The sequence below is a fragment of the Streptomyces sp. NBC_00016 genome (assembly GCF_045040885.1).
In the GTDB taxonomy this organism is placed as follows: domain Bacteria; phylum Actinomycetota; class Actinomycetes; order Streptomycetales; family Streptomycetaceae; genus Streptomyces; species Streptomyces coriariae.
Window position 1 is genome coordinate 2,288,983 of the sequence record NZ_CP108304.1, and the last position, 461,373, is coordinate 2,750,355.

The window sequence follows — 461,373 nt, forward strand, 5'->3', positions numbered from 1 at the left end:
GCCGCAGGACCGCCTCCCCACGCGGGCCCCACGTGCCGCGGTGGTAGACCGCGCTGGTACCGAACAGCAGGCAGGCGGACAGCGCGTACACCGAGCAGGCCGCCACCGCCCCCGCCGAGCGCGAGACGGCGATCAGGACGATCCCGCCGACCAGCGCCAGGGGAAACACACCGGCGTGCAGCCACCCGCGCATCCTGGGCTTCAGCGCAGCCGCCGCGCGCTCCACCGTGCCTTCCAGACCGACGGCGGCAGTCAGCCGGCCGGCTGTACCGGCAGGCGCGTCAACCGCCGCGGCGAGCGGGACGTCGGGCGGGGCTTCGGGGCCGGGCTGGGATTCCCGTCCGTGGACCGGCGGTTGAGCATCTTCGGCGATCATGCGCTCGTATTCTCACATCGGCTGATCAGTGCGGCCTGGCGCGTCGCTGGGCTGGAGTCTGGGGGGGGGACGTGCTGCTGGCTGCTGCGGGTCAGGTGCCGGCCATGTGCCCGGAGGCGGCGCGGCGGTACTCGGCGTTGATGCGCTGGGCTTCTTCGAGTTGGTCTTCGAGGATGATGATGCGGCAGGCGGCCTCGATGGGAGTCCCGTGGTCGACGAGTTCCCGGGCGCGGGCGGCGATCCGCAACTGGTAGCGGGAGTAGCGGCGATGTCCGCCCTCGGAGCGGAGCGGGGTGATGAGGCGGGCTTCGCCGATGGCGCGCAGGAAGCCCTGCGTGGTGCCGAGCATCTCGGCGGCCCGGCCCATGGTGTAGGCGGGGTAGTCATCGTCGTCGAGACGGTCGTAGGAGTCGTCTGCTGTCACTTGCACCTCTCTGTGGAACGCGTAGAGGGGCCCTGGCACCGTACGGCGCCAGGGCCCGAAGGAACTGCTACACCATCGCCGGCCCTTCTACTGCGCCGGCCTTCTGTTTCCGCAGACCCGACCGAGATGCAGTCGGGCGTGCCGGGATCGCGGTTGCTTGACCGGAGACCACCTCACTATCGATGTCCTGCGGTACCCGGGCTCAAGACTTACGCCCGGGCGATCCTGATGGCGTTCGGCTCCTCCGTTCTTCCCTGGTTCTTCCTGATTGATCAACTGCTTGCCAAACGGGGCACTGCGTACTGCTGATACTGCCGAACCTCCCCGGTGCGCGCGCCCGCAGCCGACGCCTTCACCGAGGTACCGCTCACCGACTTCACTGCGGGTACTGCCACTGCGGTACTGCTCACGGCGGCCCCTGATCACTGCGGGCCCCCCGGTCCGGCCGTCAGCCCCGTCGCCGTCCTGCGACAACCCTGGCTTCGGAACTCCACCACCGGACCGTCCTGCGCACTGCAACTGCGGTACTGCTGGCCGGCAGTTCGTGTCTGCCGGTCTTGCTGTCTCTCTGGGCTACGAGAGAAACCATAACCACGTCACCGACCAATGTCTACTCTCGTCGGCATAGATTTTCGTGCGCCGGGTGGTGAGGTACGGTCCCGAGCCGCTCTTCGACTGCAGGGACCGACGGCTGCACGCCGGCCACCTCCCCCGACCTGCCACCTCCCCCGGCCGGCCACCGTCGTCGACGGCCGCGCTCAGGCAACAGCCGGTGCCGGATCGCCGACGGCCATCGACTCCAACCGCTTGATCTTCCGCCGCACCACATACAGCGGAATCACCCCGAACACCCCGAACGACATGTCGATCACGCTCCACCAGAAGGGAATGCCCCGGAGCGGTCCGCAGATCAGCGCGAGCGGGATGATCCCGGCGCAGGCGATCATCGAGAACTCGACGACCCAGATATTGCGGACCGGGTCGCGGTAGGGGCCGTAGAAGGCGACGGCGATGACGAGATGGGCGAAGGCCAGCCAGTCCGTCCCGTAGAGGAGGAAGGGGTAGTCGGCGTCGGCGGTGTCGAGCCCGCGCCGGACGCGCTCGATCCACTCCATGAGGCCGGGCAGGTGCTCGGGGACGGACAGGTGGCCCAACAGTTCCTCGGCCCAGCGCAGTTCGTGCACCAGCGGGAAGGCGGTGGCCCCGCTGAGCGCCAGACAGACGACGAAGAAGCCCAACCATGCGCGGATGCCCTTCACCAGGGCGGCTCGGTCGCTCATGGGGGTAGCGTACGCCCGCAATTGAACACGTTCAAAACCGCCCCCTCCTTCACATCCGGGCCTACTCGTACGGCCGTTGACCCGATCACAGGGAGGTGCCGGGCGCGGCCGGGGATCGCATGCCGGGCGCGGCCGGGGATCGCATGCCGGACGCGGCCGGGGATCGCATGCCGGACGCGGCCGGGGATCGCATGCCGGACGCGGCCGGGGATCGCATGCCGGACGCGGCCGGGGATCGCATGCCGGACGCGGCCGGGGATCGCATGCCGGGCGCGGCCGGGGATCGCATGCCGGTCGCGGCCGGGGATCGCGCGCCGGACGGAACCGAGCGCGCTCCGACGGATGGGTTCGACGGCCATGGCCCGGGGCCGGTGACGCCACCCCCGGGCCACGCAAAGCGCACCCCACAGGGCGGCGCACGGGAGACCCCGGAGCTGTGAGCGGGGGCGCCGGGTCCGGATCCGGGGCGGACCCTTTACCCGAGCCTGATGGCATGACCGCGTCAAATCTGTCAGGCTTCCGGCAGCCGTCGCGCACCGCCCTCCGGTACACCCACGCCGCCAGGGACAGCCACCGAGCAGGCCGGAATCCCGGCCGCCGCAAAGGAGCCACGTGTGAGACCCACCCCCCGCAAGGCCGTCGCCGCGAGCGCGCTCACCCTCGCCGCCCTGGCCGCCGTCTCGCTCCCCGCCACTCCCGCGACAGCCACACCGGAGCGGGCCGCCTCGGTCGCGGCCTCGCCCGGCACCGCCTCCACCAGCGTCGCCGAGACCGGGAGCGCGACTGTCGCGCCCGCGAAGGCGGCTGCCGCGGCCGACGCCTGCACCCCGGCCCAGGTGATCACCAACGGTGGCTTCGAGAGCGGCACCTCGCCCTGGACCCAGTCCTCGACCAGTGTGATCACCAGCCGCACCGGGCAGAGTGCCCACGGCGGCACCGCCTTCGCCTGGCTGGACGGCGTGGGCAGCACCCACACCGACACGCTTTCGCAGAGCGTCACGATCCCGTCCGGGTGCGCCGCCGCCACCCTCACGTTCTGGCTGCACATCGACACGGCCGAGACGACCTCGTCCACCGCGTACGACAAGCTGACGGCCAAGATCGGCACGACGACACTGGCCACGTACTCGAACCTGGACAAGAACACCGGCTACGTCCAGAAGTCGTTCGACGTGTCGGCGTTCGTGGGCCAGACCGTGAGCCTCGCCTTCACCGGCACCGAGGACTCCAGCCTCCAGTCGAGCTTCGTCCTCGACGACCTCGCGCTCAACACCTCCGGCGACACCGCTCCGCCCGCCGACGCCACCCGCACCCCGGCGGCACCGTCGTACACCGTCAGCCTGACCAGCAACACGGCCGGCACGGTCTGGACCGGTCACGAGAGCGCGACCTTCACCAACGCCTCCGCGACCGCGCTCAGCGAGGTGTATCTGCGGCTCTGGGACAACTACCACGGCACCTGCACCTCGATGCCGATCGCGGTCAGCAACGTCACCGGCGGCACCGCGGGCGCCCTGTCGGTGGGCTGCACGGCCCTGCAGATCACCCTCGCCAGTCCCCTCATCCAGGGGCAGAGCGCCACGATCGGCTTCGACCTGGGCATCACCGTGCCCAGCGGCGCCGACCGGTTCGGCTACGACGGGGCGTTCAGCTTCATCGGCAACGCGCTGCCCCTGCTGGCGGTGAAGGACGGCGCGGGCTGGCACCTGGACCCGTACACGAACAACGGCGAGTCGTTCTACTCGCTGGCCGCGGACTTCAAGGTGACCCTCGACCACCCGACCACCCTCCTGGTGCCCGCCACCGGCGCCTCGGTCGACGTCGCCGGCACCAGCGGCCGCACCGTCACCACGGCCACCGCCAGCAAGGTCCGTGACTTCGCCTGGGCGGCCGGTCCGTTCAGCAAGATCTCCGGCACCTCGACCGCCGGGACCCCTATCAACGTCTACTCCGTCACCGGCATCAGCTCGGCCAACGCCCAGTCGATGCTCACCACCGCCAAGACCGCCGTGGACGCGCACGCCGCCCGCTTCGGCGCCTATCCGTACGGCGAGTTGGACGCCGTCATCGACAACAACTTCTGGTTCGGCGGCATGGAGTACCCCGGCTTCGTCCTCGACCTGGTCAGCACCACGGCACTGACCCATGAGATCGGCCACCAGTGGTGGTACGGGATCGTCGGCGACGACGAGTACAACACCCCCTGGCTCGACGAGTCGTTCACCGACTACGCCACCGACCTGGCGCTGGGCAAGACGGGCACCAGCTGCTGGAGCAGCGTCTCGTGGGCCTCGTCGGCCGAGAAGATCACCAACTCGATGGCCTACTGGGACACCCACTCCTCCCGGTACTCCACCGTCGTCTACGGCTACGGCAAGTGCGCCCTGCACGACCTGCGGCGGCTCATCGGCGACACCGCGATGACCAAGCTGCTGAAGGACTACGCCACTTCGCACTGGTACGGCGTCTCGACGACGGCCGAGTTCAAGGCAGCCGCCCAGGCCGCCACGACGACGGACCTGACGTCGTTCTGGACCACCCACCGCATCGACGGCTGACCCGTCCCGGGCCACCGGCCCCTTTCACCGGCCACCGGTTCCGCGGGGGCGCCGTCCTGCGCCCCCGCGGTCCCGTTGCCGATCGCCGGTCCCCGGTCCCCGGTCCCCGGTCCCCAGACCTCGGGCCCCGGTCCCCAGACCTCGGGCCTCGGGCCTCGGTCGCCGACCTTCCGGCTTCCGGCTTCGGCTTCCGGCCTTCCGGTCAGCGGGCCAGCGGGCCAGCGGGCCCGCTGATCAGCCGATCAGCTCGGCGAACACCTGGTACGCCTGCTCGTCGAACAGCACGAACCGCACCTCCTCGACCGCCGTCCTTGCCGTGCGCACCGCCTCGACCGCGATGCGGGCGGCATCCGCCATCGGCCAGCCGTACGCCCCGGTGGAGATGGCCGGGAACGCGACGGTACGCGCGCCCAGCTCGTCCGCCACCTCCAGGGATGCGCGGTAGCAGGAGGCCAGCAGGTCGGGGTCGCCGCCGGAGACCTGGTACACGGGGCCCACCGTGTGGATCACCCAGCGGGCGTCCAGTTCCCCCGCGGTCGTGGCCACCGCCCGGCCGGTGGGCAGGCCCTTGCCGTACTGCGAGGCGCGCAGCCGTCGGCAGTCGGCGAGGATCGCGGGGCCGCCCCGGCGGTGAATGGCTCCGTCGACGCCACCGCCGCCGAGCAGCGAGGAGTTGGCCGCGTTGACGACGGCGTCCACGGACTGCCGGGTGATGTCGCCCTGGACGAGCGTGATCGTGGTCATGCCTGCGTTTATACCGACACGCAGCGGACGGCCGGTCACCTTTGCTGCCGCAGCCTGCGCCATACGGCCTTCGCCGCGTTGTGACCCGACATGCCGTGCACGCCCGGGCCGGGCGGGGTGGCCGAGGAGCAGATGAAGACGGCCGGGTGCGGAGTGGCGTACGGGAACGGCGTCAGCTTGGGCCGCAGCAGGATCTGGAGCCCGGAGACCGCTCCGGAGGCGATGTCCCCGCCCACGTAGTTGGCGTTGCGGGCGGCGAGTTCGGCGGGGCCCGCAGTCACCCGGGCGAGGACGCGATCGCGGAACCCGGGTGCGAAGCGCTCCAGTTGGCGTTCCATGGCGTCGGTGAGGTCGCCGGTCCAGCCGCTGGGCACATGGCCGTACGCCCAGAAGACATGCCGGCCGGCCGGGGCCCGGCCGGGGTCGACAACGCTGGGCTGCACCGTGATCATGAAGGGCCGGTCGGGTGCCCGGTCCTCGCGGGAGACCGCTCTGAGGGCGGCGCCGATCTCCGCGCTGTCCGCGCCGATCTGCACGGTGCCGGCGGCGCGGGCCTCCTTCGCGGTCCACGGGACCGGACCGTCGAGCGCGTAGTCGATCTTGAAGACGCCGGGTCCGTACCGGTAGCCCTCGTAGTAGTTGCCGAAGCCGGCGATGCGGCCGAGCGCGGTGGGCGAGGTGTCGAAGACGTAGGCACGGGCCGGCGGCAGGTCGTCGAGGCGCTTGACCTCGTAGTCGGTGTGGATGCTGCCGCCGAGGTCCTTGAGGTAGGCGGCGAGGGCGTCCGAGATCGACTGGGAGCCGCCGCGGGCCACCGGCCAGCCGCGGGCGTGCGCGGCGAGGGCGAAGACCAGCCCGATGGCCCCGGTGGCGAAGCCGCTCAGCGGGGCCATGACATGCCCGACGAGTCCGGCGAACAGGGTCTTGGCCCGCTCGTCACGGAAGCGGCGGGTGAGCCAGCTGGACGGCGGCAGGCCGACCAGGCCGAAACGGGCCAGAGTGACCGGGTCGCGCGGGAGCGCGGTCAGCGGCAGTGACATGAAGTCGCGGGCCAGGGTGTCCCACTTGGGCAGGAAGGGCTCGACCAGCCGGCGGTACGTGCCCGCGTCGCGCGGCCCGAAGGAGGCGGCCGTCTCGGCGACCGACCTCGACAGCACCGCGGCACTGCCGTCGGGGAAGGGGTGGGCCATGGGCAGCTCGGCGTGCAGCCACTCCAGGCCGTAGCGCTCCAGGGGCAGTGCGCGGAACGCGGGTGAGTTGATGCCGAGGGGGTGCGCGGCGGAGCACGGGTCGTGGTGGAAGCCCGGCAGGGTGAGCTCCTCGGTGCGGGCTCCTCCGCCCACGGTGTCCCGCGCCTCGAAGAGCGCCACGGAGAAGCCGCGCCTGGCCAGCTCCACCGCCGCGGTCAGCCCGTTGGGCCCCGCTCCCACCACGACCGCATCGAGCATCGACGGCACTTCGACCCCTTCGTCAGCCGGTGACCTCCGTAGACCGGTGGCCCCCACGATCAGGATATGCCGGGGGTACGACAACACCTGCGGCGCGGGGCCCTCGAAACATCCCCGCTTGCCTCGATCGCACCGCCCCCGGGGGGTGTCCGCCGGAGGGTCCTGTGCGTCGGCCGCCGGACCCGGCCCAGGGTCCCTCGGCGCGGCAGTGACTCGCTCGCGCCCTGCCGGAGCGGCGGCGGTCCTGTCGCGTTCCCGGAACGGGAGCCTCCCCGGCCCGCCTCACCTCGACCGGGGCCCGGCGCCCGACAGCAGTCCCGCCACGCGACGGGCCGTCGCCGCGTCCCGGGCGGCCGTGAAGGGCAGGGAGTTGCCGCCCGTGACCCGGAACGGGCCGCCGTCCAGGGTGAGATGGGCACCGCCCGCCTCCTCCACCAGCAGCAGGCCGGCCGCGTGGTCCCAGGCCGCCTCCCAGGAGAATGCCGTGGCGTCCAACTCGCCCCGGGCTATGGCGAGATACTCGAGCCCGGCCGATCCGCAAGCGCGCGGTGCGACCCCGTCCGTCCAGAGCCCCAGCAGGGCACTCTTCTGCTCGTCGGTCGTGTAGTCGGGGTGGGAGGTGGCCACCACCAGGTCGCGGCCCGGCTCGGGCGGGCCGGCGAACAGTCGCTCGCCGTCCAGGAAGGCGCCGCCGCCGCGGACGGCCGTGGCCAGCTGGTCGCGGGCCGGGGCGTAGGTCCAGGAGGCGAGCAGGACGCCGTGCCGGACGAGCGCGACGAGGGTGCAGAAGCCGTCGTCGCCGTGCACGAACTGCCGTGTTCCGTCGACGGGGTCGACGATCCAGACCGGCGCGTCGCCCTGTATCGCCTCGTACGTGGCCGGGTTGGCGTGCACGGCCTCCTCGCCGACGACGACCGAGCCGGGCAGCAGGGCGCCGAGGGCCCGTGTGAGGTAGAGCTCCGCATTGCGGTCGGCGTCCGTCACCAGATCGTGCGGTCCGCTCTTCTGGTCGACCTCGTGCGCGCCGAGCTGCCGGAAGCGGGGCATGATCTCGGCCGCGGCGGCCTTGCGGACCGCTTCCTCCACGTCGGCGGAGTGGCGGGCGAGAAACTCGTCGATGGTTTCCGTGTCTTCGATCATGCCTCCATGAGAGCACGCCCCACTGACAATCCCCACCTGCCCGGTGCATCCCGGGTGGAATCGGGATGAAGAACAGGAACGCTTCCCTCCGCTCCCCCGCATGAGCGACGCCCCGCACGCGCGCGTGAGCGACCCGCCCCGCACACGTGCCGACGACCCGAGCCGCGCCCGGCGTCAGCGACCCACCGCGTATCCCTGCATCCCGCGCGGGTTCGCGGCCGCGAGCAGGATCCCGGTCTCCGGGTCGCGGGCGACCGCGCACAGCCGGCCCTCGGACCACGGGTCGCCCAGGGTCACGTCATGGCCGCGTCGCCGCAGCTCCTCCACCACCCCGGCCGGCATCCGGGACTCCACGGTGACGCTGCCCGGCCGCATGCCGCGCGGGTAGAAGGAGCCGGGGAAGGCGTCGTTGTGCCAGTTCGGGGCGTCGATCGCGCCCTGGAGGTCGAGACCGCCGCGCACCCGCGCGCGCAGCGCGACGGCCAGCAGGAAGTGCAGCTGCCACTGGTCCTGCTGGTCGCCGCCGGGTGTGCCGAACGCCAGCACCGGCACCCCGTCGCGCAGCGCGATCGAGGGGGTGAGGGTGGTGCGGGGGCGGCGGCCGGGCGTCAGCGAGTTCGGCAGACCCTCCTCCAGCCAGGTCATCTGGAGCCGGGTGCCGAGCGGGAAGCCCAGCTCGGGCACGACCGGGTTGGACTGCAGCCAGCCGCCGCTGGGCGTGGCGGCGACCATGTTGCCCCAGCGGTCGACGACGTCGAGGTGGCAGGTGTCGCCCCGGGTGGCACCCTCGGCGCCCACCTCCGGTTCGCCCGGCACGGGGGACGTGGTGCCCTTGGCGACCGTCGGCTCGCCGGCGCCCATGGGGCTGAAGGCGGGGTCGTCGGTGGCGACCACGTACGCGTGCGTGCTCAGCCGCGGGGTACGGCCGCCGGGGCTGCCGGGTCGCAGCTCGTACGACGCCTTGTCGCCGATCAGCCGCCGCCGCTCCGCGTTGTAGCCGGCGGCGAGCAGCTCGCCCAGCGGGACCTCGGCCGCGTCGCCGTACCAGGCCTCGCGGTCGGCCATGGCCAGCTTGCAGCCCTCGATCAGGAGATGGACGTAGTCGGCGGAGCCGTACGCGGGCAGCTCCGGCGGGAGCAGGGCGAGCTGCTGGAGGAAGGCCGGGCCCTGGCTCCAGGGGCCTGCCTTGCACACCGTCCAGCCGTTCCAGTCGTACGTCGCCGGCGCCTCGTAGGAGGCGGACCAGGCGGCGAGATCGGCGGCCGTGAGCGTGCCGGTGTGGCGCTCCCCGCTGGTGTCCAGGGTGGGCCGGGCCGCCTGCCGGACGAGGGCCTCGGCGACGAACCCGGTCCGCCACACCTCTCGCGCGGCCTCGATCCGCGCCTCCCGGTCGCCCGCCCCGGCGGTCTCGGCGAGCAGTCGCCTCCAGGTGCCGGCGAGGGCGGGGTTGCGCAGCAGCGCGCCCGGGCGCGGCGGCTTCCCGCCCGGCAGGTACACCTCCGCCGACGAGGTCCACTCCGTCTCGAACAGCTCCCGTACGGTCTCCACGGTCGCGCCGACGTTCTCCACGGGCGCGTGCCCGTGTTCGGCGTAGCCGATGGCGTACTTCAGCACCTCGTCGAGGGACTTGGTGCCGTGGTCGCGCAGGAGGAGCATCCAGGCGTCGAACGCGCCGGGCACGGCCGCGGCCAGCGGTCCGGTGCCGGGTACGAGGTCCAGGCCGAGTGCCCGGTAGTGGGCGACGGTCGCGCCCGCCGGCGCCACTCCCTGCCCGCACAGCACGCGCACCTCGCCGCCGGCCGGGGCGAGCAGGATGGGCACCTCGCCCGCGGGCCCGTTGAGATGCGGTTCGACGACATGCAGCACGAAGGCCCCGGCCACGGCGGCGTCGTAGGCGTTGCCACCGCCCTCGAGGACGGCCATCGCCGACTGCGAGGCCAGCCAGTGCGTGGACGACACCATGCCGAAGGTGCCCTGGAGGGTGGGGCGGGTGGTGAACACGGGGGCTCCTCACTGCGCTGCGGCCGTTCCCGGGATCGTACGTACCCACCCGCCGGGCCCCCGCACCCGTCCCGCGCCCCACGAAGAAGCCCCATGAAGAGGCCGCGTGAGGAAGCCGTACAAGAGGAAGCCGTACAAGGGGGGTCGTACAAGGAAGCCGTACAAGACGGCCGTACGAGACGGCCACAAGAAGGTGTCGCATGAGGGTGTCGCCCGAAGGCGTCTCGTGAAGGCGTCTCGTGAAGATGTCTCATGAAGGGCCGTGATGTCCCGGTTGGGCCGGGCCCCTTCGTCACCGCGCAGCCACGGAGCGAGTTCACACTTCCGCCCCACAGGGAGTCGTGTGACACTGGCGTCCACTGTCCGCACTGCGGACTCCGTCCGCACCGTCCCCCACGAAAGTGCGCCGTGCGCTCACTCCCACTGCCGCTCGCCCTCACCGCGCGCCTGACCCCTGTGGTCGTGCTCGCCTGCGCGGGCTGGGCGATGTCGTCCGGCCCGCTCACCGAAAAGCAGGACACCGCGGCCAAGGACACGCAGAAGACCCAGTCCGAGAAGGCGTCCGGCCCCTCCTCCACGGCCGTGTCCAAGACGTACGCCGCCGCGCCCGCCCCGTGCACCGGCATCGCCGCGAAGACGGTCACCGCACTCGTGCCGGGCGCCAAGACGGCGGGCAAGGAGATCCCCTCCACGGACACCGATCTGCGCCGGACCTGCTCCTGGAACGCGCTCAAGGGCTACGACTACCGCTGGCTCGACGTCTCCTTCGAGATCACGGAGTCGGACGACGCGGCACAGACGTCGTACAAGGAGCGGACCGGCGAGAAGAGCGGCGGCGGCGCGGTCCCGGGGCTCGGCGACGAGGCCTATTCGGTGGTGAACCTCACGACCGAGGACAAGCAGCAGACCCGTGAGGGCGTCGTCATCGCCCGGGTGTCCAACGCGCTGGTGATCGTCAACTACAACGGCAGCGACTTCGAGACGAAGAAGGCGCCCAGCACCGACGAGATCAACAAGGGTGCGATCAAGGCCGCGAAGGAAGTGGTGGCCGCCCTGTCGAACGGCCAGAAGAGCTGAGCGCTCCCGCCGCGCACCGCACGGACCGGGACACGCCACGGCCGGAGGAGCACACTCGCTCCTCCGGCCGTTCTCGCGCCACACGTCAGACGGCGTCCGCGTGCTCCTCCTGCCGTGCGGGCAGCAGCAGCATCAGGGCCAGGTACAGCACCATCGAGGTGCCGAGCCCGACCGCCCAGCCGTAGTCGGCGAGGGATTCCAGCGCCGGGATCGGCCGTCCGTCGACCAGCGGCTTGAAGCTGGCGCCGCCGACGGCGAGCACTCCGCCGGTCACGAAGGCCACCACGGCCCGCCAGTTCCAACCGCCGTCGTACCAGTAACGGCCGCCCGTGCGGTACAGATCGGCCAGGTCGAGCTTGCCGCGGCGCAGGATCCAGTAGTCGGCGATGAGGATGCCGGCGACCGTGCCCAGCAGACCGCCGACCAGTCCGAGCCAGGTGAAGATGTAGCCCTGCGGGTCGGAGTACAGCTTCCACGGGAAGATCAGCACCCCGAGGACACAGGTGGCGAGGGCGCCGGTACGGAAACTGATCTTCCGGGGCGCGATGTTGGAGAAGTCGAAGGCCGGCGAGACCAGGTTGGCCGCGACGTTCACGGACAGGGTCGCCACCAGCACCGTCACCAGCGCGAACAGCAGACCGAAGACGTTGTCGGTCTTGGCGGCGAGCTGTACCGGATCCCAGATCGTCTCGCCGTACACCGCCTGCGAACCGGAGGTGACCATCACCGACAGCAGCGCGAACAGCGTCATGGTGGTGGGCAGGCCGAGCGCCTGTCCCCAGGTCTGCGCTTTCTGCGACTTTCCGTACCGTGTGAAGTCCGGGATGTTCAGCGACAGCGTCGACCAGAAACCGATCATGCCCATCAGGGACGGCCAGAACAGCTTCCAGAAGTCGGCGCCCCAGCCGAGCTTGGACGGCTGGTCGAGCAACGGGCCGAAACCGCCTGCCTTGTTGCTCATCCAGATCAGCATCACCAGCGCGCCGACCAGGACGAAGGGCGCCGCCCAGTTCTCGAAGCGCCGGATCGTCTCCATGCCCCGGTAGATGATCGCGACCTGGATCGCCCAGAAGATCGCGAACGACAGCCACATCGTCCAGGCGTAGCCGCCGATCTCACCGGCGTCGCTCCAGCCGTTTCCGATCAGTTTCCCGGCGAGGAAGTAGATCGCCTCGCCGCCGATCCAGGTCTGGATGCCGAACCAGCCGCAGGCCACCAACGCCCGTACGACGGCAGGCAGGTTGGCGCCGCGGATACCGAAGGAGGCGCGGGCGAAGACCGGGAACGGGATCCCGTACTTCGGCCCCGCGTGCCCGGTGAGCAGCATCGGGACCAGCACGATGACGTTGGCCAGGGCGATGGTGAGCACCGCCTGCTTCCAGTCCATGCCGACGGCGATCAGACCGGAGGCGAGCGTCCACGACGCCGTGTTGTGGGCCATGCCGACCCACAGCGCGGAGAAGTTGTACGTGGTCCAGGTGCGCTTCTCCACGGGGACCGGAAGCAGGTCCTCGTTGGCGTAGGGGCCGCTGGGCTGCGGCGAACCAGGGGCGATCTCCACCCGGCCGTCGGCGAGGGTGACTTGAGAAGTCGGCGGTATGGCCGTGGGAGCGGTGTCGGTCATGGGCAGGCCAATCAAACGAGGGGCGGATCCGGAAAGGCCGTGCGGGCTCCGGCCCCCTCCTCCGGGACGTCGGAGGAGGGGAGAACTGGAGTGGGGGGATGGGGAGTTGAGCGGTTACTACGGTTTGTGGTTCTGCGACGCCGTACGGCGCTCCGTGCGTCTTGCGACGGTCGGTGCACCGTACGGCGGTCGGTGCGCGGTCAGCCGTTGACGGCCGGGATCACCCTCGCCCCGTAGGCGTCGATGGTGGCCTCCTGGGCGTCGTGCATGTCGTAGACCGCGAACTGGTCCACGCCCAGCGCGCGCAGCGCCTCGAGCTTCTCGATGTGCTTCTCGACCGGTCCGACGATGCAGAACCGGTCGACGATCTCGTCGGGCACGAACGCGGTGTCGGGGTTGTCGGCCCGCCCGTGGTGCGAGTAGTCGTACCCCTCACGGGACTTGATGTAGTCGGTCAGTTCGTCCGGTACGGCGGCGGAGTGCTCGCCGTACTTGGACACGAGGTCGGCGACGTGGTTGCCGACCATCCCGCCGAACCAGCGGCACTGCTCACGCGCGTGGGCGAGCGCCTCGGGCGAGTCGTCCTCGGTGACGTACGCCGGGGCGGCGACGCAGATCTTCACCTCGGCGGGGTCACGGCCGGCGGCGACGGCGGCGTCCTTGACGGCCTTCACCATGTACTCGGTGAGGTAGAGGTCGGCGAGCTGGAGGATGAAGCCGTCGGCCTCCTCGCCGGTCATCTTCAGTGCCTTGGGACCGTACGCGGCCATCCATACGGGGAGCTGGGCATCCTCCTTGATCCACGGGAACTTGACGACCGTGCCGCCGAGGTCCGCCTCCTGGCCCGAGCCGAGCGCCCTGATGACCTTCATGGCCGCACTGATCCGGGCGAGGGTGTTCGGGGCACGGCCCGCGACGCGCATCGCGGAGTCGCCGCGGCCGATGCCGCACACGGTGCGGTTGCCGAACATGTCGTTGAGGGTGGCGAAGGTGGAGGCGGTGACCTCCCAGGTGCGGGTGCCCGGGTTGGTCACCATCGGGCCCACCGTCAGCCTGCTGGTGTTCGCCAGGATCTGGCTGTAGATCACAAACGGTTCCTGCCAGAGCACGGCGGAGTCGAAGGTCCAGCCGTACGTGAAGCCGTTGCCCTCGGCGCGCTTCATCAGCTCGACGACCTTCGAGGCCGGCGGGTCGGTCTGCAGGACGAGTCCGAAGTCCATGTGCGCTGCTCCTAGTTGAGGTACTGACAGGTGGAGCGCGGGGTGTAGGCGCCGTGACCGGCGTGTCCGGTGTACTCCCGCTCGGTGATGACGAGTTCGCCCCGCGACAGGACCGTCTCGACGCGGCCGGTGAGCCGCTTGCCCTCGTAGGCCGAGTAGTCGACGTTCATGTGGTGCGTGTCAGCGGAGATGATCTGCTCGGCGTGCGGGTCGTAGATCACGACGTCGGCGTCGGCGCCCGGGGCGATGGTGCCCTTCTTCGGGTACATGCCGAACATGCGGGCCGGGGTGGCGCAGGCGATCTCGATCCAGCGGCGGCGGCTGATGTGCCCGTCGACGACGGCCTGGTGCAGCAGGTCCATCCGGTTCTCGACCCCCGGCAGACCGTTGGGGATCTTCGAGAAGTCGCCCCGGCCGAGCTCCTTCTGGCCCACGAAGCAGAAGGGGCAGTGGTCGGTGGAGACGACCTGCAGGTCGTTGGTCCGCAGGCCCTGCCACAGCTTGGCCTGGTGCTCCTTGGGCCGCAGCGGGGTCGAGCACACGTACTTCGAGCCCTCGAAATCGGGTTCCGCGAGGTTGTCCGTCGACAGGAACAGGTACTGCGGACAGGTCTCGCCGAAGACGTTGAGCCCCTCGTCGCGCGCCCGGGCCAGTTCCGCAACCGCTTCCATCGCCGATACATGCACCACGTACAGCGGAGCACCCGCGACCTGCGCGAGTTTGATGGCGCGGTGGGTGGCCTCGGCCTCGAGGAGGGCCTTGCGGACCTCGCCGTGGTACCTCGGATCGGTCTCGCCGCGGGCCAGCGCCTGCTCGACCAGGACGTCGATGGCGATACCGTTTTCCGCGTGCATCATGATCAGTCCGCCGTTCTCGGCGGAGCGCTGCATGGCGCGCAGGATCTGACCGTCGTCGCTGTAGAAGACGCCGGGGTAGGCCATGAACTGCTTGAAGGAGGTGACGCCCTCCTCCACCAGCAGGTCCATCTCCTTCAGCGTGTCCTGGTTGACGTCGGAGACGATCATGTGGAAGCCGTAGTCGATGGCGCAGTTGCCCTCGGCCTTCGCGTGCCAGGCGTCCAGCCCGTCGCGCAGGCTGCGTCCGACGCTCTGCACGGCGAAGTCGACGATGGTCGTCGTGCCGCCCCAGGCGGCCGCCCGGGTGCCGGTCTCGAAGGTGTCGGAGGCGAAGGTGCCGCCGAACGGCAGCTCCATGTGGGTGTGGACGTCGACTCCGCCCGGGATCACGTACTTCCCGGTGGCGTCGATGACCCTCTCGGCGGTCCAGGCCTCGGCGGCCGTGGTACCGGAGGCGGCGAGGGCGGCGATACGGCCGTCCTCGATCAGGACGTCGGCGTGGATCTCGTCGGACGCGGTGACGACGAGGCCGCCGCGGATGACGGTACGGGTGCTCATACGTGGACGCTCCGCTGGATTGTGGTCGTGACGTGCGGGTCGTTCGAGGCCGGTCGCGCCCCGCGGCGGAGCCGCACACGGACGCTGCCCCGCGCCCCGGACGGGGACGCGGGGGCCTCGGGTCTTACGGTGCGGTCAGCGGGCCGTAGGCCTCCGGGCGACGGTCCCGGTAGAACTGCCAGCGGTCGCGGACCTCGCGCAGCTTGGCCATGTCGAGGTCGCGGACGACGAGTTCGCTCTCCTTGTCGCTCGCCACCTCGCCGACGAACTGGGCCTCCGGGTCCACGAAGTACGAGGTCCCGTAGAAGTCGTTGTCGCCGAGTTCCTCGACACCGACCCGGTTGATCGCGCCGACGAAGTACTCGTTGGCGACGGCCGCCGCCGGCTGCTCCAGCTGCCACAGGTACGCGGACAGACCACGCGAGGTCGCCGACGGGTTGAAGACGATCTCGGCGCCCTCCAGCCCCAGCGCGCGCCAGCCCTCCGGGAAGTGGCGGTCGTAGCAGATGTAGACGCCGACCTTGCCGACGGCCGTCTCGAAGACGGGCCAGCCCACGTTCCCGGGGCGGAAGTAGAACTTCTCCCAGAAACCCTTTACCTGCGGGATGTGGTGTTTGCGGTACTTGCCGAGGTACGAGCCGTCCGCGTCGATCACGGCGGCGGTGTTGTAGAGGACGCCCGGCTGCTCCTCCTCGTACATCGGCAGCACCAGGACGATGCCGTGCTCCTTGGCGAGCGCCTGGAAACGCTTGACGATCGGGCCGTCGGGGATCTGCTCGGCGTACTCGTAGAACTGCGGGTCCTGGACCTGGCAGAAGTACGGTCCGTAGAACAGCTCCTGGAAACACAGGACCTGAGCACCCTGCGCGGCCGCGTCGCGGACCGCCTGCTCGTGGACCTGGATCATCGATTCCTTGTCGCCGGTCCAGGCCGTCTGGAAGACGGCGGCACGGATCACTCTGCTCATCGGGACCTCCGGTCGCTCGGTGTACGAGGAGCCTAGGAAGCCGGCGAGCCTGCTTTGAGTTGCACGGTGTCACGCCTGCGGGCGTCCGGCGTGCCACCGTGTCACGTCTTTCCGGGCCCATGTTTCACCACCGTTTTCCCTGGTCGTTCCATGTTTCCTGGCTGTTGCCGGCCGTCCGCGGTCAGCCCTGTTGCGCGTCGTGCGCGAGAAGCGCGATGTGCACCGAGGCGGCCTGTTCGAAGTCGTCGAGGTCCACGCCCAGCCGTCCCTCTATCGCCTCCAGCCTGCGGTACAGCGCGGGACGCGAGACGTGGTGGAGCTGGGCGGTGCGGGACTTGTTGCGGCCGGTGGCCAGGTACGTCCGCAGGACGGCGAGCAGGTCGTCCCCGGCCGCGCACAGCAGCCCGTCCAGCTCCCGCTCGGCGAAGGACTGCACATGCGGGTCGTCCCGCAGCAGCCGGACCAGGCCGCGCAGATGGACGTCCTTGAGGCGGACGACGGCCGGGAGGTCGAGGGCGGCCGAGGAGTCGGCCACGGCGTCCGCGACATGCTGGGCCTCGCGCAGCCCGGCGGACACGTCGTCCCAGACGATGCGCGGGGCGGCCGCCGCGACGACCGTACGGCTCTCCCCCGACTCGGTCCGCAGCCGGGCGGCGAAGTGCGCGGTGAGCGCCTGGGCGTCCTGGTCGCGGGCGAGGCTGAGCAGCACGGCGGTGGCCCCGTCGGCGAGCTCGGCGACCAACCCGGGCATGCCCAACAGGCGCAGCATGCGCTCCAGTTGGGCGGCGTCGCCGTCACGGACGACCAGGGGGACGAAGGTGCGCCGGTTGACGGGGAGCCCGGCCGCCCGGGCCCGGGGCAGCAGTTGCCGGGCCGGCACGACACCGGAGACCAGGTCGGTGAGCAGGCTCTGCGCGGACTGTTCCTCCCAGGTGTGGGCGGAGGTGCCGCCGAGCATGCGGTGCAGGACGAGGGCCTCGGCGGCCCGGTCGGCGAGGAGCCGTCCGCCGGCGGTGTCGCCGCGGTGGCCGCAGAGCATGATCTGTCCCCAGCGTTCGCCGCGTCCGCCCAGCTCGGCGCGGATCCAGCCGTCGCCCTCGCTGCCGCCGGCCTGGCGGGCGATGCGCTCCCAGTCCCGCAGCACGTCGTCGACCGCCGACCGCTCCCCCGCCGTCGCCAGCACCCGGTGGGCGAGGTTGGTGACGACCACGGGACAGGCGGCGTGCTGGGCGACCTCGTCGAGCAGCAGCTGAAGCGGGGCGCCCGCGGTGATCAGAGCGGTCAGGGCGGTCCGTACGGCCTCCGACAGGCTGACGGCGGCGAACTTCCGCTGGACCAGCCGGGACTGGACCACCTCCGTCAACTCGGCGAAGGGGAAGGGCCGGTGGAGCACGACCATCGGGAGCCCGCACCGCTCGGCGGCGCGCCGCATCACGTCCGGCGGGGCGGGGAACGCCCGTCCCAGTCCCAGCACCACGGCGGCGGCCTCCGCGCGGTGCAGCGACTGGATGTACTCGGTCTGCGCGTTCTCGTCGCCGGCGAGCAGCACTCCGGTGGTGAGGACCATCTCCCCGCCGCTGAGCATCACGCCGACGTCCGCGGCCTCGGCGACGTGCACCCAGCGCACCGGCCGGTCGAGCTGGCCCGCGCCGGCCACCACCTCGGGTTCCCCGGCCAGCACCCTTTCCAGGGCCAGGACCTGACGGACCGACAGGGCGGGTTCCAGGGGCTCTACGGGCCCCCAGGGCTCCAGGGTGATGGTCATGGCGTTGTGTTCCCTTGCTCAGGCCTGCGCTACTGCGTGCTCCTCAGGGCGCCTTCGAGGATCGCGGCGCCCTCCTCGGCCTCCGCGACGGTGAGGGACAGCGGCGGGGCGACCCGCAGGGCGCTGGTGTCGTGGCCGCCGCCCTTGCCGATCAGCAGCCCGTCGGCGCGGGCCGCCTCCAGCACGGCGGCCGCCCGGTCCGGGTCCGCCAGGTCGGTGCCGGGTTTCGTCAGCTCGACGCCGATCATCAGCCCGCGCCCGCGTACCTCCCGTACCCCGGGGTCCTGGGCGGCGACGGCCCGCAGCCGCTCGATCAGCAGGCCGCCGACCCGCCGGGCGTTGCCCTGGAGGTCGTGTTCCAGCAGGTAGGAGAGGTTGGCGAGGCCGGCCGCCATGGTGACCTGGGTGCCGCCGAAGGTGGAGATGCTGTTGGCGTCCAGGCAGTTCATGATCTCGGAGCGGGCGATGACGCCGCCGATGGACATGCCGTTGCCGATGCCCTTGGCGAAGGTGACGATGTCCGGCGGTCCGCTGCGGCCGTGCGCCTGCCAGCCCCAGAAGTGCTCGCCGGTGCGGCCCCAGCCGGTCTGCACCTCGTCGGCGATCCACAGGATCCCGTATGCGTTCAGCACTTCACGGAATGCGGCATACAGTCCGTCCGGCGGCGAGGTGAACCCGCCGACCCCCTGGATGGGCTCGGCGATCAGGGCAGCGGGCGGGCGGGTGTGACCGAGCAGGTCCTTCAGGTCCTCGACGCAGGCCTCGATGAACTCGGCGTCGCCGAGACCGGCGAACGGGCCGCGTCCGCGTACCCCGCCGTGCACGTAGAGCGTCTGGAGCGGGGACAGCGAGGTCGGCGACCAGCCGCGGTTGCCGGTGATGCCGACCGCGCTGAAGGAGCGGCCGTGGTAACTGTTGCGCATCGCGAGAACGGTGTTGCTGCGCCGGTGGGTGGTGGCGAGCAGCAGCGCCGTGTCGTTGGCCTCGGTGCCCGAGGTGGTGAAGAAGACGCGGGCGTCGGGGATGCCGCTGACGTGGGCGATGCGCTCGGCGAGGTCGACCATGGGCCGGTTGAGGTAGAGCGTCGAGGAGTGGTTGATCCGCCCGGCCTGCTCGCTCACCGCCTTGGTGACCTCGGGCAGCGCGTGCGCGGTCATGGTGGTGAGGATGCCGCCGAAGAAGTCGAGGTACTTGTTGCCCTCGGCGTCCCAGACGTGCCGGCCCTCGCCGTGGGTGATCTCCAGCGGGTCCTCGTAGTAGAGGGCGAGCCAGTCCGGCAGGACCTTCCGGTGGCGGGCGTGGAGGTCGCTCACGGCTGCACCAGCCCGTCGTAGGCGTCGGGACGGCGGTCGCGGTAGAAGGCCCACTGCTGCCGGACCTCCTCGACCAGGTCGAAGTCGAGGTCGCGGACCACGAGTTCCTCGTCCTTGTCGCTCGCGACCTCGCCGACGAACTTCCCGCGCGGGTCGACGAAGTACGACGTCCCGTAGAAGTCGTTGTCCCCGTACTCCTCGACGCCGACCCGGTTGATCGCGGCGACGAAGTACTCGTTGGCGACGGCGGCCGCCGGCTGCTCCAGCTGCCAGAGGTGGGCGGAGAGGCCGCGGTGGGTCGCGGACGGGTTGTAGACCAGCTGGGCGCCGTTGAGACCGAGTTGCCGCCAGCCCTCCGGGAAGTGCCGGTCGTAACAGATGTAGACGCCCACCTTGCCGACGGCCGTGTCGAAGACGGGCCAGCCGATGTTGCCGGGCTTGAAGTAGTACTTCTCCCAGAAACCCTTTACCTGCGGGATGTGGTGTTTCCGGTACTTGCCGAGATAGGAGCCGTCGGCGTCGATCACGGCGGCGGTGTTGTAGTAGAAACCGGACTGCTCGACCTCGAAGACCGGCACGACGACGACCATGCCGGTCTCGCGCGCGAGATCCTGCATACGACGCACGGTCGGCCCGTCGGGGACCGGTTCCGCCCAGCGGTAGTGCTCCGGCTCCTGGACCTGACAGAAGTAGGGAGCGTTGAAGACCTCCTGGAACCCGATGATCTTCGCGCCCCGGCGGGCCGCCTCGCGGGCGTGCTCCTCGTGTTTCGCCACCATGGACTCGGTGTCGCCGGTCCAGGTGGCCTGGACCAGTGCGGCACGTACGACGTTGGCCATGAGCTGCTCCTTCGACGGGACGTCAGAGCCTCTACGCCCGTAGACGAAGGTCGTAGAGGGACGAACGTAAGCCTCCGGGACGGGCTTGCCAAGACCATCGTCGTTAACCCGCCGAGTCGATCGCGTTTCACACTCCGGTGGGTGAGTCGCCGGGCGTACGGCGTAAGGGCGTGGCCCGGGTCAGGCGGTGAAGCCGGCGACCCTGAGGGCGTGCACCAGGTCCCAGTGGCGTTCCTCGGAGACCGTCCGGGCGGCCTCCAGCACAAGGGGGACGAGGGTCTCCGGGGCCGGGGCGACGCTGCGCGCGGCCTCCTCGGGGGTACGGACCCGGACGTAGGCGTCGAGCAGCGCGCCGACCTCGCGTCGCCGGCCCTCCTCGACCAGTCCCAGGACGGCCTGCCCGATCTCGGTGGCCGGCCGGGCGACGCCCTGGCGCAGGATCTGCTCGCCGTCCGCCGTGCGCCCCACCGCGACCAGCGCGTCGGCCGCGGCGACGAGCCGGTCGGCGGGGAGGGAGGCGGCCTCCCACAGCAGGGTGGTCCAGTCGGCGGTGAGCCCGGCGCGCTGGAGTTCGGCCGCGAGCAGCGGGATGCGGGCGGCCGGCCAGTAGGCGAGTTCCACGAGCAGGGCGTGCGCCTCGCCGCTGCGGCCTTCGCCGCGCAGGCGTACCAGCCGTTCGACCGTCTCGACGGTCTCCCGCCGGGCCGCCGTGTCCAGCGGCTCGCGCCGCGGCTCGGACCGCTCGGCCTTCTCGGTGGCGGCCCCGGCGAAGCGGGCGCCGCGCGGGGTGCGGCGCCCGGTCGGGGCGGGCGCGGGCGCCACCGGTTCGGCGGCGGGCGGTACGGCGAGGGAGGCGGCGTCCTCCTCCTCGGCCATACCGGCGAAACGGGCGCTGCCGCGGCGGCGCTTGCGCTGTTTGGGGACGACGGCCGGGGCGGGGGCGGGCGGGTCCTCGTCGGGAGCCGGCCGGGAGGCGGGGGCTTCGGCCGCCTGCGCCGCGGCCTCGGCCTCGTACGTGTCGACCGGCGCTCCGGCCGCGGACCCGGCGACGCCGTACCCGGCAGGAGTGTCGTATCCGGCACGGGCGTCGTATCCGGCGGGAGTGTCGTATCCGGCGGGAGTGTCGTACCGGGCTGCCGTCTCGTGGGCGGGGTCCGCGGCGGCGGTGTGCGGGGCGGGACCGGAGGCCGCGCCCGCCGACGGGAGCCGGTCCGACTCCGCCATCCGGTAGCGGAGTTCGGCGCACCGTGCGGTGGCCCGTTCATGGTCGTCGTGGGCCCAGGCGAGGTCGAGACGGATGGCCTCGGCCTGCTCGTGGGTGGCCGCGGACGGGAGCCTGCGGCCCAGCTCGGCCAGCCGTTCGGCGGCGTAACGCTGTTCGCGGAGCATCACGTCGAGCCGGTCCCCGAGGGCGTCGCGGCCACCGGGCCGGGCGTCGTGGGCGGCGAGGGCGGCGGCGTGCAGGGGCCGGACCCGTTCCGCCTGCTGCGCGGCGACCGCGGTCCCGTACTCGGCGGCGAGGTCCTGGAGCACCGCCTCCACCACGTCCCAGGGCGGCACCTCGCGCCCGTCGAGGCAGGCCTGCATGCCGTCGGGATCGCGTTGCCAGAACACGGCGCACCAGCCGGCGCCCTGATCGAGGCGCGACAGCAGTCCGTTCAGGTAGCTCGCGAACTCCCGTACTTGGCCCGGGAGTTGATCCACAGCCATCGCTCGACTCCCGCCCCGACCGGAACACTCCGGTTCGTAGAAAACACCAACCGTGTTACAGCGCGGCTACAGCCAGTTTTCGAAAACGACGCGACGACCTGTGCGCGATCCCGAACGGGCGCGGACAGCGACCCCAGGGTGTCACGCGGGGGCGGGCACGCACAGCCCCGCCAGGTCGTCCATCGAAAGACCGAGCACGCGGGCGAGCGCGGCGACGGTGAAGAACGCCGGCGTCGGGGCGCGGCCGGTCTCGATCTTGCGAAGGGTCTCGGCGGAGAGGCCGGCGCTCGCCGCGATGTCGGCCATGCTCCGGCCACCGCGGGCCTCGCGCAGCAACAGGCCGAGCCGTTCGCCGCGTTCGCGCTCTTCCGGGGTGAGGGGGGTGCGTACCATGCACCCATTCTAATACCGGTATAGTAATTGGCATGGTGGAGCTCAAGACAGACACATCGATCGAGGCCATGTACGAGGCGGGACAGGTCGTCGCACGAGCGCTGACGGCCGTGCGCGAGGCCGCCGACGTGGGCGTATCCCTGCTGGAACTGGACGAACTGGCACACGACGTGCTGCGGGAGGCGGGGGCGACGTCCCCCTTCCTCGGCTACCGCCCGTCCTTCGCCACGACACCCTTCCCGGCGGTGCTCTGCGCGTCCGTGAACGACGCGATCGTGCACGGGATCCCCACCGGCTACCGGCTGCGCGACGGCGACCTCCTCTCGGCGGACTTCGGCGCCGCGCTGAACGGCTGGGCCGGAGACTCCGCGATCAGCTTCACCGTGGGCACACCGCGCCCGGCGGACGTCCGGCTGATCGAGACCGCCGAGCGGGCCCTCGCGGCCGGTATCGAGGCGGCGGTCGTCGGCAACCGCATCGGCGACATCGCGCACGCGATCGGCACGGTGTGCCGGACGGCGGGCTACGGCATCCCGGAGGGCTTCGGAGGCCACGGCATCGGCCGCCACATGCACGAGGACCCCGCGGTCCCCAACGAGGGCCGCCCGGGCCGGGGTTACCCCCTGCGCCACGGCATGGTCATCGCGATCGAACCGATGCTGATCGCGAGCGGCAAGGACGGGTACCACGAGGCGCCGGACGGCTGGACCCTGTGCACGAACGACGGTTCCCGGGCGGCCCACGCGGAACACACGGTGGCGATCACGGAAAGCGGACCGAGGGTCCTCACCGAGCGCCGGTAGGACCATTCCACGACGGGCGCGGACCGTATCGACCTGCGGCCCGCGCCCGTGGGCGCCACTGCCCACGGACAGCCCACGGCCCCCTGCCCCGGCAGGCGCAGGCCGTACCCGATCCGCCCTGGCGCAGGTCGTACAGGGCGTTGCCGCTCCGCCCCGTGGACGGAACCACCCACGCAAGGACCGCGGCCGGTTCCGCCGACAGGGGCGGGGCCGTAACAATCGGCGTCCCCGCCTCATGGGCGACCGCCCACGCGCCACCCGCGCCCGCCGCCACCGGCACGCGCGGTGCCGTACCGGTCTGCCGCTGCGCCCCGCGGGCGCGACCGCCCACGGACGACGGGGCCGGCCGCCGTGTGGTGGGCGGTCCCAGGACATGCCGCGCCCTGCGGATCGTGCCATCGTGGTGTAGCCCGGGACGGACAGGGCACCCGTCCGCACCGGCAGCGCAAGTCGATCGAACGGAACGCCATGACCAGCGGCTTCTCCAGCCCGGAGGGGTACGGCGACCCCTTCGGCGAGTTCCTGGCCCGCTTCTTCGGCGGGCCCCGCCCCGGCCCCCGCCAGATCAACATCGGCCAGCTCCTCAGCCGGCCCGCGAGGGAGCTCGTGCGCGGCGCGGCCCAGTACGCGGCCGAGCACGGCAGCCGCGACCTGGACACCGAGCATCTCCTGCGCGCGGCCCTCGGCGCGGAGCCGACCCGCACGCTGCTCAGCCGGGCCGGCGCCGACCCCGAGTCCCTCGCGTCGGAGATCGACGAGCGCTCGGGCCCGGTCCAGCACCCGCCGGGCGAGGTGCCACCGCCCACGTCGCTGTCGCTGACCCCGGCCGCCAAACGCGCCCTGCTGGACGCGCACGACCTGGCCCGCTCGCGCGGGGCCGGTTACATCGGCCCGGAGCACGTGCTGAGCGCCCTCGCCTCGAACCCGGACTCCGCGGCCGGGCACATCCTCAACGCGGCCCGCTTCGCCGCCGCGGGCCTGCCGAGCGAGCCCCCGGACACCGCGCAGACGCCCCGCCCCGGCGACCGGCAGCGGCCCACCGGCACACCCACCCTGGACAAGTACGGCACCGATCTCACCGAGCTGGCCCGTCAGGGCCGGATCGACCCGGTGATCGGCCGCGACGACGAGATCGAGCAGACCATCGAGGTGCTCTCCCGGCGCGGCAAGAACAACCCGGTACTGGTCGGCGACGCCGGCGTCGGCAAGACCGCCATCGTGGAGGGACTGGCGCAGCGGATCACGGACGGGGACGTGCCGGACGTCCTCGTCGCGCGGCGCGTGGTCGCCCTGGACCTGACGGCCGTGGTCGCGGGCACCCGCTACCGCGGCGACTTCGAGGAGCGGCTGACCACCATCGTCGACGAGATCCGCGCCCACTCCGACGAGCTGATCGTCTTCATCGACGAGCTGCACACCGTCGTCGGCGCGGGCGGCGGTGGCGAGGGCGGCGGGTCGATGGACGCCGGCAACATCCTCAAGCCGGCCCTGGCCCGCGGCGAGCTGCACATCGTGGGCGCGACGACGCTGGAGGAGTACCGGCGGATCGAGAAGGACGCGGCGCTCGCCCGCCGTTTCCAGCCGATCCTCGTCCCGGAGCCGTCCGTCGCGGACGCGCTGGAGATCCTGCGCGGGCTGCGCGACCGCTACGAGGCCCACCATCAGGTCCGTTACACCGACGAGGCGCTCGTCGCGGCCGTGGAGCTGTCCGACCGCTACCTCACCGACCGCCGCCTGCCCGACAAGGCGATCGACCTGATCGACCAGGCCGGCGCCCGGGTGCGGCTCGGTGCCCGCACCAAGGGCACGGACGTACGGGCGATGGAGCGCGAGGCCGAGGAACTGGCCCGCGACAAGGACCAGGCGGTCGCGGACGAACAGTACGAGCAGGCCACCCGCCTGCGCGACCGCATCGTCGAGCTGAAGCAGCGCATCGCGGACGCGACCGGTGAGGTCACCTCCGACGAGGGCCGGCACCTGGAGGTCACCGCGGAGGCGATCGCCGAGGTGGTGTCCCGGCAGACCGGCATCCCGGTCGCGAGCCTCACCCAGGAGGAGAAGGACCGCCTGCTCGCCCTGGAGGAGCACCTGCACGAGCGGGTCGTGGGCCAGGAGGAGGCCGTACGGGTCGTCGCGGACGCGGTGCTGCGCTCGCGCGCCGGGCTCGCCAGCCCGGACCGGCCGATCGGCAGCTTCCTGTTCCTCGGCCCGACCGGCGTCGGCAAGACCGAACTGGCCCGCGCGCTCGCCGAGTCGCTGTTCGGCAGCGAGGAGCGCATGGTGCGGCTCGACATGAGCGAGTACCAGGAGCGGCACACCGTGAGCCGTCTGGTCGGCGCTCCGCCCGGCTACGTCGGCCACGAGGAGGCCGGGCAGCTGACGGAGACCGTCCGCCGCCACCCCTACTCCCTGCTCCTGCTCGACGAGGTGGAGAAGGCGCACCCGGATGTCTTCAACGTCCTGCTCCAGGTCCTCGACGACGGCCGGCTCACCGACTCCCAGGGGCGCACGGTCGACTTCACCAACACGGTCATCGTGATGACCAGCAACCTGGGTTCGGAGGCGATCACCCGGCGCGGTGCCGGCATCGGCTTCGGATCGGGTGGCGCGGACGCCGACGAGGAGGCGCGGCGCGAACAGATCCTGCGGCCGCTGCGCGAGCACTTCCGGCCGGAGTTCCTCAACCGGATCGACGAGATCGTCGTGTTCCGGCAACTCACGGGTGAGCAACTGCGGCGGATCACCGACCTGTTGCTGCAGCGGACGCGGCAGCTGGTGCAGGCCCGGGGCATCACGGCCGAGTTCACCGACGCGGCCGTCGACTGGCTCGCCGAGCGCGGCTACCAGCCCGAGTACGGCGCCCGTCCGCTGCGCCGCACGATCCAGCGCGAGGTCGACAACCAGCTGTCCCGGCTGCTCCTCGACGGGCGGGTCGAGGAGGGCGACCGGGTGACGGTGGAGGTCGAGGACGGGCGGCTCGCGTTCCGTACACGTACCGGCGAGCCACCCGCCCCTGAGCTGTGAACGCCTCGAAGCGACCGGACGGGCCCGAGTACTTCGACAGGATTTCTCAGGCCACACCCTCAGGCCAGCACGTCAGGCCAGCACGTCAGGCCCGCACGTCAGGCCCGCACGTCAGGCCATCGCCTCCGGCGGAGCCGCGAAGGTGAAGGCATCGAAGCCGGGCGCCGGGCTGTCCCCGTCCGGGGACGCCGAGGCGTCCGCACCCGTGTCCGGGCCCGTCCCGCCCGCGAGGTCGAACGCCACGGCCCCGAAGTCCTGCCCGGCGCAGTAGGGCGTGTCGGCCTGCGCCACCGCGGAGGCCTGCTGATCCGTGGACGTGGCCTGGTCCTGCTGTTGCGGCTGTCCCGGTGCTGCTGAGGGTGGGTCGGCCCGGAACTCGTACTGGTCGGCAGGCAAAGGACCGTCCGGCTGTTGGGGCGTCTGCGTCGACGGCAAAGAGGTGGACGTGGGCTCGCCGATGACCGGGATGCCGTCCACCCGGTCGCCGGTCTCTTCCCGTATCCCCGCGTCCGCGGCGCCGCCGGCGTCGGTCGCGGGCGGCGATGCGGCCGTGGCCGCGTCGGGCACCCCGACGTCCTGACCACCGCCGGACACTTCCTCACCTTCACCGCCGCCCTCGTCGGCTCGTGCGACATGGCCGTGACCGTGGCTCCCGTGGCCGGCCGGAGCAGGCGCTGGAGTCGGCGACCCGGGTGAGGGCGGGGGTGCCGTGCTGTCGTGGGGATCGTGGCCCCCTCCGTGGTGGTGTCCCGGGTGCGGCTGCGAGGAGTCCGAGGCTCCCTTGTCCCACGGATACGGATCCTTGCCGCTCCAGTCGGGCGTGTGGGGCTGGGGCTCGCCCTTCACGGGCGGCAACTTGTCGTGGTGATCGGGTGCTGCGCCCGGCACCTCCGGCAGGCTCTGATGCCCCTGCGTGCCGGAGTGCCCGTGGTCATGTCCCTGCGCGTGCCCGGCACCGGGGTTCCCACCAGGCGAGTCCCCCTGGTGTCCCTGCCCGTGGCCATGGCCGTGCCCGTGCTCGCCGTGCCCGTGCTCGCCGTGCCCGTGCTGGCCGTCCGCAGGTTGCCCGTGCCCGACGTGCTGCCCCGGACCGGCCCCGGCGTCCGGGCCCGTCCCGGCGTCGGCTCCGGCCGTACCGTCGCCACCGCCACCGCCACCGCCACCGCCTCCGCCCCTGTGCCCGTCGCCGCTCTCCGACGGAGTCCGCCCCTGCCCCGGCGGTACCGCGCCGGGCAAACGGGTGCCCCCGGGGATGTGGCCCGGGCTCGGTCCGAACCGGCGTCCTTCCCCGGTCGCCCCCGTGCCGCCGCCACCCCGAGTCGGCGGCCGGCCGGTCCTGCGGAAGATGCGCCAGCGTTCACCCATCGCGCCCACCCCCAACGGCGTACGACACCTTCACCCGCCCGCGATTGTCCCGGGCCCCGGCAGCCCTGTCACCAGGCGCAATCGCGTTCCCCTCGTGCGCTCTCCGTGTGCCTCCGCACGCCCATGGCGGAGCCCTTCGGACGGCGCGACGATGCCGCGTGCGTGAGCCGCACGGCCGCGCGGCAACCTGGGCTGGGCGACGGGGGTCGGCATGGCGAGCGGAACGGGACCGTCACCCTGGGCCGGGCGGGGGCCGGGTGCGCGCAGCACGCTGTTCTGGCCGGGACTCCTGGTGTGCGGATTCGGCGCCGCACTCCTCGCGACGGGCATCGACGGTCGCGTCACCGACGACCGCTCGCCCCTGTGGTCGAACGCCCGAGATCCTTCGGTGCCCTGGCTCGACGCGGCCCTGCGCGGGGAGGGACCGCCCTGGCCGCAGCCCGGCGCGCCCCTGGCCTGGCTCGACCTTGTGCTGCTGGGCGTCTTCAGCGTCAACGCCGGTCTCGTGCTCTGCCACCGGGTGGTGCGGCCGGGGCCGGGTGATCTGTGGGGCCGGCTGCTGCACACCGTGTCCCAGGCCGTGCTGGCCGTCGGGATGATCGAGTTCGTGCACTTCGGCGACTGGATGAGCCGGCCCCACCCGGCCGGGTCGCCGCCCGTCGACAACACCCAGGCCTACACCGCACTCGGGGTGTGTCTCGTGGCCGGACTGATCGGACTGGCCGGCTACGGCCTGTGCGGAATCACTCCGCTGATCACGGCCGAGGCGGGCGTCGCCGAGAGCAACCGCGCATGAACGGGGACGGCGCCCGCACCGCTGACGTAAGAGGGGGGACCTCGTTGAGCACGAACGAACCGTCGTCCGGCGGCACGCCGGACGAGGAGGCGGGGCTGTACGCGGAGGCCGGCGACCTGCATCGCCGGGGCCGGCCCGACGAGGCGCTCCCCCTGCTGCAGCGCCTCCTCCAGCGGTCACCGGACGACGTCGCCGCACGCTTCGCGCTCGCCGTCTGCCTGACCGACCTGGGGCGGGCACCCGAGGCCCAGGCGAGCCTCCGGCGCGTCCTGGACAGCGAGCCGCGCCATCATCTGGCCGCGTACCGTCTCGGCCGGATCCTGCAGGCCGAGGGTGCGACGGGGGAAGCCGCCGAGGCCTACCGACTGGTCCTGACGGTCACCGACCACCAGGACGCCCGGGCCCGGCTGCGCGAGTGCGAGGCCTCCGCGGCCCGCCCGCAGCCCCTGCTGCCCCCGGCCGGGCCCGCCGGCGGTGCGCCGCCCCTGGTCGGGCCTGCCCTCACGCCGGGCCCGCCCACCCTGCGGGCCCGGGTCGACTCCCACCGGGTGGCCGACCGCGGGCACGTCGTCCGCTCGGTCCGCCTCAAGGCCCGCCATCTCCTGCCTTCGCTGTTGAAGCACCTGCTGATCGCCGTGGCAATCGCTGCTCTGCTGTTCGTCGCCGGAGAGAGCCTGCGGATCCCCATGGGCGTCCGCATGCTCGGACTGCTCGCCCTCCTGGCCGTCGTGGCCCAGATCCTCACCTTCCCCCTGGTCGCGTACGTCAAGACGCGGACCAACGGTGCGGACTTCTACGAGTACGGCGTCGATGTGAAGGCCGGCTTCGTCCGGCGGCGGGTCCAGTTCGTCTGGTACTACCAGATCGTCGAATCACCCAGCTATGTGCGTACGTTCGGCACATATCTCACCAACACCGCATCCCTGGGCCTGCGGTACAACGAGGCGGGTGCCTCGTCCACGGAGTATGTCGAACTCCCGGGTGTCGGTACGCCCGACGACGTGCGGGAGATCGGCAGATACGTGGAGTCGCGCATCTTCCCCGAACGGCATGTCATCCGCGGACCGTGGACCTGACGCCCCGGCAGCACCGGTCAGGACGCGGACCCTGCGCGGCGCGGGAAGTTGTACGAGATGGTCGGCGGCGTCCATCAGCGCGAACAGGTCGCAGCCACGCTCCCAGCCCGTCGAGCCGACGACCGCGACGAACGCCTCCGGCGGGCAGTTGCCCGCGCACGTGGTCAGGTATGCGGCGGCGGAAGTCGTGGGCCGATGGCGGGGCGGCCTCCGCGAGACCGCCCCTCACCGCTTCATGACCCGCCGCATTCCGGCAGCCCAGCCAAACCCGAAGGTCAGGCGGCGAAATCCTGCTGACGTACTAGGGCGCCGGACGCACCACCTGGGCCGAGCCGCCGCCGCGTCGTACCTTCTCGGCGGCGGCCAGCCACTTGCCGTTCGGCAGCCGCTGCACGGCGGTGGCCGCGCCGATCTCCGGGTTGAGCTTGAAGGAGTGCCCGATGGCCTCCAGTTGGGCGCGCAGCCCGTCGGGGCTGGTGTCGTCGTAGAGCGCGGGCTCCAACTCCGTCTGGGCGGCGTTGCGTTGGCTGGCGCGTGGGGCGGCGATCGCGTCGACGAGCGGCAGTCCGCGGTCGACGAACTCGGTCAGGGTCTGCAGCACGGTGGTGATGATGGTCGCGCCGCCGGGCGAACCAAGCGCCACCACCGGCTTGTTGTGGCGGTCGAGCACGATCGTCGGCGAGATCGACGAGCGCGGCCGCTTGCCCGGTCCTGGGAGGTTCGGGTCGTGGACGGCCGGGCTGGCGGGGGCGAAGGAGAAGTCCGTGAGCTCGTTGTTCAGGAGGAAGCCGCGGCCGGGCACCGTGATGCCGCTGCCGCCGGTCTGCTCGATGGTGAGCGTGTAGGAGACCACGTTGCCCCACTTGTCGGCGACGGTGAGGTGCGTGGTGTTCTCGCCCTCGTACGTCGTCGGCGCCGCCGTACCGCCCGTGCCGCAGGCGGCCGGGTGACGCGGGTCGCCGGGCGTCACCGGGCTGGTGAGGACCGCGTCGTCCTTGATGAGGCAGGCGCGTGAGTCGGCGTACCTCTGCGACAGCAGCTGCTTCGTGGGGACGTCCTCGAAGGCGGGGTCGCCGACCCAGCGCCCGCGGTCGGCGAAGGAGATCCGGCTGGCTTCGAGGTAGTGGTGCAGGTACTGGACCTCGCTCGCCTTCGAGAGGTCGGTGTTCTCCAGGATGTTGAGGGCCTCGCCGACCGTCGTGCCGCCCGAGGACGAGGGGGCGATGGAGTAGACGCCCAGACCGCGGTACGAGGTCTTCGTGGGCGCCTGGAGCTTGGCCCGGTAGGCCGCGAGGTCCTTGGCGGACAGGTCGCCCGGCCGGGCGTTCCAGCCCGAACCGGGGTCCACGGGCGGCTTGTTGACGGTGGAGACGATGTCCTCGCCGAGGTCGCCGCGGTAGATCGCGCCGACGCCCTTGCGGGCCAGCTCCTCGTAGGTGCGGGCGAGGTCGGGGTTCTTGAACGTCGATCCCACGACCGGGAGTCGGCCGCCGGGCAGGAACAGCTTCGCCGTGTCGGGGAAGTAGCGGAAGCGGGTCTCGTTGGCGGCGGTCTGGGTGCGGAAGGTGTCGTCGACGGTGAAGCCCTCGCGGGCGATGCGCTGGGCGGGCTTCAGGACCGTGCCGAGCCTCTCGCTGCCCCACTCCCTCAGCGCGGTCGCCCAGGTGGCGGGGGTTCCCGGCGTGCCGACGCCCAGGCCGCTGCTGACGGCGTCCGCGAAGGCGAGCGGCTTGCCGTTCTCCAGGAAGAGACCGGAGTCCGCGGTCAGCGGGGCGGTCTCACGGCCGTCGATGGTGTGCACCGCACGGGAATCGGCGTCGTAGTAGACGAAGTAGCCGCCTCCGCCGATACCGGAGGAGTAGGGCTCGGTGACGCCGAGGGCGGCGGCGGTGGCGACGGCCGCGTCGACGGCGTTGCCCCCCTTGCGCAGTACCTCGATGCCGGCCGCGGAGGCGTCCGCGTCGACGCTGGCGACCGCACCGCCGTAGCCGACGGCGACCGGGACCTTCGCAACAGTGGTTCTCTCAGCGGCGGGTGGCGCCGCGGCCCCCACCGTGACCACGGCGGCCGAGACCGCCAGGACCGACAGTTTCCGCGCGACAGGGCGACGCATCCGTACCTCCAGTCCAGGACCGTCCGCGCAGCGTAACCACATTCACCGGGCCCTGACAGCCTCCTTCCGGGCACTGTCATACGAACGCCACACCTCGAACACGGGTACGCCCCGGTCGTGCTCGCCCGCTACCATGCGCGCCCATGAACGACGACGTGCGCAACATCGTCCTGGGCGTGGTCGCGGCCGGCATCAGTGCCGCGCTCGGCTGGTTGACCCGCACCTACCTGTGGAAGCGCAGACTCCGGCGCAAGCAGGCCTTCTTCGGGCTGCCCGAGAACTCGGAGTGCCTGCTGGTCGTCAACCGCGACGCGGGCAGCCCCGACCTCGCGGTGCACCGCCACGACGTGTTCGCGCTCCTGGAACTCGCCGCGCTCATCAAGGACTGCGGCGCGGGCGCCGAGGTGGTCACCCAGGACGCGGCCCGGCAGGGTTTCGGAGAGCGGACGGAGTTCTGTGTCGGCGGCCCGGGATCGAACCGGCGGATGGCGGCCCATATCCAGGCCATGCTGCCCGGGGTGCGCATCAACACCGACCGCGAACCGGGCCCGGACCGGCTGGCGTTCCAGATAGGCAGCGAGCACCACCGCATGGAACCGGGCGTCACCGAGTACGTCCTGCTGGCCCGGCTCACCGCCGGCCGGCGGCGCGAGGCGCGGCCGGTGTTCCTGTTCTGCGGCCAGCGCGCGATCAACAACCAGGCCGCCACCCGCTACCTGGTCCGCAACCACGAACGGCTGGCCCGCAAACACGGGTACGACTCCTTCGTACTGCTCCTGAAGGTCATCAACTCCCAGGTGTACGGCCCCGATGTGGTCGAACTGGTGGCGGACGTGACCCGGGCGGCGCAGGCACCCCTGCCGGACACGACAATTGTTACTGCGACGTAACTTACCGACGGTTACCTCCGACGGGACCCAGCGGTTACCGTCGGGTCACTTTGCGATGGCGCAGGCAAGAGGAGTGACCCGTGGGACGACCGCACCGCATGGCCCTTCGTACGACCGCCATGGGCGCCGTCTCCGCGACCCTGGTCGCCGGCGGGGCACTGGGCCTGGCGCCCGCCGCGCAGGCCGGCACCGGCGGAGTCCGGTACGTCGACATCGCCGGGGACGGCGGTACGGTCCTCAAGGCCAACGTGGTCACCCCCGCCGGCGCCGACGGCAGCCGCCGCCACCCGCTGATCGTGCTGCCGACGAGCTGGGGCTTCCCGCAGGTCGAGTACCTCGCCCAGGCACAGCGGCTCGCCGACTCCGGGTATGTCGTGCTCAGTTACAACGTGCGCGGCTTCTGGCAGTCCGGCGGCGAGATCGACGTGGCCGGGCCGCACGATGTCGCCGACGCCGCCAAGGTCGTCGACTGGGCCCTCGCGAACACCCCGAGCGACCCGGGACACGTCGGCATGGCGGGCGTCTCGTACGGCGCCGGGATCAGCCTGCTGGCCGCCGCCCACGACCCGCGCGTCAAGGCCGTCGCCTCGCTCAGCGGCTGGGGCGACCTGATCGACTCGATCTACTCCGGCCGCACCCAGCACGTCCAGGCCGCCGCCGTGCTCGACACCGTGGGCACGGTCGCCGGTCGCCGCAGCGCCGAGTCCCAGGAGGTGTTCTCGGCCTTCTACTCCTCCGACCTGTCGAAGGAGAAGGACATCGTCGCCTGGGGGCAGAAACGTTCCCCCGCTACCTACCTGGACCAGCTCAACAAGAACGGCACGGCGATCATGATGGCCGGCGCCTGGGGCGACACGATCTTCCCGCCCAACCAGTCCGCCGCCTTCTACGAGCGGCTGACCGGCCCGAAGCGGCTGGAGTTCCGCCCCGGCGACCACGCGACCGCCGAGCTCACCGGTCTGTTCGGGCTGCCCAACGACGTGTGGACCGACACCGAGCGCTGGTTCGACCACTACCTCAAGGGCGAGGACAACGGCATCGACCGCGAGCAGCCCGTCCGGCTCAAGTCCCGTTCCACAAGCGGTTACGAGGGATATCCGGACTGGAAGTCGGTGAACGCGACCCGGAAGAAGATCGCCCTCGCCGGCTCCACCACGATCCACACCAACGTGGACTCGGGCGCCGACGGCGGGATCGTCTTCCTGTCCAGCATCCTCGACCAGGTGGCGAAGCTGCCCCCGGTGGCCGCGATCCCCCTGCTCCCCCGGCGCTGGGCCGCAGTGTGGCAGTCCGGGAAGTACGCCACCGCCCAGCAGGTGCGCGGCACCGCGCAGGTGCACACCACCGTCACCCCGACCCAGGAGAGCGGCACCCTCGTCGCCTACCTCTACGACGTGGGGCCGCTCGGCCTCGGCAGACTGGTCGCCAACGCGCCGTACACCTTCCACGGGCACACGCCGGGCAAGTCGTTCGGTCTCGACCTGGACCTGTTCTCCACGGCCTACGACGTCCCGGCGGGGCACCGGCTCGCCCTGGTGGTCGACACGGTCGACCCGCTCTACATCGAGCACAACCCGTCCGGCGCGCGGCTGACCTTCTCCTCGCCGGCGAACGACCCGTCGTACGTGTCGGTTCCGCTGCGCGGGCAGTGATCTCCGGCCGCCGCCGGGGCGGGTGGGCTCTGCGGCTGGCGCCGTCGCTCAGTGCTTGAGGATCTTGGACAGGAAGTCCTTGGCGCGGTCGCTGCGCGGGGCGGTGAAGAACTCCTCGGGGGTGCGGTCCTCGACGATACGGCCGTCGGCCATGAAGATCACACGGTTGGCGGCCGAGCGGGCGAAGCCCATCTCGTGGGTGACCACGACCATGGTCATGCCCTCCTGGGCGAGCTGCTGCATGACCTCCAGGACCTCGTTGATCATCTCGGGGTCGAGGGCGGAGGTGGGCTCGTCGAACAGGAGCGCCTTGGGGTCCATGGCGAGGGCGCGGGCGATGGCCACGCGCTGCTGCTGGCCTCCGGAGAGCTGGGCGGGGAACTTGTCGGCCTGGTCGGCGAGGCCCACCCGGTCGAGCAGTTCGCGCGAGCGCCGGTCGGCCTCGTCCTTCTTGCGCTTGCGTACCTTCACCTGGCCCAGCGAGATGTTCTGCAGGACCGTCTTGTGGGCGAACAGGTTGAAGGACTGGAAGACCATGCCGACCTCGGAACGCAGTCCCGCCAGCGCCTTGCCCTCCTCGGGCAGCGGCTGTCCGTCGAGCGTGATCGAACCGGAGTGGATGGGCTCCAGCCGGTTGATCGCACGGCACAGTGTCGATTTCCCCGACCCCGAAGGGCCGATCACCACGACCACCTCCCCCCTGCCGACGGTGAGGTTGACGTCCTGGAGGACATGCAGCTCCCCGAAGTACTTGTTGACGTCACGCAGCTCGATCAACGGATCGACGGCCATGCGCAGCCCTACTCACTTTCAGCTGTGTCGTGGTTGCCGCAAACTATCCACAGAAGACTGGAGTTGAGGCACGACACGCACTTTTCTGTCATTAGCCGTATTTACGCGCTCGTACTTCAGTTCTCGGCCACCTCGGCGTACAGCTGGGACAGTTCGGGGGTCCCGGTCGCGGCCCACTCGCGCCCTGCGGTGACCACGTCGACCTCCCGGCCGGACGCCAGCCGGACGACGGGTTCCCCGCCGGGCCAGATCACCCAGACGGAACCGGGCACCGTACGCACGACGACCGTCCCCAGGTAGAGCCCGGCGTCGTGACCGAACCAGGGCAGGGTCTCCTCGTCCTCGCGCCAGCGCGGCGGAAGCTGGTCCAGTGCCTCCAACGAGGCGGCCGTGTCGTCCAGTCCGATCCCCTGCCGGGCCACCTGGGAACGCAACAGCTCGCATTCGGAGAGGAGTTCGGCGATCCCCTCGGGGTCCTCGGCGAGCACCGCCGCACGGTACTTCTTGCTCCTGTTGCCCAGGAAAGGGATGTTCATAAGCCCAGCGTGACATTCGCACCGGCGTGCGCACCACAGGCGCGCTGGCACATGCCGAGGGCCGAGACCGCGGTCCGGGCGGGCATCGCGCGTAGACGGACGGGCACCGGCTCCCGCTACACCTCGAGGTCGACGACGACCGGAGCGTGGTCCGAGGCGCCCTTGCCCTTGCGCTCCTCGCGGTCGACGTAGGAGTCCTTGACGGCCTTGGCGAACGGCTCGTTGCCGTACACCAGGTCGATGCGCATGCCGCGGTTCTTGGGGAACGCCAGCTGGCGGTAGTCCCAGTACGTGAACGGGTGGTCGTACTTCAACGGGCGCGGGACGACGTCCGACAGGCCGGCCTCGCGCAGCGACGCCAGGGCGGCCCGCTCGGCCGGGGTGACGTGGGTGAGGCCCTCGAAGGCGGCCACGTCGTACACGTCGTCGTCGGTCGGCGCCACGTTGTAGTCGCCCATCACCGCGAAGGGACGGCTGCCCGCCGCGTCGCCCGCGACGGCGGCCTTGAGGGCCTCGAACCACTGGAGCTTGTAGGCGTAGTGCGGGTGGTCCACCTCGCGTCCGTTCGGCACGTACACCGACCAGACGCGGACCGGGCCGCAGGTCGCCGCGATGGCGCGGGGCTCCGGCGCCCCGTCGTAGCCAGGGTCCCCGGGCAGGCCCTTGACCACGTCCGCCAGGCCGACGCGGGAGATCACCGCCACGCCGTTCCACCGGCCCGTGGCATGCACCGCCGCCTCGTAGCCCAGTTCGCGCAGCTGGTCGAGCGGGAACTGCGCCTCGGCGACCTTGGCCTCCTGGAGGCACAGCACGTCGGTGCCGCTGCTCTCCAGCCAGGCCAGCAGCCTCGGCAGGCGGGCGGTGATCGAGTTCACGTTCCAGGTCGCGATACGCATGCCTCACAACCTACCCGGCGGGTCCGACAACGCCCTCGCTCAGACCTCCGCGGAGGCCCCGGGCGCCAGCCGGCGGTGGTCGGCGCCGCCCAGGTTGCCCAGGTGCGTGTCGTAGATCGGACGGGCGAGGTCGGTGAGCAGGGCGTCGTGGATGTCGTAGACGCGCTGCGGCCGGACCTCGCGGACGTACTCGATGACCTCGGAGATCTTGTTCCAGGGGGCCTGGACCGGGGCCAGCAGGGTTTCCACCGGGTGTCCGGGGACGGTGAGAGCGTCTCCGGGGTGGAAGACGCGGCCCTCGTCGACCAGGAAGCCGACGTTGGTGACGCGCGGGAGGTCGGGATGGATGACGGCGTGCAGCTCGCCGTGGACCTGGACGCCGAAACCCGCGGCGGTGAACGTGTCGCCGTGGCCGACCGTGTGCACCCGGCCGGGGAACGCCGCGGAGAGCTTCTCCGCGACGGACCTCAGGGTCCAGATCGCGACGGCCGGGTCGGCCTCCAGGGCCGCCCGCAGCCGCTTCTCGTCGAAGTGGTCGGGGTGCTCGTGGGTGACCAGGATCGCGTCCGCCCCGACCGCGGCGTCCGCCTCGCTGAATCCGCCCGGGTCGAGGACGAGCGTGCGCCCGTCCTTCTCCAGGCGCACACACGCGTGCGACTTCTTGGTGAGTTTCAGAGCCGTCATGAGATCCATCCTGCCCCCGCGTCCGGTGCGCGGCTCACTCGGTGGGGGTGGTCTCCTCCCGGATGACCTGCTGCGCCACCTTGAACGCGCTGTTCGCCGCGGGTACGCCGCAGTAGACGGCTGCCTGGAGCAGCACCTCCTTGATCTCGTCCGGGGTGAGGCCGTTGCGCAGCGCGGCACGGATGTGGAAGGCGAGCTCCTCCAGGTGGCCGCCCGCGACCAGCGCGGTGAGCGTGACGCAGGAGCGGGAGCGCCGGTCGAGGCCGGGCCGGTCCCAGATCTCGCCCCAGGCATAGCGGGTGATGAACTCCTGGAAGTCCCCGGAGAAGTCGTCGGCCTGCGACAGCGCCCGGTCGACATGGGCGTCCCCGAGGACCTCCCGGCGCACCTTCAGACCGGCGTCGTACGGATCGGGGCGGCCCATGGCCTGCACCGGTTCGAGGACCGGGGCGGGCGCGATCTCCGCGATGGCCACCGGCTGCGGAGGCTGCTGGGGCACGGTCAGGACCGCCCTGACGGGGATGCCCGGCACGGCCGTCTGCCCGGTGCCGGAGTCGTAGGCGGGCTGCCAGGCCGTGGAGAAGTGGCGGACCAGCAGGTCGGTCACGGCCGCGGGCTGCTCCACCGGCACCAGGTGCGAGGCGCCCGGTACGACGGCCAGCCGGGCGTCCGGGATGCCGGCCACCAGCGTGCGCGCCTCGGCGGGGCCGGTGACCTGGTCGTCCGAGCCGACGAGGACCAGGGTCGGCACACCCACGAGACCGATCTCGGCCCGCACGTCGAAGGCGGCGAGCGCCTCGCAGGCCGCTATGTAGCAGCCGGGGTCGGTGGTGCGCACCATCTGCACGGCCCACTCGGTGATCGCGGGCTGCGCGGCCGCGAAGCCGCTGGTGAACCAGCGGTCGGGCGAGCTGCGGGCGATGGGGTCGAGACCGTTGGTGCGGACTATCACGCCCCGCTGCCGGAACTCGTCCGCCGTGCCGAACCGCGGCGAGGCCGCGATCAGCGCGAGGGAGGCGACCCGCTCCGGGTGCCGCAGCGCCAGCTCCACGCCGACCGCGCCGCCGAACGCGCAGCCCGCGTAGCCGAAGCGCTGCACGCCGAGCCCGTCGAGGGTGGCGAGCAGCCGCCCGGCCAGGTCGGAGACCGAACCGACCGGGTAGGCCGGGGCGCCGCCGTGGCCGGGCAGGTCGTAGCGGAAGATCCGCCACTGCTGGGCCAGCTCGGGAACCTGACGGTCCCACATGTGCCATGTCGTGCCCAGTGAGGGGCCCAGGATCAGGACAGGGGCGTCCTCCGGCCCGTCGAAGCGGTATTGCAGGGTGTTGGTCGTACTCTCGCTCACCCGGTTCACGCTCCCACATCTCACAATTTCTCACGCGCTTGGGTCGGAACCCCGTGCAAGCCGTCCCAGGTTGTGGCAGCCCCGCGAAGATCCTCTGCACCGGGCTTCACCTGCCCGCGCCGGGCGGTCCGTGAGACCCGATGCGCGTGCATCGTACAGACGGACTCCGTGAAACCCGTGCCGAGCGCCGGGCCGACGCTTTTCCGGCGTACGCGCGTTCCCCTCACACCGCCCGGACGGGGTGCCGGACCACGGCGTCGAACAGATAGCCCTGGGTGTTCGGGACGGTTGTGTCGGGCTGGGTGCGGCCGGTGCTGTCGGTGGCCCGGGCCAGCAGGGTGTACGCGCCCGGCGCCGACGGGCGCCAGTCGGTGGACCAGCGGACCCAGCCCGCGCGGCGCGGGACGTCGTGCAGCCGGGCGCGCCGCCAGCGGGCCCCTCCGTCGGTGCTGACGTCGACGCGTACGACCGCGCCGGCGCCGGACCAGGAACGTCCGGTCAGACGGTGCACGGCACCCGCCCCGAGGCTCGCGTCCCAGGGCAGCTCCCAGGCGCTCTTGACGGTCTGCCGGGTCAGCGGGGCGCTGCCTCCGTCGGGGTGGGCGCTGCCGAACAGCCGGTAGAAGTCGGTGTTCCAGGGCGAGTAGAGGGGCTGCGCGGACACCTCGATGTCACCGACCCACTTGATCGACGCGATGCCGATCCAGTTCGGCACCAGGACGCGTACGGGGAAGCCGTGGTCGTACGGCAGCGGCTCGCCGTTCATCTCGTAGGCGAGGAGGACGTCGTCGAGCGCCTTGGACACCGGCAGGGGCCGACGGACCCGGCCGAGGTCGGTGCCGTCGGCGGTGACGTAGTCGGGGTCGAGGCCGCGGGGCAGGACGTCGACGGCGTGACGGGAGATCCCCGCCCGTCGCAGGACGTCGGCGAGGCGGACCCCGCGCCAGCGCGCGGTGCCGATCGCGCCCAGTGTCCAGGCCGTGCCGCTGACGGTCTGGCCCTGCTGGGAGGTGAAGAAGCTGCGGCCGTTGCCCGCGCACTCCACGAACGCCGTGCGGGTGACCGCGGGGAACTTCCTCAGGTCGTCGAGGGTGAACTCGACGGGGGTGGCGTGGGTGAGTCCGTCGCCGTGGACGGTGAGGGTCCAGTCCGCGGCGTCGAGCACGGGCGTGGAGGTGTGGTTGCGGACGAAGAAGTGATCGACGGGGGTGTGGTAGCCGGTTCCGGCGAGGGAGGCGAACTTCGCCTCGGCGTTGGTGCCCCGGACCGTGAACCGGTCGTCGGGGAGCGCCTTGACGATACCGGGCGACGTCGCCGCGGCGGCCGGCGCGGAGAACGCCGGGGCCGCGGCGGTGGCGAGTCCGGCGGCGGCGACGAGGCGGAGCAGATCGCGCCGGGAGACGCCGTCGGCGCGTGCCTCGCCGGCCAGCCACTGGTGCAGTCTGCGGCGGTCGTAGGCGGATTCGGGCGTGGGAGACGTGGGCATGGGCCGGCCTTTCCGGGGGCGGGGTGCCTGGACCGGGACGCGATCAGGGCGTCAGAAGGCGCGGCGCGTCCACGGCGGGAGGGTGCACAGGGGTGAGGTGAGGATCAACAACAGCCGCGCGAGAGCAGCGCGCGGTACCGCGGGGCGGGGCGGTGGTCGTCGAGAGTCACGGGCGCCATCGTACGAGGCGGGCGGAGAAGTGGGGAGCGGTTCGGGCGAGTTGGGCGGCCGCGGGGCGCGGACACCGGCGGCCCGTGACCGGCTCCGCCAGGCGCTCTGCGGGGCGATCGGGTCGGGCGCCTCAGAGCTCGTCCGAGCCGCCCAGGCCGGTCAGCGCGCCCACCGGGTCCGGGTCGGGGGTGCCGCGGGGCCACCAGTCGTCGTGGCCCGGCTCCGACTCGTACGCGTACCACAACCCGTCGCGGCCGAAGCGGAGTTGGACATGGCCGCGGGGGTGGGTGAGGTGGTTGCGGCGCGGGCGGAAGGCCGGGAGGTCGGCGGCGAGGAGAAGCGGCCGGGCCCGGTCGAAACGGCCGGCCGGCGGGTCCCAGGTCTCCTCCAGGACGGTGAGCCCGTCCGGCCCGCCCTGCCGCCAGGCGGCCACCGCGCGGGCCAGTTCGACGGGGGTGCGGCCGACGGCGGCGGCGAGCGCGGCGTAGAGGGCGCGGGTGGTGACGGTGAGCCCGGAACCGGGTCGGGACGCGGCGAGCCGTACGGCGTCCCGCCACAGGGTCAGCTCGCCGATCTCGTCCTGGCCGGTGACCAGCAGGGCGTGGGCGCGGGCGGCCGCGTCGGTCGCGAGGTGGTCCAGCGCGAAGGAGTCGGGGCCGTTCGGCGCGGACGGGTAGGCCGGGGGCTGCTCGGGGTGCGGGGGCACGGGCAGCGGGGCGGGCAGCGGCGGGAGGCGGCGCTCGGCGAGGGCTTCGGCGGCCCGTACGCCCGGCAGGGGTTCCGGTTCCTGCTCCTGGGCGGCGCGGGCCGCGCGGGTGGCGTTGCGGCGGGACAGCGCGTCGAGCACCTCGCGTTCGCCCCGGCCGCGCAGCAGGAGCAGCACGAACGGGTCGGCGTCGAGCAGCCGCGCGGTCTGGTAGCAGAGGGCGGCGGCGTGCTTGCAGGGGTGACCGCGGTCGGGGCAGCTGCACTGCGGCTCGAGGTCGCCGGGGCCGGGAAGCAGCGGCACCCCGCACTCGGCGAGGGACTCGGGCATCTCCTTGTCGAGCAGCGCGGCGATGTGCCCTGGGCGCTCGACGGCGGCCTCCAGGAAGCGCTCCCAGTCCTCGGCGCCGAGGGTGCGCAGCCGTACCTGTACGCGGTAGGGGCGGGGGCGGCTGCCCTGCACGTACGCCAGCACGAGCCCGGGGGTGACGGTGATCGCGTCCACGTTCCCCTGCTCGGCGTAACCGCGCCCGCGGGCCAGGCGCTTGGCGTCGAGGGCGCCCTCCTCCAGCGCGGCGACCCAGGCGTTGCCCCACCAGGTCCCCGCGAAGTTCCCGCCGGTGCGCGGCGGGAAGGCCGGGAAGGTACGGCGGTGCTCGCCGTCCCGTGCGGGGGCGGCCATGGAGCGGGGGGTGCGGGGCGGTTCGGGAGGCAGGGAAGGCGCGCCACCGAGGGAAAGCGCGGAGGCCGCAGCTTCGGGTGAACTTCCGTCGGCGGCCGCCGCGCTGCCGACGGCGCCCCGGAGCTCGGGCTTGGTCTCGGGCTCGGGCTCGGCCCTGGGCTCGGTCCTGGTCTCGGGCTCGGTCCTGGGCTTGGGCTCGGGCTTGGACTCGGCCCTGGTCTCGGTCCTGGGCTCGGGCTCGGTCCTGGGCTCGGGCTCGGGCTCGGCTTCGGCCGAGTCCTCCGACGGCATCCGGAAGGCGCCCGCGAGCAACTCCCGTACGGCACGCGCTCGTTCGTCGGCCACCTGGTCAGGTGCGCCGGGGTGCCGCCGGGCTTCGGTGGGGCGAGCGTCCGGGCGGGGGCGGAGGCCGGCGTCGCCGCGCGGGGTCCTGCGGCCTGTCCGGGTCCGGGCCTCGGCCGGGTTCCGGCGGGCAGCCTCCGCGCGGGCGGCGCGCAGGGCCTCCCGCGCGATGTCCCCGGGGCGCGAGCCGGCGCCGCCCTGCGAGGCACGCGGTTCGGCGGCCACCGGCGAGGCATCGGCCGACGAGACCTCTGCCGGCGAGGCCTCTGCCGACGGGGTGGGGGGCGCTACGGGGTCGGCGTCGGCGTCGGCGGCCGGGGCGGCTTCCCCGGGGGGCGGGTCCGCCACGGCCATGGTGTCGGTGTCGGTGTCGGCCGCAGTCTCGGTGTCGGCCGCGGTCTCGGTGGCGGCCGCGGATTCCGCCACCGGCGCGGGCTCCACCAAGGGCGCGGACTCCGCCGCGCGCCGCAGCGCCGCGCGGGCCGCGTCGCCGGCGGACGCGGATTCCACCACGGACGCCGGTTCCGCCACGGCCACAGATTCCACCGCAGACGCAGGTGGCACCGCGAACCCGGGCTCCACCGCGCGCCCCAGGACCGCCCGAGCCGCATCGCCGCCGGACGCAGGTTCCACCGCAGGCGCAGGTCCCACTGCGGACGCGGGCTCCACCGCGGACGCAGGTTCCATCGCGGACGCGGGCTCCACCGCGGGCGCGGATTCCACCCCGACAGCCGGTTCCGCCGCCGGCGCGGGCTCCGCCGCGCGCCGCAGCGCCGCGCGGGCCGCGTCGCCGGGCCTGGGGGCCGCGTCGCCGGGTCGGGCCGTGGAGGCGTGCGACGGTGCTCGTGTCGGACCGTGCGGCGGTGCTTGCGACGCGCGGCGTGGTGCTTGCGTCGGTTCCTGTTCCTGCGAGCGCTCCCGGGCCGCGCGCAGCGCTCGGCGAGCCTCGGCGGCCGGGCCGGCGCCCTTCTCCCGTTGCTCCTCGGCCGGGACGGCAGCGGCGGTGTCGGCGGCAGCGGTCTCGGCCTTCTCCGTCTCTCCCATCACGCCTCCCTCCGCAGTCTGACCAGGTCGGTCAGTTCGCGGTCCGTGAGTTCGGTGAGGGCCGACTCGCCGGAGCCGAGGATCGCGTCGGCCAGGGCGCGCTTCGCCTGGAGCATCTCGGCGATGCGGTCCTCGACCGTGCCCTCGGTGATGAGGCGGTGCACCTGGACCGGCTGGGTCTGGCCGATGCGGTAGGCGCGGTCGGTGGCCTGTTCCTCCACCGCCGGGTTCCACCAGCGGTCGAAGTGGACGACATGGCCCGCGCGGGTGAGGTTGAGGCCGGTGCCGGCGGCCTTCAGGGAGAGGACGAGAACCGGGGTCGCACCGGCCTGGAAGCGGTCCACCATGCGCTCCCGCTCGGGGACCGGGGTGCCGCCGTGCAGCAGGTCGACCGGGACCGCGCGGGCGGTGAGGTGGGCGGTGATCAGACGGGCCATGCCGACGTACTGCGTGAAGACGATGGCCGAGCCGTCCTCGGCGAGCAGGGTGTCCAGCAGCTCGTCCAGCAGGGCGAGTTTGCCGGAGCGGGCGGCCAGGGCGTCGCCGACGGAGGCCGTCTCCTCCTTGAGGTAGAGGGCCGGGTGGTCGCAGATCTGCTTGAGCGCGCCGAGCAGCTTCAGCACCAGGCCACGCCGGGCGATGCCGTCCGCCGTCTCGATGGCCAGCAGCGACTCCCGCACCACCGCCTCGTACAGCGCGGCCTGTTCGCGGGTGAGCGGGACCGGGTGGTCGGTCTCGGTCTTGGGCGGCAGCTCGGGCACGATCCCGGGGTCGGACTTCTTGCGGCGCAGGAGGAACGGGCGGACCAGCCGGGCGAGGCGCTCCACCGCCTGGTCGTCCTCGCCGTTCTCGACCGCGCGCGCGTGCCGGGCGCGGAAGGACTTCAGGGGGCCGAGGAGTCCGGGTGTCGTCCAGTCGAGCAGGGCCCAGAGCTCGGAGAGGTTGTTCTCGACGGGGGTGCCGGTCAGGGCCACGCGCGCGGAGGTCGGGATCGTGCGCAGGGCCTTCGCCGTCGCCGAGTAGGGGTTCTTCACGTGCTGGGCCTCGTCGGCGACGACCATGCCCCAGGGCTGCCCGGCGAGGGTGGGCGCCGCCGAGCGCATCGTGCCGTACGTGGTGAGGACGAAGCCGCCGCCGAGGTCCGCGAGGCTGCGGTCGGGGCCGTGGAAGCGGCGGACCGGGACGCCGGGCGCGAAGCGGTTGATCTCGCGCTGCCAGTTGCCCAGCAGGGAGGCCGGGCAGACCACCAGGGTCGGTTCGGTGCGGGCCCGCTTCAGGTGCAGGGCGATGACGGTGATCGTCTTGCCGAGGCCCATGTCGTCGGCGAGGCAGCCGCCGAGGCCGAGGGAGGTCATGAGGTCCAGCCAGGCCAGTCCGCGCAGCTGGTAGTCGCGCAGGGTGGCGTGCAGACCGGCGGGCGGATCGGCGGGGTGCACGCCGGTGGTGAGGCGGTCGCGCAGGGCGGCCAGGGCGCCGACGGGGACCGCCTCGACGCTCTCGCCGTCGACCTCCGCGGTACCGCTGAGGGCGACGGACAGGGCGTCGACCGGGTCGAGCAGGCCCAGTTCCCGCTTGCGGGCCTTGCGCACGAGCGCCGGGTCGACCAGGACCCACTGGTCACGGAGCCGGACCACCGGGCGGTGGGCCTCCGCCAGGGTGTCCATCTCGGCCTCGCTGAGCGGGTCGCCGCCGAGCGCCAGCTGCCAGCGGAACTGGAGCAGTTCCTCGCTCTCGAAGAAGCCGGTGCCGTCGGTCGCCGAGCCGGGCGCGGTCCTGACCACCGCGGCCGCGCTGAGGTCCTGCGCCAGGTCCCTCGGCCAGTGCACGGCGACCCCGGCCGTCGCGAGCCGGGTGGCCGCCACTCCGAGCAGATCGCTCAGCTCGTCCTCGGACAGGGCCAGGGCGTCCGGCGCGTCCTGTTCGGCGAGCCGGGCGAGCGGCGGCCAGACGCGGGCCGCGCGCCGTACGGCGAGGGCGGCGTCCACGCGCGCGCGTGCCCCGAAGGCGGCGTCGGCCTCGCCCGCCCACAGGGACGCGGCGTCGGTCATCAGGGTGGGGTCGGCGAGGCTGTGCACCTGGACGATCGCGGCGCCCGCCCGGCGCGCCGGCTCACCGTCGTCGAGCCGGTCGAACATGTCGTAGGCGGACAGGTCGAGGCGGAGCGAGATCCGCACGCCCGCGTCCATGCCGGCGGCGACCTCCGCGGCCCAGTCGTGCGCGCCGGGCAGCCGCTGGGGCCGGCGGTCGGCGAAGGGCTTCCCGCACGCGTGCGGCGCGGCCGGGGTGCGGGGCAGGGTGTCCGCCACGGCGTCCAGGAAGGACCGCATCAGAGCCTCGGGCCGGGGCAGCAGGAGCGGCCCGGAGCCGGGGAGCGGCACCGCGTGGCCCTCGTGCGGGAGCGCGGCGGCGACCGCGCGCAGATGGGCGATGTCCTCCGGGTCCAGCGGGCCCGCCCGCCAGGCGTCGTGTCCCGTGGGCGTCAGGCCGGGCAGCAGACGGCCGCGGGCGGTGAGCCGCAGCGCGTGCAGCGCGGCCGCGCCCCAGCAGGCGGTCGCCGGGTGGGCGGCGGGGTCGCGGCGGGCCCGCACGAGCAGCGGGAGCGCCTTGTCGAGCGGCAGGGACAGGGCGGGGGCCTGCGCGCGGCGGATGGCTGAGCCGTGGCGCCGGACGACGGTGAGCTCCGTGTGCTCCGCGTCCGCCGTGGTGGGCAGCGGGCCGTCCGCCGGGTCCCAGAAGGCGACGCGGCCCTCGCGCGGGAGGGGAGCCGGCAGGAAGACGGCGGCGAGGCGCACGCAGACGGAGCCGGGCTCCGCCGCGGCCGTGCCGTCGGCCATGACGCTCATGCCGTGTGTCCACCTCCCGCCCGCATGTCGGATCAGTCGTCTTCGACTCTACGGGCGGGGTCTGACAATCGGTCCCGGCGGCCGGCCGGGTCACGGCGTCGCGGCCCGGTCACGGCCGTCCGGCCGGGGCGGGTCCGGTCAGGGGACCGTGCGGGAGACCACGTAGACGAAGGGGTAGACCGCGTTGCCGGTGTTCACCACCACGTCCAGCGTCGGCATGGGCTTCTTCTGTTCGTGGACGATGCCGAAGTCGTCCCCGGGGCGCGAGCCGGGGCCCGTGAACTTCCAGCCCGTGACCTCCTGGTCGCGGGCGCTGATGGTGATCTCGCCCTTCTTCAGGTCGGCCCTGCTGACGCCGATGCCGGCGAGGAACTCGTCGAGTCCCGCCTGGGTGGTCTGGAACTGCGCGTACAGACGGCTGGTCTTCCAGTTGTTCGTCTCGTAGTACGCGACCTGGTTCGACGGGTGCGGGATCGGCACCTGGTACAGACGGCGCTGGACCTTCGACGGCCAGCCCTCGGTCAGGCCGGTCGCCGAGTACTTCGCCTCTTTGTCCTTGCCGCTGTCGCGGCTCTGGTTGGCGGAGATCACCAGGTAGCCGGCCGGGACACCGATGAGGAGCACGATGATCAGCAGGGTGAGCGCCCTGCGGCGGATCACGTGCCGGCGGTCCTCCGGCGGGCGGTGCGGCTCGTCGGGGGGCGCGGCCTGGCGGGGCAGCGATGCTGTCATGCGGTGTCCTGGGTCGTGCGGGGCGGTACGGCGGTCATGCGGTGTCCCGGGTCGTGCGGGGCGGTACGGCGCTCACGCCGTGTCCTGGGTACGGCGGGCCGCCTCGGTGAACCGTTCGAAGCGCTCGTAGCGCTCCACGCGGCGGCGCTTGGCGCGCCGGAAGCGGCGGGCGACCAGACGGGCCAGGTCGGCCGCGCCGACCATACCGGCCTCGGGGCCCAGCTGGGCGCGGACGATACGGGCCTCGGGCCGGTAGCCGCGGCCGGTGAGCTGGCGCTTGAACGCGTCCCGGGCGGGGCTGATCAGCAGGTCGTCGGCGGCCGAGACGCCACCGCCGATGACGAAGCAGGACGGGTCGAGGGCGGCGGCCAGGTTGGCGATGCCGACGCCGAGCCACTGGCCGATGTCCTGGAGCAGCTCGATGCACATGGCGTCGCCCTCGCGGGCCAGCTCGGTGATCATCGGGCCGGTGATGTCGCCGATGTTGCCCTTGACGTGCTCGATGATCCCGTACGCCACCGGGGAGTCGGCGGCGGCCAGTTCGCGGGCCTCCCTGACCAGCGCGTTGCCCGAGCTGTACTGCTCCCAGCAGCCGCGGTTGCCGCACGGGCAGCGGTGGCCGCCGGGCACGACCTGCATATGGCCGAACTCGCCGGCGACGCCGTACTTGCCGCGCTTGACCTGGCCGTCCTCCAGGATCGCGCCGCCGATGCCGGTACCGAGCGTGATCATGACGAGGTGGTCCTCGCCACGGCCCGCGCCGAAGCGCCACTCCGCCCAGGCCGCGGTGTTGGCGTCGTTGTCCACCAGGACGGGAACCGCGAGCCGGCCGGAGAGGCGGTCGCGCAGCGGCTCGTTGCGCCACGACAGGTGGGGCGCGAACAGGACGCGGTTGCGGTCCGCGTCGACCCACCCCGCCGCGCCGACGCCGACCGCGTGCACGTCGTGGCGGTCGGACAGGTCCAGGACCAGCTCGACGATCGTGTCCTCGACGACCTTCGGGCTCTTGGACTTGTCCGGAGTCTCCGCGCGGATCTTCTCCAGGATGTTGCCGTCGGCGTCGACCACCCCCGCCATCACCTTGGTGCCGCCGATGTCGATGCCGACCGTCGGCACACGGGGCGCGGTGAGGTGCGATCGGCGCTCCCTCGTGCCCACGGTGCGGAGTGCGGGCGCGCGGCGGGAGCCGATGGGGGCGGTGAAGTTGCCGTAGGTGCTCATCGCCGCCGATTCTGCCTCACCCTCCCGCCGGGTGCCGAGCCGGGCGGCGGCGGGGGGCGGGCCGCCTCTGCCGTGCCCGGGTGCGTCGTGGCCGGTCGCACCGGGTACGGCCGGGCGTCGGCGCGGCCCCGGGTTCCCCGGGAGCCTCTCGTGCGGACCATGCCGTGGACGCGGGGTCCGGCAGGCGCCCGCGTCGCCCTGCAGAGGCACGCGCCGGACCCCGCTCACCGGCGCCGAACGGTCCCGCCGCCGCCCTGCGATCCGATCCGCACGACAGGACTAGGCCCGGCGCAGCTCGTGGCGGAGGTCGTCCAGGTCGTCGCCACCCGCCATCTGGCGCGTCAGCTCCTCCAGGGTGATCCCGTCACGTGGGTGAGCGCCCACCATGGCGCCCCGCCGCAGCAGGACGAACCTGTCCCCCACCAGGTAGGCGTGATGCGGGTTGTGGGTGATCAGCACAACGCCCAGACCCGCGTCCCGGGCCGCCGCCACGTACTTGAGGACCACGCCGGACTGCTTGACGCCCAGCGCCGCCGTCGGCTCGTCCAGGACGAGGACCTTCGCGCCGAAGTACACGGCCCTCGCGATCGCCACGCACTGGCGTTCGCCGCCCGAGAGGGTGCCGATCGGCTGGTCGACGTCGCGCAGGTCGATGCCCATCCGCAGCAGTTCCTCGCGGGTGGTCCTGCGCATGAGGTCGACGTCCAGGCGCCTGAAGGGGCCGGCGCCCTTGCGCGGCTCGGAGCCCAGGAAGAAGTTGCGCCACACCGGCATCAGCGGGACCACGGCCAGGTCCTGGTAGACCGTCGCGATCCCGCGGTCGAGTGCCTCGCGCGGGGAGGACAGGACGGTCTCCTCGCCGTCGAGACGCAGCACCCCTGCGTCGTGCCGGTGGAGTCCCGCGACGATCTTGATCAGGGTCGACTTGCCCGCGCCGTTGTCGCCTAGGACGCAGGTGATCTCGCCGGCGCGGACCTCCAGGGAGACCCCTTCGAGGGCGCGGACGTTGCCGTACCGCTTGCCGACGCCGGACAGCTCGACGAGTGCCGTGCGCACCGCGGTCTCCTTCGCTTCGTGCGTCGCCGTCACTTCGAGGCCTCCGCGCGCTTGCGGACCCAGGCGTTGAGCAGGGTCGCGAGGAGCAGCATCGCTCCGAGGAAGAACGTGAACCAGTCCGGGTTCCACTCGGCGAAGACGATGCCCTTGCTCGTCATGCCGAAGAGGAGCGCGCCGACCGCCGAGCCGACGGCGCTGCCGTATCCGCCGGTGATCAGACAGCCGCCGATGACGGCCGCGATGATGTAGATCAGCTCGTTGCCGACGCCTTCGCCGGACTGGACGACGTCGTACGAGAAGAGCAGGTGCTGACCCGAGATCCAGGCGCCCAGGGCGACGCCCATGTAGAGGCCGACGGTGGTGCGGGTCACCGGGACGCCGACCGCGCGGGCGGCTTCCCTGTTGCCGCCCACCGCGAAGATCCAGTTGCCGGCGCGGGTGCGCAGGAGGATCCAGGAGGCGACCGCGACCAGGGCGATCCACCACAGGACGGTGACCTTGAAGTCGACGCCGCCGATCGTGAGGGTGGAGGCGAAGACGTCCCGGGCGGACCGGAAGCCCTCCATGTCCGCGATGGTCTTCGTCGACACCGTGCCGTCGATCAGCTTGGTGAAGCCGAGGTTGATGCCGGTCAGCATCAGGAAGGTGCCCAGCGTGATGATGAAGCTGGGCAGTTTCGTACGGGTGAGCAGGAAGCCGTTGAAGGCGCCGACGGCGAGGGTGACCAGCAGGGACACTGCGACGCCCACCCAGACGTTCGCCGTCGCCTGGTAGCTGAAGATCGACGAGATCAGCGCCGAGGACGTGACCATGACCCCGGCCGACAGGTCGAACTCGCCGCCGATCATCAGCAGCGCGACCGGGACGGCCATGATGCCGATCGTCGAGGACGCGTACAGGACCGTGCTGAGGCTGCCCACACGCAGGAAGCTGTCGGCGGCCAGCGCGAAGAAGACGAAGACCGCGATCGCGCCCACGACGGAGCCCAGTTCCGGGCGGCCCAGGAGCCGGCGCAGGGGAGAAGGCTGAAGAAACCTTTCGTCAGCCGTCTTGTGCGGGTGCGGACTCGCCGGATTCTCCGGCACCGCCTCCTCGGTCGCCTTGTCCGTCACCGCGCTCATCGGGTGCCTCGCTCGGTGTACTCCGCCAGCGCCGCCGCCTGGTCCTTGGTGATGATCTGCGGGCCGGTGAGGACCGGCTTGCCGCCGCCGAGGACGTCGCTGTTGTACTTGTACAGCCACAGCAGGTCGACGGCCTGGTACCCCTGGAGGTACGGCTGCTGGTCGACGGCGAAGCCGAGCGTGCCGTCGCGCAGCCCCGCGGCCACCTTGGCGTTGAGGTCGAAGGTGTCGATCTCCGCCTTGCTGCCGGCGCCCCGCCCGGCCTGCACGGCGGTGTCGGCGTACGGGGCGCCGAGGGTGACGACCGCGTCGACCGAGGTGTCGGCCTGGAGCCTGGCCTCGATCGCGGACTGCACGTCGGGCATGTTGGTGCCGTTGACGTAGAGGTTCTCGACCTTCCCGGCGAAGGTCTTCGCCACGCCAGCGCAGCGCTGCTCATGGCCGACGTTGCCCTGCTCGTGCAGGACACAGATCGCGTTCCTGCGGCCCCGGCGGTTCAGCTCCTCGCCGACGGCCTCGCCGGCGATCGTCTCGTCCTGGCCGATGTGGGCGAGCGCGCCGAACGCCTTGGACTCGGCCGACCCCGAGTTCACCGTGATCACCGGGATGCCGGCCTTCTCGGCGCGGGCCACGGCCGCCTTCATCGCGTCCGGCTTGGCGAGCGTGACGATGATCGCGTCGACCTTCTTGGCCACCGCCGCGTCGACGAGCTGGGCCTGCTGCTGGGCCTCGTCGTCGTGGGAGTACACGAAGTTGATGTTGTCCTTGTCGGCCGCCTGCTCCGCGCCGCTCTGGACGATGTCCCAGAAGGTGTCCCCGTCACCCGAGTGGGTGATCATGGCGAAAGTCCAGCGGGGCGTGTCCACCGCGGCCCCACCGTGGGCGGCCGCCGCCTTGCGGGCGTCCTCCGCGCGTTTGCCGCCGGTCGCGCTGCACCCTGCCAGGGACACGGTGAGTGCCCCCGCCAAAGCGATCCCTGCCCAGGTCCGAAACCGTGCCACGAGGCGGTGCCCTTCTTGCTGTGTTCTGTCGAACGCCCGCATCCGGTGACCTCTCACCGGACACAAACGCCCCATTATCGAACACAGGGATCACACACTCGGGGGCCGGGGACCGCCCATCACTCACCTTGTCCGGACATCCGGTCACATTGTCTGGACAATGCGACCAAGGCGGGCCGATCTCACAGCCGGATCTCAGGGGCGGACGAGCAGCTGGAACTCGAAGGAGTAGCGGGTCGGCCGGTAGATGTGGTCGCCGAACTCCACCGCCCGGCCGGTGTCGTCGAAGGTCGTGCGCTGCATCGTCAGCAGGGGGGCGCCTTCCTCCTCGGCGAGCCGCTCGGCCTCGGCGGTGGTGGCGGCGCGGGCACCGATGGACTGGCGTGCGCTGTGCAGGGTGATCCCGGCGGCCCGCATCAGCCGGTACAGACCGGTGGCCTGGAGCTGCCCGGTGTCCAGGTCGAGCAGGCCGGAGGGCAGATGGTTGCACAGGTACGCCATCGGCTCCCCGTGCGCCAGGCGCAGCCGCTCCACCCGGTGCACATCGCTGCCCTCGGCCACCGCGAGCGCGGCCGCGACCTCGGCGGACGCCGGGACCATGGTGTTGACCAGCACCGTCGTCGCCGGACGCTGCCCGGCGGCCTCCAGATCGTCGTAGAGGCTGCTGAGCTCCAGCGGGCGCTTGACCTGGCTGTGCACGACCTGCGTCCCGACGCCTCTGCGACGGACCAGCAGGCCCTTGTCGACGAGCGACTGGATCGCCTGGCGGACGGTCGGCCGGGAGAGGCCGAGCCGGGCGGCGAGCTCGATCTCGTTGCCCAGCAGGCTGCCGGGGGTCAGCGATCCGTGCTCGATCGCGGCCTCCAGCTGCTGGGCGAGCTGGAAGTACAAAGGCACCGGAGAACTTCGGTCCACACGTAGTTCTAGCTGCACGGTCGGGTCCACTTCTGGTTTCGGCACGGCCCGAGCGTAGCTCCGCGACCGGTTGACGGGAAGTTGTGTAGTTCGGTTGTCCGGACATACGCATTGACAGCGCCCGGCCTGCAACGCACCTTTGTCTCATGCGCATCGGGGTCATCGGGACGGGCCGCATAGGCACCATTCATGCGAACACACTCAGCCGTCACCGCGAGGTCGGATCCCTGATCCTGACGGACGCGGACCACGCGCGGGCCCAGGAGCTCGCGCATCGGCTGGGCGAGACGGCCGCCCCAGGGGTGGACGAGATCTTCCGCTGGGGTGTGGACGCCGTGGTGATCACGACGGCCACATCGGCCCACGCCGAACTGATCGGTCGGGCAGCACGCTCCGGGCTTCCGGTCTTCTGCGAGAAGCCGATCGCCCTGGATCTGGCGGGCACGTTAGCGGCGATCGCCGAGGTCGAGAGCGCCGGAACGATCCTTCACATGGGCTTCCAGCGCCGCTTCGACGCGGGATACACCGGGGCCAGGGAGGCGGTGCTCTCGGGGCGGCTCGGGCGGCTGCACACCGTACGGGCGCTGACGTCCGACCAGTCGGCGCCGCCGGCCGCCTGGCTGCCGGTGTCCGGCGGGATCTACCGGGACGCGCTCCTGCACGACTTCGACTGCCTGCGCTGGGTGACCGGCCGCGAGGTGACGGAGGTGTACGCCGCCGGCTCCGACGCCGGGCCCGCGATGTTCCGCGAGGCGGGGGACGTGGACACGGCGGCCGCGGTCCTCACTCTCGACGACGGCACCCTCGCCACGGCGACGGCGACGCGGTTGAACGGGGCGGGCTACGACGTCCGCATGGAACTGGCCGGAGAGCTCGACCAGATCGTCGTGGGTCTGGACGACCGCACCCCGATCGCGTCCACCGAACCCACCGGCCCACCGGCCGCGGACAAACCGTGGACCGGGTTCCTGGAGCGGTTCGAGCCCGCCTACACGGCGGAGCTGAACGCCTTCGTGGACGTGGTGCGGGGCGAGCGGGCCAACCCCTGCGACGGCCGTGAGGCACTCGAGGCCCTCCGGATAGCCGAGGCCTGCGAGGTGTCCCGGCGAGACCGCCGCGCGGTGTGGCTCTCGGAGATCCCGGCGACCTCCGGGACGGGCTGAGCGGGGCCGGCCTCGGGGACGGCCTCGGGGACGCCGGGGCCCGGCCGGCAGATGGGGTGGCTCGGCCGCCGCGCTACCAGCGCACCGGGAGGCTGCGCATCCCGCGCATCAGGGGGCCGGGCAGCCAGTCGCCGGGCGGGCCGTCGAGGGCCAGGGCGGGGGTGCGGTCGAGCAGGGACCGGATCGCCGTGCGGGCCTCCAGGCGGGCCAGCGGGGCGCCCAGGCAGTAGTGGATGCCGTGTCCGAAGGCCAGGTGACCCCGGCTGTCCCGGCGGATGTCGAAGCCGTCGGGGGCCGGATAGCGCCCCGGGTCGCGGTCGGCCGCTGTCAGGCCGACCATCACCGCCTCGCCCCGCGCGACGGAGATGCCGGCGATCTCCAGCGGTTCGGCGGCGAACCGGTACGTGGCGTTCTCCACCGGCCCCTCGTAGCGCAGGGCCTCCTCGACGGTGCCGTCGAGGAGGGTCATGTCGGCGCGCAGGGCGGCCAGCTGGCCGGGGTGGGTGAGCAGGGCGTGGACGGCGTTGGTGATCAGGTTGACGGTGGTCTCGTGTCCGGCGATGAGCAGGACGAACGCCATGCCGCGCAGCTCGCCGGGCGAGAGCCGGTCGCCGTCCTGCGCGGTGGTGCGGATCAGGTCGTCGAGCAGGTCGCCGCTCGGCCCGGCGCACCGCTTGTCCTCGATCAGCTCGGTGAGATACGTGCCGAGCCGTACGAACGCGTCGTACTCGGTCTGCGCGCTGGTGGGCGCGACGGCCTCGCCCGACAGCTCACGGAAGGCCGCGCGGTCCGCCTCGGGGACCCCGAGGAGGTCGCAGATGACCGTCAGGGGCAGGGGGTAGGCGAGCGACTCGACGAGGTCGGCGCGGCCGTGCGGCAGCATCGCGTCGAGCAGGCCGTCGGTGATCTGCTGGATCCTCGGCCGCAGTTGCTCCACGCGGCGCACGGTGAAGGCGCGGGAGACCAGCGCGCGCAGGCGCGTGTGCCGCGGCGGGTCCGCGGTCAGCAGGTGCTTGCCGATCAGCTGCTCGTCGAGGAACGTGACGCCGATCCGTTCGGAGTCCTTGGCCAGCCGGGGGTCGGCGAGCGCCGCGCGCGCCTCCTCGTGCCCCACGACGAGCCAGGTCACATGGTGCGCGTCGGGCACGGGCAGCCGCACCCGGTGCACCGGGCCGCGCTCGCGCAGTCGCGCGTACACCGGATGCGGGTTCCTCCGGAAGCCGTCGCCGAACTCCCCCAGGTCGATCACCTCGGTCATGCCCCTCCCCCTCCGTCATGACGGCAATCCGTCATCACGGCAACGAGCGGGACGCCCGCCCGGTGCCCGCCGCGCCGGCTTCCTCGCGGCCCGTCACCCGGGCCCGTCCGCCCCCTCTTCCAGGAGCCCCGCGTCATAGGCCAGCAGGGCGATCTGCACCCGGTTGTTGAGGCCGAGCTTGGCCAGGACCCGGGAGACGTGGGCCTTGACGGTGGCGACGCTCATGAACAGCTCCGCGGCGACGTCCGCGTTGGACAGTCCCCGGCCGACCGCGACGGCCACCTCGCGTTCGCGCTCGCCGAGGGCCGCGAGACGCACGCGCGCGTGCGTACGCCGGGTGTCGGCCGTGGTACCGGCCGCGTGGTCCATCAACTGCCGGGTGACCGTGGGCGACAGGACGGGGTCACCGGCCGCCACCCGGCGCACGGCGTCGAGGATCTCGGCGGGCGGGGTGTCCTTGAGGACGAACCCGGCCGCGCCCGCGCGCAGCGCACGCAGCACCTGTTCGTCGGCGTGGAAGGTGGTGAGCACCACGACCTGCGGGGCGTCCTCGCGTCCGCGCAGCCGTTCCGTGGCGGTGAGTCCGTCCACGGACGGCATCCGGATGTCCATCAGGACCACGTCGGGGCGGGTGCGCTCCACGAGCCCCTCGACCTCGCTCCCGTCGGCGGCCTCACCGACGATCTCGATGTCGTCGGCGCCTCCCATCATGAAAGCCAGACCGGCCCGCACGAGGGGATCGTCGTCGACGAGGAGGAGTCTGATCGCAGTCATGGACCTCACGTAATCACGGTTGCGGGCGGGCGGGTTCACGGTTCGCGACGAACGGGCCGGCCGGGGCGGTCACACCCGGCCCCCGTCAGGGCGTCGCCCGCCACGGCAGCCACGCCCGCACCTCGAATCCCCCGTCCCCCCACGTCCCGTGCGCCAGTCGCCCCCCGGCCAGGGTGGCCCGTTCGGTCAGGCCGATCAGGCCCTGGCCGGAGCCGGGAACGGGCGGTACCTCGCCCACGGGGGCCGGGTTGCGCACGCTCACGTCGAGGCCCTCGCCGGGGCCGCCGGTCACGGTGACCGCGACCTCCGCGCCCGGGGCGTGCTTGCGGGCGTTGGTCAGACACTCCTGGGCGATGCGGTACGCGGTGCGGCCGACGGAGGCGGGAACGGCTCCGGCGTCGGTGACGCGTTGGTCGAGGGTGACCTTCATGCCGGCCTCGCGGGACTCGGCGACCAGTGTGTCCAGGGCGGCCAGCGTCGGCTGGGGACGGCCGGCGTCGTCCGGTTCGGCGGCCCGCAGAACGCCGATGATCTCCCGCAGGTCCTGGAGGGCCTCGTGGGCGCTCTCGCGGATGACGCCGGCCGCCCGCGCGATCTCCTCGCGGGGCGCGTCCGGGCGGAACTCCAGCCCGCCCGCGTGCACGCTGAGCAGGGTCAGCCGGTGCGCGAGCACGTCGTGCATCTCCCGGGCGATGGCCTCACGGGCCAGCCGCTGCGCCTGCTCGGCGCGCAGCCGGGCCTCCGTCTCGGCGCGCCGGGCGCGGTCGCGCAGGCTCAGCATGAGCTGCCGCCGGGAGCGGACGAACATGCCCCAGCCGATGGCCGTGACGGTGAACAGCACGCTCCACGCCACCGAGGGCCCGTACGCCAGGGTGGGGTCCGGGCGGGCCCAGGCCAGCAGCGGGATCAGGGCCACCTGGGCGCCGCCCACCCAGGCCACGTACCGGAACGGCCGGTGCACGGCGAGGGTGAAGAGGGCGACCGTGCAGGCGCCGGCCGAGGTGGTCGCCAGGAAGCCGAGGGGGACCATCGCGATCGCCAGGCCGAGGGGCCACCGGCGGCGCAGCCAGACCGCCGCGCAGGCGAGGGCGCCCAGGAGCTGGTCGGCCGCGGCGACGACCTCGGGGAGGTCCCGTTCGCCGGGGAAGGAGTCGGCGACCGTCAGGCCCACGGCCACGGCCACGAGGAAACAGAGGAAGTCGACGATCCAGTCGCGCGCGGTGCGCCGCTGCGGCCGGCCCGGGTGCCCGGCGTCCGGGGCGAGTTCCGCGACCACGGCCGACGGCAGCAGCCATCGACGTCCCGTGAACCCGGGTGCCGCCGGTGCCGTGCTGTCGTCCGCCCTCATGGTCGACAAATCTACGCAGCGCGGGACCGCGACACCTCCCCGTGGAGGCGCATCCCCTACCGAAGGCGGGGAAGGACCGACCCAGGTCGCGGTGCCGCCTACTTTCGGCGCGGCCGGACCGCCGGTCCGCAGCCTTCCGTCGCACAGGTCCCGCCCGCCGGCCGATGGCCCGCGCGGGCTCCGCGGGGCGAGAGTCACGAGCATGAAGGAACTGCTGGGACTACTCGGATTTCTCGCCCTGGTGCAGGGCGTCCTGGGCCTGCTGCACGAGTTCACCCGCTGGCATGTGGGCCTCGTGCAGCGCCTCGGCTTCCTCGACGGCTACGAGGTGTACGCGAGCGTCGCGCTGATCGTGCTGGCGTTCGCCCTGTTCGCCGCCGCGGAGAGCCGGAAACCGGGCTGAGCGCAGGGGGCCGGACTCCGGTTAACGCCGTGAAAACTTCTCGGGCCCGAAGGCAAATTCCCGCGCCTTGTCATTGACATGACACTGTCTACGCGCGTCATCATGAGGCCATGAGATTCCCCCCACGGATCACTCGTACCGTCACGTCGGCGGCTGTCCTGTCCGCCCTCCTCGTCGGCGGCGCCGTCTCCGCCACCACGGCCCACGCCGCCGTCGGCAGCGTCTGCTACACGAAGCTGCCCTCCCAGGCGTACGACACGCTCGACCTGATCGACGCGGGCGGGCCGTTCCCGTACTCGCAGGACGGAGCGGTCTTCCAGAACCGGGAAGGCGTCCTGCCCAGCCAGACGTCCGGCTACTACCACGAGTACACGGTGAAGACCCCGGGCTCCTCGACGCGCGGCGCGCGCCGCATCGTGACCGGGAAGAAGTCCGCCGAGGACTACTACACCGCGGACCACTACGTCACCTTCAACCTGATCAACTACGGCTGCTGACCGACACCGTTCGTCCGTCCGATCCACAGACCCTCGCCCCGCGGACCCCCCACGTCTCCAGGCCGCGGGGCGAGGCACGTCCGGACGGAGCCGCCCGGCGCGGTGAGCAGGCCCCGGTGTGCCGGAACTGTTCCTCGGACCGCGCCGGCACCACCCCACCGGCGCCGGCGACTCGTCGGTTCAGCCCGCGTTCGTCGAGAACAGTCCGCCGGTCGGACCCTGTTTGTCGCCCCCCTGGGCCTTCCTCAGAGCGTTGGCGAGACTCTCGATGGTGAGGGACTGGAGGATGACGCGGCCGCTGCCCTCCAGGGTGGCCAGGGACAGGCCCTCGCCGCCGAACACCGCGTTCATGACCCCCTGACGGTTGAGCCCGCCGACCCGCTGGACGCCGTACCGGATGCCCTCCTCGAAGGCGACCACGCAGCCGGTGTCGACCTCGACACGGCCCCCGAAGTCGGCGGGGTCGAGGTCGATGAAGTTGCCGGCCCCCGCGATGATCACCGTGCCGCGTCCGGTGAACTTCTCCAGGACGAAGCCCTCGCCGCCCTTCATCCCGGTGCGGCCGCCCTGGAAGGCGATACCGAACTCGACGGTGGACTCGGCGGCCACGAACGCGTCCTTCTCGGCGAACCACGCGCGCGTGCCGTCCAGCTCCAGGGCGCGCATCTCACCGGGGAGCACGCCCGCGAAGCCGACCGTGCCCTCGCCGCCCTGGGCGGTGAAGTACTGGAACGCCAGCGACTCGCCCGCGAGGGCGCGCTGACCGACCTGCATGGCCGTGCCCATGGCCTGGCGCAGCATGCCGCCCATGCCACCGCCGGACGAGCCGCCCTGGGGTTGCCCGCCGCTGCCGCCGGAGGGGCCGCCGGACGGGCCGCCGAGGCGGGTCTCCATGGTCACGTTGACCGTCTTGAACAGGAACTTTCCGGCTTCGCAGTACACGGTCTGGCCGGGGGACAGGTTGACGACCGCCATCTGCATGGCGTTGCCGACGATCTCTTGCTGAAGGGTCACACGGGGAGAACGCGGCAGGCGGAGGAAAGAGTTCCGCTCTTGCGCGGACGCACGGTCCGCGCGTCCGGCACCGTCCTGTCGCCCCGGGCGATCTCGACGTCCGTTCGCCGCCAGCGCGCGGGGGCGCAGGCCGCTGGGATGGACCCATGACAACGACCGACAAGACCCTGAACGGCAAGGTGGCCCTCGTGACCGGCGGCAGCCGCGGCATCGGAGCGGCCACCGCGCTGCGGCTCGCCCGGGAGGGCGCGGACGTGGCGGTGACCTATGTGAACGGCAAGGAGGCGGCCGAGGACGTCGTGGCGGCCGTGGAGGCGCTGGGACGGCGGGCGGTGGCGCTGCGCGCGGACTCCGCGGACCCCGGGGAGGCGGCCGGGGCGGTGGACCGTACGGCCCGGGCGCTGGGCGGCCTCGACGTGCTGGTGAACAACGCGGGCGTCGGCGTCCTCGGACCGCTGGAGGGGCTCGGCCTCTCCGACGTCGACCGGGTGCTCGCGGTGAACGTGCGCGGGGTGTTCCTGGCCTCGCAGGCGGCCGCCGGGCGGATGGCGGACGGCGGCCGGATCATCACGATCGGCACCTGTATGACCCAGCGGGTGCCCGGCCCCGGCGGGACCCTCTACGCGATGAGCAAGTCGGCCCTGATCGGTCTGACCAAGGCCCTCGCCCGGGAGCTGGGCCCGCGCGGGATCACCGCGAACCTCGTCCACCCCGGCCCGATCGACACGGACATGAATCCGGCGGACGGCCCGTACGCGGCCGGTCAGGCGACGATGACCGCGCTGGGCCGCTTCGGCACGGCACAGGAGGTGGCCGCGACGGTCGCGCACCTGGCGGGGGCCGCGTACGTCACGGGCGCCGAGTTCGCCGTGGACGGCGGGCACGCGGCCTAGGGATCCGGGCCGGAAGCATCCGGATCGGGATCCTCACCGGGGTCGGGATCCGTACCGGGATCAGGATCGGGATCGGGATCGGGATCGGGATCGGGCGAGGCTCGCGCGGGAGGGCGGGGCCGGCATCGCGCCGCCACCGCCGTGCACACCCTTCTCCCGCCGGGGGTGTCCACGGTGGTGGCGGTCGGTTCAGCCGCCGAGCTCCTGGTGGCGGGCCGTCAGCGCGGCCGTTCCCGCTTCCGTGAGGGAGCCGAACAGGCGCAGGCGGGAGATGCCGCCGTCGGGATAGATGTCCACGCGCGCGTGCGTGCCGACCGCCGAGGACGGCAGGACGAAGCGGTGGTTGGTGTCGGGCTGCAGACGGGTGCGCGGGAGGATCTCCGTCCACTCCCCGCTCTCGCCGTCCTTGACCGACACCGAGGCCCAGCCCGCGCTGTTGCCCTTCAGGTAGGCCGTGTCGATCTCCAGCGCGCGGATCCGCGCCTGGGCCGCCAGGCGGTAGCGGATCCAGTCGTGGCCCCGGTCGCGGCGGCGGCGGGTCTCCCAGCCGTCGTCCATCTTGCGGGAGCGGCCCGGCTGGATGGTGTTGCCGGCCGGCGAGTAGAAGAGGTTGGAGGCGTCCTCGGCGCGGCCGCCGTTCTCCAGGGCGACGACGTCGAAGGTGCCGAGCACCGACAGCCACTCGGGATCGGGCACGGCCTCCCCGTGCACGCGCAGGCGGGCGATGCCGCCGTCGGGGTGCTGGTTGACCCGCAGGTGGGTGAAGCGCTGCTCGACCGACACGGAGAAACCGTTCGCCGCGTGGCCGCCGACGGGCGTGCGCGGGACCAGCGTCGTCCACTTCACATGGTCGCCGAGGAGTTCCTCGGCGGACGGCGAGCCCGGCACCGAGGCGCCCTCGACCGACACCGCCTGCGGGTAGTTGCCGCGGAAGTGCGCCGTGTCGACGACGATGCCCCGGATCACCCCGGGCGCGCCGAGGCGGACGAGCGCCCAGTCGTGGTCCTCGGCGGTCGGCCACGGGTGGTCGGCGGAGGCGCCGCGGCGGCGGCGCGTCTCCCAGCCGTCCATGACCTTGCCCTTGTGCCCGAAGTGCTCCGGGTCGAACTCGGCGGGTCCGGGCACCAGCAGGTTCTCGCGCTGGGCGAAGAACTCGTCGTTGGCGGCGACGACCGCGGCTCCGAGCTGCCGGTCGGCGAGGTCGACGAACCGGGTGAAGGGGAAGTCGGCGGTGCGGTAGTCCGCGTACGGGTCGCCGCCGCCGTAGGGGTTCGCGTCGCCGGTGAAGCTCTCTATCGCCGTCACGGTGATCAGGTCTGCCTTTCGGGAGTCGGCCGGTGCGGGTGCGGGTGACAGGGGAACGGGCAGGTCGGGCACTCCTTCGGCTCAGGGGGTGCGGGTGAGGAGCCGGCCCTTCGGCTCGGTGAACTCGCCGTCCGAGAAGATGCGTTCGCCGCGCAGCCAGGTGGATCTCACGACGCCGTACAGCGTCTTCCCGGCGTACGCCGTGACACGGTTGCGGTGCTGGAGCGCCGCCGGGTCGACGGTGAAGGTCTCGTCGGGGGCGAGGACGGCGAAGTCGGCGTCGCGGCCCGCTTCGATCGCGCCCTTGTGGGAGAGGCCCACCAGGGCGGCCGTGCGTGCGGACATCCAGCGGACGACGTCCTCGAGGCCGTGGCCCCGTCGGCGGGCCTGCGTCCACACGGCCGACAGGCTCAGCTGGAGGCCCGAGATGCCGCCCCACGCCGTCGCGAAGTCGCCGGTCTTGAGGTCGGCCGTGGACGGGGAGTGGTCGGTGACCACACAGTCGATCGTGCCGTCGGCCAGGGCCTGCCAGAGCAGATCCTGGTTGGCGGACTCACGGATGGGCGGGCAGCACTTGAACTCGCTGGCGCCGTCGGGGACTTCCTCGGCGGTCAGGGTCAGGTAGTGCGGACAGGTCTCGGCCGTGACGCGGACGCCCTCCGCCTTGGCGGCGGCGATCAGCGGCAGCGCGTCGCTGGAGGAGAGGTGCAGCACGTGCACGCGCGCGTGGAGGCGCTTCGCCTGCGCGACGAGGTTCGCGATGGCGGTGTCCTCGGCGCCGCGGGGACGGCTGGCCAGGAAGTCGGCGTACCGGGGGCCGCCCCGCTGCGGGGCGGCGTCGAGGTGGTGCGGGTCCTCGGCGTGCACGATCAGCAGACCGTCGAATCCGGCGATCTCGGCGAGGGAGCGGGCGAGCCGGTCCTGGTCGAGGTGCGGGAACTCGTCCACGCCCGACGGGGAGAGGAACGCCTTGAAGCCGAAGACACCGGACTCGTGCAGCGGGCGCAGGTCCTTGACGTTGTCGGGCAGGGCGCCGCCCCAGAAGCCGACGTCGATGTGCGCCTTGTCGGCGGCGACCTCCCGCTTGACCCGGAGGTGGTCGACCGTGGTGGTCGGCGGGAGGGAGTTGAGGGGCATGTCGACGAGGGTGGTGATGCCGCCGGCCGCCGCCGCTCGGGTGGCGGTCCAGAAGCCCTCCCAGTGGGTACGGCCGGGGTCGTTGACGTGCACATGAGTGTCGACCAGACCGGGCAGCAGGACGTCGTCGCCGAGGTCCTCCAGCCGGGCTCCCTCCGGGACGGGGGCGTCGTACGGCAGTACCGCCGTGATCCTGCCTGCGGCGACCGCGACCGCGGCGGGCCGTGACCCCTCGGGAGTGATGACGCGCGTCGAGCGCAGCACCAGTTCAGCCTCGGACACCCGGGCCCCTCTCTTCCGTTCTCATCCGGTTACGCCGGAGAAACTTCCACGTAACGGAATTCAACGTTCTGTTGAAGGAGTCTTCCCTTCCTGCCCTCACGCCGTCAAGGGCCCACTCCCCCAGAGTGCACCGACCTCCGGCACTCTGGACGTTTCCACATAATGGAATTACTATTCCGGCCAGCAGAATCTAACTACGCGCAAGCGAGGAGTCAACCGACCGCCGGGTAGGCTTCAGCCCTTCCGCCAGTTTCGAAAGGAACGCGCCGTGCCGACGTCCAGCGCCAGCACCACCGACTCCGCCAAGTCCGCCAGCGGCGGGGTCCAGTCCCTCGAGCGCGCCTTCGATCTCCTCGAGCGGATGGCGGACGCGGGCGGCGAGGTCGGCCTGAGCGAGCTGTCCGCGAGCAGCGGGCTGCCCCTGCCCACCATCCACCGCCTGATGCGCACCCTGGTGGCCTGCGGTTACGTCCGTCAGCAGCCCAACCGCCGCTACGCGCTGGGCCCTCGGCTGATCCGGCTCGGCGAGTCCGCCGCCCGGCTGCTGGGCACCTGGGCCCGCCCCTACCTGGCCCGCCTGGTCGAGGAGACCGGCGAGACGGCCAACATGGCGCTGCTCGACGGCGACGAGATCGTGTACGTGGCGCAGGTGCCGTCCAAGCACTCGATGCGGATGTTCACCGAGGTCGGCCGCCGTGTCCTGCCGCACTCCACGGGGGTCGGCAAGGCGCTGCTCGCGGGCTTCCCGGACGACGAGGTGCGCGCCCTGCTCGCCCGCACCGGCATGCCCGCCGCCACGGAAAAGACGATCATCACCCCGGACGGTTTCCTCGCGGCCCTCGCGGACGTGCGGCAGGCCGGTTACGCGGTCGACGACAACGAGCAGGAGATCGGCGTGCGCTGCCTGGCGGTGCCGGTGCCGGACTCCCCCACCCCCGCGGCCATCTCCATCTCCGGCCCGGCGGGCCGCGTCACGGAGTCGGCCACGGAGAAGATCGTGCCGGTCCTGCGCCAGGTCGCGGTGGAACTGTCACAGGCACTGACGAGCCCCGGCCCCGCGGTCCAGGGCGGGCTGTAGCCGCACCGCGTCCGGCCGCGCCCGCCTGGATTCAGCGGCGCGGTGTCTCCCCGAACAGCTCCACGGCGTGGCGTACCTCCGTCAGGCTCCGGGCCAGTGCGCTCACCGAGCCGATCGCGCCCGCGATCAGCAGCAAGGAGCGGCGTAACCGGGGGAGTTCGGGGACGCCGTGGGTCACCATCGCGGCGAGCGCGGCGAGTTCGTCCTCGGCGATCGCCCGGTCCGGGAACTCGACCGGGTACGTGGCGAGTTCGCGGCGCAGCCGGGACACCGCGGTCCGCAGTTCCGCCACCCTCGGATCCTCGTAGCTGCCGGTCACTGCCCTCTGCCTCAAGCTCCGCAACACAGCTCTCCCCCCACGCGCGCTCCGCTGAGCGCGCGTGCGCGCTCACCCGCCCCGCAGCCCCGCGGTACCGGCACCGGGCACCGGAGGACGCGCGGGTCAGTAAACGCCACCCGACGCGGCGTGCGCCACTGCGCGGACCGAAATTCAGCCCCACGGAACCGCACGGCCGACGCCGCGTCAGGTATGCAGGACGCATGACGCACAAGGAAGACCGGGCCGCGGACCAGGTGACCGGCCTGCTCCTCGCGGCGGGCGGCGGCCGCCGGCTCGGCGGACGCCCCAAGGCCCTGCTCGAACACCGGGGACGGCCACTCGTCGAACACGCGGTGGAGGTACTGCGCGCGGCGGGCTGCGCACGGGTGCACGTGGTGCTCGGGGCCGCCGCCGACACGGTACAGAAGCGGGCGCGGCTGGCGGGGTGCGTGATCGTGCCGAACCCGGCGTGGGAGCAGGGCATGGGCACATCGCTGCGGGCCGGGCTCGGCTCGCTCGCCGGGACGGGGGCGCGGGCCGCGCTGGTCTCCCTCGTCGACCAGCCCGGCATCGGGCCACAGGCCGTGGCCCGGGTGCTGACCGCGTACGAGGACGAGTCCTCGCTCGTCTGCGCCGCCTACGACGGCGTACGCGGCCATCCCGTCCTGTTCGGAGCCGGCCACTGGGCGGACATCGCGGCGACTGCCACCGGCGACCGGGGGGCACGCGCCTATCTGAAGGAGCACGAGGAGGCGATCACGCTCGTCGAGTGCGGGGACGTGGCCCGCCCGTTCGACATCGACACCCCGCAGGATCTCGCGCACCTTGAGTGAGGAGCCTGGCACTGAGCGCCACCTTGCCTCGACGCGGAGAATCTCGACATCAACAAATCATTGAAGTTCCACGATGAGGAAACTAGTATCCACTGTTCAGAAGGACCCGGCCCGTCCGGGGCCCCGCCCGCCGTACTCGGTTCGACTGGCACCCGGTGCCACCGCTGAAGGAAGTGACCGCTCATGTCCGCACCAGCGCCGTCCCCGCTGGCCATCGTCGACGCCGAGCCCCTGCCCCGGCAGGAGGAGGTCCTCACCGAGGCGGCACTCGCCTTCGTGGCCGAGCTGCACCGGCGGTTCACCCCGCGCCGCGACGAGCTCCTCGCCCGGCGTGCGCAGCGCCGCGCCGAGATCGCCCGCACCTCCACACTGGACTTCCTCCCGGAGACCGCGGCGATCCGCGCGGACGACTCCTGGCGGGTCGCCCCCTCCCCCGCGGCCCTGGACGACCGCCGGGTCGAGATCACCGGCCCGACCGACCGCAAGATGACCATCAACGCCCTCAACTCGGGCGCCCGGGTCTGGCTCGCGGACTTCGAGGACGCCTCGGCGCCGACCTGGGAGAACGTCGTCCTCGGTCAGCTCAACCTGGCCGACGCCTACACCCGGAACATCGACTTCACCGACCCGAGGTCGGGCAAGTCGTACGCCCTGAAGGACGCGGGCGAGCTCGCCACGGTCGTGATGCGTCCGCGCGGCTGGCATCTGAACGAGCGTCACCTCGTCGACGCCGACGGCCGTCAGGTCCCCGGCGCCCTGGTCGACTTCGGCCTCTACTTCTTCCACAACGCCCAGCGCCTGCTCGACCTCGGCAAGGGCCCGTACTTCTACCTGCCGAAGACGGAGTCGCACCTGGAGGCCCGCCTCTGGAACGAGGTGTTCGTCTTCGCGCAGGACCACGTCGGCATCCCGCAGGGCACCGTCCGCGCCACCGTGCTCATCGAGACGATCACGGCCGCGTACGAGATGGACGAGATCCTGTACGAACTCCGCGACCACGCCTCCGGGTTGAACGCCGGCCGCTGGGACTACCTGTTCTCCATCGTCAAGAACTTCCGTGACGGCGGGGCCAGGTTCGTCCTCCCGGACCGCAACGCGGTCACGATGACCGCCCCGTTCATGCGGGCGTACACCGAACTCCTCGTCCGCACCTGCCACAAGCGCGGGGCGCACGCGATCGGCGGCATGGCGGCCTTCATCCCGTCCCGCCGCGACGAGGAGGTCAACAAGGTCGCCTTCGAGAAGGTCAAGGCGGACAAGGACCGCGAGGCGAACGACGGTTTCGACGGGTCGTGGGTGGCCCACCCGGACCTGGTGCCGATCGCCATGGCCTCCTTCGACGCCGTGCTCGGCGACCGGCCGAACCAGAAGGACCGGCTGCGCGAGGACGTCGACGTCAAGGCGGCCGACCTGATCGCCGTCGACTCGCTGGAGGCACGGCCGACCTACCCGGGCCTGGTCAACGCCGTGCAGGTCGGCATCCGTTACATCGAGGCCTGGCTGCGCGGCCTGGGCGCGGTCGCCATCTTCAACCTGATGGAGGACGCGGCCACCGCCGAGATCTCCCGCTCGCAGATCTGGCAGTGGATCAACGCGGGGGTGGAGTTCGAGCACGACGGGACCACGGTGAAGGCCACGCCCGAGCTGGCCCGCGAGGTCGCCGCCGGGGAACTGGCCGCGATCCGCGCGGAGATCGGCGAGGAGGCCTTCACGGCCGGCCACTGGCAGCAGGCGCACGACCTGCTGCTGACCGTCGCCCTCGACGACGACTACGCGGACTTCCTCACCCTGCCGGCGTACGAGCAGCTGAGGGGCTGAGCACCGGCACCGGCCGGAAGGCTCACCTCTCCGAGTGGCCCAGGGACTTTCCCGGGGCCACTCGGTCACGTACGAGCTTCTTCACCGCGGTCGGTTCCGGGAAGCCCTGTTCGCGGCGGTCCCAGATCACCTCGTCGTCCACCCGGACGACGAAGACCCCGCCCTTGCCGGGCTTCAGGGCCAGCTCCGTCAGCTCCGCCTCGAAGGTCGTGAGCAGCTCCTGCGCCAGCCAGGCCGCGCGCGGCAGCCAGCGGCACTGGGTGCAGTACTCGATCTCGACCCGCCCGCTCGCGTCGCTCAGTTCGCTCATCCGAGGTGCACCGACCAATCCTGTTCCGCGGCCGGCTTGCCGTGCAGGTCGGGGACCCGCTTGAGCCAGTCGGGCCGTCCTTGCCGTGTCCTCGCCGCGCGCCGTGCCTCGTCGGCGGCGAGCTCCTCCGGGGCGGGGAAGTCGGTGGGCAGCCAGGCCGCCGAAGCCCGCACGCGCGCGTGGAGATAGCGCACATACGCCTCCCGGACCGCGTCCGGGGTCGTGAACCCCGCCTCGCCGGTCAGCCAGGCGTCCGGTACCTCCGCCACGATCCGGCGCAGCAGCTCCTCGGTCACCCTGGGCGCCAGCTCGGCGTCGGCCGCCCGGGTGTCCGGGGCGCAGCGGCCGAGGGCGTGGTGGCGGAAGTCGTAGCGCTTCTCGGGGTCGGCGCCGTCCCAGCGGTGGTGGAAGACGAGGGCGGCGCCGTGGTCGATGAGCCACAGCCGCGGCGGGGCGATGCCGAACGTCGGCCAGACCATCAGGTTGGAGCTGTGGACCGTCCGGTCGACGTTGACGGTCAGGGCGTCCAGCCAGACGATCCTCCCGGCCTCCAGCGGCTCCACCGGGAAGGCCTCGGCCACCTCCGGCGTGAAGTCCTCCGCACCCGGCAGGAAGTCCATCCCGAGGTTGAGCCCCGCGCTCGCGGCGTGCAGCTCCCGCACCTCCTGGTGCGGTTCCCGCTCCGCGATCGCCGGGTCGAACCGGACCAGGGCCAGTTCGGGAAAGCGCAGCCCGAGGGCGCGGGCCAGCTCGCCCACGATCACCTCGGCGACGAGCGCCTTGCGGCCCTGCGCGGAGCCCGTGAACTTCACGACGTAGGTGCCCAGGTCGTCGGCCTCGACGACGGCGGGCACGGAGCCGCCCGCCCGCAGCGGAGCGAGGTAGCGGGTCGCTGTGACCTCGGTCAACATGACTGCCTCCCTCTGGCCTGAAGGAGCATAGTAACCAGGCCCGACAGCCGACGAGAGGGCCCGAGCGGCCGTGCGGAAAGGCCCGCGGGCGGCCTCCGCGGCTGTGGTAGCTTGCCAAGGCCAGTCGAACCCATGTGCGCACGCGAGTGTGTACGGGTCAGGGAATCCGGTGCGAATCCGGAGCTGACGCGCAGCGGTGAGGGCGACGGGCGGGGCAACGGCCACTGGACGGCGTACGCGGTCCGGGAAGGCGCCTCGTCCGGGTGACCCCGAGTCCGAAGACCTGCTGGCCACCCCCGCCGCCGGGAGACGGCCGGGGGAGCACCGTACGACCGGGCTTCGCGCTTGAGCCCTCGACGCCGAAGGAAACCCTGTGCCGTTCGCACGTCCCGTCCGTTCCGCCCGGCCTGCCGTTCTGTTCCTGGCCGGTGTCCTGCTGCTGGCCGGCTGCGGCTCCTCGGGCCCGGCGGACCCCACCGGTTCGGCGGGCTCCACCGGTTCGGCGGGCTCCACCGGTTCGGCGGGGGAGAGCGGGGCCGCCGGCCGTCCGGTCCGTCTCGACAACTGCGGGCAGCAGGTCGTTGTCGACACCCCTCCGCGGCGGGCCGTCTCCCTCAACCAGGGCACGACCGAGATCATGCTCTCCCTCGGGCTGGCCGACCGCATGGTGGGCACCGCCACCTGGACCGACCCGGTGGCCGAGGGCCTGGAGAAGGCGAACGCGAAGGTGAAGCGCCTCGCCGACAACGCCCCCTCCTTCGAGACGGTCCTGGACACCGAACCCGACTTCGTCGCCGCCTCCTTCGCCTCCACCCTCGGCAAGGGCGGGGTCGCCCCGCGCGAGCAGTTCGACAAGCTCGGCGTGCCCACGTACCTCTCCCCCTCCGACTGTGTCGGCAAGGACAACAGCGGTGACGGCGACGGCGTCCGCACCGAGCCGCTGACCATGGACGCGGTCTACGGCGAAGTCCGCGACCTGGCCGAGGTCTTCGGTGTCCGGGAGCGCGGCGAGCGGCTCGTGGCCGGACTGAAGAGCCGGGTGACCAGGGCCACCGCCGGCCTCGACGCCCGGGGCGTGACCCTCATGTACTGGTTCGCCGACTCCCGGTCCCCGTATCTCGCGGGCTGCTGCGGCGCACCGGGCATCGTCACCGACGCGCTCGGCGCGAAGAACGCCTTCGACGACACCGAGGAGGAGTGGCCCCAGGTCAACTGGGAGACGGTCGCCGACCGCGACCCGGACCTCCTCGTCATCGGCGACCTGACCCGTAAGCAGCAGACGGCCGAGACCGCCACCCAGAAGATCGAGTTCCTGGAGTCGAACCCGGTCACCAAGAACATGACCGCGGTGAAGAAGAAGCGGTACGTGCTGCTGTCCGGACAGGCCATGAACCCGACCGTCAGGACCGTCGAGGGCATCGAGAAGGTGGCGGCGGCGCTGCGCGGCCAGGGCCTCGCGGGATGACCGCCGCGCCGTCGGCGTCCGAGGAGGCGGCGTCCGAGGCGCCGTCCAAGGCGGCGGCCAGGACGGCGGCCGTGGGCGGACTGCGCCGGGCGCTGCTGTGGGCGTCCGGTCTCGCGCTGCTGTGCGCCTCGGTCGCCGTGGCCATCACCATCGGCCCCGCGGACATCGCCGTCGGTGACGTGTGGTCCGCGGTGGCGGCCCATCTCGGCTGGGGGCAGGCGCAGTTGACTCCGCTGCGGGACGGCATCGTGTGGAACCTGCGGCTGCCGCGCACCCTGCTCGCCGCGGTGTGCGGCGCCGGCCTCGCGGTGTGCGGCGCCGTGATGCAGTCCCTGCTGCGCAATCCGCTCGCCGACCCCTTCGTCCTCGGGGTCTCCTCCGGCGCCTCCACCGGCGCGGTGCTGGTCGTCGTCCTCGGCGCGGGCGGCGGCCTCCTGTCGGTCTCCGGTGGCGCGTTCCTCGGCGCGCTGGTCTCCTTCGCGCTGGTACTGCTGCTCAGCCACACCCTCGGCGGCACCACGGACCGGGTGGTCCTCGCCGGAGTCGCCGCCATGCAGCTGTTCTCCGCGCTCACCTCCTTCGTCGTGATGACGGCCGCCGACGCGGAGACCACCCGCGGCATCCTGTTCTGGCTGCTCGGCTCGCTCAGCGGCGCCGACTGGACGGACGTGACCGTCGGCGCGGCCGCGCTGGTCGTGGCGCTGGCGGTCTGCCTCGGCCACGCCAGGACCCTGGACGCGTTCGCCTTCGGGCAGGACGCGGCCCTCTCCCTCGGCATCTCCGTGGCCCGCACCCGTCTGGTGCTGCTGTGCACGACCGCGCTGCTCACCGCCGCCCTGGTGAGTTCGGCCGGGGCGATCGGCTTCGTCGGCCTGGTGCTCCCGCACGCCGCGCGCGTCCTCACCGGCCCCGGCCACACCCGGCTGCTGCCCGCCACCGCCCTGACCGGCGCGGTGTTCCTGGTCTGGGTCGACACCCTCGCCCGCACCGTGCTCGAACCGCAGGAGGTGCCGGTGGGCGTGGTGACCTCCCTCATCGGCGTCCCGGCGTTCGTCGCCGTCCTGTACCGCGCGAAGGGCACCCGATGACCGGCTCGGAGACGACCGACCCGAAGACGACGGGCTCGGAGACGACCGGTTCGGAGACGACCGGTTCGGAGACGACCGGTTCGGATACGACCGGTTCCGAGGGGTTGCGTGCCGACCGGGTCGGCCGTGCCGCCGGCGGCACCCTGATCCTCGACGGGGTCAGCCTGACGCCCCGCCCCGGCGCCGTCACCGGCCTGCTCGGCCCGAACGGCTCGGGCAAGTCCACCCTGCTGCGGCTGCTCGCCGGTGTGCTCGCCCCGGACTCCGGCGTCGTCACCCTCGACGACCGCCCGCTGCCCCGGGTGAGCCGCCGCGCCGTCGCCCGGCGCATCGCCGTCGTCGAGCAACAGGCCGACACCCGGCTCGCGTTGAGCGTCCACGACGTCGTACGTCTCGGCCGCATCCCGCACCGCCGCGCCTGGGCGGCCGCCACCGCCGCCGACGAGGAAGCCGTCCGCTCCGCGCTGTCGCGCACCGGGCTCGCCGACAAGGCCCACCGGCCCTGGCACTCCCTCTCGGGTGGCGAACGCCAGCGTGTCCAGATCGCCCGCGCCCTCGCCCAGGAACCCCGCGAACTCCTCCTGGACGAGCCCACCAACCACCTCGACATCCAGCACCAGCTCGCCCTGCTGACCCTGATCACCGAACTGCGGGTCACCAGCGTCGTCGCGCTGCACGACCTCAACCTGGCCGCGATGTACTGCGACCGGCTCGTCGTCCTCGGGGAGGGGCGCGTGGTGGCCTGCGGCAGCCCGCACGACGTCCTCACCGAGGCCCTCATCGCCGATGTCTACGGTGTCCGGGCCGCCGTCACCGCCGACGGCCCCGACGGCCGCCCGCACATACGCTTCCTGGGCGCCGTACCGACTCCCTGACGCGGCATCAGCGTCGGCTGCTCCCCTTGCCGTTCGGCCCTCCGCGTCCGGCGTTCCCGAGCCATTCCAGGGCCTGCTCCGGCCCTGCCGCGACCCGGACGCCCGCGGGGAGCGGCGGCCGGCGCACCACGACCACGGGCAGCCCCGCCGCACGGGCGGCGGTCAGTTTCGGGGCGGTCGCCGCTCCCCCGCTGTCCTTGGTCACGACGACGTCGATCCGGTGACGGCGCAGCAGTTCGCGCTCCCCGTCGAGCGTGAAGGGCCCCCGGTCGAGCAGCAGCTCCATGCGGGACGGGACCGGCGCCTCGGGTGCGTCGACGGACCGTACGAGGAACCACAGGTCGTCCAGGGCGGCGAAGGCGGCCAGCCCCATGCGCCCGGTGGTGAGGAACACCCGCCGGCCGAGCGAGGGCAGCAGCTCGGCGGCCTCCGCCAGGGAACCGGTCTCGTGCCAGACGTCGCCGGCCACCGGGACCCAGCCCGGGCGGCGCAGCGCGAGCAGCGGAACACGGGCGTCGGCCGCGGCCTTCGCCGCGTTGAGGCTGATGGTCCCCGCGAAGGGGTGGGTGGCGTCGACGAGCGCGTCGACCCCCTGCTCGTCCAGCCACGCGGCGAGCCCCTCGGCCCCGCCGAAGCCGCCCACGCGTACCTCGCCGGGCGGCAGCCGGGGGGCGGCCACCCGTCCGGCCAGGGAGGTCGTCACGCGGATCCCCGGCACGGCGTCGGCGGCCAGGAGTTCGGCGAGGCGACGGGCCTCGGTGGTCCCGCCCAGGATCAGTACGTGCACGCAGTCGGGTCCCTTCCGAGGAGCAGGGCCCGAGCGGCGCGGCAGGCGATGGTCACGGCGCCCACTGAAGCACACCGGTCCCGGCCCGGCCGGGCCGGCGCCGTGCCCCGGGAGCGCGCCACGCGGTGCGTCGGGCCGCCAGGGCATTGACTCGCCCGCCTTCACTTAGAGTAGCCTTGCCTAAGTTGACCGGTTTCCGGAGGGTGGCTGGTGAGATCAGGGGAACAGTCGGGGCGGGATGTCCTGACGCGCTCGGTCAGGGGGCAGGCGCGGCGCGTCGGTCTCGGCGCGGCGCTCGGGTGTGTGCACCAACTGGGGGAAGCCCTGGTCCCGGTGCTCATCGGTGTCGTCATCGACCAGGCCGTGGCCGGGCAGGACGCCGGGCGGCTCGCCCTCTGGCTGGTCGTCCTGGCCGTGATGTACGTGGCGCTGTCGTGGAGTTTCCGGCTGGGCGCGCGGGCCGGTGAGCGCGGCGCCGAAGAGGCCGCGCACACCCTTCGCCTGGCGATCGTGCGCCGGGTGCTCGACGCCCGCGGCGGCGCCGAGGAGGGACGGCTGCCCGGCGAGCTGGCCAACGTCGCCACCGAGGACGCCAAGCGCGTCGGCGCGGTGAACATGGCGCTGATGAGCGGGATATGGGCGGTCGCCGGCATCACCGCCAGCGCCGTGTGGCTGCTGCTGACGTCCGTGCCGCTCGGGCTGATCGTGCTGCTGGGCACGCCGGTGCTGCTGTGGCTGGGGCATCTGCTGAGCAAGCCGCTGGAGCGTCGCAGCGAGGCCGAACAGGACCGGGCCGCCCACGCCTCGGGAGTGGCCGCCGACCTGGTGGCCGGGCTTCGGGTGCTGAAGGGGCTGGGCGCCCAGCAGGCGGCCGTCGAGCGGTACCGCCGTACCAGCCGCGCCTCGCTCGCGGCCACCCTGCGCGCGGCCCGTGCCGAGTCCTGGCAGACCGGGCTCGTCCTCGCTCTGACCGGTGGGTTCATCGCGCTGATAGCGCTGGTCGGCGGGCGGCTGGCGCTCGACGGCTCGCTCACGCTCGGGCAGTTGGTGTCCGCGGTGGGTCTCGCGCTGTTCCTGCTGGGGCCGTTGGAGACGTTCGCCTGGGTCAACGCCGAACTGGCGCAGGGCCGGGCCTCGGCCGCCCGGGTCGCGGAGGTCCTCGCCGCGCGTCCCGCCGTGGTGGGCGGCCAGGACCCGGTGCCGGACCCGGTGCGCGGGGAACTGCGACTGCGCGGGGTGCGGCTCGGTGGGCCGGACGGCGTCGACCTCGACCTGACGGCCGGGCGGCTGACCGGGATCGCCGTGACGGATCCGGCCTCCGCCGAGGCCCTGTTGCGCTGCCTGGGCCGGGAGACCGACCCGGAGTCGGGTTCGGTCGAACTCGACGGTGTGCCGTTGACCCGACTCGATCCGGCGGGGCTGCGGGCGGCGGTGCTGGTGGCCGCCCATGACGCCGTGCTGTTCGACGGCTCGCTGGCCGCGAACGTGACTCCGGAAGCGGAGGCAGGGGCGCGGAGCGGCCCGGCGGAGATCGGTGAGGCGGACGGGGCGGCGAACGGTGAGGCCGACGGGGCAGCGGGCGGGGCGGCGGATCTCCGGACGGAGCGCGCCATGGCCGCCGCCCACGCCGACGAGGTGGCCCGTTCCCTGCCGCACGGCGCCGCGACCGGTGTCGGCGAGGGCGGCCGGTCCCTGTCGGGCGGTCAGCGCCAGCGCGTCCTGCTGGCCCGTGCCCTGCGCGCCGGGCCGCCCGTCCTGGTCGTGCACGATCCGACGACGGCCGTGGACGCGGTGACCGAGGCGCGCATCGCCGAGGGGCTGCGCGAGATCCGGCGCGGCCGCACCACGGTCGTGGTGACCAACAGCCCGGCGCTGCTCGCCGTCGCCGACCGGGTGGTCCTCCTCGACGGCGGCCGGGTCGGCGCCGAAGGCACACACGCCGAACTCGTACAGGCCGACGCGACCTACCGGACGGCGGTGCTGGCGTGACGACGGAACGGACAAGAGCCGCGCAGACGGAAGCCGCGCAGACAGCGGCAGGGCAGAGAGAGGCAGGGCGGACAGAGGCCGGGCAGGCGGAAGCCGATCGGGCCCTGCTGCCGACGGCGAGTCCCGCCCGTACCCGGGCCGCGGTGCGCGAGTTGCTGCGGCCGCATCGGGGGCTGGCCTGGGCCGGGTTCGGGCTGATGGTGCTCGCCACCTCCGTCGGGCTGCTCACCCAGCCCCTGCTCGGTCACATCGTCGACGTGGTCACCGAGCGCCGCTCCCCCGACGCGCTCACCCTGCCCGTCCTCGCGCTGGCCGGGGTCGCCGTGGTGCAGGGCGTCACAACCGCGCTGGGCATGTCGCTGGTGTCCCGGCTCGGCGAGACCGTGCTCGCCCGGCTGCGCGAGCTGTTCGTGGAGCGTGCGCTCTCCCTGCCGCTGGGGCGGCTGGAGAAAGCGGGCTCCGGCGACCTCAACGCCCGGGTCACCCGGGACGTGTCCCGGGTCGCCGACGCGGTGCGCGGCGCCCTGCCGGAGCTGGCCCGCTCCGCGCTGTCGATCGTGCTGACCCTGGGCGCCCTCGCCCTGCTGGACTGGCGGTTCCTGCTGGCCGCGCTCGTCGCCCTGCCCGTACAGGCGCACACCGCGCGGTGGTACGTGCGCAACGCCGTGCCCCTGTACGCCAAGGAGCGCATCGCCACCGGGGCCCAGCAGCAGCAGCTGCTGGACACGATCGGCGGGGCGCGGACCGTACGGGCGTACCGGCTCCAGGCCGGCCACACCCGGCGGGTCACCGACCGTTCGCGGGCGTCGGTGGAACTGACGATGCGCGGGGTGCAGCTGGTGCTGCGCTTCTACAGCCGTCTGCACATCGCCGAGTACGCGGGCCTCAGCGCCGTCCTGGTCACCGGGTTCCTGCTGGTGCGCTCCGGCTCCGCCTCGGTCGGCACCGCGACGGCCGCCGCGCTGTACTTCCACAGCCTCTTCGGACCGGTGAACACCGCGCTCGTATTGCTCGACGACGCCCAGTCGGCGACGGCGGGGCTGGCCCGGCTGGTCGGGGTGGTGGACGAGCCGGCGCCCACGTTCGCCGAGCGCGCGGACGACCGTGCGACCGCCGCCGGTGCCCCGTCCGTGACGCTGACCGCGGTCTCCCACGCGTATGTGCCCGGCCGTCCGGTGCTGCACGGCGTCGATCTGGAGATCCGGCCCAAGGAACGGGTCGCGCTGGTCGGTACGACCGGGGCGGGCAAGACGACGCTCGCGAAGCTGGTGGCGGGGCTGCACCGGCCGGAGAGCGGACGGATCGACGTCGGCGGCGTCGAACCGGACGAGTCCGGCCGTCTGGTGGGGCTCGTCACGCAGGAGGTGCACGTCTTCGCCGGACCGCTCGCCGACGATCTGCGGCTGGCCCGCCCCCGGGCGGACGACGAGGAGCTGCGGGAGGCGCTGGCCACGGTGGGCGCCCTCGGCTGGGCCGAGGCGCTGCCGGAGGGCCTGGAGACCGTCGTCGGCGACGGCGGACACCGGCTCACCGCCGACCGGGCCCAGCAACTCGCGCTGGCCCGCCTGCTGTTGGCCGACCCGCCGGTCGTGGTCCTCGACGAGGCGACCGCCGAGGCGGGCAGCTCGGGCGCCCGCCAGCTCGACGAGGCCGCCGAGCAGGCCCTGCGGGGCCGTACGGCGCTGGTAGTTGCGCACCGGCTCAGCCAGGCCGCCACCGCCGACCGGGTGGTCGTCCTCAGTGACGGCCGGGTCGTGGAGAGCGGCACGCACGACGAACTGCTCACCGCCGACGGCGCGTACGCCACCCTGTGGCACGCCTGGTCCGGCAGTCGCTCCCCCGCCCCGGACGGCCCCTGACGAGAAACCCGCCCGCCGTCCCCCCGCCCCGGAACCGGCCACCCCCCGCCGAACGCACCGCGACGAACAGAAGGATCATCCGATGCCCCGCGCCACCAGAGCCTCACGGCTGTCCGGCCTGCTCGCCTCCGTAGTTCTGCTCGCCGTCGCGGCGGTCGGCTGCGGCGACTCCGACTCCGGTTCCTCGTCCTCCGGCGCGAAGGGGTCGGACTCCTCGTCCGCCGCCGGCGCCTTCCCCGTGACCCTCGACCACAAGTACGGCAGTACGACGATCAAGTCCGAGCCGAAGCGGATCGTCACCGTCGGTCTCACCGACCAGGACGCCGTCCTCGCGCTGGGCAAGGTGCCGGTCGGCACGACCGAGTGGCTCGGCGGCTACAAGGGCGCCGTCGGCCCGTGGGCCGAGGACAAGCTGGGCGGCGCGGCGGCGCCGACCGTCCTCACCGACACCGGCACCGGCCCCCAGGTGGAGAAGATCGCCGCGCTGAAGCCCGATCTCATCCTCGCCGTGTACTCGGGCCTGACCAAGGCCCAGTACGAGAGCCTGTCGAAGTTCGCGCCGGTGGTCGCCCAGCCGAAGGCGTACAACGACTACGGCGTGCCGTGGCAGCAGCAGACCGAGGAGATCGGCAAGGCGCTCGGCAAGGAGAGCGAGGCCAAGACGCTCGTGTCGGGCGTCGAGGAGAAGTTCGCGGCGGCCAAGAAGGCCAACCCCGCCTTCGCCGGGGCCACGGCCGTCATGGCGACCCCGTACGAGGGCACGTTCGTCTACGGCAGCCAGGACACCCGCTCGCGGATCCTGTCCGGCCTCGGCTTCTCGCTGCCGAAGGACCTCGACAAGGTGATCGGGGACACGTTCGGCGCCAACATCAGCAAGGAGCGCTTCGACCTGCTCGACCAGGACGTCGCCGTGTGGATCGTGCCGGACCTCACCACGGCGGTCACCAAGCTGCACAGCGACAAGATCTACTCCGACCTGAACGTGGTGAAGCAGGGCCGTGAGGTCTTCATCCAGGAGACCGGCGACTACGGCAACGCGGTGTCGCTGTCGACCGTGCTGAGCCTCCCCTACGTCATCGACCGCCTGGTGCCGCAGCTCGCCGCGGCGGTGGACGGCAAGACCGACACCAAGGTGGAGCAGCCGGCGTCCTGACCGGTTTCACGGCATGACGAAGGGGGCGGGCCCGCGGGCCCGCCCCCTTCGTCATGTCCCGCCGGGCTCAGGCCCCCTCGGCCTCTACGAGGCTCTTGGGCCGCAGGTCGGTCCAGTTGGCCTCGATGTGGTCCAGGCACTCCTGGCGGGCGGCCGGGCCGTGCGCGACGGTCCAGCCGGCCGGGACGTCCACGAAGTCGGGCCACAGGCTGTACTGGCCCTCGTCGTTGACGAGGACGCAGTACACGCCGTCGGGGTTCTCGAACGGGTTGCTCATGTCGGGTTCCCTGTCTCTCTGGGTCTCTCTGGGTCTCTCTGATCTGGTCCGTTGTCGGGTCAAGTGCGTTTCGGTCAGGGCTGGTTCAAGGCGGTGGCCCGGCGTACGACCGCCTCCAGCGCGCGGAACCAGGTCTCGGCCAGGTCCCGTACCGCCTCCTCGGTGAGGAGTCCGGCCGCGTACGCCCAGTGGGCGCTCAGTTCCGGCCCCTCGGGACGGTCCTCGGTGAGGGCGTTGAGGGTGAGGGCGTGGGACATCGGCATGCCGGGATCCGCGTCGAGGTCGGCGGCGTCGTCCTCGGGGGCGTAGGACCAGTCGACGGCCTCCGGGTACTCGAAGCGGCCCATGTAGTTGAACTCGATCTGCGGCTCGCCGAGGCGGGCGAGCCCGGGGCCGGTCCGGGGGTTGAGCCGGCGCAGCAGGCCGTGTCCGATCCCGGAGGTGGGCAGCGCCGCGAGGTGGGCGCGGATCCGGGCCAGTGCCTCGTCCAGCGCGGGGCCGCCCGTGAAGGCGTCCACCGGGTCGGCCTCGCCCGGGTCGAGTCGTACGGGCACGACGCTGGTGAACCAGCCGACCGTACGGGACAGGTCGGCGCCGCCCGCGAGTTCCTCCTCGCGGCCGTGGCCCTCCAGGTCGACCAGGACGGGTCCGCCCGGTCCCCGCGCACCCGGGGTCCGGCCCCGCCAGTCGGCGACCGCGAGGGCGAACGCGGTGAGCAGGACGTCGTTGACGGTGGCGCCGAAGGCGGCCGGGACCCGGCTCAGCAGGGGGCCGGTCAGGTCGGCGGGCAGGGTCAGGGAGAGGTAGCGGGTGGTGGCGACCGTGTCCCGGGCGGGGTCCAGCGGGCGGGCCAGGGGAAGGTCGGCGCCCTCGGCGAGGGCGGAGGTCCACCAGGGCAGCTCGTCCTCGGCCGCCGGATCGCCCGCGCGGGTCCCGAGCAGCCGTGACCAGCGGGCGAACGACAGTTCCACGGGCGCCAGTCCGGCGGGGCGGCCGGTGCGGACGGCGGCCCAGGCGGTGGCGAGGTCGGGCAGCAGGACACGCCAGGAGACGCCGTCGATCACCAGGTGGTGGACGAGGATCAGCAGTCGTCCGGGGTGCCCGGGCCCGGCGTCGAACCAGACCGCCCGCACCATCGCCCCGCCCTCCGGGTCCAGCCCGGCCCGTGCCGTCGCGGCGTGGGCGGAGATGGCGGCGCGCAGTGCGGCCTCGTCCGCGCCGCGCACGTCGGCCCGGGTGAGCCAGGTGCTGACGTCGGTCTCCTGCGCCGGGGGAACCCGCAGGGCCCACTCCGGGTCGCGGACGAGCCGGGCACGGAGCATGTCGTGCCGGGCGGCGAGCGCCGTGAGCACGGCCAGCAGTCCGGGCCCGGTCAGGTCGACCGGGGTGCGGACCAGGGCCGCCTGGTGGTAGGCGGCGATGGGGCCGCCGCGTTCGAGCAGGGCGCGCATGATCGGGGTGAGCGGGACGGTGCCGGCGCCGTCGTCGTGGGCGGCGTGCCGTTCGTCGGCGCCGAGCGGCACGGCCACGGCGGCGAGCGCGGCGACGGTGCGGTGCTGGAAGACCTGACGCGGGGTGACCCGCAGGCCGCCGGCCCGGGCCCGGGCGACGAGTTGCATGGCGACGATGCTGTCGCCGCCGAAGGTGAAGAAGTCGTCGTCCGTGCCGACCGCCTCGGCGGGCAGCCCGAGGGCGTCCGCGAACAGGTCGCGCAGGGTGCGCTCGGCGTCGCTCGCAGGGGCCCGGCCGCCGCCCGCGGCGGTGAAGTCCGGGGCGGGCAGGGCGGCCCGGTCGAGCTTGCCGTTGGAGAGCAGCGGCAGCCGGTCCAGGACGACCACGGCGGCCGGGACCATGTAGTCGGGCAGCGCGGCGGCGGCGTGGGCGCGCAGGGCGGCCGGGGCCTCGCTGCCGTCAGGGACGACGGCGTACGCGATGAGCTGCCGTACGCCCGGCCGGTGTTCGCGGGCCACGACGACCGTCTGCGCGACTGCCGGGTGGGTGTCCAACGCTGCCTCGATCTCGGCGAGTTCGACCCGGTAGCCGCGGATCTTGACCTGGTCGTCGGTGCGGCCGGCGAACTCCAGCAGGCCGTCCTCGGTCCAGCGGGCCAGGTCACCGGTGCGGTACATGCGCTCCCCGGGGGGACCGAACGGGTCGGCCACGAAGCGCTCGGCGGTCAGGTCCGGCCGGCCGAGGTAGCCGCGGGCCAGGCCCGGTCCCGACAGGTACAGCTCGCCGGTGACGCCGGGCGGGACCGGGCGCAGCGCGGTGTCCAGCACATAGGCGCGCGAGTGGTGGACGGGACGTCCGACGACCGGGCTCGCGCTGTCGCGGACCCGGCCGACCAGGGCGTCGACGGTCGCCTCGGTGGGGCCGTACAGGTTGACCGCCTCGGTGTCCGGCAGCGCGGCCAGCCGGGCCCACAGCGCCGGGGGTACGGCCTCGCCGCCGAAGCCGACCACGGAGAGCGGGCAGTCGCCCTCGGGGGTGATCAGCCCGCTGTCCGCCATCTGGGCCAGCAGCGACGGGGTGACCTCGATGAAGTCGATGCCCCGGTCCCGGACGAAGGCGGTGAGGAGTTCGGGGTCGCGGCGGGTCTCGTCGTCCGCGATGTGCAGCGCGTGTCCGTCCAGCAGCCACAGCTGCGGCTGCCAGGAGGCGTCGAAGGAGAAGGACCAGGCGTGCCCGACGCGCAGGTGCCGGCGTCCGGTGCGGCGCCGGGCCACTTCGTGCAGGTCGTGGCGGTGGCTGTGGAAGAGGTTGGCGATACCGCGCTGGGTGACGACGACACCCTTGGGACGGCCCGTCGAGCCGGAGGTGTAGATGACGTAGGCGGGGTGGTCGGGAGCGGGAGGGGTGGGATCCTCCTCCGGCAGGCTGTCGGCCGGGGCGCCGGCCGGGGCGTCGAGGAGCAGGACCGGGATCTCGGTGGCGGGCAGCGCGCGGGCGGTCTCCTCGGTGGCCAGGAGCAGGACCGGGCGGGCGTCGTCGAGCATGCCGGTGAGCCGCGCCCCGGGCAGGTCGGGGTCGAGGGGCAGATAGGCGGCGCCCGCCTTCATCACGGCGAGGATCGCGGCGATGTGGTCGGCGGTGCGGGGCAGGGCGAGGGCCACGATCCGCTCGGGGCCGGCACCGTGTCCGGCGAGGATTCGCGCCAACCGGTCGGTGCGGGCGTCGAGTTCGGCGAACGTCCAGGTCACCGCGCCATCGGTGACGGCGACCTCGTCCGGTGCGGCGGCGGCCTGGGCGGCGAACAGCGCGGGCACGGTGCCCGGCCGCTCGTCCGCCGGTACGGGCAGCGCGGTGTTCCAGGTCCGAAGGACGGTGTGCCGGTCGTCGGGATCCAGCAGGTCGAGCCGTCCGACCGGGCGGTCGGGGTCGGCCGCCATGCCGGTGAGCAGGGCGGTCAGGGCGGAGGCGATCCGCCGCACGGTGGCCGGTGTGAACAGCTCGGGGCGGAACTCGGCGGTCAGCCGCAGCCGTTCCGCGGGCTCGACGGCCCACGCGAACGGATAGTGGGTGGAGTCCTCGTGGTCGCGGACCGTGACACGCGGTCCGGCGCCTCCCCCGGCCGCCTCCGTCACCGGATACGACTCGAACACCACCAGGGTGTCGAAGAGTTCGCCGAGTCCGGCGGCCCGCTGGATGTCGGCGAGGCCGAGGTGCTGATGGGCGATGAGCCGGGACTGCTCGTCCTGGAGCCGGGCCAGCAGGCCGGCCGTGCTCTCCTGCGGACGGACCCGCACCCGGACGGGCACGGTGTTGATGAACAGGCCGATCATCGACTCGGCCCCGGCCAGCTCCGGCGAGCGGCCGGCGACGGTCGCGCCGAACACCACGTCCTCCCGCCCGGTGAGCCGGCCGAGGAGGACACCCCAGGCGGCCTGGACGAGGGTGTTGAGGGTGACACCCCGGCGCCGGGCGAACGCCTCCAGCTCCGCCGTGCGGACGGCGTCCAGGGCGACGGTGTGGGTGTGCGGCACTGCGGCGGCACGGTCGGCGTCGACGGGCGCGAGCCGGGTGGGTTCGGCGAGAGAGCCGAGGGCCCCGGCCCACGCGGCGGCCGAGGCGGCCGGGTCCTGGGCGGCCAGCAGCCGCAGATGCTCGCGGTACGGGGCCGGCGCGGCGGGGGTGCGGCCCTCGTAGCGCGCCCACAGCTCGGCGGTGAGCAGGGGCAGCGACCAGCCGTCCAGCAGGAGGTGCTGGTGCGAGAGCACGAGCCGGTGCCGGTCCGGGCCGAGCCGGGCCAGCAGCAGCCTGAGCAGCGGCGGGCGTTCGGGGTCGAAGCGGCGCCGCTCCTGGCCGAGCAGCCGGGTCCACGCGTCCGGGTCGTCGGTCCGGTCGGTGTCCGGGCCGGCATCCGGGCCGGTGAGGTCGAGCTGCCGCCAGGGCAGTACGGCGGTGCGCGGTACGACGGCGACGGGCCGCCCGGAGGACAGGTGCCGGAAGCCGCTGCGCAGGTTCTCGTGCGCGTCGAGCACCGCCTGTCCGGCGGCGCGCAGCCGGTCGGCGTCCAGTGGTCCTTCCAGGTCGTAGGAGACCTGGACGGTGTACACGTCGGGGCCCTCCTCGCCGGAGTCGAGGGCGGCGTGGAAGAGCAGGCCGGCCTGGAGCGGGGAGACGGGCAGGACCTCGGTTCCGGCGGGCAGGGCGGCGAGTTCGGCGCGCTCGTCGTCGGTGAGGTCGAGCAGGGGGGCGGTGTCGACGAGGTCCCCGTCGGCGGGGGCGGGGCCGGTGGTGGCGGCCACGGTGGCCAGGCCCGCGACGGACTTGTGCCGGAACACGTCACGCGGGCTGAACGCGAGCCCGGCGGCGCGGGCCCGGGCGACCAGTTGCATGGCGACGATGCTGTCGCCGCCGAGGGAGAAGAAGTCGTCCTCGACACCGACCCGTTCGAGGCCGAGGACGTCCGCGACGAGCGCGCCGAGGGTCTCCTCCAGCGCCGTGCGCGGCCGGGTGCCGGTCACCTCGGCGGCGAAGTCGGGAGCGGGCAGCGCCCGGCGGTCCAGCTTGCCGTTGGGGGTGAGCGGGAGGGCGTCGAGGGTGACGACGGCGGCCGGGACCATGTGGTCGGGCAGCACGGCGGCGGCGTGCGCCCGCAGCGCCGTCGCGTTCACCGGCGCGCCGTCCCCGGCCGGGACGACGTACGCGATCAGGTGGGCGTCGCGCAGGACGACGGTGGCGTGGTCGACGGACGGGTGCGCCGCGAGGACGGTCTCGATCTCGCCGAGCTCGATCCGGAAGCCGCGCAGCTTGATCTGGTCGTCGGCGCGGCCGAGGTACTCCAGCGTGCCGTCCCGGGTCCAGCGGGCCAGGTCCCCGGTGCGGTACATACGCGCGCCGGGGCCGTCGGCGTGGGGGTCGGCGACGAACCGCTCGGCGGTCAGGCCGGGGCGGCCCAGGTAGCCGCGGGCCAACTGGACGCCCGCCAGGTACAGTTCGCCGGCCACGCCGGGCGGGACCGGGCGGAGTGCGGCGTCCAGGACGTAGGTGCGGGTGTTCCACACCGGGCGGCCGATCGGTACGGCGGCCGGGTCGGCGGGCACCTCGTGGGCGGTGACGTCGACGGACGCCTCCGTCGGGCCGTACAGGTTGTGCAGGCGGCTGCCCGGCAGGGTCCGGTGGAAGCGGGCGGCCAGCGGAGCGGGCAGTGCCTCGCCGCTGCACATCACCCGGCGCAGTGCGGTGCACCCGGCCGCGGTCGGTTCGTCGAGGAAGGCACGCAGCATCGACGGCACGAAGTGGGCCGTGGTGATGTGCCGGCGCCGTATCAGGTCGGCGAGGTAGGCCGGGTCCTGGTGGCCCTGCGGGCGGGCCACGACCAGGGTGGCGCCGGTGACGAGCGGCCAGAAGAACTCCCACACCGACACGTCGAACCCGGCCGGGGTCTTCTGGAGGACCCGGTCGCCGGAGTCGAGACGGTAGGTGTCCTGCATCCACAGGAGCCGGTTGGCGATGCCCTCGTGGGGCACGGTGACGCCCTTGGGGCGGCCGGTGGAGCCGGAGGTGTAGATGACGTAGGCGGGGTGGCGGGGGTCGTGGGCGGTGGGCAGGGGTGCGTGCGCCGGGCGGTCGGGGACGCCGTCGGCGTCCACCGTGAGGGTGGGCACGCCGGCGTCCGGGAGGCCGACCCCGTCGGCGGTGACCAGGCAGACCGGGCGGGCGTCGGTGAGCATGTACGCGAGCCGCTCGGCCGGGTAGCCGGTGTCGAGGGGCAGGTAGGCGGCGCCCGCGCGGTGGACCGCGAGCAGCGCCACCACGAGGGCGAGGGAGCGCGGCAGGGCGACGGCCACGGTGGCCTCGGCCCGCGCCCCGTGCGCGGCGAGGGTGTGGGCGAGACGCTCGACCCGCAGGTCGAGTTCGGCGTAGGTGAGGGCGGTGTCCTCGAAGACGACCGCGGTGGCCTCGGGGGTGCGGGCCGCCTGCGCGCGGAACAGCTCCGGCAGGGTGAGGCCCGGGACGGGCCGCGCGGTGTCGTTCCACTCGGTGAGGACGAGGGCGCGTTCGTCGTCGCGCAACACGTCGAGGCTGCCGACGCAGCGGCCGGGGTCGGCGGCGACCTGCGCCAGCAGTGCGTCCAGCCGCTCGGCGAGGAGTTCGGCGGTCGACTCGTCGAAGAGGTCGGCGCTGTACTCGATCCAGCACCGCAGCCCGTCCTCGCCCTGCTCGACGAAGTCGAAGCTGAGGTCGAACTTGGCGCCCTGCTGGCCGAGCGGTTCGCGGTGCGCGGTCAGACCGGGCAGGGCGGGTGTGGCGCCGGCGTTCTCGAGGTGCACGACCATCACCTGGAACAGCGGGTGCCGGGCCAGTGAGCGGGCCGGGTTGACGGCCTCCACCAGGCGTTCGAAGGGCAGGTCCTGGTGCTCGTAGGCGGCGAGGTCGGTCTCCCGGACGCGGGCGAGCAACTCGGCGAAGGTGGGGTCGCCGGACAGGTCGGTGCGCAGGACCAGGGTGTTCACGAAGAAGCCGACCAGGTCTTCGAGGTGTTCGTCGGAGCGCCCCGAGACCGGTGCGCCCAGCGGGATGTCCGTTCCGGCGCCGAGCCGGTGCAGCAGCGCGGCGACGGCCGCCTGGGCGACCATGAACATGCTGACGCCATGACGGCGGGCCAGCGTGCGCAGGTCCCGGGTCCGTCCGGCGTCGACGGTCAGCCCGACGGCGCCACCGCGGTGGCTGCTCTCCGGCGGCCGGGGCCGGTCGGCGGGCAGCGCGAGTTCCTCCGGCAGGCCCGCGAGCGCGCCCTGCCAGTACGTGAGCTGGCGGGACTGGCGGCTGTCCGGCGCGTCGGCGTCGCCGAGTGCCTCGCGGTGCCAGAGGGCGTAGTCGGCGTACTGCACGGGCAGCGGCGCCCACGCGGGCCGGTGTCCCGCACGACGGGCCTCGTAGGCGAGGGCCAGGTCGCGCCAGAGGGGGCCGTCGGACCACTGGTCGCCGGCGATGTGGTGCAGCACCAGCAGCAGGACGTGTTCGTCCGGGTTCAGGGCGAACACGTGGGCGCGCAGCGGAAGGTCGCGGTCGAGCGCGAAGCCCCGCGCGGCGGCCTCGGCGAGCCGGCCGGGCAGTTCGCTCTCGGTGACCCGGCCGTGCTGGACGGGGACCGTGACACGGGACGGGTCGAGCACGACCTGGCGGGCCCGGCCGTCGTCCTCGGGGAAGACCGTGCGCAGGCTCTCGTGGCGTTCCGCGATGTCGTTCAGCGCGGCGGCCAGCGCGTCCGGGTCGAGGGCGCCGGTCAGCCGCCAGGCCGCCGGGATGTGGTACGTGGCGCCCGGCCCCTCGATGCGGTGCAGCAGCCAGAGCCGCTGCTGGGCGAAGGACAGCGGGAGTTCCTCGGGCCGGTCCGCGGGGACCAGGGCGGGCAGGCCGCCGGCCCGGTCGTCGAGCCGCACGGCGAGCAGCGCGGGGGTGGGTGCCTCGAAGACGGTACGGACGGTGAGGTCCGCTCCGAGGACCGTACGGACGCGGCTGACCAGTCGCATGGCCAGCAGGGAGTGTCCGCCGAGGGTGAAGAAGTCGTCGTCGGCGCCGACCCGGTCGAGGCCGAGGACATCGGCGAAGAGTCCGCCGAGGATCTCCTCGCGCGGGCCGCGCGGCGGGGCGCCCTGCGCGCCCGCGGACGTGAAGTCGGGTGCGGGCAGGGCCCGTCGGTCGAGCTTGCCGTTGGGGGTGAGGGGCAGCGCGCCGAGCGGGACGAAGGCCGCGGGCACCATGTGCGCGGGGAGCGAGGCGGCCGTGTGGGCGCGCAACGCCGTCGCGTCCACCGGTCCGGCGTCCCGGTCCGGCACCACATAGGCCACCAGCCGCTGGTCACGGACCGCGACGACGGCGTGGGCGACGGCCGGGTGCCGGGTCAGGGCTCCCTCGATCTCGCCGGGTTCGACGCGGAAGCCGCGCACCTTCACCTGGTCGTCGGTACGGCCCAGGTACTCGACCGTCCCGTCGGCCGTCCACCGGGCCAGGTCGCCCGTGCGGTACATGCGGGTTCCCGGCGCCCCGTACGGGTCGGCGACGAACCGCTCGGCGGTCAACGCGGCCCGGTCGAGGTAGCCGCGGGCCAGCTGGACACCCGCGAGGTACAGCTCGCCGGGGACGCCGGGGGGCACCGGGCGCAGCCCGGCGTCGAGGACGTACACCCGGGTGTTCCACACCGGGCGGCCGATCGGCACGCTCGGCGCGTCCGGCCCGATCTCGACGGCCGTCACGTCGACCGACGCCTCGGTCGGCCCGTAGAGGTTGTGCAGCTCGGCGGTCAGGACCTCGTGGAAGCGGTGGGCCAGGCCGACGGGCAGGGCCTCGCCGCTGCACATCACCCGGCGCAGGCCGACGCACCGCGCGGCGGTGGGCTCCTCCAGGAACAGCTGGAGCATGGAGGGCACGAAGTGGACGGTGGTGACGTCCTGTTCGCGGATCAGCCGGGCCAGGTAGGCCGGGTCGCGATGGCCCTCGGGCCGGGCGAGCACCAGGGCGGCGCCGGTGATCAGGGGCCAGAAGAACTCCCACACCGACACGTCGAAGCTGGAGGGCGTCTTCTGCAGGACCCGGTCGGCGGACGTCAGGCCGTAGGTGTGCTGCATCCACAGCAGCCGGTTGACGATGCCCTCGTGCGGGACGACGACTCCCTTGGGGCGGCCGGTGGAGCCGGAGGTGTAGATCACGTACGCGGGGTGCGCCGGATCGTGGGCCGCGGGCAGGTCCTCCTCGGGGCCGGTCGGCAGGCCGTCGCGGATCACGCACACCGGACGGGCGTCCTCGACCATCAGCGCGAGGCGTTCCTCCGGGTAGTCCGGGTCGAGGGGGAGATAGGCGGCTCCGGCGCGGTGGACGGCGAGCAGGACGACGACCAGTTCGGGCGAGCGCGGGAGCGCGACGGCCACGGTCCGCTCGGGGCCCGCGCCCAGCCCGGCCAGCACCCGTGCGGTCCGCTCCACCCGGGCGTCCAGCTCCGCGTACGTCAGCCGCTCGCCCTCGAAGACGAGCGCCGTGGCCTGCGGGGTGCGCGCCGCCTGGGCGGAGAAGAGGCCGGGCAGCGTGGCGGAGGGGACGGGGTGCGCGGTGGCGTTCCACTCCTGAAGCACCTGCACCCGTTCGGCCTCCGCCAGGAGCGGGAGGTCGCGCACCGGGCGGTCCGGTTCGGCCGCGGCGTGTTCCAGCAGCCGCGCCGTACGGCCGGCGAGCCGCTCGGCCGTCCCGTGGTCGAAGAGGTCGGCCGCGTACTCCAGGAGCAGCACGACACGGTCGCGGCCGGTCTCGTCGACGAAGGTGAAGTGGAGGTCGAATTTGGCCAATCCGGTGTCCATGTCGAACCATTCGGTCCGCAGGCCGAGCACGTCCGGGTCGCCGTCGGGGCGGTGGTGGTAGCCCAGCATGACCTGGAAGAGGGGGTTGCGGCCGGCCACCCGGGGCGGGTTGAGGGTCTCCACGACCCGGTCGAAGGGCAGGTCCTGGTACTCGAAGGCCTTCAGGGACGACTCCCGCACCCGGCCCAGCAGCCGCCGGAACGTGAGGTCCTCGCCGGACAGGTCGGTGCGCAGGACCAGGGTGTTCACGAAGAAGCCGACCAGGTCGCCGAGCGCCTCGTCGGTGCGGCCCGCGATGGGCGCGCCGAGCGGGATGTCGTCCCCCGCGCCGAGCCGGTGCAGCAGCGCCGCGGTGGCGGCCTGGAACAGCATGAACATGCTGGTCCCGGTGGCCGCGGAGAGGTCACGCAGGGCGTGGCCGGTGGCGGTGGGCAGCTCCAGGCGGACCTTGCCGCCGCGCCCGGTCGGCTCGGCCGGACGCGGCCGGTCGGCGGGCAGGGCGAGCTCGTCGGGCAGGCCGCGCAGGGCGTCCGCCCAGTGGGCGAGCTGGTTCTCGCCGGTCCGGGCGAGCAGGTCGTCCTGCCAGAGGGTGTAGTCGGCGTACTGCACCGGCAGGGGCGCCCAGGCGGGCGGCCGTCCCTCGCGGCGGGCGGCGTAGGCGGCGTCGAGGTCGGCGAGGAAGGGGCGGTCGGACCACTCGTCGGTGGTGATGTGGTGCAGGACGACGGCCACCACGTGGTCGTCCGGGCCCAGCCGGAACACCTCGCAGCGCAGCGGGAGTTCGGCGGTCAGGTCGAAGGGGCGGCGTTGGGCCGCCTCGATCAGCACGGGCAGCGCGTCCTCGGCGCAGTCGGTCACCGTGCAGTCGGGGAACGCCTCGGCGGCCGGGACGATCCGCTGGTACGGCTCGCCCTCGTGCACGGGGAACACCGTCCGCAGCGCCTCGTGGCGCCCGGCGACGTCCCGCAGGGCGGTGCCCAGGGCCTCGGTGTCGAGGGCGCCGCGCAGCCGGAAGACCAGCGGGAAGTTGTAGGCGACGCCGCTTCCGGTGATCTGCTCGACCAGCAGGAGCCGGCGCTGAGCGGCCGACAGCGCGATGCGGGCGGGCCGGTCGGTGACGGGGGCGACGGCCGGCAGCCGGGCCGGGCTCGCCTGGTCGGCGCGGCCCGCGAGCAGCGCCGGGGTGGGCGCCTCGAAGAGGTCACGGATGGCGAGTTCGGCGCCCAGTTCGGTACGGGCGCGGCTGACCAGCCGGGTGGCGAGCAGCGAGTGTCCGCCCAGGTCGAAGAAGTTGTCCTCGGCGCCGACCTCGGGCAGCCCCAGCACCTCGGCGAACAGCCGGCACAGCACCTCCTCCCGCGGGGTGCGCGGGCCGCGTCCGCCACCGAGGGCGACGGCGGGCTCGGCGTCGGGCAGGGCGCGCAGGTCGAGCTTGCCGTTGGCGTTCATGGGCAGACCGTCGACGGTGACGAAGGCGGCCGGGACCATGTAGTCGGGCAGTTCGCGGCCCAGGTCCTCGCGCAGCCGCCGCACCAGGGCGCTCGCCTCGCGGGCGGCGGTGGGGTCGTTGGCGTGGGGGCGGGTGCCGCCGCCGGCGCGGAACAGGCCGCCGGTGAGGCGCGGTTCGGCGGCGGCGGTCGCCAGGAACACCGCGTCGAACGTTGCGGTCCGCGCCGACCAGGTGGTCAGCACCCGGTATCCGGCGGCCGCGCCGAGTTCGCACAGGTGCTCCGGGTCGACGCCCCCTTCGCGGGTACGGCCGTCGGGCACGCCGGTCAGACGCAGGCCCGCGGGCCGTTCGCCCCGCGGGTGCCGGCCGGTGCCCCCGGTCGCGGACCAGTTGCCGCCCAGCAGTGCGCCGATGCTCTCGGCGCCGGACCAGTCCCCGCGCACGAGTTCGCCGACGGTGTCGGCCGTGGCCCAGTCGACCACCGGCACGCCGTCCAGCCGTACGTCCGGCTCGCCGGCGTACAGGACGACGTCGTAGCGGTGCCTGCTCAGCTCGTTGTGGTGGTGGCCGCGCTTGGTGCGCAGGTCGACCCCGTAGCCGAGGGTGGTGAAGTACTCGGGGTCGACGAGGAGTTCCTTCTCCAGCCGCAGGCCGCGCTCCACCGCCGCCTCCAGGTCGGCCTCGGCGGTGCCGCGGGCGCGCTGGATCTCGGTGTGGAAGGTGCGGGCCAGCCGCAGGTTGCGGACGTCTCCGACGAACAGGGCGCCGCCGGGGGCGAGCAGGTCCATCGCGCCGCGCAGTACGGCGGTGAGGTGGTCGATGCTCGGGAAGTACTGGATGACGGAGTTGATGACGATCGTGTCGAAGTAGCCGGTGGGCAGACCGCTCAGGTCCTCGGCCGGCCGGCAGCGCAGTTCGACCTTGGCGGCGAGGGCCGGGTCGCGCCGTACCTCCGCACCGATCTTGCGGATGACGGGGGCGGCGAAGTCGGTCGCCCAGTAGGCCTCCACGTCCGGGGCGAGCCGGGACAGCAGCAGGCCCGAGCCCACGCCGATCTCCAGGACGCGGCGGGGGCGCAGCGCGCCGATGCGGGCGAGGGTGGCCTCGCGCCACTCGTGCATCTCCTCGAAGGGGATGGGCTGCCCGTCGTAGGAGCTGTCCCAGCCGTCGTACCGCTCGGTGAAGACGGCGGTGCCGATCTCCTCGTACTCGTCGGAGTAGATCTCCTGCCACTCCCCGACCTGCGCGGCCTCGGCCGCGGAGCGCTCCTCGGAGTCGGCGCCGGAGGGCACCACATAGCCGACGAGGCGTTCGTCGCGGACCACCACGGCGGCCTGGGCGACCAGCGGGTGACGGCTGAGGACGGTCTCGATCTCGCCGGGTTCGATGCGGTAGCCGCGGATCTTGACCTGGTCGTCGGTGCGGCCGAGGAAGTCGAGGTTGCCGTCGGGGCCCCGGCGCACCAGGTCGCCGGTGCGGTACATGCGCTCGCCGGGCTCCCCGAACGGGTCGGCGACGAAGCGCTCCGCGGTCAGCGCGGGCCGGCCGAGGTAGCCGCGGGCCAGGCCGATGCCGGCGATGTACAGCTCACCGGGCACGCCGTCGGGCACCGGGCGCAGCCAGGCGTCGAGGATGTGGGCGCGGGTGCCCCGGATGGGGCGGCCGACGGTGGGCGTCGCGCTGTCGAGGGTGCCGCCGCCGAGGGTGTTGATGGTGTACTCGGTCGGCCCGTACAGGTTGTAGCCGTAGGTCCCCTCGGTGTCGCGCAGGGCGGTCCACACCGTTTCCGGGACGGCCTCGCCGCCCAGCAGCACCAGCGGCGGCACATGGCCCGTCAGCAGGCCCTGCTCGATCAGCAGCCGGGCGTAGGTCGGGGTGACGTTGACGACGTCGACGCGGTGCCGCTCGCAGTAGGCGACCAGCGCCTCGGCGTCACGGCGCAACTCCTCGTCGCAGACGTGCACTTCGTGGCCCTCGACCAGCCAGAGCAGTTCCTCCCACGACATGTCGAAGGCGAAGGACACGGTGTGCGCGATGCGCAGCCGCCGCCCGCCGGCCGAGGCGATGGCCGGGGCGAAGATCTCCTTCTGGTGGTTGAGCTGCATGTTCGTCAGGCCCCGGTAGGGGGTGACGACACCCTTGGGACGGCCGGTGGAGCCGGAGGTGTAGATGACGTAGGCGGGGTGTTCGAGGCTGAAGCGGAGACGGACCGGGGTGTCGGACAGCCGGGCCAGCTCGTTCCCGGTGTCCGGGTCGTCGAGCAGGACACGGGCCATGTCGCCGTCCAGCGTGGCGGAGACGGCCCGGGTGGTGAGCAGCAGGAGCGGGCGGGCGTCGGCCAGCATCAGGGACAGCCGGTCGGCCGGATGGTCCAGTTCCAGCGGCAGGTAGGCGGCGCCGGTGCGCAGGACCGCGAAGAGCGCGACCACCATGTCCAGGGAGCGCGGCAGGCCGAGGGCGACGACCCGCTCGGGGCCGGCGCCCCGCTCGATCAGCAGCCGGGCCATGCGGTTCACGGCCGCGTCGAGCTCGGCGTACGTCAGGGTGCGCTCGCCGAAGACGAGGGCCCGCTCGTCCGGGGTGCGTCCGGCCTGCGCGGCCAGCAGGTCGGCGATGGTGTCCTCGGGGTCGGGCACCCGGCTCGCCGCCGACTCCCGTCGCAGCGCCTCGTGTTCGGCGGGCAGCAGCGGGTCGAGGGAGCCGACGGGCACCGTGAGGTCGGCGGCCAGGCGGTCGAGGAGCAGCGCGAACCGGTCGAGGAGCGTGCGCGCCCGGTCGGCCGGGACGAGGTCGGGGCGGTGGGTGAGGGTGACGGCGATCCGGCGGCCCGGGGTGATGACGAGGTTGGCCGGGTAGTGGGTGGCGTCGACGTTGGCGACGGCCGTGGCGCCGTGCCGGGTGCGCAGGTCCGCCAGCCGTTCCTCGGTGTCGTTGTTGCGCAGCACGAACAGGGTGTCGAAGAGCTTGCGGTGTCCGGTCTCGGCCTGGAGCACGCCGAGGCTGAGGTGCTCGTACGGCATGAGGTCGAGGCGTTCGCCCTGGATGCGGCGGAGCAGTGCGAGGACCGGCTCGGCGGGGTCGAGGACGATCCGGGTGGGCACCGTGTTGAGGAAGAGCCCGATGATGTCGCCGACGTCCGGGACCTCACTGGGCCGGCCGGCCACGGTGGTGCCGAACACCACGTCGGGGCGTCCGGTGGCGGAGGCGAGGGTAAGCCCCCAGGCCGCGTTGAGGAGCGTGTTCAGGGTCAGACCGTGGGCGCGGCCCGTCTCCCGCAGCCGGTCGCCGAGCTCGGCGGACAGGCGTAGGTCGAGCTGGTCGGGGATGACCGGTTCGAGGCCGTCGGCCGCGGCCGGGGCCAGCAGTGTGGGCTCGTCGAGACCGGCCAGCGCGGCGCGCCAGGCGGCCGTGGCGGCCGAGTCGTCCTGCTCCTCGAGCCAGGTCAGGTAGTCCCGGTAACTGCCGCATGCGGGAAGGGCGTTCGCGTCGCCGCCCGTCTCGTAGAGCGCGAACAGCTCGTCGAGGAACAGCCAGGCCGACCAGCCGTCCCAGAGGATCAGGTGACGGCCGATGACGAGCCGGTCGCCGCGCTGCGCGCCCAGGCGCAGCAGGAGCAGCCGGAACAGCGGGGGCGCCGAGAGGTCGAACCGCCGGTCGCGCTCCGCGTCCGTCAACTCCCGCAGCCGCACGTCCTGTTCGGCGGCGGGGAGGTGGGAGAGGTCGACCTCCTCGAGCGGGACCTCCGGGTCGTCTGCGATGAACTGCACCGGCCGGTCGAGGCCCTCGCTGGTGAAGCCGGCGCGCAGGCCGGGGTTGCGGGCGAGGAGGGTGCGGACGGCGGCGCGCAGCCGTCCGGTGTCGAGCCGGGTCGCGAAGTCGAACGTCTCGTGGACGGTGTAGACGTCCAGGGCGCCCTCGTCGTACGCCGAGTGGAAGAACAGGCCCTCCTGGAGGGGGGCCAGCGGCCATACGTCGGCGACGGCGGCCGGGGCGGCCAGGGCACGGACACGGGCGTGTTCGGCGTCGGTGAGGGTGAAGGGGGCGGCGGTGGCGCGGCCGGCGCTCGGGGCCGCCGTCACCGCTTCGGCCGCCGTCGCCAGGGCCGCGGGGGTGCGGTGGGTGAACACGTCGCGGGGGCTCAGGTCCAGGCCGGCCGCCCGGGCCCGGCCGGCGACACCGATGGAGCTGATGCTGTCGCCGCCGAGCCGGAAGAAGTCGTCGTCGGGTCCGGCGTCCTCGATGCCGAGGACGGCCGCGAAGATCTCGGTGAGCTGCCGTTCCAGCGGTCCTGCAGGTTCGCGGCGGGTGGCGCGCTCGGCCTCGGGGGCGGGCAGCGCGGCCTGGTCGAGCTTGCCGCTGGGGGTGAGCGGGAGGTCGCCGAGGACGACGTACGCCTCCGGGACCAGGGGCGCGGGCAGCGCGTCCGCGAGGGCGGCGCGCAGCTCGGCGGGGTCGACGGCGGTTCCGGCCGCCGGGACCGCGTAGGCGACGAGGCGCTGGTCACGGACGACGACCGCGCCCCGGGCGACGGCCGGGTGGCGGGTCAGCGCAGCCTCGATCTCGCCGAGTTCGACCCGGTTGCCGCGCAGCTTGACCTGCCGGTCGGTGCGGCCGAGGTAGTCGAGGGTGCCGTCGGGCCGGCGGCGCACCAGGTCACCGGTGCGGTACATGCGGGCGCCGGGTTCGCCGGCGTACGGGTCGGCGACGAACCGGTCGGCGGTGAGGGCGGGGCGACGGTGGTAGCCGCGGGCCAGCTGGACGCCGGTCAGGTACAGCTCGCCGGGCACCCCGGCGGGGACCGGGCGCAGGCAGGGGTCGAGGACGCGCAGGCCGGTGTTCCACACGGGCCTGCCGATGGGCACGGTGATGTCGGACGCGCCGTCGTAGGCGTGGTACGCCACGTCGACGGCGGCCTCGGTGGGGCCGTACAGGTTGTGCAGCGGTACCCCGGTCAGGTCGTGCCAGCGGCGGGCCGCGGCTCCGGACAGGGCCTCGCCGCTGCTGAACACCCGGCGCAGACCGCCCGCCCACCCGGGGTCGGCGGTGACCTCGTCGGAGGCGAGGAACGCCTCCAGCATGGACGGCACGAAGTGCATCGTCGTCACGCCCTCGGCCCGGATCAGGCGGGCCAGATAGGCGGGGTCGCGGTGTCCGTCCGGCGCGGCGAGGACGACGGCGGCGCCCTCGCACAGCGCCCAGAAGAACTCCCAGACGCTCACGTCGAAGCTGGACGGCGTCTTCTGGAGCACCCGGTCGCCGGGGGCGAGGCCGTACTCGCCCTGCATCCAGGCCAGCCGGTTGACGATGGCGCGGTGGGTGACGACGACGCCCTTGGGACGGCCGGTGGAGCCGGAGGTGTAGATGAGGTAGGCGGGGTCGTCGGGGCGGGCCGGGTCCCCGGGGGCGGCCGGTGGGAGGTAGTCCGGCGCCCCCGCCCGGTCGGCCACGCCGGTCACGCCGGCCACGTCGTCGCCGTCGTCGATCACGTCGATCACGTCGAGGCCCTCGACCGACGGCAGCCGTCCCGCGTCCCGTGCCGTGGTGACGACCGTGGTCGCCCCCGAGTCGGTCAGCATGTACGCGAGCCGCTCGGCCGGGTAGTCCAGGTCCAGGGGCAGATAGCCGGCCCCCGACTTCAGGACGGCGAGCAGCGCCACCATCAGCTCGGCCGAGCGCGGTACGGCGACCGCGACGAACCGCTCGCGGCCCGCGCCCCGGGCCCGCAGGCGGACGGCCAACTCCTCCGCCCGCGCGTCCAGTTCGGCGTAGGTGAGGGGGGTCGCGCCGTCCAGGACGACGGCGGTGGCGTCCGGGGTGCGCGCGGCCTGCGCGGCGAACGCGGCGGCCAGCGTGGTGGCCGGGACCGGCCGGGACTCCCCCGCCGGGTGGGCGCCGGCCAGCTCGCGCGGGGTGAGCAGTCCGAGGTCGGCGACCCGGGCGCCGGGGTCGTCGGCCAGGGCTCCGAGGACCAGGGTGAGCCGGTCGGCGAGGGACTGCGCGGCGTCGGCGTCCAGGCGCCGCGCGTGGTGCTTCAGCCGCAGGTCGAGACGGCGGCCGGGCTTGACGACGAGGGCCAGGGGGTAGTGCACGGCGTCGTGGAAGGCGTGCCCGGCGACGGTGATCGTGCCGGTGGGGTCGGTGATGCCCGGGGCGCCGTCGCCGCCGGGATAGTTCTCGAACACCACGAGCGTGTCGAAGAGTTCGCCGCCCCCGGCGTGCCCGGCGGCCCGCTGGATGTCCGCGAGGCCGAGGTGCTGGTGGTCGAGCAGTGCGCTCTGCTCCTCCTGGAGCCGCTCCAGCAGCCCGCCGAGGGTGTCGCCCTGCGTCCAGCGCAGCCGGGTGGGCAGCGTGTTGATGAACAGACCGATCATCGACTCGATGCCGTCGACGGCGGCGTCACGGCCGGCCACGGTGGTGCCGAACAACACGTCCTGACGGCCCGTCATGCGACCGACGAGCAGTCCCCACGCGCCCTGTACGAGCGTGCCGAGGGTCACCCCGCGCTCCCGGGCGCGGGCGGCGAGCCGGGCGGTGAGCCGCTCGGACAGCTCCACGCGGATCTGCGCGGGCTCGACGGGTCCGGCGGGCGCCGGGACCTCGACCAGCCGGGTGGGCTCCTCGACGCCGGCGAGCGCCGTGCGCCAGGCGGCCCGGGCGGCCTCGCGGTCGGCGCCGGCGATCCTGCGGAGGTAGCCGCGGTACGGGGCGACCTCGGGCAGGGGGGCCGGGTCTTCGCCGTACAGGGCGAGCAGTTCGCGGTGCAGGATCGGCAGGGACCAGCCGTCCGCGACGATGTGATGGAACGTCAGGACCAGTCGGCTGCGCTCGTCCCCGAAGCGGATCAGGGCGCAGCGGACCAGGGGCGGCCGGGCGAGGTCGAAGCGGTGGGCGCGTTCGTCGGCGGCGACGGCCTCGGCGAGTGCTCGCCGGACCGCGAGATCGTCCTGCGCGGCCAGGTCGACCTCGCGCCAGGGCAGTTCGAGACCGGTGGCGACGATCTGGACGGGGCGGCCGTCGGGCGTCTGCCGGAAGCAGGCGCGCAGCGGGGCGTGCCGGTCGAGGAGCCGCTGTGCCGCCCGGCGCAGCAGGGCGCCGTCGACCGGTCCGGACAGTTCGACGACCTGTTGCACGACATACGTGTCGTGTTCGGCGCCGTCCATCAGGGCGTGGAAGAAGAAGCCCTCCTGGAGCGGGCCGAGGGGCAGTGTCTCCTCGACGGTGACGTCCAACTCCCCCTGCAGGGAGGCGAGTTCGTTGTCGCTCAGCTGCCAGGAGGTGTCGTCCGCGGGACCGGCCGCGGCGGTGCGGGCGGCGCCGGCCAGCTCCGCGACCGTGCGGTGGCGGAAGACGTCGCGCGGGGTCAGCTCCAGGCCGGCCCGGCGGGCCAGGACGAGCAGTTGGACGGCGACGATGCTGTCGCCGCCGAGCGCGAAGAAGTCGTCGTCGACGCCCACCGAGGGCACCCTCAGGGCCCGCGCGTACAGATCGCACAGCAGCCGCTCGCGGTCCGTGCCGGGGGCCCGTCCGGCGCCGGCCCGGGTCAGGTCCGGCACCGGCAGGGCGGCGGCGTCGAGCTTGCCGCTGGGGGTGACGGGCAGCCGGTCCAGCGGGACGAAGGCGGCCGGGACCATGTAGTCGGGCAGGTACGCGGCGGCATGCCGGCGCAGGGCCGCCATCAGCGCGGTGACGTTGCGGAAGGGTGCCGGACGGTTGGTGAGCGGGTGACCGCCGCCGGGGCGGTACGGAGCGACGAGGTCGTCCCCGGCGGGCGCGAACACGGCGTCCAGGCTGCCGTCCTCGGCGTCCCCGTTCCAGGTGAGTGTCGCCTCGTAGCCGTGCCGGGCGGCGCTCTCGTGGAGGGACTCGGGGTCCACTCCGTGCGTCGCGCCGGCCGGTCTGCTGCTGTCCCGGAGGGCGTCGAGCGCGGCCAGGTCGTCGGCGAGCCGGGCGTTGGGGATGCCGGTGACCCGCAGCCGGTCCGGGTGCCCGGCGAGCAGGGTGTCGAGGGCGTGGACCGAACCGAGCGCGGGCCAGGGCGACTCGGGCACCTCCGCGCCCCCGTCGGCCCGCGGCCGCAGGACCACGTCGTAGCGGTACCGGGTGAGTTCGTTGTGGTGCGTGCCGCGCTTGACCCGGATGTCGGCGGTGAGACCGTCGAGGGTGGTGAAGTAGTCGGGGTCGACGAGGAGTTCGCCCTCCCAGGCGAGCGCCCGGTCCACGGCGGCGCGCAGGGCCTCCTTGTCCGCCTCCGCCTCGTCCCCCTGCCCCCGCACCCGCCCGCCCTCGACGGCCGCGCTCAGGGTGCGCAGCAGCCGCAGGTTGCGTACGTCGCCGACGAAGAGGGCGCCGCCGGGCGCGAGCAGCGCGGCGGCGGCGCGCAGCACGCCGGTGAGGTAATCGCCGCCGGGGAAGTACTGGACGACGGAGTTGACGACGATCGTGTCGAAGTGCCCCTCGGGCAGCCCGGTGAGGTCGTGCGCGGGCCGGGCGAGCAGGGTGACCCGGTCGGCGAGGCCGGGGACGGCGGACACCTGGGTGTCCAGGGCCCGTACGGCCTCCTCGGACAGGTCGGTGCCCCAGTACGCCTCGCAGTCCGGGGCGAGCCGGGACAGCAGCAGGCCGGAGCCGACGCCGATCTCCAGGACGCGCCGGGGCCGCAGGGCGCGGATCCGGTCGAGGGTCGCCTCCCGCCACTCGCGCATGTCGGCGAGGGGGATGGGCAGCCCGTCGTACATGCTGTTCCAGCCGGCGAAGTTCTCCTCGAAGCCCTCCGAACCCGCCGCGGAGTACAGCAGTTCGTGCAGGTCCTTCCAGTCGGCGACACCGGCCTGCGCGTCCGCCTCCGGGCCGGCGTCCAGCGAGGGCACGACGTAGGCGGCGAGGCGCCGTTCGCCGGGGCGGTCCTCGCGGACGACGACCGCGGCCTGGTCGACGGCCGGGTGGGAGCGCAGGACGGACTCGATCTCGCCGGGCTCGATGCGGAAGCCGCGGATCTTGACCTGGCTGTCCACGCGGCCGTGGAACTCCAGTCGTCCGTCCGCCTTCCAGCGCACCAGGTCGCCGGTGCGGTAGAGCCGGTCGCCGGGGGCGGCGGCGAGGGCGTCGGGGGCGGCGACGAAGCGTTCGGCGGTCAGGCCGGGGCGGCCCAGGTAGCCGCGGGCGAGGCCGGCGCCGCCGAGATAGAGCTCTCCCGTGACACCGGCGGGGACCGGCCGCAGCCGGTCGTCGAGGACGTAGGCGCGGGTGCCGGGGTCGGGCACGCCGATCGGCACGATGGTGCCGGGCGGGGTGTCCGGATCGCACAGGCCCAGCGTGGAGTTGGTGGTGGCCTCGGTCGGGCCGTAGGCGTTGAACATCATCCGGCCGCGCGCGTACCGGCCGACCAGCTCGGGGGACACCCGCTCCGTACCGGCCAGCAGCGTTGCCCGCGGCGGTAGTTGCACGTCGTCCGGCATGGCGGCGAGCAGGGCGGGCGGCAGGATCATGAAGGTGATGCCGTGCTCGTCGGCGTAGTCGGCGAGCGGCGCGCCGGGAACCCTGCGGTCGGCGGGCACGACGACCAGCCGTCCGCCGGACAGCAGTCCGAGGCACAGGTCCCAGAACGCCACGTCGAAGCTGGGCGAGGCGAACTGGAGGACCCGGCTGTGCGGGCCGATCCCGAAGCGTTCCCGCTGCGTGGCGACCAGCCCCGCCACCCCGGCGTGCGAGAGCACCGTGCCCTTGGGGCGGCCGGTGGAGCCGGAGGTGTAGATCACGTAGGCCGCGTGCGCGGCCGTCAACCCGTCGGCGGCCGAAGGGCCTTGTGCGGGGCGGCCGGCCAGCTCGGCGATCGTGTCCGGGGCGTCGAGGACCAGCGCATCGATGTCCGGGGGGAGGTCGGGCACGATCTCGGCGGTGGTGACGAGGCAGACCGGCCGGGCGTCGGCGAGCATGTAGGCGATGCGGTCGGCCGGGTAGTCGGTGTCGACCGGCAGATAGGCCGCGCCCGCCTTCAGGACGGCGACCTCCGCGACGATCATGTCGGCCGAGCGCGGTACGGCGAGGGCGACCACGGTCTCGGGACCGGCGCCCCGGGCCACCAGGGCGTGCGCCAGCCGGGCCGCGCGCGCGTCGAGTTCGGCGTAGGTGAGGCGGACGTCCTCGTGGACGAGGGCCACCTCGTCGGGGCGGGCGGCGACCTGGTCGGCGAACATCCGCGGCCAGGTGAGCGCGGGTACGTCGTGCGCGGTGTCGTTCCAGTCGTGCAGGATCCGGTGCCGTTCCCCGTCCTCGAGGAGTTCCAGGTCGGCGATCGGGGTGGCCGGGCGGGCGAGGGCGTCGGCGAGGAGCGTGCGGTAGTGGCCCAGGATCCGGTCGACGGTGGCGGGTTCGAAGAGGTCGGCCCGGTAGTCCGCCGACACCTCCCCGTCGGCCACGGTCAGCGCCAGGTCCAGCGGGCCGCCCTTGTCCCAGGGCGCGTCGCCGAAGCCCGTGGCGCACAACAGCCCGCCGCCGCGGAAGGGTTCGGGGGCGAGGAGGTCCAGCAGTTCGGCGGTGGGCAGGCGGTGGTCCGCGGCTTCGGCGCGCGCCGCCCCGACCCGTTCGCACAGTTCCGCGAACGGGGTGTCGCCGTCGACCGCGACGCGCAGCGGCAGCCCTTCGTGCGCCACCGCCGTACCGGTCGCGGCGGTACCGCCGTAGCGGTGCAGCAGGGCCACGAGGGCGGCGAGTCCGGTCACCCGGTCGGCGGTCGCCGCAAAGGCGGCGGCGCGCCGGGCGCGCGGCGCCGCCCCCTCCTGGCGGGGCGGGTGCGGAAAGTCCAGTGGCAGTGCGGGCTGCGGTACCGGTGCGGCGAACCGCCGCCGCCAGTAGTCCGTCGCCGTCGCCTGCGCAGAAGAACGCGTGTTGCCCGACACAGCTGCCCGTGCCTCCCAGGTGCGGTGTGGAACGGCTCAGCGGAGCCGCGACCGCTCGAATAGTAAGGTAAGCATTGCCTTACCTGATAGACCCCTTCTGGAACCACGGACCCAAGTCACAGTGGCTGAGGTTATGCTCACCTAACCTGCTGACAGGATTGTCCGGTGGTCCGCCAACAGGGGTCTGCGCGAGGGACGATGACCCGACGGCACCCCGGCGAGACCCCCGGACCGCGACATGGAGACCGGCAAGTGGCTTCAGGCAGAAGGCTTCGCACCGCGGTGCTGGTGACACTCGTCGTCGCCCTCCTCATCGTCCTGTCCCTGCTGTCCGTGGCACTGGGCGCGCTGAACGTCCCGCTCGACCAGGTGGTCCGCGCGGTCCTCGGCCATCCGCCCAGCCGCCTCGTCGACAACGTCGTCTGGTCGGTGCGGGTCCCCCGCACCCTGCTGGGCCTGACGACGGGCGCCGCGCTCGGCCTGTCCGGCGCCCTGATGCAGGCCCTCACCCGCAACCCGCTCGCCGACCCCGGCATCCTCGGCGTCAGCGCCGGGGCGTCCTTCGCGATCGTGCTGGCGGTCGCCGTGTTCGGGGTCGGATCGCTCTACGGCTATGTGTGGTTCGCGTTCGGCGGAGCACTCGCCGCGAGCGTCCTGGTCTTCTCCCTGGGGCGGCTGGGCCGTTCCGGTGCCACGCCCGTGAAACTGGCGCTCGCCGGGGTCGCCGTCACCTCGCTGCTGTCGTCGCTCACCAGCGCCGTGGTGCTGACCGACCAGGACGCCCTGGACCGCTACCGCTTCTGGTCGGCCGGCTCACTGGCCGACCAGGACTCCGGCGAACTGCTGCGCATCCTGCCCTTCCTCGCCGTCGGCGCCGTCCTCGCCCTGTCCTGCGCGCCCGCCCTCAACAGCATGGCCCTCGGCGACGACGTGGCCGCCTCGCTGGGCCGGCGGCTCGGCCTGGTCCGCCTCCAGGGGGTCACCGCGGTGATGCTGCTGACCGGCGCGTCGGTCGCCGTCATCGGTCCCGTGGTCTTCCTCGGCCTGGTCGTGCCGCACATCGCGCGGGTCCTCGCCCAGTACGCCGGGATCGGCCCCGACCACCGCTGGCTGCTGCCGCTGTCCGCCGCCCTCGCGCCCGTACTGCTGCTGTCCGCCGACATCCTCGGCCGGACGCTGGCCCGGCCCACCGAGATCCAGGCCGGCGTCCTCGTCGCCTTCCTCGGCGGCCCGTTCTTCATCGCCCTGGTCCGCCGCCGTAAGCTCGCGGAGGTGTGAGCGTGCCCGCACAGCCCCCGGACACAGCACAGTCCCCGACCCCAGCACAGTCGCCCACCACAGCGCGGTCCCCGGCCGCACCGGCCGTCGAGGCCTCCCCCGCCGTCCCCCCGCACCCCGCGCTGCACGGCCGGCCGTTCCGGCTGGCCTTTCCCCCGGTCTCCGGCATGCTGCGCCCGCGCCTGGCAGTGACCGGAGTGCTCGTCGCCGCGGGCGCGTTCCTGCTGTTCTGCTGGGGTCTCACCCTCGGCGACTACCCCGTGCCCCTCACCGACGTCGTCAGGGCGCTCGGCGGCGCGGGCGACCCCGGCACGGTCGTCGTCGTACAGGATCTGCGGCTGCCGCGCGCGCTGACCGGGCTACTGGTCGGCATCGCGTTCGGCGTCTCGGGGGCCGTGTTCCAGACGATGACCCGCAACCCGCTGGCCAGCCCCGACATGATCGGGCTGACCGAGGGCGCCGGAACGGCCGTGGTGGCGGCCGTGGTTCTCGGCTGGACCGGCGGCCTCGGGCTGTCGACACTGGGGCTGCTGGGTGCCCTGGCGACCGCGCTGCTCGTCTACGCGCTGGCGTGGAAGGGCGGGACCACCGGATACCGCATCATCCTCGTCGGCATCGGCGTGTCCTGGATCTGCACCAGCGCCACCGACTTCCTCGTGGCGCGCGGCAGCCGGTTCCAGGCGCAGGAGGCCATCGGCTGGCTGGTCGGCAACCTCAACGGCCGGACCTGGGACCAGGTGGACGCGCTGGCCCTCGCCATGGCCGTGCTGCTGCCGGTCACCCTGGCCATGGGCCGCTGGATGCGTACCCTCCAGCTCGGCGACGACGTGGCCGCGGGGCTCGGCACGCCGGTCCAGCCGGTCCGGCTGGCCCTGCTGCTGGCCGGGGTGGGGCTGGTCGCCTTCGGCACGGCGGCGGCCGGTCCGGTGGCCTTCGTGGCCCTGGCCTGTCCGCAGATCGCCCAGCGGCTGGCGGGCACCGCGTCGCCGCCCCCGATCGTCTCCGGTCTCACCGGCGCGTTGGTCGTCCTCGGCTCGGATCTCCTCGCCCGCGAGGCGATCCCCGGGACGGAACTGCCGGTCGGGATCGTCACCGGCGCCCTGGGCGCGCCGGTCCTGCTGTGGCTGCTCATCCGCGCCAACCGCGCGGGCTCTGGAGGCTGATCCCATGTCGACCACCGACCCGCGCACCCCGCGGCCGACCGAGCCGAAGACCGGCGGCATCCTTCGCCCGTCCGGCGCCGGCATCCCTCTTCCGTCCGGCGCCGGCGCGAACGGCACGGACCCGGGTACCGCTCATCCGCCGTCCGCCGGGCCGCAGTTGCGGGCCAGGAGCCTGCATCTCGCCTACGACGGACGGTCGGTGGTGGAGGATCTGGACCTCAGCGTGCCGACCGGCCGCGTCACCGCCATCGTCGGGGCCAACGCCTGCGGCAAGTCGACCCTGTTGCGCGCGCTGGCCCGGCTGCTGACACCGCGCCGGGGCGTCGTGGAACTGGACGGCGTGGCCCTGCGGTCCGTACCGACCCGCGAACTCGCGCGCACCCTGGGCATCCTGCCGCAGACGCCGGTGGCGCCGGAGGGGCTGACCGTCTTCGACCTGGTGGGCAGGGGCCGTTCACCGCACCAGACCTGGTGGCGGCAGTGGTCCGCGGCAGACGAGGAGGCCGTGCACGGGGCGCTGGCGGCGACCGGGCTGACCGACCTCGCCGACCGTCCGGTCGACGAGCTCTCCGGTGGTCAGCGGCAGCGCGCGTGGATCGCGATGGCGGTCGCCCAGGGCACTCCCGTCCTGCTCCTGGACGAGCCGACGACCTATCTCGACCTCGCCCACCAGATCGACGTGCTGGACCTGATCACGGACCTCAACCGGCGTGAGGGACGCACGGTGGTGATGGTGCTGCACGACCTCAACCAGGCGTGCCGGTACGCCGATCACGTCATCGCCATGAAGGCGGGCCGGATCGTCGCCGAGGGCCCGCCCGCCGAGGTGGTCACCGAGGCCACCGTCGAGGACGTCTTCGACCTGCGCTGCCGGATCACCCCCGACCCGGTCAGCGGGACTCCGCTGGTCATCCCGCTGGGCCGGCACCACCACGACGGCGAGGTCCCGGCCGAGGACGCGAGGCCGGCGGCGATCGTCGACTGACCCGGCGACGGGCCCCCGCCCCGCATGGCCGGGGACCCGTCAGGTTCAGCCGTTCACCTCCCCCGCTCCCGCTCCCGCCCGGGGCCCGGTCCAGGTCCTCAGGGCGGGGACGTCAAGGCCGGGACGTCAAGGCCGGGACGTCAGATACCCGCCCATGGTGCGGAACCAGTCGGTGGCCGCGTACTCGGTGCCGTCGTCGGTGCGCACCCGCCGCACGAGGAGACCCCGGCAGCGGCCCGACCAGGACTCGGCGCCCGCCACCACGACGACGCCGTCCCCCTCCCGGATGAAGATCCGGCCCGGCGTGCCACCGTAGCGCCCCTGCGACACGGCCGCCGAGACGATCCTCAGCCGCTGACCCCGGTGGAAGGCGTACGCGTTCGGGTACGGGTCGGACTGGGCCCGCACGAGCCGTTCCAGCCGTTCCGCGGGCCAACTCCAGTCGATCCGGCTGTCCTGCGCCGACCGCTTGTGGAAGAAGCTGGCCCGGGTACGGTCCTGCGGCACCCACTGGCCGGCGTCCCGGCCGGAGGCGATCAGGTCGAGCGACTCCCGCACGATGGGCGCGATGAGGTCGACGGTCCGGTGGAACAGGTCGGTCGCCGTGTCGGTGGGCCCCACCGGCACCGAACGCTGCACCAGTACGTCCCCGGCGTCGAGTTCGGTGTTCATCCGGTGCGCGGTCACGCCGACGCGCGCCTCGCCGTTGAGCAGCGCCCAGATGATCGGCGAGAAGCCCGCGTACGACGGCAGCAGCGAGTCGTGGATGTTGAGGGTGCCGTGCGGCGGCAGGTCGAACAGCTCGGGGGGCAGCCAGGTCCGCCAGTTGTTGGCGACGATGATGTCCGGCCGGGCGTCCGCCACCGCGGCCAGGAGTTCGGCGTCGTCGGGACGGTTGCGCAGCAGGACGGGTACGTCGTTCTTCTCCGCGAGTTCGGCGACGTTGTCGTCCCATATCTTCTCGTAGGCGTGCTCGCTCTTCGGATGGGTGACGACGAGGACGACCTCGTGGTCGGAGTCCAGCAGCGCCTGAAGCGTGCGGTGACCCCAGGTCTGGTAGCCGAGCATGACGACCCGCATGACGTCCTTCCCTTCAACGACTCATTGCAAGGTAAGCCTTACCTTATCTAGCATGGGCCTGCCTGAGGAGGCGATGCCAAGGTGAAGTCACCGCTCATGGGTACCGACGTCATCCACGACGTCATCGGAATCGGATTCGGTCCATCAAATCTCGCTCTGTCCATAGCGGTCGAGGAGCACAACACAGGCCTTCCGGCAGACCGCCGCCTCAACGCCCTGTTCCTGGAGCGCCAGCCGCGCTTCGGCTGGCACCGCGGCATGCTCATCGACGACGCCACCATGCAGGTGTCCTTCCTCAAGGACCTTGTCACCCTGCGCAATCCGACCAGCGACTACAGCTTCCTCTGCTTCCTGCGCGAGCGGGGCAGACTGATCGACTTCCTGAACCAGAAAACCCTCTTCCCGCTGCGGATGGAGTTCCACGAGTACTTCGAGTGGGCCGCCGCCCGGGTCTCCCACCTGGTCTCGTACGGCAGCGAGGTGGTCTGCGTCGACCCGGTGCGCGACGAGGACGGCGAGGTGGCCTTCTTCGACGTCACCTGCCGCGACACCGCGGGTTCCGGCGAGACCGTGACCCGCAGGACCCGCAACGTCAGCGTGGCCATGGGGCTGGAGCCGCATGTGCCGCCGGGTCTGGAACTCACCGAACGCGTATGGCACAACAGCGAGTTGATCCCCCGCGCCGTACGACTGGGCGAGGCGGGTGAGCCGGTACGGCGGGCCGTCGTGCTCGGCGCCGGCCAGAGCGCCGCCGAGGCGGTGGACTACCTGCACCGCACCTTCCCCGAGGCCGAGGTGTGCTCGGTCTTCGCCAAGTACGGCTACACCCCGGCCGACGACAGCCCGTTCGCGAACCGCATCTTCGACCCGGAGGCGGTCGACGTCTACTTCTCGGCGCCCTCCGAGGTCAAGCAGTCGCTGATCGACTATCACCGCTCCACCAACTACTCCGTGGTCGACATGGAGTTGATCGAGGCCCTGTACGCCACCTCGTACCGGGAGAAGGTGGCGGGCCGGGAGCGGCTGCGCTTCCTCAACGTCTCGCGGGTGCGCGCCGTCGACCCCGGTGCGGACGGCGGCCTCGAGGTCGCCGTGGAGTTCCTGCCCACCGGCGAGCGGCAGGTGCTCGCCGCCGACGTGCTGGTGCTGGCCACGGGTTACCGGCCGCGCGATCTGGCGTCGCTGCTCGGCGAGGCGGCCAAACTCTGCCTCCGGGACGACGGGGACGAGGTCCGCGTGGGCCGGGACCACCGGGTCGAGACCGTGCCGGAGGTGACGGCCGGCCTCTATCTCCAGGGCGGAACCGAGCACACCCACGGGCTGACCAGCACCCTGCTGTCCACGGTCGCCGTCCGGGCGGAGGAGATCCACCGCTCCGTACTGGCCGGCAGGCAGGCGGCCTGACCCCCACCCGAACTCCCCGGGCCCGCAGGGTACGGTCCCTTCCGGGCCCGGGGTCCGCCCGGGCTGCCGTGCGCCGCCCGAGGGGGCGTTTCACTCCGGCCCGGTCTCGCTAGGATCTCCTGATCATGGACGTGCTCACGGGGAACGAGATGATCGCCGTCCCGCCGGGACAGGTGACGCTGTCGGACCGGCGGACGCAGCGCAGTTGGTCGGTCGAGCTCGCGCCCTACGAGCTCGCGGCAGGCCCGGTCACCCAGGCGTTGTACGCACAGATCACAGGCAGGCGGCCGAGTACCGCCCACGGGGACCGGCTGCCCGTCGAGTGCGTCTCCTGGTGGGACGCGGCCGGATTCTGCAACTCCCTGTCCCGGCGCGACGGGTGCACGCCCGCGTACCACTTCCGCGCCGACGACGAAGGGATCGAGTGGGACGCGGCCGCCGACGGGTACCGGCTGCCGACCGAAGCCGAATGGGAGCACGCCTGCCGTGCCGGTACGACCGGACCGCGCTACGGGGAACTCGACGAGATCGCCTGGTACCGCGGCAACTCGCACGAGCGCATCCACGCCGTGGGCGGCAGACACCCCAACCCATGGGGATTCCACGACATGCTCGGCAACGTCTGGGACTGGTGCTGGGACGTCTACGACGCCGAGGTCTACGGCACCTACCGGGTGCTCCGCGGCGGCGGTTGGTTCGATGAGCACTGGAGTTGCCGGGCCTCCGCGCGGCGCCGCAGCCACCCGACCTTCCAGGTCGACGACGTAGGTTTCCGCATCGCGCGTTCCCTCGTGTGACGACCGGTTCCGCGTCCGCCGTCACCCGCGCGCAGATCGACGAACGCGGTCCTGGACGGCCTGGACACACGACAGGCTGATTCGACGGCGCACGAGATCAACATCGATGATCTTCACGGTGAGCGTGTCACCGACCTCGATCACGTCGTCGGGCGATTCGTCCAGCCGGCTGGTGTGCACCAGCCCCTCGAAGCCGTCCTCCCGGTCTTCGACACGCACGAAGACGCCGACCGGCACGATCTTGGTGACCGGTCCGGTGACCACCTGCCCGACCCGCTGCGCCACCTCCGGCCACGGGTCCTCCTGCGCTGCTCGCAGCGACAGCGGCACCCGTTCCCTGACCATGTCGACATCGAGGACTTCGGCTGTGACCTCCTGACCGACACTGACGACGTCGGACGGATGGTCGAGCGGACGCCAGGACAGTTCCGGAATATTGATCATCGCGGTGAAGCCGCCGATGTCCACGAAGGTGACGCCGAAGCTTGCGATGGCCGTCACCGTGCCGGTGACGATCTGGCCGCGCCGCAGGGTCTTCAGGAAGGCCCAGTTCCGGTCGCTGGGCGTCGGCTCGGTCTGCCAGCGTGCACGCAGAACGCCGTCGCTGTCGGGCAGTACAGCGGTGAACAGCGGGCACCGCTCATCGGTGGTCAGGGATACGACGCCGGCGGCAGACGCACGCGGGATCCGGGAGGTCACCGCCTCGAACCCGGTCTCGTCCACGACCGTGCCGGTGATCCGCCCGTCCTCGTCCTCCCAGATGATCTCGACCAGTCCCTCCTCGGGCAGAGCGGCCATGGCGGTGTCGACGTCGGTGAGCAGGTCCGGCCAGACCGCCAACTGGGCGCGAGGGGCCAGCCGGGAGCGCACTGCCTCGATGTTGTCGCGGGTGAGGCGGTGCCATCGGGAGGCGTTGGCGGCGTAGGTCTCCTCCAGGAACGTGGCGCGGTGGGAGCTGACCGTCCAGCGCAGGCGGGCCCAGAAGTCGGCATCGGCCGGGCGCTGCTCGTGCTGTGGGTCGTCGGTGGCGAAGTCGTACGGCGATGCGTCCAGTCGTTCGGGGAACAGCCCGAGCGAGCGGGTGCGGGCCAGCGCCGCCTCGCATGGGCGGCTGCTGCCGACGTAGAGGTACTGGTCCCAGCCGACGTGTACGGCGAACGCTCCCTCCGCCTCCAGGCGACACCAGGCGCCGTTGTCGCGGAGCATGGCCCGGACGAGTTCCAGGCCGGCCGTGATCGACACCAGGGCACCGTCGTGGAACCCGGCGTGGCCGGCCGGAAAGAGGCCTGCCAGGCCGTGGCCGTCGACCGGTGGCTCCAGGCCGAAGTGGACGACGCCGCCGATCTGCGGCTCACGGATGGCCAGCCGGTCGACGCCGGTGGCTTCGGCGAAGGCGGCAACCGCCTGCAGGTAGGCGTCTTCGACCGGTCCGTGGTCGCTGACGGCCGGCTCGGTGCCGACGTAGCTGCCGTGCTCGTCACGATCGGCGGGGTCGTACTTGGTGACCCGGTAGACGTAGGGCAGCACGTCACTGCCCTCGCGTTCGCTCACGCCCGGAGCGTACGGCAGGGCCCCGCTCGGCGTACAGATCATCAGACATCCGCGATGAGACGTCGTCAGCGCCGGTCGAACCGCCGGGCCGACCGAGACCACGATGCGTGTCGGCCCTTCACCGGTCGGCCGACCACGTCGGGCACGGGCGGCGCGGGGCCGCGCCGCGGCTGCCCGCCTCAGTACGGTCCATGGGTCCAGCGGCCGTCCGTCATCGTGGCGTGCACGGGCATCGAGCGCAGGGCGTCCGGGCCGGCCCCCGACGGGTCCACGTCGACCACGACCAGGTCGGCCGGGTCGCCGACCCGGATGAGCCGGCGTCCGCGGGCCGCCGCGACCAGCGCGTCCTGGACGGACAGGCGCTGCTCCGGGTGCCAGGCGGGGCGTTCGTCGTCGGTCCGGCCGACGGCCGACGCGATGGCGAGCCACGGGTCGAGAGCCGAGACGGGGGCGTCGGAACCGAACTCCAGCCGGGCCCCGGCGGCGAGCAGATCGGCGTAGGCGAAGGCGCGTCCGGTGCGTCCGGCCCAGTGCCGGTCCGCCACGTCACGGTCGTCCGTCGCGTGCCGGGGCTGCACCCCCGCCGTGACGCCCAGGCGGGCGAACCTCGGGAGGTCCTCGGGGCTCAGCAGCTGCGCGTGTTCGATCCGGCCTCGGCAGCGCACCGCCTCGAAGGCGTCCAGGGCCAGCGTGTTGGCGTGGTCGCCGATGGCGTGCACCGCGGGTTCGACGCCGTGCGCGGCGGCCCGCCGCATGAGCCGCACCAGCTCGTGCGGTGACGTCTCCTCGATGCCGTGGGAACCGTCCGTGCCCTCCAGCCCCGGATAGGGATCACGGCACAGTGCGGTACGGGTGTTGAGCGAGCCGTCGGTGAAGAGCTTCAGCGGGCCCACCCGTACCAGGCCGCCGGGCGCGCCGACCTCGTCCCCCGTGCGCAGTCCCCGCTCGACGGCCGCGTCCAGGCGGCTGGGGTAGATCGCGGCCGCCACCCGCACGGCCGGCCGGCCCGCGGCCGAGCGCCGCTCCCAGTCCGCGACCGTGTCGCCGAACTGGAAGTCGATGACACCGGTGACCCCGCGTGCGGCGGCCGCCTCGCAGGCGTCCGCGATCCAGCCGTCGACCACCGCGGCAGGCGCCTTGGGGAGCGCGGACAGGACCTCGTGGCACTCGGTCTCCCTGACCAGGCCGGTGGGGTGATCGCCCCGGCCGACGAGGGCGAGACAGGCCGAGTTCAGCCACGCGGCGTGCAGATCGGCGCTGACCAGGGCGACCGGCCGGTCGGGCAGGACGGCGTCGAGGAGGCGCTTGTGCGGGGCGTCGGGCCACAGCCCGTCCCGGAACCCGTATCCGAAGAGCACCGTGCCGTCGGGCGCCGCGCCGCCGCGCTCCCGGACCAGGTCGGTCACCGCCCGCGCGGAGGCGGTCCCGGCCAGGTCCAGGCGGTGCCGGGCGCTCGCCCACTCCGCCATGTGGACGTGGGCGTCCCACAGACCGGGCAGCAGCACCCGTCCGTCCAGGTCGACGACCCGCCCGTCGTCGGCCTGCCCCGCCCGTCCCCCGGTCTCGGTCGCCGCGACGACATGGGTGACCCTGCCGTCCGCGATCCGCAGCCGGGCGAGCGGACCGCCGGCGCCGAGCCGCACCCGGTCGAGCGTCAGCGCGGCGCTCGCGTGGTCCGCCATGGGAGCCTCCCTCTGCGACGGGCGTCTCTCGACGTCCCCCGGAACCCGCCAGGCACCATCCCGACAGTAAAGTTAGGCTTACCTTACCCAATGATCGCGCCCCCGTCCCCCGATCGGCCTCACCGGAGGAGAGGATTGGGCAGCGGCAGATAGCGGGCGTCGGCGCCGTCCGCACCCGTCCAGCGCAGCAGCAGGTTCGTCTTGCCGGGCAGGGTGGGCGCGGTCAGCAGGGCGGCGGCCTCGGGAAGGTCGTGGCGGCCCAGTTCACGGCGTACGGCGGGCCAGGGGTCGAAGCCGGGGTGACGTTCGGCGAGCGCCGCCGCGACCTCCCACAGGTGGTTCACCACCAGGCAGTACACCAGCCGCTCCCAGCCGGCCGCCCGCTCCACGTCCGGCAGCAGTTTCACGCCCTCGGCGTCCCGGAACAGGGCCTGCACGGGGGTGCCGTCGGCGTCCACGGCGATGAGCGTGTTCTGAAGATGCGCCTCGAGGACGACACCGTGGTCGGCGAAGGCCGTCAGCGCCGGGGGGACGACGACGGCGAGATAGGCCTCCCACCAGGTGGCCGGGTCCGACGCGGCGGCGGGCGGGCTGCCGTCGAAGCCCTCCACGAGTCCCGCGGCGAGCAGCGGGGTCGCGCCGGGCGGCAGAGCGTCTTCCAGCCCGTCGCGGACCAGGACCGCGAGCGCCTCGAAGGCGAAGTCGGCGGTGCGGTGACCGCGGTCGCTCAGCCAGACCGCCGGGGCCGGGCCGCGCGCCGCGCGCCCGCCGCCCGCCGCGAAGGCCCGCACCACCGCCTCGTCGGTCCGGCGCAGTTTCAGCAGGTCGTGCCGCCACAGCCGGCGGATGTCGTTGGTGATGCGGACGTCGAGGCTGAACTTCAGACAGAGGTCCCGCTCCGGTGCGTAGACCGTCCGCACGGCGGCCGTCGGCCACGCCTCGAAGTCGGTCGCGCCGAGCCGGACCAGGCGGCCGTCGGCGAAGGCCGGCGCGAGCTCCCGGCCGGCCAGCTCGAGCTGCCAGGGGTGGGCGGGCAGCAGCCGGTAGCCGGGCGGGGCCGTGCCGAGGGCGTCCAGCGCGGAGGTGTCGCCCTCCTCGACGACCGCGTCCTCGCGCAGCCCCAGCAGGACCAGCGGAAAGCGCGCGTGGGCCTCCGGGGCGTACGGCAGCCAGCCGGCCGGCGGGCCGCCGCCGCGCGCCTTGGGGGCGGGATGGTGGGGATGGCCGGTGAGGAGCGACTGCTCGGAGCGCAGGTAGGGGCCGGGCGGCGGGGTTGCCCGCGCGCGTGCGGTGAGCATCGCGGCGACCACGTCCCTGCTGTCGGTCATCTCGGCGGGCAGTTCCCGGTTGGCCAGCCCGGTGTGCCCGCGCAGCACCTCGGCGACCAGCCCGACGAGCGCGGTATGACCGAGGCGGTGCCAGGCGCCCGCCGTGTACACCTCGGGCTCGGCGGGCCGCCGGGTGCCGCGCACCCGCAGCAGCCGGACGCCGTCGGGCGACCCGTCGCCGGGCAGCCGGTACACGGACCGGCCGTCGCCGCCCGGTGGGCCGGGCAGCGGTTCGGCGACCTCCCGCAGCAGACAGTTGAGCAGCGGTGCCGCCGCGTAGGCGTCGGCGCGCTCGGCGACGCCGTCGGCGGACGCCGCGGCCTCGGCGGGCGGGGGGATGAGGTCCACGCGATCCACTGGTTCCCTGTTCCCTACGGTTCTTCCGGGCGGAGACGATCATTATCGCGTCGTCACAGCCCCTCCGTGACGTCGTACCCGCACCCTCAGGAGCCCACCCGTGCACCGTCCCCCCACCGCCGAGGCCGAGCTGGCCACGGAACTGGCCGCCGTACGCCCCTCTCTCGGCCCGCGGTACACGGCCGCGCTGCCCGGCGCGAGGGCGGCCGTGCTGACCCGGCTGTGGCGGGCGCTCGTCCACGAACCGCTGCCGTGGATCGCGCACCGCGGGGGGTCCGGCGGGGAGAGCCTGCTGCGGCTGCGCGACGGCCGCCGTCTGCACGGCCCGCGCGCGGATCCGTACGCGACCACCGCCTATGTGACGGACGTACGGCTGGACGGCGTGGCGTACGACGATCCCGCGCGGCTGATGACGGAGCTGGCCGTGCCGCACGGCTCGGGCTTCGCCGCCGAACTCGGCCACAGCGTCGCGTCGTTGGCGCTGTCGAGGGCCGGGCAGGAACCCGGCCTCGCCTCCTTGCAGGACCCTGGCGAGTGGCCGGTGCACGACTGGGAGTGGGAGCAGCGGGTGGTGGACGGGCATCCGTACCATCCCAACTGCCGTGCGCGGCCCGGCTTCTCGGTGGCCGATCAGTTGGCGTACGGACCCGAGCACCGGCCCTCGGTACGGCTGGGGCTGCTGCCGGTACCGGCCGACGAGTGCCTGGTGTCGGGCGAGTGGCCACGGGAGCTGCGCGACGGAACGCGGCTGGTGATCCCGGTGCATCCGTGGCAGGCGGCGCACGTGCTCAAGCGGTCCTGCGAACAGGAGGCCCCCGCGCATCCGCTGATGTCGTTGCGCACCCTCGCCCTCTTTGACGGCCCGCACGTCAAGACCGCGCTGAGCACCCGCCTGACCTCCTCCGTACGGGACATCTCCGTCGGCTCCATCGCCGCCTCCGCGGCCCTCTCGGCGTTCGCGGAGACCCTGACGCCGCACACGGACGGCTTGCTGCACATGACCCGCACCCTCGGCGCGGCCACCGCGAACTCCCCCGATCTGGCCGCCGTGTTCCGGGAGTCGCCGAGCGTGTTCGGGGCGCCCGGCGAACACGTCGTCCCGGTCGCCGCCCTCGCCGGCAGCGAACTCCCCTCCTCTCCGGCCTGGTTGGCGGAGTTCGCCCGTCTCGCGCTCACCGTCGGGCTGCGGCTGCTGGAGCTGGGCGTGGCATTGGAGGCGCACGGCCAGAACCTGCTGGTCGTGCTGTCGGCGTCGGGCGCCCCGCTGCGGCTGGTCTACCGCGATCTGGCCGACATCCGGGTCAGTCCCGCCCGGCTGGCCCGGCACGGCATCCCGCTGCCGGACGAACTGCCCGAGCGGATCCGCACGGACGACGTGACCGCGCTGCGGCGCAAGCTGTTCGGCTCCCTGATCGCGGGCGCGCTGGCCGGGACGGCGGGCAGCCGCCCGACCCTGCGGGCGGCCCTGGAGACGGCCGTCCGGGATCTCCCGCGTTCGCCGGACCTCGTGGCGTTGTGCGAGGAACCGCTTCCGGCAAAGGCGCTGACGCTCATGCGGCTGTCGGCGGGCGCGCCCGGGGACCAGTGGGCCCTGCTGCCCAACCCGCTGACCGGGGACGCACGTTGAGCGGGTGACGAGCGCCGGCCGGCGACGAAGTCCGGCCCGGATGTCGAAACCGGTTCCCCCGCCGTTTTGTGGCCGGACGCCTCTGATCAATAGGATCCGCCGATGATCAGAACACAACGGCTGGCGGCGGGCGTCTGCGCCCTGCTCGCCGCGCTCACGGCCGGGATCGCGTTCCCGGCCGGGGCGGTCGCCGACGAGACCACCGCCACCGCGCCCAAGGTCGACCTGGTCCTCGACGTCAGCGGTTCGATGCGGACGAAGGACATGGACGGCGGGACGCGGATGGCCGCGGCCAAGCAGGCGTTCAACGAGGTGCTGGACGCGACCCCGGAGAACGTTCTCCTGGGCATCCGCACCCTGGGCGCCAACTACCCCGGCGACGACCAGAAAACGGGCTGCAAGGACACCGCGCAGCTCTACCCGGTCGGCCCGCTGGACCGGACCGAGGCCAAGACCGCGGTGGCGACCCTGTCGCCGACCGGCTGGACGCCGATAGGCCCGGCCCTGCTGAAGGCCGCCGACGACCTCGACGGCGGCACCGGCTCCAAGCGCATCGTGCTGATCAGCGACGGCGAGGACACCTGCGCTCCGCTCGACCCGTGCGAGGTGGCCCGTGAGATCGCGGCGAAGGGCATCGGCCTGACGATCGACACGCTCGGCCTGGTGCCCAACGTCAAGATGCGTCAGCAGCTCAGCTGCATCGCCGAGGCGACCGGCGGCACCTACACCTCGGTGGAGCACACCGACGAACTCACCGACCGGGTCAACCAGTTGGTCGACCGGGCCGCCGACCCCGTGGTGACGCCGGTCGCCACCGAGGGCGCGGCCTCCTGCTCCGCGGCCCCGGCCCTGAAGTCCGGGCTGTACACCGACCGCGAGGAGTTCGGCCAGGAGCGCTGGTACAAGGTCGACGTCGAGCCGGGCCAGGAGCTGCGCGCCTCGGTGAGCGTGTCGGCGGACCGGACCATGAACCCCGACTACGGGGTGCTGCTGCGGGCGGTCACGGTGCACGGCCGGGAGATCGTGCGCGGCGAGGCGGCCGGCAACGGCCGTACCGACGTCATCTCGACCGGTCTGCGCTACCCGAAGGCGGAGAGCGACGAGGACGAGGCGCCCGCCGAGACGGTGTGTGTGCAGGTCACCAACTCCTACTCGGCGGCCTCGGGGGTGAAGACCACGCCGGGCATGCCGCTGGAGCTGACCGTGGACGTGGTCGACGGCCCCTCGCAGGCGAGCGACGTGGCCTCCTTCGGCCTCGGGCGCGGCTGGTGGCTGCTGGGTGTCCTGGTGCTGTTCGGCTTCCTCGCGGGTGTGCTGTGGGGCTGGGTGTCCCGCTGGCGGGTCGCGGTCTGGAGGACCAACTGATGCGTATCACACGTGTGTTGAGCAGCACCCTGCTGGCGCTGGGACCGGTGCTCGGGCTGGCGCTCGGTCCGGCGGCCGCACCGGCCGCGGCCGACTCCACCCCGTCGGCGAGCCCGTCCGACGACAGCTCCGCGCCGACCGAGGCGGGCACGTCCTTCCGTACGGCGACGGAGATCGACCAGGGCCAGACGGCGACGGCGAGCGGGTCGGCGGGCGACTACCTCTACTGGTCGTTCCCGGCGGACTCCGGGCAACGCCCCACGGTCAAGGCGACGGTGAAGCTGCCTCAGGCCCACACCACGCAGACCTGGCAGGTCGACGTGTACGACGGTCTGCGGCGCCGTCAGGCGTGCCAGTACGGCGCCCAGACGCGCACCGCCGGCCAGGGCACGGCCTCGGTGGAGCTGACCTGTGTGCTGCGCACGGTCCGCGCCTGGTCGGAGCCGTGGGCCGACGACCCGCTGCCGGGCACGTACTACGTCCGGCTGACGGCCCTCGACCTCAAGGCGGCCGACCTCGGTCTGCCGGTCGGCACGGAACTGCGGGTGGACTCCAAGGACATCGGGGGCGCCGCGGCCGTCGACGGCTCGCTGGCGAAGCCGCTGGTCCCGGGCATCGCCGTCACGTCCCAGGCAGAGGAGGACGATGCCGACGACTCGTCGGCCACGGCCGTGCTGTCGAGTATCGAGCCGGACGACGGCTGGGCCTCCGGCTGGTGGTCCGACCGCTGGGTGTGGACCGCGATCGGCGCGGTGTTGGCCGCCCTCGCCGGGATCGGCGGATACACGCTGACCCGGGGGTCGGGACGCCCACGGCACGTACCACCGGGCGCCTGACGCTCGTTTGACGTCCCGTCAGAAGGCCTGCCGCGGTACAGCGGCGGGCCTTCCGTCATGCGCCGCACCCCCGTCCGTGACGCCCTCCCCCGCGCCCTGCCTCAGGCCTCAGGCCTCTCGCAGCGCTTTGGCCAGGGTGCCGTCGCCGCCGACCTCGATCCGCCCGGCCCGCACGGCGTCGAGCACGCCCAACTCGCCCTGGGCGACGGACGTGCAGGTGTCTGTGTCGAGGACGAGTCGCGCGTCGGGCTCCCCGGGCGCGGGCCCGTCGCCGTACACCGGCCCGTCCTCCGCGCCGACGTCCAGGTGGAAGACCCCTTCGTCGAGCCGGACTTCGACGAGCCCCGCGCTCCCGGACACCTCGCCGTCGAGCCTGCGCAGCAGCGGCAGCGCGAACCAGTGCGCCCGGAGGGCGTCGGTGGGCCGCCGCTCACCGAGTTCGCCTTCACCCCACTCGCCCAGGGCCTGCAGGACGGGCAGCAACCCCCGGCCGCGTCCGGTGAGTTCGTACACATAGGCCGCGCCCGGCGGGGGCAGCCGGCGCCGGGTGGTCAGCCCGTCCCGCTCCATGTCCTTCAGCCGTGAGGCGAGCACGTCCGTGCTCACCCCCGGCAGATCGGCGTGCAGGTCCGTGTAACGGCGCGGGCCGGCGAGCAGCTCCCGGACGATCAGCAAGGTCCAGCGGTCGCCGACGGTGTCGAGCGCACGGGCGGCGGAGCAGTACTGGTCGTAGCTTCGGCGAGGTGACATGGCACGCAGTCTAGACATGTCGTTGGACTTTCCAAGCTGGAACTTGGTAAAACCAAGCAACACACAAACCGGAGGGGCGAGCGCGCATGGAGTTCCGGCAGTCGAACAAGCTGAGCGAGGTCTGTTACGAGATCCGCGGCCCGGTGATCGAGCAGGCCGACGCGCTGGAGGCGGCGGGCCACAGCGTGCTGCGCCTGAACACCGGCAACCCCGCGGCCTTCGGCTTCGAGGCGCCGGAGGAGATCCTCCAGGACATGATCCGGATGCTCCCCCGGGCGCACGGCTACACGGACTCACGGGGCGTCCTCTCCGCCCGCCGCGCCGTGGCCCAGCGCTACCAGGAGCGGGGCCTGGAGGTCGGCGTCGACGACGTCTTCCTCGGCAACGGCGTGTCGGAGCTGGTCTCGATGGCCGTACAGGCCCTGGTCGAGGACGGTGACGAGATCCTGATCCCGGCCCCGGACTTCCCCCTCTGGACGGCGGTCACCACCCTCGCGGGCGGCAAGGCGGTCCACTACCTCTGCGACGAGCAGGCCGAGTGGTACCCGGACCTGGACGACATGGCGTCCAAGATCACCGACCGCACCAAGGCCGTCGTCATCATCAACCCCAACAACCCCACCGGCGCGGTCTACCCGAAGGAGATCATCGAGGGCATCCTCGACCTGGCCCGCCGGCACGGTCTGATGGTCTTCGCCGACGAGATCTACGACCAGATCCTCTACGACGACGCCGTCCACCACTCGGCCGCCGCGCTCGCGCCCGACCTGGTGGTCCTGACCTTCTGCGGCCTGTCCAAGACGTACCGGGTGGCGGGTTTCCGCTCGGGCTGGCTCGTGGTGACCGGCCCCAGGCAGCACGCCAAGGACTACCTGGAGGGGCTCACCATGCTGGCCTCCATGCGCCTGTGCGCCAACGCGCCCGCCCAGTACGCCATCCAGGCGGCGCTGGGCGGCCGCCAGTCCATCCACGAGCTGACGGTGCCGGGCGGCAGGCTCTACGACCAGCGCGAGACGGCCTGGGAGAAGCTCAACGAGATTCCTGGCGTGTCGTGCGTGAAGCCCAAGGGCGCGCTGTACGCGTTCCCGCGCATCGACCCCAAGGTGCACCCGATCCACGACGACGAGAAGTTCGTCCTGGACCTCCTTCTGAGGGAGAAGATCCAGGTCGTGCAGGGCACCGGCTTCAACTGGCCGACCCCCGACCACTTCCGCATCCTGACCCTGCCGCACGCGGACGACCTGGAGGCGGCGATCGGCCGGATCGGACGGTTCCTGAGCGGGTACCGGCAGTAGGCAACACACTGCTCTTGCCCGACGAGTTCAGGCCGGTGAAACAGGGTCAGCAGAGCCAAGGGGATTTCAAGGCCTGCGAAAGCCTTTTCACTCCGGGTCGGCCGTCACCCTACCGGCCGTGCTCCGGCGGTGGCGGCCGATCGGGCTGCGCAGTCGGGACAGGTGGTGGACGAGGGAGGCGCCGGGGGCAGCGGGGGTTCGGCCACACCCGCTTCGTCGTTCGCGGGCGGGCCGCCGAGGACGGAGTCCCTGGCCCAGGGCAGGACTTCGCGGAGCGGCGGATAGACGAGAGCGACACTGGCCAGGCCTGCGAACACCATCATCCCCGAGGCGACACTGTCGGAGAAGAGGGCCGCACCGGCGAAGAGGCTCACGGCCGTCGCGAGCCCGCCCGCCACGGTGAGAACGCGGTTCTTGAGCGGTTCGGCCACCGTCGCCGCCGGATCCGCCTCCGGCGCGTTCTCCAGTAGGCGGGGGTCGACGAACAGCGGGCCGTCGAGCTGCGCGCGCGGGCGGCAGCTGTGACTCAGGGCGTTGGAGGCCAACCGGGACAGTTCACGCGCGGCGGTGTCGCGGTCCGCTCCCTCACCGAACAGGTAGCGGTGATCGCTGTCGACGAGCGTCGCGATCAGGCGTTCCGTGACCAGCCGTACCCGCTCGCGGGCGACGGGCGACATCCTGTGGGTCTCGTGCCGGGCCTGGGCGCGCAGGGCCTGGATCAGTCGGCCGAACGTCCTGCCGTGCTCGTCGAGGGCCGACTGGTTCGTGCGATGTCGGGCCGGTATGAGCAGCGTCTCCAGGAATCGGATCGCCTCCACCGTCGCCGCTCCGGCGGCGTCGGAGACCGCGGCGGCTCGCCCGTCGGCGACGACGAGCGCGAGGGTCAGCACCATGCATCCGGCGACGACAGCGTTCATCCACAACGACGGGAAGGTGTTGGGGGCACTCATCAATTCGAAGGAGACCACCAGAATCGACCAGGGCACGACCGGGACCAGCACGGCAACACACCGGCCGGTGGCGATCCGGTGCCACCGGTCGACGAGCTGCTCCTTGTCCGGCCGGTCGCCCACGGGTACGCCGTTGTTCTCCAGCGCCGTGAGCAACGCGTCGACCCGCCTTTCGCACACGCCGCGCCGCACGAGGCGCAGAACGGGAATCAGGTACACCCCGGCGCCCAGCACACGACGGTGCCCCTGCCACTGCGTCGCGATCCAAAAGGCCTCGAAAGACGTCCCGTAGCCCCAGTAGAAGACGGCTTCCCAGAACTGAGTGTTCGTCATGACCGGCAGGGTGACAGAGGGGGACGGCAACGGCACTCAGTCGAGCGCGACCTCGCACCACAACCGTCTTGGTGCAGGGGTCGCCCATGTCGCTCCCAGTGGCCGGCCAGGACCTCGACGAGGAGAAGACTCCGGCCCGACTCCGCGTCGGGAGCCGGTGGTTCGAACGTTCCCGGAGTGGGGGGGACGACAGGCCGGGCGGGCGTCGGTCACCTCGATACGCAGCATGGTGTTCTCCGAGTGGAGCGTGAGGCGACGACGGGCCCGCCTGCGTCGAGGTCGCTTCGGCCCCCGGGGCCGTCCACGTACGGGACTCGAAGATCGAGCAAGGCCCTCGACTCGCCCTCGGCGCGACGGAGTGGGCCGCGTTCGTCTCGTAGGCCACTGAACACTGACGTACGACCGACCGACGCCCCGCAGCGCACGGGGCGTCGGCGTACGCGAAACGCCTCGCTTCCGATCGGAGAGGAGTGATCGCGACATCCGGCCGAGGGAGGCGGTCCTGTCAGCAATCGGCTGACTGGCCCAGCCCGGCCTGCGGGCCTCGAAAACCTGTGTCACGGTGCTCAGAGGCACGGCAGGAAGGGGCACGCGCGCGTGGGCGACCTGTTTCTCGTGCGGCACGGGGAGACCGAATGGTCCCGCTCGGGCCGGCACACCGGAACGACGGACGTGCCCCTGACCGAGCACGGCCGGGACGAGGCACGACGGCTGGTGCCGCTGATCCGTGCGCAGCGGATCGGGGCCGCGTTCGTCAGCCCTGCGCAGCGCGCGCGGGAGACGGCGGAGCTGATCGGCCTGCACGAGGTCCAGGTGGACGCCGGCCTGCGGGAGTGGGACTACGGCGGCTACGAGGGCATCACGACGGCCGAGATCCAGCGGACCCGACCGGACTGGTTCCTGTTCACGGACGGGGTCGCGCCCGGCCCGCCCGACCGTCCCGGGGAGACGCCCGAGCAGGTCGGCGAGCGGGCCGACCGGGTGCTGGCACAGGTCGACGCGGCGCACACCGACGCCGGGCAGGGCGTCGTGCTGGTGGCACACGGACACTTCCTGCGGGTGCTGACCGCCCGCAGACTCGGACTGCCGGCGTCGGCCGGAGCACTGTTCCAGCTGGCGACGGGGACGCTGTGCCGGCTGGGCACGGAGCACGGTCGGCCGGTGATCACCGCCTGGAATGTCAGACCCGGGCCGTAGCCTTCGATGAAGCCCCCACCGGGGCGGCACTCGAAGGGAGCACGCCGTGACACGACCGCCGAGCGCCGCCCAGCGGCGTGTGATCGACGCCGCCGACCCGGTCACCGGGCGGCTGCGCGGCACCCAGACGCAGCTGGCGGCGCTGGTACGGCACGGGCTCGCCTTCCGGCACCCGCGCCCGCCGCACGACCACTTCCTGACACCGGCGGGGCACCGGACCCGAGAAGCGGTCCCGGCGCCCGAGGCCCCACCCGAAGCCCCATCCGGCGCCGCCCCGGCAGGCGCCGGAGCAGGCACAGCGGCAGGCGCTCCGGCAGCCGCTTCCGAGCCGCCGACGGCGGACACCGGCGTCTTCGCCGCGCGCGTCGGCGGCGAGCAGGACATCGGGCCGGTCGCCGCGCCCGCCCGGGCCCGCGAGGTGCACAGCGCCTGGCAGGGCCTGCTCGAACTGCGCCGGATGACCAACCCGGACGGAGGCACGGACCGGCCGTGCGGCTGGGAGCGCACCCACCTCGTGCGGGCCGCCGCGCTGGCCCTGGAGGCGGCCGGTCACCGTCCCGCCGGTCCACGGGGCACCGACGGCTACCGGGTACGGGCGACCCCGCAACCGGAGGCGGTCGCCGTGCACGGACCGGACGACACGACACTCCGGGCCTGCGCGGCCACCCTGGAGAAGGCGGGCTGGCAGGCCGGCGAGCACACCGATCCCCGCACGCGAGCGCGCTATCTGCTGGCCTCCCCACGCCGGGTGTGAGGGACATGCCAAGATCAATGGGCAGGGCACCGACATCGAGAAAGCGAGAAGGGGACACCGTGAGCGAGCCGTTCTCCGTCCGGATCATCGTACGCGGATACGAGACCGACGTGCAGGGGCACCTCAACCAGAGCGTGTACATCAACTACGCGGAGCACGCCCGCTGGTCACTGCTCCAGGCCGCGGGCATCACCCAGGCCGGCCTGCTCGCCAAGGGGGTGGGCCCGGTCGCCCTGGAGACGACCATCCGCTACCAGCGCGAACTGCTGGCGGGCGACGAGGTCGACGTGACCTGCGTCTTCGAGTGGGGCGGCGGCAAGACGTTCCGGATCCGGCAGACCATCAGCAAGGCGGACGGCACGGTGTCCGCCCAACTCTCCTCGGTCGGCGGACTGCTGGACCTCAAGGAACGCCGGATGGTGGCCGACCCGACGGCCTATTTCAAGGAACTGGCCGCGGATCCTGGCCTGTTCGGGCTGTAGACCACATCGGCTCCGCTCACACCGGCTCCGCTCGCGTCGGCTCCGCTCACATCGGCTCCGCTCACACCGGCTGCGTTTCCCGCTCGGTGTCGTAGGCCGCCCGCGCCTCGGCGATATAGACCCTGTTGCGCTCGGCCCAGTTCGTCAGGCGTTGCAGGGTCTCGTGCAACTCCATTGCCACCGGCGTCAGTTCGTACTCGACCTTGGGCGGCACCGTCGGGTGCACCGTGCGGGTGACGAGTCCGTCGCGCTCCAGGTTGCGCAGGGTGAGCGTCAGCATGCGGCGGCTGATGCCCTCGATGCTGCGCTCCAGCTCCGTGAAACGGATGGGGCCGTGCGCCGCCGCGACCAGGATCTGCACACTCCACTTCCCCGAGACCCTGTCAAGAACTTCTCGCACCGGGCAGGCGTGCGCGTTCACGACCTGCGAGGTAACACCGGTGTTCCCCTGGGACATCGAAGTGCCTCCTTATGCCGTTCTCCATGGTTATCCACGATGGTCCCCGTTACAAGTCGTGCACCAAGGGTTCCCCAGGAGAATGTGGAGGCCACGCCGCCATGACGGCCATCGCCGAGTCGCCGAGACCGACACCGACACCGACACCCACACCGACACCGACAATCACATCGGCATCGAAACGAACGTACTCCCGCTGGGCGTCCCTCGTCGTCCTGTGCGCGGGAACCCTGATGACGATCCTGGACGGCAACATCGTCACCGTGGCGATGCCCGCCATCCAGAGCGACCTCGGGTTCAGCGCACCGGGGCTGGCCTGGGTCGTCAACGCGTACCTCATTCCCTTCGGCGGTCTGCTCCTGCTGGTCGGCCGGCTCGGCGACCTGGTGGGACGCAAGCGGATGTTCACGGCGGGCCTCGCGGTGTTCACCGCGGCGTCCGTGCTGTGCGGGGTCGCCGGCAGCCAGGGGATGCTCATCGCGGCACGTGCCCTGCAGGGTGTCGGCGGGGCGATGACCTCGGCGGTGGTCCTGGGCATGCTCGTGACCCTCTTCCCCGAGCCGCGTGAACAGGCCCGCGCCATCGCGGTGTTCAGCGCGGTCGGCGCGGCGGGCGGAGCGCTGGGCACGTTCCTGGGCGGGGCGCTCACCCAACTCGTCAACTGGCACTGGATCTTCCTCATCAACCTGCCGATCGGCATCGTGGCCTGGATCGCCGCCGTCCGCGTCCTCGCGCCGGAGAACGGCGCCGGGCTCGGCAAGGGCGCCGACTACCCTGGCGCGGCCCTGGTCACGAGCGCGCTCATGCTGACCGTGTACGTCATCGTCGGCGCCGGCGGCCGCGACGGCACCACGACCGTCCTCCTGGCCCTGCTCGCCACGGCCCTGTTCACGGGGTTCGTCCTGCGCCAGGCCCGGGCCGCGCGTCCGCTGCTGCGTCTGCGACTGTTCGGCTCCCGGCTGCTCAGCGGGGCGAACGCCGTCCAGGTGCTGATGATCGCGACGATGTTCGGCTTCCAGTTCATCGGCGCGCTGTACGTGCAACGCGTCCTCGGATACAGCGAGTTGGCGACCGGTACGGCGTTCCTGCCCGCGCCGGTCGTGATCGGCCTGCTGATGCTGGTCCTGTCCGCGCGGACCATCGGCCGCTTCGGCCCGTACCGCGTCCTGCTGGGCGGTCTGGTGCTGATCACCGCCGGAATGGCGCTGCTGAGCCGCGCACCGGCCGACGGCTCCTACGCCGCCGACTTCCTCCCGCCCATGCTGCTGATGGCCGCCGGTTTCGCCGCCGCGATGCCCGCGCTGACCGGACTGGCCATGTCGGGAGCCCGGGAGGAGGACGGCGGCCTGGCCTCCGGTCTCTTCAACACCACCCAGGTGGTGGGCGGTTCGCTCGGCCTCGCGGTCCTGTCGACCCTGGCCGCGAGCCACACGGACGACCTGCTGGACGGGGGCGCACCACTCCTGCCGGCCACGGCGGAGGGCTACCAGCTGGCATTCCGGGTCGCTTCACTGATCGCAGCAACGGCACTGGCACTCGCGGCAGCCACCCTCCGCACGAGGCGCCCGGAGGGGGAGAAGGGCTGAGGGGCCGCTGACCGAGAGCGGCGAGTACCGAGGGGAAAGTCCGGCGAGGCTGGGGCCCAGCGGAGCGGAGGCCCGGCAAGGGGGCGGGCTTCGCGCCGAATGCCCGGCGGAGCAAGGACCCGAGCGGAGCGAAGACCCAGCAGGGCAGACGGCGAGACGAACACCCAGCAGGGCGGAAGCCGACCCCGGCAGGGGCCGACCGCGGCGGACGCCCAGCGCGGCGAAGGCCCGGTGAGGCGCGCGGGCGGTGTGGACCGATGGCCCAGCAGGGCGTAGGCCGGCCCGGCCGAAGGCCCGGCAGCGCGTCCGGTGGGGCGAGGGTCCAGTGGGGGGCGGGTGAGCGGTGGGCCCGGTCGCTCGGCCGCCCGGGCGGGTCCCGGATTGCTGGGCCGCCCCCCGGCGGGTCCCCGGTTGCTCGGCCGCCCCTGCGGGTCCCGGATTGCTCGGCCGCCCCCGGTGGGTCCCCGGTTGCTCGACCGCCCCCGGTGGGTCATGCCGTGTCGAAGGCCTCTCGGTGGTCCCGGGCCCACTCGCGGTATGTCCGGGCCGGACGCCCCAGCAGTGCCCGCACGTCCTCGGTGACGACGGCGTTCCCGCCTCGGCGGACGAACGCGGAGCCCCGCGCGATTCCGTCCGCGACGGCCTCGTCCTGCCCCCAGCCGAGGAGGTGCTCGCGCACCTCGTCCGGGGCCAGGTCGTGTGTCGTCACCGGCCGGCCGAGGACATCCGTGAGGACGGCGGCCTGGCCGGGCACGCTGATGGTCTCCGGGCCGGTCAGCGTGTACGTCCGCCCGGCCCACCGCTCGTCGAGGAGGACCACGGCCGCCGCCTCGGACACGTCCCGCGGGTCGACGACGCCCTGGAGCCCGTCGCCGCTCAGGTTGGGCACCGGCTCGCCGGCGCCGATCGCCCGCGCCCAACCGAGCGTGTTCGAGGCGAAGGAGGAGGGCCGGAGCACCACCCACTGGGCCCCGCTCTCCCGGACGGCCCGCTCGCCGGCGACATGCCACTCCCCTCCCGGGCCCACCTCGGGATCCCCGGTGGCGATCGCGGACAGCTTGACCAGCCGTCCCACGCCCGCGGCCCGCGCCGCCGCCACCAGGGCGCCGTCGTGGCTCACGGACGGTCCCGGCAGACCCACCAGGAAGGCTGCCGTCACCGCGGACATCGCCGCCTCCAGGGAGGACCGGTCGAGGTAGTCCCCACGTGCCACCTCGACCTCCGGAGGCAGCTGCGACCTCGCCGGGTCGCGGGTCAGGGCACGCACCTTCTCGCCGCGCGCGGCCAGGTGTCGTACGAGTTCGCTGCCGATGGTGCCCGTGGCACCGGTCACAAGAATCATGTCGTCCACGCTGACGTCCGCCCCGCCGCGTCTCTAGGAAATTCCGGCACGCTTCTGCCGCCCGGGGAAACCCTGGACGCGCTTACCGTGGAGGCGTGACGAACAGCCCCGCGCTTCCGGCAGATCCGTCGTCCCCGTCCGAGCGGGCCCTGCCCGTCCCCTCCGCGCTGCGCCCGTGGTTCACCGGCATCGGGGCGGTCACCGTCGACGGCCCCTTCGACGACGCCTTCGCGCACGTGCCGGACACGGATACGAAGGTGATCGTCCGCGAGGAGGGCAACGGCCGCCGCGACACCCTGCTGGTGGGCCCGCGCACCCGTGCCTCGTACCACACGGACCTGCACAAGCGGTCGGTGTCGTGTGTCCAACTGCGCCTGGAACCAGGGGTGGTGGGCCCGCTGTTCGGCGTGGCGGCGGTGGACCTCGTCGGCCGGGTCGTCCCGCTCGGCGACCTGCCGACCGGGACGGCTCGACGCCTCGCCCGCGAGCTGACCGGGGGCGAGCGGGACCGGATCACGGCACGTCTGGCGGACCTGCTCCCGCCCGCCGCGGACGGCTCGCGCGAACGCCTGCTGCGGGCCGCCGTCGACGCCCTGTCGACCCGCCCGTACCGCACCCCCGCCCCCGTACGGGAAGTGGCCCGCGAACTCGCCGTGAGCGAACGCCAGTTGCGCAACCTGTTCGCCGACGGCGTGGGTGTCTCCCCCAAGCACTACGCCCGTATCGACCGGCTGCGCCACGTCCTCACCCACGCGGCCACCGCCCCGTGGGCCGAACTCGCCGCCGCCACCGGCTACTACGACCAGTCGCACATGACGGCCGACTTCCGCACCCTGATGGGCGTCCCGCCGGGCGCGTTCTTCACCGGGCGGCTGCCCCGGGCCACACCCTGCCAGGCGCTTCGGCAGCGGTGAATTCGGATGCGGAGGGCCGCGCGGACCTGCGATGCTCCGGTCCCATGGCCGTACGACGCGTGAAACCCAGCCTCTGTCTCTCCGTCGACGTCGAGGCGGACGGTCCGATCCCGGGACCGTACTCGTTGCTGAGCCTGGGCGCGGCGGTCGCCGGGCGGCAGGATGCCGACGGGTTCACCGCGGCCGACCCCACCCGGCAGACCTTCTACCGTGAACTGCGGCCGATCAGCGACGAGTTCGTCCCCGAGGCCCTGGCCGTGAGCGGGCTCGACCGGGATCGTCTGGTCAAGGAAGGTCTCGAACCCGCCCTGGCAATGGCCCAGTTCACCCGCTGGGTGCGCGAGGTGAGCGGCGACGCCCAGCCGGTGATGTGCGGCTACCCGGCGTCGTACGACTGGACGTTCCTGTACTGGTACCTGATCCGCTTCACCGGGGAGAGCCCCTTCGGGCACTCCGGCTGCCTCGACATGAAGACGCTGTACGCCACCAAGGCGGGGCTGCCGCTGCGGGCGGTGGCGAAGCGGACGATGCCGGCCCACCTGTTGCCGAGGCGTCCTCACACGCACCACGCGCTGGACGACGCCGTCGAGCAGGCCGAGTTGCTCGCGAACCTCATGGCGTGGCCGGGGCCCGGGACGCCCCGGTGATCTCCTCCCCCGCCTCCATCGGGTGGGTCACGTCCGCCGCGTTCCGCCCCTGGCCGACGTGGTTGAAGACCAGGTTGAGCAGCACGGCGGCCAGGCAGCCCGTGGAGATGCCCGAGTCCAGGACGATCTTCGCCGTCTCCGGGAAGGCGTGGTAGAAGTCCGGGGCGGTGATCGGGATGATGCCGACGGCCAGGGAGACGGCGACGATCAGGACGTTGTTGTCCTTCTCCAGGCCGGCCCGGACCAGGGTCTGGATGCCGCTGGCGGCGACCGACCCGAACAGGACGACGCCTGCGCCGCCGAGGACCGGACGGGGTACGACGGCGATGAGTGAGGCGGCCATCGGGCACAGGCCCATCAGGACGAGGAAGCCGCCGCCGGTGGCGACGACATAGCGGCTGCGGATCCGCGTCATCGCGACCAGCCCGATGTTCTGGGCGAAGGCGCTGCACATGAAGCCGTTGAAGACGGGGCTGAGTGCCGAGCCCAGGGTGTCGGCGCGCAGGCCGGCCGCGATGGTCCGCTCGTCCGCCGGGCGTTCGACGATCTCGCCCAACGCCAGCATGTCCGCGGTCGATTCGGTCATCGAGACCACCATCACCACGCACATCGACAGGATCGCCGCGAGCTGGAACTGCGGGGCGCCGAAGTGGAAGGGGGTGGGGAAGCCGATGACGTCCGCGTCGGCCACCGGGCCGAAGTCCGTGACGCCGAAGGGGATCGCGACGAGCGTGCCGGCGAGCAGCCCGAGCAGTACGGCGATCTGTTTGACGAAGCCGCGCGTGAAGCGGCGCAGGAGCAGCACGATCAGGAGGGTCGCCGCCGCCAGACCCAGGTTCGTCGTCGAACCGTAGTCCGGTGCCGCGGGGACGGGACCCTGCGCCCAGCCGAAGGCGACGGGGAGCAGGGAGACGCCGATCAGGGTGATCACCGTCCCGGTGACGACCGGCGGGAAGAAGCGGACCGCCTTGCAGAAGACGGGCGCGGCCAGAAAGCCCAGCAGGCCGGCGACGACGACCGCGCCGAAGATGACGGGGAGGGCGTCCCGCTTGTCGTCCGTGGAGGCCACGATCGCCGTCATGGGCGCGACCCCGGCGAAGGTGACGCCGTTGACGAAGGGGAGGCGGGCGCCGATCTTCCAGACGCCGAGGGTCTGGAGGAAGGTGGCGAGGCCGGCCGTGAACAGGCAGGCGCCGGTGAGGAAGGTGAGTTCGGTGCCGGTGAGGCCTACGGCCGCGCCGACGATCAGGGGCGGGGCGACGACTCCCGCGTACATGGCGGCCACGTGCTGGAGGCCGCTCGTCGCCATTCTCAGTGCGGGGAGTTTCTCGTCGACGGGGTGGTCGACTGCATGCGTGGACACGGCGGCTCTCCTCCGGTCGGGTACACGTCGGCTCTGACGCGGGTGTCAGGGAGGTGGTGCGGCGGTGCGGAAGTACAGGGAGGTGGTGCGGCGGTGCGGAAGTACCTGGAAGCCGGAGGTACTCGGAAAACGGGGACGGTGGGGAACCGTTCCGGGGCACGCGCGTTCCACGCGCGCCCCGGCCACGGCTACCGGTCGAGGGCCGTCCCCCTCGACCGGAGTTCGGTGCCCGCAGGGACCGAGTCCCTTACGGGGCGGGCGGGTTCAGCCCTGTGCGGCGATGCGCGCCAGCCGCTGCGCCTCTTCCCGCGTCGAGCGGGCGATGGCGTCCTCGTCGGCGTGCAACAGGCGTCCGTCCCGCACGATCTGACGGCCGTTCACGAAGGAGGCGGTGACGGGGGCGGCCGCGCCGAAGACCAGGGCGGTCACCGGGTCGGCGATGGAGGCGTGGGCGAGGGTGTCCAGCTTCCACAGCACCAGGTCGGCCAGCTTGCCCGGCTCCAGCGAGCCGATCTGCGAGGCGCGGCCCAGGACCCGGGCGCCGCCGTGGGTGCCGAGGCGCAGCGCCTGACGGGCGTTCAGGGCGGCCTCGCGGTGGGCGCCGAGGCGGTTGATGAGCAGGGCGTTGCGCAGCTCGGTGTGGAGTTCGCCGGACTCGTTGGAGGCCGTGCCGTCGACGCCGAGGCCGACCGGGACGCCGGCCTTCAGCATGTCGGGGACCCGGGCGATGCCGGCCGCCAGCCGGGCGTTGGACGACGGGCAGTGGGCGACACCCGTCCCGGTCCGGGCGAAGGCGTCGATGTCGGAGTCGTTCATGTGGACGCAGTGGGCCATCCACACGTCCTCGCCGAGCCAGCCGGTGGACTCGAAGTAGTCGGTCGGGCCCATGCCGAACAGCTCGTGGCAGAACTTCTCCTCCTCGACCGTCTCCGAGCCGTGGGTGTGCAGACGCACACCGAGCCGGCGGGCCAACTCGGCGCCCTGACGCATCAGTTCGGTGGAGACGGAGAAGGGCGAGCAGGGAGCGACGGCGACCTGGGTCATCGCGTCGAAGGAGGCGTCGTGGTGCTGCCGGACGGTCTCCTCGGTGGCGGCGAGGGCGCCCTCCAGGGTCTCGACGGCGAAGTCCGGGGGCAGCCCGCCGTCCTTCTCGCTGCGGTCCATGGAACCGCGGGCGAGGGTGAAGCGGACGCCCATGTCGCGGGCGGCGCCGATGATCGCGCCGGACAGGTCGCCGGAGCCCCTCGGGAAGACGTAGTGGTGGTCCATGGCGGTGGTGACGCCGCCGCGGGCCATCATCGCCAGGGAGCCCTGGGCGGCCGCGCGGACCATCTGCTCGTCGATACGCGCCCAGGTGGGGTAGAGGGCGACGAGCCAGTCGAAGAGGTTGTGGTCGGTGGCCAGGCCCCGGGTGATCCACTGGTAGAAGTGGTGGTGGGTGTTGATCAGGCCCGGGGTGACCAGGTGCCCGGTGGCGTCGATGCGGCGCTCGACGTTCTCCAGGCCGTCCGGGGCCCGGCCCGCGCCGAGCGACTCGATCCGGTTGCCGACGAGAACGACGTGACCGTTTGCGTACTCGGTGTCCTGAGCGTCGACGGTCGCGATCGAACAGTTCTCGATGACGGTGCGCCGGTCTGCTGCCATGGTGTCGTCCTTTTCACTCAGTGGACTCTGGTGGAGAGGGCACGGCAGGACCCTGGGAGTTTGAGTGCCGTGGCCGGTGAGGCGCGGGCTCGCCGGCCACGGGTGCCGAAAAAAAGGGGGCGGTTCAGAGGTTGTTCAGAGGTTGGTGAGGTCCACCGGGATCCTCGCCTCGCAGCCGTCCCGCACAACGGTGGCCTCGATCAGACCGTAGGGGCGGTCGGCGGCGTAGTAGACGGCTCCGTCGGCGGTGTCGTTCTTCAGCCCGAACGGCTTCAGGTCCACCAGGAAGTGGTGCTTGTTGGGGAGCGAGAAGCGGACCTCGTCGATCTCGCCGCGGTGGTCGATGATCCGCGCGCCCATGGCGTACAGGCTCTGCTGCAGGGAGAGGGAGTACGTCTGCGCGAAGGCCAGCAGCATGTGCTTCTTGACCTGGGCGTACGACTCCTCCCAGTCCGGCGCCTGCTGGGCGTCGTCGGACCAGTTGAAGCGCCAGCGGCTGGACACCTCGGTCGCCAGGATGCGGTCGTACGCCTCGGGCAGCGTCGTGTACTCGTCCTTGACGTAGCCCCAGAACTCGGAGTTCGTCGAGTTCATGACGGTCAGGTCCTTGAGCCCGGAGACGACCTCCCAGGAGGAGCCGTCGTAGGTGATCTGGGCGAGGCGGGTCTCCTGGCCCTGGCGGACGAAGGAGTGTTCGTCCTCGCCGGGCGTCACGATCCGCTCCCAGCTGTACTCCTCGATGCGGATCCGCGCGGTCCTGATCGGTTCCTGCGAGGTCACGAAGTGGCGGGCGAGGTGGATGCCGAACTGCTCGGCGGACTCGATGCCGTGCTCCTTGGCGAACGCGTACACCGTGTTCTTGGTGGTGTCGGTCGGCAGCACGTTGGCGTTCGAGCCGGAGTAGTGGACCTCGTCCATGTCGCCGCTGAGCGACACGGAGACGTTGAGGTCCTTGATGTGGTGGGTGGCGCCGTCCCGCGTGATCTTGACGACTCGGTTCTCGGCCTTGCCGTACTGGTTCTGTCCCAGGTAGGTGGGCATCTAGCTAGCTCCCTCGGTAAACGGAGTAGCCGAACGGGTTGAGCAGCAGCGGTACGTGGTAGTGCTCGCCGGGCACGACGGCGAAGGTGATCGCCACCTCCGGGAAGAACACTGCTGTGGAACCGCTGTCCCGATTCGCGGGGGCGTCCTGCTGCGCATCGGCTTGCTTCTTCTCGGATCGCTCGAAATACGCCTCCACGGCGAAGTCGAGCCGTACATGGGTGGTCCCCTCCGGCAGTGCCGGCAGGTCCTTGCAGCGGCCGTCCGCGTCGGTCGCGGAACCGCCGAGCGCCCGCCAGTCCGCCTCCTGCCCGTGCCGGGCACCCCGGCCCGAGCGGGCAAAGAGGTGGACGGCGACCCCCGCGGCGGGTCGGCCGACGGAGGTGTCCAGGATGTGGGTGGACACCGATGCGGTGCTGCTGGTGCTCATGGGGTGTGTCAGTCCTCTTCGACGAGTCGGGCGAGGCGGATACGGTTGATCTTGCCCAGTTCGACGCGGACGATCTCCCGTTCCTGCTCCGGCGCGTTGCCGATCCGCTCCTTGACCGCGTCGCGCATCTGCTCGCCGGTGCGACCGGTGGCGCAGATCAGGAAGACATGGCCGAACCTCTCCTGGTAGGCCAGGTTCAGTTCGAGCATCTCGGCCCTGAGCTCCTCGGAGGCCCCGGCCATGCCGCGCTGTTCACGGGTCGAGGTCGGGTCGCCGGGCTTCGGACGGCCGATCGGCGGGTGCCCGGCCATCGCCTCCGCCAGGTCCGTGGCGGTCAGGTCGGCCATGGCGGCGTCGCCGGCGGTGTACAGGTCGGCGACGGTGGCGTAGGGGCGGGCCGCGAGCAGTCGGGTGGCCCACGCCGTGGAGGCGCACGCCTCGTGGAGCGCGGCGCGGGCCACGGACTCCTCGAGGTCGTTGAACCGGGCCAGGCCCGGGGGTGGGGAAGTCGAAGTCACGGGTGCCTCCGTGGCCGCGGGACGGCCTTCGTGCTTGAGCGGGCTGCGGCCAGCTAACGCCTGTCCGCGACATCACGTCAACACTTTGTTGAAAATTCCGGGTAACGAAACCCGGCCGTCCCCCACCGGCCCACCACGGCCCTCACCGACCCACCATCCGCCCCCGATCGGCCCCGGAGACACCCCCAGGAGACCGCTCAGGCCTCTTTCTCCCGGTTGAGATAGTTGTAGACCGTGAAGCGGCTCACCCCGAGCGCGCTCGCCACGGTCTCCACGCCGTGCCGTACGGAGAAGGCGCCGCGCGCCTCGAGTATCCGTACGACCTCCTGCTTGGCCTTGCGGTCCAGGTCGGCGAGCGGTCTGCCCTTCCTGCGCTCCATGGCGGCGAGGATGTGATCGAGGGAGTCGGCGAGCTGGGGCAGGCGTACGGCGACGGCGTCGGCGCCCTCCCAGGCCAGGACGACGTCGTCGGCGCCGGCCTCGTCCGGCGGGATCATCTCCCCGCCCATCGCGTCGATCAGCGGCTTCACGGCCGCGATGAAGGCTTCGTCACCGGAGGTGCTCACACGCCCTCCCCGACGACATCGCCGCCCGCGTCCCGGTCCGCGTCCCCGATGACGTTGACCTGGAGCGAGATGCGGGTGGCACCCGAGCCGAGGGACCTGCGCAGCAGGGCGTCCACGGCGGCGAGCACGGCCTCGGCGGCCCCCTCCGCGGTGTTGCCGAACGGCCCGACGTCCACCGTGTCCAGGTCGGCCGCCTCGATCACCTCACGGGCGACCAGCGCGTGCGCGGGTGCCTCGTCGAGGTCGAAGGGCTCGGTGGTGAACTCCACTTTCAGTCGCATCGCGCCCCACACCTCTCTGAACGGGACCGGAACTTCGGCGCCCGGACCCCGACCTTAACGGACGGGACGGACGATCACCCCGGACTCGGGATTCCACATCGGCCGGGCTCCGGCACCCCCTCGTCCCCTTGACAAGCCGCCCGGCCGACCGGCAATCTTCCAATAAGCAGAAAACAACTTCCGCAATACGGAAACACTCGACACGGAAGGGAGCGCGGAACCCCTATGGGCTTCGAAGACCAGCGCTTCAACGTCAACCTGTCGATCCTCTTCACGGAACTCCCGCTCCTGGAGCGCCCCACGGCCGCCGCCGCGGCCGGCTTCACCGCGGTCGAGCTGTGGTGGCCCTGGATCGACTCCCCCACCCCCGAGCCGTCCGAGCTCGACGCCCTCAAGAGGGCGATCGAGGACGCGGGCGTACAGCTCACGGGCCTCAACTTCTACGCCGCACGGCTCCCGGGCCCCGACCGCGGCGCCCTGTCGCTGCCCGGCGAGGAGTCGGAGCGTTTCCGCGCCAACATCGACGTGGCCGCCGGCTTCGCGCAGTCCCTGGGCTGCCGCGCGCTCAACGCGCTGTACGGCAACCGCCTCGACGGCGTGGACCCGGCCGAGCAGGACGCCCTGGCACTGGAGAACCTGGTCCTCGCGGCCCGGGCCGCGCACCGGATCGGCGCGATCCTGCTCGTCGAGGCGCTGAACCGGCCCGAGTCGCCCCGTTACCCGCTGGTCAGCGCGCCGGCCGCGATCGGGATCGTCGACAAGGTCAACGACGCGACGGGGCTCGGCAACGCGAAGTTCCTGATGGACCTGTACCACCTGTCGATGAACGGCGAGGACCTGCCGTCGGTGATCGAGCGCTACGCGTCGCGGACCGGCCATGTGCAGATCGCCGACAACCCGGGCCGCGGTGCGCCGGGCACCGGCTCACTCCCCCTCGAGGACCTCCTCGACCGGCTGCGCAAGGCCGGATACGACGGCTGGGTCGGCCTCGAGTACAAGCCGGGCGACCGTCCGAGCGCCGAGGCCTTCGACTGGCTGGCCCGCTGATCCCCCGTACCGAGAGGCACCCCCGATGAGCAACGCACTTCCCGCACTTCCCAAGATCGCCTGGATCGGCCTCGGCATCATGGGCTCGCCCATGTCCGAGAACCTGCTCAAGGCGGGCTACGACGTCACCGGCTTCACCCTGGAGCAGGACAAGCTGGACCGGCTGGCCGCCGCGGGCGGCAGCGCCGCGGGGTCCATCGCCGAGGCGGTGCGCGACGCCGACGTCGTGATCACCATGGTGCCCGCTTCACCGCAGGTCGAGGCCATCGCCTACGGCCCCGACGGCATCCTGGAGAACGCGCGGTCCGGGGCGCTTCTGATCGACATGTCCTCGATCACCCCGCAGACCTCGATCGACCTGGCCCGGGCGGCGAAGGACAAGGGCATCCGGGTGCTCGACGCCCCCGTGTCCGGGGGCGAGGCCGGTGCCGTGGAGGCCGTGCTGTCCATCATGGTCGGCGGCGAGCAGGCCGACTTCGACGAGGCGGAGCCCCTCTTCGAGGCGCTCGGCAGGACCATCGTGCTGTGCGGTCCGCACGGCTCGGGCCAGACCGTGAAGGCCGCCAACCAGCTGATCGTCGCCGTGAACATCCAGGCGTGCGCCGAGGCCGTGGTCTTCCTGGAGAAGTCGGGCGTGGACCTGAAGGCGGCGCTGGACGTCCTGGGCGGCGGGCTCGCCGGCTCGACCGTGCTGGCCCGGAAGAAGGACAACTTCCTCACCCGCGATTTCAAGCCGGGCTTCCGGATCGACCTGCACCACAAGGACATGGGCATCGTCACGGACGCCGCCCGCAACGTCGGCGCGGCCCTGCCCGTCGGCGCGGTGGTCGCCCAGCTGGTCGCGAGCCTGCGCGCGCAGGGCGACGGCGGACTCGACCACTCGGCCCTGCTGCGGGCCGTCGAGCGCCTCTCGGGCGCGCGAGTCTGAGACTTCCGGGCGGCGCCGTCGCTGACATCTGTCCTGTCGCGCCCAGGCGGCGACGCCGCCCGGAAACCTTTACAGCAACCTGTTGCCGCCCGGCTCGCCCGACACCGGCGGACGGCAACCGAACACCGAGCTCGCGTACGGGTTCTGACGGTAGGTCAGAACTCCGTATGCGCGGCCCGCGACCGTACCGCGCGACCCGGATGAGGGGTGGTCGCCGGACAGGGGCGCGGGCAGGGCGAGGACCGCGGCGGTGTGCGAGCCAGTGCGGTGGTGAAGGAACGGGGCCCGCTTCTCGACCTGAGGGAAGCCCGCTCCCGGCTCCGTCGCAACCCGCCGCGGTCCCTGCCCCCACCTCGACCACACCACACCCCCCACCCCTCGCTCCCCATTCCTCACCTCCGAAAGCTCCGTCCGGCGGCGCGAACGTCCTGTCGCGCCCAGCCTCGCGCCGTCGGACGGCCATCCATGCACCGGCACTCCCCCGTCAGCAGGACCGACGGGGGAGCGCTGCGCGTTGCCCCGCGGAAGGGCATCGACCTGGGTGAAGAATATGCATATGAACATGGACAACACGACGCCGTATCCGCACATCGTGGTCCACCCTCCGGCGCTGGACGGGTCCCGGCGGGTCACCTCGGGTGACACCGTTCTCGGGGTCGCCTCCCATCTCGACGACGTCGTCGAGATCCTCCGCCTGGCCGACCTGGACCGGATCGAGGTGGAGGAGAGCGACCTCATCGAGTGGCAGGGCGGTGGCCCCGACGACTGGCCGGGACTGTCGGAGGAGCACGGGCGGCAGCACGAGGAGTAGACCGGCCCGCCGACCAACCTCAAATCAACCTCTGAACTCGGTCCAGGAGGCTTCAACCACCCCTGGGCAAGGGCACATTGTGGTCACGCGGGGCCCGCCGACACGGGGGCGGCGGGCCCCGTTCCGGGGGTGAGGACATGAGCGGTGGTACATCGGTCCGGCTGGAGCCTTACGAGGTCGCGCTGTTGCGGGGCGGTCCGCGGGCGGCGGTGACGGTGGCCGCGCTCGCCCTTCAGCTGAGGGGGCTGGTCGACGCGGGCCGGCCGGGCAGGATCCGGGCGACGAGGGCGCCGGGGACGGCAGGGGCGACAGGGGCGACAGGGGCCCCGTCGGCCGGGGACACGGGAGGCGATCGGCCCGCCCAGGACGCCCTGGACGCCCTGCCCGCTCTCGACGCCCTGCCCGAGACGGTCTACGCGGCACTCCAACGGCCCGCGAGCTTCCCGGAGTTAGAGGCCCGGCCGGATGTGCGGGAGGCGCTGTCCGCACTGCGGGCCGGGCTGGTCGCGGCCGGGATGCTGCGGTCCCTTCCGCCGCGCCGGACCCGCGCCGCTCGACGGGCTCTGCGCGCCCTGCGGGACGGACACCCCCTGCCGGCGGGCAGGAAAGGGCTGTCGGAGGACGACGTCCTGATGGCGGTGGCCCTGTACGGCGAGCCCGCCCTGAGCGTCCTGGCAGCGCGCTTCGCCCTGCGGGCGGGTCTGATCGCCCGGGCCGAGGTGGCGGACAAGGGGTTCCACCGGCGCGCACCGCGCGGCGGTGGCACGGGCGGGGTGATGTACAGCTGCGGCGGTGGGGGCGGGGGCGGCTCGGACTGAACCCCGGAGGACGGTCGCAAGAAAGGGGCGGCCCATCCCACGGATGGGCCGCCCCTTCGCGACGACGAGCCGCTGCCTCGGACCTTCAGCCTCGGACCTTCAGCCTCGGACCTTCTACCTCGAACCTTCGACCCCGGACCTTCAGCCTCAGCCCTTCAGACCTTCAGCTTCAGGCCTTCAGCGTCCTGATCGACGTCGGCGCATGCCCCGGCTCGGTGGCGAGTTCCTCGAACTCCACCACGTTGCCGATGTCGTTGGTGCCGCTCATCGAGATGTTGGTGACGCGCTCCAGGATCGCCTCCACGACGACCGGCACCTGGAACTCGACGGCCAGCTTCTTGGCCTGCTCGAAGGCGGCCCCCAACTCGGCGGGGTCCGTCACCCGGATCGCCTTGCAGCCGAGGCCCTCGGCGACCTTGACGTGGTCGACGCCGTACACGCCCAGCTCGGGCGAGTTGATGTTCTCGAACTCCAGATTGACCTGGAAGTCGATGTCGAACGCCCGCTGCGCCTGCCGGATCAGCCCCAGGTAGGAGTTGTTGACGAGGACATGGACGTAAGGGATCTTGTGCTGCGCACCGACCGCCAGCTCCTCGATCATGAACTGGAAGTCGTAGTCCCCGGAGAGGGCCACGACCTGCGCCTGCGGGTCGGCCTTCGCCACGCCCAGCGCCGCCGGGATCGTCCAGCCGAGGGGCCCCGCCTGGCCGCAGTTGATCCAGTGACGCGGCCGGTAGACGTGCAGCATCTGGGCGCCGGCGATCTGTGAGAGGCCGATGGTGGTGACGTACCGGGTCTCCGGGCCGAAGGCCTTGTTCATCTCCTCGTAGACGCGCTGCGGTTTGATCGGGATGTCGTCGAAGTGCGTACGGCGCTGGAGCGTCGCCTTCCTCTCCTGCGCGGCGGCCGCCCAGGCGGAACGGTCGGGAAGCGTGCCCGCCGCCCTGGACTCCCTCGCCGCCTCGACGAAGAGCTCCAGAGCCGCTTTCGCGTCCGAGGCGATCCCGTAGTCCGGAGCGAAGATCTTGCCGATCTGGGTGGGCTCGACGTCGACGTGGACGAAGGTGCGGCCGGCCGTGTAGACGTCGATGCGGCCGGTGTGCCGGTTGGCCCAGCGGTTGCCGATACCGAGGACGAAGTCGGACTCCAGGAAGGTCGCGTTGCCGTAGCGGTGCGAGGTCTGGAGGCCGACCATGCCGGCGTTCAGCTCGTGGTCGTCGGGGATCGCACCCCAGCCCATCAGGGTCGGGATGACCGGAGTGCCGGTCAACTCGGCGAATTCCTGTAGGAGTTCGGCTGCATCGGCGGTGATGACACCGCCGCCCGCGATGATCAGCGGACGCTCGGCGGCGTTCAGCATCGAGAGCGCCTTCGCGATCTGCGCCCGGGTCGCGGCCGGCTTGTAGACGGGCAGCGGCTCGTACGTGTCCACGTCGAACTCGATCTCCGTCTGCTGGACGTCGACCGGCAGGTCGATCAGGACCGGGCCCGGCCTGCCGGAGCGCATGAGATGGAAGGCCTGCTGGAAGACGCCCGGCACCTGGGCCGCCTCCAGGACGGTCACCGCCATCTTGGTCACCGGCTTGGCGATGGAGGCGATGTCGACGGCCTGGAAGTCCTCCTTGTGGATCACGGCGGTCGGGGCCTGACCCGTGATGCACAGGATCGGGACGGAGTCGCCGATGGCGGAGTACAGCCCGGTGATCATGTCGGTGCCGGCCGGGCCGGAGGTACCGACACAGACCCCGATGTTGCCCGGGTGGGTACGGGTGTAGCCCTCGGCCATGTGCGAGGCACCCTCGACATGGCGGGCGAGGGTGTGGTTGATCCCGCCGGAAGCCTCGAGCGCCGCGTAGAAGGGGTTGATCGCCGCGCCGGGGACACCGAACGCGCTGGTGACGCCCTCGCGCTTGAGGATCTCGACTGCCGCGCGGGCAGCGGTCATACGAGCCATGGGCTACTCCTGCTTCGACTGCTTCAGCTGCTCTAGCTGTCGGATTCGCTCTCCCGTCGCGCCCCGCGGTGAGCCCTTCCATCGGTGTACAGCGTTCCGCTCACTTCCGTGATGCGGAAAACATTTTCTACTATCTGGAAGCAATGTAAGTGGGGACGCGAAGGTCGTCAAGAGACGGACAAGCGGGGGCCGGAGGAGGACGATGGGGCCATGCCCGAGAGCGTGCCGGTGCGCTGCCCGGCCTGTCGGCGCGAGCGCCTCTACACCGCGCCCTGCTACCCGTGCGCGTGCGGTGCTCCCGTCACGCCCGTGCTCGACCGGCGGACGGCGCCGACGACCGTCGTGCACCGGGCGTGGGACGACGAGTGGGTCGCCCTTCGCTGCCCCGCCTGCCACCGCCGACACCAGTGGCCGCACCCTGAACTGGGCTGCGCCTGCGGAGCGGTGATAAGGATCCCGGTGACCGACCCGGTGACCGACCCGGCCCTCGATCCGGGGCCAGGGCCCGAGCAGGAGCCGGAGCCTCCGGTGACCGAAGCGGAGCCGGGGCCAGGGCCCGAGCAGGAGCCGGAGCCAGGGCCAGGGCCAGGGCCCGAGCAGGAGCCCGAGCCAGGGCCAGGGCCAGGGACCGGAACAACCGCGCCGACGTCGGCACCGACACCGCCGCAGCCCCCACCTGCACCGGCACCGGCACCGGCAGCACAACGGCGTGCCTTTCGACCCGTCGCCATCCGTACCGCCCGCGACGCGGTCACGGCCGCCGCGCTCTATCTGAACTGGCTCGGGCACGGGGACATCCGGCGGGCCGATCAGCGGCCCACCTCCGGCATCGGCCTCGCCGCCCGCGGGCTCGTGGCCCAGGTGGACCCCAGCGTGCGCCCGGCCTCACTGCGGGACGTGGAATGCCTGTGGCTGACGGCCATGACGGAATCCGCGGACTGCGTCTACTTCTCCCTGGCCGGATACGCCGAGGAGGCCCGCGCCCGCGCCGACCAATTGCGCGTACCGCTCTTCGTGCTGGACCTGACGGGCACCCCGCAGCCGGTCAACGCGATGGCCGACGCCCTCGACGCCGGGGACGCCTGAGGCGACGGCCATCGCCGTGAGAAACCCGGACAGCCCGAGCAGCCCGAGCAGCCCGAGCAGCCCGAGCAGCCCGCAGCACGGAAACCGCGCTAAAGGCCGTACCCCTCGCGCAGCTCGATCTTCCGTACCTTCCCCGAGACGGTCATCGGGAAGGCCTCCATGATCCGCAGCCTGCTCGGGATCTTGTAGTGCGCCAGCCGGCCCTCGCAGTAGGCACGCAACTCCTCCAGCGACAGCGGGTCCGCCGCGTCGGCCGGGATCACACAGGCGAGGACCTCCTCGCCGTACTTCTCGTGCGGGACGCCGACGACCTGCACGTCCCGGATCCCCGGGTGACCGTAGAGGAACTCCTCGATCTCGCGCGGGTAGATGTTCTCCCCGCCCCGGATGATCATGTCCTTGATCCGGCCGACGATCTCGACGTAACCGTCTTCACGCATCACCGCCAGGTCCCCGGTGTGCATCCAGCGTCCCGCGTCGATCGACTCGGCGGTCTTCTCGGGCTCGTTCCAGTAACCGAGCATCACGCTGTAGCCGCGGGTGCACAGCTCGCCCGCGACGCCGCGCGGCCGGGTCACGCCGTCCACCGGGTCCACCACCTTCACCTCGATGTGCGGCAGGACTCTGCCCACGGTGCCGGTGCGGTGCTCCAGGTCGTCCTCCCGGCGGGTCTGGGTGGAGACGGGCGAGGTCTCGGTCATGCCGTAACAGATCGACACCTGCGCCATGTTCATCTCGGCGACCACCCGTTTCATCACCTCGACCGGGCAGGGCGAGCCCGCCATGATGCCGGTGCGCAGGGAGGAGAGGTCGTAGGTCGCGAAGTCGGGCAGGTTCAACTCCGCGATGAACATGGTCGGCACGCCGTACAGGGAGGTGCAGCGCTCCTGCTGGACCGCCTCCAGCGTGGCCTTCGGGTCGAAGGACGGGGCCGGGACGACGATGCAGGCGCCGTGCGAGGTGGCCGCCAGGTTTCCCATCACCATGCCGAAGCAGTGGTAGAAGGGCACCGGGATGCAGATCCGGTCCTGCTCGCTGTAGGCGATCGACTCGCCCACGAAGTAACCGTTGTTGAGAATGTTGTGGTGGGAGAGGGTGGCTCCCTTGGGGAAGCCCGTAGTGCCCGAGGTGTACTGGATGTTGACGGGGTCGTCGCAGGACAACTCGTTTCCGCGGGTGCGGAAGGCCTCGTCGAGGTCGGGTGTTCCACGCCGCAGCAAGGCGTCCCAGCTCGGATCCCCGATGTAAACGGTCTCTCGCAGTTGCGGGCATTTGCCGCGTACCTGCTCGACCATCGCCCGGTAGTCGCTCGTGCGGTGGCCGATCGAGGCGAACAGCACGGAGATCCCGGCCTGGCGGAGGACGTACTCGACCTCCTGCGTGCGGTACGCCGGGTTGATGTTCACCATGATCGCGCCGATCCGGGCGGTGGCGTACTGGACGAGCACCCACTCCGCGCAGTTGACCGCCCAGATGCCCACCCGGTCGCCCTTGGCGACCCCGCTCGCGAGCAGCGCGTACGCCAGCCGGTCGGCGTCCTCGACGAATCGGCGGTACGTCCAGCGCCGCCCGGACGGCACGTCGACCAGCGCCTCGCGGTCCGGCCACCGCTCCGCCGTCCGGTCCAGGTTGTCGCCGATGGTGTCCCCGAGCAGCGCGGTCGCGCTCGTCCCGTGCGCGTACGAAACGGCCTTGCCCCGGGCGTACGACTCCTCGCTCACCGGAAGTCCTCCTCGCGGTACTCGTCCGGCGAGCCCGCCTCGGTCGCCTCCCGCAGCTCGATGCGGCGGATCTTGCCGCTCACCGTCTTGGGCAGCGGGGCGAACTCCAGGCGGCGGACGCGTTTGTACGGGGCGAGGACCTCGCGGGAGTGCTCGAACAGCACCTTCGCGGTGTCGGGGCCGGGCTGCCAGCCCTCGGCGAGCACGACGTAGGCCTTGGGCACGGCGAGGCGCAGCTCGTCCGGGGCGGGGACGACGGCCGCCTCGGCGACCGCCTCGTGCTCCAGCAGCGCGCTCTCCAGCTCGAAGGGGCTGATCTTGTAGTCGGAGGCCTTGAAGACGTCGTCGGACCGGCCGACGTAGGTGAGGTAACCGTTCTCGTCGCGGCTGCCGATGTCGCCGGTGCGGTAGTAGCCGCCGGCCATCACCTCCGCCGTGCGGTCGGGGTCGCCGTGGTAACCGGTCATCAGGCCGACCGGCCGGGCCGCCAGGTCCAGCGCGATCTCGCCCTCCTGCGCACCCGGCGCGCCCGACACCGGGTCGAGGAGCTCCACCCGGTAGCCGGGGCTCGGCCGGCCCATCGAGCCGGTCTTCAGGTCCTGTCCGGGGCTGTTGGCGATCTGCACGGCCGTCTCGGTCTGCCCGAAACCGTCCCGGACGGTCACCCCCCAGGTGCGCCGCACCTGCTCGATGACCTCGGGATTGAGCGGCTCGCCCGCGGCCACCGCCTCGCGGGGCGGGGTGCCCAGTTGGGTGAGGTCGGCCTGGATGAGCATGCGCCAGACGGTGGGCGGGGCGCAGAACGTCGTGACCCCGGCCCGGTCCATCTCGGTCATCAGCCGGGCCGGGTCGAAGCGGGTGTAGTTGTGGATGAAAACGGTTGCTTCGGCGTTCCAGGGGGCGAAGAGGTTGGACCAGGCGTGCTTGGCCCAGCCGGGCGAGGAGATGTTGAGGTGCACGTCGCCGGGCCGGAGCCCGATCCAGTACATCGTCGACAGATGCCCGATCGGATACGAGGTGTGGGTGTGTTCCACCAGCTTGGGGCGGGCGGTCGTACCGGAGGTGAAGTAGAGCATCAGCGGGTCGTCGGCGAGGGTGGGGCCGTCGGGCGTGAAGCCGGCCGGGGCCGAGTAGGCGTCCTCGAAACCCTGCCAGCCCTCGGGTGCGCCGCCGACCGCGATACGCCGGTAGTCGCCGGGGACCTCGTCGAACTTGCCGGTGTCCTCGGTGCGGACGAGGACGTGCCGGATGCGGCCGCGTTCCACGCGGTCGGTGAGGTCGGCGGGGCCGAGCAGCGGAGTGGCCGGGACGACGACGGCCCGCAGCTTCATCGCGGCCAGCGCGGTCTCCCAGAGTTCGGCCTGGTTGCCGAGCATGACGAGGATGCGGTCCTCGGCGGCGACGCCCTGCCCGCGCAGCCAGTTCGCGAGCCGGTCGGAGCGCTCCGACAGTTCGGCGAAGCTGAGACGGGTTTCGGAACCGTCTTCTTCCACGATGTGCAGGGCGGTGCGTCCGTTGCCGTCGGCGATGACGTCGAACCAGTCGAGGGCCCAGTTGAAGCGCTCCGGGCGGGGCCACTCGAAACGCTCGTAAGCGGTTGTGTAGTCCTCGCGGTGTTCCAGCAGGAAGTCGCGGGCTCTGCGGAAACGCTCCGTCGCCGTCGTCATCTGTCCTCCGTGCTTTCTTGGCTTGCTCGGTCCTGCGCCTCCGGGGCGCTCCCGGCCCCTGCGGCTCACTCCCGTGGTGCCGGACCATTGCCGGGCGGCTCTCTGCCATCGTGTAATCCGTGGTGCAGGTCTCACTACCCCCGGACGGGGGTGTGCGGCACCACGCCGCGCGGAAAGGGCGAGAACGTGGCGGCAGACGCGGCCGGAACGGTGGAGATTCGCGGTGCGCTGGCGCGGCTGCGGCGGGCGACGGGGCTGCCGGTCGCCTTCGGCGGTCTGGTGGAGCCGGGGCGGCAGCGGATGCGGATCAGCGAGTTCAGCGGCGCGGCCGGTCTCGCGCTGCGCGGACTGGCGGTGACCTCCGGAAACGGTCTCGGCGGCAAGGCGGTGGCGCTGGCCCGCCCGTGCGCGGTGACCGACTACTCCCTCTCCCGGCAGATCAGTCACGAGTACGACGCGGCCGTCGCGCAGGAGGGCCTGCGCTCGGTGCTGGCGATCCCGGTGGTCGTACGGCGCCGGGTGCGCGGGGTGCTGTACGGCGCCCTGCGCACGGCCCAGCCGCTGGGCGACCGCACGCTGACCGCGGCCGTGCAGGCGGCGCGGGATGTGGAGCAGGCGCTGGTGGTCGGGGACGAGGCGCGGGACCTGCTGACGGCGGCCGCACCGGGCACCGCGGGCGCGGGGCCCGGTGCGGACACCGGTCCCGGCGCCGGGGCGGGGGCCGGCTGGGAGCAGGTGCGCGAGGCGCACACGGCCCTGCGCGCCCTGGCCCCGCGGATCGCCGATCCGGCCCTGCGCGCCGAGCTCCTCGAGGTCTGCGGGCTGCTGGCGTCGAGGCCGGCGGAGCGGTCGGCGGGGCAGCCGGTCGCCCTGGCCCCGCGTGAGCTGGACGTGCTGACGTGGGTGGCGGCGGGGGCGACGAACGCGGCGGCGGCCGAGCGGCTGGGGCTGCGCCCGGAGACGGTCAAGGGCTATCTGAGGTCGGCGATGCGCAGGCTGGGCGCGCGCACCCGGGGAGAGGCGGTGGTCGCGGCCCGGAGGGCGGGCCTGCTGCCCTGATCGCGGGGCGCGCAACATGCCCGTAGCGCGGGCGGTGCAAGATGCGTGGGAGCAGGGATCACATCAAGCCAGGGAGGCCCCTCACGACAAGAGACCATTCATTCACCACCTCCATGAATTTCCCTATGCGTCACGTTGTTATATGGCTCACCACGCCGTGTCTCCGAATTTCAAAGGGACGTTGCCTAGAATTTGCCCCGGACACGACACTCGGAGGGGAGCGGTGACCGTGCGACGGGACTTCAAGGAGCCTGCCAGATGCCGCCCCGACCTGGTCATCGGCAGGGACGAGCTGTTCACGGCCGCCCGTGACCAGCTGACGCGGGGCGGCAGTGTGCTGCTGCACGGCCCGGCCGGAATAGGAAAGTCGACCGTGCTGCGGGCATTGGCCGCGGATTACGGCGAGGCGGCCCGCACCGTCCTGCGCTGCTCGGCGACCGAGTCCGAATCCCATCTCCCCTTCCTGGCTCTGGCCGACCTCTTCGGCCTCGTGCTGGACGAGATCTCGGACAAGCTGCCCGTCGCCCAGCGCACGGCCCTGGAGTCGGCGCTCACCGGCCGAGGCGAATCGACTCTGCAACGCGACGGCCTCGCCCTGCGTCTGGCCGTGCTGTCGGCCCTGCGCGCGCTCGCCGCCGCGGGTCCCGTCCTGCTCGTCGCCGACGACCTCCAGTGGCTGGACTCGGCCAGCGCCGAACTCCTCGGCTTCGCCGCCCGCCGCCTCGGCGACACCCCCGTCCAACTGCTGTGCGCGGTGCGGACGGAGGAGCAGGAGTACGACCGTCATCTACGCGCGTCCCCGCCCGACACCCTCGCCGTCCGGCTCAACCCCCTCTCCCGCGCCCAGGTCTCCGCGCTGCTCGACCACCGGGGCTACACCGACCTGCCCCGCTCGACGATGCGGGAGATCCACCGCACCAGCGGCGGCAACCCGCTCTTCGCCCTGGAACTGGGCCGTGCCCTCGGCGAGAGCCCGACGCCGCCCCGGCCCGGCGAGCCCCTGCCGGTGCCGACCTCGCTGCGCGCCCTGGTCCTCAGCCGCCTCGACATGCTGTCCGACGAGGCCCGCCGCACCCTGCTCGTGGCCAGCGCCGGCGCCCGCCCCACGCTGGCCCTGCTGCACGCGGCCGGCCGCGAGAACGCCGAGGCCGAGACCGCGCAGGCGGCGGCCCTCGGGCTGCTGGCGACGGAGCCCGAGGGGCCGGCCGTACGCTTCGCGCATCCGCTGATCTCGGCCGCGCTGTACGCGGAGGCGCCCGCCCAGGAGCGCCGGGCCGCGCACGCCGCGCTGTCCACCGCCGCCTCCGATCCGATCGAGCGGGCCCGCAACCTCGCCCTGGCCACCACCGGCACCGACCCGGAGGTCGCCGCCCGGCTCGCCGAGGCCGCCGCGCTCGCCCGCGACCGGGGCGCCCCCTCGGTCGCCGCCTCCCTCGGGCTGCTCGCCGCCCGGCACACCCCGCCGGACGGCGCCCCCGCCCCGGACGACCGACGGCTCCAGGCCGCCGAGGACGCGATCACCGCCGGAGAGGTGGACCTCGCCCGGGACATCGCGCGCGAGGTGCTGACCCGGGCCACCGTGCCCGCCGAGCGGATCCGGGCCTGGGAGGTGGTGATCGAGGCCGCCGGGCAGTCCCTGGGCGAGGTCGACGCCGTCTTCCCGCAGGCCCTCGCCGACGCAGGTGACGACCCGCGGCTGCTCGCCCTGGTCCACTACCGGCTGGCCTGGCGCAAGCTGATCGTGGAGGGCGACTTCGCCGAGGCCCGCGAGGAGGCCGCGCACACGGCCGACCTGGCGGCCCGCGGGGACGACCGGCGCACCGAGCTGATGGCGCTCTCCTTCCAGGCCTCGACCGAGACCCTGATGGGCCACCCGAACGCCCCGACCACCATCAAGCGGGCCCTGCGGGAACCCCAGGACCCCTACGTGGCGTGCCATCACAACGGCGTCGGGGCGGCCCGGTTCCGCTGGCTGCTGATGAGCGATCAGCTCCCCGAGGCCCGGTCGACCATCACCGCGCTGCTGCGCGAGGTGCGCCGGCGCGGCATGGTCGAGAGCGAGGTGCACTTCCAGCGCTTCCTCGCCGAGACCGAACTGCGCTCCGGACACTGCGGGCGCGCCCTCGACCTGGCCCGCGAGAGCCTCCGGCTGGCCCGGGACTCCGGCATCGGCCTGGGGGCCTCCGCGATGCTGGCCTCCCTCGCCGAGGCCTCCGGCGGTGACGTCGACCGGGCGCTGGCACTGGCCCGGGAGGCGGCGGGGAAGGCCGAGGAGGACGGCGACCAGATGTACGTCTCGCGCGCGCTGGCCGCCCTGGGCCACGCCCAGTTGGTGGCCGGGGACGCGGCGGGCGCGGTCGGCTCGCTGCGCCGGGTGCGGGAGCTGGAACAGGGACTGGGCATCACCGACCCCGCCCGGGGCCGCTGGCAGGGCGACCTCGCCGAGGCGCTGGTCCGGGTCGGCGAGCCGGGCGAGGCGCAGGACGTCATCGACGTGACGCGCGAGCACGCGCTCCGGCTGGGCCGGGAGAGCGTGCTGGCCGTGCTGGACCGGGCGGAGGCGCTCGTGCGGGCGGCCCGCGGCGACCACGAGGCGGCGCTGTCCCGGCTGACGTCCGTTCAGGACCGACTGGCCAAGCTGGGGTACGGCCTGGAGGAGGCGCGGGCGGCGTTCGCGCTGGCCATGCTGCGCACCGGGCGGCCGGGCCCGACGTCGTACGACGAGGCGGCCCGGCTGTTCCGGCGGTGCCGGGCGCTGCCCTGGCTGCGCCAGGTGGACGCGGCGATCGCGGCGGCCGCGCCCGAGACGGTCGCCGTGCCCCCGCAGACGACTCCCCCGTCCGACGCGCTGGAGGGGCTCGCCTCGATGGAGCGTCAGGTCGCCGCGCTCGTCATGGAGGGCGCGACCAACCGGGAGATCGCCGCGCGTCTGTTCATCAGCGTCAAGACGGTCGAGGCGACCCTGACCCGGGTCTACCGCAAGCTGGGGATCCGTTCGCGGGTGGACATCGTCCGACTGGCGGCGGGGCGTCACGCGAAGTGAGGAATCCGCGGGTTAACTGCCCCTCAGGGGCACCCCACCCTCGGCGGGTGCTGGGCCCCGCGATGCGGGTTCTCTGAGCGCCCCCTCGGCGGCGACTGTGGCTTCCCTGAGCCGACCGAGGGTTTTCCCTGCCCCAACTCCCTTAGGGGGTTCCCTCATTGGGGGAAACGGGTGCCGGGTTCTAGCTTAAGGGACGTGCCGCTCGCCCGGGCATACGGGGGTCGGTCCCGCGACCCCCGTGTAACCCCCCACACCCGCGCGACCCCCCACCGGCAATCCCCCACCGAGGAGATCCATGTTCGGGCTCAACCGGTTCAAGAAGACCGCCGCCGTCCTCGCGGCGACCGCCGCCGCGGCGGCGACCGCACTGCTCAGCGCCCCCACCGCTGTCGCAGCGCCGCAGCCGATCGTCGGCGGCACCACGACCACGACCACGACGTACCCGTTCATGATGCAGATCACGGACGCCTCGCAGAACCAGTTCTGCGGCGGCACCCTCGTCTCGGCGACCAAGGTGGTCACGGCCGCCCACTGTATGGTCGGCGAGACCACGAGCAGTGTGCGCGTCGTCGGTGGGCGCACCTACCTCAACGGCACCAACGGCACGGTCAGCCGGGTCAGCAAGATCTGGATCAACCCCAGCTACACGGACGCCACCAACGGTGACGACGTGGCCGTCCTGACCCTGTCGACGTCGATGCCGTACACCACGGCGTCGTACGTCTCCTCGTCCCAGACCAGCGTGTACGCGGCCGGCACCACCGCCCGCATCATCGGCTGGGGCACCACCTCGGAGAACGGCAGCTCCTCCAACCAGTTGCGGACCGCGACCGTCCCGATCGTGTCCGACACCAGCTGCAAGAGCTCCTACGGTTCCGACTTCGTCGCGACCGACATGGTTTGCGCCGGATACACATCCGGCGGCGTAGACACCTGCCAGGGCGACAGCGGCGGTCCCCTGCTCATCGGGGGCGTCCTGGCAGGGATCACTTCTTGGGGCGAGGGCTGCGCGGAGGCCGGCTACCCGGGTGTGTACACCCGGCTGACCACCTTCTCCAGCCTGGTGACGACGCAGGTCAACTCCTAGCCGGTCGGCTCCTGACCGGTGACCGCGTAGCAGTCCCCGAGATCTCCTGAGTACCCCTCAGGGAAAGACCGGGGGGCGCTGCGAGCCTCCACGAGCGGCCCGCAGCGCCCCCTATCCAAGATCCAAGCCCTCACCGGTCTCCGGTGGGGGCTTCTCGTTCGCCGGCGTGTGCCGGCGGCGGAGCGCGGTGGTCACGACCGTACGACAGTGCCGAACCGGATGTCGTGGGCCTGCCCCGGGTGCACGGTGGCCAGCATCCGCTCGCCCTCGGCGGCCACCTCCTGCCGCTGGGCCTCGGTGAGGGTGCCGAAGAGCTCGACGACCAGGGCGTCCTCCTCCAGCTTCCACACACCCGCCAGGAAGCCGTCGACGAGGAGGGTGCAGTACGCCTGGTTGCCCTGCCAGGAGCGGCCCCAGTACTCGGCCGGGACGACCCGGGTGCGGTCGGCGTGGGAGAGGAGGAGGTTGTCGAACTCGGGGAGGAAGCGGGGCGGGGCCGGGGTGTGCGGGTCGGGACGGGGTGCGTCGGGGAGGTCGAAGAGCTCGACGCCGTGCTCGTCGCGGAAGGTGAGGAGGTCCGGGCGCAGGCGTTCGAAGGCGTCGCGCAGCCGGGTCAGGCCGGCCCAGGTCTGCATGTCCTTGACGGAGGCCGGGCCGAAGGCGGCCAGATAGCGCAGGACCACGGAGTCCGCCGTCGGGGCGCTCTGCGCGGGCCGGCCGAGCCAGTGCTCGGCGGTGGTGAGCGCGACCTGCCCGCTCCTGCCCCACAGTCCGCGCGGGGTGACCTGGACCAGGGGCAGCCGACAGCGGGCGGCGACGGCGAGGGACTGGGGGTCGGCGTCCGGCCACTCGACGGAGAGCGCCTCGCGCAGCTGCTTCATGGTGCGCGGCTCGGCCTCGACGAGGTCGCGGGCGAGGACGGCGAGCCGGTCGAGGTCGACTCCGGTCAGGCCCTTGCGGAAGTACGTCAGCTCACGGTCGCGGGCGGGCTGGACGAACGGCCGCAGCGTCAGACAGTCGTCTGCGGTGTGGGTGTGGATGGTGGAACGCATGCTGACGATGCGCACGGCCTCGCGGCCGGCCATCAGCGTCGACAGCTCCTCGGGGACGAAGCCGTCGAGACGGGCGGCCAGCGCGTAGTACGGCGGCTTCACGTTCTGCGCCTGGAGCCCGAGCAGATGCTCCACGGCGGCCCCGGCGGACATCGACGCCGGCCGCAGCAGCAACTGCCGTTCGAGGGTGGCGCGGTTGAGGGCACGAGCGCCGAGCACGGGGCCCGCCGGGTACGTCGTCTTCGTCATGTACGCAACGTAGCGGGACTTGCGGACACCTTCCGTCCGCGACGCAGTCGCGGGTGCGGACGGAAGGGGGACGGACGGCGGTCGGCTCCGGACCGTACGGACCCCGCCCGGTCGTCGATCCCGCGTTGCGGCCACGTTTCGGTCGCGTGCCATTCAATGGAAATCTGCCTGGTGGCCATGGCGGCGGACGCTCATTCTTGCCGCACGCCTCGTGGGGGGCCGACCGCCCTGTGTCGGACATGCCGCTCCCGAGCGTCCTGCCCTTCCCGCCCGGCTCGCGAAAGGAGCGGCTGCGTGACATCGACGTCTGCAAGCCCCTCGCTCACGGCATCGTCCGCCCGGACCTCCGAACGCTGGAACCGCCGTCTGGTGGCCTTGCTGGTGGCCCTGATCTGGCCGACGCAGCTGCTGGCCGTCGCCGGCATCGTCACGGCCAACACGACGGCCGACATCGCGCAACGCTTCCACACCACCCAGGTCGCCTGGTTCTCGTTGATCGTCACCATGGTCTCGACCCTGCTCATCCCGTTCGTCATCAAGGCGGGTGACCGGTACGGACGGCGTCGGATCATGCTGGCCATGATCGGTCTCGGGGTCGTCGGCGACATCATCGCGGCCATGGCGGGCAGCTTCTGGCTGCTGCTGGTCGGCCGGGGCATCGCCGCTTGTTACGCCCCGTTCGCCGCCCTGTCCTTCCCCGCCGTGCGGGATCTCTTCCCCGCCCGGATGGTGAAGCAGGCCAGCGCGATCCTCGGCGGCAGCATGGGTCTGGTGGGCGTGGTGGGGCCGTTGCTCGCCGGTTGGCTGATCGACGCCGGGGGTTACCGGGCCGCGCTGTGGTTCATCGCCGGGGCGACCGCGGTGGCGTTCGTGCTGGTGGCCCTGCTGGTGCCCGAGACCCCGCGGCACGACTTCCAGAACGGCTTCGACTGGCTGGGCGGAATGCTGCTGGGCGGTGGCCTGACGGCCGTGGTGTACGCGGTCGGCCAGGGAGGGAGCTGGGGCTGGACGAGCGGTGCGACCCTCGGCTGGACGGCCGGCGGGCTGCTGGCGCTCGTGGCCTTCGTCCTCGTCGAGCGCGGCAGCGCCCATCCGATCCTCGATCTGCGTGTGCTCGGCCGGCGGCCGGTCGCGCTGACCGTCAGCGCCGCGGCCGTGGGCCAGGCCACCGCGCTGGCCATGGCCTCCATGGGCATCCTGCTGGCCCTCTACCCCGCGATCCCCGGGGTCTCCGACGGCCTCGGCTGGACCAGCACGCACAACGCGCGGATCGGCCTGACCTGGAATCTGGTCATGCTGGGCACCGGATTCGCCGCCGGCCGCCTGCTGCGCAAGGCCGACGCCCGCCTGCTGTGGGGGATCGGACTGGGGCTGGGCGCGGCGGGATACGGGCTGATGGGCCTCTTCCACGCCAATGCCACCGAGCTCGTCCTGACGGCGTGTCTGGCCAACCTCGGCACCGGCCTCATCGTCTCCATCGCTCCCGTGCTGGTCCTCGGCGTGGTCTCGGTGGAGGAGCAGGGGCAGGGCAGCGGCCTGATGCAGATGCTCTTCAACTTCTTCGGCACGGTCGTCCCCGCCGTGTGTTTCGCCGTCCTCGCCGCGCACAGCACGGTCCTCGAGGGCACCGCGTTCTACCTGGACGGCGGCTACACCTGGGTCTTCTGGACCGGAGCGCTGATCCTGCTGGCGGCGCTGGTGATGTCCCTGTTCATCCCGGCGCTGCGGGATCCGGAGAGCGACGCGGCCCCCGCCGCCGCCTGACCGAACCGCACCGCCACCGTCGCCCCCCGCCGAGTCCCCGGGCGGGGGGGGCGACGCCGTCACCTCGCGGGGATTCACTCAACGGATCCACGCACGGATTCGCCGACGGCTTCACTGCCGTCGGCGGAGGCTGCCCTGCGCCGGAGCCGGCGGGGCCGTGACCGCGCCGAGGCTGCGGGACAGGGCCCGGGCCGTGGCACGCAGGGCCGGGGCGAGCACGCGGGGCTCCGCGTGGCCGGCCGGCACGACGACCGACAGCGCCGCGACGACCTCGCCGTCGGCGCCGCGCACGGGTGCCGCCACGGCGTGCAGCGGGACGGGCTCCGCACGGTTCACGACGGCCACCCCGGTGCTGCGGATCTCGGCGAGCGAACGCCGTAGCGCGGCGGAGGACAGCGGTACGCCCTCGGGCTCGTGCGTCAGGGCCTGCCCGAGGATCTCGTCCTGGAAGTCGGGTTCGGCGTGCGCCAGCAGCACCAGACCGACGCCCGTGGAGTGCAGCGGCAGCCGGCCGCCCACCCGGTACAGCACGTCGATGGCGGTGTGGGCCGACAGCCGCTCGACGAGCAGCGCGTCCGTGCCGTCCCGTACGGCCAGCAGGACGTGCTGGTGGGTCGCCTCGTACAGATCCTCCATGTACGGCAGCGCCACCCGGCGCAGCCCGTGCGCGCGCGGCGCGAGCGAGGCGACCTCCCACAGCCGCAGGCCCACGACGTAGCGGCCGTCGGCGTCCCGCTCCAGAGCGCCCCAGTGCACGAGCCGCCGGGCCAGGCGTAGCGTCGTACTCGGCGGCGTGTCCGTGACGCGGCTGAGCTCGGCGAGGGTCAGCGAGCGGCGGTCCTCGGAGAAGGCCGTGAGCAGCGCGAACGCACGGTCGATCACCGGCTCGCCCTGTGGCGGCCGTCTTCCCCGGGCGGCGGCACCGGACGTGCCCGCGTTGTTCGTCACCCGTGCAGTGTGACCCACCAGGCGACCAGAAACGCGTTGCGTCCAGGTTTCGACCGCATGCCATTCAATGGAATTCGGCCTGGTGGGACGTCGGCGGCGGGCCCATCCTTACGGCACCCGTCCGCATGGCCCGGTCCTCGCGGCCCCACCTCGACGGGTTGCCCGCCTCGGGCAGAGCCGATCAGATTTTCCGAGGAGACCCCATGACTGCGGAGTTCGCCCAGAGCGGCGGTGCGAAGCGCCTCGCCCTGCCGGGGAAGCCGGTGCCCTTCTTCCTGGAGGCCGGAGAGGGGGAACGGTCCCACCTGTTCGACGCCCTCATCACCGTTCTGCTCAGCAAGGACGAGACCGGCGGCCAGTTCGGCCTGTTCACCTACGCGGCTCCCAAGGGCGACGCGATCCCCACCCACAGCCACGCCGACGTGCACGAGACCTTCTATCTGCTGTCCGGCCGCGCCCGGGTGTGGATCCAGGACGGCGACGGCGAGACGTACGAGAAGCTTCTCAAGCCCGGCGACTTCGGCTATGTGCCCGCCGGCTGTCTGCACACCTTCCGGGTCGAGGCCGACGACACGAAGATCATGGGCGCGTCCAGCGGCGGCTTCGAGCGGTTCTTCGGGGAGGCCGGCACCCGCACGGACTCGCCGGAGCTTCCGCACCCGCCGTACGTCCCGTCCCACGAGCAGCTGGCCCGGGTCGCCCGCGAACACCGGCAGGAGTTCCGGTTCGACCTCCGTCCCCTGGACGGCTGACATGGCCGCGAACGCTTCCCCCCTTCCGGCGGAGCAGACCACGCCCGCGGGCGCACGCGTGCTCCGGGGGGTCGAGTACGGCTCGCCGCCCGGATTCCGGCCGCTGCTGCTCGACCTGTACCGCCCCGCGCGCGACGAGCACCCGGCCCCGGTGGTCGTCTTCCTGCACGGCGGCGGCTGGCGGATCGGACGTCGGGACCAGTTCGGCCCGGCCTTCGCCGGGTGGCAGGTCGGACCGTTCGACCGGCTCGTCCGGGCGGGCTTCGCGGTCGCGTCCCTCGACTACCGGCTCAGCGGCGAGGCCGTCTTCCCGGCCCAGCTGCACGACGGCAAGGCCGCGCTGCGCTGGCTGCGCGCGCACGCCGGCGAGCTGGGGCTCGACGCCGGACGGGTCGTGCTGTGGGGCGAGTCCGCGGGCGGGCATCTCGCGGCCCTGCTCGCCCTGACCGACGGCAGGCCCGAGTGGGAGGGCGACGTCGGGGAGCCCGGTCCGGGCGTGACCGTGGCCGGGGTCGTCGACTGGTACGGGCCCGCGGACCTGCGCACCATGCAGCGCCAGTCCCGGCCCGACGCGGTGAGCGCCCCGGACGCCGTGGACTCCCGGGAGGCGCTGCTCATCGGCGCACCCGTGCCGCGGGCGGCGGAACGCGCCGCCGCGGCGAGCCCGGTGAGCCATGTGTCCGCCGCCGCCCCGCCCTTCCTGCTCGCCCACGGCACCGCCGACCGGTTCGTCCCCAGCGGGCAGAGCGAACAGCTCGCCGCGGCCCTGCGCGCCCACGGGTGCCGGGTGAGCCTGCACCTGGTCGACGACGCGGACCACCTCTGGGCCGGGCTTCCCGATCCGGAACCCGTCTTCGCCGAAGCCCTGGAGTTCGCCGTCCAGGTCTGCGGACCCCTCGGGCTTCCCGCCCCGGCCTGACTCCTCCTCGAACGTTTGGTCACCTGTATGAACGCCGCTCCCACCTGTCTGCGTGCCGACGAGCTGGAACAGCCGCTGGGCCTCGGCAACCGCCGCCCCCGGCTGTCCTGGTGGCTGCCGCCCGGCTCGCGCGAGCAGTTCGCGTACCGCATCGGCACGAGCACGGGCTGGGACTCCGGCCGTGTCGACTCCGCCGACAGCACGCACGTGCCGTACGGGGGGCCGCCGCCCGGCTCCGGGGAGCGGATCACCTGGCGGGTCAAGGTCTGGACCGACCTCGGCGAGAGCGCGTGGTCGCGGGAGGCCTGGTTCGAGACCGGCCTGCTGGATCCCGCCGACTGGCAGGCCCGGTGGATCGAGCCCGTCGTACCCGGCGAACCCGGTGTGCCGGGTGAACCCGTGTCCGACGGGGCGGCCGGTATGCCCGGCGTGCCTGGTGAACCCGTGTCCGACGGGGCCGGTGAACCCGTGTCCGACGGCCCCGGCATGTCCGGCGGGCCCGGCGTCCCGCCCGCCGGGCACCGGCCCGCCCCTCTGCTGCGCACCGCGTTCACCGCGGGCTCACCGGTCCGCCGGGCCCGGCTCTACGCCACCGCGCAGGGTCTCTACGAGGTCTTCCTCAACGGGGAGCGGGTCGGGGACGCCGAGCTGACACCGGGGTTCACGCAGTACGACGTACATCTCCAGGTGCAGGCGTACGACGTGACGGCCCTGCTGCGGGAGGGCGAGAACGCGCTGGGGGCGGTGCTCTCCGACGGCTGGTTCCGCGGTCAGGTCGGGGTCACCCGGGCCCACGACCAGTGGGGCGAGCGGGTCTCCTTCCTGGCGCAGTTGCACCTCGAGCACGCCGACGGCACCACGTCCGTCGTGTGCACCGACCGGCACTGGCGCTGGGCTGCGGGGCCGATCGTGGCCGCCGACCTGATCGCGGGACAGTTCACCGACCTGCGCCGCACCCCCGTCGGCTGGGACCTGCCGGGGTACGACGACTCGGCCTGGACGCCGGTGGAGGTCGCCGACCACGGACATGCCGGGCTGGTCGCCTCACCCGCCCCGCCCGTGCGGCGCGTCGAGGAACTCGCCCCGGTCTCGGTGACCCGCCCGCGTCCCGACCGGCAGGTCTTCGACCTCGGCCAGAACATCAACGGCTGGGTGCGGCTGACCGACCTCGGTCCGGTGGGCACCCGCCTCACCCTCACGCACGGCGAGTCCCTGGGCCCCGACGGCGATGTGACGACGGATCACCTCCGCGTGGACATGCCGTTCCTGCCCGAGCCGCTCCCGGCCGGCCAGGTCGACCGGGTCGTCTCGGCCGGCCGGCCCGGCGAGGCCTTCGAACCGCGGCACACCACGCACGGCTTCCGCTACGTCCGCGTCGAGGGTCATCCCGGCGAGCTGACCGCCGACGACCTGCGCGGTGTGGTCGTCCACTCCGACCTGCGGCGGACCGGCTGGTTCGACTGCGACGACGAGCGGGTCGACCGGCTGCACGAGGCCGCCCGGTGGGGTCTGCGCGGCAACGTCTGCGACATCCCCACGGACTGCCCCACCCGCGAACGCGCCGGCTGGACGGGTGACTGGCAGCTGTTCGTGCCGACCGCCGCCTTCCTCTACGACGTGTCGGGCTTCTCGGCGAAGTGGCTGCGCGACGTCGCCGCCGACCAGTGGCCGGACGGCACCGTCGCCAACATCTCGCCGGCCTGCCGCACCGAGGGGCCCAAGGGGCCGGTGGCGCATCTCAACGGCTCGGCCGGCTGGGGCGACGCGGTGGTCATCGTGCCCTGGCAGCTGTACCTGGCCTACGGCGACCCGGGGATCCTGGAGGAGCTGTGGCCGGCCATGACCGCCTGGCTCGGCCGGGTCGAACGGGCCGCCCGCGAGGAGCGGCACCCGGACCGGATCCGGCGCTCCCCCCGCCCGGCGCCGCACGAGCGGTATCTCTGGGACACCGGGTTCCACTGGGGCGAGTGGCTCGTGCCCGGTGAGAAGGTCGGTGACCTGGCGGCCTACGCGGCCCTGGACAAGGCGGACGTCGCCACCACCTACTACGCCCACTCCACCCGGCTGGCGGCGCGCATCGCCCGTGTCCTGGGCCGCGACGAGGACGCCGACCGCTACCGGGACCTGAGCGAGCGGGTGCGTGCCGCCTGGCGGACGGAGTTCATCGCGGCCGACGGCTCGCTGCGCCCGGACACCCAGGCCCACCATGTGCGGGCGCTCGCCTTCGACCTGGTCCCGGCCGGGCTGCGGGCCCGGACCGCCGCACGGCTGGTGGAACTCGTCCGCGCCGCGGACACGCATCTCGGCACCGGCTTCCTCGCCACCCCGGACCTGCTGCCCGTGCTCGCCGACTCCGGACACCTGGACGTCGCCTACGAGCTGCTGCTCCAGGACACCGCCCCGTCCTGGCTCCACATGATCGACCGGGGCGCGACGACCGTCTGGGAGCACTGGGACGGCGTCGGCGCGGACGGCACCGCGCACGACTCCCTCAACCACTACTCGAAGGGCGCGGTCGTCTCCTTCCTGCACCGCTGCACGGCCGGGATCAGGCCCGACGAGGACGCTGCGGGCTACCGCCGCTTCACCGTGGCACCCCGCCCCGGCGGGGGCCTGACCCGGGCCCGGGCCGAACACCACTCGCCGTACGGGCCGATCCGCTCGTCCTGGCACATCGGGGACGGCCGCTTCCATCTCTGCGTCACCGTGCCGCCCGGCACCACCGCGCACGTCGTCCTGCCCGACGGCACCCGGCACCACGCCGGGGCCGGCATCCACACCTACGGCTGTGCGGCACCGGACGCCGCCCTGACGCCCACGGGAGCGACCCCATGACGGACACCACCGGAACGGCTCGACACGCCCCCGCGGACGGGACGGCGCCCCCCGGCACCGCCCACGACCCCCGGCAGGACGCCCTGTTGCGACAGGTCCTGTCCACCCTCCGGGGCGACGACGAGCGGCTGCGGGAGCTGATCGGCGGCCTCGTGACCCATCTGCACGCCTTCGTGCGCGAGACCCGGCCCTGCGAGGACGAGTGGCTGCGCGCGGTGGACTTCCTGGTCCGCACGGGCCGGGCCTGCACCGAACACCGCAACGAGTTCATCCTGCTCTCCGACATGCTCGGCCTCACCTCGGCCGTGGACGAGGTCAACCACACGGGCCCGGCCACCATGACGCCCAGCTCGGTCGAGGGCCCCTTCCACTCGCCGGCGCCGCCCCGCCCGATGGGCGCCTGGATCGCCGAGGGCCCCGAACTCCGGCGCGGGGAGCGGGCCGTGGTGCACGGCCGGATCACCGACTGCGACGGCAGGCCGCTGGCCGGGGCGGTGCTGGACGTCTGGCAGGCCAACGACACGGGTCTGTACGACAGCCAGGACGCCGAGCAGCCCGACGGCAACCTGCGCGCTCTGTTCACCACGGGTCCCGACGGCGCCTACTGGTTCCGTACGGTCAAGCCCGCCAGCTACCCGGTGCCGACCGACGGCCCGGTGGGCGAGCTGCTGCGGGCGCTCGGCCGTCACCCGATGCGCCCCGCCCATGTCCACCTGCGGGTGGAGGCGGCCGGGCACCGGTCGCTCACCACCCATGTGTTCGCCGCCCACGACCCCTACCTCGGCTCCGACGCGGCGTTCGCCGTCAAGGACGCGCTCATCGCGCCCTTCGCACCGGGCGACGAGGTCACGGCGCGTCGGTTCGGCATGGACGGACCGTTCCTGACGGCCGAGTTCGACATCCGTCTGGCCGCGGTAACCGCGCGGGAAACAGGAGGCACGCGCGCATGAAGCTCGTCGGCATGGTGGATCCGGGCCGGGAATCCGGCCGCAGGCGGATCGTGATCGGCGTCGTCGTCGACGGTCGGGTGACCCCGCTCACGGACGTGGACGACTTCTACGCCGACCTCCCCCACTGGCAGGAACGGGCCCGCGCGGTCCGCCACGGCACGGTCCCGCTGGCGGAGGTGACCCTCGCCCCGCCGGTACCGGCGTCGGCGCGGGTGCTGTGCGTGGGTCTCAACTACCGTGCGCACGCGGCCGAGGGCGGCTTCCGGGCACCGGAGCATCCCACCCTGTTCGGCCGCTGGACGGCCTCCCTGTCGGTGGACGGCGTACCGGTCCCGGTGCCCGCGAACGAACCGGGCCTGGACTGGGAGGGCGAGGTCGCGGCGGTCGTCGGCGCCCGGCTGTGCGACGCCGGGGAGCAGGAGGCCGAGGCCGCCGTCCTCGGTTACGCCGTCTTCAACGACCTCACCGCCCGTACCGCGCAGAAGCTCACCGCCCAGTGGACGCTGGGCAAGAACGCCGATCGCAGCGGCCCGATCGGGACGGTCGTCACCGCCGACGAGGCGGGCAGCCTCGCCGACGGGCTGCGCCTGGTCACCCGCGTCAACGGGGAGATCATGCAGGACGGGAACACCCGCGACATGATCTTCGGAGTGCCCGAGCTGCTGTCACGGATCAGCGCCACCCTGACCCTGCATCCCGGCGACGTGATCGCCACCGGCACCCCGGAGGGCGTCGGCTACGTCCGTACGCCGCCCCGTCTGCTGCGCTCCGGTGACGTCGTCGAGGTGGAGGTCGACCGGCTCGGGACGCTGCGTACGCCCGTCACCGACGCGTCCGCGAGGTCCGGCGCGTGACGGGGACGACCGCGCGGGTACTGATCGCGGGCGGCGGGCCGTCCGGTCTCGCCGCGGCGGTCGAACTCGGCCGCCGCGGCATCCGGACCGTGCTCGTCGAACCGCGCACCACCGTCGACGACGACCGGCCGCGGGCCAAGACCACCAGCATCCGCACCATGGAGCACTTCCGCCGCTGGGGCCTGGCCGACCGCTTGCGCGCGGCCGCCCCGCTGCCGGTGGCCTGGTCCCAGGACGTCATCTTCTGCACCGGGCTCCTCGGCACCGAACTGACCCGTTTCCGCAATGTGTTCGGCCTGTACGACGGACGCGACGAGCGCTGGGCGGAGCCGGGCCAGCAGGTCCCGCAGCCGGTCGTCGAACGGCTCCTGCGCACGGCGGTGGCCGCACTGCCCTCGGTCACCTGCCTGACCGGCCACCGGGTCACCGCCGTCGAGCAGGACGAACACGCCGTGCGCGCCACGGTCACCGCCGCCGACGGCTCCGTCCGCTTGCTCACGGCCGACTATCTGCTGGGCTGTGACGGCGGCGGCGGAGTCAGCCGGCAGGCCGTCGGAGCGGTCTACGCCGGCTCGTCCGGTGAACGGCCCAACCTCAGCATCGTCTTCCGGGCACCGGGCCTGGGCGAGGCGGTCGGCCTGGACCGGGCGGTGCAGTACTGGGTGGTGAGCCCCGAGGCCTCCGGTCTCATGGGCCGTCTCGACCTGGACGACCGGTGGTGGGCCATCGTCCAGCGGACCGACCCCGACCACCCGGTGGCACCCGAGGCGCTGGTGCGCAATCTCGTCGGCGCCGGGCACCCCGGGCCCGTGGAGGTGCTCGCCACCGACCCCTGGACCGCCCGCATGCTCCTGGTCGACCGCTACCGGCGCGGCCGTCTCTTCCTGGTGGGCGACGCCGCCCATCTGAACCCCCCGTGGGGCGGGCACGGCTTCAACACGTGTGTCGGCGACGCCGTGGACATCGGCTGGAAACTCGCCGCGGTCCTCCAGGGCTGGGGCGGCGCGGAGCTGCTGGACAGCTACCAGAGCGAACGGCGGCCGGTGGCTCAGCAGATCATCGCCGGCAGTGCCGCCCAGGACAGGCTGCTCGCCCCGTCCTTCGCCGACCCCGCGCTCCTCGGGGACACGCCCGAGGCCGGTCGCCGCCGTGCGCGGACCGCGGCCGCCCTCCAGGCCAAGGCGGGCGAGTTCCACAGCGAGGGCCTCGTCCTCGGCCAGCACTACGCCTCGTCCCCCGTCGTCGTCGACGACGGCTCCGCGATCCCGCCCCTGGTGCCGCGCAGCTATCACGGCCTGTCCTTACCGGGCGCCCGGCTGCCGCACGGCTGGCTCCCCGACGGCCGTTCCCTGTACGACCTGCTCGGCGACGGTCTCACTCTGCTCCTCCTGGCCGGTGACAGGGAGCCCGACCGCGCCGCCTTCGCCAAGGAGGCCGCGGCCCGGGGCGTCCCCCTCACCACCGTCGACCTGACCGGCCTGGTCCCGCGCGAACGCTACGGCGCCCCGATGCTGCTGATCCGGCCCGACCAGCACATCGCGTGGCGGGGCGCGGACGGCGCACGGGCCGGGGACGTGCTCGATGTCGTCCGCGGCGCGGCGCGGCCAAACTCCTTGCGCGGCAACCCAGTCGTCGCCATGTGAACACCGCGTGCTCCGCTGTCGCGTGCGGTCGCCCGGGTGCCCCACCGCACGCGAAGGTCGGCATCACGCACGGGAGTTGACCCCTGCACCGCCCCCCGGTCACCCGAACGCGCCCGCCCTGCCGAAGGACAGGGGCAGGAAGCGCTCGGCCATACGGGCGTAGCCGGCCGCGTTCGGATGCAGGCCGTCGGGCAGGTCGGCCACGTCATCGGGACCGAACAGCGTTGTCCCGTCGACGATGTGCAGCCGGTCGTCGCCGTCCCGCCGACGCTGCTCGACATGCTCGCTCAGCAGCGCCCGGATGCGGGCGAGCGTGAGGGCGCCGAACGCGAGGTCCTCGGGACGGTCGACGGTATGGACCATCCCGTCGGGGCCCACCAGCGTGGGGCCGGGCCGCTGTTCGGCGGCCGGGCAGACGATGGGGGTGATGACCAGGACCGGTGTGGACGGGTGCCCGTCGCGGATCGTGTCGAGGAAGCCGTGGAAGGCCGGGACGAAGGCGCGTTCCCGCATGCTGTCGGCGTTGTGGACGTTGATGCCCAGTTCGAGACTGATCGCGCTCGCGGGCAGGTCGCGGACGGCACGGGCCATGAAGGGGTCGAGCTGGCACTGCCCGCCGAGGCCGAGGTTGACCAGGGACCGGCCGGCCGAGCGGGCCACGGCGGCCGGCCAGGTGGCGGTCGGGCGGTCCGCGTCCGAGCACTGGCTGATGGAGCTGCCGTAGTGCACCCACAGGGCGCCGCTCGCCGGTGCCGGACGCACCGACGCCCCGTCCGGGACACGGACGTCGATCAGCGTGACGGCCGGGGTGACGGGCAGCCAGATCTCCACGCGTCGTTCGCCGGCCCGCGGGCCGATGCGGAAGCGCACGGTCGCGGGCTCGGCCGGTCCGGCCTCCAGCGAGCCGGTGGCGGGGTCGAAGAAGACCGGGCTCTGTTCCGTCGTCACCACCGGCTCGCGCAGTTCGCCGTCGACCACCAGGTCGAAGACGCTGCCGCCGGACGGCATGCCCAGGGGAAGGACCACGGTCAGCCGGGCGTGGAGCTCGAGCTCGGTGGCGTCCGTGAGCATCTCCAACCGCACTCCGGACGGCACGGCACTGTTGAAGTCGAACGCCCGGTCGGCCAGCCGCGCCCGCCCCGCGTCCGGGGAACGGTGCAGCGTGACTCCGGTCGTATCGGTGGTCTTCCCGAGCGCGCCGACGACACAGTCGAGCGCGCGGTCGAGTACGGAATGCATGCGAGGACCTCTCGACGGCACAGGTCAGGTCAGGTCAGTCGTAGTCCTCTGTCCGGCATTCGTCGCGTAATTCGTCGCGTCGGTCCACGAACGGCCCCCGGCGGCCTCCTGCCCGAGCGGTACGCGGGGGTCCTCCTGGAGGAGGACGGCGGTGCGTCGGCTCATGCACCGGCACCAGGCGGGAGTGCCCACACGGGCACGATGCCCCGGAGCACCCCCACGAGCCAGGCTGGTCGTCCACCCGAACCCAGACCTGGAGATCCGTTTCCCGTGGCTACCTTGCTCTACCGGCTGGGCCGGACCGCCTTCCAGCGGCGCTGGCTCGTGACGCTGCTGTGGGCGGTGATCCTCGGTGCCGTCGGAGTCGGCGCCGCCAAGGCTCCCGCCGCCTCCGACGACGGCACCTCCTTCATGCCCGGCATCGAGGCGCAGAAGGCGTTCGACCTGATCGGAGAGCGGTTCCCGGGCTCGGACGCCGACGGTGCCGACGCGCGGATCGTGTTCGTCGCGCCCGGCGGCCAGCGGGTGACCGCGGCCGGCCACCGCGCCGCCGTCGACACACTGGTGACCGAGGCGGCCGAAGAGCCGCAGGTCGCGAGTGCCGTGAACCCGTTCGAGGCGGGGGCGGTGAGCAAGGACGGCTCGACCGCCTACGCCACGGTGAGCTACAAGGTGAAGGCCGACGACCTCACCGACGCCGACAGGACGGCCCTGGAAGCGGCCGTCGACAAGGCCCGCGCCTCCGGCCTCACGGTCGAGGTCGCGGGCACCGCACTCGCCACCCAGCCCGCGGCGGGCGGCTCCTCGGAGGCCATCGGCATCGTCCTCGCCGCCGTCGTGCTGCTGATCACCTTCGGCTCCCTCGCGGCCGCCGGTCTGCCGCTGCTCACCGCCGTCATCGGCGTCGGGATCAGCATGGCGTCCATCATGGCCCTCGGCAGCGCCTTCGGCCTGTCCCTGACCACCGGGACGCTCGCCACGATGCTGGGCCTCGCGGTCGGCATCGACTACGCCCTCTTCGTGGTCTCCCGCTACCGGGAGGAACGCGCGGGCGGCCACGCCCCGCGCGAGGCGACCGCACTCGCCGTCGGCACGGCCGGCTCCGCCGTGGTCTTCGCCGGTCTCACCGTCGTCATCGCGCTGGCCGGCCTGTCGGTGGTCGGCGTTCCGATGCTGACCAAGATGGGCCTGTGCGCCGCGGGCGCCGTGGTCGTCGCCGTCCTGATCGCTCTCACCCTGGTCCCCGCCCTGCTCGGCATGTGGCCCGAGGCCGTCCTCTCCCGCGCCGCGCGCAAGGCCGGCCGCGCGGCCCGGCCGGCCGACAACGGCGGTTCGCGGTGGGCGCGCTTCGTGCTGCGCCGCCCGGTGGCCGTGCTGGTGGCGTGTGTCGCGGGCCTCGGCGTGCTGGCGCTGCCCGCCGCGCACCTGGAGCTGGGCATGCCGGGAGACGAGTCCAAGCCGGTCTCGTCGACGGAACGACGCGCCTACGACGCGCTCGCGGACGGCTTCGGCGCGGGCTTCAACGGGCCGCTGACGATCGTCGCGGACGTCAGGGGCGCGGCCGGGCCGAAGGCGGCCGCGCAGTCGATCGCCCGGGAGATCGGCGCGACCCGCGGGGTCGTGTCCGTCTCCGCCCCGCGGTTCAACGAGGCCGGTGACACCGCGCTGTTCTCGGCGGTCCCGACCGCCGGTCCGAACACCGAGGACACCAAGAACCTGGTCAGGGCCATCCGCGCGGAACGGGCCGGTCTCGAACGGGAGACGGGGGCGACCTTCGAGGTCACCGGCAGCACCGCGATGAACATCGACGTGGCGCAGGCCCTTCAGGACGCGCTCGTCCCCTACCTGGCCGTCATCGTCCTCCTGGCCCTGCTCCTGCTGCTGGTGGTCTTCCGGTCCGTGCTGGTGCCGGTCAAGGCCGCCTTCGGGTTCCTGCTGTCGGTGCTGGCCGCCCTCGGCGCGGTCGTGGCGGTCTTCCAGTGGGGCTGGGGCGCGGAGCTGCTGGGGGTGGAGCAGACCGGTCCGATCATGAGCCTGATGCCGATCTTCCTGGTGGGCATCGTCTTCGGCCTGGCGATGGACTACGAGGTGTTCCTGGTGGCCCGGATGCGGGAGGCGTACGTCCACGGGGACCGGGCTCCCCAGGCGGTCGTCACCGGTTTCCGGCACAGTGCGCGGGTGGTCGTCGCCGCGGCGGTGATCATGATCGCGGTCTTCTCCGGCTTCGTCGGCGCCGCCGAGTCGATGATCAAGACCATCGGTTTCGGGCTGGCCGTCGCCGTGCTGTTCGACGCCTTCGTCGTCCGCATGGCGCTCGTGCCCGCGGTGCTGGCCCTGCTCGGCGACCGGGCGTGGTGGCTGCCCGGGTGGCTCGACCGGCTGCTGCCGCGGGTCGACGTCGAGGGCGTCGGGCTCACCGTGCCGCCGGTGCCGGCCGCCGGACGGGTGGGGGGCGAGCCCGCGCAGCAGGAACCGGCCCGCACGGAACCGGCCCGCACCTGAGGCCCGGCCCCGGGTGAGTCCCCGGTGAGCCCTTCCCACACCCACCCCCGCCCCTCCCCCGGCCGCGGCCGCGGCCGCGGCCGCGGCGCCGGACAGCCCGGCGCCGTGGCCGACGGTGTGTGAGTATGTCTGCCTTTGAACGTCTCGGAGCGTGATGAGCACCAGCTGGCAGCGCCGGGCAGCCACCCGCCCGAAGTCCGTCGAGGCGACGACGCTGGTCGCGTTGTCCGTCTTCACCGTCTCGGGTGTCGTCGTCACCCGGGCGGTGATGCCGCAGGCGCCGATCCTGTGGCCCGGCGTCGCCCTGTCCGTCGTCGCCTGCGCCGCGCTGTACCGGCGCCTGGACCGCCCCCTTGCGGTCCTCGCCGTCACCCTGCTGTGCACCATGGGCCAGGGTGCCCTCGGCTACCTGCTGACCCCGCTGGTGATGGGGCCGCTCCTGTGGGCGCAGTACACGGCGAGCGTGCGGACCCCTCGCCGCGCGGCCCGCAACAGCGCGCTGACGGCCGCCGCCGGCATCGCCGTCACCGGTCTGTTCGTCCCCTCGTTCCACGACTCGCCGATGCTCTCCATCGTCAACCCGGCGGCCTGGGTCCTGATGTCCGCGGCCTTCGGCGCCTACGTCCGGGTCCGTCGTGAGTACGCCGCGGCCCGTGCCGAGCACGCCGACCGTCAGCGGGAGGAGGAGGCACGGCACCGGGTGATCCAGGAACGGATGCGCATCGCGCGGGAGCTGCACGACGTGGTCGCCCACCATCTGACCCTGGCCGACGCGCAGGCGGGCACCGCAGCCCACCTCGCACGGGCCGACCCCGGCAAGGCCCTCGAGATCATCGGCAGGCTTCCGGAGACGACGGCCGCGGCGCTGCGCGAGCTCAAGGCGACCGTGGGACTCCTGCGCGAGGACACCGACCCCGGACACGACCTGACGCCCGCACCGGGACTCGGGCAGCTGCCCGACCTGGTCGACGCCTGCTCGGCGGCCGGCCTGGAGGTGAGCGTCACCGTCGAGGGCCCGTCGCGCCCGCTGACCCCCGTCCTCGACCTGACGGCGTACCGGATCGTCCAGGAAGCGCTGACCAACGTCAGCAAGCACGCGGCGACCCGCACCGCGCGGGTCCGGGTCGCCCACACCCCGCACCACCTGACCCTGACCGTCACCAACGACACCGTCCCCGGCCGCCCCGTACCCGTGCCCGGTCCGGGGCGCGGCTTCGGTCTGCTCGGCATGCGCGAGCGCACCGCGGCGGCCGGCGGCACCTTCCACGCCGGTCACCGCCCGCGGGGCGGCTTCGAGGTCGTCTGCACCCTTCCGCTCGACCGTCCAGACGAAAGTCCCGCCTCATGACCATCCGTGTCCTGCTCGCCGACGACCAGGCCCTGCTCCGGGCCACCTTCCGCATCCTCATCGAGTCGGTCGCGGACATGACCGTCGTCGCGGAGGCAGCCGACGGGCAGGAAGCCGTCGACCTCACCGAGACGCACCGGCCCGATGTGGTGGTCATGGACATCCGGATGCCGAACGTCGACGGAGTGGCGGCCACCGCCGCGATCTGCGCCCGGCCGGAGCTGTCGGGGACCCGGATCCTCGTCCTCACCACCTTCGAGGACGACCGCAACGTCGCGAAGGCGCTGCGCGCCGGCGCCGGCGGCTTCCTCGGCAAGGGCGTCAGCCCCGAGGTCCTGCTGTCGGGCATCCGCACCGTGGCGGCCGGCGACTCCCTCCTCTCCCCGCTCGCCACCCGGGCCCTCATCACCCGGTTCCTGGCGGGCCCGGACACCGACGACGTCCCCGCGCTCCCCGGCCTCCTCAAGACCCTGACCGACCGCGAGCGCGAGGTGATGGCGCTGGCCGCGTACGGCAGGTCCAACGCGGAGATCGCCGCCGAGCTCTTCCTGAGCCCGCTGACGGTACGCAGCCACATCCAGCGCGCCATGACCAAGCTCGGCGCCCGCGACCGCGCCCAGCTCGTCGTCGTCGCGTACCGAAGCGGCCTGGTGAAACCGCCTCCGGCCGAGCACGACTGACCGCGGCGCTCCGCGGCGAACGGCCCGAGGAGGAGGCCCGTCGGTCCACTCCCCTCCCGGGCCAGGGCGGGGAGCGCGCCAGGTCGTGGGCGAGGTGCGCGGCCCGGGTCGGGCCCCGCCCTACGAACACCTCGGTCGTGGCTCCCTGGTGGGCCGCGGGTCCGGGTGCCAGAGTCGGGGCCATGGCCATCGACGTCGCCGCCCTCCGGGCGCACTTCCCCTCCCTCACGCAGGGTCTCGCCTTCTTCGACGGACCGGGCGGGACACAGACACCCACCCCCGTCGCCGAGGCCGTCACCAGGACGATGACCGGTCCGCTGTCCAACCGGGGGCTGGTCAGCGCGTCCGAGCGCAACGCCGAACAGGCCGTCGCCGGCTTCCGGGCCGCCTACGCCGACCTGCTGGGCGTGCCGGAGACAGCCGTCGTGCACGGGCGCAGCGCCACGCAGCTCACGTACGACTTCTCCCGGACGCTGGCCAAGGGCTGGCGGCCCGGTGACGAGATCGTCCTCAGCCGGCTCGACCACGACGCCAATGTGCGCCCCTGGATCCAGGCGGCGGAGCGCGCCGGGGTCACCGTCCGCTGGATCGAGATCGACGGCGCGAGCACGGAACTCGACCTCGGCTCCTACGAGCGGGCACTGTCGCCCCGGACCCGGCTGGTCGCGGTGACGGCGGCCTCGAACGTGCTGGGCACCAGGCCGCCGGTGCGCCGGATCGCGGACCGGGCGCACGAGGTGGGCGCCCTGCTGTTCGTGGACGGGGTGCACTACGCCGCGCATCACCTGGTGGACGTGCCCGCGCTGGGAGCCGACCTGTTCGTCTGCTCGCCGTACAAGTTCCTCGGACCGCACTGCGGGGTGCTCGCCGGTTCGCCCGGCGTCCTCGAGGCGCTCGTACCGGACAAGCTGCTGCCGTCGCCGGACACCGTGCCGGAGCGCTTCGAGTTCGGGACGCTGCCCTACGAGATCCTGGCGGGCGCCACCGCGGCCGTGGACTTCCTGGCCGCGCTCGACCCGATCGGGCCGGGGCGGCCAGGGGTGGCCGGGGACGCGCCGGGGACGGCGGGGTCGCGCAGGGAGCGGCTGGCGCGGTCGCTGCGGTCCCTGCACGACCACGAGAACGTGGTGCGCGCCCGGGTGGAGGAGGGGCTGCGCGCGCTGGGCGACGCCGTCACCGTCCACTCCAGGGCGCGGGACCGCACCCCGACCGTTCTGATGAGTTTCGAGGGCCGGGACGCACGCGAGGCACAGGAGCATCTCGCCGCCCGGGGTGTCGTGGCCCCGGCGGGCTCGTTCTACGCCTACGAGGCCTTCACCGCGCTCAAGCTCGACGATCCCGCGCTGCGGGTGGGACTCGCGCCCTACAACGACACCGAGGACGTCGACAGGCTCATCGACGGGCTCGCCTCGTTTCTCTGACGTGTGCCGTTTCCCAGACTTGCACCGTTCGTTTTCTTGAATGGTTCGTGTTTATGAAGTAGGTTCGTCGCCATGACAGCACCCCGTACACCGACCACCGCCGAAGAGCTGCGCGGTGTCGGCCTGCGGGTGACGGCCGCCCGTGTGGCCCTGCTCGAGACCGTCCGGGACGGCGACCATCTGGGTGTCGAGGCGATCGCCACGGGGGTGCGCGGCCGCGTGGGCCACATCTCCCTCCAGGCCGTCTACGAGGCCCTGCACGCGCTGACCACCGCGGGACTCGTGCGCCGCATCGAGCCCCCGGGCAGCCCCGCCCGGTTCGAGGGACGCGTGGGGGACAACCACCACCACCTCGTCTGCCGGTCCTGCGGCGCGGTCGTCGACGTGGACTGCGCCGTCGGCCACGCCCCCTGTCTGACCGCCTCGGACGACCGCGGCTTCGCCATAGACGAGGCCGAGGTCATCTACTGGGGCCTGTGCCCCGACTGTTCCACCGCCCCCAGCACCTGAGCGCCCGCGGGACCCGACGCCTGCGGTACCTGAGCATGTGATCCGACCAGCCCAGAAGGATTCCCCCATGACCGAGAACCATGATGCGATCGTGACCGACTCGAAGGCGGCGGAGGCAGGTGGCTGCCCGGTCGCGCACGGCGGTCGCGCCGCGCACCCCACCCAGGGCGGTGGCAACCGCCAGTGGTGGCCGGAGCGCCTCAACCTGAAGATCCTCGCCAAGGACCCCGTCGTGGCGAACCCGCTCGGCGCGGAGTTCGACTACGCCGCGGCGTTCGAGGCCCTCGACCTGGCGGCCGTGAAACAGGACATCGCCGAGGTGCTGACCACCTCGCAGGACTGGTGGCCCGCCGACTTCGGCAACTACGGCCCGCTGATGATCCGGATGGCCTGGCACAGCGCCGGCACCTACCGCATCAGCGACGGCCGCGGCGGCGGTGGCCGCGGGCAGCAGCGCTTCGCGCCGCTGAACAGCTGGCCGGACAACGCCAACCTCGACAAGGCCCGCCGTCTGCTGTGGCCGGTCAAGAAGAAGTACGGCCAGTCCATCTCCTGGGCCGACCTCATGATCCTCACGGGCAACGTCGCGCTGGAGACGATGGGCTTCGAGACCTTCGGCTTCGGCGGCGGCCGCGCGGACGTCTGGGAGGCCGACGAGGACGTGTACTGGGGCCCGGAGACCACCTGGCTCGACGACCAGCGCTACACCGGCGACCGTGAGCTGGAGAACCCGCTCGGCGCCGTCCAGATGGGCCTCATCTACGTCAACCCCGAGGGCCCGAACGGCAACCCGGACCCGCTGGCGTCGGCCCGCGACATCCGCGAGACGTTCCGCCGCATGGCGATGAACGACGAGGAGACCGTCGCCCTGATCGCCGGTGGTCACACCTTCGGCAAGACCCACGGTGCCGGTCCGGCGGACAGCGTCGGCGACGACCCCGAGGCCGCCGCCCTCGCGCAGCAGGGCCTGGGCTGGAAGTCCTCCTACGGCACCGGCAAGGGCGGCGACGCCATCACCAGCGGTCTGGAGGTCACCTGGACCTCCAAGCCCACCCAGTGGAGCAACGACTTCTTCGACATCCTCTTCGGCTTCGAGTGGGAGCTGTCGGAGTCCCCGGCCGGCGCCAAGCAGTGGGTGGCCAAGGACGCCGAGGCGATCATCCCCGACGCGCACGACCCGTCGAAGAAGAAGCTCCCGACGATGCTCACCACCGACCTGGCGCTGCGCTTCGACCCGATCTACGGCGAGATCTCGCGCCGCTTCCACGAGAACCCGGCCGAGTTCGCGGACGCGTTCGCCCGCGCCTGGTACAAGCTGACCCACCGTGACCTGGGCCCGAAGTCCCTGTACCTCGGCCCGGAGGTCCCGGCGGAGACCCTGCTGTGGCAGGACCCGCTGCCGCAGGCCGAGGGCGAGGTCATCGGCGCCGAGGACATCGCGGCCCTCAAGGCCAAGGTCCTCGACTCCGGGCTGAGCGTCTCGCAGCTGGTGTCCACCGCGTGGGCGTCGGCCTCCACCCACCGGGGCAGCGACAAGCGCGGCGGTGCCAACGGCGCCCGCATCCGCCTCGAGCCGCAGCGCGGCTGGGAGGTCAACAACCCGGACGAGCTGGCCCAGGTGCTGCGCGTCCTGGAGGGTATCCAGCAGGAGTTCAACTCCGGCGCGAAGAAGGTCTCGCTGGCCGACCTGATCGTCCTCGGTGGCGCCGCCGCCGTGGAGAAGGCCGCGGCCGACGCCGGCCACGTTGTGGAGGTCCCCTTCACTCCGGGCCGCGTGGACGCCACCCAGGAGCAGACGGACGTCGAGTCGTTCGCCGCGCTCGAGCCGACCGCCGACGGGTTCCGCAACTACCTCGGCAAGGGCAACCGCCTGCCGGCCGAGTTCCTGCTGCTCGACAAGGCGAACCTGCTGACCCTGAGCGCCCCCGAGCTGACCGTCCTGGTCGGCGGCCTGCGCGTGCTGGGCGCCAACCACGGCCAGTCCTCGCACGGCGTCTTCACCGACACGCCGGGCAAGCTGACCAACGACTTCTTCGTCAACCTGCTCGACCTGGGTACGACGTGGTCGTCGACGTCCTCGGACCAGGCCACCTTCGAGGGCCGCGACGCCGCCACGGGCGAGGTCAAGTGGACCGGCACCCGCGCCGACCTCGTCTTCGGCTCGAACTCCGAGCTGCGCGCGGTCGCCGAGGTCTACGCGAGCGACGACGCGAAGGCGAAGTTCGTGAACGACTTCGTCGCCGCGTGGGTCAAGGTCTCGAACCTCGACCGGTTCGACCTGATCTGATCCCGGCCTCCCCGGAGGATCGCAGAGGATCGGGAACAGCAGAACAGCAACACAACGGCCCGAACACGGCCGGCACATCCAGGGCGTCCGGCCCGGTCCCAAGCGACCGGGCCGGGCGCCCTGGCGCGTCGCGCCGCCGACCGGCCGTGCGGTGACGGCTGTTGCCCCGACGGGTCACCGGTGCCGGTGAGGCTGTCGAAACCATTGACGAGGACATACAGGCGCCCTATCTTCTGGCCGAAGTTACGAACCATGTTCGAAATCCCGGACAGGCAGTTTCACGGACAAGGGACGGTCCTGTATGCCTCGGAAGTACCGCCGCAGACCCCTGCTCGTCTGCGTCCTGGCCCTTCTCGTCGCCCTGGTGGCGGCGACTCAGCCGGTGGCCGCGGCCGACGGCCGCCCGTACACCAACCCGCTGAAGTCGGCCAAGGGCGCCGACCCCTGGCTGGAGTTCTACGACGGCAACTACTACCTGATCACCACGACGTTCACGGGCGTCCTCGGCATGCGCAAGGCGCCGACCCTGGCGGGCCTCGCCACCGCGCCCACCGTGCAGGTGTGGTCGGACACCACCTCGACCCGCAACACCAACATCTGGGCACCGGAGATCCACCGGTTCAACGGCCACTGGTACCTCTACTACTCGGCCGGCCAGGGCGGCACCGCCTGCTGCGACTCCCAGCGCACCCACGTCCTGGAGAGCGCCGGCACCGACCCGCTGGGCCCCTACACCTACAAGGGCTCCCTCACCGGCTCCAACCTCACGCCGGGCGGCTGGCTGATCGACGCGAGCGTGCTGCAGGCGAACGGAAACCTGTATCTCGTCGGAAGCGGTTTCGTGAACGGCAGCGCGCAGAGCCTGGTCATCGCGCCGATGAGCAACCCGTACACGCTGTCCAGCAACACGTTCACGGTGATTTCCAGCCCCACCCTGGACTGGGAACGGGTGGGAGCGCCCGTCAACGAGGGCCCGGAACCGCTCTACCACAACGGCCGCACCTTCCTCAGCTACTCCGCCAGCTACTGCCAGACCGCCGACTACAAGCTCGGCCAGCTGGAGTTGACGGGCAGTGATCCGCTGAACCCGGCGTCCTGGACCAAGAAGCAGACGCCCGTCTTCCAGCGCAGCGACACGGCCGGCGTCTACGGCCCGGGCCACAACGGTTTCTTCACCTCACCCGACGGCACCGAGAACTGGATCGTCTACCACGCCAACTCGTCCGCGAGCGGCGGCTGCGGAAACGGCCGGACGACCCGCGCCCAGAAGTTCACCTGGAACGCCGACGGCACCCCGAACTTCGGCACCCCCGTCGCCCTGGGCACGACGCTCCCCGGCCCGTCCGGCGAGACGGCGGCGACCCCGACCGCGTACACCCTCGTCAACCGCAACAGCGGCAAGTGCCTCGATGTCGAAGGCGGTTCCACGGCCAACGGCACGAACGTCTTCCAGTGGACCTGCACCGGCGGCACGAACCAGAAGTGGCGGATCGAGGACCAGGGTGACGACACCAGCCGGCTGGTGAACGTGGCCACCGGGGGCGTGCTGGACACCGCCGACTGCTCCGCCGCCGACGGCGCCGACCTGCGCCAGTGGTCATGGCTGAACAACAAGTGCCAGCGTTTCCGTCCCGTCTTCACCGCGACCGGCGACTACGTCCGGCTGGTGAACGAGAACAGCGGCAAGGTCGCCGACGTCGCCGACTGCGGGACCGCGAACGGCACCGACGTACGGCAGTGGACCTGGCTGAACAACACCTGCCAGCAGTGGCGCCTCGTGCCCACCACCTGAACCCGGCACCTTCTCCCCCTGCCCCTGCCCCTTCTGCTCCCTCTCCCTCTCCCTCTCCCTTCCCTCCCCACTCCCTCCGTCAGGAGAACTCCCTTGAGACGCAACGCCGTTCGGCTGATCCTGGACGGCCTCGTCGCCCTCGCGGCCGTCCTCACCGGTGTGGGCGCCCCCGCCCAGGCCGCCGTGCCCGACTCCCCCGCGGTGACGTACACCAACCCGATCGCGGAGCAGCGCGCCGATCCGCACATCTTCAAGCACACCGACGGCTACTACTACTTCACCGCCACGGTCCCCGCGTACGACCGCATCGTGCTGCGCCGGGCGACGACCATCCAGGGCCTGTCGACGGCCCCGGAGGTCACCATCTGGACCAAGCACAGCAGCGGGGTCATGGGCGCCCACATCTGGGCGCCGGAGATCCACTTCATCGACGGCAAGTGGTACGTGTACTTCGCGGCCGGGTCCACCACCGACGTCTGGGCGATCCGGATGTACGTCCTCGAAGGCACCGGCGCCAACCCGCTCACCGCGACCTGGGCCGAGAAGGGCCAGATCAAGACCACGTGGGAGAGCTTCTCGCTGGACTCCACCACGTTCGTGGTGAACGGCGTCCGCTATCTCGCCTGGGCGCAGCGCAACCCGTCCGAGGACAACAACACCAGTCTGTTCATCGCGAAGATGACCAACCCCTGGACGATCTCGGGGACCGCGGCGGAGATCTCTCAGCCGACGCTCTCCTGGGAGACGATCGGCTACAAGGTCAACGAGGGTCCCGCGCTGATCCAGCACGGCGGCAAGGTCTTCATGACCTACTCGGCGAGCGCGACCGACGCCAACTACTGCCTGGGCATGCTGACCGCCTCCGCGACGGCCGACCTGACCGACCCGGCGTCCTGGACCAAGGGGACGCAGCCCGTCTTCACCTCGAACGCCTCGACCTCGCAGTACGGGCCGGGCCACAACTCGTTCACGGTCTCCGAGGACGGCAAGTCCGACATCCTCGTCTACCACGACCGCAGCTACAAGGACATCACCGGTGACCCGCTGAACGACCCCAACCGCCGTACCCGCGTACAGAAGGTGTACTGGAAGGCGGACGGTACCCCCGACTTCGGCATCCCGGTGGCCGACGGGGTCACCCCGCAGCGCTTCTCCTCGTACAACTACGCGGACCGGTTCATCCGGCACTGGGAGTACCGCGCCCGCATCGAGGCCGGGGTCAGCCCGCTCGCCGACTCGCAGTTCCGGGTGGTCACCGGTCTCGCGGGCACCGGCACGGTCTCCCTGGAGTCGGCCAACTTCCCGGGCTACTACCTGCGGCACAAGAACTTCGAGGTGTGGCTGGAGAAGAGCGACGGCACGTCGGCGTTCGCGTCCGACGCGAGCTTCTACCGGCGGGCCGGTCTCGCCGACTCCGCGGGGGTCTCGTACGAGTCGTACAACTACGCCGGACGCTATGTCCGTCACTACAACTACGTGCTCTATGTGCAGACGCCGAGCACGGCCACGGACAAGGGAGACGCGACCTTCTACGCCCAATGAGGCCCTGTCCGGCCTGAGGAGCGCATGACGACCGAGACTATACATAGGGTGTATACGCTCTATGTATAGTCTCGACATGCCTTCTCTGACCAGGAAGATGAAGAAAACGGGGGCCAGGTTGCGGGCCGTTGCCATCTCGGCGGCGGCCGGCTGCCTGGCGGTCACGCTGACCGGCTGCGGCGCCGCCGACATCACGCACCCGAGCGCCGCCCGCGCCCGCCCCGCGGCCACCACCCAGGCCGCCCGCTTCGGCACCGTCGACTGCCGTGAGGCGAAGTGCATCGCCCTCACCTTCGACGCCGGCCCGAGCGAGAACTCGGCCCGGCTGCTCGACATCCTGAAGGAGAGACAGGTCCCGGCGACCTTCTTCCTGCTGGGCGAGCGGCACATCGAGAAGTACCCGGAGCTCGTCACCCGCATGGCCGCCGAGGGACACGAGGTGGCCAGCCACACCTGGGACCACAAGATCCTCACGCGGATCACCCCGGAGGAGATACGCGAGGAACTCCAGCGCCCCAACGACGAGATAGAGCGCCTCACCGGCCGGCGCCCCACCCTCATGCGCCCGCCGCAGGGCCGCACCGACGAGACCGTGCACGAGATCTGCCGCGAACTGGGCCTCGCCGAGGTGTTGTGGACGGTGACCGCCAAGGACTACACGACGACCGACTCCGCACTGATCCAACGCCGGGTGCTCGCCCAGGCCGACCGGGACGGCATCATCCTGCTGCACGACATCTACGACGGGACCGTGCCGGCCGTACCGGGGATCATCGACGCGCTGAAAGAGCGCGGATACGTTTTCGTGACGGTTCCCCAACTGCTGGCGCCGGGGACGGCGGTGCCCGGGCACGTCTACCGCTGACCCGGCCGGCACACGCGAAGGTGAGTCCGAACCTGTGAGCCGGAGGGTAATCCTCCGTCGGACGGCTCCGACTCCCTACGATCAACGCGTGGTCTTCTTCCAGCTCGAACGCACGGTACCGCTTTCCCCGGACGACGCCTGGCGTCGCCTGACGCAGTGGTCCCGGCACGGCGACGTGGTACCGCTGACCCACGTCGCCGTGCTCACCCCCGCGCCGACCCATGAGGGCACGGTCCTCGTGGCGCGTTCGGGTCTCGGCCCCTTCGCCTTCGCCGACCGGATGGAGGTGACCGTGTGGCAGCCGCCGTCCGAGGACGAGCCGGGCCGGTGCCGGCTGGAGAAACGCGGCCGGGTCGTCCTCGGCTGGGCCGAGATCGAGGTACGGCCGGGCCCCGGCGGGCGGGCCCGGGTGCTCTGGCGGGAGGAGTTGCGCGTGCGCTTCCTGCCGCCCCTCTTCGACCCCCTTCTGCGGACCACGGCCCGCTCGGTGTTCGGGCGCGCGGTCAACCGGCTGCTCCGCGGCCGGTGACGGTGCGAGAGTCGCAAGGCCCGTGCCAGGCTGGGGGCATGACGGCAGCCGACGACATCGAGGAACTCGCGGTCGACGCCCTGCGCTGGCTGCGGAGCACCGCCCGTGACACCGGAAGCGGCGGGCTCGGCTGGCCCGTCAGGCCTTCGGACGACATGATCGATCCGCAGCTCTACAACGGCACCGCCGGGGTCGTACCCGTACTCCTGGAGGCCTGGCGGCACTTCGGCGACGACTCCTGGGCCGACACCGCCCTGCGCGCCGCCCGCAGCCTCGCCGACGCCGTCGACGACCACCCGGACCACTCCCTGTACTTCGGGCTGACCGGTATCGCCCTCGCGCTGCGGACCGTCCACCGCGAACTCGCCGACGACACCGCCGGCGCCGCCGCCGACCGGGCCCTTCAGCGGGTGCGGTCACACTTCGACGGAGTGCGTTGGGGCGTGCTGTTCGAGCTGATGGGCGGCAACGCGGGCATCGGCCTCGGCGCACTGGCGGCCGGCGACGCCGACCTCGCCGTACGGGCGCTGGAGCCGTACCTGGAAACCGCCGAGCCCACCCAAGGGGGCGGCGTCACCTGGGAGTTCAAGCTCGGCGCGCCGGCCCGGCTGCACCATGTCTCGCACGGCACGCTCGGGATCGCGTACGCGCTGGCCGCCGTCGGAACCGCCGCCGGCCGTACGGACCTGGTGGAGCTCGGACGGGCCGGCGTCGCGGACGTCGTCGCCCGGGACGAGGACGGTCCGGACGGATTCCTCGTGCCGCACTCCGACCCGCGCCACCGGCCCGACGTCGTCGAGCGGTACAGCTACGGCTGGTGTCACGGACCGGCCGGCGACGCCCAGGTCTTCCGGCTGCTGCGGGACGTGCTCGCTGAGCCCGCGTGGGCAGAGCTCGCCGACCGCTGCTGGCACACCGTGACCCGGTCCGGGCTGCCGCGCCGGCTGCGGCCCGGGTTCTGGGACAACAACGGCCGCTGCTGCGGGACGGCCGGGGTGCTGGCGCTGGCCTCGGACCGGATCGCCGAGCAGGGCGACTCCCCCGGCTTCGCCCGGACGCTCGTGGCGGACCTCCTCTCCCGCGCGACCCGGGACGCGGACGGCGCGCGCTGGTCCAACCTCGCGCACCGGCCCACCCCGGACCGCCTCGAACCGCAGACCGGCTGGGCGATGGGCAACGCGGGCATCGCGCGCGAACTGCTGCGCCACGTCCGGCTGAGCCGGGGCGGCGACCCGCGCTACGCGTTCACCTGGCCGGACCAGCCGGCCGTGCGCGGTGCGGCGGCTCAGGCCACCGAGCCGATCCGGCCCGTCGGCACCGAACTCGCGTCATGATGGATGGGCGTGTGCGCGCCGGTGAGTGAGACCCCGCTGCCGCCGCGCCGGTCGGCCACGATCTCGGCGGCGATCGACAGCGCCGTCTCCTCGGGCGTACGGGCCCCCAGGTCGAGGCCGATGGGGGACCGCAGACGGGCCAACTCCAGCTCGGTCACGCCTACTTCACGCAGCCGGGCGTTGCGGTCGAGGTGGGTGCGGCGGGAGCCCATCGCGCCGACGTAGGCGACCGGGAGCCGCAACGCCAGCCGGAGCAGGGGGACGTCGAACTTGGCGTCGTGGGTGAGGACGCACAGCACGGTCCGCGCGTCCACCGCCGTGCGCTCCAGGTAGCGGTGCGGCCACTCGACGACGATCTCGTCGGCCTCCGGGAAACGGGCCTCGGTCGCGAAGACGGGACGCGCGTCGCACACCGTCACGCGGTAGTTCAGGAACTTGCCGACCCGCACCAGCGCCGACGCGAAGTCGATCGCGCCGAACACGATCATCCGGGGCGGCGGGACGGACGACTCGACCAGGACCGTGAGCGGCGCCCCGCAGCGGGAGCCCTGCTCGCCGATCTCCAGGGTGCCGGTGCGACCGGCGTCGAGGAAGGCGCCGGCCTCGGCCGCGACCGTACGGTCCAGCTCCGGATGGGCGCCGAAGCCACCTTCGTGGAAACCGCTGTCGTACGAGGTGCTGTTGCGGAAACCGCTGTCGTAAGAAGCGCCGCCGTGGAAACCGCTGTCGTACGAGGTGCTGGCGCGGCAACCGCTGTCGTAAGAACCGCTGCCCTGGAAACCGCTGTCGTAAGAAGCGCTGATGCGGGAACCGTTTTCGTCGGTCCCCCGGCGGCGCACGACCAGCGCGCGGCCGACGAGGTCCGCCGGGCCGGTCACGATCCGCGCCAGCGCCGTGGCCCCGCCGGAGGCGGCGGCCGCCAGGCCGGCCTCGATCACCGGCCGGACCCGGTCACCGACCCGCACCGGGGTGACGAGGATGTCGATGATCCCGCCGCAGGTGAGCCCGACGGCGAACGCGTCGTCGTCGCTGTAACCGAAGCGTTCGAGGACGGACTCCCCGTCCTCCAGCGCTTGCCGGCACAGCTCGTACACCGCGCCCTCCACGCAGCCACCGGAGACCGAGCCGATCGCCGTTCCGTCGGCGTCCACCGCCAGGGCGGCGCCCGGCCGGCGGGGCGCGCTGCCGCCGACGGCCACCACGGTGGCCACGGCGAAGTCACGGCCCTGCTCGACCCACCGGTTCAGCTCCTCGGCGATGTCCAGCATCTCTCGGTCTCCTTGACTGCGGTTGCGTGGAGGGCGGTGGTGCGGGGTGCGGTGGTGCGAAGTGCGGTGGTGCGGGGGCGGGTGCCCGTCGGGCCGGGGTGCTAGTGCACGCCCAGCCAGCTCTCGATCGGGTTGAGGGCGAAGTAGACGAGGAAGATCGCCGTCAGGACCCACATGAAGGCGCCGATCTCCCGCGCCCTGCCCTGCGCTGCCTTGATGGCGACGTAGGAGATGACGCCCGCGGCGACACCGGTGGTGATGGTGTACGTGAACGGCATCAGGACGACGGTCAGGAACACCGGGACCGCGGTCGCCCGGTCGGCCCAGTCGACGTGGCGGGCGTTCATCAGCATCATCGCGCCGATGACGACCAGGGCGGCGGCGGCGACCTCCTGCGGGACGACCGCGGTGAGCGGGGTGAAGAACAGACAGGCCGCGAAGAAGGCGCCGGTGACGACCGAGGCGAGACCCGTACGGGCTCCCTCGCCCACGCCGGTCGCCGACTCGATGAACACGGTCTGGCCGGACCCGCCCGCCACCCCGCCGATCACTCCGCCGGCGCCGTCGATGAACAGCGCCTTGGACAGGCCCGGCATCCGGCCCTTGTCGTCGGCGAGCCCGGCCTCGGTGCCGACACCGATGATGGTGGCCATCGCGTCGAAGAACCCGGCGAGGACGAGCGTGAAGACGATCATGCCGACGGTCATCGCGCCGACCTCGCCCCAGCCGCCGAACTCCACGTCCCCGAAGAGCGAGAAGTCGGGCATCGAGACCGCGCTGCCGTGCAGTTCAGGAGCGCCGGCCGCCCACTGCTTCGGGTCGACGACCCCGGTGGCGTTGAGGACCGCGGCGACGACCGTGCCGCCGACGATCCCGATGAGGATGGCGCCGGGGATGTTCCGGGCCTGGAGCATGAAGATCAGCAGCAGCGTGCCGGCGAACAACAGGACGGGCCAGCCGGCGAGTTCGCCCGCCGGGCCGAGGGTGACCGGGGTCGCCTCGCCCTGGTGCACGAAGCCGGACTTGTAGAAACCGATGAGCGCGATGAACAGGCCGATGCCCATGGTGATGCCGTGCTTGAGCGCGAGCGGGATCGCGTTCATGATCATCTCGCGCAGGCCGGTGACGACCAGCAGCATGATGACGACGCCGTACAGCACGCACATGCCCATCGCCTGCGGCCAGGTCATCTCCGGGGCGACCTGGGAGGACAGGACGCCCGAGACCGAGAGCCCGGCGGCGAGCGCGAGCGGCACCTTGCCGAAGAAGCCCATCAGCAACGTGGTGAAAGCCGCTGCGAAAGCGGTTGCGGTGATCAGCGCCTGCGGGCCGAGGGTGTCCCCTGCCGCGTCCTTGCCGGACAGGATCAGGGGGTTGAGCAGGAGGATGTACGCCATCGCCATGAAGGTGGTGACGCCGCCGCGCACTTCGCGGGCGACCGTGGATCCCCGCTTGGATATGTGGAAGTACCGATCGAGCCAGGACCGTCCGGCCGGGACGCGGGTGCCTTCGCCCGCGTCTTCGGCTGTGGTCCTCGGCTCCAGTGACTGCTGGGTCATGGGCCATCTCCCAAGGTTCAAAGGGACACCCGCGTGGTGCCTTCGGCTGGTCGCGGGATTTGGGAATGGACGACCCGGGGGACGGCCCGAGACGAACAAGGGGAGGGTGCTCCGGGGGTGCGGCACCCCCGGACGACACCTGATCGGACCCCGTGGGGTCATGTTCCGGTGAGGTGCTCCGGACGTACCGGCGTGCGGTTGAGCTCCAGCCCGGTCGCGTTCCGGATGGCCGCGAGGACCGCCGGGGTGGACGACAGGGTGGGTGCCTCGCCGATGCCACGCAGCCCGTAGGGGGCGTGGTCGTCGGCGAGTTCGAGCATGCCGACCGGGATGGTCGGCGTGTCGAGAATCGTGGGGATCAGATAGTCCGTGAACGACGGGTTCCTGACCTTCGCCGTCCTGGGGTCGACGATGATCTCCTCCATGACCGCCACGCCCAGCCCCTGGGTCGTGCCGCCCTGGATCTGACCGATCACGGAAAGCGGATTCAGCGCCTTTCCGACGTCCTGGACACAGGCCAGCTCGATGACCTTCACGAGACCGAGCTCGGTGTCGACCTCGACGACGGCGCGGTGCGCCGCGAAGGAGTACTGGACGTGTCCGTTGCCCTGCCCGGTACGCAGGTCGAACGGCTCGGTGGGCCGGTGCCGCCACTCCGCCTCGACCTCTACGCTCTCGCCCTCGAGCACGTCGACCAGGTCGGCGAGGACCTCACCGCCGTCGGTGACGACCTTGCCGCCCTCCAGGAGCAGCTCGGCGGTGGCCCAGGCGGGGTGGTAGGAGCCGAACCTGCGACGGCCGATCTCCAGGACCTTCTCCCGGACGAGCTCGCAGGAGTTCTTGACGGCGCCGCCGGTGACGTACGTCTGCCGGGAGGCCGAGGTCGAGCCGGCGCTGCCCACCTGCGTGTCCGCGGGCTGGATGGTCACCTGCGAGACACCCAGCTCGGTGCGGGCGATCTGCGCGTGGACGGTGACACCGCCCTGGCCGACCTCCGCCATGGCCGTGTGGACGGTCGCGACGGGCTCGCCGGCGATGACCTCCATGCGCACCTTGGCGGTCGAGTAGTCGTCGAAACCCTCGGAGAAGCCGACATTCTTGATGCCGACCGCGTAACCGATTCCGCGTACGACGCCTTCGCCGTGCGTGGTGTTGGACAGGCCGCCGGGCAGCTGCCGTACGTCCGCGCCCTCGCTGCTCTCCCACTGGCGCTCCGGGGGCAGCGGCATCGCCTTGACCCGGCGCAGGATCTCGGCGACCGGCGCCGGGGAGTCGACGGGCTGCCCGGTCGGCAGGAGGGTTCCCTGCTCCATCGCGTTGAGCCGGCGGAACTCCACCGGATCCATGCCGAGTTCGGCCGCGACCTTGTCCATCTGCGCCTCGTAGGCGAAGCACGCCTGAACCGCGCCGAAGCCGCGCATCGCGCCGCAGGGCGGGTTGTTGGTGTAGAGGGCGATGGCCTCGATGTCGACGTCGTCGACGACGTAGGGGCCGACACCGAGCGAGGAGGCGTTTCCGACGACGGCCGGGCTGGCCGAGGCGTAGGCGCCGCCGTCGAGGACGATCCGGCACTTGACGTGGGTGAGTTTGCCGTCGCGGGTCGCGCCGTGCTCGTAGGTGAGCTTCGCCGGGTGACGGTGGACGTGGCCGAAGAAGGACTCGAAACGGTTGTAAACGATTTTGACCGGTTTTCCGGTGCGCAGGGCCAGCAGACAGGCGTGGATCTGCATCGACAGGTCCTCGCGGCCGCCGAACGCGCCGCCGACACCGGACAGCGTCATCCGCACCTTGCTCTCGGGCAGGCCGAGGACGGGCGCGATCTGGCGCAGGTCGGAGTGCAGCCACTGGGTGGCGATGTAGAGGTGGACGCCACCGTCCTCCTCGGGCACGGCGAGGCCGGACTCGGGGCCGAGGAAGGCCTGGTCCTGCATGCCGAAGGTGTACTCGCCCCTGACGACGACATCGGCGCGCGCGGCGGCCGCGGCGGCGTCGCCCCGGACGATCGGCTGGCGGTGGACGATGTTCGGGTGCGAGACGTGACCGATGTGGTGGTCGTCGCGGCCCTCGTGGATCAGGATCGCGTCCGGCGCGGTCGCGGAGGCCTCGTCGGTGACGACGGGCAGTTCGCGGTACTCGACCTTGATCTTCGCGGCGGCGCGGCGGGCGGTCTCGGGGTGGTCCGCGGCGACGATCGCGACCGGCTCGCCGTGGTGGCGGACCTTGCCGTGGGCCAGCACCGGGGTGTCCTGGATCTCCAGGCCGTAGTTCTTCACGTCCGTCGGCAGGTCGTCGTACGTCATCACGGCGTAGACACCGGGCAGGGCGAGGGCCTCGGACGTGTCGATGGAGACGATCTCCGCGTGGGCGACCGTGGAGCGCAGGATCTGGCCCCAGAGCATGTCCTCGTGCCACATGTCGGACGAGTACGCGAACTCGCCGGTGACCTTGAGGGTGCCGTCGGGGCGGAGCGTGGACTCGCCGATGCCGCCCTTGGTCCGGGAGGCCTGGGTGACCTTGGTGGGAGTGCCGAGGGGAGCGCCGATGGGGGCACCGCCCGCTCGAGCGGAGCCGAGAGTGGGGGAGGGCATCGTCAGACCGCCTCTCCCTGTCGGGCGGCCGCCAGGCGGACCGCGTCCATGATCTTCTCGTATCCGGTGCACCGGCAGAGGTTGCCGGAGAGCGCCTCGCGGATGTCCGCGTCGCTCGGGTTCGGGTTGCGTTCCAGCATCTCGTCGGCGGCGACCAGCAGCCCCGGAGTGCAGAAACCGCACTGGACGGCGCCGGCGTCGATGAACGCCTGCTGGATCGGGGCGAGTTCGGTTCCCTCGCCGGTGTGGGAGTCGGCGCCCTGGGTGGGTCGGCCGTCGGCCCCGTCGAGGGAGGGGGAGGCGCCCGCGGTGCCGCAGGAAGCGGTTCCACAACCGCTGTGCCCGGCGCGCTGCTTGGCGTAGTCCGCGAGGCCCTCGACGGTGACGATGTCGCGGCCCTCGGCCTGCCCGGCGGCGACCAGGCAGGAGCAGACCGGGACGCCGTCCAGGCGCACCGTGCACGAGCCGCACTCGCCCTGTTCGCAGGCGTTCTTCGAACCCGGCAGTCCGAGCCGCTCACGCAGCACGTAGAGCAGGCTCTCGCCCTCCCACACGTCGTCGGCTTCCTGCGGACGTCCGTTGACAGTGAAGTTGACGCGCATCACGCGGCTCCCTTTGCGGTGCGGCGGGGGCCGCGGTACGACTCCCACGTCCAGGTCAGCGTGCGGCGGGCCATGACGCCCACCGCGTGCCGTCGGTAACTCGCCGTCCCCCGGACGTCGTCGATGGGGTTGCAGGCGGCGGCGCACAGGTCCGCGAACTGCTTGGCGACCGACGGGGCGATGATCTTTCCGTTGTCCCAGAAACCGCCTTCTTCGAGCGCCGCGTTGAGGAAGTCCTCCGCGGTCTTCGCCCGGACGGGGGTGGGCGCGGCCGAGCCGATGCCGGTGCGAACGGTCCGGGACTGCGGGTGCAGCGCGAGACCGAAGGCGCAGACGGCGATGACCATGGCGTTGCGGGTACCCACCTTGGAGTACTGCTGCGGGCCGTCGGCCTTCTTGATGTGGACGGCGCGGATCAGCTCGTCGGGGGCGAGCGCGTTGCGCTTCACACCGGTGTAGAAGGCGTCGATCGGGATCCGGCGGGTACCGCGCACGGACTCCGCCTCGACCTCGGCGCCGGCCGCCAGCAGGGCGGGGTGGGCGTCGCCGGCCGGGGAGGCGGTGCCGAGGTTGCCGCCGACGCCGCCGCGGTTGCGGATCTGCGGGGAGGCCACGGTGTGCGAGGCCAGGGCGAGGCCCGGCAGTTCCGCGCGCAGATTCTCCATGATCCGGGTGTAGGGGACGGAGGCGCCGAGCCGCACGCTCTCCTCGCCGACCTCCCATTCGTAGAGGTCACCCACGCGGTTGAGGTCGAGCAGGTACTCGGGCCTCCGGTGGTCGAAGTTGATCTCGACCATCACGTCGGTGCCACCCGCAATCGGCACAGCGGTGGGGTGCTCGGCCTTGGCGGCGAGCGCGTCCTCCCAGCTGGCGGGGCGAAGGAAGTCCATGACCGGCTCTCTTCTTCGTCTCTTGAGTCTCGTGAGTCGTATCGAGCCAGAATCGGGTGCGGCGGGCCCGGCTCGTATCTGTGGTGTTCACGCGGAGTGAGGCCAGTACACAGCGCCTTGCTCCGACCGGGTCAGTCACGGAAACCATGAAGGAGTTGGCTGGTCGGCCCAGGCATCTTGTAGATTCGTATGAACGGAGGTCCTCAGTAACCTCCTCGTTTTCCTGTGGAAACGTAGGAAACGACCTGGCCACCGAAGAATGCGGTTCGTGACTGTCCGCCGCACGGGTCGGGCTCCCCGGGGCGGGGCCGACGGCGGGTCCTCTCCCACCACGTCCTTCAGGATTCATCGTAGTTTTCGAGACAAAGAACGGCGGCGACGAGATGCGGCTGCGCGCACTGCTGGACACCGATGCGCTGGGCCTCAGGCTCCTCGGCGGCGAGGACGAGCTGGACCGCACGGTACGGGGTGTCATGACCACCGACCTGCGCGACCCCAGCCGCTACCTCGCCGGGGGCGAGCTGGTGCTGACGGGCCTGGCGTGGCGCCGGGACGCGGCGGACTCCGAGCCGTTCGTGCGGATCCTGGTGCAGGCCGGGGTGGCCGCGCTCGCGGCCGGCGAGGCGGAGCTGGGGGCCGTTCCGGAGGACCTGGCCGTGGCCTGCGCCCGGCACCGTCTCCCGCTGTTCGCGGTGCACGAGTCGGTGGCCTTCGCGACGATCACCGAGCACGTCGTACGGCAGGTGTCCGGCGAGCGCGCCGGGGACCTCGCGGCCGTCGTGGACCGGCACCGCCGGATGATGACCTCGGGCCCAGCGGGCGGCGGCCCGGACGTGGTCCTGGACCTGCTCGGCTCCGACCTGGACCTGCGGGCCTGGGTCCTGTCCCCCACCGGACGGCTCATCGCCGGTCCCAAGATGGCGGGCCCGGGCCTGCCGCCCGAGGCGTGCGCGAAGCTGGCGGCGGAGCACCTGGCGGCCGTCCGTACCGGGCGGCGCGGACCGCACCGGGTGATCATGGGCCAGACGACGTACTCGCTGTTCCCGATCGGCAGCGGCGGCCGCGCCCCGCAGGCCGCACGGACCTCGCAGGCCGCCCAGACACCGCGGGACGTGCGCGAGAGCGTCCTGTCGGACTGGCTGCTGGCCGTCGAGGCAGACGCCGGGGACTGGGCGGACGAGCGCCTCGACCTCCTCCAGGGCGTCACCCAGCTGATCGCCGTCGAGCGGGACCGCCGGGACGCCGCGCGCACGGTGCGCCGGCGTCTCGCACAGGAGGTGCTGGAGCTGGTCCAGACGGGCGCGGCCCCGGCGGAGATCGCGGCCCGCCTGCGGGTGGCCGCGCCGGTGCTGCTGCCGGGGCTGGGAGCGGCCCCGCACTGGCAGGTGGTCGTGGCCCGCGTCGAGTGGGACGAGGGCGGGCCGGAGGCCGGCCCTCTCGCCCAGTCGCTCCTGGAGGAGATCCTGGTCGACCCGCTCGCCACCGGATCCGAGCCCTCCGACCGCATCGCCGTGGCCCACACCGGCGACGAGGCCATCGCCCTGGTCCCGTTGCCGGCGGTGTCGAGGGAGCACGACGGCTCCGAGACCGGCCTCCTCGCCGACGCGCTGCTGGCAACCGTTCGGGAGCCGCTGTCGTCCGGCCTCGACGGCGACGGGCGGCTCACGCTGGGCGTCAGCGCGGCCGTGCACTCGGCGGAGGGGCTGCGCGGGGCCCTGGAGGAGGCACGGCACGCCCGGCGGGTGGCCGCCGCCCGCCCCGGCCGGGTCTGCGCCGCGGGCCACCAGGAACTGGCCTCGCACGTGCTGCTGCTCCCGTTCGTCCCGGACGATGTGCGGAAAGCCTTTACCGCCCGTCTCCTGGACCCGCTGCGCGACTACGACCGACGGCACCGCGCGGAGCTGATCCCGACCCTGGAGGCGTTCCTGGACTGCGACGGTTCGTGGACCCGGTGCGCGTCCCGTCTGCACCTGCACGTCAACACGCTGCGCTACCGGGTCGGACGGATCGAGCAGTTGACGAGCCGTGACCTCTCGCGGCTGGAGGACAAGCTGGATTTCTTCCTTGCGCTGCGGATGAGCTGATACCGAAGCGACACCGGTTACCACCCCTGGGTCACGACCCGTCGAAACCTTTGGGGCGCGGAGTCCCACGACTTTGTGAAATCCTTCACCCGCCCCCTTGGCCCGGTCCCGCGATTCGTGCTGAGATGCGGCCACCACTCAAAGCTCGACGGCGCGCTCGGGGAGGGCAACGTGGCGTACACCGCCATGTCCGGTACCGGAACGACTTCAGGTGACGATCCCCTCCAGACCGCGGTATGGCGGCTGCGCTCGCGCGCCTGCTGGGCCGACGCGGCGGCTCTGCTCCCGCCCGACAGCGCGGCGGGCTCGGTCCAGCGGGCCGCGCTGCTCGTGGAACGGTGTCTGTACACCGAGCAGGGCTGGCAGGACGCCGAGGACGCGCTGCGCACGGCGGAGGCGCTGGCCCACGACGACGAGGAGCGCGGCGCGGCCGCTTGTGAACGAGGGCAACTTGCCTACGCGGCCACGCTGCACGGCGTGCGCGACCGGGTGGACGAGGCGCGGGCCGCGCTCGGCCGGGCGGCGGCGCTGATCCCGCCGGACGCGCCCGGACGGGCGCTGCTGGACTTCCGCCGAGGTCTGCTCGCCGAGAACATCTCGCGTTCCCCGCAGGCCGCGAGGGCCGCGTACCGGCGCGCCCACACGGCCGCCGCGGCCCACTCCGACCTGCTGCTGCTGTCCTTCACCTGGCGCCACCTCGCCGGACTCGCCCTGCGCGACGGCGAGGTGGCGGAGGCCCGGCACGGCTTCGCCGAATCCCTGCGCATCCGGGAGGAGTTGGGCTACCTGGTGGGCACCGCCCCGGCGCTCGCCTCACTGGCGGACGCGGAGGTCGACCCGGAGGCCTCACGGCTACGGGAGGAGGCGCGACGGCTGTTCCGGCTCCTGGGCGGCGTACCGACCTGGCTGGCACGGCAGTTGGCCCCACCGCCGACGCCCAGCCCGTCCGGAGTCTGAGGACACGGCCCGACAGGGGACTGGTGAGGGAGGCAGCACGCTCAAGGCTCAAGGGAGCGGGGCCTCTTGACGGGCCGAGCGGGCGAGCCCCCTTCACGACTTGAGGGAACGTGACGCTCGCACGGTCCAAGGGGCCGTGACCCTCTCGCGGCGCGAGCAGGCTGGGCCCCTGGGGGGCCGGATCCAGCTGGAGGGCGGCCTGGACCCGTCCCAGGTGGGCCTGGGCCTGCCGGCCTCGACGAGCGGCACGGGCAGCGGATATGTGTCGCCGACGGTGGTCGGACAAGGCTTCCGCGCGGCCGGCCGGCGAGGTCTCGCGCGCACTGCGGGCGGGCCACCGATCGGGCGTGGCGACACGGGCGTGGCGACACGCGGGCAAGAGGGCGGCGCGCGGCGCGGTCGCTTTGTCGCTGATCGGGTCCGGCGGGCGGCAGGGTCGTGGCCCGGCAGCGGTCGGCTCAGCCGCGCGGGCCGGTGAAGTGCCCGCGCACCAGCGCCTGCGCACGGTCCGGCTCGCCGGCCGTCAGCGCTTCCAGCAGTGCCATGTGTTCCGCCGCGTCGGCCATCAGATCCGCCCGCCCGCGCCGCACCGAACCGCCGGCCGGCGGCCACTGCGAGCGTCGGTGCAGATCCTCGGCGACGCCGACCAGTTGTTCGTTGCCGGACAGGGCGAGCACCGCCCGGTGGAAGACCCGGTCGGCCTCCGCGTACGTGGCCGGGCAGCCGGAGGCCGCCGCGCGCACGCTCGCCTCGCCGACCGGCCGCAACTCCGCCCAGCGCTCGGCGGGCACCGTACGGGCGAGCCGCAGCATCACGGGAACCTCGATCAGCGCGCGCACCTCGGCCAGCTCGGCCAGCTCACGCTTGCCCCGCACGATCACCCGGAAGCCCCGGTTGGGGACGACCTCGACGGCGCCCTCCAGCGCGAGCTGCTGCATCGCCTCGCGGACCGGCGTCGCGGAGACCCCGAAGCGATCACCGAGGACCGGTGCCGAGTACACCTCGCCCGGCAGCAGTTCCCCGGCGACGAGCGCGGTGCGCAGGGCGTCGAGGATCTGGCCGCGCACCGAGGAACGCTGCACGACAGGCCGGGGGCGCGGGACGGGGGTCTCGCTGTGCGTGTGCTCACCGCGCGCGGCGCCCGTCGGACCGCACCTCTCCCGGTCCGCTTCCTCGCCGTACCCGGCGGACCCCCGTGACTGCGCCGGCACCCGGGCCCGGCCCTCGGCCCCCGGCACGGCCGGGGTTCCGGTACCGGTGGAGCCCTGCGCACCCTGCTCCACGGGGCCTCCTCCGGCCTTGTCGGTACTTGGGGTCATTACGGCGGGTTGTTACTCGTCCGTCAAGCACCTTAGGCGTACTGGCCGTCAGTTCAAATCCCGACGATACTGAGTAAGGTAAGGCTTACCTTTAATTCCTTCCGAAACGGCGGTCCCGGCATGCCCACAGCCCCGTCGGCCACAGCGGAGGCCTACGCCCGCCTCGCGGCGGTCTTCCCCGGCCTGACCGTCACGGAGCTGGATCACCGGGAACCGTTTCCGCAAGGCGGCGGCTGGGTCGCGGCGGCCGACCTCGCGCAGGGCGGAGCGGCGCTGGAGGCCTTCCTCGCCTGGGACGACGCCCAGGTCGTCCGTGACTACGGACAGTCCGCCCGCCCGGACGTGGTGGCGAGCTTCGGGCTGCACCGGTACTCCTGGCCCGCCTGTCTGCTGATCACCGTCCCCTGGTTCCTGCACCGCCGGGTGCCCCGCCTCCCCGTGACACACGTCTCGTACGACCGCACGGGCGACGGCATGCGGATGGCCGTCCGGCCGCCCACCTCCTTCGCCTGCCTGCCGGGCGATCCGGCGGCGCTGCTGCCCGGCGCCCGGGTGGTCCCGGACGAGGAGGCGCTGCGGGCGGAGGTGCGGGCCGCGATAGCCGAGCACCACGAGCCGGTGCTCGCCGGGTTCGGACCACCCGCGCGACGCCGCGGCCGGGCCCTGTGGGGCATGGTGACCGACGAGATCGTCGAGAGCCTCTGGTACGTCGCCGAGCTGCTCGGCGAGGGCGAGAAGGACCGGGCGCGACGGGAACTGGAGCTGCTCCTGCCGGGTGCCACCCGCCCCTACGTCGGCGCGGCGTCCTTCCGTGAGCTGACCGGACCGGACGGCGAGACCCTGCCCACCCGGGACCGGGCGAGCTGCTGCATGTTCTACACGCTGCGCCCCGAGGACACCTGCGCCACCTGCCCGCGCACCTGCGACGCGGACCGCGTCACCAAGCTCACCGCGGTCGCCGCCAGTTGAGGAGGCCTCAGGTGCCCCCGCGGGCCGGGCGCCGCCGGCCGTCCCGTAAGATCACCCGGACGAGACTCCTCCCAGGGTTACAGGCAATTCACAATTTCCTCACTTGCCCCGGGAACTATCCGGGGAACCACCCGTACGGGTAGTCTTATTCGAACTCAACTCCCGCCCCTCAAGCGGCAGTTCGAGCAGAACGTCGCCCTGGGCATCCCCTTGCACTTCCTTGGCGGCCTCTTGCCCCGAAACCCCCTGAGGGACGGCGGGATTGCGCCACTATGGCGGGCGTTACGCCCTATCCCAATGCAAGGGACCCCTGATGAGATTGACCGACATATCGCTGAACTGGCTGCTTCCCGGCGCCGTACTGCTCCTGGGCATGCTGGCGGCGGTGGCGGTGCTCGCGCGCGGCAAGCGCTCCTCCGGGGCAAACGCGAGCGCGGACGATTCGTGGGAGCGTACCGAGGAGCGCCGCAGGCGCAAGGAGGCCATATATGGCACTGCCTCCTACGTTCTTCTGTTCTGCTGTGCGGCCGTTGCCGCCGCCCTCTCCTTCCACGGCCTGGTCGGCTTCGGCCAGCAGAACCTCGGCCTGACCAACGGCTGGGAGTACCTGGTTCCGTTCGGCCTCGACGGCGCGGCCATGTTCTGCTCCGTGCTCGCGGTGCGCGAAGCCAGTCACGGCGACGCCGCCCTCGGCTCCCGGATACTCGTGTGGACGTTCGCGGGCGCGGCCGCCTGGTTCAACTGGGTGCACGCGCCCAGGGGCCTCGGTCACGACGGCGCGCCGCAGTTCTTCTCCGGCATGTCCCTCTCGGCGGCCGTGCTCTTCGACCGGGCCCTGAAGCAGACCCGCCGGGCCGCGCTGCGCGAGCAGGGTCTCGTGCCCCGTCCGCTCCCGCAGATCCGCGTCGTGCGCTGGGCGCGTGCCCCCCGCGAGACCTACAGGGCCTGGTCGCTCATGCTCCTCGAGAACGTGCGCAGCCTGGACGAGGCCGTCGACGAGGTGCGTGAGGACAAGGCCCGCAAGGAAGAGACGAAGCTGCGCCGCCGCGAGCAGCACCGCGTCGAACGGGCGCAGTTGAAGGCGATCAGCCGGGGCCACGGCCCCCGCTTCCCCGGCCGCGGTGGCGGCGGTGGCCGTCCGGTGGAGGCCCCGGCCGCCCTGGAGCCGGCCACGGCCGAGCGGGTCTCGGCGGAGCCTGCCATAGCGAACTCGGCGGAGCAGCTGCCCGTACGCTCACGGCACTCCCTTCAGCCCGTACGCCACGGAGCTGACTCCTCGATCACCGTCGACCTCACCGCGGAGGACGACACCATGGCCCTGCCGCGCCTCGACTCCCTCGAGCGCAAGCTCAAGGACCTGGAGCAGCAGTTCGGCTGACGGACTATCAGTTGTCATGGGAAGGGGGCGCGACCGCCGAGGTCGCGCCCCCTTCCCGTTGCCCGTTGCCCGTTGCCCGCCGACATGGGCGAGCCGGGCTCGGCAACCGCCGCTCAACGGTCGGATGCCCGGCTGCCTTCGCTCACGCGGCCCCGGCGCCCAACTCGAACCAGACGACCTTGCCGCCGCCCTGCGCCCGTACCCCCCACGTGTCCGCGAGGGACTCCACCAGGACCAGACCCCGGCCGTGCGTGGCCTCGTCGGCGCTCGGCACCCTCGGCCGGGGACGGTGGGCCACGGAGTCCCGCACCTCCACCCGCAGGCCGGACGGGGAGACGGTGGCCGTCAGGACCGCGTCGTCGTCGGTGTGCACGAGCGCGTTGGTGACGAGTTCACTGGTGAGCAGTTCCGCCGTCTCCGACCGCCCCGGCCTCCCCCAGCCCCGCAACAGTTCCCTCAGCGCCCGGCGCGTCTCGGGCACCGCCCGCAGGTCGGCCCGTCCGAGTCTGCGACTGAGCTGCGCGGCCCGGTTCTGCTCCACCACGTCCTCGGCCCTGCTCTCCCCCGCCTGTCTCGTCGCCGAGGTGCTCGCGATCGCCGTCGGACCGCTTCCCCGTGCCTGCCTCTCCATGACCCCCGCCCGCGTGTCGATGTGGGTTCCCCTCCTGCTCGAACACGTTCACGGGGATCCTTGCCCGGTCGGCACCGCGCCAGTCATGTCGAATCATCGACGCCCGGGTGTTCGGCCATGTTCGGGCAGGCGTCCAGGACACTGCGGGGAACGGGGAGACCGTACGACAGCACTGTCGGGCCGTCCGGGAGGGGCCGCCTGCGGCACGTACGCCCCCCGCCCGAGCGCGTCCGGAGCGAACGCTGTGACGGTTGATGCGTCCCGCGCGGCTCGTGGCCCCTGTGCCGCTGGTGACGTCGGCGTGGCCCGAGCCGGACGAGCCGCTGCCGGTGGACCAAGCCGTTCCCGCCACCCCTGATCCCCGCCGCGGCCGGCGCCCGGCGGGGAAAGCCCTGGTCGACGAGCCGGTTCCGCTTTGCGGGACAGGCACCGGCGCAAAGGGCGGGCCGCCGGGCAGAGACGGTGATCGGCCCCGGACTCCGGGCGAAGGGGCTGCCGTACGACGGCGCCGACGCGCCTTCCGGGGGGCGTGCACCCGCGCAACGGCACCTGATCGTCACCTCCCTCGCGCGCGGGAGTGAGCCGGCGTATCCGCGGTGCGATACGGCCGCCGCCCCGGCCGTCCCGACCGCCTCCGTGGCTACGCGCCCAGGCGGCACGCCGACCGCCGGGAATCGGCCCGACTGCCGATCCGCCCCTGCCTACCTGGCCGTATGCGAAGAAGGGGTGGGGCAGCCGGTAGCGCCCCCACCGCGTCGTCCACCGACCCGCACCGCGCCGCCGCGCCGAGCACGCCCTCGCGCGGCCGACGAGGTTGGCCGGAATCCGCCGGTGCGCGAACGGCCTCGGCAGGGAACAGGGTTGGACGGACCGGTGATCGAACTGTTGGCTCCCCCGCACTCCACGACCTGCGTCGCCGGTGCCGCATGGGCCGCCTGTGCCGCGGTATCGGCGTCCGGTCGGCCGGCCGGACAACCGAACGACCGGACGAACGTCGATACCGCTCACGTCGGGACGGTGGTGACCTAGCCGGCCGCGACTCCCTTCGTGCCGATGTGGAAGATCTTGTGGGTGCCGCGGGTCATGTCGACGATGAGCTGCGTGGTGTCGCTGCCCCAGGTGAGGGTGACGACGGCCTCCGTGTAGTTCGCCGTGCCGTTGTCGGTGACCTTCCACGCGAGCGGGACGTTCTGCGCCTGGAGGACGCCGTCGGCGTGGTTCTTGTCCTCCCAGGCCGCCAGCTCCTTCTGGAAGGCGGGGGTCAGGTAGTGCTTGCGAAGTTCGTCCGCGAGCTTGCCGCCGCCCTCGTCGGTCACCGCGTCGATGTAGGCGCCGTAGAAGTCGGCGATGCGCGTGATGTTGTCGGACGGCTTGCCGCTCACGCTGCGCGGGCTGCCGGCGGAGGCCTGTGCCGTCACCCCGAGACCGAGGGCCAGCGCGAGGCCGGCGGCCACGGCCGTACGGCGGCGGGCGGTACGCAAACGGGTCGTGCTGCTCTTGCCGGTCGCGCTGTTGTCGCTGGTCGTGCTGTTATTGCTGGTCATGCTGTTGTCGCTGGTCATGTGCGTGTTCCCCGTGTGTCTCGTGTGCGCGGCCTGTCCGGCCTGAGTGGTGGCTGTGTGGTCGTACGGGGCCACCGGCCCTCCCGACCCCCGTGGCGGGAGGGCGGCGGCCCCGGTTCTTCCTCGGTGGTCGTGTGTCAGTGGAGCTTGTTGACGGCCGTGACGGTCGTCTTCTTGAAGGCCTTCACCGGGGCGTCGCCGAAGTCGCCCAGCTGGCCCCAGTCCACGACCGTCACCGTCGTACCGTCCCGGCCGACCGAGAGGAGGCGGATGTCGGTCGCGCCCCAGGAGGTCTCGGTGTGCAGGCCGTAGACGTGGGCGCCTTCCTCCACGTTGAGCTTCCCGTAGTCCTTGAGCGTGGCCTCGACCTCCGGGTCGGCCTGCTCGATCCACGCCGGGCAGGACTTGATGTCCTGGTTGACCCGTGCGAACCGGCCCTTCGCCGCGCTGACGCTCGACAGCTCGACGCTCACCTGGCGGGCGCTCGTGTCGAGGTCGGTCCGGAAGTCCCGGTACCAGGAGTCCCTGCCGTCGCCCAGCGCCATGCCGAGGCAGCGGTCCACCTCCACGTCCGGGGACGCGCCGGCGGTGACCTCGCCGGCCGTCCAGGACGAGCTGGTGTGCGGCGGAAGGTCGGCGGCCGAGAGGAAACCGGGTCGCACAGTGGCGGCGCCGGCCGGTACGGCGAGTACGGTACCGAGGGCGAGGCCCGCAGCCGTGAGTGCGGTGAGCCCGGTGAGCGTGCCGGCTCGGGTGCGCTTGGACATGGGTGTCCCCCGTGAGTGAGTGCATGGCTGTGGGTCGTCGCCACGACGCCGGTTGGTCGGTCCGGCCCTGGTCGGTGCGACACCAAGAGCATCGGCGCTGCGGGCGGCCCGGTGCAACGGTCAGCGCCCGATCGGCCGAGGTGGAACCATCCCAGCCCATCTGACGTGCAGGTATATGAGTGCCTGGGATGACCGCCGGGCCGGACGAACACAGGGAGAACGGTGTCGACCGACGACGGTGTGGCCGATGTGACGGAGTTCGCGGCGCTGCTGACGGAACTGAAGGGGCGCACGGAGCGCAGCTACGGCTCCCTGGCCCGCCGGCTGGGCATGAACACCTCGACGCTGCACCGGTACTGCGCCGGGGAAGCGGTTCCACAGGACTTCGCCCCCGTCGAACGGCTCGCGGAGTTCTGCGGGGCGACACCGGAGGAACGCCTCGAACTGCACCGGCGGTGGCTGCGAGCGGTGGCGGCCCGCCAGCGGGCCCGCACCACGGCGACTTCGGAGACACCGGAACCCGGGGAAACGGCTGGAACACCGGAGGCTCATACAACCCAGGAAGCTCAGGCAGCCCAGGAAGCCCAGGAAACACGTGAGGCCTACGAACGGTCGGAAACACCGGGAACGGCAGCCTTACCGGTAACGCGGGAAACGCGGGAAACGGCAGTAACAACTGGGGCGCCGGAAACACCGGAAACCGCGACGCCGTCGGAGACCGCGAAACCCTCCGAAACACCGGCAGGAACGGAACCCTGGCCTACGGCAGGCACACAGGCCCGGAAACCGGACGGGAAACAGGTACCGCCTCGCCGTTGGTACCGCCGTCGGCGCACCACGGTCGCCGTCGGTGTCGCCTGCGCGCTGCTCGCCACCCTGGGAACGCTGTCCGCGCTGCCCGGCGGCGGCCACCCCTCGGCCTCCGGCGACGTCGGCCGGCCCTCCGAGTCCGCCACGCCCGTACCCCGGACGACGGACTCGGCCCACTCCCCCACGCCCGGCGTCGGCTCGACCGCCTCGCCGACAGCCGGCACCGCCTCCCCTTCCGCCCGCCCCGCGAAGAACTCCCCCACCCCGGACACCTCCCCGGCCGGTGGCAAGGCATCGGAACCCGCGTCGGGCGTACCGCTCGCCTGGACCGTCGACTCACAGGTCTGGGCGCTCGGCTGCAGTCACGACTACGTCATCGACAAGCCGCCGGCGCAGGTCCCGCCGCCCCCGGCGGAGCAGGACGCCGGCCCCTGGGCAACCGCCCAGGGGGCGGTGCACGGGCGGGAGACCAACGTGGAGGTCTCGGTGCAGGGCCGCAACTCCACGGCCGTCGTGCTGACGGCGCTGCGCGTGCGGGTCGTCGGTCGTGCCGCGCCCATGACGGGCACCGCGTACGCCATGGACCAGGGCTGCGGGGGTTCTCTCAGCAGGCGTTACTTCGCGGTCGACCTGGACAAGGACCGTCCCGTGGCGCACTCCGTCGCCGGCAACGACGCGGGCACGCCGATCCCGGCGGTGAGCCTGCCCTACCGCGTGTCCAGCACCGACCCCGAAGTGCTGCTGGTCACGGCACGGACCGAGACCTGTGCCTGCGACTGGTACCTCGAACTGGACTGGTCGTCCCAGGGGCGCACCGGCACGGTCCGTGTCGACGACCGCGGCCGCCCGTTCCGCACGAGCGGCATCAAGGGGTTGCCGCGCTACTGGTACGGCTCCTCCGACAACGGTGAACGTCAGTGGGTCCCGACCGGCGACTGACATCCCCGACCGGCCGCCACCGTCCTACGGCCGGGGCACGTTGCGCAGGTTCGAGCGGGCCATCTGCAGCATCCGGCCCACTCCGCCGTCGAGAACGATCTTCGAGGCGGAGAGGGCGAATCCGGTGACCATCTCGGCGCTGATCTTCGGCGGGATGGACAGGGCGTTGGGGTCGGTGACGACGTCGACGAGGGCCGGGCCCTTGTGCCGGAAGGCGTCCTTCAGTGCGCCGGCCAGCTGTCTGGGCTTCTCGACGCGCACACCGTGGGCACCGCAGGCGCGGGCGACGGCGGCGAAGTCGGGGTTCTTGTTGGTGGTGCCGTACGAGGGCAGACCGGCGACCAGCATCTCCAGCTCGACCATGCCCAGCGACGAGTTGTTGAAGAGCACGACCTTCACCGGCAGGTCGTACTGCACCAGCGTCAGGAAGTCGCCCATCAGCATGGCGAATCCGCCGTCGCCGGACATCGACACGACCTGCCGGCGGCGGTCGGTGAACTGGGCGCCGATCGCCATGGGCAGCGCGTTGGCCATGGAGCCGTGCGAGAAGGAGCCGATGACACGACGCCTGCCGTTGGGGGTGAGATAGCGGGCGGCCCAGACGTTGCACATACCGGTGTCGACGGTGAACACGGCGTCCTCGTCGGCGAGTTCGTCAAGGACGGCGGCGACATACTCGGGATGGATGGGAACGTGTTTCTCCACTTTCCGCGTATACGCCTTCACCACCCCCTCCAGCGCGTCGGCGTGCTTCTTCAGCATCCGGTCGAGGAAGCGCCGGTTCGCCTTGGCCCGCACCCGCGGGATGAGACAGCGCAGGGTCTCCCGTACGTCGCCCCATACGGCGAGGTCCAGTTTCGAGCGCCGGCCGAGGTGTTCGGGGCGTACGTCGACCTGGGCGATCTTCACGTCGTCGGGGAGGAAGGCGCTGTAGGGGAAATCGGTTCCGAGCAGGATCAGCAGGTCGCACTCGTGGGTGGCCTCGTAGGCGGCGCCGTAGCCGAGGAGACCGCTCATCCCGACGTCGTACGGGTTGTCGTACTGAATGTGTTCCTTGCCGCGCAACGCATGCCCCACCGGGGACTTGATCTTCCCGGCGAACTCCATGACCTCGGCGTGCGCGCCGGCCGTACCGCTGCCGCAGAACAGCGTGACCTTGTCGGCGGCGTCGATCATCGCGACCAGCGCGTCGATCTCGGCGTCGCCGGGTCGGACGGTGGGCCGGGCGGTGACGAGAGCGGTTTCGACGGCTTTGTCGGGGGCCGTCCGGTCGGCGATGTCACCGGGCAGCGACACGACGCTGACGCCACTGCGCCCGACCGCGTTCTGGATGGCGGTGTGCAACAGCCGGGGCATCTGTTTCGGGCTGGAGATCAGCTCGCTGTAGTGGCTGCACTCGCGGAACAACTGATCGGGGTGGGTTTCCTGAAAATAGCCGAGACCGATTTCGCTGGACGGGATGTGCGAGGCGAGGGCCAGAACAGGAGCCATGGAGCGGTGGGCGTCGTAGAGGCCGTTGATGAGATGGAGGTTGCCGGGTCCGCAGGACCCCGCGCAGGCCGCGAGTTTCCCGGTGATCTGGGCTTCCGCACCGGCGGCGAAGGCGGCCGTCTCCTCGTGCCGGACGTGGATCCAGTCGATGGCGGGATTGCGCCGCACCGCGTCCACCACGGGGTTGAGGCTGTCCCCGACGACACCGTAGAGGCGCCGCACCCCCGCGCGGGCGAGGATGTCCACGAACTGTTCCGCGACGTTCTGCTTGGCCATGGATCGACGCACCCCTTCGGTCTCCTCGGGTCCCTGACTCCACAGTGGCCGCGGCGACTCGGTTACGCCTCCCAGACGGCCGCCGCCGTGCGGTCGTCGGCGTAGCCCTTCACCCTCACCTGGGTGTCGGCGAGGAAGGCGGCGAGACCGGGCGGAGTGGGGCCCGACCAGCGTCCCGCCAGGTACGCGGACAGCTCCCGCTCCCCGCGCAGGGGCTCGGCCAGGCCGTCCGTGCACATCAGGAGCGTGTCACCCGGGCGGGCTACGGAAGCGCGGAAACGGAAGGGCTCGCGGGGCGGTTCGGGGTCCGGGTCGTAAGGGTTCGGCGGTGTGGTGATGCCCAGGTCCATGGTGAGCCGGTCGCCCTCGGGCGTCTCGGCGGGCAACGATCCGAACCCCACGACCGGTGCGCCCGCCACCTCGCCCACCTGCGGCTCGATGTCCCGCCACACACCGTCGCGCAGCCGGAACAGGCCGCCGGCGCCGACGCCGAAGAAGACGCGCGTACGGCAGGCGGGGTCGGCGGGCAGGAGCAGACAGCGCAGGGTGGCCGCGTACTCCTCCGGTTCCAGGCCCTGCTCGGCGGCGCTGGCGCGGAGCCGGCCGAGGCTGCGGTCGGTGAGCCGGTGCAGGCCCGACTTCAGGTCTCCGCGCCTGGCCGCCCGCATGTCCTCCGCGAGCCGGACGTGACTGCGGCCCACGGCCCGCCCGATCCACCGGCACACCTCTGCGGCCGCCCGATGCGCTCCCGGGGTCGCCCGGGCACCGGTCGCCATCGCGACCAGGATCAGCGCCTGCTCCCCCGCGCCGAAGCGGGCGGTGAGGAACGCGTCACGGCGCGGCTCCCCCCGGTACCGCGCGGAGTCCCCCCGCACCGAGGCGGCCCGCAGCGCCCAGACTCCGTACCGGGCGCCGTCCAGGACGGTGTCGGCGACCAGGTCGGCGAGGTCGTCCGGGTCCGCGGGCGGAAGAGCGGTGGGCTCGGCATCGTAGGTGGGCGGCCCCGAACCGACGTACTCCTTGGACGTGGACAGGGGCGGGACGGCGGGCAGGGCGGGCAGGCTGGGGACGGTGGGGGGATGATCCGGTGGGGAGGTGCTCGGGGAGACGGGGGCGCGTTCGGAGTCCGGCTCGCGTTCGGGGGCGGGCGCGGGGCTCGCCGCGTAGAGGGGGGCCGCCGAACCGTCGACGGAGGTGGTGGGGGCCTGTGGGGGCGGCGGCGCGTGGGCCGGCACGGGGGGCATCGCGGGCGGTGGGGGCGGCGCGGCGGGTGAGGCCGGCCCGGTGCCCTCACCGGGGGCGGTCGCGGTCGCCTGCCCGGCGGCCGAGGTCGTCGGCAGTGCGGGCGGGGTGGACGGCGGCGCGGGCGGGGTGGACGGCGCCGGAGGTTCGGAGGCGTCGGGGGGCGTCCGGGTCGACGCGAGGCCGTCGGCGGTGGAGCGGGCGGGGTCGTGGGGCGGCCGCTCGGCGAATCCCGGCGGCAGCGGGCGGGGCAGGAAGTTCGCAGGACCGGCGGGTGTGTCCGACGGCGGCTCCCAGGGAGCGCGGTGCCGCCCCGACGAGCCGGCACCCTGGTCCGTCCCCACGGCGCCTGCACCGACGCCGACATCCCGCTCGACGTCGTCATGCTCCGGACTGCGCCCGATGTCGTCCGGCGCGGCGTTTCGTCCGGAATCCCTTCCGGAGTCCTGCCCGCCGTCCCGTCCGGAGCCCTGCCCGCCGTCCCGTCCGGATGAGCGTCCGCCGTTCCGCCAGAAGTCCGGTTCGGAGTCCCGTCCGGTGCCGGGCTCGGCGTCGCCCCAGCCGTCGCGCTCGTCGCCGTCGCGTCCGGCACCAGCACCAGCACCAGCACCAGCACCAGCACCAGCACCAGCAGTCTGCTCGGGATCCGGACCGGCATCCCACGGGGTGTCCCACCCGGCATCCCGCCCCGGGGCGGACGCGGCGGCGGAATCGGCGGCGGACCGGCTCCGGGGGAGCGGAACGGTGGCCTCCGGGGGCGGTGGCGCCCCCGCCGTCGTGGCGGCCGACGAGGTCCACCAGTCCGTCTGCCCTGCGGAGCCGGGCCGCTCGGCACGGGGTGCCGGTACCGGTCCCGCGTCGCCGGGGGCGTCCGCACCGCCCGTGTGGCCCCCCGTGTCGCCCGCGCCCTTCGGGTGCCGCGGGGCCGCCGTGGACCCGGGTCCGCCGACGTCGTCCGGCGTACCCGCGTTCTCCGCCGCACCGGCCGCACCACCTGAGCGCACCGCCCCGGCGGCCGAGGCGAAACGGTCGTCCAGGGAGTCTGCGGTGCGCGCGGGCCCCGTGTCCTCGGTGGCGTCGTCGTACAACTGCCCCCACCAGTCGTCCTGGTGACCGGTGGGCCTTCCCCCCTGCTGGCTCATGCCCCCGATTGTCCACTGCGCGGGCCGGATGAAAACGGGGCATCCGGAAAATGCGCCACCGCACGTGTGTCGAACAGTGGGCCGAGTGACGTCCTGAACGCCAGTGCGAAGCACGGTGCGACAAAGGTCGCCGGGCGGTTCCACCCCCCACGGGAGAACCGCCCGGCGACATGGGGTGACCCAGGCTCATTCCCCTATGCGCCCCTGCGCGTCATGAGCTCGGATCACGTTCTCGAAAGGTTTCCGCGCCGCGGCGTTGTGGCCGACCGGCCCGAGTCTGCACGGCGCTCCTGGACCTCCGCTGTGGATGATCAGTGGATGATCACGTTTTCCGCCGTGGCCACACCTTGGCAGAGTGACCGGCGGTACGGCGATGATGTGCGGCGGCGGGTTTACGCCGTGGCTGTTTCCCGCCATTCACGGGACGTCAGAAGGAGGGGAGCACCCGATGCTGGGAGCGATAGGGCTGGACGGGACGCACGAGTCGGCGTACCGGGCGCTGGTGTCCGTGGGCGCCGCCGACGTGCCCGACCTGGCGCGTCGGCTGGCCCTCGGCGAGCACGACACCGAACGCGCGCTGCGCCGGCTGGAGCGGCACGGTCTCGCCGCGCAGTCCTCGGGTCGCCCCGGCCGCTGGGTCGCCGCGCCTCCGGGCGTCGCCCTGGGGGCGCTGCTCACCCAGCAGCGGCACGAGCTGGAGAAGGCGGAGCTGGCGGCGGCCCTGCTCGCCGAGGAGTACCGGGCGGCGGCCGCCGAACCGGCGGTGCACGACCTGGTCGAGGTGGTGACGGGCGCCGCCGCCGTCTCCCAGCGCTTCCTGCAGATCCAGCTCGGGGCGAGCGAGGAGGTGTGCGCGCTGGTCACCGGCACCCCGGTGGCCGTGACGGGCGGCGAGAACGACGCCGAGGAGCGGGCAACGGCCCGCGGGGTGCGCTACCGCGTCGTACTGGAACGGACGGTGCTCGACCAGCCGGACGGCATGGCGGAGCTGACCGCCGCGCTGGGCCGGGACGAACAGGTGCGGGTGGTGGACCAAGTGCCGACGAAGCTGGTCGTCGCCGACCGCTCGCTCGCCCTGGTGCCGTTGACCGGCCGCTCGGCGGAGCCCGCCGCGCTGGTGGTGCACGCGAGCGGGTTGCTGGAGCTGCTGTCGGGCCTGTTCGAGTCGGTGTGGCGGGAGGCGCTGCCGCTGCGCCTCGGCGCGGCCGGCGTGGTCGAGCAGGCCCCGGACGGTCCCGACGCCACCGACCTGGAGATCCTGTCCCTGCTGCTGGCCGGGATGACCGACGCGAGCGCCGCCAAGCAGCTCGACCTCGGGCTGCGGACCGTACAGCGCCGGGTGAAGGGGCTGATGGAGCTGACGGGGGTGACGACCCGGCTGCAACTGGGCTGGCACGCGTACGAACGGGGGTGGGTGGCCCGCGAGCACTGACCGTACGCGTCAGCGGTCCGAGGCCGCACGGCTTGACCTGCGCGTTCTCCCTGGCTCGGGCACCCTGGGCAGATGGGAGTGGGTCAACTCCTGCTGGTCGCAGTGGTCATTCTGCTCGGCCTGTGCGGAGTGCTGGTGCCCGGCGTACCGGGATCGTGGCTGGTGTGGGCCGCGGTCCTGTGGTGGGCGCTGGAGGATCCGCAGCCGACCGCCTGGATCGTGCTGGTCGGTGCCACGGTCACGCTGTTCCTGTCGCAGGTGGTGCGCTGGACGCTGCCGCCCCGTCGGCTGCGGGAGAGCGGCGCGACTCCCCGGATGGCGGCGTACGCGGGGCTCGGCGCGTTCCTCGGCTTCTTCCTGCTGCCCGTGATCGGCGCGATCCCGGGCTTCATGGGCGGCATCTATCTCTCCGAACGTCTCCGCCTGGGCCGTCACGGCGAAGCCCGGGCGGCCCTGCGCACGGCGATGCGCTCGGGCGGCTCCAGCGTCCTCACGGAGCTGTTCACCTGCCTCTTGATCATGGGGGCGTGGCTGGGCACGGTTCTGTGGGGATGACCGTTCCGTGGAGATGACGGTGCTTGGGGGATGACGGGGCCTGGGGGATGACGGGGCCTGGGGGATGACGGGGCTTGAGGATGTCGGTGCCTGGGGGGCTGTAGGCACCGCCGGCGGCGGCCCCCGATCAGGCGAGACCCCGGAACCGCTCCTCGAGCGAGCCCTCCAGCGAGAGCAGCCGCACCTTGCGCTCCAACCCGCCCGCATATCCCGTCAGCGAGCCGTCGGCGCCGATCACCCGGTGGCAGGGGCGCACGATCAGCAGCGGGTTCGCCCCGATCGCCCCGCCGACGGCCCGTACGGCCATCCGCGAGGCGCCGACGCGGGCCGCGATCTCGCCGTAGGTCGTGGTCGCCCCGTAGGGCACGGAGTCGAGGGCGGCCCACACGCGCTCGCGGAACTCGGTGCCGTCACTGCGCATCGGCAGCCGGAACTCCTTCAGCTCGGCGGCGAAGTAGGCGGCGAGCTGTTCCGCGGCGGAGCGGAAGGGTCCGGGGTCGTGCCGCCAGCCGTCCTGGACGGTCCGTCCGCCCTTCTGTCCGGGCACGGAGAGGGAGGTCAGCGTGGCGTCGGCGTCGGCGGTGAGCAGCAGAGGGCCGAGCGGGCTCTCCACGCTGGTCCAGTACGTCAGGTCGGTCATCGTTCCTCCGCGGCGCGCAAGTGGTGCAGGGCGTAGGTGCGCCAGGGGCGCCAGGTGTCGGGGACGTCCACGCCGGGCGGCGCGACGTCGGGGTCGCCGAGGGCACGGGCACGGATCTCCGCGATCGTACGGGCGTCCAGCCCGGGCAGCGCGAGCAGTGCCTCCTGGGCGTCGTCCCGGTCGACGCCCGGGTCCAGCCGTACGGTGCCGTCGGCGAGGGCGGCGGTGAGGACGCCCAGCGGCCCTTCGAAGCCGGACTCGGACTCGGATCCGGACCCAGTCCCAGTCCCAGACCCAGACCCAGCCTGTGCCAGGACGGCCGGCTCGGGGAAGAGGTGGGTGAGGGTGCCGCAGGGCGCGTCGAGGGCCTTGCCGTAGGCGTGAACCAGCCGTTCGGCCGCCGCCCTCCCCACGACCGCCCGCACCGCGTACTCCTCCGGGTCGGCGGCCCCCGGCGCCCGCAGCCCTGGCCGGGCGGCGACCAGCGGGGCGAGCCTCGGGTCGGCGCCGAGCCGCTCGTCGACGGCGTACGGGTCGGAGTCGAGGTCGAGCAGCCTCCGCAGCCGCTGGACGGCGGTGGTGAGGTCGCGCGGGTCGGTGAGATGCAACCGGGCGTCGAGCCACCCACCGGGGTGGACGGCCGAGGCCCGGCCCGGGTCGCCCGCCCGCTCGTCGACGGCGACGATCCCGGTGCCGTAGGGCAGTCGCAGCGTACGGCGGTAGGTGCGCCCGCCGGGCGGCCCGCTCACCTCCTCCACCCCGGCCACGGCCTCCCGTCGCAGCAGGTCGAACACGGCGCCCGCGTGGTACGGGCCCCGGTGTGCGAGCCGCAGCGGGATCCCCGCGGACGGGGTGGCGGTGCGGCGGGTCGCACGGACGGCGGCCCGCAGTCCGGTCGGGGTCGTCGCGTACACGGTCTTGACGGTGTCGTTGAACTGGCGCACGCTGGCGAACCCGGACGCGAAGGCGATCTCCGTGACCGGCAGGCCCGTCGTCTGGAGCAGGACCCGCGCGGTGTGCGCGCGCTGCGCCCGGGCGAGGGCGACCGGTCCCGCGCCGAGTTCGGCGGTGAGCTGCCGCTGCACCTGGCGGGCGCTGTAGCCGAGCCGTACGGCGAGCCCGGTGACGCCCTCCCGGTCGACGACGCCGTCACCGATCAGCCGCATGGCCCGGCCGACGACGTCGGCACGCGCGTTCCAGTCGGCCGATCCCGGCACGGCGTCCGGGCGGCACCGTCGGCAGGCCCGGAAACCCGAGCCCTGCGCGGCGGCGGCCGTCGCGAAGAAACGCACGTTGTGGCGTTTCGGCGTCACGGCGGGGCAGCTGGGCCGGCAGTAGATGCCGGTGGTCTCGACGGCGAAGAAGAACTCGCCGTCGAACCGGGCATCCCTGCTGCGGACCGCCTCGTACTGCGTGTCCTGGTCCGTCATGGACTCCAGTCTTCGCGCCCGGGAGAAACGGTGCTAGCGGAAATCGGACGTGACGTTGCACCGGAAACGGGTTGCCGACCAGGCAAGTGTTACCGGACCACATGTGCGTTACCGAGACCCGCAAGGGCTTCCCGAACAGACGCACGTTTCCGAAACGGGAACGTGCTACCAGGCCGCGGCCGGGACCGGGGCCGGCAAGCCTTACCGGACCGCGTACGCGTTCACCGGACCATGTACGCGTTACCGGACCGGCAAGCGTTACCGAAACAGGCGGGCGCCTCAGGACCGGCAAGCGTTACCGCAACAGGCTGCGCCTCAGGACCGGCAAGCGTTACCGCAACAGTTACGTGTTACCGCGGCGGAGCGGGTCGCCACGGCCCGCGCCCTCGCTTCGCCTCCCCCGCGGCCCGGCCGGCGGCCTGCTTGCGCTTCCAGTCCTGGCGGACGTCGGCGCGCATGCGGGCGTCGGACTTGGCGACGATCCACTGGTTCTCCCGGACGAGCTTGTGGTAGCTCTCCAGCCGTCGTGTCGGCAGTTGCCCGTCCTCGACGGCCGCCCGCACCGCGCACCCCGGTTCGGACTCGTGCGCGCAGTCGTGGAACCGGCAGTCCCGGGCGAACTCCTCGATCTCCGCGAAGACCTGTCCGACCCCGGCGCCGGCGTCCCAGAGGCCGACGCCGCGCAGTCCGGGCGTGTCGATGAGGACGCCCCCGCCGGGCAGCGGCAGCAGGTTGCGGGTGGTGGTGGTGTGCCGTCCCTTGCCGTCCATGTCGCGGGTGGCCTGGACGCCCATCACGTCCTCGCCGACGAGCGCGTTCGCGAGCGTCGACTTGCCCGCGCCGGACGCTCCGAGCAGCACGGAGGTGCCCTGCCCGAGGAGCGCGGCGAGTTCCTCGACGCCGACGCCGTCGCGCGCGCGGACGGTGAGCACGGGCACGCCGGGCGCGCTCGCCTCGACGTCCTCGACGAGGTACGACAGCGCGACCGGGTCGGGCACCAGGTCGGCCTTGGTGAGCACGACGACGGGCTGGGCGCCGGACTCCCAGGCCAGCGCCAGGAACCGCTCGATGCGGCCGAGGTCGAGTTCGACGGCCAGGGACATCGCGACGACGGCGTGGTCGACGTTGGCGGCGAGGATCTGTCCCTCGGACCGCTTGGAGGAGGTGGACCGGACGAAGGCCGTACGGCGCGTCAGAAGTGTCTGTACGTATCGCGGATCGGCGTCCTCGGGGTCGACGGCGACCCAGTCGCCCGTGCACACGACCTTCAGCGGGTCACGCGGAACGACGAACTCGGTGTCGGCACGCACGATGCCCGCCGCGGTGACGACATCGCACAGCCCACGGTCGACCCGCACCACGCGGCCGGGCAGCAGGCCCCGCTCGGCGTAAGGAGCGAACTCGGCTTCCCGGTCGGCGTCCCAGCCGTACGCGGCGAGAGGCAGCGGCGAAGCCGAGGAGGAGACGGAGGTGGAGGTGGAGAAGAAATGCAAGGGGGACCCTTCACAGGGGCGGCCCCGGCAGCGCTCGCGTACGCGAGGCGGAAGAAGTGGTCAGCCGGAGACCGCGGAGGTGGAGTGAACGAACGTCCGGTCGCTGCGAACAGCACCTTTCTCGGCGACAGTCATCGGTCACACCTCCCGTTCCTCAGGTTCCTCACACGACTGACAGCGCGGCCGTCGGCCCCGCTCAAAAGCTCACTCAGGATAGGGGCGCAGGAAGCCGGTTGCCACCCATTTCCGGCCCACTCGCCGATGTCGGCCACGCGCGCGTGGTCGACGCGGCTGCGCCCGTCCGGGATCACCCCTTCCCGCGCGGCGCGAGACCCTGGCCCCGAGTCCGCAGGCGCGCAGAGCGAGGGCGGGAACCCCGCCCCCTCTCCGTCCTGGGCCCCGCTTCCGTCGGCGCCGGTTCAGCCGTCGGGCGTCAAGAGCTCGTGCACGTCTGCCCGTTGAGGGTGAACGCGTACGGCGCGCTGTTCTTGTTCTGCCAGGAGGCGAGGAAACCGAAGGTGAGCGTGCCGTTCGCGGAGACGGACCTGTTGTAGTCGGCGGCGGTCGCGGTGACCCGTGAGCCGTCCTGGGCGAGGCTCGCGTCCCACATCTGGTCGACCTTCTGGCCGTCGCGGAAGGACCAGGCCACGCGCCAGGCGTCGAGTGTCACGGCGGTGGTGACGGTGACGGTGGCCTGGAAGCCGTCGGGCCACTGGTTGACGAGGTCGTACGTGACCTCGCAGGCCGCCGCCTCCTCGCTGCCTCCGGCACCGGCACCGGCGGTGGCCGAGGAGGTGCCCTGGGGCTCGGGGTCGGGCTTCCCGGCATCGTTGCCGCCGGTCGCCGAGGGCGTACCGCTCGCGGACGCCGCCGGGCGGGACGAGGACGGCGCGGCAGAGGTGGCGGGATCCGCGGACGGCAGGACGGAGCCGGGGCCGGCCACCGGGGTGCTGTCCGCGGGGTTGCCCTGGGCGACGTTCTCGCCGCCGCTGCCGCCGCCGGTGTCGCCCGGCATCATCGACACGGCGAGTGCCACCACGGAGACCAGGGCGGCGGCGGCGAGCATGCCGCCCCGCAGCATGCGTGCCCTGCTCGCGGCGACCTGTTCCGCCGCGCCCTCGGCGTCCGGCGCGTCCGGGCGGCCGGCGCCGAGGCGCACCTCGGCGGCCCGGCGGCGGCGCTCCAGGTAGGCGAGGCCGCCCCAGCCGATGACGCCCTGGGCGAGGGCGGCGGGCAGTCCGCCCCCGTGCAGCCGCAGACAGGCGGCGGCCTCCGCGCACTCCACGCAGGTGGCGAGGTGGCGGGAGAGATCGGGGGGCGTGTCGGCGGCGGGCGAGCGGGTGACGGCGTCCAGGAGCCGGACGTAGCTGCGGCACTCCGCGTCCATCGGCGTGTCGAGATGGTTGCGGTGGCAGCGGTCCCGGAACAGTCCGCGGACCTGGTTCAGCTCCTCCACCGCGGCGGTCGGGTCGAGGCCCTGCCTGCGGACCACGGCCTGCAGCGGCAGTGCCTCGACCTCCGCCAGCCACAGCAGAGCGGCGTCCGGTTCCTGCATGTCACGCAGTCCGCGCAGGGCGATGGGGCGGCTCAGGGGCGGTCCGACATACCGTGCGGCCTTGTCGGAGTTGAGCCACAGACGCAGATCGGGGTCGAGTTTGTGGCCCTGTCCCCGGGCCTCCCAGGCGGCGGCCGTGGTGCGTACGGCGGTCAGCAGCAGCGGGATCCGGGGCAGCCGGGACGAGCGGCGGCCGGCACCTCGTGCGGTACCGTCCTCGGCGGCGCGGGCCTCGCGTATGCCGAGTGCGAACGCCTCACGGGCCAGCTGGTTCGCCGCGGTCGAGCCGGACGTACACAGATCGGCGTACGACAGGACGGCGTCCCAGCACTCGGAGAACAGCGCGGCCTCGGCGGCGTCCTTCGGGGTCGGCAGGTCGGGCATGAGTCTCCTGCATCCACAAGCGAGGTCAACTCACCATGACGGCAATGGAGTTGGGGGGAACCTCGCGGCAGGGGCAGAGCTTTTCACGTTTCCAACACAACTGACAAGCGCCCTGTTCAGATGTCATGTCAGGACAGCAGGACAGACAGCTGAACGGGACGACGAGAAGGCGGCCGCGCCCGGTACTCCGGCCTCCAGTACGGACGCGGACCGCCCTGTGTTCACTGCCGACGCCATGTTGCGACACCGTTTTCGCGAACTTTTCCGCGGATTGCTCCGCGGACTGCTTCACGGATTGCTCCGCGGGCGTCCTTCGCGGACCGTGGCCACCGTTGCGCGGACTATACGGTCGCCGAGTCCTCTGCCGGAAGGCTGTCCATGAAGGAACTGACGGAGAACACCGCGCGGCCGGGTCCGGGCAGTCCGTAGCCGGGAGGCGAGGAGAGACCGAACTCGTCCATGGTGGCGCGATAGGCCTCCAGCAGCCGGATGTGGTATTCCAGCGGCGCACCCTGCGGGTTGGCCTTGCCCAGCGGGGTGGTGGGCTCCGGGCACCAGGTGGTGAAGCGCGGCGTGATGCCCTGCGACATGAAGAAACGCAGGCCCTCCGTGGTGGAGGCGATGGCCTCGTCCACGGTGGTGAAACCGAACGGCTCGGCCATCTCCACCCCCGCGACGAAGTTGGGGATCACGTTGCGCGCGCCGAAGATCTCCGCCGAGTCCAGGATGCGCTTGTGCCACTCGTCGCGGCCGACGTAGCGCTCCTTGCCCGGGCAGTACAGCTCGAACAGCCGGCGGTCCCACACCTCGTAGTTGGGGTGGTAGATCTGCACCCCGTAGTCCTTGAAGCGCTGCACGTCGTCGCGGGGCAGCGCCTGGGCGACGACCTTGCCGATCCAGCGGCCCGGGAAGCGCTCCTCGATGGCCTTGGCGTAATGACCGTAGAAGTCGGCCTCGTCCCGGCCGGCGACGGTCTTGGTGATCGCGCCACCGGTGAGGGTGTAGGCGGTGGACGCCTTCTGGGTGTCGTACCGGTCGATGATCTCCAGGGCTTCGAGGACCTCCTCGACGTCCTTCACGCCCGTGTACGGCCGGCCGGCCGCCTTGTGCTGGCGCCAGTTGTGGTTGATGTCGCAGTACTGGCACTCCTCCTTGGCGCCGAAGTACTGACACACCCGGAAAACGGTCAGATAGATCAGGTAACCCCACTGGATGGTCGGGGCGACCTCCATGACGGACTTCCCGTTGGAAAGCTTGTGCCGGTAGTACTCCGGCATCGGCGGCACGCCGACGTCGGCGATGCGCTTTCCGTCGAGGTAGAGCCCGAGCAGACCTTCGTCGTCCGCCGCGACACGGTACGGGGAGGACGGATTCACCCGGACCGAGACGACCGTCCGCCGCAGGTCGTAGGGGCCTCCCGTGAGGATGATCTCCTCCGGCGGGCGGCGCAGCGCGGCCTCGCCCAGCTCGGGCAGGGTGCCGTGGTCGAAGGAGAAGATGAAGTAGGACTTCGGTTTGACCTCGCCCGACTCGTTGTCACTGAGGGCGGAGGGGTCGAAGGCCACGCCTCCGCGCAGCAGGTCCTCCTTGAAGACGGCCTCCCGCGGAACATGCGGAAACCGCTCCATCAGATCCTCGACCAGCGCGGTACGGCTGTCCATCCGTCTCTCCTCCCGGCTCAGGCGTACGACTCCTCACGGTATGCCCCCGGCCGCGCGGAGGTGGGGGCGGGGGCCTCGTGTTGCGGGCAAGGTAGGTTCCACCTGGGAATTCCGGGTTCTCGATCTCCTCGGGAGGGGCGAGCAGTCGCATGACAGAAACCGTTACCAACTGGGCCGGCAACATCACCTTCGCCGCCGGCGAACTGCACCGTCCGCGCTCTCTCGACGCGCTCCGCTCGCTGGTGGCGGGGAGCGGGCGGGTGCGGGTGCTGGGCAGCGGGCACTCGTTCAACGAGATCGCCGAGCCCGGCGTCGACGGTGTACTGCTGTCGCTGGGCGCGCTGGCCGGTGAGATCGACGTCGACACGGCGGCCCGGACCGTACGGGTCGCGGGCGGGGTCCGGTACGCCGAGCTGGCGCGCCGCGTGCACGAGCGCGGGCTCGCGCTGGCGAACATGGCCTCCTTGCCGCACATCTCGGTCGCCGGGTCGGTGGCCACCGGCACCCACGGGTCGGGGGTCGGCAACGGCTCGCTCGCCTCGGCCGTACGGGAGGTGGAGATCGTCACCGCCGACGGCTCGACCGTCGTCATCGGACGCGGCGACCGGCGGTTCGGCGGGGCCGTCACCTCGCTGGGCGCTCTCGGGGTGGTCACCGCGCTCGTCCTCGATCTGCAGCCCGGCTTCGAGGTCGAGCAGCACACGTTCACCGAACTGCCCCTGGACGGGCTGGACTTCGAGACCGTCGCGGGGGCCGCGTACAGCGTCAGCCTGTTCACCGACTGGGGCGCGCCCGGCTTCCGGCAGGTGTGGCTGAAACGGCGCACGGACGAGCCCCTCGCCGACTTCCCGTGGGCCACGCCGGCCGTGGAGGCGCTGCATCCGGTACCGGGGATGCCGGCGGTCAACTGCACCGAGCAGTTCGGCGTGCCGGGGCCGTGGCACGAGCGGTTGCCGCACTTCCGGGCGGAGTTCACCCCGAGCAGCGGGAACGAGCTGCAGAGCGAGTACCTGCTGGCGCGCCGGCATGCCACCGAGGCGCTGTATGCGATCGACGGTATCCGGCAGACAGTCGCCCCCGTGCTCCAGGTGTGCGAGGTGCGTACGGTGGCCGCCGACGAGCAGTGGCTGAGTCCTTCCTACGGGCGGGACACCGTGGCGCTGCACTTCACCTGGGTCGAGGACACGGCCGCCGTGCTCCCGGTGGTGCGGGCGGTGGAAGCCGCGCTGGAGCCCTTCGAGCCGCGGCCGCACTGGGGCAAGGTGTTCGAGATGCCGGCCGACGTGGTGCGCGGACGGTATCCCCGGATCGACGACTTCACGGCCCTCGCACGGGTGCTGGATCCGGCCGGGAAGTTCACCAACGCCTTCGTGCGGGACGTTTTGGCAGGCTGAGCAGGCGACTCCGGCGACTTTATAAAGCCCCTTTCCTAACCCCTTGTCGAACGGTTCGGCAGCCCATAGCCTGGCGCGGCGCCGGTGCCGTCGCAGTGCGGGCCCGCCCGCCACGGAAAGGCACGGAAGGGATGAGGGGGCACGCTGCATGAAGCGCGGCACATCACGGGACATCCGCACCGCGAACCGCTACGAGGTGCTGCGTCAGATCATCGCCGCCTCGCCCACCTCCCGGCAGGAGCTCGCGGCCACCACCGGTCTCTCGCTCGCCACCGTCGCCACCCTCGTCGGCGAGCTGCTCGACCTCCGCATGATCACCGAGGTCGGGTTCGAGGACTCGGCGGGTGGCCGCCCGCGGGGCCTCGTGGCCGTCAACGCGTCGGGGGGCGCGTTGATCGGCGTGGACATCGCGGAGACCTACGTCCATGTCGAGCTCTTCGACCTCGCGCTGAACGTGCTGGCCCGCGCCGAGGAGAACATGCGGCCCGGCGAGAGCCGCCCCCAGCAGGTGGTCGGCCATGTCGCCGCGGCCGCCGCTTCGGTGGTCGCGCAGGCCGGGGTCGAGGCCGCCCGGGTGCTCGGCGTCGGGGTGAGCGTGCCGGGGCAGGTGGACCGGGCCACCGGCATCTCCGAATACGCGCCCAACTGGGACTGGCACGATGTGCCGTTGCTCGACCTGCTCTCCGAACACATCGCGTATCCCCTGTACTTGGACAACCCGCTGCGCGCGGGCGCGGTCGCCGAGCTGTGGTTCGGGGCGGCGCGCGGTCACGGGGACGCCGTGGTGGTCAACCTGGGCACCGGTGTCGGGGCAGGTCTCGTCCTCGGCGGCGGGCTGCACCGGGGCGTCAGCAACAGCGCCGGCGAGTGGGGGCACACCACGCTCGTGCTCGACGGGCGGCTGTGCCGCTGCGGCAACCACGGCTGCGTGGAGACGTACGTCGGCGCGCCCGGCATCATGCAGAACCTGCGTGAACTCAGCCCGCGGAGCCCGCTGTTGCATCCCGACGACCAGACCGCCACCATCAACGCCCTGGCCGCGGGGGTCGCCGCGGGCGACCCGGTCGCCGTCAAGGTCGTCCGCGACACCGCCCGCTACCTCGGCGCGGGTATCGCCAACCTGGTCAACGTGCTCAACCCCGAGGTGGTCGTCCTGAGCAGCTGGGTCGCCGCCCGGCTCGGCGAACCCCTTCTCGACGAGGTGCGGGAGGCAGTCGCCCGGCACGCGCTGAAGCGGCCGCTGGCCGCCAGCCGGATCGTCCTCTCCCCCATCCCCACCGACCCGGCCTGTCTGGGCGCGGCGACGTTCGCGCTCGAAGGGGCATTGCAGTCGGTGGGTCAGAGAAACGCCAAGCGCACCGTCTTCGCCGGTGCGAGGAGCCGTACCGCACCACCCGCATGATCCATGCGGAACCGCACCGCCTTCACGACGACGGAAGGGATGCAGTGTTACGCGCACCGACCACGGCGTACGCCCTCTGCCCGAGGAAACTCCAAGAAACCCGGCGATTCGCTTGCGGTGCCGGAGCACTTGCCGGAAAGCGTTCTCGCAATCCGCTGCCCGCCGACGCGTCCTGCGGCGCCCGCAGCCCCGCGCGGGCTGCAGCGAGCAGCAGTCCTGTCGTGCGACATGAAGAAGGCACCCAGGGACGCCACCGCACGGACACCGGCCACCGGTCGGTGTCCGAAGCGAACGACACCCCGCCGGTGGCGGCCTCCCGCGCCGGTTGCCGAACGCCGCCGGACAGCGCGCCGGCCGGACGAACGGCGAGTGCCCCGACGTCGGCGACCGGACGGTCGTCGACGGCTCGAAAGTGATCCCGCACGGCCGCACCCGCGAGGCCGGCAAGGCCCTGACCAGGCGACAGCCGCCGGAAGCACCCCACTGACCGAGGGCCGCCGGCCCTGACACCGGCGGCCCTCAACCTCCTTGCCATGCGCCCGCGTTACCCCTGCGGCAGCCAGGTCACACCCTTTGCCGCAACCCCTCTCGTTCGCCATTCCGAACCGATCACAACGCTTCGAACAGACTTCGTCCAACCCCTTGCCGAAGGCTTAGCCGAAGGTTAACGTCCCGCTCCGCGACAGGAATTGAGCCACCTGCGCCGAGCCACAGAGCCGTAGCCGCACTTCGAGACAAGGACGTCGCCATGTCGGCAATGAGCAACAGCAACTGGTCCCGCAGGTCCCTCTTCCGAGCGGCCGCGGGCATGGCCGCCGCCGGCACGCTCGCCGCCTGCGGCGGCAACAACGGCCGCGGTGGCGGCTCCGGTTCGGGTGTCGGCCTCACGCAGTACTTCCACGCGTACGGCGAGCAGGGCACCGAGCAGGCCATCAAGAAGTACGCGAAGGCCTACGACAAGGCCGACGTGACCACGCAGTGGATCACCAGTGCCGACTTCGAGAGCAAGCTCTTCGCGACCCTGCTCACCAAGAACGCGCCCGACCTCTTCGAGTTCCACCCGCAGATCCAGCTCATCAAGAGCGGTCAGGTGGCGGACCTGACCGACATCGTCACGCCGGTCAAGGACGACTTCAACCCGGCCGACATCAAGTCGCACACGGTGGACGGCAAGATCTACGGCGTCCGTATGATCGACGACCCGCAGTTCTTCTTCTACCGCAAGTCGATGCTGGAGAAGGCCAAGGTCGAGGTGCCGACCACGCTCGACGAGCTGGCGGAAGCAGCCGCCAAGCTCACCACCGGCAAGGTCAAGGGCCTGTACATGGGCAACGACCTGCACAACGTCATCGACACGATGATCTGGTCGGCCGGCGCCGACCACCTCACCGACAAGAACGAGATCGCCTACCACACCCCCGGCGTCATCGAGGGCCTGAAGAAGATGCGCAAGCTGTTCACCAGCGGCGACCTCCTCCTCGGCGCGCCGACCGAGTCCTGGGACCCCTCCTCGCTCAACCAGGGCCTGTGCGCCATCCAGTTCTGCGGAATGTGGGCGATGCCGGGGATCCAGGCCGCACTCGGCGACGACTGGGGCGTCTTCCCCTTCCCGAAGACCATCGACTCGGGCAAGCAGTCGGTCTACAACGGCGGCTGGTCGATGTTCGTCAACGCCAAGGGCGAGAACGTCGAAGCGGCCAAGGAGTACGTCAAGTGGCTGTGGATCGACCAGAAGAAGTACCAGGAGGAATGGGCCACCGACTTCGGATTCCACATTCCGCCGCGCACCTCGCTCGCGCAGACCGCCACCAAGCTCAAGTCGGGCAACGCCGCCGAAGGCGTCCGGCTCTTCAACGAGTTCGGGCACTTCGACAACATCGGCTGGACGCAGGCCATGCGCACCTCGCTCGAGGACGTCTTCGCCAACAGCGTCCGTAAGGACATGGACCCGGAGGCCGCGCTCGACAAGGCCGACACGGCCGTCAACCGCGAACTCAAGAAGCTGTTCGGATAGGCCGCGGGACGGAACACGACATGTCGACGACCAAGACGCGCGACCTCGCGCGCCCCGCCGCGGCCGAGGCCTCACCGGCCAAGCCGCGGCGGGCTCTGCGGGGCAGCCCCACCTTCAACTTCTGGCTCTTCACCGGGCCGTTCCTCGTCGGCCTGGCGATCTTCGTCTACGCGCCGATCCTCTGGAGCCTTTGGCTCAGCTTCTTCGAGGCCCGCTTCACGGTCACGCCCGACAAGTTCGTCGGCTTCGAGAACTACACGTACATGCTGACGAACGACGACTTCGTCGGCTCGCTCGGCACCTTCACCGTCTTCGCCGCGTTCATCGTGCCCACCACCTGGGCGCTGTCGCTGGGCCTGGCCCTGCTCGTGAACCGGCTGCGCTTCATGCGGGCGTTCTTCCGTTCGGTCTTCTTCCTGCCGACCGCGTGCAGTTACGTGGCCGCCTCGCTGATCTGGAAGATGTCCATCTTCAGCGGCGTCCGCTTCGGCATGATGAACACGGTCCTCGGCTGGTTCGGGATCGAGAACATCGCCTGGCTGGCCGACCCCAGCCCGCCCTGGTACTGGTTCGTCATCGTCACCGCACGGCTGTGGCTCCAGTCCGGCTTCTACATGATCCTGTTCCTGGCCGCGCTCCAGAACATCCCGGGCGAGCTGTACGAAGCCGCCGCCATCGACGGCGCCAAGCCGGGCTGGCAGACCTTCCGGTACATCACCCTGCCCCAGCTGCGCGCCACGTCCACCGCGGTGATCCTGCTGCTGCTCATCGCCGCGTACCAGGCCTTCGACGAGTTCTACAACCTGCTGTCGAAGACCACGTGGGGTCGTCCGCCCCTCGTCGAGCTGTACTACAAGGCCCTGGGCGAGAGCCAGGACTACGGTTCCGGCAGTGCGGGCGCGGTCATTCTGACCGTGCTGATCTGCGCCGTGACCCTGCTCCAGGGCAAGTTCCTGGGCTTCGGCAGGGGGGAGGAGTCCAAGTGACCACCACGACGCCCGAAGTTCGGGAATCCGCGCCGTCGTCGGACAGGCCCCGCCGCGGCGGTCGCGGCGGAGTGATGAGCTCCACCGGCCTGTACATCGCCACCGGGATCGCCGGCTTCTTCTTCCTGATCCCGTTCTACCTGCTGATCCGCAACGCCCTCTCCACCGACGCCGACATCACCGGAGAGAACTGGAAGTTCTTCCCCACGGACATCCAGTGGGGCAACATCGGCGAACTGTTCACCGACGAGACGGTGCCGTTCGGCCAGTCCCTGTGGAACTCCGCGGTCGTGGCCACCCTGCACACCGTCGGTGTCCTGCTGGTGTGCTCCCTCGCGGGCTACGGTCTCGCCCGCATCCCCTACCGGCACGCCAACAAGGTCTTCTACGCCGTCCTGGGCACCCTGATGGTCCCGACGGCGGTCACCTTCGTCCCGAGCTTCGTCCTGGTGTCGTCGCTCGGCTGGGTGGACACCTACCGGGGCCTCATCATCCCGGGCCTGTTCAGCGGTTTCACCTGTTTCCTGTTCCGGCAGTACTTCCTGGGGTTCCCCAAGGAGCTGGAGGAGGCGGCGCGGGTGGACGGACTGGGCTACTGGGGCGCGTACTGGCGCATCGTGGTGCCCAACTCGCTGAACTTCTTCGCGGCGATGGCGACCATCACCTTCATCAACGGCTGGAACTCCTTCCTGTGGCCGCTGGTCATCGGCCAGGACCCGAGTTCGTGGACCGTCCAGGTCGCTCTCTCCAACTACATGACCAACCAGACCGTCGTCTTCCATCTGATCTTCATGGCCACCGCCTTCTCCATCCTGCCCCTGGTGTTCGTGTTCCTCTTCCTCCAGCGCTGGCTGGTCCAGGGGATCGCGCAGACCGGCATCAAGGGCTGACCCAGGAGACCGATGTCCTTCCGCGGCTCGGCCGTCGACCACGTCGAAAGCGTTCCTGAACGCCGAACCCGTCGTGTTTTCCTGCGTGTTCCCGGAGATCGATTAATCGATTGACCATTTGATCGACATTCCGACACGGTGATGACGTCTCCCGCGGCCGGCCGGCTCCCCCAGCCGGCCGGCCGCGCTTCACTGAAGGTTGAACAAGTGATCGGCAGCATCGAAGTACGCGATCTCTCCCGCACCTTCCACACCACCGTCCGCCGACCCGGCCTGGCCGGCGGACTGCGCTCCCTGGTCAACCCGGAGCGGGTCGCCAAGCACGCCGTCTGCGACATCACCTTCGACGTGGCCGCCGGCGAACTCCTCGCCCTGCTCGGCCCGAACGGCGCCGGCAAGTCCACCACCATCAAGATGCTCACCGGCATCCTCACCCCGACCTCCGGCGAGGCACGCGTCGCCGGTGTGGTGCCGTACCGGGAACGGGAGCGCAACGCCCGCAACATCGGTGCCGTGTTCGGGCAGCGCACACAGCTGTGGTGGGACCTGCCGGTGCGCGAGTCGTTCGCGATCCTGCGGGACATCTACGAGGTACCGAAGGCCGAACACGCGGTCCGTCTGAAGGAGTTCGACGCCCTGCTCGACCTGTCCTCCTTCTGGGACACCCGTGTGCGCCACCTCTCCCTCGGCCAGCGCGTGCGCTGCGACCTCGCGGCGGCACTGCTGCACGACCCACCCGTCGTCTTCCTCGACGAGCCGACGATCGGGATGGACGTGGTGGTGAAGGAACAGGTCCGCGAGTTCCTGCGCCATCAGGTCGAACAGCGGGGCCGGACGGTCCTGTTGACCACGCACGACATGACGGAGGTCGAGCGGCTCGCCGAACGCGTGGTGCTGATCAACCACGGACGGCTGGTCCTGGACGGCACCCTCGACGAGATCCGTCGCAGGTTCGGCTCGACCTGGCAGGTGCGGGCCACCCTCGCCGATCCGCACGCCGAGGTCGTGGCCCTGCCGGGGATCGCGGTGCTGCGACACGACGGCTCCCGCGTGGTGTTCGGACCGGACGGACCCGGCGCGCCGACGGTGCACCAGGCGCTCAAGTCGGTCATCGAACGATACGAGGTCACCGACATCGCCCTCGACGAGGCCGAGTTGGAGGACGTCATGCGGGCCGCGTACGTGCAGGCCGGGGACGCGTGATGGCGGTCCTGAACGCCTGGCGCACGGCCCGGGTGACCCCGCTCGGCGAGTTGCACACCCCACCGCGGATGACGGCCGTCCTGCTGCGACTGGCCGTCCAGGTGGTGCTGGTGGCCTCGCTGTGGCACGGGCTGTACGCCCATACGGGAACCACCGCGGGAATGACCAGCGACCAGGCGGTCACCTACGCCGTGCTGGCCGTACTGGCGTCCCGGCTGCGGGAGTTGGACCAGTTCGCGGCCCGGGACTCCGTGATCCAGCACATGCACTTCGGCACCATCGTCTACTGGTACCTGCGCCCGTTGTCACCCCAGCGCTACTACGCCCTGCGGGCACTGGGCGAGCAACTGTACGGTCTGGCGTGGGCGTTGACCGGCTACGCGGTCTGTCTCGCTGCCGGAGTGGTGGAGCCGCCCGGGTCGGCCGCCGTGGCGGCGGTGTTCGCACTGAGCCTCCTGCTCGGCCAGTGGATCCTGTACTACGTCATGCTGGCCATCGACCAGCTGTGCTTCTTCACCCTGCGCAACAACGCGGCGATGCTCATCCTGATCTTCGCGCAGAACCTGCTGTCCGGGGTGTACGCGCCACTGTGGTTCTTCCCCGACTGGTTCGTCACGCTGAGCGGTTTCCTGCCGTTCCAGGCCACCCTGAGCGTTCCGCTGTCGCTCTACGTCGGTCGCATCCCGCTGTCGGACGCCGTCCCCGCGCTGCTGGTGCAGGTCGCCTGGGTGACGGTGCTGGCCCTGTTCACCCGGCTGGTGTGGCGACTCGCCGCCCGTCGGGTCATCTCCCAAGGAGGCTGATGCCCTTGAAAGCCGTACGTCTCGCATGGCGCATCACACGTCTCAACTTCCGTGCCCAGCTGGAATACCGTTCCGAGTTCCTGATGATGGTCGCGATCGGCGCCGTCTGGCAGGTCTCCGTCATCGTGTTCGCGACCGTGCTGCTGACCCGCTTCAGCGGGATGGGCGGCTGGGACAGCTCGGACGTGCTGCTCATCCCGGCGACCCGGATGCTCGCCCACGGTCTGTTCGTCCTCTTCCTGGGCCGCATGCACGGAATCGGTTACTACATCCAGGAAGGCCAGATCGACGTCTGCCTGGTGCGGCCCCTGCCGGTGCATCTCCAGGTCCAGCTGCGCGTGTTTCCCACCAATGCCATCGGTGATCTGACCGTCGCCGTGGGGCTGACGGTGGCGGCACTCGGCCGCAGTCACCTCGACTGGACGGCGGGCCGGATCTCCTACCTGGTGACGGCCGTGCTCGGTGGCATGCTGCTGGAGGCCGCCCTGTTCACGGCGGTCGCCTCCGCCGCCCTGCGTTTCCCCACCGCCGACTACTGGGGCCGCTGGCTGGAGGAACTCCTCGGCACGTTCGGCAGCTACCCGCTCAACGTGCTTCCCAAGGCGGTGGGCGGCCTCCTGACGTACGGCCTGCCTCTCGCGTTCGTCGCGTACTTCCCGGCCGCCGTGCTCACCGGCCACGGCACCGCAGTCCCCTACTGGCTGGCGGCGGCCTCCCCCCTACTGGGCCTGCTGGCGTACCTCGGCTCGCGGCTGCTGTGGCGGTGGAGTCTGGGGCACTACACGGGGGTGAACGGGTGACCGGCACGGCGCCGGGTGGGGGCTGGGCCCCGCCCGGTCGGAGCGACCTCGGCCCGAAGGTGTCGATCACCGAGTCGGAGATCCGCAACCCGTTGCCCGCACCCCGAGGAGCAACGTCCGCATTATTGACGTTCCGTCGAGACGGTGCCTGATACACGATGGGCTCATGTACGACTCCTTCGACACACCCCGCCCCCGCACGGTCGCGCCCGGCGAGTACCCGGTGTGGGACGAGGCGCTGACCCTCGTCAACCACGACCTGAGCGCCCTTCTGCCGGACCGCGGCCCCCTGCACCTGGTGGCGCTGCCCGCCTGGCCGGAGGAGTCGGCCGACGACGAGCACGTGTACGTCGCCCTGCCCGACGGCCGATGGCACGGCAACGACCTGCCCCCGGACGCGGGTGCCGGGCCCGGCACCGCGCTCGCGGCTGTCGCCGAGGCCGCGCAGGACACGGTGCTGGAGTGCCTGTGGCAGGTGTGGCCCGTCTGCTCCGAGCACCGGCTCGGGATGCACCCGGGTCAGGAAGACGGGCAGGCGGTGTGGAGATGCGCGGGCGGAAACGACGAGCGGGAGCCGGGACACGTACAGGCGCCGGTCGGGAAGCTGGAGGAGTCGTACCGGTCGCGGAGGGAGCGCCGCAAGCAGCGCAAAGAGAACATGCAGAACAAGCAGAGCAAGCAGAACAAGCGGGGGTAAGCGTTTTCTCCTCCGCACTCACTGTTTCCTCAACAGCCCTTGTGCGTCACTCCGGACGGCCTCAATCTGAGCTTTGTTCAGCTCCTTCGCTGCTCTTCCCCCACCGGAGACACCCTCACATGAGACGACTCATCGGCACCCTGGCGGCCGGCGTTCTGGCCCTGACCGGCCTCACCGCGACCGCCGCAGCCCCCGCCCAGGCGGCCACCGCCGCCGCGTCCGGCACCTTCAACGTCCTGACGTACAACGTCGCGGGCCTGCCCGAGGGCCTCAGCTCCGGCCATCCGGCAACCAACACCCCCTTGATCTCACCGCGGTTGTCCGCGTACGACATCGTCAACGTCCAAGAGGACTTCAACTACCACGCGGCGCTCTACGCGGGCGACAACCATCCGTACCGCACCGCGACCAGTGGCGGCGCGGCCATAGGCGACGGCCTCAACACGCTCTCGGACTACGCCTTCGAAGACTTCGAGCGAGTACGCTGGAACAACTGCACGGGGACCAACTGCCTTACGCCCAAGGGTTTCACGCTGGCCCGGGTCCGGTTGGCCGAGGGCGTCTTCGTGGACCTCTACAACGTGCACACCAACGCGGACGACTCGGACGACGCGCTGGCCGCCCGCCGCGCCAACATCGAGCAGCTGTCGGACTTCATCCAGGCGAACTCGTCCGGCAACGCGGTGCTCGTGATGGGCGACACCAACACGCGCTACACCCGCGCCGGCGACAACATCCGCACCCTCGCCGACGAGAACGGCCTGACGGACGCCTGGGTACAGCGGGTGAAGGGCGGCACCCGGCCCACCCAGGGCACGGACGCGTTGCTCTGCCCGACGACCGCACCGACCAACGACTGCGAGGTCGTGGACAAGGTCTTCTACCGAGGCAGCAAGCTCCTGAGCCTGAACGCAACCCGTTACAACAACGAGTGGGCGTCGTTCCTGGACTCCGCCGGTGGCAACCTGTCGGACCACTTCCCGCACACGGTCGACTTCTCCTACACCCTCAACTCGACGTTGCGTGCCAGCGACTTCCTCGGCGGCCCGCACGGTACCGCGTTCAACGACGCTGACGACCTGCCGGCCACCCCGGCCCCGCGCACGCTGACCCTGCGGGGCGGAGCCCGCCTCGACGCGGTGGCCCTGACCCACGACGGCGGTACGACCCTCACCCACGGCGGCACGGGCGGCACGGCGACATCGCTGACGCTGGCGACGGGCGAACACCTCACCTCGGTGAAGCTGACACAGGGCCAGAAGGATGGCCGCACCAGGATCTTCTCGGCAGCTTTCACGACCGACAAGAACCGCACACTGTCCTCCGGCACGGCAACGACCGACGGCACCACCTTCACTGCCCCGTCCGGCTGGCAGATCGTCGGGTTCACGGGCCGCGGGGGCGACGAGGTGGACAAGCTGGGCGTGCTCTACGCGCCGATCAGCTGATCCGTGTCCGTAACCGTTTCCGTTTCCGCGTCGGCATCCGCGTCGGCGTCGGCGTCGGCGTCGGCGTCGGCCCGTGTGTCTCCGCCGGGACCCTGCGCCAGAACGTGAGCCCAGGCGCCCGGCAGGCTAGGCGGGCCCTCGTGGGGATGCCTCCGGGGAAACGGTTTCCGAGGCAGGGGCGTGCGGGGCTGTGGAGCTCGGCGCGGCGGCCACGAGGTCGTCGACGCTGCCGGACATGATCGTCCGCACATGGTCGGTGATGTGCTCGGCGGGCCAGTCCCACCAGGCGACCGCCAGCAGCCGGGCGACGTCCGCTTCGCTGTAGCGGCTGCGGATGAGACGGGCCGGGTTGCCGCCGACGATCCCGTAGTCGGGCACGTCGGCCGTGACCACGGACCCGGCGCCGATGATCGCACCGTGTCCGATCCGGACGCCGGGCATCACCGTCGTGCCGTAACCGAACCACACGTCGTTGCCGACCACGGTGTCCCCGCGGTTCGGCAGACCGGTGAGCAGGTCGAAGTGCTCGGCCCAGGAACCGCCCATGGTGGGGAAGGGGAAGGTGGAGGGGCCGTCCATGCGGTGGTTGGCGCCGTTCATGAGGAACCGCACTCCGGTTCCCAGCGCGCAGAACCTGCCGATGACCAGCTTCTCCGGACCGTAGTGGTAGAGCACGTTGCACGTCTCGAACGCGGTGGCATCGTCGGGATCGTCGTAGTACGTGTACTCCCCGACCTCGATCAGCGGGGACTTCACCAGCGCCCTGAGCAGCACGACACGCTGCTGCTCGGGCATGGGGTGCAGGACGGTGGGGTCGGCGGGCACAGGCATGCGATGCGTCCTCGCGGGGCTCGAGGCCCGGCGACTCGGAACTGGGCGCCGAGTCTGGTTCCGGGGCTGGGTTCTGGGGCTGAGGGCTGACGGCTGACGGCTGACGGCTGACGGCTGGGGCAGGGTTCCGGGGCTGGGCGCCGGGATCCGGGGTCCGTGTGCCGATCATGTTCCCAGCGGATGCCGTTCGGTGCCCGTCATTTCTCGGGTGGGCAGAGCAGGTGCTGAGCGGGGCCGGCGGTATCGGTCCGCCGTTGCAGGCCCTGGCAGCCCGGTCCGGGCCCGCTTGGCCCCGGACCCGGCAACATGAGCTGGGTCGGGGCGGGAAAGCGGTTACGGAGCGGTTCCCGGGCCCTGGACCCGGGCCCCCAGTTGGCGTCTCCACCCGCCGTCTCCACCCGCCGTCCACTGTCCCACCTGCGAGACCCTTAGGATCCTGCCTGATACTTCCAGGTCCGAGAACACACAAGGCGGTCCCCATGCCACGAGTCGGCCTCACCACCGACCGCCTCGTCGAAGCCGCCGCGGAACTGGCCGACGAGGTCGGTTTCGACAACGTCAGCATTTCGGCGCTGGCCCGACGGTTCGGGGTCAAGGACGCGAGCTTGTACTCGCACGTCAGGAACCTCCGGGAACTACGGACCCGGCTCGCGCTGCTGGTCGGCGGCGAGATGATCGACCGGATCGCCGTGGCCGTCGTGGGACTCGCAGGCAAGGAGGCGCTGGTCGCCTTCGCGGGGGCGTATCGGGAGTACGCCCTCCGGCACCCGGGCCGGTACGCCGCCACCCAGATCCGGATCGACCAGGAGATCGACCGGGAACTGGCCGCCCAGTCCCCCGCTCCCCGCCGAACCGCAGAGATCACCTACGGGATGCTCCGCGCCTACGACCTCGACGAACCTGACCTCACCGACGCCGTCCGCCTGCTGCGCAGCACCTTTCACGGGTACTGCACGCTGGAGGCAGCCGGCGGCTTCGGCGCACCCCGGGACGTGCAGCGTTCTTGGGACAAGGCCATCGACGCCCTGCACATGGCCCTGGTCCACTGGCCGCGAGAGACCGACACCGGCGACGCCGGTAGCTGACGCCCTCAGGCATGGCGTGCTACGTCAGCGCCCATTCTCTGTACGTCCTCGTACGTCGGCGTACGGCCACCCGGCCTGTGCCCCTCCCGGATCTCGTCGAGGGCGTCGAGCGCCGCACCCATCGCTCGCCGGTACAGGAACGAGCCGAGGCTGATACGGCTCACCCCCAGATCGCCGAGTTGGGGGACCGTGGGGCCGGTCGGCGAGTACAGGATGTTCAGGGGGACGTCCAGTCGTGCGACGAGCGCGGCGATCTCGCCCGCATCGGTCAGCCCCGGTACGAAGATCCCATCCGCGCCCGCCTGTTGATAGGCGTCGAGGCGGGACAGCGTTTCGGCTCTGCCGCGTTCCCCGCGTTCCCCGCATTCCCCACGTTCGCCCCGTTCGCCGAGCCAGTACGTGTCCGTACGGGCGTTGACGAAAAGGCCCGGCGCGGCAGCCTTGACCGCGGTGATCTTCGCTGCGTGCCGGTCGACCGACCCCAGGGCATCCTCCAGGTTGATGCCGACCGCGCCCACCGCCTCCAGCTGACGGGCGAACTCACCCACCTCGTCGGGATCTTCGCTGAAGCCGCTTTCCGCGTCGACCGAGAGGAGAAACGGTTGCGAACCCAGAATCAGCGCAAGCCGTAGGGTCTCGTCGCGAGTAGCCGACGCACCGTCCGGCAGCCCCACCGCAGCCGCCACCGCGAGGCTCGTCGTGCCGATCGCCCGGAAACCCTTTCGCGCCATGGCCATCGCGGTGGCATGGTCCCAGGCGTTGGGCAGGAGCAGCGGGGTACCGGCGTGGTGAAGGTCGGCGAAGGGGTTCGAGGTCTCCCTGAGTGCACGCATACGGTCCACGCTAGGGGCGCGTCCTTTCGGCCGCCGCCGAAGTGTTCCCGCTGATCTGCTTGCGTCTGACTGTTTCCTGCGAACTTTCCCAAGGAACTGTTTCCGGCGGGCTTTCCTCTTCGCCGCCTCCTGCTGGGCAGCTGATGCCGTATCAGGCAACGGTCACCCGAGCCCAGCCGGCTTCGGTCGGGAGCCCGATCCCTCGTGTGTCCCGTTCGGGAAGGACGCTGGATCGTTGGGCACATCCCGCCTTACGGTGGCGCCATGAGCAATCACTCGGAAGCGCCTGTCGCGCCTGTCGGCGCCTACGAACCCCCCTACTACGTGGCTGTCTTCACTACGGTGCGAACCCAGGAGCAGAGCGGCTACAGCGAGACCAACGCACGCATGGAAGACCTGGTGAAGGACGTCCCCGGGTTCCTGGGGATGGACCACGCGCAGACTCCTGGCGGGCTGTCCATCACCGTCGGATACTTCCGCGACGCCGACGCCCTCACGGAGTGGCGGTGCAACGCCGAGCACCGTGCGGCGCAAAAGCGCGGGCAAGTCGAGTGGTACCAGAGGTACACGCTGCATGTGGCGAAGGTGGAGCGGAGCCACGGGTTCGTCCGGGCGGAGGCTCCACAGGGCCCGACAGCAGGCTGACCAGCCGAAGCCACCTCAGCCACCGCCCCGCCAGGCTGTCCCGGGGAGCAGTACGAGTACGCGTCCCCGGGATCGATGACAACGAGTGCAAGCGCCCGGTGCGGTGTCCTTGATCAACCAGTGACGAAGGCTCACGCCCGGCGGCCGCCCACAGGGCAACCTTTCTCTGTCGCTCTATCGGCTACCGGCCGTCCGTGTTCGTGCCCTGTGGCCGCCGCCTCAGCCTGCGGCCCGCTCTGCCGCGCTGCGCTCCACGCAGAACTCGTTGCCCTCCGGGTCCGCGAGGACCGCCCATCCGGTGCCGTCGGGCCTACGGCGGTCGTCGACCAGTGTGGCGCCGAGCGCGAGCAGACGCTCGACCTCCTCCTCGCGCGTGCGGTCCTGCGGCTGGAGGTCGAAGTGAATACGGTTCTTCCGGCTCTTGGCCTCCGGGACGGTGACGAAGAGCATGCCCGCGCCCTCGATCAACGCCTCCTCGTCGCCCGGCTTGTCGTCCTCGTGGAGCGGCTGGCCGAACACCTCGGACCAGAAACTGCCCAGGGCGTAGGCATCGGAGCTGTCGATCGTCACGTGACGGAGTGCAGAAGTCATACGCGGATTCTTCTGTACTCCGTTCCCGCGGGGCAACGGAGATTCCGCCTCCACCAGCACGCGCCCATCGAGGCGCGCCGACAGAGCCGCATACACCGGGCCGGCTCACTTCCGGTCTCACCCTGGCCACGTCCGCCACGTTCGCCGCATGGGTTCCATCCGTGCCCACCCGGCACGGCAACCTTTTCCTGCCCAGCGGCGACCACCGGCCATGACAACTGCACGACGCACGACGCGCCACCGCCGTATGCGCGCGGTCCGCAAGCCCGCGATCGGCGCCCTCGCGGCTGCCGGGGTGCTCGCCGGCGCGTGGTGGGGCACCGCCGGGGCCGCGACGACCTCCCCGAACCTCTCCCCCACCACCACCGCCGTCACGCTCGCCGCCAAGTTCCCCTACCTGTCGGCCGGTTACAACAACACCCGGGAGTGGACGCGGACGACGACCGCGGTGGCGCCGAACGGCACGCTCCGCGTCGCCTGGCCGGCGGCGGACGGCGTCCACGTCACCCCGCTCACCACCGCCGGGAAACGCTCGGGCGCCGACACGGTCGTCAAGGGCGCCAAGGAGGTCGGCGGCCTGGTCGCGCACAACGACGGTTTCGCACTGCTCACTCGAGTCGCCGACACGAACAAGTGGAAGGAGACGGCGGCCGCGATCGTCCGCTACACGAGTGGCAAGCGGACCTTCCTCACGAAACTCACCGGAACCGCTTCCCACGACACCGCACCGCTGCTCGACGGGCAACTGACCTGGAACGGAACGAAGTACGGCGCCTACTTCGTCGTGCACGGAGCCGGCGGCTTCGCCGACGGGCACTACGGGGACAGGATGGCGTACCTGAGTGCCAAGGGGGCGAAGCTCACCGGGGGCTGGAGCTGGGGGTGCAGCCACAACGAGGGCATCGCCCTGCACGCCGAGACGACCGGCGCCTTCACCTCCCTGTGCTTCGACGACTGGCGCTCGGGGCTGTTCGTCTCGACCGGCATCGGCGCTCCGGACACCGCCCCCGTGGTGCAGCGCGAGCAGTGCTGGGCCGGATACTGCGGCGGTACCTTCCCCGGCCGTACCGGCGACCTGGTGAAGTCGTCCACCGGCCGTTACGTAACCGCCTTCGCATCCCGCGGCGCCGCCTCGGCCAAGAAGAACCCGGACGACGCCAGCGGCCGCGGCTGGACCGTGAAACCGAGGACGAGCACCCATCAGGTCGCGCTGGCCTTCATGAAGAACCGCAGCACCGGTCCGGGCAAGGCCGTCTACCTCACCAGCGCCGTCGGCACGGAGAACGTCAACGTCCATGTCGCCCCCTACGGCAAGGACCGTCTCCTCGTCTCCTGGGAGTCCCTGAAGGGCGCCAAGTGCGCCGACGGTACCTGCACCGGCACCTTCGCGGGCACCCACCTGCGTCTCGTCGACTGGAACGGCAAGTTCCAGAGCCCGGACAAGGTGGTGAGCACCCGCATCGCCGGCGACCTCGCGGTCCTCAAGGACGGGACGCTGACCTGGGCGTACGCCCCCGTGACACCGTCCTACGCAAAGCCGCTCACCGGGGCTTCACCGACCACGACGACGCTGCGGATTGCGCGTCTGAAGCCGTGAAGCGGAAATGGCGTTCCGAACCCGTCGGCCGGCGGACGCTGAGGTCGTACGCGCCGTGAACGCCGTCGGCCTGCACCCTCTGCACCTCCACGGACACCAGTTCCCGCAGGGGCAGGGGGTGGGGCTCGGCCGTGAGGCGGGCCAGCGCGACGAAGAGAGTCGCCGGGCCTTCGCCCAGCACACCGGACAGGGGGGACGTGCCCGCCAGCCCGTGCACGGGCACCAGCTCGGCCCGCTCGTGCCCGCCTTCCACCGGTGCCCAACCCGTGACGTGCACTTCCGTTCCCGGCTCCGCGCCGGCCACCAGGTGGGCCCGCACCTCCACCGCGCCCTCGGCCACCACCAGGCTGGTGACTTCGGCCCCGGAGCTCAGCACATACCGGGAGGCCGCCCAGTCCCCTCCCACGCCGAGCGGGACGATGCCCTCGCGACGCGGATCACCGCCGACCATGACGACGTTGTCCGGTGGCGCGTCCAGCGGCCGTGTGACCGTGGAGTACGCGAACCGTGTGTAGTAGGGGTCGTAGCGCACGTCCTCACTGCCGTGGTTGTGCAGCCGGACCAGACCGTCCGAACTCGTCGACTGCAGAAGCCAGTTGGGAGCAGCAATGGGGGTAACCGCATTCTCCCGTTCCACCGACCCCGGCTCCTCCGTCGCCGTCCACACCTCGTGTTCCGGTGGAAGCAACAACCCGAGGAAGCCCTTGCTCGCCCAATAGGGGGAGGCCGGTCCCGAGTAGCCCTGGAGAACCGACTCGTCGGGGCCGTGCCAGCCGAGGGTCAGCAGACCCTGTTCGTCGACCGCGCCGCGCTCCAGGAAGTACTTCAGCGCACCCGAGGCCAGGCGCCGGGTCTCGCCGGAGGGGAGCGGGGTGTGGCCGGTCAGGGCGCCCAGCCACAGGGGGGCGGTGGTGGCGAAGCGATAGGTGAGGGAACGGCCCTGGTGCAAGGGGGCACCGTCACCACCGAACAGGCGTGCGTAGTCGTCGAGATGGGCCCTGAGCCGGCCGCCGTACAGGGTGAGCAGCTCGGGGTCGTCGGCCAGCCAGGCGTGCAGGACCGGGTAGAGGTGCATCGCCCAGCCGTTGTAGTAGTCGAAGGCACGGCCGGCGCCGTCGCTGTACCAGCCGTCGGCGACATACCACTGCTCGATGCGTTCCAACCCGCGGTCGATCGCCTTGCGGGAGGCCTCCGGCTCATGACCGACGGACTCCAGGAAGCCGCCTACCGTCACCGGGAACAACTCCCAGTTGCAGGGCCAGGCCTCGGCGGTCAGCGCGTCTGCGAGCCAGGCCGCGGCGCGCTGTCGGACACCGTCGTCGAGGCGGTCCCAGAGCAGCGGGCGGGTCAGTCGCAGCGCGAGGGCGATCGACGCGGCCTCGACGAGAGGCTGACCGCGGTCCTCGATGCGGGGCCAGACGCCGCTGACACCCGCCGCGAGACCGGTTGCGTAACGCTCCAGCGCCGTCTCGTCACGGCGGAAGGCCGCCAGCAGCAACGTGCGAGCGTACCCCTCCAGGCCGTCGGACAGGTGGCCCGACCAGCTCTCCCGGTCGCCGGGAAAGTGGTAGAGAGCGCGATCCTCGGTGGCGTACGGCTCCACTGCGGCGAGCAGCGCGTCGGCGGCGGCCTCCCAGTGGGCGCGGGTGTAGCCGGTGCGGGGGCTGCGGGCGAGGTCGGGCGGGGGCAGGTGCATCTGCTGTTTCTTTCCTTCGCGGCCGGTGCGGAGCCTGGTGATGCCAGGACCTGGGGGCGTCCCGGTTCCGGTCGGGGCGCCCCCAGGCGTTCATCCCACCCGCACGGTGCCCCTCGGCACCAGATGCTGGGCGACGAGTTCGTCGCGGACCAGGCCCGCGTAAACCGTTGCTCCGTGCACGGAGGTGTGCGTGTTGTCGCGTTTCTCGTTGTAGAGGTAGAGCGCCTTGGAGCCCTCGACGCCCAGGGACTCCACCAGCGCCTTGGTCTTGGCGGTGAGGTCGATCAGCGGAACCTCCTGGGTGGCGGCGACCGAGCGGATCACCGTCGGGTGGTCGACGCCAAGTCCGTTGACGAGCAGGGCGGTTCCGTTGTTCAGCGTGCCGTCGGTATTGAACCACCGGCGCACGATGGGGGTCACCAGGACCGGACGACCACCCTTCTCCCTCACTCCCGCCACCAGTGTCTCGAGATTCGCCCGGTAGGTCGCCTCGTCGGTCGTCTTGTCGTTGTGGGCGAGTTGGACCAGGACGAGGTCGCCGGGACGGATCAACGGCTGAACCGTGGCCCAGAGCAGCGGGTTCCCCAGATAGGTGACCGTACTCTCCCCGGAATCGGCATAGTTGGCGACCGAGACTCCCCGGCGCAGATACTGCGGCAGTTGCTGGCCCCACCCGGTGTACGGGTCCCCCGGCTGGTCGCAGACAGTGGAGTCACCGACGAGGAAGACCTGCCGCGCGTGCCGGGCACGGGTGACCCTGATGTCGGCCAGGGCCGGCGCCGAGCCGCCTACCGCCAGGTCCAGACCGGCGGTTCCGGCCGCACCCGTCGGCTCACCCTCAGGGGTTCGCACGTCCACCGTGAAGCTGCGGACCACCCGTCCGCCGGCGGGAGCGGCGATCTCGGGGAGCAGGGCGCGCCGGGTCTCTCCGCTGATGCCGGTACTCGACTCGGCGTCGCCACCGAGGACGACTTCGACGTCGTAGGTGCCGGGCGGGACGTCGAAGTGGCACGCGGTTGCGGTGCAGTTGTCGATACCGAGGGATGCGCGACCGCCGTGCGCCTGAGCGGCGGGTACCGCGGTCAGACCGGCGGTCAGGGTCAGCGCCGCCAGCACGGCAATGTTGAAACGTCTCACTTGCGGCTCCTCCGTCACGGCAACAGGGGCTGGCGGCTGGACCGTACCGCCTCTGGCAAGCGCTTTCTAGACCTGGGACCGATTTCACGAGATTGCCAACCTCCAGCCAGCGAAAGCCCTTTCGCGAAATCGATTCAACTGTCACTCTCTCAGGCACCCGCACCCCCACACCTCCCGAAGGAGGCACCCCCATGTCCGGATCCGAGAACCACCGGCCGATCCGACGCCGCACCTTCGTCATCGGCACCGCGGCCACAGCAGGCTCGGCCGCCCTGGCCGGGCCGCTCGCCGCACCGGCCGCCGCAGCAGCCTTCGGCTACACCGACGACGGCTCGAACTACGTCGTCGACACCGGCGCCAACCTGGTCTTCAAGGTCAGCAAATCCACCGGCGACCTGACCTCGCTGACCTACCGGGGAACCGAGTACCAGGGCTACGGCGGCATGAACTCGCACATCGAGTCGGGCCTCGGAAGCTCCACCGTGACGATCACGCAGTCCGGCTCGACGATCCTGATCTCGGTCACGCACGGCACGCTGAAGCACTACTACGCGGCCCGAAGCGGCGAGAACAACGTCTACCTGTGGACCAACAAGGCAGACACATCTGTTTCGGCAACCCGTTACATCGTGCGCGTCAAGGCGGGCCTGTTCCTCAACGACGAGCCCGACTCCTACACGTACACGACCAGCACCATCGAGGCCTCCGACGTCTTCGCGAAGTCCGACGGCCAGACCCGCTCCAAGCACTACTCCAAGCTGCGCGTCATCGACTACAACTACATCGGCTGGACGACCGGCAGCGTCGGTCTCTGGATCGTGCGCAGCAGCCACGAGAAGGCCTCGGGCGGCCCCTTCTACCGCTCCCTCCTGCGCCATCAGAGCGCCGACGGCGGCGGCCTGTACGAGATCCTGTACTACGGCCAGAACCAGACCGAGGAGCAGCGCTTCGGCCTCCAGGGCCCCTACGTCATCGCCTTCACCGACGGCGGCACCCCCTCCTCGTCACTGTTTCCGGGCACCCTCACCACTTCGTGGGCGGATTCGCTCGGCATCTCCGGCTACGTCGCGGCGAGCGGCCGGGGCAGGGTCGCGGGAGTCGGCATCACGGGACGCAACACGGCGCACCCGTACACGGTCGGGCTGGCCAACTCGGCCGCACAGTACTGGGGTTCGGCACGGTCGTCCGACGGCTACTTCTCGATCACCGGGGTCCTCCCGGGGACGTACACGCTGACCGTCCACAAGAGCGAACTGGCTGTATACAGTACGCAGGTGACCGTATCCGCGGGCGGGACGACCACCCTCAACTCGATCGCGATCCCGTCCTCGAACGACCCGGGCAACGCGAGCGCGATCTGGCGGATCAACGACTGGACCGGCACGCCGAGCGGCTTCAAGAACGCCGACCTGATGACGTACGCCCACCCTTCGGACGTCCGGGCTGCCGCCTGGACCGGCAATGTGGTGATCGGCAGTGGCAGCGAGACCTCGGCGTTCCCCTGCTACATCTGGAAGGACGTCAACAGCGGTCTGCTCGTGTATTTCAAGCTCACCGCGGCCCAGGCCGCCGCCGCGCACACCCTGCGCATCGGCGTGACGACGGCCTACGCCAACGGCCGGCCGCAGGTCGTCGTGAACGACACCTGGACCTCGGCCATCCCCTCCCCACCCACCCAGCCGAGCACCCGGTCCCTGACCAACGGGTCCTACCGGGGCAACAACTACACGTTCACCTACAGCGTTCCGGCGAGCGCATGGCTCACGGACACCAGCCAGTACAACGTGCTGAAGATCAACGTGGTGAGCGGTTCGGGGACGACCTCCTACCTCAGCGCGGGCACGTCGATCGACGCGATCGACCTTCTCGCCTGACGTAGATCAGGTTCCGCGCGTCCACTGCTGGTTGGTTCCTCCGTTGCACGTGTAGGTGATGAGGGCGGCGGAGTTGGCGGTGGACGCGCCGTTCACGTCCAGGCACTCACCGCTCGCACGGGACTTGACGTTGACGTAGCTGCCGGAAGTCGTCAGCGACCACTGCTGACCGGTGGCTGCCGTGTCGCAGTTCTCCTGACTGACCGAGCTCGCGTTCTCCTGCACGCACAGAGAACTGTTTCTGACGACCAACTGGTAGTAACCGCTTCCGACGGACTTGAACCAGTACTTCTGGTTGTTACCGCCGTTGCAGTCGTACTGCTTGATCTGGGCGCCCGCCCACAGGGACTGACTCGTGACATCCGCGCACCTGCCGCTGTGCCGGGCGATGAGCGTGTTGTACGTGGCACTCGTCCCGGTAACCGTGCCGGCCGCCGTGTCGACGGTGACCTCGGGGGACCAGGACATCGACAGCGAGGTGGTCGTGGGGAAGGTCAGCGGCAGCCAGACGTAACGGGAGTCGTTGACGGTCCCGCCGAAGGAGTTGCCCCAGCGGTCGCCCAGGTAGAGGTACGAGGTCCCCGAAGTGCCCTGGACGGGCAGCACGTACGCGGTCTGCGAGCCGTACGCCGTCGAGTCGCCGACGTTCGTCATGGCCGACCAGGGACCGGCGAGTGAGGTCGCCGTGGCGTACTGCTGCTGGTTGGGGCTCCAGCCGGTCGCGCCGGAGGTGAGCATGAAGTAGACGCCGCCCCGCTTGAACAGCGCCGGCGCCTCGCGGTGGCCGCCGTGCCAGGGGTCGGCGACCAGGCTTGCGATACCGGTGTAGTCGGCGGTGAGCCGATAGATCTGGAGGTCGTAGTTCTCGCGTGCGGCCGAGATCATGTATCCGGCGCCGTCGCTGTCCACGAAGACCGTGATGTCACGGGACATGTGCTGGTCGAGCGGACGGAAGCTGCCCTGCCAGGTGTAGTTTCCGTCGACGGTGTCCGAGACGGCGACAGCCGCTCGGGCCTCGCTGTAATCGGTTCCGTTCTCCTTGTGCATCCACATCACGAACTTGCCGGTGGATGCGTTGTACATGACCTTCGGGCGTTCGATGTTGGCGCCGGCCAACTCGGAGTCGCTCGACTGGGTCAGGACGTGGTTGCGGAACTCCCAGCTCTTCAGGTCCGTGGAGCGGTAGGCGTCCACGTACCGGAAGGTGTTGTCGGCGTTGCGGTTCTCGCCGAACCAGTAGTAGTAGGAGCCGACTTTGAGAACGCCGCCGCCATGGGCGTGTACGGGACTGCCGGAACTGTCGCTGAACTGCGTGCCGTTGACGATCGTCACGGACGCCGCCTGGGCGGTTCCCGCGGTCGCAAGAGCGCCCATCAGTACGAGACAGAGGGCGAGCAGGGTCGTGTACGCACGTCTCATCTCACGCACTCTCCTTCACGGTGTCGGCGACGGGAACGCCGAAGTCGGGGATGCCGTCCGGGCGCGGGCCGAATGCCTGGATCCGGGTGTGCCGGCTGGGGTCGTTCAACGGAGCGCCGTCGAGGCGAAGTGCCGCTTGTTCCAATGGACTTGATGGCACATCAGATGCATGGATTGCCCATGAAGGAGAGGGGGAATCGCTGCACTCCGGTCCTCGCGGGAGGAGTCGGGGTGCGCCTGGGGGCGGCGCGGCGGTGGACGAGCGGATCGGGGCGCACGTGGCTGCCTCTCGAGAGAGGGGCGTTCGGAACTCCGAACGGCATGTGGAATGACGAACGCCGAAAAGGTAAGGGCGTGTTACGGGCAGGTCAACGGGTCGGACGGGACTTGATGGAAAGCCCTTTCCGGAAGTTTCCGGCGGGAAGGTGGATTTCTGGGCGGGACGAGCCCCGCCGGCACCCGGTAGAGCAAATTTCTGTTATCGGTGTCGCGCCGACACGTCTCCGATACGTGCGCAGCCCTCTCCACACCTCAGCAGCGGTCGTCGGTGCCCTCGCGGCCGTCGCCGCCCTCGTGGCCACCGCTCCCCCGGCCGTGGCCGCCGACGCCCGGGACGTCACCGCCGACGTTCTCGCGAACCGGGACGTCACGCTCGCCGGCGACACCGTGGTCACCGTGCCCTCCGGGACGACAACCTACGACGGCGTTTTCCGCGGCCTGGGAACACTTACCGTGCGCGGCGGCGGAACGCTGGTCCTGAGCAGGGACAGCGACTTCACGTTGCCCAAGGCACGGCAGCGGCAAGTGGTACGCACACAGGGCGGAAACCATCCCTTCACCACGGTCGGCAATCCCGACCCGCCCGCGATCACAGTGGAGCGTGGGACGACCCTCCAGTACGGCAAGGGCGGGGGCACAGGGCTGATCGGGCACTTCCCCTACGACACTCCCGGCTACCAACTCAATCAGCTCAACGTGCGCGTCGACGGCACGCTCCGGCTCTCGCTGACCCGCACGTTCAACATCGGCACGATCAGCGGCTCCGGCCTCGTCACCCAGCCCCGCAGCATGTGGGGCACCCTCGACCTGGCGGGCACCCACCCGTTCTCCGGGGTCATCGACAACGGCACCGGGATGGCGGTCGGCCGCCCCGAGTACCCGGTGTCGCTGCCCAACGCCCGGGCGATCCTCAACCAGGGCTCCTGGATCATCGACACCCCGCTCCACCAGACGATCACGCTGCGGCAGGACTTCTATCAGCGGGAGTACGGCAGCGACGTCAACGTCCACTCGCGACCCGGCAGCAAGGTCGTCCTCACCGGGCAGTACAGCTACAGCGACCAGGGCGGCGACACCCATCCCTCGCTCAGCGACCCGGACATCAACTGGCGTTCCATCGCACACCAGTTGAACAAACGCGGCACCAACATCGAGGGCGCCGACGTGCAGTGGGGCGACGGCACCACGCACAAGATCTTCATGCCGGGAACAAAGGACACCGTTTACATCAACCTGCACGAGGCCGGCGGACGGCGGTCCCTGCTGACCTTCGACTACGACGGGCCGGTCACCTTGGGTGCGCCGATCGGCGGCGGCAAATACCACGACACCCTGGCCGTGCCCGGCGCCGGTGACGTTGTCATCGCCGGGACCAAGGGCAACGACGTCACCTTCGCGGCCCCGCAGTACTACGACGGTTCGACGACCGTGCGTGAAGGGGCGGTCCTGCGCCTGGGGTCGGCTCAGGGAGACGGCTCCCTGCTCACCGGTACCGACCGGCGCCGGATCGTGAACGACGGCTCTCTCGTCGTGCGCAACACGAAGACCGCGATCTCCCTTTCACGGCTCGGCGGCAGCGGCTCGCTCGTCCAGTCCGGAGCGGCTACGACGACCCTCACGGGCGCCGCGGTGACGTACACCGGAACGACGACGGTCGAGCGGGGAACCCTGGCGCTCAGGGGCGGGGCGACCCTCGCCAACAGCAGGGCGGTCCGGCTGACGTCGACGGGAGCGCGGCTGGACACCGGCGGCTCGGCACTGCGGGTGACGAGCGCACTCAGCGGCAAAGGCACCGTGAACGGCGCCGTGACGAACGAGGGTGTGGTCACGGGCGGGCTGACCGTGACCGGCGCCTATACGCAGAACGACAAGGGACAACTGGTCCTGGCGGACAAGCCCTTGAAGGTGGGCGGCAAGGTCACCCTGGGAGGCGGACTCGACCTGTCCGCGGCAGGAACGGCGACCGCGACACCCGGGGCCGACAGCGCTTACGGCAAATCCTCCACCTCGACCGGAACCGGTAGCGCTTCCGGCAAGGATTCCACCGCAGCCGGAAACACCTCCGCCCGGGAGATCACCGTGCTGAACCACACCGGGGACACCCCCACGACCGGCACCTTCGACCAGCTGCGCGAGGGAGCCGAGGTGAAGCTCGCAGACACCGTTTACCGGATCAGTTACAAGGGCGGGGACGGCAACGACGTCGTCCTCACAGCGACAGCCGTGAGCCCCTCGGCGAGCGCGCGCGGACAGGCCTCGTCGGGGTCCGTGGCAGCCGAGACGCGCAGTGCGAGCACGGCCGAGAGCGGCGCGTTCGGCTGGTGGCCGTACGTGCTGGCAGCCGGGTTGCTCGGCGGGTTGCTGGTCCCCGCGACCAAGCGCACGCGGGTCGGCGGGCGCCGCCGTGGTGGACAGCACTCGGCGCACGGGCGATGAGCCCACCTTTGTCACCCGGGGGGGAAGAAGTGAGCGAGGGCATGGCCGCCTGCGCGCATCCCATATCGTGGGCACTCTGTTCATCCACCGGACGGATCCGACCGTCTGCCGTCCGTTCGACTAGCGTCGTGACATGACCAGCGACATCCCTGCTCCCCCCGCCGAGACCTCCCTCGCTACGGCTCTCGCCGCCGGAGCCGTCGTCCTAGACGGCGGTATGTCCAACCAGCTGGAGTCCGCCGGGCACGACCTGAGTGACGAACTCTGGTCGGCACGGCTGCTCGCCGAGCAGCCCGAGGCGATCACCCAGGCGCACGGCGCCTACTTCGAGGCGGGCGCGAACGTGGCGATCACCTCCAGCTACCAGGCCACGTTCGAGGGCTTCGCCAAGCGCGGCATCGACCACGACGAGGCTGCCCGGCTGCTGGCGCTGAGCGTGGAACTGGCCCAGAAGGCCGCCCGGCAGGCCCGGAACAAGGGCCTCGCCCACCCGTTGTGGGTGGCTGCTTCGGTGGGACCGTACGGAGCGATGCTCGCGGACGGCTCCGAGTACCGGGGCCGCTACGGGCTGAGCATCGCGGAACTGGAACGTTTCCACCGTCCCCGGCTGGAGGTCCTGGCCGCCGCGGCGCCCGATGTGCTGGCGCTGGAAACGGTTCCCGACGCCGATGAGGCCGAGGCACTGTTGCGCGCGGTACGCGGGCTCGGCGTGCCGGCCTGGCTGTCGTACTCGATCGCCGGTGACCGTACCCGTGCCGGGCAGCCGTTGGACGAGGCCTTCGCCCTGGCCGCCGACACCGACGAGGTGATCGCGGTCGGGGTGAACTGCTGCGCCCCGGAAGACGTCGAAGCCGCCGTGACGACCGCGGCTCGGGTGACGGGCAAGCCGGTCGTCGTCTACCCCAACAGCGGCGAGGTGTGGGACGCGGAAGCCCGCGCCTGGAACGGCCGATCCACGTTCACCACCGAACAGGTCCTGGGTTGGCGGGAGTCGGGGGCGCGTCTGATCGGCGGCTGCTGCCGGGTCGGTCCGGAGGCGGTCGCGTCCATCGCCCGGACACTGACCTCCGCATAGACCTCTGGCCTCCCGCCCACCGCTGCCGGCCTCCGCTCGGGGAAAACGGTTGCTGCCGGATTTCTCCCGGGGGAGCGCGTAATGACGAGGAAAGCCGCCGACGTGGCACGCAGCACGGTCCGGGATGTGGCGGCCCGAGCGGGGGTGTCCGCACCGACCGTGTCGCACGTGCTCGGCGGTGTGTGGCACTGGCACTGGCACTGGCACTGGCACTGGCAGGGTGCCTCCGGTTCCGAGACAGCAGGGGGATCGCGTAGCGGCTTTCGAGGGCCTACATAGCCCGGCGGTCAGCGTCCCCTGGTTCCCCCGGCCCGGCGCAGTCGGCGCACCGCGGACCTGAGCTCCGGACCGCGCAAGGTCCTGCCGAGCAGCGGGTCCGGCGCCGCCGTGTCGTCCACGGGTTCTCCGGGCGAAGCGGTCACTGCCTCCGCGGCCCACAGGGCCAGCTCGCGATCGCGCGGACCGTATGCGGTATACGACATACCGTCGACCTCCTGCGCAATACCGTCCTCCTCATACCGCCCACTGTCCGCCTCGCCGAAGATCCGCACGGGATGCGCCGGCCCCCAGGCCTCCCAGCCGGGGTCACCCGTAGCCACGAACCGTGTCCACGCCCCGTGCATCGCGTCGGCGAGTTCCTGCGGCGCGCTGCCCCCGGCCAGTTTCGCGGACTCGGCCGTATCGCCGGTGTCGAAGACGAATCCGAGCTCGAGGGCATGGCAGGCGCCGAGGCCGGGCTTCAGCGAGGGCCAGGCGAACTCGTACACGTACGACGCCCCGGGGCGGGCCTCGGCCAGCCGTTGCAGGGGGCCGCGCAGCAGGTTGTCGGTGACCATCTGGCCGACGATCTCGGCGGTGCCGGCCTCGGGGTGCAGGACGCGGTAGCCCCGCGGCACCTCGTGGCCGCAGTGACAGCGGGCCATGGCGCCGGCGAGGGCGACGGGACCCAGCCGGTCGACGCGCTCCATCAGTCCGCCCGGGACCAGCCACAGCCGGTACTCGTCGCGAGTCCAGCCCAGGAGCAGGTCGACGCCGGGGGCCGCGTCCCCGTCCACGAGTGCCTGCAGGGGGTCGCGCGGCACGAGGTCGCCGTCGACGATGATGCCGAAGGCAGGCCCGCCCAGGACGGGGCTGCTGAGCCTGCCGACCTCCGCCTGGGTACGCAACAGCAGTGCCGGGTCGACGGCACCGAAGGCCTCGGCGGTGGCGGGGATCTTCAGCCGGGCCGCCATACGGCGGACCATGCGCCGGACCTTGTCCCGTTCGAAGGCCTCCGGTGGTCCGCTCTGGAGGATGGCCCGCCGGAACAGTCCCTGTGCCTGCGGGGCCGCGATCAGGGCTCCGGTGCTGATGGCTCCTGCGGACTGCCCCGCCAGGGTGACCCTGTCGGGGTCACCGCCGAAGGCCCTGATCGAACGATGCACCCATTCCAGCGCGGCAAGCTGATCACGCAGGCCGGGGTTTGCGGGGGCGTCCGGGAACAGTCCGTAGCCCTCCACCCCCAGTCGGTAGTTGATGGAGACGAAAACGATTCCATCGCGGGCGAAGTTCCGTCCGTCGTACACCGGCACTGCCGAGGATCCCCTGGTCAGGGCGCCACCGTGCAGCCAGACGAGGACGGGAAGCCGGGCTGCGGGGTCGGGCTCGGGCGTCCAGACGTTGAGGTTGAGACAATCGTCGCCCGCCACGACGGGGTCGGACAGGTACTGGGCGAAGGCCTCGGAGTACGGCGGTTTCGGCGGTGTTGCGCCGAAGGCACCCGCGTCGCGTACCCCGTCCCAGGAATCGGGCGGCACCGGCGGCCGGAACCTGCGGGCCCCGAAGGGGGGTGCCGCGTACGGGATCCCGCGGAAGGCGGCGATACCGTTCTCGTACCTTCCGCGTACGGCCCCGTAGGGGGTCGTGACGACGGGATCGGGGTCGGGGTCCGCCCGGGCCTCGGCCCGTGGGTCCGTCTGGTCTGCTGCCATCTGCTCACCAGCCCTTCGCCGCGCTCGCGCACCGGTATGACCAGAGCACCACAACAGCGCGCGGTATTCCGGTGCACGAGCCTGCGGCAGGGCTATTTGGCGTACATCAGGGTGCCGAAGCCGAGCTGGTCGTAGCCGCCGCTGGTGGACCCGTAGTCCCCGCCGCCGCCCTCAGGGGCGACGGAGAAGCACATCTGGGAGACGTACTTGTCGTCCAGGGACAGGCGTCGGTTGTAGTGGTAGTGGAGCAGCGCCCACACCGGACGGACCTGCCCGCGCGAGGAGGCGGAGATGGCGGCCTGAGAGTTCTGCGCACAGTTCTGTCCGCTGCCCCAGGTGTAGGTGGTGAAGGGCACGTCGTTGCCGAGGTTGTACCTGGCAACGTACTGGGCGGCTTTCAGGAACCGCTTGCTGTCGTAGGAGTAGAGGTCGTCGCCCTGGTTCCAGGCCATCTCGCAGATCGCACCCATCTGCCCCATGCCCATCACGGTGTGCCCCTGATCCCGTCCTGACTCCTGCCACTGACCGAGGTCGTAGCCGTCCGCGTCGGTGTACAGGTACGGAACGGCGTGCGCGACGGAACCGTTTCCGGCGCCGGACTTGGCGTAGGCGACGGCCTGGTCGTACTTGACGGAGTCCTCGTTGAGGATGCCGATTGCCAGAATGGAGGCGGTGTTGCAGAGGTCCCAGTTGGCCCAGTAGTTGGTGATGCAGGCGTCGTTGTGGTTGGTCAGGAAACTGTTGTTGAGCGGGTAGAAAACGTTGGCCATCATCTCCTGGAAGGCGGCGAGGTCGAAGCCGTCGTACTCCCGCATCAGCTCCGCCGCGTTGGCGAACTGCCAGCCATAGAGGCCGGCGGCGAGGAAACGGTCGGCATTTCCGGTGACCGAAGTGAGCGTCGTGGCCCAGGCGTTGAGGATGCGCGCCGCGCACTGTGCGTTGGCTTCGGTGCCGCCGACCCGCCAGCGCAGGGCGTTCTGATATGCGGCGGCTGTGTCGTTGTAGAGCAGGCTGTAGTTCTCGCCCGTGCCGCCGCGGATGATCGTCGCTGTAGCCCTGGGCGTCCAGCCGGACTGGGAGTGGGAGTTGGCGGTCAGTCTGTTCCAGCCGGAGAGCCAGGGATCGGTGCCCGCGGCGACCCTGACCTTCGCGCGATTGATGTCCCCGGCGTTGTGCAGCATGCCGGGGTGGGTGAAGGTGGCCGGCGCCGCGTCCGCCGTGGTGGCGTCGGTGACGCTCGTGCCCAGGGCCAGTGCGGCGGTGAGACCGCCGGCGGACTTCAGCAGCCCACGGCGGCTCACATGGTGGTCGTCATGGTGGTGGGGGGATGTGCGGCTCATGGGTTGCGGCTCCCATCGTGACGGATCCGTGGGGGATCCCGGGTCGGCTATGCCGAGGTGGCGATCACCTCGCTGAACCGTGCGGTGCCGAGGGCCAGCGGGCTGCGGGAGCAGACCACCAGGCCCACGTGGTAGGGGGCGTCACCGAAGCCGGGGATCGAGCCCTCGGCCAGGGCGGTCCAGGTGACGCCGTCGTCGACGGAGACGGAGGCGGTGAACGCGGTTCCCGTGCGTTTCAGCCGCAAGAGGAGAGGGAGTCGGACGTCGACCGTGCCGGAGAATGCGGAGGCACCGGCCACCGTGGGGCGCAGCATGAGCTGCGCGGTCGTGCCGCCGGTGACGATCAGACCGGCCGCTTGATCGAACGGCGACAGGGACTTGGCCATCAGTAGACCGACCCGGTCGATGGCCGCCACCTCGCGGGAGAGCAGGCGTGCGGTGATCTCGCCGTCCCCGGACATGGTGCGCCGGACGAACTGCCCTGTCATCCCTTGTGAGTTGACGTTGAGATCGACACCCGATCCGCGTACGACGAAGGTTCCGTTGTCGTACACCGTGTCGCCGGGCGTGAGGACGGCCACGGCGCCGAGAGTTCCGTAGTCCCGCCGATCGAGAACCACATCACCGAGGTCGCCGTACGCCCAGGGGGACGGAAGAGACTCGGCTTCGGCACGTAGCGCCCTGGCGACGGTCACGGAGAGGGCCGGCACGACAGCGCTGCTCGGGCTCGAACGGGGGCCTTGACCTGCGGAGTTGGTCTTGGAAACGACGTAGTGGTAGGTCGTCCCGGGGGTGCCGCTCGCGTCGGTGTAGCGGATGCGGGTGCCGAATCCGATCGGACCGACCGCCGTGGCGATCGCCCGATAGGGGCCCTGTGCGCGTGGTGCGCGCAGCACTGTGTAGCGGGCGGAGAGGTCGGAGTCGCTCCACGTCAGCCGGACGCCGTCGGAGGTGGTGGTGGCGCTCAGGTCGGCAGTGGTGCGGGTGGGACGGGGCGTGCACCAGACGTCCCCGCTCACCCCGGTGACGCTGACTTGGTCGAAGGCGCCGGTGCCGGTCTCGGCATACTGCTCCTCCACTCCGAGGGAGGAGGTGAGAGCGAGGCCGGCGTATGCAATGTGCGGCATGTCGTGGACTTCAGTCGTACCGACTACGGTCCACTGCATTCCGTCAGCCGAAATGGAGCCCGTGCAGCGTCGGCCCTTCCGGGTCACCCGCACCCAGTAAGGCGCCCGCAAGCGGTATCCGTCGCCCGCGCCTTCGACGTAGGGAGCCTCGATCGGTGTGGCGGACTCCGGCAGTACGCCGAGGTCGGAAATCGGGAACGAGGCCTTGCTCGTGATCGCCTCCTGCTGCGACGGAGGTACGGGTGTACTCCCGGTCGCCGAGACGGGCAGCCCGGCACTCGGCCGTACGGTCCACACGCCGCTCCAGGTGTGCAGCGGCAGCCCCTGGATCAGCATCGAGGCGTGCGCCGCGTCCGCGTCCAGGGAGGCGCGGACCGTGACACCGATCTTGGAGTACTGAGAGCTGAGCGGCCACACGATCCGGGCGGTGACCGAGCCGTCGCCTCGCAGAGGGAGGTGCACGAGGCGACAGGAATCGGCGTCGCCGGAAGCCTCCAGCAGGAACCGCTCGCCGTCGAAGGCGGCCGAACCCGGGATCGCTACAGCGCCGACGTCGGTCGTCGACCAGGGCCCGGGAAGCCCGGCGGTAGCCGGGACAACCATCGAACCCCCGCTGTATCCGACCGAGTTGGCTGCAACGACCACGTAGTGATAGGTGCGTCCTGCGCGGATGCCGGCGCCGGTGCCGGTGTCGGTGTCGGTGTCGGTGTACGTAGGCTTTCGGACGTCGGTCGCGAGCCGCTCAAAGGGGCCTTCGGGGGCAGTGCCGCGCAGGACCGTATAGCTGGTCGCCGAGGCGGACGGCAGCCAGGACACCGTGACGGCCCGCTCCTCCCCCGCGGCCGTGACACCGGCCGGAGACGCTGGGACGGTCGGGGCGGGAGCGGTCGCGCCCGCGTAGGCGAAGGTTCCCCAGCCGGGCAGGTCGTCGTTACTGCCCTCGACGACTCGTGCGCCGCCGGTACCGCGGAAGACCGCCGCCCGTGTGTAGGGGGCTTCCAGGCCTCGGACTCCGGCGTAGTGCGCGTGGTACATCTCGTAGATCGGAGGCAGGGTGCCACGCCCGGTCGCCGAAACCGTTTTCTTGATGTACTTGCCCGTGCGGTCGAGGTCGGGGGTGAAGGGGACTTCGCCACCGAGGTTGTAGTGGGCGGCGTACTCGGCCCCGGCGAGAATGCGGTTGCTGTCATAGCTCCACAGATCGACGCCCTGGTTCCACGCGACCTGGGCGGCGTCGCCCATGAGGCCCACCGCGAGTTGTTCGTGGCCCTGGTCGCGACCGCTCTCCTGCCCCTGCCCGGTCGCCGCGACGATGCGGTGGGCCACGCTGCCGTTTCCGACGCCGGCCGCAGCGAACCGTAGAGCGTCCTCGAAAAGGGTGCGTTGCCCACAGAACACGCCGATGGCCAGGATGGACTGAATGGCCGTCAGGTCCCAGTTGCCGTTGGCGTAGAGCATGTATCCGGAGACTGCCGGATACCAGGCATCCAGAAAGGACTCCTCGCAGCGGGAGATGTCCGAGTCGGCCCATCCGTCGTAGCCGGTATGGCGCAGCAGTTCGGCCGCATTGGCGAACTTGAATACCTGGAGCCCGGCGCCGAGTGGTCCGTCGGCTCCCGTGATCACCGTCAGGGAGGCCGTCCAGGCGTTGAGGATGTCGCGGGCCTTGTCGGCGTGCGCGCGCACTCCAGTGACAGCCCACAGCAGTGCGTTCTGGTAGGCGGCGGCCGAGTCGGCGACGGCCTGGTTCATGAAGTTGGCGGGGCCGCGACCCCAGGAGGTGATCTGGCCGGTGTTCTGCATGGTGTATGCAGACTGCGATCGACTGTGTGCGGCGAGCGCGAGATATCCGTCGTAGACAGGTGACTGTCTACCGTCGACTGCGGACCTCATGCGCGCCAGGTCGGCAGCGCTGTGCAGCAGACCGGGGTGGGTGAAGGCGAATGCGGACCCGTCGCCTGCCGTCCCCTCGGTCGCCGCCCTCGCCGCGGGCACGCACAGGGCGTTCGTGCCCGCGGCGAGCAGCAAAGCCGTGGACGACTTCAGCAGGCCGCGGCGGCTGATGTCGCTCACTGCGCGGCCGCCTCCGCCTCCGCGGTGGTGAGGAACTTGAGGTCCACCACATGCTCGTTGCAGAACCACTGCATGGCATCGGTGGTGTAGTACCAACTGGGCTTCTTCATCGAGTCGGCGATGACCTGCCCGTTGATCACCAGGTTCTCGAAGGTGACGTTCTTGATGGCGTGCTCGGCGTCGTAGCCGAGGAACAGTGATGGGTTGGCGTGGGTGCCGCGATAGCTGAGGTTCCTGATGTAGACGTCTTCGATGCCGCGGCCGACCGAGGTGTTGTACTTCGTGTTGTACATGATCCGCATGTGGATGACCTGACCCCAGCGGAAGTCCTCTATCCGTACGTCCTCGATGCGGACGTTCTTGATGAGGTTGGAGTCACCGGGGTTGAGGGCGATGCAGCCCTGGTATCCCATCTGCGGCTCACGGTGGTCGAGGATGTCGAGGTTCTTGATGACGAGGTTCTCGATCACCTCCGGGGCATCGGTGTTGCCGTGGGTGCCGATGTTGATGGGGTGGGCTACGTCGGCCCAGAGGGTGCAGTTCTGGATGGTGATGTCGCGGGTGTCGCCGTAGTAGTTCCAACGGTGGGCGTAGATGGCGAAGCAGTCGTCTGAGTTGCGCATGAAGCAGCCGTCGAAGACGATCCCGGTCGAGGAGAAGACGTCGAAACCGTCTCCATTTCCTTTCGAGCTGAACGAACGCGCCTTCTTGACGTGGACGTTCTCGCTTTCGCCGAACGTGCCCGCGTAGCCGTTGGGATTCATGATGATGACGTCCTGGACGCGGATGTTCTTGCTGCTCTCGCAGAGGATCCCGCCGGGGCCGGCGTAGAGCATGCCGTGGCCGGTGAGAGCGGCCTTCTCGACGTCTTTGAAGAAGACCTGGGCGGTGAGGACGGCGCCACCGGCAAGGTAAACGGTTTTGCCGCTGGGCACGGTGAGGACGTTGCCGGTGACCGTGTGGACGCCGGGGCCGAAGTAGATCACGTCGGGGTCGTCGGCGCAGGGCGGGTGCGGGTCGATGTGGTTGGTGATGACGTGCAGGCAGTCGAAGATCTCGTCATTGATCTGAACGACGATGTCGCGCGGCTCGTCGAGGGGGAACCGGAGGGTGTCTCCCAGGAGTTCGGGCGTGATGCCCAGCGCGTCCGGTCGCACTCTCGCCTTGGTCGCTCCGCCCTTGAGGTAGGTGACTTCGAGCTCCACGGAACCACGGAAGTCGAAGTACACCATCGAGGTGTTGTAGACCTTGCCGGAGCCGGTGGTGGCGTTGATCTCCTCCAGCTGAGGCCGGTAGATGTCGAGTGTCTGCCACTCGCCGTCTGGGGCGGTGCGCACGCGCACCTTGAAGCTGGTGTTGGTCGGCAGAGCGGCCGGCCGAGGATACGTGAGCAGTGTGGAAGCGGAGTTGTTGTCGTCCGCGTGAGCCGCCGTGGCCATGAAACCGCTGGACAGGCCGGCGGCGAGCGCGGTGGCGCCGGCCGCCTGGAGGGCGGTGCGACGGGACAGGGGCGCGTTCATGCATGACTCCTTGCAACGGTCGGTAAGGGGGTTGCTTCGAGACGCTGAACGTCCGACTACTTGAGGCCGGACGTCGCCATCCCGGCGACGAATCCGCGCTGAGCGACGAGGCAGACCAGCAAAATGGGCACGACGTACATCACCGAGGCCGCGGCCTGAAGGTTGGTGACGGGTGTGCCGGCCGCATTGACGTAGGTGGACATGACGGCCACGGCGAGCGTGGACCGGTCGGTCGAGAGCAGTGGTTGCGGAGCGATGTAGTCGCCCCAGGTCCAGGTGAAGGCGATCACAAGGTCGTCGGGCTTGACCATCAGCGTGACGATCTCGCCCGGTCCGCTGACTCCGCTCGACACCTGCACCGCACACCCGTTGAGCACCGCCGTGCCGATCCCTGCGCCGCCGGCGACCAGGGCGAGGAAGCGTCGGCGGCTGGGAGGAGTACCGGCGTGGGAGCGCATGGGGGCCTCGGCTTCTGTTTCGGCAGGGCGCGAGCGTTGCGGACTCGGCGGAAGCGAGCTTTATGGTCGCGAGAGTGGCGTAGTAACAGGTAGGAACCGGTTGCTACGACCGAGTGGCCAGAGCTTCTTCCGCTCTCGGTGGCCCGTCAAGGGGCCCCGCAGACTTTCGAAAACTCTGTGCGCGGCCCGCCTACGATCCTGCGGGCGAACCGTTGCCACGTCGGCCGCGTATCACAACTCCTTGACCTGCACAGATCGTCGAGATCGTCCCGATGAAAGCCCTGGCAAAAGCCGACCGGCGCGTGCCGCCGCCGCGATCGGCCCCCGTGCGCAGCTTTCGACGAGACCGCGACAACCGGTTGTGAACCCACCGTCTTCCACCCGTAAACCCATGCGGCACTCACACCCCTCGCGCCCCGTGCACTCACCAGTCGGAAACAGGTTTCACCTGCCCTCACGTCCGACGAGGCCCGTCCTCATCTCCACCTCAACAACCGCTCTGAGATGGCCATTTGCTCGCCAACCGAGCGAAGTGCTTCCGCCCCGGTGATCGTCCGACTGATTGACCACGTCTCTGGCCAGATCTACGGTAGAAGACGCTTTCAGAAAACGTTTCCCGCGCACCTCAGGAGAGTCATGCCCAGCGCCCAGCTGCCCAGGGCCGTGTTCGCCATGGATCCGGTGCACCTTCCCCTGCTGTTTCCCCCGCCGCTCGTGACCCGGCTACGGCAGTCGGCCGAGATCGACCCGGCGCTCGTCGTAAGGGATTTCACCGATCCCGCCGCGGCGTCGGCGCTGGCCGGCACCGAGATCCTGATCACTGGCTGGGGTTGTCCCCGCCTCGATCCGGACATCCTCGATACGACCCCTCGGCTCCGTACGGTCCTGCACGCTGCGGGTTCGGTGCGCTCCCTGGTCGGAGAGGCCCTGTGGAGCCGGGGGGTGACCGTCTCCAGCGCGGTGACCGGCAACGCCGTCCCGGTCGCCGAGTACACACTCGCGATGATCCTGCTCGCCGGAAAGGACGCCTTCGTCCACCGTGAGCGCTTCCGGCGCACTCACGCCCAGCCGACCCCCGCCGAGACCGCGACCACCGGCAACCTCGGCCGCCGGATCGGGGTCATCGGCGCCTCGCGTGTGGGGCGCCGCCTCCTGGAACTGCTGCGCCCTTACGACTTCGAGGTCCTCCTGCACGACCCGTACGTGGACGCGGCGGAGGCCGTCGAACTCGGCGCACAGCTGCTCTCTCTCGAAGATCTCCTGCGGCTCAGCGACATCGTCAGCCTGCATGCGCCCGACATCCCCGAGACCCGCCACATGCTCGACCGCGCCCGTCTCGCCCTGATCCGTGACGGCGGCGTCCTGATCAACACCTCTCGAGGCGCCCTCGTCGACCACTCCGCTCTCACCGACGAGTTGGTCTCCGGTCGACTGCACGCGGTCCTGGACGTCACCGAACCCGAACCGCTGCCCGCGGGCTCTCCTCTCTACCGGTTGCCCAACGTGTTTCTCACCCCGCACATCGCCGGCTCCCTCGGAAACGAGCTGGAAAGGCTCGGCCGCATCGTCGTCGAGGAGCTGGAACGGCTGGCCGACGGACTGCCTCTCGCCCACGAAGTACGCCACGCCGACCTGGCCCGGGTGGCGTGATGCGCAGGTCCGCCCCGTTGCCGACGCCTGTGGCCACGGCGATGGCCGGGGTTATCCACAGGCCGGTCCACCTGGCGGACCCTTGGGATACGGTTCCGGCACCGACGGGGGGACGGGCCCCTGCCGTGCTGATCAGGCAACGGCGAGGGCCGCGACCGTGGCCTCCATGGCGCCCTCGTCGGCGCCCACGAACAGTGAAGGAGCCGCAACGTGAGTCAGCGCAGGACGACGGGTGACGCCGGGCGGGCGACCATACGGGATGTGGCGGAACGCGCGGGTGTGTCCGTGGCAAGCGTTTCCCGCGTGTTGTCAGGCAACTACCCGGTCTCCGAGGAGCTGCGGCGCCGCGTGATGAAGGTGGTCCGCGACCTGGACTACGTCACCAACGCGCACGCCCGCTCCCTGGCCGGTGGTGGTACTCCGACGGTGGCGATACTGATCAACAACATCACCGGCGCCGCGTTCGCCCATGTGGCGAAGGGCGTCGAGGGTGCGGCCACCCTGCGCGGCTGGCTGTCGATCGTCGGTACCACGGGCGACGACCCCGAACGCGAACTCGCCCTCGTCAACCTGATGCGCCAGCAGGGCGCCGACGCCGTGGTCCTGCTCGGCGGCGCCTACGACTACGACGAGTACCAGCTGCGAATGGCCCGGTTCGCCCGTTCTCTGGACGCGGCCGGCTCGCATCTGGTCCTGGTCGGCAGACCACCGCTGGAGGGGGACGTCCCGGCCACGACGATCGACTACGACAACGAGTCCGGCGCCTACGCCATGGCCAGCCATCTGCTCTCGGCCGGTCACCGGCGGGTCCTGGTCCTGCCCGGGCCTGCTGAACTCACCACCGCCCAGGGCAGGTTGAAGGGCGCCCGCCGGGCGTTCGAGGCATACGGGGTGCCGTTCGACCAAGGACTGGTGCGGCACGGTCCGTACGACGACGAGCACGGGTACGCCGCGGTGCAGGCGGCCCTGCACGACACGCCGGACTTCACCGCCGTGCTCGCCGGCACCGACATCGTCGCCGCGGGAGCCATGCAGGCGCTGCGCGGGGCAGGTCTGCGGGTGCCGGACGACGTGTCGATCACGGGATACGACGACATCCCCCTGGCGTCCCAGCTCACCCCCCAACTGACCACGGTCCACGTCCCATACGAGGAAATGGGCCGGGTCGCCCTGCGCGCGGTGGCCGACCGCCGGCAGGGCCCCGGGGGCGGCGCCCGACGCAAGAGCGGAGACGCCGAGCACCTGGTCCTGGGCACCCATGTCGTTGTACGGGACTCGGTGCGGCCGCCGAAGCAGCAACGCTGAGCCGCAGCATCGACGGAGACGTGGTGCGCAAAGCCAAGGGCGATTCGGCTCAGTTGACCCCGCTCTTCGATCAGTTTTCGTAAACGTTTACCTCGCATCTTCGCTGGTGTGCGGGGCTCTTCGGGAGCTCCGCCCCAGACCTCGGCACACCGCAGGAAACCGCCCCTGAGCTGCTTCTCTGCAGGTCATTACGGGCTCTCCCCGCCGTACGGTACGACGCTCTACCGCGCCGTACCGGCGCAATATTTTCCTGCACGCCCCTTGATACGGCCGAAGCCATCGGCCTACCGTCACAGCAACCGGTTTCTACAACTTCCGCTACGCCGACGTCGTCCGGCCTTCCAGCCGCCGTTCCCGGCCCAGTACCGAGCCGCTGTTCTCTCGTTCCGAGACGCCTACTTTTCGAAGGATCACGGTCAGATGAACTCCACCAGCCCCCGGAGAAGGTTCGCCCGCGCCACCGTGGCGGGTATCGCGCTGACAGGTCTGCTCTCCGCCTGCGGCGGGTCGGGCGACGGGAACTCCTCGGCGTCCGGCCCGGTCACCCTTCCCTTCTGGGGCTGGGCCAACGGGCAGGAGGCGGTCGTCAACGCGTTCAACGCATCCCACAAGGACATCCAGCTGAAGTACACCAAGGTCACCGACCAGTTGACCATGCAGAAGCAGCTGACCAACGCGGTCAAGGCGGGCAACGCGCCCTGCCTGGTGCAGAACACTGCCGAATACGTGACCAGTTGGGTGTCGCAAGGTGCGCTCGCCGACATCACGAAGTACGTCGAGCCGAGCAAGGACAAGTTCAACGCCGGTTCCTGGGCGGCCGGGCAGGTGCAGGGCAAGGTCTACGGAGTGCCGACCAGTTCGGCGCCCGCCTTCACCATCTACCGCACGGACGTCTTCGCCAAGTACGGCCTGAAGGCACCCGCCACCTGGGACGACTTCATAGCCGCCGGCAAGACGCTGAAGGAGCACGGCGTCAAGATCACCAACTACGCCGGCGAGGACCCCAGCACCCTCGAGGTGCTCGCCATGCAGGCCGGCGCCCACTGGTACACGATCGACGGAAACTCCTGGAAAGTGAATTTCCAGGACGAGGGCACCCTCAAGGCAGCGAAGGTGATCCAGGAGATCGTCGACAACGACCTCAACTCCACTCTTTCCTTCGCCGACTACGCCGCCGTCCAGCGCAACTACGACAACGGCGGCACCGCGACCCGCCAGATCTCCACCTGGCAGATGGCCGGCATGGTGCAGAACTTCACCAAGTCCTTCGGCAAGTGGGCGCTCTCTCCCTGGCCCACGTTCGCCGACGGGGTGGCCAGGACTCCCGCGGGCACCAACCAGAGCGGCGGTCTGACTCTGGTGACCAAGCAGTGCAAGAGCCCGCAACAAGCAGCCGAGGCGGCGCTGTGGATGTCCACCGACACCGGTGCGGTCAAGACCATGGCGAGCCCGACCACGGGCAACGGTGTGATGCCGGCGCTGGCCGACAGCGACGTCTATGTCGGCGAGGCGATCTCCGACAAGCTGCTCGGCACGAACTACGAACCCGCCCAGCAGATCGTGAAAGACAGCCTGAACACGGTGACGACCGACTGGACCTTCGGCCCGGACTGGACGGCGATGTTCACCGAGATGCAGGCCGGCTGGGCCAAGGTCGTCAACAAGGACCAGAAGGTCACCGACCTGCTGGCACATATGCAGGAATGGACGGTCGACGACCTGAAGTCCCGCGGTATCAGCGTCGAGGGCTGAGGCGCAGCCGATGATTCACTCCCTGCGCTGGAAGGGCGCCGCGTTCACGGTGCCCTTCCAACTCGGCTTCGTCTTCCTGTATCTGGTGCCGATCGGCTACGCCGTCTACCAGTCGCTGTTCCGCACCCAGCAGTCCGGACTCGGTCTCGGAGGCGCGTCGGAGAGGTTCTCCGGCCTGGACAACTACCAGCAGGGCCTCACCGATTCGGCGTTCGTCAGCTCCGTCCTGCGTGTGGTGCTGTTCGCCTGTGTGCAGATACCGGTGATGCTGTTCGTCAGCCTGGTGCTGGCGCTGTTCCTGGACGCGCTCAGCTCGCGGGCGGCAAGCCGGTTCCGGATCCTGTTGCTGGTCCCGTACATGATCCCCGGGGTGGTCGCCGCCCTCGTGTGGATCAACCTCTACAGCCCGGACGTCGGTCCGCTCACCCCGTTGGGCAAGCTGTTCGGCGCCGACTGGAACTTCTTCTCGCCGTCCGTGGTCTGGCCGTCCATCGGCAACCTGCTCACCTGGCATGGCATCGGCTACAACATGGTGATCATCTACTCGGCGCTTCAGGCCGTGCCGCGCGAGCTGTTCGAGGCCGCCAGATTGGACGGCGCCTCGGAGGTGCGGATCGCCCGCAATATCAAAGTGCCCTACGTGCGTGGAGCGTTGGTGCTGACGGGGCTCCTCTCCGTCATCCAGATGCTGCAGATCTTCAACGAGCCCGCGCTGTTTCGAAATGTCACTCCGCAGACCGTGAACGACAGTTTCACCCCGATCATGATCATCTACAACCAGGCGTTCAACGCCGGCAACTACCACTACGCCGCGGCTCTGTCGGTACTGCTCGCGCTGATCCTGGGCATCGCCTCCTTCCTCTTCTACCGGCTGACTTCGAGGGAGGCCGACCGATGACGCTCACCGAAGACCGCGCGCGGAGGAACCCGGCGCCTGCGGTGCGCCGCCGTACGGACCCCGACCCCGCCGCCCGTTCACAGGGCGGCCAGCGGTTCCTCCTCCTGGGACTGGCCCTGGCAAGCGCCTACAGTCTGTTCCCGGTGTGGTGGCTGATCGTCGCCGCCACCAAGGACCGCACCGGGCTGTATCAGAGCAACGGCCTGTGGTTCTCCGGCATGCATCTGTGGAACAACCTGCATCAGCTGTTCACCTACGAGGACGGCATCTTCCTCCGTTGGACTGCCAACTCCCTGCTGTACGCAGGCGTCGGCTCGTTCGGCGGCACCCTGATCGCGCTGGCAACCGGTTACGGCCTGGCCCGCTTCGATTTTCCGGGTCGCGCCATGGTCTTCGCCTGTGTGGTGGGCTCGTTCCTGATCCCGATCGCCCTGCTCACGCTGCCGCTGTATCTGCTGTTCTCGGAGATCGGCCTGGTCGACACTCCCTGGGCGATGCTGATCCCCTGCCTGATCAATCCGTTCAGCGTGTACCTCGCCAAGGTGTACACCGAGGCGACGATCCCCTTCGAACTCCTCGAGGCTGCCCGCCTCGACGGCGCGGGCGAACTCCGCATCTTCGTCAGCATCGTGCTCCGCATGATGACCACGGGCGGTGCGACCGTGTTTCTGCTGGCCTTCGTCAACACCTGGAACGCCTTCTTCCTGCCGCTGACCGTGCTGCGCGGCGAGGAGAACTGGACGCTCAACATCGGTCTCTACAACTGGAGCGGCAAGCGGCTGGAATCCGGTGTCGACCTCACGAGCCTGGTGCTGACCGGCGCACTGCTGTCCATCGTGCCGATGGCGATCATGATGGTCGCGATGCGCCGCTACTGGCGGACCGGGGTCACCCTGGGGGCGCTGAAGTGACCGTCCTGCACAACCCTGTGATCCGCGGTTTCGCGCCCGATCCTTCCCTGATCCGGGTCGGGGACTGGTACTACGTGGCGACCAGTTCCTTCGAATGGTTCCCGACGATCCCGATCCACCGATCACGTGACTTGGCGCACTGGGAGCACGCGGGCCATGTCCGAGGTGCCGCTCCGGGCGGGACGTTGGCCGGTGTGCCCGACTCGGGCGGCATCTGGGCGCCGTCGCTGAGCTGGGACGGCAACCGTTTCTGGGTGGTCTACACCGTCGTACGGTCCGTCGGCACGCCGTACTTCGACCAGGACACCTACGTCACCACGGCCACTGACGTGGCCGGCCCCTGGGCGCCGCCACGCCGCGTCGCGAGTCACGGCTTCGACCCCGCCCTCTTCCACGAGGAGGGCCGTCTGTGGCTGCTCAACCTCCAGAACGACCACCGCCCCGGCGCAGCGCGCTTCGCGGGAATCGTCCTGACGGAACTGGACCGCCGCACGCTCACCCCGCTCGGCGTCACCCATCTCCTCCTTCAGCACGAACGGCTCATCGAGGGACCGAAGTTGCTCGCCCACGACGGGTGGTACCACTTGGTCCTCGCCGAGGGAGGAACCGGTTTCGAGCACGGTGTCCGTACAGCCCGCAGCCGCACTCTCACCGGGCCCTACGCACTCGACGACCGCCCGTTGCTCACGTCACGCGACGACCCGCAGCTGCCACTGCAGAAGGCGGGGCACGCCGAGCTGGTGGAAACGCCGGACGGCGAGTGGTTTCTGAGCCACCTCACGGCCCGCCCCGTCGACACGGGAAACGGCCACCGCTGCACTCTCGGCAGGGAGACGGCGATCCAGGCGGTGACCTGGGACGCGGAAGGCAAACCACGACTGCGGCAGGGTGGTTGGCATCCAGACGTCGATGTGGAGGGTCCCGCGAGTAGGCACGAAATCACCCAACAAGGCGCTACACAGGATGTGTTGGGCTGGCCATGGAGCACGCTGCGCGAAGCACCGGATCCCTCCTGGGCGGATCTCGTCTCCCGGCCCGGCTGGATCCGGCTGCGCGGACGGCACGGTCCGGAGTCGCGCTGGGCGCAGAGCCTGCTCGCGCAGCGCCTCACCGAGCACCGCTGCACCGCCCAAGTCACCCTGCAGGCCAGGCCGTCGACCTTCACTCAGGCCGCGGGGCTCATCCTCCGCTATGACGCGCAGGCATACCTCTCCCTCGATCTGACGTGGGCTGAGCCTGCGGCCGAGCCGCAGCGCGGCCAACAGTGGCGCGGTGCGGGACGGACGGTGCTCAGTTTGGTGGAGCGCGACGAGAGGGGTGCGCGACAGGCGGCGGTCGTGGACGTCGACGCGAGTGTGCCGCTCACACTGGGCGTGACGGTCGCGGGGGCGGAGGCGCAGTTCTGGTACTCGCGCGGCGGGGTACGCACTCCGGTCGGTCCGTCACTGGACGCCGGCCGGCTGTCGGACGATCACGGCGACCGGCTGCGCTTCACCGGCACCCTGGCCGGGATCCACGCCCGGGACCTGGTCGATGCGTCCTTCACCGCCGACTTCCAGGACTTCCGGCTGGCCTGCATACCGGCATGACGACAGCGTTCCGTCCGGGAGTTCCGCCGGCCGCCCTGCCGGCATGTGCCGACTCGGTGTACCCGCCCCCGTCCGGCGCCCGTCTCCGCTTCAGGCCGCCCGTCTCCCCTTCAGGGCGGCTGTCCCTTCGCCCCGTACCGAGCGTCCGGAGTTTCGAAAGTTCCGGCGCTCAAGATCCCGCGTTTTCCGGAGTCTTCACGTCACGCCGAGGCACACCTAGGATAGCAAGCGCTTTCTGCGAGCTGTCTGTTTCCGAATCGGCTCCGAAAGGGCGCTGGTCGAACTTTCGCTGGCCTTCGGGCGGGCCGGAGAGGTGGTTCCCGATGGTGCGCACGGCAAGTGCGAGCGTGACGGCTGGGCCGACCCTGGCGGTCGTGGCCCGCGAGGCGGGGGTGTCGGTACCGACCGCCTCCAAGGTGGTCAACGGCAGGGAGGATGTCGCCCCCGAGACCAGACGCCGGGTGACGGAAGCGCTGGACCGGCTGGGCTATGTACGCAGACCACGCTTCGACGCGACCAAACCACCGCGGCTGATCGATCTCGTGGTGCACTCGCTGGACAGCTCCTGGTCGGGCGCGGTGCTGCACGGCGTGGAGGAGGCGGCGCATGACGCGGGTCTGGACGTGGTCGTCTCCGCAGCCCTGTCCCGTACCCGCGTCGGCCGTCCGCAGCGCGGCTGGCTGGACAAGCTGACGGTGCGCGGATCGGCCGGAGTGCTCTTCAACCTGACGGAGTTGACGGGCTCTCAGTACGCCTGGCTGGAGCAGCACCGCACCCCCTTCGTGCTGATCGACCCGGTGGTCGAGCCGCCGCCCGGGGTGGTGTCGGTGGGCGCGGCGAACTGGCAGGGCGGGGTGACGGCGACCGAGCACCTGCTGGCGCTCGGCCACGAACGCATCGCCGTGATCGCCGGTCCGCGCCGCAAGATGTGCAGCAGCGCCCGGGTAGCCGGTTACCGCTCGGCCCTGGCTTCGGCAGGGATCACCTGCCGCCCCGAGTACCTGCGCAACGGCGGGTTCGACGAGTCCGTCGCGCACCGGCGTATGCATGAGCTGCTCGATCTGCCCGAACCGCCGACGGCGGTCTTCGTCTGCTCCGACCACATGGCCCTCGGCGCCTATCTGGCCTTGATGGAGAGGGGGTTGAGGGTCCCGTACGACGTCAGCGTGGTCGGTTTCGACGACTTGCCGGAGTCCCGATGGGCTACCCCCGCTCTCACCACCGTGCGCCAGCCACTGGCGGAGATGGCGGCAACGGGGCTGCGGTTGTTGCTGCGGATGATGGACGGCGAGCACCCGGAGGGGACGCGGACGGAGTTGTCGACACGGCTCGTGGAGCGGGCGAGCACGGCTCCACCGCGCCGACGGGCAACGACGTGAAACGGTGACCTCCCGGCGTTACTGATCGTTTTCCGGGCATGAAACTCAGCACGCGCGCCACAGTCCTGTTCGTCGTTGTGTCCGCCGCCCTCATCACCGTCATGGGGACCGCCCAGGCCGCGACTCCCGGTGCCGTCCCTCGGGACGCCACCGCTCACGCCACCGTCAGCGATCCCGGTGACGAGACGGGCGACGAGCCCGAAGACGTCGAGCTGGACGAGGCCGGACGCCCGGACGTCGGCGAGGACTGACGCGCCGTTCGGCAACCCGGTCGCCCGGGCCGGGCCGTTCGCGTGGCGTCGGCACGGCACGAGCGTCACGGCCGCGACCGGGGCCCGGCCGTCGCCGTGGCCGTCGCTGCGATGCGTTTCTTCACCGTGGGGTGCCTCGCCCGGCAGCGGGGCGCTCGCCCGGGTTGCCGAGAAAGTCGTCGTAACAGACAGCGGAAGGCCGGGAGCCACCATCACGGTGACTCCCGGCCGGTGATCTCCTCGCCTCAGTCCTCACCCCGGTCCGGCGCGCCGACCAGGGCCTCCATCATGTCGACAGCGCTTCCGTCGTGGTCGCTGCCCGCGGTGCCGCTGCTCCCCTGCTGGACGTTGGCGGTCCGGTCGACCTCGAGGATCGAGTCGGCGTGCGAATTGTCGATCACGGTGATCAGGCTGCCTTCGGCGACCGCCGGCGCCATGGCGGCGCCCAGCAGGGCAGCCGCCAGGACCGTCGCCGTGCTGAGCCGGGGCGCGACCAGGCTCACGCGTTCACGCTCTCGGGCGCGGTACGCAGGCGCGCGATGTTCCGCTCCAACAGCTCGGTCGAGGCCCGTACGCCGATGCCGCTCGCCGCGTCCACCTCGGGAAGCCTGCCGTCGGCGCGCTTGAGGTCGGTGAGCGCTGAGTCCATCGCCGCGTGCGCGGCGAACAGACACGGCGTGCTGTAGATCGCGATGTTCACGCCCAGGTCAGCCAGTTCGCTCAGCGAGAGCCTGGGGGACTTTCCGCCGGCGATCTGGTTGAACAGCAGCGGCTTGTTGCCCACCACGTCACGGATCCGGCGGATCCACTCCACGGTGCGGACCCCGTCGACCAGGATCACGTCCGCGTCGGTGGCGGCCAGCGTGGCGGCCCGCCGCAGGATGTCGTGCTCGTCGGTCGCGTCCGTACGGGCCACCACGACCAGGTCGCGCCGGGTGGCCAGCACCATCTCCAGTTTCGCCAGGTACTCGTTCAGCGGCAGTACCTGCTTGCCGTCGGCGTGACCGCACCGGCGCGGCCGCTTCTGGTCCTCCAGGATCACGCCCGAGGCCCCGATGCGCTCGAGGCCCTCCACCACATGACAGGCGACCTCCGGATCGACGTACCCGTCGTCGATGTCCACCAGCAGGTGCTGCTGTGGGAACGCGCCCCGCAACCGCTGGACGAACGCCACCATGTCCGGCCAGGCGATGAAACCGATGTCCGGCAGTCCGTAGTGAGAGGCCGCGAAGCCGAAGCCCGAGACGAACATCCCGTCGTAGTGCTCCGCCGCGATCGACGCCGAGTACATGTCGTACACGCCGATCAGCGGGGTCGTGCCCGGGTCGGCGATCCGCTCCCGCAACTTGTTCCCGTAAGTCACCGTCCGGCTCCTCCAATGGAGTCGAGGGGTCAACACACCAGGTGCAAGAAAGCCGTTGCGACACAACGGCCCTTTACGAAGACAAAAGGATCTCTATGTCGACGCCCGGCTTCCTCCATGTGAAGGCTTTGCTCACCCCAATGGCGCAACCGGTTCACCGGAGAAACGTCACTGGTCCCGCAGCCGTGCCGCCCAGGCGATGCCGCCGCCCAGATGGGCACGGAAGTGAGGGTCGGCGTAGGCCTGGGAGGCGTGCCCGAGGGCCGTGTAGAAAACGCGTCCCCGGCCTTGCTCACGGCACCAGGCCAGCGGGTGGTCGGCCCCCATTCCGCCCCCCGTGTAGGACGACTCGTCGGCGACGGCGAGAACACGTACCCGCCCGCGCGGGTTGGCGCGGAAGTCGTACCACTCGTCGGTGAAGTCCCAGACGGCCGGCAGCGAGCGGGTGGCAGGGTGGTCGTGGTCCTCGATCACCACCTTGCCCGACTGGTACTCGGGATGGCGGGCGAAGCGGGCGCCGAGGAGTTCGCCGAAGTAAGGCCAGTCGTACTCGGTGCAGGCCGCCGCGTGCACCCCGGCGAAACCGCCACCCGCCTCGATGTAACCGGCGAGGCGTTCCCGCCCTGCCGGGGTCAGCACCTCGCCGCTGGTGGAGAGGAAGACCACGGCCGCGTACCCGTCCAGCGAGGCCTCCAGGGCCGCCGGTTCCTCGGTGTGGTCGACGGCGAACTCGCCCGACCCGCGTACGGCGGCGATGGCGTCCGGGATGGAGTCGTGGCGGTAATCGGTGGTGCGGGTGTACACGAGCAGGCGGGCGGTCATGGGGACGAGCCTAGGCGGACGGGAGTTCGGGTCCCAGGGAGATGATCAGGACGAAAATTTCGGAGGTGAGCGTTGTTTTCGGAGTCGGTGGGGCGGGCTCGGTCCTGAGCCGAACATCGGCGCTCGGGCCGGTGCGACCCGCGTGCATGCGTCGGAACCGTCCGGTCGGCGCGCCCGGTCGCGGAGAACCCGCACCTCAGGCTGGGTGCTGAGCAGGGGTGTAACCGGTTGCTCGTGTTCGAGCAGGCCCTCTGAGGTGCCCGACACTTCCGCGCGAGGCGCCGCTGCAAGCGAGTCCACCGCTTTCATCCGGTTTCCGACGCCGACCGCTGCCGACCGCTGCCGGCCGCCGCCGATCGCCCCCGGTCGTCACTGACGACGAGCGCGGATCAGCAGGCACGTCAGCCGTGCGGGTACGGCGGGGGTGCCGAGCAGCGCATGGAACCCGCACCCCAGCCGGCCGCACAGGTGTTCCATGGGCGCGGCCGTTTCGGAGGCCGGGCGCGTAGGCTCGGGCAGGATGAACACCATTCCCGCACGCCTCGACCACATCGTCCTCGCAACGCCCGATCTGGCGGCGACGGTCGCCGAGTTCACCCGGCGCACGGGAGTGGCTCCGGCGCCGGGCGGTGTGCATGTCGGGCTCGGCACCCGCAACTACCTGGTCGGCCTGGGTCATCGCGCCTATCTGGAGATCATCGGCCCGGATCCGGAACAGCCGACACCGTCCTACCCGCGTCCCTTCGGCGTGGACGCGCTCGCCTCCGCGCGGACGATCACCTGGGCCATCAGCCCGCCCGATCTGGACGCGACGGTCGAGGCCGCCCGCTCGCGGGGCTACGACACCGGTGACATACGGGAGATGAGCCGGCGTCGCCCCGACGGCACCCTGCTGCGATGGCGGCTGACCGATGGCGGCTCCCCACATCCGTCCGGCCTCGTGCCGTTCCTCATCGACTGGGGCAGCACCACCCATCCCTCCGCCTCAGGCCTGCCCGTCAGTCACCTGCTGGAACTGACCGCCACCGCTCCCGACCCCGAGGAGATCCGCCCCGTGCTGAGCACCCTCGGCACCGACCTCGCGCTCACCGAGGGCCCGGCGGGATTCTCGTTCACGGTGGACACACCCAACGGACCGGTGACCTTCGGCTGACCCGAGGAGCTCCTGCCCTGAGCGAGCGCGGCCATCCGCTCTCGGTCAGTCCAGGGAAACGGAGCGGCCTGGTCGAGGTCGGCATCAGTGGACCTCGCGACGGCGGCCGTCTCCTGCTCGTGCGGACCCCGGAGCCGACCGACGGCAGGGTCCTTCGGCCCCTGGCCGCGAATGTCGGCGCGCCCTCGTGGCCGGCGGCCGAGAAGGTGATCGGTAACAAAGCTCAGCCGGTCGTCGGTACGGGGCTGGGTTCCGCGTCCGCGCGGTCGGGCATCTACCACCGGCGCCGTCCGGGTGTACGGAAAGGTTTTCCGGGGGCGTGTCCGTTTCTTTCAAGACCAGCCGCGGCAGCGCTGCCTACCGTTGCCGTATGAGTCCACGATTCGATGCCATCGGCCTGGTCGTATCCGACATGGCCGCGTCCGTCTCCTTCTACCGTCGGCTCGGTTTCGCCTTTCCCGAGGGGGCCGAGCACGAGCCGCACACCGAGGCCGAACTGCCCGGTGGACTGAGGCTGTTGCTGGACACCGAGGACACCGTCCGCTCGTTCAACCCGGGATGGCAGCCGCCGTCCGGTGGTGGTCGGACCTCACTCGCGCTGCGCTGTGACACACCGGGCGAGGTCGACACGGTGTACGAGGAGTTGCTGGGCGCCGGCCACCGAGGTGACCTGAAGCCTTGGGACGCCTTCTGGGGCCAGCGCTACGCCGTCGTGCTCGACCCCGACGGCAACGGCGTCGACCTGTTCGCACCGCTCCCTCAGTAGCGCAGCCCGCTCAACGCAGGAGGGCGCCCATCGTGAGGCCTGTGAACTCCCTTACGTCCCGGGAGAGATGGGCCTGGTCGGCGTAGCCGGCCCGGTTCGCCGTGTCCGCGTACGGCACACCCTGCCGGGCCAGCGCCAGAGCCCGTTGCAGGCGCAGGATACGGGCCAGGGTCTTGGGGCCGTAGCCGAAGGCGGACAGCGAACGGCGATGCAACTGGCGTGCTCCAAGGCCTAGTTCGTCGGCCGCTTCGGCCACTGCCCGACCTGCTGCGAGGGCGGTGACCAGTCGGCGCAGCGCCCGGTCCGGCGGCTCCGCCCTCTCCAGCGCCAGCTCCTCCAATGCCACCGCCGGGTGCGGGGCCGCGGCGACCCGGTCGGTAAGGCGACGTACCTCCGATGCGGTCCACAGGTCGGCCAACTCGACGCGGCGATCGCGTAGTTCATGGGCCGGTACGCCGAGCAGCGCGGGCGCGGTGCCGGGGAACAGGCGGATGCCCGCCCAGGTCACGGGCGGGCCGTCGGGTACATGAGCGCGGGTGTCCGGTCCGGCGACCAGCAGTCTGTCTTCGCGCCACAGCAGGTCCATACAGCCGTCCGGGAGGACGGGAAGCGTGCCGGGTGCCGCGGACGGCGTGTTCGTCCATACCACCGCCCCGACCAGTCGGGAGGGCCGCTCCTCGTACATGTACGCCAGGCTACGCCGCCGGGATCCGGGGCGCCGGTACGGAGCCGCTGCGCTCCTCTGTCCCGCTTCCACCAGCGCCTCCTGCGGGGAAGGACCGCCATCCGTACGGTGCAGCAGCGTTTGTTTCCGCGACCGGAAACCGGATTTCCTCGTGTCGCGACGTTCCGCCCCGGCGGCTCACAGCGAAACAGGCCGACGCAGTGCCGCTCGCCGCAACAGCGAGGAAACCGCATACCGCCGCCTACCAAGCGCTTTCACGGCTCCGATCCGGAGATCGTCGTAGGCATAGCGTCAGGCCTTGCTACAGCCAGCGACCGAAACGCGACCGGAAACGCGTTCCCCCGCCCTTCTCGGCCTCTCCTCCGATGCACCCACCCGAGCAGGGCACCGCACCGCCCGTACCAGCGCCCCGGCCGCCCCAACCGGTCCATCCGATGCATCCGGTCCGCCCGGTCCGTCCGGCCAGGTCCCACTCCCCCGGGCTCTGCCTAAGCCACCCGCGTCCGGTGTTCCTGTGGGCTCACGCCGTACGCCCGCTTGAAGGCGCTGGACAGGGCGAAAGCGCTGCCGTAACCGACCTGGCGGGCGATCGCGCCGATCGTGTCCTCGGTGTCGCGCAGTCGGTCGGCGGCGAGAGCGAGGCGCCGGCCGGTGAGGTAGGTCATCGGGGGTTCGCCCACGAGCTCGCTGAAGCGGCGGGCCATCGCCGCCCGGGAGACACCCGCCTTCGCGGCGAGGGACGCGACGGTCCAGGGGTGCGCCGGGTCGTCCTGGACCAGCCGCAGAACGCGGCCCACGACCGGATCGGCCAGCGCCTGGTACCAGGCCGGCGCCGCCGCTTCCGGGCGGGAGAACCAGGCCCGCAGCGCGGCGATGACCAGGAGGTCCAGCAGGCGGTCGAGGACGACCTCCTGACCTGGTTCGTCGCGGATGATCTCCTCCATGAGCAGGGGGGTGAGCGGGCACTGCCAGACGTCGGAGGTCAGGGAGAGCAGTGGGGGCAGCGCATCCAGCAGTCGGCCGCTGATCTCGCCCTGCATCAGGTAGGTGCCGATCAGCACCACGGTGGAGCCGTCCAGTCGGTCGCCCCAGGTGCGTACACCCAGATCCATGGAGCCGTTCAGGAGGCGCCCGTCGGGGTACGCGCACTGTCCTCCGGGGAGGATCAGCGCCTGTGGGGGCGTGCCGGGGGCATCGGCGCAGGTGTAGGGGGCGGGGCCGCGGGCGATGGCGAGGTCGCCGGCCCGCAGGCGGACGTTCTCCCCGTCGTCCGGCACGACCCAGCCCTCGCCGCGCACCATGAGCATCACCGTCAGTGGGGCTCGGTCCTCGACCCGTACGGCCCAGGGTGGGTCGAAGCACGCGCGGATCATGAGGGCGCCACGCGCGCGCGGACCCTCCAGCAGGCCTGCAAGGGGGTCCCCCCGCGTGAGCATGTTCGAGCGTGGGGGAGCGTCCATGCGGCAAGCGTAGACGCGCGCTTATGGGAATGAGCCGTTCAGCGATGGGACCGTGCGGCGTACGGCAGTTGACTGAAGGCATGACACAGAACACGGCACAGCGGATGACGGTGGTGGTGACCGGCGCGTCCGGTCGTACGGGCAGCCGGGTGGCGCAGGCGGCCGAGACGGCCGGGCTGACGGTGCGGGCGGCCTCGCGGGCCCAGGGGTTCGACTGGCACGACGGCTCGACGTGGGCGGACGTCCTGCGCGGCGCGGACGCGGCGTACCTGGTGCATCCCTCGGACGTGGGGGCGCCGGACGCGGCCGACGCGGTGGGACGGCTGGCCCGGGAGGCGGTCGGGCTCGGGGTGCGGCGGCTGGTGCTGTTGTCGTCTCGGGGTGAGGAGCGGGCGCTGCCGACCGAGGAGGCGCTGCGGGCGTCGGGCGCGGACTGGACGGTCGTACGAGCCGCGTGGTTCGCACAGAACTTCAGTGAGGGGCCGCTGGTGGAGGGGCTTCGGCAGAGCGGGGAGCTGGTGTTCGCGGGTGGGGAGGTACCGGAGCCGTTCGTCGATCTGCGGGATGTCGCCGACGTGGTGGTGAAAACGCTTACCGAGGGCGACCGGTACGTGGGCCAGACACTCGAGGTGTCCGGGCCACGCCTGCTGACGTTCCGGGAAGCGGTTGCGGAAGTAGGGCGGGCGGCCGGGCGCGAGCTGACGTACACGCCCGTGCCGGCGCATCAGTACGGTGAGCAGTTGGCCGGGTTCGGGGTTCCCGCGGAGGAAGTCGCGTTCCTGGTGGAGCTGTTCGAGTCGCTGCTGGACGGTCGCAACGCCTATCTCTCGGACGGCGTCCGACAGGTGCTCGGCCGCGAGCCGCGTGACTTCACGGAGTTCGCGAAGGAGTCGGCGGGGGCGGGCGTCTGGAAAGCGTAGGTTACGCGTTTCCGGGAGCGCTCCGGGGCCTCGCTCCTCCTCGGTTCGCGCTGCGGGGACTCACCTCCCGGAGGGCTCATCTCTCCGGGGGCTGTTCCTCTCCGTTTCCGCCGCTTCCCCCGTGGCCCTTCGGAGAACTCTTCGCATGCGTCCGGAAACGTCCCGTCACGTCCTCCGGGGGAAGAAAGCGGGACCACCGCTCGGGAAACTCGGACGGCATGTCGGGATCGTCGGGGTCGTCGTCCTCGTGGGAGCGGATCGCCGCCATGCGGGCGACGTACTCCGCGGCCTCCTCCTCCCGAAGCCGTTCGTTGGCGGCGCGGGCCGCGGCCGTCGCGGCGGCCGGCCAGACCCGGTCGATCGCGGCGTTGACGGCGGCGCCGACCAGCACGGCGAACGCGGACACGCCGATCCACAGCAGTACGGCGACGGCGGCGGCGAGGGAACCGTAGATCGTGGCGCCCTCGATCGTGTTCGTCAGGTAGATACGCAGCAGGAAACTGCCGAGCACCCACATGGCGAGGGCGACGAGCGCGCCGGGGACGTCCTCGATCCACGGCGAGCGCACGGGTACGGAGACGTGGTAGAGCGTTGTCAGAAACGCGACGGACAGGACGATCACGACCGGCCAGTACAGGACCTGCACCACGGTGGTCGACCAGGGGACGATCCGCACCACCGCGTCCGGCCCGGCGACCATCAGCGGCAGCGCGACCGAGCCGATCAGCAGGGCCCCGACGAACAGCAGGAAGGCCACCAGCCGCGTCTTGACGATGCCGCGCACGCCGTCGAGGCCGTACATCACGGTGATGGTGTCGATGAAGACGTTCACCGCGCGCGAGCCCGACCAGAGCGCGAACAGGAAGCCGATGGAGATGACGTCGGGGCGGCCGCCCTTCATCACGTCGTCGAGGATCGGCTGGGCGATCTGCCTGACGCCCTTGTCCGAGAGGACCGTGCGTGAGGCGTCGAGGAGGTTGGCCTCCAGGCTGGTGATGGTGTCGGTACCGGTCCAGTCGTCGACGTAGCCGAGCAGTCCGATGAGGCTGAGCAGCAGCGGCGGCACGGACAGCAACGTGAAGAAAGCGGCTTCGGCGGCGAGACCGAGGATGCGGTACTCGATGCAGGTGTTGGTGGTGTCCTTCAACAGCAGCCAGGCTGTCCGTCGCTTGGAAACGTTGCGGTAAAGGGCACGCGCCCGGTGGAGACGCCCGGTGGGGCTCCCGGGTTGCTCGGGTGACTGACTTCCTGGCTGCACGCCCTAAAGGTATCCGCCGTTCGGGGCTGCACTCACCTCCGGCAAGGCCACTTCACCGGGTCGGGGAGCGGCACGCGCGCTCCGGGGTGGCCATGACCGTCGTACCCGGGGGTAGGTTCTGGCTATGGCAGGCACCACGCACACCGTGACCAACCAGCCCCCGCCCCTGACCGGGTACGACGTGTACGGCGCCGATCAAGCGCTGGTGGCGGCCGTGGAACGGCATCTCGATCCGGAACTGCTCGACGAGGCGCACGGTGAGTTGTCTGCGCTCGGCCGGGCGGCCGGATCGGAGCAGCTGCACGAGTGGGCGGTGCAGGCCAACGAGTATCCACCGAAACTGTGTACGCACGACCGGTACGGGCACCGCATCGACGAGGTCGACTTCCATCCGGCCTGGCACCGGCTGCTGGGCAAGGGGGTCGGAGCCCATCTGACGGATGCCTGGGTGCGGCCGGGCGGGCATGTGCGCCGGGCTGCGGGTTTCCTGGTGTGGACCCAGGTGGAGGCGGGCAACGGCTGTCCGCTGTCGATGACCCACGCGGCGGTGCCCGCATTGCGCGCCGATCCGGAGCTGGCCGCCGAGTGGGAGCCCCGGCTGACGTCCACGATCTACGACCGTGAGCTGCGGCCGGCCCGGCTGAAGGCCGGAGCGCTGTTCGGAATGGGTATGACGGAGAAACAGGGTGGCAGCGACGTACGGGCGAACGCGACGGTCGCCACGCCTCTCGCCGAGGACGGGACGTACGAACTGACCGGGCACAAGTGGTTCTGTTCGGCGCCCATGTCGGACGGTTTCCTGGTGCTCGCGCAGGCGGCCCCTTTCCGGGGCAAGGGCGGGCTCACCTGTTTCCTCGTGCCGCGCGTGCTGGAAGACGGTACCCGCAACGTTTTCCGCCTCCAGCGGCTCAAGGACAAGCTGGGAAACAGGTCCAACGCGTCCGCCGAGGTCGAGTTCGACGGGACCTGGGCCCGTCGGGTCGGTGAGGAGGGGCGCGGGGTGCGCACCATCATCGACATGGTGGCGGCGACCCGGCTCGACTGTGTGCTGGGCTCGGCGGGGCTGATGCGGCAGGCGGTGGCGCAGGCGATCCATCACTGCACCCACCGTGAGGTGTTCGGCGGGAAGCTCGTCGACAAGCCGCTGATGCGCAACGTTCTGGCCGACCTCGCGCTGGAGTCGGAGGCGGCGACCGTGCTCGCGCTGCGGCTGGCGGCGGCCTGTGACGACGGTGGGGAGCAGGAGCGGGCGTTGCTGAGGATCGCGGTCCCGGCGGCCAAGTACTGGGTGACCAAGCGCTGTGCGCCGGTGGCGGTGGAGGCGTCGGAATGCCTGGGTGGAAACGGTTACGTCGAGGAGTCGGGGATGCCCCGGCTGGTGCGCGAGTCGCCGTTGAACTCGGTCTGGGAGGGTGCGGGCAACATCCAGGCACTGGACGTGCTGCGCGCACTGCAGCGGGAGCCCCAGGCGCTCAACGCCTATCTCCAGGAGGTGGGGCAGGCACGCGGGGCCGATCACCGGCTGGACAAGGCGATCAAGGGTCTGCTGACGGAGCTGGCCGACCTGGACGGCGTCGAGGGACGGGCGCGCCGGCTGGCGGAGCGGTTCGCTCTGGTGCTTCAGGGGGCACTGCTCGTACGATTCGCGCCGCCGGAGGTCGCCGACGCGTTCTGCGCCTCGCGGCTGGGCGGGGACGGGGGCGCGGCCTTCGGGACACTGCCCCACACGCTCGACCTGGCGTCGATCGTCGAGCGGGCCGAACCCCGCTGCTGACCGCGCCGGCCTGCGTGAACAGGAAGCGGGGGTGGTGCTGCGCCGACACGGCACCACCCCCGCCGCAATGGCCCTGCGAGGCCAGAATCGCCGCTCGGGACGACGTGGCTCAAGTTTCAAACAGCCTGTGGATGTTCACCAGGGTTGCAGGGGGTTGCAACGTGTCGGTGGTTGTGACCGGAGTGTGCCCCTCCGTCACCTGTGGACGGCAAGATGGGGCCTTCAGCAAGACCGGAAACAGTCGGCGCAGAAACTTGACATCCGGTTGTCCGACTGTGTGTTCCCGGGAGGCCCAGTGGTGATGCCACCGATGAACGTGCCGCAGCTCGCGGCCGTCGACGCCGCGCGGGCGGCGCGGGTGCTCAACGAGGTGCGCGACGCCCGGCTGGCCGGTCAGCAGACGCGCGTCGCCCCGCGCCCGGTGATCGAGCAGTCCTGGGATCGGATGCTGCGCAGCGGTGTCGACCCGGACCACGATTTCCGAGCGGGACTGCTCAGCGCCGACGAGGTGCGGCGCAGGCGGGAGGAGTCGCCGTTGCGGGAGGTGCTCCCGGTGCTGCGCGAAGGGCTGCTGTCGGTCGCGGACGTCGCCCACCACATCATGGTCGTCGCCGACGAGGAGGGCCGGGTGCTGTGGCGTGAGGGCTGCGGACCCGTGCTGCGCAAGGCCGACGGGCTCGGCTTCGAGCTGGGTGCGGACTGGGGCGAGGCCGTGGTCGGCACCAACGGCGTGGGCACGCCGGCGGTGGTGCGCCGTCCCGTGCAGGTGTTCGCCGCCGAGCACTTCGTGCGCTCGCACGCGGCCTGGACCTGCGCGGGCGCGCCGATCACCGACCCGCGCAACGGCCGGCTGCTCGGTGTGGTCGATGTCAGCGGGCCGCTGGAGACGATGCATCCGGCCACGCTCGCCTGGGTCGACGCGGTGGCGAAGCTCGCCGAGTCCAGGTTGCGGGAGAGGCACCTGGGGTCACTGGAGCGGTTGCGCGCGGTGGCGGCACCGGTGCTGGCCCGGCTGGGCGGCCGAGCGGCGGTGGTGGACGGGGACGGGTGGACGGCCGCGGTGACCGGGATGCCGTACGCGAGCCGTATCGCGCTGCCCAAGTCGTCGTCCCCGGGCCGCCGCTGGCTCCCGGCACTGGGGCTGTGTTCGATGGAGCCGCTGGCCGGGGGCTGGCTGGTGCGGTCGGTGGACGAGAGCGCGGAGTCGGCGCCGCACGGCGCGAGCCGGATCGTGCTGGACCTGACCCGGCCCCGGCGCTGGTCGGTGACGGTGTCGGGGGGCGCGGGTTCGTGGTCGCACGAACTCAGTCCCCGGCACGCCGAGTTGCTCTACCTGCTGGCGGCCGACCGGGGCGGCCGCAGCGCGGCGGGCCTGGCCGAGGACATGTTCGGTGACCCGGGCCGTACGGTGACGGTGCGGGCCGAGATGTCCCGGGTGCGGCGGTATCTCGGGGGTTTCCTGGAACACCGGCCGTATCGTTTCTGCGAGGACGCCGAGCTCGAGGTGCTCCTTCCGGCGGATCCGAGGGGCCTGCTGCCGCATTCGACCGCCCCCGCGGTGGTGAGAAACCGGGCGGCGGCGCCGTAGCAACGATGGTTCACCCGAGTCCTTCCGGTGGCATCTTCCGCATATTTGCGGAGTCTTCGTCCCCCACGGCGCCCGACTGCCGTAGCATCCCTCTACGGGTCACCCCACCTGCTCCTCGGTCAACGTACGGATCATCAGGCGCAGTTGGCCCGCCTCGGGAGGGCAAATGAAGCAACGCGGCCGACACCGCCGGCGCAGACGAGGCAGGGCACTGCGCGCGTTCCTGTCCGGAACCGCCCTCGCGCTCACCGCTGCCGCCACCATGATCAGCGCCTCTCAGGCAACGGTCACGGACGACGGGCCCGGGGACCTGAAACCGCTGACCACCTCGGCCGAGACCGGAAAACTGCGTCTCACGGAGAACCGGGTACCGCAGGCCTCCCTGGACCGGCTCGCCGCGGGAATGGGGCGGCCGGTCGGCGTCGGCGCGGTACTGGACGGGGCCGACCGCACCCTGCGGGACGCGATCGACTGCTCGGCCACCGAGCGCAGGGCTCTGCCCGTCTCCCCCGCGGCCTCGCGTGCCTACTGCTGGAACACCGACGACACCGAGGGCTGGCAGCCGGGCGCGGTCACCACCTCGGGGGACGCGGACGACGACGGCGTCTGGGGCTCGAACCGGGTGATCCTCTCCGGCTGGTCGCGCAGCGGCGGCACGGCCGCCGACCGGGGTCTGGCCCGGGTCGGCTTCGTGAACGCGGGCGACCTGAACCACCTCACCTACACCTGGGCACTGCTCGCCGTCCCGGTGGACGAGGGGCGGGACTACCGGGGGCTGGTCTCGCATGTCTCCGGGATGGTCTGGTACCAGGACAAACTGCTGGTCACCGCCGACGAGGGGGACCGGGCCGCGCTCTATGTGTACGACATGAACCGGGTCCAGCGGGCCGGCGTCGCCGGTGCCGCGGTCGGGCGGGTGCCGGGCGGCTGGTCCGCAAACGGTTACCGCTTCGTACTGCCGGCCATCGGTTCCTACGAGCTCAGCGGGGACTCCGACGCCCCGCACCCCGCAACCGTTTCCCTCGACCGCAGCACCGCGCCGGACAGCCTGGTCGCCGGGGAGTGGACGCTCGACGACGGCGACCGCAAGGCCCGCCTGTGGCGCTACCCCTTCAGCACCGCCCCCGGCCACGAGGGGCTGCTCGCCACGAGCGCGACCGGCCGGGTACGGGCCTCGGAGGCGTACGAGACGAAGGTGACGGGCGTACGAGGCGTGCTGTCGTACGGGGAGGAGTGGTACGTGACCCGTGCCGCCGGCCCGCGGGACAAGCAAGGGACGCTGTGGCGGCAGGACACCGGCAAGAGTGACGACAACAAGGACGACAACAACACGGACACGTCCGAGGCGGCCGTGTGCGGCGCCGAGGAAACGCACAGCTGCTGGAGCCCGCAGACCGAATCCCTTTCCTACTGGGAGGCGACCGGCGAGGTCTGGACCCAGTCGGGACGAACGCTCTTCGCGCTGCCGCTGGCCTCGATCGACAGAACAACCGGGTAGATGATTCCCTGACGGGCATGACCAACATCCCCGTGACCACCTGGTCCCTGGAGCAGACCGACCCGAATGACGTCCTCCCGGCCGCCGCGCCCGAGGGTGACGTCCGGATCGTCCGCTCCGAGGTCCCCTCCCCCGAGTTCAGTCGTTTCCTGTACGCGTCCGTCGGCGGGGACATCCGCTGGATCGACCGGCTGCGCTGGACGCACGCGCAGTGGCAGGAGCATCTGGCGCGTCCGGGGGTCGAGACCTGGGTCGCCCACGACCGGGGCACGCCGGCCGGGTACGTGGAGCTGGAGCCGCAGGACGACGGCGCCGTAGAGATCGTTTACTTCGGCCTGCTCCCGGCCTTCCGGGGACGGCGCATCGGCGGGCACCTGCTGGCGTACGGCGCCGCCCGGGCGTGGGACCTCGCGGACCGCTGGCCGGGACTGCCGGGGACCAAGCGGGTGTGGCTGCACACGTGCAGCCTGGACGGCGAGCACGCCATGGACAACTATCAGCGACGCGGTTTCAAGCTGTTCGACACCAAGGTCGAGGAGCAGCCCGAGGTGTCCGCCCCGGGCCCCTGGCCAGGCGCTCTCCCCGCCTGACTCTTCGCCCATACCGGCTGTGACCTGCGCCGACAAGAGGCCCCGCGGGTCATGTGATCGACGACACCCTTGTCTCACATTTCGGGACCAGGGTGTCCGCATCGCGGACGAAGCTGGACTGTGTCCAGATCGCCGTGACACGCTTTCGCCATGTCCGGAACTGGAATTGCCTTGGTGAGTCGGCGGCACGTCGACCTCGGCCGCATGTCCAGCGCCATCTGTCCGGCGAGCTGACGAGCCGCAGCACCGCCGACATCTCCGTTCGAGCCTCCCGCCTGCGCAATGACGCGCACGTAAGCTCCATGCGCCCGCGCGCGCAGGTCAGAGCCGCCCGCCCGTCACCCGACCGCCACCCCCGCCGGACGGCGCTACGCGCCGACACCTCCTCCGCTGTCCCGAAGGACGTATCAACCATGGCCGCCACCCCGCAGAACCCTGCCGCCGCGACTCCCCGCCGCAAGGTGAGCCGTCACCGCGGTGAGGGCCAGTGGGCCGCGGGACACTTCACCCCGCTCAACGGCAACGAGCAGTTCAAGAAGGACGACGACGGTCTCAATGTGCGGACACGCATTGAGACGATCTACTCCAAGCGGGGTTTCGACTCGATCGACCCCAACGATCTGCGCGGCCGGATGCGCTGGTGGGGCCTGTACACCCAGCGCAAGCCGGGGATCGACGGCGGCAAGACGGCGATCCTGGAGCCGGAGGAGCTGGACGACAAGTACTTCATGCTGCGGGTCCGCATCGACGGCGGCCGGCTCACCACCGAGCAGCTGAGGGTGATCGGCGAGATCTCGCAGGAGTTCGCCCGCGGCACCGCCGACCTCACCGACCGGCAGAACGTCCAGTACCACTGGATCCGCATCGAGGACGTGCCCGAGATCTGGAACCGCCTCGAGGCGGTCGGCCTGTCCACCACCGAGGCCTGCGGTGACACGCCCCGGACGATCCTCGGCTCGCCGGTGGCCGGCATCGCCGAGGACGAGATCATCGACGGCAGCCCGGCCGTGGAGGAGATCAGCCGCCGGTTCATCGGCAGCAAGGAATTCTCCAACCTGCCGCGCAAGTTCAAGACGGCGATCTCCGGATCCCCGCTGCTGGACGTCGCCCACGAGATCAACGACGTCGCTTTCGTCGGCGTCGAGCACCCGGAGCACGGCCCCGGCTTCGACCTGTGGGTCGGCGGTGGGCTCTCCACCAACCCGAAGATCGGCGTCCGGCTCGGCGCCTGGGTCCCGCTGGACGAGGTCCCGGACGTCTGGGCGGGCGTGATCGGCATCTTCCGCGACTACGGCTACCGGCGTCTGCGCACGCGGGCGCGCCTGAAGTTCCTGGTCGCCGACTGGGGCCCGGAGAAGTTCCGGCAGATCCTCGAGGACGAGTACCTCGAGCGCAAGCTCGCCGACGGCCCGGCGCCCGCCGCCCCCGTCGAGCGCTGGCGCGACCACGTCGGTGTGCACCGCCAGCAGGACGGCCGTTACTACGTCGGTTTCGCCCCGCGTGTCGGCCGCGTGGACGGCGCCACCCTGACGAAGATCGCGGAGCTCGCCGAGGCACACGGCTCGGGCCGGGTGCGAACCACCGTCGAGCAGAAGATGATCGTCCTCGACGTCGAGGAGGGGCAGGTCGAGTCGCTGGTCGAGGCGCTGGAGGCGCTGGACCTGACCGCCAAGCCCTCCCCCTTCCGGCGCGGCACCATGGCCTGCACCGGCATCGAGTACTGCAAGCTCGCCATCGTCGAGACCAAGCAGCGCGGCTCCGCGCTGATCGACGAACTCGAGCGCCGCATCCCGGAGTTCGACGAGCCGATCACCATCAACATCAACGGCTGCCCGAACGCCTGCGCCCGCATCCAGGTCGCGGACATCGGCCTCAAGGGTCAGCTCGTCCTGAACGACCGGGGCGAGCAGGTCGAGGGCTTCCAGGTGCACCTGGGCGGCGCGCTCGGGCTGGAAGCCGGTTTCGGCCGCAAGGTCCGTGGTCTGAAGGTCACTTCGGAGGAACTGCCGGACTACGTGGAACGCGTGCTGAAGCGGTTCCAGGACGAGCGCGAGGACGGCGAGCGGTTCGCCGTCTGGGCCACGCGCGCCAGCGAGGAGGCCCTCTCATGAGCGAGCGGGCCGCACCCTTCTACTGCCCCTACTGCGGCGACGAGGACCTGCGTCCGAGCGAGCAGGGCCATGGCGCCTGGGAATGCGCGGCATGCAACCGTGCATTCCAGCTGAAGTTCCTCGGGCTGCTCGCCCGGGGCGTTCAGCGCACCGACCCGGGAGGGGACCGGATATGACGACGCTTCAGGAAGGCCGTACGACCGAGGAGTTGAAGGCGCTCGCCGAACAGGCGGGCCGCGACCTGGAGGAGGCCTCCGCGCTGGAGATCCTCCAGTGGGCGGTGGACACCTTCGGCAAGCAGTTCTGCGTGACGTCCTCGATGGAGGACGCCGTGGTCGCGCACCTGGCGTCCCGGGTCCGCAAGGGCGTGGACGTGGTGTTCCTCGACACCGGTTACCACTTCCCCGAGACCATCGGCACCCGGGACGCGGTCGAGGCGGTGATGGACGTCAACGTCATCACGCTCACCCCGCGTCAGACGGTCGCCGAGCAGGACGCCGAGTACGGGCCGAAGCTGCACGACCGCGACCCGGACCTGTGCTGCAAGTTGCGCAAGGTGCAGCCGTTGGAAGAGGGACTCAAGGGCTACCGGGCCTGGGCCACCGGCCTGCGGCGCGACGAGTCCGCGACCCGGGCGGGAACTCCGGTCGTCGGCTGGGACGACAAGCGGCAGAAGGTCAAGGTCTCGCCCATCGCCCGCTGGACCCAGGACGACGTCGATGCCTACATCACCGAGCACGGCGTACTGTCCAACCCCCTGCTGATGGACGGTTACGCCTCCGTCGGCTGCGCCCCCTGCACCCGCCGGGTCCTGGCGGGCGAGGACGCGCGCGCCGGCCGCTGGGCGGGACGCTCGAAGACCGAGTGCGGGCTGCACGGCTGACCGCGATGACCTCGAACTCGACGAACACCCCCACGCCCACCCCCACTTCAACGAACCGGGAGAACCACGTGACGACCGGAGCCACCGTCTGGCTCACGGGTCTGCCGAGCGCCGGCAAGACCACCATCGCGTACGAGCTGGCAGGCCGACTGCGCGAGGAGGGCCACCGCGTCGAGGTGCTCGACGGCGACGAGATCCGCGAGTTCATCTCCGCGGGCCTCGGTTTCAGCCGCGAGGACCGGCACATCAACGTGCAGCGCATCGGTTTCCTGGCCGAACTGCTCGCCCGCAACGGCGTCAAGGCGCTGGTCCCGGTGATCGCGCCGTACACCGACAGCCGGGAAGCGGTGCGCAAGCGCCATCAGGAGAGCGGAACCGGTTACCTGGAGGTGCACGTGGCGACCCCGGTCGAGGTGTGCTCGGTCCGGGACGTGAAGGGTCTGTACGCCAAGCAGGCGGCGGGCGAGCTGTCCGGGCTCACCGGGGTCGACGACCCCTACGAGGCCCCTGAGTCGCCGGACCTGCGGATCGAGTCCCAGGACCAGACCGTGCAGGAGTCCGCGGCGTCGCTGTACGCCCTGCTCACCGAGAGGGGACTGGCATGACGACGACCGTCGCCGAGGCCGAGGAGGGCACGGCCAGCCCGTACGCCCTCAGCCACCTGGACTCGCTGGAGTCCGAGGCGGTGCACATCTTCCGCGAGGTGGCGGGCGAGTTCGAGAACCCGGTGATCCTGTTCTCGGGCGGCAAGGACTCCATCGTCATGCTGCACCTGGCCCTGAAGGCGTTCGCCCCCGCCCCGGTCCCCTTCTCGCTCCTGCACGTCGACACCGGGCACAACTTCCCCGAGGTCCTCGAATACCGCGACCGGGTCGTCGACGCGCACGGACTGCGCCTCCATGTGGCCTCCGTCCAGGAGTACATCGACCGCGGCACGCTCCGCGAACGACCCGACGGCACGCGCAACCCGCTCCAGACGCTGCCGCTGACGGAGAAGATCCAGTCCGAGAAGTTCGACGCCGTCTTCGGCGGCGGACGCCGCGACGAGGAGAAGGCCCGCGCCAAGGAACGGGTTTTCTCCCTGCGCGACGAGTTCTCCCAGTGGGACCCCCGCCGCCAGCGCCCGGAGCTGTGGAACCTCTACAACGGCCGCCACGCACCCGGTGAGCACGTGCGGGTGTTCCCGCTGTCCAACTGGACCGAGCTCGACGTCTGGCAGTACATCGCCCGGGAGGGCATCGAACTGCCCGAGATCTACTTCGCACACGACCGGGAGGTCTTCCGGCGCGGTGGGATGTGGCTGACCGCCGGCGAGTGGGGCGGGCCGAAGGACGACGAGACCGTCGAGAAGCGCCTCGTGCGCTACCGGACCGTCGGCGACATGTCCTGCACCGGCGCCGTCGACTCCGACGCGGTGACGCTCGACGACGTCATCGCCGAGATCGCCGCCTCCCGGCTCACCGAGCGCGGCGCCACCCGCGCCGACGACAAGATGTCCGAGGCCGCGATGGAAGACCGCAAGCGCGAGGGGTACTTCTAAGCATGAGCACGATCACCTCCGAGGAACTCTCGGCCACGACCCTGCTGCGGTTCGCCACGGCCGGTTCCGTCGACGACGGCAAGTCCACACTCGTGGGCCGGCTCCTGCACGACTCCAAGTCGATCCTCAGCGACCAGCTGGAGGCCGTGGAGCGCGCCTCGGCCAACCGCGGCCAGGAAGCCCCCGACCTGGCGCTCCTCACCGACGGCCTGCGCGCCGAGCGCGAGCAGGGCATCACCATCGACGTGGCCTACCGCTACTTCGCCACGCCCCGGCGCCGCTTCATCCTCGCCGACACGCCCGGTCATGTGCAGTACACCCGCAACATGGTGACGGGTGCCTCCACGGCCGAACTGACGGTGATCCTGGTCGACGCCCGCAACGGGGTTGTGGAACAGACCCGCAGGCACGCGGCGATCGCGGCCCTGCTCCGGGTTCCGCACGTCGTTCTCGCCGTCAACAAGATGGACCTGGTCGAGTACAGGGAAACCGTCTTCGCGGAGATTGCCGAGGAGTTCACGGCGTACGCGAGCGAGCTCGGTGTTCCCGAGGTCACCGCGATCCCGATCTCCGCGCTCGCCGGTGACAACGTGGTGGATCCGTCGGCGAACATGGACTGGTACGGCGGGCCGACCTTCCTGGAACACCTGGAAAAGGTTCCCGTCAGCCACGACCTGGCGCACTGCCACGCACGGCTGCCGGTGCAGTACGTGATCCGTCCGCAGACCGCCGAGCACCCGGACTACCGGGGGTACGCGGGCCAGATCGCGGCCGGCACGTTCCACGTGGGCGAGGCGGTGACGGTCCTGCCGTCCGGCCGTACCTCGACGATCTCCGGCATCGACCTGCTGGGCGAGCCGGTGGACGCGGCGTGGACGACCCAGTCGGTGACCGTGCTGCTCACGGACGACATCGACATCTCGCGCGGCGACCTGATCGTGCCCACCAAGGACGCGCCGCCCACCACGCAGGACGTCGAGGCGACCGTGTGCCACGTGGCCGACCAGCCGCTGACCGTCGGGCACCGGGTGCTGATCAAGCACGGCACCCGCACGGTCAAGGCGATCGTCAAGGACATCCCGTCCCGTCTCACGCTCGACGACCTGTCCCTGCACCCGCACCCGGGACAGCTCGTCGCCAACGACATCGGCCGCGTGAAGATCCGTACCTCGGAACCGCTTCCGGTGGATTCCTACGCCGACTCCCGTCGCACCGGCTCGTTCATCCTGATCGACCCGGCGGACGGCACCACGCTCACCGCGGGCATGGTCGGCGAGTCGTTCGCATCGCCGGAGCCGGTCAAGGACGAGTCCGACGACGACGGTTGGGACTTCTGAAAATGACCACAACCGACTTCTACTCCACGTTCGCGAAGGAGGGCGGCCGCGTCGGCAGCGGCGCCCTCGGCAGCGGGCAGGGCGGAGTGGCGCGATGTGCGCTCTGACGTACGCGCACTGCCTGCGCGCCCCGTCCCCCCACCCGCCGTCCCGGAAGCGACGAAAACCCTTTGCCGATTTCCCGGCCACGACCTGAAAACCCGTGACCGCCGGGCCAACGAGAGGAACCCCTCCCGTGCCTGCCAACCGCTCAGCTCTTCTTCGCCGCGGCATCGCCGCCGTAGCGGCCCTTCCCCTGCTCGCCCTCGCCGCCTGCGGTTACGGTTCCGACGCCAAGGACGACAACGCCAACGAGAAGGTCGCCGCCGGATCGGAGAAGATCGACGGGCTCGACACCGTCAAGATCGGCTACTTCGGCAACCTGACGCACGCGACCGCACTGGTCGGACGTGAACAGGGCATCTTCCAGAAGGCGCTGGGCGCCACCAAGGCGTCGTACGCGACCTTCAACGCGGGCCCCTCCGAGATCGAGGCGCTGAACGCCGGTTCCATCGACATCGGCTGGATCGGCCCCTCCCCCGCGATCAACGGCTTCACCAAGTCCGCCGGCAAGAGCCTGCGCATCATCGGCGGTTCGGCGTCCGGCGGTGTGAAGCTCGTCGTCAACCCGGACAAGGTCAAGTCCCTCAAGGACGTCAAGGGCAAGAAGATCGCCACGCCTCAGCTCGGAAACACGCAGGACGTGGCGTTCCTGAACTGGATCGCGGACCAGGGCTGGAAGGTGGACGCGCAGAGCGGCAAGGGCGACGTCACCGTTGTCCGCAGCGACAACAAGGTGACCCCGGACGCTTTCAAGGCCGGTTCGATCGACGGTGCCTGGGTGCCGGAGCCGACCGCGTCCAAGCTGGTCGCCGAGGGCGGCAAGGTGCTGCTCGACGAGGCGTCGCTGTGGCCCGACAAGAAGTTCGTGATCACGAACATCATCGTGTCGCAGAAGTTCCTCAAGGAGCACCCGAAGGTCGTCGAGGCGGTGCTGAAGGGTTCGGTCGACTCCAACAAGTGGATCAACGCCAACCCGGCGGCGGCGAAGGCGGCGGCGAACAAGCAGCTGGAGGCGGACTCCGGCAAGGCGCTGCCGACCGAGGTGCTGGACCCGGCGTGGACGTCGATCCAGTTCATCAACGACCCGCTGGCCTCCACGCTCAACGCCGAGGCGGAGCACGCGGTCAAGGCGGGTCTGCTGGAGAAGCCCGACCTCAAGGGCATCTACGACCTGAGCATCCTGAACAAGGTCCTCAAGGCCGAGGGCGAGTCCACGGTCGACGACGCCGGTCTCGGCGTCAGCTGATCGGAATCCGATGAGTCCCCAGGAGGTGACGACCATGGCAACGACCTTCGCCAAGGCCGCCGAGTCCGCGGAGTCCGTGGAGTACGCGGCCCGGCTTGAGCACGTCTCGAAGTCCTTCGCCGGGCCGGGTGGGCAGCAGCTCGTCCTGGACGACATCACTCTCGATGTCGCTCCCGGCGAGTTCGTCACCCTCCTGGGGGCTTCGGGCTGCGGCAAGTCCACTTTGCTCAACCTGGTGGCGGGGCTCGACGAGCCCACCGCCGGCTCCATCACGACGGACGGCCGTCCGGCGCTGATGTTCCAGGAGCACGCCCTCTTCCCGTGGCTGACCGCGGGCAAGAACATCGAGCTCGCCCTGAAGCTCCGGGGTGTCGCCAAGCCCGAGCGGCGCGACAAGGCCGAGGAGCTCCTCGAGCTGGTCCGGTTGAAGGGCGCGTACGGAAAGCGTGTTCACGAGCTTTCCGGCGGTATGCGGCAGCGCGTGGCGTTGGCCCGCGCGCTGGCGCAGGAGAGCAACATCCTGCTGATGGACGAGCCGTTCGCGGCGCTGGACGCCATCACACGGGATGTGCTGCACGACGAACTGACCCGGATCTGGGGGGAGACGGGACTGTCCGTCCTCTTCGTCACGCACAACGTGCGGGAGGCGGTGCGGCTCGCGCAGCGGGTCGTCCTGCTGTCCTCCCGGCCCGGCCGGGTGGCGCGCGAGTGGACGGTCGACATCCCGCAGCCGCGCCGGATCGAGGACGCCCCGGTGGCGGAACTGTCCATCGAGATCACCGAAGTCCTGCGTGGGGAGATCCGCCGTCATGGCCAGCACTGAGACGAAGACGACGGTGACGAAGGCGGTTACCACCGAGCTTGCCGGGGTGGAGGCGGGGCTCGACGCGCTGGACGTCGTGGCTCCCACCGGACGTACGCCCTTTCGGCGGACCTTCATCGACAAGATCCTGCCGCCGATCCTGGCGACCTTGCTGCTGCTGATCGTCTGGCAGATCACCTTCAAGATCGTCGACGACCCGACCAAGCTGGTCTCCCCCGCGGACGTCTGGCGGACGCTCCAGGACGCCTGGCTCGAGGGCAAGCTGCTCGGCTACATCTGGACCAGCGTCTCGCGCGGTCTGCTCGGCTTCCTCTTCGCGCTGGCGATCGGCACCCCGCTGGGTCTGCTGGTGGCACGCGTGAAGTTCGTGCGGGCGGCGATCGGTCCGATCCTGTCCGGTCTCCAGTCGCTGCCGTCGGTGGCATGGGTGCCGCCGGCCGTGCTGTGGCTGGGTCTGAACAACTCGATGATGTACGCGGTGATCCTGCTCGGTGCGGTGCCGTCCATCGCCAACGGGCTGGTGTCCGGCGTCGACCAGGTGCCGCCGCTGTTCCTGCGGGCGGGCCGCACGATGGGCGCGACGGGGCTGAAGGGAACCGTGTACATCACGTTGCCGGCCGCCCTGCCGGGATATGTGGCGGGTCTGAAGCAGGGCTGGGCGTTCTCGTGGCGTTCGCTGATGGCGGCGGAGATCATCGCGTCCTTCCCCGACCTCGGCGTCGGCCTGGGGCAGTTGCTGGAGAACGGGCGCAACGCCAGTGACATGTCGATGGTGTTCGAGGCGATCCTGCTCATCCTGTTCGTCGGCATCGCCATCGACCTGCTGATCTTCAGTCCGCTGGAGCGGTGGGTGCTGCGCAGCCGTGGTCTGCTGGTGAAGAGCTGAAGTCCCATGTACAGGAAACCGGTTCCTCCCGTTCTCGTGGTGATTGCCCACGGCAGTCGTGACCCGCGGCATGCCGCGACCGTGCACGCCCTGGTGCGGCGGGTGCGGTCGTTGCGGCCGGGCCTGCGGGTAGAGACCGGTTTCCTGGACTTCAACATCCCCTCCGTGCAGGGGGTGCTGGAGTCGTTGGCGGCGGAGGGCGTTCGTGACGTGGTGGCGCTGCCGCTGCTGCTGACCCGAGCGTTCCACGCGAAGGCGGACATCCCGGCGGTCCTGCGGGATGCTCCGGCACAGCTGCGGATCGGACAGGCCGACGTGCTCGGCCCGTCGCCGCTGCTGCTCGCCGTCCTCGAACGACGGCTGTACGAGGCCGGCCTGACGCCCGCCGACAAGTCCTCGACCGGGGTCGTGCTGGCCTCGGCGGGGTCCACGGACCCGGAGGCGATCGCAGTGATCGCAGAAATCGCGCGGGAGTGGCGGCGCACCGGTTGGTGTGCCGTGCGGCCTGCGTTCGCCTCCGCCGGTTCTCCCTCGGGGTTCCCGCGCACCGAGGACGCGGTTCGCGAACTGCGGGCGCTGGGGTGCTCGCGGGTCGCCGTCGCGCCGTACGTCCTGGCCCCCGGCTTCCTGCCGGACCGCATCGCGCGAGGCGCGGCCGAAGCCGACGTCCTGGCCGATGTGCTGGGTCCGGCGCCGGAGGTGGCGCGGGTGCTGCTGGAACGTTACGACGCGGCGCGTACACCGGCGCTGGCGGCCGTCGGCGCCTGACCGCGGTGGGCCCCCTCGCGCCGCGCGGGGAGCTCTTTCCGTTTCGGTACCGGTTACTGTCCGATCCCGTCTTTGCTTGCGGTACCGGCTTCTCTTTCTGATCCCGTTTCTGCCGCGGGACCGGCTTCTCTTTCGACAGCGGTTTCCGTTGCGACAGCGGTTTCCGTTGCGACAGCGGTTTCCGTTGCCGTACCCGTTCCGGCCACACCCCGCACGCAGCACCCCGCACCCCGCCGCGGCCGGCCCGGGGTGATCGCTCAGCGGTTCACGTGTGCGGCGCCCTGCCGGGGATCGCGGCCGCTCGCCGCCAGCGCCCGCTCGAACACCGGGGCGTCCTCCGCCACCGGCACCAGCGCCGCGAAGCCGTCGTACTGGCGGTAGAGGTCGCCGTACCGTTCGACGACGTCGAGGACGAAGCGGGCCGCGTCGTCCGAGATGCTGAACTCCTGGTCGGTGGCGACCGCCACGTCCCAGCCGTGCACCGCCATCTCCTTGACGATCATCGCGGCGATCTCGGCGGCGGGCATCGCGGCCGTTCCCAGGTCGACCTCGCCCTCCCACACGGTCGGCTCCGCCCAGGCCGCGACCGCGCGCTCCAGCTGGTCGGCGTACGCCTCGGCCCAGTGCGGGTCGGCGGTGAAGTCGCGGGCGACCAGGTCGTCGGGGAGCTGCTTGCGCAGGGCGCGGTGTTCGAGGCCGTGGGAGGTGTAGAGGACCCAGTGGTCGACCAGGGTGCGGACATCCCAGCCCGGGCAGTGCGTCGGGTCGGTCAACCGGGCCGCCGGGACACCGCGGGCGACGCGTGACGCCTCGGCGGCGCATTCGGACATGTACTGGTGCGTCTCGTCGTACTTCATGGGGCCCACGCTAGGCAGCGGGGTGCTCAGGACTCTTGAACAAACGCGACAGCGCCGGCGGACCGGTCCTCGGCCAGTCGGAACAGTTCCGGCAGCGGCAGGGAACCGGGTGCCCTCCGCTCCCGGGCGAACTGGTTGGCAAGCCGTTGCAGCAACTCGTTCAGCGGGGTCGGTACGCCGTGCAGACGGCCGAGGAGAGTGATCTCGCCGTTGAGGTGGTCGGCCTCGATGCTGCCCGCACCGCGGCTGAGGGACTGCCAGGAGGAGCCGCCGCCGCGCGGGGCACCGTCGAGCGGGACGAGGGTGACCTTGTCGCCGCGCAGGGCCTGCTGCTCCTCGGTGCTCGTCCACACGATCCCGGCGGCGCGCAGCACGGCCTCGCCCTCGGCCCGCACCCTCGCGTACAGCGCCTCCGCCCCGGGGTCGTCCACCGGGCCGCTCACCGCTTCCAGGGCGTTTCCGAGGTTGGACAGCAGCTTCGCGTACTGCCAGCGGGAGACGTCGGGTACGACCGGCGCCTCGAAGTGCGCCTTCTCCAGGTCGGCGGCGATACGACGGGCCGTGTCGTCGGTGCCGTGCGGGTACCGGCCGAGGTGAAGGATGCCGGTGAGCGGGGTGCCGGCGGCGGAGACGACACCCGGTTCGACATGAGTGGCGGGCAGCCAGACGCAGACGCCGTAGACGTGCCGGAAGCGGCGCAGGGCGAGGCGCGGGCTCTCCACCCCGTTCTGCGCGCAGACCAGGGGCAGTCTCCCCCACTCTCGACTACGCTCGAGCGGGAGGTGCCCCCATCGCGGCCGTGCCGCCGCCCTCGACCGGGGCCGGGCCCCAGACCTGGAGTGCCGCCTCGGTGTCCTGGGTCTTGACGGCGAGGAAGAGGACGTCGTCGGGGCGCAGCGTGCCGAGCGCGTCCGGTCCGTCGACGACGGGCAGCCGGTACGTCCGTTCGCCCTGCGGAACCCTGAGCCGCAGTCCGCCCTCCGTGAGCGCCGCCCGGTGCGCGCCGCGTGCGACCAGCACGACCTCGTGCCCGGCCTGCGCCAGTCGTCCGCCGACGGTGCCGCCGATCGCCCCTGCCCCGATGATGATGTACCGCATGGGACGAGCCTCGCACAGTCGTGTGTACGCGCCGTCAAGAGCGTGGGAAACGATTTCGTACGAGGTTGACCTTGTCCCTGGGGCAGGGCCGAGGGTCCGGGCATGGACGACTTCTACCTGCGGCAGACGCCGTACAGCGACCCGGGCGACCTGGATGTCTCCGACCTGCCCACCGATCCTCGCGAACTCGCCCTGCTCGTGCGCGGTCTGATGGTGCATCGGCTGGAGGGGGAACGCGTCGGGTACGAGATTCCCGAGGAACGGTTGCACCATGACGCCGAGTCCCGGTACGTGACCGGGATCCTGCGGATCCTGCGGGCGCGCAAGGACGCCCCGCTCACCCGACGGCGGTCCTACGACGAGCAGTTCGTGGGCACGTGCCGGGACTACTCGCTGCTGCTGTGCTCGCTGCTGCGGGCGACCGGGACGCCGTCCCGGATCCGCGGCGGGTACGCGACCTACTTCGTCGAGGGCTTCCACGACGACCACTGGGTCACCGAGTACCGCCTCCCGGACGGTACTTGGCGGCTGGCCGACGCACAGGTGTCCGCCGCCTTCTACGAGGTGTCCTTCGACCCGATGGACGTGCCGCGGAACGGTTTCCTGGTCGCCGGGCAGGCATGGCGGGCGTGCCGGGCGGGCGCGGCGGACCCGGAGACGTTCGGGGTGTGGGCCGATCCCGGTCTCAGGGGTCTGCCGCTCGTCCTCAACAGTGTGGTCCTGGACCTCGCCGCCCGTAACGGCACGGAACCGCTTCCCTGGGACGGCTGGGGGCTGTCGGGGTTGCGGAAACACGACTCGCTCACCGAGGACGATCTGGCCCTCGTGGACGCCGTGGCCGCCGCCCGCACCCACGAGGAGGCTCGTGGGCTCTACGCCGATCCGCGGCTCGTCGTGCCCCGCGAGATCCTCTCCCTGGCGCCCTTCCACGGCCTGCGCACGGTCACGCTTGCGTCATCTCCACCAGTTTGACGACGGTGTTCCAGTTCCGGGTGGTGGCGATGAGCCCCTTGTTCACTCGCGGCTTCGACAGTTGCTCGGCGAGCTTGGACCGGCCGAGGCCCTCGGGGGCGTAGAGGTACAGGACGCGGTCGCCGAGGCGGAACTCCTCGGGGAGGTGGGCGGCCTGGTCGATCCCGGCGTAGCGCTCCGCTTCGACGCGGGTGGAGAAGTACGTGGCGTGGAGTTGTTTGGCCTCCAGCTCGGCGGCCGGGAACGGGCAAGCGTCGGCAACCGCTTCCAGATAGGCGTGGTCGCGAACGATCACGCCGACGGCGAAGCCGAAGTGTTTCTCGATCGCCGCCGTGAGCTCGGCGGCGAGGCGTTCCTCGTCCCCGTGCGCGGAGGAGAAGACGGCCTGCCCGCTCTGGAGGTAGGTGCGGACGTCGTCGAGACCGAGCCCCTCCAGCAGGGTGCGCAGTTCGGCCATCGGGACCTTCCTGCTGCCGCCCACGTTGATGCCGCGCAGCAGTGCCGCGTACGTCGTCGTCATCCGCTCACCTTAAGCGGCCGTCGTGCCCCGTGGGGGTGGGCACGACGGCCGCGGCCGGGGTGGGGCTTCGGGCGAAACTCTGGCCGATCGGCGGGACGCGGAGCAACAACTGCCGGACATCTCCACAGGCTCGTGACTTGTCCAACAAACTTTCGTAATCACCATTCCGGCCTTAACCCCCGAACTGCCCGACAGCCTGTCCCGGCGGCCTGCCCGGCGGCCGCGTCACCGGCCGCACCCTGATCGTCATCCCCTAGATCCCCGGATAGATGTAGGGGGCCTCTGTCCTCCCCAGCGGTGAGACGGCGGGGTCCGACGGGAGGACTCGGGTGTCCGGCACCTCACCGGGCAGCACGACGAGATGGCTTTATCCAGCCCATACCTTCGAATCTGAAGGTGGCGGCAGGGGGTTGCCACCGCATCACAAGAGGGCAGGCCCGTCATGGGGAACGGAGATATACGGGTGCGGGGCTTCGCCGCGCGGGCCGGCGGCTGGAGCGCCCGGCACCGATGGGCCGCCGTGGGCATCTGGGTGCTGTTCGTCGTCCTGGCCATGGGGATCGGCTCGGCGGTGGGCACGGTCGAGGTCAAGGAGAGCGACCAGCTCGGGGGCGAGACCCACACGGCCGCCCGGATCATCGAGGACGCCGGCATCGACGAGCCGGCCAGTGAGACGGTCCTCGTCCAGTCGAAGGACGGCTCCGTCAAGGCCACGGACGCGGACTTCAAGGCCGCCGTCGCGGCGGTCGTCGCGGCCGTGGAGAAGACCGGCAAGGTCACCGACGTGACCTCGCCCTACGACTCGGACACGATCTCCGAGGACGGTCGCAGCGCGCTCGTGCAGTTCGACATGCGCGGCGACTCCGAAACCGCGGGCGAGCGGGTCGAGCCGGTTCTCGAGGCCGTCGCGGGGGTCCAGAAGGACCACTCCTCGCTGCGAATCGAGGAGATCGGCGGCGCCAGCATGATGAAGACGTTCGACGACGCGTTCGGCGACGACTTCCAGCAGGCGGAGTACTCCGCCGTGCCGGTGGCCCTGGGCATTCTGCTGATCGCGTTCGGCGCGCTGGTGGCGGCGCTGCTGCCGGTGGCGCTCGCGGTCACCGCGATCATGGCGACAATGGGCCTGATGAGCATCGTCAGCCACTTCCAGCCGATGGACGACACGGCGAGCTCCGTGATGCTGCTGGTCGGTCTGGCCGTCGGCGTCGACTACTGCCTGTTCTACCTGCGCCGGGAGCGCGAGGAGCGGGCCGCGGGACGTGATCCGGAAACCGCTCTCAGGATCGCCGCGGCGACCAGCGGCCGTGCCGTGATCGTCTCCGGTGTCACCGTGTGCGTGGCGATGGCGGGCATGCTGTTCACCGGGCTCGCGACGTTCGAGGCGATGGGGCTTGCTTCCCTGATGGTGGTCGCGGTCGCCATGGTCGGTTCGGTGACCGTGCTGCCCGCGCTGCTGTCGCTGCTCGGCCGGCGGGTGGAGAAGGGCCGGATCCCGTTCCTGCACCCCGACAAGCGCCGCAAGAACGGCAACGGCGGACGTGCCGACGAGGGCAGCCGGTTCTGGAGCGCCGTCCTCAAGGTCGTCCTCGCCAAGCCCGGTGTGTCGCTGGTCGTGGCGGCCGGCGTGCTGCTCGCGATCGCCGCTCCGGCGGTCGGCATGAAGACCCAGAACCTCACCCTGGACCAGGAGTTCGGCGACTCGCTGCCGATCGTGCAGACCTACAACCGGGTCAACGACGCCTTCCCGGGCGGCTCCGAACCGGCCGAGGTGATCGTCAAGGCGGACGACATCAACGCCGCCGAGGTGAAGACCGCGCTCGCGGAGTTCAAGGAGCGGGCGGTCAGCTCGGGTGCCTCCCGCGGTCCGGTCGAGATCAAGCTGCACGACGCGCAGAACATCGCCTACGTGTACGTTCCGCTGGTCGGCGGCTCCGACCTGGACAAGGCGGGTACGAGCCTGGACAAGCTGCGCGACGAGGTTCGGCCCGCGACGCTGGGCAAGGTCGACGGCCTCCAGGCGCCGATCACCGGTCAGGTGGCCGGCTCGAAGGACTTCAACGACCAGCTGGCCGGAGCCGTCGCTCCCGTCTTCGCGTTCGTCGTGGTCTTCGCCTTCCTGCTGATGCTGCTGTCGTTCCGCTCGCTGACGGTCGCGATCACCTCGATCGTGCTCAACCTGCTGTCGGTGGGGGCCGCCTACGGCATCCTGGTCGCCGTCTTCCAGCACGGCTGGGGCGCGTCGCTGGTGGGCGCGGAGGGCGTCGGCGCCATCATCACCTGGCTGCCGCTGTTCCTCTTCGTGATCCTGTTCGGCCTGTCGATGGACTACCACGTGTTCGTGGTCTCGCGGATCCGCGAGGCGCGGATGCGGGGCCGTTCGACGAACGAGGCCATCAAGCACGGGGTGGTCACCACGGCCGGTGTGGTCACCAGCGCCGCGGTCATCATGGTCGCCGTGTTCGCCATCTTCGGAACGCTGTCCATGCAGTCCATGAAGCAGATGGGCGTGGGCCTGGCGGCCGCGGTGCTGATCGACGCGACGATCATCCGGGGTGTGCTGCTCCCGGCCGTGATGGCGCTGCTGGGCGAGCGCAACTGGTACCTGCCGAAGTGGCTGCACTGGCTGCCCGACCTCACGCACGACGAGTCGCCCGAGGCGGTCGCGCCCGTGGCCCGCGACGACGAGGGCGAGCCGCTGCGGGTCTGACGCCGGCCGAAGCCCGCTGAAGCGGTCCGAACCGAGGGCCCGTTGACCTCCCGGGGGAGTCAACGGGCCCTCACTCACGCCCGGTTCGGCGTCCGTCCCGCTGTACGGCGTCCGGCGTCCGGCCCACTATCCGTTACCGTCCGGGGCCGGACGGGCGGCGGTCGAGGGCCGGTTCAGGACGCTTCGGGACGGTTGTTCAGGACCGCTGCCTCATCAGCTCGGCCTCGATGAGGTCCACCGCCCGGCGGGTGCCGCCCTCGTCCGCCGTCTCCGCCTGGAGCGCCTTGAGCCGACGGGCCACTTCCGGGTCGTCGACGAGCGCGAGGGCGGCTTCCCGCAGGGTCTCGGCCGTCACCTCGGGCGTGGCGAGCTGCCGGGCCACCCCGAGCCCCCGGAGCATGTCCGCGTTGCCGAACTGGTCGACGGCCTGCGGTACGGCGATCATCGGCGTGGCCGTGGCCAGACCCTCCTGGCTGCCGCCCGCTCCGGCGTGCGTGACGAACAGATCGGCCTGCCTCAGGACAGCCAACTGCGGTACCCAGGAACGTACTTCGACGTTGTCGGGCACGGGGCCCAGCGCGGCGGGGTCGACGTGCCTGCCGATCTGGAGCACGAGGTACCAGCCGGGCATCTCACCGAAGGCGCGCACGCACTCCCGGTAGAAGTCCGGCTGGTCGGTGAAGGTCGAACCCAGCGAGACGAGGACGACCTTCTCCGCCCGCTCGGGGCGCGTCCACTCCCCCTCGGCGGCGCGGTCGCCCTGGCAGGCGCCGACGAACGTGTAAACGCTTTCGTCGACCCGGTCGGCGTGCGGCTGGAGCGCCCTGGGGATCAGCACGAGGGAGCGGGCCGGGCGGCCGACGAAGGAATCGGGGTGCTCGGTGATCCCGTTCTCCTCCAGCCAGGCGTGGAACCGAGCGTAGTAAGCCTTTCCGCGCTCCGTTTCCCTCGGCTCCGCCCACATCGGTTCGGCGATCTCCTCCTCGTAGCCCTTCCAGGCGACCAGGTTGGGCGAGAGGGAGATCGCCGGCACACCCCAGCGGTGGGCGAGGACTCGGGCCGGGTAGGCGGTGATGTCGTGCAGCACCAGGTCCGGCTCGTCCCCGTCGTACGCCCCGATCAGCTGGGGCAGGGCCTGGATCGCGTCGGCCAGGAAGGGCTCGACGTTGTCGAGGAGGGTGCTCCCCCAGGCGGAGGGGTCGTCGTCGGGCGCGGGCAGCGTCGAGTGCCACGGCTTGACCTCGGCGCCGGTTGCGGCGACCTTCTCGGCGAAGACGGGCGGAACCGCGTACGTCACCCGGTGCCCGCGCGCGACGAGCTCGCGGATCACCTCGAGGCTCGGGTTCACGTGGCCGTGGGCGGCGATGGAGAACATGGCGATATGGGCGGGGCGACTGGTCATACCGCCGACGGTAAGCGAGACGAAACGTCTCGTGCAACTTGAATAGCGCGGGTCAGCGCTCGGGGCAGCGCTCGTCGGATCCCTCGACGCTCCGCCCGCGCGCGTTCGTCACCTTCACGGTCACGGCCTCCACGCCGGTGCCGGTGTCCGTGATGCGCTGTGCCTCCGCTGCCGTACAGATCAGCTGCGCCGTCGCGAGGTCGCTCAACTCCTCGCCGACATACCGCAGGTGGATCGACACCACGCCACTTCGTGCGTTCACCGACACGGCGGCCGACGCGGCGGCCTCGGCGGCGGAACCGTCGGACGGACCGGCGGCGGGAGGCACGCTCACGAGGGGCGTCGGGGCGGATGTCGGGGCGGCCGTCAGCGGGGGCAACAGCGTGGTCAGTCGCTTCGCCCGTTCCGTTTCCGTCGGGCCCTCGAGCAGGTTCATCACCGCCGACTCGGCGTCGACCGCGCCGACGGGCCTGCGGGGGACGGCGACCAGGGAACCGTTTTCGACGAGGTAGACCCGCAGCATCGGCACGAGCCCGTGCGCGGGTCCGCCCGCCTCCACCACACCGGTCGCCGGAATACCGCAGGAGACCAGCGTCCACAGCGCCGGGACGCACAGCAGCACGACTCGACGTACGCCCCTCATGCTCGCTCCTCTCGCGTCGGCTCGCCCCTTGTCGGCTCGTCCGGCGTCGGCTCGTCCCGCCACAGCGGGAGGTCCACCGTGAAGACGGCGCCGCCGTCCGGCCGGTTCGCCGCCCGGACCGTGCCGCCGTGCATCCGGACGTTCTCCTCGGTGATCGCCAGCCCCAGTCCGCTGCCCTCGGTCCGGGACCGGGCGGCGTCCGACTTGTAGAAGCGTTCGAAGACATGAGGCAGCACGTCGTCGGGGATACCGGGCCCGCTGTCCAGCACCTCGATGACAGCCCGCCGTCCGGTGCCGGACCCCTCGCCCCCGGCGCCGCCCTCGTGGAGGCTCAACCGCACCGGACGGGCGCCGTGCCGCAGGGCGTTGCCGACCAGGTTGGCGACGACGACGTCGAGGCGGCGCGGGTCGACACGTCCGCGCAGCGCGTCCGGCCCCGGCAGGCGGGCCTCCACCGTGTCGGTCCAGCCCCTGGCGGCGAGGGTGCGCCGGAGGGACTCGGCGAGGTCGATCTCGTCCAGATGGAGCACGGCCGCGCCCGCGTCGAACCGGGAGATCTCCATCAGGTCGTCCACGAGCCGGGCCAGCTTCACGGTCTCCTCGCTGATCAGCCGGACCGCGGTGGCGGTGTCCGGGTCGAGGCCGGCGGCGTCCTCGTCGAGGACGTCGGTGACGGCCGACATGGCCGCCAGCGGAGTGCGCAGCTCGTGCGAGACATCCGCGGCGAAACGCCGGGCCCGGGCCTCCATGCCGCGCAGTTCGGCGACCGACTCCTCCAGGGCGGCGGCCGTCTCGTTGAACGTGTGCGACAGCTCGGCGAGTTCGTCGGAGCCGTCGACGGCGAGGCGGGTGTCCAGCCGGCCCTCGGCGATGCTGCGGGTGGCGTCGCGCAGTGCGCGTACCGGCCGCAGCACCCCGCGGGCGGCGAGCAGCGCGAGCAGGACGGCGAGGGCCAGGGCAGGGACGGCGGCCCGCTCAACGGCGGTCACCAGGGCGTCCACATAGGCCTGTTCGGTGGTCTGCGGCACCGTCAGGAACACCTGGAGGCCGGACAGGGGCCACCTGCTCGACGCGGTGGAGGTGAAGGCGACCGACATCCCGACGACGAGGGCGGTGTGGTCCGCGCGGTTCACCCGCTGGAAGACGGTGGCCGACCGGGAGTCGACCGCCTCGCGCAGGGCGGGCGTCAGCTCCTCGAACGGGTCGTCGGGGACGGACGTGGCCTCCTGCCCGCGGTAGACGACGAGCACGCGCCAGGCGCCCGACGGCTCGGCGCCGGCCACCTCGGCGGCGAACCGGCGCAGTTCGTCCCGGCCGGCGGGCAGGACGAGCTCGGGGGCGAGCCGGGTGACCTGGGTGCGCAGCAGCTCGATCACGGCGTCCTGGCTCTGCTGGAGCACTCCGGTGCGCGCCTCCCGGAAGGTGAGCGCGCCGGTGGTGGTGACGGTGACAGCGGCGACCAGCGCGAACGCCACCACCAGCCGCACGCGCAGACCACGCAGCCGGTGCGCCCTGACCCGGGTCCCCAGGGGCCTCACCGGGAGGCGAACCGGTAGCCGAAGCCGCGCACGGTGTGGATGTGGCGGGGCTCGCGCGGGGGCTCGCCCAGCTTGGCGCGCAGTCGCTTGACGCAGGCGTCCACCAGGCGCGCGTCGCCGTGGTAGCTGTGCTGCCAGACCGCCTCGAGGAGTTGCTGGCGGCTGAACACCTGGCCGGGCGAGGCCGACAGGGTCAGCAGCAGTCGCAGTTCGGAGGGGGCGAGGGCGACCGGCTCCCCCTGCCAGGTGACCGAGAGTCCGGCCCGGTCGACGGCCAGGTCGCCGTAGGTGTCGATCTTCGGTATGCCGCCGTCGGCGGGCACGCCGGCCGCCCGTCGCAGGACGGCGCGGATCCGGGCCTGGAGCACCCGGGCCGGCACGGGCTTGACCACGTAGTCGTCGGCGCCGGCTTCCAGACCGACAACGATGTCCTCGTCGTCGCCCCGCGCGGTCGCCATGATGATCGGCAGTGTCTGGTCCAGGTCACGCATCCTGCGGCAGACGTCCAGGCCGGTCATACCGGGCAGCATCAGGTCCAGCACCACGACGTCGGGCCGGAAGGACCGCAGCCGGTTCAGGCCGTCCTCCCCGGTCTCGGCGGCGGCGACCTCGTGGCCCTGACGGCGCAGCGCCAGGGCGACGCCGTCCCGTACGGCGCGGTCGTCCTCGATCAGCAGAACTCGTGGCATGCGCTCAGTATCCGTACGCCGTCGGCCCGTTCGGAGAACTGTTACCGGATGATCACATGAAACGGAACTGATCGAGTCGTTATCATTTCGTTATCGTCCGGGCCAGATCCGATCACATGGCGATCACAATCTGAACAACCATGACCGCGCACAAAGCAACTCCTTCCTCCGCCCGTCGCCGTCGGAGCGGCCCCGCGCACGCTTGCGGCCGACGCGTGCGGAAGGGTTCGGTGTGGGGTGGGACGGCCGCACTGGCCGTACTGGGAGCCGCCGGTTTCGCGGCCGTGGGCTGGACGTCCGCCGACGCGGGCGGGGCCTCGGCCGAGGGCCGCGCCACCGCGTCCGCCGAGCCGGGCGGATCCGGGGAGTCCGGTTCCGCGCCCACCGGGCCGACGGCAGGCTCCGGGGCCGCAGCAGGCGCCTCGGGCAGCCCGTCGGCCGGTCCGTCCGCCGGGTCGTCCGGCGGTGCTTCCGGTGGTGCGTCGGCCGGAGCATCCGGCAGCTCGACCACCGGGCCTTCCGCGTCGGACATCCCCGCCTCGGGCCCGGGCACCTTCACCACCGCCTCCGGATCGAGCGCCAAGGTGGGCAAGGGCACGGCCCTGCGCTACCGGGTCGACGTCGAGGACGGCCTCTCCCTGTCCGCAGCGGTCGTGGCCCGTCAGGTGGAGATCATCCTGGGCGACCGGCGCGGCTGGACGGCGGACGGTCACTCGGCGTTCCGGCGGGTCTCCGGCGGGACCACCGACTTCGTCGTACGGGTCGCGACACCGGGCACCGTGGACAAGATCTGCGGGGAGTACGGACTGGACACCGGCGGCGAGGTCAACTGCAGTGTGGCCGACAACGTCATGGTCAACCTCAAGCGCTGGCTGCTGGCCACCCCCGTCTACGCCAAGGACGTCACCGCCTATCGCGCGCTGATCGTCAACCACGAGGTGGGCCACTTCCTCGGCCACGGCCACGTCGGCTGTCCCGGCCCGGGCAGGCCGGCCCCGGCGATGATGCAGCAGATCAAGGGCATGGACGGCTGCGTCCCCAACGTCTGGCCGTACGACGACCGGGGACAGCCGGTCACCGGTCCCGCCGTTCCCTGAAAGGGCCGTTCACCGCCGGGAGCGCGCCTTCACCGCGGAGAGCCCGCCTTCACCGCGGAGAGCCCAGCTTCACCGCTGGTAGCGCGCCAGCACCAGGTTGCCGTCCTCCTCGAGCCGCTCGCGCAGGTCACCGAGACCGATCGCCCCGCTGTAGTACTCCTGGAACGCGGGGGTGGCGACCTTGTCCTTCCACTCGGCATAGCCCCGGACGGACTGGGCGGGTGCCGGGCGCAGGTGCTCGGCGAGGGCGGTGCCGGTCGCCCAGTCGTCCTTCGTCGTGTGCAGGGCGGGGTCGGCGAGGGCCTGCGTGCCGGTCGGCAGCATCCAGTCGCCCAGCGCGAGCCGCACCATGTTCTTCGGCCGGAGCAGGAAGTCGATGAACGCCGCCGCCTCCTTCTTGTGCGGGCTGTCCTCGGCGACGGACAGCGTCTGCGGGCTGACCCCCTGGGCGAGTCCGTCGGCGCCCGCCGGGGCGGGCAGCACCTGCCAGTCGAACCCCTCGGGCGCCTGCTGCACGATCTGCTGACGGTAGGAGAAGCCGAGCGGGACCATCGCGTACCGGCCGCCGAAGAACCCCGGCAGCGTGTCCGAGCCGCCGCTGCCCAGTGTCGTGGGCGAGGCACTGCGGTCGGTGCCGACCTGGTCGTGGACGGTGCGCGGTACGACCTCGTCGCCGGCCTCGAAGCGGACGGTGACCTTTCCGTCCGCCCCCCGGTGGAAGAGCTGTCCGCCCGCCGACAGGGAGAGGTTGAGGGTGGCGGAGACGGGCTCCTTCAGCGGCCAGGCCACGCCGTACTTGCCGTCGCCGCTGAGCTGCTCCGTGATCTGCCGGAACTCCGCCCAGCTCCAGGGGTGTTCTGGGGTCGGGATGCGTACCCCGGAGCGCTTCAGCCAGGTCGCGTTCGCGACGAGTACGCGCGGCTCCTGGAGGAACGGCACACCGTAGACGCCGTCGCCGAAGGTCGTCGTCTCCCAACTGCGCCGCGGGATGTCCGACGTGAGACGGGCGGGCAGCAGCCCGGTCAGGTCGGCGAGGTAGCCCCCGTAGGCGAAGTCGGCGAGGTCGTCGGAGGCGTCGTGGATGATGTCGGGGGCCTCGCCGCCCTCGAAGGAGGTGAGCAGCTGGTCGTGGACGCTCGACCAACTCCCCTGCACGTACTCGACCTTGACGTCGGAGTGGGTGGCGTTCCACTCCTTGACCAGGTCCTTGTTGGCCTGGACGGACTCCTCCTGCCAGGCCAGGGACTGGAAGCGGAGGGTGACGGGGCCGTCGTCGTCCCCTCCGTCGGCGGTGCAGCCCGCGAGGAGCAGCAGGGCGGCCACGATCAGCGCTCCGGTCCGCATCAGCTCTTCACCGCCCCGGCGAGCATGCCGCCCGTGATCCGGCGCTGGACGATCGCGAAGACGACCAGCGAGGGGAGGGTGGCGAGGAAGGCGGCGGCGGCCAGCGGGCCCAGGTCGGCGACGCCCTCCGTGCCGATGAAGTGGGTCAGGACGACCGGCAGGGTCTGCTTCTCAGGGGTCTTCAGCAGCACCAGCGCGAAGAAGAACTCGTTCCACGCCGTGACGAACGCGAACAGCCCCGTCGCCACGATCCCGGGAGCGAGCAGCGGCGCCGTCACGGAGACCAGCGTCCGCAGCCGCCCGGCGCCGTCGATCGCGGCCGCCTCCTCCAGCTCGACGGGGACGGCCCGCACGTAGCCGACGAGCATCCACAGCGCGAAGGGCAGCGCCCACACCACGTACACCATCACCAGCCCCGGCACGGAGTCGATCAGCCGCAGGTTCTTCAGCACCAGGAACAGCGGGATGATCACCAGCACGAACGGGAAGGCCTGGCTGACCACCACCCACCCGGACACGGCCCGCGCGAGCCGGGTGCGCCGGCGGGCCATGACGTACGCCATCGGGGTGGCGAGCGCCACGGCGAGCACGGCGGCGCTCACCGCGGCGATCAGGGAGTTGAACGCGGCGTGCAACAGGGGCTGTTCGTCGAACGCCTGGCGGAAGTTGGCGAGGGTCGGGTGCTTCGGGATCCAGGTGGGGTGCAGGCTGCCCAGTTCGCGCGCGGGCTTGAAGGCGACGGAGAGCAGCCAGAGGAAGGGGAAGACGAGGAAGACGAGGTAGCCGAGCAGGGCCGTGTACTGGGCGGCCCGGGCCGCGGGACGGGTCCTCACGCGTCGTCACCTCCCCTGATCCGGCCCACCAGGAACAGGGCCAGGAACACCGAGATCACCGCGACCATCACACAGCCCATCGCCGCCGCGTAGCCGAACTGGCCGTAGCGGAAGGCCTCTTCGTAGGCGAAGAGCATGGGCAGCCGGGTGCGGCCGCCGGGGCCGCCGTTGGTCAGCACATAGACCAGGGCGAAGGAGTTGAAGTTCCAGATGAAGTTGAGGGCCGTGATGGCGAGGGCGATGGGCCGCAGCGCGGGCCAGGTGACGGTCCGGAAGCGGCGCCAGGAGCCCGCGCCGTCCACCGCGGCCGCCTCGTGCAGTTCTCTCGGGGTGTTCTGGAGGCCGGCGAGCAGGGCGACCGTCGTCTGCGGCATGCCGGCCCACACGCCCACGACGATCACCGCGGGCAGGGCGGTCGCCAGCCCGCTGAGCCAGTCCCGCCCGTCCCCCAGACCGAGGTCGCGCAGGGTCTCGTTGAGGATGCCGGCGTCCGGGTTGTAGACGAGCCGCCACATGACGCCGACCACGACCTCCGGCATCGCCCAGGGGACGATCGCGAGGGCGCGGGCCAGCCGGCGCAGCCGCAGGTCCTCGTTCAGGAGCAGGGCGAGCCCGAGGGCGAGCAGGAACTGCGGGACGGTCACCCCGACCGCCCAGACCAGGCCGATCCGGAACGACTCCCAGAACAGCGTGTCGTGCAGCAGGTCGGAGAAGTTGAGGACGCCGATCCACCGGGTGGGCGCGGTGCGGCCCGACTGGGCGTCGGTGAAGGCCAGCAGGATCCCGTACAGCAGCGGGCCGACGCTCAGGGCCAGCACGGGGATCAGGGCGGGCAGGACGAGGAACCACGCGCCGTGGTCCGTACTGCCGCGCGGCGGGCCGGTGCCGGACGCGCGTCGCACGGTCCGTCTCTTCTCGGTCGCCAACGACACCGGATCGGCCCCCTTCCCGCGGCTGTGACGGGCCCCGCCATGGTCGTGAAGGTGCTGTACCCCGTCAAGAGACCGTGCGCACGGCCCGATCTGTGCGAATGCGACACTGGCCGTCGGATGGCCGGATCACGACGCGTCCGGCAGGTTTCGGGCGGCGCACCACACGGAGGCGGACGATGGACGAGGCACGGGCGCGGGACGTACTCGGCGCGGCGGACGTACTGCCGAGCCCGGTGGCGGACGCGCGGCTCCTCGCCCTGGGCGAGAACGCGGTGTTCGCCGCCGGTGACCTGGTGGTGAAGGTGGGCCGGGACGCCGAACTCCTCGACCGGGCCCGGCGCGAGCTGGCGGTCGCCGCCTGGCTGGCCGGGGCGGGTGTCCCGGCGGTGCGGGCCGCCGAGCCGGAGCCGCTGCTCGTCGAGGGGCATCCGGTGACCCTGTGGCACCGGCTGCCCGACCCGGTGCGCCCCGCCGAGCCACGGGATCTGGCCGAACTCCTGCGTCTGGTGCACGAACTGCCCACCCCGGGCTTCGGCCTGCCCGCGCGTGATCTGCTGTCGGGGGTCGAGCGCTGGCTGCGGCTCGCGGGCGACGCGATCGACCCGGCGGACGCGGCGTATCTGCGCGAGCGCCGGGACGGCTTCGCCACGGCCGCCGCCGCGCTCACCCCGCATCTGCCGCCCGGCCCCATCCACGGCGACGCGCTGCCCCGCAATGTGCACATCGGGCCCGACGGCCCGGTCCTGGTCGACCTGGAGACCGTCTCGGCCGATCTGCGCGAGCACGACCTGGTGGTCATGGCGCTCTCCCGCGACCGGTACGGGCTGCCCGCCGAGGCCTACGACGCCTTCACCGAGGCCTACGGCTGGGACGTGCGGGAGTGGGCGGGCTGCACGGTCCTGCGGGGCGCCCGCGAGACCGCGAGCTGCGCCTGGGTAGCCCAGCACGCGCCCGCCGACCCCAAGGCGCTGGCGGAGTTCCGGCGTCGGGTGGCGTCGCTGCGGGACGGGGACGAGGCGGTGCGGTGGTATCCGTTCTGATCCGGGTGCTGCGGGCGTGGCGGGCCGCCGCCCGGCCAGGGAAGAACGCCGGCGGGTCCCCGTCCGACAGGTCCCCGTCCGACGGCCGGTGAGGGCGGTCGGGCCGGGGTCGGGGTCACGGGCGCGTCAGACGGTCTTCTCCGCCGGCTCCCGCACCGGCCAGGCGCCGTCGATCACCGCGTCCGCGTCCCCCTTGCGGCGCAGGAAGCTCTGGAAGTCCGCCGCCCACTCGGCGTACCACTCGATCTGGCGGCGGTGCAGCTCCGCCGGGCCGAGGGCCGCGACCTTGGGGTGGCGGCCGGCTATCGCGCGGGCGAGGCGGGCCGCCGCCAGGGCGTCGGCCGAGGCGTCGTGCGCGGAGTCGAGGAGGACACCGTACTCGGCGCAGACCGCCTCGAGGTTGCGCTTGCCGCGCCGGTAGCGGTCGACCGAGCGGTCGATGGTGTACGGGTCGACGACCGGTGCCGGGTCCAGGCCGCCCAGGCGGTCGCGCAGCGAGGGCAGGCCGTGACGTCGCAGTTCGGCGGAGAGCAGGGTCAGGTCGAAGGCGGCGTTGTAGGCGACGACCGGGACGCCGGTGCGCCAGTGGCCCGCGAGGACGTCGGCTATCGCGTCCGCGACCCGGTCGGCCGGGGCGCCTTCGCCGGCGGCCCGCTCGTTGCTGATCCCGTGCACCGCGACGGCGTCCGCCGGGATCTCCACGCCCGGGTCCGCCAGCCACTCGCGGTGTCCCAGGACCTGCCCGTCCCTGACCTCGATCACGGCTGCCGTGACGATGCGCGCCTCGCGCGGGTCCGTCCCGGTCGTCTCCAGGTCGAAGCCGACAAGCAGCTCCCGGTACCAGGCCATGGTGGCCCCCCTTCTTGGTGGTGCTTCCCCCAGTGGTCTCCACCCTCGCATGCACCACTGACAATCAGAGGATCGCGTTCCGCTTACCCGCCCGCCCCAACGGATAATTCAGGACACCGGCCGCGAGTCCGCCCAGGCCAGTTCGAACTCCTCGCGGTATGCGGAGAAAAGTCCGCCATCGTCCATCTCGCCCGACTTGACCACCCGGTTGCCGTTGCGCAGCACCAGCACCGGCGCCTCCATGCCACGCATCCGCCGCAGATAGGACTGGATCACCGCGATGCCGTCGGTGCCGTCGCCGTCGACCAGGTAGGCGGTGAAGCGGGGCGTCTCGTCGTACACCTGGATCTGAAAGGCGCCCGGGTCGCGCAGCCGGGCGCGGACCCGGCGCATGTGCAGGATGTTCATCTCCACCGCGCGGCTCAACTCGCCCCTCTTCATCCCGAGTTCGCGCTCGCGGCGCTTGACCGCACTGGAGGCCGGGTTGAGGAAGAGCAGCCGGACGCGGGCACCGGCCTCGGCGAGGCGGACCAGGCGGCGGCCGGAGAAGTTCTGCACGAGCAGGTTGAGGCCGATGCCGATGGCGTCGAGGCGGCGGGCGCCGTCGAAGATGTCCTCGGCGGGGAACCGGCGCAGCAGCCGCACCCGGTCGGAGTGGACGGCGACCACGTCCGCGTACCGGTCGCCGACGAGGTCCTCGACGGCGTCGACGCGCAGCCGGCGCGCCGAGGGCACGTCGCCGCTGGTGCCGAGCATCTCCAGCAGGCGCGCGGAGGCCCGCTCGGCCTGGCCGAGGACGGCCTCGGACAGGGCCCGGTTGCGGGAGACGACGTTGCGGGTCACCTCCAGCTCGTCCAGGGCGAGTTCGACGTCCCGGCGGTCGTCGAAGTACGGCTCGAAGCACGGCCAGTGCTGCACCATCAGCTCGCGCAGCTGCGGCAGCGTGAGGAAGGAGATGACGTTGTCGTCGGCCGGGTCGAGCAAGTAGCCCTTGCGGCGGCTGACTTCGCGTACGGCGACCGCGCGCTGCACCCACTCCTGGCCGGCGGGCCCGGCCGCGGCGACCACCCACTCGTCGCCGTGGACGGGTTCGTAGATGGGCCGCAGCACGGCGGCCACGACGGCGCGCAGCCGCTGTTCGACGAGGTTCAGCCAGATGTAGGCCCGGCCGGCCCGCTGGGCGCGGGTGCGTACCTCGCGCCAGGCTTCGGCGTCCCAGTCCAGCTCCGGTCCGATGGCGTTCGTCTCCATCGGCCGGGCCAGGGACACCGTGCCGGGCGGGACGTCTGCGGAGCCCCCCTCGTGACCCTCGTCACCAGGGGGCAGCTCCAGCCCTCCCGAGCCCACCCGCGCACCGCCTTCCGCTCCCCCGAGCATCCCCGTCCCAACGATCAAGGAAGGGTACTCCGGGAGCGGCGGGCGGTGCAGCCGGATGGACAGGTCGTTTCTCAACTACCGCTGTTCGACTGTCCGTTCTGTCCCGCCAGTGCGGACGGAGTGAGCGGATTCATAGCGGTGACGTCCCTGGGGACGAGCGAGAAGCCCTGCCAGTGGACCGGCATGGGCTGCTGGTCCTCGTCCCGGGCGATGTGGTGGAAGCCCACGTTCACCCAGGTCACGGGGTGGGTGAGGGTCTGTCCGTTCACCCACTTGTCGACGGAGGTGCCGTGCAGCGGGCTGCCGCAGTCACGGACGTTGTTGCTGGCGTACTGCTCGCACTGGTTGTACTGCGTGAAGTAGACGTCGTGCTGGGTGAACTTGCGCCCGGAGTACTTGGTGGTGGCGCCGGGGACGAGCTCGTAGGAGCGGGCGTGGCCGTCCTTGTTCTTGCCGGTCGCGCTGACCACCCGCCACCAGCGCATGTTCTGGGCGTCGCCCGCGATTTCCTTCGTGACGGGCGTGCGGGTGGTCTTGGCGGTCGGGCCCTGCTGGCCGCCCGCCGGCGGGCTGACCACCGAGTCGTACTGCTCGACCTTGGTGGCCGAGGAGCCGTCGAGGCCGAAGTCGAGCCGCCAGAAGACGTTGTGGCTGTGGCTGGTGGCGTAGGACTTGGCGCCCTTGCCTATCGGCCAGCCGCGGCCGTCGCCGGCGTCGTAGTCGAAGGGCGAGAGGCTGCCGGTGGCACCGACGTTCATGTTGACGGCGCCGTCGTCGGAGAAGCGCCACTCGGTGATGTACTCGTACCAGCCGACCTTGTTGACGGTGTAGATCAGCAGGTCCTTGCCCTGGGCCTGGAAGACCTTGTTGCCGGTGTCGGACTGCATGCGGTAGGCGTGGCCGCGCGAACGGGTCGTGGTGCACAGGCCCTTGACGTTCGGGTTGTCGGAGAAGGACTCCGGGACCTTCACCGTCCTGATGGTGCCGCCGGGGCACTCGGCGGGAGCCATGTTGACCAGGCCCGAGCCGAAGTTGTAGTCGGTGATGTCGTTGTACTCGTTCTTGCCGTCGTCGTACGGCACGTGGATCTGGGCGATCTTGGCGCTGTTGAGGACCCTGATCGGCTTGGCCTCGCCGGGCGGCTGGTAGGAGACCTTCTCCAGCACCAGGCCGGACTTGGCCTCGAAGCGCCAGCACATGCGCCAGGTCGTGCCGGTGGCGAGCTTCTGTTCGATGCGGTAGGCGGCGCTGCAGTCGGCGGCCGCCGCGGGGGCGGCCTTCGGCTGGGCGGCGGCCGGACCGGCTCCGGCGGCCGTGCCGGCGGCCAGCGCGGCCACGCAGAGGCCGACGGCCGCGCCCCTGTGGGCACGGCCGGTGCCCTGCGGCCGGAGGCCGCCGATCAGATTCGGAACACGCATGAGGACATGACTCCCTTTGCCTCCCGCTCCGGGAAGCAGGTCGGAAAACGGACGTGGAGGTGGGCCTGCCACGGATTCAGCCGGTGAGCCGGGCGACCTTGCGGGTGCTGAGGTCGATCACCAGGGACCGGGCGTCGATCCACGGGCCGTTCTTGACCTTCGGCAGCAGCCGGACGCAGCGGTGTTCCCCGCACTTGTCGAGGACGGCGGGCTCGGCGCCCGGCACCGCCCGGTAGATCATGGACGCGAGCTGCAGCTGGTCCGGGGAGGTGAGCTGCTTGCCGGTGGCGTCCTTGAAGTCGGCCTTCAGGCCCGCGCCGAGCGGGTCGGCGATCAGCAGGCTCGCGGCCTCGGTCTGCTCGGCGGCGCTGAGCGGCGGCTGGACGCCGTGCCGGCTGCCGGTGCCCTCGACCTTGCCGGTGTCGAGGTTGACCGTCTTGGTGACGAGCGCGTCGTCCTTGTAGTCGTAGAACGACACCACCGCGCGCCGGGGCGCGTCCGGGTCGTCCACCTCGTCGGCCGCGGGCTCGGCGAGGTCCACGCCGAGGCGCTGCGGGCCGCGGTCGCCGTCCACGTCCTCGCTGGCGTTGAACTGCTGCCGGCTGAGCGCGATCTTCTCGACCCGCGTGATCTCGTCGTCGGTGAGCGGGTCGCGGCCCTCGCCCTTCGTGCCCTCGGCGGGCGCCTCCTCGACGACACCGGGCTGTACCGCCGCCGCCGGGTCGCCCTGCTGCTGTCCGGCCGCCTGCCGGGTGCTCTGCCCGTCCTTGCCGCCTCCTGTGTCGTCCGCCCCCGCCGTACCCGGCAGGGTGATCCCCACCATCACGGCCGTCGCGGCCACCGCGATGGCTGTACCCGCCACCACCTTGCCCAGGTGGCGGCGCACTGTCGTGCGCACAAATTCCCCCTACTCCCCCTGTTGCCCGGGAGTACGTTTCTGCCCCACTGGTTCGGCACAGGACGTGGGTCACCTGTCGTCCTGCGCACTGGTCGTCGGGTAAGAGGGGCGTAAGTCACAGGTGGTTCCCTCACTTTCCTGGAGACTCGACGTCAAGGCGCCCCCGACGGGGCGAGACACCTGAAAGAGTCGTGTCCATGCAGGTCTGGCCTGGAGAGGCGTATCCCCTCGGTGCCACGTACGACGGCGCCGGCACGAACTTCGCGGTCTTCACGGAGGCCGCGGACCGAGTAGAGCTGTGTCTGCTGCACGACGACGGCTCGGAGACGGCGGTGGAACTGCGCGAGAGCGACGCGTTCGTCCGGCACGCGTACCTGCCGGGCGTCATGCCCGGACAGCGGTACGGGTTCCGGATGCACGGCCCCTACGAACCCGCGCGCGGGCAGCGCTGCAACTCGGCGAAGCTGCTGCTCGACCCCTACGCGAAGGCGATCAGCGGTGCGGTCCGGTGGGGCGAGGAGGTGTACGGCTACCACTTCGACGCCCCCGAGCGGCGCAACGACCTCGACTCGGCGCCCCACACCATGACGTCGGTCGTGGTCAACCCCTACTTCGACTGGGGCGACGACCGCAGGCCGCGTACCGAGTACCACCACACGGTGATCTACGAGGCCCATGTGAAGGGCCTGACGATGCGCCACCCGGGGCTGCCGGAGGAGCTGCGCGGGACCTACGCGGCCCTCGCGCACCCGGCGGTCATCGAGCATCTGACGGAGCTCGGGGTGACGGCCCTGGAGCTGATGCCGGTGCACCAGTTCGTCAACGACCACCGGCTGGTCGACATGGGCCTGAACAACTACTGGGGCTACAACACGATCGGTTTCTTCGCCCCGCACAACGCGTACGCCTCCTGGGGCGACCGCGGTCAGCAGGTCCTGGAGTTCAAGTCGGCGGTGCGGGCGCTGCACGAGGCGGGGATCGAGGTCATCCTCGACGTGGTCTACAACCACACCGCCGAGGGCAACCACCTGGGCCCGACGCTGTCCTTCCGGGGCATCGACAACCAGTCGTACTACCGGCTGACGGACGACCCGCGCTACTACATGGACACCACGGGCACCGGTAACTCCCTGCTCATGCGGTCCCCGCACGTCCTCCAAATGATCATGGACTCGTTGCGGTACTGGGTGCTGGAGATGCACGTCGACGGGTTCCGTTTCGACCTCGCGGCGACGCTGGCCCGTCAGTTCCACGAGGTGGACCGGCTGTCGTCGTTCTTCGACCTGGTCCAGCAGGATCCGGTGGTGTCCCAGGTGAAGCTGATCGCGGAACCGTGGGACGTGGGCGAGGGCGGCTACCAGGTGGGGAACTTCCCCCCGCTGTGGACCGAGTGGAACGGCAAGTACCGCGACACCGTGCGGGACGTGTGGCGGGGCGAGCCCCGCGCGGTCGGCGAGTTCGCCTCCCGGCTGACCGGCTCCTCCGACCTCTACCAGGACGACGGCCGGCGCCCGCTGGCCTCCATCAACTTCGTGACCTGCCACGACGGGTTCACCCTGCACGACCTGGTGTCCTACAACAACAAGCACAACCAGGCCAACGGGGAGGACAACCGGGACGGCGAGAGCCACAACCGGTCCTGGAACTGCGGCGCGGAGGGCGCGACCGAGGATCCCGGGGTCCTGGAGCTGCGGGCCCGGCAGATGCGCAACTTCCTCGCCACCCTGATGCTGTCCCAGGGCGTGCCCATGATCAGCCACGGGGACGAGTTCGGACGCACCCAGAAGGGCAACAACAACGCCTACTGCCAGGACAGCGAGCTGGCCTGGGTCCAGTGGCCCGAGGAGGGCAGCGAGCTGCTGGACTTCACGCGCGCGCTGGTGTGGCTGCGCAAGGAGCATCCCGTCTTCCGGCGGCGCCGCTTCTTCCACGGCCGGCCGGTGGAGGGCACGCACGACGAGCTGTCGGACATCGCCTGGTTCACTCCCGAGGGCAACGAGATGGCGCCGCGGGACTGGGACCGGGCACAGGCGTCCGCGCTGTCGGTGTTCCTCAACGGCAACGCGATCTCCGAGCCCGGCGCGCGCGGCGAACGGATCACCGACGACTCCTTCCTGCTGATGTTCAACGCCTCCGCCAAGCCGCTGGAGTTCGTGGTGCCGGTCGACCACGGGCGGCAGTGGCAGGTGGTCGTGGACACCGGGAACCCGGAGGCGCCGGCGCCGGGCGCGGGCCCGAAGGTGCAGGCCGGGGCCCGGCTGACGCTGGTCGACCGGAGCATGACGGTGCTCCAGCGGCCGACCTAGCCGATCCGTGGGCCACGGGAGCGACCCGCCCGGAGGGGGGATCTGACACGAAACGCGGCGGGACGGGTACGTAGGTTGTCATGACCCCTGAGCGACGTGACGCCTCCGTTCCCGTGCCGCCCACGGCGACCTACCGGTTGCAGCTCCAGCCCGAGTTCCCGTTCGAGGCGGCGACGGCGGCCGTGCCGTACCTGGCCTCGCTCGGCGTCTCGCATCTGCACCTGTCCCCCGTCCTGGAGGCCGTGCCGGGCTCCCCGCACGGCTACGACGTCGTGGACCCCACGCGCGTGCGTGCGGAACTGGGCGGGGAGGAGGGGCTGCGGGCGCTGGCGGGCACCGCGCGGGAGCACGGGCTCGGGCTGGTGGTGGACATCGTGCCGAACCACATGGCGATGGCCCCGCGTCACAACCACGCCCTGTGGGAGGTGCTGCGCGAGGGGCCGAAGTCGCCGTACGCGCGCTGGTTCGACATCGACTGGGAGACGCAGGGCGGCCAGGTGCTGGTCCCGGTGCTCGGCGGCCCCGTCGGGTCGGAGCTGGCGCAGCTGCGGGTGGACGGCGACGTCCTGCGCTACTACGACCACGTCCTCCCGTTGCGCGAGGGCACCGAGGGGCTGCCGCTGCCTCGGCTGCTGGACGCCCAGTGGTACCGGCCGGTGTGGTGGCGGCTGGCCCGCACCGAGCTGAACTACCGGCGCTTCTTCAGCATCTCCGAGCTGATCGGGGTGCGGGTGGAGGACCCGGAGGTGTTCGAGGCCACCCACGGCACGATCCTGCGGCTGCTGCACGAGGGCGTCGTCGACGGGCTGCGCGTGGACCACCCCGACGGCCTCGCCGACCCCGACGCCTACCTGGAGCGGCTGCACACGGCGAGCGGCGGCCGCTGGACGGTCGTCGAGAAGATCCTGGCCGACGGGGAGCGGCTGCCGGACTCCTGGCCCGTGGCCGGCACCACCGGCTACGACGCCCTGCGCCATGTCGACGGCCTCTTCACGGACCCCGAGGGGGCCGGGGAGCTGCTGGACCGCTACCGGCGCTTCGCGGCCCCGCAGACGGACCGGGGCGGCGAGTGGGCGGCCACGGTACGCCGGGCGGCGTACAAGGTGCTCACGCACGAGCTGGCGGCCGAGACGGAGCGGCTGACGCGGGCGGCGTCCCGGGTGTGCGCCGCGTCGGCCGACCCCGGCCTGCGCGACCGGGCGCCCTGGGCGCTGCGCACGGCCCTGGAGGAGCTGCTCGTGCGCATGGAGGTGTACCGGCCGTACACCTCGGGCGACCCGGCCGCCGTCGTCACCGAGAAGGCGGCCGCCGAGGCGCGGCAGGCGTTCGTCGTGCCGGAGGAGGCGGGCGCCGTCGACGTGGTGCGGAAACTGCTGCTCGGCGGGGAGGGGCCGGCCGGGGCGGACTTCCGGGCGCGGTTCGCGCAGACGGCGTCGGCGCTGCGCGCCAAGTCGGTGGAGGACACGGCGTTCTACCGGTACGTGCCGCTGTCGGCGGCGAACGAGGTGGGCGGCGACCCGGGCGCCCCGGGGGTGTCCCCGGCCGGCTTCCACGCCTATTGCGCGCGCGTGCAGCGCGACTGGCCGGCCACCGGCACGGTCGTGTCGACGCACGACACCAAGCGCAGCGCCGACGTGCGCGCCGCGCTCGCCGTGCTCACCGAGTGCCCGGGGCGCTGGGCGGACGTCCTGGAGGAGGTCACCCGCGCGGAGGAGGGCGTGCCGGACGGACAGCTGGCGTGGGCGGCCTGGCAGACGGTCTTCGGACTCGGCCCGGCGGCCCCGGAGCGCGTCCAGGAGGCGCTGCTCAAGCACGCGCGCGAGGCGGGCCTGTACACCAGCTGGACCGAGCAGGAGCCGGCCTACGAGGAGGCGGTGGCCGCGTTCGTGGCGGCGGGGCCGTGCGGGGCGCCGGGCGAGCGGGTGGCCGCGCTGCGCGGCGCGCTGGAGCCGTACATCCGTGCCAACGTGCTCGGTACGGCACTGGTGCATCTCACGATGCCCGGGGTGCCGGACGTCTACCAGGGCACGGAGAGCGAGTACCTGGCGCTGGTGGACCCGGACAACCGGCGCCCGGTGCGGTTCCCGCCGGAGGATCCCGGCGCCAAGGGCACGGTGACCGCGGCCGCGCTGCGGCTGCGCCGGCGGCGGCCGGAGGTCTTCGGGGACGCCGCGGGGTACGAACCGTTGCCCGCCGAGGGAGCGGCCGCGGCCCACTGTCTGGCGTTCGCGCGCTCCGGCCGGGTCGTCACGGCCGTGACGCGGCTGTCGCTGCGGCTGGCGGAGGCGGGCGGCTGGCGTGGGACCCGGCTGGCGCTGCCCCCGGGGACGTGGGTCGACGTCCTGGCTCCCGAGCGGGAGTTCACGGGCCACGCGCGCGTGGCGGAACTGTTCGAGCGGCTGCCGGTGGCCCTGCTGGAGCGGGCGGAGTGAGGCCGCGGGGTGATCTTCGGCGTTGACAGGTGGGGGCCGGGTGCATGTAATGGAGGCGGTGTCGCGTGACGCCGGCCAAAGAGCAGTGGGCTGGCCGGCGGTCGGGCGAACACCCTTCTTCGAGGGACACGCCATGAGTTCACACTCCGCGCCCCGCGGCTGACCCAGCACTGACGCACATCGCTGCGCGCTTTCCTTTCCGCGCCGGCTCTTCGCGCTCTGCGTGCGTTTCCTCTGTGCATCTTCTCTGCGTTTCCTCCTTCACGCCCTTCCCTCGCCTTTCGCGGCACCTTCCTGTGTGCCCTGCGCCCTGTGCCCTGCGCCCTGTGCCGCGTGCCATGCGCCTGGCGCCGTGCGCACGCTCACCATGACTTCCGGAGAGACCCACCCGTATGCCCACGTCGTTCAATGAATCCGTCATCGAGCAGTTCCGCGCCAACGGCGGGAAGGCCGGCGGCCCCTTCGAAGGGGGGAACCTGCTCCTGCTGACGACCACCGGCGCCGAGTCGGGGACCGCGCGGACCACGCCGCTCGGCTACGTCCGCCACGGCGACGCGCTCCTGGTCGTCGGGTCCGGTCCCGGGGCCCCGAACCATCCCGACTGGTACCGCGACCTGCTCGCCCACCCCGTGGTGCGGGTGGAACTCGGCACCGAGACCTTCCAGGCGCTCGCGGTCCCCGCCGAGGGGGCCCGGCGCGCGGAACTCTTCGAACACGCCGTACGGACCGCGCCCGGATACGGCGACCATCAGGCCCGCACCGCCCGCTCCCTGCCCGTCGTCGTACTGGAGCCCGCCGAGCCCGACGGCTGGGAGGGCCTGCGCGAGGTCCATACCCTCGCCGACAAGATCATGGAGGTACACACCTGGCTGCGCGGTCAGTTGCGTCAGGTGGCGGCGCAGGCCGATGCCCACTTCGCCGCCCGGGCGGCCCACGAGGGGCCCGGTGAACCGCCCGCTCCGGGCCTCGGACTGCAGATCCGGCAGCGCTGTCTGGCGTTCTGTCAGGCGCTGCGGTTCCACCACGTCAGCGAGGACGCGCATGTGTTCCCCACGATGGCCCGCCACCACCCCGACCTGGCCGACACCTTCGCCCGGCTCACCGAGGAACACCGCACGGTCGCACGCATCCAGGACGAACTGGTGACCCTGCTGGCGGGCGTCCAGATCGCCGACCCCGAGCGCTTCCGTACCGAACTGAACGCCATGACAAGGGAGTTGAACGACCACCTCGACTTCGAGGAGGAGACGATCGTCCCTCTGCTCGCCGAGGTCCCCTGGCCGCCGGCCCCGCCCGCCCGGCCGGCCGGCGCAGGGAGGGAGCGCGAGGAGTGAAAGCCGGACGGTCGTACCCTCCGCCGGAGCGCACATCCGAGCGCCCCTGGAGCCTCCCCCCAGGCGTTCTTGACAGTTCACAGAGACCATGGGGTACTGCGGAGGCGAAGGCCGGGCGGACCAATACGGGGGTGAGTCTCCTGCCGGAGCTGCGCTACCCCACTGTGACCGAACTGACTTTTTCCGTACGGGCGTTGGCCGCGTTCCAGCCCGGGATGTGCGCGCTGCGGCAGGTAGGGGTCTCCCGTGCGGGCCGACCCCTGCATCTGCTGTCCGTGGGACACGCCCGACGGGCCGTGCTCGTCGTCGCGGGTGCCCACGCCAACGAGCCGACCGGGGGCTCGACGCTGCTGGCGCTGGCCGAACGGGTCGTGCAGGAGCGGGAGTTGCGGGACGGTACGTCCTGGCACTTCCTGCTGTGCGCCGACCCCGACGGGGCGAGTCTGCATGTGACCCCGGCACCGCGCAGCCTGCTGGAGTACCACCTCGGCTTCTTCCGGCCCGCCGGTCCGGAGCAGCCGGAGTGGTCCCCCGCCGTGCTGCCGCCGGACCGGCTGCCTCCGGAGACTCGCGCACTGACCCGGGTCATCGACGAGCTGCGGCCCTACCTGCAGGTGACGCTGCACGGCACCGATCTGGGCGGCAGCTGGGTGCAGCTGACCAAGGACATCCCGGGTCTGGCCGAGCCGTTCGTCAAGTCCGCGGCCCAGTTGCACATCCCGGTGGAGACGGGCGCGTCCGACGCGGCGGGCTGGCCCGCGTCCGGGCCCGGCGTGCACGTGATGCCGGCCGCCGGGACGGAGGCGGCGTACCCGAGCATGCCCGACGACGCACGGCACAGCACCTGGTACCACGCCCATCGCTACGGCGGTCTGACCGCGGTGGTGGAGGTGCCGATGTGGGCGAGCGACATGGTGGACGACCCCGCCCCGCATCCCGCCCCGGCCGCGGCGATACGGCGGCTGGCGCGACGGCTGCTGCGCGACACCACGGAGGTGGAGCGGGTGCTCGTCGAGGCGCTGCCGCGTCTGGAGGGCGTCGACGGGCCCCTGCTGCGGGCGGCGAAGTGGGCGCTGGAGCTGGTGCCCGGGCTGGCCGCGGACTGGACGGACACCCCGCCCGCCGACACGACGATGGCGTACGTCGGCAGCGTGGACGCCTTCGCCCGCCGGCTGCCCCTGCGGGCGGCCGCGATGCTGTGGCGGGTCCTCCAGGAGAGCGACGACCACGCCGCCCCGCGGCTGGAACAGCTCGTCGAGACCTGGAGCGACGCCTTCGCCTGTCGCTTCCGCGCCCGCTGGGTGCCCTTGGAGCACCAGGTCGAGCACCAGTCCCGCACGGTCGTCGCGGCGGCCCTGCACGCGCGCGAACGGGCGGCGTGACGGGCGGGACGACCGGCTCCGTGCGGGGCGCCGTGCCGGGCGGCCCGGCGGGCGGGACGACGGACGGGGCGGTGGCCGCGGGCACGCGCGTGTGCCCGCGACCGTCCTGGCCGGGTCAGACCTCGGGCACCTCCTGGTCGTCCAGGGCGAACACCGCCCCCGTCAGCGCCTCCCGCTCGCAGTCGTTGCCGAAGGTGCGCTCGTAGTCGACCGGGCGCCCGTTCCACTGCCCCTGCGCGCGGACCGTCACCGGCGCGTACATGAGCGGGCAGATGCGGCTGCCGTCCGCGGTGAGGGCGTCGACGTCGCCGTCGGCCCGCGCCAGGACGTCGCAGGCCTCCGCGGCCCGCGAGTGGCCCTGGGGCGGGTCGCACAGCAGCAGGGTGCCTCGGGTGTCGCTGGAGCGGGAGTCGCCCCGGGTGACGGTGAGCTGGAGCCAGTTGCCGGGGACGGCGTCGTGGGAGGCCGCGAGGGCCGGGGCGGCGCCGACGGCGAGCAGGAGGGCGGCCGCGGCCGGAAGCGCGCGTCGGACGGCTTTCGCCGGCCGGAGACAGGTGAGGAAGTACGTCATTCCCGATGCATCGGCACGGCCGGCTGTGTACCCCAGTCCGACTCACTCGAACGGGCACCGGCGGGCTCGGCGGCACGGCGGCCGGCCAGCTCGAACGCGGCGAACACGACCCGTGCCTGGTACTCCGCCTGGCGCGCGACGGGAATCCAGCGCGCCCCGCACTCCTCCTGGTAGTCGGCGCACCACGCGTCGATGAGTGCGTCCAGCTCCGGCAGCGCGCCGACGGGGTCCCTTCCGGCGCCGGTGACGAGCTGGTGCAGCAGGCCCGCCGTCCGGACGGCGATCCGGCGGCCCGCGATGCGCAGGGCGGTCAGATGGGCGGTGCTGAGCGGGGGCAGCGGGCGGGCGGAGTCGGCGGTGGCGGGGTCCCAGGCGTCCGCGAGACCGGGGCAGACCAGTAAATAGTCGTCGACCGGGGCGAGCAGACGGGCCGCGTCGGGGGCGTCGGCGAGGTGGGGCCGCACCCGCGCGAGGATACGTTCCAGCAACTGTGCGTCATGGCGCAGGGCAGAGCTCACCGTCCGCAGTGCCGCGTCCCGGTCGGCGGGCGGGGAGCCGTCCTCGACGGCGGCGACGCCCCACATGGGCGCCTCGACGACCGCGGTGACCGTGCCGTGGCGGTGGGGGTGGTACCAGGTCGACTCGACGGCGGCCTCGGTGATGGCGGCGGCCAGGTCACGCGGGCGCGGTGGCGGTATCCGGTAGACGGCGGGTCCCAGGCGCGGCCAGTACAGGGTGTCGTAGGGCCCGAGTTCGCGGGGGATACCGAGCCGGGCGGCGGCGTGGGCGACCCGCCGGGAGAGTCCGGGCAGGTCACGGGTGAGTTCCACGAAGGCGCCGCCGACGTCTACGCCGTGCAGCGAGCACTGGAAGAAAGGTTTCAGTTCGTCCTGGAGCCGGAGCAGCGCACGGGTCTCCGGCAGCGCGGCGGCGGCCGCGCCGTCGGGCAGCCACTCGGGCTGTTCCAGGAAGCCCGGCCGGAAGAAGTTACGGAAGTAGCGGCCGAGGCTGTAGGGGCCGGTCAGCCAGCCCTCGTTGCGGCGCAGGCCGTCGGGGTCGAGGCAGAGCAGCAGGTTCCAGGTGGCGTCGGCGCCGACGGTGAACCGTGGGTCGGCGAGGACGCGTTCGGCCAGCCGCAGGACGGTGGCGCCGCCGACGGGCTCGTTGGCGTGCGGTCCGGCGACGACGAGGACCTGGCGGGCACCCCGGCCGACGGAGAGCAGCCACAGCGGCGAGCCCGCGCGCGAGACCCCGACGCGGCGCAGCCGGACGTCCCCGGAACCACGGACGGCGAGCGCGGCCGCGCGGGCCGCGAGTTCGTCCACGGTCGGGTAGCGGAGGAGGGGCGGCAGGGCACACCTCCCACAGGGCGGCGCCGTCGGTTCACCTGGTGTGTCTGGTGTACGCACAGTGAGTCATGGGCCGGGGGTACGTCAACACCGCGGTAGGTGTGGGGACTTGAGCGGACCGTGGCGACTCGGGCGAGCCGGAGGGTCCTGTCGGCCCACCGGGACGCCGTGGTTCGACGGGCCGCATCCGGGCCGACGGGCCGACGGCGCCGAGGGGCGGCGGCAGTCCGGTCCGGTCGGCGGCCGGCCCACGTGTCGGGAGGTCGGCGGGCCGGGCCGATCCTGTGGGACGGCAGGCGGCGAGCCGGTCCGGCAGAACGCCGGTCCGTCGGTCGGGCCCGTCGGCTCTCCGGGTCGGTACGGTCGGTCGGTCGGCGGTCCGGGTCGGTCCAGCCCGTCGGCGAAGCAAGCCGGTCAGCGAGGCGGGCCGGTCGGCAGGTCGGCTCAGTGGGCCAGTGGGTGGGTCAGTTCACCGAGAGGCGGAACGCCATGCGGCCGAAGGCGACCTGGTCGCCCTCGCGGACCACGGCCGCGCCGATGACACGACGTCCGTTGACCGTGGTGCCGTTGGTGGAGCCGAGGTCGCGCAGCACCCACATCCCGCTCTGGCGGCTGAGTTCGGCGTGCACCCGCGAGACGCTCTCGTGGGTCAGCCTGAGGCCGCTCGCGGGGTCGCGGCCGATGCGCAGCGCGCTCTCGGTGCCGGGGTGCGGCAGCAGCAGTTTGGGCAGCCGCTCGGCCTGCCAGGCCCTGCGCAGCCGGACCGAGAAGCCGGAGACCGCCCCGACGGTGCCGAAGACGGCCCGCGAGAGGCGGCTCTCCCTGGGCAGGTCGGCGGTGAGGACGGCGAGCTCGTCGGAGCGGCGGGCGACGAGAGCCAGCTCCATGCGCCGGATGAACGTGTCGTGCGACAGTCGCCCCATGGCGACGCCGTCACGCAGCACCTTCAGCGCCCGGTCGCGCTCCGCGTCCGACAACCGCGCGGGGTACGTGTTGAACTCGAAAGACGACGTCACAGTGCTGATTCTCGGTCAGCGCGCCCCGGGTGTCCAGAAGACGCGAAAACGCCCGGCCCGCCCGCATGCCGCCAATGGGAGTGTTCCAAAAGCGGATTGATCTCGGGTGGAGCACGATGGAGGCGACGGGCTACATCACGGTGAGCAGACGAAGGGGAACCGTCCGTGCAGTTCGAGGTGTGGGCACCGCAGGCCGAACGTGTGACGCTCCAGTGCGACGGCGTCACCCGCGCGTTGGAGCGCGATCCGGAGCGGGCGGGGTGGTGGACCGGTGAGGCGGAGGCCGCGGACGGCACGCGGTACGGGTTCGCGGTGGACGACGGGCCCGTCCGCCCGGACCCCCGCTCGCGCCGTCAGCCGGACGGCCCGGACGGGCTGAGCGCGGTCGTCGACCAGACCCGCCACGAGTGGCGAACGCAGTGGTCCGGCCGACCGCTGCCGGGCGCGGTCCTGTACGAGCTGCACGTGGGCACGTACACCCCCGAGGGCACCCTGGACGCGGCCGCGGAGCGCCTGAGTCATCTCGCCGAACTCGGTGTCACACACATCGAGTTGATGCCGTTGTGCGCGTTTCCCGGCCGGCACGGCTGGGGGTACGACGGGGTGTCGCCGTGGGCGGTGCACGAGCCGTACGGCGGTCCCGAGGCGCTGAAGCGGTTCGTCGACCGGGCCCACGCGCTCGGTCTGGGCGTCGTCCTGGACGTGGTGCACAACCACCTCGGCCCGTCCGGCAATTACCTGCCCGTGTTCGGCCCGTACTTCACCGAGACGCACCACACGCCGTGGGGCGCCGCCATCAACCTGGACGCGCCCGGCTCGGACGAGGTGCGCGCCTATCTGGTGGGCAGCGCGCTGGCCTGGCTGCGCGACTACCGGCTCGACGGGCTGCGGCTGGACGCGGTGCACGCGCTGGCGGACACGCGCGCGTGCCACTTCCTGGAGGAGCTGTCGACGGCGGTGGACGCCCTCGCGGCGGAGACCGGCCTGCCGCTGTTCCTGATCGCCGAGTCCGACCTGAACGACCCGCGGCTGATCACACCCCGCCGGGCAGGGGGTCTGGGCCTGCACGCGCAGTGGAACGACGACTTCCACCATGCCCTGCACACCGCGCTCACCGGCGAGTCCCAGGGCTACTACGCCGACTTCGCGCGCGCCCCGTTCGCCGCGCTCGCCAAGACCCTCACCGGCGGCTTCTTCCACGACGGTACCTACTCCGGCTTCCGCGGCCGGCACCACGGCCGCCCGCTGGACCGCACCCGCCTGCCCGCGCACCGGCTCCTCGGGTACACCCAGACCCACGACCAGATCGGCAACCGCGCCCAGGGCGACCGCCTCTCCGCCTCCCTCTCCCCCGGCCTGCTGGCCTGCGCGGCCGCGTTGACGTTGACCGCGCCGTTCACGCCGATGCTCTTCATGGGCGAGGAGTGGGCGGCGGGCACGCCCTGGCAGTACTTCACCGACCACACCGACCCGGAGCTCGCCGAGGCCGTACGGCGGGGCAGGCGGCGGGAGTTCGCGGCGCACGGCTGGGCCGAGGAGGACGTGCCCGACCCGCAGGACCCGGCGACACGCGAGCGCTCGTGCCTGGACTGGTCCGAGCCGGAACGCGAGCCCCACGCGCGCGTGCTGGCCTGGTACCGCGAGCTGATCGCACTGCGGCACGCGACCGCGGACCTCACCGATCCGGATCTGGCCGACATCAAGGTCGCCCACGACGCGCGGGCCCGCTGGCTGGCGTTCCGGCGCGGTGACGTCCGGGTGGCCGTCAACCTCGGCAAGGAGCCGGCCGCGATCCCGCTGGGCCCGCGTCCGGCCCGCGTCCTCGCCACCTGGGATCCGGTGGACGTACCCGGCCGGGACGGGCTGCTGCATGTGCCCGGCGAGTCGTGCGTGGTGCTGGAGCAGGACTGAGCGAGACCCGGTGGGGCAACCCGGGGGGCAACCCGGCGGGGCAACCCGGTGGAGGGGCCGCCGCCACCTCCTCCGCAGGGCCGTCCCCCGCCCTCCACCGTCCGCTCATGCCTCCTCGTCGGCCCCGCCGTCCTCCCCCTCCTCGCGGAACTCCGTCACCCGCTCCAGCAGGATCGCCTCCCAGGCGCGTCCCAGCCGGACCCGTGGGAGGGTGAGCGCTTCGGCGTCGTGCGGGCCGGCGGTGCGGCGGTCGAGGCGTTCCGCGAGGCGGACGACGGTGTCGCAGCGGGCCAGCCACAGGCCACGCAGGCAGGGGCGGGCGCCGTAACCGGCGAGGGTGGCGGCGCGGACGGCGGCGCCGGAGCCGACGGCGAGGGCGAGCCCGGCGATGTCCTCGGCGGGATCCCCGAGGACCGCGCCGGTCCAGTCGAGGACGGCGCGCACCCGGCCGTCGGCGCTCACCACGAGGTGCTCGCCCCGCAGCGCGTGGTGGACGAGGACGGCGGTGCCGGGCTGGGCGGCGAGCTGGGCCGCGCCGGGCGAGGTGAGCTGATGGAGGCGGGCCGGGTCGAACTCGTCGGCGCGGGCGAGGCGTTCGGCGGCGGTCACCGCCATCCGCCGCAGCGCCTCCAGCGAGCGCGGGGCGGTGCGCGGCACACCGAGCGCCTCGGCCTGCCGGGGCGGCACCTCGCGCAGTCCCCGGAGCAGTCCGGCGAGGTCCGCCTCGCCGACGGCCGACACGTCGTGCTCCTCGGCGGTGCCGCCGGGCAGCTTGGTGTCGAGGGTGTACACCAGTCCGGGCGACCACTCGCCGTGCGCGACGCTGGTGGGTACGGCGACCGGGACGTGCGGGCGGACGAGGTCGCGCAGCCGCAGTTCGCGGCGGCGCCGCAGGGTCGTCTCACGGTCGGTCGCGAGACGCAGCACATGGCGGGTGCCGACCCACCAGGTGGCGGGCGAGCCGCCCGCGACGACGGGCCGGACCTCGGGCCCGGAGCCGCCCGCGCCGCCCTCGTCGAGGAGCGCGCGGACCAGTCGGCGGACGGTGTCCGCGGTGGGTGTCGGTGCCTGGTTCATGGTCGCGCCGTTGCCGTTCGGATGGGTGCCGGGGACTGCTGGAGGCGGGTCAGTCCACTATGACCAGCTCGCGGGTGGTGTCGTTGAGACGGCGGCCGCCCTCCTCGGTGACGGTGACGATGTCCTCGATGCGCACGCCGAACCGGCCCGGCAGATACACCCCGGGCTCCACGGAGAAGCACATGCCGGGCACGAGCGGCCGCTCCTCGCCCTCGATCATGTACGGCGGCTCGTGGGTGGTGACGCCGATGCCGTGGCCGGTGCGGTGGATGAAGTACTCGCCGTAGCCGGCGTCCGTGATGACCGCGCGGGCGGCCCGGTCGACCTCCTGGCAGGCGACGCCCGGCCGGACCGCCCGGAAGCCCGCCTCCTGGGCCGCGCGCACGAGGTCGTGGACCCGGCGCTCCTCCTCGGTGGGTTCGCCGACGTGCACGGTGCGGGAGGTGTCGGAGCCGTAGCCGTCCTTCAGGCCGCCGAAGTCCAGGACGACCATGTCGCCGCGTTCGATGACCCGGTCGCCGACCTCGTGGTGCGGGTTGGCTCCGTTCGGCCCGGAGGCGACGATGGTGAAGTCGACCTGGGAGTGCCCGTACCGGCGCAGCAGCCCGGCGAGGTCGGCGCCGACCTCCGTCTCCCTGCGCCCGGCGAAGGGAACCTTCCGGATCTCCTCGAACGCCCGGTCCGCGGCGGCTCCCGCGGCCGCCATCAGTTCCAGCTCCGCCGCGTCCTTGACGGCGCGCAGCATCGGCAGGGCCTCGGTGAGCGAGGCGTAGGAGGTGGCGGGCAGGATCTTCTGGAGGCCCAGCAGGTGCATCGCCCAGGCGTTGTCGCTGATCCCGAGACGGCCGCCCGTGCCGAGGAGGGCGGCGGTGGCGGCATAGGGGTCCTTGCCGTCGGTCCAGTCCCGCAGGGTGAGCGCCGGGGCGCCGGCCGCCTTCGCCGCGTCGGGGGCCTCCAGCGTCGGCACGACGAGGACCGGGTCCCGGCCGGGGGCGAGGACGAGCAGGGTGAGCCGTTCGGTGGCGGCGGTGGGCGCGTAGCCGGTCAGCCACACGAGGTCGGGTCCGGGCGCCACGAGGAGTCCGGCGAGGCCGGCGTCGGCGGCCTCGCGTGCGGCCCGCTCCATGCGGGCCCGGTAGTCGTCGGCGGTGAAGGGCGCGGTGGCGGTGCCGGTCATCCGGGCCTCCCAGACAGGACGTGGCGACTGACGTGTGACGGACGGGGTGACGCTGACGTGATGGCCACGGGCAGCATCCTGCCCGTACGGCGGGGGTCGCGCGAGCCGGTCGACGCGGGTTTCGGGCGGGTGACCGGCCCGGGTCAGCCGTCCAGGGCCATCCGCAGGCCGAGGAGCAGCAGGACGCCGCCGGAGACCTGCTCCAGGCGGCGGCGTGCCCCGGCCCGGGACAGGAGGGCCTTCATCCGGCCCACGAACCACACGTACAGACCGTAGTAACCGATTTCGTAGACCGCCCGGAGCGCGGCGAGCCCCACCATGGCCGGCAGGTGCGGGGCGCCCTGCGGCACGAACTGCGGCAGGAAGGACAGGGCGAAGACGGCCGCCTTGGGGTTGGCGAGGTTCAGCAGCAGCCCGCTCCGGCAGGAGGCCCGGCCGCTCTGCTCGACGCCCTCCCGGCCGTCGTCGACCGGCGCGCCGTCCTCCTCGGTCCTGCGCGCCTGCCGCAGTGCCTGGACACCGAACCAGACCAGCACGACGGCGCCGACGACGCGCAGCACGTCGTACGCCACCTGGGAGGCGGTCAGCAGGGCGGTCAGGCCGAACGCGGCGACGAGGCCCCGGACGAACACGCCGGTCTCGTTGCCGAGCACCGTCAGGAAGCCGGCGCGGCAGCTGCGCAGCGACTGCTTGACGATGAGCACGGTGCTCGGCCCGGGTGAGGCGGCGACGAGGGTGCAGGCGCCCAGGAAGGCCAACCGGGAGGTCGGCATGGCGCTCATGGTGACGCGGCGGGTCCGTCCTGGCCAGTGGTTTCCCCGGCGGGGCCGAGCGCCGGGCGTCGGCGGCCCCCCGGTGCGGGCGGCCGCGTCGGGACCCGCTCAGGTGACGACGCCGGGCATCACCGTCAACCGACCGTATCCGCCGCTGTGATGACGCACCGTCAGCACGATCTGCTTGCCGGGACGGGCCTCGTCGACCGCCCGGGCGAGGTCCGTCGCCGAGTCGATCCTGGTACGGCCGAACTTCAGCAGGACGTCGCCGCGGACCAGGCCCGCGGTGTAGCCGGGGCCGGGGATGTGGACGGCGACGATCTCGGCGCCCGTCCTCTCCGCGTCCACGGCCTCCAGGCCCAGGGTGGCGTCCGGCGGTCGCGAGGACGCGGTGGCCGCCCCGGCCGACCCGGACGACCCGCCGGGGGTGGCCGGGCTCGGCCGGCCCGACGCGGACGCGGCGCCCGGTGCGCCCGGTGCGCCCGGCCCGGTCTGCTTCTGGAGCTCGGCCAGTCTGCTCATGCCGATCACGGTCGCCCCCACGGTGCCGAGTCCGACGCCGGACAGGACCAGGACGGTGCCGGCGAACAGGCCGAACAGCAGGGTCGTCAGCCGTCGGCCGCGGCGGCGCGCGGCGTGCGGGCGCCGACCCTGGCCGCCCGGCCCGGCACCGCCGCCGGGCTCGGATCCGGGCATGGGCTTGGGACGCAACGCTGTCTGTTCCATGGATCGCCTCCGGCTGGTGCTCTACCCGGCGCAACGGCGCACCACGAGCCACGAACGAGTGAGACTGCCCCAGGGTCAGGAGCGGTACCGGTCGGCCGCACCGCAGGTCACGGACGGGTCGACAGCGCCTCCACCAGCGTCCGCACCGCCCCCGACGGCATACCCGCGTACACGAGTTCGACCCGGTGGACGACCCGCGGCCCGGTGACCGGGACGGCGGCCGTGCCCGGCACATCGGCCGCCACCGAGCGGGGCAGCAGGGTGAGGCCGTGGCCGGCGGCCACCAGGGCGGTCAGGACGCGGAGGTCGGTGCCGTCGTAGCGCAGGGCGGGGCGGAAGCCGTGGCCGCCGTTCGCGGCCCGCAGCTGGGGCAGCGGCAGCCCGGCTTCGGGGGCGTCCAGCCAGCGCGCGTCGGCGAGGTCGCCCAGGCGCAGGCCGCTGCGCCGGGCCAGTGGGTGGCCGGCGGGCAGCAGGACACGGACCGGCTCCTCGCCGACGCCGTACGTGGTCAGCGGCGCGACGTCGGGCAGCCGGAGCGGGTCGCTGGGCGCGGCCAGGCCGTCGACGAGGCCCACGTCGGCCGTCCCGTCGGCGACGGCGGCGCAGACGTCGTCACGGCCCAGCACCCGCAGCGTCACACCGGCGGGCGGGAGCGCGGCGAGGGCCGCCGGGCCGAGGGCGGTCGGCGAGCCGGCCAGGGTCAGCCCGTGCGAGGGCGCCGAGGCGATCCGGACGACGTCCGCGCGAGCCGCGTCCAGGCGCAGCAGCAGCGGTCCCGCGTGTTCGAGCAGCCGCTCACCGGCCGTGGTGGGCAGGACGGGCCGGCGGGTGAGCAGCGGGGCGCCGAGGTCCTGTTCGAGGGCCGCGATGTGCTGGGAGACGGCGGACTGGGTGTAGCCGAGTTCCCGGGCGGCTTCGGAGAAGGAGGCGAGGCGCGCGACGGTGACGTACGTGCGCAGCAGATGCGGGTCCATGCGCCCAGGGTCGCAGGCCGCATCAGTTCTGCTTATCGAGGGTGCAGGAATCATCGTTGGACGTGAAGTCCGCGGCGCCGCCAGGATGAACGGCATGACCGACACCACAGCTCGGATCGCCAAGGTCGCCCTGGTCGGCGACCGCTCCCCGAACGTCGTCTCGCACACCCGCGTCCCGCTCCTGGTGGACGCTCTCGCCGCCCGGGACCGGCTGCTCCTGGACGCCTACTGGATCCCGTCCGAGGAGGCGCGCGCCGAGGGCGCGGTGCGTGGCTTCGACGCGGTCTGGGTGGTGCCGGGCAGCCCCTACCGCAGCGAGGCGGGCGTCCTGTCCGCGATCCGCACGGCGCGCGAGGAGGGCATCCCCTTCCTCGGCACCTGCGGCGGCTTCCAGCACGCGCTCCTGGAGTACGCCCGCAACGTCTGCGGACTGTCGCGGGCGGCGCACGCCGAGAACGACCCCGACGCGGACGATCTGCTCATCGAGCCCCTGGCCTGTTCGCTCGTCGGCCACGAGGGCGTCGTGACGATCGAGCCGGGGTCGCTCGCCCAGTCCGTGATCGGCTCGGAGCGCACGGTCGAGCGCTACTTCTGCGCGTACGGCCCCTCCCGCCACCTCGACACCCTGCGCGCCCGAGGCCTGCGTTTCTCCGGCCACGACGAGAACGGCCAGGTGCGGATCGCCGAACTGCCGGGCCACCCCTTCTTCCTGGCCTCCCTCTTCCAGCCGGAGCTGTCCGGCGACGGCTCGCGCCCGCACCCGATCGTCCGGGCACTGGCCCGAGCCGCGGTCGAGCACGCCTCCCGCAAGGAGCGTCAGCCGTAGGAGAGCGCAAAGACCGACAGGTGCGGGACGGGCACCGGCGGCGCGAGGTCCGGCAGGAAGCCGTGGGTGCGGCGGGCCAGGTACGCGGACTTGTAGCGGTCGACCTCGCGGTGCCAGTTCAGAATGCCCGCCAGCCAGTTCTGAAGGTCGGCGACGTAGTGCCCCATCGCCTCGCGGGCCTCGGGCGAGAGGTCGAAGTCGTCGTAGAGGATCGGCAGTTCGTGTGCGACGACATGCTCGAACTGCTGCATGCGCTGGGTCATCAGGTCGTGGACGATGCCGAGCGCGGTCGGGTAGTCACAGCCGAAGAAGTTCTGCACGACGAGGATCGCGTTGTGCACCTCGCCCTCGTACTCGATCTCCTTCTGGTACGAGAAGACGTCGTTGGTGAGGCACGCGTAGTCGACGGCGGCGTTCTCCAGCGAGCGGACGACACCGCTGCGGTAGACCTCCGCAGGCACGGCGGGGCCCTGGCCCATACGGCACAGGCTCAGCGTGAGGTCGGAGCCGAAGGTGGCGCGGCGCATCTCCAGGTAGTCGACCGGGTCGGGGACACGGTTCTGGAGCTGGTTGGACAGCTCCCACACCCAGCTCTCGGTCATGACGTCGACCGCGTCGCGCAGAGTACGCCGCTGGTCGGGGGTCATGCCCGCGGTGGTGCGCGCCCACAGGTCGATCAGGCCGCGCTCCATGGCGTTGGCGGGGACGACGGGCGCCGCCTCACCGTCGACGGGCATGCAGGCGGACAGCCGGGCCGTGGTCAGGCGCGCGGCGGCCAGGTCGCGGCGATTGCCGAAGACGAGCGGGTAGTAGTCGTCGCCGTAGGTGCCCCAGGCGAGCCACTGGGCGCTGAGGTCGAGTTCCTCCGCGGTGGCGTCCGGGTCGAGGCCGGCCGAACACAGCGGGAGGTCGTAGGCGGCGAGTTTGTCCTCGTCCCAGACGCCCTCCTCCAGGATGCCCATCCGGTGCGTCCAGGCCGTCAGACGCGGGCGGCACGCCTCCAGGTGCGGGCTCAGCTCCACCGGGAAGGGCATGTGGAAGTCGGGCAGCAACGACGGGCCGACCTTCTGGTGCGGCACGTGCGCGTACGCCCGCAGGCGTTCGGTGGCGGCCGAGGCGAGCAGCGCGCCGACGTCGGCGGCGGAGGTGCCGGGACCGCTCAGCCTCTGCCAGGGAGCCTCGGAGGTGGCGCCCTTGTTCATGTAGCGGCTGGAGCGCATGTGCCACTCGTGGCCGCCGGACTGCCAGTCCTGCAGACCCTTGGTGTACGCGGCGACCGCCAGGACCTCGTCGGGCGTGAGGCCCTTCTCCAGGGCCACCGCGGGCACTTCGGTGAACGCGGTGTGCTCGAACTGGTGGAGGCGGGAGGTGAGGATGTCGTTGACGGTGTCGGCGGCCTCCTGGGTGGTGCAGCCGAAGAACGTCTCCAGGACAAGCACGCCGTTGCTGTTCTCGCCCTCGTCCTCCACCTCGCGCTGGTAGGAGAACAGGTCGTTGCGCAGGTGCACGGCGTCGGAGAAGGTCTCCATCAGCACCCTGAGCGGCCTCGACCCGGCGACGGCGGACGGGACTTCGGCGGTCGCGTACTCCACGAGCCCCGCCGACCAGGGCGCGCCGCCCACCTTGCGCCGCATCTCGATGTACTCGACGGGGTTGGCGATCCGCCCCTCGTTGATGTTGGACAGCTCCCACATCGACTCGTTGAGCAGGTGCTCGGTCGCCACGGCGAAGCGGCGTCGCCAGTCCTGCGACATGTCCGGCACCGTACGCGTCCACAGGTCGGCGAGGCCCGCCTCGACCGGGTTGCGCGGCTCGGGCACGGGCTCCGACAGGTCCAGCGGCATGAACAGCGGCAGCCGGTCCAGGTGCGCCTTGCCGGCGGCCCGGTCCGGGGTGCGCTTGAACATGTCGAGGAAGTGGTCGTCGAAGAAGAACACCCACACGTACCAGTCGGTGATCAGCGACAGCGCGGGACCGTCGCAGTCGGGGTGGGTGTAGGCGCAGAGCAGGCCGTAGTCGTGCGCCTCCAGGTCGGCCTGCTCCCAGATCCCGGACCCCTCCAGCATGCCCATGTCGCGCGCCCACTGCGTCGAGTGGGACCGCGCCTCCTCGACGTGCGGGTTCAGGCGCGCCGGGTGCGGCATGTAGAAGTGCGGGAGTTCGAACGGTTGCGTCATGGCCGGGCCCTACCCGGGGGTCCGTGCCTCCATCCGCGGGGCGACACATGATCACACCATCGCGTGAATCGGGCGGGAAGCCGTGAACCGTACGGGACTTGGCGTATCCGTCGCCGGGGCACGCACGCCACGTGCCCGATCGTCGTCGGTCGTCCTCGATCAGCGCCGGTGACGCGGGCGGACCGCGGCGGGCACTCCGGTCGCGTTCGCCCGGCAGTTCGGTGCCCGCTCCGGGCCCGGCTCGGCAACCCCGACGGCCTCTTCGCCCGGCCGCTCCGCGGGTGTCACTCCCGTACCTGGATCAGCGCGTGCGTGCCTCCGGTGCGCCAGCGCTGCCCCTCGGCGGCGACCAGTGCGGCCTCGGTGCCGGCGTCCAGGCCGGTGATCACGTCGGACTTCAGGGTGCGCAGCGCCGCGACCGGGCCGGGGAAGTAGGCGGTGACATCGGCGAACGGGGTGGTCGGGCGCCACCGGCTGTCGCCCACCAGGCGACGGTAGTTGAGGTCGCCCTTCACGATGGTCAGGGAGGCCGCGGCGAACTCGGCCCGCAGATCGTCCGGCATCGCGGCGTAGGGCAACGGGGCCGCGGAGAAGGGATGGGCCCGCACCGTGAGGGTGCCGTCTTCCATGGCCGCCCAGAGCCGTCGGCCGAAGCCGGCGGCCGCTCCCCGCGCGGCCGTCAGCTTCCTGAGCGCGTCGACGACGTCGGCCGTGGTGGCGTCGGAGACGTAGTACGGGTACGGCTTGACGTGCAGGACGACGCGGCCGCACCGCCCGTGCGCGAGGAGGTGGGCGGCCAGGAGAAGATCGGGGATCAGCTCCCGACCCGCGTTGTCGGCGACCAGGCACAGGGTGCCGGTGCCGGTGCCTGTACCGGTACCTGTACTGGTGCCGGCGCCTGCATCGGCATCGGCACTTGTGCCGGTTTCGGTGCCGGTTCGGGAACCGGTTTCCGTACCTGCATCTGTGTACGAATCCGCGGCCGCGTTCGAGACCGGCAGCAGCGACCACAGCGTCTCGCTGTCGTCGGCGACCAGCCCCGTCACCGCCGCCCGCTTCTCCGCCTCGACGTCGGACAGCCGGAAACCGAGGTCGGCACGGTTGCCCCAGAGGGACCCGTGCAGGAGCGCGCGGGCCCGTTCGTCGACCGGGCGGCCCTCGAGGGTGTCGAGCGCGGCCAGTTCCTCGTCGGTCTCGGGCGCGTCGAGCTCGGCGAGCTTGAAGGGGCGGAACGGGTCGATGCCCTGCCAGGGCCCGGGACCGAAGTATCCGACAGCGTCGAGGAGTTGACGGTAGAAGTAACTCTCCGACCACAGCCAGGGCACGTCGAACCAGGATCGGCCGGCGTACGCGTCGAGACCCCAGGTCCGCCACCGGTCACGGTCGGGCGCGCCGGCGGAGAGCGGTTCGATCACGCCCTTGGTGCAGTTGTCCAGCAGCGCGTCCAGGCTCCGGTGGATGTCGGGACCGTAGGGGAACGCCTCCCGCACCTGCTGGATGATCGCCGGATGCCGTTCGGCCAGGACGCCGTGGGGGAACGAGCCGGGTTCGTCGCCGAGGATCACGGGCGGCGCGGGGGTGTCGGACATGCGGCTCACCGTATCCCGGGGGTGCTCCGCTCGGGCCGACCGTCACCCGCACCTCGGCCGCGCGCCCCGAGCCCCTCACACCACCGCCATGATCTCCCGCTCCAGCCGTGCCGCGAGGCTGAGATAGCGCGGTCGGCGCGGTACCGGTACCAGGCCGCGGATGAGGACGTGCCACATCTCGGCCATCCGGCGGGGCAGCCGGCCGGCGGGTTCACGGGAGCGGCCGACGACCCGGGTGCCGACGAAGAAGCAGACCAGGGAGTGCGCCACGGCGTCGACGTCGACGTCCGGATGGATGTCGGACTCCTTGAGCGCGCCGCCGAGCCGCCGGGAGATCAGGTCCAGCAACTCCACGAAGGGATGCGACAAGGGCGGCCGGACCGCCACTCCCCCCGTGGCCAGCCGTAGGCCGGCCCGGGTGATCGGGCCCTCCACCGACAGCCGCGTCAGGGCGAACGTCAGGCGCATCAGGGCTTCGAGCGAGGCGTAGCCACGGTCGTCGATCTCGCCGGCGATCCGGCGTGAGGCCGAGGACTGCAACTCCATGATGGCGTGCGCCAGATCCTCCTTCGCCGCGAAGTGGAAGTAGAGGGCGCCCTTGGTGACATGGGCGTGCTCGACGATGTCACTGAGGCTTGTCGACTCGTAGCCGCGCCGGTCGAACAGGTCGGCGGCGGCCGTGATGATCGTCGTGCGGGTCTGTTCGGCGCGTAACTGCCTCGCCATCGACTGGTATTCTCCCGGGTCGGTAACGAACGGGTCATGCCGTTTTTTCTTACTCACCGTACACAATAGCTCACAGTACGCCTGTAGTGGCCACGGGAGTACAGACCGCCGACACCCCCTACGCGCAACCGACTTGCACGCCACCGCGGGCCCGCCACGGAAGCCTCCCACAGAGAACATACCGGGGGCATAATCGAGCCCGACTCGAAAGAGACGGGGTGCGCGGTTTCCGCTTGTGAGCGCCTTGCGGGCAGGATGCCGGAACACCCGAGCGACACGTGTAACCGCATACCGAGGTTCCCACGGCGCCCTGTGGAGCACACCTCTCGGGCGACATTCATGTGCGAGGCGGCCGGTTTGTTTCCGGGGAAACGGCTGGAAACGCACGGGCAACTCGTTGCCGCCGAGGGGAACTTGCCGACGGCTCCGGAGTCGGGGCCCACGGTGCCGCACGGAAACAGGTCGAAACAGGCTTCGCCGGAAACAGGCCGAAACAGACGAGGGCGGGCCAGCCGGTGTCCATCCACACCGGCCGGCCCGCCCTGTCGTCGCGAGCGGCGAGAAGCGAGTTGCCTCAGAACGTCAACTGCCAGCTGTTGAGCTTGCCGGTGTCCTGCGCGGCGGTGTCCTGGACACGCAGCTTCCAGGTGCCGTTGGCGGTCTCGCCGGAAGCGTTCACCGAGTAGGTGGTGCTGACGTTGTCGGCGGAGTCCGAGGAACTGGCCGCCTTCAGCCGGTAGGCGGTGCCGTCGGGCGCGACGAGGTCGATCACCAGGTCGCCGCGGTAGGTGTGGGTGATGTCGACACCGACCTTGAGGGCGGTCGGGGCATTGCCGGAGCGGCCGCTGACGGCGATCGAGGACTCGATGGCGGAACCGTTGTCCGGGATCGCGACCGCGGTCGTGTTGGTGAAGGTGGTGCCCCCCGTGGAGCCGCCGGAGCCGCTCACCGCCTGCACCGTCCTGGCCGCGTCCGCCAGACCCGCGCCGCAGCCACCGGAGCAGGCGCCGGGCAGCGCACGGGCGTTGTTCTTGATGGCCGTCTCGATCTGCGCGGGGGTCAGCGCGGAGTTCGCCGACTTGACCAGCGCGACCAGGCCCGCGATGTGCGGGGTGGCCATGCTGGTGCCCTGGTAGTAGGCGTACGACTCGCTCGACGGCGTCTTGGTCCCGGAGTTCAGGGTGGACAGGATGCCGTTCGCGGTGCCGGTGCTGGTCTGGCCGCCGGGCGCCGAGATGTCCACGAGGGAGCCGTAGTTGGAGTAGGACGCCTTGGCGCCGGTGCGGTTGGTCGCCGCGACCGAGATGACGTTGTTGCAGTTGCCCGGCGAGTGGTTCGCGACGTTGTCGCTCTCGTTGCCGGCGGCCACCACGACGGTCGTGCCCCGGTTCACGGCGGCGGTGATGGCGCTCTGGGTCGCCGAGGTGCAGGCCCCGTCGCCGCCCAGGCTCATGTTGATGACCTTGGCGACGTTGGAGTTGGCGGGAACACCGGAAACGGTACCGCCGGACGCCCAGGTGATCGCGTCGATGATGTCGGAGTCGTAACCGCCGCACTTGCCGAGCACCCGGACCGGCGAGATCTTCGCGCCGTACGCGATGCCCGCGACACCCTTGTTGTTGTTCGTGACGGCGGCGATGGTGCCGGCCACGTGGGTGCCGTGCCAGGAGGAGTTGCTCGCCGGGACGCCGGAGCCGCACTCGTTGGCGGCGTAGTAGTCGCCCGGGTCGGCCGGGTTGCTGTCGCGGCCGTCGCCGTCGACGGAGACCGCGGTGTCGGCGATGAAGTCGTAGCCGCCGACGATGTTCGCGGCGAGGTCGGTGTGCGCGACGTAACCGGTGTCGATGACGGCGACGGTGACCCCGGTACCCGTCGAAGTGGCCCAGGCGCCCGGCACGTTCATACCGGCGGTGGTCTCGAAGAGGTCCCACTGCTTGGTGTACTCGGTGTCGTTCGGGTCGGCCTTCGGCTTGTTCAGCCGGTCCGGGACGACGTAGGCCACCTGCGGGTCCGCCCGGTACTGGGCGACCACGTCGGCGACATCCGCCTTCGTGAGGTCGTCACCCAGGTCGACCAGGGCGGCGCCGGTGCCCAGACGGCGCTGGAAGTCGACGTCCTCGCCGGTCTTCTCACCCTTGGCGGCGGCGTCGGCCTCGGCGGCCGGGTTCGACCTGGCCTCGGCCGTACCGGACTTGTAACCGACGATGAGGCGCTCGGCCGGGGTGCCGGGCGCGGCCTCGGTCTGGGCGGCGGGGACGGCGGAACCCTGGGAAACGGTTTCCTGGGCGGCGACGGCCGACGCCGTCGATGCGGCGGTGAGCAGGGCCGCGGAGGTCGCGGCGACGGATATCAGCTTCCGTCTCAGGGCGGGTGAGGTGCGCAAGGGCGTGCCTTTCGTAACCGACTCCGGGCAGGGCGGAGCGGCGGTCGATTCGCTTCGGCGGGGAAGCGGCGGGGGGTGCATCGAAGAGCAGCGCGAAAGGCCGGCCAGGCGCGGGAACCGACCCCGTCGGGGTTACCTGTGGGTCGGCTGTGCAGGAACGATAGGCAAAGGATCAGTCATCCGGATACAGGGGAAACCCTCGATCCGGCCAAAAACCAACCCTCGTCGAGCCAGATCGGTCAACGAACGCCCGATTTGATCGTGTCCGTACGGCGCGACAGCCACCGGACGACGTGCTGAACGCGCCGGACCGGATTCCCGTACTGACAGCAGACCGTTCCCGCGCCGGCCGAGGAGACGTCCCCGATGCCCCGCACGACCGCACACCGCACCGCAGCCCTGGCGACCGCCGCCGTGAGTCCGCTCCTGCTGGGCCTGTGGGCCGCCGGACCGGCCCAGGCGCACGGCGCCCCCACGAATCCGGTCAGCCGGGTGTTCGCCTGCTCCCCCGAAGGCGGAGCCGACGCGAGGACCGCGGCCTGCCGGGCGGCCGTCGACGCAGGCGGCACCTCTTTCGCCGCGTGGGACAACCTGCGGGTGGCGAACGTGAACGGCCGCGACCGGCAGACCATTCCCGACGGGCAGTTGTGCAGCGGCGGCCTGTCCGCGTACAAGGGACTCGACCTCGCCCGCGCCGACTGGCCGTCGACCCGGCTCAGCCCGGGCGGGACGCTGCGCATGACGTACGCCTCGACGATCGCGCACACCGGCACGTTCAAGCTGTATCTGACGAAGCCGGGGTACGACCCCTCGAAGCCGCTCACCTGGTCCGACCTGCCGACGAGGCCCTTCGCCGAGGTCAAGGATCCGGCGCTGACGGACGGCGCCTACCACCTCACCGCGAAGCTGCCGGCCGACCGGACGGGTCGTCAGATGCTCTACACGATCTGGCAGAACAGCAGCACGCCGGACACCTACTACTCGTGCTCCGACGTGGTGTTCCCGGAAGCGGTTTCACAAAGCAAGCCGGAGAGCAGCCCGCCGTCGAAGGCGCCCGCTTCGGCCAAGCCCTCGGCGTCCGCGAGCACGGCGCCGAGCTCACCGTCCGCCGCTCCGTCGGTGGCGACCGCGTCCGGCGCCGCTCCCGCCCAGGCCGCCTCGGCCGACCCCGAGAGCACCCCGGTGGCGTCCACCACCGGGGCCGCCGGCTCCGGGCCGTCCGCACCCGTGCTGGCGGGCGGCGCCGCGGCGGTGTTGGTGCTCACCGGCGGCGCCGCCCTCGTCGTGCGTCTGCGTCGACGCTGAACCCCGTTCGCACGGAGCCCGGTTGTGCGTCGCCCGATCAGTCGCGCGGACGGTGTTCGGTTGCGGGTGACGCTGTTCAGTTGACGGTGACGGCCGCGCCCGCGTCGGTCACCGGGGCGTACTTGGCGGTGAAGTAGCCGTTGGCGAAGCAGAGCGACGAGCCCGACGACTTGGTGAACTGCTGGCTGGTGAAGGTGATGCTGTTGTCGGCGTTGCTCGCCGCGCCGGTCAGGCTGGGCGCCTGGTAGACGCAGTTGATGCTGCCCAGCAGGGTGCGCAGCACGACCGTGGTCTGGATGGTGGAGCCGCTCGGCGGGGTCACGGTGACGGTGCCGTCGGAGGAGACGCTCGTGGTGTAGGACAGGTTGTTGACCGTGATGCTGGTGACGCCGAGCACGCCGACGACGTTCGCGGTGCAGTTGCTGAAGGTGTGCGCGGTGAGCGACTCGGTGGCGGTGCCGGGCGCGGTGGGGTTGTCGGTGACGGTGGCGCTGAACCCGGACGTGGCACAGGAGACGCCGCTGGTGCCGGTCGCGCTGGAGTACAGCGTGGCGGTCGTGCCGCTGGCGAGCGAGGCGTTGAGGACGTCACCGACGGCGACGTCGCCGTTGGCGGTCGTCAGCACCGCGCCGGCCGCGGAGGCCGGGGTGACGGCGGTGAGCGAGAGGGCGGCGACGGTACCTGCGAGGGCGAGGAGGGAGCGGGAGCGCAGCATGCGGGTGCCTCTTTCTCAAGTGGGGCTTCATTGGGGGGATTGGCTGGTGGGGGGTGAACCGGCGCGTCGCTGGTCGCGACAGAGGGGGGACGCCGATCGGCGTCCGCCGCCGCCGGCCCGTGACGCCTTCTCCGTACGTGACGGACCGGCAACGGCGGCCGGCCGGTGACCGGTCGGAGGCACTGGCGAGTGACTCCGGCCGGGCCGGGCGGGGAGGGGCGACCGGTCGCGGCCCGCGGGGGGAAGCGGCCGTACCGGTGCCGTGAAGGGATCGAGCTCGGGACCGAGTGGCCCGTACTGGCTGAAAGCGTCCGGGAGCGCGGCGGTGTCGCCGCGCTGCGGATCCGGCGCCACGGATCCCGGCTGAGCCAGGGAGAGTTGTAGACCTGATGTTCCGTCAACGTCAAGGCTCTGCAACAAAGTTGATGGTCCGACAGATATATGCGGAAGACCCTCGCGGCATACGGTCCGCGGGCGGCACATAATGAACACTCTTTTTCCACATCTCCCTTGACCGGCTGGTGTAACCATCGGTAACTTCCTCGTCGGCTACTGCTGCGTAACCAGAAAGCCCTTGCGGTTTCCGGGAGTCGCGAGGGGGCGTGCGCGGCAGCCGCTGTCCGCGCCAGGACAACGTGCCACTGAAGCCCAACCCGCATGACCAAGTGCATGGGAGCAGACATGGCCTCGTCCCCGGACGTCAATTCGTCCGCCGACCACACCCCCGAGAACCCCGAAAGCGGTTCCGCAGCGAGACGCGGCCGGGTCCGGCTGCGCCGGGCCGCCGTCATGGCGGTGCCCGCCACCTTCATCGCCGCGGGGCTCGCGGTCCTCACCGCGCAGGGCGCCCTGGGCGTCCAGTTCGCGATCTCCGGGATGCCCTTCGTCGTCACCGCCGACCGGCTCGACGGTGAGGGCTTCGCCCAGTTCGGCGGCCTGGACAACATGATCGAGAACAGCCCCAACCAGGGCGACACCGGCGGCCAGGTCCTGGTCGTCACCTCGGTCGTGAAGAACGGCAAGATCACCAACATGTGCCAGAGCGTCGACCTCGGCGGCATCCAGCTCATCCTGCGGGCCGGCGGCGGATCCACGCCGGTGAGCGTGAAGAACCTGGCCATCGACTCCGACGAGATCTCGGGCGACGCCGAGTTCAACAACATCGAGATCGGCCGCGACTCCAGCACCTTCGACAAGGTCCCGATCCAGGGTCCCGCGGGCGTCTACGGCCAGCAGGCCGACACGGTCGTCATCAAGAACCTGTATCAGCACAACTACGCGGCCACCGCAGCCGTCTTCAAGCTTCCCGGCCTGAAGATGAGCTTCTCGAGCGAGGGCTGCAAGTAATGACCTTCACCCAGTGGCGGGACCGCTTCCGGGAGTGGAGAGGCCACCGGCCCTTCGCGGGCGGCGTGCTGCTCGTCCTGGGCGGCGCCGAGATACTCGTGACCATGAAGGCGCCGCTCCCGGTGATCCTTCATGTGGGTATGCAGGGCCTGGCGGGTTACCTGCTGCCCACCCTGATGGTGGTCTGCGGTCTGCTGATCCTCTTCAACCCGACCCAGCGGCTGTTCTACTCGATCATCGCCATCCTGCTCTCCCTGGGCACCTGGCTCACCTCCAACATCGGCGGCTTCGTCATCGGCCTTCTGATGGGTGCCGTGGGCAGCAGCCTGTCCTTCGGCTGGCTGCCCGACCAGGAACCGCGCGAGAGCCGCCGGCAGCGGCGCAAGGAGACGCGGACGGACCGGACGGCCGAGTCGGTCCGGCAGGACGGCCCGCTGCCCGGAGCGGGGAAGCCCGCCTGACCCGCGGACCTTCGCGGACCTGACGCGCGGACGTGACTCACGGCCGTACGTCACTTCACCGGCGGGGCCGGGACGACCTGCGCACAGCAGGCCGCGCCCGGCCCCGCCGGTTTCGTCACCCCGCCACCGCACGTCATTCGAACAGGTGACTTGGGAACTTCTTTGCCGTCGCGACGAGTTCAGCGGAAGATCACTGCAATTGGTTTGAGGCAATGGGTTCGGCGTGAAGGAGCGACAGCGGCATGGTGTTCAAACGGCTGCTCGGGGCGATCGGCGTAGGCGGCCCCTCGGTGGACACGGTGCTCGACGGCGAGGCGATACGGCCCGGTGGGGCACTGTCGGGTCAGGTCCGGCTGCGGGGCGGCGGCGCGGCCGTGGAGATCGAGGAGATCGGCCTGGAGCTGCTGGCGCGCGTCGAGGCGGAGCGTGCGGAAGGCGAGAGCGAGGGCACCGTCGCCTTCGAGCGGTATGTCGTCGGTGGGGGCTTCCGGCTCGGTGCGGACGAGGAACGCAGTGTGCCGTTCTCGGTCACGGTGCCCTGGGAGACGCCGGTGACCGAGCTGTACGGGCAGCCGCTGGGCGTCGTCCTGGGCGTGCGCACCGAGCTCGCGGTGGCCGACGCCCGCGACCGGGGCGATCTCGACCCGCTGATCGTCCGTCCCCTGCCCGTGCAGGAGGCGGTCCTCGAGGCGCTCGGACAGCTCGGGTTCGGCTTCCGCTCCGCCGACCTGGAGCTCGGCCGCATCGGGGGCACGGGGCAACGGCTGCCGTTCTACCAGGAGATCGAGCTCACCCCGCCCCCGCGGTACGCGCACGCGGTGACCGAGATCGAGCTGACCTTCCTCACCACCGCGTCCGGCCTGGAGGTCGTACTGGAGGCCGACAAGCGAGGCGGCCCGCTCACCCCCGGCCATGACGCGCTGACCCGCTTCACCGTGCGCCACGAGGACGTGCCCGTCCTCGACTGGAACAGCGAGGTCGACGGCTGGATCCGCAGACTGACCGAGCACCGGGAGGCGTACGGCGCGCAGGCGTACGTCCACTCCGCACCGCACGCGGACCACCTCGCCGTCCATGGCTCCGGCGGCCCCGGCGTGGGCACGGCGGTCGCCGCGGGCGCGGTAGGACTGGGCGTGGGGTTCGTCGGCGGCATGGTGGCGGCCGAAGTGGTCGACGAGATAGATGACTTCTTCGAGGGAGGGGAAGAGGAAGACGAAGCGGAGGAGAGCGAGGAGGACTAGAAGGAGCGAGGAGGACCAGGCGCACGAGGCAAACCAGGAGAGCGGAAGAAGCGCGAGAAGGGCCGGAGGAGAACCCCGGGGGGGACGAGGGCTGGACCGGCCTTCGCGGCCTCGCGGCTTCGCGGCCTTCGCCGCCTTCGCGACCCTGCGGCCCTGCGGCCCTGCGGCCCTGCGGCCTTCGGAGCGTTCGAGGGCTTCAGGTCCTTCGGCGCCTTCAGCTTGCCGTCGCGGAAGGCCCTGCCGGGGCGGTCACCGTCTGCGCCGGGTTCGCTGGCGCGTTCGCCGTGCCGTTCGCGACGGCGGTTCCCGTGACGTTCCCCGTGCCGTTCGCGACAGCGGTACCGTGCCGCGCTCCGGCCGCCCCGCCCCGCCTCGTCCTTCGTCGCCTCGGCCTCGCTCCTGAGGACCCGCAACGACTGACCGAGCGCCCGTGCCGTGTCCGGCAGCTTCTTCGAGCCGAACATCACGGGGACGACGACGGCCACGATCGGCACGGGCGGCCAGGGCGCGGAAAACGCGCTTTCCGGCTCGACCGTCCGTCACAAGTGGAAGGTTGGGACGTATGGACAGCGACGCAATGGACAGCGGCGAAACGACCGGCGCCGAGACCGGCCCGGAGAACGACGCCGTCGACACCGGGACCGCGCACTCCGCTCGGATCTACGACTACATCATCGGCGGCAAGGACCACTTCCCAGCGGACCGCGAGGCCGGGGACGCCATGGTCCGGGAGTGGCCCGCGCTCCCCGTCCACATGCGTGCCAACCGCGACTTCATGAACCGCGCCGTGCGCCACCTCGCCCGGGAGGCCGGGATACGCCAGTTCCTCGACATCGGCAGCGGTATCCCCACCTCCCCCAACATCCACGAGATCGCCCAGGCGGCGGCCCCCGACTCCCGGGTGGTCTACGTCGACAACGACCCGCTCGTCCTGGACCTGTCCCGGAACCTGATGAGCAGCACGCCCGAGGGCCGCACGGCCTACCTGGAGGCCGACATGCGCGACCCGGCCGACATCCTGGCCGCGCCGGAGTTCCGTACGGCGCTGGATCCGGGCCGGCCCGTCGCCCTCACCGTGATCGCGATCGTCCACTTCCTGCTCGACGAGCACGACGCCGTCGGCATCGTCCGCCGCCTGCTCGCCCCGTTGCCCCCGGGCAGTTACCTGGCGATGTCCATCGGCACCGCGGACTTCGCGCCCGAGGAGGTCGGCCGCGTCGCCCGCGAGTACGCGGCCCGCGGTATGCCGATGCGGCTGCGTACCCGGGCGGAGGCGGCGGAGTTCTTCACGGGCCTCGACCTGGTCGACCCGGGGATCGTCCAGGTCCACCACTGGCGTCCCGACGGCACCGGCACGGAGGTCGTCCGCGACGCGGACATCGCGATGTACGGGGCGGTGGCCCGCAAGCCCTGAGCCACACACGGCGATTGACGATCAGTCAGTTCAACTGCGGATATGCTCCCTTCGGTCCTCGCCGCACCGTCCCGGATCACAATGCGGCAGCAGCGCCTCACCCCATGTGGTTGCTCACTTGACTACCAGCGGTCACACACGGTTGGCTCCGAGCCAACGAATGCCTCTCGCCGGTGCACACCCCCTCGCTCCGGCGGCGCTCGCCCCGTCCTCCCTGCTCTGCCGCACAGCGAGGTGCAGCCCCCCATGAACACTCCCCTCCCCGCTCCCTCCGCTCCCGTTCCCCTCGGATCCGTACGCCTCACCGCCCTGGCCGCGGCCTGCTGCCTCCTCCTGCTGACCGGCTGCTCCGGCACCACGTCGTCCGGTTCGGACATGGACGCGGCCGGCGGCTCGGCCGACCGCATCAAGATCACCCTGGTCACCCACGGCGCCGAGGGCGACGACTTCTGGGAACTGGTACGCAAGGGCGCCGAAGCCGCGGCCGCCAAGGACGGTGTCGACCTGACCTACGCCAGCGACCCCGACGCCGCCGGACAGGCCGAGCTGGTGCGGGACGCGATCAGCGACCGGGTCGACGGCATCGCGGTGACCCTCGCCAAACCACAGGCCATGAAGAGCCCGGTGGCCCGGGCCAAGGCGGCAGGCATACCCGTGGTCGGACTCAACTCGGGGATCGACGCCTGGCGTTCGGCGGGACTCCTGGAGTACTTCGGCCAGGACGAGAGCGTCGCGGGCCGCGCCGTCGGCGACAAACTCGACGGCCTCGGCGCCAAGCATGCCCTGTGCGTCATCCACGAGCGGGGCAACATCGCCCTGGAGGCGCGCTGCGCGGGCGTGAAGAAGACGTTCACCGGCGAGACCGAGATGCTCTACGTCGACGGAACGGACATGGACGCCATGACCGCCGCCGTGGCGGCACGACTGCGGCAGGAACCCGACATCGACGAAGTCATCGCCAACGGGGCGCAGTTCGCCCTTGCTGCGGTGCAGGCGACCGGGAAGGCCGGCAGCAAGGCGAAGGTCGCCACCTTCGACCTCAACAAGGACCTGGTCACGGCCGTCCGCGACGGCAGCGTTCAGTTCGCGGTGGATCAACAGCCCTATCTTCAGGGTTACTTGGCTGTCGACGGGCTCTGGCTCTACAAGACCAACGGCAACCTCAGCGGCGGCGGCGTGTCGCCCGTACTGACGGGCCCGGCCTTCGTCACGAAGACCAACGTCGCCGAAGTCGCCCGCTTCGCCGCCGCCGGCACCCGCTGACCGGACCGTCCCCCTTCCCCCCGCTCTCCTCCCCCTCCCCCTCCCCCGCTGATCGCTCTAGGACGACTATGTCTCCACGGACAGGTGCCCGGCGCCGACGTCTCGGCTCCATACGTCTCTCGCTGATCCTGCTGGCCCTGGTGCCCAGCGTCACCCTCGCCGCCATGTGGGGTGTGACGACGACCCAGATGTTCGCGGAGGGGCTGCGACTGCGCGCGCAGACCGAACTGAGCCGGTCTACCGGTGCCATGGGCACCGAGGCGACGCTCATGCTCCAGCAGGAGCGCAGCCTGTCCGCCGTGTGGCTGGCTTCGCGGCCCGCCGGCTCCCGGGCCGCGCTGGAGGCGCAGCGCGAGAAGACGGACGCGGCGGTCGCCAAGCTCGTCGCCCGGTCGGACGACATCCAGCAGGCGTCCGACCGCGTCAGGGACCGGATGTACTCGGTCGTCGCCTCCGTGGGCAGCCTGGAGTACTACCGGGGCCAGGTGGACGACCCCGTCGACATCACCGCCGCCCAGGCACTGGACCAGTACACGTCGATCATCGACGACCAGATCCACGCCTTCCAGGAACTGTCCCAGGTCGACGACGGCGACCTCACCTCGCAGGCCGGACCGCTCATCGCCCTGGAGCACGCGGCCGAACTGGTCTCCGAGGAGGACCTCCAGCTCACACTCGCCGGGCCCCGACAGCGGATGGACGACAAGACGTGGGCGGAGTTCGCCCAGTTGGTCAACACCCGGCGCTGGCTCGTGCAGGACCAGATCGTCCCCTCGCTCACCGGCACCGCGAAGACGCAGACCGAGAAGATCCTGACGAGCTACCAGTGGCAGATCCTGGAGTCCGTGGAGAACCAGGTGCTCGCGGCCCGCGCGAAACAGGGCGAAAACGGTGACATCGCGTTGCCGGACGTGCAGAAACAATGGCGTGCCGCGCTCATCGAGGTCTCCGACCAGTACTCGGGGCTGATCCGGCTGCAGACCACGGCACTGCTCCAGCACAGTGCGGACGAGGCGCGCGAGCTGCTCATCACGGCCGCCTCGCTCAGTGCCGGCGGTCTCGTCGCCCTGCTGCTGTGCGTCGGCATGTCCTGGCGTATCACCCGCTCGCTGTCGCGGCGGCTGCACGGGCTGCGGATGGCCACGCTGAGCCTGGCGCACGAACGGCTCCCGGACGTAGTGGCCCGGCTGGACCGGGGCGAGACGGTCGACGTGGACTCGGCGACCCCTCCGCTGGACTACGGCGGCGACGAACTCGGCCAGGTGGCCGCGGCGTTCAACACGGCGCAGCGCACCGCCGTGCACACCGCGGTCGAACTCGCCGACACCCGGCGCGGTTTCCAGAAGGTCATCCTGGGGATCGCCCGGCAGAGCCAGAACCTGGTCAACCTCCAGCTCAGCAAACTCGACGCACTGGAGCGGCGGCACCAGGACCCGGAGGTCCTCAACGGGCTCTACGAACTGGACTCCACGGCCAGCCAGTTGCGTCGCTACGAGGAGAACCTCGTCATCATCAGCGGCGGCCGGCCGGGGCGCAGCTGGACGGAGCCGGTGGCGCTGATCGACATCCTGCGCAGCGCCGTCGGGGAGGTCGCCGAGTACCGGCGGGCCGAGGTGCACACCGAGGAGGACGTGTACATCGCACCACCCGCCGTGGCGGACGTGATCCATCTGCTCGCCGAGCTGATCGACAACGCGACGTCCTACTCGCCGGCCCCCAGCCCCGTCGGCGTACGGGCCGCGCTGGTGGCCAGGGGCTTGGCGATCGAGGTCGAGGACCGCGGCCTCGGCATGTCCGAGGAGGACTACGCCTCGTTCAACGCGCAGTTGGCGGTCCCGCCCCAGTTCGACGTGGTGGCACTCGCCGACGACCTGCGGCTGGGCATGTTCGTGATAGCCCAGCTGGCGACCCGGCACGGGATCGCCGTCACCCTGCGCTCGTCACCGTACGGCGGGACCACGGCGATCGTGCTGGTCCCGCACGACATCGTGGTCCGCGAGGCTCCCGGTCCGTCGGCCCCGGCTGCGGAGGAATCGAGCGAACCGACGACCGCCGGATCCTCCTCCCCGGACACGGACCTCCCGTCACCTGCGCGGGCCGCACCGGACGCGGCGCGGGAGCACAGCCGGTCGGGCACCGCACCGGCATCGTCGCCCTTCCCGGCAAGGGGCGCCTCCGTTGCGGCGCCCGACTCGTCGGCCCCATCGGCCAGTGGGTGGGACCCGGCACCGAGCCGGCCGGCCTCGGCGGGCCCTGCGCCGGACTCCCCCGACCCGGCAGACTCCCCGTCCTCGACGGACGTCGCGTCCTCGACGGGCACGGCGTCCCCGACGGGCACGGCGTCCTCGACAGGCGACTCCTCCTCGACAGGCGACTCGCCCCTGACGACGGACGGCGTGACGGCCCCGGCCGATGCGTCCGCCTCCGGGCCCGGTGCGCCGGACGTCGTGGGTCGTGGGGGCCTCCGGGCGAGCGGGGTGGCGACCGCCACGGCCCGGCCCCCGGGTGCGGCCGCGCGGCCCGAAGGTCTCACCCCGTTGCCCCGCAGGGTCCCGCAGACCAGCCTCGCCACCGAGTTGCGCGAGGACTCCACATCCGCCGCGGCCGTCGAGGAAGACGGTTACCCGGACGACTTCACCGCGGAGCGCGCGGCCTCTTCCCTCGCGGGTTTCCAGCGAGGCACGCTGCGAGCACACGCCGACGCCGACCTGTGGTCCGACGACCCGCAGGAAACATCCACCGAGGAGGCCCCCGGCCCGCCGGTCACCGCCGCGAGCACCTCCCAGACCCCGACACCGCCCGCCGACCGCTCATGAAGGACTTCGCGATGACACGCTCCATCCCCGGCACGAACACCCAGCTCGACCAGCTCCTGACCGGTCTCGTGGACCGGGTCGCCGACGTGAACCAGGCCGTCGTACTCTCCGAGGACGGGCTGGTGGTGAGCAAGTCCACCGGTTTCCTGCGCGAGGACGCCGAACGGCTCGCGGCGACCGCGTCCGGCCTGATGAGTCTCAGCAAGGGCGTCAGCATGGATTTCCGGGGCGGTCCGGTGCGCCAGGCGCTCATCGAGATGGCCAACAGCTACCTGATCCTGACCTCGGCCGGCCCGGGGGCCCATCTCGTCGTACTCGCGGGGAAGAACGCGGACGTGGGCGTGGTGGCGTACCAGATGAACATGCTGGTGAAGAAGATCGGCGAGCACCTCAGCGCGGCACCGCGGGCCCATGTCGGTCCCGCCGTCCGCACCAACGGCGGGTGAGGTGAGCGGAGGCGACGAAGCGGGCAGACTCGTCAGGCCGTTCACCCTCACCGGTGGCCGGACCCGGCCCAGCCGTGCCGACTTCACGCTCATCACGACGGTGACCGCGGTCGACCCGCCGCCCGAGCGGGCCGCGCGGCCGCAGCCGGAGCACATCCGGATCCTGCGGCTGTGCGCCCGGCCGCTCGCCGTGGCGGAAGTCGCGGCCCATCTCGACCTGCCGGTGAGCGTGGTCGTCATCATGCTCTGCGACCTGCTGGAGGCGGGCCTGATCACGGCCCGGCCGCCCCGTTCCGTCACCGGCACCCCGGATCTCGATCTGCTGGAGAAAGTGAGGGACGGCCTTGGCCGGATCTGATTCCACCGCTCCCACCGCCCTCAGCCCCGGGCCGGCCGCGGCACCCGACACGGTGAAGATCCTCATCGCCGGCGGTTTCGGCGTCGGAAAGACCACCATGGTCGGGGCGGTCAGCGAGATCGCGCCGTTGCGCACGGAGGAGCCGCTGACCGTTGCCGGGCTGGAGGTGGACGACCTCAAGGGCATCGAGGAGAAGCGGTCCACCACCGTGGCCCTGGACTTCGGGCGGATCAGCATCGGCGACGACCTGGTGCTGTATCTGTTCGGCACGCCCGGTCAGCAGCGGTTCTGGTTCATGTGGAACGACCTGGCGATCGGCGCCCTGGGGGCGGTGGTGCTCATCGATGTGCGGAGGCCGGAGTCCAGCTTCGCCGCGATCGACTTCTTCGAGCGCCGCGGGATCCCGTTCGTTGTCGCGGTAAACGGTTTCCACGGGTTGCACCCGTATCCGACGGAGGAGATCAAGGAGTCGCTGGCGTTGCCGGCACATGTTCCCGTGTTGCTGTGCGACGCGCGGGAGCGTGACTCGTGCCGGGACGTGCTGATCGCTCTGATCGACCGGCTGATCGAGGACGTCACGCTCCAGCCGAGCCCGGCACACTGATCGGCATCCCGAGCCGACGAAGCCGCCCGAGCCGCCCGAGCCGCCCGAGCCGCCCCAATTCGCGACCGCCCGACCTCTTGGCCGCCCAGCGCCGCCCGGCCGCCCGGCCGCTTGGCCGCTTGGCCGCTTGGCCGCTTGGCCGCTTGGCCGCTTGGCCTGCGAGTGTCCGGGACTCCGTCCGTCAGTGGGCTCCCGCGGCACGCAGTACGGCAACCGTTTCCGGATGCGTTCCGGCGGTCGCCCACTCGAGTGGGGTCAGGCCGGTGCCGTGGTCCTCGCGCAGGTTGGGGTCGGCGCCGTGGGCGAGCAGGGTGCGGACCGCGTCGATGTGGCCCCAACAGGCCGCCGCGCACAGCGGGGTTCCCTCGGCCCCCAGGCCCGCGCTCTCGGCGTCGGGCGGCGCACCGGCCTCGAGCAGCCTGCGCGCGACGTCGGCGTTCCCTTGAACGCAAGCCGCGTACAACGGAGTTGTTCCTTCGACATCGGCGGCCGAGGGGTCGGCGCCGGCCCGCAGCAGCAGGTCGACCTGAGCACCGCCCCCGAACATCACCGCCGACAACAGACGCTTCGTCAGTTTCTTCTGCCGTCTCCTGTTCACGGTCGCCGAGAGTAGCCCGGACCGGCGACAAGATCGCCGCAATTTCCGTGGGGCACCCACAGGTGCAAGGCGGAAAACCGCCAAGCGTGTCCCAGTGATTGACCTGTTCCTCGCGCGCCCCTACTTTCTGACCGACTCACCGAACCTGGTTCGACATTTCGAACCGAGTCGGCATCAAAGGGCACCCCGCATCCCTGGAGCGCATATGACCCCCAACCCCTCCCGCCGCCTCGTCCTGGGCGCGGCCGCCTCCGTCCCCCTGGCCCTCACCCTCGGCGTCCCGTCCGCCCACGCGGCCGACTCGGCCTACGTGATGGGCTACTTCACCGAATCGACCAGCCTCGGCGCCGGCACCGACTACGGCCTCCACCTCGCCGTCAGTACGGACGGGTTGCAGTGGATGCCGCTGAACCAGAACAACCCCGTGGTCACGCCCACCGAGGGCGCGCTGGGGCTGCGCGACCCGTTCATCCTGCGCAAGCAGGACGGCACCTACGTGGTGATCGCCACCGACCTCAAGGGCACCGACTGGAGTTACGTCAGCCAGTACGTGCACGTGTGGAACTCGACCGACCTGCGCACCTTCACCGGCTACCACCGGCTGAAGCTGCACGACATGAACACCCACAGCTGGGCGCCGGAGGCGTTCTGGGACGCGGGCCGGGGACAGTACGCGCTCATCTACTCCGCCGTGAACAGCAGCGGCCACAACGTGATCATGGTCAACTACACCACCGACTTCGTCACCGCCTCCGCCCCCCAGGTCTTCTTCGACCCCGGCTACGACGTGATCGACGGCGACATGGCCGTAGGGGTGAACGGCGTCAACTACCTCTACTTCAAGAAGGACCAGACGCTGGTAGGCGCCCGGTCCAGTTCCCTCGACCCCGGCAGCTTCACGGTCTTCAACACCGGGGTGGCCCACGGCGGCACCGAGGCGCCGACCCTCGTCAAGTCGCTGACTTCCAGCACCTGGTGGCTCTGGGGGGACACCTACACACCCAACGGCGTCTTCTACGCCTGGCAGTCCACCGACCTCTCGGCGGGCACCTGGACCGCGCTCGACCAGAAGACGTACACCCAGCCGGTGAACTCCAAGCACTGCGGTGTCACGACGATCACCAGCACGCAGTACAGCAACCTCGTCGCCAAGTGGGGCGCCCCGGCCTGGAACCGACTCAAGTCCTACAACTACCCGGACCGTTACGTCCGCCACGCCAACTACGTCGGCCGCATCGACACGTACCCCTTCGACCTCTACACCGATTCCCAGTGGAAGCTCGTACCCGGCCTGGCCGACAGCACCGGGGTCTCCTTCCAATCGGTGAACTACCCGACCCGGTACCTGCGGCACTACAACTACCAGCTCCAACTCGATGTCAACGACGGCACATCGGCCTTCGCCGGGGACGCGACCTTCTACCGTACGGCGGGCCTGGCGGACTCCGGATGGGCGTCGTTCCGCTCCTACAACAACCCGACGCGCTACATCCGGCACGCGAACTACGTACTGCGCATCGACCCGGTCTCGACGGCCACCGAGAAGCAGGACGCGACGTTCTACGTGGGTTACTGAACGAGACCCGTCACCGGAGCCGGCCGCCCTCTGGGCGACCGGCTCACAACTCGGCGAGCCGGGGCAGCAGTTCGGCCGCCGCCGCCACGTCGCCGGTCAGCGGACGGTCTTCCGTGCCCGCGGGAAGAACGGCCGTCGCCGCGGCGAGCATCGCGACCGGCGCCGGAAGCGACTCCGCCTGGACCGGGCGCATCCTCAAAGCCCTTACGGCGACGACCAGTTCACACGCGAGGACGGTGGTGTAGGCGTCCGTTGTCCGCGAGGTCTGGCGGGCGGCCTGTCCGGCGAAGCTGGCGGCCTCCTCCAGACCTCGCGACAGGACGGCGTGGCCGGCCGAGGCGGGAGTCGTACTCGAACGCAGTTCCGCCAGGGCGGAGTTGGCGGTGTACTCCAGAATCATCGTGCCCGAGCTGGTCGCGGGTCCCCCGCCGAGGAAGGGGGGCAGACCGGTGAGCCCGGAGTCGCCGAGCGCCGTCAGGCGAGCGGCGGAGAGCTGCGCGGTCTGCAGCAGGGCGAGGTTCGCGGCGTCCAGGGCGAGGCCCAGGGGCGCGGCGAAGAAGCCACCGTGGTGGTAGGCCGTGGTGCCGTCGGGATCCATGAGGGGGTTCTCCGAAGGGCAGTTGACCTCCACCTCGATGACTTCCCGAAGTCGCTCGGAGGCGTCCAGGGCGCAGCCGTGCGCCTGCGGGAAGGCACGGAACCCGAAGGGGTCCTGGATACGCCGGCCCTGGCGGCGGTGCGGCCGGTCGGGCAGGCCGAGCAGTCGCCGCACCTCACCGGCCGCGCGGGCCGCGCCGGGATAGGGCCGCAGGGCGTGCACGGGCGCGGCGTACGCCTCCGGCGAGCCGGACACCGCGGCGAGGGACAGGGCGGCGACGGCATGCGTGGCCCGCAGCAACATGTCCAGCTCGCGCTGGGCGAGCGCGGCCTGTGCCAACGCGAGGGCGTTGCTGCTGAGCAGGGCCAGCGCGTCACCGGGCTGAAGGACGACCGGGGCCGGGAGCCCGGTGGAGCGGGCGGTGGTGGGGACACCGGGGCCGGAAACGACTGCCGTCACCGAGGCGGAAACGGGGACGTAGACGGTTTCGGCGGCAGGTCCGGGCAGAGTGACGAGCTGAACTGCGGGCGCGACGACGTACCGAGCAGCCGCGGCGAGCTCGCCACCGGCAGCGGCTGCGGCTGCGACCGATCCCGCCCTCGGTGACGGGCCGGCCCACTCCGTGTTCGGCTCGGACTCGGGCTCCGGCTCGGGCGTGGGCTCCGGCTCGGGCCCGGGCTCGCTCGACGGGATGCCCAGACCGGCCTGCGCTGGCCGCGCCTTCACCGGACGGGCCGACACACCACCCGATCCACGTTCCGCGCCCGCACCCGTCACCACGCCCGGTGCGCGTTGTACCCCTGCGACCGACACCCCACCCGGTGCGCGTTCCGTACCCGCGACCGACGCTCCACCCGGTGCGCGTCGTGCCCCCGCGGCCGACACCTCGCCGGGTGCGGTTCCCGTACCCGCGTCCGGCGGGCCGTCAGGTGCGGGCTTCGTCGCCGCGGCGACGGACTCGCCGCCCGGGTCGGCGCCCTCCATCAGGCCGGCCGGCTCACCGTCCGACCCAGGGGATTCCTCCGATCCGGCCAACTCGCCGCTCAGCCACGGCCGTTCGCCGATCAGCGTCAAGCCGGTCTGGGCGAGCGCGGTCAAGTCACCGGTGCCGACACCGCCGTACTCGTTGACCGCCGGGTGGACGCCGAGACGGAGGGCGTCGACGAGGGCATCGATGAGAGCGGGCTGGATACCGGAGCCGCCGGCCAGGAGCTGGTTGGCCCGTACCGCGAGCATGGCGCGGACCTGGCGGGCGGGGAGCGGAGCACCCGCTCCGCCCGCGTGGCTGCGCAGCAGGCGCAGACCGTGCGCGGCCTCGTCGCCCTCGTCGACGGGCACCGAGCGCTGTGCGCCGACGCCGGTGCCGCGGCCGTACAGCCGTCCGGCGGCGGCGAGCGCCTGCGCCGTGCGCCAGGAGAGGGCGGCCCGCTCACGGGCCTCGGGAGCCACCGCGGGCACGGCCGCACCGTCGACGAGCGCGATCAGCTCGCCGACGGTGAGGGTGGTTCCGTTCAGGACGGTCCGGGCGCCCCCGCGGTGCGGAGAAACCCGGGTCGGTCCGTTTGCTGCTGTTTCCAACGGTTCACGTGATCCGGTGGAACCTCAGCCGAGGCCGGCCGACTTCAGCCAGGCCTTGGCGACGTCCAGCGGGTCCTTGCTCTCCAGCTGCACCTGGGAGTCCAGGTCCAGCAGGGCCTTGGTGTCGAGCTTGGCGGAGACGGCGTTGAGCGCGTCGATGCCCTCCTGGGAGAGCCCGCTCTTGTAGACCAGCGGGGTCACGTTCGCGAATCCGAAGAGGTTCTCCGGGTCCTGGAGGACGACGAACTTCTCCTTGGTGATGGTCGGGTCCGTGGTGAAGATGTCCGCGGCCTGCACGGTGTTCTTCTTCAGCGCGGCCTGGGTCAGCGGACCGCCCGCGTCGAGGGCCTTGAAGGACTTGAACTTCAGCCCGTACACCGACTCCAGGCCGAGGATGCCCTGCTGGCGGGTCTGGAACTCGGGCGAGCCACCGAGGACCAGGTCCGGCGCGATGTCCTTGAGGTCGGCGAGCGTGGACGTCGCGGTGAGGTTGTACTTCTTCGCGGTCGCCGCGTTGACCGTGACGGAGTCCTTGTCCTCGGCCGGCGACGACTCCAGCAACGTCAGCTTGGAGTCGAGCTTGGCCTTCGCCGCGGCGTTCACGGTCGCGAGCGAGGTCTGCTCGGCCTTAGCGTCCAGGTAGGCCAGCAGCGAGCCGTTGTACTCCGGCAGGACGGTGATGGAACCGTTCTTGAGCAGGCCGTACGTGGTCTCACGGCTGCCGATGTTGGGCTTGTAGGACACCTTGATGCCCTTGGCCTTCAGGGCCTCACCGTAGATGTCGGCGATCAGGATGCTCTCGGCGAAGTTGTTGGAGCCGACGACCACGGTGTCGCCGGCCGCCTTGTCGCCGGCGAGCGGGTCGGAGGTGTCGTCGGACGAGGAGCATCCCGCCAGCAGGACCGTCGCCGCCGCGAGGGCGACGGCCGCCGCACCTGGGTGGTTCCTGAAGGACCTGCTGCTGTGGGCGTTGGTAGTCACGGTTCCCGTTCCGAGCTGGGGGGTTGATGAGAACTCAAACACTCTGGCCTGATCCAATCCACCCGCTTCTTGATCAGTCAAGAGGAGCCGGGTTACCGATTGGCTTCGATCCGTGATCACCTTCGACCGGATCGGTAGATCACCTGTGTACCCCTTTGAAGGCCCCTGAACGGCTCCGGTTCACCGCTTCGTAATGGATTCTTGACGTAGGGCGACGCGCTCGACCGTTCGAATAGGCGATAGTCTCGCCGGAGTTGGCGTCCGCCACAGCAGTCGGCGTCGGCCACAGCGGTGTACGGGGGCCGCTTCCGTATCATTCATATTCGGACACGTGCGTGCAGAAAGTCGGCACGCATGCAAACGCCCCTCGCACGCGAGCAGCACCCCCTTGAAGGAGGCCCGGTGTCCACGAAAGAGGTGGACGCGTCCGCCCGGTCGGCATCCTCGGCACCCACGTCCGCACGCCGGGGTCTGCGGGGATTCGCCGATCGGTGGCCCTTCCAGCGCAAGCTGAACGTACTCGTCGGTATCCCGCTGACGGTGATCGCGTTGCTGCTGACGTACCTCATCGTCGACCTGGTGCAGGAGTCCAACCGCGCCGAGGACGCCGCCCAACTGGTGCGTGACAGTGCCCAGGTCGCCCAGCTCGTCGCCGACCTGCAGGACGAGCACCAACAGGCGATCCTGCTCTCCGTGCGGCACGAGGCGTCGTTCGACGGCGGCACCCCCTCCACCGACGGCTACCGGCAGGCCCAGGCCGCCGTGGACGCGCAGGTGCACAAGGTGGTCGACGCCTTCGGCGACCGGCTGCCGGACACCGAGGTGCAGGCGCTGAAGGAGGTCCAGGGCCTGGCCGGCCTGCGGGCCACCATCGAGCAGGGCTATCTGCCCGCCGACAACATCGACCCCGCGTACTCGGGTGCGGCCGACGGTCTCATCGACGGCCTGGGCCTGGACCGCAACGCCGACCTCGCGACGACCTTCACCGGCAACCTCCTCGACTCGCTGCTGCGCGCCGACGCCGCGCACGGCGCCTTCGAGACGGGCGTGTTCTCCGCCCGGACCGGTGACAGCAACGCGCTCATCGAGTTCACCGGCGCGGTCGGCTCCTACGAGCTGTTCACCTACCAGGCCGAGCGGTTCGAGCGATTCGCCAACGAGACGCAGAACGAAGAGTTCGGCGGCATCGAGCACAACTCCTCGCAGGCTTCGATCGGCCAGCACTACGCCGAACTGGCCGTGGATCCCAGCGCGTTGCAGGCCGAGTCCAAGGCCGACATCCGTACGGCGTTCCGGGCGGCCATCGCCTCCTACCCCGACTACAGCGCACAGGCGCGGACCCGGCTGAAGATCACCGCGTCGCTCATCGACCAGATCGCCGACCGGGCCGACGACACCGCCTCCAGCGCCCAGTGGCGCGCGGGTCTGCTGCTGAGCCTGGCGCTGCTCAGCTTCGCCCTGTGGATCGCCTTCTCCATCCTGGTACGCCGCTCCGTGGTCCGCCCGGTGCTGGCGCTGACGGGAGCCGCCCAGGAGGTCGCCGACGTCGCGGGCCGCGAACTCGCCCGCGTGGCCGACGACGACGCCGAGGAGTCCGGGCCCCCGCGGCTGCGTGAGCTGCCCGTCACCGCGGACGACGAGATCGGTGAACTCGCCGAGGCCTTCAACAACGTGCAGACCACCGCGGCCGCGCTGCTGGAACGCCAGGTGCTCAGCCGACGCAACGTCGCCGAGATGTTCGGCAACGTCGGGCGCCGCGTCAGCAACTTGACGACCCGTCAACTTGCGCTGATCGACGCGGTGGAGCGCGGTGAGACCGACCCGGCGCTGCTCGAACGCCTCTACTCCATCGACCACATCGCGGTCCGCCTGCGCCGCAACGCCGACAGCCTGATGCTGCTGGCCGGCATCCGCGAGACCGTCCTGGACGCCGGACCGACCGAGCTCACCAACGTCGTACGCGCCGCGCTGGGCCAGATCGAGGGCTTCCAGCGGGTTCAGCTGCGTGCCGCGACCGAGTCCCTGGTGGAGCCCGACATCATCGGCGACCTCACGCTGATGATCGCCGAACTCCTGGAGAACGCCGTGTCGTTCTCGCCCGAGGGCAGCCCCGTCGAGGTGGTGGTCGGCTCCGACGCCGACGGCGCCTCGATCACCGTCGCCGACCACGGCCTGGGCATGAGCGCCGAGCGCCTGGCCGAGGAGAACTCCCGCCTCGTGCGCCGCGAGCGCCTCGACGTCGTCCCGACGAAGGTGCTCGGTCTGTTCGTGGTCGGCGCGCTGGCCCGCCGCTGGGACGTCGACGTCACCCTCTCCCGCACCCCGGGCGGCGGCGTGACGGCCGAGGTGATGATCCCGTCGACGCTGCTCCTGACGATGAGCGAGCTGGGCCCGGTGGGCAGGCCCGCGCACACCGGCACTTCCCCGGCCACGGCAGCGCTCGCCGCCCCGTCCGCCCCCGCGGCCGGACCCTCGCCGTCGTCCTCGATCCCGTCCACGGTTCCGTCCTGGGCCACGAACGAGGACGATCCGACCGCGCTCCCGCGCCGGGTCCCCCGCCGTGACCCGTCCCCGGGCGAAGGAGAGGCCGCGGCCCCGCTCACTCCGGTGGCCGGCACCGACGACCCGACGCGCGACACCGACGCCGCCACGGCCATCGCCACCGCCTCGACGGTGACAGGCACTTCCACTGAAACCGGCGAAACCGGTGTCTCGACCCGTCCGGTGGAAACCGGTTCCTCCAGCCCTACGGCCGGAACCGGCTCCACTTCCTCCGGGAACGCCGACGTAACCGCTTCCTCCGACCGTGACGTCGAAACCGGTGTCTCCGCCCGTACGGCGAAGCCGGCACCCCTCGCCGATGCCGCCCCGTCCGAGGCTCCGGCCACCACCGGGGCCGAGCCGGACACCACGGCCGAGCCCGCGACCCGCGCCTACCCGGCCGGCGTCGGGATCCCGGCGCCCCGCACGGCCGAGGCGACGCTGCACGCCCGCGCGCAGGACGAACCCGGGGACCACGCCCGTACGGCGGAGCGCACGACCCCCACCGGTCCGGCGGAGTCGTCCCACGTCCACGCGGCCGAGTCCCGGCCCGCCGCCCGTGCGGCGGAGCCCGCGCCGCACGCCCACCCGTCCGGCCCCGGGAGCGGCCCCGCCCGCGCCACGGGCGGCCCCGGCGACTCCGGCCGCAGGACGGAGCACGGCGGCGCCGACCGTGGCGCCGAACCTTTCCCGCTCGACCGCGCCGCCGGTCCCGCCGGCCCCACCTCCGCTTCCGCCCGGGCCGGTGCCGACGCGTTCGCCGTCGGTCCCGACGGCTCCCGTCCGCTCCGTCGACGGGTGCGCGGGGCGACGCTGCGGACGACCGCCGAGGCCGCCGCCCAACAGGCCGCGCGGCAGGCCGTCCGCCCCGCCGACGCGGACGCCGTGCGCGATTCACTGGAGGAGTTCGAGGCGGCCGTGGCCCGCGCCCACCGGGACACCGGCGAACACCCTCGCCCCGCCGCCCCCCGCCCCCTCACCCCCACCACCGAAGACCCGATGGACCGCCGGAACGACCGCCGGCACGACCACCGTCCCGACGTTTCGACCGACCCGACCGACCGGACAGCGCCGTCCGACGCGTCCGGCCGGACCGAGCCGATCAATGACCCGATCACCGGCCGGGACACCACGCACCACCAGAACCACCTTCCGGAAGGAGCCGAGCAGTGAGCACGTCGACAGGTGAGACTCCCGCCGGAGACGCCAAGCCGACCGACCTGCGGGCCGCCGCAGCCGACTTCACCTGGCTGCTCAACCGTTTCGCCACCGAGACCGCGGGGGTCGTGGACGCCATCGCGGTGTCCTCCGACGGACTGCTGATCGCGGTGTCGGAGCTGCGCGAGCACGCCGACTCCGAACGGCTGGCCGCGATCGTGTCGGGCATCACCAGCCTGGCCGCGGGCGCCTCCGGCAACTACGGCCTGGGCGGCCTGAACAAGGTCATCATCGACCTGGAGGGCGGCCACGTCCTGGTCTCCGCGATCGGCAGCGGCGCCGTGCTCGGCGTCGTCACCGACAAGGAGGCCAAGCTGGGCAACATCGCCTACGAGATGACGGTGTTCGCCAACCGCGCCGGCACGGCGCTCAGCCCACAGCTCGTCCTGGAACTGAAGAACAGCGTCGGCGCCACGCGTACGCGCTGAGCGCGTGCCACCGTAGAGAGAGCGAACACCGATGGCGGACGGCCGCACACCGCGCGGGGCCGGCGAGGACGGCGTCGCCCCCGTCGGCCCCGCACCCGCCGTCCGGCCCTTCCTGGTCACCGCCGGCCGGGTCGCGGGTGGCGCGGGCGAGGCGTCGTCCGGCCGGACGATGCCCGTGGAGACCCAGCTGGTGGCCACCACCGGCGGGCTCGACGCGCTCGGCCGGCTCTCCTTCGAACAGCACGACATCGTCGCCGCCTGCCGCGTCCCGCAGTCCATCGCGGAGATCGCGGCCAGGCTGCGGCTGCACCTGAACGTGGTGCGGGTCCTCGCCGAGGACCTCCGGACGGCGGGGCAGTTGTCGGTGCACGTGCCCGACTCCGGCGTCACCCACGACGCATCCGTTCTGCGCAGGGTTATCGATGGCCTGCGGGCCATCCCCGACTCCCGGGGGGTACTCCGTGACACCGACTGAACCGCTGGTCCGCACCTCGGCCGGCCAGGCCGCCGTACGGCCGCCGCTGCCGGTGAAACTGGTGATCGCGGGCGGCTTCGGCGTGGGCAAGACCACCGCCGTCGGCTCGATCTCCGAGATCGAGCCGCTGACCACCGAGGCGGCCATCACCGAGGTCGCGGCGGGTGTGGACGACCTCAGCCACACCCCGCGCAAGACCACCACCACGGTCGCGATGGACTTCGGCTGCATCACCATCGACCCGACGCTGAAGCTGTATCTGTTCGGCACGCCCGGGCAGGAGCGGTTCGGGTTCATGTGGGACGACATCGTGGAGGGCGCGGTCGGCGGGCTCGTCATCGTGGACACCCGCCGTCTCGACGACTGTTACGCCGCAGTCGACTACTTCGAGCACAAGCAGATCCCGTTCGCCGTTGCTGTAAACGCTTTCGACGGCCAGATCGCGCACACGCTGGACGAGGTCCGCTGGGCCCTCGACGTGTCCGAAGGCGTCCCGCTGCTCGTGTTCGACGCGCGCGAGCGCGGCTCGGTACGCGACGCGCTGCTGGTCGTGCTGGAACAGGCGCTGGCCCGGTCGGGCGGCTGACGGCGCACTGGGCGGCCGGAACGTCGGTAACGACTGGAAACGGCCAGAAACAGGCAGAAACGTCGGGACCGACTGGAACCGGTTAGAAACAACCGGAACCGTCGGAAACAGCAAAGGCAGCGCGACCGGGCCAGAACTGCGGTGCGAGGGAATGCCCTTCCCCCGCACCGCAGTTGTTTCCGTCATGAGCCAGAGCGACAGCAACAGCAACAGCCGCGACGACCGTACGATCACCAACCCGCCCGCCCTGCACGACCCCACACCCTTCGGCTACAGCCATGCCGTGTCGGCGCCCGGCGAACCGGTCTTCCTCGCGGGCCAGTACGCCTCGGACGCGTCGGGCGCTCCCGTGGCCGGCGACTTCGCCGTTCAGGTGGAACTGGCCTTCGACCGGCTGGAAGCGGCGCTGGCCGGGGTGGGTCTCGGGCTCCGCCACGTCGTGCGGTTGGGCACGTTCATCGTCGACCACGACCCCGGCAGGCTCGAGATCCTGGGCAAGGCCCTGCACGCCCGCTTCGGCGAGCGGCTGCCTGCGCAGACCCTGAGCGGGGTGGCCTCGCTCGCCCTGCCGGGCATGCTGTTCGAGGTCGACGCGATCGCCGTACGGCCACCCCGGGGCCAGGACCTGTCCTAGTGCCAGGAGACCTGTCCTAGTTGCTCCTGCGCACTCCCGGCGAGACCGTCACCTTCGCCGCCGCCCAGAACACCGCGAGCGTCGCGAGTGCCATGCCGGCGACCAGGGTGGCACCGCCCACCACCTTCTCGTAGTCGTGCTGGTAGAGACCGTCGACGATGTAGCGGCCGAGGCCACCGAGGCTGACGTACGCGGCGATGGTGGCCGTCGAGACGATCTGGATGGCCGCCGACCGCAGACCGCCGAAGATCAGCGGGAGCGCGACGGGCAGTTCGACGCGCAGCAGGATGCCGGCCTCCCCCATGCCCATGCCCCGCGCGGCGTCCACGGGGGACGGATCGACGGAGCGCACCGCCTCGTAGGTGGTGACCAGGATCGGCGGGACGGCGAGGACGACCAGCGGGATCATCACGGGCAGCATGCCGAACCCGAGCACGATGGTCGTCACCACCAGCAGGCCGAAGGTGGGCAGTGCCCGGCCGGCGGTGGCAACAAGAGAAAGGACGTTTCCGCCCCGCCCGTAGTGACCGGTTATCAGGCCGATCGGCAGCCCGATCGCGGCGGCGAGAGCAAGGGCTTCCAGGGAGTACTGGACGTGTTCCCACACGCGGGTGGGGATTCCGTCGTAACCGTGCCAGTGTGCGCTGTCGCTGAAGAAGGCGTTTACGAAATTGATGACGTTCACCGGGCTGCGTCCTCCAGGGCGGGCACGGCCGGATCGGGCCGGACCCCGGCGGCCTTGGACTTTCCGCCGCGCGCGCCGCTCGGCATCCAGGGGGTGAGCAGGATGCGTACCACCACCAGCAGGGCGTCCGCGAGCACCGCCAGAACCGCACTGGTGATCACGGAGTTCCAGGCGAGTTCGGGCCGGTTGTAGATCTGCGCGTCGTGCAGCAGGTTGCCCAGCGCGCCCTGGTTGCCGATCAGCATGCCGACGCTGACGAGGCTGATGCTGGACACGGTGGCCACCCGAAGGCCGGCGATGATGGCCGGCACCGCGATCGGCAACTGGACCTGGATGTAACGGCGTACGGGTCCGAAGCCCATGGCGGTCGCGGCGGCGAGGGTCTCCTGCGGGACCGAACGGACGCCGTCGACGATCGCCGGGACGAGCACCACCAGGCTGTAGATGGTGAGCGGGATCATCACCGTCAGTTCGGTCTGCCCCGTGTAGTCGATGAGGACGACGAAGAAGGCCAGGGACGGGATGGCGTAGAGCACGGTCGTCACCCACAGCACCGGCGGGTACAGCCAGCGCAGCCGCACACACAGCTGGGCCAGCGGGAGCGCGAGCAGCAGCCCGCCCAGCACCGGCAGCAGGGCCTCGCGCAGATGGAGCCCGATGAGACCGAACCAGTCGTGCTGGAGGTCGCTGGGGATGTCGAAGAAGCGGTTCACCGGATGACCTTCTGGGCGGTCTCCTCGGGCGACGGCTGCTCCTCACGGCCTGCCGCGTGGGCACCGCGGATGGCCTCGCCGATGGCGGCCTGGGAGACGACTCCGGCGGCCCGGCCCTCGGCGTCCACGGCGACCGCCCAGCCGGTGGGCGACAGGACCGCACAGTCGAGGGCCGCGCGCAGCGAGTCCCGCTCGGCGACGAACGGCCGCCCGTACGGCAGGAGTCGGCCGGCGTCGACCCGTCCGGCCGTCAGCGCGCCGGGCTCGCTCCAGCCGAGCGGACGGCCGTCCAGGCCGGTGACGAGGAGGTAGGGGGCGTCGGTCGCGCCCCGTGCGGCGATCTGCTCGGCCGTGGAGTCGATCGCGACGATCGGCGTGGTGAGCAGTTCCAGGCCGGCGGAGGAGAAGAACGACAGGCGCCGGATGCCCCGGTCGGCGCCGAGGAAGTCCTCGACGAACGCGTCGGCGGGGTCGGACAGCAGCTCGGCCGGTGGCGCGAACTGGGCGAGCCGGCCGCCGGTACGCAGCACCGCGACCATCGTGCCGAGCTTCACGGCCTCGTCGATGTCATGTGTGACGAAGACGATGGTCTTGCCCAACTCCGCCTGGATGCGCAGCAGTTCGTCCTGCAGGCCCTTGCGGACGACGGGGTCGACGGCGGAGAACGGCTCGTCCATGAGCAGTACCGGCGGATCGGCGGCGAGTGCGCGGGCCACACCGACGCGCTGCTGCTGGCCGCCGGAGAGCTGGTAGGGGTAGCGCTTGGCGAACGAGGCGTCGAGCCCCACCCGTTCCATCAGCTCGCGTGCCCTCGCGCGGGCCTTGTCCTTGCTCCAGCCGAGCATCCGGGGCACGGTGGCGATGTTGTCGACGATCGTCCGGTGCTGGAAGAGCCCGGCGTTCTGGATGACGTAACCCATGGACCGGCGCAGGGTGTTGACCGGTTGCTGACGGCTGTCGACGCCGTCGATGACGATCGTGCCCTCGCTGGGCTCGACCATCCGGTTGATCATCCGCAGGGTGGTCGTCTTGCCGCAGCCGGAGGGGCCGACGAGGACGGTGATCGCACGGTCCGGGATGTCGAGGGAGAGCCGGTCGACCGCCACCGTGCCGTCCGGGTATCGCTTGGTGACTGAATCTATCCGTATCAAAGCGCCGAATACCCTTCGGGTCTGGCAATTTCTGCCCGCTCTCGATACGAGTTCGGGCCGTTGCGGGGAGAGTCTAGACCGCTTACCAGATCAGCAGCCCGCCGCCGGCCCCCTGCGCATACCGCGCGCTCGCCTCGATGCCGTCCAGTCGGCCGGAGATGTGGTGACGGTGGCTCTCGACCGTCCGGTCGGGCGGGCGGGTCTCGGCGGCGAGACGCTCCGAGCAAGCGCGTACCAGAGCGATTTCCTCCAGGAAGGCGGGGATCTCGTCCGGAGCGACGACATCGCCGTTGTGCACGCTCACCAGCGCCGGCAGGAACCGGGCGCCGATCCGGCGGATGGCCCGTGATCCCCAGACCGTCCTGCGCCACGACTCCGGCCCGGCCAGGTCCGTGCCGGCGGGCCGACCGTCCCGCTCCCCGGTCAGGAGGTCGAGGTCACCGTCGTCCCCCACCAGGAAGACCTCGCTCGTCAGGCTCATACCGCCAGTGGATCACGCCACCCGCACCTGGGTGAAAGGGGTTTCCACTGTGTGCAACCTGTGAGTCCGCTGATTCTCACTCTTCCCTCAGGACCGGCTCAGGGATCCCCCAGACATGGCCCCGATCGTCATGCCCATGAACGAAACGAACGCGGGAGGCGTCCGGCAGCGGTCGGTCGAGATCGTGGTGCCGGTGTACAACGAGGCACACGTCCTCGCCCACAGCATCGGCCGTCTCCACGCACACCTCGAAGAGTCCTTCCCGTTCCCGTTCCGCATCACGATCGCGGACAACGCCAGCACGGACGCCACCTGGTACGCGGCGACCGACCTGACGCTCCGGCTCCCGCACGTGCACGCCATGCGCCTGGAGGAGAAGGGCCGGGGCCGCGCCCTGAAACATGTGTGGAACCGCTCCGGCGCGGACGTCGTCGCCTACATGGACGTGGACCTGTCGACGGGCCTGGAGGCGTTCCTCCCCCTGGTCGCGCCGCTGCTGTCCGGCCACAGCGACCTCGCCGTCGGCAGCCGGCTGCACCGCCAGGCGGCCGTGGTCCGGGGCGCCAAGCGGGAGTTCGTCTCCCGCTCCTACAACCTCCTGCTCAAGGCCGGCCTCGGCGCCCGGTTCTCGGACGCGCAGTGCGGCTTCAAGGCGGTCCGCGCCGACGTCTTCCGCGCGCTCGCCCCGCACATCGAGGACACCGCCTGGTTCTTCGACACCGAACTGCTGGTCCTGGCCCAGCGCAACGGGCTCCGCGTCCACGAGGTGCCGGTCGACTGGACCGACGACCCCGACAGCCGGGTCGACATCGTCCGCACGGCCGTCGACGACCTCAGGGGCATGGGCCGGATGCTCCGTTCCACCCTCGCCGGCCGTACCCGCGTCCCCGCCGTACCCCGCCGCACGAGCACCCCCCAGGTGCCGACGGCACGCACGACCACCCCCGCCGCCGTCCTGCCCACCGGGGCGAACACCCACCTGGAGTACGCGTCATGACGACACTCGCCCCGCCGCCCGCCCCCGTCCGTGAGGACGGCGCCCGCCACCGGTCGGCCCCGCCCGCCGACGGCGGACTCGCCTCCCGCGCCCGGCGTCTGTTCACCGGCGCACCCGAGGACCCGCGCTGGGCCCGCCCGACCCTCTGGGCGATCCTCGTCCTGGCCACCGCCCTCTACGCCTGGAACCTCTCCTCGATCACCGGCAACACCTTCTACGACGCGGCCGTCTACAGCGGCACCAAGAGCTGGAAGGCGTTCTTCTTCGGCGCCCTGGACGCGGGCAGTTTCATCACGGTCGACAAGCCGCCGTTCGCCCTGTGGGTGATGGGCCTGTCCGCCCGTGCCTTCGGGTACGGCACCTGGCAGTTGATGCTGCCGATGGTCGCCGTGGGAACCGGTTCCGTCGCGCTTCTGTACCGGCTCGTCAAGCGGGACTTCGGCGCGGTGGCGGCGACGATTTCCGCGCTGGCGCTGACGCTCACCCCGATCACGGTCGCCATCACCCGGGACACCAACCCCGACCCGATCCTCGTCTTCCTGATGCTGCTGGGCGCGGCCGCACTGCTGAAGTCGGTGCGCACCGGCCGGCTGATGCCCCTGGTGTGGTCGGGCGTCGCCATCGGTTTCGCGTTCAACACGAAGATGATGCAGGCGTACGTGGTCCTGCCCGCCTTCTTCCTGGTGTACCTGTGGGCCGCGAACGCCTCGCTGGGCAAGCGCATACGCAACCTTGCCGTCGGCACGGTCGCGCTGATCGTCTCCAGTGCCTGGTGGATGGTGGTCGTCGATCTGATCCCGGCCTCGTCCCGCCCCTACATCGGCGGCTCCACGGACAACACGGTCTGGGATCTCGTCATCGGCTACAACGGTTTCGGCCGTATCTTCGGTGCGAGTTCGTCGGTGGGCTCGCAGGGCAACGGAGCCAGCTTCGGCGGCGAGGCGGGCCTGTACCGGATGTTCAACGACACCATGGGCGGCCAGATCTCCTGGCTGATCCCCTTCGCGGCGATCGCGCTGGTGGCGGGTCTCGTCCTGCGCGGCCGGGCGCCCCGTACGGACGCCAGGCGTGCCGCGCTGATGCTGTGGGGCGGCTGGTTCGTCCTGCACTACCTGACCTTCGCCCTCGCCGAGGGCACCTTCCACCCGTACTACGTCACCGCCATGGCTCCCGGTATCGCGGCCCTGACCGGCGCGGGCGGCGTCATGCTCTACAACGCTTTCCGCAACGGCTCCGCGGCGGTGGAGGTCCCCCCGACCGAGCGAAGCCGAGACTGGGGGATGGGCTGGGCGCTGCCGGCCGCGGTGGCGGCGAGCTCGGTGTGGGCGGTCGTACTCCTCCAGCAGGTCTCCGGCTCCGGAACGCTGTACACGGTCGCCGAGGTCGTCGCCGGTGTGGCCGGGGCGGCCTCGGTGATCGGGCTGCTCATCGCCCGCTTCTCGAAGCGGCAGCGGCTCATGGGCGTCGCGGCACTGGCGGCGGTGGTGGCGCTGCTCGCCGGCCCGGCCGCCTACTCGGCCTCGGCCGCGACCTCCAGCACCAACGGCACCAACCCGACGGCCGGGCCGAGCACCGGCGGTATGGGGGGCATGGGCGGTGGTGGCGGCCAGCGGCCCAGCGGGGCCGGCGGCGGACCGGGAACCAACTCCGGTGATGCGCCGAGCGGTTCGGGCGACGGCCAGGAAATGGGCCAACCTCCGTCGAACAGCGGCGACTCCACGGACGACGGCGGCTCGACGGGGTCGGGTACGGCGGAGTCGGGCACGACCGAATCAGGCACCGCGGAGTCCGGCTCGACCGAGTCGGGTACCACCGAGTCCGGCAGCGCCGACGGTCGCACCGGCGGGGGCATGGGCGGCGGTACCCAGGTGTCGTCCGCGATGATCACGTATCTGAAGAAGAACCAGGACGGCGCCGGCTGGCTGGTCGCGGTGGCCACCGACCAGACGGCCTCCTCGATCATTCTGGAGTCCGGTGAGCCGGTCATCTCGATGGGCGGCTGGTCCGGCAGCGACAACGCGATGACGCTGGCCAAGCTGAAGAGCCTCGTGAAGGCGGGCAAGCTGCACTACATCGTCGTCGGCGACAGCGGCCAGGGCTCCTCGAACTCCGAGATCTCCACCTGGGTCAAGGCGAACGGAACAGCCGTGTCCGACTACAGCGGTCTCTACCGCCTGGACGCGTCGGACGTCGGCTGAGGACCACGGAACAACGGAACACAAGAGGCGGGCCGCCGGTTCCACCGGCGGCCCGCCTTCCGCATGCCCTGAAACGTTCGTGAAACCGCTTCAGAGCGAGCTGTCATCGAAGCCGAGCTGCAACCGGAGCAACCCGGTCAGCGACACCGGCGTTGACGACGCGTCTGCGGCCGGCGTCCCCGCCCCGACGCCCAGGCGAGGACCGTCGCGCCCCAGCCGAGCAGCCACAGGGCCGCGCCCAGGGCCGCCGCCTCGACGCTCACGCGGCCGCTGCCACCGCCGTCGGGAACCCGCCGGTGCGCAACACGCGTCCGCCGGGCAGTACGGCGTACACCTCGCAGCCGTCCCGCGCGGCCGCCCACTCGACGCCGTCCGCGCCCAAGGCGAAGGCGGCCGTGGCGACGGTGTCCGCCTCGGTCAGGGTCGGGGCCACGACGGTGAGACTGTCGAGGCCGGTCACCGGCCGGCCGGTGCGGCCGTCGAGGATGTGGTCGCCGCGCTCGTAGCGAGCGGAGGTCGCGACGGCTCCGTCGGTGAGGTCGAGGACGGTGCACAGCCGGTCGGCGATCTCGGGATGCCGTACGCCGACCCGCCAGGGACCGCCGGAAACGACCACGTCACCCCCGGCGTTGAGGCAGAACCGGCTGAGTCCGGCCCCGGTCAGCAGCTCCGCCGCCCGCTGCACGGACCAGCCCTTGACCACCGCGCAGGGGTCCAGGCCGCGGCCGGGCAGCCGGATGTCGAAGGCGCCGCCCGTGGCCACCCGGTACCGCTCGCAGATGTCGAGCACCTCCACGAGGTCGGCGCTCAGCTCGTCGGCCGGCAGCTCGCCCCGGCCGTACCGGGAGACCTCGCTGTCGGCCTTGAACGGGCTGAACCGTGCGTCGACCTCGCGCAGCCACGCGAACACGGCGTCCCCGGTCCCGTCGGGGACGACGGTGTCGTCGACCCGCAGCGAGACCGGGAACCCCATGACGTGTTCGACGCGGTGCACGTCAGGCGCCCTTCGCGTCGATCGCGGCCTGGAGCGACTCCTTGTAACCGTCGCTCGTGAGGGTCGCGCCGGAAACGGTGTCGATGTCCGCACTCTGCGCGGTAAGCGTTTCCGCAATCAGCTTCGGCACCGCCGCGGTCGTCTGCGGATGATTCGGCTGCTTCAGCATCTTCACGGCCGTGATCTTGTCGCCCTCGAAGGTCACCTGGACCTGGACGTCACCCTTCTCCGTGGCCACGGTCGGACCCGCCACCGTCCGGGACGCCGAGGCGGCTGCCGAGGCCGAGGGGGACGCGGAGGCGGCGGCCGCTTCTGCGTCGATCGCGGCCTGGAGCGACTCCTTGTAACCGTCGCTCGTGAGGGTCGCACCGGAAACGGTGTCGATGTCCGCACTCTGCGCGGTAAGCGTTTCCGCAATCAGCTTCGGCACCGCCGCGGTCGTCTGCGGATGATTCGGCTGCTTCAGCATCTTCACGGCCGTGATCTTGTCGCCCTCGAAGGTCACCTGGACCTGGACGTCGCCCTTCTCCGTGGCCACGGTCGTGCCGGTGAAGGTGGTCGATCCCGAGGAGCCCGAGGACGACGTGGAGGAGGACACGGAGGGCGTCGAGGCAGCCTCGGTGGTGGATGTCGTACCGGTCGACGGCTCGTAGCGCCAGACCGGGATCAGACCCGCCACGGACAGGACCAGAACAGGGATTACTCGCTTCACGATGTCTCTCATCCCGCCAGGCTGAAGCGTTCGAAGTGGATCTGCGGCTTGGGCACGTCCAGCTCGCGCAGGGTGCCGAGGACCGCGTTCATCATCGGCGGCGGCCCGCACAGGAAGACGTCCCGCTCCGCGATGTCCGGTACGAGCGCGGCGAGTTCACGCGGCGCCAGTCGGTCCGGCACCGGCGGCCCGGTGACCAGGTGCAGCTCGGCCCCCTTGGCCAGGGCGAGTTCGTGCAGCTCGTCGTAGAGCACGGCGTCCCGCTCGCCGGCCACCCGGTAGATGACCACCGCGTGCCCGTCGATCTCCTCGAGGAGCGCCCGGATCGGGGTGACGCCGACACCGCCGGCGATGAGCAGGGCCTCGGGCCGGGTGCGGTGCATGGCGGTGAAGGCGCCGTAGGGGCCCTCGGCGAAGACACGGGTGCCGGGCTTGAGATGGCGCAGTCCGGCGGAGCCGTCGCCGGCCGCCTTCGCGGTGAGGCGCAGCCTGGTGCCGTCGGGCGCGGCAGACAGGGAGAAGGGGTTCGCCTGCCACCAGCGGTCCTTGGTCAGGAACCGCCACAGGAAGAACTGGCCGGCCCGGGCGGGCAGCCGGTCCAGGTCACGACCGGTGATGTAAACGCTTACGACGTTGTCGGCCTCGGGAACGACAGCCTCGACGCGCAACTGGTGGCGCCAGTTCCGCCACAGCGGCAGGACCACCCGGCCCAGCAGCACCGAGCCGAGGGCGACGCCCCACACCGCGTACCAGTACGCCGTGGCGGCGGACGACGCGGTGAAGGTCGTCCCGACCGCGACCTGGTGCGTGAAGGCCAGCACCACGGCGACGTACGTGTACAGGTGGATGAAGTGCCAGGTCTCGTAGGCGAGGCGCCGCCGGGCCCAGCGGCCGGAGACGCCGCCGATGACCAGGATCAGCACCATCGCGACGGCTGCGCGCAGCACACCTTCGACGGTCTCGGCCAGGTCGACGAGCTGGCTCACCGGGTTCATCGACGACGATTCGGCGTAGCCGAAGGTGATGAACACCACATGGCCGACCAGCGTCCACAACAGGCTGAAACCGGTCCAGCGGTGCCAGTTGGTCAGCCGGTCCATGCCGATGCGGCGGTCGAGCCAGGGCAGCCGGGCCACCAGCAGCAGCTGGAACGCCATCAGCAGGGCGCTGTACAGGCCGGCGAAGCGGCCGATCACGACGAGCGCGTTGGAGGCGAAACCCGCCTGGACGGCGAAGAGGGTCACGACGGCCGCGTTCGCGGCCAGCACGGCGTACAGGCCGGTGCGGGCCACTACTTTGGGACGTATCGCCGTGGGGGGTACGGGAGGCGATTGGACGGTCGTCACGGACGGAAGCTCCTAGATCGGGTCCTCAGAACACAGAGCTTGTCCGTGCTTCGCTGTCGTTTTCCTGTCGTACAACTTTCAAGATCTTATCGATTCGCGCACACGTGAGACGCGGGTCTGGCGCTGCGGGGTGTGTGGCGCACTATGAGCAGGTGGAAAAAGTACGACTCCTCGTCGTGGACGACGACCCGCCGATCGCCGATCTCGTGGCGACGGTCGCCCGCTACGAAGGCTGGGAAGCGGTCACCGCGAACTCGGGTGCGGAGGCGCTGCGCCGCGCCGCCGACTTCCACCCCGACATCGTGGTGCTCGACCTGATGCTGCCCGACATCGACGGCTTCGGCGTGCTCGACCGGCTGCGGCACAGCGGGACGATGGTGCCGGTGGTGTTCCTGACGGCACGCGACGGGGTCGCCGACCGGGTCGCGGGGCTGACCCGGGGCGGGGACGACTATCTGGTGAAACCGTTTGCCGTGGAGGAGCTGATGGCCCGGCTGCGGACCGTACTGCGACGCAGCGCCGGTCCCGGTGTCCAGCGCTCCGTGCTGCGGGTGTCGGACCTCACCATGGACGAGGACACCCGGGAGGTCCGGCGCGGCGGAAAACTGCTGACGCTCACCCCCACCGAGTACGAGGTGCTGCGCTATCTGATGCGGAAATCGCCGACCGTGCTCACCAAGGCGCAGATCCTCGACCATGTGTGGGAATACGGTTTCGGCGGCCGTTCCAACGTCGTCGAACTGGTCGTCAGCCGACTGCGTCGCAAGCTCGACACGACGGGCGACGACCCGCTGATCCAGACGGTACGCGGTTTCGGGTACGTGATACGGCAGGCGACCGAGTGATCGGCCGCTTCCGGCACGCGTATCGCAGACTGCGGCTCGGCACCCGGCTGGCGCTCGGCCTGGGCGCGCTGTCGCTGGTCGTGTTCGCGGTGGTCGGCGCCACGCTGACCATGTACATGCGGGACTACCTGAATCATCAGCTGCGCGACCAGATCAAGCTGGTCCAGGTCGTACAGTCCAAGGACGCCAAGGCCCACGGCATCGTGGAACGCAAGCCGTACTACGGCTGGTACACGGCCGTGTACGACGTCACGGCGGGGTCGGCCGTGCTGCGCAAGCCCGCGGACGTGCCCTCGGACACCACGGCGCTCACCGCCCTGGCCCGGCGGATGGAGGACGTCGACGCCGACGTCACCCGCACGGTACGGATCGACGGCGAGGGCACCTACCTGCTGCGCGCCTGCGAGGTCTCGCCCGGGGTCGTGCTGGTCAGTGCCGCGCCGACGGAGGACATCGACGGCACCGTGCGCCAGCTGATCACCATGCAGGTGGTCGCCTTCGGCCTCGCCCTGCTGGCGCTCGTGGTGTTCGGCCGGCGGATGCTGAAACACGGTCTGAAACCGTTGAGCGACATGGCGCACACCGCGCACGGCATCGCCTCGCACGACCTGACCGAGTCGGCGTCCCGGCTGCATCTGCGCGCGGACGCCCCCGGCGGCGGTCCGGAGGTCGAGGAGCTGCGCACCGCCTTCAACACGATGTTGCAGCACATCGACGACTCCCTCGCCGTGCGGGCGGAAGCCGAACAGCGCCTGCGCCGCTTCGTCGCCGACGCCTCGCACGAACTGCGCACGCCCCTGATGTCGGTACGCGGTTACGCGGACCTTTTCCAGTACGCACCCGCCAACGCGCCCGAGGAACGTGACAAGCACCTGGCCCGGCTGCGTGCCGAGGCCGCCCGGATGGGCTTCCTCCTCGACGATCTCCTGCTGCTCGCCCGCCTGGACGCGGCCGAGGTGGAGACGCCCCTGCGGATGGAGAACGCCGATCTGGTGGAGCTGGTCGAGCAGGCGGCCGACGCGTTCCGCGCGAGCCACCCCGGCCATCCGCTGACGATGTCCCCCGGCCCGGTCCCCGTACCGCTGCGGATGGACCCGCACCGCATCCGCCAGGTCCTGGACAACCTCCTCACCAACGCCGCCGTGCACACCCCGGCCGGTACCGCGGTCCGCGTCGAGGTCGCCGTCTCGGCGGACACGGCACGCGTCCACGTCACCGACAAGGGCCCCGGTATCCCGCCGGGTGACCGCGACCGCGTCTTCGACCGGTTCTACCGCGTCGACAAGGCCCGCAGCCGTGACCGCGGCGGCAGCGGCCTCGGTCTGTCCGTCGCCCGGTCCCTGAGCCGGGCGCACGGGGGCACGCTGGAGCTGGGCGACGTGGAGGGGGTCACGGTGTTCACGGTGACGCTGCCGAGGGGACCGGTCACGGCCGGGCAGGCGCTGTAACGCGGTAACGCGGTAACGCGGTAACGCGGTAACGCGGTAACGCGGTAACGCGGTAACGCGAAGTATCGGTGATCAGGGAGGCTCTGCGCACGACACGGCACGACGCCGCGCCCGCGCCCGCCGCAACCGCAACCGCAACCGCAACCGCAACCGCAACCGCAACAGCAACAGCAACAGCAACAGCAACAGCAACAGCAACGATCACCCGTTGTGGAGAGGCCCGGCGCGGAAACCGGCTGGTTTCCGCAGAGTTGAGCTGAGCTGCTCTTTCGGTACGGCGGAAACAACTTTCCCCACCCCCGTAGGCGTCCGGCCGGCACGCGCGGAGAGGGCCGCCCGTACTGCGGGCCGGTGAACCTCGGGGCGTGCCCGGGATGAACCCCGGGGGGTACGGGCAGAAATCCCACAGTCTCACTGCGCCTCCCCCCGCCTCACGGCACCTCACAGCACCTTGCCTCACGGCACCAGCCGCATGGCACCCCGCATCACCGCACTGCGGTCGCCCTTCGGCCCGCGCTCCGTCGGCTTACGGACACCGCACCGTCACACCGGAGGGGAACGACTACCCCGTCCCCTCCCCAGGCCCGATCCGTCGCGCCGCCGCGCGCGGTCACGACGCGGAAGGACGACGTGCGCCGTGTCCCTGCTGCCCCTCGACGACCCCGCGTCCCCGCCACCGCCCCAGCCCCCGCTCGCGGAAGACCGCCGCCGCCCCCTGGCCGCCACCGCCACCCGCCGGGCCCTCACCCTGTCGCCGATCCTGCTGCTCGCAGTGTGGGCGGTGGTCGACTGGCACGCCGTGCGAGACGGCACCGCCCTGCTCGCCACCGCCGACCCCTGGTGGCTGCTGGTGGGGCTCCTCTTCACCTATCTGGGCTCGGTCGCCGCGGCCTGCGTCCGTCAGGGGGCGATCCCGGACCGGCTGCCACCGGGTCTGCTGGTGGCCTCCCAGATCGCCGCGGGCGCCGCGAACCACATACTGCCGGCGAGCATCGGCGCCCACGCGGTCACGGTCCGCTTCCTGCAACGCCAGGGCGTCGCCCTCCCCCGCGCCACCGCCTCGATCGCGCTGTACTCCCTGGTCAGAGCCGTGGCCAAGACACCCGTTGTGCTGATTTTCCTGCTCGCCGCGCCCAGCGCCATACCCCCCGCCAGGCTTCTCCCGGAAGGACGGACGCTGCTCCTGGCCGCCGCGGGCCTCCTGTTGGCCCCCGCGGCGACCGCGGCGCTGCTCGTTCTCGTACGGCCGCTGCGCGGCCCCGCCCTGAACTTCGTCCGTACGGCCCTCACCGATGCCCGGCATCTGCACACCCGCCCCGCCCGCTTCCTCCCCCTGTGGGGCGGAGCGGTCGCGGCGCCGCTGATCCAGGCGAGCGTGGTGGCCTCGGTGGGAACGGCGCTGGGCCTGCCCCTGTCCTGGCCGCAGTTGCTCTTCGCGTTCCTCGCGGCGAGCACCGCGGCAGGCGCCGTCCCCGCACCCGGCGGTATCGGCCCGGTCGACGCGGCGCTGGTCCTCACCCTGGCCGGCTACGGCACCCCGCTGCCCCTCGCCACCGCGACGGTCATCGGCTATCGGGTGCTGACGGTGTGGCTGCCGCTGCTGCCCGGGATGCTGGTGCTCTCGGCGCTGGTACAGCGGAAGCAACTGTGACCCGTCGCCTCTCCCCGGCCGCCCGGTCCGGCCGCCTCGCCGTCAGCCCTCGCCGTCATCCCCTGCCGTCATCCCCTGCCGTCAGCCCTCGCCGTCCGTCGCCAGCCGCAGGGAGATGCTGTTGATGCAGTACCGCTGGTCGGTCGGAGTCGCATATCCCTCGCCCGCGAACACGTGTCCGAGGTGCGAACCGCACCGCGCGCACCGCACCTCGGTGCGCAACATCCCGTGCGAGCGGTCCTCGATCAGCTCGACGGCGTCGGTGTCCTTCGGGTCGAAGAAGGACGGCCAGCCGCAGTGGGAGTCGAACTTGGTCTCCGAGGTGAACAGTTCGGCACCGCAGGCGCGACAGGAGTAGACGCCCTCGGCCTTGGTGTCGGTGTACTCACCGGTGAACGCGGGCTCGGTCGCGGCCTGCCGCAGTACGGCGTACTCGGCCGGGGTCAGCTCCGTCCGCCACTGCTCGTCCGGCTTTTCGACGTCGTACGACATGAGCCTCAGCCCCTTACTGGGAAAGACGGTCCAGAATGCGCGGGCCCAGGTCCGTCACGTCACCCGCGCCCATGGTGAGAACGAGATCACCCGCCTTCGCCATTCCCGCCACGACCCCCGGTGCCAGGTCCTTGTCGTGCACCGCGGTCACGTCCGCGCCCGCCGCCCGGGCCGCGTCGATGATCAGCTCGCTGGTCACGCCCGGGATCGGGTCCTCGCGCGCGGGGTAGATGTCGAGAACGACGGAGGCGTCCGCGAGGGTCAGCGCCTGCCCCATCTCCATGCCGAGTTCCTGGGTCCTGGAGAACAGGTGCGGCTGGAAGAGGACGAGGATGCGGGCGTCACCGACCGCCGCGCGCATCGCCTCCAGGTCGGCCGTCATCTCCGTCGGGTGGTGGGCGTAGGAGTCGATGACCTGGACGCCCGCCGCCTCGCCCTTGAGCTGGAGCCGGCGCTTGACGCCCGTGTACGCGGCCAGGGCGGGGGCCAGTTCCGCGGCCGGGACGCCCAGGGCGACGCCCGCGGCCAGCGCGGCGACGGCGTTGTGCGCGTAGTGGCGGCCGGGCACGGAGACCGTGAAGGTGAGCTGCTGGCCGTCGAGCAGCACGGTCACCTCGCTCTTCAGCCCCTGCGGGACGACGGACAGCACCCGCACGTCGGCGTCCTCGGCCTCCCCGTACGTCACCACCCGCACGCCCTCGACCCGTCGGGTCAGCTCCCGCGCGCCCTCGTGGTCGGCGGCGATCACCAGGGTGCCGCCGGGCACGATCTTCTGGGCGAAGGTCTCGAAGGACGCGTAGATCTCGTCCATCGAGGCGTAGTTCGCGTGGTGGTCCAGCTCGACGTTGAGGACGATGGCGACCTCGGGCGCGTACTTGTGGAAGCTGCGGTCCGATTCGTCCGCCTCGGCGACGAAGATCTCGCCCTCGCCGTGCAGCGCGTTGGAACCGGGCGCGTCCAGGTCGCCGCCGATCGCGTACGAGGGGTTGAGGCCCAGCTCGGACAGCGACACCGCGAGCATGGACGTGGTGGTCGTCTTGCCGTGGGTGCCCGCGACGGCGATCGGGCGCGTCCCGTCCATCAGCCGGGCGAGCGCGTCCGAGCGGTGGACCACGGGGATCCCCAGCTCAGCCGCGCGGGCCAGCTCCGGGTTGTCCGCGCGGATCGCCGACGACACGACGACACAGCTGGCGTCGTCGGCCAGATGGTCGGCGGCATGACCGATGTGCACGGTCGCCCCGAGCGCCCGCAGCGCCGCCGCGGTCTCGGACTCCTTGGCGTCGCTGCCGGCCACCTTCGCGCCGCGCTGAGCCAGGATCTTCGCGATCCCCGACATCCCCGCCCCACCAATGCCGATGAAGTGCGGTCGGTCCATGGCGGTAGGAAGGCCGGGTGCCATGCGTGTTCTCCCAGGGTGCGCTACGACGGTTCGGTGCGCCCCCACCCTATTGCGCGAGGCTCACCGCACCCACTCAGGGGCGCGGGCCGTATCGACGGACGACCGCGCGGCGCGGACACGAGCGGACACGAGCGGACACAGCGCACCCGCACCGACCCATCACAGGAGTCCCATCACGGGAGTCCCATGACAGGAGTCCGCTCAGGCCTTGCTGTGGGAGAAGAGTTTCAGCACCGGGACTCCCACCTTGTGCCGCGCCCGGGAGGCCCAGTCCCGGTGGAAGAACTCCTCGACGTAGTGGGGGTCGGTCAGCACGATCACCTCGTCCGCCCCCACCTCCGCCACCAGGGACTTCAGCGCGTCCAGCGGATGGTCCTCGACGAGGCGTCCGACCGCGTCGTGGCCCGCCACGCGCAGAGCCTGCAAGGACACCTCCAGGGCCCGTACGCCGAACCCCTTCGCCTCGTCGCCCTCGGGCGTCTCGCCCTCCCGTGCGGCCTCGTCCAGTTCGCCGAGAGCCACGTCGTCGATGGCCCGCAGCAAGCGGTCCGCCTGGTCGCCGCGCGGCTGGAGCAGCACCTGGAAAGTGACCGGCTCGTCGCCGTGCAAGGTGCTGACGAACTCCACGTCGGCGGACGTCAGGGCCTTCTCGATCATCAAAACGCTTGTGAACACCAGCGCCCCATTCTCCTTCGAGGACCCCCGTGGCCCTCTCTCCTCCGTGGGCCGTCGGCGGCCCTGCGGAAACCATCCTTCCCCGTGTGCGCACGGGGACTGCGAGATTCAGTGTGCCCGCCGGACGCCAAACGGAACGGTTGATTCCGCCCTTTCCGGGCCGACGGTGACGATCGAACTCCTATCCGCATCACGGCCGTCGATACCTACTGAACAGGAAACCCTCCTCCTCCAGGAGGGAGACCAGTGCGAATCGCCGCGGAACCGCGACCGACGGCCCGCCCGCGATCCGCTGCGCGTCGCCGACGGCGAGCATCGGGGAGACGGTCAGACAGAGCTCGTCGAGCACTCCGGCGGCCACGAACTGGCCCAGCAGCCGGGGCCCGCCCTCCGTCAGCAGCCGGGTGTGCCCGAGCTCGGCGAGCGCCCGTACGGCCCGGTCCGGCTCGACGCCCATGCCGTCACCGGCGATCACCACGCGCGCGCCCGCCTTCTCCGCGGCCGCGACCCTGTCGGGGGCCGCCGCGGCGCCGGTCAGGATCAGGGTGGGGACCAGCGGCGAGGTGAAGAGCGGGAGCGAGAAGTCGAGGTCGAGGCTCGCGGTGACCACCGCGACGGCCGGCGCGGGACCCTGCCCGGCCGCCTCGCGCCGCGCCGCAAACTCGGCACGCGCGCGTGCGGGACGGTACCCCTCCAGACGTACCGTTTCCGCGCCCACGACCACCACGTCCGCGAGCCCGCGCAGCGTGCCGAAGATCCGCATGTCGGTGGCGGTGGAGATGGGCTGGGAGCGCCCGTCGTGCTGGGCGGCGCCGTCGAGCGTGGACACCATGTTGGCCCGCAGCCAGGGCCCCGGCTCACCGGGTCCGGGCTCGGGGTACGCGTAGGCGTCGGCGAGCTCGTCGAGGCTCCACTCGCGATCCTGGGCCGCTCCACCCCCTTCGCCGCCGCCCTCGCCGGGGGCCCCGAGCGGCCTGCCGCCGGAGTCGGTCGTCACTGTCTGGTCGGTCACAGGGAACAGCCGTCGCATGCCAGGCAGTCTGGCACGCCCCGTAGCATGGGGAACCGTGTCGTCCTCCTCCCCAGCCCCCGGCCTCAGCCCGATAGCCGACGCGGCCCCGGTGTCCCTCTGCACCCGCCAGCCGCACGTCCCCGCGGACCGGCTGGTCGCCGAGATGGTGCCGCCGCCACGCTTCGACTCGGTCCGCTTCAGCACCTACATCCCGGATCCGAACCAGCCCAGCCAGACCGAGGCGGTCGGCGTCCTGGAGGGGTTCGCGACCGGACTCGGCGGAGCGCACGCCGCCGGCGGCGCCAGGCGGGGGTTCCTCGGCCTCGGCAGGTCCAAGGCGCCCAAGGTCCCCGCCGGGCCGCGCGGCGTCTATCTGGACGGCGGCTACGGCGTCGGCAAGACGCACCTGCTGGCGTCCCTGTGGCACGCCACCCCGGCGGAGCCCGCCCTCAAGGCCTTCGGCACCTTCGTCGAGCTGACCAACCTGGTCGGCGCCCTCGGCTTCCAGCAGACGGTACGGACCCTCTCCGGGCACCGGCTGCTGTGCATCGACGAGTTCGAGCTGGACGACCCGGGCGACACCGTCCTCGTCTCGACGCTGCTCGGCAAGCTGGTCGAGGCGGGCGTCGCGCTCGCCGCCACTTCCAACACGCTCCCGGGCAAGCTCGGCGAGGGCCGGTTCGCGTCCGCCGACTTCCTGCGCGAGATCCAGGGCCTGTCGGCGCACTTCCGCGCGCTGCGCATCGACGGCGAGGACTACCGCCACCGCGGTCTGCCCGACGCGCCGGCGCCGTACTCCGACGAGCAGGTGACGAAGGCGGCCTACGCCACCGAGGGCGCCTCGCTCGACGACTTCCCGCATCTGCTGGAGCACCTCGCCAAGGTCCACCCGAGCCGCTACGGCGCGCTGACGGATGGCCTGAAGGCGGTCTGCCTCACGGACGTGGGGGCGGTGCCCGACCAGTCCACGGCTCTGCGGCTGGTGGTCCTGGCCGACCGGCTCTACGACCGCGAGGTCCCGGTCCTGGCCTCCGGGCTCCCCTTCGACCGGCTGTTCAGCGAGGAGATGCTGAACGGCGGCTACCGCAAGAAGTACTTCCGCGCGATCTCCCGGCTCACCGCGCTGGCCCGCGACGCCAAACGGCTCGTCGAGCCCCAATAAACGATCTTGGCCGCCAGGTCAAGAGTCGGTTCGCGCCAAGAATCCCTCCCTTTTGAGGCGCACTTCATCTCGCAACGTCGAGTTAACCCTGCAAACAACCTTGCAGGGTTAACGTGTTTCTTGACCAGTGGTTGACCAACCGTTGGTCTGGACTAGAAACGCGAACCGACCGAAGGGGGGCGCATGTTCCGAGGTGCGACGACCCGGACCGTCCTTTCGGTCCTCGCCGCCGTCCTGCTCGCCCTCCCGTTCTTCGCACCTACGTCATCCTTCGCACACGCGCACACAGTGCGTCAGGTCGAGGCCAAGACCCAGCCCGGAATCAAACACTCCGGCAAATCGATGCGCGACGAGGTCGTCACGTTCCGCGACTGCGGCCGCTCCGGCGGCCCCGTCGACCCGCTGCGCACCCGCGACCGCCACCGCGCCACCACCTCCGCGCCGGCCGCCTCGACACCCCAGGAGCCCGAGCGCGCGCTGCTGGCGCAGGATCCCGCGGCCGCGCATCAGCCGCCCCGGCCCGGCGACCCCTACCACCGCTCGTCGAGATCCTCGGCGGCCCACTCCCCGGCGGCACTCCAGGTCTTCCGCTGCTGAGAGAGCAGAGCAGAACAGCAGTCCCCCACCTGTCCTGTGTCCTGCACATCCGACGCGCCCCCACGGCGCGCCAGGAGGAGTCACCACGTCATGCAGCCCCTCATCGACAACGCCCGTACGTTCGGACAGCGCCCTGAGGAGTTCGCCAAACTCGCAGACGGCCAGTCCCCCCAGGTCCTGTTCATCACCTGCTCCGACTCGCGGGTCGTTCCCGCCCTGATCACGGGCGCCCGTCCCGGCGAGCTCTTCGAGCTGCGCACCGCGGGCAACATCGTTCCCCCCTACGGCTCCGACCGCCCCACCGGCGAGGCGGCCACCATCGAGTACGCCGTGGAGGTGCTCGGCGTCCAGGACGTCGTCGTCTGCGGCCACTCGCACTGCGGTGCCGTCGGCGCGCTGGTGCGCGGCGACGACCTCGACGGCGTCCCCGCCGTACGCGACTGGCTCGCGCACGCCGCGGACGAACCGGGGACCGCCGACCCCGACGACCCCACGGTCATGCGGGCGGTGCAGAACCATGTACTCGCCCAGTTGCTGCGGCTGCGCTCCTACCCGTGCGTGGAGAAGCGGCTGGCCGACGGCCGGCTGCGGGTGCGCGGCTGGTACTACGAGGTGCACACCGGTGCCGTACGCGAGCACCGTGTCGACACCGACGGATTCGAGGCCCTGTGAGCGCCGCGATGGACCAGCAGCCCGCCGGGCGAATATCCCGGTTCCCCCACCTCAAGCAGGACTTCGCCGCCTCTCTCGTCGTCTTCCTGGTCGCGCTGCCGCTGTGCGTGGGCGTGGCCGTGGCCTCCGGCGTGCCGGCCGAGCTGGGGCTCGTCACCGGCATCGTCGGCGGCCTCGTCACCGGTCTGCTGCGGGGCAGTTCCCTCCAGGTGTCCGGTCCGGCGGCCGGACTGACCGTGCTGGTCTTCGAGGCGGTGCAGGAGTTCGGCCTGCCCGCCCTCGGAGTGATCGTCCTCGCGACGGGCGTCCTCCAGCTCGCCATGGGCGCCCTGAAACTGGGCCGCTACTTCCGGGCCATCTCGGTCTCGGTCGTCGAGGGCATGCTGGCCGGAATCGGCCTGGTGCTGATCGCCGGTCAGCTGTACGCGATGGCGGGCGCCAAGGCGCCGTCGTCCGGCCTCGGGAAGATCGCCGGACTGCCCGGGGCCGTCGTGGACGCGGTCGGCAGTACGTCCGCGCTGGCCTCGCTCGCGATCGGCGCCGGCACCATCGCGGTGCTCGTGTTGTGGAAGCGGTTGCCGGCGAAGGTGCGTACGGTGCCCGGACCGCTCGCCGCGGTGGGCCTGGCCACACTCGCCGCCCTGCTGCTGAACCTGCCCGTGGCCACCGTCGAGGTGCAGGGCCTCCTCGGTTCCGTCCAGCCGCCGTCGCTGAGCTCCTTCGGCGAGCTGGCACACGTCGGCCTGCTCGGCACGATCGTCGCGTTCACCCTGATCGCGTCCGCCGAGTCGCTGTTCAGCGCGGCCGCGGTGGACCGGCTGCACGACGGTCCGCGTACCGAGTACGACAAGGAGCTGATGGCACAGGGCGCGGGCAACGCGATCTGCGGGGCGCTCGGCGCGCTGCCGATGACCGCGGTGATCGTGCGCAGCGCGGCCAACGTGCAGGCGGGCGCGCGGACCAAGGCGTCGCGCGTCCTGCACGGCGTGTGGCTGCTGCTGTTCGCGGCCCTGCTGCCGAACGTGCTGGCGTACATACCCATCCCGGCGCTGGCCGGCATCCTCGTGCACGCGGGCGCCAAGCTCGTGCCCGTGCGGGCGATCGTGGGTCTGTGGCGCGAGCACCGCGGCGAGGCGCTGATCCTGGTCGTCACGGCCGTGTCGATCGTCGCGGTCAGCATGTTCGAGGGTGTTCTGATCGGTCTCGCGCTGGCCGTCGCCAAGACGGCCTGGGAGGCCTCGCACATCAGGCTGGAGGTCGTCGACAAGGGCGCCGGCCCCGTCCAGGCGTATCTGTCGGGCAACGCGACGTTCCTGCGGCTGCCGAAGATCCTCGACAGCCTGGAGGCCCTCCCGCAGGACCGCCCCGTCGAGCTGGACCTCTCGGGTCTGCACCACCTCGACCACGCCTGCCGTACGGCGCTGGAGACCTGGGCCGAACGGCACAGCGCGGTCGGCACGGAGCCGGTGAAGGTCACGGAACCGGTGACGACCGTGTAGCCCGCCCCACGCGCTGTCCGGCCCGGGACTCGGGGCGTGGCCCCGGGCCGGACAGCGGGCATATCGTTACAGGGCAGGCAGAAACAGACGGAAACGCTCTTACGGGCCTCTCGCCGAGGAGGTCGTCATGCTCCAGGAGCTGCTGGGCGCGGCCGCGGCGGTCGCCGCCGGAGGCCTCGTGTACGTAGGGGCGGCGGCGCGGGTCGTCAAGCAGTACGAACGCGGGGTCGTCCTCCGGCTCGGCCGGCTGCGCGGCGAGGTCCGCCAACCGGGGTTCACCCTGGTCGTCCCGGCCGTGGACCGGTTGCGCAAGGTCAACATGCAGATCGTGACGATGCCCATCCCCGCCCAGGAGGGCATCACCCGCGACAACGTGACCGTACGGGTCGACGCGGTGGTGTACTTCCGGGTGGTGGACGCCGCCGCCGCGATCATCAACGTCGAGGACTACCGTTTCGCCGTCTCGCAGATGGCCCAGACCTCGCTGCGTTCGATCATCGGCAAGAGTGAGCTGGACGACCTGCTGTCGAACCGGGAGAAGCTCAACGAGGGCCTGGAGCTGATGATCGACAGCCCCGCCATCGGCTGGGGCGTGCAGATCGACCGGGTGGAGATCAAGGACGTCTCCCTGCCGGACACGATGAAGCGGTCGATGGCCCGGCAGGCCGAGGCCGACCGTGAGCGGCGGGCCCGGATCATCAACGCCGACGCCGAGCTCCAGGCGTCGAAGAAGCTCGCCGAGGCGGCGAAGGAGATGTCCGAGCAGCCCGCCGCGCTCCAGCTGCGGCTGCTCCAGACGGTCGTGGCGGTCGCCGCCGAGAAGAACTCCACCCTCGTCCTGCCGTTCCCGGTGGAGCTGCTGCGCTTCCTGGAAAAGGCCCAGCAACCGCTCCCACAACAGCCACAGCAAGAATCACCGCAACAGCCACAGCAACAGCCACAGCAACAACCGCAGCAACAACCGCCGCTGCCGCCTGCACCGCCGCCCTCCCCGAAGGATGTGGAGGAGTGACACGAGCTACGCGCGTGGTTCCCGGGGCGCACTCCGGGTGATAGACACAGCGGGATCACAGTTCCTGTCCGCCAGCAGGAAGGTTTCCCCATGTCTGCGACACGACGTCAGATCCTCGCCGGTACCGGCGCCCTGGGAGTGGGCGCGAGCATCGCGTTCACCGGCGCCCTCTCCGACCTCTTCGCGGGCACCGCCGCCGCGCAGAGCCTCGGCCACGACGGCTACGGCCCTCTCGTACCCGACAAGGACGGCCTGCTCGACCTTCCCGCGCACTTCCGCTACCGGGTCCTGTCCCGCGAGGGCGACCCGCTGCGCTCCGGCGAGGGCCCGGTGCCCTCGAACCACGACGGCATGACGGCCCTGCCCGGCCGGGGCGGTCGCGTCCACCTGGTCCGCAACCACGAGAACCGCCCCACGGCGAAGTTCCCCGTCCCCACGGTCGAAGGTCTGACCTACGACCCGGCGGGCAAGGGCGGCTGTACCGCCCTGACGCTGGACTCCCGGAACAACGTGCTCGCCGAGCGGGTGGCCATCGCCGGTACGGCCGTCAACTGCGCGGGCGGGCCCACCCCGTGGCACACCTGGCTGACCTGCGAGGAGACCGAGGACAAAGCCGGCACAAACGGTTACACAAAGGATCACGGCTTCATCTTCGAGGTCGACCCGTCCGACCCGCGCCGCAGCGGGGCCGTCCCGCTGACCGCGATGGGCCGCTTCCAGCACGAGGCGATCGCCGTCGACCCGCGTCTCGGAATCGTTTACGAAACCGAGGACGCGTTTCTGGAGCCGTTCGGCCTTTTCTACCGCTTTCTCCCGAAGAAACCACTGGGCGGGGCGGGCTCGCTGCGCGCGGGCGGCCGCCTCCAGGCGATGCGCGTTCCCGGCGTGCCGGACCTGTCCTCGATCCAGGAGACCGGCGCCACCTTCGACGGCATCGAGTGGGTCGACGTACCGGACCCCCTCGCCGTCGAAACCCCGGTCCGTCTCCAGGACTTCGGCCCGAAGGGCATCACCCACGCCCAGAAGCTCGAGGGCTGTTACTGGGGCGGGCGGTGCGTGTACTTCGTGTCGTCGTTCGCGCGCGGCGCGGACGGCTCGGCGGCCGATCACTTCGGCCAGATCTGGCGGTACGACCCCAAGCTCCGCCGCCTCACCCTCGTCATCGTCTTCGGCCCGGACACGGACATCCAGCTTCCGGGCGAGTCCCCGGACAACATCTGCCTGGCGCCCAGCGGCGGCCTGATGGTCTGCGAGGACGGCAACGGCGCCCAGCACGTCTTCGGCGTGACCAGGGGCGGCGAGGTGTACGCGATGGCGCGGGGCCGCCAGAACATCGGAACGCCGCAGGCCCCCGAGTGGGGCGAGTTCGCCGGCGTCACCTTCTCCCCCGACGGCGACACGATGTACGTCAACTGCTACACCCCGGGGACGACCTTCGCCGTCACGGGGCCCTGGCGGCGCTAGTCCGGATCCGCGAGGTGGGGCCCCGCCGCTGCGGGGCCCCACCGGCGCGTCCGGCCTGCGGCGTCCCGCGTGCGGCGTGCGGCGTCCGGCCTGCGGCGTCCCGCGTGCGGCGTGCGGCCTGCGGCGGGGCACTCCCGGCCCGGTCGGTTCCGGCGTGACGTCGCGGGAAGCACCGGCGAGGCGAACATTCCGCGTCCCCGCCTGCCCGGGCACTTCCCGGGGACCGAGAGCCCGGGCGGGTGAACGACCAGAGGCACGGTCATTTATCGCAACAAATGCCAGCACAACCCTCATAACTTCATACGATGATCCTTCCCGTACGCCGCCTCGTCGCTCTCTGCGCTCTCGGGGCCGCGGTCGCACCCCTCACCGCCTGCGGCACCCCCCACACACCACCCGCCGCGCGTCCGGCCGCCCCCGCGCACGCTTCCCTTCCCCCCACCCGGCCTCCCACGCTGGCCCCCGGTCCGGCCGGTCTCACCCCCGTGTTCAGCAACGCGCCCCGCACCGCCGACAAGAGAGTCGCTCTCACCTTCGACGCCGACATGACCGCCGACCAGGGAGCCCGCGCGGCGGCCGGCGAGCACTTCGACAACCCGGGGCTGATCGCGGCACTGCGCGCGCTGAAGGTGCCGGCCACCGTGTTCATGACCGGCCGCTGGGCCGAGGAGTACCCGGACCAGGCCCGCTCCCTCGGCCACGACCCGGGCTTCGAGGTCGCCAACCACTCCTACAGCCACTACGCCTTCACCGACGACTGCTACGGCCTGCCGACCGTCCCCGAGGACAGGATGCGCGCGGACGTGGAGCGGGCGTTCACGGCCTTCCGCAAGGCCGGGGTGCCGGACGCGATGCCTTACTTCCGTTTCCCCGGCGGCTGCTACGACCGGCGGGCGCTGCGCGCGGTGAGCGGCATGGGCGTGACCGCGGTGCAGTGGGACGTGGTGAGCGGGGACGCGTTCGCGACCGACGCGGACGCGGTGGCCCGGCAGGTGCTGGAGGGGGTCCGGCCCGGCTCCGTCGTCGTCATGCACTGCACGCGCAGCGCCGCCCCGACGACCGAGCGGGCGGTGCGGGCGATCGTGCCGGAGCTGCGCCGTCAGGGGTACCGGTTCGTGAAGGTGTCCGAACTGATCGGGGCGGCGAGCGGACGACGGTGAGCCCCGTACGCCCGACCGACCCGACCCCGCAGGCCACGTGGACGCCGCGCCCCTCGCACGTCGGTCGGCCCGCGACTCGTACGTCGTCATCGCTTACGTACGCTGGAGGGATGAGCGACGACAGTGACCGGGAGTACTGCCTGATCGACGCGACCACGCCCCCGAAGGCCGACGGGCCGCCGTACGCGGAGTGCGTGCTGTGCCGGAAGGCGACGGAGTATCCGCAGTCGTACAAGGGGATCACGCTGTGCCCGGTGTGCGAATGGCAAGAGGCGCAGCGGACTGCGTGCTCGGGGTAACCGGTTCCCCGAAGTGCGCGTTGCTCGGAGTGCGCGTTGCTCGGAGTGCGCGTTGCTCGCGGTGGCCGTTCGCTCGCGAGACCGCTTGCTCCGCACAAGCGGTTACTTTCCGGCAGACAACCGGTTGCCCGGCCGCAGGTAACCGGTTGCTGGCGGGCGGGCGGGCTGCCGACGGGCGCTCGGTCGCTGATTCGAGATCGCTTACCGGCGCGTGATCGCCGCACGGACGCGAAATCGGTTACCGGCGCGTGGTCGTCTCATCGACACGTAATCGGTTACCGACGGGCGTCCGCTCGCCGACCCCGCAATCGGTTACCTGGGCACATCACCGACGCCCGTTCTTTTTGCTGCTGTGAAAACCGCGTAACCGCTTCCCCGACCTCCCCCCTCCTCACGGCGGTCTCCCACATGCGGTCTCCCACAGCGGTCTCCTCACACCGGCCTCCTCACGGCGATCGACGTGACGTGAGCGCGCACGCCACGGCTGTCGCTGCCGCGCTCAGCAGGGCTGCCGCGGCCACGGGCAGGAGCGGCATGTGGACGGTCGCCGACTGGGAGCCGCTGACCAGGCCGCTCACCGCCGCCTGCGCCGGGGAACCGCTTACCACCAGCGCCAGCAGGGCCGCCAGCAGCAGTGCGGGGACCGCGCGGCCGGGCGAGCGCAGCACGGGCCAGGCGGTGAGCGCGCCCACGGCCGCGCCGAGCAGGGCGCAGGTCAGGACGGCGAGCAGTCCGGCGCCAGCGGCTTCCAGGACCGGTACGCGCTTGTCGTGGTCGCTGCCGACCGGGTCGCTGATGAGCGTGACCATCACCGTCGCCGTCGTACCGAGCACGACGGCCGTGGTCAGCGCGACCAGGACACAGGCCAGATGCGCCCGCCCCGGTCCGACCGCCGCCGCGACGACGGTGCGGGCGGCCGGGGGCTCGTTGCTGACGCAGATCCGCACCAGCCAGGCGGCGACGGGCAGCAGGAACGCCGCCGTGTAGCCGAGCGAGTCCAGCAGCGGCTGACCTGTGTGGGCATGCGCGGTGGCGCCGAAGCGGTCCAGCCAGTCGCCCGCGGCACGCCCGGCCGCCGTACGGGACAGGCCGTGGACCGCGCCGAGGTGGGTGAGGTAGCCGAGGGCGGTGAAGGGGAGGGCGGCGGGGAAACGTTCGGGAACGTACGCGGTTCGGGGGGCGCCGGTGACCTTGCCCTCGGTCGGGGCGTCGATGCGGGCGAGCAGACGGAGCAGGGTGGACTTCCCGGTGCCGTTGGGGCCCTCGATGCGGGTGAGGGTGGTGGGCGCCGGGTTCAGGTGCACGTCGCGGAACACCCAGGGGCCGCGCACGCCGTAGCGGCGGCCCACGGCCTCCAGCCGTAGCTCACGTGGCATGCGGACCGTCCTTTCACTCGCGGTTGCACGGATCTTCCACCTGGCAGACTGGAGGACGTGACCAGTGATCCGGCCGTTCCCGGCGACAGCCCCTTCCGTTCCGAGCGTTCGACACGGGACGAGGCTCCGCAGTTCGTCCTGCCTTTGGTGGTCCGTATCGAGCGTGCCGACCCGCCGGCGCGCACGGACGCGCTGGAGACGGCGGCGCGTGCCGTGCTGACCCTCCTCGCGGACGAGCGGGCGCTGGGCGAGGGCGAGTGGGCAGCGGACGTGCGTGACTGGCAGGACGCCAGGATCCGCAAGGTGGTGCGGCGGGCACGGGGCGCCGAGTGGCGGCGGGCGGAGGCGCTGCCCGGCATCACGGTCACGGGCAAGGCGGCGGAAGTAAGGGTTTTCCCGCCTGTTCCGCTGGACGGCTGGCCCAAGGACCTGGCGAAGCTCCAGGTTTCCGGAACCGATCTCGAGGATCCGGAGCCGCCGGTCGACATCGACCCGACGGCTCCGGTGATCTGGCAGAACCCGGAGGTCGGCATGTCAGCGGGCAAGGCGATGGCGCAGGCCGGGCACGGCGCGCAGCTCGCCTGGTGGGAGCTGTCGGACGAGGAGCGGACCGCCTGGCGCGAGGCGGGTTTTCCGCTCGCCGTGCGAACCGCGGATCCGCGACGGTGGCGTGAGCTGACGGAGAGCGGGCTGCCGTTGGTGCGGGACGCCGGGTTCACCGAGATCGCGCCGGGCAGTTGCACGGTGGTCGCCGACCACCCGGCCCTGCGAGCCCGCTAGACCCTTAGCGCCACAGTCCCGTAGGGCCACAGTCCCGTAGCCCCGTGGTCCCATTGGTCCCTCGTCCGTAGTCCCGGAGCTCACCGCAGCCCACCGCCCCGCCACGCCGGCCTACCCGGCCGACACCCCCGCGGCTCCCCGGCCCTCCGGACCTCCGGCCCGAAGCTCAAATGTTGCTCTGAAGGAGGGTGGCGGGCGGTTCGGGAGTCGGTGGCGGGGCCATACCACCGTCACCACGCAGGGGGCACGAAGGAGGCGGGGACCATGAGGCGACTGGGGACGGGGATCGGCTGGCGGCCGGAGATCGCGGACGCCGTGGAGCGCATGCCGGGCATCGACTGGGTCGAGGCCGTCGCCGAGAACGTGTGCCCCGGGCACCTGCCCGACTCGCTGCTCCGGCTGCGCGAGCGCGGGGTCACCGTCATCCCGCACGGCGTCTCGCTCGGGCTGGGCGATGCGGAGCGGCCCGACGCGGGACGGCTGGCCGCGCTCGCCGAGCGGGCCGGGGCACTGGGTTCGCCGCTGGTCACCGAGCACATCGCGTTCGTCCGCGCGGGCGGTCCCCTGACGGCGTCCCCACGGCTCGAGGCCGGGCATCTGCTGCCGGTGCCGCGCACCCGCGACGCCCTCGACGTGCTGTGCGAGAACGTGCGCATCGCGCAGGACGCGCTGCCCGTGCCGCTCGCCGTCGAGAACATCGCCGCGCTCATCGCGTGGCCCGGCGAGGAGATGACCGAGGGACAGTTCCTGTACGAGCTGGCCGACCGCACGGGCGTACGGCTGCTCATCGACGTGGCCAACCTGCACACCAACCACGTCAACCGGGGTGAGGACCCTGCCAAGGCGCTCGCCGAACTGCCCCTGGAGGCCATCGCCTACGTCCATGTAGCAGGCGGTTTCGAGCGGGACGGCGTCTGGCACGACAGCCACGCCCACCCGGTGCCCCGGCCGGTCCTCGACATCCTCACCGACCTCGCGTCCCGGGTGTCGCCGCCGGGGGTGCTGCTGGAGCGGGACGAGAACTTCCCCGAACCGGCTGAGCTGGAAAGGGAGTTGGGCACGATCAGGGCAGCCGTCGAAGCCGGCGAGCGGGAGGGTGCCCTCGCGCGAGCCTCTGCGACCACGGGAAAGCACGACACGACGAAGACGGTGACGGGAACGGGGACCAGGACCGCAACCGCGACCGGGACCGCGACCAGGACCAGGACCGCGACCGGGGTCGCGACGAGAACTGGGGACGGGATCGGGACCAGGACCAGGACCGCGCCCGTTGACGAATCCGCCCCGACCACCTCCGAGCCGGCCGCGACCGCACTCGACGAGGCCACTCGTCAGCGTCTCGGCCTCGCGCAGGCGGCGTTGTTGTCCGCGCTGATCGCCGGGACGCCGGTCCCCGAGGGTTTCGACCGGGTGCGACTCGGCGTGCAGGCACGGGCGCTGGCGGCGAAGCGGGCGGACGTGGTGGCGAAGGTGGCTCCGGAGCTGCCGCTGATCCTCGGAAGCGGTTACCGCACCGCGTTCATCGCATACGCCCAAGGCCACCCGATGCACGGCGGCTACCGGCAGGACGCCCTCGACTTCGCCGAGGAGACGCTCCTGGGGGGACGACTGACGGAGAGCCGGGCACGCCGCGAACTGCGGCGCTGGTGGCTGGACCGCTCGGGCCCCGCACCCAGGCCGAGGTCACGGCTGGGGCAGGTGGGACGAGTGGGGCGGACGTTGATTCGACGGTGAGGGACCCGGTGCCGCGGGCGGCGGGCCGCGGGCCGCGGGCCGCGGGCCGCGCGAATGTGCCGGGGTTAACACCCCGCAACCCACCACGTGCACGGCAACCGTTCCCGCACCGTTCCTGCACCGTTTCCACAGCGTTTCTCCTGTTTTGGAGCCCGGTCCGGTCCTCCCGTTTCGCCCGCCATGCTCCCGTTGTAACCGTTTGCCCCCGTACGGCAGTTGGCGGCGCAGGCGCAGTAATATGCCAGCCAGTCCCGCAATCGAAGCGCACTAGCGTGCAGTGCCGCGAGCAGGAGGCACCCCATGCGGCCGCGACCCCCCATCCAGGGCAGAGGCATCTTCAGCGGAACCGGGCTCATCATCACGGGCCTGGCGGCGACCCTGGCGGCGCTGGTCTTCCCGATCTGGTCGTACGCCGACCGGTCGGGCACCGGAGTGGACGTACTGAACGCGCAGACCGTGTCGACGCAGTACGGGCCGTTGTCCGCGCTGGACCGGGAGTTCGTCACGAAGGTCCGGCTGGCGGGGCTGTGGGAGCTGCCCGCCGGTCAGCAGGCGCAGACGAAGGGCACGACCGAGGCCGTACGGACGGCGGGCCGGCACCTGGTCGAGGGGCACACCTTCCTGGACGAGCGGGTGCGCACCGTCGCCTCCCAGTTGGGCCTGGCGCTGCCGAACGAGCCCAACGAGCAGCAGCAGGGCTGGCTGAGCGAGCTCGACGCGGCGCAGGGCGAGCAGTACGACTGGAAGTTCGCCAACATTCTGCGTCTCGCGCACGGACGGGTGTTCTCCGTCGTCGCCCAGGTGCGGGCCAGTACCCGCAACTCGCTGGTGCGCGAGCTCGCCGACGACGCCAACACCACCGTGCTGGACCACATCAAGATCCTCGAGGCCACCGGGTTCGTCGACTTCGACGCCCTCGCCCGTGACATGGCCGCCGGCAGCACGCCGCCGATCACCCGCTCCCCCGGACCGCCGGGCCCGACGGCCGACCCCGGGTCGGCCGTGCCGGTGGCCCCGTCGGCGTCTCCCACCTACCCGCTCCCGCCGGCCGCGGCCAGCCCGCCGCCCGGCGACTGACACCGGTTGCGAAACCGTCTTCCGAGGACCGGGCGAGGCAAGCGGAACGTCACATACCCACAACGCTCGGTCCGGATGGTGAACAGGGCATGGTGTTTCTCGGTGCGGATGGCATAGAAACGCGGCATGGTCTGGGTGCTTCTCCTGCTGCTGGCATGGGCCGTCGCGGGTGCGGCGTGCACACGGCTGTGCCTGGCCGCCGTACGGGCGGCGGCCGTCGACGAGCACGCGGGCCAGGGACATGACCTGACGCTCTACGAGGCGGCCTTCCTCTCCGGTGGTCCGGGCAGGGTCGCCGACCTGACCATGGTCTCCATGGCGCGGCAGCGGCGGCTGGTGCTCGCCCGCACGGGCTGGGCGACCGTGGTGGACCCGCGCGGGCGGGACGAGATGGAGCGGTCGGTCATAGGGGCCATCGGGCCCGACGGGCAGTCCCGTATCGCCCCGGCGCGGGCGGCTGCGGCCGCCGCGGACGCGGTGGGCGGCCTCGCCGACCGGTTGGTCCGCGCCGGTCTCGCGGTGCCCGACGGGGCCCGTACGACGGTCGCGGCCGGGGTCCGGCAGGTACGGGTCGCCGCCGTGGCCGTCCTCGGGCTGGGCGCCACCGCACTGCTGATGCCCGCCACCCCGGACATGCCCCGCAACCTCGTCGCGCTCTGGTTCGCGCTGCCCCTGGCGCTCACGCTGAGCTGCCTCGCCATAGCGCGGGTCGAGGTGCATCCGTACTCGCGCTGGGCCTCCCCGGCCGGGCAGCGGCTGCTGGGCGCGCTGGCGCGGCGCACCGGCGGCCCGGGGGACGACCGTACCTATCTGACCTCCGTCGCCGTACGCGGGATCCGCGCGGTGGGCGAGCCGGACCTGCGGGCGGCCTTCGCTCATCGTGAGCAGTACGGGCGGGACTGAGGCAGGGCGCGCTCGACCACCGGGGGGCGCACAAGGGGCATTGGCGCCGACACCCGCCGATGGTGCTTGCCTTCCCCCACGGTCGAACCAACCATCCCTTTTGTCGCCGCCGTGCACCGAAGGGACACCCGATGAGAGCCGCCGCCCTCCACTCGGCCGCAGGAGCCCTCCTGCTGACCGCCCTCTCCGCCGTCCCGGCGGGCGGCGCCCCGAACACCGGCGGCCTGTCCGGCTCGCCCGGTGTCGCGCTGACCGCTGCGCGGGCCGCGGCGAAGGGCGTCGACTTCGGGAAGTGCTCCAAGGCGCAGGACCTGCCCGGCAGCATGCAGTGCGGCACGGTCTCCGTCCCGCTCGACTACGCGGCCCCGAACGGCAAGCAGATCGAGCTCACCGTCAGCCGGGTGCGGGCCACCCACCGGGACCCGCACAACAGCAAGCGCCGGGTGCCCCGGCAGGGCGCGCTGGTCTTCAACCCGGGCGGTCCCGGCGGCTCGGGCCTGTACTTCCCGCTGATCGGGCTGCTGCCGGAGTGGAAGCGCATCGGGGCGGCCTACGACCTCGTCGGCTACGAGCCGCGCGGGGTCGGCCGTTCGGCGCCGCTGTCCTGCCAGGATCCCAAGCGCTTCTTCAAGGGCCCCGCGCCCGCCCCGGACCACCCCTCGGAGTCGTACAAGCAGGAGCGCATCGCGCAGGCGAAGGCGTACGCACAGGGCTGTGCGAAGCGGTCGGGCAGCGCCCTGCGGCACTACAACTCGCTCAACAACGCCCGCGACCTGGACGTGCTGCGCGCCGCGCTCGGCGAGGAGCGGCTGACGTTCATGGGGGCGTCGTACGGCACCTACTTCGGTGCGGTCTACGCGACGCTGTTCCCCTCCCACGTGCGGCGGATGGTGTTCGACGCGGCCGTGAACCCGGATCCGGCGCAGATCTGGTACCGCAACAACCTCGACCAGTCGGCGGCGTTCGAGAGCCGCTGGACGGACTTCCGGGACTGGATCGCGAGGCACGACGACGTGTACGGCCTGGGCGGAACGGCGGAGGCGGTGCTGGCCAGCTACGAGCGGGCGCGCGCCCGGCTGGCCGCGGAGCCGGCCGGCGGGAAGGTGGGGCCGGGACAGCTCCAGGGCGCGTTCCTCCAGGCCGGGTACTACGACGACTACTGGCCCGCCCGGGCGCAGGCGTTGTCGGAGTACCTGAAGGGTGATCCCGAGCAGTTGATCGCGCAGGCCGGGCCGGTGCGGGAGGCCGCCGCGGAGGCGGAGAACGCCAATGCCGTGTACACGGCCGTGGAGTGCAACGACGCGCCCTGGCCGACGCACTGGAGGGTCTGGGACCGCGACAACACGCGGCTGGCGCGCGTCGCGCCGTTCGAGACGTGGGACAACGTGTGGGCGAACCTGCCGTGCGCGTACTGGCCGGCGCCCCGGCAGCAGCCGGTCGACGTGCGAACCGGTCCGGGCGAGCTGCCGCCGACGCTGATCCTGGCCGCCGAGCGGGACGCGGCGGCGCCCTATGCCGGGGCGCTGGAGATGCACCGGCGGCTGACGGGCTCGGTGCTGGTGACCGAGCGGGACGCCGGCACGCACGGCATCGCGGGCGGCCCGAACCGGTGCGTCAACGGCCACCTGGACGCGTACCTGCTGGAGGGCAGGCTCCCGGTGCGGCGCGCGGCCTGCGCACCGCACCCGGAACCCGAGCCGGCGGTCGCTCCCGCGGAGCGCGCCGCCCGGCCGGGGCGCTGATCAGGCGAGGCCCGCGACGAGCTCCGTGAGGTCCTTGCGACGGCCCGTGTAGAACGGGACCTCCTCGCGGACGTGCATACGGGCCTCCGAGGCGCGCAGGTGGCGCATGAGGTCGACGATGCGGTACAGCTCGTCGGCCTCGAAGGCCAGGAGCCACTCGTAGTCGCCCAGCGAGAACGAGGCGACGGTGTTGGCGCGGACGTCCGGGTAGCCGCGGGCCATCTTGCCGTGGTCGGCGAGCATGCGGCGACGGTCCTCGTCGGGCAGCAGGTACCAGTCGTAGGAGCGCACGAAGGGGTAGACGCTCACGTAGTTGCGGGGCGTCTCGTCGGCGAGGAACGCCGGGATGTGCGAGCGGTTGAACTCGGCGGGGCGGTGCAGCGCCATGTTCGACCAGACCGGCTCCAGAGCGCGGCCCAGCTTCGTACGGCGGAAGAGGTTGTACGCCTCCTGGAGCTGGTCGGCGGTCTCGGCGTGCCACCAGATCATGACGTCGGCGTCGGCGCGCAGGCCGGACACGTCGTAGGTGCCGCGGATCGTCACGTCCTTGGCGGCGAGCTGGTCGAACAGCTCCTGGACCTCTTCGGCGTAGCCCGCGCGGTCCTCGGGCAGTACGTCCTTCAGCTTGAAGACGGACCACAGCGTGTAGCGGATGACCTCGTTGAGGTCCTTGGCCAGCTTGCCCTTGTTCGGGACCCTGCCGGACTCGGTGGTGGGGGCGTCGTCACTCATGGCTCTCATTCTCCCGCTCCGCCGTGCAGACTCTGCACCGGGTGGGCCGCGAGCTCCCGTGCGGCGCTCAGGTCGCCGCCGAGCTGGTCGACCGCCGCGTACGCGCTCGCGATGCAGGCCGGGATGCCCACGCCGTCGTACGGGGCGCCGCAGACCGCGAGGCCGGGGAGTTCGGCGACGTGCTCGCGGATGCGGGCCACGCGCGCGTGGTGGCCGACCGGGTACTGCGGCAGGCCGTCCGTCCAGCGGGTGACGCGGGTTTCGAGGGGCGTGGCGTCCAGGCCCGTGGCCGCGCGCAGGTCGTGCCGGGAGACGTCGACGAGGTCGGCGTCCTCGCGACCCAGGATCTCCGTCTCGCCGTACCGCCCCACGGAGGTGCGCAGCACGACCGTGTCCGGGTCCTCGTCGGCGATCCAGCCCCACTTCCGGGAGGAGAAGGTGGACGCCTTGATGGTGCGTCCGTCGACCGGCGGGACGAGGAAACCGCTGCCGTCGGGCAGGGCGTCGGCGGTGTCGGCGCGCCGGTAGGCGAGGGTGACCAGGGCCATGGAGGCGTACTCCACCGTGCGCAGTGCGGCGGCGGCCCCGGGGGACTCGGCGGCCAGCAGCGTGGCGGCGGCCGGCGCGGGCACGGCGACGACCACGGCGTCGGCGGGCAGCACCCGCTCCCCCGCGGTGACCTGCCAGCCTCCGCCGGGCGCGCGGCGCAGTCCGGTCACGGGTACGCGCGTGTGGATCTCGCCGCCGCGCGCCCGAACGGACTCGGCGACCGCGAGCGGCAGGGAGCCCACACCACCTTCGAGGCCCATGAACACCGGGCCGGTCTGCTGGTTGGCGGCGGCCTTGGCCTGGATCTCGCGGACGGCCTGCGTCAGCGAGGTGTGGGTGAGTGCCGCCTGGTAGAGCTGCGGGACGGCGGAGCGCATCGAGATCCGGTAGGCGTCACCGGCGTACACCCCGCCGAGGAGCGGTTCGACGATGCGGTCGACGACCTCGCGGCCCAGGCGCGCCGCCACGTACTCCCCGACGGCCACGTCGTCCCCGACCTCGGTGCGGGGCAGGTCGGCTTCGCGCTCGATCCGGGCGAGCCCCTCGTCGGAGAGGACTCCGGCGAGGGCGGTGGCCGTGCCGGGCACGCCCATGACGTGGCCCTTGGGCATGGGGCGCAGCGCGCCGCGGGTCCAGATCGAGGCCGTCGCGGTGGCCGGCGGCCGGAGGCGGTCGGAGAGGCCCACCTCGCGCGCGAGGGCGACCGCCTCGGGCCGGCGGGCCAGCATCGACTCGGCGCCGAGGTCCACGCGCACGCCCGCGATCTCGCCGGGCAGCAGCTTGCCTCCCACCCGGTCGGAGGCCTCGAGGACGGTGACCCGCGCCCCGCGCCGCAGCAGCCGGTGGGCGGCGGCCAGCCCGGCGATCCCGGCTCCGACGACGACGACGTGCTGCCCCGTGCCCGTACCCGTTGAGCTCATGCGTCCACTCTCTCAGACCCCACTGACACCCCCGCCGCGGCCCGGTGTCCTCCCCGCGTCCCGACCGTGACCTGTTCGGAACCGATCCGCGCCAACGTCCCGGCCCGCTCGGGCGTCGAAGGAGCGTCACAGTCGTCACCTTCTCGGGGGTACACCCACATGCGCACTCGACATTCCGCAGGACGCTCCGTACGGCGTTCCGCACGGCCCTCCCACGCCCTGGCCGGGATCCTGCTGGCCGCGGCCCTCGCACTCGCCGGATGCAGCGGCGCCGCCGACTCGGGCGCGAACAGCACGGCCGACAAGGCCGCCGTCGGGGAGGCCGGCGCCGGTGACGTGGACGCCGCGCAGGACGCGAAGGAGGGGGCGGGCGCGAGCGGCTCGAAGGCCACCTCGGCACCCGACCTCACCGCCAACCGCATCATCCGCACCGCCTCCCTGACCGTGCAGGTCAAGGACGTGCCGAAGGCCCTGGACGAGGCTCGCGCGACCACCGAGAACGCGGGCGGCTACATCGGCGACGAGACGACCGTCCGGGACGAGGACGGCGCCGAGCGGACCCGCGTGGTGCTGCGGGTGCCCGTCGAGAAGTACGACGACGTCCTCGCCGCTCTGCAGGGCGCGGGCAAGCTCCTGGAGCGCACGGCGAAGGCGCAGGACGTCACCGACCAGGTCGTCGACGTCGAGAGCCGCATCACCTCGCAGCGCGCCAGCGTCGCCCGGGTCCGCGAGCTGATGGACCGAGCCACCAAGCTGAGCGACGTGGTCGCCCTGGAGGGCGAGTTGAGCAGCCGGGAGTCCGACCTGGAGGCGCTGCTCGCCCAGCAGGCGTCCCTCAAGGACCGCACGAGCCTGGCGACCGTCACGCTGACCCTGTCGGAGAAGCCGGTCGTCCCGGCCGCCGAGGACGACGATCCCGGGTTCGTGGACGCGCTGGCGGGCGGCTGGGACGCGTTCGTGACGATGCTGCGCTGGATCGCCGTCGTGTTCGGCGCGGCGCTCCCGTTCCTCGCGGTGGGCGTCCTGCTCCTGCTGGCGTGGCTGCGGCTGGTGCGACCGCGCCGGAGGGCGGCGGAGGCGAGCTGGGCCCGGTTGAGCGTGCCCGGGCAGACCGGGACCGCGCAGGCGGAGGCCGGGCGGACCGAGGCCGGGCAGACCGGAGCCGGGGGGACCGGAGCCGGGGGGACCGGAGCCGGGGGGACCGAGGCCGGGACGGGCGAGCCCGAGCAGCGCTGAACTGCGCGTCCCCCGTAGCGTGTTCGTATGAGCATCGAGCGACTGGTGGTGATCGGCGGGGACGCCGCGGGCATGTCCGCGGCGTCCCAGGCCCGCCGTCTGAAGGGGCCCGGGGAGCTGGAGATCGTGGCCTTCGAGCGCGGCCACTTCACGTCCTTCTCGGCGTGCGGCATCCCGTACTGGGTGGGCGGTGACGTCACCGGGCGGGAGGATCTGATCGCCCGCACGCCCGAGGAACACCGCGCGCGGGGGATCGACCTGCGGCTGCGCACGGAGGTCACGGAGATCGACGTCGCGGGGCGGCGGGTACGCGCGCGTGCGCTGGATTCCGGGGCGCAGTCCTGGACGTCGTACGACAAGCTCGTCATCGCGACCGGGGCCCGCCCGATCCGGCCGGACCTGCCGGGCATGGACGCGGAGGGCGTGCACGGGGTGCAGACCCTGGACGACGGGCAGGCGCTGATCGACACGCTGGCACGCGCGCGGGGGAAGCGGGCGGTGGTCGTGGGGGCGGGCTACATCGGCGTGGAGATGGCCGAGGCGCTCATCAAGCGCGGCTACGAGGTGACGGTCGTCAACCGGGGCAGCGAGCCGATGTCGACCCTCGACCCGGACATGGGGCGGCTGGTGCGCCGGGCCATGGAGGGCCTCGGCATCACCATGGTGAACGACTCCGAGGTCACCGCGCTGCGCACCGCCGAGGACGGTCACGTACGGGCGGTGGTCACCGAGGACGCCGAGTATCCGGCGGACGTGGTGGTGCTGGGCATCGGGGTCCGCCCGGAGACCGGGCTCGCGAAGGCCGCGGGCCTGCCCCTGGGCACGCACGGCGGGCTCCTCACGGACCTGGCGATGCGGGTGCGCGGGCCCCTCGCCGACGGGACCGTCTGGGCCGGCGGTGACTGCGTCGAGGTCCTGGACCTGGTCTCCGGCCAGGAGCGCCACATCGCCCTGGGCACCCATGCGAACAAGCACGGCCAGGTCATCGGCACCAACGTCGGGGGCGGGTACGCCACGTTCCCCGGCGTGGTCGGCACGGCCGTCAGCAAGGTGTGCGATCTGGAGATCGCCCGCACGGGGCTCCGTGAGAAGGACGCCCGTCGCGTCGGCCTGCGGTTCGAAGCGGTCACCATCGAGTCGACCAGCCGAGCCGGCTACTACCCCGGGGCCTCCCCCATGACGGTCAAGATGCTCGCCGAGCGAAGGACGGGCCGTCTGCTGGGCCTGCAGATCGTCGGGCGGGAGGGCGCGGGCAAACGCGTCGACATCGCGGCGGTGGCGTTGACGGCCGGGATGACGGTGGAACAGATGACGGCCCTGGACCTCGGGTACGCGCCGCCGTTCTCACCGGTGTGGGATCCCGTACTGGTGGCGGCGAGGAAGGCCTCGGCGAAGGTTCGCGGCCTCTAGCCGTCCCGGCATCGGGGCGACCGGCCCGAGCGGCGCGGGGAGGCCGCGCCACCAGCCCCCGCGCACCCGGATCTCGCGCACCCGGACCCCGCAACGTTGCTCAACCGGATCCCGCAATGTTGCTCCACCGGATCCCGCTTGCTCAAACGGTTCCCGCAATGTGGCTCAAGCGGTTCCACTCAGTCGCGGCAGCGCGGAGACCGCCGCCGCGGCCGGCTGCTCCGCGGGCTTCGCGTGCGCCGCGGGTGCCGGCCGCGACCGCAGACGGCTGCTGACAGCCTCGTCCAGCGTCACCGGCCGCTGCATCTGCGCGGCGAGCCGCCCGGCCTCCTGGCCGAGCCGTGCCACGTCCTCCCAGGGCAGCCGGATCACCAGGGAGATCTCCGCCTCGCCGTCGGGAGTGGCGTGCATGGGGGGAGTTACTCGGTCGTTCATCGCCTGTTCCTCACGTCGTCCCCGCGGCCCGCCTTCCTCGTGCCGCGAGCAGTTGACGGTTCATACGCGCCCGTGGGGATCCCCGTTCACCGGTTCGTCGAACGGATCGGGGGCAGAACTTCCTTGTGGTCATCCCCGTCCATGACGTGAATCCCGTACGCCGCACGCCGGTGGTGACGTACGCCCTCATCGCGGCGAACGTCTTCGTCTTCCTGTTCATGCCCGGCCTGTCCGGCTCCACGGCCGGCGACAGCAGCCTGGCCCAGACATGTCATCTGCACGCCTTTCTGGAGCACTACGCCGCCGTACCGAGGGAGTTGATCCACCATCAGCTGCCCCAGCTCGTCCCCACCGGCGACGTGCGCGGCGCGGGCTGTGCGCTGGCCCCGCCGGGCTACGAGAAGTCGCCCGCGCTGAGCGTGCTGAGCGCGATGTTCCTGCACGGCGGCTGGCTGCACCTGTTGGGCAACATGCTGTTCCTGCTGATCTTCGGCAACAACATCGAGGACCGCATGGGGCACGTCCGCTTCGCGCTCTTCTACGTCGCCTGCGGGTATGCGGCGTCGTACGGTTTCGCCCTGCTCAACGCCGACTCGACCGATCCGCTGATCGGCGCCTCGGGGGCGATCGCCGGGGTGCTGGGCGCCTATCTGGTGCTGTACCCGAAGGCCAGGGTGTGGGTGCTCGTGCCGTTTCTGGTGTTTCTGCCGTTGCGGCTGCCGGCCTGGCTGGTGCTGGGCTTCTGGTTCGTGCTCCAGGCGGTGTACTCCTCCGGGGAGGGCGTCTCCGGCGCCGGCACCGTGGCGTACGCGGCGCATGTCGTCGGCTTCCTCGCCGGCATGGTGCTCGCCTGGCCGCTCAAGCCGGGCACGCCCCCGCCGCCGGAGCCGCGCGGTCTGCTGTTCGGCAGACGGGCGCGCCCCCGGCACACCTGGTGAGAGGGGTCAGCGGGCGGTCTGCGTGTGGACGTACTCGACGAGGCGGGTGAGCGCGTCCGGGTCGGTGGACGGCATGACGCCGTGGCCGAGGTTGAAGACGTGGCCCTCGAGGCCGGCGGCCGAGTCGAGGACCTCGCGGGTCTTGGCCTCGACGGCCTCGGTGCCGGCGAACAGGACGGTCGGGTCGAGGTTGCCCTGGAGCGCCTTGCCGGGGCCGACCCGGCGGGCGGCCTCGTCGAGCGGGACGCGCCAGTCGACGCCGACGACGTCCGCCCCGGCCTCGCCCATCAGCTGGAGCAGCTCGCCGGTGCCCACTCCGAAGTGGATGCGCGGGACGCCGTACCCCTCGACCGCGCGGAAGACCTTCGCGGAGGCGGGCAGCACCGAGCGGCGGTAGTCGGTCGGGGCGAGCGCGCCGGCCCAGGAGTCGAAGAGCTGGACGGCGCTGGCGCCCGCCTCGATCTGCACCTTCAGGAAGGCGGAGGTGATCTCCGCGAGGCGGTCGAGCAGGTCCGCCCAGAGCTCGGGGTCGCCGTACATCATCGCCTTGGCGTTCTCGTACGTGCGGGACGGACCGCCCTCGACGAGGTAGCTCGCGAGGGTGAAAGGAGCGCCCGCGAAACCGATGAGGGGGGTGGCGCCGAGTTCGGCGGTCAGCAGACCGATGGCCTCGGTGACGTAGGAGACGTCCTCGGGGGTGAGGTCGCGCAGCTGGGCGAGGTCGGCGCGGGTGCGGATCGGACGCTCGACGACCGGGCCGACGCCCGGCTTGATGTCGAGGTCGATACCGATGGCCTTGAGCGGGACGACGATGTCGCTGAAGTAGATCGCCGCGTCCACGTCGTGCCGGCGCACCGGCTGGAGGGTGATCTCGGTGACCAGCTCGGGCCGCATGCAGGAGTCGAGCATCGCGATGCCCTCGCGGACCTTGCGGTACTCCGGCAGCGACCGCCCCGCCTGCCGCATGAACCACACGGGCGTGTGCGGCACCGGTTCACGCCTGCACGCCTTCAGGAAGGCACTGTCGTAGGTCGCTGTCGGCTTCCGGCCCGCCGGGCTCTCGTTCGCACTCACGACGGCAAGTCTCGCACGGCGCCGGAGGCCGTGAGGCCGCCCCCTGCCGCGCCCACGCCCTGCCCGTGCCCCGCCTCCGCCGCGTGCCTCGGCCGTGCGCGGTCCGTGCGCCTGTTCGCCCAGCGCGCACCCGTCCGCGAGCCCCGCACGGGTGTCTTGCCCTGCGCGAAGGCCCCGTTCCCCTTAATCTTCCCCGCATGGCTGCGGCTCAGGGACGACTGTCGGACGGCGCTGGCGGGATGGATGACACGAACGAGGGGGACCCGGATGGGACCAGGTCGGCGCCACCGCCGTTCCGGGCGGCCGTCGACCAGCTGAGGGCGGCCCGGCTGCGGCCGCAGATCGAGGCGGAGCCGACACCGGCCCCGAAGCGGCTCGCCCCGTTCGCCTACGCGCTGGAGGCGACGGTCGTGGACGGCGACCAGGACCTGGCCGACGGCCGGCTGGTGCTGCTGCACGACCCGGCCGGGCACGACGCCTGGCGCGGAACGTTTCGGCTGGTGACCCTGGTCCGGGCCGAACTGGAGCCGGAGATGGCCGCGGACCCGCTGCTGCCGGAGGTGTGCTGGTCGTGGCTGACCGGCGCGCTCCAGGCGCGCGGGCTGACGTACGGCGAGCCGAGCGGGACCGTCACGCGCGCGAGTTCGCACTACTTCGGCGGGCTGGCGGAGCGCCCGGCGACCTCACAGATCGAGATCAGGGCCTCCTGGACACCGCGCGAGGGGCTGGGCGGGGTCCCGGAGGCGGGGGCGCACCTGGCGGCCTGGTGCGATCTGCTGGCGCAGGTGGCGGGGCTGCCGCCGGCCGGTCCGGGGGACGCGTCGGTGGTGACGCTGCCGCAGCGCAGGGGGCCCCAGTCACGTTGACCATCTCTTTGTCGATACGGCCATTTTCGATCCCGTAAGACACCCACTTAAACCGACTCGATCTTCGGATGATCGATCGCGTGTCCGAATTGCACGTATTGTTACTCACTAGATCGTGATCATTCTCTAAAGGACCCCGGGTTCGCTGCCGAAGACGACTGTGACCTTGAAAGCACGGTTCGTCCCGGCTTCCTCCCCACAAGCCCCGCGAGCCGGCTCCCGTCCCCCACCCAGGAGGCCTGGTGTCCGTTCTCCTCGAGCAGCCCGCAAGCCTGGTCGCCTACCGCCCGAACAAGCCCACCGCCATGGTGGTCGTGGCCGACCCGCGCGTCCGCTCCACCGTCACCCGCCATCTGTGGGCGCTCGGTGTGCGCGACGTCATCGAGGCCTCGTCCATCGCGGAGGCTCGTCCCCGCATCGGCAACCCCCGCGACATCTGCGTCGCCGACGTCCACCTGCCCGACGGCTCCGGCCTCACCCTGCTGTCGGAGACCCGCGCCGCCGGCTGGCCCAACGGGCTCGCCCTCTCCGCCGCCGACGACATCGGCGCCGTGCGCAACGCCCTCGCGGGCGGTGTGAAGGGCTATGTCGTCACCGGCACCCGCACCAACCTCGGCCTCCCCAGCCGACCCGGTGCCGCCCCCATGGGCTCCGCCGCCCGTCTGCACCGCCGCCCCCCGGGTGCCCCGAGCCACCCGGGCGGCTACCGCGAGCTCTCCGGCCGCGAGGTCGAGGTGCTGCGACTGGTCGCGGAAGGCCAGTCCAACAAGGCGATCGGCGTCTCGATGGGACTGTCCGCACTGACCGTCAAGAGCCACCTCGCCCGCATCGCCCGCAAGCTCGGCACGGGCGACCGTGCCGGGATGGTCGCGGTGGCCCTGCGGACCGGCATCATCCACTGAGACCCCACCCGGCACCCGGGGTCTCCCCCGGGAACGCCCGTGACCCCCGGCCCGGCTTCTCCCGTCTCTGCCCGGTTTCTTCCCGACCTCTTCCCCTTCGTTCACCGTCCTGACTGGTTTACGACCCTCCGGCGCCCGCCGACGGAACGTTCCGTCGGCGGGCGCCGTCGATACACAGATACCCTTGACAGGTGACCGACGCCCAAGAAACCGCAGCAGCCAGTTCACTGCGAACCACCGGAGGCGCCCCTCCGGACGACGGCGGATCAGCTGATTCCGGGGCGCCGACACCTTTGCTCGAACCGCGCGAGGGCATTCCTCCCGTGATCGCCGACGAGGCCGCCCTCGCCGAGGTGATCGCCGCCTTCGCCGCCGGTACCGGCCCCGTCGCCGTGGACGCCGAGCGCGCCTCCGGCTACCGCTACGGACAGCGCGCCTATCTGGTGCAGCTGCGTCGCGAGGGCGCCGGCACCGCGCTGATCGACCCGGTGGGCTGTCCCGACCTCTCCGCGCTCGGCGAGGCCCTGTCCGGCGTGGAATGGGTGCTGCACGCGGCCACCCAGGACCTGCCGTGTCTGCGCGAGATAGGCATGGTGCCGACGCGGCTGTTCGACACCGAGCTGGCCGGACGGCTCGCCGGTTTCCCGCGGGTCGGCCTCGGCGCGATGGTCGAGGGAGTGCTGGGCTTCGTCCTCGAGAAGGGTCACTCCGCGGTGGACTGGTCCACCCGGCCGCTGCCCGACCCCTGGCTGCGGTACGCGGCTCTGGACGTCGAGCTCCTGGTCGACCTGCGCGACGCGCTGGAGAAGGAGCTGGACCGGCAGGGCAAGCTGGACTGGGCCCGCCAGGAGTTCGACGCCATCGCGTCCGCCCCGCCGCCCGAGCCCCGCAAGGACCCGTGGCGTCGTACGTCCGGCATGCACAAGGTGCGCCGGCGGCGGCAGCTGGGTGTCGTGCGGGAGCTGTGGCAGACGCGGGACCGGATCGCGCAGCGGCGGGACGTGTCGCCCGGCAAGGTGCTGTCGGACGCGGCCATCGTGGAGGCGGCACTGTCGCTCCCGGTGGACGTGCAGGCGCTGGCCGCGCTGAACGGGTTCGGGCACCGGATGGGCCGACGGCAGCTGGAGCAGTGGCAGGCGGCGGTCGACCGGGCGAGGGCGCTGAGCGAGGTGCAGCTGCCGCAGCCGGGACAGCCGGTGGCGGGCCCGCCGCCACCGCGGGCCTGGGCCGACAAGGACCCCGTGGCCGCGGCGCGGCTGTCCGCGGCGCGGGCCGCCGTCTCCGCGCTGGCCGAGGAGCTGAACATGCCGCAGGAGAACCTGATCGCCCCGGACGCCGTGCGCCGGGTCTGCTGGGAGCCTCCGGCGGCCGACGAGGAAGCGGTTGCCGACGCGCTCGCGTCGTACGGGGCGCGGCCGTGGCAGGTGGAGCAGGTCGCTCCGGTGCTCGCTGCGGCGCTGGCCGGGCAGAGTGCCTGACCGCCGCGGGCCCGCCCGGGGTGCCTGAGCACAACCGCAAAGGCACAGGAGCCGCGCGAGGGGTGCTAGGCGTGTGAGGGCGTGCGAAGGCGGGCGAGGCGTGCGAGCCGCAAGCGGTTACCTCGTCGCTCCTCTCATGAAACCGTTGTAGATGTATTTCTGGAGCGCGAGGAAGACGATCAGGGTCGGCAGGATGACCAGCACCGCTCCTGCCGAGATCGTTTCCCAGTGGGCGGCGTAGGGGCCCTTGAAGCGGAACAGGGACGTCGAGATCACGCCAAGATCTTGTGAGGGCATGTAGAGGAAGGGGATGTAGAAGTCGTTGTAGACGGCGATCCCCTTCACGATCACGACCGTCGCGATCGCCGGTTTCAGCAGCGGAAAGATGATTTTCCGGTAGATCGTGAACGCGTTGGCGCCGTCGAGGCGGGCGGCCTCGTCCAGGGAGATCGGGATCGAGCGCACGAACTGCAGGAAAATGTAGATCGAGACGATGTCCGTACCCATGTAGAGGGCGATCGGGGCCCAGCGGGTGTCGAACATGCCGAGGCTGTGGACGATCTGGAAGGTGGCCACCTGGGTGGTCACCCCGGGGACCAGCGCGGCGATCAGGAACAGGGCGATCACCAGTTTCCGGAAACGGAAGGTGAACCGGTCGATCGCGTACGCCGTCATCGACCCGATGAGAACGGTTCCGCCGACCGAGACGACGAGAATGAAGGCGGTGTTGCCGAACGCCGTGAGCATTCCGCCGTCCTGGAACGCCGTCACGTAGTTGTGGAAGTTGAGCGGGTCGCGCGGCAGTGTGAGCGCCCCGCTGCCGTTCGCCGTCTCGTTCTCGGTCTTCAGCGAGGTCAGCAGTACGACGCCCAGCGGGAGCAGGACGACCAGCGTCGCGGCGATCAGCGACAGGTACACGAGGGCACGGGCCACGGCACGGCGTGTCATACGAGGTCCACCCTGTCGTCGGGGACGAGACGTCGCTGCACCCAGGTCACCAGCAGGATGATCAGCAGCAGCACGACCGCCGCCGCCGAGGCGAGCCCCGTCTTGTTGAACTGGAAGGCCAGCTTCACGGTCTGGATCACGAAGGTCTCGGTACCGGTCGCCCCGCCGGTCATGATGTACGGGATCTCGAAGGCCGAGAGGGAACCGGAGACGGACAGGATCACCGTCAGGGTCAGCACCGGCTTGATGCCGGGCAGGATGATGTAGCGGAACTGGTGCCAGCGGCCGGCGCCGTCCAGTTCGGCCGCCTCGTACAGCTCCCCCGGGATGGACTGGATCGCGCCGAGGAACAGGACGAAGTTCATACCGAGGTAGCGCCAGATCGAGACGCCGGCCAGCGAGGTGTTCGCCGACGCCGGGGTGCCCAGCCAGGCGTGGTCGGTGTGATAGCCGAAGAGGGCAAGGACCGTGTCGAAGGTGCCGCCGTCCTGGAAGAAGTAGAGGAAGACGAAACCGATGGCCACGCCGTTCACCAGGGACGGGAAGAAGAGCACGCCCTTGAAGAAGTTCCGGAAACGGATGCTGAAACTCAGGATCGTCGCGAAGTAGAGCGCGGCGACGATCTGGATCACCGAGGCAACCAGGTAGTAGCCGCTTACCCAGAAGACCTGGAAGAGGTCCTCCCTGGTGAAGATCTCCGTGTAGTTCTCGGCGCCCGTGTAGTGCAGTTCGGGGCTCACGCCGTCCCAGTCGGTGAAGCTGTAGGCGACCATGTTGGCGATCGGCGCGTAGGTGAAGGTGACCAGCAGGACGAGCGGGGCGAGCAGGAACAGCCAGGGGGTCAGCAGCCGCCAGGTGCGCGCCCGGCGTGGGGCCGGGGCGGGAGCGCCGTGCTTCGAAACCGGTTTCGCGGCCTCGGAGTTCGTCTGCTCGGCGCGGGACGCCGGGAGGTGCGTGTGCGCGTGCGCCATCAGTCGCTCACGGTCGCTTGCGTCTCGGTCCACTTCTTGCCGAGTCCGCCGAGGAAGTCGTCCAGACTGCCCTTCTTGGCGCCGCGGGCCAGGTCGACCAGATCCTGGCGGTACTCGGGCTTGTAGATGCCGACCTCGGACTCGTCGTCGATCAGCTTGACCTTCGCGCCCGCCGTGTCGTCCAGCTCGATGAGCTTGACGCCCGCCTCCTCGTACGGCTTCAGCACCTCGGGCATGGGCGCGTCCTTGAGCGGGGAGATCGCCAGGTTGTCCTTGTCGTAGCCGGACTTGTCGGTGAACCAGTCGATCCAGGCGCGGGCCGCCTCCTTGTGCGGGGAGTGGACGTTCACGGCCTGGTTGTAGTCGGGGCCGACCGTCGCGCAGAAGGTGCCGTCCGTCTGGGCGGGAAACGGCATGAAACCGATGTCGTCCGGGTTCACGCCGGCCTTCCTCGCGGCGTCCTGGAACTGGATGATCGCCCAGGTGCCGAGCCACTGGGTGGCGATCTCGCCCTTGGCCGTCCGGGGTTTGGACTCCTCCCAGTTGCTGGTCGTCGGGTCCTTCTCGGCGAGGCCCTGCTTGACGATGTCGTGCAGCAGGGTGTCCCCGACGCGCAGGTCGGAGTTCTCGGCCCAGGGGTCGTCCTCGGCGAGCTTCGTGGTCGCCTGCGGGTCGCAGTGCACGGAGCCGTCGACGTACGTCCACGAGGTCAGGGGCCACTGCGCGGCGAAGTTGGTGTAGTAGGGGATCGCGTCGGTCTTCGCCTTGATCGCCTTCAGGTCGGCGAGGAACTCGGCCGGGGTGGTGGGCCATTCGGTGACCCCCGCCTCCTTCCAGACCCGCTTGTTGTAGACGAAGCCGGGCATCACACCGACCGGGCTCTGGCCGTAGACCTTGCCGTCGACGGTGGTGAAGTCGGTGAAGCGGTACTTCTTGCCGCGTTCGGCGGCGGTGCCGAGGGAGGCGAAGAACTTCGGGTAGTCGTTCTTCTTGATGACCGCGGGGATCAGCAGGACATCGCCGTAGTCGTCCGTGTTCATCCGGATCTTGATCTCGGCCTCGTAGTTGGTGAGGGCCTGGAACTCCACCTTGACCTTGGGATAGGTCTTGTTGAACTCGGCGGCGTACTTCTTCATCGTGCCGTCCTGCACGAGGTCGGTGCGCACGGTGAGGACCGTGATGGTTCCGCTGACCTCGGCAGGGTTGTCGGGCGCCTTGGCGTCCGCGCCTTTCGCGCTGCCTCCGGTGCCGGTGCAGCCCTGGAGCAGCAGGGCGGCTCCGGCGACCGTGGCGAGGACCGTGACTGTACGGCGGTTCATGTGCATCACTTCCGTTCTCGGGATGTTCTCGGGACGGACGAGCACGTGCGGGTTGGTCGAGCGGGTTGTCGAACACGAGCGGGTTGGCTGATTCGGCACTCTGGCAGCGCTTTCCTCAACCGGTAAAGTCCGATTCCCGCCAACGATGAAGAAGTGGCGCTCAGTTGTGGGCTTGACCGGTTTAGGGAGTGCGCATGCTGGAGGCCTCACCGCTCGACGACGGATGGCACCTGCGGCACGAGGGAAAGCCGTTCCCGGCCGTGGTGCCGGGCTGTGTGCACACCGATCTGCTCGCCGCCGGGGTGATCCCGGACCCGTTCATCGGCCTGGGAGAGAAGGAGGTCGCGTGGGTGGGGCGGCGCGAGTGGACGTACGAGCGGGAGCTGTCGGCAGGGCCGTCCGGGCACGAGCAGACCGACCTGGTCTTCGACGGACTCGACACGGTCGCGGAGATCACCCTGAACGGTCAGCCCCTCGGCCGGGTGCGGAACATGCACCGCTCGTACCGCTTCGACGTGACGGGGCTCGAGGGGCCGCTGGCGGTCCGGTTCGTCTCGGCCTACGCCGAGGCGGAGGCCGTGCGCGGCAAGGTCGGTGACCGTCCGTCCCCCTACACCGAGCCGTACCAGTACCTCCGCAAGATGGCGTGCTCGTTCGGCTGGGACTGGGGGCCCACCCTGGTCACGGCCGGGATCTGGCGGCCGGTGCGGGTGGAGCGCTGGTCGACGGCGCGGCTCGCCCGGGTGCGCCCGCTGGTGACCGTCGAAGAGGGCGTCGGGGTCGTCGAGTTGCGGGTGGAGGTGGAGCGGACCCGGGTGGAGGCCGGGCTCACGCTGGAGGCCCGGGTGGCGGGACGGTCGGCGCGCGCCGAGGTGACGGGCACCAGCGGTGTCGTGCGCGTCGAGGTGCCGGACGCGGAGCTGTGGTGGCCGCGTGGATACGGCGGGCAACCGCTGTACGAGGTCGAGTTGACCCTGCATCACGGGAGCGCGCCGCTCGATGTCTGGCGGCGGCGCGTCGGATTCCGCAGCGTCGTGCTGGACACCTCCGCGGACGCTCACGGAACCGGTTTCACCCTCGTGGTGAACGGGGAGCGGCTCTTCGCCCGGGGCGTGAACTGGATTCCGGACGACGTGTTTCCGTCCCGGGTGACCCGGGAGCGATACCGGAAGCGGTTGCGACAGGCGGCCGACGCCGGGGTCGACCTGGTCCGGGTCTGGGGTGGCGGTATCTACGAGAGCGAGGACTTCTACGACGCCTGCGACGAACTGGGGCTGCTGGTGTGGCAGGACTTCCCGTTCGCGTGCGCGGCCTACCCCGAGGAGCAGCCGTTGCGGGGCGAGGTGGAGGCGGAGGCCCGCGAGAACGTCGTCCGGCTGATGCCGCATCCGTCGCTCGTGTTGTGGAACGGCAACAACGAGAACCTGTGGGGGTTCAGGGACTGGGGATGGGAGGAGCGGCTCGGCGGGGACTCCTGGGGCGAGGGGTACTACCTGGGTGTGCTCCCGCGTGTCGTGGCCGAGCTGGATCCGACGCGGCCGTACACGGCGGGAAGCCCGTGGTCGGGGTCGTGGGAGCACCATCCCAACGACCCGGCGCACGGCACGCACCACTCGTGGGACGTGTGGAACCGGCGGGACTACGCCGAGTACCAGAGCGAAGTGCCGCGGTTCGTGGCCGAGTTCGGCTGGCAGGCGCCGCCGGCCCACGCGACTCTGCTGCGGGCGCTGCCCGGCGGGGAGCTCGCGGCCGACTCCCCCGGCATGCTGCACCACCAGAAGGCCGAGGACGGCAACGGCAAGCTGGAGCGCGGCCTCGCCCGCCACTTCACCTTGCCGGAGGACGATTTCGACCGCTGGCACTACCTCACGCAGGTCAACCAGGCCCGCGCCGTGGCGACCGGGATCGAGCACTGGCGGTCGCACTGGCCGGTGTGCGCGGGCACGATCGTCTGGCAGCTCAACGACTGCTGGCCGGTGACGTCCTGGGCGGCGATCGACGGGGACGGGCGGGAGAAACCGCTGTACCACGAGTTGCGGCGGCTCTATGCGGACCGGCTGCTCACCTTCCAAGTGCGCGACGGCGAACTGGTGTTGGCCGCCGTGAACCAGTCGGGTGAGCCGTGGACGGGGACGGTGTCGTTGCGGCGGATGTCGGTGGACGGGGAGGTGCTCGGCACGGCGAGCGTGGAACTGGCGGTCGGTGCCCGGGTGGTGGACGAGGTACGGGTGCCGGCGGACCTGGAGCCGGCCGGGGCGAAGGAGTTCCTGGTGGCCGACGCAGGGGGGTCCCCCGGGTCGGGCGAGGCCGCGAGCGAGCAAGGGCCGCGGGCCGCGCACTTCCCGGTCCCCGACCGTGACATCCCTTACCCGCGGCCGCAGTTCGAGGTGACCGTGGCCGCGGGGAGTGTCACGGTCACGGCCCACACCCTCGTACGGGATCTGCTGCTCCAGGCCGACCGGCTGGGGCCGGGAGTTCGGGCCGACCGGGGGCTCGTGACCCTGCTGCCCGGGGAGCGGGTGACCATCGGGGTCGAGGGCTGGGAGACTCCGGATGCCGCCGCCGCCCGGGCCGCGCTGTACTGCCAGGAGCCCGCTCGATGACAGCCTCCCCGTCGTCCCGCGTCACCATAAAGGACGTGGCGGCGCGCGCCGGCGTGTCCAAGGGTGCCGTGTCGCTCGCCTTCAACCGCAAGCCGGGGCTGTCGGAGGCGACCCGGGACCGGATCTTCGCGGCGGCGCGGGAGCTGGGCTGGGAACCGAACCTCACGGCACGCTCGCTGTCGAGTTCGCGCGTGGACGTGGTGGGGCTCGCGATCTGCCGGCCGGCCCGGATGCTGGGCCTGGAGCCGTTCTACATGGAGTTCGTCTCCGGGGTGGAGAGCGTGCTGACCGAGCACTCCTGTTCGCTGCTGCTGAGGCTGGTGCGCACCGTCGAGGAGGAGGCGGGGCTCCTGGAGTCCTGGTGGCGGGGGCGGCAGATCGGCGGCTCGATCCTGGTCGACTTCCGGGCCGACGATCCCCGGGTGGCGGCGGCCGAGCGGCTCGGGATGCCCGTGGTCGCGGTCGGGCACCCCACGCTGACCGGGAGCCTGACGTCCGTGTGGACCGACGACGCGACGGCGGTGACGGAGGCGGTGCGCTATCTCGCGGCGCTCGGGCACCGGCGGATCGCTCGGGTGGGAGGCGCGGCGGCGCTCGGGCACACGGTGATGCGGACCGCGGCCTTCGACGCGGCGGCGCGGACGCTGGGGCTGGCCGGTGCGTGGCAGGTCGCCACGGACTACTCCGGGGAGGCTGGGGCACGGGCGACCCGGTCGATGCTGACCGCCGCTCCGGCGGACCGGCCGACGGCAATCGTTTACGACAACGACATCATGGCGGTGGCCGGGCTGGCCGTGGCGGCCGAGATGGGGCTCGGCGTGCCGGGCGATGTCTCGCTCCTCGCCTGGGACGACTCCCAGCTGTGCCGGCTCACCCATCCGACGCTCTCCGCGATGAGCCACGACGTGCACGGTTTCGGCGCGGAGGCGGCGCGGACACTCTTCGGCGTGATCACCGGGTCGGGGCCCGGATCGCATCCGGTGCCGACGCCCGTGCTGACACCACGGGGCTCGACGGCGCCGCCGCGGGGCTGAGCGCGAGGGTGACTTCGGCCCCGTCCGGGGTGTGACGTTCGCCGCTTGGCCCTCCGGGACTGGGCAGCTACGTTACCCACAAGTAGCATGGGTCCTGAGCGCGCGCTCAGCGCTTGCGTGTCGCAGCAGTGCCATCCCGCACCTGGAGGAGAGCCATCGTGCCTCGTACCGTCAGGGACGTCGTCTTCGTCGACGGCGTCCGTACCCCGTTCGGCAAGGCGGGCCCGAAGGGCATCTACCACGAGACCCGGGCCGACGACCTCGTCGTGAAGGCGATCCGGGAGCTGCTGCGCCGCAACCCCGGTCTCGACCCGAAGAAGATCGACGAGGTCGCCATCGCCGCGACCACGCAGATCGGCGACCAGGGCCTGACCCTCGGCCGCACCGCCGGCATCCTGGCCGGTCTGCCGACCTCCGTACCCGGCTACTCCATCGACCGCATGTGCGCGGGCGCTCTGACGGCCGTCACCGCGGTCGCCGGCTCCGTCGCCTTCGGCGCCTACGACATCGCCATCGCCGGCGGTGTCGAGCACATGGGCCGCCACCCGATGGGCGAGGGCGTGGACCCCAACCCGCGGTTCGTCAGCGAGAAGCTGGTCGACGAGTCCGCCCTGTTCATGGGCATGACCGCCGAGAACCTGCACGACCGCTACCCGCAGATCACCAAGCAGCGCGCCGACGAGTACGCCGTGCGCTCGCAGGAGAAGGCCGCCAAGGCCTACGCGAACGGCAAGATCCAGGCCGACCTGGTGCCGGTCTCGGTCCGCCGCACCAACCCGGACGCCGGTGAGACGGGCTGGGGCCTGGTCACCGCCGACGAGCCGATGCGCCCGGGAACGACGCTGGAAAACCTTTCCGGCCTCAAGACCCCGTTCCGTGTCCACGGCCGGGTCACGGCCGGTAACGCGGCCGGTCTGAACGACGGCGCGACCGCTTCCCTCATCGCGTCCGAGGACTTCGCCCGCGAGCACGGCCTGCCGGTCAAGATGCGCCTCGTCTCGTACTCCTTCGCGGGTGTCGAGCCGGAGGTCATGGGCTACGGCCCGATCCCGGCCACGGAGAAGGCGCTGGCGCAGGCCGGCCTGTCCATCTCCGACATCGGTCTGTTCGAGATCAACGAGGCCTTCGCCGTCCAGGTGCTGGCCTTCCTCGACCACTACGGCATCGCGGACGACGACGAGCGCGTCAACCAGTACGGCGGCGCGATCGCCTTCGGTCACCCGCTGGCCTCCTCCGGCGTCCGTCTGATGACGCAGCTGGCCCGCCAGTTCGAGGAGCAGCCGCAGGTCCGCTACGGCCTGACCACCATGTGCGTCGGCTTCGGCATGGGCGCCACCGTCATCTGGGAGAACCCGCACTTCGAGTCCGCCGGAGGCGACAAGTGAGCACCACCGAACTCCTGAAGGGCGCGGCCGAGCTGTTCCCGGACGAGGTCGTCACCCAGGCGCACGTCCGTCACCTGGACCTGCCGTTCGGCGCCGGGCGCTTCGCCCTGATCACGCTGGACAACGGTTTCGACCACACCAAGCCGACCACCTTCGGCCCGCAGTCCCTCGCGAACCTCGACTCCGCGATCGACCAGGTCGAGAAGGAGGCGGCGGCCGGCGAGATCGTCGGTATCGGCGTCACCGGCAAGCCGTTCATCTTCGCCGTCGGCGCGGACCTCAAGGGCGTCGAGCTCCTCAAGGAGCACAAGGACGCGCTCGCCATCGGCAAGGGCGGCCACGAGGTCTTCAAGCGCCTGTCGGGCCTCGCGGTCCCGACCTTCGCGTACTACAACGGCGCGGCGATGGGCGGCGGCGTCGAGGTCGGCCTGCACTGCAAGTACCGCACGGTGTCCGCGGCGCTGCCGGCCTTCTCGCTGCCCGAGGTCTTCCTCGGTCTGGTCCCCGGCTGGGGCGGCTGCACGCTGCTGCCGAACCTGATCGGCGCCGACAAGGCCGTCTCGGTGATCATCGAGAACTCGCTCAACCAGAACAAGCAGCTCAAGGGTGTGCAGGTCTACGAGCTGGGCATCGCCGACGCCCTGTTCGAGGGTGCGGACTTCCTGGAGCAGTCGCTGCTCTGGACGGCGTCCGTCCTCAAGGGCGAGATCGTCGTCGACCGCCCGGTGATCGACCGCGGTGAGGCCTGGGACCAGGCCGTCGCGCGCGGCCGGTTCGTCGCGGACAGCAAGGTGCACGGCGCGGCCCCGGCCGCCTACCGCGCCCTCGACATCATCGCCGCCGCCAAGAACGGCGACCTTCAGCAGGGCTACGACGCCGAGGACGTCGCGCTCGCCGACCTGATCATGGGTGGCGAACTGCGCGCCGGTATCTACGCGTTCAACCTGGTGCAGAAGCGTGGCAAGCGCCCGGCCGGCGCCCCGGACAAGTCCCTGGCGCGTCCGGTCACCAAGGTCGGCGTGGTGGGCGCGGGCCTGATGGCCTCGCAGCTCGCGCTGCTGTTCCTGCGCCGCCTCGAGGTGCCGGTCGTGCTGACCGACATCGACCAGGAGCGCGTCGACAAGGGTGTGGGCTACGTCCACGCCGAGATCGAGAAGCTGCTCGGCAAGGGCCGCATCAACCAGGACAAGGCCAACCGCCTCAAGGCCCTGGTGACCGGTGTCCTGGACAAGGCCGAGGGCTTCGCCGACGCGGACTTCATCATCGAGGCCGTGTTCGAGGAGATCGGCGTCAAGCAGCAGGTGTTCGCGGAGGTCGAGGCGGTCGCCCCGGCGCACGCGATCCTCGCCACGAACACCTCCTCGCTGTCGGTCTCCGAGATGGCGTCGAAGCTGAAGAACCCCGAGCGGGTCGTGGGCTTCCACTTCTTCAACCCGGTCGCGATCCTGCCGCTCCTGGAGATCGTCCGGGGCGAGCAGACCGACGACGCCTCGCTGGCCACGGCCTTCGCCGTCGCCAAGAAGCTGAAGAAGACGGCCGTTCTGGTGAAGGACGCCCCGGCGTTCGTCGTGAACCGCATTCTCACCCGTTTCATGGGCGAGGTGCAGAACGTCATCGACGAGGGCACCCCGGTCGAGGTGGCGGAAAAGGCGGTGGAACCGCTCGGCCTGCCGATGTCCCCGCTGGTGCTCCTCGAGCTGGTCGGTCCGGCGATCGGTCTGCACGTCTCGGAAACGCTCAACCGGGCGTTCCCGGACCGTTTCACGGTCTCCGCGAACCTCGCGGCCGTCGTCAAGGCGGGCAAGCGCGGTTTCTACGTCTACGACAGCGGCAAGCCCGAGCTGGACCCCGAGGTCTCCGCGCTTCTGCAGCAGGGCGACACCGTCCTGACCGAGGAGCAGGTGCGGGCGCGCGTCCTGGACGCGGTGGCGCAGGAGATCGGGCTCATGCTCGACGAGGGTGTCGTCGCCGAGGCGCAGGACATCGACCTCTGCCTGATCACGGGCGCGGGCTGGCCCTTCCACCTGGGCGGCATCACGCCGTACCTGGACCGCGAGGGTGTCTCCGAGCGCGTGAACGGCAAGAAGTTCCTGGCGCCGGGCGTGGCCTCGGTTCCGGCGTAACCGTCGTAACCGCTGTAGCCGTCCTGCACCTGCGGACATGAAGAGGGCCTCCGCCACCGGCGGAGGCCCTCTTTTGCTGCGTTCCTGCGTTTCCGTCGCCCTGTCCGGCCCCGCCGCGCCTTCCGTTCGGCGCGGCGGTCGCCTTTCCTGGCGGGTCGTTCGACTGTTCGTCTGTTCGGCGTCAGACCGTCCGCCAGGCCATCAGGGCCAGGCCGGGCTCGTCCTTGCGGCGGGTGAGCTGGAGCAGGCCGGTCGACGGGGACAGAGCCGCCGCGACCACCCGGTCCTCGTGGTCCTTGGCGAGCGCCACCACGGCGTCGGCGGGCAGTTGGGGGCCCGACTCGGCCCACCAGGCGCCGGCCGACTCCCGTTCGGTCGGATACGCCGCGAAGGCGACCCGGCCGCTGGCGGAGCGCTGGGCGAGCAACGTGCAGTCGTGACCGTCGAGTTCGGTGCGGATCGCGGCGACCGGACCGGGTCCGGCGGCGGCGAGCACGGGGACGGGATCGGTGCCGGGACGCCACGCGCACACGTCACCGGAGTCGTCGGTGTAGAAGAGGGTGGTGTGCTCCGGGGAGGTGGCCAGCGCCCGGAGGGTGCGGGGCCTGACCGGTGTCTTGAGGGGCTCCTGGAGCACCGGCTGGGTGCCCGGCGCCTCCTGGCTCCAGTGCAGGATCCCACCGGAGACGGCCGCGTAGGCCTGGACGCAGCCGGACTCCCCCGTGACCGCGACCGGCGGCCCCTCGACGCCCTGCCCCTTCAGGTCGCGCCACGGGTCCCAGCCGCCCTTCTCCTTCTGGGCGACCATGCACAGTCCCGTGCCGATGTTGCGGGCGAAGACGTGCGCGCGTCCCTGGGCGTCCACCGCGACGGCGGGCGTGCCGGTGCGGTCGCCCTTCTTGTTGGGATGGCCGATGGGTGTCCAGTCCAGGGCGGCGAGGTGCGGCCGGAAGTGCGCGGAGTGCACCAGCCCCGCCTCCCCCTTCACCGTGGGCCGCCAGGACGCCAGGTGGGCGTAACCGTCGGCGCCCTGGCCGACGGCCGAGGCCGGATACACCTTCTGATCGCCGCCCACCCTGCGTGGGGCCTCCCAGGGCCCGCCCGGGGTACTTTCCGCCCGGCACAGGACGGCGTCGTCCGACATCAGATAGACACCGAGCCGCCCGTCGCGGCCGCGTATGAGCCAGTCGCCGTTCACCCGAACACTTTATGTCGGACCCTTCACGGCGCCTGCGCGAGGGTCACACCCAGGGAGCCGTCCGTGCGACTCTGGGCCCATGGACGACAACGCCGCGCTGCTCGTGATCGTCGACGCCGCGAACGTCGTCGGGTCGGTGCCCGACGGGTGGTGGCGGGACCGGCGCGGGGCCGCGGAGCGGCTGCGGGACCGGCTGGCCGCCGCCGGGCTGCCGGGGCACCGGGGGGCCCAGGAGATCGTCCTCGTCGTGGAGGGCGCGGCCCGCGGGGTGGAGCCGGTGCCCGGCGTACGGGTGGAGGCGGCGCCCGGCAGCGGGGACGACCGTATCGTCGAGCTGGTGGCCGGGTCGGTGGGACGCTCCCGCCTGGTCGTCACGGCCGACCGCGAGCTGCGCCGCCGGGTGACGGAGCTGGGCGCGGACGTGACCGGCCCGCGCTCGGTACGGGACTGAGGCGGGCGGCACCGGAGCCGGCCCCGTGCGGTCACGCGGGGCCGGCTGCCCGGCCGTTACGCCGTGTCGCCGCGGCCCGGCTCGTGGGCCTCGTCCGCGGATGCCGCCTGGCGCCGTCCGAGGAGGCTGTGCGAGCGGCCGTAGAGGAAGTACACGACGAACCCGACGACCATCCAGATGCCGAACCGCAGCCAGGTCTCGGCGGGCAGGTTGAGCATCAGCCACAGCGAGGCGCACACCGACACGATCGGGAGGAACGGCACCCACGGGGTCCGGAAGGACCGGGGCAGGTCGGGGCGGGACCTGCGCAGGATGATCACACCGATGGCGACGACCACGAAGGCGAAGAGGGTGCCGATGTTCACCAGCTCGGCGAGCTCGCTGAGGCTGGTGAAGCCGGCCAGGATCGCGATGAGGACGCCGAGCAGGATGGTCGGCCGGTGCGGGGTCTTGAACCGCGGGTGGACGTGGGAGAAGAAGCGCGGCAGCAGGCCGTCGCGGCTCATCGCGAAGAAGACCCGGGTCTGGCCGAGGAGCAGGATCATGCAGACGGTCGTCAGGCCGACGGCGGCGCCGAAGCTGATGAAGCCGGCGAACCAGGGGTGCCCGGTGGCCTTGAAGGCGTCGGCGAGCGGGGCGCTGACCGACAGTTCGCTGTAGTGCTGCATCCCGGTGACGACGATCGAGACGGCGACATACAGGACGGTGCAGATGATGAGGGAGCCGATGATGCCGCGGGGCATGTCACGCTGCGGGTTCTTGGTCTCCTCGGCGGCCGTGGCCACGACGTCGAAGCCGATGAACGCGAAGAAGACCACGGAGGCGGCGGTGAAGATGCCCATCACGCCGAAGTTGGACGGCGCCCAGCCGAACATCAGCTGGATGAGCGGGGACTGCAGACTGTCGCCGGCCGGCACGGGCTGCGCCTTCGGGACGAACGGGTCGTAGTTCTTGCCGTCGATGAGGAAGGCCCCCGCGACGATCACGGTCAGGACGACGGTCACCTTGATGGCGACCACGACCGAGGTGACCCGCGCGGAGAGCTTCGTGCCGACCACGAGAATGGCGGTCAGCACCAGGACGAGGGCGGCGGCGAGGATGTCGAAGCCGAAGCCGTCGGTTCCCTCTCTGCCGCTGAGCGCCGCCGGCAGGTGCCAGCCCGCGTTGTCGAGCAGCGAGGCGATGTACCCCGACCAGCCGACGGCCACCACCGCCGTGCCGAGCGCGAACTCCAGGACCAGGTCCCAGCCGATGATCCAGGCGGGAAGCTCCCCGAGGGACGCGTACGAGAAGGTGTACGCCGAGCCGGCCACCGGCACGGTCGAGGCGAACTCGGCGTAGCAGAGCGCGGCGAGCGCGCAGGCCACCCCGGCCGCGACGAAGGCCAGGGCGACGGCGGGACCGGCGTTGTTCTTGGCCACCGTGCCGGTCAGGACGAAGATGCCGGTGCCGATGATGACGCCGACGCCGAAGACGGTGAGATCCAGCGCGGACAAGGATTTCTTGAGCGCGTGCTCGGGTTCCTCGGTATCGAGGATGGACTGCTCGACCTTCTTCGTCCGGAAGAGGGTGCTGCTCACGGGGACCTCCCACGCTGTGTCGTCCTCGACATGATCGAGAGGGGGCGTAGACCGTATGCCCCGACGCGGGCGGGTTAACGCGAATGGACCGGTTTCACCACTCTTCACAGTGGTGAAACCGGCCCATCCGGGTGTGTCGGCCTGGCCGGGACGACGTCGGTCGCGTCGGCGTCGGCGTCAGTCGCGCGCGGACTCCACGGAGTCGACCTCGGCGGCCGTGCTGCCGTACTTTCCGTCGAGCCTGGAGACCAGGCCGGTGACCTGACGGGCGATGTCGGGGGCGGTGAGCCCGATCTCGGCCATGACCTCGGCACGGGAGGCGTGGTCGAGGAAGCGGGGCGGGATGCCGAAGTCGCGCAGCGGGACGTCGACGCCCGCGTCGCGCAGGGCCTGCGCGATCGCCGAGCCGACGCCTCCGACGCGGGAGTTGTCCTCCACGGTCACGACCACGCGGTGCCGCTCGGCGAGCGGGGCCATGGCCTCGTCGACGGGCTTGACCCAGCGGGGGTCGACGACCGTGGTGGTGATGCCCTGCCGGTCGAGGAGGGTCGCGATCTCCAGGCACATCGGCGCGAGGGCGCCGACGGAGACCAGCAGCACGTCCGGGGTGTCGGTGCCGCTCTCGCGCAGCACGTCCATGCCGCCGACGCGTCCCACGGCGGGTACGGCGGGGCCCACGGCGCCCTTGGAGAAGCGGACGACGGTCGGCGCGTCCTCCACCTCGACGGCCTCGCGCAGCTGGGCGCGGACCTGGTCGGCGTCGCGCGGGGCCGCGAGTCGCAGGCCCGGGACGACCTGGAGGATCGACATGTCCCACATGCCGTTGTGGGAGGCGCCGTCGGTGCCGGTGACCCCGGCCCGGTCCAGTACGAAAGTCACACCGCACTTGTGGAGGGCGACATCCATCAGGACCTGGTCGAAGGCACGATTGAGGAATGTGGCGTACACCGCGAACACCGGATGCACCCCGCCCGCCGCCAGGCCCGCGGCGGAGACGGCGGCGTGCTGCTCGGCGATACCGACGTCGTAGATGCGGTTCGGGAAGGTGTCCGCGAACTTCTTCAGTCCGACCGGCTGAAGCATCGCCGCCGTGATCGCGACGATGTCCTCGCGCTCCTTGCCGAGCTCGACCATCTCGTCGCCGAAGACCGAGGTCCAGTCGGCGCCCGAGGCCTTGACCGGCAGACCGGTGTCGGGGTGGATGGGGCCGATGCCGTGGAAGCGGTCGGCCTCGTCCTGGAGGGCGGGCTGGTAGCCGCGGCCCTTCTCGGTGAGGCAGTGCACGATGACCGGGCCGCCGAAGCGCTTGGCGCGGGCCAGCGCGGACTCCAGGGCCTCGATGTCGTGGCCGTCGATCGGGCCGACGTACTTCAGGCCGAGGTCCTCGAACATGCCCTGGGGGGCGATGAAGTCCTTCAGGCCCTTCTTGGCGCCGTGCAGCGTCTCGTAGAGGGGTCTGCCGACGACGGGGGTGCGCTCCAGCACCTCCTTGGTGCGGGCGAGGAAGCGCTCGTAGCCGTCCGTCGTGCGCAGGGTGGCGAGATGGTTGGCCAGGCCGCCGATGGTCGGCGCGTACGAGCGCTCGTTGTCGTTGACGACGATGACCAGCGGGCGGTCCCCGTCGGCGATGTTGTTCAGCGCCTCCCAGGCCATGCCGCCGGTGAGGGCGCCGTCACCGATGACGGCGACCACGTGGTCGTCGCGGTCGAGGATCTGGTTGGCCTTCGCAAGGCCGTCGGCCCAGCCGAGCACCGTGGAGGCGTGGCTGTTCTCGATGACGTCGTGCTCGGACTCGGCCTGCGAGGGGTAGCCGGACAGGCCGCCCTTCATCTTCAGCCGGGAGAAGTCCTGCCGGCCCGTGAGCAGCTTGTGCACATAGGACTGGTGGCCCGTGTCCCAGAGCACCTTGTCCTTCGGGGACTCGAAGACCCGGTGCAGGGCGATGGTGAGCTCGACCACGCCGAGGTTGGGGCCGAGGTGGCCACCGGTCTTGGACACGGCGTCGACGAGGAAGGTCCGGATCTCCCCTGCCAGCTGGTCCAGCTCCTCCAGGCTGAGCCGGTCCAGATCGCGCGGTCCCCTGATGCGGGTCAGCAGCGGCACCCGTGCCTCCTTGCAGTAAAAGCTGATCGAGCTGTTGCCGGGCTTGTCGAGTCTAATGTTCCGCCCGGGCTGATCGACTCCGGCCCATGCGTCATAGGTCACGCGAACGGCCGTACCCAGAATGAGCCTTTCCTATGACACGACTGTGCCCGGCATCGATACGGATGCCGGGCACAGCAGGTCACCTGGAGCGTCAGCCGCGACCGGCGGCCTTCTGGCTCTTGCGGGAGATGGAGTCGATGACGACCGCGCCCAGCAGAACACCACCGGTGATCATGTACTGGATCGAGGTGTTCATGTTCAGCAGGTCGAGGCCGGTCTGGATGGACTGGATGACCAGCATGCCCAGGAGGGCCGACCACACCGTGCCGCGGCCGCCGAAGAGGCTCGTACCACCGATGACGGCCGCCGCGATGGCGAGCATCAGGGTGTTGCCGCCACCGGCGTTCAGCGTCGCGGACGCCGTCTGGCCCGCGAAGAACATGCCGCCGACCGCCGCGAAGCCACCGGAGATGGCGAACACGGTGATGCGGACCATCGGCACGTTGATACCGGCACGACGGGCCGCCTCGATGCCGCCACCGACCGCGAAGACCTTACGGCCGTACGTGGTGCGACGGAGCACGAAGTCGACGATCACCAGCGCCGCCAGGAAGATCACCAGCGCGTTGGAGACACCGGAGGCGTTGTTCAGCACGCTCGCCGCCAGGAAGGACGCGACGGCCAGCGCACCGACGCGCAGCAGGATCTCCGTGGTCGGCCGGAACGGCACACCGGCGGCCCGGCGGCGACGCTGCTCACCGAAGTTGCCGATGGCGGTCAGCACGACCGCGAGACCGGCCAGCAGGTAGGCGCCGATGATGGCCTGGTCCATGAAGAAGGAGTTCTGGCCGAGCAGGTGCACCGGGCCGGAGTCCGACGGGATGTTGATCGTGCCGCTGGAGCCCAGCAGCCACAGCATCAGACCGTTCCAGCCGAGGAAGCCGGCCAGGGTGACCACGAAGGCCGGTACGCCGATCTTCGCGAAGAACCAGCCGTGCAGCGCGCCGATGCCGACACCGGTGAGGATCGTCAGGACCAGCGACAGCCACGGGTTCATGGTGTGGTCCACCACGAACACGGCGAACAGGGTGGACGCCAGGCCGCTGACGGAACCGACCGACAGGTCGATCTCGCCGAGCAGCAGGACGAACACCAGGCCGATGGCCAGCATGCCGGTGGCCGACATGAAGTAGCTGATGTTCGAGAGGTTGTCGGCGCTCAGGAAGAGGTCGTTCTTCGCCTGGAAGATGGTCCAGATGACGATCAGACCGAGGACGACGGGGATCTGGCCCAGCTCGCCGCCCTTCACCTTGCGCTTGAACTCGGTGATGTAGCCCTTGAAGCCCTCTTCACGCACCAGCAGGCGCGGGTCGACGACGGTGACCGGCGCGGCGGTCGGGTCGTCGGCGGGCGCGACGGTGGTCTGGTCCTCGATGACGCCGCCGGTCTTCTCGACCTTCCCGGGCTCCGAGGAGTCGCTCTTCACGGTCTTGGACGTGTCGCTCACTTTGCCGCCTCCGCGGTGCGACGCCCCGCACGACGGGTCACGGCGTTGTCCGTGGCCCCGGTGATCGCGGCGATGATCTCTTCGTGGCTGGTGTCCTTCACGGGGAAGGAGCCGTTGTTCTTGCCCAGACGCAGGACGGCCACGGTGTCCGCGACCGCCTTGACGTCGGCCATGTTGTGGCTGATGAGGATGACGCCGAGGTTGCGCTCGCGCAGCCGCTCGACCAGGTCGAGGACCTGCGCGGTCTGCTCGACACCGAGGGCGGCGGTGGGCTCGTCGAGGATGACGACCTTCGGGTCACCGATCAGGGCGCGCGCGATGGCGACGACCTGGCGCTGACCGCCGGAGAGGCTGGCGATCGGGATGCGCACGCTCGGGATGCGGATGGAGAGCGTGGACAGCAGCTCCCGCGCGTTCTTCTCCATCGTCACCTCGTCGATGACGCCTCGGTGCAGCAGCTCACGTCCGAGGTAGAGGTTGCCGACCACGTCGAGGTTGTCGCACAGGGCGAGGTCCTGATAGACGGTCGCGACGCCGAGTCCCTGGGCGTCGTGCGGCCGGTTGATGCTGACCGTCTTTCCCTCCCATTCGATGACGCCCTCATCGATGGGGTGGACACCCGCGATCGTCTTGACCAGGGTGGACTTTCCTGCGCCGTTGTCGCCCACCAGGGCGACCACTTCTCCGGCGTGGACCTCCAGCTCGACGTCGGTGAGTGCCTGCACCGCACCGAATCGCTTGGAGACTCCGCGCAACGCCAGCACGGGCGTAGCGGACACGTGAACCATCTCCTTCGCCGCCTGACCGGCGGGGATGCCGCGCTCATAGACAGGCGCGGAGGGATGTGCGCGGCAGGCGGGGTACGCGATGCCGACGCACGAGGTTTACAAGATGAACATGCGTGAATCCGCTGCGCTTGGCAACGGTTCCGTCCGACGCCCGCCCCGGCAGCGGGGTGTGAGGTGGGGCGGGCGTCGGACAGGTCTCACGCGACCGCTGAGCGGTCGGTAGGACCCGAGGGCCGGCTCGAGATGCGACTCGAGAGGACCCTCGGGACCGGGTGCCTACGGAAGGACCGGCGGACTACTGGAGACCGGCGGCCTTGCAGGCGGCGGCGTACTCGGCGGTGCAGATGTCCGCGACGGTGTACAGACCGTCCTTGATCACCGTGTCCTTGATGTTGGCCTTGGTGACCGACACCGGGGTCAGCAGCTGCGAGGGGACCTTGTCGCCGGAGCCGCTGGTCAGCGTCTCGGTGGCGAGAGCCTTGATGTCCTTGCCCTCCAGCAGGTCGACCGCGAGCTGGGCGGCGGCCTCGGCCTCGGGCTTGAAGGCCTTGTAGACGGTGGAGGACTGGGTGCCGGCGACGATGCGCTGGATACCCGCGAGCTCGGCGTCCTGACCGGTCAGCGGGATGCCGCTGATCTTCGCGCCCTTGAGGGTGTTGGCGATGCCACCGGCCATGCCGTCGTTGGCCGAGTAGACGCCCGCGATGTTCTTGGCACCGAGCTGGGTGATGGCCGCGGACATCTTCTGCGCGGCGACCGTGTCCTTCCAGAGGCCGGACTGCTCGTAGGCGATGTCGACCTTGCCGTCGAGGGCCTTGTGGGCGCCTTCCTTGAACTGGCCGGCGTTCGGGTCGGCGTCGTCACCGTTGATCATGACGATCTTCGACTTGGTGGTCGCCTTGGCGCCGAGGGAGTCGAGCAGGGCCTGACCCTGGAGCTCGCCGACCTTGACGTTGTCGAAGGAGACGTAGGCCGAGACCGGGCCCTGGGCGAGACGGTCGTACGCGACGACCTTGACGCCCTTGTCCACCGCGGACTGGATCGAGGACTTGATCGCGGCGGAGTCCTGGGCCGAGATCACGATGACCTTGACACCCTTGGTCACCATGCTGCTGACCTGCTGGGCCTGCTTGGCCGAGTCGGCCGCGGCGTTCGCGTACTCGAGCTTGCAGTCGGAGCAGAGCGCCTTGACCTTGGCGTCGAAGTACGGCTTGTCGAACTTCTCGTACCGCGCGGTGACGCTGTCGGGGAGCAGCAGGCCGATGGACTTGTTGCCCGAGCTGCTGCTGCCGGAGTCGCTGTCCTTGTCGTCGCCCGCCTTGCCGCACGCGGCAATCGACAGCGCCATGGACACGGCGGTGGCGCCGATCACGACTCTACGCATCGTTGCGTTCATTGGGGTGTGCCTCCCTGACAGGGCCGCAACGCTGCGGCCGAGGTGGCTCGAAGTCAACTCGGCCGCAAGTTCGACGTCAAGAAGTAAATACTTAACGAGATGGCAACGGCCTCATTCGTTCTCTAAGTGAAGACAGGTGTCGCCGCGGTCAGCGTGCCGTCCAAAAGGGTCGAATCACCCATCTCGCTCAGCGCGAGAGCGAGCGCTCCGAGCACCTCCGCGCGGCCCCCAAGTGCCCCTGGAAGAACGGAAAGTTGACGCGCCGCACTCGGGATCGCATAGCGGCCGACAGACTCCCTGATCGGCCCGAGCACCAGCTCACCGGCTTCGGCGAGATCACCGCCCAGCACCACCCGGCTCGGGTTCAGCAGGTTGCAGAGATTGGCGACTCCACTGCCGATGTGTCGGCCGACGTCGGCGATCACCCGACGGCAGCCCGGATCGCCGTCCCTCGCCAACCGCACGACGCCTTCCATCGTCAGATCCGTGCCATGGCTGGACTGGAGGAGCGGGAGCACGTAGCGCGCCGCCGCGAAAGTCTCCAGGCAGCCGCGATTTCCGCAGCGGCAGACGGGGCCGGACTCGTCAAGTGTAATATGTCCGATTTCTCCGGCGGTGCCGCCGGGACCCCGGTAGATCTTTCCCTCGATCACCAGACCGGCGCCGACACCGCTCGCGACCTTGATGTAAGCAAGATCACGAACGCCTCGGCCGCTGCCCCAGACCATCTCGCCGAGGGCGCCCAGGTTGGCGTCGTTGTCCACGTGCACGGGTACGCCGAGCCGGTCCTTCATCTCCTCAGCGGGTCTGGTGCCGATCCAGCCCGGCAGGATGGCGGACGAACCGAGCGATCCGGACTCCAGATCGATCGGCCCGGGCACGCCGAGGCCGACTCCCGCGACCTTCGTACGGTCCACCCCGGTGGCCTCGATCAGCCGGGTGACCAGCTGTTCCGCCCGGTCGAAGCCCTGCGTCGAGGAGGCGTCCACATCCAGTGGCTCGGACTCCTCGGCCAGGACCTGATGGGCCAGATTGCCCACCGCGACACGTAGGTGGGTATGTCCGAAATCCACCCCGATGACGATGCCCGCATCGCCGCTCAGACTGACGCTGCGCGCCCTGCGTCCGCCGGCCGAGGTGGGCGTCACCTCGACGGTTCCGCCGTCCTTGAGCTCGCGCACGATGTTGGAGACGGTCGCGGCGGACAGGCCCGTGCTCCGGGCGATCTCCGCTTGTGTCAGGGACCCGGCCAGACGCACGGCGCGTACGACTCGCTCCAGGTTGGCTCGGTGCAGCGACGACTGCGACCCCGGAGTCTCCACGACGACCTCCTGCGCGCGGGACCGCTTCGATGAGGCCCCGTCTATGTCCAACTAGTGAACTCTAAGCTGAGCCGTTCGGGTCGCCTCCCGTCAAGAGGTTGAACAGTATCCGCATGCGTGCGAAGAGACACGGAGGGTGGCGGAGCCGGGGTTGCGGGGCGTACGGGAGCGGCTGCGGGGCGTTGCGACCAGGGGCTCGACCGGGGCGGGGGTGGCCTGGGAACAGGTGGTGACGGGGAGCGGGGTGGGATGAGCGCTGCGTGGGCTCCCGGTGAGCGCCGGGGGAAGGTGCGGGACGGTGGGTGTGACGGTGGGCGCCAGAGGGCCAGGTAATGAAGGCGAAGCCGGTTTTGTCTCATCTTTTGCCGCCGGCCCCCATGGCGCAGCCCCCAGCCACGAGCGAGAGGAGAACTCGTGCGCCGGGCCGGAACCCGGAGTTGGAGCGGGAGCCGAGGTCCGGCGAAGAGTGCGAAGAGTGCGGGCGGCGCGGGCTTGCGTCGAAACCGCGGCGGGAGACCGACGACGTCACGAACGGCGAGGTAGGCCGACGGAGGCGCGACCGGCCGCGAGGGGGCGGGGACCGGTGACGGAAGGCCCGCGTTGGAAGGCAGGCGAAGGGCATGAGCGGCAACGAAGGCCGGGCCTGGTGAGGCCACGCATGACGCCAACGGCAGGCGTCGGCCGCAGCAACAGGAACAGGAACAGGAACAGGAACAGGAACAGGAACAGGAACAGCAACAGGAACAGCAACAGCAACAGCAACAGCAACAGCAACAGCAACAGCAACAGCAACAGCAACAGCAACAGCAACAGCAACAGCAAACCGTAGCGGGCGAACCGTAGCGGCCAGGTCCCGCCAGGTCTGCGCGGGCGGTTCCGGGAAGCGGGCGCCCGCGCAGACCTGAAAGGTGTCTCGACGCGGGCGCCGGCCGTTCCCCGGAGGGGCTCCTGCTTCAGCGCTCCTACTTGAGCGCCCCCGCGGTCAGCCCCTGCACCACCTGTCGCTGGAAGACGATGTACGCGGCGAGTACCGGCAGCATCGCCATCACGAGGCCCGCGAAGAGCCCCGACCAGTCACCCTTGTAACCCTGGCTGACGGCCAGTTGGACCAGGCCCTGGGTGAGGACGCGTTTGTCCGGATCGGTGTTGAGGACCGTGGGCAGCATGTACTGGTTCCACTGGCCCAGGAAGTTGAAGATACCGACGCTGATCAGGCCCGGCTTCGCCATCGGCACCATGATCTGGAAGAACGTACGACTGTGCGAGGCGCCGTCCACGAAGGCCGCCTCCGCCACCGAGGTCGGCAGCGTACGGAAGAAGGCCGTCAGGAAGAACACCGTGAACGGCAGCGAGTAGGCGATGTAGACGAGGATCAGGCCGTGGATGGAGTTGAGCAGGCCCATGTTGTTCACGACGTAGAACAGCGGGACCAGCGCCAGCATGATCGGGAAGCTCATGCCGCCAATGAAGAGGTAGTAGATGAAACGGTTGCCCGGGAAGTCGAAACGCGCGAGGACGTAGGCCGCCATGGAGCCGAGGACCAGCGTGCCGATGAGTGAACCGCCCACCACCAGGATGGTGTTGAGGAAGTAGTCGCTCATGTTGGCCTCGGTCCAGGCCCGTGACCAGTTGTCGAAGTGCAGCTTGTCCGGCAGCGACCAGGGTGAACCGAAGATGGAGCTGTCGTCCTTGAAGGACGTCATCACCGCCCACAGCAACGGCAGCACGACCATGATCGCCCAAATGACCAGGATGCCGTGTGAGAAGGCGTTGAGGAAGTTTCCTTCTGTTTTCTTCTTCGTAGACGGTTTCTTGGTGGCCAGGTCGACCTTCGTGACGGGAACAGCCGAGCCGGACTCGGCCGGCGGAGGCGCGGGGGTTTCGGTCGTCTTCATCGTCAGTACTCCAGCCGCTCGCGCCGACCCAGCCGCATCACGACCGCGGCGAACGCCAGCGTCACGATGAGCAGGGCGACGCCGATGGTGGTGGCGTAGGCGGCCTGACCGTCACGGAAGGCCTTCTGGTACACGTACAGGACCATGACGGTGGTCGAGTAGTCGGGGCCGCCGGGCCCGGTCGTCATGATCTGCACGACCGCGAACGACTCGGCGCCGAGCGCGAGGATCCCCATGTAGACCCAGCCCGACTGCACGGTGTCCCAGAGCAGGGGCAGGGTGATGCGGAAGAACGTCGCGGCCCGGCCCGCGCCGTCGAGCAGCGCGGCCTCGTACAGGTCCGCCGGGATGGAGGCCATGCCCGCCGAGAACAGGACCACGAAGAAACCGACCGTGGACCAGACCAGCACCGCCATCACGCACCACAGCGCGAGATCCGGGTCGCCGAGCCAGAGCGGCTGGAGGCCGTCCAGCCCGATCCCCCGGAAGAAGGAGTTGATCGCGCCGCTGTCCGGGTTGTAGGCGAAGGCGAACAGCAGCGCCACGATGGCGATCGACAACACTTGCGGAAAGAAGTACACGATCTTGTAGAAGGAAGAGCCCCGGACCCCGGAGATCACCGGGCCGCCCTTCCTTCGCCGTCCACCGACATTGATCATGAAGGCGAAGAACAGCGCCAGGCTGATCGTCACCAGCGGCAGCACGACCGCGAACATCAAGCTGTGCTGCAAGGACTTCCAGAAGATCTCGTCGTCCAGCATCCTCCGGTAATTGTCCAGGCCGACCATCTTGAATTCGGGGCTCAGGCCGGTCCAGTCCGTGAACGAGTAGTAGATGGACTGGATGAACGGCCACACCACGAAGAGCGCGTACAGTCCCAGGGGGAGCGCCAGGAACCCCACGATGAACCGGTACTTGCCGTGCTGCATCGCCACTCCGGTGCTTTTATGGATGCTTCGCCGTGATTCTCACCGTCACTGGTGCTTGTAATGCTTGATCGAGGTGTCTTTCGCGGCCTCGTCGGCGTAGCCCTGGATCTTCTTGATCGCCTCGGCCGGAGTGAGCCGGCCGGCCATCATCTCGCCGAGGCCGGACACCCCGATCTTCTCCTTCTGCAGCTGGACATACCAGTCCTGAAGTCGCGGATTCACCACGTTCTCGCCGGCCTTGTCCAGCGCCGCAACGCCCGACTTGAGGCCGGGGGTGAGGGTGATGCCGTCGGTGCCGCCGTTGTACGCGGTCAGCGACTTGACCTTCGAGGTGAAGTTCTTGGAGGACGCCTCGCTGAGCATGATGCGCAGCTGTTCCATGCCTCCCGCCGTGTTCTTCGCCTTGGCCGGTACGACGAACGGCTCGCCGCCCGAGGCCCAGATGGTGCCGAAGGGCATCTTGTCGGAGGAGTCGATGCCGGTGGGCGCGGAGACGGCCAGGTCGAAGTCGGCGGGGATGACGTTCGCCGACTCGTTCTCCACCCATGAGCCGTTGGGGATGAACAGGGCCTTGCCCTTGGCCCACGCGGTCTGCGACTGGATGTGGTCCAGGCCCGGGGTGCCCTTGAGGATGTACCCCTTCGCGAACAGCTCGTAGTAGGCGTCGAAGCAAGCCTTTACCGCCGGGTGTTTCCAGGCGTTCGGCTCCAGGTTGTCGATGGCGTCGAGGACCTCGCGACCCCCCACCTTCCCGATCATCGGGTACAGCGAGAAGGGGAGGTAGTACGGGTATTTGCCCGCGTACGTCCAGCCCGCGATGCCCTTCTTCTTGGCCTTCTCGCAGACCGCGAGCATCTGGTCCCAGGTCTCGGGGTACGTGGCGTCGAGCGAGTCCAGGGCCTTCTGCGAGTACCAGACGCCGTAGACGGTGTAGGCGTAGTACATGATCCAGACCGGGTCGCCGTCGAACTGGCCCATCTCGACGATGCCGGGGCGCAGGGTGTCGCGCACCTTCTTGTTCGGGTCGTCGTAGGACGCGGCGTCCAGCAGCGGGGTGAGGTCGGCAAGCTGTTTCTTGCCGACCAGCACGCCCATGTCCATCTGCTCGGCGCCGGAGTTGTCGATGAGGTCGGGCGGGGTGCCCTGGTTGAAGCGGGGCTGGAGGGTCGACTGGATCTTCTGGGTGGCCGAGAACTTCACCTTCGCGTCGGGGAAGCTCTTCTCGTAGATCTTGACCGCGTCCTCGGCGTACTCCTTGCCGAAACCGCCGTCGAACAGGACGAATTCCATCTGGGCGGTTTCGTTGACCGCGAGGGGATTCTTCGCGGTCTTCTTGCCGGCCTTGGCCTTGTCCTCGTCGCCCCCGCCGCTGCTGGCGCAGGCGGACAGAAAGCTCATCGTGGGGACGGAGATCAGGCCGAGCGCCGCGGATCTCTTGATCAGGTCTCGGCGGCCGACCCCTACGGAGCCGTTCTTGTCGGAGCCGATGTTCTCGGTGTGGGATCCCATGCTCAAGTCCTCGCCTTCTCCAGGACTCAGGCGGTGCACCGGATCCTTCCCGGCACCGCGGTCAGGTCAAGCAGGGTCGTACGGATCATGCGGTCGGACGGCATCGCCGGATTCGACGGTGAATCGCCGACAGGTATAGTCCACTTCTTGCCAGCGGAGCAAGATCGAATGCAAGGTTGGCCGTTGGTCTTTTCCGAGTTGAGACCTCCCGGAAATATGACCGGCCGGTGGGCACCTTGCCGGAAAATTGCATGACATGAGCCTCGCCTGGCGCAATCAACATCCTTGACATCACTGTCCACTTGGCCACCTACTGATTCCTGCGCAACCAGGAGGACAACGTTGTCCGGGGCGTTGTCCGGCGCGGGGAGGGTGCTCACGCATGCAGCGGTTGGGGCGGTTGCGGGCGGTCGTGATCACGGCTGCTCTGGTCATGACGGTCGGCGCACAGGGGACGGCGGTCGCACTGCCCTCCCCGGTGCCGATACCGGGCCGGGGGTTCGCCTCGTCCTTCGAGGCGGGTGAACACGCCCCCGACTGGCAGAGCACCGTCGACACCACGCCGGGCGGCGGCAAGCGGGCCTCGGGGGTGGACGGCGGCTACGGCGGCGGGCTCCCCGGCGATGTGACCGACCGGGTCACGGACGTCCGGGCGAGCGCGGAGAACACGGCCGGTGGCGAGGTGAAGGAGAATCTCGTCGACGGCGAGGCGAGCACCAAGTGGCTGGCGTTCGCGTCCACCGGGTGGGTCGAGTTCGACCTCGACGAGCCCGCGCGGGTAAACGCTTACGCACTCACCTCGGCCAATGACTCCGCCGAGCGCGACCCCGCCGACTGGACCCTCTCGGGCTCGGCGGACGGCACCGCCTGGACCCCCCTGGACACCCGCTCCGGGGAGGCCTTCGCCGAACGGTTCCAGACCCGTACCTACACGCTCGCGGCCCCGGCCGAGTATCGGCGCTTCCGGCTGGAGGTCACCCGCAACCACGGCGCCGGGATCCTCCAGCTCGCCGACGTGCGGTTCGGCACGGGCGGCAGCGACGGGCCCGTCCCGCCGGACATGCTCACCGTCGTCGACCGGGGCCCGAGCGGCTCACCGACCGCGAAGGCGGGCGCCGGGTTCAGCGGGCGCCGTGCGCTGCGTTACGCGGGTCGGCACACCGCTTCCGGCCGGGCCTACTCGTACAACAAGGTTTTCGACGTGAATGTCCGGGTCGGCACCCGCACACAGCTGGCGTACCGGATCTTCCCCGGGATGGCGGACGGCGACCGCGACTACGCCGCGACAAACGTTTCCGTGGACCTTGCTTTCACGGACGGCACGTATCTGAGCGGGCTCGGGGCCAGCGATCAGTACGGCTTCCCGTTGTCGCCTCGCGGGCAGGGCGCCGGGAAGGTGCTGTACGCCAACCAGTGGAACGACGTGAAGTCCGCGATCGGGACGGTGGCGGCCGGGAAGACCGTCGACCGGATTCTCATCGCCTACGACTCCCCCGGCGGGCCGGCCCGGTTCAGGGGCTGGGTGGACGACATCGCGCTGCGCACGCCCGCCCCTGAGGCGGCGAAAGCGCATAAGTCGGACTACGCGGTGACCACCCGCGGCACCAACTCCAGCGGGAGCTTCTCGCGCGGAAACACGTTTCCCGCCACGGCCGTGCCGCACGGCTTCAACTTCTGGACGCCGGTGACCAACGCGTCCTCGCTCGGCTGGCTGTACGACTACGCGCGGGCCAACAACGCGGACAACCTGTCGACGATCCAGGCGTTCAGCGCGAGTCACGAGCCGAGTCCGTGGATGGGCGACCGGCAGACCTTCCAGATGATGCCGTCGGCCGCGGCAGGCGTCCCGGACACCGGGCGGACGGCACGGGCCCTGCCCTTCCGGCATGTGAACGAGACCGCCCGCCCGTACTACTACGGAGTCCGTTTCGAGAACGGTCTCACAGCGGAGATGGCACCGACCGACCATGCGGCCGCCCTGCGCTTCACCTACCCGGGCTCGGACGCGAGCGTCGTCTTCGACAACGTGACCGACCAGGCGGGGTTGACCCTGGACAAGGAAGCAGGCGTCGTCACCGGTTACTCGGACGTGAAGTCGGGACTGTCGACGGGAGCGACCCGGCTGTTCGTGTACGGCGAGTTCGACGCCCCGGTGACGGAGGGTTCATCGAGCGGGGTAAAGGGTTACCTGCGTTTCGACGCGGGCGCCGACCGCACGGTCACCCTGCGCCTGGCGACCTCCCTCATCAGCGTCGACCAGGCCCGCGACAACCTCCGCCAGGAGATCCCGCAGGACACCGACTTCGACACGGTCAAGCAGCGCGCACAGCGGCAGTGGGACAAGCTCCTCGGCACCGTGGAGGTCGAGGGCGCGAGCCAGGACCAGCTCACGACGCTGTACTCCAGCCTGTACCGGCTCTACCTGTACCCCAACTCCGGTTTCGAAAAGGTCGGTTCGACGTACCAGTACGCGTCGCCCTTCTCCCCGATGCCGGGCCCGGACACCCCGACGCACACCGGCGCGAAGATCGTGGACGGCAAGGTGTACGTGAACAACGGTTTCTGGGACACCTACCGGACGACCTGGCCGGCCTACTCCCTGCTGACACCCACTCAGGCCGGTGTGCTGACCGACGGGTTCGTCCAGCAGTACAAGGACGGCGGCTGGACCTCGCGCTGGTCGTCGCCCGGGTACGCCGACCTGATGACCGGCACCTCGTCCGACGTCGCCTTCGCGGACGCGTTCGTCAAGGGAGTCGGCTTCGACGCCAAGTCGGCGTACGAGGCGGCCCTCAAGAACGCGACGGTCGTGCCCCCGGCGTCGGGAGTGGGCCGCAAGGGCATGTCCACCTCGCCCTTCCTCGGCTACACCGGCACGGCGACGCACGAGGGTCTGTCGTGGGCGCTGGAGGGCTACCTCAACGACTACGGCATCGCCCGCATGGGCCAGGCCCTGTACCGGCAGACCGGCGAGAAGCGCTACCAGGAGGAAGCCGACTACTTCCTCAACCGCGCGCAGGGCTATGTGCACCTCTTCGACACGAAGGCCGGGTTCTTCCAGGGGAAAGACGAGAAGGGCGACTGGCGGGTGCCGTCGCAGACCTACGACCCGCGGGTGTGGGGCTACGACTACACCGAGACCAACGGCTGGGGCTACGCCTTCACCGCCCCGCAGGACAGCCGCGGCCTGGCCAACCTGTACGGCGGCCGGGACGGTCTGGCGAAGAAGCTCGACACCTACTTCGCCACCCCGGAAACCGCTTCCCCAGAGTTTGTGGGTTCGTACGGCGGCGTCATCCATGAGATGACCGAGGCGCGGGACGTGCGGATGGGCATGTACGGGCACTCCAACCAGGTCGCCCACCACGCGATCTACATGTACGACGCGGCCGGGCAGCCGTGGAAGGCACAGGCGAAGGCCCGCGAGGTGCTCGCACGGCTCTACACGGGCAGCTCGATCGGGCAGGGGTACCACGGCGACGAGGACAACGGCGAGCAGTCGGCCTGGTATCTGTTCTCCGCGCTCGGCTTCTACCCGCTGGTGATGGGAAGCGGCGAATACGCCGTCGGGTCACCGTTGTTCACCAAGGCGACCGTGCACCTGGAGAACGGCAAGGACCTGGTCGTCAAGGCGCCGAAGAACAACGCCAAGAACGTGTACGTACAGGGCCTGAAGGTCAACGGCCGTGCCTGGACGTCGACTTCTCTGCCCCACACGCTGCTTGCCAAGGGTGGCGTCCTGGAGTTCGACATGGGACCGCGGCCCTCGTCGTGGGGGTCCGGAAAGAACGCGGGGCCGGTTTCGATCACGCAGGACGACAAGGTGCCGGCGCCGCACACCGACGTGCTGAAGGGAGCGGGCGCACTGTTCGACGACACGTCGGCAACGCAGGAGACGGTGTCGGGCGCGCTCGACCTGCCGGTCACCACCGGTACCAAAGCGGTGCAGTACACCCTCACATCGGCCGACCACACCCAGGCGCCGACGAGTTGGGTACTCCAGGGCTCCGCAGACGGCCTGACGTGGACCGACCTGGACCGGCGCGTCGGCGAGACCTTCCCGTGGGACCGGCAGACACGTGCCTTCACGATCGAGCGGCCGGGCACGTACGCGCACTACCGGCTGGTCCTCGACGGCGACACGGGAGGGGCGGGCACCGAGGGCGAACCGAGAGAGCTGGGCACCGAGGGCGCGACGAGCAAAGCTCCCGCCGGAGCCGGAGCGAGCCAAGTCAGCCTCGCCGAAGTGGAGTTGTTGTCTTGATCTGGTAACCAACAGCGACGGCGTGCTGTACCGGGCGTCACGCGTCTTCCAGAATGATCAGGCCGCCCGCGGACACCGGGCGGCCCGTCATGGAGGGGGAAAACGGAACATGAGCATCATCAGACGGTTCACGGGACTGCTCGCGGGTGCGGCGCTGGGAGCGGGGGCCCTGTTCGCGACAGCGGCTCCGGCGCAGGCGTACAGCCCCAACCCGGTGTTCCAGGCCTACTACTACGACACCGACAACTGCCCGTGCAGCGGCGGCAACCTCACCGACCCGTTCGACAACACGTACTTCGCGAACGACGCCGGCGGCCAGGCCGTGAAGATGGAGCTGACCAGCTCGGGGGCGTTCGTCGGCAAGGTGGAGTTCCACCCCAACGACGAGAAGCTGTGGGTGTACGACACCGCGAACGACGGTGACACGTACTACGTCAAGGTCGGCTACACCTCCGGCGGCGTGAGCCACAACCTGGGCACCTTCAGCCCGCCCGGGACCACGGCGGTGCTGGACTACCAGGTCATCGACTTCGACCTGCCCGAAGGCGCTTACGTCGACATCTCCGTCTACGACGACGCGGCTCTCACCGACCTCATCGGCGCAGCCCGCGGCACCGGCTCGGCCATCGCCTAGGCAAGCCCGGACCACCCGGAGGGACCATGCCGCTCACCGTGCCCGTCCTGCCCGAGGGGATCGACCCCGCCTGGCTGCCGCCGGAGGCCTTCCGGCCGGTGGGCAGCCGGCGAACGCTGGTCGACGGCGTGGGCCCGCTGGTCGACACGGTGCACGGTGAAGTGGCTTACGCCTGCGCTCAGTTCGGCGGCGAGGTGGTCGTACGGGACCGAGGCGAACCGGGCGCCCCGTCCTCGTACGACCTCGTGCTGCGGGTGGCGGAGACAGGTGGCTCCGGTGACACCGGTCCGGGTCCCGGAGGTGTCGGTGGCCCAGGTGGCCCGGCTGGTGTCGGTGAACTCGGCGCAGAGGGGTTCGTCCTTGAGCGCGCCGACGGAACCACCACCGTCACCGCCACCGGTCAACCCGGCTTGCTGTACGGCCTGTTCCATGTCGTACGGCTCGGTGAGGACGCCTTCCGGAGCACGCGAGAGCGTGAGGCACACCGCCCGTCGACGGCACTGCGGATGCTGGACCACTGGGACAACGTGGCCGTGCATCCGGTGATGGGCCAGGTGGAGCGCGGGTACGCGGGCGGCTCGCTCTTCTGGGAGAACGGACGAGCCCGGCACGAGTCGGAGCGGGTACGGGCGTACGCCAGACTTCTCGCGGCCTGCGGGATCAACGCCGTCTCGGTCAACAACGTCAACGTGCACGAGACCGAGGCGCACCTCCTGACCGACCGGATCGGCGAAGTCGCTGATATCGCACGAGCGTTGCGTCCGTACGGGATCCGCACCCATCTGTCCGTGACCTTCGCCGCGCCGGTCGTGCTCGGCGGACTGGCCACCGCCGACCCGCTGGACGAGGCGGTGCGCGGCTGGTGGGCGAAGGCCGTACGAGGTGTGTACTGCGCGATCCCCGACTTCGGCGGGTTCGTGGTGAAGGCCGACTCGGAGGGCCAGCCGGGCCCGTTCACCTACGGCCGCTCACACGCGGACGGCGCGAACATGCTGGCCGCGGTACTCGCTCCGCACGGCGGCACCGTCCACTGGCGGGCGTTCGTGTACGACCACCACCAGGACTGGCGGGACCGTTCGACGGACCGGGCGCGGGCCGCATACGACCATTTCGCCTCGCTGGACGGGAAGTTCGCGGGTAACGCCGTGCTCCAGGTGAAGCACGGGCCGATGGACTTCCAGGTGCGTGAGCCGGTCTCGCCGGTGCTGGGAGCCCTGCCGCGCACCCGGGTCGCAGTGGAGGTGCAGGCCACTCAGGAGTACACCGGGCAGCAACGGCATGTGTGTTGGCTGGGTCCCATGTGGAGCGAGGCGCTGCGCTTCCGGCCGGAGGGTGAACCGCGCCCGAGCGTCGCGGAGTTGTCGCGGGGCGGGCTCGTGGCGGTGGCCAATGCCGGTGACGACCCGTTCTGGACCGGGCATCCGCTGGCACAGGCGAACCTCTACACCTTCGGCCGGCTCGCGTGGCAACCGGCTGCCGACCCGCATCGGATCCTGGACGAGTGGATCGCGCTCACCTTCCCCTCAGCCTCGGAGCGGCTGGCCGCCGGGCTGCGGGCGGTGCTGCACGGCTCCTGGCGGACGTACGAGAAGTACACCGCGCCGCTCGGCGTCGGCTTCATGGTGCAGCCGGGCCACCACTACGGGCCGAGTGTCGACGGCTACGAGTACAGCCCGTGGGGGACGTACCACTTCGCGGACCGGGACGGGATCGGCGTCGACCGGAGCGCGGCCACCGGCACGGGGTATGCGGCGCAGTACGCCAAGCCCTGGGCCGAGCTGTACGAGTCCGCCGCGTCGTGTCCGGACGAACTGCTGCTGTTCTTCCACCATGTGCCGTACGGGCATGTGCTGAGGAGCGGGAAAACGGTTGTGCAGCATATCTACGACACGCACTTCGAAGGCGTGGAGGAAGCCGAGGAGGCCCGCCGGGTGTGGGCGGGCCTCGCGGACCTGGTGGAGCCGGCGTGGCACGCGCGCGTGGCGGAACGGTACGAGGAGCAGGTGCGCGGCGCACGCGAGTGGCGGGACCAGGTGAACAGCTACTTCCTGCGGAAGTCCGGAATCCCGGACGCTCGGGGACGCACGATCTACTGAAGCCGGAGGAGAGCCACGCCCAGCGGGTCCAGGGTGAGCACGTCGCCCTGTTCGAGCCGTTTGCCGGTGAGGAGGTCGGTCGCGGCTGTGTGGGCGGGCAACGAGGCCGGCTCAGCTGCGTGGTTGAGGAGAAAGAGGAGACGGGTTCCGTCCGGTGTGACGCGGGTGGCGGTCTCGACGGTGTGGTGGTCGGCGTAGGGGCCGATCAGGTCGTGGCGGGCGAGCACCTGGCGGACGACGTGGTCGACGCCGGGCTGGTCGAGGGCGGTCGCCACGTACCAGGCCTGGCCGGCGCCGAAGTGGTGCCGGGTGACGGCCGGGGTGCCGGCGTAGAAGTCGGCGCCGTAGGTGGCGACCGGTTCGGCGCCGCGGAGCTGGACGAGCTCGAAGACGAGCCGGGCCCGCGCCACCAGATCCCCCAGCTGTACTGGCTGTTCGGCCTCGCCCTGCCGGGCGTCCCATTCATCGACGCGGATACCCATGAGCGGGGCCAGCGGGCCGGGGACGTCGGCGAGGAAGGCGCGGTCGTGTTCGTCGGAGCGGGCGGTGAGGAAGGTGGCGAGGACGGTTCCGCCTCGTCGGGCCACCGCCTCGAGGCGTTCCGCCAGGTCTCCCTTGACGAGGTGGAGTACGGGGGCGAGGACCACGTCGTACGGCGTGAGATCGGCGGTCACCGCCACGACATCGACGTCGGCTCCTGCCTCACGGGCGGCTCGGTAGTAAGCGTGTACGACGTCCTGGTACCGGACCAGTCGCGAGGGGCCGTCGGAGATCTCCAGCGCCCACCAGCTGTCCCAGTCGAAGAGGAGCGCGGTGCGGGCCGGGGTCCGGGCACCCAGGGTGGCCGCTCCGAGCTCGCCCAGTTCCCGGCCGAGGGCGGCGACTTCACGGAACACGCGGGTGTCGTCGCGGCCCCCGTGGCCGATGACGGCGCCGTGGTACTTCTCGCAGGCGCCACGTGAAGCGCGCATCTGGAAGTACAGGGCGGCGTCCGCCCCGTGGGCGATGGCCTGCCAGGTGGCGAGACGGAGTTCGCCCGGGCGGCGCAGCGGGTTGACGTCGCGGCAGGCGGTGGTGGACGGGGTCTGCTCCATCAGCCAGAACGGGGCACCGTCCTTGAGGCCGCGCATCAGGTCGTGGGCGAGGGCGGGCCGGGTGGGCGGGGCGTCGAGGGGCGGGTAGTTGTCCCAGGAGGCGAAGTCGAGATGGGGCGCCCAACGGTGGTAGTCGAGCGGACGGTAGGCGCCCATGAGGTTGGTGGTGACGGGTGTGTCGGGGTCGTGGGCGCGGATCGCCTCCTTCTCACCGGTGAAGCAGCCGAGCAGGGCCTCCGTCATGAAGCGCTGGTAGTCGAGGGTGATGCCCTGGAAGGCGGTGTGGTCGGGGCCGCGCCAGTGTTCGGTGAGAGCGCTCGGCGGCTCGATCTGGTCCCAGTCGGTGTAGCGGTGCGACCAAAAGGTCGTCCACCATGCGTCGTTGAGCGCGTCGAGCGTGCCGTGCCGCTCGCGCAGCCAACCGCGAAAGGCGTCGGCGCACAGGTCGCAGTAACAGGTTCCGCCGTACTCGTTGTTGATGTGCCAGGCCAGCAACGCCGGGTGGTCGACGTACCGTTCGGCGAGACGGCCGGCCAGAGCCGTGGCGAGTCGACGGTACGCGGGTGAACTGGGGCAGAAGTTGTGCCGTTGGCCGTAGCGGTGCCGGCGGCCCTCGAAGTCGGTGCGGTTCACCTCGGGGTACTTCTTCGCGAGCCAGGGCGGGACGGCGGCGGTCCCGGTGGCGAGGCAGATCTGCCGGCCCTCGGCGGCGGCGCGGTCGAGGATGCCGTCGAGGATCGTGAAGTCGTAGACGCTTTCGTCAGGTTGAGTGAGCGACCAGATGAAGACACCCACGGTGAGCGTGTCCACTCCGGCCTGGGTGAACAGACGGTGGTCCTCGTCCCGGACGTCCTGCGGCCACTGCTCGGGGTTGTAGTCGCCGCCGTACGGGATCCTGTCGGTGCGCGGGAGACGGCCGTCGTTTCCGGCGTCGTTTCCGGTGTCGGGCTCGGTCATACGGTGAAGTCCTCCTGGGTCTCGGCGATCACCGGGCCGCTCGACCTCAGCAGGGAGAGCAGCAGCGGTGCGGCCAGCAGGGCGGGCAGGGCTTCCGTGAGCAGGGCGGTCAGAGCGCCGACCAGGACGAGCAGGGAGGCTGCGGCGAGGGTGGCGCGGCCCCGCCGGAGCAGGAAGTACGCGGCGAGCCGGGCGGTGTCACGGGCGCGGAAGGCGAACAGCGAGGTGAGGACGAGCGCGTGGGCGCCCCAGAGGAGCGCAGCCACGCCGATCACCCCGAGCAGCACCGCCCACCAGCCGGGCAGGCCGGTGGCGGCGAAGTGGGTGAGGGTGAACGCGATCACGGTGAGCCAGGCCAGCAGGGGTGCCCAGAGCTTCAGCGCGGGAAAGACGTTGAGACGCCAGCCACGCAGGTAGCAGCGGGCCGGGTGGAGGTCGGTGAGGTCGCGGCTGCGGTGATGCAGGGCGTACAGCGCGGCGGACAGGGCCGGGCCGAGCGGCAGCAGGCAGCAGGCGGCGAGGGGCAGGTTCGCCGGTTCGGGGCCCAGGAAGAGCAGGCCGACCAGTCCGGGGGCGGCCGTCGCGAGGAGAAGGCCCTCGACGGTGAGGAGGGTGTGCAGGAGGGCGACGGCTCGGGACAGGGGTCCGGTGCCGAATCCGCCCGCGGTGGTCGCGGTGCTCATGAGGCTTTCCTTGCCGTCGGCGGGCTGCGGCGGGGGTAACCGGTTCCGGAATCATTCGGCCCGCGGCCCGGGCGGCCCAGCTGCGCAGTGGCCGGCGACGGGGGGTCGGGAAACCGGTATCGAAATCCCTCATGTGGCGGTTCATGAGATCGTTTCGCCGGAAACGCGGCGGGGGCGGAAAGCGGTGTCGAAGCGCTTACCGCGCTCATGCCGCCGCCCCGCCGAGCAGCCGTCGTTCGTCCCACCAGGGAGGGGTCTCGTCGGTGAGCGGGGTGAGTTCGACGAGGGTGATCTCGTGGCGGGACAGGGTGAGGTCCAGTTCGGCGCGGCCCTCCGGGGTGGTCAGCCGCCGGTGGCTGCGGGCGGGTTCGGCGGCCTCGTGCAGGATGTCCAGTTGCCCGGACCGTGGTGAGCGTGGGCTGCCCATGTGCCGCCAGGCGGCGTAGGCGTTTCCGTGCTCGTCGTCGACGGTGGACCGGCGGACGAAGACCTCAGGCGCCACGACCGGGAGGGACAGCCGCAGTGCATGGCGCCCGGGGCCGGGGGTCTCGCCGGTCGGGTCGACGGGCGCCCAGGCCAGGACCGTGATCCGGCCGTCGGGGTGGCGGGTGACCAGGTGGTCGTCGCCGCGCGCGAGCAGGTCGGGGCCCATCCGCGCCATGAACGCGTACAGGTGGTACGTCGGTTTCTTGATCTGCCGGTGGGTGAGCAGCCCGAACCCGCCGTGGAAGAGGGCCGTGGGGACACCGGTTTCCTCGAACATGTCGCTGAACGTCCAGTACGAGAAGGAGTCGGCGAGGTCACCGCCGTGTGCGAGGACCGGCGCCAGGTAAGCGGCGTGGAAAGCGGTGTCGTGGATCGGGTTGTCCGGGCGGTACGAGGAGTTGAACTCCGTGATGTGCACCGGTAGCTCGGCCAGCCGGGTTCCCTTGAGGAGTGCACGGGGTGTGGCGAACTGGTCGAGCAGGCCGGAGGCCGGGGCAAGGGTCTGGTGGACGCCGAACGGCACGTGCTGCGCGGGGCCGGAGGTGTAGGCGTGCTTCGACACGAAGTCGACGGGCACGTCCCGATGCTCTGCGAACTCGGCGAACCGCTCCAGCCAGTCGTCGGCGCCCGGGGAGACGGCCGGGCCCCCGACCTGGAGGCCGGCGTCCACCTCCTTCACCGCGTGGGCGGTGACCTCGTACAGGCGGTGATACGCCATTTCGTCCGCGTCCTGCCAGAAGTCGGGCAGGTTCGGCTCGTTCCACACCTCGATCGGCCAGGTGCGAACCTCGTCGAGGCCGTAGCGGTCGACGAGGTGAGCGAGGGTGGAGCGCACCAGGTCGGCCCACTCGCGGTGCGAGCGGGGCGGGGTGACATTGCCCTGCCACCAGAAGACGGTCCGGCTTCCCGAGGCCAGTTCCGCGGGCATGAAGCCGAGCTCGAGAAAGGGGCGGATGCCGGCCGACAGAAAGGCGTCAACGACCTGGTCGACGTAGGTGAAGGAGTGGTGGGTGCGGTGGGTTCCCTCGTGGTCGTACGGGCGGTACACGCCCATACCGTCACTGAGCAGGCCGTGGCCGCGAATGTAGCGGAAACCGATTTCGCGCTGGATCAGGGCGAGGGAGTCCTGGTAGTCGCGACGCAGGGCGAGTTCGATCCGTCCGGTGCCCACACAGAAACGCCAGGCGTCGGAGAGTCGGCCTGTCGGCTCGGCGGGAACAGTACTCACCCGTTCTCCTTCTTGAAGCGTTCACGTGCCTTGTTGTGCAGGCCGACGAGCTGATCCATGCTCTTGGCCTTCAACTCGGTGACGTAGTCGTCCCATTCGGACAACGGGCGCTTGCCCATGGCGAACTTGAGCGTGTTCTGGGTGACGTGGTCCCTCAGGGGCGTTTCCCACAGCGACGCCTGCTCCTGCTCCACGGACTGCAACGGGTGGGCCGGGCCGATCGGCAGTTGCTCGCGTTGGGCCATCGCGTCCTGGAACTTCTTCTCGTCCGGGCTGAAGGAAGAGGAGACCAGCGCCCAGCTGCCGCCGTACGTGAAGACGCCGTTGAAGAAGCCGTAGTCCTTTTGCAGGTCCTTCGGGGCATCCGGGTCCGAGCCCATGAGGGTGATGCCCGGCTCCAGTTTGTACTGGTCGCCGGCACGGGTGTAGGTGACGTCCTGGACGCCCCATTTGGCGAACCGCTGGCCCTCGTCCGAGTACCAGAGCCAGTCGACGAACTGCATCATCGCGACGAAGGTGTCGCTCTTGAGCGCCTTGCTGGAGACCATGAGACCGTTTTCCAACCGGGCGCCGCCGATCACCACCGGACCGGCCGGACCGAGCGGTACCGGCACCATCTCGATCTTCGCTCCGCTCACCTGTTTCTCCAGGTTGTAGCGGTAGTTCTGGACCAGCTCCTGCGGATTGGCGCTGATCGCGAAGGATTTCTCGCCCAGCAGCTTCTGCACGGCGTCGTCGTCCGTCTGGGTGAAACTCTCCGGGTCCATCAGCTTCTCGGCGACCAGTTTCCTCAGGTACTCGATCATCTGGCGGTAGCCGTCCGTGGCGCCGGTGAAGACGAACTCCCCGGCCTTCGCGTCGAAACTGATGTTGTCGTAGGTCCAGCCCGCCCTCACGCCGTACGCCTGGCCGAGGTAGCTGAGCAACGCGGCTGCCGGGAAAGGGGTGTTGGTGCTCCAGCGATCGGTGAACGGGTAGCGATCGGGGTACTCGGCCTTAATCGCCTTGAAGACGTCGTACACCTCGTCCCAGGTGGTGGGCAGACTCAGGCCGAGCCTGTCGAGGACATCCGTGCGCAAGGACAGCGAGTAGCCGGACTTGATCTTCTCGTGCAGGCCCGGAAGAAGGTAGTACTTGCCGTCGGACTGCCTGATGGAGTCGAGTTCCGGTTCCAGCTTCCATTTTCTGACCTTGTCCTGGAAGTTGGGCATGAGGTGCACGTACTCGCTGACCGGCAGGATCGCGCCCGAGGAGACGAAGGCAACCTCCGACGGGTGATACGTCTTGGGAATCAGGAACGGGGCGTCGCCCGCGCCGATGAGGACGCTGCGCTTCTTCTCGTAATCGCTCAGCGGGACGGCAACGGGTTTCAGCGTGATACCGGTGCGCTTGGTGAGTTCCTTCCAGAACAGCCAGTTGTCCTTCAACGGATAGACCGGGTTGTTGTTGTGCAGGACCGAGAAGGAAAGCGGCTTCGACGCCTTGAACTGCTGGCCCGCCCGGTACTCCTTCATCGCGCCGTTCTGTTTCTTGGAGAGGTCCTTGGAGTCCTCTCCGTCGTCGCCGCTGCCGCACCCGGTGAGGGTGGCGAGGCCGATGAAGCCTGCGGCGGTGAGGATCTGACGTCGGGACAGCTGACCGGCGTTCTTCACGGATACTCCCTTGTTCCGTAAGAGGGACGACTCTCAGCCCTTGACCGCGCCGAGCATCACGCCCGAGACGAAATAGCGCTGGACGAACGGGTAGACACAGAGGATGGGCAGCGACGTCAGTACGATCGTGACCGCCTGGATGTTGGCCCCCACCTGACTGAGCTGCTCCGTACCGGCGCCCGCGTTGCCACCCGTGGTGGCACCGGAGATGAGGTTGCGCAGATAGACGGTGGCCGGCATGAGTTCGGTGCGGTCCATGTAGAGGTATGCGGAGAACCAGGAGTTCCAGAAGGACACGGAGTAGAAGAGCACCATCGTCGCGATGACCGCCTTGGACAGCGGCAGCACGACCCTGAGCAGAATGCCGTAGGTGCTCAGACCGTCGATCTCCGCGGCTTCCTCCAGTTCGGTGGGCAGGCTCTCGAAGAACGCCTTCATCACCAGCAGGTTGAAGACACTGATCGCGTTGGGCAGCGCGATCGCCCATATGGAGTTCTTCAGGCCGAGGCTGGTGACCAGGACGTAGTTCGGGATCAGCCCGCCGGTGAAGAACATGGTGAACACGGCGACGCCGACGAGAACGCCCCGCCCCTTGAGGTTCCTCTTCGACAGGACATAGGCGTAACAGGTCGTCAGAGCCATGGCGATGACGGTGGAGACGATCGTGTAGAGCACGGTGTTTCCGTAGTTTCGCCAGAACATCGAGTCCTGGAAAACGATTCTGTAGGTGGTGAGGTTGAACCCCTCGGGCCACAGGGTCACCTCACCGGCGCGGATCTGACGTTCACCGCTGAACGACCGGGCGATGATGTTGACGAAGGGATAGAGGGTCACCAGCACGACCAGGGTGAGGATCACGCCGTTCACGCCCTGGAAGACGCGGTAGCCACGCGTGGGCTGGTTCACGGAGGTGCGGGGGCGCGGAGCACGGGACGTCAGGAGGCTCACCACAGGCTCGTCCCCACCGTGCGACGCGACAGCTGGTTCGCGCCGGTGACCAGCACCAGTCCGATGATCGCTTCGAACAGACCGATCGCGGCGGCGTAGCTGAAGCTGTTGGACTCGACGCCGGCCCGGTAGAGGTAGGTCGAGACCACGTCGGCCGTCGGGTAGGTCAGCGGGTTGTAGAGCAGCAGGACCTTCTCGAAGCCGACCGCCAGGAACGTGCCGATGTTCAGGATCAGCAACGTGATCATGGTGGGGCGGATGCCGGGCAGGGTGACGTGCCAGATCTGCCGCCAGCGGCTCGCACCGTCGATCCGGGCGGCCTCGTAGAGGTCTTCGTCGATCGTGGTGAGCGCGGCGAGGTAGAGGATCGTTCCCCATCCCGCGGTCTGCCAGATCTCCGAGCCGACGTAGATCGTGCGGAACCAGCCGGGTTCCTGGATGAACCGGACCGGATCGTGGCCGAACCAGTCCAGCACATGGTTGACCGGGCCGTCCGTGGCCAGCATCTGCATGGTGATGCCCGCGACGATCACGACCGATAGGAAGTGCGGAAGGTACGAAACCGATTGCACGAACCGTTTCAGCGAGCGTCGGCGTACCTCGTTGAGCAGCAGTGCCAGGACGATCGGGATGGGGAAGCAGAACACGAGCGTCAGTCCGCCGAGCCACAGGGTGTTGCGGAAGACCTGCCAGAACGTGGGGTCGGTCAGGAACATCCGCACATAGCGCAGCCCCACCCACTGCTCCCCCAGGATCGAACCACCGGGTTCGAAGCGGCGGAACGCGATCACGTTTCCGATCATCGGCAGGTAACGGAAGACCAGGAAGAACAGCAGCGGCAGCACGGCCAGCGAGTACAGCTGCCAGTCCCGGCGCAGCGCCCGCCGCCAGCCGCGGCGCGCGGTGACCGGACGCTCGGGACCGTGCCGGGTCTTGGGCGGCGGGTCCTGCGTTCCTGGGGGTGGGGCCGATGTGGTGGAGGTGCTCATGCTCGGGCCTCCCGGGGCGTTCTTCGAAACGCTCGATTCGCAGCGTGTGATCTCGAAACTTTCGTGCCCTTACCGGTAACTCTGCGGCAACGTAAGGGCTCACGGAAAGCGCTGTCAATGGGTGCTGCACGGCGGACTGGTGGGACGGCGCATGGTGTTGGATTCCGTCACCGGCAGGGTAGAACCGGGAAGTTGAGTGCTACGGTCCATCGCAATTTTCTGCCCGACCTACGCAACGATCGATCGCCCACAACCCCCTGCGAGGTGCCCCCGTGCCCGCGTTCGACCTGCCACTGCCGGAGCTGGAACGACATCGCCCCGAGCCCGACGAGCCCGACGATTTCGACGCCTTCTGGAGGGACACCCTGAAGGAGGCAGGGCAGCCGGCCCCGCTGGTGTCCGTGCGGCCCGTCGAAACCGGTCTCCGCCTCACGAACACCTGGGACGTGACGTTCCGGGGCTTCGCGGGGGATCCGGTGCGCGCCTGGTTCAGCCTGCCGGCAAGCGCTCGGGAACCCCTTCCGGTGGTGGTCGAGTACGTCGGCTACGGACGTGGCCGCGGCCTCCCTCACGAGCGCCTGACCTGGGTGAACGCCGGTTACGCCCACCTGCTGATGGACAACCGCGGCCAGGGCGACCAGTACGGCAACGGGGGCGCCACCCCCGACCCGCACGCCACCGCGCCCGGCGGCCCCGGTCCGGCCGCTCGCGGCCTCCGCTCCCCGCACGACTACCACTACCGCCGTCTGATCACGGATGCGGTCCGAGCGGTGACGGCGGCTCGGGCGCTGCCCGGCGTCGACCCCACCCGCACGGTCGCCGCCGGCAACAGTCAGGGCGGTGGACTCGCCCTGGCAGTCGCGGGCCTGGTCCCCGACCTGACCGCCCTCCTGGTCACGGCCCCACTCCTGTGCGGGATCCGGCGCGCCCTGGACCTCACCGACGCCGGCCCGTACGGCGAGATCGCCACCTACCTCTCGGTCCACCGGGGCACCGAAGAAACCGCCTACCGCACGCTCTCCTACATGGAAGGCGTTTCCTTCGCCCGCCGCGCCCAGGCCCCCGCCCACTTCGGCACCGGCCTGCGCGACACGGTCTGCCCGCCGAGCGGGGCGTACGCCGCGTTCAACCGGTACGGGGAGCTGAGCGGCGGCGCCGATCCCCGGAGGGAGATGCACGCGTATCCGTTCAACGGTCACGAGGGCGGCGAGGGCGAGCAGGTGGCACGCCAACTCCACTGGCTCGCGGCGACGTTGAACGGCTGACGTCCGCATCACGTCACCACCCTCTCGCGACAGCCGATGCGGTGCGTCACGCCAGAATCCGGGTGGTGCCGCGGTGGGTGGCTCCACGCGCCGGGCCGAGGCGATCACGCACCCCCTGCGCGAGAACGCACGAAGGCACCTGGCACTCGGGCACCTGGGCACCTGGGCACCTGGGCACCTGGGCACCTGGGCACCTGGGCACCTGGGCACCTGGGCACCTGCAGGCGTTTCCCGGCCAACCCGTTTCCAACTCGGTTGGCTCCTACACGCGTTGACCCGGTAAGGTCGTCCGAGCGACGTTCAGACAACGTTGTCGAATCGCGATCCCCCGTCCGCGGCACCGTCCGGGCGGGGACACCCCGGACCGCCCCGCTCCCCCCTTGGGGCAGGCCCGGCTCGCGGGCCCGGTGGGCGTGCGGCTCACCGCCCACCGGGCCCGCCCTGAGCTGCTTGCCGATCAGCCGACCCTGCAGGGAAGGCTCGTCGCACTGTCGCCGCCCGAACCGGAGACGACGTATCCGAACGTCGCACTCTGGCCCGGACTCAACGAGCCGTTCCAGTCGGCGTTGTGGACCATCACCGCCTGCCCGTTGTACGTGGCGTTGCCGCTCCACAGACTGGCCACCGACTGACCGCCGGGCAGCGTCCAGTCGACCATCCAGCCGAGCATCGGAACGTCACCGGAGTTGGTGACGGTCACCTCGGACTGGTAGCCACCGGTCCAGCTGTTGGTGGTCCGCCGAGTGGCCGTGCAGGTACCGGGAACGGGTTCGGTCGGGTTGCCCGGTTCATGGATGCCGGTCACCTCGCCGTTTCCGCCGTCGAAGACGACGTCGGAGCAGGAATAGAAGGTCTCGGCACTGTCCGAGCGCTGCCAGACCATGTAGATGATGTGCCGGCCGGACTTGTTCGCCGGGAGTTGGCCGGTCCAGGAGTAGTTGGCCTCCACCGTGCCCGGGCTGCCGTTCAGCGGCGGGTGGTCGACGGAGAGGAAGGGCTGGCTCTCCATCGCGTCCCAGGTGAGGGTCTGGGTCGGGTCGAAGCCGTCCTTGGTGACATAGACGTAGAACCAACCCGGGTGCGCAGCCCAGGCGTTGTAGGAGAAGTCGACGCTCGCGCCCGACGTGAGATGGGTGAGCGGCCAGTCGCTGCGGGCCGCATTGAAACCGGTGAAGTTGGTGTTGCCGCCGCTGCACAACTCGCCGTCCGGCACGAAGCCGCGGGTGCGGCCGGCCCCGTCGGAGCGCAGTACCGAGAACCAGTTGTAGAACGGCGTGGTACCGCTTACCTGCTGTGCGTTCTTGCAGGCGGGGTTGACCGGCTTGATCTCACCGGTATCGGTCAACCCGTCCTGCCAGCACAGGAACGTGCGGCTGCCGGGTTTCATGGGGGTGCCGTGAGCCTCGGCCTTGCCGCCGGTCGTGACGATCAGGCCCAGGGCGGGGACGGTGGCCAGCAGGGCGAGGAGGACGAGGAGGAGGGCCCGGGTGCGTAACCTCGACTCCGAGTTTGGCGTGATCATGACAGATTGCATGGCAATGAGTCCGCCTTCCGTGTACGGACCGTGCGTGCATGGGGTGCACTGCGGATGCGGGTGTGGGGGCGTGAAGTGGGAGCCTCCCGGACCCGAGCCCGACAGGTTCCGGTCCGCCGGGCACGAGCAGATGTGGGAGCGCTCCCACTTCACCTGTGGCGGAAGATAGCGCCGTACGGCCCACTTGTAAACGGGCGCGTACGGCGCTGCTGCGAAACGTCGGCTGTCAGTGGTGGTGCGGCGACGTCCGGAGGTGCTGGCGCAGAAGCTCCTTTCCGTAGTCGTTGCCGTTGGGTGTGCGGACCACGCAGTGCAGATGCTGCTGCGTCGGGGCCCCGCCATTGGTCTCGCCGTACAGCGAGCCGAACGCGAACGGCGACTGGCAGTCGACCTCGATCCAGATGACCGGGCTCTGGATCCGGCAGTAGAAAGCGGATTCGGCGGCCGTACCTCCCATCCAGGCGAAGTAGGTCTCGGCGAGATGCTTCCTGATCTCGGCCTTCTGGACCTTGGCGACGTCGTCCCTGGCCTTGCCGACGAAACGGTCGATCAGCGTGAGCAGCAACTTGCGCTGGGCTCCGGTGAGCCCGGTGGCGAGGATGCCCTTGTACTCGACGACCGCGTTGTCCGTGAAGGCGCCGGCGGTGATCTCGTCGTTGTCCTTCTCGGACTTGAGGACCGCCGTCGACTGCTGGGTGGAGTCGAGGGAGTTGACGACCGCGAGCGCTGCCTCGATCTCCTCCTGCATCACCTCGGTCTTCGTGCCGTCGATCTCCATCGAGGTCGGCTCGCAACCCCAGAAACACGGGCTCATGACCACCTGGTCGCCGAGAACGAAGTAGTTGACGACCAGGTGGTGGCCGTCGAACTGGAAGCCCCAGGGCTCGGTGGCGGAGGGCGTGCCCATGATCGTCCAGTAGTAGGCCTCGGCGTACTGCGTGCTGTTGACCGCTTCGCAGGCAGCCTTGTTGATCTTCCGGGTGAGCTGGGTGGTTTCCAGGCCCTGGGCGCTGAGTGCGGCCTTCAGCAGAGCCTCGCCGAGAGCGTTCTTCTCGTCGGAGAGATCCGCGATGGAAACACCCTGTCGGGAGTAGGCGTCGGTGTTGCTCCACAGCCGCCACTCGGTGGAGTGGACGGCGAACTGCGCGTCGGACTTCTCACTGTCGCTCAGCCCGGCGAGGAAGGCCTGGGCGGCGGCTGTCACCGGTCCGGTGGCGACCTTCTGCGAGTGGATCGTGTACAGGTCTTCGATCCGCCTGCCGTCCGTGGTGAGACCGAAGAACTCCTCCGTGATGCCCTCCGTCGGCATGGACCCGCCGGCCCCGCCGCCCGGCCCGCCACTAGGCGCACCGCTCGGAGAGGCTGAGGCGGTGGCGTCCGCCGTGCCGGTGGCATCGTCGGCCATCGCGGCCCAGGCGCCGGCCCCGCCCATGGTCGCCACGGCGGTGGCACCACTGGCGAGGAAAACCTTGCGCATGAAATTTCGGCGGTCGGCGTGAGCGCGTCGACCGGTTTCGGGCTGCGGTTCCGCCTGCGGTTCCAGTTCCCCGGTGGTGGAATCGGTCATCTCCGCTGGCTCCCTTCGTCGTTGGCACGTCCGTGACGGAGTGCCGGGCCGGGGACGACTTTGGGCACGGAAACTGAGGGAAAACTGAAGAGGTGGCTCTTGGAACACGAGGAAACACGGCAACTCGAGAGTTCGTCGGAGTGTTGCCGGCTGGAACAGGGCTGATCGACTGTTTCGGCCGTTCCCCTGTGCGACCCGCTGTGGTGGCCCGACCCGACGAGACGATCGATGTGGTTGATGTGGTCGAGTCGTCGTCGTGGAGAGCGGCTTCCTGGCGGCTGAGCCTGGTGATCGGGCTGAGGGAAGTCCCCACGTGGTGTGGCGGGGCCTGCGGAATCGAGCGCCTCGGCGGCGCTTCAGCTCATCGCACCGACACCCGTGGACTCCAGGTCAGGATGTCCGCGCCGGTCTCCCCCGCGAGCGGCAGCTCCACCGTGAACTCCGTGCGGCCCGGTTCACTGTGCACGTCGATGTGACCGCCATGGGCCGATGTGATCGCCGCGACGATGGCGAGGCCGAGGCCGGCGCCGCTGCCTGCGGTGGCGCGGGCCCGTGAGGCGTCGGCGCGGGTGAAGCGTTCGAAGACCGTCGGGAGGAGGTCGGGCGGGATGCCGGGGCCGTCGTCCCGGACGCGCACCGCGCACATCCCCCGTCGTGCCTCCACCACCGCCACGACACTCGTGCCAACGGGTGTGTGCACACGCGCGTTGGCCAACAGGTTGGCGACCACCTGGTGCAGGCGGGCCTCATCGCCGAGGACCAGGGGCGCCTCGTCGAGGCACAGCTCCAGTTGCCAGTCGTGACCGCTGCCCGCGGCCCGGGCGTCCCACACCGTCTCGGCGACGAGCGCCGCGAGGTCAACCTCGGCAGATTGCAGCGGTCTGCCCTCGTCCAGCCGGGCGAGCAGCAGCAGGTCCTCCACCAGACCCGTCATCCGCGCCGACTCGGCCGTCACCCGGCGCCAGGCCAGGCCCGGTTCGATGCGGTCCGTGCCCCGGTTCATCAGCTCCGCGTATCCGGCGATGGAGGCGAGGGGGGTGCGCAGTTCGTGGCTGGCGTCGGCCAGGAAACGGCGCATGCGTTCCTCGCTGCGGCGCATCCGCTCCTCGCTGCGCTGGCGTTCGGCGAGCGAGGACTCCACGTGTTCGATCATGCGGTTCAGGGCGGCACCCACCTGACCCGCCTCGCTGCCGGGGTCGGTGTCCCGTTCGGGAACCCGGGTGAGACCGGTTACCTCCCCGCGGCAGAGCGGGGCGTGCGAGACCTCGACGGCGGTGGCGGCGACCCTGCCGAGGGGGCGCAGCTGACGTCGGATGACCACCGCGCAGACACAGCCGGCCACCGTCAGGCCCGCCGCGGCGACGACCGCCTCCACGACCACCAGGCCGCCGATCATGTCCTGGACGTCGTCCATCGGGAGTCCGGTGAGAACGCGTACACCGTTGTTGCCGAGCGCGGTGAAGCGGTAGGTGCCCAGGCCGGGGACCGTCCTGGTGTGGAGGCCGCCGTCGGTCGCGATGCCTTTCAGGGCCGCTATCTGTGTTTCCGTGAGGTTCTGTGGCGGGGCGTCCTGGCCCACCGTCGCCGCCGCGAGGACGGTGCCGTCCGCGTCCAGACGGGCGGCGAGCATCCCGGCCGGATGGCCGCTCTCGTTGAGAAAGGTGAGGTCCTGCGTCAGGTCCGGGTGGAGGGAGGCACCGCCCAGGCTGCGTTCCGCGGCGTTGGTGACCCGGTCGTCCAGGTTGCCCAGCAGGTAGGCACGCTGGGCGAAAACGGTGGTGAGTGCCATCACCGCGCACACGGCGACGAGTACGACGCTGATGAAGACCAGGAGACGGGTGCGCAGGGAACCACCCCGCGGACGGGCATCCGCCCTACGGAAATCCCACCGTCGGACACCCCCAGGACGGACATACCCAGGGCCGGCATCGGCCGGACGGACGTCGGCCGGACGGGCATCCCTCGAACCGGCACCCTGCGGGCGGACGTTACTCGGACGAGTCCTCATCTTCCGTCCTCCACCGGCCTGATGGCGTATCCCAGCCCGCGCACGGTGTGGATCATGGGTGGGCGGCCACGGTCGAGCTTGCGGCGCAGGCTCGAGATGTACACCTCGACAAGGTTTCCGCCGCCGTCGAAGGAGCTGGTCCAGACGTGGTCGAGGATCTGTGTCTTGCTCAGGACCTGCCGCGGGTGCTCCATCAGCAGGCTGAGCAGTTCGAACTCCTTGGCGGTCAGGGTGATCCGCGAACCGTCCCGGTGCACCTCACGGGACTCGCCGGTCAGCACCAGGTCGCCGAGGACGCGTACGGAGTCGTCGGTGCGGGTCCGTTCGGCACCGGACCGGCGCAGCAGCCCGCGCAGGCGCAGCACGACCTCCTCCAGTGAGAACGGTTTCGTGACGTAGTCGTCGGCCCCGTTCGCCAACCCGTCGATGCGGAACTCCAGGGCGTCGCGGGCGGTGAGCATGAGGATGGGCAGCTCGGGGTTCTCGTAGCGCAGACGGCGCAGCACCTGAACGCCGTCGAGGTCGGGCAGCATGCCGTCGAGGACGACGGCGTGCGGGGCGCAGCCGCGCGCGATCCTGAGCGCGCTGTGTCCGTCGGCGGCCGGGTAGGGGCGCCAGCCCGCCTCGGTGACGGCCACGGAGAGCACTTCGGTGAGCGCGGGCTCGTCGTCGACGATCAGAACGCGGACCCGTCCGCTTCGGGTACCGGAGATGCCAGCCATGTCCTGATCCTGTCCCGGTTGGCTGGGGGAACCCTGTGCTCCGACTGAGCCGAAGCCGTGCAAACCGGGGTTCTTTCCCTCTGTGCCGACCCGTGGCGGCGCACGGCTTTCGGTCCCAGGCCCCGGACAGGCCTGCCGAGGGCCTGCCCGGGGGCTGCCGACTGCCCGCCGACCGCCGCGGCCCAAAGGGGCATCGGCACTGGTCGGCCACGAGGTCCGGCGTCCGGGCGGCACGGCGGAGGGCCGCACCCCCGCCGACGGGGATGCGGCCCTCCATTGCCTTGCCGTACTGCTTGCCGAACCGCTGCTCGATCGGTTGCGGAACCGCTTGCCGGGATCGGTTGCGGAACCGCTTGCCCGATCGGTTACTTGCGGATCAGGCTGCGCAGCACGTACTGCAGGATGCCGCCGTTGCGGTAGTAGTCCGCCTCACCGGGGGTGTCGATGCGGACGACCGCGTCGAACTCCACGCCGGAGTCGGTGGTGACCTTGACCGTAGCGGGGGTGGTGCCGTCGTTCAGCTCGGTGATGCCGGCGATGGAGAAGGCCTCCTCACCGGTCAGGCCGAGGGTCTCGGCGGACTGGCCCGCCGGGTACTGCAGCGGGATGACGCCCATGCCGATGAGGTTCGAGCGGTGGATGCGCTCGTAGGACTCGGCGATGACGGCCTTGACGCCGAGCAGCGCGGTGCCCTTGGCGGCCCAGTCGCGGGACGAGCCGGAGCCGTACTCCTTGCCGGCCAGGATGACCAGCGGGATGCCCTGCTCGATGTAGTTGCGCGAGGCGTCGTAGATGAACGACACCGGCGCGTCGGCCTGGGTGAAGTCGCGGGTGTAACCGCCTTCCGTCCCCGGCGCGACCTGGTTGCGCAGGCGGATGTTGGCGAAGGTGCCGCGGATCATGACCTCGTGGTTGCCTCGGCGCGAGCCGTAGGAGTTGAAGTCACGTCGCTCGATGCCGTGCTCGGTGAGGTACTTGCCCGCCGGGGTGTCGGCCTTGATCGCGCCGGCCGGGGAGATGTGGTCGGTGGTGACCGAGTCGCCCAGCTTGGCCAGGACGCGCGCGTCGGCGATGTCGGAGACCGGGGTGGTCTCCATCGTCATGCCCTCGAAGTAGGGGGGCTTGCGGACGTAGGTCGACTCGGCGTCCCACTCGAAGGTGTTGCCGGTCGGGATCGGCAGCGCCTGCCACTGGGCGTCGCCCGCGAAGACGTCCTGGTAGGACTTGTTGAACATGTCCTCGCCGATGGCGTTCGCCACGACGTCGTTGACCTCGGCCTCGGAGGGCCAGATGTCGGCCAGGAAGACCGGCTTGCCCTCCTGGTCGACACCGAGCGCGTCGCGCGTGACGTCCACCTTCATGGAGCCCGCGAGGGCGTACGCGACGACCAGCGGCGGGGAGGCCAGGTAGTTCATCTTGACGTCGGGGTTGATCCGGCCCTCGAAGTTCCGGTTGCCGGAGAGGACCGAGGTGACCGCGAGGTCGTGGTCGTTGACGGCCTTGGAGACCTCCTCCGGCAGCGGGCCGGAGTTGCCGATGCAGGTGGTGCAGCCGTAGCCGACGAGGTTGAAGCCGACCTTGTCGAGGTACGGGGTGAGGCCCGCCTTGTCGAAGTAATCGGTTACGACCTTCGAACCCGGGGCGAGCGTGGTCTTGACCCACGGCTTGCGGGTCAGGCCCTTCTCCACGGCCTTCTTCGCGACGAGCGCGGCGGCGACCATGACGTACGGGTTGGAGGTGTTGGTGCAGGAGGTGATGGCCGCGACCGTCACCGCACCGTGGTCGATCTCGTACGTCGAGCCGTCGGGAGCGGTCACGGTGACCGGGTTCGACGGGGCGCCGTTGGGGTGGTTGGCCGGGGCGTCGGAGGCCGGGAAGGACTCCTTGCCCGCCTCGTCGGCGGTGTCGACGTAGTTGCGGACGTCGCTCTTGAACTGCTCGGCGGCGTTCGCGAGGACGATGCGGTCCTGCGGGCGCTTCGGGCCGGCGATGGACGGGACGACCGTGGAGAGGTCCAGCTCGAGCTTCTCGGAGAAGTCCGGCTCGGCCTGCGGGTCCAGCCAGAGGCCCTGCTGCTTGGCGTACGCCTCGACGAGCGCGACCTGCTGCTCGGAGCGGCCGGTGAGCTTGAGGTACTTCAGCGTCTCGTCGTCGATCGGGAAGATCGCGGCGGTGGAGCCGAACTCCGGCGACATGTTGCCGATGGTGGCGCGGTTCGCGAGCGAGGTGGCGGCGACGCCCTCGCCGTAGAACTCGACGAACTTGCCGACGACGCCGTGCTTGCGGAGCATCTCGGTGATGGTCAGCACGAGGTCGGTGGCGGTGGTACCGGGGGTGAGCTCACCGGTGAGCTTGAAGCCCACGACGCGCGGGATCAGCATCGAAACCGGTTGCCCGAGCATCGCGGCCTCGGCCTCGATGCCGCCGACGCCCCAGCCAAGGACGCCGAGGCCGTTGACCATGGTGGTGTGCGAGTCGGTGCCGACCAGGGTGTCGGGGTAGGCCTGGCCGTTACGGACCATGACCGTGCGAGCGAGGTGCTCGATGTTCACCTGGTGGACGATGCCGGTGCCCGGCGGGACGACCTTGAACTCGTCGAACGCGGTCTGGCCCCAGCGCAGGAACTGGTAGCGCTCCTTGTTGCGGCCGTACTCCAGCTCGACGTTCTGGGCGAAGGCGTCGTTGGTGCCGAACTTGTCGGCGATGACGGAGTGGTCGATGACCAGCTCGGCCGGGGCCAGCGGGTTGATCTTCGCAGGGTCACCGCCGAGCTCCTTGACGGCCTCACGCATGGTGGCGAGGTCGACGACACAGGGCACGCCGGTGAAGTCCTGCATGATCACGCGGGCCGGCGTGAACTGGATCTCCTGCGACGGCTGGGCCTGGGAGTCCCAGTTGCCGAGCGCAAGGATGTGGTCGGCGGTGATGTTCGCGCCGTCCTCGGTGCGGAGCAGGTTCTCCAGCAGCACCTTCAGGCTGTACGGAAGGCGAGCCGAGCCTTCCACCTTGTCCAGCCGGAAGATCTCGTACGACTCGTCGCCCACCTGCAGCGTGCTGCGGGCGTCGAAGCTGTTCGCCGACACGACAGTCTCCTTCATTGATGTGCGCTTACCACCGCATCCTGCCGCCACGCAGACTTGGCCGATCCGCTAAGGTCAGGCTAAGTTAGGTAACCCTTACCAGGGTGGCGGCTGCGGGGCGCCTCGGCAGATATCTCGATGTCGAGATAACTCTAGTACATGGGGGCTGAATGGTCATGCCCGGGCTCGCTGTCCGCTCCCGGGGAAAGCCGGATGCCGTACTCGGCCAGCCAGGCCGACAGCTCCCGTCGGGAAGCGCTGACGAGTATGCCGCCGCTGAAGCGCACGTCGTCCGTGACCTCGACCACGTACCACGCGGGCGGCACGAAGGCCGGCGCCTTCTCGTCATCCGAGAACTCCGCCTCCTCCGAGAGAACCAGGCCCTCCAGGGGACCCTCGAAGACGTCGACACCGATGGGCGGCACGCCGAACCGCGTCTTGGGCAGCACCGCCGCCGGCAGTGAGGCGAGCAGGCCACACTCGGCCCGGGACAGACAAGTGTTCGTGATCAGTCCCTGCCCTGGACGGCACCCGGCCGGTTCGCGGGCACATCAGCCCTCAGCCCTCACGTACCACCCCGCCCACCACAGCCGTCACGACCTTCGTGACCTCCGTCATCGCCGGCGGCACGGTGTTCCCGGCGCTTGCGAAGAGCAGGTGGGCCGCGCCGATCAGGGTGGGGGCGAGGGTGTCGACGTCGGCGTCCGGCGCGATGCGGCCGAGGGCCCGCTCGGCGGCGAGGTAGGCGGCGATCACGGCCGCCGCCTCGGTGAGGAGCGGGATGCCCTTCGAGCCGGCCGCGCGCAGGCGGGCGCGCAGTTCGTCGCGGGAGATGACGAGGGCGACGATCGCCACGGCGACCGAGCCGAACAGGTCGGTCACCGTGGCGGTGAGGTTGGCGACGACCGTGCCGGTTCCGGCGGACTCGTGCAGGCCCTGCGCCCGGAGCCGGAGCCCGCCGATGCGGTCGAGGACCAGCTCGGTGAGGAACGCGTCGAAGTCGGCGAAGTGACGGTGCAGCACGCCTTTGGCGCAACCCGCCTCGGTGGTGACCGCCCGGCTGGTCAGCGCGGTCACCCCGTCCCGTAGCAAGACGCGTTCGGCAGCGATGAACAGCTGCTCGCGGACATCGCGGATGGCCACTCCGGTCGGCGCCATGAGTCGTGGTCCCCTTTTCGCTTGCTCGGTCGGTCAGTTACGCGATCGGCCAGTTGCCCCGATCGGTCCGTTGATGGAGCGGTCTATTGGTGGAGCGACATATTGGCCGAGCGATCTATTGGCCGAGCGGCCTGTTGGTCGGTCGAGCGGTCTGTTGCACAAGCGGTTACCTCAGCGCCTCGCCCCATTGGCGAGTGGGCATGTGCCCACTAGAGTGGGCGCATGCCCACTTTACCCACGCCCTCCGGCGACCAGCCCCATGACCACTCCCGGTCCCAGCCCCACACGCACCGGCAGATGGCCGAGTCCTTCGGCATCGACGCCGGACGCTACGACCGGACCCGTCCCCGATATCCCGCCCCGCTGATCGAGCGGATCGTCGCCGACCGGTCCGGGGCCGAGCCCCTGCGCGTCCTCGACGTGGGCTGCGGTACCGGGATCGTCGCCCGGCAACTCCGGGCCGCCGGCTGCCTGGTGCTCGGGGTCGAGCCCGACGGGAGAATGGCCGAGGAGGCCCGCACCCACGGGGTGGAGGCCGAGATCGCGACGTTCGAGTCATGGGAGCCGGCGGGCCGCACCTTCGATGCCGTCGTCGCCGGCCAGGCCTGGCACTGGATCGATCCGGTCGCGGGGGCCGCGAAGGCGGCACGGACACTGCGAACGGGCGGACGGCTCGCCGCGTTCTGGAACGTACACCGACTCCCCGACGATCTGACGACGGCACTGACCAGCGCCTACCGGCGAGTGGCGCCCGACTCGCCGGTCGACCTCGGGGCGGCCATCAGGCCCGGCACGGACGGCTGTCAGGCACTGGCCGCGAAGGCCGCCGACGCCATCCGGCAGACGGTCGGGTTCGGCGAGCCGGAGCAGTGGCGGTTCGACTGGGAGTGGACCTACACCCGGGACGCCTGGCTGGACCAGATGCGCACCCACGGCATCCTCACCCACCTTCCCTCCGACCAGGTGGCGGAGGTGCTGGCCGAGGTCGGCGCCGCGATCGACGCGAGGGGCGGCAGCTTCACCGCACGGTACGTGACGGTGGCGGTGACGGCGGTGCGGGACGCCGACGCCTGAACGGGCTCCAGGGTGAGGGGTATTGGAGGCACGCCGGTCATGGGCCCGCCGAGTCGGGGTAGACGTGTGCGAACGGACGCCACGCAAAGAAGGAGCCTCGATGCCCCTCACCTTCCGCAAGAGTTTCCGCATCCTCCCCGGGGTGCGACTGAACATCAATCGCCGTTCCTGGTCGATCACGACCGGCGGCGGCAAGCATGGACCGCGCCACACACACAGCAGCACCGGACGTCGTACGACATCGGTTGATTTGCCCGGACCTTTCGGGTGGCGGCGTACCCGCAAGGACAGGCACCATTGACGAGACGTCACCCGAATGGACCCCCCAAGAGGTGCCATCTCATATCTGAGATAACCTCAACCCCATGGCAGACGACTACCTCGTACGCATCGGCAAGCTCATCCGTGACGCCCGACAGCACCGGGGCTGGACACAAGCGCAGCTGGCCGAGGCGCTCGCAACCAGCCAGAGTGCCGTCAACCGCATCGAGCGAGGCAACCAAAACATCAGCCTTGAGATGATCGCTCGAATCGGTGAAGCCCTGGACAGTGAAATCGTCTCTCTGGGCTACGCGGGCCCGATGCACCTGCGGGTGGTGGGCGGCCGTCGGCTGTCCGGCGCGATCGACGTGAAAACCAGCAAGAACGCTTGCGTCGCCCTGCTGTGCGCCTCGCTGCTCAACCAGGGGCGCACGGTGCTGCGCCGGGTCGCCCGGATCGAGGAGGTCTACCGCCTCCTGGAGGTCCTGAACTCCATCGGCGTACGGACCCGTTGGATCAACGACGGTGTCGACCTGGAGATCGTGCCGCCGGCCGAGCTTGACTTGGCCGCGATCGACGCCGACGCCGCCGTACGCACCCGTTCCATCATCATGTTCCTCGGTCCGCTGCTGCACCGGATGAACCACTTCAAGCTGCCGTACGCCGGTGGCTGCGACCTCGGTACGCGGACCATCGAGCCGCACATGATCGCGCTGCGCCGGTTCGGGCTGGAGGTCGCGGCGACGGAGGGCCAGTACCACGCCGTCGTCGACCGTGCCGTCCACCCGGACCGGCCGATCGTGCTGACCGAGCGCGGGGACACGGTTACCGAAAACGCTCTGCTGGCCGCCTCCCGGTACGACGGTGTAACCGTTATCCGCAACGCCTCTTCCAACTACATGGTCCAGGACCTGTGTTTCTTCCTGGAGGCGCTCGGGGTGCGGGTCGAGGGCATCGGCAGCACCACGCTCACCGTGCACGGCGTGCCGAACATCAACGTCGACGTCGACTACTCGCCGTCCGAGGACCCGGTCGAGGCGATGAGCCTGCTGGCCGCCGCCGTCGTCACGGAGTCGGAGCTGACGGTGCGCCGGGTGCCCATCGAGTTCCTGGAGATCGAGCTCGCTGTCCTGGAGGAGATGGGGCTCGACCACGACCGTACGCCGGAGTACCCGGCCGACAACGGCCGCACCCGTCTGATCGACCTCACGGTCCGGCCCTCCAAGCTGGAGGCGCCGATCGACAAGATCCACCCGATGCCGTTCCCCGGGCTGAACATCGACAACGTCCCGTTCTTCGCGGCCATCGCGGCCGTCGCACAGGGCAAGACCCTCATCCACGACTGGGTCTACGACAACCGCGCGATCTACCTGACCGACCTGAACCGGCTCGGCGGACGGCTCCAACTCCTGGACCCGCACCGGGTGTTGGTCGAGGGACCGACGCGCTGGCGGGCCGCCGAGATGATGTGCCCGCCGGCCCTGCGTCCCGCGGTGGTCGTGCTGCTGGCGATGATGGCGGCGGAGGGCACGTCGGTGCTGCGCAACGTATACGTCATCAACCGCGGTTACGAGGATCTCGCCGAGCGGCTGAACTCCGTCGGGGCGCAGATCGAGATCTTCCGGGACATCTGACCGACGAGTGCCGCCGCATCTTCTGCGACACGCGCGAGCGCGGGTCCGGAGGGGCGCGGCGGCACCGCGGTCTGCTTCTGAGCCTGGGTGCTTCTGAGCCTGAGAGCCTCGGTGGTTCGGAGGTTCGCAGCCTCTGAGTCTCGGGGGGGGGGGACCGGGCGTCGGCTCTACCCTGCGTCGAAGGGATGCGCACCCCTGCGCACGGTCGGGTGGCCGTTGATCGCCTATCTTGGCGCCTATGCAGTCCTACACGATCGGCCAGGCGGCGCGTCTGCTCGGGGTGAGTCCGGATACCGCGCGACGGTGGGCGGACGCGGGCCGGGTGGCCACACACCGGGACGAGGGCGGGCGACGCCTCATCGACGGCAGGGATCTGGCTGCCTTCTCGGTGGAGCTGGCCAAGGGCGGTGGCGGCGAGGAGGGCGCCTCGTACACCTCGGTCCGCAACGCCTTTCCCGGCATCGTCACGGCCGTGAAACTCGGTGATGTCGCCGCCCAGGTGGAGATCCAGGCCGGGCCGCACCGGCTGGTGTCGTTGCTGACGCGGGAGGCCGTGGAGGAACTGGGGCTGGAGGTCGGGGTGGAGGCAACCGCCCGGGTGAAGTCGACGAACGTGCACATCGACCGGACCTGAGAGCGCGGAGCAGCCGTGGCCGCCGCCGTTCGCGCGTGGCGGTGACCGGACGGACGTCGGCCCCCGCGCACGTGCCGGGCACGTGCCGGGCACCCCACGGTGCCGCCCGTCGCAGCGTGCTCGGCCGGTACCTCGACCTCGTCGCGATCCACGTCGTCGATGTCGCCGTCGCGGAGGGCGGTGCCCCGCTCTCCCGATCTTCCGGTCTCCCGATCTCCCGATCTCCCGGTCTCCCGGCCAGGTGCCTCAGGTGCGGCACACTCGGACCGGCAGTGCAGTCCGGCCGTCTCCAGTGCCGTAGCGACGGCGTACGGGCCCCCGTGGCGCCGGTGCCGGACGAGCAGGACGCCCGTCGGTTCCATCCGGCGTCACGCCCACGAGGTGTAGCCGCCGTCCACGTGGATCGCGCTGACGCCGCTGATGTGCCGGGCACCGCAGCGGTCCTGCGGAAGGACGAGTTGAGGTCCGGCGCGGTCGAGCGGAGTGTCGTCGATGGTGACCGCGAGGAGGACGGGCGCGCGCCCGAAGTCGGGGTCGATCTCCGCCCAGGACAGCAGGGCGTGGTGACCGTCCGCGCCGGACACCGCGATCAGGAAGCGCAGACGGTCCTTGCGCCGGGCCGGGTCGAAGCCGGGGCCGGCGTCCGCGAGGACCTCGTGCAGCAGCGGCCCGGTGAAGCGGTGGTGCCGGACGCCGCTGGTGGCGCATTCGAAGGTCACCTCGGCCTGGTGCTGCGGCCAGCCGCGCAGATCGGGCACCGTGAGTCTGGCCGGCCGGGTCAGATCGCCGGCGAGGACGAGTTCCGCCACCGGACCGACAGCCGTACCGACAGCCGGACCGACAGCCGTACCGGCGGCTGTTTCAGCGACCATTACAGCAGCTGTTTCCGTAGTCGTTTCAGCGACGGTTACAGCAGCTGTTTCAGTAGTTGTTTCAGCGGCTGTACTGGCGGTCGTACCGGCGGCTGCGAGGGACTGGGTCACGGGCCACCACCTCCTGGATGACCGTACCCGGACCCGACTGCCGTGCAAACGCACATGCCACCCCGGTCGATCTAGCCTCCGGCTCATGCGAAGCGACAGGAGACTTTTACCTTGCATCTGCGGCAGTATCATCAGCGCATGCACACCTACCGGATCAGGGACGCTGCCGCCTTGCTCGGTGTCAGCGCCGACACCGTGAGGCGCCTGGTCGACGGCGGGAAAATCACCGCCGAACGCGACGACAAGGGCCGCCGGATCATCCCGGGGCCGGCCCTCGCGGCCTACGCCCGGCAGGTGCACCGCGCGGAATGGGGGCCCACCGGCTCCTCGGCCCGCAACCGCCTTTCCGGCATCGTCACCGAGGTGCTCCCCGGGGACGTGTCGGCGCAGGTGGAGATCCAGGCCGGACCGTTCCGGGTGGTGGCGCCGGCCAGCCGCGAGTCGGCCGATGAACTGGAGCTGGAGCCCGGTGTTCCGGCGGTTGCCGTGATCAAGTCGACCGACCTGGTCGTCGAGAGACCGTGAATGGTCCGTCAGGACCACACGTGATTGTGTCCGTCAGGATTAGAGGGAGTGGACCCGTGATGACCCGTACCGCGCGCCGGACCGGCCGAACGATGCAGGTGGCCGCCCTGGGAGTCACCGCGCTGCTGGCCCTGAGCGCCTGCTCGTCGTCCGACGACTCCTCGTCGACAGACTCGGGCTCCTCGGCGTCCGCGTCCGCGTCGGACCAGTTGTCCGGCACGGTCACCGTGTTCGCCGCGGCCTCCCTCAAGGAGAGCTTCACGACGCTGGGCAAGGAGTTCGAGAAGGCGCACCCCGGCACGATGGTCACCTTCAGCTTCGGCGGCAGCGACTCCCTCGCCGCGAGCATCACCGGCGGTGCCCCGGCGGACGTGTTCGCGTCCGCCAGCCCCAAGACGATGGCGATCGTGACCGACGCGGGGGACGCCTCGGGGACGCCCGCCACCTTCGTCCGCAACCAGCTGGAGATCGCCACCCTGCCGGGCAACCCCGACAAGATCGCCTCCCTCAGGGACCTCACCAGGTCGAGCCTGAAGGTCGTGCTCTGCGACAAGACGGTGCCCTGCGGCGCCGCCGCCCAGAAGGCCCTCGACGCGAGCAAGCTGAAGCTCACCCCCGTCTCCTACGAGCAGGACGTCAAGGCCGCCCTGACCAAGGTGGAGCTGAAGGAGGCCGACGCGGCCGTCGTTTACAAGACGGATGTGCACGCCGCGGGTGACAAGGTGGAGGGCGTGGAGTTCCCAGAATCGGCAGACGCCATCAACGACTACCCGATCGTCCAGCTCAAGGACGCGCAGAACACCGCGGCGGCCAAGGCGTTCATCGCGCTGGTGCAGTCCGCCGAGGGCCAGAAGGTCCTGACCGAGGCCGGGTTCCTCCAGCCGTGACCCTCCCGACCGACACGTCCGGTGCCGCGGCCGACACCGTCCGGGGTGGGCCGCGGCGCCGGCGTGTCCGGGCCCAGGTGCGCGGTGTGCCGCTGCCCCTGCTGGTGCCCGCGCTGATCGGCGTGGCGTTTCTGGTCGTGCCGCTGATCGCCCTGCTGGTACGGGCCCCGTGGCGCAGTCTGCCCGAGCTGCTGACCAGCGCCGAGGTGTGGCAGGCGCTCCGGCTGTCGTTGGTCTGCGCCACCGCCGCCACCGCCGTGAGCCTGGTCGTCGGAGTGCCGCTGGCCTGGGTGCTGGCCCGCGTCGAGTTCCCCGGGCGCGGTCTCGTCCGGGCTCTCGTCACCCTGCCGCTCGTCCTGCCGCCGGTGGTCGGCGGTGTGGCACTGCTGATGGCACTGGGCCGCAACGGCATCGTCGGCAAGACGCTGGACTCCTGGTTCGGCGTCACGCTGCCGTTCACCACCGCCGGGGTCGTGGTCGCCGAGGCGTTCGTCGCCATGCCGTTCCTCGTCATCAGCGTCGAGGGCACCCTGCGCGCCGCCGACCCGCGCTACGAGGAGGCGGCCGCCACCCTCGGCGCCTCCCGTTTCACCGCGTTCCGCCGGGTCACGCTGCCGTTGATCGCGCCGGGCATCGCGGCGGGCGCGGTCCTGGCGTGGGCCCGGGCGCTCGGCGAGTTCGGCGCGACGATCACCTTCGCCGGCAACTTCCCCGGCCGCACCCAGACCATGCCGTTGGCCGTGTATCTGGCCCTTCAGAGTGACCCGGAGGCCGCCATCGCCCTCAGCCTGGTCCTGCTGGCCGTGTCCGTCGCGGTGCTGGCCGGCCTGCGCGACCGTTGGATGACAGCGGGATGACCGAGCCCGAGCCCAAGAAGAGCGCCGCCGCCTCGCGGACCGTCCACGACGTCCACGACGTCCACGACGTACGCCCCGCCGACCCGTTCGCGGACGAGCTCGGTGTCCGCCGCGCCGGCGCCCCCGCTGACGGGCTCGACGCCCACCTCGTCGTGCAGCGCGGCGCGTTCCGGCTCGACGTGACGCTGAACGTGGCACCGGGTGAGGTGGTCGCCCTGCTCGGTCCGAACGGCGCGGGGAAGACCACCGCGCTGCGCGCCCTCGCCGGTCTGACGCCGCTCACCGACGGTCGGCTAAGGCTGGACGGCAACGCGTTGGACGGTACGCCGCCGGAGTCCCGCCCGGTCGGTGTCGTCTTCCAGGACTACCTGCTCTTCCCGCATCTGACCGCCCTGGACAACGTGGCCTTCGGGCCGCGCTGCCAGGGCGCGACGAAGGCGGAGGCCCGTACCCAGGCCGCCGAGTGGCTGGACCGGCTGGGTCTGGCGGCGCACGCCGGCGCCAAGCCGCGCAGGCTGTCCGGGGGCCAGGCCCAGCGGGTCGCCCTGGCCCGTGCGCTGGCGACCCGACCACGGCTGCTGCTCCTGGACGAGCCGCTGGCGGCCCTGGACGCCCGCACCCGGCTGGAGGTCCGTGCCCAACTCCGGCGCCACCTGGCCGAGTTCGAGGCCGTCGCCGTCCTGGTCACGCACGATCCGCTGGACGCCATGGTGCTCGCCGACCGACTCGTCGTCGTCGAGCACGGGCGGGTCGTCCAGGAGGGCGCGCCGTCCGACATCGCCCGCCATCCCCGTACGGACTACATCGCCCAATTGGTCGGCCTGAACCTCTACCGGGGCGAGGCCGACGGTCACGCCGTCCGCCTCGACGCCGGCCCGCCCATCACCACCACCGAGGTCCTGTCCGGCCCGGTGTTCGTGGCGTTCCCGCCTAGCGCGGTCACCCTCTACCGCGACCGCCCCACCGGGGCCAGCGCCCGCAACCTCTGGCACTGCGAGGTCGCGGGCCTGGAGACCCATGGCGATCAGATCCGCGCCGACCTCACCGGCGAACTCCCACTCGCCGCGGACCTCACGACGGTCGCCGCGGCCGAACTCGATCTGCACCCGGGGGCACGGGTCTGGGCGGCGGTGAAAGCCACTCAGACCCACGCCTACCCGGTCTGACGCGACGCCGGGAGCGGCCCGTCCAGGGCCGGAAGCGGGCCCGTCCAAGGCCTGGAGCGGGCCCGTCCAGGGCCGGAAGCGGTCGGGAGCGGCCAGTGTCGGTCGGTTGTGGTCGGGCCCGGACTGGGTCTGCCGGGACCGGTCCGGACCGAGGCGAGTTCCGGAGGTGGGTCCGGGCGGGTTCGGGTGGTCCCGGGTGGGACCAGTGGCGCTGACCGCGCAGGCCAGCTCGATTGAAAATTCCGACCTCGCCTCGGCGGGCGACCTGCGCGGGTCTACGACGCCGGAGGCGGCGGGCCTTGTGACGGGCCCGCCGCTCACGATGCGGTGCCCGTCAAGGGCCCGCCGTCCAGGACCGGCCGCTCAGCCGGCGGTCAGCGTGATGTCCCGCTCCTGCGCCGCGTGGAAGCGGGGCAGCGGCAGGCCGCCCTGGGGGCGGAGCTCCATCAGCGTGGCCTCGACGTGGGCCGCACCGGGTTCGAGGTCGGTCGGACCGGCCTTGCCGGTGTTCTTCCAGGCGTGCTCGGCGCCGTCGCACACTGCGCGGGTGCCGCCGATGCCGTGCCGTGCCGTGCCGGAACCCTGGCCGACGGAGGAGCTGACGAAGACGGGACCCGTGTTGCCGAGACAGCTGTAGGTGCCCGAGAGGGTGATGGTGCCGTCCGAGGCGATGCTGCCGACCTGGTCGACGGTGACGGACTCCGACGCATCGGCGGTGGCCGTGACCGTCGGGGCGGCGAGCAGGAGCAGTACGGCACCGGCGGCCGCGGAGAGGGCGGGACGCAACGACATGGGAGAACCTCCTGTTGTGGGGGCCTCCACAGGTACCGGGCGGGCGCGCCCGGGGCGGTGATCGTCACTCCAACGGTGGCGAGTCCGCACCTGTCGTCGACGAACGGTCCTGGAGTTGTCCTGGTGCTGTCACGCTTGCGCGCACCCTCTGGAGATGCGGGCGGGACGGGCGCATGGTCTGTCCATGGGGGCCGACCGGACGGCCGACCCCACCGACGTGGAGGTACTCCATGTGTTCCCACCAGTTTCCCAGCGCTTCTGCCGACGCCCGGCCGGTCCACCTCGCGCACATCGTCGCCGCCCACCCCGAGCAGGGCTGGAACCTGCTGTGCGACGGCACCATCGTCTTCGACGACTCCGGCGAACTGCTGCCCGACGGCCGCGTCGTGGACCCGCACCGGGTGACCGCCGGAGCGCTGGCCGTCGCCGCCTGACCTTGATCATCGGGACGGGCCTGCCGACCACCTCCACCGAAGCCAGTTGCTGATACCGGTTACGGAACGGGCTACCGAGCCTGGTTGCTGATACCGGTTACGGAAACGGGCTACCGAGCCTGGTTGCTGATACCGGTTACGGAAACGGACCGCTGACACCGGTTGCGGAAACGGATCTCTGATACCGGTTACCGGCCCGGTTCACTCGAGTACCGCGAACCCGTCCAGTTCGACGAGTGCCTGCTCGTCCCAGAGTCGTACGATCCCGACGACCGCCATCGCCGGATAGTCGCGGCCCGCCAGCTCCCGCCAAATGGCGCCCAGTTCAGAAGCCTGGTCGCGATACGCGGCGACATCCGTGACGTAGACGGTGACGCGCGCCAGGTCCGACGCCGTACCGCCCGCCGCCGTCAGCGCGGCCAGCAGATTCGTCAGCGCCCGGGTGAACTGCTCCGGCAGCGACTCCCCCACGATCTTCCCGTCGGCGTCGAGGGCCGTCTGGCCGGCCAGGAAGACGATCCGCTCACCGGCGGCGACGACGGCATGGGAGAAGCCGAGGGGCGGGGAGAGTTCGGGCGGGTTGACGCGTTCGATGGTCACCTGGCCTCCAGGTCGGCGAGTTCGGCGTACAACTCCCGTGCGATGATGCCGCGTTGGACCTCACTGGCGCCCTCGTAGATCCGCGGCGCGCGCACCTCCCGGTAGAGGTGCTCGAGCAGGTGGCCGCGGTGCAGGGCCCGCGCTCCATGGAGTTGGACTGCCGTGTCGACGACGTACTGCGCGGTCTCGGTGGCGAACAGCTTGGCCATCGCGGCACGCTTCGGGACGTCCGGGGCTCCGCTGTCGTACGCCGACGCCGCGGCGTGGACCATCAGACGCGCGGCCTCCGTGCGCAGGGCCATCTCGGCGACCTGGTGGGCCACTGTCTGAAGGTCGCTCAACTTGCCGCCGAAGGCGTCCCGTCGGGCGGTGTGCTCCAGGGTCGCGTCGAGGGCGGCCTGCGCCATACCGACGGCGAAGGCGCCGACGCTGGGACGGAACAGGTTGAGGGTGCTCATGGCGACCCGGAAACCGCGGTCGGGTTCGCCGAGCACGTCGTCCGCCGTGACCGGGACGGCATCGAAGCGGAGGGCGCCGATGGGGTGCGGGGAGAGCATGTCGAGGGCGGAGCCGGTGAGGCCGGCGCGGTCGGCGGGAACGAGGAAAGCCGTTACGCCGCGGGCGCCTGCTCCCGGGGTGGTGCGGGCGAAGACGGTGTAGAAGTCGGCCTCGGGAGCATTGGAGATCCAGCACTTCTCCCCGGTGAGCCGCCAGCCGTCCGGTCCGTCCCGCTCGGCGGCCAGGGACAGGGCCGCGGCGTCCGAGCCCGCGCCCGGCTCGCTCAGAGCGAAGGCGGCTATCGCGGTGCCGTCGGTGACCCGGGGCAGCCAGTGCTGGCGCTGGGCGGGGCTGCCGTGAGCGTGGACCGGATGCGCGCCCAGCCCTTGCAGCGCGAGCGCGGTCTCCGCCTCCGTGCAGGCGTAGGCGAGGGACTCGCGCATCAGGCAGAGATCGACGGCACCGGAGGTGAACAGTCGCGGCAGCAGGCCGAGCCGGCCGAGTTCGGCGACGAGCGGGCGGTTGACGCGACCCTGCTCGCCTTTCTCGGCGAGTGGGCGCAGTTGTTCGGCGGCAAGGGTACGCAGTTCGGCGCACCAGGCGGACTGTGCCGGTTCGAGCGAGAATGCGGGCATCGCCTGTCCCCTCTGCCTTACGTGACCTGCCGTTGCTGTTTCTGCTGTTGCTGCTGTTACTGATTCCGCTTGCCTGTTTCCGCTGTGCCTGACTTGCCGCGACTGCGTCTGACTTTCCGCAACCGTTTCTGGTTGCGGCTCCTCTCCGACGGTATCGCGTACCGTTGACTGTCGTCACCAACGCGCTACGCTCCTTGCGCGACCCCAAGACGACACCCGCCCGGGCAGCCCAGCCGGACAGTCCATCCAGGCAAGGGGGCGAACGCCCATGAACGTCTCGGCCCACGTCGACACCTTCGCGCGCGACCACCTTCCGCCGCCCGGCCACTGGCCCGACCTCCGTTTCGATCTGCCCGAACTGGTCTACCCCGATCGGGTGAACTGCGCCGCCGAGCTGCTCGACCACACCGCCCCGGACCGGCCGGTGTTCCACACCAGCTCCGGGCCCTCCTGGACGTACGGCCAGCTGCGGGCCCGCGTCGACCGGATCGCGCATCTGCTCAGCGGCGATCTCGGAGTCGTCCCCGGGGGCCGTGTGCTGCTGCGCGGTCCCACCACGCCCTGGCTCGCGGCCTGCTGGCTGGCGGTGCTGAAGGCAGGCGCGATCGCGGTCACCGTTCTGGCCCAGCAGCGGCCGAACGAGCTGCGCACCATGTGCGAGATCGCGCGGGTGGAGCACGCGCTCTGCGACATCAGGGCCGTGGACGACCTCGCGAAGGCCGAAATACCCGGGCTCCGGATCACGACGTACGGCGGTGACGCCCCCGACGACCTGCTGAACCGGTCGGCGCCGCGAGAGCCGTATCAGGCTGTCGAAACCGCTTCCGACGACGTGGCACTGATCGCCTTCACCTCCGGCACCACCGGCCGCCCGAAGGGCTGTCTGCACTTTCACCGGGACGTACTGGCAATCGCCGACACCTTCTCGCGGCACATACTGAAACCGCTTCCGGACGATGTCTTCGCCGGCAGTCCCCCGCTCGGTTTCACCTTCGGCCTCGGCGGGCTGGTCGTCTTCCCGATGCGGGCAGGCGCCAGCTCGCTGCTGCTCGAACAGGCGGGTCCCCGGCAGCTGTTGCCCGCGATCGCCGCACATCGGGTGACCGTGCTGTTCACAGCTCCCACCGCCTACCGCGCGATGCTCGACGACCTGAACAGCATGAACGACCTGAGCGGCCCGAACGGTATGAACGGCCCGACCCGCCCCGACGCGCACGACGTCTCCTCGCTGCGCCGTTGTGTCTCCGCCGGCGAGAACCTTCCCGCCGCCACCTGGCGGGCCTGGCACGAGCGGACCGGACTCCGGCTGATCAACGGCATCGGCGCCACCGAGCTGCTGCACATCTTCATCTCGGCCGCCGACGAACACATCCGGCCCGGCACGACCGGTGTCCCCGTCCCCGGCTGGCACGCGCGCGTGCAGGACCCGGGCGGCAGACCCGTGCCCGACGGCGAGCCCGGACTGCTCGCCGTGCGCGGCCCGGTCGGCTGCCGCTACCTCGCCGACCCGCGTCAGCAGCAGTACGTACACGACGGCTGGAACGTCACCGGCGACACCTATGTCCGTGAGGCCGACGGCTACTTCCGGTACGTCGCCCGCGCCGACGACATGATCATCTCGGCCGGGTACAACATCGCGGGGCCCGAGGTCGAGGAGGCGCTGCTGCGGCACCCGGACGTGGTCGAGGCGGCGGTCGTGGGACGGCCCGACGAGCAACGGGGCCAGGTGGTCGTCGCGTTCGCCGTCCTGCGGCCGGGTGCCCGGCGCGACGCGGAGGCACTGCGCGCCTTCCTCAAGGAGGAGTTGGCACCGTACAAGTGTCCGCGCGAGTTCGTCTTCCTGGACGCGCTGCCGCGCACGGCGACCGGGAAGCTCCAGAGATTCAGGCTGCGCACCGAAGGCCACATCCACATCCACAGCCACAGCGACAGCCACAGCGACAGCCACAGCCACAGCCACAGCCACGGCGAAGATCACGTCGGTGATCACACCAATAGTGACCAGCACTGATACCGAAGACCTAAGATGATCAACGTGTCCGATCAGCCCGCACCCCGGTCTCTCATCGTCACGCTCTACGGCGCGTACGGCCGCTTCGCACCGGGCCCGGTGCCCGTCGCCGAGCTGATCCGGCTGCTAGCCGCGGTCGGTGTCGACGCGCCCTCCGTGCGCTCCTCGGTGTCCCGGCTGAAGCGGCGCGGACTGCTGCTGCCGGCCCGCACGGCGCAGGGCGCGGCCGGATACGAACTGTCCGACGAGGCAAGACAGTTGCTCGACGACGGCGACCGGCGCATCTATGCCACGGCCCCGCCGGCGGACGAGGGCTGGGTGCTGGCGGTGTTCTCCGTGCCGGAGTCGGAGCGGCAGAAGCGGCACGTGCTGCGCTCGCGGCTCGCGGGCCTGGGGTTCGGTACCGCCGCACCGGGGGTGTGGATCGCGCCGTCGCGGCTGTACGACGAGACCCGGCACACCCTCCGACGGCTGCGCCTCGATCCGTACGTCGACCTCTTCCGCGGCGAACATCTCGGCTTCTCGCCGACCGTCGAGTCCGTCGCCCGCTGGTGGGACCTGACGGCCATCGCCAAGGAGCACGAGACGTTCCTCGACGGCCACGAGCGCGTGCTGCACGCCTGGCGGCAGCGTCCGGACACACCGCCGGAAGCGGCCTACCGGGACTACCTCCTCGCCCTGGACTCCTGGCGGCACCTGCCCTACACCGACCCCGGCCTGCCCGCCCGTCTGCTGCCCGAGGACTGGCCGGGGACCCGTTCGGCGGCCGTGTTCCGGGGACTGCACGAGCGGCTGCGGGACGCGGGGGCGCAGTTCGTGGGAGTGACCCCGCACGCGCCATGAGTCACTCAGTCAAACCTCAGCTTCTTTGACCGGTCCTCTCAGATTCCTTACCTACCGTTTCCACGAGTGGACGACGGCAGGAAAGAGGACTGTTGCGCATGACCGACAAGCCGAGGGCGCAAGGGGCAACGGTCTGGCTCACGGGGCTGCCCAGCGCGGGCAAGACGACGATCGCCCGTTTCCTGAGCGATCGGCTGAGGGCGGAGGGCCATCGGGTGGAGGTCCTCGACGGTGACGAGATACGCCGTTTCCTCTCCGCGGGCCTCGGCTTCTCGCGGGCCGACCGGCACATCAACGTGCAGCGCGTCGGTCTTGTCTCGGAGGTGCTCGCCCGCAACGGCGTCCTGTCCGTCGTCCCCGTGATCGCGCCCTACGCCGACAGCCGTGAGGCGGTGCGGCTCCGGCACGAGAAGAGCGGCACACCGTACGTCGAGGTCCATGTCGCGACCCCGGTCGAGGTCTGCCGGGAGCGGGACGTGAACGGGCTGTACGCCCGGCAGGCCGCGGGTGTGCTGACCGGGCTGACGGGCGTCGACGACCCGTACGAGGCCCCGGTCGACCCCGAGCTGGTGCTCACGACGCAGGACCGGACACCGCCGGACTCGGCGGACGCGGTGTACGCGGTGCTGGCAGGTCGGGGGCTGGTGTGAGCTCGGCGGTCCCAGCTCACATGCCCGGTCCCGGGCCAGCTCGCATGCCGACTCCCGGGCCAGCTCACATGCCGGCTCCCGGGCCAGCTCACATGCCGGCTCCCGGGGCGGCCTCCCAGGCGCCTCGACTTGTGAGCGTCAGGCGGGGTTTGGGCGCGTCCGTGCGTCCGGTGCGCGGCGGCCTGCTGCCCGCACGATAGGGGGCGGGCCAGTCGGCGCCCGGGCCGGTGTAGCCCTGCTCGGCGGCGGCGTGCAGGGTCCAGTTCGGGTCGTAGAGGTGAGGTCGGGCGAGGGCGCAGAGGTCCGTTCGGCCCGCCAGGATCAGCGAGTTGACGTCGTCCCAGGAGGAGATCGCGCCGACCGCGATCACGGGGACCCGCACCTCGTGCCGGATCCGGTCCGCGAACGGTGTCTGGTACGAGCGGCCGAACTCGGGCCGTTCCTCGGCCACCACCTGGCCGGTCGACACATCGATCGCGTCGACGCCGTGCGCGGCGAAGGCTCGGGCGATCTCGACGGCGTCCTCGGCCGAAGTGCCGCCCTCGGCCCAGTCGGTGGCGGATATCCGCACGGTCATCGGCCGTTCCGCAGGCCATACCGCGCGGACCGCGTCGAAGACCTCCAGCGGGAAGCGCAGCCGCTTGGCGAGCGAGCCTCCGTAGGCGTCGGTTCGGCGGTTGGTCAGCGGCGAGAGGAAGCCGGACAGCAAGTAGCCGTGGGCGCAGTGCAGTTCGAGCAGATCGAAGCCGGACCGGGCGGCACGCACGGCAGCCGCGGCGAACTCCTGACGGAGGTCGGTGAGTTGGGCTCGGCTGAGAGCACGGGGCAGTCGGCCGGCCGGCTTGTAGGGCAGCGGGGAGGCGGCCACGAGTGGCCAGTTGCCTTCGGGCAGTGGCTCGTCCATCCCCTCCCACATCAGCCTCGTCGACCCCTTCCGCCCGGAGTGGCCGAGTTGGACGCCTATCGCGGTGCCGGGCGCCCGGTCGTGCACGAAGTCGGTGACGCGGCGCCAGGCGTCGGCCTGGCGGCCGGTGTAGAGGCCGGTGCAGCCGGGCGTGATGCGTCCCTCGGGGGACACGCACACCATCTCGGTCATCACCAGTCCGGCTCCGCCGAGGGCGCGGGCGCCGAGGTGGACGAGGTGGAAGTCGCCGGGGAGGCCGTCGGTGGCCGAGTACATGTCCATGGGCGAGACGACGACCCGGTTGCGCAGGGTCAGGCCGCGCAGCCGGAACGGGGTGAACATCGGGGGCGTGCCGGGCGGACAGCCGAACTCGCGCTCCACGGCGTCGGTGAAGTGGGGGTCGCGCAGACGCAGGTTGTCGTGGGTGACGCGGCGGCTGCGGGTGAGCAGGTTGAAGGCGAATCGGCGGGGCGGCTGGTCGAGGTAGAGGCCGATGTTCTCGAACCACTCCAGGCTGGCGCGGGCGGCCCGCTGGGTGGAGGCGACGACGGGCCTGCGCTCCTCCTCGTAGGCGGTCAACGCGGTGAGTAGATCGGGGTGTTCATGCAGACAGGCCGCGAGCGTCAGGGCGTCCTCGACGGCGAGCTTGGTGCCGGAGCCGATGGAGAAGTGGGCGGTGTGGGCGGCGTCGCCCAGCAGGACGATGTTGCCGTGCGACCAGTGTTCGTTGACGACGGTCCGGAACGTGGTCCAGGCGGAGTGGTTGGACTTGAGCGAGCGTCCGCCGAGGGCGTCCGCGAAGATCTTGGCGCAGCGCTCGACCGACTCCTGTTCGTCGAGTTCGTCGAAACCGGTTGCCCGCCATACCTCCTCGCGCATCTCGACGATCACGGTCGAGGAGTCGGGCGCGTAGGGGTATCCGTGCAGTTGCATCACGCCGTGCGGGGTCTCGGCCACCTCGAAGCGGAAGGCGTCGAAGGCGAAGTCCGCGGCGAGCCAGATGTAGCGGCAGTGGTGGCCGGCCACCCGGGGGCGGAACACCTGGGCGTACGCCTCGCGGGTGGTGCTGTGCACGCCGTCGGCGGCGATGACGAGGTCGTACTCCTGCGCCAGCCGGGCCGGGTCCGGCGCCTCGGCGCGAAAGCGCAGGTCGACGCCGAGGGAACGGCAGCGTTCGTGCAGGATCTCCAGGAGCCTGCGCCGGCCGAGGGCGGCGAAGCCGTGTCCGGTGGAGGTGTGCCGGCTGTTCCGGCACACGATGTCGATGTCGTCCCAGCGGACGAAGTCCTGCTGGAGGGCGGCGTAGACCTGCGGGTCGGCGTGTTCGATGCCGCCGAGGGTCTCGTCGGAGAGGACGACCCCGAAGCCGAAGGTGTCGTCGGGGGCGTTGCGTTCCCAGAGGGTGATCTCGCGGGCGGGGTCGAGGCGTTTCAGCAGGGCCGCGGCGTAGAGACCGCCGGGGCCGCCGCCGATGACCGCGATGCGCCGGAGGTGGCCGGTGCCGTCGCGCGGCGGCGGGCCTCCTGCTGCCGGTCGCTGCCCGTCGTGGAGCCGCGGGTCGGCGCCGCCCGGTGCCGTGGACGCCGGTGTCCACGCGTCGGTCGTCATGGTCACCGCCCCCGCCACTTCGGCGGTCGCTTCTGCGTGAACGCCTCGTGGAACTCGGCGTAGTCCTCGCCGTTCATGAGCAGTGCCTGGGTGGAGGCGTCCAGTTCGACGGACGCGGCGAGCGGCATGTCCAGTTCCGCGGTGAGGAGCGCCTTGGTCTGGGCGTACGCCAGTGCGGGTCCGTCGGCCAGGCGGCGGGCGAGTGCCTGGGCGGCCTCGTCGGAGCGGCCCTCGTCCGTCATTTCGCTGATCAGGCCGATGCGCTCGGCCTCGGGGGCGCGGACCGGCTCTCCGAGCATGAGCAGCCGGGTGGCGTGGCCGAGGCCCACGACCCGGGGCAGCAGATAGGCGGCGCCCATGTCGCCGCCGGAGAGGCCGACGCGGGTGAAGAGGAACGCGAAGCGGGCGCTGGGGTCGGCGATCCGGAAGTCGGCGGCCAGGGCGAGGACCGCGCCGGCACCGGCCGCCACGCCGTGCACGGCCGCGATGACCGGGAAGGGGCACTCCCGGACGGCGCGCACGACCTGGCCGGTCATCCGGTTGAAGTCGAGGAGCCGGGCGGTGTCCATGCCGAGGGTGGCGCCGATGATCTCGTCGACGTCCCCGCCGGAGCAGAAGCCGCGGCCCTCGCCGGCCAGCACCAGGGCGCGGACCGACCGCTCCCGGGACAGCTCGGCTAGCAGATCGCGCAGGTCGGCGTAGGCGCCGAAGGTGAGGGCGTTGAGTTTCTCGGGACGGGCCAGGGTGACGGTGGCGATGCCGTCGGTGTGTTCGACGCGCAGGTGGTGCCAGTCGGAGGTGCGGGCGGCGGAGCCGGTGAAGGGACTCATGAGGGCGGCCTCCTCGACAGTCACTTCCGAAGTTATCACCTTCTCGTGACTGTCGTCATGAGTACGCGATAGGAGCGCCGGGAAGACTCGCTGTGTCACCGCACGGCATGTTCTCGTCACACACGTCACCGGTCGTCAATAACGCGGTAACAACGGGATCAGGCGCGCGAGAGGGACCGTTGACCCGGGTAAGTCGCCGGGCAGGGGCCGAAGGTCCCGTACGGCGCCCGACGAGCGCCTCTGCCGGAGGCCGCCGTACCATTCCTGAAGTTGAAAGCAGGGCCACCTGATGTCGATCATCGGAACCTGCGCCATGAACGGACTCGCCTTGTACGAACGCCCCTCCGAGCCGGCCGCCTCCTGGCGGATCGCGCTGCCGCACTCCGCCGCGGCCGTGCCGGTGGCCCGCGCTCTGGTCCGAACGGCGCTGGCCGAGCTGAAGCACGGGGCGGACAGCGACACCGCGGAGCTGCTCACCGCCGAGCTGGTGGCCAACGCCGTGGAGCACACCGCCGGGGACGCCCCGATAGAGCTGGTGGTGGAGCTGCAGCCGACCGGCTGCCAGGTCGAGGTGCACGACCCCGACCCGGTGCCGCCCGGCGATCTCACCCGGCCTTCCGGGGAGGAGCCCGACCCCTGGCAGGAGCACGGGCGCGGGCTGCTGCTCATCCGCACCCTCAGCTCGTCCTGCGGACACCGGCCCACCGAGCAGGGCAAGGCGGTGTGGTTCAGGCTGGCCGCCGTTCCGGCGCAGTGGCGCCCGCACCCGGCGTGACGTCGGCCGCCCCGGCCGCGACGGGCGCGCCTCGCGTCAGCCGTCAGCCGTGAGCCGTGAGCCGTCACCTTGAGTCGCGGTGCCCGTGGCGGGCGTGACGCCTGTGACGGGCATGATGCCTGTGGCGGGCGGGACGCGTGAGTCCGGGCCGCCCGCTCAGGCGAGCGTTGCCACCAGTACCGCCTTGATCGTGTGCAGGCGGTTCTCCGCCTCGTCGAAGACGACCGAGTGGGCCGATTCGAACACCTCGTCCGTCACCTCGAGGGAGTCCAGGCCGTGGGTCTCGTGGATCTCGCGGCCGACCTTGGTGCCGAGGTCGTGGAAGGCCGGGAGGCAGTGCAGGAACTTGACGTCCGGGTTGCCGGTGGCGCGCAGGACGTCCATGGTCACGGCGTACGGGCCGAGGGCGGCGATCCGCTCGTCCCAGACCTCCTTGGGCTCCCCCATGGAGACCCACACGTCGGTGGCGACGAAGTCGGCGCCCGCGACGCCCTCGGCGAGGTCCTCGGTGAGCAGGATCGCGGCCCCGGAGTCCTCGGCCAGCTTGCGGGCCTGCGCGATCACCTCGTCGGCGGGCCAGTACTCCTTCGGCGCGACGATACGGACGTCCATGCCGAGCAGGGCGCCGGTGACCAGGTAGGAGTTGCCCATGTTGAAGCGGGCGTCGCCGAGGTAGGCGAGGACGAAACCGTCGTCCCCGAGGTTCTTGGCACAGTGCTCGGTCATCGTGAGCACGTCGGCGAGCATCTGGGTGGGGTGCCAGTCGTCGGTGAGGCCGTTGAAGACGGGCACGCCCGCGTGGGCGGCGAGCTCCTCGACCTTCTGCTGGCTGGACCCGCGGTACTCGATGCCGTCGTACATCCGGCCCAGCACCCGGGCGGTGTCCTTCACCGACTCCTTGTGGCCGATCTGGGAGCCGGAGGGGTCGAGGTAGGTGGTGGAGGCGCCCTGGTCGGCGGCGGCGACCTCGAACGCGCAGCGAGTGCGCGTCGAGGTCTTCTCGAAGATCAGGGCGATGTTCTTGCCGCGCAGGTGCTGGACCTCGGTCCCGGCCTTCTTGGCGGCCTTCAGCTCGGCGGCCAGCTCGATCAGGCCGCGGAACTCCTCCTCGGTGAAGTCCAGCTCCTTGAGGAAGTGGCGGCCGGCGAGGGCGGTCGGGACTGTCGCCATGGGGGTCGCTCCAGAAGTGCGGTGAAGAGATGCAGTGCACGGACTGCGGCGGGAAAGGACCCTCGGAAGTCTATACGACACCCAGCATTTTTATACAGACACCCGAGCGACACCCGTGCGGCCGTACGGCCAGACGGCCAGACGGCCAGACGGCGCGCATACGGCGCACATCCGGCACACCCACCCCCACAGCACGCCTATACGGCACTCCGTTCGACCGGGCAGCTCATACAGCGCGGCCCGCCCCTCCCCCGGCCCAGCTCGCTGCCGGGGATCTCGATCACCTCGATGCCCTGTTTACGCAGATGGGTGTTGGTGGTGACGTTGCGCTCGTAGGCGACGACCACTCCCGGCTCCACGGCGAGGACGTTGCAGCCGTCGTCCCACTGCTCGCGCTCGGCCGCGTGGACGTCCTGGGTGGCGGTGAGCACCCGGATCTCGCTCAGACCGAGGGCGGCGGCGATCGCGCGATGCATGTGCTCCGGCGGATGGTCGGTGACCTTCAGCTCCTTCTCGCCGACGCCCGGTTCGATGGTGTACGAGCGGAGCATGCCGAGGCCCGCGTACTGAGTGAAGGTGTCGCCGTCGACCATCGTCATCACGGTGTCGAGGTGCATGAAGGCGCGCCGCTTCGGCATGTCGAGGGCCACGATGGTCTCGGCCGAGCCCGCCGCGAACAGCTTGTGGGCGAGCATCTCGACGGCCTGCGGAGTGGTGCGCTCGCTCATACCGATCAGTACGGCGCCGTTGCCGATGACGAGGACGTCACCACCCTCGATGGTGGACGGATAGTCCGCCTGGCCCTCGGACCAGACGCGGAACGTTTCGCCGCGGAACAGGGGGTGATGCCGGTAGATCGCCTCGAAGTGGACGGTCTCGCGCTGCCGGGCCGGCCAACGCATGGCGTTGATCGCGACACCGTCGTAGATCCAGGCGGAGGTGTCCCGGGTGAAGAGGTGGTTGGGGAGCGGGTCGAGGAGGAAGTCGTCGAGGTCCATGACGTGGAAGCGCACGGACGTCGGTTCGGGATGCGCTTCCAGAAACTCCCTCTTGGTCATACCGCCGACGAGGGCCTCCACCAGTTCCGGGGCGGGGAGCGTCTCGAAGGCGGCGCGGAGGTGGTCGGTGGCGAGCACCCCGTACTCCTTCTCGTCGAAGACGCGGTCCAGGACGAGCGCTCGGGCCGCCGGGATCTCCAGGGCCTCGGTGAGCAGGTCGCCGAAGAGATGTACGGCGACACCGCGGTCGCGCAGTACGTCGGCGAACCCGTCGTGCTCGGCGCGCGCCCGGCGCACCCACAGCACGTCGTCGAAGAGAAGTGCGTCCTTGTTGCTGGGGGTGAGCCTTTTGAGCTCGAGATCCGGCCGGTGAAGGATGACGCGGCGCAGCCGCCCGGCCTCGGAGTCGACATGGAATCCCATGCCTCCATCCTGACCACCAGGGACCGCCTTCACCCCCTACTGGACCGTTTCCGCACGAGCTTGTTCGCGCCCTCGTCGCCCTCCGCCGCCTCCCACCCGTTCTCGTCCTCTTGACGACAAGGGGAACGCACGACTATCGTTTTCCTTATCGTCGTACTGACGAGAAACAGAACGAGGGGGGTCTCTCATGGCCGACATCACCCGGCGCCTGGGCTGGCGCCATCTGCGCGGCGCACCGACGGCGCATGTGCGCCACCACCGCTCCGGCAAGCTGGCGCACGACGGTCCCGGGCTCAGCTTCTGGTTCCGCTCGCTGAGCGCGGCGCTCTCCGAAGTGCCGGTGGACGACCGCGAGTTGGCGATGACCTTCCACGCCCGTACGGTCGACTTCCAGGACGTGACGGTGCAGGCGACCGTGACCTACCGGATCAGCGACCCCGCTGTCGCCGCCGCCCGCCTCGACTTCTCCATCGACCCCGACACGGGGATCTGGCGCAGTGCGCCCCTGGAGCAGCTCGGCACCCTGCTCACGGAGACGGCGCAGCAGCACGCACTGGACGTCCTCGCGCGTACGTCCCTGGCGTCGGCGCTGGTGGACGGCGTGAAGTCGGTGCGGGAGCGGGTCGCGGCGGGGCTGGCGGCGGAGCCGCGACTGCCGGCCACGGGCATCGAGATCGTGGCCGTGCGGGTCGTCGCGCTGCGTCCGGAACCGGAGGTGGAGCGGGCGCTGCGCACCCCGGCGCGTGAGCAGATCCAGCAGGAGGCCGACCGGGCGACGTACGAGCGGCGGGCGGTGGCCGTCGAGCGGGAGCGGACGATCGCCGAGAACGAGCTGGCCAGCCAGATCGAACTGGCCCGCCGTGAGGAGCAGTTGGTCGAGCAGCGCGGCACGAACACCCGTCGCGAGGCGGAGGAGAACGCGGCGGCGGACAAGGTACGGGCGGAGGCGGAAGCCTCCCGGTCCGTGCGGCTCGCGGAGGCGGAGGCCGCGCGGTCGGTCAAGCTGGCGGAGGCGGAGGCCTCCAAGCAGGTGCGGCTGGCGGACGCCGAGGCACAGCGCTCGGAGCGGCTGACCCTGGCGGAGGCGGCGCGCACGGTCCGGCTCGCGGAGGCGGAGGCGGCGCGCTCGGTCCGGCTCGCCCACGCCGAGGCCCAGGCGGCACGTGAGGTCGGCGAGGCGCGGGCCCAGGCGCAGGCGGCCTGGCTGCGCGTGCACGCGGATGTCGACGTGGCGACCCTGCACGCCCTCACCGGGACGCGACTGGCCGAGAACCTGCCGCACATCGACAGCGTGACGATCTCGCCGGACGTCCTCACCGGACTTTTGTCGAAGCTCGGCGCCGGGGAACGGGAGTGAGTCTCGCCCCGCGGGCCGTGCTGGTCCACCGCACCACGGAGTACGAGGAGTTGGTGGCCCGGCACGGCACCCACGGCCAGGCCGCCTTCTTCCTCTCTTCGCGGGGCCGGGACATCGAGGAGGTCGCCGAACGCCACCGGCGCACCAGGCGGGCCATGGCGGAGGTGACGGCGGCGATTCCCTTGACCTGGCGTCAGACACGCGTGGCTCGAACGGACTTGGACCGCTTCCTCTTCGCCCCCGAGGACGTGGTGGTCGTGGTCGGCCAGGACGGACTGGTGGCGAACGTCGCCAAGTACCTGTCCGGTCAGCCGGTGGTGGGCATCGACACCGACCCCGGCCGCAACCCTGGCGTCCTGGTCCGCCACCGCCCGGCGGACGCCCGGCTGCTCCTGCCCTCCGTGCTCGCGGCGGGCACCGGCACGGACGGGCTGACCATGGTCGAGGCGGTGGCCGACGACACCCAGCGGCTGCTGGCCCTGAACGAGATCTATCTGGGCGCCGCGGGCCACCAGACCGCCCGCTACCGCCTGGGCCTCGACGACGACGGGGGTGCCGTCGAGGCCCAGGCCTCCTCAGGGGTGCTGGTGGGCACCGGCACCGGGGCGACCGGCTGGATCCGGTCGGTGTGGCAGGAGCGGGGCGCCGGGGGCGACAGGGGCCTGCGCCTTCCGGCCCCGACGGAGGACAGGTTGGTGTGGTTCGTGCGGGAGGCCTGGCCGTCCCCCGCGACCGGCACCTCGCTGGTCGCGGGCGAACTCGCGGCGGGCGGCCGGCTGACGCTCACCGTCGAGTCGGAACGCCTCATCGCCTTCGGCGACGGGATCGAGAGCGATGCGGTGGAACTGACGTGGGGGCAGCGGGTACGGGTGGGGCGGGCGAAGACGGCGCTGCGGCTCGTCGGGTGAGCCGCAGCGCCAACCACCGTCCTGTGGTGCTGGGTTCGACCTCTCTGCCAAACCCCGTCCCGCGACTACGGGTTGGACCCTGCCGCCAAACCCTCGCCCGGCGAATGCGGGTTGGACCGCGCCGCCAAACCCCGCCCGGCGATTACGGGATGGACCGCGCCGCCAAACCCCGTCCGACGGTGGCGGGTGCGACCGACCCGCCAACTCCCGCCCGTCCATCCTGGGTTGATCGGCCCGGGGCGGTGAGTACCGGCTGCGCCCCGTCCAGCCGGACGAACGCGGCGCAGCACAGCTCCTCGCCTGTCGCGCCGGAGACCGACGCCCCGCTCACAGCCGCGGGTCGACCGGCTCCGACTCCAGGGCCAGTACACCGAAGACCGCCTCGTGGACGCGCCACAGGGGCTCGCCCTCGGCCAGGCGGGCCAGGGCCTCCAGGCCCAGGGCGTACTCGCGGATCGCCAACGACCTTTTGTGGTTGAGGAAGCGCCCGCGCAGTCGGGTGAGGTTGTCGGGACGGGTGTACTCCGGGCCGTAGATGATCCGGAGGTACTCGCGGCCCCGGCACTTGATGCCGGGCTGGACCAGGCGGCCCTCGCTGCCGCGGACCAGGGCGCCCAGCGGCTTGACGACCATGCCCTCGCCGCCTCGGCCCGTCATCTCCAGCCACCAGTCGACACCGGCCTGGACCGACTCGGGGTCGGCCGTGTCGACGTAGAGGCGCCGGGTGGTCTGGAGCAGACCCGTGTTGTCGTGTTCCACCAGCCGGTCGAGGAGCGACAGCTGTACGTCGTGGGGCAGGTCGGCGAGGCTGCGGCCCTGGACCGCGAGGATCTGGAACGGGGCCAGCCGTACGCCGTCCAGGCCGTCCGTCGTCCAGCAGTAGCGGCGGTACGCCTCGGTGAACGCTGCCGCGTCCGAGGCGCGTTCGCGCTGGCGGGAGAGGAGGTCCCCGACGTCGACACCTCGTGCCGCCGCGCCTTCCAGGGCGGACAGGGTGCCCGGGAAGACCGCGCGGGACGCGGCGCCCACGGCCGCGTACTGCGAGCGGAGCAGACCCGAGGCCTTCAGCGACCAGGGCATCAGCTCGGCGTCCAGCAGCAGCCAGTCCACCTCGCCGGTGGCGCTGTCGGGTGCGGCCAGCTCCGT

Annotated in this window: 363 protein-coding genes, 7 pseudogenes and 1 riboswitch (2 of these 371 cut by a window edge); of the genes and pseudogenes, 187 read left to right on the forward strand and 183 right to left on the reverse strand. The window is 71.4% G+C overall.

The window, feature by feature from the left end:
• The 3 genes from OG933_RS10200 to OG933_RS10210 form a co-directional block, all read right to left on the reverse strand.
• Window positions 1-376, reverse strand: partial view of a hemolysin III family protein gene (locus OG933_RS10200; RefSeq protein WP_405626606.1) — the start only. It extends 419 nt beyond the left edge of the window; the window shows 376 of its 795 coding nt (coding positions 1-376); the start codon lies at window positions 374-376; its stop codon lies off the left edge, out of view.
• 91 nt (window positions 377-467) lie between these two features.
• Window positions 468-800 carry a MerR family transcriptional regulator gene (locus OG933_RS10205; RefSeq protein WP_362523084.1) on the reverse strand — a complete coding sequence of 111 codons (333 nt, stop codon included), beginning with the start codon at window positions 798-800 and terminating at the stop codon, window positions 468-470.
• 758 nt (window positions 801-1,558) lie between these two features.
• Complete coding sequence (locus tag OG933_RS10210; RefSeq protein WP_405626607.1) at window positions 1,559-2,080, reverse strand: hypothetical protein; 522 nt, start codon at window positions 2,078-2,080, stop codon at window positions 1,559-1,561.
• Window positions 2,081-2,694: 614 nt separating this feature from the next.
• Between OG933_RS10210 and OG933_RS10215 the strand changes: the two genes are divergently transcribed.
• Window positions 2,695-4,638, forward strand: coding sequence for a M1 family aminopeptidase (locus OG933_RS10215; RefSeq protein ID WP_405626608.1), 1,944 nt, complete (start codon window positions 2,695-2,697; stop codon window positions 4,636-4,638).
• A 234-nt stretch (window positions 4,639-4,872) separates the two neighbouring features.
• Here OG933_RS10215 and OG933_RS10220 read toward each other — a convergent pair whose 3' ends face one another.
• The 4 genes from OG933_RS10220 to OG933_RS10235 all read right to left on the reverse strand — a co-directional run bounded on the left by OG933_RS10220 (window position 4,873) and on the right by OG933_RS10235 (window position 9,971).
• A complete protein-coding gene (locus OG933_RS10220) occupies window positions 4,873-5,382 on the reverse strand; it encodes an O-acetyl-ADP-ribose deacetylase (RefSeq protein WP_405626610.1) in 510 nt (169 codons plus the stop codon).
• Between the two features lie 35 nt (window positions 5,383-5,417).
• Complete coding sequence (locus OG933_RS10225; RefSeq protein ID WP_362523093.1) at window positions 5,418-6,830, reverse strand: NAD(P)/FAD-dependent oxidoreductase; 1,413 nt, start codon at window positions 6,828-6,830, stop codon at window positions 5,418-5,420.
• 282 nt (window positions 6,831-7,112) lie between these two features.
• On the reverse strand, window positions 7,113-7,970 hold the full coding sequence (locus tag OG933_RS10230) for an inositol monophosphatase family protein (protein ID WP_362523095.1): 858 nt from the start codon (window positions 7,968-7,970) through the stop codon (window positions 7,113-7,115).
• Between the two features lie 174 nt (window positions 7,971-8,144).
• Window positions 8,145-9,971 (reverse strand): gamma-glutamyltransferase family protein, encoded by a 1,827-nt coding sequence (locus OG933_RS10235; protein ID WP_405626612.1) that lies wholly within the window; start codon window positions 9,969-9,971, stop codon window positions 8,145-8,147.
• Between the two features lie 408 nt (window positions 9,972-10,379).
• On the opposite strand from OG933_RS10235, the gene OG933_RS10240 reads away from it, so the two are divergent.
• The gene (locus OG933_RS10240; RefSeq protein WP_362523099.1) at window positions 10,380-11,048 is read left to right on the forward strand and encodes a hypothetical protein; all 669 of its coding nucleotides are present in this window, start codon (window positions 10,380-10,382) and stop codon (window positions 11,046-11,048) included.
• A gap of 85 nt (window positions 11,049-11,133) precedes the next feature.
• Here OG933_RS10240 and OG933_RS10245 read toward each other — a convergent pair whose 3' ends face one another.
• From OG933_RS10245 to OG933_RS10285, 9 genes are all read right to left on the reverse strand, one after another.
• Window positions 11,134-12,672 (reverse strand): NCS1 family nucleobase:cation symporter-1, encoded by a 1,539-nt coding sequence (locus OG933_RS10245; protein ID WP_020125518.1) that lies wholly within the window; start codon window positions 12,670-12,672, stop codon window positions 11,134-11,136.
• A 200-nt stretch (window positions 12,673-12,872) separates the two neighbouring features.
• A complete protein-coding gene (locus OG933_RS10250; protein ID WP_142266854.1) occupies window positions 12,873-13,892 on the reverse strand; it encodes a TIGR03842 family LLM class F420-dependent oxidoreductase in 1,020 nt (339 codons plus the stop codon).
• Between the two features lie 11 nt (window positions 13,893-13,903).
• Window positions 13,904-15,307, reverse strand: coding sequence for a dihydropyrimidinase (gene hydA, locus OG933_RS10255; protein ID WP_054243087.1), 1,404 nt, complete (start codon window positions 15,305-15,307; stop codon window positions 13,904-13,906).
• 124 nt (window positions 15,308-15,431) lie between these two features.
• Entirely contained in the window at window positions 15,432-16,274 is an 843-nt protein-coding gene (locus OG933_RS10260) for a nitrilase-related carbon-nitrogen hydrolase (protein ID WP_054243088.1), read from the reverse strand.
• 181 nt (window positions 16,275-16,455) lie between these two features.
• Window positions 16,456-18,039: a PucR family transcriptional regulator gene (locus OG933_RS10265; protein WP_405626615.1), complete on the reverse strand. Its 1,584-nt coding sequence runs from the start codon at window positions 18,037-18,039 to the stop codon at window positions 16,456-16,458.
• Between the two features lie 29 nt (window positions 18,040-18,068).
• Window positions 18,069-19,352 carry an aspartate aminotransferase family protein gene (locus OG933_RS10270; RefSeq protein WP_405626616.1) on the reverse strand — a complete coding sequence of 428 codons (1,284 nt, stop codon included), beginning with the start codon at window positions 19,350-19,352 and terminating at the stop codon, window positions 18,069-18,071.
• The gene (locus OG933_RS10275) at window positions 19,349-20,191 is read right to left on the reverse strand and encodes a nitrilase-related carbon-nitrogen hydrolase (RefSeq protein ID WP_362523107.1); all 843 of its coding nucleotides are present in this window, start codon (window positions 20,189-20,191) and stop codon (window positions 19,349-19,351) included. The genes OG933_RS10270 and OG933_RS10275 overlap by 4 nt, the downstream gene beginning before the upstream one ends.
• Window positions 20,192-20,371: 180 nt before the next feature.
• Window positions 20,372-21,901 (reverse strand): hypothetical protein, encoded by a 1,530-nt coding sequence (locus OG933_RS10280; protein ID WP_362523109.1) that lies wholly within the window; start codon window positions 21,899-21,901, stop codon window positions 20,372-20,374.
• A 141-nt stretch (window positions 21,902-22,042) separates the two neighbouring features.
• On the reverse strand, window positions 22,043-22,294 hold the full coding sequence (locus OG933_RS10285) for a helix-turn-helix domain-containing protein (RefSeq protein ID WP_405626618.1): 252 nt from the start codon (window positions 22,292-22,294) through the stop codon (window positions 22,043-22,045).
• 32 nt (window positions 22,295-22,326) lie between these two features.
• On the opposite strand from OG933_RS10285, the gene map reads away from it, so the two are divergent.
• Both map and OG933_RS10295 read left to right on the forward strand, forming a co-directional pair.
• On the forward strand, window positions 22,327-23,097 hold the full coding sequence (map, locus tag OG933_RS10290) for a type I methionyl aminopeptidase (RefSeq protein ID WP_267021457.1): 771 nt from the start codon (window positions 22,327-22,329) through the stop codon (window positions 23,095-23,097).
• A 468-nt stretch (window positions 23,098-23,565) separates the two neighbouring features.
• Entirely contained in the window at window positions 23,566-26,121 is a 2,556-nt protein-coding gene (locus tag OG933_RS10295; protein WP_362523112.1) for an ATP-dependent Clp protease ATP-binding subunit, read from the forward strand.
• 111 nt (window positions 26,122-26,232) lie between these two features.
• Here OG933_RS10295 and OG933_RS10300 read toward each other — a convergent pair whose 3' ends face one another.
• The gene (locus OG933_RS10300) at window positions 26,233-26,715 is read right to left on the reverse strand and encodes a hypothetical protein (protein ID WP_405626621.1); all 483 of its coding nucleotides are present in this window, start codon (window positions 26,713-26,715) and stop codon (window positions 26,233-26,235) included.
• 982 nt (window positions 26,716-27,697) lie between these two features.
• Between OG933_RS10300 and OG933_RS10305 the strand changes: the two genes are divergently transcribed.
• Together OG933_RS10305 and OG933_RS10310 are read left to right on the forward strand one after the other, a co-directional pair.
• Window positions 27,698-28,282 carry a hypothetical protein gene (locus OG933_RS10305; RefSeq protein WP_362523116.1) on the forward strand — a complete coding sequence of 195 codons (585 nt, stop codon included), beginning with the start codon at window positions 27,698-27,700 and terminating at the stop codon, window positions 28,280-28,282.
• A gap of 44 nt (window positions 28,283-28,326) precedes the next feature.
• Window positions 28,327-29,358 carry a tetratricopeptide repeat protein gene (locus tag OG933_RS10310; RefSeq protein ID WP_362523118.1) on the forward strand — a complete coding sequence of 344 codons (1,032 nt, stop codon included), beginning with the start codon at window positions 28,327-28,329 and terminating at the stop codon, window positions 29,356-29,358.
• A 21-nt stretch (window positions 29,359-29,379) separates the two neighbouring features.
• Here OG933_RS10310 and OG933_RS10315 read toward each other — a convergent pair.
• A pseudogene (locus OG933_RS10315) lies at window positions 29,380-29,514 on the reverse strand (4-hydroxy-2-oxovalerate aldolase); the annotation flags it as partial.
• 145 nt (window positions 29,515-29,659) lie between these two features.
• Window positions 29,660-31,471 carry a gamma-glutamyltransferase gene (gene ggt / locus OG933_RS10320; protein WP_405626623.1) on the reverse strand — a complete coding sequence of 604 codons (1,812 nt, stop codon included), beginning with the start codon at window positions 31,469-31,471 and terminating at the stop codon, window positions 29,660-29,662.
• A 143-nt stretch (window positions 31,472-31,614) separates the two neighbouring features.
• On the opposite strand from ggt, the gene OG933_RS10325 reads away from it, so the two are divergent.
• Together OG933_RS10325 and OG933_RS10330 are read left to right on the forward strand one after the other, a co-directional pair.
• The gene (locus OG933_RS10325) at window positions 31,615-32,361 is read left to right on the forward strand and encodes a hypothetical protein (RefSeq protein WP_020125506.1); all 747 of its coding nucleotides are present in this window, start codon (window positions 31,615-31,617) and stop codon (window positions 32,359-32,361) included.
• Between the two features lie 98 nt (window positions 32,362-32,459).
• Window positions 32,460-34,013: a CocE/NonD family hydrolase gene (locus OG933_RS10330; protein ID WP_405633334.1), complete on the forward strand. Its 1,554-nt coding sequence runs from the start codon at window positions 32,460-32,462 to the stop codon at window positions 34,011-34,013.
• 48 nt (window positions 34,014-34,061) lie between these two features.
• Here the strand turns inward: OG933_RS10330 and OG933_RS10335 are convergent, their stop codons facing one another.
• From OG933_RS10335 to OG933_RS10400, 14 genes are all read right to left on the reverse strand, one after another.
• Entirely contained in the window at window positions 34,062-34,805 is a 744-nt protein-coding gene (locus OG933_RS10335; protein ID WP_362268757.1) for an amino acid ABC transporter ATP-binding protein, read from the reverse strand.
• A gap of 116 nt (window positions 34,806-34,921) precedes the next feature.
• Window positions 34,922-35,341, reverse strand: a complete 420-nt coding sequence (locus tag OG933_RS10340; RefSeq protein WP_405626624.1) for a DUF6278 family protein — start codon at window positions 35,339-35,341, stop codon at window positions 34,922-34,924.
• Window positions 35,342-35,457: 116 nt separating this feature from the next.
• Window positions 35,458-36,237: an exodeoxyribonuclease III gene (locus tag OG933_RS10345; protein WP_142266843.1), complete on the reverse strand. Its 780-nt coding sequence runs from the start codon at window positions 36,235-36,237 to the stop codon at window positions 35,458-35,460.
• Between the two features lie 39 nt (window positions 36,238-36,276).
• On the reverse strand, window positions 36,277-36,912 hold the full coding sequence (locus OG933_RS10350) for an MBL fold metallo-hydrolase (protein ID WP_405633335.1): 636 nt from the start codon (window positions 36,910-36,912) through the stop codon (window positions 36,277-36,279).
• A gap of 43 nt (window positions 36,913-36,955) precedes the next feature.
• Window positions 36,956-38,266, reverse strand: a complete 1,311-nt coding sequence (gene pcaC, locus OG933_RS10355) for a 4-carboxymuconolactone decarboxylase (protein ID WP_362523126.1) — start codon at window positions 38,264-38,266, stop codon at window positions 36,956-36,958.
• A 223-nt stretch (window positions 38,267-38,489) separates the two neighbouring features.
• A complete protein-coding gene (locus OG933_RS10360; RefSeq protein WP_405626627.1) occupies window positions 38,490-39,752 on the reverse strand; it encodes a sulfite oxidase in 1,263 nt (420 codons plus the stop codon).
• A gap of 301 nt (window positions 39,753-40,053) precedes the next feature.
• The gene (locus OG933_RS10365) at window positions 40,054-42,162 is read right to left on the reverse strand and encodes an SWIM zinc finger family protein (RefSeq protein ID WP_405633337.1); all 2,109 of its coding nucleotides are present in this window, start codon (window positions 42,160-42,162) and stop codon (window positions 40,054-40,056) included.
• A gap of 533 nt (window positions 42,163-42,695) precedes the next feature.
• On the reverse strand, window positions 42,696-45,530 hold the full coding sequence (locus tag OG933_RS10370) for a DEAD/DEAH box helicase (RefSeq protein ID WP_405633340.1): 2,835 nt from the start codon (window positions 45,528-45,530) through the stop codon (window positions 42,696-42,698).
• A gap of 147 nt (window positions 45,531-45,677) precedes the next feature.
• A complete protein-coding gene (locus OG933_RS10375; protein WP_020125496.1) occupies window positions 45,678-46,271 on the reverse strand; it encodes a hypothetical protein in 594 nt (197 codons plus the stop codon).
• 72 nt (window positions 46,272-46,343) lie between these two features.
• The gene (locus OG933_RS10380; protein WP_020125495.1) at window positions 46,344-47,492 is read right to left on the reverse strand and encodes an ROK family glucokinase; all 1,149 of its coding nucleotides are present in this window, start codon (window positions 47,490-47,492) and stop codon (window positions 46,344-46,346) included.
• 279 nt (window positions 47,493-47,771) lie between these two features.
• The gene (locus OG933_RS10385; protein WP_362523131.1) at window positions 47,772-48,581 is read right to left on the reverse strand and encodes an ATP-binding cassette domain-containing protein; all 810 of its coding nucleotides are present in this window, start codon (window positions 48,579-48,581) and stop codon (window positions 47,772-47,774) included.
• On the reverse strand, window positions 48,578-49,669 hold the full coding sequence (locus OG933_RS10390) for an ABC transporter permease (protein ID WP_405626629.1): 1,092 nt from the start codon (window positions 49,667-49,669) through the stop codon (window positions 48,578-48,580). The genes OG933_RS10385 and OG933_RS10390 overlap by 4 nt, the downstream gene beginning before the upstream one ends.
• Entirely contained in the window at window positions 49,666-50,670 is a 1,005-nt protein-coding gene (locus OG933_RS10395) for a sugar ABC transporter substrate-binding protein (RefSeq protein WP_362523135.1), read from the reverse strand. Before OG933_RS10395 ends, OG933_RS10390 begins: the two co-directional genes overlap by 4 nt.
• 195 nt (window positions 50,671-50,865) lie before the next feature.
• Window positions 50,866-51,603, reverse strand: a complete 738-nt coding sequence (locus OG933_RS10400) for a GntR family transcriptional regulator (protein WP_199876132.1) — start codon at window positions 51,601-51,603, stop codon at window positions 50,866-50,868.
• A gap of 128 nt (window positions 51,604-51,731) precedes the next feature.
• Between OG933_RS10400 and OG933_RS10405 the strand changes: the two genes are divergently transcribed.
• Window positions 51,732-52,748: a Gfo/Idh/MocA family oxidoreductase gene (locus tag OG933_RS10405; protein WP_327185833.1), complete on the forward strand. Its 1,017-nt coding sequence runs from the start codon at window positions 51,732-51,734 to the stop codon at window positions 52,746-52,748.
• Window positions 52,749-52,821: 73 nt separating this feature from the next.
• On the opposite strand, the gene OG933_RS10410 is transcribed toward OG933_RS10405, so the two are convergent.
• The 3 genes from OG933_RS10410 to OG933_RS10420 all read right to left on the reverse strand — a co-directional run bounded on the left by OG933_RS10410 (window position 52,822) and on the right by OG933_RS10420 (window position 56,128).
• Window positions 52,822-54,006: a cytochrome P450 gene (locus OG933_RS10410; RefSeq protein ID WP_405626630.1), complete on the reverse strand. Its 1,185-nt coding sequence runs from the start codon at window positions 54,004-54,006 to the stop codon at window positions 52,822-52,824.
• 93 nt (window positions 54,007-54,099) lie between these two features.
• Entirely contained in the window at window positions 54,100-54,780 is a 681-nt protein-coding gene (locus OG933_RS10415) for a response regulator transcription factor (RefSeq protein WP_020125492.1), read from the reverse strand.
• An 85-nt stretch (window positions 54,781-54,865) separates the two neighbouring features.
• Complete coding sequence (locus OG933_RS10420; RefSeq protein WP_362523140.1) at window positions 54,866-56,128, reverse strand: histidine kinase; 1,263 nt, start codon at window positions 56,126-56,128, stop codon at window positions 54,866-54,868.
• A gap of 202 nt (window positions 56,129-56,330) precedes the next feature.
• On the opposite strand from OG933_RS10420, the gene OG933_RS10425 reads away from it, so the two are divergent.
• Complete coding sequence (locus tag OG933_RS10425) at window positions 56,331-56,531, forward strand: hypothetical protein (protein ID WP_327185829.1); 201 nt, start codon at window positions 56,331-56,333, stop codon at window positions 56,529-56,531.
• 110 nt (window positions 56,532-56,641) lie between these two features.
• Entirely contained in the window at window positions 56,642-57,028 is a 387-nt protein-coding gene (locus OG933_RS10430; protein ID WP_020125489.1) for a ribonuclease domain-containing protein, read from the forward strand.
• 180 nt (window positions 57,029-57,208) lie between these two features.
• On the opposite strand, the gene OG933_RS10435 is transcribed toward OG933_RS10430, so the two are convergent.
• Window positions 57,209-58,042 carry an AIM24 family protein gene (locus OG933_RS10435; protein ID WP_362523143.1) on the reverse strand — a complete coding sequence of 278 codons (834 nt, stop codon included), beginning with the start codon at window positions 58,040-58,042 and terminating at the stop codon, window positions 57,209-57,211.
• 146 nt (window positions 58,043-58,188) lie between these two features.
• Here OG933_RS10435 and OG933_RS10440 point away from each other — a divergent pair, with 146 nt between their 5' ends.
• The gene (locus tag OG933_RS10440) at window positions 58,189-58,935 is read left to right on the forward strand and encodes an SDR family oxidoreductase (RefSeq protein WP_142266830.1); all 747 of its coding nucleotides are present in this window, start codon (window positions 58,189-58,191) and stop codon (window positions 58,933-58,935) included.
• Between the two features lie 189 nt (window positions 58,936-59,124).
• Here the strand turns inward: OG933_RS10440 and alc are convergent, their stop codons facing one another.
• Together alc and allB are read right to left on the reverse strand one after the other, a co-directional pair.
• Window positions 59,125-60,246 (reverse strand): allantoicase, encoded by a 1,122-nt coding sequence (gene alc / locus OG933_RS10445; RefSeq protein WP_362523193.1) that lies wholly within the window; start codon window positions 60,244-60,246, stop codon window positions 59,125-59,127.
• A gap of 75 nt (window positions 60,247-60,321) precedes the next feature.
• Window positions 60,322-61,659, reverse strand: a complete 1,338-nt coding sequence (gene allB / locus OG933_RS10450; protein WP_405626633.1) for an allantoinase AllB — start codon at window positions 61,657-61,659, stop codon at window positions 60,322-60,324.
• A gap of 268 nt (window positions 61,660-61,927) precedes the next feature.
• Between allB and OG933_RS10455 the strand changes: the two genes are divergently transcribed.
• Window positions 61,928-62,737, forward strand: coding sequence for an IclR family transcriptional regulator (locus OG933_RS10455; RefSeq protein ID WP_365120729.1), 810 nt, complete (start codon window positions 61,928-61,930; stop codon window positions 62,735-62,737).
• A 31-nt stretch (window positions 62,738-62,768) separates the two neighbouring features.
• Here OG933_RS10455 and OG933_RS10460 read toward each other — a convergent pair whose 3' ends face one another.
• Window positions 62,769-63,083: a DUF5955 family protein gene (locus tag OG933_RS10460; RefSeq protein WP_362523150.1), complete on the reverse strand. Its 315-nt coding sequence runs from the start codon at window positions 63,081-63,083 to the stop codon at window positions 62,769-62,771.
• 194 nt (window positions 63,084-63,277) lie between these two features.
• On the opposite strand from OG933_RS10460, the gene OG933_RS10465 reads away from it, so the two are divergent.
• Window positions 63,278-63,889 (forward strand): NTP transferase domain-containing protein, encoded by a 612-nt coding sequence (locus OG933_RS10465; RefSeq protein ID WP_405626636.1) that lies wholly within the window; start codon window positions 63,278-63,280, stop codon window positions 63,887-63,889.
• Window positions 63,890-64,072: 183 nt separating this feature from the next.
• A complete protein-coding gene (gene aceB, locus OG933_RS10470; RefSeq protein WP_362523154.1) occupies window positions 64,073-65,707 on the forward strand; it encodes a malate synthase A in 1,635 nt (544 codons plus the stop codon).
• A 22-nt stretch (window positions 65,708-65,729) separates the two neighbouring features.
• On the opposite strand, the gene OG933_RS10475 is transcribed toward aceB, so the two are convergent.
• Both OG933_RS10475 and OG933_RS10480 read right to left on the reverse strand, forming a co-directional pair.
• Window positions 65,730-66,017 (reverse strand): SelT/SelW/SelH family protein, encoded by a 288-nt coding sequence (locus tag OG933_RS10475; protein ID WP_171400299.1) that lies wholly within the window; start codon window positions 66,015-66,017, stop codon window positions 65,730-65,732.
• Entirely contained in the window at window positions 66,014-66,928 is a 915-nt protein-coding gene (locus OG933_RS10480; RefSeq protein WP_405626639.1) for a HipA family kinase, read from the reverse strand. Before OG933_RS10480 ends, OG933_RS10475 begins: the two co-directional genes overlap by 4 nt.
• Before the next feature lie 159 nt (window positions 66,929-67,087).
• Window positions 67,088-67,213, forward strand: a riboswitch (cobalamin riboswitch).
• A gap of 88 nt (window positions 67,214-67,301) precedes the next feature.
• On the opposite strand from OG933_RS10480, the gene OG933_RS10485 reads away from it, so the two are divergent.
• The 3 genes from OG933_RS10485 to OG933_RS10495 are packed head-to-tail and all read left to right on the forward strand — an operon-like array spanning window position 67,302 to window position 70,356.
• The gene (locus OG933_RS10485; RefSeq protein ID WP_405626640.1) at window positions 67,302-68,393 is read left to right on the forward strand and encodes an ABC transporter substrate-binding protein; all 1,092 of its coding nucleotides are present in this window, start codon (window positions 67,302-67,304) and stop codon (window positions 68,391-68,393) included.
• The gene (locus OG933_RS10490; RefSeq protein WP_405626642.1) at window positions 68,390-69,481 is read left to right on the forward strand and encodes a FecCD family ABC transporter permease; all 1,092 of its coding nucleotides are present in this window, start codon (window positions 68,390-68,392) and stop codon (window positions 69,479-69,481) included. Before OG933_RS10485 ends, OG933_RS10490 begins: the two co-directional genes overlap by 4 nt.
• Window positions 69,478-70,356 carry an ABC transporter ATP-binding protein gene (locus OG933_RS10495; protein ID WP_405626644.1) on the forward strand — a complete coding sequence of 293 codons (879 nt, stop codon included), beginning with the start codon at window positions 69,478-69,480 and terminating at the stop codon, window positions 70,354-70,356. The genes OG933_RS10490 and OG933_RS10495 overlap by 4 nt, the downstream gene beginning before the upstream one ends.
• A gap of 7 nt (window positions 70,357-70,363) precedes the next feature.
• Here OG933_RS10495 and OG933_RS10500 read toward each other — a convergent pair whose 3' ends face one another.
• On the reverse strand, window positions 70,364-71,143 hold the full coding sequence (locus tag OG933_RS10500) for a cobalt-precorrin-6A reductase (RefSeq protein WP_405626646.1): 780 nt from the start codon (window positions 71,141-71,143) through the stop codon (window positions 70,364-70,366).
• Between the two features lie 210 nt (window positions 71,144-71,353).
• Here OG933_RS10500 and OG933_RS10505 point away from each other — a divergent pair, with 210 nt between their 5' ends.
• The 3 genes from OG933_RS10505 (at window position 71,354) to OG933_RS10515 (ending at window position 76,144) form a co-directional block, all read left to right on the forward strand.
• A complete protein-coding gene (locus OG933_RS10505; protein WP_362523165.1) occupies window positions 71,354-73,132 on the forward strand; it encodes an ABC transporter ATP-binding protein in 1,779 nt (592 codons plus the stop codon).
• Between the two features lie 143 nt (window positions 73,133-73,275).
• The gene (locus tag OG933_RS10510; protein ID WP_405626649.1) at window positions 73,276-74,991 is read left to right on the forward strand and encodes an ABC transporter ATP-binding protein; all 1,716 of its coding nucleotides are present in this window, start codon (window positions 73,276-73,278) and stop codon (window positions 74,989-74,991) included.
• A gap of 82 nt (window positions 74,992-75,073) precedes the next feature.
• Entirely contained in the window at window positions 75,074-76,144 is a 1,071-nt protein-coding gene (locus OG933_RS10515; RefSeq protein WP_362523167.1) for an iron-siderophore ABC transporter substrate-binding protein, read from the forward strand.
• Between the two features lie 67 nt (window positions 76,145-76,211).
• On the opposite strand, the gene OG933_RS10520 is transcribed toward OG933_RS10515, so the two are convergent.
• Together OG933_RS10520 and OG933_RS10525 are read right to left on the reverse strand one after the other, a co-directional pair.
• A complete protein-coding gene (locus tag OG933_RS10520) occupies window positions 76,212-76,421 on the reverse strand; it encodes an MbtH family protein (protein ID WP_230194274.1) in 210 nt (69 codons plus the stop codon).
• 74 nt (window positions 76,422-76,495) lie between these two features.
• Window positions 76,496-98,563, reverse strand: coding sequence for a non-ribosomal peptide synthase/polyketide synthase (locus OG933_RS10525; protein WP_405626654.1), 22,068 nt, complete (start codon window positions 98,561-98,563; stop codon window positions 76,496-76,498).
• 252 nt (window positions 98,564-98,815) lie between these two features.
• Here OG933_RS10525 and OG933_RS10530 point away from each other — a divergent pair, with 252 nt between their 5' ends.
• From OG933_RS10530 to OG933_RS10540, 3 genes are all read left to right on the forward strand, one after another.
• Window positions 98,816-99,841, forward strand: coding sequence for an iron ABC transporter permease (locus OG933_RS10530; protein WP_362534427.1), 1,026 nt, complete (start codon window positions 98,816-98,818; stop codon window positions 99,839-99,841).
• A gap of 167 nt (window positions 99,842-100,008) precedes the next feature.
• Window positions 100,009-101,004, forward strand: a complete 996-nt coding sequence (locus tag OG933_RS10535) for an iron chelate uptake ABC transporter family permease subunit (protein WP_362534515.1) — start codon at window positions 100,009-100,011, stop codon at window positions 101,002-101,004.
• Window positions 101,005-101,008: 4 nt separating this feature from the next.
• On the forward strand, window positions 101,009-101,989 hold the full coding sequence (locus OG933_RS10540) for an ABC transporter ATP-binding protein (protein ID WP_362534430.1): 981 nt from the start codon (window positions 101,009-101,011) through the stop codon (window positions 101,987-101,989).
• Window positions 101,990-102,115: 126 nt separating this feature from the next.
• Here the strand turns inward: OG933_RS10540 and OG933_RS10545 are convergent, their stop codons facing one another.
• Entirely contained in the window at window positions 102,116-103,069 is a 954-nt protein-coding gene (locus OG933_RS10545) for a methionyl-tRNA formyltransferase (protein WP_362534433.1), read from the reverse strand.
• A gap of 96 nt (window positions 103,070-103,165) precedes the next feature.
• On the opposite strand from OG933_RS10545, the gene OG933_RS10550 reads away from it, so the two are divergent.
• Together OG933_RS10550 and OG933_RS10555 are read left to right on the forward strand one after the other, a co-directional pair.
• A complete protein-coding gene (locus OG933_RS10550) occupies window positions 103,166-104,473 on the forward strand; it encodes a lysine N(6)-hydroxylase/L-ornithine N(5)-oxygenase family protein (RefSeq protein WP_405626658.1) in 1,308 nt (435 codons plus the stop codon).
• Between the two features lie 125 nt (window positions 104,474-104,598).
• The gene (locus OG933_RS10555; RefSeq protein WP_362534439.1) at window positions 104,599-105,270 is read left to right on the forward strand and encodes an SUMF1/EgtB/PvdO family nonheme iron enzyme; all 672 of its coding nucleotides are present in this window, start codon (window positions 104,599-104,601) and stop codon (window positions 105,268-105,270) included.
• Window positions 105,271-105,291: 21 nt separating this feature from the next.
• On the opposite strand, the gene OG933_RS10560 is transcribed toward OG933_RS10555, so the two are convergent.
• The 3 genes from OG933_RS10560 to OG933_RS10570 form a co-directional block, all read right to left on the reverse strand.
• Window positions 105,292-106,821 (reverse strand): S1 RNA-binding domain-containing protein, encoded by a 1,530-nt coding sequence (locus OG933_RS10560; protein ID WP_405626661.1) that lies wholly within the window; start codon window positions 106,819-106,821, stop codon window positions 105,292-105,294.
• A gap of 179 nt (window positions 106,822-107,000) precedes the next feature.
• Window positions 107,001-108,503: an amidohydrolase gene (locus OG933_RS10565; protein WP_405626663.1), complete on the reverse strand. Its 1,503-nt coding sequence runs from the start codon at window positions 108,501-108,503 to the stop codon at window positions 107,001-107,003.
• Between the two features lie 119 nt (window positions 108,504-108,622).
• A complete protein-coding gene (locus OG933_RS10570; RefSeq protein ID WP_405626666.1) occupies window positions 108,623-110,188 on the reverse strand; it encodes an IucA/IucC family protein in 1,566 nt (521 codons plus the stop codon).
• A 100-nt stretch (window positions 110,189-110,288) separates the two neighbouring features.
• Here OG933_RS10570 and OG933_RS10575 point away from each other — a divergent pair, with 100 nt between their 5' ends.
• The 3 genes from OG933_RS10575 to OG933_RS10585 all read left to right on the forward strand — a co-directional run bounded on the left by OG933_RS10575 (window position 110,289) and on the right by OG933_RS10585 (window position 114,016).
• A complete protein-coding gene (locus OG933_RS10575; protein WP_405626669.1) occupies window positions 110,289-111,815 on the forward strand; it encodes an IucA/IucC family protein in 1,527 nt (508 codons plus the stop codon).
• A gap of 102 nt (window positions 111,816-111,917) precedes the next feature.
• A complete protein-coding gene (locus tag OG933_RS10580) occupies window positions 111,918-113,180 on the forward strand; it encodes a VWA domain-containing protein (RefSeq protein ID WP_020125460.1) in 1,263 nt (420 codons plus the stop codon).
• Window positions 113,180-114,016 (forward strand): hypothetical protein, encoded by an 837-nt coding sequence (locus OG933_RS10585; RefSeq protein ID WP_405626671.1) that lies wholly within the window; start codon window positions 113,180-113,182, stop codon window positions 114,014-114,016. The genes OG933_RS10580 and OG933_RS10585 overlap by 1 nt, the downstream gene beginning before the upstream one ends.
• A gap of 108 nt (window positions 114,017-114,124) precedes the next feature.
• On the opposite strand, the gene OG933_RS10590 is transcribed toward OG933_RS10585, so the two are convergent.
• Window positions 114,125-114,766, reverse strand: a complete 642-nt coding sequence (locus tag OG933_RS10590) for a helix-turn-helix domain-containing protein (protein WP_362534454.1) — start codon at window positions 114,764-114,766, stop codon at window positions 114,125-114,127.
• 86 nt (window positions 114,767-114,852) lie between these two features.
• Between OG933_RS10590 and OG933_RS10595 the strand changes: the two genes are divergently transcribed.
• The gene (locus tag OG933_RS10595; RefSeq protein WP_362534457.1) at window positions 114,853-116,061 is read left to right on the forward strand and encodes a pyridoxal phosphate-dependent aminotransferase; all 1,209 of its coding nucleotides are present in this window, start codon (window positions 114,853-114,855) and stop codon (window positions 116,059-116,061) included.
• A 104-nt stretch (window positions 116,062-116,165) separates the two neighbouring features.
• Here the strand turns inward: OG933_RS10595 and OG933_RS10600 are convergent, their stop codons facing one another.
• Entirely contained in the window at window positions 116,166-117,344 is a 1,179-nt protein-coding gene (locus OG933_RS10600; protein ID WP_405626674.1) for a hypothetical protein, read from the reverse strand.
• 311 nt (window positions 117,345-117,655) lie between these two features.
• Here OG933_RS10600 and OG933_RS10605 point away from each other — a divergent pair.
• From OG933_RS10605 to OG933_RS10620, 4 genes and pseudogenes are all read left to right on the forward strand, one after another.
• Window positions 117,656-117,724: pseudogene (locus tag OG933_RS10605) on the forward strand (DUF397 domain-containing protein); the annotation flags it as partial.
• A 217-nt stretch (window positions 117,725-117,941) separates the two neighbouring features.
• The gene (locus tag OG933_RS10610; RefSeq protein WP_383466556.1) at window positions 117,942-118,541 is read left to right on the forward strand and encodes a histidine phosphatase family protein; all 600 of its coding nucleotides are present in this window, start codon (window positions 117,942-117,944) and stop codon (window positions 118,539-118,541) included.
• 46 nt (window positions 118,542-118,587) lie between these two features.
• A complete protein-coding gene (locus OG933_RS10615; protein WP_405626675.1) occupies window positions 118,588-119,295 on the forward strand; it encodes a hypothetical protein in 708 nt (235 codons plus the stop codon).
• Between the two features lie 59 nt (window positions 119,296-119,354).
• Complete coding sequence (locus OG933_RS10620) at window positions 119,355-119,777, forward strand: acyl-CoA thioesterase (protein ID WP_405626676.1); 423 nt, start codon at window positions 119,355-119,357, stop codon at window positions 119,775-119,777.
• Between the two features lie 61 nt (window positions 119,778-119,838).
• On the opposite strand, the gene OG933_RS10625 is transcribed toward OG933_RS10620, so the two are convergent.
• Window positions 119,839-120,234 carry a helix-turn-helix domain-containing protein gene (locus OG933_RS10625; RefSeq protein ID WP_362534469.1) on the reverse strand — a complete coding sequence of 132 codons (396 nt, stop codon included), beginning with the start codon at window positions 120,232-120,234 and terminating at the stop codon, window positions 119,839-119,841.
• 233 nt (window positions 120,235-120,467) lie between these two features.
• Here OG933_RS10625 and OG933_RS10630 point away from each other — a divergent pair, with 233 nt between their 5' ends.
• Window positions 120,468-121,820: an MFS transporter gene (locus OG933_RS10630; RefSeq protein ID WP_405626677.1), complete on the forward strand. Its 1,353-nt coding sequence runs from the start codon at window positions 120,468-120,470 to the stop codon at window positions 121,818-121,820.
• Between the two features lie 490 nt (window positions 121,821-122,310).
• Here OG933_RS10630 and OG933_RS10635 read toward each other — a convergent pair whose 3' ends face one another.
• Window positions 122,311-123,162, reverse strand: coding sequence for an NAD(P)H-binding protein (locus tag OG933_RS10635; RefSeq protein ID WP_405626679.1), 852 nt, complete (start codon window positions 123,160-123,162; stop codon window positions 122,311-122,313).
• A 95-nt stretch (window positions 123,163-123,257) separates the two neighbouring features.
• Between OG933_RS10635 and OG933_RS10640 the strand changes: the two genes are divergently transcribed.
• Window positions 123,258-124,076, forward strand: a complete 819-nt coding sequence (locus OG933_RS10640; RefSeq protein ID WP_362534477.1) for a helix-turn-helix domain-containing protein — start codon at window positions 123,258-123,260, stop codon at window positions 124,074-124,076.
• A 44-nt stretch (window positions 124,077-124,120) separates the two neighbouring features.
• Window positions 124,121-124,723, forward strand: a complete 603-nt coding sequence (locus OG933_RS10645; RefSeq protein WP_362534480.1) for a 3'-5' exoribonuclease domain-containing protein — start codon at window positions 124,121-124,123, stop codon at window positions 124,721-124,723.
• On the opposite strand, the gene OG933_RS10650 is transcribed toward OG933_RS10645, so the two are convergent.
• From OG933_RS10650 to OG933_RS10680, 7 genes are all read right to left on the reverse strand, one after another.
• Window positions 124,689-126,032 (reverse strand): nucleobase:cation symporter-2 family protein, encoded by a 1,344-nt coding sequence (locus OG933_RS10650; protein ID WP_362534521.1) that lies wholly within the window; start codon window positions 126,030-126,032, stop codon window positions 124,689-124,691. The genes OG933_RS10645 and OG933_RS10650 overlap by 35 nt on opposite strands.
• A 318-nt stretch (window positions 126,033-126,350) precedes the next feature.
• Entirely contained in the window at window positions 126,351-127,730 is a 1,380-nt protein-coding gene (locus OG933_RS10655) for an 8-oxoguanine deaminase (protein WP_405626682.1), read from the reverse strand.
• 135 nt (window positions 127,731-127,865) lie between these two features.
• Complete coding sequence (gene pucL / locus OG933_RS10660) at window positions 127,866-128,771, reverse strand: factor-independent urate hydroxylase (protein ID WP_362534484.1); 906 nt, start codon at window positions 128,769-128,771, stop codon at window positions 127,866-127,868.
• Between the two features lie 4 nt (window positions 128,772-128,775).
• A complete protein-coding gene (uraH, locus tag OG933_RS10665) occupies window positions 128,776-129,201 on the reverse strand; it encodes a hydroxyisourate hydrolase (protein WP_362534487.1) in 426 nt (141 codons plus the stop codon).
• A gap of 8 nt (window positions 129,202-129,209) precedes the next feature.
• Window positions 129,210-129,719: a 2-oxo-4-hydroxy-4-carboxy-5-ureidoimidazoline decarboxylase gene (uraD, locus tag OG933_RS10670; protein WP_362534492.1), complete on the reverse strand. Its 510-nt coding sequence runs from the start codon at window positions 129,717-129,719 to the stop codon at window positions 129,210-129,212.
• A 197-nt stretch (window positions 129,720-129,916) separates the two neighbouring features.
• On the reverse strand, window positions 129,917-130,285 hold the full coding sequence (locus OG933_RS10675) for a helix-turn-helix domain-containing protein (RefSeq protein ID WP_020125443.1): 369 nt from the start codon (window positions 130,283-130,285) through the stop codon (window positions 129,917-129,919).
• On the reverse strand, window positions 130,282-130,566 hold the full coding sequence (locus OG933_RS10680; protein WP_362534495.1) for a hypothetical protein: 285 nt from the start codon (window positions 130,564-130,566) through the stop codon (window positions 130,282-130,284). Before OG933_RS10680 ends, OG933_RS10675 begins: the two co-directional genes overlap by 4 nt.
• Window positions 130,567-130,791: 225 nt before the next feature.
• On the opposite strand from OG933_RS10680, the gene OG933_RS10685 reads away from it, so the two are divergent.
• The 4 genes from OG933_RS10685 (at window position 130,792) to OG933_RS10700 (ending at window position 134,170) form a co-directional block, all read left to right on the forward strand.
• Complete coding sequence (locus OG933_RS10685; protein ID WP_405626686.1) at window positions 130,792-131,613, forward strand: TIM barrel protein; 822 nt, start codon at window positions 130,792-130,794, stop codon at window positions 131,611-131,613.
• Between the two features lie 25 nt (window positions 131,614-131,638).
• The gene (locus OG933_RS10690) at window positions 131,639-132,541 is read left to right on the forward strand and encodes a 2-hydroxy-3-oxopropionate reductase (RefSeq protein ID WP_405626688.1); all 903 of its coding nucleotides are present in this window, start codon (window positions 131,639-131,641) and stop codon (window positions 132,539-132,541) included.
• A 562-nt stretch (window positions 132,542-133,103) separates the two neighbouring features.
• Window positions 133,104-133,352, forward strand: coding sequence for a hypothetical protein (locus tag OG933_RS10695; protein ID WP_362534524.1), 249 nt, complete (start codon window positions 133,104-133,106; stop codon window positions 133,350-133,352).
• Between the two features lie 137 nt (window positions 133,353-133,489).
• The gene (locus OG933_RS10700; RefSeq protein WP_405626690.1) at window positions 133,490-134,170 is read left to right on the forward strand and encodes a TIGR04222 domain-containing membrane protein; all 681 of its coding nucleotides are present in this window, start codon (window positions 133,490-133,492) and stop codon (window positions 134,168-134,170) included.
• A gap of 169 nt (window positions 134,171-134,339) precedes the next feature.
• On the opposite strand, the gene gcl is transcribed toward OG933_RS10700, so the two are convergent.
• Window positions 134,340-136,124 carry a glyoxylate carboligase gene (gene gcl, locus OG933_RS10705; protein WP_405626692.1) on the reverse strand — a complete coding sequence of 595 codons (1,785 nt, stop codon included), beginning with the start codon at window positions 136,122-136,124 and terminating at the stop codon, window positions 134,340-134,342.
• A gap of 210 nt (window positions 136,125-136,334) precedes the next feature.
• Here gcl and OG933_RS10710 point away from each other — a divergent pair, with 210 nt between their 5' ends.
• Window positions 136,335-137,210, forward strand: coding sequence for a hypothetical protein (locus tag OG933_RS10710; RefSeq protein ID WP_405626694.1), 876 nt, complete (start codon window positions 136,335-136,337; stop codon window positions 137,208-137,210).
• An 89-nt stretch (window positions 137,211-137,299) separates the two neighbouring features.
• On the opposite strand, the gene OG933_RS10715 is transcribed toward OG933_RS10710, so the two are convergent.
• Together OG933_RS10715 and OG933_RS10720 are read right to left on the reverse strand one after the other, a co-directional pair.
• Window positions 137,300-138,931, reverse strand: coding sequence for an AMP-binding protein (locus OG933_RS10715; protein ID WP_405626696.1), 1,632 nt, complete (start codon window positions 138,929-138,931; stop codon window positions 137,300-137,302).
• Window positions 138,928-140,598 (reverse strand): AMP-binding protein, encoded by a 1,671-nt coding sequence (locus OG933_RS10720; RefSeq protein ID WP_405626698.1) that lies wholly within the window; start codon window positions 140,596-140,598, stop codon window positions 138,928-138,930. The genes OG933_RS10715 and OG933_RS10720 overlap by 4 nt, the downstream gene beginning before the upstream one ends.
• Window positions 140,599-140,784: 186 nt before the next feature.
• Here OG933_RS10720 and OG933_RS10725 point away from each other — a divergent pair, with 186 nt between their 5' ends.
• The 3 genes from OG933_RS10725 to OG933_RS10735 all read left to right on the forward strand — a co-directional run bounded on the left by OG933_RS10725 (window position 140,785) and on the right by OG933_RS10735 (window position 145,787).
• A complete protein-coding gene (locus OG933_RS10725; protein WP_405626701.1) occupies window positions 140,785-141,657 on the forward strand; it encodes a LuxR C-terminal-related transcriptional regulator in 873 nt (290 codons plus the stop codon).
• 223 nt (window positions 141,658-141,880) lie between these two features.
• The gene (locus OG933_RS10730; protein WP_362524857.1) at window positions 141,881-144,700 is read left to right on the forward strand and encodes an AAA family ATPase; all 2,820 of its coding nucleotides are present in this window, start codon (window positions 141,881-141,883) and stop codon (window positions 144,698-144,700) included.
• A gap of 295 nt (window positions 144,701-144,995) precedes the next feature.
• Window positions 144,996-145,787: a serine protease gene (locus OG933_RS10735; protein ID WP_362524860.1), complete on the forward strand. Its 792-nt coding sequence runs from the start codon at window positions 144,996-144,998 to the stop codon at window positions 145,785-145,787.
• A 191-nt stretch (window positions 145,788-145,978) separates the two neighbouring features.
• Here OG933_RS10735 and OG933_RS10740 read toward each other — a convergent pair whose 3' ends face one another.
• Window positions 145,979-147,088 carry a winged helix DNA-binding domain-containing protein gene (locus OG933_RS10740; RefSeq protein WP_405626704.1) on the reverse strand — a complete coding sequence of 370 codons (1,110 nt, stop codon included), beginning with the start codon at window positions 147,086-147,088 and terminating at the stop codon, window positions 145,979-145,981.
• A gap of 294 nt (window positions 147,089-147,382) precedes the next feature.
• Here OG933_RS10740 and OG933_RS10745 point away from each other — a divergent pair, with 294 nt between their 5' ends.
• Entirely contained in the window at window positions 147,383-148,852 is a 1,470-nt protein-coding gene (locus OG933_RS10745) for an MFS transporter (RefSeq protein WP_362524866.1), read from the forward strand.
• A gap of 111 nt (window positions 148,853-148,963) precedes the next feature.
• On the opposite strand, the gene OG933_RS10750 is transcribed toward OG933_RS10745, so the two are convergent.
• Window positions 148,964-149,800 carry an IclR family transcriptional regulator gene (locus tag OG933_RS10750; RefSeq protein WP_362524869.1) on the reverse strand — a complete coding sequence of 279 codons (837 nt, stop codon included), beginning with the start codon at window positions 149,798-149,800 and terminating at the stop codon, window positions 148,964-148,966.
• Window positions 149,801-150,003: 203 nt separating this feature from the next.
• Here OG933_RS10750 and OG933_RS10755 point away from each other — a divergent pair, with 203 nt between their 5' ends.
• Genes OG933_RS10755 through OG933_RS10780 form a run of 6 tightly spaced genes read left to right on the forward strand, consistent with a single transcriptional unit; the run spans window position 150,004 to window position 157,753 of the window.
• Window positions 150,004-150,552: a quercetin 2,3-dioxygenase gene (locus tag OG933_RS10755; RefSeq protein WP_362524872.1), complete on the forward strand. Its 549-nt coding sequence runs from the start codon at window positions 150,004-150,006 to the stop codon at window positions 150,550-150,552.
• Between the two features lies 1 nt (window position 150,553).
• Window positions 150,554-151,471: an alpha/beta hydrolase fold domain-containing protein gene (locus OG933_RS10760; RefSeq protein ID WP_405626707.1), complete on the forward strand. Its 918-nt coding sequence runs from the start codon at window positions 150,554-150,556 to the stop codon at window positions 151,469-151,471.
• A 27-nt stretch (window positions 151,472-151,498) separates the two neighbouring features.
• Window positions 151,499-154,306 (forward strand): family 78 glycoside hydrolase catalytic domain, encoded by a 2,808-nt coding sequence (locus OG933_RS10765; protein WP_405626709.1) that lies wholly within the window; start codon window positions 151,499-151,501, stop codon window positions 154,304-154,306.
• Window positions 154,303-155,256: a dioxygenase gene (locus tag OG933_RS10770; RefSeq protein WP_405626712.1), complete on the forward strand. Its 954-nt coding sequence runs from the start codon at window positions 154,303-154,305 to the stop codon at window positions 155,254-155,256. The genes OG933_RS10765 and OG933_RS10770 overlap by 4 nt, the downstream gene beginning before the upstream one ends.
• A complete protein-coding gene (locus tag OG933_RS10775; RefSeq protein ID WP_405626715.1) occupies window positions 155,253-156,110 on the forward strand; it encodes a fumarylacetoacetate hydrolase family protein in 858 nt (285 codons plus the stop codon). Before OG933_RS10770 ends, OG933_RS10775 begins: the two co-directional genes overlap by 4 nt.
• The gene (locus OG933_RS10780) at window positions 156,107-157,753 is read left to right on the forward strand and encodes an FAD-dependent monooxygenase (RefSeq protein ID WP_405626716.1); all 1,647 of its coding nucleotides are present in this window, start codon (window positions 156,107-156,109) and stop codon (window positions 157,751-157,753) included. The genes OG933_RS10775 and OG933_RS10780 overlap by 4 nt, the downstream gene beginning before the upstream one ends.
• Before the next feature lie 99 nt (window positions 157,754-157,852).
• On the opposite strand, the gene OG933_RS10785 is transcribed toward OG933_RS10780, so the two are convergent.
• The gene (locus tag OG933_RS10785; RefSeq protein WP_405626719.1) at window positions 157,853-158,992 is read right to left on the reverse strand and encodes an SGNH/GDSL hydrolase family protein; all 1,140 of its coding nucleotides are present in this window, start codon (window positions 158,990-158,992) and stop codon (window positions 157,853-157,855) included.
• A 270-nt stretch (window positions 158,993-159,262) separates the two neighbouring features.
• Here OG933_RS10785 and OG933_RS10790 point away from each other — a divergent pair, with 270 nt between their 5' ends.
• The 11 genes from OG933_RS10790 to OG933_RS10840 all read left to right on the forward strand — a co-directional run bounded on the left by OG933_RS10790 (window position 159,263) and on the right by OG933_RS10840 (window position 173,802).
• Window positions 159,263-161,494 carry an MMPL family transporter gene (locus tag OG933_RS10790; RefSeq protein ID WP_405626720.1) on the forward strand — a complete coding sequence of 744 codons (2,232 nt, stop codon included), beginning with the start codon at window positions 159,263-159,265 and terminating at the stop codon, window positions 161,492-161,494.
• A 154-nt stretch (window positions 161,495-161,648) separates the two neighbouring features.
• Window positions 161,649-162,842: a sensor histidine kinase gene (locus OG933_RS10795; RefSeq protein WP_405626723.1), complete on the forward strand. Its 1,194-nt coding sequence runs from the start codon at window positions 161,649-161,651 to the stop codon at window positions 162,840-162,842.
• The gene (locus OG933_RS10800; protein WP_405626726.1) at window positions 162,839-163,522 is read left to right on the forward strand and encodes a response regulator; all 684 of its coding nucleotides are present in this window, start codon (window positions 162,839-162,841) and stop codon (window positions 163,520-163,522) included. Before OG933_RS10795 ends, OG933_RS10800 begins: the two co-directional genes overlap by 4 nt.
• 182 nt (window positions 163,523-163,704) lie before the next feature.
• Complete coding sequence (locus OG933_RS10805) at window positions 163,705-164,943, forward strand: cysteine desulfurase-like protein (protein WP_405626727.1); 1,239 nt, start codon at window positions 163,705-163,707, stop codon at window positions 164,941-164,943.
• A gap of 72 nt (window positions 164,944-165,015) precedes the next feature.
• On the forward strand, window positions 165,016-165,453 hold the full coding sequence (locus OG933_RS10810) for a Fur family transcriptional regulator (RefSeq protein ID WP_362268826.1): 438 nt from the start codon (window positions 165,016-165,018) through the stop codon (window positions 165,451-165,453).
• Window positions 165,454-165,520: 67 nt separating this feature from the next.
• Complete coding sequence (gene katG, locus OG933_RS10815) at window positions 165,521-167,740, forward strand: catalase/peroxidase HPI (protein ID WP_405626730.1); 2,220 nt, start codon at window positions 165,521-165,523, stop codon at window positions 167,738-167,740.
• A gap of 301 nt (window positions 167,741-168,041) precedes the next feature.
• Window positions 168,042-169,532 carry a family 43 glycosylhydrolase gene (locus OG933_RS10820; protein ID WP_405626731.1) on the forward strand — a complete coding sequence of 497 codons (1,491 nt, stop codon included), beginning with the start codon at window positions 168,042-168,044 and terminating at the stop codon, window positions 169,530-169,532.
• Window positions 169,533-169,625: 93 nt separating this feature from the next.
• Window positions 169,626-171,074: a family 43 glycosylhydrolase gene (locus OG933_RS10825; RefSeq protein ID WP_405626732.1), complete on the forward strand. Its 1,449-nt coding sequence runs from the start codon at window positions 169,626-169,628 to the stop codon at window positions 171,072-171,074.
• 97 nt (window positions 171,075-171,171) lie between these two features.
• Window positions 171,172-171,939: a polysaccharide deacetylase family protein gene (locus OG933_RS10830; RefSeq protein WP_405633345.1), complete on the forward strand. Its 768-nt coding sequence runs from the start codon at window positions 171,172-171,174 to the stop codon at window positions 171,937-171,939.
• 88 nt (window positions 171,940-172,027) lie between these two features.
• On the forward strand, window positions 172,028-172,468 hold the full coding sequence (locus OG933_RS10835) for an SRPBCC family protein (protein ID WP_405626734.1): 441 nt from the start codon (window positions 172,028-172,030) through the stop codon (window positions 172,466-172,468).
• Between the two features lie 38 nt (window positions 172,469-172,506).
• Window positions 172,507-173,802 carry a lanthionine synthetase LanC family protein gene (locus OG933_RS10840; protein WP_405626735.1) on the forward strand — a complete coding sequence of 432 codons (1,296 nt, stop codon included), beginning with the start codon at window positions 172,507-172,509 and terminating at the stop codon, window positions 173,800-173,802.
• Here the strand turns inward: OG933_RS10840 and OG933_RS10845 are convergent.
• From OG933_RS10845 to OG933_RS10865, 5 genes are all read right to left on the reverse strand, one after another.
• Complete coding sequence (locus OG933_RS10845) at window positions 173,754-175,070, reverse strand: XdhC family protein (RefSeq protein WP_405626737.1); 1,317 nt, start codon at window positions 175,068-175,070, stop codon at window positions 173,754-173,756. The two genes, OG933_RS10840 and OG933_RS10845, sit on opposite strands and share 49 nt — an antisense overlap.
• Window positions 175,071-175,171: 101 nt before the next feature.
• Complete coding sequence (locus OG933_RS10850; RefSeq protein ID WP_405626738.1) at window positions 175,172-176,629, reverse strand: NCS2 family permease; 1,458 nt, start codon at window positions 176,627-176,629, stop codon at window positions 175,172-175,174.
• A gap of 158 nt (window positions 176,630-176,787) precedes the next feature.
• A complete protein-coding gene (locus OG933_RS10855) occupies window positions 176,788-179,217 on the reverse strand; it encodes a xanthine dehydrogenase family protein molybdopterin-binding subunit (RefSeq protein WP_405626739.1) in 2,430 nt (809 codons plus the stop codon).
• A gap of 2 nt (window positions 179,218-179,219) precedes the next feature.
• Window positions 179,220-179,819, reverse strand: coding sequence for a (2Fe-2S)-binding protein (locus tag OG933_RS10860; protein WP_362524920.1), 600 nt, complete (start codon window positions 179,817-179,819; stop codon window positions 179,220-179,222).
• The gene (locus OG933_RS10865; protein ID WP_020125405.1) at window positions 179,819-180,709 is read right to left on the reverse strand and encodes a xanthine dehydrogenase family protein subunit M; all 891 of its coding nucleotides are present in this window, start codon (window positions 180,707-180,709) and stop codon (window positions 179,819-179,821) included. Before OG933_RS10865 ends, OG933_RS10860 begins: the two co-directional genes overlap by 1 nt.
• 383 nt (window positions 180,710-181,092) lie before the next feature.
• On the opposite strand from OG933_RS10865, the gene OG933_RS10870 reads away from it, so the two are divergent.
• Window positions 181,093-182,793 (forward strand): PucR family transcriptional regulator, encoded by a 1,701-nt coding sequence (locus OG933_RS10870; protein WP_405626741.1) that lies wholly within the window; start codon window positions 181,093-181,095, stop codon window positions 182,791-182,793.
• 171 nt (window positions 182,794-182,964) lie between these two features.
• Complete coding sequence (locus OG933_RS10875; RefSeq protein ID WP_057605949.1) at window positions 182,965-183,750, forward strand: hypothetical protein; 786 nt, start codon at window positions 182,965-182,967, stop codon at window positions 183,748-183,750.
• Between the two features lie 458 nt (window positions 183,751-184,208).
• Here the strand turns inward: OG933_RS10875 and OG933_RS10880 are convergent, their stop codons facing one another.
• Window positions 184,209-185,033: a GntR family transcriptional regulator gene (locus OG933_RS10880; protein ID WP_405626743.1), complete on the reverse strand. Its 825-nt coding sequence runs from the start codon at window positions 185,031-185,033 to the stop codon at window positions 184,209-184,211.
• Between the two features lie 156 nt (window positions 185,034-185,189).
• Between OG933_RS10880 and OG933_RS10885 the strand changes: the two genes are divergently transcribed.
• Window positions 185,190-186,038 carry a (2Fe-2S)-binding protein gene (locus tag OG933_RS10885; protein WP_362524929.1) on the forward strand — a complete coding sequence of 283 codons (849 nt, stop codon included), beginning with the start codon at window positions 185,190-185,192 and terminating at the stop codon, window positions 186,036-186,038.
• 313 nt (window positions 186,039-186,351) lie between these two features.
• Window positions 186,352-187,416, forward strand: coding sequence for a DUF2637 domain-containing protein (locus OG933_RS10890; protein ID WP_362524931.1), 1,065 nt, complete (start codon window positions 186,352-186,354; stop codon window positions 187,414-187,416).
• 142 nt (window positions 187,417-187,558) lie between these two features.
• Here the strand turns inward: OG933_RS10890 and OG933_RS10895 are convergent, their stop codons facing one another.
• The 3 genes from OG933_RS10895 to OG933_RS10905 form a co-directional block, all read right to left on the reverse strand.
• Window positions 187,559-188,047 (reverse strand): ATP-binding protein, encoded by a 489-nt coding sequence (locus tag OG933_RS10895; RefSeq protein ID WP_362524933.1) that lies wholly within the window; start codon window positions 188,045-188,047, stop codon window positions 187,559-187,561.
• Window positions 188,048-189,072: 1,025 nt separating this feature from the next.
• On the reverse strand, window positions 189,073-189,609 hold the full coding sequence (locus tag OG933_RS10900) for a hypothetical protein (RefSeq protein WP_405626744.1): 537 nt from the start codon (window positions 189,607-189,609) through the stop codon (window positions 189,073-189,075).
• Window positions 189,610-189,746: 137 nt separating this feature from the next.
• Complete coding sequence (locus OG933_RS10905) at window positions 189,747-190,376, reverse strand: hypothetical protein (protein WP_405626746.1); 630 nt, start codon at window positions 190,374-190,376, stop codon at window positions 189,747-189,749.
• 222 nt (window positions 190,377-190,598) lie between these two features.
• Between OG933_RS10905 and OG933_RS10910 the strand changes: the two genes are divergently transcribed.
• Window positions 190,599-192,125 carry a helix-turn-helix domain-containing protein gene (locus OG933_RS10910; protein WP_405626747.1) on the forward strand — a complete coding sequence of 509 codons (1,527 nt, stop codon included), beginning with the start codon at window positions 190,599-190,601 and terminating at the stop codon, window positions 192,123-192,125.
• A gap of 24 nt (window positions 192,126-192,149) precedes the next feature.
• Here OG933_RS10910 and OG933_RS10915 read toward each other — a convergent pair whose 3' ends face one another.
• Window positions 192,150-193,892, reverse strand: a complete 1,743-nt coding sequence (locus OG933_RS10915) for a pyruvate dehydrogenase (RefSeq protein WP_405626750.1) — start codon at window positions 193,890-193,892, stop codon at window positions 192,150-192,152.
• A 62-nt stretch (window positions 193,893-193,954) separates the two neighbouring features.
• Window positions 193,955-196,276 carry a protein phosphatase 2C domain-containing protein gene (locus OG933_RS10920; protein WP_405626751.1) on the reverse strand — a complete coding sequence of 774 codons (2,322 nt, stop codon included), beginning with the start codon at window positions 196,274-196,276 and terminating at the stop codon, window positions 193,955-193,957.
• Between the two features lie 448 nt (window positions 196,277-196,724).
• On the opposite strand from OG933_RS10920, the gene OG933_RS10925 reads away from it, so the two are divergent.
• Together OG933_RS10925 and OG933_RS10930 are read left to right on the forward strand one after the other, a co-directional pair.
• Window positions 196,725-197,708, forward strand: coding sequence for a helix-turn-helix domain-containing protein (locus OG933_RS10925; RefSeq protein ID WP_405626754.1), 984 nt, complete (start codon window positions 196,725-196,727; stop codon window positions 197,706-197,708).
• Between the two features lie 72 nt (window positions 197,709-197,780).
• The gene (locus OG933_RS10930) at window positions 197,781-198,263 is read left to right on the forward strand and encodes a DUF456 domain-containing protein (RefSeq protein WP_362524950.1); all 483 of its coding nucleotides are present in this window, start codon (window positions 197,781-197,783) and stop codon (window positions 198,261-198,263) included.
• A 127-nt stretch (window positions 198,264-198,390) separates the two neighbouring features.
• Here OG933_RS10930 and OG933_RS10935 read toward each other — a convergent pair whose 3' ends face one another.
• The 5 genes from OG933_RS10935 to OG933_RS10955 form a co-directional block, all read right to left on the reverse strand.
• Entirely contained in the window at window positions 198,391-198,903 is a 513-nt protein-coding gene (locus OG933_RS10935) for a methylated-DNA--[protein]-cysteine S-methyltransferase (RefSeq protein ID WP_405626755.1), read from the reverse strand.
• Window positions 198,900-200,333 (reverse strand): bifunctional transcriptional activator/DNA repair enzyme AdaA, encoded by a 1,434-nt coding sequence (locus tag OG933_RS10940; RefSeq protein ID WP_405626756.1) that lies wholly within the window; start codon window positions 200,331-200,333, stop codon window positions 198,900-198,902. Before OG933_RS10940 ends, OG933_RS10935 begins: the two co-directional genes overlap by 4 nt.
• Before the next feature lie 350 nt (window positions 200,334-200,683).
• Window positions 200,684-201,826 carry a ribosome small subunit-dependent GTPase A gene (rsgA, locus tag OG933_RS10945; protein ID WP_405626757.1) on the reverse strand — a complete coding sequence of 381 codons (1,143 nt, stop codon included), beginning with the start codon at window positions 201,824-201,826 and terminating at the stop codon, window positions 200,684-200,686.
• A 433-nt stretch (window positions 201,827-202,259) separates the two neighbouring features.
• Window positions 202,260-203,765: a cellulose binding domain-containing protein gene (locus OG933_RS10950; RefSeq protein WP_405626759.1), complete on the reverse strand. Its 1,506-nt coding sequence runs from the start codon at window positions 203,763-203,765 to the stop codon at window positions 202,260-202,262.
• Between the two features lie 341 nt (window positions 203,766-204,106).
• Window positions 204,107-205,426: a radical SAM protein gene (locus OG933_RS10955; RefSeq protein WP_020125387.1), complete on the reverse strand. Its 1,320-nt coding sequence runs from the start codon at window positions 205,424-205,426 to the stop codon at window positions 204,107-204,109.
• A 149-nt stretch (window positions 205,427-205,575) separates the two neighbouring features.
• Here OG933_RS10955 and OG933_RS10960 point away from each other — a divergent pair, with 149 nt between their 5' ends.
• The 10 genes from OG933_RS10960 (at window position 205,576) to OG933_RS11005 (ending at window position 217,063) form a co-directional block, all read left to right on the forward strand.
• A complete protein-coding gene (locus OG933_RS10960; RefSeq protein WP_362524961.1) occupies window positions 205,576-206,820 on the forward strand; it encodes an FAD-binding protein in 1,245 nt (414 codons plus the stop codon).
• Window positions 206,821-206,968: 148 nt separating this feature from the next.
• Window positions 206,969-208,222, forward strand: coding sequence for an ROK family protein (locus OG933_RS10965; protein ID WP_405626762.1), 1,254 nt, complete (start codon window positions 206,969-206,971; stop codon window positions 208,220-208,222).
• Window positions 208,223-208,979: 757 nt separating this feature from the next.
• Window positions 208,980-210,236: an extracellular solute-binding protein gene (locus OG933_RS10970; protein ID WP_020125384.1), complete on the forward strand. Its 1,257-nt coding sequence runs from the start codon at window positions 208,980-208,982 to the stop codon at window positions 210,234-210,236.
• A gap of 20 nt (window positions 210,237-210,256) precedes the next feature.
• Window positions 210,257-211,222 (forward strand): sugar ABC transporter permease, encoded by a 966-nt coding sequence (locus OG933_RS10975; protein ID WP_362524970.1) that lies wholly within the window; start codon window positions 210,257-210,259, stop codon window positions 211,220-211,222.
• A complete protein-coding gene (locus OG933_RS10980; RefSeq protein ID WP_405626764.1) occupies window positions 211,219-212,112 on the forward strand; it encodes a carbohydrate ABC transporter permease in 894 nt (297 codons plus the stop codon). Before OG933_RS10975 ends, OG933_RS10980 begins: the two co-directional genes overlap by 4 nt.
• Before the next feature lie 207 nt (window positions 212,113-212,319).
• A complete protein-coding gene (locus tag OG933_RS10985) occupies window positions 212,320-213,315 on the forward strand; it encodes an ATP-binding cassette domain-containing protein (protein ID WP_405626766.1) in 996 nt (331 codons plus the stop codon).
• Window positions 213,315-214,118 (forward strand): ABC-2 family transporter protein, encoded by an 804-nt coding sequence (locus OG933_RS10990; RefSeq protein WP_362524975.1) that lies wholly within the window; start codon window positions 213,315-213,317, stop codon window positions 214,116-214,118. Before OG933_RS10985 ends, OG933_RS10990 begins: the two co-directional genes overlap by 1 nt.
• Window positions 214,118-214,918: an ABC transporter permease gene (locus tag OG933_RS10995; RefSeq protein WP_405626768.1), complete on the forward strand. Its 801-nt coding sequence runs from the start codon at window positions 214,118-214,120 to the stop codon at window positions 214,916-214,918. The genes OG933_RS10990 and OG933_RS10995 overlap by 1 nt, the downstream gene beginning before the upstream one ends.
• 166 nt (window positions 214,919-215,084) lie before the next feature.
• Complete coding sequence (locus OG933_RS11000) at window positions 215,085-215,615, forward strand: hypothetical protein (protein WP_405626770.1); 531 nt, start codon at window positions 215,085-215,087, stop codon at window positions 215,613-215,615.
• Window positions 215,616-215,734: 119 nt separating this feature from the next.
• Window positions 215,735-217,063, forward strand: coding sequence for a jacalin-like lectin (locus OG933_RS11005; protein ID WP_405626773.1), 1,329 nt, complete (start codon window positions 215,735-215,737; stop codon window positions 217,061-217,063).
• Window positions 217,064-217,189: 126 nt separating this feature from the next.
• On the opposite strand, the gene OG933_RS11010 is transcribed toward OG933_RS11005, so the two are convergent.
• On the reverse strand, window positions 217,190-217,894 hold the full coding sequence (locus OG933_RS11010; protein ID WP_405626775.1) for a CatB-related O-acetyltransferase: 705 nt from the start codon (window positions 217,892-217,894) through the stop codon (window positions 217,190-217,192).
• A 479-nt stretch (window positions 217,895-218,373) separates the two neighbouring features.
• On the opposite strand from OG933_RS11010, the gene OG933_RS11015 reads away from it, so the two are divergent.
• Window positions 218,374-218,979, forward strand: coding sequence for a WHG domain-containing protein (locus OG933_RS11015; protein ID WP_362524987.1), 606 nt, complete (start codon window positions 218,374-218,376; stop codon window positions 218,977-218,979).
• Window positions 218,980-218,984: 5 nt separating this feature from the next.
• Here OG933_RS11015 and OG933_RS11020 read toward each other — a convergent pair whose 3' ends face one another.
• On the reverse strand, window positions 218,985-219,812 hold the full coding sequence (locus OG933_RS11020; protein WP_405626778.1) for an isocitrate lyase/phosphoenolpyruvate mutase family protein: 828 nt from the start codon (window positions 219,810-219,812) through the stop codon (window positions 218,985-218,987).
• Between the two features lie 264 nt (window positions 219,813-220,076).
• Between OG933_RS11020 and OG933_RS11025 the strand changes: the two genes are divergently transcribed.
• Complete coding sequence (locus OG933_RS11025; RefSeq protein WP_405626780.1) at window positions 220,077-220,457, forward strand: antibiotic biosynthesis monooxygenase family protein; 381 nt, start codon at window positions 220,077-220,079, stop codon at window positions 220,455-220,457.
• A gap of 219 nt (window positions 220,458-220,676) precedes the next feature.
• On the opposite strand, the gene OG933_RS11030 is transcribed toward OG933_RS11025, so the two are convergent.
• The gene (locus tag OG933_RS11030; RefSeq protein WP_327185722.1) at window positions 220,677-221,048 is read right to left on the reverse strand and encodes a VOC family protein; all 372 of its coding nucleotides are present in this window, start codon (window positions 221,046-221,048) and stop codon (window positions 220,677-220,679) included.
• Between the two features lie 211 nt (window positions 221,049-221,259).
• On the opposite strand from OG933_RS11030, the gene OG933_RS11035 reads away from it, so the two are divergent.
• Window positions 221,260-222,645, forward strand: coding sequence for a hypothetical protein (locus OG933_RS11035; protein WP_405626782.1), 1,386 nt, complete (start codon window positions 221,260-221,262; stop codon window positions 222,643-222,645).
• Here OG933_RS11035 and OG933_RS11040 read toward each other — a convergent pair.
• Together OG933_RS11040 and OG933_RS11045 are read right to left on the reverse strand one after the other, a co-directional pair.
• Window positions 222,590-224,341 (reverse strand): DUF2264 domain-containing protein, encoded by a 1,752-nt coding sequence (locus OG933_RS11040; RefSeq protein ID WP_405626783.1) that lies wholly within the window; start codon window positions 224,339-224,341, stop codon window positions 222,590-222,592. The two genes, OG933_RS11035 and OG933_RS11040, sit on opposite strands and share 56 nt — an antisense overlap.
• A gap of 90 nt (window positions 224,342-224,431) precedes the next feature.
• Window positions 224,432-225,478 (reverse strand): rhamnogalacturonan acetylesterase, encoded by a 1,047-nt coding sequence (locus OG933_RS11045; RefSeq protein ID WP_405626785.1) that lies wholly within the window; start codon window positions 225,476-225,478, stop codon window positions 224,432-224,434.
• Window positions 225,479-225,669: 191 nt separating this feature from the next.
• Between OG933_RS11045 and OG933_RS11050 the strand changes: the two genes are divergently transcribed.
• A complete protein-coding gene (locus OG933_RS11050; protein WP_405626787.1) occupies window positions 225,670-227,352 on the forward strand; it encodes a rhamnogalacturonan lyase B N-terminal domain-containing protein in 1,683 nt (560 codons plus the stop codon).
• A 6-nt stretch (window positions 227,353-227,358) separates the two neighbouring features.
• On the opposite strand, the gene OG933_RS11055 is transcribed toward OG933_RS11050, so the two are convergent.
• Both OG933_RS11055 and OG933_RS11060 read right to left on the reverse strand, forming a co-directional pair.
• A complete protein-coding gene (locus tag OG933_RS11055; RefSeq protein ID WP_405626788.1) occupies window positions 227,359-228,771 on the reverse strand; it encodes an RICIN domain-containing protein in 1,413 nt (470 codons plus the stop codon).
• A gap of 1 nt (window position 228,772) precedes the next feature.
• Window positions 228,773-228,895: pseudogene (locus OG933_RS11060) on the reverse strand (alpha-N-arabinofuranosidase); the annotation flags it as partial.
• A gap of 386 nt (window positions 228,896-229,281) precedes the next feature.
• On the opposite strand from OG933_RS11060, the gene OG933_RS11065 reads away from it, so the two are divergent.
• The 3 genes and pseudogenes from OG933_RS11065 to OG933_RS11075 all read left to right on the forward strand — a co-directional run.
• Complete coding sequence (locus OG933_RS11065) at window positions 229,282-231,486, forward strand: autotransporter (RefSeq protein ID WP_405626789.1); 2,205 nt, start codon at window positions 229,282-229,284, stop codon at window positions 231,484-231,486.
• A gap of 133 nt (window positions 231,487-231,619) precedes the next feature.
• Window positions 231,620-232,561 carry a homocysteine S-methyltransferase gene (gene mmuM, locus OG933_RS11070; RefSeq protein ID WP_362525009.1) on the forward strand — a complete coding sequence of 314 codons (942 nt, stop codon included), beginning with the start codon at window positions 231,620-231,622 and terminating at the stop codon, window positions 232,559-232,561.
• 81 nt (window positions 232,562-232,642) lie between these two features.
• Window positions 232,643-232,747, forward strand: a pseudogene (locus OG933_RS11075) (LacI family DNA-binding transcriptional regulator); the annotation flags it as partial.
• Window positions 232,748-232,848: 101 nt separating this feature from the next.
• On the opposite strand, the gene OG933_RS11080 reads toward OG933_RS11075, so the two are convergent.
• The 5 genes and pseudogenes from OG933_RS11080 to OG933_RS11100 all read right to left on the reverse strand — a co-directional run.
• Window positions 232,849-234,531, reverse strand: a complete 1,683-nt coding sequence (locus OG933_RS11080) for a carboxylesterase/lipase family protein (protein WP_405626790.1) — start codon at window positions 234,529-234,531, stop codon at window positions 232,849-232,851.
• A 92-nt stretch (window positions 234,532-234,623) separates the two neighbouring features.
• Complete coding sequence (locus tag OG933_RS11085) at window positions 234,624-235,871, reverse strand: alginate lyase family protein (RefSeq protein ID WP_362525011.1); 1,248 nt, start codon at window positions 235,869-235,871, stop codon at window positions 234,624-234,626.
• A gap of 47 nt (window positions 235,872-235,918) precedes the next feature.
• A complete protein-coding gene (locus OG933_RS11090) occupies window positions 235,919-239,071 on the reverse strand; it encodes an alginate lyase family protein (RefSeq protein ID WP_405626792.1) in 3,153 nt (1,050 codons plus the stop codon).
• A complete protein-coding gene (locus OG933_RS11095) occupies window positions 239,068-240,591 on the reverse strand; it encodes a glycosyl hydrolase family 28 protein (RefSeq protein ID WP_405626794.1) in 1,524 nt (507 codons plus the stop codon). Before OG933_RS11095 ends, OG933_RS11090 begins: the two co-directional genes overlap by 4 nt.
• A 56-nt stretch (window positions 240,592-240,647) precedes the next feature.
• Window positions 240,648-240,881 (reverse strand): annotated as a pseudogene (locus tag OG933_RS11100) (carbohydrate ABC transporter permease); the annotation flags it as partial.
• An 804-nt stretch (window positions 240,882-241,685) separates the two neighbouring features.
• On the opposite strand from OG933_RS11100, the gene OG933_RS11105 reads away from it, so the two are divergent.
• The 8 genes from OG933_RS11105 to OG933_RS11140 all read left to right on the forward strand — a co-directional run bounded on the left by OG933_RS11105 (window position 241,686) and on the right by OG933_RS11140 (window position 250,784).
• The gene (locus OG933_RS11105; RefSeq protein WP_405626795.1) at window positions 241,686-242,699 is read left to right on the forward strand and encodes a hydroxyacid dehydrogenase; all 1,014 of its coding nucleotides are present in this window, start codon (window positions 241,686-241,688) and stop codon (window positions 242,697-242,699) included.
• Between the two features lie 210 nt (window positions 242,700-242,909).
• Window positions 242,910-244,004: a LacI family DNA-binding transcriptional regulator gene (locus OG933_RS11110; protein ID WP_362525027.1), complete on the forward strand. Its 1,095-nt coding sequence runs from the start codon at window positions 242,910-242,912 to the stop codon at window positions 244,002-244,004.
• A gap of 420 nt (window positions 244,005-244,424) precedes the next feature.
• Window positions 244,425-245,756 carry an extracellular solute-binding protein gene (locus OG933_RS11115; RefSeq protein ID WP_362525030.1) on the forward strand — a complete coding sequence of 444 codons (1,332 nt, stop codon included), beginning with the start codon at window positions 244,425-244,427 and terminating at the stop codon, window positions 245,754-245,756.
• Window positions 245,757-245,766: 10 nt separating this feature from the next.
• Window positions 245,767-246,654, forward strand: a complete 888-nt coding sequence (locus OG933_RS11120) for a sugar ABC transporter permease (RefSeq protein WP_362525033.1) — start codon at window positions 245,767-245,769, stop codon at window positions 246,652-246,654.
• Window positions 246,651-247,565, forward strand: coding sequence for a carbohydrate ABC transporter permease (locus OG933_RS11125; RefSeq protein WP_362525035.1), 915 nt, complete (start codon window positions 246,651-246,653; stop codon window positions 247,563-247,565). Before OG933_RS11120 ends, OG933_RS11125 begins: the two co-directional genes overlap by 4 nt.
• Window positions 247,562-249,154 (forward strand): family 43 glycosylhydrolase, encoded by a 1,593-nt coding sequence (locus tag OG933_RS11130; RefSeq protein ID WP_405626798.1) that lies wholly within the window; start codon window positions 247,562-247,564, stop codon window positions 249,152-249,154. The genes OG933_RS11125 and OG933_RS11130 overlap by 4 nt, the downstream gene beginning before the upstream one ends.
• Window positions 249,155-249,477: 323 nt before the next feature.
• A complete protein-coding gene (locus OG933_RS11135; RefSeq protein ID WP_362525040.1) occupies window positions 249,478-250,533 on the forward strand; it encodes a substrate-binding domain-containing protein in 1,056 nt (351 codons plus the stop codon).
• A 38-nt stretch (window positions 250,534-250,571) separates the two neighbouring features.
• Window positions 250,572-250,784: a hypothetical protein gene (locus OG933_RS11140; RefSeq protein WP_362525043.1), complete on the forward strand. Its 213-nt coding sequence runs from the start codon at window positions 250,572-250,574 to the stop codon at window positions 250,782-250,784.
• 245 nt (window positions 250,785-251,029) lie between these two features.
• On the opposite strand, the gene OG933_RS11145 is transcribed toward OG933_RS11140, so the two are convergent.
• The 3 genes from OG933_RS11145 to OG933_RS11155 form a co-directional block, all read right to left on the reverse strand.
• A complete protein-coding gene (locus OG933_RS11145) occupies window positions 251,030-251,287 on the reverse strand; it encodes a hypothetical protein (protein ID WP_405626800.1) in 258 nt (85 codons plus the stop codon).
• A complete protein-coding gene (locus OG933_RS11150) occupies window positions 251,284-252,147 on the reverse strand; it encodes an oxaloacetate decarboxylase (protein ID WP_405626802.1) in 864 nt (287 codons plus the stop codon). Before OG933_RS11150 ends, OG933_RS11145 begins: the two co-directional genes overlap by 4 nt.
• A gap of 168 nt (window positions 252,148-252,315) precedes the next feature.
• On the reverse strand, window positions 252,316-252,969 hold the full coding sequence (locus OG933_RS11155) for a ThuA domain-containing protein (RefSeq protein ID WP_405626803.1): 654 nt from the start codon (window positions 252,967-252,969) through the stop codon (window positions 252,316-252,318).
• A gap of 520 nt (window positions 252,970-253,489) precedes the next feature.
• On the opposite strand from OG933_RS11155, the gene OG933_RS11160 reads away from it, so the two are divergent.
• Together OG933_RS11160 and OG933_RS11165 are read left to right on the forward strand one after the other, a co-directional pair.
• Window positions 253,490-254,122, forward strand: a complete 633-nt coding sequence (locus OG933_RS11160; RefSeq protein ID WP_405626805.1) for a VOC family protein — start codon at window positions 253,490-253,492, stop codon at window positions 254,120-254,122.
• A gap of 370 nt (window positions 254,123-254,492) precedes the next feature.
• Window positions 254,493-254,888 (forward strand): VOC family protein, encoded by a 396-nt coding sequence (locus tag OG933_RS11165; protein WP_362525052.1) that lies wholly within the window; start codon window positions 254,493-254,495, stop codon window positions 254,886-254,888.
• A 10-nt stretch (window positions 254,889-254,898) separates the two neighbouring features.
• Here OG933_RS11165 and OG933_RS11170 read toward each other — a convergent pair whose 3' ends face one another.
• The gene (locus tag OG933_RS11170; protein ID WP_405626806.1) at window positions 254,899-255,573 is read right to left on the reverse strand and encodes a helix-turn-helix domain-containing protein; all 675 of its coding nucleotides are present in this window, start codon (window positions 255,571-255,573) and stop codon (window positions 254,899-254,901) included.
• 488 nt (window positions 255,574-256,061) lie between these two features.
• A complete protein-coding gene (locus tag OG933_RS11175) occupies window positions 256,062-256,946 on the reverse strand; it encodes an AraC family transcriptional regulator (protein ID WP_405633348.1) in 885 nt (294 codons plus the stop codon).
• Between the two features lie 167 nt (window positions 256,947-257,113).
• On the opposite strand from OG933_RS11175, the gene OG933_RS11180 reads away from it, so the two are divergent.
• Window positions 257,114-257,953 carry an NmrA family NAD(P)-binding protein gene (locus tag OG933_RS11180; RefSeq protein ID WP_405626809.1) on the forward strand — a complete coding sequence of 280 codons (840 nt, stop codon included), beginning with the start codon at window positions 257,114-257,116 and terminating at the stop codon, window positions 257,951-257,953.
• Window positions 257,954-258,029: 76 nt separating this feature from the next.
• Here OG933_RS11180 and OG933_RS11185 read toward each other — a convergent pair whose 3' ends face one another.
• Window positions 258,030-259,211 carry a YihY/virulence factor BrkB family protein gene (locus OG933_RS11185; protein ID WP_362525060.1) on the reverse strand — a complete coding sequence of 394 codons (1,182 nt, stop codon included), beginning with the start codon at window positions 259,209-259,211 and terminating at the stop codon, window positions 258,030-258,032.
• 124 nt (window positions 259,212-259,335) lie between these two features.
• On the opposite strand from OG933_RS11185, the gene OG933_RS11190 reads away from it, so the two are divergent.
• From OG933_RS11190 to OG933_RS11260, 15 genes are all read left to right on the forward strand, one after another.
• Window positions 259,336-260,985: an acyl-CoA dehydrogenase family protein gene (locus OG933_RS11190; protein ID WP_362525063.1), complete on the forward strand. Its 1,650-nt coding sequence runs from the start codon at window positions 259,336-259,338 to the stop codon at window positions 260,983-260,985.
• 310 nt (window positions 260,986-261,295) lie between these two features.
• Window positions 261,296-262,573, forward strand: a complete 1,278-nt coding sequence (locus OG933_RS11195; protein WP_362525066.1) for a GAF domain-containing protein — start codon at window positions 261,296-261,298, stop codon at window positions 262,571-262,573.
• A 166-nt stretch (window positions 262,574-262,739) separates the two neighbouring features.
• A complete protein-coding gene (locus tag OG933_RS11200) occupies window positions 262,740-264,071 on the forward strand; it encodes a hypothetical protein (RefSeq protein WP_405626812.1) in 1,332 nt (443 codons plus the stop codon).
• Window positions 264,072-264,088: 17 nt separating this feature from the next.
• Window positions 264,089-264,661, forward strand: coding sequence for a GNAT family N-acetyltransferase (locus OG933_RS11205; protein WP_405626814.1), 573 nt, complete (start codon window positions 264,089-264,091; stop codon window positions 264,659-264,661).
• A gap of 150 nt (window positions 264,662-264,811) precedes the next feature.
• On the forward strand, window positions 264,812-264,895 hold the full coding sequence (locus OG933_RS11210; RefSeq protein ID WP_309486338.1) for a putative leader peptide: 84 nt from the start codon (window positions 264,812-264,814) through the stop codon (window positions 264,893-264,895).
• Between the two features lie 179 nt (window positions 264,896-265,074).
• Complete coding sequence (locus OG933_RS11215) at window positions 265,075-266,772, forward strand: nitrite/sulfite reductase (protein ID WP_405626816.1); 1,698 nt, start codon at window positions 265,075-265,077, stop codon at window positions 266,770-266,772.
• Window positions 266,769-266,948 carry a hypothetical protein gene (locus OG933_RS11220; protein WP_054243299.1) on the forward strand — a complete coding sequence of 60 codons (180 nt, stop codon included), beginning with the start codon at window positions 266,769-266,771 and terminating at the stop codon, window positions 266,946-266,948. Before OG933_RS11215 ends, OG933_RS11220 begins: the two co-directional genes overlap by 4 nt.
• Window positions 266,945-267,655 (forward strand): phosphoadenylyl-sulfate reductase, encoded by a 711-nt coding sequence (locus OG933_RS11225; protein WP_405626818.1) that lies wholly within the window; start codon window positions 266,945-266,947, stop codon window positions 267,653-267,655. The genes OG933_RS11220 and OG933_RS11225 overlap by 4 nt, the downstream gene beginning before the upstream one ends.
• A 5-nt stretch (window positions 267,656-267,660) precedes the next feature.
• Window positions 267,661-268,260: an adenylyl-sulfate kinase gene (gene cysC / locus OG933_RS11230; protein WP_362525080.1), complete on the forward strand. Its 600-nt coding sequence runs from the start codon at window positions 267,661-267,663 to the stop codon at window positions 268,258-268,260.
• A complete protein-coding gene (gene cysD / locus OG933_RS11235) occupies window positions 268,257-269,195 on the forward strand; it encodes a sulfate adenylyltransferase subunit CysD (protein ID WP_362525083.1) in 939 nt (312 codons plus the stop codon). The genes cysC (OG933_RS11230) and cysD overlap by 4 nt, the downstream gene beginning before the upstream one ends.
• Window positions 269,196-269,197: 2 nt before the next feature.
• On the forward strand, window positions 269,198-270,532 hold the full coding sequence (locus tag OG933_RS11240) for a sulfate adenylyltransferase subunit 1 (protein ID WP_405626822.1): 1,335 nt from the start codon (window positions 269,198-269,200) through the stop codon (window positions 270,530-270,532).
• A gap of 235 nt (window positions 270,533-270,767) precedes the next feature.
• Window positions 270,768-271,880: an aliphatic sulfonate ABC transporter substrate-binding protein gene (locus tag OG933_RS11245; RefSeq protein ID WP_267021307.1), complete on the forward strand. Its 1,113-nt coding sequence runs from the start codon at window positions 270,768-270,770 to the stop codon at window positions 271,878-271,880.
• A gap of 34 nt (window positions 271,881-271,914) precedes the next feature.
• Window positions 271,915-272,703, forward strand: a complete 789-nt coding sequence (locus tag OG933_RS11250) for an ABC transporter ATP-binding protein (protein WP_362525090.1) — start codon at window positions 271,915-271,917, stop codon at window positions 272,701-272,703.
• Window positions 272,690-273,589 (forward strand): ABC transporter permease, encoded by a 900-nt coding sequence (locus OG933_RS11255; RefSeq protein ID WP_405626824.1) that lies wholly within the window; start codon window positions 272,690-272,692, stop codon window positions 273,587-273,589. Before OG933_RS11250 ends, OG933_RS11255 begins: the two co-directional genes overlap by 14 nt.
• 6 nt (window positions 273,590-273,595) lie before the next feature.
• Window positions 273,596-274,357, forward strand: a complete 762-nt coding sequence (locus tag OG933_RS11260) for a sirohydrochlorin chelatase (protein WP_362525094.1) — start codon at window positions 273,596-273,598, stop codon at window positions 274,355-274,357.
• A gap of 257 nt (window positions 274,358-274,614) precedes the next feature.
• Here the strand turns inward: OG933_RS11260 and OG933_RS11265 are convergent, their stop codons facing one another.
• On the reverse strand, window positions 274,615-275,214 hold the full coding sequence (locus OG933_RS11265) for a TIGR03086 family metal-binding protein (RefSeq protein WP_362525097.1): 600 nt from the start codon (window positions 275,212-275,214) through the stop codon (window positions 274,615-274,617).
• A 26-nt stretch (window positions 275,215-275,240) separates the two neighbouring features.
• Window positions 275,241-276,312: pseudogene (locus tag OG933_RS11270) on the reverse strand (ketopantoate reductase family protein).
• 102 nt (window positions 276,313-276,414) lie between these two features.
• On the opposite strand from OG933_RS11270, the gene OG933_RS11275 reads away from it, so the two are divergent.
• Window positions 276,415-277,284 (forward strand): transglutaminase-like domain-containing protein, encoded by an 870-nt coding sequence (locus OG933_RS11275; protein WP_405626827.1) that lies wholly within the window; start codon window positions 276,415-276,417, stop codon window positions 277,282-277,284.
• Here OG933_RS11275 and OG933_RS11280 read toward each other — a convergent pair.
• Window positions 277,256-277,804 carry a DUF1697 domain-containing protein gene (locus OG933_RS11280; protein WP_405626830.1) on the reverse strand — a complete coding sequence of 183 codons (549 nt, stop codon included), beginning with the start codon at window positions 277,802-277,804 and terminating at the stop codon, window positions 277,256-277,258. The two genes, OG933_RS11275 and OG933_RS11280, sit on opposite strands and share 29 nt — an antisense overlap.
• Before the next feature lie 442 nt (window positions 277,805-278,246).
• Between OG933_RS11280 and OG933_RS11285 the strand changes: the two genes are divergently transcribed.
• Complete coding sequence (locus OG933_RS11285) at window positions 278,247-280,514, forward strand: MMPL family transporter (protein WP_362525106.1); 2,268 nt, start codon at window positions 278,247-278,249, stop codon at window positions 280,512-280,514.
• Between the two features lie 196 nt (window positions 280,515-280,710).
• On the opposite strand, the pseudogene mgt reads toward OG933_RS11285, so the two are convergent.
• The 4 genes and pseudogenes from mgt to OG933_RS11305 form a co-directional block, all read right to left on the reverse strand.
• A pseudogene (mgt, locus tag OG933_RS11290) lies at window positions 280,711-281,953 on the reverse strand (macrolide-inactivating glycosyltransferase).
• A gap of 15 nt (window positions 281,954-281,968) precedes the next feature.
• Entirely contained in the window at window positions 281,969-282,559 is a 591-nt protein-coding gene (locus OG933_RS11295; protein ID WP_405626833.1) for a hypothetical protein, read from the reverse strand.
• Window positions 282,556-284,097 carry an ATP-binding protein gene (locus OG933_RS11300; RefSeq protein ID WP_405626834.1) on the reverse strand — a complete coding sequence of 514 codons (1,542 nt, stop codon included), beginning with the start codon at window positions 284,095-284,097 and terminating at the stop codon, window positions 282,556-282,558. Before OG933_RS11300 ends, OG933_RS11295 begins: the two co-directional genes overlap by 4 nt.
• Entirely contained in the window at window positions 284,094-284,786 is a 693-nt protein-coding gene (locus OG933_RS11305; RefSeq protein WP_362525112.1) for a response regulator transcription factor, read from the reverse strand. Before OG933_RS11305 ends, OG933_RS11300 begins: the two co-directional genes overlap by 4 nt.
• Before the next feature lie 140 nt (window positions 284,787-284,926).
• Here OG933_RS11305 and OG933_RS11310 point away from each other — a divergent pair, with 140 nt between their 5' ends.
• Window positions 284,927-285,883 (forward strand): DUF3152 domain-containing protein, encoded by a 957-nt coding sequence (locus OG933_RS11310; protein ID WP_405626836.1) that lies wholly within the window; start codon window positions 284,927-284,929, stop codon window positions 285,881-285,883.
• A 69-nt stretch (window positions 285,884-285,952) separates the two neighbouring features.
• Here the strand turns inward: OG933_RS11310 and OG933_RS11315 are convergent, their stop codons facing one another.
• Genes OG933_RS11315 through OG933_RS11325 form a run of 3 tightly spaced genes read right to left on the reverse strand, consistent with a single transcriptional unit; the run spans window position 285,953 to window position 288,992 of the window.
• Complete coding sequence (locus OG933_RS11315; protein ID WP_405626839.1) at window positions 285,953-287,227, reverse strand: ABC transporter substrate-binding protein; 1,275 nt, start codon at window positions 287,225-287,227, stop codon at window positions 285,953-285,955.
• Window positions 287,227-288,060, reverse strand: coding sequence for a carbohydrate ABC transporter permease (locus tag OG933_RS11320; RefSeq protein ID WP_405626841.1), 834 nt, complete (start codon window positions 288,058-288,060; stop codon window positions 287,227-287,229). The genes OG933_RS11315 and OG933_RS11320 overlap by 1 nt, the downstream gene beginning before the upstream one ends.
• Complete coding sequence (locus OG933_RS11325) at window positions 288,057-288,992, reverse strand: carbohydrate ABC transporter permease (protein ID WP_405626843.1); 936 nt, start codon at window positions 288,990-288,992, stop codon at window positions 288,057-288,059. The genes OG933_RS11320 and OG933_RS11325 overlap by 4 nt, the downstream gene beginning before the upstream one ends.
• A gap of 176 nt (window positions 288,993-289,168) precedes the next feature.
• On the opposite strand from OG933_RS11325, the gene OG933_RS11330 reads away from it, so the two are divergent.
• On the forward strand, window positions 289,169-290,032 hold the full coding sequence (locus OG933_RS11330; protein ID WP_405626846.1) for a phosphotransferase enzyme family protein: 864 nt from the start codon (window positions 289,169-289,171) through the stop codon (window positions 290,030-290,032).
• A 126-nt stretch (window positions 290,033-290,158) separates the two neighbouring features.
• Here OG933_RS11330 and OG933_RS11335 read toward each other — a convergent pair whose 3' ends face one another.
• The 4 genes from OG933_RS11335 to OG933_RS11350 all read right to left on the reverse strand — a co-directional run bounded on the left by OG933_RS11335 (window position 290,159) and on the right by OG933_RS11350 (window position 294,574).
• Entirely contained in the window at window positions 290,159-290,881 is a 723-nt protein-coding gene (locus OG933_RS11335) for a 3'-5' exonuclease (RefSeq protein WP_362525123.1), read from the reverse strand.
• 108 nt (window positions 290,882-290,989) lie between these two features.
• Window positions 290,990-292,258, reverse strand: coding sequence for an SAV2148 family HEPN domain-containing protein (locus OG933_RS11340; RefSeq protein ID WP_020125314.1), 1,269 nt, complete (start codon window positions 292,256-292,258; stop codon window positions 290,990-290,992).
• 71 nt (window positions 292,259-292,329) lie between these two features.
• Window positions 292,330-293,676: a copper amine oxidase gene (locus OG933_RS11345; RefSeq protein ID WP_405626847.1), complete on the reverse strand. Its 1,347-nt coding sequence runs from the start codon at window positions 293,674-293,676 to the stop codon at window positions 292,330-292,332.
• 76 nt (window positions 293,677-293,752) lie between these two features.
• A complete protein-coding gene (locus tag OG933_RS11350) occupies window positions 293,753-294,574 on the reverse strand; it encodes a Tat pathway signal sequence domain protein (protein WP_405626848.1) in 822 nt (273 codons plus the stop codon).
• 197 nt (window positions 294,575-294,771) lie between these two features.
• On the opposite strand from OG933_RS11350, the gene glgX reads away from it, so the two are divergent.
• From glgX to OG933_RS11370, 4 genes are all read left to right on the forward strand, one after another.
• The gene (gene glgX, locus OG933_RS11355) at window positions 294,772-296,880 is read left to right on the forward strand and encodes a glycogen debranching protein GlgX (protein WP_405626849.1); all 2,109 of its coding nucleotides are present in this window, start codon (window positions 294,772-294,774) and stop codon (window positions 296,878-296,880) included.
• Between the two features lie 80 nt (window positions 296,881-296,960).
• Window positions 296,961-299,312: a malto-oligosyltrehalose synthase gene (treY, locus tag OG933_RS11360; protein WP_405626850.1), complete on the forward strand. Its 2,352-nt coding sequence runs from the start codon at window positions 296,961-296,963 to the stop codon at window positions 299,310-299,312.
• A 392-nt stretch (window positions 299,313-299,704) separates the two neighbouring features.
• Complete coding sequence (locus tag OG933_RS11365) at window positions 299,705-300,646, forward strand: nitroreductase/quinone reductase family protein (protein ID WP_405626852.1); 942 nt, start codon at window positions 299,705-299,707, stop codon at window positions 300,644-300,646.
• A 131-nt stretch (window positions 300,647-300,777) separates the two neighbouring features.
• Window positions 300,778-302,028, forward strand: a complete 1,251-nt coding sequence (locus OG933_RS11370; RefSeq protein ID WP_142266687.1) for a M14 family zinc carboxypeptidase — start codon at window positions 300,778-300,780, stop codon at window positions 302,026-302,028.
• 115 nt (window positions 302,029-302,143) lie between these two features.
• Here the strand turns inward: OG933_RS11370 and OG933_RS11375 are convergent, their stop codons facing one another.
• The 3 genes from OG933_RS11375 to OG933_RS11385 form a co-directional block, all read right to left on the reverse strand.
• Window positions 302,144-302,599, reverse strand: coding sequence for a subtilase-type protease inhibitor (locus OG933_RS11375; RefSeq protein ID WP_362268910.1), 456 nt, complete (start codon window positions 302,597-302,599; stop codon window positions 302,144-302,146).
• Window positions 302,596-303,924: a M14 family zinc carboxypeptidase gene (locus OG933_RS11380; RefSeq protein WP_405626854.1), complete on the reverse strand. Its 1,329-nt coding sequence runs from the start codon at window positions 303,922-303,924 to the stop codon at window positions 302,596-302,598. Before OG933_RS11380 ends, OG933_RS11375 begins: the two co-directional genes overlap by 4 nt.
• Window positions 303,925-304,412: 488 nt before the next feature.
• Window positions 304,413-304,964: a DUF1707 and FHA domain-containing protein gene (locus OG933_RS11385; protein WP_020125305.1), complete on the reverse strand. Its 552-nt coding sequence runs from the start codon at window positions 304,962-304,964 to the stop codon at window positions 304,413-304,415.
• A 165-nt stretch (window positions 304,965-305,129) separates the two neighbouring features.
• On the opposite strand from OG933_RS11385, the gene treZ reads away from it, so the two are divergent.
• On the forward strand, window positions 305,130-306,875 hold the full coding sequence (gene treZ, locus OG933_RS11390; protein WP_405626857.1) for a malto-oligosyltrehalose trehalohydrolase: 1,746 nt from the start codon (window positions 305,130-305,132) through the stop codon (window positions 306,873-306,875).
• A gap of 105 nt (window positions 306,876-306,980) precedes the next feature.
• Here treZ and OG933_RS11395 read toward each other — a convergent pair whose 3' ends face one another.
• From OG933_RS11395 to OG933_RS11415, 5 genes are all read right to left on the reverse strand, one after another.
• Entirely contained in the window at window positions 306,981-307,952 is a 972-nt protein-coding gene (locus tag OG933_RS11395; RefSeq protein ID WP_362525140.1) for an aminoglycoside phosphotransferase family protein, read from the reverse strand.
• 49 nt (window positions 307,953-308,001) lie between these two features.
• Window positions 308,002-309,129, reverse strand: coding sequence for an aminopeptidase P family protein (locus OG933_RS11400; protein WP_405626859.1), 1,128 nt, complete (start codon window positions 309,127-309,129; stop codon window positions 308,002-308,004).
• A gap of 143 nt (window positions 309,130-309,272) precedes the next feature.
• A complete protein-coding gene (locus OG933_RS11405) occupies window positions 309,273-309,902 on the reverse strand; it encodes a LysE family translocator (protein ID WP_405626861.1) in 630 nt (209 codons plus the stop codon).
• A 108-nt stretch (window positions 309,903-310,010) separates the two neighbouring features.
• Complete coding sequence (locus tag OG933_RS11410) at window positions 310,011-310,628, reverse strand: PDZ domain-containing protein (protein WP_405626863.1); 618 nt, start codon at window positions 310,626-310,628, stop codon at window positions 310,011-310,013.
• A 107-nt stretch (window positions 310,629-310,735) separates the two neighbouring features.
• Entirely contained in the window at window positions 310,736-311,602 is an 867-nt protein-coding gene (locus tag OG933_RS11415) for a LysR family transcriptional regulator (protein ID WP_405626865.1), read from the reverse strand.
• 94 nt (window positions 311,603-311,696) lie between these two features.
• Here OG933_RS11415 and OG933_RS11420 point away from each other — a divergent pair, with 94 nt between their 5' ends.
• Complete coding sequence (locus OG933_RS11420) at window positions 311,697-312,428, forward strand: glutamine amidotransferase-related protein (protein WP_362525151.1); 732 nt, start codon at window positions 311,697-311,699, stop codon at window positions 312,426-312,428.
• Here OG933_RS11420 and cyc2 read toward each other — a convergent pair.
• The 4 genes from cyc2 to OG933_RS11440 all read right to left on the reverse strand — a co-directional run bounded on the left by cyc2 (window position 312,419) and on the right by OG933_RS11440 (window position 319,303).
• The gene (gene cyc2, locus OG933_RS11425) at window positions 312,419-314,605 is read right to left on the reverse strand and encodes a germacradienol/geosmin synthase Cyc2 (protein WP_362525153.1); all 2,187 of its coding nucleotides are present in this window, start codon (window positions 314,603-314,605) and stop codon (window positions 312,419-312,421) included. The two genes, OG933_RS11420 and cyc2, sit on opposite strands and share 10 nt — an antisense overlap.
• Before the next feature lie 284 nt (window positions 314,606-314,889).
• Window positions 314,890-316,194 (reverse strand): damage-control phosphatase ARMT1 family protein, encoded by a 1,305-nt coding sequence (locus OG933_RS11430; protein WP_405626868.1) that lies wholly within the window; start codon window positions 316,192-316,194, stop codon window positions 314,890-314,892.
• A gap of 75 nt (window positions 316,195-316,269) precedes the next feature.
• Window positions 316,270-316,920 carry a ScbR family autoregulator-binding transcription factor gene (locus OG933_RS11435; RefSeq protein WP_362525158.1) on the reverse strand — a complete coding sequence of 217 codons (651 nt, stop codon included), beginning with the start codon at window positions 316,918-316,920 and terminating at the stop codon, window positions 316,270-316,272.
• 574 nt (window positions 316,921-317,494) lie between these two features.
• The gene (locus OG933_RS11440; protein ID WP_405626870.1) at window positions 317,495-319,303 is read right to left on the reverse strand and encodes a S8 family peptidase; all 1,809 of its coding nucleotides are present in this window, start codon (window positions 319,301-319,303) and stop codon (window positions 317,495-317,497) included.
• A 366-nt stretch (window positions 319,304-319,669) separates the two neighbouring features.
• Between OG933_RS11440 and OG933_RS11445 the strand changes: the two genes are divergently transcribed.
• Window positions 319,670-320,608, forward strand: a complete 939-nt coding sequence (locus OG933_RS11445) for a lytic polysaccharide monooxygenase (protein WP_405626872.1) — start codon at window positions 319,670-319,672, stop codon at window positions 320,606-320,608.
• A gap of 76 nt (window positions 320,609-320,684) precedes the next feature.
• Here the strand turns inward: OG933_RS11445 and OG933_RS11450 are convergent, their stop codons facing one another.
• Window positions 320,685-321,320 (reverse strand): Tat pathway signal sequence domain protein, encoded by a 636-nt coding sequence (locus tag OG933_RS11450; RefSeq protein WP_362525210.1) that lies wholly within the window; start codon window positions 321,318-321,320, stop codon window positions 320,685-320,687.
• Between the two features lie 684 nt (window positions 321,321-322,004).
• Between OG933_RS11450 and OG933_RS11455 the strand changes: the two genes are divergently transcribed.
• The 3 genes from OG933_RS11455 (at window position 322,005) to OG933_RS11465 (ending at window position 324,372) form a co-directional block, all read left to right on the forward strand.
• Window positions 322,005-322,670, forward strand: a complete 666-nt coding sequence (locus OG933_RS11455) for a DUF6230 family protein (protein ID WP_020125291.1) — start codon at window positions 322,005-322,007, stop codon at window positions 322,668-322,670.
• Window positions 322,670-323,131, forward strand: a complete 462-nt coding sequence (locus OG933_RS11460; protein WP_362525165.1) for a DUF6114 domain-containing protein — start codon at window positions 322,670-322,672, stop codon at window positions 323,129-323,131. The genes OG933_RS11455 and OG933_RS11460 overlap by 1 nt, the downstream gene beginning before the upstream one ends.
• A 242-nt stretch (window positions 323,132-323,373) precedes the next feature.
• On the forward strand, window positions 323,374-324,372 hold the full coding sequence (locus tag OG933_RS11465; protein WP_405626875.1) for a sporulation protein: 999 nt from the start codon (window positions 323,374-323,376) through the stop codon (window positions 324,370-324,372).
• Here OG933_RS11465 and OG933_RS11470 read toward each other — a convergent pair.
• Window positions 324,369-324,836, reverse strand: a complete 468-nt coding sequence (locus OG933_RS11470; protein WP_405633352.1) for a twin-arginine translocase TatA/TatE family subunit — start codon at window positions 324,834-324,836, stop codon at window positions 324,369-324,371. The two genes, OG933_RS11465 and OG933_RS11470, sit on opposite strands and share 4 nt — an antisense overlap.
• A gap of 98 nt (window positions 324,837-324,934) precedes the next feature.
• Between OG933_RS11470 and OG933_RS11475 the strand changes: the two genes are divergently transcribed.
• The 6 genes from OG933_RS11475 to OG933_RS11500 all read left to right on the forward strand — a co-directional run bounded on the left by OG933_RS11475 (window position 324,935) and on the right by OG933_RS11500 (window position 331,273).
• Window positions 324,935-325,786, forward strand: coding sequence for an SAM-dependent methyltransferase (locus tag OG933_RS11475; RefSeq protein ID WP_405626878.1), 852 nt, complete (start codon window positions 324,935-324,937; stop codon window positions 325,784-325,786).
• Window positions 325,787-326,032: 246 nt separating this feature from the next.
• Window positions 326,033-327,049 (forward strand): substrate-binding domain-containing protein, encoded by a 1,017-nt coding sequence (locus OG933_RS11480; protein ID WP_362525169.1) that lies wholly within the window; start codon window positions 326,033-326,035, stop codon window positions 327,047-327,049.
• A 68-nt stretch (window positions 327,050-327,117) separates the two neighbouring features.
• Complete coding sequence (locus tag OG933_RS11485) at window positions 327,118-329,865, forward strand: nitrate- and nitrite sensing domain-containing protein (protein ID WP_405626880.1); 2,748 nt, start codon at window positions 327,118-327,120, stop codon at window positions 329,863-329,865.
• A gap of 11 nt (window positions 329,866-329,876) precedes the next feature.
• Entirely contained in the window at window positions 329,877-330,311 is a 435-nt protein-coding gene (locus OG933_RS11490; protein ID WP_020125285.1) for a roadblock/LC7 domain-containing protein, read from the forward strand.
• Window position 330,312: 1 nt separating this feature from the next.
• Window positions 330,313-330,669: a DUF742 domain-containing protein gene (locus tag OG933_RS11495; RefSeq protein ID WP_383466824.1), complete on the forward strand. Its 357-nt coding sequence runs from the start codon at window positions 330,313-330,315 to the stop codon at window positions 330,667-330,669.
• Window positions 330,656-331,273, forward strand: coding sequence for an ATP/GTP-binding protein (locus OG933_RS11500; protein ID WP_362525176.1), 618 nt, complete (start codon window positions 330,656-330,658; stop codon window positions 331,271-331,273). The genes OG933_RS11495 and OG933_RS11500 overlap by 14 nt, the downstream gene beginning before the upstream one ends.
• A gap of 181 nt (window positions 331,274-331,454) precedes the next feature.
• Here OG933_RS11500 and OG933_RS11505 read toward each other — a convergent pair whose 3' ends face one another.
• Window positions 331,455-331,871 carry an ankyrin repeat domain-containing protein gene (locus OG933_RS11505; protein WP_405626884.1) on the reverse strand — a complete coding sequence of 139 codons (417 nt, stop codon included), beginning with the start codon at window positions 331,869-331,871 and terminating at the stop codon, window positions 331,455-331,457.
• A 205-nt stretch (window positions 331,872-332,076) separates the two neighbouring features.
• Here OG933_RS11505 and OG933_RS11510 point away from each other — a divergent pair, with 205 nt between their 5' ends.
• Window positions 332,077-333,447: a glycoside hydrolase family 43 protein gene (locus OG933_RS11510; protein WP_405626886.1), complete on the forward strand. Its 1,371-nt coding sequence runs from the start codon at window positions 332,077-332,079 to the stop codon at window positions 333,445-333,447.
• A gap of 43 nt (window positions 333,448-333,490) precedes the next feature.
• Here OG933_RS11510 and OG933_RS11515 read toward each other — a convergent pair whose 3' ends face one another.
• Window positions 333,491-335,623, reverse strand: a complete 2,133-nt coding sequence (locus OG933_RS11515) for an aromatic amino acid lyase (protein WP_405626889.1) — start codon at window positions 335,621-335,623, stop codon at window positions 333,491-333,493.
• A gap of 24 nt (window positions 335,624-335,647) precedes the next feature.
• Window positions 335,648-336,604: an ABC transporter substrate-binding protein gene (locus OG933_RS11520; protein ID WP_362525185.1), complete on the reverse strand. Its 957-nt coding sequence runs from the start codon at window positions 336,602-336,604 to the stop codon at window positions 335,648-335,650.
• A gap of 402 nt (window positions 336,605-337,006) precedes the next feature.
• On the opposite strand from OG933_RS11520, the gene OG933_RS11525 reads away from it, so the two are divergent.
• From OG933_RS11525 to OG933_RS11545, 5 genes are all read left to right on the forward strand, one after another.
• Window positions 337,007-340,318 (forward strand): ATP-binding protein, encoded by a 3,312-nt coding sequence (locus OG933_RS11525; protein WP_405626893.1) that lies wholly within the window; start codon window positions 337,007-337,009, stop codon window positions 340,316-340,318.
• Window positions 340,315-340,791, forward strand: coding sequence for a roadblock/LC7 domain-containing protein (locus OG933_RS11530; RefSeq protein ID WP_020125273.1), 477 nt, complete (start codon window positions 340,315-340,317; stop codon window positions 340,789-340,791). Before OG933_RS11525 ends, OG933_RS11530 begins: the two co-directional genes overlap by 4 nt.
• 31 nt (window positions 340,792-340,822) lie before the next feature.
• A complete protein-coding gene (locus OG933_RS11535; RefSeq protein WP_020125272.1) occupies window positions 340,823-341,266 on the forward strand; it encodes a DUF742 domain-containing protein in 444 nt (147 codons plus the stop codon).
• Complete coding sequence (locus OG933_RS11540; RefSeq protein ID WP_020125271.1) at window positions 341,253-341,852, forward strand: ATP/GTP-binding protein; 600 nt, start codon at window positions 341,253-341,255, stop codon at window positions 341,850-341,852. The genes OG933_RS11535 and OG933_RS11540 overlap by 14 nt, the downstream gene beginning before the upstream one ends.
• Window positions 341,853-342,036: 184 nt before the next feature.
• Window positions 342,037-342,486 (forward strand): RidA family protein, encoded by a 450-nt coding sequence (locus tag OG933_RS11545; RefSeq protein ID WP_405626897.1) that lies wholly within the window; start codon window positions 342,037-342,039, stop codon window positions 342,484-342,486.
• 16 nt (window positions 342,487-342,502) lie between these two features.
• Here the strand turns inward: OG933_RS11545 and OG933_RS11550 are convergent, their stop codons facing one another.
• From OG933_RS11550 to OG933_RS11565, 4 genes are all read right to left on the reverse strand, one after another.
• Window positions 342,503-343,171 carry an ABC transporter permease gene (locus OG933_RS11550; RefSeq protein WP_362268935.1) on the reverse strand — a complete coding sequence of 223 codons (669 nt, stop codon included), beginning with the start codon at window positions 343,169-343,171 and terminating at the stop codon, window positions 342,503-342,505.
• Window positions 343,168-343,884 (reverse strand): ABC transporter permease subunit, encoded by a 717-nt coding sequence (locus tag OG933_RS11555; RefSeq protein WP_362525192.1) that lies wholly within the window; start codon window positions 343,882-343,884, stop codon window positions 343,168-343,170. Before OG933_RS11555 ends, OG933_RS11550 begins: the two co-directional genes overlap by 4 nt.
• Window positions 343,881-345,035, reverse strand: a complete 1,155-nt coding sequence (locus OG933_RS11560; protein ID WP_405626901.1) for an ABC transporter ATP-binding protein — start codon at window positions 345,033-345,035, stop codon at window positions 343,881-343,883. Before OG933_RS11560 ends, OG933_RS11555 begins: the two co-directional genes overlap by 4 nt.
• A gap of 82 nt (window positions 345,036-345,117) precedes the next feature.
• Window positions 345,118-345,516 (reverse strand): hypothetical protein, encoded by a 399-nt coding sequence (locus OG933_RS11565; protein WP_405626903.1) that lies wholly within the window; start codon window positions 345,514-345,516, stop codon window positions 345,118-345,120.
• Window positions 345,517-345,652: 136 nt separating this feature from the next.
• On the opposite strand from OG933_RS11565, the gene OG933_RS11570 reads away from it, so the two are divergent.
• Both OG933_RS11570 and OG933_RS11575 read left to right on the forward strand, forming a co-directional pair.
• On the forward strand, window positions 345,653-346,513 hold the full coding sequence (locus tag OG933_RS11570; protein ID WP_405626905.1) for a dolichyl-phosphate beta-glucosyltransferase: 861 nt from the start codon (window positions 345,653-345,655) through the stop codon (window positions 346,511-346,513).
• On the forward strand, window positions 346,510-348,711 hold the full coding sequence (locus OG933_RS11575; RefSeq protein WP_405626908.1) for a glycosyltransferase family 39 protein: 2,202 nt from the start codon (window positions 346,510-346,512) through the stop codon (window positions 348,709-348,711). The genes OG933_RS11570 and OG933_RS11575 overlap by 4 nt, the downstream gene beginning before the upstream one ends.
• A gap of 259 nt (window positions 348,712-348,970) precedes the next feature.
• Here OG933_RS11575 and OG933_RS11580 read toward each other — a convergent pair whose 3' ends face one another.
• Genes OG933_RS11580 through OG933_RS11590 form a run of 3 tightly spaced genes read right to left on the reverse strand, consistent with a single transcriptional unit; the run spans window position 348,971 to window position 351,763 of the window.
• Window positions 348,971-349,684 (reverse strand): FAD:protein FMN transferase, encoded by a 714-nt coding sequence (locus OG933_RS11580; RefSeq protein ID WP_405633354.1) that lies wholly within the window; start codon window positions 349,682-349,684, stop codon window positions 348,971-348,973.
• Between the two features lie 22 nt (window positions 349,685-349,706).
• A complete protein-coding gene (locus tag OG933_RS11585; RefSeq protein ID WP_405626911.1) occupies window positions 349,707-350,417 on the reverse strand; it encodes an FMN-binding protein in 711 nt (236 codons plus the stop codon).
• A gap of 8 nt (window positions 350,418-350,425) precedes the next feature.
• Entirely contained in the window at window positions 350,426-351,763 is a 1,338-nt protein-coding gene (locus OG933_RS11590) for a ferric reductase-like transmembrane domain-containing protein (RefSeq protein ID WP_405626913.1), read from the reverse strand.
• A 152-nt stretch (window positions 351,764-351,915) separates the two neighbouring features.
• Between OG933_RS11590 and OG933_RS11595 the strand changes: the two genes are divergently transcribed.
• From OG933_RS11595 to OG933_RS11605, 3 genes are all read left to right on the forward strand, one after another.
• A complete protein-coding gene (locus OG933_RS11595; protein ID WP_405626916.1) occupies window positions 351,916-352,608 on the forward strand; it encodes a response regulator transcription factor in 693 nt (230 codons plus the stop codon).
• Complete coding sequence (locus tag OG933_RS11600; RefSeq protein ID WP_405626918.1) at window positions 352,605-354,056, forward strand: sensor histidine kinase; 1,452 nt, start codon at window positions 352,605-352,607, stop codon at window positions 354,054-354,056. The genes OG933_RS11595 and OG933_RS11600 overlap by 4 nt, the downstream gene beginning before the upstream one ends.
• Before the next feature lie 637 nt (window positions 354,057-354,693).
• Complete coding sequence (locus OG933_RS11605) at window positions 354,694-355,707, forward strand: lysylphosphatidylglycerol synthase domain-containing protein (protein WP_362535814.1); 1,014 nt, start codon at window positions 354,694-354,696, stop codon at window positions 355,705-355,707.
• A gap of 81 nt (window positions 355,708-355,788) precedes the next feature.
• Here the strand turns inward: OG933_RS11605 and msrB are convergent, their stop codons facing one another.
• From msrB to OG933_RS11625, 4 genes are all read right to left on the reverse strand, one after another.
• Entirely contained in the window at window positions 355,789-356,199 is a 411-nt protein-coding gene (gene msrB / locus OG933_RS11610) for a peptide-methionine (R)-S-oxide reductase MsrB (protein WP_142266651.1), read from the reverse strand.
• Between the two features lie 13 nt (window positions 356,200-356,212).
• Window positions 356,213-357,598 (reverse strand): UDP-N-acetylmuramate--L-alanine ligase, encoded by a 1,386-nt coding sequence (gene murC, locus OG933_RS11615; protein ID WP_405626921.1) that lies wholly within the window; start codon window positions 357,596-357,598, stop codon window positions 356,213-356,215.
• A 201-nt stretch (window positions 357,599-357,799) separates the two neighbouring features.
• Window positions 357,800-358,273: an indole-3-glycerol phosphate synthase gene (locus OG933_RS11620; protein ID WP_362535819.1), complete on the reverse strand. Its 474-nt coding sequence runs from the start codon at window positions 358,271-358,273 to the stop codon at window positions 357,800-357,802.
• A gap of 190 nt (window positions 358,274-358,463) precedes the next feature.
• Entirely contained in the window at window positions 358,464-359,303 is an 840-nt protein-coding gene (locus tag OG933_RS11625) for a pyrimidine reductase family protein (RefSeq protein ID WP_200839838.1), read from the reverse strand.
• A gap of 37 nt (window positions 359,304-359,340) precedes the next feature.
• Here OG933_RS11625 and zapE point away from each other — a divergent pair, with 37 nt between their 5' ends.
• From zapE to OG933_RS11665, 8 genes are all read left to right on the forward strand, one after another.
• A complete protein-coding gene (gene zapE, locus OG933_RS11630; RefSeq protein ID WP_405626924.1) occupies window positions 359,341-360,447 on the forward strand; it encodes a cell division protein ZapE in 1,107 nt (368 codons plus the stop codon).
• A 183-nt stretch (window positions 360,448-360,630) separates the two neighbouring features.
• The gene (locus OG933_RS11635; RefSeq protein ID WP_362535824.1) at window positions 360,631-361,044 is read left to right on the forward strand and encodes a hypothetical protein; all 414 of its coding nucleotides are present in this window, start codon (window positions 360,631-360,633) and stop codon (window positions 361,042-361,044) included.
• 90 nt (window positions 361,045-361,134) lie between these two features.
• A complete protein-coding gene (locus OG933_RS11640; RefSeq protein ID WP_171400094.1) occupies window positions 361,135-361,716 on the forward strand; it encodes a carbonic anhydrase in 582 nt (193 codons plus the stop codon).
• Between the two features lie 8 nt (window positions 361,717-361,724).
• On the forward strand, window positions 361,725-363,215 hold the full coding sequence (locus tag OG933_RS11645) for a SulP family inorganic anion transporter (RefSeq protein ID WP_362535857.1): 1,491 nt from the start codon (window positions 361,725-361,727) through the stop codon (window positions 363,213-363,215).
• A gap of 127 nt (window positions 363,216-363,342) precedes the next feature.
• Window positions 363,343-364,227 carry a slipin family protein gene (locus tag OG933_RS11650; protein ID WP_405626928.1) on the forward strand — a complete coding sequence of 295 codons (885 nt, stop codon included), beginning with the start codon at window positions 363,343-363,345 and terminating at the stop codon, window positions 364,225-364,227.
• Between the two features lie 90 nt (window positions 364,228-364,317).
• A complete protein-coding gene (locus OG933_RS11655; protein ID WP_054243369.1) occupies window positions 364,318-365,691 on the forward strand; it encodes a PhoX family protein in 1,374 nt (457 codons plus the stop codon).
• A gap of 305 nt (window positions 365,692-365,996) precedes the next feature.
• Window positions 365,997-366,851 carry a polysaccharide deacetylase family protein gene (locus OG933_RS11660; protein ID WP_405626930.1) on the forward strand — a complete coding sequence of 285 codons (855 nt, stop codon included), beginning with the start codon at window positions 365,997-365,999 and terminating at the stop codon, window positions 366,849-366,851.
• A 110-nt stretch (window positions 366,852-366,961) separates the two neighbouring features.
• Window positions 366,962-367,150 carry a hypothetical protein gene (locus tag OG933_RS11665; RefSeq protein WP_405626933.1) on the forward strand — a complete coding sequence of 63 codons (189 nt, stop codon included), beginning with the start codon at window positions 366,962-366,964 and terminating at the stop codon, window positions 367,148-367,150.
• A 446-nt stretch (window positions 367,151-367,596) separates the two neighbouring features.
• Here OG933_RS11665 and OG933_RS11670 read toward each other — a convergent pair whose 3' ends face one another.
• Window positions 367,597-368,526 (reverse strand): ATP-binding cassette domain-containing protein, encoded by a 930-nt coding sequence (locus tag OG933_RS11670; RefSeq protein ID WP_405626935.1) that lies wholly within the window; start codon window positions 368,524-368,526, stop codon window positions 367,597-367,599.
• Window positions 368,527-368,583: 57 nt separating this feature from the next.
• On the opposite strand from OG933_RS11670, the gene OG933_RS11675 reads away from it, so the two are divergent.
• From OG933_RS11675 to OG933_RS11695, 5 genes are all read left to right on the forward strand, one after another.
• Window positions 368,584-369,306: a peptidyl-tRNA hydrolase gene (locus OG933_RS11675; protein WP_405626937.1), complete on the forward strand. Its 723-nt coding sequence runs from the start codon at window positions 368,584-368,586 to the stop codon at window positions 369,304-369,306.
• 264 nt (window positions 369,307-369,570) lie between these two features.
• Window positions 369,571-371,040, forward strand: a complete 1,470-nt coding sequence (locus tag OG933_RS11680) for a DUF692 domain-containing protein (RefSeq protein WP_405626941.1) — start codon at window positions 369,571-369,573, stop codon at window positions 371,038-371,040.
• A gap of 300 nt (window positions 371,041-371,340) precedes the next feature.
• A complete protein-coding gene (locus OG933_RS11685) occupies window positions 371,341-372,117 on the forward strand; it encodes a DUF4142 domain-containing protein (RefSeq protein WP_362535840.1) in 777 nt (258 codons plus the stop codon).
• Between the two features lie 126 nt (window positions 372,118-372,243).
• Window positions 372,244-373,020: a TIGR04222 domain-containing membrane protein gene (locus OG933_RS11690; protein ID WP_405626943.1), complete on the forward strand. Its 777-nt coding sequence runs from the start codon at window positions 372,244-372,246 to the stop codon at window positions 373,018-373,020.
• Between the two features lie 131 nt (window positions 373,021-373,151).
• On the forward strand, window positions 373,152-374,762 hold the full coding sequence (locus OG933_RS11695; RefSeq protein ID WP_405626946.1) for an alpha/beta hydrolase: 1,611 nt from the start codon (window positions 373,152-373,154) through the stop codon (window positions 374,760-374,762).
• On the opposite strand, the gene hemQ is transcribed toward OG933_RS11695, so the two are convergent.
• Window positions 374,763-375,494, reverse strand: a complete 732-nt coding sequence (gene hemQ, locus OG933_RS11700) for a hydrogen peroxide-dependent heme synthase (protein ID WP_020125236.1) — start codon at window positions 375,492-375,494, stop codon at window positions 374,763-374,765. It lies immediately after the preceding gene.
• Window positions 375,495-375,499: 5 nt separating this feature from the next.
• Entirely contained in the window at window positions 375,500-376,963 is a 1,464-nt protein-coding gene (gene hemG, locus OG933_RS11705; protein WP_405626947.1) for a protoporphyrinogen oxidase, read from the reverse strand.
• Between the two features lie 159 nt (window positions 376,964-377,122).
• On the opposite strand from hemG, the gene OG933_RS11710 reads away from it, so the two are divergent.
• Window positions 377,123-378,199, forward strand: coding sequence for a DUF4349 domain-containing protein (locus OG933_RS11710; RefSeq protein WP_405626949.1), 1,077 nt, complete (start codon window positions 377,123-377,125; stop codon window positions 378,197-378,199).
• A 27-nt stretch (window positions 378,200-378,226) separates the two neighbouring features.
• The gene (locus OG933_RS11715; RefSeq protein ID WP_362535851.1) at window positions 378,227-379,609 is read left to right on the forward strand and encodes an FAD-dependent oxidoreductase; all 1,383 of its coding nucleotides are present in this window, start codon (window positions 378,227-378,229) and stop codon (window positions 379,607-379,609) included.
• 165 nt (window positions 379,610-379,774) lie between these two features.
• Here the strand turns inward: OG933_RS11715 and OG933_RS11720 are convergent, their stop codons facing one another.
• Window positions 379,775-380,044 (reverse strand): hypothetical protein, encoded by a 270-nt coding sequence (locus OG933_RS11720; RefSeq protein WP_028806059.1) that lies wholly within the window; start codon window positions 380,042-380,044, stop codon window positions 379,775-379,777.
• A 125-nt stretch (window positions 380,045-380,169) separates the two neighbouring features.
• Here OG933_RS11720 and OG933_RS11725 point away from each other — a divergent pair, with 125 nt between their 5' ends.
• On the forward strand, window positions 380,170-380,982 hold the full coding sequence (locus OG933_RS11725; RefSeq protein ID WP_267021239.1) for a rhomboid family intramembrane serine protease: 813 nt from the start codon (window positions 380,170-380,172) through the stop codon (window positions 380,980-380,982).
• Between the two features lie 6 nt (window positions 380,983-380,988).
• Here the strand turns inward: OG933_RS11725 and hemE are convergent, their stop codons facing one another.
• Window positions 380,989-382,056 (reverse strand): uroporphyrinogen decarboxylase, encoded by a 1,068-nt coding sequence (hemE, locus tag OG933_RS11730; RefSeq protein ID WP_405626952.1) that lies wholly within the window; start codon window positions 382,054-382,056, stop codon window positions 380,989-380,991.
• Between the two features lie 239 nt (window positions 382,057-382,295).
• Between hemE and OG933_RS11735 the strand changes: the two genes are divergently transcribed.
• The 3 genes from OG933_RS11735 (at window position 382,296) to OG933_RS11745 (ending at window position 385,302) form a co-directional block, all read left to right on the forward strand.
• Window positions 382,296-382,922 carry a DUF3000 domain-containing protein gene (locus OG933_RS11735; RefSeq protein ID WP_020125229.1) on the forward strand — a complete coding sequence of 209 codons (627 nt, stop codon included), beginning with the start codon at window positions 382,296-382,298 and terminating at the stop codon, window positions 382,920-382,922.
• A gap of 242 nt (window positions 382,923-383,164) precedes the next feature.
• The gene (locus OG933_RS11740) at window positions 383,165-383,824 is read left to right on the forward strand and encodes a response regulator transcription factor (RefSeq protein ID WP_020125228.1); all 660 of its coding nucleotides are present in this window, start codon (window positions 383,165-383,167) and stop codon (window positions 383,822-383,824) included.
• Between the two features lie 191 nt (window positions 383,825-384,015).
• The gene (locus OG933_RS11745) at window positions 384,016-385,302 is read left to right on the forward strand and encodes a ribonuclease D (protein WP_362531141.1); all 1,287 of its coding nucleotides are present in this window, start codon (window positions 384,016-384,018) and stop codon (window positions 385,300-385,302) included.
• Window positions 385,303-385,419: 117 nt separating this feature from the next.
• Here the strand turns inward: OG933_RS11745 and OG933_RS11750 are convergent, their stop codons facing one another.
• Genes OG933_RS11750 through OG933_RS11760 form a run of 3 tightly spaced genes read right to left on the reverse strand, consistent with a single transcriptional unit; the run spans window position 385,420 to window position 388,540 of the window.
• Complete coding sequence (locus OG933_RS11750; protein WP_020125226.1) at window positions 385,420-386,250, reverse strand: carbohydrate ABC transporter permease; 831 nt, start codon at window positions 386,248-386,250, stop codon at window positions 385,420-385,422.
• On the reverse strand, window positions 386,247-387,221 hold the full coding sequence (locus OG933_RS11755; RefSeq protein ID WP_405626954.1) for a carbohydrate ABC transporter permease: 975 nt from the start codon (window positions 387,219-387,221) through the stop codon (window positions 386,247-386,249). The genes OG933_RS11750 and OG933_RS11755 overlap by 4 nt, the downstream gene beginning before the upstream one ends.
• The gene (locus tag OG933_RS11760; protein ID WP_362531150.1) at window positions 387,221-388,540 is read right to left on the reverse strand and encodes an ABC transporter substrate-binding protein; all 1,320 of its coding nucleotides are present in this window, start codon (window positions 388,538-388,540) and stop codon (window positions 387,221-387,223) included. Before OG933_RS11760 ends, OG933_RS11755 begins: the two co-directional genes overlap by 1 nt.
• Before the next feature lie 194 nt (window positions 388,541-388,734).
• Between OG933_RS11760 and OG933_RS11765 the strand changes: the two genes are divergently transcribed.
• The 4 genes from OG933_RS11765 to OG933_RS11780 all read left to right on the forward strand — a co-directional run bounded on the left by OG933_RS11765 (window position 388,735) and on the right by OG933_RS11780 (window position 395,685).
• A complete protein-coding gene (locus tag OG933_RS11765; protein WP_405626956.1) occupies window positions 388,735-391,143 on the forward strand; it encodes a glycosyl hydrolase 2 galactose-binding domain-containing protein in 2,409 nt (802 codons plus the stop codon).
• The gene (locus tag OG933_RS11770; RefSeq protein ID WP_054243387.1) at window positions 391,140-392,177 is read left to right on the forward strand and encodes a LacI family DNA-binding transcriptional regulator; all 1,038 of its coding nucleotides are present in this window, start codon (window positions 391,140-391,142) and stop codon (window positions 392,175-392,177) included. Before OG933_RS11765 ends, OG933_RS11770 begins: the two co-directional genes overlap by 4 nt.
• A gap of 158 nt (window positions 392,178-392,335) precedes the next feature.
• On the forward strand, window positions 392,336-393,562 hold the full coding sequence (locus tag OG933_RS11775; protein WP_405626958.1) for a thiolase family protein: 1,227 nt from the start codon (window positions 392,336-392,338) through the stop codon (window positions 393,560-393,562).
• On the forward strand, window positions 393,559-395,685 hold the full coding sequence (locus tag OG933_RS11780) for a 3-hydroxyacyl-CoA dehydrogenase NAD-binding domain-containing protein (RefSeq protein WP_405626960.1): 2,127 nt from the start codon (window positions 393,559-393,561) through the stop codon (window positions 395,683-395,685). Before OG933_RS11775 ends, OG933_RS11780 begins: the two co-directional genes overlap by 4 nt.
• 181 nt (window positions 395,686-395,866) lie before the next feature.
• Here the strand turns inward: OG933_RS11780 and OG933_RS11785 are convergent, their stop codons facing one another.
• Window positions 395,867-396,883 carry a hypothetical protein gene (locus tag OG933_RS11785; RefSeq protein WP_405626962.1) on the reverse strand — a complete coding sequence of 339 codons (1,017 nt, stop codon included), beginning with the start codon at window positions 396,881-396,883 and terminating at the stop codon, window positions 395,867-395,869.
• A gap of 79 nt (window positions 396,884-396,962) precedes the next feature.
• Between OG933_RS11785 and OG933_RS11790 the strand changes: the two genes are divergently transcribed.
• Window positions 396,963-397,334, forward strand: coding sequence for an NTP pyrophosphohydrolase (locus OG933_RS11790; RefSeq protein ID WP_362531162.1), 372 nt, complete (start codon window positions 396,963-396,965; stop codon window positions 397,332-397,334).
• 56 nt (window positions 397,335-397,390) lie between these two features.
• Here the strand turns inward: OG933_RS11790 and OG933_RS11795 are convergent, their stop codons facing one another.
• The 10 genes from OG933_RS11795 to ngcE all read right to left on the reverse strand — a co-directional run bounded on the left by OG933_RS11795 (window position 397,391) and on the right by ngcE (window position 410,405).
• Entirely contained in the window at window positions 397,391-398,914 is a 1,524-nt protein-coding gene (locus tag OG933_RS11795) for an amino acid permease (protein ID WP_362531165.1), read from the reverse strand.
• Window positions 398,915-399,091: 177 nt separating this feature from the next.
• Window positions 399,092-401,017, reverse strand: coding sequence for a 1-deoxy-D-xylulose-5-phosphate synthase (gene dxs / locus OG933_RS11800; protein ID WP_362274671.1), 1,926 nt, complete (start codon window positions 401,015-401,017; stop codon window positions 399,092-399,094).
• 193 nt (window positions 401,018-401,210) lie between these two features.
• A complete protein-coding gene (locus OG933_RS11805) occupies window positions 401,211-402,566 on the reverse strand; it encodes a sugar ABC transporter permease (RefSeq protein ID WP_405626964.1) in 1,356 nt (451 codons plus the stop codon).
• The gene (locus OG933_RS11810) at window positions 402,563-403,354 is read right to left on the reverse strand and encodes an ATP-binding cassette domain-containing protein (RefSeq protein WP_362531167.1); all 792 of its coding nucleotides are present in this window, start codon (window positions 403,352-403,354) and stop codon (window positions 402,563-402,565) included. Before OG933_RS11810 ends, OG933_RS11805 begins: the two co-directional genes overlap by 4 nt.
• Before the next feature lie 295 nt (window positions 403,355-403,649).
• Window positions 403,650-404,738: a substrate-binding domain-containing protein gene (locus tag OG933_RS11815; protein ID WP_362531170.1), complete on the reverse strand. Its 1,089-nt coding sequence runs from the start codon at window positions 404,736-404,738 to the stop codon at window positions 403,650-403,652.
• A gap of 134 nt (window positions 404,739-404,872) precedes the next feature.
• Entirely contained in the window at window positions 404,873-406,072 is a 1,200-nt protein-coding gene (locus tag OG933_RS11820) for an ROK family transcriptional regulator (RefSeq protein WP_020125212.1), read from the reverse strand.
• Between the two features lie 525 nt (window positions 406,073-406,597).
• On the reverse strand, window positions 406,598-406,888 hold the full coding sequence (locus tag OG933_RS11825; protein ID WP_405626966.1) for a hypothetical protein: 291 nt from the start codon (window positions 406,886-406,888) through the stop codon (window positions 406,598-406,600).
• 146 nt (window positions 406,889-407,034) lie between these two features.
• Window positions 407,035-407,967: a carbohydrate ABC transporter permease gene (locus OG933_RS11830; RefSeq protein ID WP_405626969.1), complete on the reverse strand. Its 933-nt coding sequence runs from the start codon at window positions 407,965-407,967 to the stop codon at window positions 407,035-407,037.
• Window positions 407,968-407,969: 2 nt separating this feature from the next.
• Window positions 407,970-408,896: a carbohydrate ABC transporter permease gene (locus tag OG933_RS11835; RefSeq protein WP_054243397.1), complete on the reverse strand. Its 927-nt coding sequence runs from the start codon at window positions 408,894-408,896 to the stop codon at window positions 407,970-407,972.
• A gap of 45 nt (window positions 408,897-408,941) precedes the next feature.
• Window positions 408,942-410,405: an N-acetylglucosamine/diacetylchitobiose ABC transporter substrate-binding protein gene (ngcE, locus tag OG933_RS11840; protein WP_385255905.1), complete on the reverse strand. Its 1,464-nt coding sequence runs from the start codon at window positions 410,403-410,405 to the stop codon at window positions 408,942-408,944.
• Window positions 410,406-410,787: 382 nt separating this feature from the next.
• Between ngcE and OG933_RS11845 the strand changes: the two genes are divergently transcribed.
• The 3 genes from OG933_RS11845 to OG933_RS11855 all read left to right on the forward strand — a co-directional run bounded on the left by OG933_RS11845 (window position 410,788) and on the right by OG933_RS11855 (window position 417,399).
• Window positions 410,788-414,669, forward strand: coding sequence for a GH92 family glycosyl hydrolase (locus OG933_RS11845; protein ID WP_405626970.1), 3,882 nt, complete (start codon window positions 410,788-410,790; stop codon window positions 414,667-414,669).
• A gap of 109 nt (window positions 414,670-414,778) precedes the next feature.
• Window positions 414,779-415,303, forward strand: coding sequence for a hypothetical protein (locus OG933_RS11850; RefSeq protein WP_362531182.1), 525 nt, complete (start codon window positions 414,779-414,781; stop codon window positions 415,301-415,303).
• 26 nt (window positions 415,304-415,329) lie between these two features.
• Window positions 415,330-417,399, forward strand: a complete 2,070-nt coding sequence (locus tag OG933_RS11855; RefSeq protein ID WP_405626972.1) for an alpha-glucuronidase — start codon at window positions 415,330-415,332, stop codon at window positions 417,397-417,399.
• Here the strand turns inward: OG933_RS11855 and OG933_RS11860 are convergent.
• From OG933_RS11860 to OG933_RS11885, 6 genes are all read right to left on the reverse strand, one after another.
• On the reverse strand, window positions 417,393-419,450 hold the full coding sequence (locus OG933_RS11860; RefSeq protein WP_405626973.1) for a beta-galactosidase: 2,058 nt from the start codon (window positions 419,448-419,450) through the stop codon (window positions 417,393-417,395). The two genes, OG933_RS11855 and OG933_RS11860, sit on opposite strands and share 7 nt — an antisense overlap.
• Window positions 419,447-420,133, reverse strand: a complete 687-nt coding sequence (locus OG933_RS11865; protein WP_405626976.1) for a hypothetical protein — start codon at window positions 420,131-420,133, stop codon at window positions 419,447-419,449. Before OG933_RS11865 ends, OG933_RS11860 begins: the two co-directional genes overlap by 4 nt.
• A gap of 205 nt (window positions 420,134-420,338) precedes the next feature.
• Window positions 420,339-421,847 carry a GH39 family glycosyl hydrolase gene (locus tag OG933_RS11870; RefSeq protein WP_405626977.1) on the reverse strand — a complete coding sequence of 503 codons (1,509 nt, stop codon included), beginning with the start codon at window positions 421,845-421,847 and terminating at the stop codon, window positions 420,339-420,341.
• Window positions 421,844-423,499 carry an extracellular solute-binding protein gene (locus OG933_RS11875; RefSeq protein ID WP_405626979.1) on the reverse strand — a complete coding sequence of 552 codons (1,656 nt, stop codon included), beginning with the start codon at window positions 423,497-423,499 and terminating at the stop codon, window positions 421,844-421,846. Before OG933_RS11875 ends, OG933_RS11870 begins: the two co-directional genes overlap by 4 nt.
• A gap of 33 nt (window positions 423,500-423,532) precedes the next feature.
• On the reverse strand, window positions 423,533-424,447 hold the full coding sequence (locus tag OG933_RS11880) for a carbohydrate ABC transporter permease (protein ID WP_405626980.1): 915 nt from the start codon (window positions 424,445-424,447) through the stop codon (window positions 423,533-423,535).
• Complete coding sequence (locus OG933_RS11885; protein WP_020125200.1) at window positions 424,444-425,436, reverse strand: sugar ABC transporter permease; 993 nt, start codon at window positions 425,434-425,436, stop codon at window positions 424,444-424,446. Before OG933_RS11885 ends, OG933_RS11880 begins: the two co-directional genes overlap by 4 nt.
• A 272-nt stretch (window positions 425,437-425,708) precedes the next feature.
• On the opposite strand from OG933_RS11885, the gene OG933_RS11890 reads away from it, so the two are divergent.
• Window positions 425,709-426,701 (forward strand): acetylxylan esterase, encoded by a 993-nt coding sequence (locus OG933_RS11890; RefSeq protein ID WP_362531197.1) that lies wholly within the window; start codon window positions 425,709-425,711, stop codon window positions 426,699-426,701.
• Window positions 426,702-427,158: 457 nt separating this feature from the next.
• Here OG933_RS11890 and OG933_RS11895 read toward each other — a convergent pair whose 3' ends face one another.
• The 7 genes from OG933_RS11895 to OG933_RS11925 all read right to left on the reverse strand — a co-directional run bounded on the left by OG933_RS11895 (window position 427,159) and on the right by OG933_RS11925 (window position 436,770).
• Window positions 427,159-428,223, reverse strand: coding sequence for a lytic polysaccharide monooxygenase (locus tag OG933_RS11895; protein WP_405626983.1), 1,065 nt, complete (start codon window positions 428,221-428,223; stop codon window positions 427,159-427,161).
• Window positions 428,224-428,461: 238 nt separating this feature from the next.
• On the reverse strand, window positions 428,462-429,802 hold the full coding sequence (locus tag OG933_RS11900; RefSeq protein WP_405626985.1) for a DUF3500 domain-containing protein: 1,341 nt from the start codon (window positions 429,800-429,802) through the stop codon (window positions 428,462-428,464).
• Between the two features lie 361 nt (window positions 429,803-430,163).
• Window positions 430,164-431,591 carry an ATP-binding protein gene (locus OG933_RS11905; RefSeq protein ID WP_405626986.1) on the reverse strand — a complete coding sequence of 476 codons (1,428 nt, stop codon included), beginning with the start codon at window positions 431,589-431,591 and terminating at the stop codon, window positions 430,164-430,166.
• A 215-nt stretch (window positions 431,592-431,806) separates the two neighbouring features.
• Window positions 431,807-432,532 (reverse strand): response regulator transcription factor, encoded by a 726-nt coding sequence (locus OG933_RS11910; protein WP_405626987.1) that lies wholly within the window; start codon window positions 432,530-432,532, stop codon window positions 431,807-431,809.
• Between the two features lie 365 nt (window positions 432,533-432,897).
• Complete coding sequence (acnA, locus tag OG933_RS11915; RefSeq protein ID WP_362531210.1) at window positions 432,898-435,615, reverse strand: aconitate hydratase AcnA; 2,718 nt, start codon at window positions 435,613-435,615, stop codon at window positions 432,898-432,900.
• 149 nt (window positions 435,616-435,764) lie between these two features.
• Window positions 435,765-436,061 carry a hypothetical protein gene (locus tag OG933_RS11920; RefSeq protein WP_405626991.1) on the reverse strand — a complete coding sequence of 99 codons (297 nt, stop codon included), beginning with the start codon at window positions 436,059-436,061 and terminating at the stop codon, window positions 435,765-435,767.
• Between the two features lie 109 nt (window positions 436,062-436,170).
• Window positions 436,171-436,770, reverse strand: coding sequence for a TetR/AcrR family transcriptional regulator (locus OG933_RS11925; RefSeq protein WP_405626994.1), 600 nt, complete (start codon window positions 436,768-436,770; stop codon window positions 436,171-436,173).
• 222 nt (window positions 436,771-436,992) lie between these two features.
• Here OG933_RS11925 and OG933_RS11930 point away from each other — a divergent pair, with 222 nt between their 5' ends.
• From OG933_RS11930 to OG933_RS11945, 4 genes are all read left to right on the forward strand, one after another.
• Window positions 436,993-437,844 (forward strand): class I SAM-dependent methyltransferase, encoded by an 852-nt coding sequence (locus OG933_RS11930; protein ID WP_405626996.1) that lies wholly within the window; start codon window positions 436,993-436,995, stop codon window positions 437,842-437,844.
• A 100-nt stretch (window positions 437,845-437,944) separates the two neighbouring features.
• On the forward strand, window positions 437,945-438,145 hold the full coding sequence (locus OG933_RS11935; protein ID WP_327185563.1) for a DUF4236 domain-containing protein: 201 nt from the start codon (window positions 437,945-437,947) through the stop codon (window positions 438,143-438,145).
• 64 nt (window positions 438,146-438,209) lie between these two features.
• On the forward strand, window positions 438,210-439,739 hold the full coding sequence (locus tag OG933_RS11940; protein WP_362531221.1) for a UDP-N-acetylglucosamine 1-carboxyvinyltransferase: 1,530 nt from the start codon (window positions 438,210-438,212) through the stop codon (window positions 439,737-439,739).
• 238 nt (window positions 439,740-439,977) lie between these two features.
• On the forward strand, window positions 439,978-440,373 hold the full coding sequence (locus OG933_RS11945; RefSeq protein WP_054243411.1) for a molybdopterin-binding protein: 396 nt from the start codon (window positions 439,978-439,980) through the stop codon (window positions 440,371-440,373).
• A 368-nt stretch (window positions 440,374-440,741) separates the two neighbouring features.
• Here OG933_RS11945 and OG933_RS11950 read toward each other — a convergent pair whose 3' ends face one another.
• Window positions 440,742-441,245 carry a molybdopterin-dependent oxidoreductase gene (locus OG933_RS11950; RefSeq protein WP_405626999.1) on the reverse strand — a complete coding sequence of 168 codons (504 nt, stop codon included), beginning with the start codon at window positions 441,243-441,245 and terminating at the stop codon, window positions 440,742-440,744.
• A gap of 249 nt (window positions 441,246-441,494) precedes the next feature.
• Between OG933_RS11950 and OG933_RS11955 the strand changes: the two genes are divergently transcribed.
• From OG933_RS11955 to OG933_RS11970, 4 genes are read left to right on the forward strand one after another with little or no spacing between them, the layout of a single operon-like run.
• Window positions 441,495-441,881 (forward strand): molybdopterin-binding protein, encoded by a 387-nt coding sequence (locus tag OG933_RS11955; RefSeq protein WP_405633356.1) that lies wholly within the window; start codon window positions 441,495-441,497, stop codon window positions 441,879-441,881.
• 59 nt (window positions 441,882-441,940) lie between these two features.
• A complete protein-coding gene (modA, locus tag OG933_RS11960; protein ID WP_405627002.1) occupies window positions 441,941-442,768 on the forward strand; it encodes a molybdate ABC transporter substrate-binding protein in 828 nt (275 codons plus the stop codon).
• Window positions 442,765-443,625 (forward strand): molybdate ABC transporter permease subunit, encoded by an 861-nt coding sequence (modB, locus tag OG933_RS11965; protein WP_405627005.1) that lies wholly within the window; start codon window positions 442,765-442,767, stop codon window positions 443,623-443,625. Before modA ends, modB begins: the two co-directional genes overlap by 4 nt.
• A complete protein-coding gene (locus OG933_RS11970) occupies window positions 443,622-444,791 on the forward strand; it encodes an ABC transporter ATP-binding protein (RefSeq protein ID WP_405627008.1) in 1,170 nt (389 codons plus the stop codon). Before modB ends, OG933_RS11970 begins: the two co-directional genes overlap by 4 nt.
• Before the next feature lie 363 nt (window positions 444,792-445,154).
• Here OG933_RS11970 and OG933_RS11975 read toward each other — a convergent pair whose 3' ends face one another.
• The gene (locus OG933_RS11975) at window positions 445,155-445,583 is read right to left on the reverse strand and encodes a DUF6299 family protein (protein ID WP_405627011.1); all 429 of its coding nucleotides are present in this window, start codon (window positions 445,581-445,583) and stop codon (window positions 445,155-445,157) included.
• Window positions 445,584-445,813: 230 nt separating this feature from the next.
• Here OG933_RS11975 and OG933_RS11980 point away from each other — a divergent pair, with 230 nt between their 5' ends.
• Window positions 445,814-446,017: a DUF5999 family protein gene (locus OG933_RS11980; RefSeq protein WP_362531240.1), complete on the forward strand. Its 204-nt coding sequence runs from the start codon at window positions 445,814-445,816 to the stop codon at window positions 446,015-446,017.
• A gap of 201 nt (window positions 446,018-446,218) precedes the next feature.
• On the opposite strand, the gene OG933_RS11985 is transcribed toward OG933_RS11980, so the two are convergent.
• Entirely contained in the window at window positions 446,219-446,617 is a 399-nt protein-coding gene (locus tag OG933_RS11985) for a Rid family hydrolase (protein WP_362531241.1), read from the reverse strand.
• On the reverse strand, window positions 446,614-447,750 hold the full coding sequence (locus tag OG933_RS11990) for an acyl-CoA dehydrogenase (RefSeq protein WP_362531243.1): 1,137 nt from the start codon (window positions 447,748-447,750) through the stop codon (window positions 446,614-446,616). The genes OG933_RS11985 and OG933_RS11990 overlap by 4 nt, the downstream gene beginning before the upstream one ends.
• 268 nt (window positions 447,751-448,018) lie before the next feature.
• Between OG933_RS11990 and OG933_RS11995 the strand changes: the two genes are divergently transcribed.
• The 3 genes from OG933_RS11995 to cysC (OG933_RS12005) all read left to right on the forward strand — a co-directional run bounded on the left by OG933_RS11995 (window position 448,019) and on the right by cysC (OG933_RS12005) (window position 451,254).
• Window positions 448,019-449,761 carry an AMP-binding protein gene (locus OG933_RS11995; protein WP_405627015.1) on the forward strand — a complete coding sequence of 581 codons (1,743 nt, stop codon included), beginning with the start codon at window positions 448,019-448,021 and terminating at the stop codon, window positions 449,759-449,761.
• A 15-nt stretch (window positions 449,762-449,776) separates the two neighbouring features.
• Window positions 449,777-450,604, forward strand: a complete 828-nt coding sequence (locus OG933_RS12000) for a PaaX family transcriptional regulator C-terminal domain-containing protein (protein ID WP_405627017.1) — start codon at window positions 449,777-449,779, stop codon at window positions 450,602-450,604.
• A gap of 98 nt (window positions 450,605-450,702) precedes the next feature.
• A complete protein-coding gene (cysC, locus tag OG933_RS12005; RefSeq protein WP_405627018.1) occupies window positions 450,703-451,254 on the forward strand; it encodes an adenylyl-sulfate kinase in 552 nt (183 codons plus the stop codon).
• A gap of 88 nt (window positions 451,255-451,342) precedes the next feature.
• Here cysC (OG933_RS12005) and OG933_RS12010 read toward each other — a convergent pair whose 3' ends face one another.
• Both OG933_RS12010 and OG933_RS12015 read right to left on the reverse strand, forming a co-directional pair.
• The gene (locus tag OG933_RS12010) at window positions 451,343-453,766 is read right to left on the reverse strand and encodes a bifunctional salicylyl-CoA 5-hydroxylase/oxidoreductase (protein WP_405627020.1); all 2,424 of its coding nucleotides are present in this window, start codon (window positions 453,764-453,766) and stop codon (window positions 451,343-451,345) included.
• A gap of 2 nt (window positions 453,767-453,768) precedes the next feature.
• The gene (locus OG933_RS12015) at window positions 453,769-454,596 is read right to left on the reverse strand and encodes an enoyl-CoA hydratase family protein (protein WP_362531257.1); all 828 of its coding nucleotides are present in this window, start codon (window positions 454,594-454,596) and stop codon (window positions 453,769-453,771) included.
• Window positions 454,597-454,909: 313 nt separating this feature from the next.
• Here OG933_RS12015 and OG933_RS12020 point away from each other — a divergent pair, with 313 nt between their 5' ends.
• Entirely contained in the window at window positions 454,910-455,371 is a 462-nt protein-coding gene (locus tag OG933_RS12020; RefSeq protein WP_054243760.1) for an anti-sigma regulatory factor, read from the forward strand.
• Between the two features lie 156 nt (window positions 455,372-455,527).
• On the opposite strand, the gene argF is transcribed toward OG933_RS12020, so the two are convergent.
• Together argF and OG933_RS12030 are read right to left on the reverse strand one after the other, a co-directional pair.
• The gene (gene argF / locus OG933_RS12025; RefSeq protein ID WP_405627022.1) at window positions 455,528-456,541 is read right to left on the reverse strand and encodes an ornithine carbamoyltransferase; all 1,014 of its coding nucleotides are present in this window, start codon (window positions 456,539-456,541) and stop codon (window positions 455,528-455,530) included.
• A gap of 197 nt (window positions 456,542-456,738) precedes the next feature.
• Window positions 456,739-457,962, reverse strand: coding sequence for an arginine deiminase (locus tag OG933_RS12030; protein WP_020125172.1), 1,224 nt, complete (start codon window positions 457,960-457,962; stop codon window positions 456,739-456,741).
• A gap of 187 nt (window positions 457,963-458,149) precedes the next feature.
• Here OG933_RS12030 and OG933_RS12035 point away from each other — a divergent pair, with 187 nt between their 5' ends.
• Both OG933_RS12035 and OG933_RS12040 read left to right on the forward strand, forming a co-directional pair.
• Complete coding sequence (locus tag OG933_RS12035) at window positions 458,150-459,319, forward strand: SPFH domain-containing protein (protein ID WP_362531265.1); 1,170 nt, start codon at window positions 458,150-458,152, stop codon at window positions 459,317-459,319.
• Window positions 459,316-460,227, forward strand: a complete 912-nt coding sequence (locus OG933_RS12040) for a hypothetical protein (protein WP_405627024.1) — start codon at window positions 459,316-459,318, stop codon at window positions 460,225-460,227. Before OG933_RS12035 ends, OG933_RS12040 begins: the two co-directional genes overlap by 4 nt.
• Window positions 460,228-460,554: 327 nt before the next feature.
• On the opposite strand, the gene OG933_RS12045 is transcribed toward OG933_RS12040, so the two are convergent.
• On the reverse strand, window positions 460,555-461,373 hold the final stretch of the coding sequence (locus tag OG933_RS12045; protein ID WP_405627025.1) for a polynucleotide kinase-phosphatase. Its footprint extends 1,764 nt past the window's final position; only the last 819 of its 2,583 coding nucleotides appear in the window; the start codon falls outside the window, past its right edge; it ends in the stop codon at window positions 460,555-460,557.

What these genes read in the sequence shown, in the direction of transcription:
- OG933_RS11510 (WP_405626886.1), top strand. Translation starts at nt 332,077, where the DNA reads ATGACCCCCAACCCCTCCCGCCGCCTCGTCCTGGGCGCGGCCGCCTCC.
- OG933_RS10860 (WP_362524920.1), bottom strand. Translation starts at nt 179,819, where the DNA reads ATGCGCGTCAACTTCACTGTCAACGGACGTCCGCAGGAAGCCGACGAC.
- OG933_RS11475 (WP_405626878.1), top strand. Translation starts at nt 324,935, where the DNA reads ATGGACAGCGACGCAATGGACAGCGGCGAAACGACCGGCGCCGAGACC.
- OG933_RS10425 (WP_327185829.1), top strand. Translation starts at nt 56,331, where the DNA reads ATGAAGGAACTGCTGGGACTACTCGGATTTCTCGCCCTGGTGCAGGGC.
- OG933_RS11005 (WP_405626773.1), top strand. Translation starts at nt 215,735, where the DNA reads ATGAGACGACTCATCGGCACCCTGGCGGCCGGCGTTCTGGCCCTGACC.
- OG933_RS10655 (WP_405626682.1), bottom strand. Translation starts at nt 127,730, where the DNA reads ATGGCAGCAGACCGGCGCACCGTCATCGAGAACTGTTCGATCGCGACC.
- cyc2 (WP_362525153.1), bottom strand. Translation starts at nt 314,605, where the DNA reads ATGACGCAACCGTTCGAACTCCCGCACTTCTACATGCCGCACCCGGCG.
- OG933_RS10645 (WP_362534480.1), top strand. Translation starts at nt 124,121, where the DNA reads ATGGCCGTACGACGCGTGAAACCCAGCCTCTGTCTCTCCGTCGACGTC.
- OG933_RS10600 (WP_405626674.1), bottom strand. Translation starts at nt 117,344, where the DNA reads ATGACGAACACTCAGTTCTGGGAAGCCGTCTTCTACTGGGGCTACGGG.
- OG933_RS11445 (WP_405626872.1), top strand. Translation starts at nt 319,670, where the DNA reads ATGCCCCGCACGACCGCACACCGCACCGCAGCCCTGGCGACCGCCGCC.
- OG933_RS11155 (WP_405626803.1), bottom strand. Translation starts at nt 252,969, where the DNA reads ATGACCGCCCGCCTGCTCGTGTACACCCGCACCACCGATTACCGCCAC.
- OG933_RS11910 (WP_405626987.1), bottom strand. Translation starts at nt 432,532, where the DNA reads ATGGCTGGCATCTCCGGTACCCGAAGCGGACGGGTCCGCGTTCTGATC.
- OG933_RS10795 (WP_405626723.1), top strand. Translation starts at nt 161,649, where the DNA reads ATGAGCACCAGCTGGCAGCGCCGGGCAGCCACCCGCCCGAAGTCCGTC.
- OG933_RS11765 (WP_405626956.1), top strand. Translation starts at nt 388,735, where the DNA reads ATGCTGGAGGCCTCACCGCTCGACGACGGATGGCACCTGCGGCACGAG.
- OG933_RS10440 (WP_142266830.1), top strand. Translation starts at nt 58,189, where the DNA reads ATGACAACGACCGACAAGACCCTGAACGGCAAGGTGGCCCTCGTGACC.
- aceB (WP_362523154.1), top strand. Translation starts at nt 64,073, where the DNA reads ATGTCCGCACCAGCGCCGTCCCCGCTGGCCATCGTCGACGCCGAGCCC.
- OG933_RS11855 (WP_405626972.1), top strand. Translation starts at nt 415,330, where the DNA reads ATGCCGCTCACCGTGCCCGTCCTGCCCGAGGGGATCGACCCCGCCTGG.
- OG933_RS10565 (WP_405626663.1), bottom strand. Translation starts at nt 108,503, where the DNA reads ATGGCGGACCACGCGAGCGCCGCGCTGACGCTCGACCGGGTGCGGCTC.
- OG933_RS11055 (WP_405626788.1), bottom strand. Translation starts at nt 228,771, where the DNA reads ATGAGACGTGCGTACACGACCCTGCTCGCCCTCTGTCTCGTACTGATG.
- mmuM (WP_362525009.1), top strand. Translation starts at nt 231,620, where the DNA reads ATGACCAGCGACATCCCTGCTCCCCCCGCCGAGACCTCCCTCGCTACG.
- OG933_RS11015 (WP_362524987.1), top strand. Translation starts at nt 218,374, where the DNA reads ATGCCACGAGTCGGCCTCACCACCGACCGCCTCGTCGAAGCCGCCGCG.
- OG933_RS10955 (WP_020125387.1), bottom strand. Translation starts at nt 205,426, where the DNA reads ATGGACAGCCGTACCGCGCTGGTCGAGGATCTGATGGAGCGGTTTCCG.
- OG933_RS10220 (WP_405626610.1), bottom strand. Translation starts at nt 5,382, where the DNA reads ATGACCACGATCACGCTCGTCCAGGGCGACATCACCCGGCAGTCCGTG.
- OG933_RS10335 (WP_362268757.1), bottom strand. Translation starts at nt 34,805, where the DNA reads ATGGCCGTCGATCCGTTGATCGAGCTGCGTGACGTCAACAAGTACTTC.
- OG933_RS10975 (WP_362524970.1), top strand. Translation starts at nt 210,257, where the DNA reads ATGTCGACGACCAAGACGCGCGACCTCGCGCGCCCCGCCGCGGCCGAG.
- OG933_RS11395 (WP_362525140.1), bottom strand. Translation starts at nt 307,952, where the DNA reads ATGAACCAGGCACCGACACCCACCGCGGACACCGTCCGCCGACTGGTC.
- OG933_RS11670 (WP_405626935.1), bottom strand. Translation starts at nt 368,526, where the DNA reads ATGCCACGTGAGCTACGGCTGGAGGCCGTGGGCCGCCGCTACGGCGTG.
- OG933_RS10325 (WP_020125506.1), top strand. Translation starts at nt 31,615, where the DNA reads ATGAACGACGACGTGCGCAACATCGTCCTGGGCGTGGTCGCGGCCGGC.
- OG933_RS11335 (WP_362525123.1), bottom strand. Translation starts at nt 290,881, where the DNA reads ATGGCCTGGTACCGGGAGCTGCTTGTCGGCTTCGACCTGGAGACGACC.
- OG933_RS10345 (WP_142266843.1), bottom strand. Translation starts at nt 36,237, where the DNA reads ATGCGTATCGCGACCTGGAACGTGAACTCGATCACCGCCCGCCTGCCG.
- OG933_RS10990 (WP_362524975.1), top strand. Translation starts at nt 213,315, where the DNA reads ATGGCGGTCCTGAACGCCTGGCGCACGGCCCGGGTGACCCCGCTCGGC.
- OG933_RS10710 (WP_405626694.1), top strand. Translation starts at nt 136,335, where the DNA reads ATGCCCGAGAGCGTGCCGGTGCGCTGCCCGGCCTGTCGGCGCGAGCGC.
- OG933_RS11665 (WP_405626933.1), top strand. Translation starts at nt 366,962, where the DNA reads ATGAGCGACGACAGTGACCGGGAGTACTGCCTGATCGACGCGACCACG.
- OG933_RS11755 (WP_405626954.1), bottom strand. Translation starts at nt 387,221, where the DNA reads ATGGCGCACGCGCACACGCACCTCCCGGCGTCCCGCGCCGAGCAGACG.
- OG933_RS10690 (WP_405626688.1), top strand. Translation starts at nt 131,639, where the DNA reads ATGAGCAACGCACTTCCCGCACTTCCCAAGATCGCCTGGATCGGCCTC.
- OG933_RS10245 (WP_020125518.1), bottom strand. Translation starts at nt 12,672, where the DNA reads ATGACCGACACCGCTCCCACGGCCATACCGCCGACTTCTCAAGTCACC.
- OG933_RS10970 (WP_020125384.1), top strand. Translation starts at nt 208,980, where the DNA reads ATGAGCAACAGCAACTGGTCCCGCAGGTCCCTCTTCCGAGCGGCCGCG.
- OG933_RS10770 (WP_405626712.1), top strand. Translation starts at nt 154,303, where the DNA reads ATGACGGACACCACCGGAACGGCTCGACACGCCCCCGCGGACGGGACG.
- OG933_RS11200 (WP_405626812.1), top strand. Translation starts at nt 262,740, where the DNA reads ATGAAGCAACGCGGCCGACACCGCCGGCGCAGACGAGGCAGGGCACTG.
- OG933_RS11460 (WP_362525165.1), top strand. Translation starts at nt 322,670, where the DNA reads ATGACCTTCACCCAGTGGCGGGACCGCTTCCGGGAGTGGAGAGGCCAC.
- OG933_RS10845 (WP_405626737.1), bottom strand. Translation starts at nt 175,070, where the DNA reads ATGCTGGACATCGCCGAGGAGCTGAACCGGTGGGTCGAGCAGGGCCGT.
- OG933_RS12030 (WP_020125172.1), bottom strand. Translation starts at nt 457,962, where the DNA reads ATGGGATTCCATGTCGACTCCGAGGCCGGGCGGCTGCGCCGCGTCATC.
- OG933_RS11275 (WP_405626827.1), top strand. Translation starts at nt 276,415, where the DNA reads ATGGACGACTTCTACCTGCGGCAGACGCCGTACAGCGACCCGGGCGAC.
- OG933_RS11175 (WP_405633348.1), bottom strand. Translation starts at nt 256,946, where the DNA reads ATGATCCGCGCGTGCTTCGACCCACCCTGGGCCGTACGGGTCGAGGAC.
- OG933_RS10250 (WP_142266854.1), bottom strand. Translation starts at nt 13,892, where the DNA reads ATGGACTTCGGACTCGTCCTGCAGACCGACCCGCCGGCCTCGAAGGTC.
- OG933_RS11835 (WP_054243397.1), bottom strand. Translation starts at nt 408,896, where the DNA reads ATGCAGCACGGCAAGTACCGGTTCATCGTGGGGTTCCTGGCGCTCCCC.
- OG933_RS11895 (WP_405626983.1), bottom strand. Translation starts at nt 428,223, where the DNA reads ATGATCACGCCAAACTCGGAGTCGAGGTTACGCACCCGGGCCCTCCTC.
- OG933_RS11930 (WP_405626996.1), top strand. Translation starts at nt 436,993, where the DNA reads ATGCCCACTTTACCCACGCCCTCCGGCGACCAGCCCCATGACCACTCC.
- OG933_RS11750 (WP_020125226.1), bottom strand. Translation starts at nt 386,250, where the DNA reads ATGACACGCCGTGCCGTGGCCCGTGCCCTCGTGTACCTGTCGCTGATC.
- OG933_RS10490 (WP_405626642.1), top strand. Translation starts at nt 68,390, where the DNA reads ATGACCGCCGCGCCGTCGGCGTCCGAGGAGGCGGCGTCCGAGGCGCCG.
- OG933_RS11660 (WP_405626930.1), top strand. Translation starts at nt 365,997, where the DNA reads ATGATCCTTCCCGTACGCCGCCTCGTCGCTCTCTGCGCTCTCGGGGCC.
- msrB (WP_142266651.1), bottom strand. Translation starts at nt 356,199, where the DNA reads ATGTCGTACGACGTCGAAAAGCCGGACGAGCAGTGGCGGACGGAGCTG.
- glgX (WP_405626849.1), top strand. Translation starts at nt 294,772, where the DNA reads ATGCAGGTCTGGCCTGGAGAGGCGTATCCCCTCGGTGCCACGTACGAC.
- OG933_RS11170 (WP_405626806.1), bottom strand. Translation starts at nt 255,573, where the DNA reads ATGTACGAGGAGCGGCCCTCCCGACTGGTCGGGGCGGTGGTATGGACG.
- OG933_RS11470 (WP_405633352.1), bottom strand. Translation starts at nt 324,836, where the DNA reads ATGTTCGGCTCGAAGAAGCTGCCGGACACGGCACGGGCGCTCGGTCAG.
- OG933_RS12000 (WP_405627017.1), top strand. Translation starts at nt 449,777, where the DNA reads ATGATCAACGTGTCCGATCAGCCCGCACCCCGGTCTCTCATCGTCACG.
- OG933_RS10375 (WP_020125496.1), bottom strand. Translation starts at nt 46,271, where the DNA reads ATGACAGCATCGCTGCCCCGCCAGGCCGCGCCCCCCGACGAGCCGCAC.
- OG933_RS11760 (WP_362531150.1), bottom strand. Translation starts at nt 388,540, where the DNA reads ATGAACCGCCGTACAGTCACGGTCCTCGCCACGGTCGCCGGAGCCGCC.
- OG933_RS11535 (WP_020125272.1), top strand. Translation starts at nt 340,823, where the DNA reads ATGGCGGACGGCCGCACACCGCGCGGGGCCGGCGAGGACGGCGTCGCC.
- OG933_RS11950 (WP_405626999.1), bottom strand. Translation starts at nt 441,245, where the DNA reads ATGGTCGCTGAAACAGCCGCCGGTACGGCTGTCGGTCCGGCTGTCGGT.
- OG933_RS11990 (WP_362531243.1), bottom strand. Translation starts at nt 447,750, where the DNA reads ATGCCCGCATTCTCGCTCGAACCGGCACAGTCCGCCTGGTGCGCCGAA.
- OG933_RS11305 (WP_362525112.1), bottom strand. Translation starts at nt 284,786, where the DNA reads ATGCCACGAGTTCTGCTGATCGAGGACGACCGCGCCGTACGGGACGGC.
- OG933_RS10805 (WP_405626727.1), top strand. Translation starts at nt 163,705, where the DNA reads ATGGCCATCGACGTCGCCGCCCTCCGGGCGCACTTCCCCTCCCTCACG.
- murC (WP_405626921.1), bottom strand. Translation starts at nt 357,598, where the DNA reads ATGGCACCCGGCCTTCCTACCGCCATGGACCGACCGCACTTCATCGGC.
- OG933_RS10330 (WP_405633334.1), top strand. Translation starts at nt 32,460, where the DNA reads ATGGCCCTTCGTACGACCGCCATGGGCGCCGTCTCCGCGACCCTGGTC.
- OG933_RS10390 (WP_405626629.1), bottom strand. Translation starts at nt 49,669, where the DNA reads ATGAGCGCGGTGACGGACAAGGCGACCGAGGAGGCGGTGCCGGAGAAT.
- OG933_RS11580 (WP_405633354.1), bottom strand. Translation starts at nt 349,684, where the DNA reads ATGGGGTTCCCGGTCTCGCTGCGGGTCGACGACACCGTCGTCCCCGAC.
- OG933_RS11485 (WP_405626880.1), top strand. Translation starts at nt 327,118, where the DNA reads ATGTCTCCACGGACAGGTGCCCGGCGCCGACGTCTCGGCTCCATACGT.
- OG933_RS11645 (WP_362535857.1), top strand. Translation starts at nt 361,725, where the DNA reads ATGGACCAGCAGCCCGCCGGGCGAATATCCCGGTTCCCCCACCTCAAG.
- OG933_RS11575 (WP_405626908.1), top strand. Translation starts at nt 346,510, where the DNA reads ATGACGACACTCGCCCCGCCGCCCGCCCCCGTCCGTGAGGACGGCGCC.
- OG933_RS11285 (WP_362525106.1), top strand. Translation starts at nt 278,247, where the DNA reads ATGGGGAACGGAGATATACGGGTGCGGGGCTTCGCCGCGCGGGCCGGC.
- OG933_RS10920 (WP_405626751.1), bottom strand. Translation starts at nt 196,276, where the DNA reads ATGAGCCAGCAGGGGGGAAGGCCCACCGGTCACCAGGACGACTGGTGG.
- OG933_RS11565 (WP_405626903.1), bottom strand. Translation starts at nt 345,516, where the DNA reads ATGAGCCTGACGAGCGAGGTCTTCCTGGTGGGGGACGACGGTGACCTC.
- OG933_RS11025 (WP_405626780.1), top strand. Translation starts at nt 220,077, where the DNA reads ATGAGCAATCACTCGGAAGCGCCTGTCGCGCCTGTCGGCGCCTACGAA.
- OG933_RS10720 (WP_405626698.1), bottom strand. Translation starts at nt 140,598, where the DNA reads ATGACGACGGCGACGGAGCGTTTCCGCAGAGCCCGCGACTTCCTGCTG.
- OG933_RS10740 (WP_405626704.1), bottom strand. Translation starts at nt 147,088, where the DNA reads ATGACGAAGACGACGTACCCGGCGGGCCCCGTGCTCGGCGCTCGTGCC.
- OG933_RS11260 (WP_362525094.1), top strand. Translation starts at nt 273,596, where the DNA reads ATGTACAGGAAACCGGTTCCTCCCGTTCTCGTGGTGATTGCCCACGGC.
- OG933_RS12010 (WP_405627020.1), bottom strand. Translation starts at nt 453,766, where the DNA reads ATGACGACCGACGCGTGGACACCGGCGTCCACGGCACCGGGCGGCGCC.
- OG933_RS11860 (WP_405626973.1), bottom strand. Translation starts at nt 419,450, where the DNA reads ATGACCGAGCCCGACACCGGAAACGACGCCGGAAACGACGGCCGTCTC.
- OG933_RS10430 (WP_020125489.1), top strand. Translation starts at nt 56,642, where the DNA reads ATGAGATTCCCCCCACGGATCACTCGTACCGTCACGTCGGCGGCTGTC.
- OG933_RS10550 (WP_405626658.1), top strand. Translation starts at nt 103,166, where the DNA reads ATGGGTACCGACGTCATCCACGACGTCATCGGAATCGGATTCGGTCCA.
- OG933_RS11905 (WP_405626986.1), bottom strand. Translation starts at nt 431,591, where the DNA reads ATGGCACTCACCACCGTTTTCGCCCAGCGTGCCTACCTGCTGGGCAAC.
- OG933_RS11215 (WP_405626816.1), top strand. Translation starts at nt 265,075, where the DNA reads ATGGCCGCCACCCCGCAGAACCCTGCCGCCGCGACTCCCCGCCGCAAG.
- OG933_RS10230 (WP_362523095.1), bottom strand. Translation starts at nt 7,970, where the DNA reads ATGATCGAAGACACGGAAACCATCGACGAGTTTCTCGCCCGCCACTCC.
- modA (WP_405627002.1), top strand. Translation starts at nt 441,941, where the DNA reads ATGACCCGTACCGCGCGCCGGACCGGCCGAACGATGCAGGTGGCCGCC.
- OG933_RS10515 (WP_362523167.1), top strand. Translation starts at nt 75,074, where the DNA reads ATGCCCCGCGCCACCAGAGCCTCACGGCTGTCCGGCCTGCTCGCCTCC.
- OG933_RS10305 (WP_362523116.1), top strand. Translation starts at nt 27,698, where the DNA reads ATGGCGAGCGGAACGGGACCGTCACCCTGGGCCGGGCGGGGGCCGGGT.
- OG933_RS10960 (WP_362524961.1), top strand. Translation starts at nt 205,576, where the DNA reads ATGACAGAAACCGTTACCAACTGGGCCGGCAACATCACCTTCGCCGCC.
- OG933_RS12035 (WP_362531265.1), top strand. Translation starts at nt 458,150, where the DNA reads ATGGCCGACATCACCCGGCGCCTGGGCTGGCGCCATCTGCGCGGCGCA.
- OG933_RS10625 (WP_362534469.1), bottom strand. Translation starts at nt 120,234, where the DNA reads ATGTCCCAGGGGAACACCGGTGTTACCTCGCAGGTCGTGAACGCGCAC.
- OG933_RS11125 (WP_362525035.1), top strand. Translation starts at nt 246,651, where the DNA reads ATGACGCTCACCGAAGACCGCGCGCGGAGGAACCCGGCGCCTGCGGTG.
- OG933_RS11095 (WP_405626794.1), bottom strand. Translation starts at nt 240,591, where the DNA reads ATGAACGCGCCCCTGTCCCGTCGCACCGCCCTCCAGGCGGCCGGCGCC.
- OG933_RS11050 (WP_405626787.1), top strand. Translation starts at nt 225,670, where the DNA reads ATGTCCGGATCCGAGAACCACCGGCCGATCCGACGCCGCACCTTCGTC.
- OG933_RS10265 (WP_405626615.1), bottom strand. Translation starts at nt 18,039, where the DNA reads ATGACCATCACCCTGGAGCCCTGGGGGCCCGTAGAGCCCCTGGAACCC.
- OG933_RS11080 (WP_405626790.1), bottom strand. Translation starts at nt 234,531, where the DNA reads ATGGCAGCAGACCAGACGGACCCACGGGCCGAGGCCCGGGCGGACCCC.
- OG933_RS11945 (WP_054243411.1), top strand. Translation starts at nt 439,978, where the DNA reads ATGCAGTCCTACACGATCGGCCAGGCGGCGCGTCTGCTCGGGGTGAGT.
- OG933_RS10480 (WP_405626639.1), bottom strand. Translation starts at nt 66,928, where the DNA reads ATGTTGACCGAGGTCACAGCGACCCGCTACCTCGCTCCGCTGCGGGCG.
- ngcE (WP_385255905.1), bottom strand. Translation starts at nt 410,405, where the DNA reads ATGGGATCCCACACCGAGAACATCGGCTCCGACAAGAACGGCTCCGTA.
- OG933_RS11845 (WP_405626970.1), top strand. Translation starts at nt 410,788, where the DNA reads ATGCAGCGGTTGGGGCGGTTGCGGGCGGTCGTGATCACGGCTGCTCTG.
- OG933_RS11435 (WP_362525158.1), bottom strand. Translation starts at nt 316,920, where the DNA reads ATGGCGAGGCAGTTACGCGCCGAACAGACCCGCACGACGATCATCACG.
- OG933_RS11165 (WP_362525052.1), top strand. Translation starts at nt 254,493, where the DNA reads ATGAGTCCACGATTCGATGCCATCGGCCTGGTCGTATCCGACATGGCC.
- OG933_RS11865 (WP_405626976.1), bottom strand. Translation starts at nt 420,133, where the DNA reads ATGAGCACCGCGACCACCGCGGGCGGATTCGGCACCGGACCCCTGTCC.
- OG933_RS11970 (WP_405627008.1), top strand. Translation starts at nt 443,622, where the DNA reads ATGACCGAGCCCGAGCCCAAGAAGAGCGCCGCCGCCTCGCGGACCGTC.
- cysD (WP_362525083.1), top strand. Translation starts at nt 268,257, where the DNA reads ATGACGACGACCGTCGCCGAGGCCGAGGAGGGCACGGCCAGCCCGTAC.
- OG933_RS10630 (WP_405626677.1), top strand. Translation starts at nt 120,468, where the DNA reads ATGACGATCCTGGACGGCAACATCGTCACCGTGGCGATGCCCGCCATC.
- OG933_RS10755 (WP_362524872.1), top strand. Translation starts at nt 150,004, where the DNA reads ATGACTGCGGAGTTCGCCCAGAGCGGCGGTGCGAAGCGCCTCGCCCTG.
- OG933_RS11685 (WP_362535840.1), top strand. Translation starts at nt 371,341, where the DNA reads ATGCGGCCGCGACCCCCCATCCAGGGCAGAGGCATCTTCAGCGGAACC.
- OG933_RS10495 (WP_405626644.1), top strand. Translation starts at nt 69,478, where the DNA reads ATGACCGGCTCGGAGACGACCGACCCGAAGACGACGGGCTCGGAGACG.
- OG933_RS11430 (WP_405626868.1), bottom strand. Translation starts at nt 316,194, where the DNA reads ATGTCCGACACCCCCGCGCCGCCCGTGATCCTCGGCGACGAACCCGGC.
- OG933_RS10800 (WP_405626726.1), top strand. Translation starts at nt 162,839, where the DNA reads ATGACCATCCGTGTCCTGCTCGCCGACGACCAGGCCCTGCTCCGGGCC.
- OG933_RS11220 (WP_054243299.1), top strand. Translation starts at nt 266,769, where the DNA reads ATGAGCGAGCGGGCCGCACCCTTCTACTGCCCCTACTGCGGCGACGAG.
- OG933_RS11415 (WP_405626865.1), bottom strand. Translation starts at nt 311,602, where the DNA reads ATGGACCCGCATCTGCTGCGCACGTACGTCACCGTCGCGCGCCTCGCC.
- OG933_RS11790 (WP_362531162.1), top strand. Translation starts at nt 396,963, where the DNA reads ATGGACGACAACGCCGCGCTGCTCGTGATCGTCGACGCCGCGAACGTC.
- OG933_RS11340 (WP_020125314.1), bottom strand. Translation starts at nt 292,258, where the DNA reads ATGCTCGGGGGAGCGGAAGGCGGTGCGCGGGTGGGCTCGGGAGGGCTG.
- OG933_RS11345 (WP_405626847.1), bottom strand. Translation starts at nt 293,676, where the DNA reads ATGCGTGTTCCGAATCTGATCGGCGGCCTCCGGCCGCAGGGCACCGGC.
- OG933_RS11135 (WP_362525040.1), top strand. Translation starts at nt 249,478, where the DNA reads ATGGTGCGCACGGCAAGTGCGAGCGTGACGGCTGGGCCGACCCTGGCG.
- OG933_RS11000 (WP_405626770.1), top strand. Translation starts at nt 215,085, where the DNA reads ATGTACGACTCCTTCGACACACCCCGCCCCCGCACGGTCGCGCCCGGC.
- OG933_RS10580 (WP_020125460.1), top strand. Translation starts at nt 111,918, where the DNA reads ATGATCAGAACACAACGGCTGGCGGCGGGCGTCTGCGCCCTGCTCGCC.
- OG933_RS10775 (WP_405626715.1), top strand. Translation starts at nt 155,253, where the DNA reads ATGAAGCTCGTCGGCATGGTGGATCCGGGCCGGGAATCCGGCCGCAGG.
- OG933_RS11935 (WP_327185563.1), top strand. Translation starts at nt 437,945, where the DNA reads ATGCCCCTCACCTTCCGCAAGAGTTTCCGCATCCTCCCCGGGGTGCGA.
- OG933_RS10810 (WP_362268826.1), top strand. Translation starts at nt 165,016, where the DNA reads ATGACAGCACCCCGTACACCGACCACCGCCGAAGAGCTGCGCGGTGTC.
- OG933_RS10830 (WP_405633345.1), top strand. Translation starts at nt 171,172, where the DNA reads ATGAAGAAAACGGGGGCCAGGTTGCGGGCCGTTGCCATCTCGGCGGCG.
- OG933_RS10995 (WP_405626768.1), top strand. Translation starts at nt 214,118, where the DNA reads ATGCCCTTGAAAGCCGTACGTCTCGCATGGCGCATCACACGTCTCAAC.
- OG933_RS10930 (WP_362524950.1), top strand. Translation starts at nt 197,781, where the DNA reads ATGGGAGTGGGTCAACTCCTGCTGGTCGCAGTGGTCATTCTGCTCGGC.
- OG933_RS11250 (WP_362525090.1), top strand. Translation starts at nt 271,915, where the DNA reads ATGGCAACGACCTTCGCCAAGGCCGCCGAGTCCGCGGAGTCCGTGGAG.
- OG933_RS10900 (WP_405626744.1), bottom strand. Translation starts at nt 189,609, where the DNA reads ATGACCAGCGACAACAGCATGACCAGCAATAACAGCACGACCAGCGAC.
- OG933_RS10885 (WP_362524929.1), top strand. Translation starts at nt 185,190, where the DNA reads ATGCCCACAGCCCCGTCGGCCACAGCGGAGGCCTACGCCCGCCTCGCG.
- argF (WP_405627022.1), bottom strand. Translation starts at nt 456,541, where the DNA reads ATGGCGACAGTCCCGACCGCCCTCGCCGGCCGCCACTTCCTCAAGGAG.
- OG933_RS11570 (WP_405626905.1), top strand. Translation starts at nt 345,653, where the DNA reads ATGAACGAAACGAACGCGGGAGGCGTCCGGCAGCGGTCGGTCGAGATC.
- OG933_RS10890 (WP_362524931.1), top strand. Translation starts at nt 186,352, where the DNA reads ATGAGATTGACCGACATATCGCTGAACTGGCTGCTTCCCGGCGCCGTA.
- OG933_RS10760 (WP_405626707.1), top strand. Translation starts at nt 150,554, where the DNA reads ATGGCCGCGAACGCTTCCCCCCTTCCGGCGGAGCAGACCACGCCCGCG.
- OG933_RS11120 (WP_362525033.1), top strand. Translation starts at nt 245,767, where the DNA reads ATGATTCACTCCCTGCGCTGGAAGGGCGCCGCGTTCACGGTGCCCTTC.
- OG933_RS11480 (WP_362525169.1), top strand. Translation starts at nt 326,033, where the DNA reads ATGAACACTCCCCTCCCCGCTCCCTCCGCTCCCGTTCCCCTCGGATCC.
- OG933_RS11295 (WP_405626833.1), bottom strand. Translation starts at nt 282,559, where the DNA reads ATGAGGGGCGTACGTCGAGTCGTGCTGCTGTGCGTCCCGGCGCTGTGG.
- OG933_RS10925 (WP_405626754.1), top strand. Translation starts at nt 196,725, where the DNA reads ATGCTGGGAGCGATAGGGCTGGACGGGACGCACGAGTCGGCGTACCGG.
- OG933_RS11490 (WP_020125285.1), top strand. Translation starts at nt 329,877, where the DNA reads ATGACACGCTCCATCCCCGGCACGAACACCCAGCTCGACCAGCTCCTG.
- OG933_RS11900 (WP_405626985.1), bottom strand. Translation starts at nt 429,802, where the DNA reads ATGACCGATTCCACCACCGGGGAACTGGAACCGCAGGCGGAACCGCAG.
- OG933_RS11735 (WP_020125229.1), top strand. Translation starts at nt 382,296, where the DNA reads ATGGATGACACGAACGAGGGGGACCCGGATGGGACCAGGTCGGCGCCA.
- OG933_RS11405 (WP_405626861.1), bottom strand. Translation starts at nt 309,902, where the DNA reads ATGCCGACCTCCCGGTTGGCCTTCCTGGGCGCCTGCACCCTCGTCGCC.
- uraH (WP_362534487.1), bottom strand. Translation starts at nt 129,201, where the DNA reads ATGAGCACCAGCAGCACCGCATCGGTGTCCACCCACATCCTGGACACC.
- OG933_RS10475 (WP_171400299.1), bottom strand. Translation starts at nt 66,017, where the DNA reads ATGAGCGAACTGAGCGACGCGAGCGGGCGGGTCGAGATCGAGTACTGC.
- OG933_RS10635 (WP_405626679.1), bottom strand. Translation starts at nt 123,162, where the DNA reads ATGATTCTTGTGACCGGTGCCACGGGCACCATCGGCAGCGAACTCGTA.
- OG933_RS10850 (WP_405626738.1), bottom strand. Translation starts at nt 176,629, where the DNA reads ATGACCCAGCAGTCACTGGAGCCGAGGACCACAGCCGAAGACGCGGGC.
- OG933_RS11160 (WP_405626805.1), top strand. Translation starts at nt 253,490, where the DNA reads ATGAACACCATTCCCGCACGCCTCGACCACATCGTCCTCGCAACGCCC.
- OG933_RS10520 (WP_230194274.1), bottom strand. Translation starts at nt 76,421, where the DNA reads ATGAGCAACCCGTTCGAGAACCCCGACGGCGTGTACTGCGTCCTCGTC.
- treY (WP_405626850.1), top strand. Translation starts at nt 296,961, where the DNA reads ATGACCCCTGAGCGACGTGACGCCTCCGTTCCCGTGCCGCCCACGGCG.
- OG933_RS11690 (WP_405626943.1), top strand. Translation starts at nt 372,244, where the DNA reads ATGGTCTGGGTGCTTCTCCTGCTGCTGGCATGGGCCGTCGCGGGTGCG.
- OG933_RS11650 (WP_405626928.1), top strand. Translation starts at nt 363,343, where the DNA reads ATGCTCCAGGAGCTGCTGGGCGCGGCCGCGGCGGTCGCCGCCGGAGGC.
- map (WP_267021457.1), top strand. Translation starts at nt 22,327, where the DNA reads ATGGTGGAGCTCAAGACAGACACATCGATCGAGGCCATGTACGAGGCG.
- OG933_RS10275 (WP_362523107.1), bottom strand. Translation starts at nt 20,191, where the DNA reads ATGGCCAACGTCGTACGTGCCGCACTGGTCCAGGCCACCTGGACCGGC.
- OG933_RS10380 (WP_020125495.1), bottom strand. Translation starts at nt 47,492, where the DNA reads ATGAGCACCTACGGCAACTTCACCGCCCCCATCGGCTCCCGCCGCGCG.
- OG933_RS11410 (WP_405626863.1), bottom strand. Translation starts at nt 310,628, where the DNA reads ATGGAACAGACAGCGTTGCGTCCCAAGCCCATGCCCGGATCCGAGCCC.
- OG933_RS10935 (WP_405626755.1), bottom strand. Translation starts at nt 198,903, where the DNA reads ATGACCGACCTGACGTACTGGACCAGCGTGGAGAGCCCGCTCGGCCCT.
- OG933_RS11975 (WP_405627011.1), bottom strand. Translation starts at nt 445,583, where the DNA reads ATGTCGTTGCGTCCCGCCCTCTCCGCGGCCGCCGGTGCCGTACTGCTC.
- OG933_RS10405 (WP_327185833.1), top strand. Translation starts at nt 51,732, where the DNA reads ATGCGCATCGGGGTCATCGGGACGGGCCGCATAGGCACCATTCATGCG.
- OG933_RS11035 (WP_405626782.1), top strand. Translation starts at nt 221,260, where the DNA reads ATGACAACTGCACGACGCACGACGCGCCACCGCCGTATGCGCGCGGTC.
- OG933_RS10695 (WP_362534524.1), top strand. Translation starts at nt 133,104, where the DNA reads ATGGACAACACGACGCCGTATCCGCACATCGTGGTCCACCCTCCGGCG.
- OG933_RS10225 (WP_362523093.1), bottom strand. Translation starts at nt 6,830, where the DNA reads ATGCTCGATGCGGTCGTGGTGGGAGCGGGGCCCAACGGGCTGACCGCG.
- OG933_RS11635 (WP_362535824.1), top strand. Translation starts at nt 360,631, where the DNA reads ATGTTCCGAGGTGCGACGACCCGGACCGTCCTTTCGGTCCTCGCCGCC.
- OG933_RS11925 (WP_405626994.1), bottom strand. Translation starts at nt 436,770, where the DNA reads ATGGCGCCGACCGGAGTGGCCATCCGCGATGTCCGCGAGCAGCTGTTC.
- OG933_RS11240 (WP_405626822.1), top strand. Translation starts at nt 269,198, where the DNA reads ATGAGCACGATCACCTCCGAGGAACTCTCGGCCACGACCCTGCTGCGG.
- OG933_RS10360 (WP_405626627.1), bottom strand. Translation starts at nt 39,752, where the DNA reads ATGCCCACGTCTCCCACGCCCGAATCCGCCTACGACCGCCGCAGACTG.
- OG933_RS10545 (WP_362534433.1), bottom strand. Translation starts at nt 103,069, where the DNA reads ATGCGGGTCGTCATGCTCGGCTACCAGACCTGGGGTCACCGCACGCTT.
- OG933_RS10285 (WP_405626618.1), bottom strand. Translation starts at nt 22,294, where the DNA reads ATGGTACGCACCCCCCTCACCCCGGAAGAGCGCGAACGCGGCGAACGG.
- OG933_RS11720 (WP_028806059.1), bottom strand. Translation starts at nt 380,044, where the DNA reads ATGAACGACCGAGTAACTCCCCCCATGCACGCCACTCCCGACGGCGAG.
- gcl (WP_405626692.1), bottom strand. Translation starts at nt 136,124, where the DNA reads ATGGCTCGTATGACCGCTGCCCGCGCGGCAGTCGAGATCCTCAAGCGC.
- OG933_RS11375 (WP_362268910.1), bottom strand. Translation starts at nt 302,599, where the DNA reads ATGACGTACTTCCTCACCTGTCTCCGGCCGGCGAAAGCCGTCCGACGC.
- OG933_RS10870 (WP_405626741.1), top strand. Translation starts at nt 181,093, where the DNA reads ATGCGGCTGCGCGCACTGCTGGACACCGATGCGCTGGGCCTCAGGCTC.
- OG933_RS11715 (WP_362535851.1), top strand. Translation starts at nt 378,227, where the DNA reads ATGAGCATCGAGCGACTGGTGGTGATCGGCGGGGACGCCGCGGGCATG.
- OG933_RS11020 (WP_405626778.1), bottom strand. Translation starts at nt 219,812, where the DNA reads ATGCGTGCACTCAGGGAGACCTCGAACCCCTTCGCCGACCTTCACCAC.
- OG933_RS11030 (WP_327185722.1), bottom strand. Translation starts at nt 221,048, where the DNA reads ATGACTTCTGCACTCCGTCACGTGACGATCGACAGCTCCGATGCCTAC.
- OG933_RS11190 (WP_362525063.1), top strand. Translation starts at nt 259,336, where the DNA reads ATGGCAGGCACCACGCACACCGTGACCAACCAGCCCCCGCCCCTGACC.
- ggt (WP_405626623.1), bottom strand. Translation starts at nt 31,471, where the DNA reads ATGCGTCGCCCTGTCGCGCGGAAACTGTCGGTCCTGGCGGTCTCGGCC.
- OG933_RS11310 (WP_405626836.1), top strand. Translation starts at nt 284,927, where the DNA reads ATGACCGCGCACAAAGCAACTCCTTCCTCCGCCCGTCGCCGTCGGAGC.
- OG933_RS11205 (WP_405626814.1), top strand. Translation starts at nt 264,089, where the DNA reads ATGACCAACATCCCCGTGACCACCTGGTCCCTGGAGCAGACCGACCCG.
- OG933_RS11330 (WP_405626846.1), top strand. Translation starts at nt 289,169, where the DNA reads ATGGACGAGGCACGGGCGCGGGACGTACTCGGCGCGGCGGACGTACTG.
- OG933_RS10535 (WP_362534515.1), top strand. Translation starts at nt 100,009, where the DNA reads ATGCTGCGCCCGCGCCTGGCAGTGACCGGAGTGCTCGTCGCCGCGGGC.
- OG933_RS11010 (WP_405626775.1), bottom strand. Translation starts at nt 217,894, where the DNA reads ATGCCTGTGCCCGCCGACCCCACCGTCCTGCACCCCATGCCCGAGCAG.
- OG933_RS11850 (WP_362531182.1), top strand. Translation starts at nt 414,779, where the DNA reads ATGAGCATCATCAGACGGTTCACGGGACTGCTCGCGGGTGCGGCGCTG.
- OG933_RS10420 (WP_362523140.1), bottom strand. Translation starts at nt 56,128, where the DNA reads ATGAGGGCGGACGACAGCACGGCACCGGCGGCACCCGGGTTCACGGGA.
- pucL (WP_362534484.1), bottom strand. Translation starts at nt 128,771, where the DNA reads ATGCCCACCTACCTGGGACAGAACCAGTACGGCAAGGCCGAGAACCGA.
- katG (WP_405626730.1), top strand. Translation starts at nt 165,521, where the DNA reads ATGACCGAGAACCATGATGCGATCGTGACCGACTCGAAGGCGGCGGAG.
- OG933_RS11420 (WP_362525151.1), top strand. Translation starts at nt 311,697, where the DNA reads ATGACCGACACCACAGCTCGGATCGCCAAGGTCGCCCTGGTCGGCGAC.
- OG933_RS10905 (WP_405626746.1), bottom strand. Translation starts at nt 190,376, where the DNA reads ATGTCCAAGCGCACCCGAGCCGGCACGCTCACCGGGCTCACCGCACTC.
- OG933_RS10410 (WP_405626630.1), bottom strand. Translation starts at nt 54,006, where the DNA reads ATGACCGAGGTGATCGACCTGGGGGAGTTCGGCGACGGCTTCCGGAGG.
- OG933_RS10280 (WP_362523109.1), bottom strand. Translation starts at nt 21,901, where the DNA reads ATGGCTGTGGATCAACTCCCGGGCCAAGTACGGGAGTTCGCGAGCTAC.
- OG933_RS11255 (WP_405626824.1), top strand. Translation starts at nt 272,690, where the DNA reads ATGGCCAGCACTGAGACGAAGACGACGGTGACGAAGGCGGTTACCACC.
- OG933_RS11280 (WP_405626830.1), bottom strand. Translation starts at nt 277,804, where the DNA reads ATGACGACGACGTACGCGGCACTGCTGCGCGGCATCAACGTGGGCGGC.
- OG933_RS11980 (WP_362531240.1), top strand. Translation starts at nt 445,814, where the DNA reads ATGTGTTCCCACCAGTTTCCCAGCGCTTCTGCCGACGCCCGGCCGGTC.
- OG933_RS10765 (WP_405626709.1), top strand. Translation starts at nt 151,499, where the DNA reads ATGAACGCCGCTCCCACCTGTCTGCGTGCCGACGAGCTGGAACAGCCG.
- OG933_RS11115 (WP_362525030.1), top strand. Translation starts at nt 244,425, where the DNA reads ATGAACTCCACCAGCCCCCGGAGAAGGTTCGCCCGCGCCACCGTGGCG.
- OG933_RS10295 (WP_362523112.1), top strand. Translation starts at nt 23,566, where the DNA reads ATGACCAGCGGCTTCTCCAGCCCGGAGGGGTACGGCGACCCCTTCGGC.
- OG933_RS10590 (WP_362534454.1), bottom strand. Translation starts at nt 114,766, where the DNA reads ATGTCACCTCGCCGAAGCTACGACCAGTACTGCTCCGCCGCCCGTGCG.
- OG933_RS11225 (WP_405626818.1), top strand. Translation starts at nt 266,945, where the DNA reads ATGACGACGCTTCAGGAAGGCCGTACGACCGAGGAGTTGAAGGCGCTC.
- OG933_RS11680 (WP_405626941.1), top strand. Translation starts at nt 369,571, where the DNA reads ATGAGGCGACTGGGGACGGGGATCGGCTGGCGGCCGGAGATCGCGGAC.
- OG933_RS11695 (WP_405626946.1), top strand. Translation starts at nt 373,152, where the DNA reads ATGAGAGCCGCCGCCCTCCACTCGGCCGCAGGAGCCCTCCTGCTGACC.
- OG933_RS11710 (WP_405626949.1), top strand. Translation starts at nt 377,123, where the DNA reads ATGCGCACTCGACATTCCGCAGGACGCTCCGTACGGCGTTCCGCACGG.
- OG933_RS10465 (WP_405626636.1), top strand. Translation starts at nt 63,278, where the DNA reads ATGACGCACAAGGAAGACCGGGCCGCGGACCAGGTGACCGGCCTGCTC.
- OG933_RS10950 (WP_405626759.1), bottom strand. Translation starts at nt 203,765, where the DNA reads ATGCCCGACCTGCCGACCCCGAAGGACGCCGCCGAGGCCGCGCTGTTC.
- OG933_RS10840 (WP_405626735.1), top strand. Translation starts at nt 172,507, where the DNA reads ATGACGGCAGCCGACGACATCGAGGAACTCGCGGTCGACGCCCTGCGC.
- cysC (WP_362525080.1), top strand. Translation starts at nt 267,661, where the DNA reads ATGACCTCGAACTCGACGAACACCCCCACGCCCACCCCCACTTCAACG.
- OG933_RS10650 (WP_362534521.1), bottom strand. Translation starts at nt 126,032, where the DNA reads ATGGCGACGAGCGGCCTCCAGCACGTGGCCGCCATGTACGCGGGAGTC.
- OG933_RS10370 (WP_405633340.1), bottom strand. Translation starts at nt 45,530, where the DNA reads ATGGCCGACGGCACGGCCGCGGCGGAGCCCGGCTCCGTCTGCGTGCGC.
- OG933_RS11625 (WP_200839838.1), bottom strand. Translation starts at nt 359,303, where the DNA reads ATGCGACGGCTGTTCCCTGTGACCGACCAGACAGTGACGACCGACTCC.
- OG933_RS11995 (WP_405627015.1), top strand. Translation starts at nt 448,019, where the DNA reads ATGAACGTCTCGGCCCACGTCGACACCTTCGCGCGCGACCACCTTCCG.
- OG933_RS11400 (WP_405626859.1), bottom strand. Translation starts at nt 309,129, where the DNA reads ATGACCGGCACCGCCACCGCGCCCTTCACCGCCGACGACTACCGGGCC.
- OG933_RS11315 (WP_405626839.1), bottom strand. Translation starts at nt 287,227, where the DNA reads ATGCGGACCGGAGCGCTGATCGTGGCCGCCCTGCTGCTCCTCGCGGGC.
- OG933_RS11810 (WP_362531167.1), bottom strand. Translation starts at nt 403,354, where the DNA reads ATGGTTCACGTGTCCGCTACGCCCGTGCTGGCGTTGCGCGGAGTCTCC.
- OG933_RS10965 (WP_405626762.1), top strand. Translation starts at nt 206,969, where the DNA reads ATGAAGCGCGGCACATCACGGGACATCCGCACCGCGAACCGCTACGAG.
- OG933_RS10915 (WP_405626750.1), bottom strand. Translation starts at nt 193,892, where the DNA reads ATGGCCAAGCAGAACGTCGCGGAACAGTTCGTGGACATCCTCGCCCGC.
- OG933_RS10785 (WP_405626719.1), bottom strand. Translation starts at nt 158,992, where the DNA reads ATGCATTCCGTACTCGACCGCGCGCTCGACTGTGTCGTCGGCGCGCTC.
- OG933_RS10595 (WP_362534457.1), top strand. Translation starts at nt 114,853, where the DNA reads ATGGAGTTCCGGCAGTCGAACAAGCTGAGCGAGGTCTGTTACGAGATC.
- OG933_RS10340 (WP_405626624.1), bottom strand. Translation starts at nt 35,341, where the DNA reads ATGAACATCCCTTTCCTGGGCAACAGGAGCAAGAAGTACCGTGCGGCG.
- OG933_RS11195 (WP_362525066.1), top strand. Translation starts at nt 261,296, where the DNA reads ATGAACGTGCCGCAGCTCGCGGCCGTCGACGCCGCGCGGGCGGCGCGG.
- OG933_RS10415 (WP_020125492.1), bottom strand. Translation starts at nt 54,780, where the DNA reads ATGACTGCGATCAGACTCCTCCTCGTCGACGACGATCCCCTCGTGCGG.
- OG933_RS11640 (WP_171400094.1), top strand. Translation starts at nt 361,135, where the DNA reads ATGCAGCCCCTCATCGACAACGCCCGTACGTTCGGACAGCGCCCTGAG.
- OG933_RS10895 (WP_362524933.1), bottom strand. Translation starts at nt 188,047, where the DNA reads ATGGAGAGGCAGGCACGGGGAAGCGGTCCGACGGCGATCGCGAGCACC.
- hemG (WP_405626947.1), bottom strand. Translation starts at nt 376,963, where the DNA reads ATGAGCTCAACGGGTACGGGCACGGGGCAGCACGTCGTCGTCGTCGGA.
- cysC (WP_405627018.1), top strand. Translation starts at nt 450,703, where the DNA reads ATGACCGACAAGCCGAGGGCGCAAGGGGCAACGGTCTGGCTCACGGGG.
- OG933_RS10685 (WP_405626686.1), top strand. Translation starts at nt 130,792, where the DNA reads ATGGGCTTCGAAGACCAGCGCTTCAACGTCAACCTGTCGATCCTCTTC.
- hemQ (WP_020125236.1), bottom strand. Translation starts at nt 375,494, where the DNA reads ATGAGTGACGACGCCCCCACCACCGAGTCCGGCAGGGTCCCGAACAAG.
- OG933_RS11940 (WP_362531221.1), top strand. Translation starts at nt 438,210, where the DNA reads ATGGCAGACGACTACCTCGTACGCATCGGCAAGCTCATCCGTGACGCC.
- OG933_RS11265 (WP_362525097.1), bottom strand. Translation starts at nt 275,214, where the DNA reads ATGAAGTACGACGAGACGCACCAGTACATGTCCGAATGCGCCGCCGAG.
- OG933_RS10260 (WP_054243088.1), bottom strand. Translation starts at nt 16,274, where the DNA reads ATGAGCAGAGTGATCCGTGCCGCCGTCTTCCAGACGGCCTGGACCGGC.
- OG933_RS11465 (WP_405626875.1), top strand. Translation starts at nt 323,374, where the DNA reads ATGGTGTTCAAACGGCTGCTCGGGGCGATCGGCGTAGGCGGCCCCTCG.
- OG933_RS11085 (WP_362525011.1), bottom strand. Translation starts at nt 235,871, where the DNA reads ATGAGCCGCACATCCCCCCACCACCATGACGACCACCATGTGAGCCGC.
- OG933_RS10820 (WP_405626731.1), top strand. Translation starts at nt 168,042, where the DNA reads ATGCCTCGGAAGTACCGCCGCAGACCCCTGCTCGTCTGCGTCCTGGCC.
- OG933_RS10540 (WP_362534430.1), top strand. Translation starts at nt 101,009, where the DNA reads ATGTCGACCACCGACCCGCGCACCCCGCGGCCGACCGAGCCGAAGACC.
- OG933_RS11210 (WP_309486338.1), top strand. Translation starts at nt 264,812, where the DNA reads ATGTCCGGAACTGGAATTGCCTTGGTGAGTCGGCGGCACGTCGACCTC.
- OG933_RS10210 (WP_405626607.1), bottom strand. Translation starts at nt 2,080, where the DNA reads ATGAGCGACCGAGCCGCCCTGGTGAAGGGCATCCGCGCATGGTTGGGC.
- OG933_RS12020 (WP_054243760.1), top strand. Translation starts at nt 454,910, where the DNA reads ATGAACGGACTCGCCTTGTACGAACGCCCCTCCGAGCCGGCCGCCTCC.
- OG933_RS10940 (WP_405626756.1), bottom strand. Translation starts at nt 200,333, where the DNA reads ATGACGGACCAGGACACGCAGTACGAGGCGGTCCGCAGCAGGGATGCC.
- OG933_RS11815 (WP_362531170.1), bottom strand. Translation starts at nt 404,738, where the DNA reads ATGCGTAGAGTCGTGATCGGCGCCACCGCCGTGTCCATGGCGCTGTCG.
- OG933_RS11885 (WP_020125200.1), bottom strand. Translation starts at nt 425,436, where the DNA reads ATGAGCACCTCCACCACATCGGCCCCACCCCCAGGAACGCAGGACCCG.
- OG933_RS11140 (WP_362525043.1), top strand. Translation starts at nt 250,572, where the DNA reads ATGAAACTCAGCACGCGCGCCACAGTCCTGTTCGTCGTTGTGTCCGCC.
- OG933_RS10865 (WP_020125405.1), bottom strand. Translation starts at nt 180,709, where the DNA reads ATGGACTTCCTTCGCCCCGCCAGCTGGGAGGACGCGCTCGCCGCCAAG.
- OG933_RS11455 (WP_020125291.1), top strand. Translation starts at nt 322,005, where the DNA reads ATGGCCTCGTCCCCGGACGTCAATTCGTCCGCCGACCACACCCCCGAG.
- OG933_RS10735 (WP_362524860.1), top strand. Translation starts at nt 144,996, where the DNA reads ATGTTCGGGCTCAACCGGTTCAAGAAGACCGCCGCCGTCCTCGCGGCG.
- OG933_RS10700 (WP_405626690.1), top strand. Translation starts at nt 133,490, where the DNA reads ATGAGCGGTGGTACATCGGTCCGGCTGGAGCCTTACGAGGTCGCGCTG.
- OG933_RS11955 (WP_405633356.1), top strand. Translation starts at nt 441,495, where the DNA reads ATGCACACCTACCGGATCAGGGACGCTGCCGCCTTGCTCGGTGTCAGC.
- OG933_RS11655 (WP_054243369.1), top strand. Translation starts at nt 364,318, where the DNA reads ATGTCTGCGACACGACGTCAGATCCTCGCCGGTACCGGCGCCCTGGGA.
- OG933_RS10855 (WP_405626739.1), bottom strand. Translation starts at nt 179,217, where the DNA reads ATGCCCTCCCCCACTCTCGGCTCCGCTCGAGCGGGCGGTGCCCCCATC.
- OG933_RS11105 (WP_405626795.1), top strand. Translation starts at nt 241,686, where the DNA reads ATGCCCAGCGCCCAGCTGCCCAGGGCCGTGTTCGCCATGGATCCGGTG.
- hydA (WP_054243087.1), bottom strand. Translation starts at nt 15,307, where the DNA reads ATGAGCACCCGTACCGTCATCCGCGGCGGCCTCGTCGTCACCGCGTCC.
- OG933_RS11545 (WP_405626897.1), top strand. Translation starts at nt 342,037, where the DNA reads ATGAGCCAGAGCGACAGCAACAGCAACAGCCGCGACGACCGTACGATC.
- OG933_RS11770 (WP_054243387.1), top strand. Translation starts at nt 391,140, where the DNA reads ATGACAGCCTCCCCGTCGTCCCGCGTCACCATAAAGGACGTGGCGGCG.
- OG933_RS11040 (WP_405626783.1), bottom strand. Translation starts at nt 224,341, where the DNA reads ATGCACCTGCCCCCGCCCGACCTCGCCCGCAGCCCCCGCACCGGCTAC.
- OG933_RS10555 (WP_362534439.1), top strand. Translation starts at nt 104,599, where the DNA reads ATGGACGTGCTCACGGGGAACGAGATGATCGCCGTCCCGCCGGGACAG.
- OG933_RS11830 (WP_405626969.1), bottom strand. Translation starts at nt 407,967, where the DNA reads ATGAAGACGACCGAAACCCCCGCGCCTCCGCCGGCCGAGTCCGGCTCG.
- OG933_RS10680 (WP_362534495.1), bottom strand. Translation starts at nt 130,566, where the DNA reads ATGCGACTGAAAGTGGAGTTCACCACCGAGCCCTTCGACCTCGACGAG.
- OG933_RS10585 (WP_405626671.1), top strand. Translation starts at nt 113,180, where the DNA reads ATGCGTATCACACGTGTGTTGAGCAGCACCCTGCTGGCGCTGGGACCG.
- OG933_RS11180 (WP_405626809.1), top strand. Translation starts at nt 257,114, where the DNA reads ATGACACAGAACACGGCACAGCGGATGACGGTGGTGGTGACCGGCGCG.
- OG933_RS11365 (WP_405626852.1), top strand. Translation starts at nt 299,705, where the DNA reads ATGCCCACGTCGTTCAATGAATCCGTCATCGAGCAGTTCCGCGCCAAC.
- OG933_RS12015 (WP_362531257.1), bottom strand. Translation starts at nt 454,596, where the DNA reads ATGAGTCCCTTCACCGGCTCCGCCGCCCGCACCTCCGACTGGCACCAC.